This window comes from Hansschlegelia quercus (assembly GCF_004310425.1).
Lineage (GTDB): Bacteria > Pseudomonadota > Alphaproteobacteria > Rhizobiales > Methylopilaceae > Methylopila > Methylopila quercus.
The window spans coordinates 392426-843522 of sequence record NZ_SIUB01000001.1 but is presented as its reverse complement, the minus strand read 5'-3'; the positions used below and the strand labels follow the sequence as shown (position 1 = coordinate 843522).

426 protein-coding genes, 5 tRNA genes and 2 pseudogenes (1 of these 433 cut by a window edge) are annotated in these 451097 nt (G+C 67.5%); 244 read left to right on the top strand and 189 right to left on the bottom strand.

Annotated features, from left to right (window positions below):
- Positions 1-454: 454 nt before the first annotated feature.
- The 4 genes from EYR15_RS03995 (at position 455) to EYR15_RS03980 (ending at position 3844) form a co-directional block, all read left to right on the top strand.
- Positions 455-814 carry a DUF971 domain-containing protein gene (locus EYR15_RS03995; protein WP_245498127.1) on the top strand — a complete coding sequence of 120 codons (360 nt, stop codon included), beginning with the start codon at positions 455-457 and terminating at the stop codon, positions 812-814.
- A gap of 64 nt (positions 815-878) precedes the next feature.
- Positions 879-2624, top strand: coding sequence for a fumarate reductase/succinate dehydrogenase flavoprotein subunit (locus EYR15_RS03990; protein WP_131001547.1), 1746 nt, complete (start codon positions 879-881; stop codon positions 2622-2624).
- Between the two features lie 12 nt (positions 2625-2636).
- Positions 2637-2870 carry a 4Fe-4S dicluster domain-containing protein gene (locus EYR15_RS03985; protein WP_131001546.1) on the top strand — a complete coding sequence of 78 codons (234 nt, stop codon included), beginning with the start codon at positions 2637-2639 and terminating at the stop codon, positions 2868-2870.
- An 11-nt stretch (positions 2871-2881) separates the two neighbouring features.
- The gene (locus EYR15_RS03980; RefSeq protein ID WP_131001545.1) at positions 2882-3844 is read left to right on the top strand and encodes a HEAT repeat domain-containing protein; all 963 of its coding nucleotides are present in this window, start codon (positions 2882-2884) and stop codon (positions 3842-3844) included.
- 113 nt (positions 3845-3957) lie between these two features.
- Here the strand turns inward: EYR15_RS03980 and ada are convergent, their stop codons facing one another.
- Complete coding sequence (ada, locus tag EYR15_RS03975) at positions 3958-5019, bottom strand: bifunctional DNA-binding transcriptional regulator/O6-methylguanine-DNA methyltransferase Ada (protein ID WP_131001544.1); 1062 nt, start codon at positions 5017-5019, stop codon at positions 3958-3960.
- A gap of 102 nt (positions 5020-5121) precedes the next feature.
- Complete coding sequence (locus EYR15_RS03970; protein WP_165455409.1) at positions 5122-6216, bottom strand: catalase family protein; 1095 nt, start codon at positions 6214-6216, stop codon at positions 5122-5124.
- 165 nt (positions 6217-6381) lie between these two features.
- Between EYR15_RS03970 and EYR15_RS03965 the strand changes: the two genes are divergently transcribed.
- On the top strand, positions 6382-8202 hold the full coding sequence (locus EYR15_RS03965; RefSeq protein WP_131001543.1) for a cation:proton antiporter domain-containing protein: 1821 nt from the start codon (positions 6382-6384) through the stop codon (positions 8200-8202).
- A 5-nt stretch (positions 8203-8207) separates the two neighbouring features.
- Here the strand turns inward: EYR15_RS03965 and EYR15_RS03960 are convergent, their stop codons facing one another.
- From EYR15_RS03960 to EYR15_RS03945, 4 genes are all read right to left on the bottom strand, one after another.
- On the bottom strand, positions 8208-8885 hold the full coding sequence (locus tag EYR15_RS03960) for an alpha/beta hydrolase (protein ID WP_131001626.1): 678 nt from the start codon (positions 8883-8885) through the stop codon (positions 8208-8210).
- Between the two features lie 7 nt (positions 8886-8892).
- Entirely contained in the window at positions 8893-10092 is a 1200-nt protein-coding gene (locus tag EYR15_RS03955) for an HPP family protein (protein WP_131001542.1), read from the bottom strand.
- Positions 10093-10161: 69 nt separating this feature from the next.
- Complete coding sequence (gene frc, locus EYR15_RS03950; RefSeq protein WP_131001541.1) at positions 10162-11412, bottom strand: formyl-CoA transferase; 1251 nt, start codon at positions 11410-11412, stop codon at positions 10162-10164.
- A 58-nt stretch (positions 11413-11470) separates the two neighbouring features.
- Positions 11471-11914 carry a PAS domain-containing protein gene (locus EYR15_RS03945; RefSeq protein WP_131001540.1) on the bottom strand — a complete coding sequence of 148 codons (444 nt, stop codon included), beginning with the start codon at positions 11912-11914 and terminating at the stop codon, positions 11471-11473.
- A gap of 410 nt (positions 11915-12324) precedes the next feature.
- Between EYR15_RS03945 and EYR15_RS03940 the strand changes: the two genes are divergently transcribed.
- The 4 genes from EYR15_RS03940 (at position 12325) to EYR15_RS03925 (ending at position 15818) form a co-directional block, all read left to right on the top strand.
- Positions 12325-12768, top strand: coding sequence for an OsmC family protein (locus EYR15_RS03940; protein ID WP_131001539.1), 444 nt, complete (start codon positions 12325-12327; stop codon positions 12766-12768).
- A gap of 12 nt (positions 12769-12780) precedes the next feature.
- Positions 12781-13137, top strand: coding sequence for a YybH family protein (locus EYR15_RS03935; protein WP_131001538.1), 357 nt, complete (start codon positions 12781-12783; stop codon positions 13135-13137).
- The gene (locus EYR15_RS03930) at positions 13134-14180 is read left to right on the top strand and encodes an LLM class flavin-dependent oxidoreductase (protein ID WP_131001537.1); all 1047 of its coding nucleotides are present in this window, start codon (positions 13134-13136) and stop codon (positions 14178-14180) included. Before EYR15_RS03935 ends, EYR15_RS03930 begins: the two co-directional genes overlap by 4 nt.
- A gap of 78 nt (positions 14181-14258) precedes the next feature.
- Positions 14259-15818, top strand: a complete 1560-nt coding sequence (locus EYR15_RS03925) for a CYTH and CHAD domain-containing protein (protein ID WP_131001536.1) — start codon at positions 14259-14261, stop codon at positions 15816-15818.
- A 22-nt stretch (positions 15819-15840) separates the two neighbouring features.
- On the opposite strand, the gene EYR15_RS03920 is transcribed toward EYR15_RS03925, so the two are convergent.
- Together EYR15_RS03920 and EYR15_RS03915 are read right to left on the bottom strand one after the other, a co-directional pair.
- Positions 15841-16065, bottom strand: a complete 225-nt coding sequence (locus EYR15_RS03920; protein WP_131001535.1) for a hypothetical protein — start codon at positions 16063-16065, stop codon at positions 15841-15843.
- Positions 16066-16110: 45 nt separating this feature from the next.
- A complete protein-coding gene (locus EYR15_RS03915) occupies positions 16111-18204 on the bottom strand; it encodes an NAD(+) synthase (protein WP_245498125.1) in 2094 nt (697 codons plus the stop codon).
- A gap of 136 nt (positions 18205-18340) precedes the next feature.
- On the opposite strand from EYR15_RS03915, the gene EYR15_RS03910 reads away from it, so the two are divergent.
- Genes EYR15_RS03910 through EYR15_RS03900 form a run of 3 tightly spaced genes read left to right on the top strand, consistent with a single transcriptional unit; the run spans position 18341 to position 20821 of the window.
- The gene (locus EYR15_RS03910; protein ID WP_131001533.1) at positions 18341-19102 is read left to right on the top strand and encodes a LamB/YcsF family protein; all 762 of its coding nucleotides are present in this window, start codon (positions 18341-18343) and stop codon (positions 19100-19102) included.
- Positions 19099-19809 carry a 5-oxoprolinase subunit B family protein gene (locus EYR15_RS03905; RefSeq protein ID WP_131001532.1) on the top strand — a complete coding sequence of 237 codons (711 nt, stop codon included), beginning with the start codon at positions 19099-19101 and terminating at the stop codon, positions 19807-19809. Before EYR15_RS03910 ends, EYR15_RS03905 begins: the two co-directional genes overlap by 4 nt.
- 1 nt (position 19810) lies before the next feature.
- Positions 19811-20821 (top strand): 5-oxoprolinase subunit C family protein, encoded by a 1011-nt coding sequence (locus tag EYR15_RS03900; protein WP_131001531.1) that lies wholly within the window; start codon positions 19811-19813, stop codon positions 20819-20821.
- Positions 20822-20831: 10 nt separating this feature from the next.
- On the opposite strand, the gene EYR15_RS03895 is transcribed toward EYR15_RS03900, so the two are convergent.
- Complete coding sequence (locus tag EYR15_RS03895) at positions 20832-22082, bottom strand: serine hydroxymethyltransferase (RefSeq protein ID WP_131001530.1); 1251 nt, start codon at positions 22080-22082, stop codon at positions 20832-20834.
- A gap of 117 nt (positions 22083-22199) precedes the next feature.
- Here EYR15_RS03895 and ku (EYR15_RS03890) point away from each other — a divergent pair, with 117 nt between their 5' ends.
- Positions 22200-23075 (top strand): non-homologous end joining protein Ku, encoded by an 876-nt coding sequence (ku, locus tag EYR15_RS03890; protein ID WP_131001529.1) that lies wholly within the window; start codon positions 22200-22202, stop codon positions 23073-23075.
- Between the two features lie 4 nt (positions 23076-23079).
- A complete protein-coding gene (gene ligD / locus EYR15_RS03885; protein ID WP_131001528.1) occupies positions 23080-25611 on the top strand; it encodes a DNA ligase D in 2532 nt (843 codons plus the stop codon).
- A 74-nt stretch (positions 25612-25685) separates the two neighbouring features.
- Here ligD and ku (EYR15_RS03880) read toward each other — a convergent pair whose 3' ends face one another.
- The 10 genes from ku (EYR15_RS03880) to aptA form a co-directional block, all read right to left on the bottom strand.
- On the bottom strand, positions 25686-26486 hold the full coding sequence (gene ku / locus EYR15_RS03880) for a non-homologous end joining protein Ku (RefSeq protein ID WP_131001527.1): 801 nt from the start codon (positions 26484-26486) through the stop codon (positions 25686-25688).
- Between the two features lie 69 nt (positions 26487-26555).
- Positions 26556-27806 carry a Zn-dependent hydrolase gene (locus tag EYR15_RS03875; protein WP_131001526.1) on the bottom strand — a complete coding sequence of 417 codons (1251 nt, stop codon included), beginning with the start codon at positions 27804-27806 and terminating at the stop codon, positions 26556-26558.
- A 10-nt stretch (positions 27807-27816) separates the two neighbouring features.
- Positions 27817-29262, bottom strand: a complete 1446-nt coding sequence (hydA, locus tag EYR15_RS03870) for a dihydropyrimidinase (protein WP_131001525.1) — start codon at positions 29260-29262, stop codon at positions 27817-27819.
- A 49-nt stretch (positions 29263-29311) separates the two neighbouring features.
- Positions 29312-30295 carry an ABC transporter substrate-binding protein gene (locus EYR15_RS03865; RefSeq protein ID WP_131001524.1) on the bottom strand — a complete coding sequence of 328 codons (984 nt, stop codon included), beginning with the start codon at positions 30293-30295 and terminating at the stop codon, positions 29312-29314.
- An 18-nt stretch (positions 30296-30313) separates the two neighbouring features.
- Positions 30314-31279 carry an ABC transporter permease gene (locus EYR15_RS03860; RefSeq protein ID WP_131001523.1) on the bottom strand — a complete coding sequence of 322 codons (966 nt, stop codon included), beginning with the start codon at positions 31277-31279 and terminating at the stop codon, positions 30314-30316.
- Positions 31276-32166: an ABC transporter permease gene (locus tag EYR15_RS03855; RefSeq protein WP_131001522.1), complete on the bottom strand. Its 891-nt coding sequence runs from the start codon at positions 32164-32166 to the stop codon at positions 31276-31278. The genes EYR15_RS03860 and EYR15_RS03855 overlap by 4 nt, the downstream gene beginning before the upstream one ends.
- Positions 32167-32217: 51 nt before the next feature.
- Positions 32218-33015 carry an ABC transporter ATP-binding protein gene (locus tag EYR15_RS03850; protein ID WP_131001521.1) on the bottom strand — a complete coding sequence of 266 codons (798 nt, stop codon included), beginning with the start codon at positions 33013-33015 and terminating at the stop codon, positions 32218-32220.
- Positions 33016-33025: 10 nt separating this feature from the next.
- Entirely contained in the window at positions 33026-34336 is a 1311-nt protein-coding gene (gene preA, locus EYR15_RS03845) for an NAD-dependent dihydropyrimidine dehydrogenase subunit PreA (protein ID WP_131001520.1), read from the bottom strand.
- A 14-nt stretch (positions 34337-34350) separates the two neighbouring features.
- Positions 34351-35685, bottom strand: coding sequence for an NAD(P)-dependent oxidoreductase (locus tag EYR15_RS03840; protein WP_245498124.1), 1335 nt, complete (start codon positions 35683-35685; stop codon positions 34351-34353).
- Between the two features lie 98 nt (positions 35686-35783).
- The gene (gene aptA, locus EYR15_RS03835; protein ID WP_131001518.1) at positions 35784-37118 is read right to left on the bottom strand and encodes an omega-aminotransferase AptA; all 1335 of its coding nucleotides are present in this window, start codon (positions 37116-37118) and stop codon (positions 35784-35786) included.
- Between the two features lie 147 nt (positions 37119-37265).
- On the opposite strand from aptA, the gene EYR15_RS03830 reads away from it, so the two are divergent.
- From EYR15_RS03830 to EYR15_RS03820, 3 genes are all read left to right on the top strand, one after another.
- Positions 37266-37814 carry a cupin domain-containing protein gene (locus EYR15_RS03830; protein WP_131001517.1) on the top strand — a complete coding sequence of 183 codons (549 nt, stop codon included), beginning with the start codon at positions 37266-37268 and terminating at the stop codon, positions 37812-37814.
- Between the two features lie 53 nt (positions 37815-37867).
- On the top strand, positions 37868-39151 hold the full coding sequence (locus tag EYR15_RS03825; RefSeq protein ID WP_131001516.1) for a Gfo/Idh/MocA family protein: 1284 nt from the start codon (positions 37868-37870) through the stop codon (positions 39149-39151).
- 91 nt (positions 39152-39242) lie between these two features.
- Positions 39243-40403: a M20 aminoacylase family protein gene (locus tag EYR15_RS03820; RefSeq protein ID WP_131001515.1), complete on the top strand. Its 1161-nt coding sequence runs from the start codon at positions 39243-39245 to the stop codon at positions 40401-40403.
- Between the two features lie 3 nt (positions 40404-40406).
- On the opposite strand, the gene EYR15_RS03815 is transcribed toward EYR15_RS03820, so the two are convergent.
- A complete protein-coding gene (locus tag EYR15_RS03815) occupies positions 40407-41141 on the bottom strand; it encodes a GntR family transcriptional regulator (RefSeq protein WP_342635535.1) in 735 nt (244 codons plus the stop codon).
- Between the two features lie 105 nt (positions 41142-41246).
- Between EYR15_RS03815 and EYR15_RS03810 the strand changes: the two genes are divergently transcribed.
- The 18 genes from EYR15_RS03810 (at position 41247) to EYR15_RS03725 (ending at position 58914) form a co-directional block, all read left to right on the top strand.
- Complete coding sequence (locus EYR15_RS03810) at positions 41247-42263, top strand: formamidase (protein ID WP_131001514.1); 1017 nt, start codon at positions 41247-41249, stop codon at positions 42261-42263.
- Positions 42264-42627: 364 nt separating this feature from the next.
- Positions 42628-43752 carry a BMP family ABC transporter substrate-binding protein gene (locus EYR15_RS03805; RefSeq protein WP_131001513.1) on the top strand — a complete coding sequence of 375 codons (1125 nt, stop codon included), beginning with the start codon at positions 42628-42630 and terminating at the stop codon, positions 43750-43752.
- Between the two features lie 27 nt (positions 43753-43779).
- On the top strand, positions 43780-44898 hold the full coding sequence (locus EYR15_RS03800; protein WP_131001512.1) for an ABC transporter permease: 1119 nt from the start codon (positions 43780-43782) through the stop codon (positions 44896-44898).
- Entirely contained in the window at positions 44895-45821 is a 927-nt protein-coding gene (locus EYR15_RS03795) for an ABC transporter permease (protein WP_131001624.1), read from the top strand. Before EYR15_RS03800 ends, EYR15_RS03795 begins: the two co-directional genes overlap by 4 nt.
- Before the next feature lie 17 nt (positions 45822-45838).
- On the top strand, positions 45839-46540 hold the full coding sequence (gene biuH / locus EYR15_RS03790) for a biuret amidohydrolase (protein WP_131001511.1): 702 nt from the start codon (positions 45839-45841) through the stop codon (positions 46538-46540).
- A complete protein-coding gene (locus EYR15_RS03785) occupies positions 46537-48066 on the top strand; it encodes an ABC transporter ATP-binding protein (protein ID WP_131001510.1) in 1530 nt (509 codons plus the stop codon). Before biuH ends, EYR15_RS03785 begins: the two co-directional genes overlap by 4 nt.
- A 68-nt stretch (positions 48067-48134) precedes the next feature.
- On the top strand, positions 48135-49946 hold the full coding sequence (gene atzF, locus EYR15_RS03780; RefSeq protein WP_131001509.1) for an allophanate hydrolase: 1812 nt from the start codon (positions 48135-48137) through the stop codon (positions 49944-49946).
- Positions 49943-50134 (top strand): DUF4089 domain-containing protein, encoded by a 192-nt coding sequence (locus tag EYR15_RS03775; RefSeq protein WP_131001508.1) that lies wholly within the window; start codon positions 49943-49945, stop codon positions 50132-50134. The genes atzF and EYR15_RS03775 overlap by 4 nt, the downstream gene beginning before the upstream one ends.
- The gene (locus tag EYR15_RS03770; protein ID WP_131001507.1) at positions 50131-51459 is read left to right on the top strand and encodes an AtzE family amidohydrolase; all 1329 of its coding nucleotides are present in this window, start codon (positions 50131-50133) and stop codon (positions 51457-51459) included. The genes EYR15_RS03775 and EYR15_RS03770 overlap by 4 nt, the downstream gene beginning before the upstream one ends.
- A complete protein-coding gene (hpxZ, locus tag EYR15_RS03765) occupies positions 51456-51839 on the top strand; it encodes an oxalurate catabolism protein HpxZ (RefSeq protein WP_131001506.1) in 384 nt (127 codons plus the stop codon). Before EYR15_RS03770 ends, hpxZ begins: the two co-directional genes overlap by 4 nt.
- A 9-nt stretch (positions 51840-51848) precedes the next feature.
- Positions 51849-52514, top strand: coding sequence for a cysteine hydrolase family protein (locus EYR15_RS03760; protein ID WP_131001505.1), 666 nt, complete (start codon positions 51849-51851; stop codon positions 52512-52514).
- Between the two features lie 111 nt (positions 52515-52625).
- Positions 52626-53531: an aromatic ring-hydroxylating oxygenase subunit alpha gene (locus EYR15_RS03755; protein ID WP_131001504.1), complete on the top strand. Its 906-nt coding sequence runs from the start codon at positions 52626-52628 to the stop codon at positions 53529-53531.
- The gene (locus EYR15_RS03750) at positions 53528-55243 is read left to right on the top strand and encodes a 2Fe-2S iron-sulfur cluster-binding protein (protein WP_131001503.1); all 1716 of its coding nucleotides are present in this window, start codon (positions 53528-53530) and stop codon (positions 55241-55243) included. Before EYR15_RS03755 ends, EYR15_RS03750 begins: the two co-directional genes overlap by 4 nt.
- A gap of 10 nt (positions 55244-55253) precedes the next feature.
- On the top strand, positions 55254-55892 hold the full coding sequence (locus EYR15_RS03745; RefSeq protein ID WP_131001502.1) for a glutathione S-transferase family protein: 639 nt from the start codon (positions 55254-55256) through the stop codon (positions 55890-55892).
- A 152-nt stretch (positions 55893-56044) separates the two neighbouring features.
- Positions 56045-56833, top strand: coding sequence for a transporter substrate-binding domain-containing protein (locus EYR15_RS03740; RefSeq protein ID WP_131001501.1), 789 nt, complete (start codon positions 56045-56047; stop codon positions 56831-56833).
- A 33-nt stretch (positions 56834-56866) separates the two neighbouring features.
- Positions 56867-57538 carry an amino acid ABC transporter permease gene (locus EYR15_RS03735; protein ID WP_131001500.1) on the top strand — a complete coding sequence of 224 codons (672 nt, stop codon included), beginning with the start codon at positions 56867-56869 and terminating at the stop codon, positions 57536-57538.
- A 10-nt stretch (positions 57539-57548) separates the two neighbouring features.
- A complete protein-coding gene (locus tag EYR15_RS03730; RefSeq protein ID WP_131001499.1) occupies positions 57549-58208 on the top strand; it encodes an amino acid ABC transporter permease in 660 nt (219 codons plus the stop codon).
- Positions 58186-58914: an amino acid ABC transporter ATP-binding protein gene (locus tag EYR15_RS03725; protein ID WP_131001498.1), complete on the top strand. Its 729-nt coding sequence runs from the start codon at positions 58186-58188 to the stop codon at positions 58912-58914. The genes EYR15_RS03730 and EYR15_RS03725 overlap by 23 nt, the downstream gene beginning before the upstream one ends.
- An 88-nt stretch (positions 58915-59002) precedes the next feature.
- On the opposite strand, the gene rfbB is transcribed toward EYR15_RS03725, so the two are convergent.
- Positions 59003-60073: a dTDP-glucose 4,6-dehydratase gene (rfbB, locus tag EYR15_RS03720; RefSeq protein ID WP_131001497.1), complete on the bottom strand. Its 1071-nt coding sequence runs from the start codon at positions 60071-60073 to the stop codon at positions 59003-59005.
- Between the two features lie 458 nt (positions 60074-60531).
- Between rfbB and EYR15_RS17345 the strand changes: the two are divergent.
- A pseudogene (locus tag EYR15_RS17345) lies at positions 60532-61406 on the top strand (site-specific integrase).
- Positions 61407-61412: 6 nt separating this feature from the next.
- On the opposite strand, the gene EYR15_RS03710 reads toward EYR15_RS17345, so the two are convergent.
- Complete coding sequence (locus EYR15_RS03710) at positions 61413-61883, bottom strand: hypothetical protein (protein WP_131001496.1); 471 nt, start codon at positions 61881-61883, stop codon at positions 61413-61415.
- Between the two features lie 685 nt (positions 61884-62568).
- Between EYR15_RS03710 and EYR15_RS03705 the strand changes: the two genes are divergently transcribed.
- Complete coding sequence (locus EYR15_RS03705) at positions 62569-63285, top strand: hypothetical protein (protein WP_131001495.1); 717 nt, start codon at positions 62569-62571, stop codon at positions 63283-63285.
- A gap of 609 nt (positions 63286-63894) precedes the next feature.
- On the opposite strand, the gene EYR15_RS03700 is transcribed toward EYR15_RS03705, so the two are convergent.
- Positions 63895-66981 (bottom strand): type I restriction endonuclease subunit R, encoded by a 3087-nt coding sequence (locus EYR15_RS03700; RefSeq protein ID WP_245498140.1) that lies wholly within the window; start codon positions 66979-66981, stop codon positions 63895-63897.
- Positions 66982-67063: 82 nt separating this feature from the next.
- Entirely contained in the window at positions 67064-67636 is a 573-nt protein-coding gene (locus EYR15_RS17125) for a protein NO VEIN domain-containing protein (protein WP_245498139.1), read from the bottom strand.
- A 58-nt stretch (positions 67637-67694) separates the two neighbouring features.
- On the opposite strand from EYR15_RS17125, the gene EYR15_RS17120 reads away from it, so the two are divergent.
- Positions 67695-68201 carry a hypothetical protein gene (locus EYR15_RS17120; protein ID WP_245498123.1) on the top strand — a complete coding sequence of 169 codons (507 nt, stop codon included), beginning with the start codon at positions 67695-67697 and terminating at the stop codon, positions 68199-68201.
- Here EYR15_RS17120 and EYR15_RS03690 read toward each other — a convergent pair.
- Positions 68198-69388, bottom strand: coding sequence for a restriction endonuclease subunit S (locus EYR15_RS03690; RefSeq protein WP_131001493.1), 1191 nt, complete (start codon positions 69386-69388; stop codon positions 68198-68200). The two genes, EYR15_RS17120 and EYR15_RS03690, sit on opposite strands and share 4 nt — an antisense overlap.
- Positions 69385-70962 carry a type I restriction-modification system subunit M gene (locus EYR15_RS03685; RefSeq protein WP_131001492.1) on the bottom strand — a complete coding sequence of 526 codons (1578 nt, stop codon included), beginning with the start codon at positions 70960-70962 and terminating at the stop codon, positions 69385-69387. Before EYR15_RS03685 ends, EYR15_RS03690 begins: the two co-directional genes overlap by 4 nt.
- Before the next feature lie 84 nt (positions 70963-71046).
- Between EYR15_RS03685 and EYR15_RS03680 the strand changes: the two are divergent.
- The 4 genes and pseudogenes from EYR15_RS03680 (at position 71047) to EYR15_RS17340 (ending at position 72937) form a co-directional block, all read left to right on the top strand.
- Positions 71047-71872, top strand: a pseudogene (locus tag EYR15_RS03680) (DUF429 domain-containing protein).
- A gap of 4 nt (positions 71873-71876) precedes the next feature.
- Positions 71877-72419: a hypothetical protein gene (locus EYR15_RS03675; protein WP_131001491.1), complete on the top strand. Its 543-nt coding sequence runs from the start codon at positions 71877-71879 to the stop codon at positions 72417-72419.
- Between the two features lie 191 nt (positions 72420-72610).
- Positions 72611-72687 (top strand) — tRNA-Arg (locus EYR15_RS03670).
- 130 nt (positions 72688-72817) lie between these two features.
- The gene (locus EYR15_RS17340; protein WP_131001490.1) at positions 72818-72937 is read left to right on the top strand and encodes a helix-turn-helix domain-containing protein; all 120 of its coding nucleotides are present in this window, start codon (positions 72818-72820) and stop codon (positions 72935-72937) included.
- A gap of 181 nt (positions 72938-73118) precedes the next feature.
- Here EYR15_RS17340 and EYR15_RS03660 read toward each other — a convergent pair whose 3' ends face one another.
- The 6 genes from EYR15_RS03660 to EYR15_RS03635 are packed head-to-tail and all read right to left on the bottom strand — an operon-like array spanning position 73119 to position 80746.
- On the bottom strand, positions 73119-75440 hold the full coding sequence (locus EYR15_RS03660; RefSeq protein WP_131001489.1) for a N,N-dimethylformamidase beta subunit family domain-containing protein: 2322 nt from the start codon (positions 75438-75440) through the stop codon (positions 73119-73121).
- Between the two features lie 47 nt (positions 75441-75487).
- Entirely contained in the window at positions 75488-77125 is a 1638-nt protein-coding gene (locus tag EYR15_RS03655) for a branched-chain amino acid ABC transporter permease (protein ID WP_131001488.1), read from the bottom strand.
- Positions 77126-77128: 3 nt separating this feature from the next.
- The gene (locus EYR15_RS03650; protein WP_131001487.1) at positions 77129-78010 is read right to left on the bottom strand and encodes a branched-chain amino acid ABC transporter permease; all 882 of its coding nucleotides are present in this window, start codon (positions 78008-78010) and stop codon (positions 77129-77131) included.
- 2 nt (positions 78011-78012) lie between these two features.
- On the bottom strand, positions 78013-78783 hold the full coding sequence (locus EYR15_RS03645; protein ID WP_245498121.1) for an ABC transporter ATP-binding protein: 771 nt from the start codon (positions 78781-78783) through the stop codon (positions 78013-78015).
- Positions 78780-79538, bottom strand: a complete 759-nt coding sequence (locus EYR15_RS03640) for an ABC transporter ATP-binding protein (RefSeq protein WP_131001486.1) — start codon at positions 79536-79538, stop codon at positions 78780-78782. The genes EYR15_RS03645 and EYR15_RS03640 overlap by 4 nt, the downstream gene beginning before the upstream one ends.
- A complete protein-coding gene (locus tag EYR15_RS03635) occupies positions 79538-80746 on the bottom strand; it encodes an ABC transporter substrate-binding protein (protein WP_245498120.1) in 1209 nt (402 codons plus the stop codon). Before EYR15_RS03635 ends, EYR15_RS03640 begins: the two co-directional genes overlap by 1 nt.
- 398 nt (positions 80747-81144) lie before the next feature.
- Here EYR15_RS03635 and EYR15_RS03630 point away from each other — a divergent pair, with 398 nt between their 5' ends.
- The 4 genes from EYR15_RS03630 (at position 81145) to EYR15_RS03615 (ending at position 86078) form a co-directional block, all read left to right on the top strand.
- Entirely contained in the window at positions 81145-81795 is a 651-nt protein-coding gene (locus EYR15_RS03630; protein ID WP_131001484.1) for a response regulator transcription factor, read from the top strand.
- Complete coding sequence (locus EYR15_RS03625) at positions 81788-83308, top strand: hybrid sensor histidine kinase/response regulator (protein ID WP_245498119.1); 1521 nt, start codon at positions 81788-81790, stop codon at positions 83306-83308. The genes EYR15_RS03630 and EYR15_RS03625 overlap by 8 nt, the downstream gene beginning before the upstream one ends.
- Positions 83309-83334: 26 nt before the next feature.
- The gene (locus tag EYR15_RS03620) at positions 83335-84549 is read left to right on the top strand and encodes an ABC transporter substrate-binding protein (RefSeq protein WP_131001482.1); all 1215 of its coding nucleotides are present in this window, start codon (positions 83335-83337) and stop codon (positions 84547-84549) included.
- Positions 84550-85034: 485 nt separating this feature from the next.
- Positions 85035-86078, top strand: a complete 1044-nt coding sequence (locus EYR15_RS03615; RefSeq protein WP_131001481.1) for a hypothetical protein — start codon at positions 85035-85037, stop codon at positions 86076-86078.
- Positions 86079-86095: 17 nt separating this feature from the next.
- On the opposite strand, the gene EYR15_RS03610 is transcribed toward EYR15_RS03615, so the two are convergent.
- Positions 86096-86743 carry a TetR family transcriptional regulator C-terminal domain-containing protein gene (locus tag EYR15_RS03610; protein WP_131001480.1) on the bottom strand — a complete coding sequence of 216 codons (648 nt, stop codon included), beginning with the start codon at positions 86741-86743 and terminating at the stop codon, positions 86096-86098.
- Between the two features lie 74 nt (positions 86744-86817).
- Here EYR15_RS03610 and EYR15_RS03605 point away from each other — a divergent pair, with 74 nt between their 5' ends.
- Genes EYR15_RS03605 through EYR15_RS03590 form a run of 4 tightly spaced genes read left to right on the top strand, consistent with a single transcriptional unit; the run spans position 86818 to position 91863 of the window.
- Positions 86818-87672 (top strand): FAD binding domain-containing protein, encoded by an 855-nt coding sequence (locus EYR15_RS03605; RefSeq protein ID WP_131001479.1) that lies wholly within the window; start codon positions 86818-86820, stop codon positions 87670-87672.
- Entirely contained in the window at positions 87669-88148 is a 480-nt protein-coding gene (locus EYR15_RS03600) for a (2Fe-2S)-binding protein (RefSeq protein WP_131001478.1), read from the top strand. The genes EYR15_RS03605 and EYR15_RS03600 overlap by 4 nt, the downstream gene beginning before the upstream one ends.
- Positions 88149-88150: 2 nt before the next feature.
- Positions 88151-90487, top strand: coding sequence for a xanthine dehydrogenase family protein molybdopterin-binding subunit (locus tag EYR15_RS03595; protein ID WP_131001477.1), 2337 nt, complete (start codon positions 88151-88153; stop codon positions 90485-90487).
- On the top strand, positions 90484-91863 hold the full coding sequence (locus EYR15_RS03590; protein WP_131001476.1) for an amidohydrolase family protein: 1380 nt from the start codon (positions 90484-90486) through the stop codon (positions 91861-91863). Before EYR15_RS03595 ends, EYR15_RS03590 begins: the two co-directional genes overlap by 4 nt.
- Positions 91864-92499: 636 nt before the next feature.
- Here EYR15_RS03590 and EYR15_RS03585 read toward each other — a convergent pair.
- From EYR15_RS03585 to EYR15_RS03575, 3 genes are all read right to left on the bottom strand, one after another.
- Entirely contained in the window at positions 92500-94809 is a 2310-nt protein-coding gene (locus EYR15_RS03585) for a putative bifunctional diguanylate cyclase/phosphodiesterase (RefSeq protein WP_131001475.1), read from the bottom strand.
- Between the two features lie 599 nt (positions 94810-95408).
- On the bottom strand, positions 95409-95744 hold the full coding sequence (locus tag EYR15_RS03580) for a hypothetical protein (protein WP_131001474.1): 336 nt from the start codon (positions 95742-95744) through the stop codon (positions 95409-95411).
- A gap of 25 nt (positions 95745-95769) precedes the next feature.
- Positions 95770-95961 carry a hypothetical protein gene (locus tag EYR15_RS03575; RefSeq protein WP_131001473.1) on the bottom strand — a complete coding sequence of 64 codons (192 nt, stop codon included), beginning with the start codon at positions 95959-95961 and terminating at the stop codon, positions 95770-95772.
- A gap of 409 nt (positions 95962-96370) precedes the next feature.
- On the opposite strand from EYR15_RS03575, the gene EYR15_RS03570 reads away from it, so the two are divergent.
- Positions 96371-97846 carry a methyl-accepting chemotaxis protein gene (locus EYR15_RS03570; protein WP_131001622.1) on the top strand — a complete coding sequence of 492 codons (1476 nt, stop codon included), beginning with the start codon at positions 96371-96373 and terminating at the stop codon, positions 97844-97846.
- A 502-nt stretch (positions 97847-98348) separates the two neighbouring features.
- Here the strand turns inward: EYR15_RS03570 and EYR15_RS03565 are convergent.
- Positions 98349-98855: a MarR family winged helix-turn-helix transcriptional regulator gene (locus EYR15_RS03565; RefSeq protein ID WP_131001472.1), complete on the bottom strand. Its 507-nt coding sequence runs from the start codon at positions 98853-98855 to the stop codon at positions 98349-98351.
- Between the two features lie 151 nt (positions 98856-99006).
- On the opposite strand from EYR15_RS03565, the gene EYR15_RS03560 reads away from it, so the two are divergent.
- The 5 genes from EYR15_RS03560 (at position 99007) to EYR15_RS17270 (ending at position 104887) form a co-directional block, all read left to right on the top strand.
- On the top strand, positions 99007-100491 hold the full coding sequence (locus tag EYR15_RS03560) for a 4-hydroxyphenylacetate 3-hydroxylase family protein (protein ID WP_205741571.1): 1485 nt from the start codon (positions 99007-99009) through the stop codon (positions 100489-100491).
- A 7-nt stretch (positions 100492-100498) separates the two neighbouring features.
- Positions 100499-101497, top strand: a complete 999-nt coding sequence (locus EYR15_RS03555) for a succinylglutamate desuccinylase/aspartoacylase family protein (protein WP_165455408.1) — start codon at positions 100499-100501, stop codon at positions 101495-101497.
- On the top strand, positions 101494-102030 hold the full coding sequence (locus EYR15_RS03550; protein WP_205741570.1) for a flavin reductase family protein: 537 nt from the start codon (positions 101494-101496) through the stop codon (positions 102028-102030). Before EYR15_RS03555 ends, EYR15_RS03550 begins: the two co-directional genes overlap by 4 nt.
- Positions 102031-102236: 206 nt before the next feature.
- On the top strand, positions 102237-103097 hold the full coding sequence (locus EYR15_RS03545; RefSeq protein ID WP_131001469.1) for an ABC transporter substrate-binding protein: 861 nt from the start codon (positions 102237-102239) through the stop codon (positions 103095-103097).
- Between the two features lie 26 nt (positions 103098-103123).
- Positions 103124-104887, top strand: coding sequence for an amino acid ABC transporter permease/ATP-binding protein (locus EYR15_RS17270; protein ID WP_205741569.1), 1764 nt, complete (start codon positions 103124-103126; stop codon positions 104885-104887).
- 23 nt (positions 104888-104910) lie between these two features.
- Here the strand turns inward: EYR15_RS17270 and EYR15_RS03535 are convergent, their stop codons facing one another.
- Positions 104911-105531 carry a cupin domain-containing protein gene (locus tag EYR15_RS03535; protein WP_131001468.1) on the bottom strand — a complete coding sequence of 207 codons (621 nt, stop codon included), beginning with the start codon at positions 105529-105531 and terminating at the stop codon, positions 104911-104913.
- Positions 105532-105634: 103 nt separating this feature from the next.
- Between EYR15_RS03535 and EYR15_RS03530 the strand changes: the two genes are divergently transcribed.
- Genes EYR15_RS03530 through EYR15_RS03520 form a run of 3 tightly spaced genes read left to right on the top strand, consistent with a single transcriptional unit; the run spans position 105635 to position 110744 of the window.
- Positions 105635-107728: a hydantoinase/oxoprolinase family protein gene (locus EYR15_RS03530; RefSeq protein ID WP_131001467.1), complete on the top strand. Its 2094-nt coding sequence runs from the start codon at positions 105635-105637 to the stop codon at positions 107726-107728.
- Positions 107725-109500: a hydantoinase B/oxoprolinase family protein gene (locus EYR15_RS03525; protein ID WP_131001466.1), complete on the top strand. Its 1776-nt coding sequence runs from the start codon at positions 107725-107727 to the stop codon at positions 109498-109500. The genes EYR15_RS03530 and EYR15_RS03525 overlap by 4 nt, the downstream gene beginning before the upstream one ends.
- Positions 109501-109502: 2 nt before the next feature.
- Positions 109503-110744, top strand: coding sequence for a M20/M25/M40 family metallo-hydrolase (locus tag EYR15_RS03520; protein WP_131001465.1), 1242 nt, complete (start codon positions 109503-109505; stop codon positions 110742-110744).
- Between the two features lie 94 nt (positions 110745-110838).
- Here the strand turns inward: EYR15_RS03520 and EYR15_RS03515 are convergent, their stop codons facing one another.
- On the bottom strand, positions 110839-111888 hold the full coding sequence (locus EYR15_RS03515) for a ketopantoate reductase family protein (protein WP_131001464.1): 1050 nt from the start codon (positions 111886-111888) through the stop codon (positions 110839-110841).
- A 278-nt stretch (positions 111889-112166) separates the two neighbouring features.
- On the opposite strand from EYR15_RS03515, the gene EYR15_RS03510 reads away from it, so the two are divergent.
- From EYR15_RS03510 to EYR15_RS03500, 3 genes are read left to right on the top strand one after another with little or no spacing between them, the layout of a single operon-like run.
- Positions 112167-113213 carry an amino acid ABC transporter substrate-binding protein gene (locus tag EYR15_RS03510; protein ID WP_131001463.1) on the top strand — a complete coding sequence of 349 codons (1047 nt, stop codon included), beginning with the start codon at positions 112167-112169 and terminating at the stop codon, positions 113211-113213.
- Between the two features lie 9 nt (positions 113214-113222).
- On the top strand, positions 113223-114347 hold the full coding sequence (locus EYR15_RS03505) for an amino acid ABC transporter permease (RefSeq protein ID WP_245498118.1): 1125 nt from the start codon (positions 113223-113225) through the stop codon (positions 114345-114347).
- Positions 114344-115399 (top strand): amino acid ABC transporter permease, encoded by a 1056-nt coding sequence (locus EYR15_RS03500; protein WP_131001461.1) that lies wholly within the window; start codon positions 114344-114346, stop codon positions 115397-115399. Before EYR15_RS03505 ends, EYR15_RS03500 begins: the two co-directional genes overlap by 4 nt.
- A gap of 27 nt (positions 115400-115426) precedes the next feature.
- Here EYR15_RS03500 and EYR15_RS03495 read toward each other — a convergent pair whose 3' ends face one another.
- From EYR15_RS03495 to EYR15_RS03485, 3 genes are all read right to left on the bottom strand, one after another.
- Positions 115427-116374: a 2-hydroxyacid dehydrogenase gene (locus tag EYR15_RS03495; RefSeq protein WP_245498117.1), complete on the bottom strand. Its 948-nt coding sequence runs from the start codon at positions 116372-116374 to the stop codon at positions 115427-115429.
- A 21-nt stretch (positions 116375-116395) separates the two neighbouring features.
- Positions 116396-117910: a threonine ammonia-lyase, biosynthetic gene (gene ilvA, locus EYR15_RS03490; RefSeq protein WP_131001460.1), complete on the bottom strand. Its 1515-nt coding sequence runs from the start codon at positions 117908-117910 to the stop codon at positions 116396-116398.
- A 103-nt stretch (positions 117911-118013) separates the two neighbouring features.
- Positions 118014-118280, bottom strand: coding sequence for a hypothetical protein (locus EYR15_RS03485; protein ID WP_131001459.1), 267 nt, complete (start codon positions 118278-118280; stop codon positions 118014-118016).
- Between the two features lie 234 nt (positions 118281-118514).
- Between EYR15_RS03485 and EYR15_RS03480 the strand changes: the two genes are divergently transcribed.
- Positions 118515-119030 carry a DUF3280 domain-containing protein gene (locus tag EYR15_RS03480; RefSeq protein WP_131001458.1) on the top strand — a complete coding sequence of 172 codons (516 nt, stop codon included), beginning with the start codon at positions 118515-118517 and terminating at the stop codon, positions 119028-119030.
- A gap of 122 nt (positions 119031-119152) precedes the next feature.
- Positions 119153-120307, top strand: coding sequence for an L-dopachrome tautomerase-related protein (locus EYR15_RS03475; RefSeq protein WP_131001457.1), 1155 nt, complete (start codon positions 119153-119155; stop codon positions 120305-120307).
- Positions 120308-120329: 22 nt separating this feature from the next.
- On the opposite strand, the gene EYR15_RS03470 is transcribed toward EYR15_RS03475, so the two are convergent.
- Positions 120330-120566, bottom strand: a complete 237-nt coding sequence (locus EYR15_RS03470) for a hypothetical protein (protein ID WP_131001456.1) — start codon at positions 120564-120566, stop codon at positions 120330-120332.
- A gap of 206 nt (positions 120567-120772) precedes the next feature.
- Between EYR15_RS03470 and EYR15_RS03465 the strand changes: the two genes are divergently transcribed.
- Positions 120773-121234, top strand: coding sequence for a DUF4126 family protein (locus EYR15_RS03465; protein WP_131001455.1), 462 nt, complete (start codon positions 120773-120775; stop codon positions 121232-121234).
- Positions 121234-122616: an FAD-containing oxidoreductase gene (locus tag EYR15_RS03460; protein WP_131001454.1), complete on the top strand. Its 1383-nt coding sequence runs from the start codon at positions 121234-121236 to the stop codon at positions 122614-122616. Before EYR15_RS03465 ends, EYR15_RS03460 begins: the two co-directional genes overlap by 1 nt.
- Before the next feature lie 88 nt (positions 122617-122704).
- Here the strand turns inward: EYR15_RS03460 and EYR15_RS16945 are convergent, their stop codons facing one another.
- The 3 genes from EYR15_RS16945 to EYR15_RS03450 all read right to left on the bottom strand — a co-directional run bounded on the left by EYR15_RS16945 (position 122705) and on the right by EYR15_RS03450 (position 123462).
- Positions 122705-122848 (bottom strand): ribosome modulation factor, encoded by a 144-nt coding sequence (locus EYR15_RS16945; RefSeq protein ID WP_165455377.1) that lies wholly within the window; start codon positions 122846-122848, stop codon positions 122705-122707.
- A 100-nt stretch (positions 122849-122948) separates the two neighbouring features.
- Complete coding sequence (locus EYR15_RS03455) at positions 122949-123143, bottom strand: hypothetical protein (RefSeq protein ID WP_245498116.1); 195 nt, start codon at positions 123141-123143, stop codon at positions 122949-122951.
- A 22-nt stretch (positions 123144-123165) separates the two neighbouring features.
- Positions 123166-123462 carry a hypothetical protein gene (locus EYR15_RS03450; RefSeq protein WP_245498115.1) on the bottom strand — a complete coding sequence of 99 codons (297 nt, stop codon included), beginning with the start codon at positions 123460-123462 and terminating at the stop codon, positions 123166-123168.
- A 74-nt stretch (positions 123463-123536) separates the two neighbouring features.
- On the opposite strand from EYR15_RS03450, the gene EYR15_RS03445 reads away from it, so the two are divergent.
- Positions 123537-123776: a hypothetical protein gene (locus EYR15_RS03445; protein WP_131001616.1), complete on the top strand. Its 240-nt coding sequence runs from the start codon at positions 123537-123539 to the stop codon at positions 123774-123776.
- Here the strand turns inward: EYR15_RS03445 and EYR15_RS03440 are convergent.
- The 3 genes from EYR15_RS03440 to EYR15_RS03430 all read right to left on the bottom strand — a co-directional run bounded on the left by EYR15_RS03440 (position 123773) and on the right by EYR15_RS03430 (position 126412).
- A complete protein-coding gene (locus EYR15_RS03440; RefSeq protein ID WP_131001453.1) occupies positions 123773-124654 on the bottom strand; it encodes a transglutaminase family protein in 882 nt (293 codons plus the stop codon). The two genes, EYR15_RS03445 and EYR15_RS03440, sit on opposite strands and share 4 nt — an antisense overlap.
- 3 nt (positions 124655-124657) lie before the next feature.
- The gene (locus EYR15_RS03435; protein WP_131001452.1) at positions 124658-124846 is read right to left on the bottom strand and encodes a hypothetical protein; all 189 of its coding nucleotides are present in this window, start codon (positions 124844-124846) and stop codon (positions 124658-124660) included.
- Between the two features lie 93 nt (positions 124847-124939).
- A complete protein-coding gene (locus EYR15_RS03430; RefSeq protein ID WP_131001451.1) occupies positions 124940-126412 on the bottom strand; it encodes a protein adenylyltransferase SelO in 1473 nt (490 codons plus the stop codon).
- A 172-nt stretch (positions 126413-126584) separates the two neighbouring features.
- Between EYR15_RS03430 and EYR15_RS03425 the strand changes: the two genes are divergently transcribed.
- From EYR15_RS03425 to EYR15_RS03415, 3 genes are all read left to right on the top strand, one after another.
- Positions 126585-127505 carry a LysR family transcriptional regulator gene (locus EYR15_RS03425; RefSeq protein ID WP_131001450.1) on the top strand — a complete coding sequence of 307 codons (921 nt, stop codon included), beginning with the start codon at positions 126585-126587 and terminating at the stop codon, positions 127503-127505.
- Positions 127506-127583: 78 nt separating this feature from the next.
- Complete coding sequence (locus tag EYR15_RS03420) at positions 127584-127805, top strand: hypothetical protein (protein WP_131001449.1); 222 nt, start codon at positions 127584-127586, stop codon at positions 127803-127805.
- A gap of 101 nt (positions 127806-127906) precedes the next feature.
- Positions 127907-129298 (top strand): PepSY-associated TM helix domain-containing protein, encoded by a 1392-nt coding sequence (locus EYR15_RS03415; protein ID WP_131001448.1) that lies wholly within the window; start codon positions 127907-127909, stop codon positions 129296-129298.
- 26 nt (positions 129299-129324) lie between these two features.
- Here the strand turns inward: EYR15_RS03415 and EYR15_RS03410 are convergent, their stop codons facing one another.
- Positions 129325-129759 carry a pyridoxamine 5'-phosphate oxidase family protein gene (locus EYR15_RS03410; RefSeq protein WP_131001447.1) on the bottom strand — a complete coding sequence of 145 codons (435 nt, stop codon included), beginning with the start codon at positions 129757-129759 and terminating at the stop codon, positions 129325-129327.
- Positions 129760-129889: 130 nt separating this feature from the next.
- Between EYR15_RS03410 and trhA the strand changes: the two genes are divergently transcribed.
- Positions 129890-130585: a PAQR family membrane homeostasis protein TrhA gene (gene trhA / locus EYR15_RS03405; RefSeq protein WP_131001446.1), complete on the top strand. Its 696-nt coding sequence runs from the start codon at positions 129890-129892 to the stop codon at positions 130583-130585.
- A 199-nt stretch (positions 130586-130784) separates the two neighbouring features.
- Here trhA and EYR15_RS03400 read toward each other — a convergent pair.
- Positions 130785-130859, bottom strand: a tRNA-Gly gene (locus EYR15_RS03400).
- A gap of 143 nt (positions 130860-131002) precedes the next feature.
- Here EYR15_RS03400 and EYR15_RS03395 point away from each other — a divergent pair.
- The 12 genes from EYR15_RS03395 (at position 131003) to EYR15_RS03335 (ending at position 140751) form a co-directional block, all read left to right on the top strand.
- Positions 131003-131503, top strand: a complete 501-nt coding sequence (locus tag EYR15_RS03395; RefSeq protein ID WP_131001445.1) for a prolyl-tRNA synthetase associated domain-containing protein — start codon at positions 131003-131005, stop codon at positions 131501-131503.
- A 238-nt stretch (positions 131504-131741) separates the two neighbouring features.
- Positions 131742-132065, top strand: a complete 324-nt coding sequence (rplU, locus tag EYR15_RS03385) for a 50S ribosomal protein L21 (RefSeq protein WP_131001444.1) — start codon at positions 131742-131744, stop codon at positions 132063-132065.
- A 23-nt stretch (positions 132066-132088) separates the two neighbouring features.
- Positions 132089-132364 (top strand): 50S ribosomal protein L27, encoded by a 276-nt coding sequence (gene rpmA, locus EYR15_RS03380; RefSeq protein WP_131001443.1) that lies wholly within the window; start codon positions 132089-132091, stop codon positions 132362-132364.
- 135 nt (positions 132365-132499) lie between these two features.
- Positions 132500-133624 (top strand): GNAT family N-acetyltransferase, encoded by a 1125-nt coding sequence (locus EYR15_RS03375; RefSeq protein WP_131001442.1) that lies wholly within the window; start codon positions 132500-132502, stop codon positions 133622-133624.
- Between the two features lie 69 nt (positions 133625-133693).
- Entirely contained in the window at positions 133694-134236 is a 543-nt protein-coding gene (locus EYR15_RS03370; protein ID WP_165455407.1) for a DUF3833 family protein, read from the top strand.
- 112 nt (positions 134237-134348) lie between these two features.
- A complete protein-coding gene (gene obgE, locus EYR15_RS03365) occupies positions 134349-135395 on the top strand; it encodes a GTPase ObgE (RefSeq protein ID WP_131001440.1) in 1047 nt (348 codons plus the stop codon).
- A 102-nt stretch (positions 135396-135497) separates the two neighbouring features.
- The gene (proB, locus tag EYR15_RS03360; protein ID WP_131001439.1) at positions 135498-136622 is read left to right on the top strand and encodes a glutamate 5-kinase; all 1125 of its coding nucleotides are present in this window, start codon (positions 135498-135500) and stop codon (positions 136620-136622) included.
- Positions 136623-136832: 210 nt separating this feature from the next.
- A complete protein-coding gene (locus tag EYR15_RS03355; RefSeq protein ID WP_131001438.1) occupies positions 136833-138119 on the top strand; it encodes a glutamate-5-semialdehyde dehydrogenase in 1287 nt (428 codons plus the stop codon).
- Entirely contained in the window at positions 138116-138712 is a 597-nt protein-coding gene (locus EYR15_RS03350; RefSeq protein ID WP_131001437.1) for a nicotinate-nucleotide adenylyltransferase, read from the top strand. Before EYR15_RS03355 ends, EYR15_RS03350 begins: the two co-directional genes overlap by 4 nt.
- A gap of 202 nt (positions 138713-138914) precedes the next feature.
- Complete coding sequence (gene rsfS, locus EYR15_RS03345; protein WP_382238266.1) at positions 138915-139226, top strand: ribosome silencing factor; 312 nt, start codon at positions 138915-138917, stop codon at positions 139224-139226.
- Between the two features lie 18 nt (positions 139227-139244).
- Positions 139245-139727 (top strand): 23S rRNA (pseudouridine(1915)-N(3))-methyltransferase RlmH, encoded by a 483-nt coding sequence (gene rlmH / locus EYR15_RS03340; protein ID WP_131001435.1) that lies wholly within the window; start codon positions 139245-139247, stop codon positions 139725-139727.
- A gap of 808 nt (positions 139728-140535) precedes the next feature.
- On the top strand, positions 140536-140751 hold the full coding sequence (locus EYR15_RS03335) for a hypothetical protein (RefSeq protein WP_131001434.1): 216 nt from the start codon (positions 140536-140538) through the stop codon (positions 140749-140751).
- 3 nt (positions 140752-140754) lie between these two features.
- Here EYR15_RS03335 and EYR15_RS03330 read toward each other — a convergent pair whose 3' ends face one another.
- The 4 genes from EYR15_RS03330 to EYR15_RS03315 form a co-directional block, all read right to left on the bottom strand.
- Entirely contained in the window at positions 140755-141312 is a 558-nt protein-coding gene (locus tag EYR15_RS03330) for a hypothetical protein (protein ID WP_131001433.1), read from the bottom strand.
- Positions 141309-142727, bottom strand: coding sequence for an HD domain-containing protein (locus tag EYR15_RS03325; protein WP_131001432.1), 1419 nt, complete (start codon positions 142725-142727; stop codon positions 141309-141311). Before EYR15_RS03325 ends, EYR15_RS03330 begins: the two co-directional genes overlap by 4 nt.
- A 96-nt stretch (positions 142728-142823) precedes the next feature.
- Positions 142824-144488, bottom strand: a complete 1665-nt coding sequence (locus tag EYR15_RS03320; protein WP_131001431.1) for an electron transfer flavoprotein-ubiquinone oxidoreductase — start codon at positions 144486-144488, stop codon at positions 142824-142826.
- A 117-nt stretch (positions 144489-144605) separates the two neighbouring features.
- The gene (locus tag EYR15_RS03315; RefSeq protein WP_131001430.1) at positions 144606-145643 is read right to left on the bottom strand and encodes a methyl-accepting chemotaxis protein; all 1038 of its coding nucleotides are present in this window, start codon (positions 145641-145643) and stop codon (positions 144606-144608) included.
- Positions 145644-145870: 227 nt separating this feature from the next.
- Here EYR15_RS03315 and EYR15_RS03310 point away from each other — a divergent pair, with 227 nt between their 5' ends.
- Entirely contained in the window at positions 145871-146302 is a 432-nt protein-coding gene (locus EYR15_RS03310; RefSeq protein WP_131001429.1) for an FKBP-type peptidyl-prolyl cis-trans isomerase, read from the top strand.
- A gap of 9 nt (positions 146303-146311) precedes the next feature.
- On the opposite strand, the gene EYR15_RS03305 is transcribed toward EYR15_RS03310, so the two are convergent.
- A complete protein-coding gene (locus EYR15_RS03305; protein WP_131001428.1) occupies positions 146312-146713 on the bottom strand; it encodes a hypothetical protein in 402 nt (133 codons plus the stop codon).
- 86 nt (positions 146714-146799) lie between these two features.
- Positions 146800-147411: an FMN-dependent NADH-azoreductase gene (locus EYR15_RS03300; protein ID WP_131001427.1), complete on the bottom strand. Its 612-nt coding sequence runs from the start codon at positions 147409-147411 to the stop codon at positions 146800-146802.
- A gap of 157 nt (positions 147412-147568) precedes the next feature.
- Between EYR15_RS03300 and EYR15_RS03295 the strand changes: the two genes are divergently transcribed.
- Together EYR15_RS03295 and EYR15_RS03290 are read left to right on the top strand one after the other, a co-directional pair.
- Positions 147569-147898, top strand: a complete 330-nt coding sequence (locus tag EYR15_RS03295; protein ID WP_245498137.1) for a winged helix-turn-helix transcriptional regulator — start codon at positions 147569-147571, stop codon at positions 147896-147898.
- Between the two features lie 91 nt (positions 147899-147989).
- Positions 147990-148898: a cation diffusion facilitator family transporter gene (locus EYR15_RS03290; RefSeq protein ID WP_131001425.1), complete on the top strand. Its 909-nt coding sequence runs from the start codon at positions 147990-147992 to the stop codon at positions 148896-148898.
- Between the two features lie 73 nt (positions 148899-148971).
- On the opposite strand, the gene EYR15_RS03285 is transcribed toward EYR15_RS03290, so the two are convergent.
- Positions 148972-150678, bottom strand: coding sequence for a hypothetical protein (locus EYR15_RS03285; protein WP_131001424.1), 1707 nt, complete (start codon positions 150676-150678; stop codon positions 148972-148974).
- Between the two features lie 208 nt (positions 150679-150886).
- On the opposite strand from EYR15_RS03285, the gene EYR15_RS03280 reads away from it, so the two are divergent.
- The 4 genes from EYR15_RS03280 to EYR15_RS03265 all read left to right on the top strand — a co-directional run bounded on the left by EYR15_RS03280 (position 150887) and on the right by EYR15_RS03265 (position 154913).
- Entirely contained in the window at positions 150887-152713 is a 1827-nt protein-coding gene (locus tag EYR15_RS03280) for a tetratricopeptide repeat protein (RefSeq protein ID WP_245498114.1), read from the top strand.
- 162 nt (positions 152714-152875) lie between these two features.
- The gene (locus EYR15_RS03275; protein WP_131001423.1) at positions 152876-153727 is read left to right on the top strand and encodes a 4-(cytidine 5'-diphospho)-2-C-methyl-D-erythritol kinase; all 852 of its coding nucleotides are present in this window, start codon (positions 152876-152878) and stop codon (positions 153725-153727) included.
- A gap of 28 nt (positions 153728-153755) precedes the next feature.
- Positions 153756-154076 (top strand): YnfA family protein, encoded by a 321-nt coding sequence (locus EYR15_RS03270; protein WP_205741568.1) that lies wholly within the window; start codon positions 153756-153758, stop codon positions 154074-154076.
- Positions 154077-154172: 96 nt separating this feature from the next.
- Positions 154173-154913, top strand: a complete 741-nt coding sequence (locus EYR15_RS03265; protein WP_131001422.1) for a hypothetical protein — start codon at positions 154173-154175, stop codon at positions 154911-154913.
- Positions 154914-154935: 22 nt separating this feature from the next.
- On the opposite strand, the gene EYR15_RS03260 is transcribed toward EYR15_RS03265, so the two are convergent.
- Positions 154936-155949 carry a polyprenyl synthetase family protein gene (locus tag EYR15_RS03260; RefSeq protein ID WP_131001421.1) on the bottom strand — a complete coding sequence of 338 codons (1014 nt, stop codon included), beginning with the start codon at positions 155947-155949 and terminating at the stop codon, positions 154936-154938.
- 416 nt (positions 155950-156365) lie between these two features.
- Between EYR15_RS03260 and EYR15_RS03255 the strand changes: the two genes are divergently transcribed.
- Positions 156366-156596, top strand: a complete 231-nt coding sequence (locus EYR15_RS03255; protein WP_131001420.1) for a putative signal transducing protein — start codon at positions 156366-156368, stop codon at positions 156594-156596.
- The gene (locus tag EYR15_RS03250; RefSeq protein ID WP_245498113.1) at positions 156593-157345 is read left to right on the top strand and encodes a tRNA1(Val) (adenine(37)-N6)-methyltransferase; all 753 of its coding nucleotides are present in this window, start codon (positions 156593-156595) and stop codon (positions 157343-157345) included. Before EYR15_RS03255 ends, EYR15_RS03250 begins: the two co-directional genes overlap by 4 nt.
- Before the next feature lie 3 nt (positions 157346-157348).
- On the opposite strand, the gene EYR15_RS03245 is transcribed toward EYR15_RS03250, so the two are convergent.
- The gene (locus EYR15_RS03245; protein ID WP_131001419.1) at positions 157349-157660 is read right to left on the bottom strand and encodes a hypothetical protein; all 312 of its coding nucleotides are present in this window, start codon (positions 157658-157660) and stop codon (positions 157349-157351) included.
- Positions 157661-157894: 234 nt separating this feature from the next.
- Here EYR15_RS03245 and EYR15_RS03240 point away from each other — a divergent pair, with 234 nt between their 5' ends.
- From EYR15_RS03240 to glyS, 6 genes are all read left to right on the top strand, one after another.
- Positions 157895-158770, top strand: coding sequence for a S49 family peptidase (locus tag EYR15_RS03240; protein ID WP_131001418.1), 876 nt, complete (start codon positions 157895-157897; stop codon positions 158768-158770).
- Positions 158771-158840: 70 nt separating this feature from the next.
- Positions 158841-159029, top strand: a complete 189-nt coding sequence (locus EYR15_RS03235; protein ID WP_131001417.1) for a hypothetical protein — start codon at positions 158841-158843, stop codon at positions 159027-159029.
- Between the two features lie 204 nt (positions 159030-159233).
- Positions 159234-160145, top strand: coding sequence for a glycine--tRNA ligase subunit alpha (locus tag EYR15_RS03230; RefSeq protein ID WP_165455413.1), 912 nt, complete (start codon positions 159234-159236; stop codon positions 160143-160145).
- Between the two features lie 39 nt (positions 160146-160184).
- Positions 160185-160403 (top strand): hypothetical protein, encoded by a 219-nt coding sequence (locus EYR15_RS03225; protein ID WP_131001415.1) that lies wholly within the window; start codon positions 160185-160187, stop codon positions 160401-160403.
- A complete protein-coding gene (locus tag EYR15_RS03220; protein ID WP_131001414.1) occupies positions 160336-160830 on the top strand; it encodes a type II toxin-antitoxin system VapC family toxin in 495 nt (164 codons plus the stop codon). The genes EYR15_RS03225 and EYR15_RS03220 overlap by 68 nt, the downstream gene beginning before the upstream one ends.
- Complete coding sequence (glyS, locus tag EYR15_RS03215) at positions 160831-162954, top strand: glycine--tRNA ligase subunit beta (protein ID WP_131001413.1); 2124 nt, start codon at positions 160831-160833, stop codon at positions 162952-162954.
- Between the two features lie 48 nt (positions 162955-163002).
- Here the strand turns inward: glyS and EYR15_RS03210 are convergent, their stop codons facing one another.
- Positions 163003-163881 carry an MBL fold metallo-hydrolase gene (locus EYR15_RS03210; RefSeq protein WP_131001412.1) on the bottom strand — a complete coding sequence of 293 codons (879 nt, stop codon included), beginning with the start codon at positions 163879-163881 and terminating at the stop codon, positions 163003-163005.
- A gap of 36 nt (positions 163882-163917) precedes the next feature.
- Positions 163918-165765, bottom strand: coding sequence for an ABC transporter ATP-binding protein (locus tag EYR15_RS03205; protein WP_131001411.1), 1848 nt, complete (start codon positions 165763-165765; stop codon positions 163918-163920).
- A 218-nt stretch (positions 165766-165983) separates the two neighbouring features.
- Between EYR15_RS03205 and EYR15_RS03200 the strand changes: the two genes are divergently transcribed.
- Positions 165984-167159 (top strand): GGDEF domain-containing protein, encoded by a 1176-nt coding sequence (locus tag EYR15_RS03200; protein WP_131001410.1) that lies wholly within the window; start codon positions 165984-165986, stop codon positions 167157-167159.
- A gap of 14 nt (positions 167160-167173) precedes the next feature.
- On the opposite strand, the gene hisS is transcribed toward EYR15_RS03200, so the two are convergent.
- The 4 genes from hisS to EYR15_RS03180 form a co-directional block, all read right to left on the bottom strand.
- Positions 167174-168757 (bottom strand): histidine--tRNA ligase, encoded by a 1584-nt coding sequence (gene hisS, locus EYR15_RS03195; protein ID WP_131001409.1) that lies wholly within the window; start codon positions 168755-168757, stop codon positions 167174-167176.
- A gap of 82 nt (positions 168758-168839) precedes the next feature.
- Complete coding sequence (locus EYR15_RS03190; protein ID WP_131001408.1) at positions 168840-169961, bottom strand: TIGR03364 family FAD-dependent oxidoreductase; 1122 nt, start codon at positions 169959-169961, stop codon at positions 168840-168842.
- A 76-nt stretch (positions 169962-170037) separates the two neighbouring features.
- Positions 170038-171414, bottom strand: a complete 1377-nt coding sequence (locus EYR15_RS03185) for a sigma-54-dependent transcriptional regulator (RefSeq protein ID WP_131001407.1) — start codon at positions 171412-171414, stop codon at positions 170038-170040.
- Positions 171415-171501: 87 nt separating this feature from the next.
- Positions 171502-171705, bottom strand: coding sequence for a heavy-metal-associated domain-containing protein (locus tag EYR15_RS03180; protein WP_131001406.1), 204 nt, complete (start codon positions 171703-171705; stop codon positions 171502-171504).
- A 122-nt stretch (positions 171706-171827) separates the two neighbouring features.
- Between EYR15_RS03180 and EYR15_RS03175 the strand changes: the two genes are divergently transcribed.
- From EYR15_RS03175 to EYR15_RS03165, 3 genes are all read left to right on the top strand, one after another.
- Positions 171828-173366, top strand: a complete 1539-nt coding sequence (locus tag EYR15_RS03175) for an EAL domain-containing protein (protein WP_131001405.1) — start codon at positions 171828-171830, stop codon at positions 173364-173366.
- Between the two features lie 74 nt (positions 173367-173440).
- Entirely contained in the window at positions 173441-174328 is an 888-nt protein-coding gene (locus EYR15_RS03170) for a TIGR01459 family HAD-type hydrolase (protein ID WP_131001404.1), read from the top strand.
- Positions 174329-174368: 40 nt separating this feature from the next.
- Positions 174369-174917, top strand: a complete 549-nt coding sequence (locus EYR15_RS03165) for a formaldehyde-activating enzyme (RefSeq protein ID WP_131001403.1) — start codon at positions 174369-174371, stop codon at positions 174915-174917.
- A gap of 38 nt (positions 174918-174955) precedes the next feature.
- Here the strand turns inward: EYR15_RS03165 and trhO are convergent, their stop codons facing one another.
- The 3 genes from trhO to EYR15_RS03150 form a co-directional block, all read right to left on the bottom strand.
- The gene (gene trhO / locus EYR15_RS03160) at positions 174956-175723 is read right to left on the bottom strand and encodes an oxygen-dependent tRNA uridine(34) hydroxylase TrhO (RefSeq protein ID WP_131001402.1); all 768 of its coding nucleotides are present in this window, start codon (positions 175721-175723) and stop codon (positions 174956-174958) included.
- Between the two features lie 2 nt (positions 175724-175725).
- Positions 175726-176994, bottom strand: a complete 1269-nt coding sequence (purD, locus tag EYR15_RS03155) for a phosphoribosylamine--glycine ligase (RefSeq protein ID WP_131001401.1) — start codon at positions 176992-176994, stop codon at positions 175726-175728.
- A 93-nt stretch (positions 176995-177087) separates the two neighbouring features.
- Positions 177088-177459 carry a plastocyanin/azurin family copper-binding protein gene (locus tag EYR15_RS03150; protein ID WP_131001400.1) on the bottom strand — a complete coding sequence of 124 codons (372 nt, stop codon included), beginning with the start codon at positions 177457-177459 and terminating at the stop codon, positions 177088-177090.
- A 207-nt stretch (positions 177460-177666) separates the two neighbouring features.
- Between EYR15_RS03150 and xseA the strand changes: the two genes are divergently transcribed.
- Genes xseA through EYR15_RS03135 form a run of 3 tightly spaced genes read left to right on the top strand, consistent with a single transcriptional unit; the run spans position 177667 to position 180889 of the window.
- The gene (xseA, locus tag EYR15_RS03145; RefSeq protein ID WP_131001399.1) at positions 177667-179148 is read left to right on the top strand and encodes an exodeoxyribonuclease VII large subunit; all 1482 of its coding nucleotides are present in this window, start codon (positions 177667-177669) and stop codon (positions 179146-179148) included.
- On the top strand, positions 179145-180056 hold the full coding sequence (locus tag EYR15_RS03140; protein WP_131001398.1) for an alpha/beta fold hydrolase: 912 nt from the start codon (positions 179145-179147) through the stop codon (positions 180054-180056). Before xseA ends, EYR15_RS03140 begins: the two co-directional genes overlap by 4 nt.
- Positions 180053-180889, top strand: coding sequence for a patatin-like phospholipase family protein (locus EYR15_RS03135; RefSeq protein ID WP_131001397.1), 837 nt, complete (start codon positions 180053-180055; stop codon positions 180887-180889). The genes EYR15_RS03140 and EYR15_RS03135 overlap by 4 nt, the downstream gene beginning before the upstream one ends.
- Before the next feature lie 17 nt (positions 180890-180906).
- Here EYR15_RS03135 and EYR15_RS03130 read toward each other — a convergent pair whose 3' ends face one another.
- The 3 genes from EYR15_RS03130 to EYR15_RS03120 all read right to left on the bottom strand — a co-directional run bounded on the left by EYR15_RS03130 (position 180907) and on the right by EYR15_RS03120 (position 181960).
- Entirely contained in the window at positions 180907-181290 is a 384-nt protein-coding gene (locus tag EYR15_RS03130; RefSeq protein ID WP_131001396.1) for a DUF4112 domain-containing protein, read from the bottom strand.
- On the bottom strand, positions 181287-181445 hold the full coding sequence (locus EYR15_RS03125) for a YqaE/Pmp3 family membrane protein (protein ID WP_131001395.1): 159 nt from the start codon (positions 181443-181445) through the stop codon (positions 181287-181289). Before EYR15_RS03125 ends, EYR15_RS03130 begins: the two co-directional genes overlap by 4 nt.
- 83 nt (positions 181446-181528) lie before the next feature.
- Entirely contained in the window at positions 181529-181960 is a 432-nt protein-coding gene (locus EYR15_RS03120; protein WP_131001394.1) for a nucleoside deaminase, read from the bottom strand.
- A gap of 66 nt (positions 181961-182026) precedes the next feature.
- Here EYR15_RS03120 and EYR15_RS03115 point away from each other — a divergent pair, with 66 nt between their 5' ends.
- A complete protein-coding gene (locus EYR15_RS03115; RefSeq protein ID WP_131001393.1) occupies positions 182027-184111 on the top strand; it encodes a pseudouridine synthase in 2085 nt (694 codons plus the stop codon).
- Positions 184092-184652, top strand: a complete 561-nt coding sequence (gene rsmD / locus EYR15_RS03110; protein WP_131001612.1) for a 16S rRNA (guanine(966)-N(2))-methyltransferase RsmD — start codon at positions 184092-184094, stop codon at positions 184650-184652. Before EYR15_RS03115 ends, rsmD begins: the two co-directional genes overlap by 20 nt.
- Positions 184653-184673: 21 nt before the next feature.
- Here the strand turns inward: rsmD and EYR15_RS03105 are convergent, their stop codons facing one another.
- Together EYR15_RS03105 and mutL are read right to left on the bottom strand one after the other, a co-directional pair.
- The gene (locus EYR15_RS03105; protein ID WP_131001392.1) at positions 184674-185972 is read right to left on the bottom strand and encodes a GGDEF domain-containing protein; all 1299 of its coding nucleotides are present in this window, start codon (positions 185970-185972) and stop codon (positions 184674-184676) included.
- 42 nt (positions 185973-186014) lie between these two features.
- Complete coding sequence (gene mutL / locus EYR15_RS03100) at positions 186015-187790, bottom strand: DNA mismatch repair endonuclease MutL (RefSeq protein ID WP_131001391.1); 1776 nt, start codon at positions 187788-187790, stop codon at positions 186015-186017.
- A gap of 160 nt (positions 187791-187950) precedes the next feature.
- Between mutL and EYR15_RS03095 the strand changes: the two genes are divergently transcribed.
- Positions 187951-189780, top strand: a complete 1830-nt coding sequence (locus EYR15_RS03095; RefSeq protein ID WP_131001390.1) for a monovalent cation:proton antiporter-2 (CPA2) family protein — start codon at positions 187951-187953, stop codon at positions 189778-189780.
- A 59-nt stretch (positions 189781-189839) separates the two neighbouring features.
- Entirely contained in the window at positions 189840-190346 is a 507-nt protein-coding gene (locus tag EYR15_RS03090) for a DUF1523 family protein (protein WP_131001389.1), read from the top strand.
- Between the two features lie 13 nt (positions 190347-190359).
- Here EYR15_RS03090 and EYR15_RS03085 read toward each other — a convergent pair whose 3' ends face one another.
- From EYR15_RS03085 to EYR15_RS03065, 5 genes are all read right to left on the bottom strand, one after another.
- The gene (locus EYR15_RS03085; RefSeq protein ID WP_131001611.1) at positions 190360-191058 is read right to left on the bottom strand and encodes a nucleotidyltransferase family protein; all 699 of its coding nucleotides are present in this window, start codon (positions 191056-191058) and stop codon (positions 190360-190362) included.
- Positions 191059-191075: 17 nt separating this feature from the next.
- Positions 191076-192644, bottom strand: coding sequence for a tRNA (adenosine(37)-N6)-threonylcarbamoyltransferase complex ATPase subunit type 1 TsaE (tsaE, locus tag EYR15_RS03080; protein ID WP_131001388.1), 1569 nt, complete (start codon positions 192642-192644; stop codon positions 191076-191078).
- A gap of 14 nt (positions 192645-192658) precedes the next feature.
- On the bottom strand, positions 192659-195106 hold the full coding sequence (locus tag EYR15_RS03075; RefSeq protein ID WP_131001387.1) for a PAS domain-containing sensor histidine kinase: 2448 nt from the start codon (positions 195104-195106) through the stop codon (positions 192659-192661).
- A gap of 201 nt (positions 195107-195307) precedes the next feature.
- Entirely contained in the window at positions 195308-196714 is a 1407-nt protein-coding gene (gene ahcY, locus EYR15_RS03070) for an adenosylhomocysteinase (RefSeq protein WP_131001386.1), read from the bottom strand.
- Positions 196715-196917: 203 nt separating this feature from the next.
- Positions 196918-197322, bottom strand: coding sequence for a hypothetical protein (locus tag EYR15_RS03065; protein WP_131001385.1), 405 nt, complete (start codon positions 197320-197322; stop codon positions 196918-196920).
- Between the two features lie 463 nt (positions 197323-197785).
- Here EYR15_RS03065 and EYR15_RS03060 point away from each other — a divergent pair, with 463 nt between their 5' ends.
- Positions 197786-198793: a Tim44 domain-containing protein gene (locus tag EYR15_RS03060; RefSeq protein WP_131001384.1), complete on the top strand. Its 1008-nt coding sequence runs from the start codon at positions 197786-197788 to the stop codon at positions 198791-198793.
- A 163-nt stretch (positions 198794-198956) separates the two neighbouring features.
- Here EYR15_RS03060 and EYR15_RS03055 read toward each other — a convergent pair whose 3' ends face one another.
- The 5 genes from EYR15_RS03055 to EYR15_RS03035 are packed head-to-tail and all read right to left on the bottom strand — an operon-like array spanning position 198957 to position 202826.
- On the bottom strand, positions 198957-199244 hold the full coding sequence (locus EYR15_RS03055; protein WP_131001383.1) for an HPr family phosphocarrier protein: 288 nt from the start codon (positions 199242-199244) through the stop codon (positions 198957-198959).
- Positions 199245-199295: 51 nt separating this feature from the next.
- Positions 199296-199697 (bottom strand): PTS sugar transporter subunit IIA, encoded by a 402-nt coding sequence (locus tag EYR15_RS03050; RefSeq protein WP_131001382.1) that lies wholly within the window; start codon positions 199695-199697, stop codon positions 199296-199298.
- Between the two features lie 18 nt (positions 199698-199715).
- On the bottom strand, positions 199716-200297 hold the full coding sequence (locus EYR15_RS03045; protein WP_131001381.1) for an HPr kinase/phosphorylase: 582 nt from the start codon (positions 200295-200297) through the stop codon (positions 199716-199718).
- Positions 200294-202081: a sensor histidine kinase gene (locus EYR15_RS03040; protein WP_131001380.1), complete on the bottom strand. Its 1788-nt coding sequence runs from the start codon at positions 202079-202081 to the stop codon at positions 200294-200296. Before EYR15_RS03040 ends, EYR15_RS03045 begins: the two co-directional genes overlap by 4 nt.
- 37 nt (positions 202082-202118) lie before the next feature.
- Positions 202119-202826 (bottom strand): response regulator transcription factor, encoded by a 708-nt coding sequence (locus EYR15_RS03035; protein WP_131001379.1) that lies wholly within the window; start codon positions 202824-202826, stop codon positions 202119-202121.
- A gap of 104 nt (positions 202827-202930) precedes the next feature.
- Between EYR15_RS03035 and EYR15_RS03030 the strand changes: the two genes are divergently transcribed.
- Positions 202931-203668: a HugZ family pyridoxamine 5'-phosphate oxidase gene (locus EYR15_RS03030; RefSeq protein WP_131001378.1), complete on the top strand. Its 738-nt coding sequence runs from the start codon at positions 202931-202933 to the stop codon at positions 203666-203668.
- 173 nt (positions 203669-203841) lie between these two features.
- Positions 203842-205278, top strand: a complete 1437-nt coding sequence (locus tag EYR15_RS03025) for a phosphoenolpyruvate carboxykinase (ATP) (protein ID WP_131001377.1) — start codon at positions 203842-203844, stop codon at positions 205276-205278.
- 12 nt (positions 205279-205290) lie between these two features.
- Here the strand turns inward: EYR15_RS03025 and EYR15_RS03020 are convergent, their stop codons facing one another.
- The 4 genes from EYR15_RS03020 to EYR15_RS03005 form a co-directional block, all read right to left on the bottom strand.
- Positions 205291-206727: a sodium:proton antiporter gene (locus EYR15_RS03020; RefSeq protein ID WP_245498111.1), complete on the bottom strand. Its 1437-nt coding sequence runs from the start codon at positions 206725-206727 to the stop codon at positions 205291-205293.
- A 17-nt stretch (positions 206728-206744) separates the two neighbouring features.
- On the bottom strand, positions 206745-207560 hold the full coding sequence (locus EYR15_RS03015; protein WP_131001376.1) for an OmpA/MotB family protein: 816 nt from the start codon (positions 207558-207560) through the stop codon (positions 206745-206747).
- A complete protein-coding gene (locus EYR15_RS03010) occupies positions 207560-208327 on the bottom strand; it encodes a motility protein A (RefSeq protein ID WP_131001375.1) in 768 nt (255 codons plus the stop codon). Before EYR15_RS03010 ends, EYR15_RS03015 begins: the two co-directional genes overlap by 1 nt.
- A gap of 124 nt (positions 208328-208451) precedes the next feature.
- Complete coding sequence (locus tag EYR15_RS03005) at positions 208452-209384, bottom strand: KpsF/GutQ family sugar-phosphate isomerase (protein ID WP_131001374.1); 933 nt, start codon at positions 209382-209384, stop codon at positions 208452-208454.
- Positions 209385-209663: 279 nt separating this feature from the next.
- Between EYR15_RS03005 and EYR15_RS03000 the strand changes: the two genes are divergently transcribed.
- The gene (locus EYR15_RS03000; RefSeq protein WP_131001373.1) at positions 209664-211121 is read left to right on the top strand and encodes an outer membrane beta-barrel protein; all 1458 of its coding nucleotides are present in this window, start codon (positions 209664-209666) and stop codon (positions 211119-211121) included.
- Positions 211122-211238: 117 nt separating this feature from the next.
- On the top strand, positions 211239-212171 hold the full coding sequence (locus EYR15_RS02995) for a DMT family transporter (protein ID WP_165455405.1): 933 nt from the start codon (positions 211239-211241) through the stop codon (positions 212169-212171).
- A gap of 7 nt (positions 212172-212178) precedes the next feature.
- On the opposite strand, the gene EYR15_RS02990 is transcribed toward EYR15_RS02995, so the two are convergent.
- On the bottom strand, positions 212179-213057 hold the full coding sequence (locus EYR15_RS02990) for a UTP--glucose-1-phosphate uridylyltransferase (RefSeq protein WP_131001371.1): 879 nt from the start codon (positions 213055-213057) through the stop codon (positions 212179-212181).
- 217 nt (positions 213058-213274) lie between these two features.
- On the opposite strand from EYR15_RS02990, the gene EYR15_RS02985 reads away from it, so the two are divergent.
- Positions 213275-214411, top strand: a complete 1137-nt coding sequence (locus EYR15_RS02985) for a lytic murein transglycosylase (protein WP_131001370.1) — start codon at positions 213275-213277, stop codon at positions 214409-214411.
- Between the two features lie 60 nt (positions 214412-214471).
- Complete coding sequence (locus EYR15_RS02980; RefSeq protein ID WP_131001369.1) at positions 214472-215902, top strand: DUF459 domain-containing protein; 1431 nt, start codon at positions 214472-214474, stop codon at positions 215900-215902.
- A gap of 27 nt (positions 215903-215929) precedes the next feature.
- On the opposite strand, the gene EYR15_RS02975 is transcribed toward EYR15_RS02980, so the two are convergent.
- Both EYR15_RS02975 and gltB read right to left on the bottom strand, forming a co-directional pair.
- Entirely contained in the window at positions 215930-217354 is a 1425-nt protein-coding gene (locus tag EYR15_RS02975; RefSeq protein WP_131001368.1) for a glutamate synthase subunit beta, read from the bottom strand.
- 174 nt (positions 217355-217528) lie between these two features.
- Positions 217529-222211 (bottom strand): glutamate synthase large subunit, encoded by a 4683-nt coding sequence (gene gltB / locus EYR15_RS02970; protein WP_131001367.1) that lies wholly within the window; start codon positions 222209-222211, stop codon positions 217529-217531.
- Between the two features lie 302 nt (positions 222212-222513).
- Here gltB and EYR15_RS02965 point away from each other — a divergent pair, with 302 nt between their 5' ends.
- Positions 222514-223620, top strand: coding sequence for a threonine aldolase family protein (locus tag EYR15_RS02965; protein ID WP_342635533.1), 1107 nt, complete (start codon positions 222514-222516; stop codon positions 223618-223620).
- Between the two features lie 20 nt (positions 223621-223640).
- Here EYR15_RS02965 and EYR15_RS02960 read toward each other — a convergent pair whose 3' ends face one another.
- Positions 223641-224117: an Hsp20 family protein gene (locus EYR15_RS02960; protein WP_131001366.1), complete on the bottom strand. Its 477-nt coding sequence runs from the start codon at positions 224115-224117 to the stop codon at positions 223641-223643.
- Between the two features lie 230 nt (positions 224118-224347).
- Here EYR15_RS02960 and EYR15_RS02955 point away from each other — a divergent pair, with 230 nt between their 5' ends.
- Positions 224348-225301 (top strand): alpha/beta fold hydrolase, encoded by a 954-nt coding sequence (locus EYR15_RS02955; protein WP_131001365.1) that lies wholly within the window; start codon positions 224348-224350, stop codon positions 225299-225301.
- A 3-nt stretch (positions 225302-225304) separates the two neighbouring features.
- On the opposite strand, the gene EYR15_RS02950 is transcribed toward EYR15_RS02955, so the two are convergent.
- Both EYR15_RS02950 and oxlT read right to left on the bottom strand, forming a co-directional pair.
- A complete protein-coding gene (locus EYR15_RS02950; RefSeq protein ID WP_131001364.1) occupies positions 225305-226738 on the bottom strand; it encodes a homospermidine synthase in 1434 nt (477 codons plus the stop codon).
- A gap of 145 nt (positions 226739-226883) precedes the next feature.
- Positions 226884-228176 carry an oxalate/formate MFS antiporter gene (gene oxlT / locus EYR15_RS02945; RefSeq protein ID WP_280986936.1) on the bottom strand — a complete coding sequence of 431 codons (1293 nt, stop codon included), beginning with the start codon at positions 228174-228176 and terminating at the stop codon, positions 226884-226886.
- 280 nt (positions 228177-228456) lie between these two features.
- On the opposite strand from oxlT, the gene EYR15_RS02940 reads away from it, so the two are divergent.
- Positions 228457-229293 carry a MipA/OmpV family protein gene (locus EYR15_RS02940; protein ID WP_131001363.1) on the top strand — a complete coding sequence of 279 codons (837 nt, stop codon included), beginning with the start codon at positions 228457-228459 and terminating at the stop codon, positions 229291-229293.
- 161 nt (positions 229294-229454) lie between these two features.
- Here EYR15_RS02940 and EYR15_RS02935 read toward each other — a convergent pair whose 3' ends face one another.
- The gene (locus tag EYR15_RS02935) at positions 229455-231095 is read right to left on the bottom strand and encodes an OpgD/OpgG family glucan biosynthesis protein (RefSeq protein WP_131001362.1); all 1641 of its coding nucleotides are present in this window, start codon (positions 231093-231095) and stop codon (positions 229455-229457) included.
- Positions 231096-231177: 82 nt separating this feature from the next.
- On the bottom strand, positions 231178-233394 hold the full coding sequence (locus EYR15_RS02930) for a heavy metal translocating P-type ATPase (protein WP_131001361.1): 2217 nt from the start codon (positions 233392-233394) through the stop codon (positions 231178-231180).
- Positions 233395-233605: 211 nt separating this feature from the next.
- Between EYR15_RS02930 and modA the strand changes: the two genes are divergently transcribed.
- From modA to modC, 3 genes are read left to right on the top strand one after another with little or no spacing between them, the layout of a single operon-like run.
- Complete coding sequence (modA, locus tag EYR15_RS02925) at positions 233606-234412, top strand: molybdate ABC transporter substrate-binding protein (protein WP_131001360.1); 807 nt, start codon at positions 233606-233608, stop codon at positions 234410-234412.
- Positions 234413-234415: 3 nt separating this feature from the next.
- A complete protein-coding gene (modB, locus tag EYR15_RS02920) occupies positions 234416-235126 on the top strand; it encodes a molybdate ABC transporter permease subunit (RefSeq protein WP_131001359.1) in 711 nt (236 codons plus the stop codon).
- A 40-nt stretch (positions 235127-235166) separates the two neighbouring features.
- A complete protein-coding gene (gene modC, locus EYR15_RS02915) occupies positions 235167-236237 on the top strand; it encodes a molybdenum ABC transporter ATP-binding protein (protein ID WP_131001358.1) in 1071 nt (356 codons plus the stop codon).
- Between the two features lie 4 nt (positions 236238-236241).
- Here modC and EYR15_RS02910 read toward each other — a convergent pair whose 3' ends face one another.
- Both EYR15_RS02910 and EYR15_RS02905 read right to left on the bottom strand, forming a co-directional pair.
- Positions 236242-237807 (bottom strand): OpgD/OpgG family glucan biosynthesis protein, encoded by a 1566-nt coding sequence (locus tag EYR15_RS02910; protein ID WP_131001357.1) that lies wholly within the window; start codon positions 237805-237807, stop codon positions 236242-236244.
- A gap of 85 nt (positions 237808-237892) precedes the next feature.
- The gene (locus EYR15_RS02905) at positions 237893-238324 is read right to left on the bottom strand and encodes a winged helix-turn-helix transcriptional regulator (RefSeq protein WP_131001356.1); all 432 of its coding nucleotides are present in this window, start codon (positions 238322-238324) and stop codon (positions 237893-237895) included.
- Positions 238325-238427: 103 nt separating this feature from the next.
- Between EYR15_RS02905 and EYR15_RS02900 the strand changes: the two genes are divergently transcribed.
- The 3 genes from EYR15_RS02900 (at position 238428) to EYR15_RS02890 (ending at position 241474) form a co-directional block, all read left to right on the top strand.
- Entirely contained in the window at positions 238428-239177 is a 750-nt protein-coding gene (locus EYR15_RS02900) for an SDR family oxidoreductase (protein ID WP_131001355.1), read from the top strand.
- 579 nt (positions 239178-239756) lie between these two features.
- Entirely contained in the window at positions 239757-240914 is a 1158-nt protein-coding gene (locus tag EYR15_RS02895) for a type III PLP-dependent enzyme (RefSeq protein WP_131001354.1), read from the top strand.
- 11 nt (positions 240915-240925) lie between these two features.
- Positions 240926-241474, top strand: a complete 549-nt coding sequence (locus EYR15_RS02890; protein ID WP_131001353.1) for a GNAT family N-acetyltransferase — start codon at positions 240926-240928, stop codon at positions 241472-241474.
- A 100-nt stretch (positions 241475-241574) separates the two neighbouring features.
- Here EYR15_RS02890 and EYR15_RS02885 read toward each other — a convergent pair whose 3' ends face one another.
- The 7 genes from EYR15_RS02885 to EYR15_RS02855 all read right to left on the bottom strand — a co-directional run bounded on the left by EYR15_RS02885 (position 241575) and on the right by EYR15_RS02855 (position 249496).
- Positions 241575-242258 (bottom strand): flavin reductase family protein, encoded by a 684-nt coding sequence (locus tag EYR15_RS02885; protein WP_131001352.1) that lies wholly within the window; start codon positions 242256-242258, stop codon positions 241575-241577.
- Between the two features lie 142 nt (positions 242259-242400).
- On the bottom strand, positions 242401-243039 hold the full coding sequence (locus tag EYR15_RS02880; protein WP_131001351.1) for an NrsF family protein: 639 nt from the start codon (positions 243037-243039) through the stop codon (positions 242401-242403).
- The gene (locus EYR15_RS02875) at positions 243036-243587 is read right to left on the bottom strand and encodes a sigma-70 family RNA polymerase sigma factor (RefSeq protein ID WP_245498110.1); all 552 of its coding nucleotides are present in this window, start codon (positions 243585-243587) and stop codon (positions 243036-243038) included. Before EYR15_RS02875 ends, EYR15_RS02880 begins: the two co-directional genes overlap by 4 nt.
- A gap of 41 nt (positions 243588-243628) precedes the next feature.
- A complete protein-coding gene (locus tag EYR15_RS02870; protein ID WP_131001350.1) occupies positions 243629-246358 on the bottom strand; it encodes a bifunctional acetate--CoA ligase family protein/GNAT family N-acetyltransferase in 2730 nt (909 codons plus the stop codon).
- A gap of 50 nt (positions 246359-246408) precedes the next feature.
- Positions 246409-247305: a LutC/YkgG family protein gene (locus tag EYR15_RS02865; RefSeq protein WP_131001349.1), complete on the bottom strand. Its 897-nt coding sequence runs from the start codon at positions 247303-247305 to the stop codon at positions 246409-246411.
- Positions 247302-248732, bottom strand: a complete 1431-nt coding sequence (locus EYR15_RS02860) for a LutB/LldF family L-lactate oxidation iron-sulfur protein (protein WP_131001348.1) — start codon at positions 248730-248732, stop codon at positions 247302-247304. The genes EYR15_RS02865 and EYR15_RS02860 overlap by 4 nt, the downstream gene beginning before the upstream one ends.
- On the bottom strand, positions 248729-249496 hold the full coding sequence (locus EYR15_RS02855; protein WP_131001347.1) for a (Fe-S)-binding protein: 768 nt from the start codon (positions 249494-249496) through the stop codon (positions 248729-248731). Before EYR15_RS02855 ends, EYR15_RS02860 begins: the two co-directional genes overlap by 4 nt.
- A 193-nt stretch (positions 249497-249689) precedes the next feature.
- On the opposite strand from EYR15_RS02855, the gene EYR15_RS02850 reads away from it, so the two are divergent.
- The 4 genes from EYR15_RS02850 (at position 249690) to EYR15_RS02835 (ending at position 254617) form a co-directional block, all read left to right on the top strand.
- The gene (locus tag EYR15_RS02850) at positions 249690-251144 is read left to right on the top strand and encodes an FAD-binding oxidoreductase (RefSeq protein ID WP_131001346.1); all 1455 of its coding nucleotides are present in this window, start codon (positions 249690-249692) and stop codon (positions 251142-251144) included.
- Between the two features lie 124 nt (positions 251145-251268).
- A complete protein-coding gene (locus tag EYR15_RS02845) occupies positions 251269-252450 on the top strand; it encodes an FAD-binding protein (protein WP_131001345.1) in 1182 nt (393 codons plus the stop codon).
- A gap of 47 nt (positions 252451-252497) precedes the next feature.
- Positions 252498-253817 carry a glycolate oxidase subunit GlcF gene (gene glcF / locus EYR15_RS02840; protein ID WP_131001344.1) on the top strand — a complete coding sequence of 440 codons (1320 nt, stop codon included), beginning with the start codon at positions 252498-252500 and terminating at the stop codon, positions 253815-253817.
- 98 nt (positions 253818-253915) lie between these two features.
- Positions 253916-254617, top strand: a complete 702-nt coding sequence (locus tag EYR15_RS02835) for a DUF2076 domain-containing protein (RefSeq protein ID WP_131001343.1) — start codon at positions 253916-253918, stop codon at positions 254615-254617.
- A 167-nt stretch (positions 254618-254784) separates the two neighbouring features.
- On the opposite strand, the gene EYR15_RS02830 is transcribed toward EYR15_RS02835, so the two are convergent.
- Positions 254785-255147, bottom strand: coding sequence for a response regulator (locus tag EYR15_RS02830; RefSeq protein ID WP_131001342.1), 363 nt, complete (start codon positions 255145-255147; stop codon positions 254785-254787).
- A gap of 221 nt (positions 255148-255368) precedes the next feature.
- A complete protein-coding gene (locus tag EYR15_RS02825) occupies positions 255369-256268 on the bottom strand; it encodes a L,D-transpeptidase (RefSeq protein ID WP_131001341.1) in 900 nt (299 codons plus the stop codon).
- A gap of 239 nt (positions 256269-256507) precedes the next feature.
- Between EYR15_RS02825 and EYR15_RS02820 the strand changes: the two genes are divergently transcribed.
- Entirely contained in the window at positions 256508-256987 is a 480-nt protein-coding gene (locus EYR15_RS02820) for a GNAT family N-acetyltransferase (protein WP_131001340.1), read from the top strand.
- 7 nt (positions 256988-256994) lie between these two features.
- Here EYR15_RS02820 and EYR15_RS02815 read toward each other — a convergent pair whose 3' ends face one another.
- On the bottom strand, positions 256995-257432 hold the full coding sequence (locus EYR15_RS02815) for a MarR family winged helix-turn-helix transcriptional regulator (protein WP_131001339.1): 438 nt from the start codon (positions 257430-257432) through the stop codon (positions 256995-256997).
- 295 nt (positions 257433-257727) lie between these two features.
- Between EYR15_RS02815 and groES the strand changes: the two genes are divergently transcribed.
- The 4 genes from groES (at position 257728) to EYR15_RS02795 (ending at position 261644) form a co-directional block, all read left to right on the top strand.
- Positions 257728-258015 (top strand): co-chaperone GroES, encoded by a 288-nt coding sequence (gene groES, locus EYR15_RS02810; protein ID WP_131001338.1) that lies wholly within the window; start codon positions 257728-257730, stop codon positions 258013-258015.
- Positions 258016-258113: 98 nt separating this feature from the next.
- Positions 258114-259760 carry a chaperonin GroEL gene (groL, locus tag EYR15_RS02805; RefSeq protein WP_131001337.1) on the top strand — a complete coding sequence of 549 codons (1647 nt, stop codon included), beginning with the start codon at positions 258114-258116 and terminating at the stop codon, positions 259758-259760.
- A gap of 100 nt (positions 259761-259860) precedes the next feature.
- Positions 259861-261156, top strand: coding sequence for an SDR family oxidoreductase (locus EYR15_RS02800; protein ID WP_131001336.1), 1296 nt, complete (start codon positions 259861-259863; stop codon positions 261154-261156).
- Positions 261157-261161: 5 nt separating this feature from the next.
- On the top strand, positions 261162-261644 hold the full coding sequence (locus tag EYR15_RS02795; RefSeq protein WP_131001606.1) for a DUF2269 family protein: 483 nt from the start codon (positions 261162-261164) through the stop codon (positions 261642-261644).
- A 343-nt stretch (positions 261645-261987) separates the two neighbouring features.
- Here EYR15_RS02795 and EYR15_RS02785 read toward each other — a convergent pair whose 3' ends face one another.
- Positions 261988-263118: a L,D-transpeptidase family protein gene (locus tag EYR15_RS02785; protein ID WP_131001335.1), complete on the bottom strand. Its 1131-nt coding sequence runs from the start codon at positions 263116-263118 to the stop codon at positions 261988-261990.
- Positions 263119-263308: 190 nt separating this feature from the next.
- On the opposite strand from EYR15_RS02785, the gene EYR15_RS02780 reads away from it, so the two are divergent.
- Both EYR15_RS02780 and EYR15_RS02775 read left to right on the top strand, forming a co-directional pair.
- The gene (locus tag EYR15_RS02780; protein WP_131001334.1) at positions 263309-263860 is read left to right on the top strand and encodes a hypothetical protein; all 552 of its coding nucleotides are present in this window, start codon (positions 263309-263311) and stop codon (positions 263858-263860) included.
- A gap of 79 nt (positions 263861-263939) precedes the next feature.
- Positions 263940-264830 (top strand): dienelactone hydrolase family protein, encoded by an 891-nt coding sequence (locus tag EYR15_RS02775; protein ID WP_131001333.1) that lies wholly within the window; start codon positions 263940-263942, stop codon positions 264828-264830.
- Positions 264831-265190: 360 nt separating this feature from the next.
- Here the strand turns inward: EYR15_RS02775 and hisG are convergent, their stop codons facing one another.
- Together hisG and EYR15_RS02765 are read right to left on the bottom strand one after the other, a co-directional pair.
- A complete protein-coding gene (gene hisG, locus EYR15_RS02770; protein ID WP_131001332.1) occupies positions 265191-266189 on the bottom strand; it encodes an ATP phosphoribosyltransferase in 999 nt (332 codons plus the stop codon).
- On the bottom strand, positions 266186-267262 hold the full coding sequence (locus tag EYR15_RS02765; protein ID WP_131001331.1) for an ATP phosphoribosyltransferase regulatory subunit: 1077 nt from the start codon (positions 267260-267262) through the stop codon (positions 266186-266188). The genes hisG and EYR15_RS02765 overlap by 4 nt, the downstream gene beginning before the upstream one ends.
- Before the next feature lie 119 nt (positions 267263-267381).
- Here EYR15_RS02765 and EYR15_RS02760 point away from each other — a divergent pair, with 119 nt between their 5' ends.
- Positions 267382-267648, top strand: coding sequence for a hypothetical protein (locus tag EYR15_RS02760; RefSeq protein ID WP_131001330.1), 267 nt, complete (start codon positions 267382-267384; stop codon positions 267646-267648).
- A 133-nt stretch (positions 267649-267781) separates the two neighbouring features.
- Here EYR15_RS02760 and dksA read toward each other — a convergent pair whose 3' ends face one another.
- On the bottom strand, positions 267782-268198 hold the full coding sequence (dksA, locus tag EYR15_RS02755; protein WP_131001329.1) for an RNA polymerase-binding protein DksA: 417 nt from the start codon (positions 268196-268198) through the stop codon (positions 267782-267784).
- Positions 268199-268349: 151 nt separating this feature from the next.
- Positions 268350-268757, bottom strand: a complete 408-nt coding sequence (locus EYR15_RS02750; RefSeq protein WP_131001328.1) for a flagellar assembly protein FliX — start codon at positions 268755-268757, stop codon at positions 268350-268352.
- A 235-nt stretch (positions 268758-268992) separates the two neighbouring features.
- Here EYR15_RS02750 and EYR15_RS02745 point away from each other — a divergent pair, with 235 nt between their 5' ends.
- From EYR15_RS02745 to EYR15_RS02730, 4 genes are all read left to right on the top strand, one after another.
- A complete protein-coding gene (locus EYR15_RS02745) occupies positions 268993-270243 on the top strand; it encodes a flagellar basal body P-ring protein FlgI (protein ID WP_245498136.1) in 1251 nt (416 codons plus the stop codon).
- Complete coding sequence (locus EYR15_RS02740; RefSeq protein WP_131001327.1) at positions 270243-270539, top strand: rod-binding protein; 297 nt, start codon at positions 270243-270245, stop codon at positions 270537-270539. The genes EYR15_RS02745 and EYR15_RS02740 overlap by 1 nt, the downstream gene beginning before the upstream one ends.
- Positions 270540-270543: 4 nt before the next feature.
- The gene (locus EYR15_RS02735) at positions 270544-271023 is read left to right on the top strand and encodes a hypothetical protein (RefSeq protein ID WP_131001326.1); all 480 of its coding nucleotides are present in this window, start codon (positions 270544-270546) and stop codon (positions 271021-271023) included.
- A 154-nt stretch (positions 271024-271177) separates the two neighbouring features.
- Positions 271178-271489 (top strand): hypothetical protein, encoded by a 312-nt coding sequence (locus tag EYR15_RS02730; RefSeq protein ID WP_131001325.1) that lies wholly within the window; start codon positions 271178-271180, stop codon positions 271487-271489.
- Positions 271490-271575: 86 nt separating this feature from the next.
- On the opposite strand, the gene flaF is transcribed toward EYR15_RS02730, so the two are convergent.
- The gene (gene flaF / locus EYR15_RS02725; RefSeq protein WP_131001324.1) at positions 271576-271935 is read right to left on the bottom strand and encodes a flagellar biosynthesis regulator FlaF; all 360 of its coding nucleotides are present in this window, start codon (positions 271933-271935) and stop codon (positions 271576-271578) included.
- A gap of 296 nt (positions 271936-272231) precedes the next feature.
- Between flaF and EYR15_RS02720 the strand changes: the two genes are divergently transcribed.
- Positions 272232-274010, top strand: coding sequence for a flagellin N-terminal helical domain-containing protein (locus EYR15_RS02720; protein WP_131001323.1), 1779 nt, complete (start codon positions 272232-272234; stop codon positions 274008-274010).
- 110 nt (positions 274011-274120) lie between these two features.
- Complete coding sequence (locus tag EYR15_RS02715) at positions 274121-274519, top strand: flagellar biosynthesis repressor FlbT (protein ID WP_131001322.1); 399 nt, start codon at positions 274121-274123, stop codon at positions 274517-274519.
- A 3-nt stretch (positions 274520-274522) separates the two neighbouring features.
- Here the strand turns inward: EYR15_RS02715 and EYR15_RS02710 are convergent, their stop codons facing one another.
- From EYR15_RS02710 to EYR15_RS02700, 3 genes are read right to left on the bottom strand one after another with little or no spacing between them, the layout of a single operon-like run.
- Positions 274523-276457 carry a flagellin family protein gene (locus EYR15_RS02710; RefSeq protein ID WP_131001321.1) on the bottom strand — a complete coding sequence of 645 codons (1935 nt, stop codon included), beginning with the start codon at positions 276455-276457 and terminating at the stop codon, positions 274523-274525.
- 17 nt (positions 276458-276474) lie between these two features.
- The gene (gene flgK, locus EYR15_RS02705) at positions 276475-278307 is read right to left on the bottom strand and encodes a flagellar hook-associated protein FlgK (protein ID WP_131001320.1); all 1833 of its coding nucleotides are present in this window, start codon (positions 278305-278307) and stop codon (positions 276475-276477) included.
- 31 nt (positions 278308-278338) lie between these two features.
- Positions 278339-280078: a flagellar hook-basal body complex protein gene (locus EYR15_RS02700; protein WP_131001319.1), complete on the bottom strand. Its 1740-nt coding sequence runs from the start codon at positions 280076-280078 to the stop codon at positions 278339-278341.
- A 269-nt stretch (positions 280079-280347) separates the two neighbouring features.
- On the opposite strand from EYR15_RS02700, the gene EYR15_RS02695 reads away from it, so the two are divergent.
- Entirely contained in the window at positions 280348-281532 is a 1185-nt protein-coding gene (locus EYR15_RS02695; RefSeq protein WP_131001318.1) for a PQQ-dependent sugar dehydrogenase, read from the top strand.
- Positions 281533-281690: 158 nt separating this feature from the next.
- On the opposite strand, the gene flgH is transcribed toward EYR15_RS02695, so the two are convergent.
- The 4 genes from flgH to flgF are packed head-to-tail and all read right to left on the bottom strand — an operon-like array spanning position 281691 to position 284975.
- Complete coding sequence (flgH, locus tag EYR15_RS02690) at positions 281691-282443, bottom strand: flagellar basal body L-ring protein FlgH (RefSeq protein ID WP_131001317.1); 753 nt, start codon at positions 282441-282443, stop codon at positions 281691-281693.
- 19 nt (positions 282444-282462) lie between these two features.
- Complete coding sequence (flgA, locus tag EYR15_RS02685) at positions 282463-283407, bottom strand: flagellar basal body P-ring formation chaperone FlgA (RefSeq protein ID WP_131001316.1); 945 nt, start codon at positions 283405-283407, stop codon at positions 282463-282465.
- A 5-nt stretch (positions 283408-283412) separates the two neighbouring features.
- Positions 283413-284201: a flagellar basal-body rod protein FlgG gene (gene flgG, locus EYR15_RS02680; RefSeq protein ID WP_131001315.1), complete on the bottom strand. Its 789-nt coding sequence runs from the start codon at positions 284199-284201 to the stop codon at positions 283413-283415.
- A 27-nt stretch (positions 284202-284228) separates the two neighbouring features.
- Entirely contained in the window at positions 284229-284975 is a 747-nt protein-coding gene (flgF, locus tag EYR15_RS02675) for a flagellar basal-body rod protein FlgF (protein WP_131001314.1), read from the bottom strand.
- 277 nt (positions 284976-285252) lie between these two features.
- On the opposite strand from flgF, the gene EYR15_RS02670 reads away from it, so the two are divergent.
- The 5 genes from EYR15_RS02670 (at position 285253) to EYR15_RS02650 (ending at position 291767) form a co-directional block, all read left to right on the top strand.
- Positions 285253-285831, top strand: coding sequence for a flagellar basal body-associated FliL family protein (locus tag EYR15_RS02670; protein ID WP_245498109.1), 579 nt, complete (start codon positions 285253-285255; stop codon positions 285829-285831).
- A 78-nt stretch (positions 285832-285909) separates the two neighbouring features.
- Complete coding sequence (gene fliM / locus EYR15_RS02665; RefSeq protein ID WP_382238358.1) at positions 285910-287013, top strand: flagellar motor switch protein FliM; 1104 nt, start codon at positions 285910-285912, stop codon at positions 287011-287013.
- The gene (locus tag EYR15_RS02660) at positions 287013-287537 is read left to right on the top strand and encodes a DUF6468 domain-containing protein (protein ID WP_131001312.1); all 525 of its coding nucleotides are present in this window, start codon (positions 287013-287015) and stop codon (positions 287535-287537) included. Before fliM ends, EYR15_RS02660 begins: the two co-directional genes overlap by 1 nt.
- The gene (locus EYR15_RS02655; protein WP_131001311.1) at positions 287534-288280 is read left to right on the top strand and encodes a MotE family protein; all 747 of its coding nucleotides are present in this window, start codon (positions 287534-287536) and stop codon (positions 288278-288280) included. The genes EYR15_RS02660 and EYR15_RS02655 overlap by 4 nt, the downstream gene beginning before the upstream one ends.
- A gap of 94 nt (positions 288281-288374) precedes the next feature.
- Positions 288375-291767, top strand: coding sequence for a tetratricopeptide repeat protein (locus EYR15_RS02650; protein WP_131001310.1), 3393 nt, complete (start codon positions 288375-288377; stop codon positions 291765-291767).
- Between the two features lie 27 nt (positions 291768-291794).
- Here the strand turns inward: EYR15_RS02650 and fliP are convergent, their stop codons facing one another.
- Entirely contained in the window at positions 291795-292544 is a 750-nt protein-coding gene (fliP, locus tag EYR15_RS02645) for a flagellar type III secretion system pore protein FliP (protein WP_382238182.1), read from the bottom strand.
- A 14-nt stretch (positions 292545-292558) separates the two neighbouring features.
- Positions 292559-293794, bottom strand: coding sequence for a FliO/MopB family protein (locus EYR15_RS17055; protein WP_245498108.1), 1236 nt, complete (start codon positions 293792-293794; stop codon positions 292559-292561).
- Between the two features lie 272 nt (positions 293795-294066).
- Between EYR15_RS17055 and EYR15_RS02635 the strand changes: the two genes are divergently transcribed.
- The 7 genes from EYR15_RS02635 (at position 294067) to cckA (ending at position 300014) form a co-directional block, all read left to right on the top strand.
- Positions 294067-294450 (top strand): flagellar basal-body rod protein FlgB, encoded by a 384-nt coding sequence (locus EYR15_RS02635; protein ID WP_245498107.1) that lies wholly within the window; start codon positions 294067-294069, stop codon positions 294448-294450.
- Positions 294451-294469: 19 nt separating this feature from the next.
- A complete protein-coding gene (flgC, locus tag EYR15_RS02630) occupies positions 294470-294880 on the top strand; it encodes a flagellar basal body rod protein FlgC (RefSeq protein ID WP_131001308.1) in 411 nt (136 codons plus the stop codon).
- A 13-nt stretch (positions 294881-294893) separates the two neighbouring features.
- Complete coding sequence (gene fliE, locus EYR15_RS02625) at positions 294894-295214, top strand: flagellar hook-basal body complex protein FliE (RefSeq protein ID WP_131001307.1); 321 nt, start codon at positions 294894-294896, stop codon at positions 295212-295214.
- Positions 295215-295230: 16 nt separating this feature from the next.
- Positions 295231-295497: a flagellar biosynthesis protein FliQ gene (fliQ, locus tag EYR15_RS02620; protein WP_131001306.1), complete on the top strand. Its 267-nt coding sequence runs from the start codon at positions 295231-295233 to the stop codon at positions 295495-295497.
- Between the two features lie 22 nt (positions 295498-295519).
- Complete coding sequence (gene fliR / locus EYR15_RS02615; protein ID WP_131001305.1) at positions 295520-296281, top strand: flagellar biosynthetic protein FliR; 762 nt, start codon at positions 295520-295522, stop codon at positions 296279-296281.
- A gap of 4 nt (positions 296282-296285) precedes the next feature.
- Positions 296286-297350, top strand: a complete 1065-nt coding sequence (flhB, locus tag EYR15_RS02610; RefSeq protein ID WP_131001304.1) for a flagellar biosynthesis protein FlhB — start codon at positions 296286-296288, stop codon at positions 297348-297350.
- Positions 297351-297461: 111 nt separating this feature from the next.
- The gene (gene cckA / locus EYR15_RS02605) at positions 297462-300014 is read left to right on the top strand and encodes a cell cycle histidine kinase CckA (RefSeq protein ID WP_131001303.1); all 2553 of its coding nucleotides are present in this window, start codon (positions 297462-297464) and stop codon (positions 300012-300014) included.
- Positions 300015-300036: 22 nt separating this feature from the next.
- Here the strand turns inward: cckA and EYR15_RS02600 are convergent, their stop codons facing one another.
- The 5 genes from EYR15_RS02600 to uvrA form a co-directional block, all read right to left on the bottom strand.
- Complete coding sequence (locus EYR15_RS02600) at positions 300037-300420, bottom strand: thioredoxin family protein (RefSeq protein WP_165455403.1); 384 nt, start codon at positions 300418-300420, stop codon at positions 300037-300039.
- A gap of 55 nt (positions 300421-300475) precedes the next feature.
- Positions 300476-300754, bottom strand: coding sequence for a DUF3253 domain-containing protein (locus EYR15_RS02595; protein ID WP_131001301.1), 279 nt, complete (start codon positions 300752-300754; stop codon positions 300476-300478).
- On the bottom strand, positions 300751-302166 hold the full coding sequence (gene trmFO / locus EYR15_RS02590) for a methylenetetrahydrofolate--tRNA-(uracil(54)-C(5))-methyltransferase (FADH(2)-oxidizing) TrmFO (RefSeq protein WP_131001300.1): 1416 nt from the start codon (positions 302164-302166) through the stop codon (positions 300751-300753). The genes EYR15_RS02595 and trmFO overlap by 4 nt, the downstream gene beginning before the upstream one ends.
- 850 nt (positions 302167-303016) lie before the next feature.
- Positions 303017-303187 carry a DUF1127 domain-containing protein gene (locus tag EYR15_RS02585; RefSeq protein WP_131001299.1) on the bottom strand — a complete coding sequence of 57 codons (171 nt, stop codon included), beginning with the start codon at positions 303185-303187 and terminating at the stop codon, positions 303017-303019.
- A 282-nt stretch (positions 303188-303469) separates the two neighbouring features.
- Positions 303470-306541, bottom strand: coding sequence for an excinuclease ABC subunit UvrA (uvrA, locus tag EYR15_RS02580; protein WP_131001298.1), 3072 nt, complete (start codon positions 306539-306541; stop codon positions 303470-303472).
- A gap of 236 nt (positions 306542-306777) precedes the next feature.
- Between uvrA and ssb the strand changes: the two genes are divergently transcribed.
- The 3 genes from ssb (at position 306778) to EYR15_RS16940 (ending at position 310364) form a co-directional block, all read left to right on the top strand.
- Positions 306778-307287: a single-stranded DNA-binding protein gene (gene ssb / locus EYR15_RS02575; RefSeq protein WP_131001297.1), complete on the top strand. Its 510-nt coding sequence runs from the start codon at positions 306778-306780 to the stop codon at positions 307285-307287.
- Positions 307288-307473: 186 nt separating this feature from the next.
- The gene (gene gyrA / locus EYR15_RS02570; RefSeq protein WP_131001296.1) at positions 307474-310200 is read left to right on the top strand and encodes a DNA gyrase subunit A; all 2727 of its coding nucleotides are present in this window, start codon (positions 307474-307476) and stop codon (positions 310198-310200) included.
- 89 nt (positions 310201-310289) lie between these two features.
- A tRNA-OTHER gene (locus EYR15_RS16940) sits at positions 310290-310364 on the top strand.
- Positions 310365-310608: 244 nt separating this feature from the next.
- Here the strand turns inward: EYR15_RS16940 and EYR15_RS02565 are convergent.
- Together EYR15_RS02565 and EYR15_RS02560 are read right to left on the bottom strand one after the other, a co-directional pair.
- Entirely contained in the window at positions 310609-310929 is a 321-nt protein-coding gene (locus EYR15_RS02565) for a DMT family transporter (RefSeq protein WP_131001295.1), read from the bottom strand.
- A gap of 77 nt (positions 310930-311006) precedes the next feature.
- Complete coding sequence (locus EYR15_RS02560) at positions 311007-311228, bottom strand: dodecin (RefSeq protein WP_131001294.1); 222 nt, start codon at positions 311226-311228, stop codon at positions 311007-311009.
- Between the two features lie 158 nt (positions 311229-311386).
- Between EYR15_RS02560 and coaD the strand changes: the two genes are divergently transcribed.
- The 10 genes from coaD to EYR15_RS16935 all read left to right on the top strand — a co-directional run bounded on the left by coaD (position 311387) and on the right by EYR15_RS16935 (position 319575).
- Positions 311387-311881, top strand: coding sequence for a pantetheine-phosphate adenylyltransferase (coaD, locus tag EYR15_RS02555; RefSeq protein WP_131001293.1), 495 nt, complete (start codon positions 311387-311389; stop codon positions 311879-311881).
- 46 nt (positions 311882-311927) lie between these two features.
- Positions 311928-312476, top strand: coding sequence for a peptidylprolyl isomerase (locus EYR15_RS02550; RefSeq protein WP_131001602.1), 549 nt, complete (start codon positions 311928-311930; stop codon positions 312474-312476).
- A gap of 32 nt (positions 312477-312508) precedes the next feature.
- Positions 312509-312970, top strand: a complete 462-nt coding sequence (locus EYR15_RS02545; RefSeq protein WP_131001292.1) for a peptidylprolyl isomerase — start codon at positions 312509-312511, stop codon at positions 312968-312970.
- 41 nt (positions 312971-313011) lie between these two features.
- Positions 313012-314097: a tRNA preQ1(34) S-adenosylmethionine ribosyltransferase-isomerase QueA gene (queA, locus tag EYR15_RS02540; protein WP_131001291.1), complete on the top strand. Its 1086-nt coding sequence runs from the start codon at positions 313012-313014 to the stop codon at positions 314095-314097.
- Positions 314094-315212 (top strand): tRNA guanosine(34) transglycosylase Tgt, encoded by a 1119-nt coding sequence (tgt, locus tag EYR15_RS02535; RefSeq protein ID WP_131001601.1) that lies wholly within the window; start codon positions 314094-314096, stop codon positions 315210-315212. Before queA ends, tgt begins: the two co-directional genes overlap by 4 nt.
- Before the next feature lie 150 nt (positions 315213-315362).
- Positions 315363-317111, top strand: a complete 1749-nt coding sequence (locus EYR15_RS02530) for a type I secretion system permease/ATPase (RefSeq protein ID WP_131001290.1) — start codon at positions 315363-315365, stop codon at positions 317109-317111.
- Complete coding sequence (locus tag EYR15_RS02525) at positions 317108-318457, top strand: HlyD family type I secretion periplasmic adaptor subunit (RefSeq protein WP_131001289.1); 1350 nt, start codon at positions 317108-317110, stop codon at positions 318455-318457. Before EYR15_RS02530 ends, EYR15_RS02525 begins: the two co-directional genes overlap by 4 nt.
- A gap of 101 nt (positions 318458-318558) precedes the next feature.
- Entirely contained in the window at positions 318559-319047 is a 489-nt protein-coding gene (locus EYR15_RS02520) for a pyridoxamine 5'-phosphate oxidase family protein (protein ID WP_131001288.1), read from the top strand.
- Positions 319048-319102: 55 nt separating this feature from the next.
- The gene (locus EYR15_RS02515; RefSeq protein WP_131001287.1) at positions 319103-319288 is read left to right on the top strand and encodes a hypothetical protein; all 186 of its coding nucleotides are present in this window, start codon (positions 319103-319105) and stop codon (positions 319286-319288) included.
- Between the two features lie 131 nt (positions 319289-319419).
- Positions 319420-319575 (top strand): hypothetical protein, encoded by a 156-nt coding sequence (locus EYR15_RS16935; RefSeq protein ID WP_165455402.1) that lies wholly within the window; start codon positions 319420-319422, stop codon positions 319573-319575.
- Positions 319576-319598: 23 nt separating this feature from the next.
- Here EYR15_RS16935 and EYR15_RS02510 read toward each other — a convergent pair.
- The 7 genes from EYR15_RS02510 to EYR15_RS02480 form a co-directional block, all read right to left on the bottom strand.
- Positions 319599-319674: transfer RNA gene (locus EYR15_RS02510), tRNA-Lys, on the bottom strand.
- A 71-nt stretch (positions 319675-319745) separates the two neighbouring features.
- Entirely contained in the window at positions 319746-320057 is a 312-nt protein-coding gene (locus EYR15_RS02505) for a hypothetical protein (protein WP_131001286.1), read from the bottom strand.
- Positions 320058-320086: 29 nt separating this feature from the next.
- Positions 320087-320758 carry a MarC family protein gene (locus tag EYR15_RS02500; protein WP_131001285.1) on the bottom strand — a complete coding sequence of 224 codons (672 nt, stop codon included), beginning with the start codon at positions 320756-320758 and terminating at the stop codon, positions 320087-320089.
- Positions 320759-320781: 23 nt separating this feature from the next.
- Positions 320782-322854 carry a hypothetical protein gene (locus EYR15_RS02495; RefSeq protein ID WP_131001284.1) on the bottom strand — a complete coding sequence of 691 codons (2073 nt, stop codon included), beginning with the start codon at positions 322852-322854 and terminating at the stop codon, positions 320782-320784.
- Positions 322855-322867: 13 nt separating this feature from the next.
- Entirely contained in the window at positions 322868-325681 is a 2814-nt protein-coding gene (locus EYR15_RS02490) for a DUF4159 domain-containing protein (RefSeq protein WP_131001283.1), read from the bottom strand.
- Entirely contained in the window at positions 325678-326589 is a 912-nt protein-coding gene (locus EYR15_RS02485) for a DUF58 domain-containing protein (RefSeq protein WP_131001282.1), read from the bottom strand. Before EYR15_RS02485 ends, EYR15_RS02490 begins: the two co-directional genes overlap by 4 nt.
- 5 nt (positions 326590-326594) lie before the next feature.
- The gene (locus EYR15_RS02480) at positions 326595-327599 is read right to left on the bottom strand and encodes an AAA family ATPase (RefSeq protein WP_131001281.1); all 1005 of its coding nucleotides are present in this window, start codon (positions 327597-327599) and stop codon (positions 326595-326597) included.
- 220 nt (positions 327600-327819) lie between these two features.
- On the opposite strand from EYR15_RS02480, the gene EYR15_RS02475 reads away from it, so the two are divergent.
- Genes EYR15_RS02475 through EYR15_RS02460 form a run of 4 tightly spaced genes read left to right on the top strand, consistent with a single transcriptional unit; the run spans position 327820 to position 330513 of the window.
- Complete coding sequence (locus EYR15_RS02475) at positions 327820-328395, top strand: DUF1285 domain-containing protein (RefSeq protein WP_131001280.1); 576 nt, start codon at positions 327820-327822, stop codon at positions 328393-328395.
- Positions 328392-329024: a CoA pyrophosphatase gene (locus tag EYR15_RS02470; RefSeq protein ID WP_205741565.1), complete on the top strand. Its 633-nt coding sequence runs from the start codon at positions 328392-328394 to the stop codon at positions 329022-329024. Before EYR15_RS02475 ends, EYR15_RS02470 begins: the two co-directional genes overlap by 4 nt.
- A complete protein-coding gene (locus EYR15_RS02465; protein WP_131001278.1) occupies positions 329021-329296 on the top strand; it encodes a DUF6111 family protein in 276 nt (91 codons plus the stop codon). The genes EYR15_RS02470 and EYR15_RS02465 overlap by 4 nt, the downstream gene beginning before the upstream one ends.
- Positions 329293-330513: a CCA tRNA nucleotidyltransferase gene (locus EYR15_RS02460; protein WP_131001277.1), complete on the top strand. Its 1221-nt coding sequence runs from the start codon at positions 329293-329295 to the stop codon at positions 330511-330513. Before EYR15_RS02465 ends, EYR15_RS02460 begins: the two co-directional genes overlap by 4 nt.
- A 39-nt stretch (positions 330514-330552) precedes the next feature.
- On the opposite strand, the gene hemF is transcribed toward EYR15_RS02460, so the two are convergent.
- Both hemF and EYR15_RS02450 read right to left on the bottom strand, forming a co-directional pair.
- Positions 330553-331428, bottom strand: coding sequence for an oxygen-dependent coproporphyrinogen oxidase (hemF, locus tag EYR15_RS02455; RefSeq protein ID WP_131001276.1), 876 nt, complete (start codon positions 331426-331428; stop codon positions 330553-330555).
- A 29-nt stretch (positions 331429-331457) separates the two neighbouring features.
- Positions 331458-331922: a tRNA (cytidine(34)-2'-O)-methyltransferase gene (locus EYR15_RS02450; RefSeq protein ID WP_131001275.1), complete on the bottom strand. Its 465-nt coding sequence runs from the start codon at positions 331920-331922 to the stop codon at positions 331458-331460.
- A gap of 178 nt (positions 331923-332100) precedes the next feature.
- Here EYR15_RS02450 and petA point away from each other — a divergent pair, with 178 nt between their 5' ends.
- From petA to EYR15_RS02430, 4 genes are all read left to right on the top strand, one after another.
- Positions 332101-332697: a ubiquinol-cytochrome c reductase iron-sulfur subunit gene (gene petA / locus EYR15_RS02445; RefSeq protein ID WP_245498106.1), complete on the top strand. Its 597-nt coding sequence runs from the start codon at positions 332101-332103 to the stop codon at positions 332695-332697.
- Between the two features lie 63 nt (positions 332698-332760).
- Positions 332761-334038, top strand: a complete 1278-nt coding sequence (locus tag EYR15_RS02440; RefSeq protein ID WP_131001274.1) for a cytochrome b — start codon at positions 332761-332763, stop codon at positions 334036-334038.
- Between the two features lie 14 nt (positions 334039-334052).
- Positions 334053-334928: a cytochrome c1 gene (locus EYR15_RS02435; protein ID WP_131001599.1), complete on the top strand. Its 876-nt coding sequence runs from the start codon at positions 334053-334055 to the stop codon at positions 334926-334928.
- A 150-nt stretch (positions 334929-335078) separates the two neighbouring features.
- A complete protein-coding gene (locus tag EYR15_RS02430) occupies positions 335079-335948 on the top strand; it encodes an S-methyl-5'-thioadenosine phosphorylase (protein WP_131001273.1) in 870 nt (289 codons plus the stop codon).
- 12 nt (positions 335949-335960) lie between these two features.
- Here the strand turns inward: EYR15_RS02430 and EYR15_RS17050 are convergent, their stop codons facing one another.
- A complete protein-coding gene (locus tag EYR15_RS17050; protein WP_245498105.1) occupies positions 335961-336980 on the bottom strand; it encodes a lytic transglycosylase domain-containing protein in 1020 nt (339 codons plus the stop codon).
- 318 nt (positions 336981-337298) lie between these two features.
- Here EYR15_RS17050 and EYR15_RS02420 point away from each other — a divergent pair, with 318 nt between their 5' ends.
- Positions 337299-337985: a YoaK family protein gene (locus EYR15_RS02420; protein WP_131001272.1), complete on the top strand. Its 687-nt coding sequence runs from the start codon at positions 337299-337301 to the stop codon at positions 337983-337985.
- Positions 337986-337991: 6 nt separating this feature from the next.
- Here the strand turns inward: EYR15_RS02420 and EYR15_RS02415 are convergent, their stop codons facing one another.
- A complete protein-coding gene (locus tag EYR15_RS02415; RefSeq protein WP_131001271.1) occupies positions 337992-338942 on the bottom strand; it encodes a LysR family transcriptional regulator in 951 nt (316 codons plus the stop codon).
- A 99-nt stretch (positions 338943-339041) separates the two neighbouring features.
- Between EYR15_RS02415 and EYR15_RS02410 the strand changes: the two genes are divergently transcribed.
- Positions 339042-339368 (top strand): hypothetical protein, encoded by a 327-nt coding sequence (locus EYR15_RS02410; RefSeq protein ID WP_131001270.1) that lies wholly within the window; start codon positions 339042-339044, stop codon positions 339366-339368.
- A gap of 171 nt (positions 339369-339539) precedes the next feature.
- Here the strand turns inward: EYR15_RS02410 and flhA are convergent, their stop codons facing one another.
- A complete protein-coding gene (gene flhA, locus EYR15_RS02405) occupies positions 339540-341690 on the bottom strand; it encodes a flagellar biosynthesis protein FlhA (RefSeq protein ID WP_131001269.1) in 2151 nt (716 codons plus the stop codon).
- Between the two features lie 110 nt (positions 341691-341800).
- Complete coding sequence (locus tag EYR15_RS02400) at positions 341801-342472, bottom strand: DUF1345 domain-containing protein (RefSeq protein ID WP_131001268.1); 672 nt, start codon at positions 342470-342472, stop codon at positions 341801-341803.
- 148 nt (positions 342473-342620) lie between these two features.
- Between EYR15_RS02400 and EYR15_RS02395 the strand changes: the two genes are divergently transcribed.
- On the top strand, positions 342621-343409 hold the full coding sequence (locus EYR15_RS02395; protein ID WP_131001267.1) for a DUF937 domain-containing protein: 789 nt from the start codon (positions 342621-342623) through the stop codon (positions 343407-343409).
- 3 nt (positions 343410-343412) lie between these two features.
- Here the strand turns inward: EYR15_RS02395 and EYR15_RS02390 are convergent, their stop codons facing one another.
- A complete protein-coding gene (locus EYR15_RS02390) occupies positions 343413-343679 on the bottom strand; it encodes a DUF1127 domain-containing protein (RefSeq protein WP_131001266.1) in 267 nt (88 codons plus the stop codon).
- A 160-nt stretch (positions 343680-343839) separates the two neighbouring features.
- Here EYR15_RS02390 and EYR15_RS02385 point away from each other — a divergent pair, with 160 nt between their 5' ends.
- A complete protein-coding gene (locus tag EYR15_RS02385) occupies positions 343840-344727 on the top strand; it encodes a LysR substrate-binding domain-containing protein (protein ID WP_131001265.1) in 888 nt (295 codons plus the stop codon).
- A gap of 64 nt (positions 344728-344791) precedes the next feature.
- The gene (dmeF, locus tag EYR15_RS02380) at positions 344792-345817 is read left to right on the top strand and encodes a CDF family Co(II)/Ni(II) efflux transporter DmeF (protein ID WP_131001264.1); all 1026 of its coding nucleotides are present in this window, start codon (positions 344792-344794) and stop codon (positions 345815-345817) included.
- Between the two features lie 6 nt (positions 345818-345823).
- Here dmeF and EYR15_RS02375 read toward each other — a convergent pair whose 3' ends face one another.
- Both EYR15_RS02375 and EYR15_RS02370 read right to left on the bottom strand, forming a co-directional pair.
- Complete coding sequence (locus EYR15_RS02375; RefSeq protein ID WP_131001263.1) at positions 345824-346069, bottom strand: DUF4170 domain-containing protein; 246 nt, start codon at positions 346067-346069, stop codon at positions 345824-345826.
- Positions 346066-346890 (bottom strand): 3'(2'),5'-bisphosphate nucleotidase CysQ, encoded by an 825-nt coding sequence (locus EYR15_RS02370; protein ID WP_131001262.1) that lies wholly within the window; start codon positions 346888-346890, stop codon positions 346066-346068. The genes EYR15_RS02375 and EYR15_RS02370 overlap by 4 nt, the downstream gene beginning before the upstream one ends.
- Before the next feature lie 252 nt (positions 346891-347142).
- Here EYR15_RS02370 and EYR15_RS02365 point away from each other — a divergent pair, with 252 nt between their 5' ends.
- Entirely contained in the window at positions 347143-347727 is a 585-nt protein-coding gene (locus EYR15_RS02365; RefSeq protein WP_131001261.1) for a DUF6101 family protein, read from the top strand.
- A 17-nt stretch (positions 347728-347744) separates the two neighbouring features.
- Here the strand turns inward: EYR15_RS02365 and EYR15_RS17265 are convergent, their stop codons facing one another.
- Complete coding sequence (locus tag EYR15_RS17265; protein ID WP_280986912.1) at positions 347745-347879, bottom strand: hypothetical protein; 135 nt, start codon at positions 347877-347879, stop codon at positions 347745-347747.
- Between the two features lie 10 nt (positions 347880-347889).
- Positions 347890-348828: a 4-hydroxybenzoate octaprenyltransferase gene (ubiA, locus tag EYR15_RS02360; RefSeq protein WP_131001260.1), complete on the bottom strand. Its 939-nt coding sequence runs from the start codon at positions 348826-348828 to the stop codon at positions 347890-347892.
- A gap of 104 nt (positions 348829-348932) precedes the next feature.
- Here ubiA and EYR15_RS02355 point away from each other — a divergent pair, with 104 nt between their 5' ends.
- From EYR15_RS02355 to EYR15_RS02340, 4 genes are all read left to right on the top strand, one after another.
- Complete coding sequence (locus EYR15_RS02355; RefSeq protein WP_131001259.1) at positions 348933-349664, top strand: 16S rRNA (uracil(1498)-N(3))-methyltransferase; 732 nt, start codon at positions 348933-348935, stop codon at positions 349662-349664.
- A gap of 231 nt (positions 349665-349895) precedes the next feature.
- The gene (locus tag EYR15_RS02350; protein WP_131001258.1) at positions 349896-350636 is read left to right on the top strand and encodes a L,D-transpeptidase; all 741 of its coding nucleotides are present in this window, start codon (positions 349896-349898) and stop codon (positions 350634-350636) included.
- A 138-nt stretch (positions 350637-350774) separates the two neighbouring features.
- A complete protein-coding gene (locus tag EYR15_RS02345) occupies positions 350775-351461 on the top strand; it encodes a L,D-transpeptidase (protein WP_245498104.1) in 687 nt (228 codons plus the stop codon).
- A gap of 214 nt (positions 351462-351675) precedes the next feature.
- Positions 351676-353046: a glutamate--cysteine ligase gene (locus EYR15_RS02340; RefSeq protein WP_131001257.1), complete on the top strand. Its 1371-nt coding sequence runs from the start codon at positions 351676-351678 to the stop codon at positions 353044-353046.
- A gap of 3 nt (positions 353047-353049) precedes the next feature.
- Here the strand turns inward: EYR15_RS02340 and EYR15_RS02335 are convergent, their stop codons facing one another.
- From EYR15_RS02335 to EYR15_RS02325, 3 genes are all read right to left on the bottom strand, one after another.
- Positions 353050-353262, bottom strand: a complete 213-nt coding sequence (locus tag EYR15_RS02335) for a DUF2093 domain-containing protein (RefSeq protein ID WP_131001256.1) — start codon at positions 353260-353262, stop codon at positions 353050-353052.
- Between the two features lie 135 nt (positions 353263-353397).
- Positions 353398-354042, bottom strand: a complete 645-nt coding sequence (locus tag EYR15_RS02330; protein ID WP_131001255.1) for a protein phosphatase CheZ — start codon at positions 354040-354042, stop codon at positions 353398-353400.
- A complete protein-coding gene (locus tag EYR15_RS02325; RefSeq protein WP_131001254.1) occupies positions 354039-354422 on the bottom strand; it encodes a response regulator in 384 nt (127 codons plus the stop codon). The genes EYR15_RS02330 and EYR15_RS02325 overlap by 4 nt, the downstream gene beginning before the upstream one ends.
- 225 nt (positions 354423-354647) lie before the next feature.
- On the opposite strand from EYR15_RS02325, the gene EYR15_RS02320 reads away from it, so the two are divergent.
- Positions 354648-355130: a MaoC family dehydratase gene (locus EYR15_RS02320; RefSeq protein WP_131001597.1), complete on the top strand. Its 483-nt coding sequence runs from the start codon at positions 354648-354650 to the stop codon at positions 355128-355130.
- A gap of 211 nt (positions 355131-355341) precedes the next feature.
- Positions 355342-356295, top strand: a complete 954-nt coding sequence (locus tag EYR15_RS02315) for a bifunctional riboflavin kinase/FAD synthetase (RefSeq protein WP_165455401.1) — start codon at positions 355342-355344, stop codon at positions 356293-356295.
- A 7-nt stretch (positions 356296-356302) separates the two neighbouring features.
- Here the strand turns inward: EYR15_RS02315 and EYR15_RS02310 are convergent, their stop codons facing one another.
- Positions 356303-356569 (bottom strand): YARHG domain-containing protein, encoded by a 267-nt coding sequence (locus EYR15_RS02310; RefSeq protein WP_131001253.1) that lies wholly within the window; start codon positions 356567-356569, stop codon positions 356303-356305.
- 198 nt (positions 356570-356767) lie between these two features.
- Here EYR15_RS02310 and ileS point away from each other — a divergent pair, with 198 nt between their 5' ends.
- From ileS to EYR15_RS02285, 5 genes are all read left to right on the top strand, one after another.
- Positions 356768-359683 (top strand): isoleucine--tRNA ligase, encoded by a 2916-nt coding sequence (gene ileS, locus EYR15_RS02305; RefSeq protein WP_131001252.1) that lies wholly within the window; start codon positions 356768-356770, stop codon positions 359681-359683.
- Between the two features lie 130 nt (positions 359684-359813).
- Positions 359814-360302: a signal peptidase II gene (lspA, locus tag EYR15_RS02300; RefSeq protein ID WP_131001251.1), complete on the top strand. Its 489-nt coding sequence runs from the start codon at positions 359814-359816 to the stop codon at positions 360300-360302.
- A gap of 44 nt (positions 360303-360346) precedes the next feature.
- A complete protein-coding gene (locus tag EYR15_RS02295) occupies positions 360347-360976 on the top strand; it encodes a hypothetical protein (RefSeq protein ID WP_131001250.1) in 630 nt (209 codons plus the stop codon).
- Positions 360977-361079: 103 nt separating this feature from the next.
- The gene (locus tag EYR15_RS02290) at positions 361080-362420 is read left to right on the top strand and encodes a M16 family metallopeptidase (RefSeq protein WP_131001249.1); all 1341 of its coding nucleotides are present in this window, start codon (positions 361080-361082) and stop codon (positions 362418-362420) included.
- A gap of 180 nt (positions 362421-362600) precedes the next feature.
- The gene (locus EYR15_RS02285; protein WP_131001248.1) at positions 362601-363893 is read left to right on the top strand and encodes a M16 family metallopeptidase; all 1293 of its coding nucleotides are present in this window, start codon (positions 362601-362603) and stop codon (positions 363891-363893) included.
- Between the two features lie 42 nt (positions 363894-363935).
- Here EYR15_RS02285 and EYR15_RS02280 read toward each other — a convergent pair whose 3' ends face one another.
- The gene (locus EYR15_RS02280) at positions 363936-365321 is read right to left on the bottom strand and encodes a GntP family permease (RefSeq protein ID WP_131001247.1); all 1386 of its coding nucleotides are present in this window, start codon (positions 365319-365321) and stop codon (positions 363936-363938) included.
- A 37-nt stretch (positions 365322-365358) separates the two neighbouring features.
- Positions 365359-365916, bottom strand: coding sequence for a gluconokinase (locus tag EYR15_RS02275; RefSeq protein WP_245498103.1), 558 nt, complete (start codon positions 365914-365916; stop codon positions 365359-365361).
- Between the two features lie 226 nt (positions 365917-366142).
- Here EYR15_RS02275 and pabB point away from each other — a divergent pair, with 226 nt between their 5' ends.
- From pabB to EYR15_RS02260, 3 genes are read left to right on the top strand one after another with little or no spacing between them, the layout of a single operon-like run.
- A complete protein-coding gene (gene pabB, locus EYR15_RS02270) occupies positions 366143-367567 on the top strand; it encodes an aminodeoxychorismate synthase component I (RefSeq protein WP_131001246.1) in 1425 nt (474 codons plus the stop codon).
- On the top strand, positions 367564-368157 hold the full coding sequence (locus EYR15_RS02265) for an anthranilate synthase component II (RefSeq protein WP_131001245.1): 594 nt from the start codon (positions 367564-367566) through the stop codon (positions 368155-368157). The genes pabB and EYR15_RS02265 overlap by 4 nt, the downstream gene beginning before the upstream one ends.
- On the top strand, positions 368145-368969 hold the full coding sequence (locus EYR15_RS02260) for an aminotransferase class IV (RefSeq protein WP_131001244.1): 825 nt from the start codon (positions 368145-368147) through the stop codon (positions 368967-368969). The genes EYR15_RS02265 and EYR15_RS02260 overlap by 13 nt, the downstream gene beginning before the upstream one ends.
- A 10-nt stretch (positions 368970-368979) precedes the next feature.
- Here EYR15_RS02260 and EYR15_RS02255 read toward each other — a convergent pair whose 3' ends face one another.
- Complete coding sequence (locus EYR15_RS02255; protein ID WP_245498102.1) at positions 368980-369480, bottom strand: invasion associated locus B family protein; 501 nt, start codon at positions 369478-369480, stop codon at positions 368980-368982.
- A gap of 373 nt (positions 369481-369853) precedes the next feature.
- Between EYR15_RS02255 and coxB the strand changes: the two genes are divergently transcribed.
- The 12 genes from coxB (at position 369854) to EYR15_RS02195 (ending at position 382707) form a co-directional block, all read left to right on the top strand.
- Positions 369854-370717, top strand: a complete 864-nt coding sequence (coxB, locus tag EYR15_RS02250; RefSeq protein WP_131001243.1) for a cytochrome c oxidase subunit II — start codon at positions 369854-369856, stop codon at positions 370715-370717.
- A gap of 47 nt (positions 370718-370764) precedes the next feature.
- Entirely contained in the window at positions 370765-372372 is a 1608-nt protein-coding gene (gene ctaD, locus EYR15_RS02245; protein ID WP_131001242.1) for a cytochrome c oxidase subunit I, read from the top strand.
- Between the two features lie 97 nt (positions 372373-372469).
- Positions 372470-373432 carry a heme o synthase gene (locus EYR15_RS02240; protein ID WP_131001241.1) on the top strand — a complete coding sequence of 321 codons (963 nt, stop codon included), beginning with the start codon at positions 372470-372472 and terminating at the stop codon, positions 373430-373432.
- 5 nt (positions 373433-373437) lie between these two features.
- Entirely contained in the window at positions 373438-373602 is a 165-nt protein-coding gene (locus EYR15_RS02235) for a hypothetical protein (protein WP_205741563.1), read from the top strand.
- A complete protein-coding gene (locus EYR15_RS02230; protein ID WP_131001239.1) occupies positions 373599-374198 on the top strand; it encodes a cytochrome c oxidase assembly protein in 600 nt (199 codons plus the stop codon). The genes EYR15_RS02235 and EYR15_RS02230 overlap by 4 nt, the downstream gene beginning before the upstream one ends.
- Before the next feature lie 58 nt (positions 374199-374256).
- The gene (locus EYR15_RS02225) at positions 374257-375090 is read left to right on the top strand and encodes a cytochrome c oxidase subunit 3 (protein ID WP_131001238.1); all 834 of its coding nucleotides are present in this window, start codon (positions 374257-374259) and stop codon (positions 375088-375090) included.
- 96 nt (positions 375091-375186) lie between these two features.
- A complete protein-coding gene (locus EYR15_RS02220; RefSeq protein ID WP_131001237.1) occupies positions 375187-375564 on the top strand; it encodes a DUF983 domain-containing protein in 378 nt (125 codons plus the stop codon).
- Positions 375561-376298: an SURF1 family protein gene (locus EYR15_RS02215; protein WP_131001236.1), complete on the top strand. Its 738-nt coding sequence runs from the start codon at positions 375561-375563 to the stop codon at positions 376296-376298. Before EYR15_RS02220 ends, EYR15_RS02215 begins: the two co-directional genes overlap by 4 nt.
- Before the next feature lie 103 nt (positions 376299-376401).
- The gene (thrC, locus tag EYR15_RS02210; RefSeq protein ID WP_131001235.1) at positions 376402-377820 is read left to right on the top strand and encodes a threonine synthase; all 1419 of its coding nucleotides are present in this window, start codon (positions 376402-376404) and stop codon (positions 377818-377820) included.
- Entirely contained in the window at positions 377817-379091 is a 1275-nt protein-coding gene (locus tag EYR15_RS02205) for a M16 family metallopeptidase (protein ID WP_205741562.1), read from the top strand. Before thrC ends, EYR15_RS02205 begins: the two co-directional genes overlap by 4 nt.
- Before the next feature lie 3 nt (positions 379092-379094).
- Positions 379095-379682, top strand: coding sequence for a GNAT family N-acetyltransferase (locus EYR15_RS02200; RefSeq protein WP_131001234.1), 588 nt, complete (start codon positions 379095-379097; stop codon positions 379680-379682).
- A gap of 106 nt (positions 379683-379788) precedes the next feature.
- Complete coding sequence (locus EYR15_RS02195) at positions 379789-382707, top strand: putative bifunctional diguanylate cyclase/phosphodiesterase (protein WP_165455400.1); 2919 nt, start codon at positions 379789-379791, stop codon at positions 382705-382707.
- A 67-nt stretch (positions 382708-382774) separates the two neighbouring features.
- On the opposite strand, the gene EYR15_RS02190 is transcribed toward EYR15_RS02195, so the two are convergent.
- From EYR15_RS02190 to EYR15_RS02175, 4 genes are all read right to left on the bottom strand, one after another.
- Positions 382775-384463, bottom strand: coding sequence for a methyl-accepting chemotaxis protein (locus tag EYR15_RS02190; protein ID WP_131001232.1), 1689 nt, complete (start codon positions 384461-384463; stop codon positions 382775-382777).
- 81 nt (positions 384464-384544) lie between these two features.
- Positions 384545-385975 carry a pyruvate kinase gene (gene pyk, locus EYR15_RS02185; protein WP_131001231.1) on the bottom strand — a complete coding sequence of 477 codons (1431 nt, stop codon included), beginning with the start codon at positions 385973-385975 and terminating at the stop codon, positions 384545-384547.
- A complete protein-coding gene (locus EYR15_RS02180) occupies positions 385972-386472 on the bottom strand; it encodes a DUF1036 domain-containing protein (RefSeq protein ID WP_245498101.1) in 501 nt (166 codons plus the stop codon). The genes pyk and EYR15_RS02180 overlap by 4 nt, the downstream gene beginning before the upstream one ends.
- Before the next feature lie 52 nt (positions 386473-386524).
- Positions 386525-387826 (bottom strand): glycerate kinase type-2 family protein, encoded by a 1302-nt coding sequence (locus EYR15_RS02175; protein WP_131001229.1) that lies wholly within the window; start codon positions 387824-387826, stop codon positions 386525-386527.
- A gap of 115 nt (positions 387827-387941) precedes the next feature.
- Between EYR15_RS02175 and EYR15_RS02170 the strand changes: the two genes are divergently transcribed.
- The 3 genes from EYR15_RS02170 (at position 387942) to EYR15_RS02160 (ending at position 389481) form a co-directional block, all read left to right on the top strand.
- Positions 387942-388757 carry an N-formylglutamate amidohydrolase gene (locus EYR15_RS02170; protein ID WP_131001228.1) on the top strand — a complete coding sequence of 272 codons (816 nt, stop codon included), beginning with the start codon at positions 387942-387944 and terminating at the stop codon, positions 388755-388757.
- Position 388758: 1 nt separating this feature from the next.
- The gene (locus tag EYR15_RS02165; RefSeq protein ID WP_131001227.1) at positions 388759-389088 is read left to right on the top strand and encodes a DUF1244 domain-containing protein; all 330 of its coding nucleotides are present in this window, start codon (positions 388759-388761) and stop codon (positions 389086-389088) included.
- A 120-nt stretch (positions 389089-389208) separates the two neighbouring features.
- Positions 389209-389481: a DUF2312 domain-containing protein gene (locus EYR15_RS02160; protein WP_131001226.1), complete on the top strand. Its 273-nt coding sequence runs from the start codon at positions 389209-389211 to the stop codon at positions 389479-389481.
- A gap of 242 nt (positions 389482-389723) precedes the next feature.
- Here EYR15_RS02160 and EYR15_RS02155 read toward each other — a convergent pair whose 3' ends face one another.
- From EYR15_RS02155 to EYR15_RS02145, 3 genes are all read right to left on the bottom strand, one after another.
- On the bottom strand, positions 389724-391652 hold the full coding sequence (locus EYR15_RS02155; RefSeq protein ID WP_245498100.1) for a peptidoglycan L,D-endopeptidase MepK: 1929 nt from the start codon (positions 391650-391652) through the stop codon (positions 389724-389726).
- A gap of 248 nt (positions 391653-391900) precedes the next feature.
- The gene (locus EYR15_RS02150; protein WP_205741561.1) at positions 391901-393847 is read right to left on the bottom strand and encodes a L,D-transpeptidase family protein; all 1947 of its coding nucleotides are present in this window, start codon (positions 393845-393847) and stop codon (positions 391901-391903) included.
- 77 nt (positions 393848-393924) lie between these two features.
- Positions 393925-395403: a sigma-54-dependent transcriptional regulator gene (locus EYR15_RS02145; RefSeq protein ID WP_131001224.1), complete on the bottom strand. Its 1479-nt coding sequence runs from the start codon at positions 395401-395403 to the stop codon at positions 393925-393927.
- Between the two features lie 171 nt (positions 395404-395574).
- Here EYR15_RS02145 and EYR15_RS02140 point away from each other — a divergent pair, with 171 nt between their 5' ends.
- The 6 genes from EYR15_RS02140 to ybgC all read left to right on the top strand — a co-directional run bounded on the left by EYR15_RS02140 (position 395575) and on the right by ybgC (position 401387).
- On the top strand, positions 395575-397389 hold the full coding sequence (locus tag EYR15_RS02140) for a M3 family oligoendopeptidase (protein ID WP_131001223.1): 1815 nt from the start codon (positions 395575-395577) through the stop codon (positions 397387-397389).
- Between the two features lie 238 nt (positions 397390-397627).
- Positions 397628-398587 (top strand): hypothetical protein, encoded by a 960-nt coding sequence (locus EYR15_RS02135; RefSeq protein WP_131001222.1) that lies wholly within the window; start codon positions 397628-397630, stop codon positions 398585-398587.
- 65 nt (positions 398588-398652) lie between these two features.
- Positions 398653-399171 (top strand): crossover junction endodeoxyribonuclease RuvC, encoded by a 519-nt coding sequence (gene ruvC, locus EYR15_RS02130; RefSeq protein WP_131001221.1) that lies wholly within the window; start codon positions 398653-398655, stop codon positions 399169-399171.
- Complete coding sequence (ruvA, locus tag EYR15_RS02125; protein ID WP_131001220.1) at positions 399168-399788, top strand: Holliday junction branch migration protein RuvA; 621 nt, start codon at positions 399168-399170, stop codon at positions 399786-399788. The genes ruvC and ruvA overlap by 4 nt, the downstream gene beginning before the upstream one ends.
- Positions 399789-399905: 117 nt before the next feature.
- A complete protein-coding gene (gene ruvB / locus EYR15_RS02120; RefSeq protein ID WP_131001219.1) occupies positions 399906-400946 on the top strand; it encodes a Holliday junction branch migration DNA helicase RuvB in 1041 nt (346 codons plus the stop codon).
- Positions 400947-400949: 3 nt separating this feature from the next.
- A complete protein-coding gene (ybgC, locus tag EYR15_RS02115; RefSeq protein ID WP_342635532.1) occupies positions 400950-401387 on the top strand; it encodes a tol-pal system-associated acyl-CoA thioesterase in 438 nt (145 codons plus the stop codon).
- A 45-nt stretch (positions 401388-401432) separates the two neighbouring features.
- Here ybgC and EYR15_RS02110 read toward each other — a convergent pair whose 3' ends face one another.
- Complete coding sequence (locus EYR15_RS02110; RefSeq protein ID WP_131001218.1) at positions 401433-402218, bottom strand: S1 family peptidase; 786 nt, start codon at positions 402216-402218, stop codon at positions 401433-401435.
- A gap of 145 nt (positions 402219-402363) precedes the next feature.
- A complete protein-coding gene (locus EYR15_RS02105) occupies positions 402364-403074 on the bottom strand; it encodes a trypsin-like serine protease (RefSeq protein WP_131001217.1) in 711 nt (236 codons plus the stop codon).
- 260 nt (positions 403075-403334) lie between these two features.
- Between EYR15_RS02105 and tolQ the strand changes: the two genes are divergently transcribed.
- The 5 genes from tolQ (at position 403335) to EYR15_RS02080 (ending at position 408079) form a co-directional block, all read left to right on the top strand.
- Positions 403335-404012, top strand: a complete 678-nt coding sequence (gene tolQ / locus EYR15_RS02100; protein ID WP_131001216.1) for a protein TolQ — start codon at positions 403335-403337, stop codon at positions 404010-404012.
- A gap of 4 nt (positions 404013-404016) precedes the next feature.
- A complete protein-coding gene (gene tolR / locus EYR15_RS02095; protein WP_131001215.1) occupies positions 404017-404469 on the top strand; it encodes a protein TolR in 453 nt (150 codons plus the stop codon).
- Positions 404470-404479: 10 nt separating this feature from the next.
- On the top strand, positions 404480-405691 hold the full coding sequence (tolA, locus tag EYR15_RS02090) for a cell envelope integrity protein TolA (RefSeq protein ID WP_131001590.1): 1212 nt from the start codon (positions 404480-404482) through the stop codon (positions 405689-405691).
- Between the two features lie 109 nt (positions 405692-405800).
- The gene (tolB, locus tag EYR15_RS02085) at positions 405801-407114 is read left to right on the top strand and encodes a Tol-Pal system beta propeller repeat protein TolB (RefSeq protein WP_131001214.1); all 1314 of its coding nucleotides are present in this window, start codon (positions 405801-405803) and stop codon (positions 407112-407114) included.
- 170 nt (positions 407115-407284) lie between these two features.
- The gene (locus EYR15_RS02080; RefSeq protein WP_131001213.1) at positions 407285-408079 is read left to right on the top strand and encodes a TrmH family RNA methyltransferase; all 795 of its coding nucleotides are present in this window, start codon (positions 407285-407287) and stop codon (positions 408077-408079) included.
- A 38-nt stretch (positions 408080-408117) separates the two neighbouring features.
- On the opposite strand, the gene recQ is transcribed toward EYR15_RS02080, so the two are convergent.
- Positions 408118-409944, bottom strand: coding sequence for a DNA helicase RecQ (recQ, locus tag EYR15_RS02075; protein WP_131001212.1), 1827 nt, complete (start codon positions 409942-409944; stop codon positions 408118-408120).
- 110 nt (positions 409945-410054) lie between these two features.
- Entirely contained in the window at positions 410055-410591 is a 537-nt protein-coding gene (locus EYR15_RS02070; protein WP_342635531.1) for a copper chaperone PCu(A)C, read from the bottom strand.
- Positions 410592-410735: 144 nt separating this feature from the next.
- Between EYR15_RS02070 and EYR15_RS02065 the strand changes: the two genes are divergently transcribed.
- Positions 410736-410954 (top strand): hypothetical protein, encoded by a 219-nt coding sequence (locus EYR15_RS02065; RefSeq protein WP_131001211.1) that lies wholly within the window; start codon positions 410736-410738, stop codon positions 410952-410954.
- 49 nt (positions 410955-411003) lie between these two features.
- On the opposite strand, the gene tilS is transcribed toward EYR15_RS02065, so the two are convergent.
- The 11 genes from tilS to EYR15_RS02010 form a co-directional block, all read right to left on the bottom strand.
- Positions 411004-412017, bottom strand: coding sequence for a tRNA lysidine(34) synthetase TilS (tilS, locus tag EYR15_RS02060; protein ID WP_131001210.1), 1014 nt, complete (start codon positions 412015-412017; stop codon positions 411004-411006).
- 67 nt (positions 412018-412084) lie between these two features.
- Positions 412085-413122 (bottom strand): tol-pal system protein YbgF, encoded by a 1038-nt coding sequence (gene ybgF / locus EYR15_RS02055; RefSeq protein WP_131001209.1) that lies wholly within the window; start codon positions 413120-413122, stop codon positions 412085-412087.
- A 136-nt stretch (positions 413123-413258) separates the two neighbouring features.
- Positions 413259-413771 (bottom strand): peptidoglycan-associated lipoprotein Pal, encoded by a 513-nt coding sequence (gene pal, locus EYR15_RS02050; RefSeq protein WP_131001588.1) that lies wholly within the window; start codon positions 413769-413771, stop codon positions 413259-413261.
- 240 nt (positions 413772-414011) lie between these two features.
- Positions 414012-415817 (bottom strand): ABC-F family ATP-binding cassette domain-containing protein, encoded by a 1806-nt coding sequence (locus EYR15_RS02045; RefSeq protein ID WP_131001208.1) that lies wholly within the window; start codon positions 415815-415817, stop codon positions 414012-414014.
- Positions 415818-415848: 31 nt separating this feature from the next.
- A complete protein-coding gene (locus EYR15_RS02040) occupies positions 415849-417198 on the bottom strand; it encodes a sensor histidine kinase (protein ID WP_131001207.1) in 1350 nt (449 codons plus the stop codon).
- Between the two features lie 31 nt (positions 417199-417229).
- Entirely contained in the window at positions 417230-417790 is a 561-nt protein-coding gene (locus EYR15_RS02035; RefSeq protein WP_131001206.1) for a sigma-70 family RNA polymerase sigma factor, read from the bottom strand.
- Positions 417787-418005: a NepR family anti-sigma factor gene (locus tag EYR15_RS02030; RefSeq protein WP_131001205.1), complete on the bottom strand. Its 219-nt coding sequence runs from the start codon at positions 418003-418005 to the stop codon at positions 417787-417789. Before EYR15_RS02030 ends, EYR15_RS02035 begins: the two co-directional genes overlap by 4 nt.
- A 175-nt stretch (positions 418006-418180) precedes the next feature.
- Positions 418181-418510 (bottom strand): hypothetical protein, encoded by a 330-nt coding sequence (locus EYR15_RS02025; RefSeq protein ID WP_131001204.1) that lies wholly within the window; start codon positions 418508-418510, stop codon positions 418181-418183.
- 22 nt (positions 418511-418532) lie between these two features.
- Positions 418533-418946: a Dps family protein gene (locus EYR15_RS02020; RefSeq protein ID WP_165455397.1), complete on the bottom strand. Its 414-nt coding sequence runs from the start codon at positions 418944-418946 to the stop codon at positions 418533-418535.
- Positions 418947-419228: 282 nt separating this feature from the next.
- On the bottom strand, positions 419229-420026 hold the full coding sequence (locus EYR15_RS02015; protein WP_131001202.1) for a response regulator: 798 nt from the start codon (positions 420024-420026) through the stop codon (positions 419229-419231).
- 71 nt (positions 420027-420097) lie between these two features.
- Positions 420098-420781 (bottom strand): sensor histidine kinase family protein, encoded by a 684-nt coding sequence (locus EYR15_RS02010; RefSeq protein WP_131001201.1) that lies wholly within the window; start codon positions 420779-420781, stop codon positions 420098-420100.
- A gap of 241 nt (positions 420782-421022) precedes the next feature.
- Between EYR15_RS02010 and galE the strand changes: the two genes are divergently transcribed.
- From galE to EYR15_RS01985, 5 genes are all read left to right on the top strand, one after another.
- Positions 421023-422012: a UDP-glucose 4-epimerase GalE gene (gene galE / locus EYR15_RS02005; RefSeq protein WP_131001200.1), complete on the top strand. Its 990-nt coding sequence runs from the start codon at positions 421023-421025 to the stop codon at positions 422010-422012.
- Complete coding sequence (locus EYR15_RS02000; RefSeq protein WP_131001199.1) at positions 422012-423460, top strand: MFS transporter; 1449 nt, start codon at positions 422012-422014, stop codon at positions 423458-423460. Before galE ends, EYR15_RS02000 begins: the two co-directional genes overlap by 1 nt.
- A 63-nt stretch (positions 423461-423523) precedes the next feature.
- Positions 423524-424756 carry an OpgC family protein gene (locus EYR15_RS01995; RefSeq protein WP_131001198.1) on the top strand — a complete coding sequence of 411 codons (1233 nt, stop codon included), beginning with the start codon at positions 423524-423526 and terminating at the stop codon, positions 424754-424756.
- 113 nt (positions 424757-424869) lie between these two features.
- Positions 424870-428340: a pyruvate carboxylase gene (gene pyc, locus EYR15_RS01990; protein WP_131001197.1), complete on the top strand. Its 3471-nt coding sequence runs from the start codon at positions 424870-424872 to the stop codon at positions 428338-428340.
- Positions 428337-428516, top strand: a complete 180-nt coding sequence (locus tag EYR15_RS01985; RefSeq protein WP_131001196.1) for a hypothetical protein — start codon at positions 428337-428339, stop codon at positions 428514-428516. Before pyc ends, EYR15_RS01985 begins: the two co-directional genes overlap by 4 nt.
- 15 nt (positions 428517-428531) lie before the next feature.
- Here EYR15_RS01985 and EYR15_RS01980 read toward each other — a convergent pair whose 3' ends face one another.
- Positions 428532-429413 (bottom strand): metallophosphoesterase family protein, encoded by an 882-nt coding sequence (locus EYR15_RS01980; RefSeq protein ID WP_131001195.1) that lies wholly within the window; start codon positions 429411-429413, stop codon positions 428532-428534.
- A gap of 410 nt (positions 429414-429823) precedes the next feature.
- On the opposite strand from EYR15_RS01980, the gene EYR15_RS01975 reads away from it, so the two are divergent.
- Positions 429824-430288, top strand: a complete 465-nt coding sequence (locus EYR15_RS01975; RefSeq protein WP_245498098.1) for an NUDIX domain-containing protein — start codon at positions 429824-429826, stop codon at positions 430286-430288.
- Here EYR15_RS01975 and EYR15_RS01970 read toward each other — a convergent pair.
- Positions 430272-431270, bottom strand: a complete 999-nt coding sequence (locus EYR15_RS01970; RefSeq protein ID WP_131001194.1) for a glutathione S-transferase family protein — start codon at positions 431268-431270, stop codon at positions 430272-430274. The two genes, EYR15_RS01975 and EYR15_RS01970, sit on opposite strands and share 17 nt — an antisense overlap.
- A 215-nt stretch (positions 431271-431485) precedes the next feature.
- Here EYR15_RS01970 and EYR15_RS01965 point away from each other — a divergent pair, with 215 nt between their 5' ends.
- Entirely contained in the window at positions 431486-431986 is a 501-nt protein-coding gene (locus EYR15_RS01965; protein WP_131001193.1) for a GNAT family N-acetyltransferase, read from the top strand.
- 29 nt (positions 431987-432015) lie between these two features.
- Here EYR15_RS01965 and EYR15_RS01960 read toward each other — a convergent pair whose 3' ends face one another.
- The 5 genes from EYR15_RS01960 to EYR15_RS01945 all read right to left on the bottom strand — a co-directional run bounded on the left by EYR15_RS01960 (position 432016) and on the right by EYR15_RS01945 (position 434281).
- Positions 432016-432201 carry a hypothetical protein gene (locus EYR15_RS01960; protein WP_131001192.1) on the bottom strand — a complete coding sequence of 62 codons (186 nt, stop codon included), beginning with the start codon at positions 432199-432201 and terminating at the stop codon, positions 432016-432018.
- Positions 432202-432374: 173 nt separating this feature from the next.
- The gene (locus tag EYR15_RS01955; RefSeq protein WP_131001191.1) at positions 432375-432590 is read right to left on the bottom strand and encodes a hypothetical protein; all 216 of its coding nucleotides are present in this window, start codon (positions 432588-432590) and stop codon (positions 432375-432377) included.
- Between the two features lie 91 nt (positions 432591-432681).
- Positions 432682-432921 (bottom strand): hypothetical protein, encoded by a 240-nt coding sequence (locus tag EYR15_RS16930; protein WP_165455396.1) that lies wholly within the window; start codon positions 432919-432921, stop codon positions 432682-432684.
- A 4-nt stretch (positions 432922-432925) separates the two neighbouring features.
- Positions 432926-433684: an enoyl-CoA hydratase-related protein gene (locus tag EYR15_RS01950; RefSeq protein ID WP_131001190.1), complete on the bottom strand. Its 759-nt coding sequence runs from the start codon at positions 433682-433684 to the stop codon at positions 432926-432928.
- 9 nt (positions 433685-433693) lie between these two features.
- The gene (locus EYR15_RS01945) at positions 433694-434281 is read right to left on the bottom strand and encodes an acyl-homoserine-lactone synthase (protein WP_245498134.1); all 588 of its coding nucleotides are present in this window, start codon (positions 434279-434281) and stop codon (positions 433694-433696) included.
- On the opposite strand from EYR15_RS01945, the gene EYR15_RS17105 reads away from it, so the two are divergent.
- A complete protein-coding gene (locus EYR15_RS17105) occupies positions 434171-434398 on the top strand; it encodes a hypothetical protein (RefSeq protein WP_245498141.1) in 228 nt (75 codons plus the stop codon). The genes EYR15_RS01945 and EYR15_RS17105 overlap by 111 nt on opposite strands.
- A gap of 15 nt (positions 434399-434413) precedes the next feature.
- On the opposite strand, the gene EYR15_RS01940 is transcribed toward EYR15_RS17105, so the two are convergent.
- Positions 434414-435145: a helix-turn-helix transcriptional regulator gene (locus tag EYR15_RS01940; protein WP_131001188.1), complete on the bottom strand. Its 732-nt coding sequence runs from the start codon at positions 435143-435145 to the stop codon at positions 434414-434416.
- A gap of 200 nt (positions 435146-435345) precedes the next feature.
- Here EYR15_RS01940 and EYR15_RS01935 point away from each other — a divergent pair, with 200 nt between their 5' ends.
- Both EYR15_RS01935 and EYR15_RS01930 read left to right on the top strand, forming a co-directional pair.
- Positions 435346-435867, top strand: coding sequence for a histidine phosphatase family protein (locus EYR15_RS01935; RefSeq protein ID WP_131001187.1), 522 nt, complete (start codon positions 435346-435348; stop codon positions 435865-435867).
- Between the two features lie 90 nt (positions 435868-435957).
- A tRNA-Val gene (locus tag EYR15_RS01930) sits at positions 435958-436032 on the top strand.
- Positions 436033-436072: 40 nt separating this feature from the next.
- Here EYR15_RS01930 and gph read toward each other — a convergent pair.
- A complete protein-coding gene (gene gph, locus EYR15_RS01925; RefSeq protein WP_131001186.1) occupies positions 436073-436750 on the bottom strand; it encodes a phosphoglycolate phosphatase in 678 nt (225 codons plus the stop codon).
- 126 nt (positions 436751-436876) lie between these two features.
- On the opposite strand from gph, the gene EYR15_RS01920 reads away from it, so the two are divergent.
- Positions 436877-437239 carry a hypothetical protein gene (locus tag EYR15_RS01920; RefSeq protein ID WP_131001185.1) on the top strand — a complete coding sequence of 121 codons (363 nt, stop codon included), beginning with the start codon at positions 436877-436879 and terminating at the stop codon, positions 437237-437239.
- An 88-nt stretch (positions 437240-437327) separates the two neighbouring features.
- Positions 437328-438803 (top strand): Do family serine endopeptidase, encoded by a 1476-nt coding sequence (locus tag EYR15_RS01915; protein WP_131001184.1) that lies wholly within the window; start codon positions 437328-437330, stop codon positions 438801-438803.
- Between the two features lies 1 nt (position 438804).
- Here EYR15_RS01915 and EYR15_RS17260 read toward each other — a convergent pair whose 3' ends face one another.
- Complete coding sequence (locus EYR15_RS17260; RefSeq protein WP_280986910.1) at positions 438805-439296, bottom strand: methyl-accepting chemotaxis protein; 492 nt, start codon at positions 439294-439296, stop codon at positions 438805-438807.
- Positions 439297-439322: 26 nt separating this feature from the next.
- Here EYR15_RS17260 and miaA point away from each other — a divergent pair, with 26 nt between their 5' ends.
- Complete coding sequence (miaA, locus tag EYR15_RS01905) at positions 439323-440279, top strand: tRNA (adenosine(37)-N6)-dimethylallyltransferase MiaA (protein WP_131001183.1); 957 nt, start codon at positions 439323-439325, stop codon at positions 440277-440279.
- 95 nt (positions 440280-440374) lie between these two features.
- Here miaA and EYR15_RS01900 read toward each other — a convergent pair whose 3' ends face one another.
- On the bottom strand, positions 440375-441664 hold the full coding sequence (locus EYR15_RS01900; RefSeq protein ID WP_131001182.1) for an aspartate aminotransferase type Ic: 1290 nt from the start codon (positions 441662-441664) through the stop codon (positions 440375-440377).
- An 81-nt stretch (positions 441665-441745) separates the two neighbouring features.
- On the bottom strand, positions 441746-442738 hold the full coding sequence (locus EYR15_RS01895) for a protein-methionine-sulfoxide reductase heme-binding subunit MsrQ (protein WP_131001181.1): 993 nt from the start codon (positions 442736-442738) through the stop codon (positions 441746-441748).
- A gap of 151 nt (positions 442739-442889) precedes the next feature.
- On the opposite strand from EYR15_RS01895, the gene EYR15_RS01890 reads away from it, so the two are divergent.
- From EYR15_RS01890 to ilvC, 7 genes are all read left to right on the top strand, one after another.
- Complete coding sequence (locus EYR15_RS01890) at positions 442890-444383, top strand: GGDEF domain-containing protein (protein ID WP_131001180.1); 1494 nt, start codon at positions 442890-442892, stop codon at positions 444381-444383.
- 279 nt (positions 444384-444662) lie between these two features.
- Positions 444663-446438, top strand: a complete 1776-nt coding sequence (locus tag EYR15_RS01885) for an acetolactate synthase 3 large subunit (protein WP_205741559.1) — start codon at positions 444663-444665, stop codon at positions 446436-446438.
- A 134-nt stretch (positions 446439-446572) separates the two neighbouring features.
- Positions 446573-447124, top strand: a complete 552-nt coding sequence (ilvN, locus tag EYR15_RS01880; RefSeq protein WP_131001179.1) for an acetolactate synthase small subunit — start codon at positions 446573-446575, stop codon at positions 447122-447124.
- Between the two features lie 156 nt (positions 447125-447280).
- Entirely contained in the window at positions 447281-448897 is a 1617-nt protein-coding gene (locus EYR15_RS01875; protein WP_131001178.1) for a putative bifunctional diguanylate cyclase/phosphodiesterase, read from the top strand.
- A 36-nt stretch (positions 448898-448933) separates the two neighbouring features.
- Positions 448934-449398, top strand: coding sequence for a BLUF domain-containing protein (locus EYR15_RS01870; protein WP_131001177.1), 465 nt, complete (start codon positions 448934-448936; stop codon positions 449396-449398).
- Between the two features lie 168 nt (positions 449399-449566).
- On the top strand, positions 449567-450175 hold the full coding sequence (locus EYR15_RS01865; protein WP_131001584.1) for a TetR/AcrR family transcriptional regulator: 609 nt from the start codon (positions 449567-449569) through the stop codon (positions 450173-450175).
- A gap of 31 nt (positions 450176-450206) precedes the next feature.
- Positions 450207-451097 carry the 5' portion of a ketol-acid reductoisomerase gene (ilvC, locus tag EYR15_RS01860; RefSeq protein WP_131001176.1) on the top strand. The gene runs 129 nt beyond the window's last position, so 891 of the gene's 1020 nt are visible here — the first part of the coding sequence; it begins with the start codon at positions 450207-450209; the stop codon falls past the right edge of the window.

The window sequence follows — 451097 nt, the reverse complement described above, 5'->3', positions numbered from 1 at the left end:
CGCCATGCTGGAAAGACTGGTTCCAAAACGCGCCAGGCAAATCAGCCGCGGCGTCGTCCCGGTGTGCGGGCTATATAAACCCCCCATTTTTGGTGTCAACGCTTTTCGCAGAACCCGCCGGCTCCTTGACCCTGCGCAAACCGTCTTTCCAGGCGTCGAGCCCATCCGCGGCACGGAAGCGAATTGGCGTCGTGCGTTCTTTAATGAGGCGATAGCCTGCGCAGCGACGACCCGCAGGCGAGGGCGGTTCCGAAAACAGCGGCCACGGGGCGCCGCCTGTCCGGCTCTGTGGATAACACCTTCATCCTCGAAAGAGATTGGCGACATGCCACTCTCTTCGGTCGGTCGCTTGTCGCAAGGCCCACCCGTTGACGCCGTGGCGGCAACTAATTGCTGTCGGGGCAGGCTGCGTTCCGGTCCTTTGGAACCATTACAGGCGCAGAGAGCGAGCCCGTTGGTCCATTCACTGGAAGCCATCACAGCCCAGCCCCACTTCGATCCGGCCGAAACGCCGGTCGAGGCTGCCGTGTCGCGCGGCGGCGGAACGCTGACCCTGACGTTCTCGGACGGGCCGGCGGCCTCGGTCGCCGCCGGGGCGCTGCGCCTGAGGTGCCGCTGCGCCTGGTGCACCCGGGCGCGGGCAGACGGTCGCTTTCCTGACGCTTTCGACGGGGCGGCGATCGTCGCGGTCGAAGCCGTCGGCGGCTACGCGGCGCATCTCGTTTTCGCAGACGGCCATGACCGCGGAATCTTCCCGTGGAGCTACCTCCGCGCCATTGCGGCGGAAACCGGCCCCGCGACCGGGACAGCCTGAGACCGTCCTTCCCCCAGCCAGTCGCGCGGTTCGTCCGGCGCGAGCGACACGGGCCTTATTCAGCATGAGCGCGAGCGAACCGACGACCGAGATCATCGAAGCCGACATCCTGGTCATCGGAGGCGGCACGGGCGGCCCGATGGCCGCCATCAAGGCGAAGGAGGCCAATCCGGCCTTACGCGTCGTCCTGATGGAGAAGGCGAACGTCAAACGCTCCGGCGCGATCTCCATGGGCATGGACGGGCTGAACAACGCCGTCGTGCCGGGCTACGCGACGCCCGAGCAATACGTGAAGGAGATCACGATCGCCAATGACGGCGTCGTGCACCAGAAGGCGGTGATGGCTTACGCCACCGGCTCCTTTCCGATGATCCAGTATCTCGACAAACTCGGGGTCAAGTTCGAGAAGGACGGCGCCGGCGAATACAACATGCGCAAGGTCCATCATCTCGGGACCTACGTGCTGCCCATGCCGGAAGGGCACAACGTCAAGAAGGTGCTCTACCGGCAACTGCGCCGACTGCAGGTCGCGGTGACCAACCGCTACATGGCGACCCGCCTGCTCAAGAGCCGCGACGGCGCGATTTCCGGCGCGATCGGGGTGAACACCCGGACCTCCGAGTTCCTGGTGGTGCGCGCGAAATCCGTGATCCTCGCCTGCGGCGCAGCCGGGCGGCTCGGCCTGCCGGCGTCCGGCTACATGTTCGGCACCTACGAGAACGCCGCGAATTGCGGCGACGGCTACGCCATGGCGTATCACGCAGGCGCCGAGCTCGCGAACCTCGAATGCTACCAGATCAACCCGCTGATCAAGGACTATAACGGCCCGTCCTGCGCCTACGTGACCGGTCCGTTCGGCGGCTACACCGCGAACAACAAGGGCGAACGCTTCATCGAGTGCGACTACTGGTCGGGCCAGATGATGCTGGAATTCTGGCGCGAGCTGCAAAGCGGCGCGGGCCCGGTGTTCCTGAAACTGGACCACCTCGCGGAGGAGACGATCTCCGAGATCGAGACCATCCTCCACACCAATGAGCGGCCATCCCGCGGTCGCTTCCACGAGAAGCGCGGCAACGACTACCGCAGGCGGCCGGTCGAGATGCACATCTCGGAGATCGGCTTCTGCTCGGGCCATTCGGCCTCCGGCGTCTGGGTCGACGAGAACGCCCGCACGACGATCCCCGGCCTCTATGCCGTCGGCGACATGGCGAGCGTGCCGCACAATTACATGCTGGGCGCCTTCGTGAACGGCGGCATCGCGGGCGCGGACGCCGCCTCCTACTGCGAGGGCGTCGACCTGCCGGACTTTGACGCGGGCTTCCTTAAGGCCGAGCGCGAGCGCGTGCTCGCGCCGACCCGCCGCGACGACGGGCTGACGCCGCACGAGATGGAGTTCAAGACCCGGCGGATGGTGAACGACTATCTCGAGCCGCCGAAGGTGACCGCCAAGATGGAGATCGGCCAGCGCCGCTTCGCCGAGATCCGGGAAGATCTCAACCAGCTCTGCGCCCGGGATCCGCACGAACTGCACCGCGCGCTCGAGCTGCAGTCGATCCTGGACTGCGCCGACATGGCGGCCGCCGCCTCGCTCTACCGCACCGAGAGCCGCTGGGGCTTCTATCACCTGCGCGTCGACCACCCCGAGACCAACGACGACGAGTGGTTCTGCCACACCATGCTGTTCAAGGACGAAGCCGGCCGCATGGCGCACCGCAAGCGCGAAATCGCGCCGTATGTGGTCGACGTCGCGGCGGACGAGATGGCGGCCTACCACCAACTGCGCGTGAAGACCGCTCAGGCGGCCGAGTGAGGACACACGACAATGCCGATTATTACGGAATCGAAGAGCGCCGCGGTCGTGATCGACGACGCCAAGTGCATCGCCGAGAAGGGCTGCACGGTCTGCGTCGAGGTCTGCCCGCTCGACATCCTTGCGATCGATGAGGGGCGCAAGAAGGCCTACATGAAGTACGACGAGTGCTGGTACTGCATGCCGTGCGAGGCTGACTGCCCGACCGGAGCCGTCAAGGTCAACATCCCCTATCTGCTGCGCTGAGAGGGATCGACATGCCGGTCTTCGACGCCTTTGATGACGATCTCGACGATCTCGCGGCGCGCTGCGAGGACGCCGACGCCGGGGTCCGCCGCGTGGCCATGATGGAGCTCGCCGAGCAGATCGGCCCGCAGGCGGTCGTGCTTCTGCTCAAGGGCCTCGGTGACCCCGACGCCGAAGTCCGCGCCGCCGCCGCCAAGGCGCTCGACGAGCATGATGGCCCGCAGGTCGTCGAGGGGCTCGTCGGCTCGCTCGAAGATCCCGACGATGCGGTCCGCAACGCCGCGGCGGAGTCGCTTGCGGAGAAGAAGGAGCTTTCCTGCGCGCCGCTGCTGATCGAGCGCGCGAGCCATCCCGATCCCTTCGTGCAGGCCGCCGCGCTGCGGGCTCTGCGCGAGCTCACGCTTCCAGACGCGCTCGCCTCGGCGCTGAAGGCGCTCACGAGCCCGGCGCCGGAGGTGCGGCGCGAAGGCCTCGGCGTTATCGGCTACCTCAAGGCCGAGGACGCGCTGCCCGCATTGATCGCGACGGCGAGCGATGCGGACCCAAGCGTGCGCCGCGCGACTATGGCGGCGCTGGTGTTCGTGCGCCCGGGCGGCCCCGGCGCCTCGACGCTTGTCGGCGGCCTGAAGGATCCGCATTGGCTGGTGCGCGAGCAGGCTGCGGCTTCGCTCGGCAAGAACCGGCTTCCCGAGGCGACGCTCCAGCTGATCGCCGCGCTCGACGACGAGGCCTGGCAGGTGCGGACGAAGGCGGCGAACGCGCTCGGGCGTCTCCGCGCTGAGAGCGCCGTGGACCCCCTCGGGGCTCTGTTGGAGTCCGATGTCAGCAACCTCCGCAAGGAGGCGGCCGCCGCGCTCGGCGAGATCGGAGCGCCGGGCGCCCTGCGCTGGCTCGAACCCTCGCAGGAGGACCCGGACCCGGACGTCCGCAAACTGATCCGCTGGGCGATCGGGCGCTGTAAGGAAGCGCTCTGAACGACCGGATTCAGGCGAAACGAACAACCCCAGTTCAGACCGGCGTAAGGCGCCGGCACGGCGCAGGCCTGACGAGCGCCATGCCGCACATCGGGGTTGACGCATCAGACGGCTCAGTCGTGGCGCTCGCGGTCGAGCAGCGCCCGCTTGCGTTCGACGCCCCAGCGATAGCCGGACAAGCCGCCGTCCGAGCGCACGACGCGGTGGCAGGGGATCGCCACCGCGAGCGCGTTGGCCCCACAGGCCTGGGCGACGGCTCGGACGGATTGTGGCGCGCCGACGGCCGCGGCGATCTCTGTGTAGCTCGCGGTGCGGCCGGCGGGCAGCTTGATCAGCGCCGCCCAGACGCGCTGTTGGAAGGCGGTGCCGCGAATGTCAAGCGGGAGGTCGAGGCCAAGTTGCGGCGCCTCGACCAGCGCGATGACGCGCGCGACGACCTGCTCGAACTCGTCATCGCCACCGATCAGCCGCGCTTTCGGAAAGCGGCTCTCAAGGTCGACGACGAGCGCTTGGGGGTCATCGCCTAGAAGGATCGCACAGACGCCCTTGTCGCTCGATGCGACCAGCACATGGCCGAGCGAGCTGACTCCCACCGCAAAGCGGATCGCAGCGCCCGCGCCGCCGGCGCGAAACGCCGTCGGGGTCATGCCGAGCGTCGCGGCGGAGCCCTCGTAGAACCGCCCGCTGGACCCGAAGCCGGCGCCATAGAGAGCGGAGGTGACCGACACGCCTGGCCCGCCTAGCTCGCTGCGCACACGTCTCGCGCGCTCCGCGTCGGCATAGGCTTTCGGGGTGACGCCGGTCTCCGCCTTGAACAGGCGGTGCAGATAATGCGGGCTGACCCCGCAACGTCGCGCGAGTTCGCTGAGCGACGGCGGTCGCTCGGCGGCCTCGACAATGCGGCAGGCCTTGGCGACGACCGTCGCGCGAGGCGGGGGCTCGTCCGGGCGGCACCGGCGGCAGGGACGGAAGCCGGCGGCCTCCGCCGCGGCGTTGTTCGGATAAAAAGCGACGTTCTCAGGGCGCGCCTGCCGCGACGGGCATGACGGACGGCAGTAAACGCCGGTCGTGCGGACGGAATAGACGAACGACCCGTCGGCGCCGCGGTCGCGGCGGAGGACCGCCGGCCAGCGCGGATCGTGATCGGGACGAAGGGCTTCGGTGACTGTCGACATGGGGCTTAACCTCGCGATCAATGTCGCCGCTGTCGTAAGGCCTCCGATCATAGCCCGTCGCTCCGTATCTTGCCTCCGAATCTCGCCAGCCGCCGCGTCGTCTCACTCGGCGGAGTTTAGCGCCTTTGGTTCGTGGATCGGGCAACCATTGTGCTGCGACCGGAACGCCACCGAGCTTTCGTAATTCTCCTTCCGCACGCGGTTGATCGAACCGAGAGGCCGATGCGCGGCGAGGCCGTGCCAAGGGCTGAACGAAAGGCCGTCGTCGACGGCGGCGGCCTTGGCTTCGGACCAGCCGTCCTGACGCGGCGCGACGATGCGCGCGACCGTGACGAAGGGGCTCTCATCCTCAGGCCAGATCACCGAGGCGTCCTCCACCGGCATCGTCTCGGGGTTCGTCAGCAACTGGACGCGCAGCTCCCATTCGCCGCCGCTGCCCGCGAAGAACGCGTTGATCTCCTCGCGATGCGCATCCGCTCTGCCATCGAGCTTGATCGACTTTCCTTCAAGCGCCTTGAGCCCCGGCGATGAAGGAGCGACTGAGAACTTCGCGACGTTCGCGCCATAGAGAAAGGGCGTCTGGCTGTAGAAGGTCTCGCCCAGCACATGGGTCATCGGCTGGCCGCCAAGCGAGGCGACGGTCGCGCTTTTGCCTCCAAAAGCTTCAATCACCGCCTCGGTCGCCCTCAGCACGGTCGACAGCGCCTTCTTGGCGCCCTCGGCCTTGTCGGTCGTCTTCGCAAGCAGCTTCAGCGTCTTGAGGAAGTGGGCGGCGTCCGGCGCGACGAAGGCAGGCGCGTTCGCCATAACGAAATCCTGCGTCGCGTCACCTTCAGAGCCCGGCAGGCGCTCGCCCTCGACGCCGATGATCTTGAGCGCGAGGCCTCTCGGCGCGGATACGCCGTCGTCGAGAATGTCGCCTGGATTGGTTGAGAACCGCATCACCACGTCGTGCCGGCCAGGCTTTGCGAGCAGGCCTTGCGCGAGCTCCGGCGGCAGCCCGTCGAGGATCTCGATTTCAGCCTGGACGATGCCGTGGCTCTTGGCGTGGACGCTGCGCACGGCATGGCCGGAATCCCCGAACGTGGTCTCCTGAATGCTGCGCATCGTCTCGATGAGCTCGCGGCGAACTTCCTGCTCGTTTTCCTCCATCCGTTCCATGGCCGGATCGAACGGAGCGGCTGACCTGATCGTCATGACGTTTCCTGGAATGATTCCGATGTCGGAGGCATACGTCTGGAAAGCCGTTCCCGGTTCACGATTTCATCAGGCGGCGAGCGCGGCGCCGCAAAGCGTAGCGATCTGCCGGCGCGAGCCCCATAAGGAACCCACAACGCCGCCGCTTAGCTGGAGACCAGACGCATGCATCACGACACGCCGCTGATCTCGATCCTGGTCGCGGGGTTCGTGCTGGCCTTCATCCTGGGCGCGATGGCCCATCGATTCAGGCTCCCGCCGCTCGTCGGCTATCTCGTCGCCGGCATCCTCGTCGGCCCGCACACCCCGGGCTACGTCGCCGACCAGTCGCTCGCGCCGGAGCTCGCCGAAATTGGCGTCATCCTGCTGATGTTTGGCGTCGGCCTGCATTTCTCGGTCAAGGATCTCTGGTCGGTGCGTACCGTCGCGCTGCCGGGCGCGATCGTTCAGATGGCGGTGGCGACCGCGCTTGGCTGGGGTTTGGCGACCCTGATGGGCTGGAGCCTCGGCGGCGGGATCGTCTTCGGCCTCGCGCTCTCCGTCGCGTCGACCGTCGTGCTGTTGAAGGCGCTGCAGGAGCGGCGGCTGGTCGAAAGCGAACGCGGCCGCATCGCGGTCGGCTGGTTGATCGTCGAGGACCTCGCCATGGTGCTGGCGCTCGTCCTGCTGCCGGCGATCGCGAGCGCGCAGTCGGTGGAGGCCGGCGCCGCCGATCCGCTCGCGGCGCTCCTCAGCTCGGCGCTCGGCGTCAATCTCGGCGTCGGCGGGCTCGTCCTCGTCACCCTGTTCAAGGTCGGCGTGTTCGTCGCGCTGATGCTGGTCGTCGGCCGGCGCTTCGTGCCCTGGGTCCTGCACCGGATCGCCCATTCCGGCTCGCGCGAGCTGTTCCGCCTCGGCGTGCTGGCGATCGCGCTCGGCATCGCTTTCGGCGCGGCGAAGCTGTTTGGCGTTTCGCTTGCGCTCGGCGCGTTCTTCGCCGGCATGGTGATGTCCGAAAGTCCGCTGAGTCAGGCCGCGGCGAACGAAAGTTTGCCGCTCCGCGACGCCTTTGCCGTGCTGTTCTTCGTCGCCGCCGGCATGCTGTTCGATCCCCTGATCGTGGTGCGCGACCCGCTGCCGGTGCTTGCGACCGTCGCCGTCATCGTCATCGGCAAATCGATTGCGGCCTTCGTCATCGTGCTCGCCTTCCGCAGGACGATGGGCACCGCGCTGACGATTTCGGCGAGCCTCGCTCAGATCGGCGAGTTTTCCTTCATTTTGGCCGAGCTCGGCCTGAACCTCGGGCTGCTGCCGGAAGAGGGTCGCGATCTGATCATCGCCGGCGCGATCGTCTCGATTGTGCTGAATCCGCTTGTATTCTTCGCAGCAGAGCGCTCCCGCCCAAAGCTCGAGGCCCGCTTTCCGCGCAAGGCCGCGCCGAAGCCTCAGCCGGCGGTCGAGGCCGCGCAGCCTGAAGGGCCGCCGGAGCCGATGCGCGCTCCGGAAGGCGAGGAGGACGTCGTCGCCGAGCCGACCGCGTTGTCCGGCCATACTGTTCTGGTCGGCGCCGGCCGCGTTGGCGGCGTCATCGCAGAGCGCCTGCGGGGGTCCAACGTCCCCTTTCTTGCGATTGAGGACGCGGAAAAGCGGATCGAGGCGCTGCGCGAAGCGGGGATCGAGGTCGTGATGGGCAATGCCGCAAGCGCCGACACGCTGGCGCTCGCGAACCTCGCGGGCGCGCGCATGCTGGTAGTCGCGATCCCGAACGCCTTCGAGGCGGGCCAGGTGGTGGAGCAGGCGCGTAGGGCCGCAACGGGCCTCCACATCGTCGCCCGCGCCCATTCCGACGCCGAGGTCGAGCATCTCAGGGGCTTGGGCGCCGACGCGGTCATCATGGGAGAGCGCGAGATCGCCCGCGCCATGTTGGCGGTCCTGAAAGATCAGGGCGTCGCGGAGACCGAAACGCCAGGGCCGCCGCGGCTGAGGCCGGCGCCCAGCCTGGCCTGACGTCGTCAGTTGAAGACGAAGTCCATCGCGTTCTCGACAACCGGCGGCTGCCAGCGATGTGGGCCGTCATATTCGACATATTCCACGTCGTATCCGGCCTCGCGCAGCTTCGCGGAATGGAAGCGCCCGCTGCGGTCGATCGGAATCTGCTCGTCCTTCGTCCCATGCGAGATGAAGACGCGCGGCGCGCCTTCCTGCCGATGGACCGACATGAAGCCGGCCGACGAGATCACGAGATGCGTGACGATGCGGCCGTTGGCGAGGCCGGTCGAGAGCGCGTAGCTGCCGCCGTCGGAATGGCCGGCGAAGACGAAGCGCGCGGGGTCGAGCAGGAAGCGAGAGGCGACTTCCGCCAGCGCCTCGTCGAGCCGCTGGCGATCGGGCCCATGGCCGCCGATCACCAGGTCCCACGTCGGAAAGATCGATTGCGGCGCGAGCAGCAGGAAGCCGCGCTTCAGCGCGTGCTCCTCCAGCATCGGCAGGATCTTGGTCGGGCTGCCGCCGCCGCCGTGGAACAGCGTGACAAGCGGTGTCGGACGACGCGGATCGATCGACGGCGGCACGAACAGGATCGCGTCGCCTTGATCGAACAAGCCGAGCGTCCGCCTACCCGGATCGAGCGGCGGCTGGGTCGGCAGGCGGTGCGCGAAATCGAGCCCGCCGGCGAGATGCGGGTCTATCATCATCGCGTCACGCCGTGCGGGCCTCGGGGCCGCCCGAGATGAGGGCGGCAATGACTTCGGCCTGCGAGATGATCCCGACCAGCTTTCGGTTCTTGTCGACGACCGGCAGGTCATGCAGCGCCGCGCCGGCCATCGCGCGGACCACATCGGCGATAGGCGCGTCCTCGCGGATCGTCGTCACGGGGGTCGTCATGATGTCGGCGACCACGCCGTGCGGCGCCCGGACCCGGCTGAGCGAGAGCTTGATGCGCCGTCCGAGGCCGAGCTTCGGCCCGCGTTTGTCCCAGACGGTCTTCTCCAGAAGATCCGACTGGGTGACGACGCCGAGCAGACGCGCGCTCTCGTCGGTCACCGGAAGAAGCTTGGTCGAGCGCTCGCGGAACAGTTCGAACGCTTCCTTGATGGGCGCTTCGGGAGAGATGGCGTGGACGCCGCGCGTCGTGAGATCGCCGCTTCTGATGTCGCCCGAGCGGCGCGCGAAGGCGTGGATCTGCGCGTCCCTCAGGATGGTTTCGATGTCGCCGCGGCCGATTTCGAGCAACCGGTCGTGGTGGATCAGGGCGGCGTCGATGTCCTCGGCGCTGAAGCCGCCGCTGGCGAGCGGCGCCGGATCCCTGGGAGCGTTCGCTTGCCGCGCCGGCTCGGGCGGATAGCGGCGTCCAGTGAGATTGTTGAAGATCAGCGCGGACGCGAGCAGCAGGGCCGAGTTCGCGAGCACCGGCCATAAGACGAAGCCGTAGCCGAGACCGTGGATCGAAGGCCCGCCGAGCACGGCTGTGAGCGCGACCGCGCCGCTCGGCGGGTGGATGCAGCGCAAGGCGGTCATCAACGCGATCGCGACGCCGACCGCGACGGCCGCGGCGATGAACGGATCAGGGACCAGTTTCGCGATCGTGACGCCGACCAAAGCGGAGACGAGATTGCCGCCGATGATCGACCATGGCTGCGCGAGGGGGCTCGAAGGCACCGCAAACAGCAGCACCGCGGATGCGCCCATCGGCGCGATCAGCGCAGGAAGCGAGGCGCCGTCCCCGACCGCCGCATGGGAGATGAGGCCGGTCGCGAGAATGCCGATCAGCGCGCCGGATGCGGCGCGGGCGCGTTCACGCGAGCTGACGGGCGTCGTCACGGGAAGAAAGCGGCGCAGCGAGAAGATCCTCGCCGCAGGCGGGGCGCTCTGCGCCGGCGTTTCGGATGCTCGCGTCATGGACCAGAAAAGATGTGGCGGCGGCGCGGGGGTCGCGCCGCCGCCGAGCTGAACGGACGTCGGGTTGTATCAGACAGCCCGCGCCTGATGCAGCTCCTCGATCTGCTGCTGCGTGTAGCCGAGGTCCTGCAGAACCTCGTCAGTGTGCTCGCCGAGCAGCGGAGACGCTTTGATATCGACCTTCATGTCCGAGAACTTGATCGGGCTGCCGACGGTCAGATACGAGCCGAGCTGCGGATGCTGCACCTCGACCACCGTGCCGCTGGCGCGGAGCGACGGATCGACTGAAATCTCCTTCATCGACAGGACCGGCGAGCACGGAATGTCGAACTTCCGGAGAATGTCGACCGCCTCGAACTTGGTCTTATCGGCGAGCCACTCCTCGATCGTGGCGAAGATGTCCATGATCTTGTCCTGACGCGCCCGGGCGGTGTTGTAAGCCGGATCGTCGATCCACTCCTCCTTGCCCAGCGCCTTGCAGATCGGCGCCCAAGCGTGGCCCTGGATGGTGAAGTAGATGTAGGCGTTCGGATCGGTCTCCCAGCCTTTGCACTTCAGAACCCAGCCCGGCTGGCCGCCGCCGCCGGCGTTGCCGCCGCGCGGCACGACGTCGGTGAACTCGCCATGCGGGTACTGCGGGTATTCCTCGAGGAAGCCGAGGGCGTCGAGGCGCTGCTGGTCACGCAGCTTGACGCGGCAAAGGTTCAGCACCGAATCCTGCATCGAGACGGCGACCTTCTGGCCCTTGCCCGTCTTATTCTTCTGATGCAGCGCGGTCAGGATGCCAATCGCGAGATGCATGCCGGTATTCGAGTCACCGAGAGCAGCGGCCGAGACGGTAGGGGGACCGTCCCAGAAGCCGGTGGTCGAGGCGGCGCCGCCTGCGCACTGCGCGACGTTCTCGTAGACCTTCAGGTCTTCATAGTGATGGCCGTCGGAGAAGCCCTTCACCGAGGCGAGGATCATGCCGGGGTTGAGCTCCTGGATGCGCGCCCAGGAGAAGCCCATGCGGTCGAGCGCGCCGGGGCCGAAATTCTCGACCATGACGTCCGATTCCTTGATCAGCTTCTCCAGGACTTCCTTGCCCTGAGGCGTTTTGGTGTCGAGGGTCAGCGAGCGCTTGTTGGAATTCAGCATCGTGAAGTAGAGCGCGTCGGCGTCCTCGATGTGGCGGAGCTGCGAGCGGGTCACGTCGCCGGCGCCGGGACGCTCGACCTTGATGACGTCCGCGCCGAACCAGGCGAGGAGCTGCGTGCAGGCGGGACCCGCCTGAACGTGCGTGAAGTCGATGATCTTAATGCCCTCGAGCGGTTGGCTCATTGTCAGTCACTCCCTTGCGTGCGGCCACGGCTCTCCCGTCGGCCCACATTTTGTCGTTTCACCCGACGAGAGCGGGCGCTTTGGCTTCCAGTTCCGTCACCCGCTTGCGCAGACGGCGTTCTTCCTCCCAGCGGGCCGTCTCGTCACGAATGACAGCGGCGACGCCGGTGACTTGTCCGTCGGCGCTTGTCAGCAGCGCGACGGTGAAGGCGATAGAGAGGGCGTGGCCCTCCTTGTGCAGGGCCGGGACCCGCAGCAGCTCCGCGCCGTAACGAGTCTGCCCGGTCTCGACGGTCTTGGCGTAGCCGTCCCAGTGGCGGGCGCGGTGGCGCTCGGGTGTGATCAGGTCGAGCGACCGACCGATCGCTTCGTCGCGCGAAAAACCGAAGATGCGTTCGGCCGCGGCGTTCCAGACCGTGATCGCGCCATCGGCGTCGGACACGACCACGGCGTCGCCGGCGACGGCGACCAACTGCTCGAAATCAATGGCTCCATACGACATAAGGCGCGTCCACAGTTTACGTGGCTGCGTTGAGCATCCGCTTCATGCGATCACGAAATCGATCGTGCCCGCCATTCGCTCATCGCCGACGAAGCAAGAGCGTCGAAACAGATAATTACTCGTCGGGAGACTGGATGATCATGGCCTTTGTTTCCTGCCCTGGCGGGAGAGCTTTATCGCTCTCTCCGATATACGACGACATCGAGGTCGACGTGTTATTTTGTGGTATATGGTATGCCACGCCTTTTCCGCTTGTCAAGGGAGCGCGCGAGACGCCGGTCTCCCGGGCCGATGATCGGCGCGTCCGCCCCGAGCGAGATCGTCGCTGACGGGCCCATCCTATGTTCCCACGCCCGCCGCCCTAGCTGACCGCAACCCGCAGGCCGCCTGCGCGAGAGCCTGGAGAGACCATGGACGCCTCCCCGACGATCCGGATCAAACAGGTCGAGGGCTATCGCTTCGAGATCGATTTTGGCGCGCTCCTGCCCGCCCTAGCTGTCGACGAAGCGCCACCGATCGGGGGCGGGGAGGGGCCGTTTCCCGAGCAGATCCTGGTCGCAGGCGTCACCAACTGCCTGTGCGCGAGTCTCGTCTTCGCTCTTGGCAAGTACCGTCAGCAGGCCGGTGGCGTCTCCGCGACCGCAAGCTGCGCCGTGACGCGCAATCCCGAGGGGCGGCTGAGAATAACCGCGATCGACGTAGAAATCGCGCTCGGCGCGACCGCGGCTGAGATGGACCGGGTCGACCGCGTGATGGAGCAGTTCGAGCGGTTCTGCACGGTCTCGGAAAGCGTGAAGGCCGGAATTCCGGTGGCGGTTTCGGTCTACGATTCCGGCGGCGCCAAGCTGAAATGAAGGAGCCCGGACATGAACGACGACAGAGCCCCGGCGAGAGCGCCGGAAGACCTCGCCCAGCTGTTCAACGCCCGCGCCAACGCCGGCGATATCGAAGGCCTCGTGGCGCTTTACGAGCCTGACGCGACGCTCGCGGTCGGCGAGGTCAAGGCGCGCGGACATGATGAAATCCGGCGCTTCTTCGCCGATCTTCTGGCGAAGAAGTCGAGCTTCCCCGAAGTCCGCACGATGGAGCCAGTCGCGAGCGGCGACGTCGCGCTGACCGTCGCCCTGCTGCCGAAGGGCAGGATCTCCGCCGAGATCGCGCGCCGGCAGTCCAACGGCTGCTGGCTGTGGGCCGTGGACCAGCTGAAGATCGACCCGGCATGAGGAACGGCCGGCTCGAGCTTGGGCTCGACACGTTCGGCGACGTAACGCTCGGCGCCGACGGCGCGCCGTCGTCTCATGCGCAAGTGGTGCGTGAGGTTGTCGAACAGGGCGTGCTGGCGGACGCGAGCGGGGTCGACTTCTTCGGCGTCGGCGAGCATCACCGCGATGATTTTGCGATCTCCGCGCCGGAGGTCGCGCTGGCTGCGATCGCCGCCCGCACGAGCCGCATCCGGCTCGGCTCCGCCGTAACCGTGCTGAGCTCGGACGATCCGATCCGGGTGTTCCAGCGCTTCTCGACACTGGACGCGATTTCCGGCGGGCGCGCGGAGGCGATCCTCGGGCGCGGCTCCTTCACCGAATCCTTCCCGCTATTCGGCTACAAACTCGATCAGTACGAGGCGCTGTTCGAGGAGAAGCTCGAAATCTTCGCCAAGCTGCGGACCGGCGAGCCCGTCACCTGGAGCGGCGCGACACGGCCGCCGCTCAGCGAGCAACGCGTTTATCCGACGATCGAGCGCGGCGCGCTTCGCACATGGGTCGGCGTCGGCGGCAGCCCGCAATCGGTGGTGCGCGCGGCGCGCCACGGCCTGCCGATGCTGCTCGCGATCATAAGTGGCCCAGCACGCCGCTTCCGCGCTTACGTGGAGCTCTACGAGCGCGCATTCGCGGAGATGGGGCGGCCGGCGGAAGCCATTGGCGTGCACTCGCCGGGCTATGTCGCGGACACCGACGAGGCTGCGCGCGAAGAATTCTGGCCGCATTACCGCGTGATGCGGGACCGCATCGGTCGCGAGCGCGGCTGGCCTCCGATGAGCCGAGAGGAATTTGAGCAGGAAATCGCCGAGGGCTCGTTGCATGTCGGCGCGCCGGAGACCGTCGCGCGCAAGATCGCCGACACGATCAACGCGCTCGGGCTCTCGCGCTTTCACCTCAAATACAGCGCGGGACCGCTTCCCCACGATAGATTGATGCAGTGCGTCGAGCTGTACGGTTTGAAGGTCGCGCCGATGGTTCGGGAACTCACGAGCCGGCGCGCTTCTTAGGGGCGGCGGCCCACGACTTGTTTGTGACAGTCGCGCTCTTCAGAACGGTACGGACTTAGCGTCCCGGAGCCGCTCGCAGTGAACGATATCATCGGACCGCTCGACGCCGAGCCCGAAGCGCAAGACCGCGAGCGCGAGCTGAAGCTCGATTTTTCGCGTGCGGACCTCCCTGCGCTGCGGCGGCGGCTCGCGTCGCTTTCGGGCGGGCCGCGGCGTCCGTCACTGCTGACGGCGACCTATTTCGATACCGCCGAGGGCGATCTGGCGAAGGCCGGCGTGACGCTTCGGGTGCGCCGGCAAGGTCGGACCTTCAAGCAGACGATCAAGCGCGGCGAGGGCGCCTTCGGCCTGTTCGATCGGCTCGAGATCGAACGCTCGGCACCCGGCAGCGCGCCGAAGCTCACCGTCAGCGAACGGCAGACGCTTGAAGGCCTGCTGGACGCTCCCCTTGGCGAAGACAGGCTGTTCGTCCCCGTCTACGTCACGAACGTGAAGCGCGCTGTGTTCCAGATCGCCCGCGGCGGATCGCAGATCGAGGCGGCGCTCGACGACGCTGTGGTCGAGGCCGGCGGCCGGCGGTCCGAGTTCCAAGAGCTCGAACTGGAGCTTCGGGCGGGCGACGAGCGCGACCTCTTCAGCCTTGCGCGCGAGCTGATGACGGTCGCGCCGCTCCGCGTCGGGGTGCTCGCAAAATCCGCCCGCGGAGACGAACTCGCCAAGCAGAAGGGTCCGCGAACGTCGTTCAAGGCGAAGGCGCCGGCCGTGGCGCCTGGGATGACGGTCGAGCAGGGTTTCCTGGCGGTCGTCGCCGATTGCGTCGCCCAGTTCCGGCAGAACGAGAACCTGATCCTCGAAGAGGCCAGCGAACCGGCGATCCATCAGGCGCGCGTCGCGCTGCGGCGGCTGCGCTCGGCCTTCACTCTGTTCAAGCCGATCATCGCCGACGCGCGCGCGGCCGGCCTTGCCGAAGATCTGAAATGGCTCGCAGGCGAACTCGGCGCGGCGCGCGATCTCGACGTTCTGATCGAGGCCGAGACGAAGGCCCGCGAGGGAAGCGCAGCGCCGGACTCGTCATTGCCCGAAATTCTTTGCGCCAAGCGCGAAGAGGCCTACGCGGCGGCTATCGCCGCTCTGAATACGTCGCGTGCGCTCGACCTGATGCTCGACCTCACCGAATGGACCGCCGTTGGCGACTGGCGGCACGAACCGAGCGCCGCCGAAGATCGTGCGGAAGACGTCCAAGCGTTTTCGGGCCGCGTGCTGGGGAAGCGCGCGAGCAAGCTGATGAAGCGTTCGAAAGGGTTGGCGAATCTCGACATCGAGACACGCCATGAAGCCCGCAAGGAAGCTAAGAAGCTGCGCTACGCCGCGGAGTTCTTCGGCAGGCTCTACGAAGGCGGCCGCTACGATCACTTCACGGACGATCTCGCGAAGCTGCAGGAGCAGCTCGGGGCCCTGAACGATATCGCGACCGCGCGAGAGGCGACAGCGGGGCTCGCGAAGGGCGCCGACGACAACATGGCGGCTTTCGCAGCCGGAATGTTCGCCGGCCAAGCCGAAGCTCGCGCGCCGAAGCTTCTCAAAAAGGCCGAGAAGCGGCGCGCGAAGCTGAAGAAGGCGAAGCCGTTCTGGACTTGAGGGTCGACGGAGCCCTCAAGTCTCAGTTCATGGACCGCTTCTTCATCGACTTGCCGGTCTTCATCTTCTTCGACGGCTCGATGCAGTCCTGAACCGCCTCGCTACGCGCCCGGCCGGTGACGCCGGCTGCGTCGGCTTTCTTGTTGCAGGCGTTGAGATGAGGCTGTTTCAGGCCGGACGAGGCGGCGAACGCCGGGCTTGCGAGCGAGGCCACGACGAGGGCGACGACAGGGAGGAATGCGCGCATCGGGTCAAGCTCCGGATGTTGCTGGGAATTGTCCCGACAACGCCCTCATCGACCTGCCGTTCCCGATGACCCCTTCGACGTCAGCTCCGGCAGCGCCGCGCGCAGTTCTTCGAGCCAGACATTGGCGACCGCGTCCGAGGGCGCCCGCCAGTCCCCACGCGGCGACAGCGCGCCGCCAGAGGTGATCTTCGGTCCGTTCGGGATCGCCGAGCGCTTGAACTGGCTGGTCTGAAAGAAGCGGCGCAGGAAGTTCTCCAGCCAGCGCACGATGACGGCCAGGTCGTACTCGTTCTTCGCCTCGGCCGGAAAATGCGCCGGCCACAGCGCCGCGCCGGAATCCCGCCACGCATGCCAGGCGAGGAACGCGATCTTCGAGGGCGGCAGGCCGTAGCGCAGCGTGTGGAACAGGAAGAAGTCATTGAGCTCGTACGGTCCGATGACCGACTGCGTGCTCTGGATCGCGCCTTTGTCATCCGCCGGCACGAGCTCCGGCGAGATTTCGGTGTCGAGCACCGAGAGCAGCGTCGCCGCGGTCTCCTCGGAGAACTGGCCGCTCATGGCGGTCCAGCGGATCAGATATTGGATCAGCGTCTTCGGCAGACCGGCATTGACAGCGTAATGGCTCATCTGGTCGCCGACGCCATAGGTGCACCAGCCGAGCGCAAGCTCGGAGAGGTCGCCGGTGCCGATGACGAAACCGTGGCGCTGGTTTGCGATGCGGAACAGGTAGTCGGTACGAAGGCCCGCCTGCACATTCTCGAACGTGACGTCGTAGACCGGCTCGCCCTTCGAGAAAGGGTGGCCCATGTCGGCAAGCATCTGTTTTGCCGCCGGTCGAATGTCGATCTCGCCCGCCGTCACGCCGAGCGCCGCCATCAGCCTGTGGGCGTTGCCGCGCGTGGCGTCGCCGGTCGCAAAGCCCGGCATGCTGAAGCCGAGGATGCTGGAACGCGGAAGGCCCATCAGGTCGCAGGCCTTGGCGGCCACGATCAGCGCCTGCGTGGAATCCAGCCCGCCCGAGACGCCGATCACCATGGTCTTGCCCGGCGTCGATTCGAAGCGCTTCACCAAGCCGTGGACCTGGATGTTGAAGGCCTCGTAGCAATCCTGGTCGAGCCGCTCGGGAACCGCGGGGACGAAGGGAAAGCGGCGCAGCGCGCGTCTTAGGCTTACGTCTCCGTGGTGCGGCTGATGTGCGAAGCGGACGGTGCGGAACGTCGTCTCCGGATGCCCGTTGGCGGCCGCCGCCGCGTCGAATGTCTGGAAGCGCGAACGCTCGAGCCGGATGCGCTGCACGTCGACGTCGGCGGCGACGATCTGCGGCTTCCGCGAGAACCGCTCAGACTGCGCGAGCGTCTCGCCCAGTTCGTGGATCGTGCCTTGTCCGTCCCAGGCGAGATCGGTCGTGCTTTCGCCGGCGCCGGCGGCTGAGTAGGCGTAGGCCGCCACGCAGCGCATGGATTGCGCCGCCGAGAGCAGCGCCCGCTCCTCCGCTTTGCCAACCGTGATGTTCGAGGCCGAGAGGTTGCAGAGGATCAGCGCGCCGGCGAGCGCTCCGCGCGAGGAGGGCGGCGTCGGCGCCCAATAATCCTCGCAGATCTCGACATGGAAAATGAAGTCCGCGAGATCGTCGGCCGAGAAGATCAGGTCCGGCCCGAACGGCGCGGTCTGCCCCGCCAGTTCGGTCTCGAGGCCGGAAAGGCCCGCGCCGGAGGCGAACCAGCGCTTCTCGTAGTACTCGCGGTAGTTCGGCAGGAAGGTCTTCGGAACGATTCCGAGGATTTTTCCGCGCGAGACGACGATCGCGCAATTGTAGATCCGGCCGGCGCGGCGCACCGGCGCGCCGAGCAGTAGGACGGGGCTTAGAGAGGCCGTGTTCTCCGCGACCTCGTCGATCGCGCGCTCGACGCTCGAGAGCAGCGCGTCCTGCAGGAAGAGGTCGTCGATCGCATAGGCCGAGAGGTTCAGCTCGGGAAAGATCAGCAGGTCGACGCCGTCGGCATCCGCCTGTTGCGCGAGCGAGACGGCGGAGGCGGCGTTGGTCGTAGGGTTGGCGACGGCGACGAGCGGCGTCGCGACGCCGACCCGGACGAAGCCGTGCGCATGGATCGACGCAAACTCCGACCGTTTTCCCGCCACGCCGCGCCTCCGAACGCCTAAACACGCAAAGCTTTGCCGCATCTGACATAAGCGAGCGCGCTGAGAAGCGCGACTCCGCACGCGCGCGGACGTTCGACGTGATAAACCGGATCGATCCTTTGAAGCCGGAGCAGGCATGGCGTCCGTCGACCTGAACGCCGATCTTGGAGAAGGCTTCGGAGCCTATTCTATGGGCGACGACGCGGCGATGCTTGGCGTCGTCACCTCCGCGAACGTCGCCTGTGGGCTCCACGCCGGCGATCCCGACATCATGGCGCGAACCTTCGCAGTGGCGCGGGAGCGCGGCGTCACGGTCGGCGCGCATCCAGGCTTCCCCGATCTCGCGGGCTTCGGGCGTCGGCGACTGCCCTTCTCGGCCGCGGAGATCGAGCGCCTCGTCGCTTATCAGGTCGGCGCCGCGGCGGCTCTCGCGGCCTATGCCGGGCACAGGATCACCTACGTCAAGGCCCATGGCGCGCTCGCGAACCTCGCCTGCGAGGAACGCCCGGTCGCCGACGCCGTGGCGCGGGCGGTGAAGGCGGTCAATCCCGGTCTTGCTCTGCTCGCGATCGCGCTTTCCGAGCAGGTTCCCGCGGCCGAAGCCGCAGGGCTCGAAGCCGTGCAGGAAGTCTATGCCGACCGCGGCTATGACGAGAGCGGCCAGCTCATTCTTCGCGGAACGGCCGGCGCGCTAATCGACGATCCGGAGGCCGCAGCGGATCGCGCGCTCGCCATGGTGACGGAGGGCGCGATCGTCACCGTCTCGGGCGTGCGGCTGCCCACAAAGATCCGCTCGATCTGCGTCCACGGCGACAGCGACCATGCGGTGACCATGGCGCGTACGGTGCGGCTGAAGTTCGAGGCGGCGGGGGTCACGCTCGCAGCCTTCAGGCCATGACCGCGCCACGCTTCCTGGACGCCGGCGAAGCGGCGCTGGTCGTCGAGTTCGGCGACGCTGTCGACCCCGCGATCAACGACCGCGTGCTGGCGCTCGACGCGGCGCTCGTCGCGCAGGCGCCCGAGGGCGTGCTCGAGCTGACGCCGAGCTACCGTTCGCTGCTGATCCAGTACGACCCGCTCGTCATCGACCGCGCGACGCTCGTCGCTCTGGCCGAAGAGGCTACCGAGGCCGGCGAGGCGCGCGCCCCTGGCGCCTCATGGGTCGTTCCCTGCTGCTACGATCCCGCGGTCGCCGAAGACCTCGGCGAGTTCGCCGCCGCGCGCGGCCTCTCGCCCGAGAAGGCGGCTGCGCTCCATGCGGCGGCCGACTGGCGGGTCTATTGCTACGGCTTCGCGCCGGGCTTCGCCTATCTCGGCGGCCTGCCGAAAGCGCTCGCCGCGCCGCGCCGCGCGACGCCGCGGCCGCCGTTTCCGCCCGGCTCGGTGATGGTCGGCGGAGGCCTTGGAGCGGTCGCCACCGTGCCGATGCCTACCGGCTGGCACGTCGTCGGCCGCACGCCCGAAAGACTGTTCGCGCTCGACCGCGACCCCGCCTTCCTGCTGTCGCCCGGCGACGCGCTTCGTTTCGAGGCGATCGATGCGAACGCGTTCCGCAGTCTCGACACGCGCGCCGCGGCGGGCGAGCCGGTGGCGCGGAAGTCCTGAGATGGCCTCGCTTGAGATCCGCACGGCGGGACCGGGCTGCACCGTTCAGGATGCCGGCCGTCGCGGCCATCTGCGCTACGGCGTGACGGCGGCGGGGCCGATGGACCCGCTCGCGTTCAGCGTCGCCAACAAGGCGCTGGGGCAGGACGGAGAGGCGGCGGCGATCGAGGTCTCGCTCGGCGGAATCGAACTCGTGGCGCGCGACGCGGCGGTCACGGTAGCCATCGCTGGCGGCGCTTTTTCGGTCTCGATCGAGGGCCGCGCTCTGCCCGCCTCCGTCACGCTCACGCTGAAGCCGGACGAGACGCTGCGCATCCGGGCGGGCGCCGCCGGCGCCTGGTGCTATCTCGCCGTCGCGGGCGGGATCGACGTTCCCGCAATCCTTGGCTCGCGCGCGACGCACACCCGCGCCGGCCTCGGTGGGTTCGAGGGGAGGGCGCTGAAAGCCGGCGACCGGCTGGCGATCGGCGAAAGCGGTCGCGGCGCGCGCGAGCCGGCCGAGATCGTCGCCCGCTGGCTTGATCGCCCCGCGAAGGACATCCGCGTCATTCTCGGCCCGCAGGCGGACTTTTTCGCCGAAGACCAGATCGCCGCTTTCTTTACCGGACCTTGGGTTCTGTCGCCGCGCTCGGACCGCATGGCGGGCTTCCTCGACGGTCCCGTGCTGACCCACGCCAAGGGCCACGACATCGTCTCCGACGGCGTCGTCATGGGAGCGGTGCAGGTTCCCGGAGACGGCCGCCCGATCGTGCTGATGGCCGACCGCCAGCCGACCGGCGGCTACCCCAAGATCGCGACCGTGATCGGCCCGGACCTCGGCCGCTTCGCGCAGATCCGGCCGGGCGCTCCGTTCCGCTTCCGCGCCGTGACGATCGAGGAGGCGGTAGCCGTGCGGCGCGAGGAAGCGGCGCGGCTTTCGCGGGAGGTGGAGATGATCCCCATGCTGCGAACGGAGCTGAGTTCGGAGTTTCTGCTGGGGCTGAACCTGATCGACGGCGTGGTGCGGGATTGAGCGGCGGCGATCAACAGCTGGCGTAGATCGGAAATTGTCGGCAGACCGTGCGGACTTCGTCGCGCACCTGCCCCAGAACACCCGCGTCACCCGGCGCGTCGAGCGCCCGCGCGATCCAGCGTCCGACCGTCGCGAATTCGTCCACGCCGAACCCCCGCGCCGCGCCTGCGTTTGCGGACAGCCTCAGTCCCGATGGCGCCTCCGGCGGCCGCGTGTCGAACGGGATCTGGTTCTTGTTCACCGCGAGGCCCGCTTTCTCCAGCGCCTTCGCAGCGACGTCGCCGGTCAGGCCCTTTGGGGTGAGGTCTACGAGTATCAGCCCGGTGTCCGTGCCGCCGGCGACCAGCCGGAAGCCCGCCGCGTCAAGCGTCTCGGCAAGCCGCTTCGCACCGGCAAGGACCGCCTCGTTGTAGGCGCGGAACTCAGGCCTCAGCGCCTCTCCGAGGCACGCGGCCTTGGCGGCTACGACATGCATCATCACCGAACCCTGCACGCCCGGAAACACGCCGCCGTCGATCTTCGAGGACAGCGCCTCGTCGTTCCACAGCACGAGCCCACCGCGCGCGCCGCGCAGCGACTTGTAGGTCGTGGAGGTCACGACATGGGCGTGCGGGAACGGGTGAGGGTGGAGGCCGGTCGCCACCAGCCCGGCGAAATGGGCCATGTCGACCATGAGATGCGCACCGACCTCGTCGGCGATCGCGCGAAGCCCCGCGAAGTCGAGCGCCCTTGGATAGGCAGAGCCGCCTGCGACAATCATCTTCGGCCGATGCTCTCTCGCGAGCGCGCGAACGTCATCGAGATCGATCCACTCGCTCTGCCGCGAGACGCCGTAGCGCATGATCGTGTAGTCGCGCCCTGTCAGCGTGGCCGGGTGGCCGTGGCTGATGTGGCCGCCGGCCGCGGTGTCCATCGACAGGATGACGTCCCCGAGCTTGAGCAGGCCGAGGAAGACCGCCGCATTGGCGTTCGAGCCGGAATGCGGCTGGACGTTCGCGAAGCGGCAGCCGAACAGGCGCTTCGCGCGCTCGATCGCCAGCGCCTCGACCGCGTCGGCGAACTCCGCGCCGCCGTAATACCGGGCGTAAGGGCGTCCCTCGACGGTCTTGTTGGTGAACACCGAACCTTGGGCCGCCAGCACCAGCGGAGACACGATGTTTTCGGAGGCGATCAGTTCGATCCCGTCCTGCTGGCGGGCGAACTCGCCCGCTATCGCGGCCTGAAGCTCGGGGTCTTGGACGAAGATGTCGGATGACTGCATGGCGCGCACTTTTCCGTCGCGCCCGATCCGCTGTCAAAGCGTTGATTTCTGAGTCGGAACGAAGCTTTCGCGACTGACGTTCGAGTCCGTCCCACTGTAGGGCGGAGTAACCAGCACATGGCTCCCCGAGCGAACTGGAAGGGTTTTCTCAAAGTGGGCGAACTCGCCTGCCCGGTCGCGCTCTACACCGCCGCGTCGACCTCCGACCGCATCGCCTTCCACACCCTCAATCGCGCCACCGGAAACCGCGTCCGCCGCATCTATGTCGACGCCGAAAGCGGTAAGCCGGTCGAGCGCGACGATCAGGTGAAGGGCTACGAGGTCTCGAAGGACGACTATATCATCCTGGAGGCTGACGAGGTCGCCGCCGTCGTGCCGGAAAGCGACAAGACGCTCGACGTTGAACATTTCTTGCGCTGCGGCGACATCGACGACGTCTATTTCGACAAGCCGTATTACCTCGCGCCGGCCGACAAGGCGGCGCACGAAGCCTACAATCTGATCGTAGAGGGCATGCGGGCCAAGAAGGCTGCGGCGCTGGCGCGGACTGTTCTGTTTCGCAGGCTGCGCACCGTCCTCATCCGTCCGAGCCAGGACGGGCTGATCGCGACGACGCTGAACTTCGATTACGAGGTGCGTTCGTCCAAGGACGCTTTCGACGAGATCCCGAAGATGTCGATCAAGGGCGAAATGCTCGATCTCGCGAAATATATCATCCAGACCAAGAAGGGCAGCTTCGACCCGACCAAGTTCGATGACCGCTACGAGGAAGCGTTGACCGAACTGGTGAAGGCGAAGGCGGAAGGTCGCACGATCGAGACGCGCAAGGCGCCGGAGCCGAAGAAGGTCATCGACCTCATGGAGGCGCTCCGCGCCAGCGCCGGCGCCAAGGCCGCCGCGGCGAAGGAGGAGAAGCCCGCCGCAAAGAAGGCCGCGAAAACCCCGGCGATAAAGAAACCCGCGGTCCGGACGCCGACGCGCAAGGCGAGCTGAGCCGATGGCCCTCGAAACCTACAAGAAGAAGCGCGACTTCAAGAAGACCAAGGAGCCGGCCGGCGACGCCGCGTATGTCGGCGACGGCGACAGCTACCTCATCCAGAAGCACGACGCGACGCGACTGCATTACGACCTCCGCCTGGAGTTCGACGGCGTGCTGAAGAGCTGGGCCGTCACCAAGGGCCCGAGCCTCGTGCCGGGCGAAAAGCGCCTGGCGGTGCAGACCGAGGACCACCCGCTCGAATACGGCACCTTCGAAGGCACCATCCCGGCAGGGGAGTATGGCGGCGGCGCCGTCGTTCTATGGGACCGCGGACGCTGGTCGCCGATCGGCGACGCGGCCTATGGCTTCAACAAGGGCCATCTCGAATTCGAGCTGAAGGGCGAGAAGCTGAAAGGCCGCTGGCATCTCGTGCGCATGGCCAAGAGGCGTGGCGAAAAGCACGACAACTGGCTGCTCATCAAGAGCGACGACGAGGAGGCGAGGGGCGAGGGCGATCCCGACATCCTTGAGGAGAAGCCCAATTCGGTGAAGACCGGGCGCACCCTGGCCGAGATCGCAAAAGAAGCGCCGGGCTGGTCTTCGGAAACAGGTAAGATCGAGAAGGAAGAAGGCCCCACGGAGACAGTCGAACCTCCTGGCGACTTCGACGTCTCCAAGATCGCAAAGGCCAAGCGCGGCGAGCTCGCATCGTTCGTCGAGCCGCAGCTTGCGAGCCTGTCCCCGAAGGCGCCCGCCGGCGCCCGCTGGCTGCACGAGATCAAGTTCGACGGCTACCGGCTGATCGTCCGCATCGAGGCCGGGCGCGTGAAGATGCTGACGCGCAGCGGGCTCGACTGGACGACCAAGTTCGGCAAGCCCATCGTCGAGGCGTTCAAAGCGCTGCCGGTCGGCTCCGCGATGATCGACGGCGAGCTCGTCGTCGAGAACGATTCCGGCGCCTCCGATTTTTCCGCATTGCAGGCCGACCTCAGCGACGGCCGCGGCGACCGCTTCTCCTTCTACGCGTTCGACCTGCTGCACCTCGACGGTTACGACCTGCGCCCCGCGAAGCTCGTGGACCGCAAAGCCGCGCTCTCCGCCATCGTCCCCCCCGGCGGGACAATCCGCGTCAGCGAGCATTTCGACGATGACGGCTCGCTCGTTCTCGGCCACGCCTGCCGGCTGAGCCTCGAAGGCGTCGTCTCCAAGGAGCGCGACGCGCCTTACCGTTCGGGTCGCGGCAAGGGCTGGATCAAGTCCAAGTGCTCCAAGCGGCAGGAATTCGTGATCGGCGGCTATGTGATGTCGACCACCTCGCGCAAGGCGATCGGCTCGCTGATCCTCGGGGTCTACGACAAAGGCGAGCTGCGCCACGTCGGGCGCGTCGGCACGGGCTTCTCGGTCAAGGTCGCCGAAGATCTGTTCGCGAAGATGCAGAAACTGAAGGCCGAAAAATCGCCCTTCGCCTCGAAGCTGACCGCCGACGAGGCGCGCGGCGCGCGCTACGTCGAAGCGAAGCTGGTGGCGGAGGTCGAGTTTCGCGCCTGGACGGGCGACGGACATCTCCGGCACGCGTCGTTCCGCGGCCTGCGCGAGGACAAGCCAGCCGAGGAAGTGGCCGCGGAAGATCAGGCGGTGGAGGTCAAGGGACCCAAGGAGCGGCCGTCGAGCGTCAAGCTCACGCATCCCGACCGGGTGTACTGGCCGGAGGACGGCGTCACCAAGCAGGGCCTCGCCGATTACTACATGGAGGTCTGGCCGCGCATCGCGCCATTCATCGTCAACCGGCCGCTGTCGCTCGTGCGCTGCCCGGGCGGAGTGACCCAACAATGCTTCTTCCAGAAGCACGGCTGGAAGGGCATGTCGAACGCCATCAAGACGATGCCAGATCCGCAGAACCCGGCCGACGAGCCGATGGTGATGATCGACGACCGCGACGGGCTTCTGGGCCTCGTGCAGGGCGGCACGCTGGAGATCCACCCTTGGGGCGCCCCGCGGGCCGACATCGACAAGCCGGACATGATCATCATGGACCTCGATCCCGGCGACGGGGTGAAGTGGGAGACGGTGATCGAGGCCGCGCTCGAAGTGAAGCGCAGGCTGGAGGCAGCGGGTCTCGCCGCTTTCGTGAAGACCTCAGGGGGTAAGGGCCTGCACGTGGTCTCGCCTCTGACGCCATCCGCCGGGTGGGACGAAACCAAGGCGTTCTGCAAGGCGATGGCCGACAGTATGTCCGCCGACGAGCCCGAAAAATACGTCTCCGTCGTCTCGAAGGCGAAGCGAGGGGGCAAGATTCTCGTGGACTACCTCCGCAATGGCCGCGGGGCGACGGCGGTCGCGCCTTATTCGACCCGCGCGCGGCCGGGCGCGGCTGTGTCGGCGCCGCTGACATGGGACGAGCTCGGCCCAGCGATCGGCCCGGCCTATTTCACGGTCTCGACCATGCCGACGCGGCTCGCGTCTCTGCAGCGCGATCCCTGGGAGGGGTTCCGCAAGTCCGCAAACCCGCTGCCGGCGGGCGAGAAGAAGGGGCGGAAGAAGGCGGCCTGAAGCGTCTTCCGGCATAGCGCGACGAGAGCCACGATCCCGGCTCGTCGCTCCGCGGCGTCCGAGACGACGCGGCTCTACTTTTTCGCCTTTCCCTCGGCCAGGCTCTTCCGCAGGGCGTCCATGATGTTGACGACGTTGCCGCCGGACGGCGCGTCCTCCGCCTTCTTCTTGGCGGGAGCCTTTCGGCCCTTCTTCTTTGCCGAGATCAGCTTCAGCAATTCGTCCTGCACGGGGTCGGTGACCATCTCAGGCGACCACTTGGCGGTGCGCTCCTCGATGAGCTCCTCGACCAGCGACATCAGCTTGGCGTCGGGTTTCGCCGCCTTCGCCGCATCGAAATAATCCTTAGGGTCGCGCACCTCGTCGCCGTAGCGCAGCGTCCAAAGCACGATGCCGTTCTCGCGCGGCTCCAGCAGCACCGCGCGCTCGCGGCGGTAGAGCACCACGCGCGAGATCCCGACGACGCCGCTCGCGGCCATCGCCTCGCGGATCACGGCGAAGGCTTCCTCGCCCACCTCGTCGTTGGGCGTCAGATAATGCGGCTTGTCGTACCAGATCCAGCCGACCTCATCGGCTGGCACGAAGCTCTCGATGTCGATCGTGTGGGTCGTCTCCAGCGCGACGGCGTCGAGCTCCTCGTCCTCGAGCATGACGTGGTCGCCCTCGCCGCGCTCATAGCCTTTGACCTCGTCGTCCTCCTCGACGACGTCGCCGGTGACGGCGTCGACATACTCGCTGACGACGCGATGTCCGGTCGCGCGGTTGAGCGTGTTGAAGCGGACCTTCTCGTTCGTCGTCGTCGCCGGCGTCATGGCGACCGGACATGTGACGAGCGAGAGCTTGAGATAGCCCTTCCAGAACGCGCGCACGGCCATGGGAAAACGCTCCTTACGTCTGGAGCGGAACCTACGACATGCGCGTGTGGTTCCGCCGCCTTCGCGACGTCAGCCGAACCGCCGGTCGTAGATCAGCGCCGCGTCGAGCAGCGCTTGGGCGCCGGCCGTCGCCTCCTCCTGGGTGATGCTCTCCGCCTCGTTGTGGCTGATCCCGTCGCGGCAGGGCGTGAAGATCATCGAGGTCGGACAGACGCGGGCGACATAGGCCGCGTCGTGGCCGGGGCCGGAGACGATCTCGCGCCAGCCATGGCCGGAGGACTCCGCGGCCTCCCGCACGGCGGCGACGCAGTCGGCGTCGAACTTTACCGGCGCGGACGCCCAATCTCGCTTGGCGTCGGCCTCTAGCCTCAGTTCTGATGAGACCTGCTCAACGCTCGCGAAGAACGCCGCCTCCATCTCGTCGAGCACGCCGTCGTCGGGGTGGCGGAAGTCGACGGTGAAGAACACCTCCCCCGGAATGACGTTGCGCGAGTTCGGCCTGGATTCGATCAGGCCGACCGTCCCGACGCCCGGCGCGCGCTCCTTGGCGATCCGGTCCACCGCCTCGATCAGCTTGGCGGCGCCGATCAGTGCGTTGCGGCGCAGGCCCATCGGGGTGGAGCCGGTGTGCGCCTCCTGTCCGGTCAGCGTCACCTCGTACCAGCGGATGCCCTGCACGCCGGTGACGACGCCGATCATCTTGCCCTCCGCTTCGAGGATTGGCCCCTGCTCGATGTGGAGCTCGAAGAAGGCTGAGAACTTGCGCGCGCCGCACGGCTCCTCGCCGCGATAGCCGATGCGTTCGAGCTCGGCGCCGAACCCTGCGCCTGCGCGATCCTCCCGGTTCAGCGCCCAGTCCTTCTCGATCGCGCCGACGAAGACGCCGGACGCGAGCATCGCCGGGGCGAAGCGCGCGCCTTCCTCGTTGGTCCAGTTCACGATCTCGATCGGCGCGTTCGTCTCATACCCGGAGTCGTACAGCGTCCGGAGGACCTCCAGCGCGCCGAGCACGCCCAGCACGCCGTCGAACTTGCCCCCGGTCGGCTGAGTGTCGAGATGCGAGCCGAGCGCGATCGGCGGAAGGTCGTTCCGCTTGCCCGGCCGGCGGGCGTACATATTGCCCATGTCGTCGACCGCGACTTGTGCGCCGATGGCCTCGCAGGCGCCGGCGAACCAGTCGCGCACCTGCCGGTCTTCGTCCGACAGCGTCAGGCGCTTAACGCCGCCCTTGGGGGTGCCGCCGAACGCCGCGGTCTCATGGATCGCGTCCCACAGCCGCTTGCCGTCGATCGCGAGGTTGTGGGTGGCGGAAGGGGGCATCACGAAGCTCTCAATGCACGCCGCGCAGGATCGGCTTCGGCGCGGTGGCGGATCTCCGCGTTTTCAGCGCGACCTGCGTGGCGGCGAAAGGCTTGCGGGCGACGAAGCGGCCCGTGCCGCGCTGGACGAGCGGCTGGCCGCCTTCCGCCGCAAGGCCGCCGCGGAGATAGACTTTCGCGGGCAGGCCGCGGCACTCGAAGCCCTCGAAGACGTTGTACTCGATCCGGCTCACCTGATCGGCGGCGGAGACGGTCGCCGTCGCCGCCGGGTCCCAGATCACGAGGTCGGCGTCGGCGCCGGGGGCGATCGCGCCTTTTCGGGGGTACATGTTCAGGATCTTCGCGGCGTTGGTCGAAGTGACGGCCACGAATTCGCTCGGCGTCAGCCGGCCAGTGGCGACGCCCGCGGTCCAGAGCATGCGCATGCGGTCTTGGAGCCCGCCGGTGCCGTTGGGAATGCGGGTGAAGTCGCTCATCCCCATCCGCTTCTGCTCGTTGGTGAAGGAGCAATGGTCGGTCGCGACCACCTGAAGGGAGCCTGCGCTGAGACCGGCCCAAAGGCTGTCCTGATGGCTTTTGGCGCGGAATGGCGGCGACATCACGCATTGCGCGGCCTTCAGCCAGTCCGGGTCGCGGTAGCGCTCCTCGTCCAGCAGCAGGTGCTGGATCAGCGGCTCGCCATAGACCCGCAGGCCCCGCGCGCGGGCGCGGGCGATCGCCTCGTGGGCCTCGCGGGTCGAGGTGTGAACGACGTAAAGCGGGCAGCCCGCCATCTCGGCGATCATGATCGCGCGCGTCGCGGCTTCAGCCTCCACCATGGGCGGCCGCGACAAAGCATGGCCTTCGGGGCCTGTGATCCCGGCCGCGAGCAGCGAGGCCTGGAGGCCAGCGACCACGTCGCCGTTCTCGGCATGGACCAGCGGCGTCGCGCCGAGTTCCGCGCAGGTACGGAACGAGCTGAACAGGACGTCGTCGTCCACCATCAGCGCGCCCTTGTAGGCCATGAAGTGCTTGAAGCTGTTGACTCCCTTGGAGACGATCTCGGCCATGTCGGCGGACGTTCCCTCGTCCCAGCCGGTGACGGCGAGGTGGAAGGAATAGTCGCCGGCGGCTTTCTTCGCCTTCTCCTCCCAGGCCCGGAATGCGTCCGGCATACGTTGGCCGGGATCGGGGATGCAGAAGTCGACGATGGTGGTCGTTCCGCCGGCGAGCGCGGCCTTGGTGCCCCATTCGAAATCGTCGGCCGACACCGTCCCCATGAAGAGCAACTCCATGTGGGTGTGCGGATCGATCCCGCCGGGCATGACATAGTTGCCCGAGGCGTCGACGATCTCAGCGCCCGCCGGGGGGTCGAGGTCCAGCCCGACCGCGACGATCGTCTCGCCGTCGACCAACACGTCCGCGCGGTGTTCGAGATCGGCGGTGACGACGATCCCGCCTTTGATGAGCAGGGTCATTGGCGACCTCTCCTGTCCCTCGCCGCCGAAGCGGCGAGGGATTCAAGCTTCACTTTGCGGCGTCGGTCACTGCATGAGTGAAGGCGCCGGTCGGCTCCTTGGTGATAACGGGGGCATCGCCGCCGGCGCCGAGCAGCGTCTGGACGGTGCGCTTGTAGTCGGCCTCGTCGAGCGCGCCCGAGCCGGTGTCGAGAAGCTTCGCGATTTCGCCCGCCATGCGCTTCTGGTGCGCCTCGGTCTGCGCGCCGGAGGCGTCCGCTTCGAGCGTGATCGCGGCCGCCTCGTCCGGGTTCTTGGCGACGAACGCCCAGCCCTTCATCGAGGCCTTCACGAACTTCGCCATCTTGGCGACGAAGGCGGCGTCCTTCAGCTTGGCCTCGTTGACGTAGAGCCCGTCCTCGAGCGTCGCGACCCCCTGCTTCTCGTAAGGGAACACCACGAGATCGTCGGGTTTCAGCCCGCCGTCGATCACCTGCCAGTATTCGTTGTAGCTCATGGTCGACACGCAATCCGCCTGCTTCTGGAGGATCGGGTCGACGTTGAACCCCTGCTTCAGCACCTTCACGCCGGACGGCGAGCCGTCGGTCTTCAGGCCGAGCTTCGCCATCCAGGCGAGGAAAGGATATTCGTTGCCGGAGAACCAGACGCCGAGCGTCTTGCCCTTGAAGTCGGCCGGCGTCTTCACGCCGCTGTCGGCGCGGCAGGTCAGCATCATGCCGGATTTCTTGAACGGCTGGGCGATGTTGACGAGCGGCACGCCGCGTTCGCGCGCCGCAAGCGCCGACGGCATCCAGTCGACGATCACGTCCGCCCCGCCGCCGGCCAGCACCTGCGCCGGCGCGATGTCCGGTCCGCCCGGGTTGATCGTCACGTCGAGGCCTTCGTCGGTATAGAAGCCCTTCGACTTCGCGACGAAGTAACCGGCGAATTGCGCCTGCGTGACCCATTTCAACTGCAGCGTAACCGGCTCTGCGGCCTGAGCGGGAGCCGCGAAGGCGGCGGCGAGGATGAAGGCGGCGACGGGCTTGATCATGGTCCCCCAGAAATCTCGTCAGGCCGTCCTCATGCGGACGGATGGATGCCAGAACGTCATGCGCCGCTCCAGAGCCGCCAAGGCGCCGTAGAAGGCGGAGCCGGCGACGCTCGCCACGACGATCTCGGCCCACACCATGTCGAGCGAGAGCTTGGCCGCCTCCGTCTGGATGCGGAAACCCATGCCGACGATCGGCGTGCCGAAGAACTCAGCGACTATCGCGCCGATGAGCGCGAGCGTCGAGGCGAGCTTTAGGGCATTGAAGATGAAAGGAAGGGCAGCCGGCAGCCTGAGCATGATCAGCGTGCGAAGCCAGCCCGCGCCGTAGGAGCGCATCAGATCGCGCTCCAGCGCGCCTGAGGCGGCGAGTCCCGCGACGGTGTTCACGAACACAGGAAAGAACGTCATCGCGACGACGACCGCCGCCTTGGATGGCCAATCGAAGCCGAACCACATGACCATGATCGGCGCGAGGCCGATGATCGGCAGCGCCGAGGCGAGCCCTGCGAGGGGCGCCATTCCGCGCGCGAGGAAGGGAAAGCGGTCCGCGACCAGCGCCGCGCCGATGCCCGACGCGCAGCCGATCAGCCAGCCGATGAGCGCGGCCTTCAGCGCCGTCTGCCGGAAGTCCGCCCACAACGTCGGCGCCGCCTCGCCAAGGCGAGCGAGGATGGTCGACGGCGCCGGCATCAGCGCCGGCGAGACGCCTGCGCCGTCGACGACGATCTCCCACAGCAGCACGAGCCAGATCCCGAAGGCGACGGGCACGGCCGCGTCGCGGATCGTCGCCAGACGGCCGGTCGCAGGCGTCCGCGACAGCGCGACGTTCGCGGCCCATGCGCAGAGCCAGGCCAGCAGCACGCCGAGCCAGAAGCCAGCCGGCGCGTGTCCCGAGAACGCAGGGCTGCGGGCGAGCGCGGCGAGCGTGAGTCCTGCCGCGATAAGTCCGAGCGATAGCGCGATGAGGCCCGCAAGCCGGTTCATCGGCGGGCGCCCTTCGGCCCGAGCGCAAGCCGCTCGATCAGCGTCACGGCGCCGACAAGCAGGGAGGCTGTCAACGCCGCCGCGATCAGCGCGGCCCAGATCTGCATCGTGTTGCCGTAATAGGAGCCCGCGAGCAGCCGCGCGCCGAGCCCGGACTGCGCGCCGGTCGGCAATTCGGCGACGATCGCTCCGACGAAGGCGGCGGCCGCGGCGACCTTCAGGCTCGCGAACAGGAAGGGCAGGGAGGCCGGCAGCTGCAGCTTGGTCAGCGTCGTCCGCGCGCCGGCCGCATAGGTCCGCATCAGGTCCCGCTGCGCGCTGTCGGGGGAGGCCAACCCCTTCGCCATGCCGATCGCGACCGGGAAGAAACACAGATAGGCCGAGATGATCGCTTTCGGGATCAGTCCCTTGAGCCCGACCGATCCGAGCGCCGTCACCACGATCGGCGCGATGGCGAGGATCGGGATGGTCTGCGAGGCGACAAGCCAGGGGGTGAGCGACTTGTCGAGCGCGCGCGAGCGATCGACGCCGATCGCCAGCAAGATCCCGAGCGTGACGCCGATCGCGAAGCCGACCAGCGTCGAGGACAGCGTGACGCCGATATGGGTGAACAGGTTGCGCGGCGTGCCCAGTCGAGCGTCGAACAGGCTCGTCTTCAGCTCCCACAGGATCTGGTGAGGGGCGGGAAGCAACGGCCGGTCGAGCGACCACGCGGCCTTTGCGAACGAGATCGCGTCGAGGCCGGACGAGCGCCCGGCGATGAGGCCTGCGTTCATCCAGATCGCAGCGGCGTACCAGAACGCGAGGAAACAGGCGGAGACGACGAGGATAGGGAGCGTGTTTCCCCGCGCTAGCCGGCCGGGCAGGGCCAACGCGACGGCGTTCATACGATCCGCCCTCGCGCCCAAACACGCAGAACGTCAGCGCTAAGCCGCCCCTCAATCATAGGCGTGGCCCGCCCGCAGCCCGTCCCGCACTCTTCGGGCGACCTCCAGAAACTCCGGCGTCTCGCGCAGCTCCAGCGCCCGTTTGCGCGGCAGCGAGGAGGCGTCGATCACCTCGACGATCTTGCCCGGCCGCGGCGACATCACGACGATCTTCGTCGACAGGAACACCGCCTCCTGGATCGAATGCGTAACGAACAGAGCGGTCTTGCCCGTCCGCTCCCAGAGCTCGTGGAGCTCGACGTTCAGCCGGTCGCGTACGATCTCGTCGAGCGCGCCGAATGGCTCGTCCATCAGCAGCAGGCCGGCGTCAAAGGCGAGCGCGCGGGCGATCGAGGCGCGCTGCTGCATGCCGCCGGAGAGCTGCCACGGAAACCGCCGCTCGAAGCCCGATAGCCCGACCTGCTCAAGGCTTTTGCGCGCGCGCTCGCGGCGCTCCGCCTTCGGGGCGCCCATGACCTCGAGCGGAAGCGTGACGTTCCGCTCGATCGTCCGCCACGGATAGAGCGCGGGCTGCTGGAAGACGTAGCCATAGGCCCGCCGCTCGCGCGCCTGTTCAGGCGCGAGGCCGCCGATCGAGATCGTGCCGGCGGTCGGCCGTTCGAGATCGGCGACGAGCCGCATCAGCGTGGTCTTTCCGCAGCCGGACGGGCCGATCAGCGAGACGAAGTCGCCCGGCGTCACGTCGAGATCGACGTCCTGCAACGCGTGGATCGGCCCTTCCGGCGTCGTGAAGGAGACGCTCAAGGACCGGATCGCGATCGCGGGACCGGCCCGCTCGTTCGGCGTCATGCAGTAAGCCTCACTCCGCCGCGACCCGAGCCATCGGGTTGGCGGGATGGCGATCCCACGGCAGCGGCTCCTCGATGATGGTGCGGCCCGTGCGGACGTCGACGTCGCCAACCGCCAGCGGAACCATCTCGATGCAGTTCTCGACCGGGCACAGCGAGGCGCAGAGATTGCAGCCGACGCACTCTTCGTCGATCACCTCGTAATGGCGCACGCCGTTCACTTCGCGGGTGATCGCCTGGTGCGAGACGTCCTCGCAGGCGACGTGGCAGCGGCCGCATTTGATGCAGAGCGACTGGTCGATCCGCGCCTTAACCGCATAGCCGAGGTCGAGATGCCGCCAGTCCGTGACCTTGGGGATAGCGCGGCCGGAAAAATCGTCGATCGTCGCGTAGCCCTTCGCGTCCATCCATTCGGACAGGCCCGAGATCATCTCCTTCACGACCTTGAAGCCGTAGATCATCGCCGCGGTGCAGACCTGCACGTTGCCGCAGCCGAGCGCGATGTATTCCGCGGCGTCGCGCCAGCCCTCGATCCCGCCGATGCCGGAAAGGGGCACGTGCGCAGTCTCGGGCGTCCGCGCGATCTCGGCGACCATGTTGAGCGAGATCGGCTTCACCGCCGGCCCGCAATAGCCGCCATGGGTGCCGACGCCGCGGGTGTGCGGCAGCGGCGCCATCATGTCGAGATCGACGCCGATGATCGAGTTGATGGTGTTGATCAGCGAGATGGCGTCGGCGCCCGCGCGGGCCGCGGCCATCGCCGGCGGCCGGATGTCGGCGACGTTGGGGGTGAGCTTCACGATCACCGGCATGCGGGTGTGCTGCTTGCACCAGCGCGTGACCATCTCGACGTAGTCCGGCACCTGGCCGACCGCCGAGCCCATGCCGCGCTCCGACATGCCATGCGGGCAGCCGAGGTTGAGCTCGACGCCATCTGCGCCGGTTTCCTCCACGCGCTTGAGGATCGCGATCCAGCTCTGCTCCTCGCAGGGCACCATGAGCGAAACGACGATCGCGCGGTCGGGCCAGTCGCGCTTGACCTGCTTGATCTCGTCGAGGTTGAGCTGCAGCGGGCGGTCGGTGATGAGTTCGATATTGTTGAAGCCGATGACGCGGCGGTCGGCCGAGTGCAGCGCGCCATAGCGCGGCCCGGAGACGTTCATCACCGGCGGATCTTCGCCCAGCGTCTTCCAGACCACGCCGCCCCAGCCCTCCTTGAAGGCCCGGACGACGTTGTAGGCCTTGTCGGTCGGCGGAGCGGAGGCGAGCCAGAAAGGGTTCGGCGAGCGGATGCCAGCGAAGGTCGTGCGCAGGTCGGCCATCTCGTTCCTCCCTTTTACGTTCCGAACCGACCCGGCCCGACCAGCGCGGCGATGATGGACGCTGCGGCGCGCTTGCCGTCCTCGACCGCGACAACGGTCAGGTCTTCGCCGTCATGCACGCAATCGCCGCCGGCCCAGACGTTCGGGATGGAGGTGCGGCGCTCGTCGTCGACCTTGATGCGGCCGCCCAAGAGATCGATGGTCTCGACGCCTGAAGGATCGAGCGCCTGGCCGATCGCCTTGAACAGCTGATCGCAAGGGATGTCGAAGGTCTCGCCGGAGCCTGCGAGCCGCCCGTCCACGATCTGCGTGCGCTCGAAAATCGCCCGCCCGCTCTCCACCGCGACAGGCCGGGCGTAATGGCGGATCGCGACGCCTTCGGTGAGCGCAAGCTCCTGCTCGTAGCCGCTCGCGCCCATCTCCTTCTCGCCTCGGCGGTAGACGATGGTCACTTCGTCCGCGCCGAGGCGCTTAGCCTGCACGGCGACGTCGACCGCGGTCATGCCGCCGCCGACCACGACGACGCGGCGGCCCACGGGAAGAGCGGAGAGGTCTTCGGCCTGCCGGAGCGCCGCGATGTAGTCGATGGCGTCCTCGGCGCCCTCCTCGCGATCAAGCCCGAGCGCGTTCACGGCGCCGAGGCCGAGGCCGAGGAACACCGCGTCGTATTCCGCCCGCAGCGTCTCGAGATAGAAGTCGCGGCCGAGCGCGACGCCCGTCTTCAGCACGATGCCGCCGAGCGAGAGGATGAAGTCGACCTCGCGCTGCGCGATGCCGCCGGCGGCCTTGTAGGCGGCGATGCCATATTCGTTGAGGCCGCCCGGCTTCTCGCGCGCCTCGAAGATCGTCACTTCATGGCCGGCGCGGGCAAGCGCATGGGCGCAGGCGAGGCCCGCGGGACCCGCGCCAACCACGGCGATGCGCCTTCCCGTAGCCTCGGCCCGCGTAAACGGCTGGGCGCCGGCGTCGAACAGCGCATCCGTGGCGTAGCGCTGGAGCTGGCCGATCTTGACCGGCGCGCCGTCGGAAAAATGGCGGACGCAGACCTCTTCGCACAACGTCTCGGTCGGACAGACGCGGGCGCACATCGCGCCCATGATGTTGGCGTCGAGGATGGTCTTGGCTGCGGCCTTGGGCTGGCCCTTAGCGATCTCGCGGATGAAGAGCGGGATGTCGATCGATGTCGGACAGGCGGTGGCGCAGGGCGCGTCGTAGCAGAACAGGCAGCGCTCGGCCTCGACCCGCGCCGCGTTCGGCTCGAAGCCTGGATGCAGGTCTGAGAAGCCGGCGGCGTAGGCCTCCGGGCTCAGCCGACCGGGCGCGACGTCCGTCCGAGGTTCCCGCTCCATCAAGCCTCCCCGCTGTCGCTGCATCGCAGCAAGCGTAAGGCGTAACAAGCTTTCTGGAGCCGGTCTAGAATCCTCTCAGATCGGGCTAGCCGTTCCGTTCAGTGCGCCCGCGCGATCGCCACGCCGAGGATTTCGACAATCTCGTCGATCTGGCCGGGCTCGACGATCAGCGGCGGCGAAAGCGCGATCGTGTCGCCGGTGTAGCGGCAGAGCAGGCCGTGCTCGAAGCAGTCGACGAAGACGTCATAGGCGCGTGCCCCGACGGCTCCCTCGCGGGGCGAAAGTTCGACGCCCGCCATCAGGCCGATGGTGCGGATGTCGATGACCGGACCCTTGTCGCGCAGGGAGTGGATCGCGTCCGCCCAGTGGCCGGCGAGCTCCGCGCCACGCGTAAGCAGCCCTTCGCGATCGTAGATGTCCATGGTGGCGAGACCGGCGGCGCAGGCGGCGGGATGGCCCGAATAGGTGTAGCCATGGAACAGCTCGATCGCGCCTTCGGGCCCCTGCACCAGCCCGTCATGCAGCTTGCGCGAGCAGAACACCGCGCCCATCGGCAGCGCGCCGTTGGTGAGGCCCTTGGCGGTCGTCACGATGTCCGGGATCACGCCGTAATAGTCGGTCGCGAACGGCGTCCCCAAGCGCCCGAAGCCTGAGATGACCTCGTCGAAGATCAGCAGGATGCCGTGCCGGTCGCAGATCGCGCGGAGACGCTCAAGATAACCCTTCGGCGAGATCAGCACGCCGGTCGAGCCCGCGACCGGCTCGACGATCACGGCCGCGATCGTCTCCGCGCCGTGCAGCGCGACCAGGCGCTCGAGGTCGTCGGCAAGCTCCGCGCCGTGCTCGGGCACGCCCTTCACGAAGGCGTTCTTCTCGAGATCGTGGGTGTGGCGCAGATGGTCGACGCCGGGAAGCTGCGGGAACATGCGGCGGTTGTTGACCATGCCGCCGACCGAGACGCCGCCGAAGCCGACGCCGTGATAGCCGCGCTCGCGGCCGATCAGCCGGGTGCGCGTGCCTTGTCCGATCGCTCGCTGGTAGGCGAGCGCGATCTTGAGCGCGGTGTCGACCGATTCAGAACCGGAGCCGGTGAAGAAGATGCGGTCGAGGCCGGCGTTCGGGCCGCCCGGCGCCATGGCCGCCAGCCGCTCGGCGAAGTCGAAGACAATCGGGTGTCCCATCTGGAAGGAGGGCGCGAAGTCGAGGGTGGAAAGCTGACGCTCCACCGCGCTCGCGATCTCCCGGCGGCCATGGCCGGCGTTGACGCACCACAGGCCCGCCGACCCGTCGAGGATCTTGCGGCCGTCGAAGGAGGTGTAGTGCATGCCCTCCGCCGAGCTCATCAGGCGCGGCGCCTTCTTGAACTGACGGTTCGCCGTGAACGGCATCCAATAGGCGTCGAGACGGGGGGCGTTGGCGGGCGCGTCGTTCATCTCGGAGCTCCTCGGGCTGGCGCGATCACAAGGCGCCTGAGTGGAGCGTTGAACAAGCCGTTTTCTTCCGCGTCGCAACTCGTTGTAAACACTTGTCGCCTGCCGTCTGATTTAGTGAATGCTGAACATCACGAACAGGATAGTGGCATGAGTGGCGATCTCGGGGCCCGGCTTCGTTACGTCCGGACGGCGCATGGCCTCTCCCAGCGTGAGCTCGCCAAGCGGTCCGGCGTGCCGAATTCGACGATTTCCCTTATCGAATCCAATGGCGTGAACCCCTCAGTGGGCGCGCTGAAGCGTGTGCTCGACGGCGTGCCGATCGGCCTCTCCGAATTCTTCGCGCTGGAGCCGGAACGGCCGCAGAAGGCGTTTTACGAGGCTTCCGAGCTCGTCGAGATCGGCAAGGGGCCGATCTCCTACCGACAGGTCGGCGACAGCCTGTTCGGCCGCAGCCTGCAAATTCTGAAAGAGCGCTACGAGCCCGGCGGCGACACCGGCCGCGTTCCGCTCAGCCACGAAGGCGAGGAGGGCGGGGTGGTTCTCTCGGGCCGTCTCGAAGTCACTGTCGACGACGAGCGTCGGGTGCTCGGCCCCGGCGACGCCTATTATTTCGACAGCCGCCGCCCGCACCGCTTCCGCTGCGTCGGGCCGCACCCCTGCGAGGTTGTCAGCGCTTGCACGCCGCCGACCTTCTGAGCCGAACCCTCGCCAACGCCAGACGTTCTGCCTTCGACGAGAAGGAGAGCAAGTTGACCGACGAAACGGGCGTTTCTAGGCGCGGAGTGATCGCAGCCGGAGGAGTTGGACTGGTGGGCGCGACAATCGCAGGATCGGCCGCCGCCTATACCCCGCCGAGCCCGGTCGACGCCGGTGCGGTCAAGAGCGGCAAGGTCGAATTTCCGAACTGGCGCGGAGACGCGGACAAGCCTTCCGCGCCGCCGCCCGCGCCCGAAGCCCCGGCGAAGCGCGTCGGCTTTGCGATCGTCGGGCTTGGTCGGCTCGCGCTGGAGGAGATTCTCCCTGCGTTCGGCGAGGCGAAGAAGGCGCGGCCAGTCGCGCTTGTTTCGGGCAGCCCGGACAAGGCCCGTGTCGTCGGCGAGCAGTACGGGATCAAGCCTGAGGCGCTCTACGATTATGCTTCGTTCGACCGGATCGCGGACAATCCCGAGATCGAGGCGGTCTACATCGTCCTCCCCAACGCCATGCACCGGGAGTTCGTCGAGCGCGCGGCAAAAGCCGGCAAGCATGTGCTCTGCGAGAAGCCGATGGCGACCAGCTCCGTTGACGCGCGCGCGATGACGAAGGCCTGCGCCGACGCCAAGGTGCAGTTGATGATCGCCTATCGCTGCCAGTACGAGCCGAACAACCGCGCTGTGCAGAAGCTGGTCCGCGACGGCGCGATGGGGGCAGTGAAGATCGTCGAGGCGACCAACACGCAAGTGATGGGAACCGGCGATCAGTGGCGCTTCCGCAAGGAGCTTGCCGGAGGCGGGGCGTTGCCCGACATCGGGCTCTACTGCCTGAACGCCGCGCGTTTTCTCACCGGCGAAGAGCCCACGGAGGTTTTCGCGCGCATCCGCAACCCGAAGGACGATCCGCGCTATCGAGAAGTCGAGGAGACCATCGCCTTCACGCTCGTCTTCCCCTCGGGCGTCATCGCGAACTGCTCTTCGTCCTATGGCGCGCACGAGAACAAGGACCTGAGGGTGCATCTCGAAAAGGGCACGATCGATCTCGAACGCGCCTTTGCCTATGAGGGACAGGAGCTGAAGCTCTCACGCCGGGACGGGACTGCGGAAAGCATCGAGACCAAGAGGCTCGGTCAGAAGAACCAGTTCGCGCTGGAGCTCGACCATATGGCGGAATGCCTTCGCGAAGGCCGCAGGCCTCGCACGCCGGGCGAGGAGGGCGTGCAGGATCATGTAATCATGGAGGCGCTTTACGAGAGCACTCGCAGCGGCGCGCCTGTAACGCTTTCGGCCGTCTCAGGCCTCGACTCGACACGAGGTCCTGCCCTCAAGAGCGACGGCTGAGCGGGCTTTCGGCGCTGCGCCGTCATGGGTGGTTCCGGAGCGTCGCTCCCTGCTCCACACTGAGAAGCGACCGAGTCAGAAAGGAACGCCGATGCCCGCGCTTCCGGAGATTCTCGCCTTCGAGGATGATCTCAGGGCGATCCGCCACGATCTCCACGCCCATCCCGAGATCGGCTTTGAGGAGGTCCGCACCTCCAGCATCGTCGCCGAAAAGCTCGCCACATGGGGCGTCGAGGTGCATCGAGGGCTGGGCAAGACCGGTGTGGTCGGCGTGCTCGAAGGGGCGCGGGGTCCCGGCCGGCGCATCGGCCTGCGCGCCGACATGGATGCGCTGCCGATCGTCGAGACCACGAACCTGCCGTTCCGATCGCAGAATCCCGGCGTGTTTCACGGCTGCGGCCATGACGGGCACACCACCATGTTGCTCGGCGCCGCGCGCTACCTCGCGGAGAAGCGCGACTTTGAAGGCACGGCGGTGTTCGTGTTCCAGCCGGCGGAGGAAGGTCTTGGCGGAGCGCGCGCGATGATTGCGGACGGGCTGTTCGAGAAGTTCCCGGTCGACGAGATCTATGGGTTGCACAACGCGCCTTATTTAGAGCCGGGGCAGATCCTCGCGTTTGCGGGTCCGGCGATGGCGGCCGCTGACTTCTTCGATATTTTCATCACTGGCTCGGGGGCGCACGCGGCTATGCCGCATGCCTCGCGCGACCCGATCGTCGCTGCGTCTGCGCTCGTGCAGGCTCTCCAGTCGATCGTCGCGCGCAACGTCTCGCCGCTCGACGCCGGCGTGCTGTCGGTCACGCAGATCCATTCCGGCTCCGCCTACAACGTCATCCCCGAGGAGGCGACGCTGACCGGCACGATGCGCGCCTTCAAGCCGGAGGTGATGGATCTGATGCGCACGCGCATGAAGGCGGTCTGCGAGGGGATCGCGGCTGCTTATGCGGTGACGGTCGACCTGAGGAACCGTCCGACCTTCGAGGTGCTCGTGAACCACGAGGCGGAGGCCGCGGCCTTGGCGGACGCCGCCCGTGAGATCGTGGACGAGGAGGGCGTGCTGACCGAGCCGAGGCCGATGATGGGTTCGGAGGACTTCGCTGACATGCTGCGCAAGGCGCCAGGCGCTTATGCCTATGTTGGCCATTCCGGCGACCTGCCGCTGCACAATCCGGGCTTCGTGCTCGACGATGCGATCCTGCCGATCGGCGCGAGCCTGCTGGCGCGCATCGTGGAGCGCAGGCTCGCGGCGTGAGAGTCAGGCGGCCGGACTGCTCCGCGTCGCCGCGATCAGGCGCTCGAATGAATCCTCGACGAGACTGACATGGCGCAGCATCGCTGCGTGGGCCGCCGCTGCGTCAGCGCTGACGATCGCGGCCACCACCACGCCGTGCTCGGCGAAGGAGCGCGGTAGGCGGCCTGGCGTGCGGAACTGCGCCCGCCGATAAGGCAGCAGCCGCGAGCGCAGGCCCGAGGTGATCTCCGCGAGCGGGCCGTTATGGGCGCCGGCGTAGAGCGCGGAATGGAAGCTGAGATTGACCGCCGAAAAGCCCTCGGCGTCATTGGCGTCGACGAGCGGCTCGCTGGAGGCGTGCAACTCCTCCAGCCGCCGCCGTTCGACCGGCGTCATCGAGAGCGCGCAGAGCCTGGAGCAGGTCGCCTCGAGTTCGGCCATCGCGCCGAACAATTCCGCCAGACGAACCGGCGTCAGCGTGGCGACGACGGCCCCGCGCCGGGGGCGCATGTCGACCAGACCCGAAGTCGCGAGCTGTCGCAGCGCTTCGCGAACGGGCGTGCGCGACACGCCGTAGCGCTCCGCCAGCGAATGCTCGTCGAGCTTGTCGCCCGGCGCGAATTCGCCGTTGAGCACCGCGTCCGAAAGCTCCCGGATCAGGCGGTCGGTCCGGGTGCGGCTGTCGGCGGAGTCGATTGGACTGCTCTCGGATTCGGCTTCAAGAATGCAAAACCTAGAATTTGCATGCAGGAGCGTCAAAGCTTTCGGCACGCTATTGGCTGATCGCGGCGCGGTTTTTGCGTAGGGCGTCTTCAACACGCGCAGGGTTGATCGCCCGCGCCAAGCCTTCTGAGGAGATACGCGATGAACGGATTGGGCGGACTGAACAAGTCGGAAAACGGCGTCGTCATCGGCCTCGTGCAACTCCAACTCCCAAGCGTCGTAACGCCAACCGACCTGAAGGCGCAGACCGACAAGATCGTCGCGATGGTCGCCAAGGCCCGGCGCAATCTCGGGACGATGGACCTCGTCGTGTTCCCGGAATACGCCCTTCACGGACTGTCGATGGACATCAACCCCGAGATCATGTGCCGGATCGACGGGCCGGAGGTCGCGGCGTTCAAAAAGGCCTGCGTCGACAACCGCATCTGGGGCTGCTTCTCCATCATGGAGCTGAACCCCGGCGGCATGCCCTACAACACCGGGCTGATCATCGACGATCAGGGCGAGATCCGGCTGAACTACCGCAAGATGCACCCTTGGGTGCCGGTCGAGCCCTGGGAGCCCGGCGACTTCGGCGTGCCGGTCATCGAGGGGCCGAAGGGCGCCAAGATCGCGCTCATCATCTGCCACGACGGCATGTTCCCCGAGATGGCGCGGGAATGCGCCTATAAGGGCGCCGAGATCATGCTGCGGACGGCCGGGTATACCGCGCCGATCCGCGAGAGCTGGCGCTTCACCAATCAGGCGAACGCTTTCCAGAACCTGATGATCACCGCGAACGTCTGCATGTGCGGAACCGACGGCTCGTTCGATTCGATGGGCGAGGGCATGATCGTGAACTTCGACGGTTCGGTCATCGCGCATGGGCTGACGGGGCGGCCGGACGAGATCATCACGGCCGAGGTCCGGCCCGATCTCGTGCGCGAGGCGCGGATCGGCTGGGGCGTCGAGAACAACATCTATCAGCTCGGCCACCGCGCCTACACGGCGGTGAAAGGCGGGGCGCAGGACTGCCCGTACACCTTCATGCACGACATGGTGGCCGGAAAGTACCGGCTGCCGTGGGAGGATGCGGTGAAGGTCACCGACGGCACGTCGTGCGGCTTCCCGGCACCGACACGGACCTACGGCGAGCGCTTCGACAAAGCCGCCGAATAAGCGCCGGCAGCGCTCGTAGGCGCCGCCTTCTGAGGCGGGCGCCTCCGAGCGCGGCGCCCGTCTCACTTATCGATAAAATCGTCATACGCCGTGCTGGGGACCGTCCCGCGCGACCGCTGAGTCCTGAGGCTCTGGCGGCGATTGGCTGCGGCCGCTCGAAGGCCGTCGCCGCCTCCAAATATTGAGCATGCATGCACGGCATTTGCGCATGCAAATCGACGCAATTGCATGCAATCCTTTTGGCGTCAGGGAGATCGAGTTAGCCGTCAACGCGGCGCCAACCTTGCGTCCCTGAACGGACTTGCTCGCCCCGCAGCTTCATGTCGGCCGCCAGCCGACCTGCCCGAACCGGAAGGCCACGCCCATGACCGATGCGTCCATCTCCCGCCGCAGGCTGCTGCAGTCCTCGGTCGCAGGCGCGGCTCTGGGCGTCATAGGCGCGCCGTTCACCGCGAGGCCGGCGCGGGCCGCGGGCGCGACCGTCGGCTTCATTTATGTCGGCCCTAAGGACGACTTCGGCTACAATCAGGCCCACGCCGAAGGCGCCAACGCGCTGAGGGGGATCGAAGGCATTCAGCTTGTCGAGGAGGAGAACGTCCCGGAATCGGTCGACGTCCAGAAGACCATGGAATCCATGGTCAACCTCGACGGCGCCTCGCTGATCTTCCCGACGTCCTTCGGCTATTTCGATCCGCACGTGATCGCGGTGGCCAAGAAGTTCCCGGACGTCCAGTTCCGCCATTGCGGCGGGCTCTGGGACAAGGCCAAGCACCCGATGAACGCCGGGTCCTATTTCGGCTATATCAACTTCGGGCAGTATCTGAACGGCGTCGCAGCCGGCCACGCCACCAAGTCGAAGAAGATCGGCTTCGTCGCGGCGAAGCCGATCCCGCAGGTGCTGCTCAACGTCAACGCCTTCCTGCTCGGCGCCCGCTCGGTCGATCCGTCGATCACCTGCCAGGTGATCTTCACCGGCGAATGGTCGCTCGCGGTGAAGGAGGCCGAAGCCACCAACGCGCTGATCGACCAGGGCGCGGACGTCATCACCTGCCATGTCGACGGCCCGAAGGTCGTCACGCAGACCGCCGCCGGCCGCGGCGCCTTCGTGTGCGGCTATCACGCCAGCCAGGCGCCGCTCGCCCCGGAGAAATACCTGACCGGCGCCGAATGGAACTGGGCGACCGTCTACACGATGTACGCCAAGCATCTGCTCGCCGGCGAGCCGCTGCCGAACTTCACCCGCGGCGGCATCGCCGACGGCTTCGTGAAGATGAGCCCGCTCGGACCGGGCGTGCCGGACGCCGGCCGCAAGCAGTTCGAGGCGACGCTGGACGAGATCAAGAAGGGCGGCTTCTCCGTCTTCAAGGGTCCGCTCAAGGACAACAAGGGGAACGAGGTCGCGGCGGCCGGAAAGGCGTTCCCGGAGACGGCGATCGAGCTTGAAAGCATGAACTACCTCGTCGACGGCGTGCGCGGCTCGACCTCCTGAGAGTCCCGGTTCCGGAGGGCGCCGGCCATGACAGACATCGCAGCGCCGGCATCCGCCGTGCTCTCCCCGCCGCGAGCGCCGCTGGCGCTCGCGTGGCTCGCCCGGCGGGCGGAAGGGGTCGTCATCCCGCTCGGCGCATTGCTCGCCGGCATGGCGCTGTTCAGCGTCTTCCTGCTGTTGCTCGGCAAGTCGCCATCGACGTTCCTAGAACTGATGTGGCGTGGCGGCTTCGGCAGCTGGTTCTCGATCCAGAACGCTCTGCTGCGCGCGACGCCGCTGATCTTCGCCGCGCTCTGCGTCGCCCTTCCGGCGCGGCTCGGCCTGACGGTGATCGGCGGGGAGGGCGCGATCGTGCTCGGCGGCGTCGCGGCCGCAGCCTTCGGACATTGGCTCGGTAATGCGCCGTCCGTAATCGTCCTCGCGGCGATGGCCGCGGCCGGCATGGTCGCCGGCGGGCTCTGGATCGGCGCAGTCGGCGCGCTACGGCACTACCGAGCGGTCAACGAGACCATTTCGAGCCTGCTGATGGCCTATATCGCCATCGCGCTCATGAACCATCTGGTCGAAGGTCCGCTGCGCGATCCGGCATCGCTCAATAAGCCCTCGACGCATCCGCTGACCGAGGCTGCGCGTGTTGGACCGATCCCCGGCATGGACGTGCATTGGGGCCTCGTTGTCGCGCTGCTCGCCTGTGTGGCGTGCTGGCTGCTGATCGAGAAGACCCGCTGGGGCTTCGCCGCCCGCGTCGCCGGCGGCAATGTTCGCGCCGCGCAGATCCAGGGCCTCGCCGTCGGTCCGCTGATCGTCGGCTTCTGCGCCCTTTCCGGCGCGCTCGCGGGCCTCGCGGGCATGTTCGAGGTGGCGGCCGTGCAGGGCTCGGCCAACGCTTCGCTCGCTGCGGGCTATGGCTATGCCGGCATTCTGGTCGCCTTCCTCGCCCGGCAGAACCCGCTCGGCGTGGTCCCCGTCGCCTTCCTGCTCGGCGGGATCGCGGCGGCCGGCGGCCTGATCCAGCGCCGCATGGGCCTGCCCGACGCGACCATCCTCGTGCTGCAGGGCATGCTGTTCATCGTCGTGCTGATGAGCGAGACGCTCTACGGCCGCTTCAAGTGCTTCGATCCCGACCGTTGGAAGAGGGCGCCCTGATGGAAGGCGACATCGGCCTCTGGGGCGTGCCGCTCGCGATTCTCGGCGGCGCGATCCGGGTCTCCACCCCGTTCATCTTCGTCAGCCTCGGCGAGACGATCACCGAGCGCTCCGGCCGCATCAATCTCGGCCTCGAAGGCACGCTGGTGTTCGGCGCGATGGCGGCCTACGCGATCGCGGTCGAGACCGGCTCGCCGTGGATCGGGGTGCTCGCCGCGATGGTCGCGGGGGCCGGCTTCGGCCTGCTGCATGGCTGGATCTGCTCGTTCCCCAAGGTCAACGACATCGCCGTCGGCATCGCGCTGATGCTGTTCGGCATGGGCCTCGCCTTCTTCTTCGGCAAGCCGTACATCCAGCCCTCCGCCCCGAACCTGCCGGCGATCCCGCTCGGCGACTGGTCGTCGCTGCCGCAGGTGCGCGCCGCGCTCAACGTCAACGTCCTGTTCCTCGTCGGCGCGGCGCTCGCGCTCGCGCTGTGGTGGGCGTTCAAGAACACCAAGATCGGGCTGATCGTGCGCGTGGTCGGCGACAGCGCCGACGCCGCCCGCGCCATGGGACTGTCGCCCAACACGGTGCGGCTGTTCGCGACCGCCGCGGGCGGGGCGCTGGCGGCGATCGGCGGAGCCTATCTCTCGCTGTATTATCCCGGCAGCTGGAACGAGCGTCTCTCCTCCGGCCAGGGCTTGATGGCGGTTGCGCTCGTGATCTTCGCGCGCTGGAACCCACTGGGCTGCTTCGCCGCGGCGCTGCTGTTCGGCGGGGCCGGCGCGCTTGGGCCCGCGCTCCAGTCGGTCGGCGTCACGCAAGGCTACTATTTGTTCTACGCCGCGCCTTACGTGCTGACCCTCATCGTCATGATCGCAGCCTCGTCGCCCGGCCGTGCGCTCGCCGGCGCGCCCGGCGAGCTGTCGATCACCCGCTAGAGAAGGACGCCTCAGGGATGAACGCCCACGCCCGCGTCGAACAGCGCTTCATCGAAGCCGACCCCTATCCGTGGCCTTATAATGGCGACCTCAGGCCGGAGAACACGGCGCTCATCGTCATCGACATGCAGAAGGATTTCTGCGCCCCCGGCGGCTATGTCGACGGGATGGGCTACGACCTGTCGCTGACGCGGGCGCCGATCGAGCCGATCGGCCGCGTGCTCGCGGCGATGCGCGCCAAGGGCTACCACGTCTTTCACACGCGCGAAGGCCACCGGCCGGACCTCGCGGACCTGCCTGAGAACAAGCGCTGGCGTTCGCGCCAGTTCGGCCCTGGCATCGGCGACCCCGGCCCCTGCGGGCGCATCCTGGTGCGCGGCGAGCCCGGCTGGGACATCATCCCCGATCTCTACCCGATCGAGGGCGAGCCGATCATCGACAAGCCCGGCAAGGGATCCTTCGTCGCGACCGACCTCGAGCTGATCCTGAAGCAGCGCCGGATCGACAACCTCGTTCTGACCGGCGTCACCACCGACGTCTGCGTCCACACCACGATGCGCGAAGCGAACGACCGCGGCTTCGAATGCGTGATGCTGGAGGATTGCTGCGCGGCGACCGACCGCGGCAACCACGAGGCCGCGATCAAGATGATCAAGATGCAGGGCGGCGTGTTCGGCGCGGTCTCGACGTCCGAAGCCCTTTTGGCGGCGCTGCCATGAACGCGCAGACCGTTCCGGCCGTCGGCGTCGAGGCCATCGGCATGACGATGCGCTTCGGTGGCTTCACCGCGCTCGACGACGTCACGGTGAAGGTCCCGGCGGGCTCGTTCCACGCGCTGCTCGGCGAAAACGGCGCGGGCAAGTCGACGCTCGTGAAATGCATGATGGGCTTCTACACGCCGACATCGGGCGACATGGTCGTCAACGGCCGCGAGGCCGTGATCGCGAGCCCGAAGGACGCGGGCGCGCTCGGCCTCGGCATGGTCTACCAGCACTTCACGCTGGTGCCCTCGCTCACCGGCGAGGAGAACCTCGTGATCTCGCGCGAGAACGCGCCGGCCGTCATCGACTGGGGCAAGGAGCGCCGCGACCTCAAGAGCTTCATGGAGCGGATGCCGTTCAAGATCCCGCTCGAGCAGCCCGTCAGCGCGCTCGCGGCCGGCGAGAAGCAGAAGCTCGAGATCGTCAAGCAGCTCTATCTCGGCCGCCGCTTCCTCGTGCTCGACGAGCCGACTTCGGTGCTGACCCCGGGCGAGGCCGAGGAGATGCTGGGCCTCGTCCGCGGCATGACCCGGCGCGGCGAGCTGACGGTGCTGATGATCAGCCACAAGTTCCACGAGGTCACGGCGTTCGCCGACGACGTCTCGGTGCTGCGCAAGGGCAAGCTGACCGGCCGCGGCCGCGTGGCCAATCTCGACCGGCGCAAGATGGCGGCGATGATGATCGGTGACCAAGCGATCGCGGCGCTCGACCAGCGGGCGCCGACGCCCGCCGACGCCGTCTCCGTGCTTGAGGTGAACGCGGTCAAGGCCAAGGACCGCTCGGGATTGAAGTCGATCGAGATCGACGGGCTGAAGGTCAAGGCCGGCGAGATCGTCGGCGTAGCCGGCGTCTCCGGCAACGGCCAGAAGGAGTTTCTAGAGGTTCTGGCCGGCCAGCGGGCGCGCGAGGCGGGCGAGATCCGCGTGAAGAACGCGTCCTACGAGGCGACCAGGGAGCAGTCCCGCAAGCTCAACGTCAGGTTCATCCCGGAAGAGCCGTTGAGGAACGCCTGCGCGCCGAAGATGACGGTGGCCGAAAACATCGCCTTCCGGACCTTCGATCTCGACAAGGACGGCAAGCCGGCCTCCTGGATCAGCGCGCGCGCGATCCGCGACTACGCGACCTCTCTGATCGCGCAGTTCAAGGTGAAGACGGCGTCGCTCTCCTCGCCCATCCAGTCGCTCTCGGGCGGCAACGTGCAGCGGGCGGTGCTGGCGCGGGAGCTGAGCGGCGCGGTCGACCTGCTGATCGTCTCCAACCCTTGCTTCGGGCTTGATTTCGCGGCGGTCGCAGAAATCCGCGCGCGCATCATGAAGGCGCGGAACGGCGGCGCGGCGGTGCTGCTGATGTCGGAGGATCTCGACGAACTGCTGGAGCTCTCCGACCGCATCCTCGTGATGTCGGACGGTCAGCTCGTCTACGAAACGCCGATCGCGCAGGCCGACCTCCACGTCATCGGCGAGCATATGGCGGGCAAACACTAGCGGGTTAAATCCGGCCTCCGGCCGGTTAAGTCCGAGCGAATTTTGCAGATAATGGTGGTTAAGCTCACATGACGACCGCTCTCGCCGACCTCGCTTTCGATCTGGCCTCGCTGAGATCGGCCTATGCCGCCGGGCTATCGCCGTTGGCGGTGGTCGAGGAAGCGTTCGCCCGCATTGAGGCGGCTGGGGATCCCGGCATCTTCATCGCGCTCGCCGACCGCGACGCCGCGATCGCGGAAGCGCGCGCGCTGGGCTCGTCGACGGACGGCCGCGCGCTCTGGGGGGTTCCCTTCGCGGTGAAGGACAACATCGACGTTGCGGGGCTGCCGACCACCGCCGCCTGCCCGGACTTCGCCTATCAGCCCGAGAGAGACGCCGAGGTAGTCTCCCGGTTGAAGGCGGCCGGCGCGATCGTTGTCGGCAAGACCAATCTCGACCAGTTCGCGACCGGCCTCGTCGGCCTCCGCACGCCCTATCCCGCGCCGCTCAACGCCGTCGATCCGGCACTCGCGCCGGGCGGGTCGAGCTCGGGCTCGGCGGTCTCGGTCGCGCGCGGGCTGGTCGCGTTTTCGCTCGGCACCGACACGGCGGGCTCGGGCCGCGTGCCGGCTGGGCTCAACAACATCGTCGGACTGAAACCCACCGTCGGCGCCGTTCCGACCGAGGGTGTGCTGCCCGCCTGCCGGACGCTCGATTGCGTCTCGGTGTTCGCGAATTCGGTCGACGACGCCTATTCCGTGTTCCAGGCCATGGCGGGCTATTGCGCGTCAGACGCGTTTTCGCGCGACTTCGCCAAACCCTCGATCGCGCCGCTGCCGCCGTCCTTCCGCGTGCTGATTCCCGACGCCGCGAGCCGGCGGTTCGCGGGCGACGCCGCGGCGGAGACCGCCTTCGACGCGACGATCGCCGATCTGAAGGGGCTCGGCGCGCAGACCACCGAGATCGACCTCGAACCCTTCTTCGCGGTCGCGAGCCTGCTCTATGACGGCCCGTTCGTGGCCGAGCGCTACGAGGCGATCCGCAGCTTCATCGAGGAGAAGCCGGAGGCGCTTCACCCCGTGACGCGCAAGATCATCCAGGGCGCCGTCCGGTTCGATGCCGCGAACGCGTTCGGGGCCCTTTACAAACTGGCCGAGCTCAAGCGCGCGCTCGGCGGCGTTTGGGCGTCGGCCGACGCGATGCTGGTCCCGACCTACCCGCGGCCGCACACGGTCGCGGCGATCGAGGCGGAGCCGATCGCGCTCAACAGCGAATTCGGGACCTACACCAATTTCGTCAACCTGCTCGACCTCTGCGCGCTTGCCGTTCCCGGCCGGCCGCGGGCCGACGGCAAGCCCGCCGGCGTCACGCTGATCGCGCCCGCAGGCCATGACTTCAGGATTGCGGCGATCGGCGAGGCGCTGCACATCGCCGGGGCAGTCCCCGTTGGCGCGACCGGCCGCGCGCCGTCGCCCGCGCCCGCGCGGGCCGCCGCCGCCGGCCCGGACGAGATGGAGCTGGTCGTCGTCGGCGCGCATCTCTCGGGAATGGCGCTGAACGGCGAGGTGACGAAGCTCGGCGGCCGGTTCCTGCGCGCGGTCGACACCGAGCGCTCCTACAAACTCTTCTCGCTCCCCGGCAAGGTCGCCCGGCCCGGGCTGCTCCGCGTGCGGACAGGCGAGGGCGCCGCGATCGCGACCGAGGTCTGGGCGCTGCCCAAATCCGCGATCGGCCCGTTCGTCTCAGCCATTCCGTCGCCGCTCGGCTTCGGCACGTTGAGGCTCGCGGACGGCACGACGCCGTTCGGCTTTCTCGTCGAGCCGGAAGGAATCGTCGGCGCGGAGGAGATCACGCGCTACGGCGGCTGGCGCGCCTTCATCGGGGCGACGAAGGCCGCATGAACCTGCTGTCCGACGAAACGCTCGAAGCCCATCTCGACGCCGCGACGGCGGCGCTCGGGCTCAGCGTGGCGCCGGACTGGCGCCCGTCCGTGCTCGCGCATCTGAAAGCGACGCTGCAGGCCGGCCGGCTGGTCGCGGACTTCCCGCTCGACGACGAACTCGACCCCGCCTCGGTGTTCCGGCCATGAGCGCGACGGCGGCCGTCGAGGCTGCGCTTGGCCGCATCGGCAAGGCCGAGCCTGCGCTCGGCGCCTTCACCGATGTGACGGGGGAGCGGGCGCGCGCCAAGGCGGCGACGGTCGACGCGTCCGGAGTCGCCGGGCCGCTCGCGGGCGTGCCCTTCGCGGTGAAAAACTTGTTCGACGTTGAGGGCCTCGCCACCCGCGCGGGTTCGAAGATCAACCGGGAGCTTGCCCCCGCGCGCCGGGACGCGGCGCTGATCCGCCGGCTGGAGGCCGCCGGCGCGGTGCTCGTCGGCGCGCTCAACATGGGCGAATACGCCTACGACTTCACCGGCGAAAACGTCCATGACGGCCCGTCGCGCAATCCGCACGACGCCACCCGCATGTCTGGCGGCTCGTCGGGCGGCTCCGGCGCGGCGGTCGGCGCGGGCCTCGTGCCGCTGGCGCTCGCCTCCGACACCAACGGCTCGATCCGCGTGCCCTCCGCGCTCTGCGGGACTTTTGGGCTGAAGCCGACCTTCGGGCGCCTGAGCCGGGCAGGGACGTTCCCCTTCGTCCACAGCCTCGACCATCTCGGGCCGCTCGCGAACTCGGTCGGACTGCTGGCCGCCGCCTACGACGCGATGCAGGGGCCGGATTCGGACGATCCTTATGCGACCGAACGCCCGGCCGAGCCGGCCTCGCCAAGGCTCGAAGACGGTTTTGCGGACCTTCGCATCGCGACGCTCGGCGGCTATTTCGCCAACGGCGGCGACGCCGACTGCTTCGAGGCTGTGGCGCGCGTCGCTGAATTTCTTGGCGCCGAGCGCGTGGTGGAACTGCCCGAGGCCGCGCGGGCGCGGGCGGCCGCCTACGTCATCACGGCGAGCGAGGGCGCGGCGCTCCATCTCGACCGGCTGAGGACGCGTGCGGAGGATTTCGACCCGGCGGTGCGCGACCGGATGATCGCCGGCGCGACCATTCCCGCCGCCTTCGTCGCCCGCGCCCACCGCTTCCGCCGCTGGTTCGCGGAAGCCGCCGCGAAGCTGTTCGAGGAGGTCGACGTGCTGCTGGCCCCGGCGACGCCCTGCCGCGCGCCGAAGCTCGGCCAGACCACGCTCATGCTGAACGGCGAGACCGTGCCGTTGAGGCCGAACGTCGGCGTGTTCACCCAGCCGATCTCGTTCATCGGCCTGCCGGTCGTTTGCGCGCCGATCTTCCTGGACAGCGGCCTGCCGCTCGGCGTGCAGATCATCGCCGCGCCCTGGAAGGAGGCCGCTGCGCTCCGCGTGGCGCGCGCGCTGGAGAAAGCGGGCGTGGCGTTCGTTCGGGATATGGGAGCAGCCTCATGACGATCGACGATCCCGAAGTTCTGGCCGAAGTTACGGCGGCCTTCAGATCCTACGAGGCGGCGCTCACCGGCAACGATGTCGAGACGCTCGAGGGGCTGTTCAACGACGACCCGCGCACCCTGCGCTACGGCGCGACCGAGAACCTCTACGGGATGGACGAGATCCGCGCCTTCCGCCGCGGCCGTTCGCCGAAGGGCCTCGACCGCACGCTGGAGCGCACGCAGATCACGGCCTACGGCCGCGATATGGCGGTGGCGAACACGCTGTTCCGGCGAGACGGCGCGCCGGGGAAGATCGGCCGCCAGAGCCAGACCTGGGTGCGTTTTCCGGACGGGTGGAGGGTGGTCTCGGCGCATGTCAGCGTCATCGACGAGGGGTAGGGACAGGACATGCCGACGATCGAGGCCGAACCGCAGCCGCTCGATGTGGACCTCGCGAGCACCGCGCTCCTCATCATCGACATGCAGCGCGATTTCATCGAGCCGGGCGGCTTCGGCGAGACGCTGGGGAACGACGTCTCCCTGCTGAAGGCCGCCATCGGTCCCTGCAAGGCCACGCTCGATGCGGCGCGGGGGGCGGGGATGCTCGTCGTGCATACCCGCGAGGGTCACAGGCCCGACATGGCCGACGCGCCGAAGGCCAAGGTGGAGCGCGGCGAACCCTCCGCCCGCATCGGTGCGCCGGGACCCATGGGCCGCATCCTGATCCGCGGCGAGGCCGGGCACGACATCATCGCGGAGCTCAGCCCGCTCGCCGGCGAGCCGGTGATCGACAAGCCGGGGAAGGGGGCGTTCTACCAGACCGATCTGGAGCTGATGCTGAAGAACCGCGGGATCGACACGCTGCTGGTCTGCGGCGTGACGACCGAGGTCTGCGTCAACACCACGGTCCGGGAGGCGAACGACCGCGGCTATCGCTGCGTCGTGCTGGCGGATTGCTGCGCGTCTTACTTTCCGGACTTCCACGAATACGGGCTGAAGATGATCAAGGCGCAGGGCGGCATCTTCGGCTGGGTCGCGCAGTCGGACGCGGCGATAGCGGCGATGGCGGGTTGATCTCTCCTCGCGGCGGCGTGTCAGACCTCCCCCGGCGACCTCCGGCCTTCCCGCAAGCCATTGAATGTGCGAGCCTGATCGCATTCGAACGATAAATCGAGGAGCGCCGCGATGAGCGGATTTGCGTCCCCAGATCCCGTGACGCTGAACCTGTGGCACCCGATCGCCGCAATCGGCGAGATCCCGCCGGGCAAGGTCTCCGCGACCGTGCTGCTCGACGAGCCTGTGAACTTCGCCAAAGTGGCGGACGGCGAGCCCTTCGTCTGGCGGGCGCGGCCGGAGCTGCGGGCAGGCGACGCGGCGCCGTCGACGCGTCCAGCCGACGCGCTGCCGAGCCTTGTCGCTTACGGCTATCTCTGGACGTCGCTCGGGACGCCGCCCGAAGAAATTTTCGCCATTCCCGAATATGCCGAGCCCGACCGGCGCAACGTCGCCGCGGCGTCGATCGGCGTCGCGGTGTCCGCGCCGCGGGCGATCGAGAACTTCCTCGACATGGGCCATTTCCCGTATGTCCACACCGGCATTCTGGGCGAGCAGCCGCATACGGAAGTGAAGGAATACGACGTCGAGACCTCGGCCGAGCGTGACGAGGTCCTGGCGACGCGCTGCCGCTTTTTTCAGCCGATGGCCTCGACCGTCGCCAAGGGCGGCATGGAGGTCGAGTACGTCTACCGGGTGCCGCACCCGTTCTGCTCGGTGCTCTACAAGTCGAGCCCGCTTGACGCGAACCGTCAGGACGTGATCGCGATCTTCCTCCAGCCGGTCGGACAGGAGCGCATCCGGGCGCACATGATGCTGTCGATCCTCGACGATCAGAACGACGACACCTTCATCCGCCGTTTCCAGCTGATGGTCTTCGGGCAAGACAAGCCGATCCTCGAGAACCAGTTCCCGAAGCGCCTGCCGCTCGACCCCCGCGCGGAAACGCCGATCCGCGCCGACAAATCCGCGATCGCCTATCGCCGCTGGCTGTCCGCCAAAGGCGTGACCTATGGCGTGATCCCCGCCGCCGCATGAGCCTGACGAACGACATCTGGAGCCCGATCGCCGCAAGCGGCGATCTGCCGTTCCGCCACGTGTTTCACGGCCAGCTGCTGGGCCAGGAATTCGCAGCCTGGCGAGCCGACGACGGCCACGTCAACGTCTGGGAGAACCGCTGCCTGCACCGCGGCGTCAGGCTCTCGATCGGGCTGAACGACGGGCGCGAGCTCGTCTGCCAGTATCACGGCTGGCGCTACGCCAACCGAACGGCGGGCTGCACCTACATTCCCGCCCATCCCGCCGACGCGCCGGCGCGGACCATCACCAACCGCACCTATCCCGTGGTTGAGCGCTACGGGTTGATCTGGACGACGCTTGGCGAGGAGCGGGGGCCGCCGGCGCGGCCGGAGCTCGACAGCGGCGACCTGCTGACGCTGCGCGAGATGGCGGCGAACGCGCCGGCCGCGATGGCGGTTGCGGCGTTGCGCAGGCATGGCGATGATGGCGGCCAAGAGGGAGACGGCCTTTCGGTGACGCTGACGACGCCTGAGGGAACGCGCGCAGCGTTCTTCGTCCAGCCGGTCGATTCCGGCCGCTGCGTGATCCGCGGCGTCTTGGCGGGCGACCGATCGCCGGACAGCATTGCGACGCTCCGCCTGCACAATGAGCGGCTGAAGGCGCTGCGCGACGTGATCGAGGCCGAGGCGCTCGCGGCGCCCGCGCCGGAACCGCTCGCGCCGGTCTATGCGCCGGTCTCCGCCGAACTCGCCGAGATGCCGGGCCTCCTCAAGGCCGGCCGGCGCGCCTCGCTGAGCGTCGCGGTATCGCGCAAATGGGCGGCGGGGGCGGACGTCGCGGGCTTCGAACTCGCGGCGGTTTCCGGGGGCCTGCCCACCTTCCAGCCCGGCGGGCATATCGACGTTCACCTGCCGAACGGGCTGATCCGGCCCTATTCGCTGGTCAACGCGCCCGGCGAGACCGGATCCTACGTCATCGGCGTTAAGCGTGATCCCGCCTCCCGCGGCGGGTCGCAGACGCTGCACGAGACGGTGCGCGAGGGCGACCTGCTCGCGATCTCGGAGCCGCGCAACAACTTTCCGCTGCGCCGCGACGCGAACCTCACGATCTTCATCGCCGGCGGCGTCGGCGTCACGCCGCTCATCGCGATGGCGCAGGCGCTCGATCACAGCGGCTCAGCCATCGCTTTCCACTGCTTCGCGCGCGACGAGGCGCATATCGCCTTCGCCGACAGGCTCGGCGCGCTTAAATCGCGCTTCACCCCGCATCTCGGCCTCGATCCCGTCGAGACCGAAGCGCGCTTGCGGACGCTGCTCGGCCAGCGGCCGGTCGGGGCGCATGTCTATCTCTGCGGCCCAACGCCGATGCTCGAGACCGCGCGCCGCGTCGCCGCCGAAGCCGGCTGGCCGGAAGCCGCGGTGCATTTCGAGTATTTCAAGAACGAGCGCGCGGTCGACGCCGGCTCGTCCTTCGAGATTGCGCTCGCCCGCTCCGCGCTGACGCTGACGGTGCCCGCCGGCCGCACGATCTTGGAGGTGCTGCGCGACAACGGCGTCGACCTGCCGTCCTCCTGCGAGCAGGGCGCCTGCGGGACGTGCGAGGCGACGGTGCTCGAGGGCGAGCCCGACCATCAGGACGTCTATCTCAGCGACGCCGAGAAGCGGGAGGGCCGCCGCATCATGACCTGCGTATCCCGCGCGCGCTCGGCGCGCATCACGCTCGACGTCTGAAGGCGCTCCGATGATCGCGCTGCACGACTACGAGCTCTCGGCCGAGTGCTACAAGGTCCGGCTGATGTTGGGGCTGCTCGGCCTCAAATGGCGGGTCGTCCCGGTCGACTACTATCCGGGCGCCGAGCACAAGACGCCCGCGTTCCGCACTCTGAGCCCGCTTGGCCGTATCCCCGTTCTGGAGGACGACGGCTTCACGCTGCACGAGCCGCACGCGATCCTGATCTACCTCGCGGGTCGTTACGACACGTCCGACCATTGGTCGCCGCGCGAGCCGCGGCTTGCGGCGGAGGTGGCGCAGTGGCTGTCCTTCGCGGTCGACCTCGACGCCTCCGCCGGCGCCGCACGGCGGGCCGACGGCTTCTTCGAGGCCGTCGACGCCGACGCGGCGAGGGCCGAGGCGCATCGCCTGTTCCGCATCCTCGACGAGCATCTGTGGTTTGGCGAACGGCAGGGCCGCGGCTGGCTGTGCCCAGCCGAGCGCCCGACGATCGCCGAAATCGCCTGTTTCCCGGCGGTTGCGCTGTCGGAGGAGGGCGGCGTTTCGCGGCAGGATTACCCCGCGATCCGCCGCTGGATGGACCGCGTGAAGCGCGTGCCGGGCTTTTCGGTGATGTCCGGCGTGTTCCCGGCCGCGCCGGGACGTTGAGACCGGCGCTGTCCATCTTCTATGCGGCAGCTCAAGAATGAGGCGCTCGGCGTAGTCGCGCTTGCGCGCTTCTGATCACTATTCGGCTGGTATGCCCATTGCTTGATCGTCGCCGTCGCCCGGATCGATAGTCGGGCCGGGAGACCAGATCCATGCGCCTCACCACTCGCCGGGCCGTGCTCGCTTTTGTTCTCGCTCTGACTGGCGGCGGCGTCGCGAACGATGCTCGCGCAGAGCTCCCCGACATCATGTCGCGCGGGACGCTCAAAGTTGCGGTGCCGCAGGACTTCCCGCCCTTCGGCAGCGTCGGGCTCGATATGGCGCCGCAGGGCTACGACATCGATATGGCGACGCTGATCGCCGAGAAGCTGGGCGTGAAGCTGGAACTGACGCCCGTCACCAGCGCGAACCGCATCCCCTATCTCCAGACCGGCAAGGTCGACCTCGTCATCTCGAGCCTCGGCAAGAATCCGGACCGTGAGAAGGTCATCGATTTCTCGACGGCCTACGCGCCGTTCTTCAACGGCGTGTTCGCGCCGGACAATGTCGCGGTGTCGAAGGCGGAGGACCTTTCCGGCAAGACCATCGGCGTCACCCGCGGCGCGGTGGAGGATCTCGAACTCACCAAGGTCGCGCCCGCCGACGCGACCATCAAACGCTACGAGGATAATAACGGCACGATCTCGGCGTTCCTGTCAGGCCAGGTCCAGGTGGTCGCGACCGGCAACGTGGTGGCGGCGGCGATCATCGCGCGCAACCCGCCGAAGAAGCCGATGCTCAAGTTCCTGATCAAGAATTCGCCCTGCTATATCGGCTTCAGCAAGGATCAGCCGGTCCTTAAGGCGAAGCTCGACGACATCATCGCCACCGCCAAGACCGACGGGTCGCTCGACGCCATCGCCCAGAAGTGGCTGAAGACGGACCTGCCGAAGGACCTCTGAACCGGGCTTCACGACCGGGGAGGGCCGCGGACCATGGGCTACGTCTTCGACTATTCATGGCTTGCCGACTATTGGGGCGTGCTGCTCAAGGGCGTCCTGGTGACGGCCGAACTGACGCTGGTCGGCGCGACGCTCGGCGTCTCGCTCGGCGTCGCCTGCGCCTGGGCGCGGTCCCTCGGGCCGAGATGGCTCAAGCCGATCGTCGCGACCTATGTCGAGCTGATCCGCAACACGCCGTTCCTGATCCAGCTGTTCTTCATCTTCTTCGGCCTGCCGTCGCTGGGCGTGCAGATGAGCGAGATCCAGGCGGCGCTGCTCGCCATGGTGATCAATCTCGGCGCCTATAGCTGCGAGATCGTCCGCGCCGGCATTCAGGCGACGGGGCAGGGCCAGTTCGAGGCCGGCTGGAGCCTCGGGATGACGCGGTTCGAGACCTTCCGCTACGTCGTGCTCATTCCCGCGCTGCAGAAGATCTGGCCGGCTCTGTCGTCGCAGATCGTCATCGTGATGCTGGGATCCGCGGTGGTCTCCCAGATCGCGGCTGAAGACCTGTCCTTCGCCGCGAACTTCATCCAGTCGCGCACCTTCCGGGCGTTCGAAAGCTACATCGTCGCGACGCTGATCTATCTCGCGCTGGCGATCCTGCTGCGGCAGCTGCTGAGGGGCGTCGGCTTCGTCCTCTTCCCCAGGAGGAGCGGACGATGAGGGCGGCGCGATGATCGAGTTTTCGAACTGGGACATTCTCCGCAATCTGCTGCTCGCCGCGCGCTGGACGGTCGTGCTCTCGCTTGTCTCCTTTGTCGGCGGCGGGATCGTCGGGCTCGGCCTGCTCTTCATGCGCATCTCGAGGTCGCGCTGGCCGCGGCTGTTCGCGGGCGCTTATGTCGAGCTGTTCCAGGGCACGCCGCTGCTGATGCAGCTGTTCCTCGCCTTCTTCGGACTCGCGCTGTTCGGGATCAACGTTCCGGCCTGGCTCGCGGCCGGCGTCGCGCTCATCCTGTGGACCGCGGCCTTCCTCGCCGAGATCTGGCGCGGCTGCGTGGAGTCGATCGCCAAAGGCCAGTGGGAGGCCTCCGCCAGCCTCGGCATGGGGCGGATGCAGCAGATGCGCTACGTCGTCCTGCCGCAGGCGATGAAGATCGCCATACCGCCGACCGTCGGCTTTTCCGTGCAGGTGGTGAAGGGCACGTCGCTGACCTCGATCATCGGCTTCGTCGAGCTGTCGAAGGCTGGCACGATCGTCACCAACGCCACCTTTCTGCCGTTCACGGTCTACGGCTATGTCGCGCTGATCTATTTCGTCCTCTGCTTCCCGCTGTCGAAGTCCAGCCAGTATCTCGAGAGGAAGCTCAATGTCGCTCATCGAAATCACTGACGTGCGCAAGAGCTTCGGCGCGAACGAGGTCTTGAAGGGCATCGACCTCAACGTCGAGCCGGGCGAGGTCATCGCCATCATCGGCAAGTCGGGCTCGGGCAAATCGACGCTGCTCCGCTGCATCAACGGGCTGGAGACGATCAACTCCGGCTCGATCCAGGTCGCCGGCGCCCAGCTCGCGCCGGATGAGCTCCACCTCAAGGCGCTGCGCCTGAAGGTCGGCATGATCTTCCAGAGCTTCAACCTGTTCCCGCACAAGACGGCCGGGCAGAACGTCATGCTCAGCCAGATGGTGGTGAAGAAGACGCCGAAGCCTGAAGCCGAGGCGATGGCGCGCAAGATGCTGGAGCGCGTCGGCCTCGCCCACAAGTTCGACGCCTATCCCGACGAGCTCTCTGGCGGCCAGCAGCAGCGCGTCGCGATCGCCCGTGCGCTCGCCATGCAGCCGATGGCGCTGCTCTGCGACGAGGTCACCTCCGCGCTCGACCCCGAGCTCGTGCAGGAGGTCCTGGCGGTGGTGAAGGAGCTCGCCGCCGAGGGCATGACGCTGCTGATGGTGACGCACGAGATGCGCTTCGCTCGCGACGTCTGCTCGCGCGTCGTCTTCATGCATATGGGCCGCGTCCACGAGATCGGCCCGCCGGCCGAAGTCTTCGGCGCGCCGAAAACGCCTGAGCTCAGGCAGTTCCTCGGCGCGCAGCACTGAGGCGCACCGGCTGACCGCCTTATCGGCGGCGCGTGATCCACCCCAGACTATCGCCCGGTTTTCGAGCGCCGGGATCGCTTGGTGAGGCTCAGCGCTTGAACGCCGCGCGCTCGAGCAGCGGCCGCCACCAATCCTCGCGGTCGAGGAACCAACGAAGCGTCTCGGCGAAGCCCTGCGCGAAGTCGCGCTTCGGCGCATAGCCGAGCTCGGCCGAGATCTTGCGAGAGTCGATTGCGTAGCGACGGTCGTGGCCCTTGCGGTCCTCGACAAAGGTCTTGAGCTCCGCGGCGCTTCCACCCCGCGCTGGCGGCGCCTCGGGAAATCGTTTGCTGAGGGTCGGGTCAGTCGCGAAGGCCAAGTCGACGCTGCGGCAGATCTCGTCGACGACCTCGATGTTCCGCAATTCCTGCCCGCCGCCGATATTGTAGGTCTCGCCCGGCCGACCGCCCTTCAGGATCAGCTCGACGCCGCGGCAATGATCTTCGACATGGAGCCAGTCGCGCACGTTGAGCCCGTCGCCATAGATCGGCAGCGGCTTGCCCAGCAGCGCGTTCAGCAGGCAGAGCGGGATCAGCTTTTCGGGCAGCTGGAACGGCCCGTAATTGTTCGAGCAGTTCGACGTCGTGGTCTGAAGCCCATAGGTGTGGTGATAGGCCCGCACCAGATGGTCGGACCCCGCCTTGGAGGCGGAGTAGGGCGAGTTCGGCGCATAAAGCGAGGTTTCGCTAAAGGGCGGATCGTCGGGCCCGAGCGAGCCGTAGACCTCGTCGGTCGACACGTGGTGGAAATGGTGGGGCGTCCCTGAACCCGTGTCGAGCCAGGCGGCCTTGGCGGCCTTCAACAGGCTGTGGGTGCCGACCAGATTGGTGGTGACGAAGGCGTCGGGGCCGGTGATCGACCGGTCGACATGGCTCTCCGCGGCGAAGTGCACGATCGTGTCGATCCGTCGGCTCTCGATCAGCTCCGAGACCAGATCGGCGTGACAGATGTCGCCGACCACGAGCTCTACGCCGTCGAGCCCATCAAGGCTGGCGGGATTGCCGGCATAGGTGAGCGTGTCGAGCACGACGATCTCGTCGGCGGGAGCGACAGCCCGCCAGTGGCGGACGAAGTTGACCCCGATGAAGCCGGCGCCGCCCGTCACGATAAGATTGGCCATGCTCGGCTCTTCTCCTTTCGCGACTGTTCGTCCGCGCGGTCGGACTTGCTCGTCGCCGGCGAGCGCGGATGATGGAGCGAGATCGCAATTGGCGGCAATCGCGAACTCTTCAAGTCGACCGGCGCCGGGAGGTCGGCCACACGCGCGGTTCTCTGGCGCTGCGCATGAATGGATAGCGTCAGTTGCGCCGCCAACGATGTCGCATCCTCGCCGCTCGCTCCGCCAAACTCAGATTGCCCCTCGCGGGACGATCGGCTAGTTTCCGCGCGGCCCCAGGCACCCGTAGCTCAGCTGGATAGAGCGCTGCCCTCCGAAGGGCATCCGGGTCAAAAAGTTCAACAGGATGGGGACGGTGGGGCCCTTGGGAAGTGTAAACACCCCGAGATCGATCCGCGCTGTGGATCGCGCCAGCGTCCATATTCCTTCCACATCCGGCATCGAAAACTAGCTTCGAGCGCGTGTCAGCGCGTCAACGAAGGCTGCCTCAGACTGCCTCCGGTGAAAGAGTGCAAATCGCGAGAGATGCGGCAGCGATAAAAGCGTTCGGCCACGCGGCAGCGTGTAGATGTCGATCGTCTGATCTCCCCATCCGGCGTTCACCGTGCCCGTTCTCTCGCCGCCGTCTAAGGCCATTATGTGCGGCGCGACGTCTTTGCCAAAAGAGAGGATCGTCGTCGCGGGTGACGCACTCAGAATGTCCTGCCAGACCTTCCGCCCGAAGGCGAGGGCTTCTGACTTCTTGCGCGATCGACATCGCGATCAAAGAGTGGAACATCGTGATCTATGCGAACCCGGTGAAGCTCGTTCGTCGGCCTGTAGCGCCGAAGGGCCGCAATAGGCGGCTGCGGGCCGGCGAGGAGCAGAAGCTGCTGGATGCGGCCGACAAGGGCCGCAATCCGCATATGCGGTCCATCATCATCTTCGCAATCGAGACCGCCATGCGCCGCGGCGAGATCGTGAACCTGATGTGGGAGCACGTCGACCTCGATCGTCGGGTCGCCCATGTGCCGGTCACCAAGAACGGCGAGCCTCAGGACGTGCCGCTGTCGAGCCGCGCCGTGGCTGCGATGACGTCGAGTGACGATCCCCGCGAGGGGAAGGTGTTTTTCCGGTGTCCGAGACAGCGGTGTTCCAGGCGTGGGACCACCTACGAGGCCGGGCCAGCGTGCCCGATTTGCATTTTCATGACCTCCGCCATGAGGCAGTGACCCGGCTGTTCGAACGCGGCTTCAACGTCGTAGAGGTATCTACGATTTCCGGACACAAGGAGCTTCGGATGCTGGCGAGGTATACGCATCTACGCGCCGACGATCTGGTGTCGCGGCTAGGGTAGACACATCTACAGATGGGCATTATCGGCCAGCAGCTTCTTCAAAGCCGCCTCGAGATCAAGGTTGACCCGACTGCCAGTCCGCAAGGCGAGACCAAGAGCCGCGTTCAGCGGCTTAAAACCCATGAGAGCCATGAGCTTCCCCATCTTCATACCCAGCACGGTCTGTATGTGCTCGATCCTCGCCGCAGCGGCCGGCAGAAGCTTCCGGTCCTTGTCGAGCAGAGGCATCGGCGCCGTGGAGCTAGGCGCCGTTCGGGTCACGCCGCGGGCCCACTTCAGAAAGTCGGCCTTCTCCGCAGTTGTCGCTTTCCCCCATTGAGACTTCATCACTTGCAGCGTGGATCGATCCTTCTGCAGGCCGGCGGCGATCGAGGCTTCGCGAACGCTGGCATATTTGCCGTCGAGCAGATCCCTGTAGATCGTGGGATGGTCGCGTCTGAGCCGGCGTTCGAAGTAGGCCCTATCGCGCTTCGCCACGTTGATACGTCTACAATGATCTCGGAAGCAGCCCCATATCCGATTCGACGGCGCCGGAGGTATAAATGCGACGTCCCGCGCTAGGCGGCCTTAGAAGCGCTGTGACGGGCAACGCCGCTGGAAGGCGCACGGGGCGCCGGCGAGCCACAAAGGCCGCCTACGGCTCCCTGAGCCAGCAACAGGCATCCTACCTACGCCCGCGCCGTTGATGAACCGGAACGTCTCATCAAAGCCGCGGTCTGATGTTTGAGAAGATGCTGAAAGAAGCCGGAAGCAGGGGTGCAGGAGAAAGGCGACCTCGAGCCGGGACAGAGTGTGTGTAGTCCATCCTCATTCCCGGCCCAACGATACCCAGACGAGGCGCGGCGCAGCCGCGCGCCGAGCGCAGCGAGGCTCTTCCTTGCGAAGCGCCGCAGGCGCGAGCCGGAGGTGTTTGGATGCAGGTGGTGAGCACCGCCATATCCCGGCCCGGATCTCAATCTTATACTTTCTTTCTTTCTTTCTTCTCTTCTCTTTCTTTCTTTCTTTCTTGGTGAGTTCGTGACGCCACTGTGGAGGGTAAATCGAGCTAGCCCAGAACTGTCCAGAGGTTGCCCGCGCCATGCTCGCGCCTTCGCTCCACAGCATTAGTCACGCTTGCGCTGATCGTCGGCAACGCATACGCGGCGCATCTCGAAGGACGAGCATGACCTCAAATTCCGAACATCCCCGGCCCACGGCGGCTAATCCCGCTACCGAACCCCACGCCGACGAGCAGAAGCAGCTCGTTGATCAGGATCTTGAGGATGCGGTTAAGTGGCATCTGGAGCACGACCCGGCGTTCAAGAACTTGGCCGCCGAGTTCGACATCAGCAGCCCGCCTCCACCCCCGTCAGCCCGCGAGCAGACATTGGCCATCGGCCGTGAATGGCAGCGAAAACGAGCTGAACGCACGAAGCGCGAGCGGGACAAGGCGAAAGCCCTACGCCCAGCGCCCAAAACGCCAGCGGAGCGAAAGCGCGACGAGCGCGCCCGCAACCTCGTCAAGAAACCCGCTCCGGCGCTCCGGCCGCTCAGTCCGGCCGCTCGAGCTCAAATCGAGGCCGAAGCTGAGGGCCGCGTGATTGCTCTTCGGAGGGCCGTAGCCGCAGCGCCCGCGAGTGATAGGCGACTCCGTCGAATGGCGGGGCGGGAGCTCGACTATACGACGGCCTGGAGAGTCCGCGAGATGCTGCGCGCGACCAACGCGCCCACCAGCCTGCAAGCTATCGCTGACGCCATGAACAACCGAACGAGCACCGAGAGCGAGCGCCAGGCGGTGCGCAAAATGTTGGGGCAGGTGAAGACGCTCGAGGAGATCGGGATCTGGACACCCTTCACCGCGCCTGGCGCATCCGGAAGCGCCACAGCGTCTGGAACATGACGCTAATTGGAAGAAGCGCGGCCTCTAGCGCTTTGCGAGTGCGGCCGACAAGGCGCCCGCTGAGTCAGCGGGCCTCGCTGGCTCCATTCCTAGGTCCAGCGCCGCCCATGTTGGTCGCACGACCCGATGGCCGCCAGCGAGCCTCTGAGCGCCTCGACGGTCACCATCCGTTCCGTGGGTTATCGCAACGGCGCAACTGAGTATCATCTCAAGCGATCGGTCAGATTGCGTTCGGCCCTGTAGATGCATCTACAGGGCGCTACCGACTGCCAGCCGGGGCTGGCCGCGCACCCCCAAGACCGAAGTCCTAGAAAATTCTCGCATCTACCAACGCGGTCGAGCATGGGGTCGCGGCGTCCCTGAGCCATCCTTGGATTGGTTGCGGTGGTTGTATTTTGGTTATTGCAGAGTAGGGAGAAAGTTGACCGATTTCCGGAGATTCGCAGTCAAAAAACGTCGACCGCGGATCGAGGCCTGGACAAGCGTATCGGTAGAAACTGAACGATTTCGACATAAGAAAAAACATCAAGCTGACCAAGGATAGTTTGCCGAACCTCACCGACCTGTCTTCGCGCCGCGAAACCGCCCCATACTTGGATCTGACCGATCTCAAGCTACGGCGCTCTGGTTCAACTCCTCGATCACCCTGAACAGCCGGTCGATACGGGGACTATCAAACACCTGGTCCGGTCCCTGGGGCGCAACGTCGGTGAAGGGGCTTTCGTAGAGTAGCCCCGGCTCCATAGCGCCGCGCTCGGTCAGGTGATCGACCACAAGGCCGATGAACTCGATCTGCTCGTTAGAGGCCGAGCCGTCCGCGATGAACTCGGCGAACGCCTGTTGAACAGCTTGGCGCTCGAGGCCTACCAGCGAGCGCACGAAGCCGCCGAAACCTGAACTCGTCGCACGCGCCCGCTCGATTGCGTCGGCGTCTCCGATCCCGGCGTTGAGCAGCATGGCCTCGAGCTCGCCGAGGTCGGTCGTGGTCAACGGCTTGCCCTGACGGAGCTTGTGCAGGGCGATGTGGTCCTCGTGCTTCTTGAGGAAGGCGCGGGCCTTTGCCTTGAAGCGCAGAAAGTCGACCTCGCCGACCTGCGGCAGGTCGTGCTCGACGCCCTCGCCGATCTCGTCGGCGAAATCGGAGTAGACGATCCTCCGCTTCTGTTTTTCGATGTGCTGGATCAGGTCGCGCAGGCGCACCCGCGCCAGTTCGAGCAGAGGGACGGTTACGCCCTCCCACCACGCATCGGTCTGGATCTCCTCGATTAGCACGGCCTGCGCGGCGATGCCGGGGATGGCGGTCTGTTCCTCAAGCGCGGAGCCGATTTCGAGCAACTGCGTCTTGAGCGCCGCGAACCGCTTCGAGCCCCTCAGCAGCGCGAGCTCGATATGGAACATCAGCAGGTCGAAACGCTTCACCTCTTCCGTTCCGTGCCGTTTGGCGGTCGGCAACGGCGCGACCTGATCGACGAGCTCCTCGCGAGCCTCGGCGTCGATCGAGATCCACGCGTCGAGCCTGAGATACTTCTCCACCGTCCGCCGGCGCTGACGCACGACGAAGTTGTCGAGGTTCATACCGGCGATGGTCTCGCGCAGCTGTGCGACCGCGTCGGCGCGGACCTCCTCCTCAGTCGGCGGCGCCCCCTCGCCAGCGTCATAGGGCGCCGGCTCCTCGGCCATGCCGTCGACCTTCACGCGTTTCTCATCCAGCGCCCGCACCAGATCGAGCCGCGCCGCGAACAGCCGCTCGGAAAGAGAGGCCGCAGAGCCGGGGTCCTTCATCTCCGGGTCGGCGCCGAAGAATTCGAGGTTTGCGCAGTAGTCGAACACGCGAAAGAACGACTTGTCGTCGCCCGGGCCGAACAGATCCGGGCAGAGGCGGGTGCCGCGACCCATCATCTGCCAGAACTTGGTCTTCGATCGCACCGCCTTGAAGAAGACAAGATTCACCACCTCGGGCACGTCTATGCCGGTGTCGAGCATGTCCACAGAGATCGCGATGTGCGGCGCCTTCGCCTTCTCCGAGAAGTCGTCGATCAGGCTCTGCGCGTAGTCTGTCTTGTAGGTCACAACGCGCGCGAAATGGCCCTTATGCTCAGGGTAAGCGGCGTTGAAGCGCTTCTCGATGAATTCGGCGTGCGCCTGGTTCTTGGCGAACACGATCGTCTTGCCTAGCCGGTCGCCGCCCTCGACCTTCACGCCCTTCTCCATGAAGTGCGCGATGACCTGGTCGACCGTGTCCTCGTTGAAAAGACGCTTGTTGATCTCGGCGGCTTCTACGCTGTCGGGAATCTCGTCCTCGCCCCATTCCAGCATGTCCCACTGGTCCTTCTCCTCGTCGGAGAGGTCGTCGTAGCGGAGCCCTGAGCGGATGATCTTGAGCGGGACAGAGATCGCCTCGGGCGGCACGAGATGGCCGTCGCGCACCGCCTCGTCGAGCGAGTAGGCGTCGGTCGGCACGCCGTCCTCGAGGTCGAACAGGGCGTAGGTGTCGTGGTCGACGTCCTCGCGCGGCGTCGCGGTCAGGCCAACAAGAAAGCTGTCGAAATACTCGAATATCGCGCGGTAGCGCTGGTAGACGGAGCGGTGAGCCTCATCGATCACCACGAGGTCGAAATGGCCGGGTCCGAAGGCGCGCTGCCCCTGCGCCTTGCCGTCGATCAGGTTCATCATCGTGGGATAGGTCGAGAAGAAGACGCGGCCCTCGGTCGTCTTCTCGGTCACGAGGTTGACCGGCGCGGAGTCCGGCAGATGCGCTTTGAAGGCGTTGACCGCCTGTTTGACCAGCGCCGTCCGGTCGGCGAGGAACAGCACCCGCTTCACCCAGCCGGCGCGCATCAGGAGGTCGACCAGCGCGATAACGGTGCGGGTCTTGCCCGAGCCCGTCGCCATGACGAGCAGGCCCTTGCGCTCGGAATGCTCCTCGAAGCTCTTCGCCATCGCGCGGATGGCGCGCTGCTGGTAGGGGCGGCCGGCGATCTTGAGGTTCAGCTTGGTCTCAGCGAGCGTCTTGCGGCTCGTGCGCCGCTGGATCGCGAGCTCCAGCTCGTCGCGCTTGTAGAAGCCGCCGATCTCGCGCGGCGGATAGCGCAGATCGTCCCAAATCCAGTGCTCGTAGCCGTTGGAAAGGAAAATGACCGGCCGCTGGCCGAAGCGCGCCTCCAGCGCGTCAGCGTAGAGCTTCGCCTGTTGCTGGCCCTTCTGCGCGCTGTGCTTGGTCGCCTTGGCCTCGACCAGCCCGAGCGGCCTGCCGTCAAACCCCCACAGCACGTAGTCGACGCGGCCGACGCCGCTGGCCGACGGCATTCCCGCCACCTCGAACTCGACGTCCTCCGGCTTGTCCAGCGTCCAGCCGGCCTCCTTCAGCAGCAGGTCGATGAAGCGATCGCGGGTCTCGGCTTCCTTGTAGTCGTGTGTGTCGGGAACCGCCGCGTTGGCCTTCTTCGCCGCTGCCACCTCCGCGCGGAGACGCGTCAGCTCATCGTCGAGCTCCGTCCGGCTCGCGAGCAGCTTGGTTAGTTCGCCGTCTTTCGCCTCGAGGTCCTTCTGCTGCTGCTGGATGTGCGCGAAGGCGCGTTTGACGACGTCGTCCTTGCGGGTCAGCGCCCCGGCGTCGAAGGCGAGCCCGTCCGCGGGGCGCTTGCCGCGCGCATAGGTGCGCGCGAGCCAGAAGCAGACGTGGAACAGCTCCTTCACGGCGCCCGCGGCGTCCGCGCCGGAGACCGTCTTCTCCTCATGCACTGCGCGGTTGCGCAGCCGGTTGATCAGCCGCGCCTTCTCATAGACCGCTTGTCCCGCGAGCCGCTTGAAGCTCGGTTCGGCGAGCAGCGCCGCGATGTTGTCCTGATAGGGCAGCGTCAGGCCCGGGTCGTTGCGGAACGCCCATTTGACCGCGACCTCGACTGCCTTGCCGGCGAAGAAGGCGGCCGCGGTGGGCGACGCCGCAGCCTGCTTCTCTGCCTCGGCCGCCGCCTCGTGGACGTGGGGAAATTCGGGGAGGAGGAAGGCGAAGTTCGACATGCGGCGTCAGGCTGCCCGGCGTTCGCTGAAATCGCAAGTTGCAGATCGCGCCATGGCTAAAACTCGGCCCGCACGTCGCCGGGCGCAGCATCATGCATTTGTCCAGCGGCGGCGCGAGTTCGAAGGCGCGGGGCTGGCGCGCGAAGTCGTAGAGCCGCGCGATGCGGAAAGCGTCCGGCCGTTCCTCGGTGAAGGCGCGCTCGCTCTCGGAGAGGAAGAACGGAGTCGTGCTCTGCCCGACCGTCGTCTTGACCTCGATCAGCCGCTCGCGCCCCGCAAGGTCGAAGGACCGGATGTCGTAGCCGGCGCCGTCGCCGTCTTCCTCGGACACCCAACGCACGGCGCGCGCGAGATCGGCCCCGGCCGGCGGCGCGCAAGCTCGACTGCTCGTGAAGGAAGATGCGTTCCTCGCCCCGCCGGCCGAGCGCCCGGTTGCGCGCGTCCCTCAGCGCGGGATCAAATTTTTTCACGATCCGCTCAAGCGGCGCAGGCGTTGGATCGAAGCCCGGCGTCGGCGGCGCCTCGAAGAACAGACCTTCCGGTTCGGCCAGCCCGGTCGGCGCGACGGCTGCGACCGGGCTTTCGAAAAGCGCCGGCCGTTCGGCGAGAAAGCGCTCGACGCCGTCGATCAGAGTGCGCTGGAAGTGCGGTGTCGGCGCATATCCTTGGATCCAAGGCATGCCGAGGCGCACCAACACGGCGCTAATATTCTGGTGCTTGCGTTCGACGGACTTCGCGCTCCGTCCCGTGAGTTGTTCCAGCGCGAAGTGCCGGTGCGCTTTCACGAACGGATCTCCGCGCAGCCACCTGCAATGCATATCGAAATAGTCGGCGACGATCAGGTCGACTTCCGCATCCGTCCAGTCGCTGCCAGCCACCTCGTCGGGCATGGCTAGAGCTGGCCGGCGAAGGCACGGTGCTGGAGGGATGAGAACGCAGCATCGAGTTCTGTCAAAGATCGTTGATTGCGAGAGCGCTGCGACGCGGCCGCTGCCACACGTCTTTCGAATTGTTGCTGCTTATCCATGGGTGCCATTGCAATTGGGAACCGGGCAAATTCAGTGATTTGCAGATGAGGCATAGCGTTGCCTTTTTTCATGCCTTCGATGCGCAATTGAACAGGCCCTGAGAGAATGTAATAAAGCAAATAGACAGGGCTAATGAGTGCTCTGTTTGGTTTAACCAGTGCTATTGACTGATTTATGCAGACAGGCATACTGTTGTCGAACAGGGCAGCTCTTCCGATAGTCCCATCCTTGGTAACCAGCAAATCTCCAGGATCGGGCTTAGATTTCGCTGAGAGCTGCTCAAATTCCTCTTCGCTCGCGAAGTGAACGTTTTCGATGTCGAGCGAGCCCATTCGAACGTTTTTGGCTGTTAAGATCGGTATACCGGTGTCATGGTGGCTCATCGGCTGCGTAAAACCGTAAGTTATGCGTGATGTAACCTCCGATAGAGGGACGCGTTTTTCGGATCCATGCGAGATAACATCTTGTAGTTCGAACGGGTCTCCAAACATCTCCAGAAAGATCGACTGCGTCAGCCCGTCGAGCAACTCCAGCGTGCGCTTGCGGTTCCGGCGCAGTGCGTCCGCCTTGTCCAGAATCGCCGCGATCCGCCGCTGCTCATCGAGCGGCGGGAGGGGGATTTCAAGGCGCCGAATGAAGTCTGTCGGCACGCGCTTCTGACCGGCGCTGCCTGTCATATTCTTCGCCCCGACCTCACGGAACGAGGAGTTCCACACCGTATGGAAGACGTAGTCTGGCAACACTTCGTTCGACGCCCGAAGCACATGAAATTCGGTCGATCCAAAGCCTACGGGGTGCCTGAGCGAGCTTGTCCGTGTCGCCTTCCCATTCTCGAAGCAAGGCGTAATCTTCGCGACCAAGATGTCCCCGCGTTCGAAGAACGAGTAGCCCTTCCTGACCTCGCCAGCTGCGCGCTCTTGCTCCTCATCAACAAAGCCATCCTCAGAGACCGATGACATTGAAAGAAACGAGACAAGCGCATTATCTCGGAGAGACTTCGGGGCCCGAGGATTGATTTCGCAGATGTCGCCAAGCCGCGCGGTTCTCGCACTCACAGCATCGCCTCCAGCTCATCCAGCCCTGCCGATATCTCCGCCTCCAGCGCCTTCAGCTCCGCGATGATTTCCTTCGGCGGGCGGTGCTCTGAGGCCGCGTGCACCACCTCCTTGTAGCGGTTGAGCGAGAGGTCGTAGTCCGCGGCGGCGATCTCGGCCTTCGGCACGCAAAAGCTCTGCTCGGTGCGGGCGCGCTCGCGCTCAGCGCCCGTCCGCTCCGCCCAGCGCGCGGCGGCGTCGGGCAGGTTGTTCTTCGCCTGCTCCTCCTCGCTTAGCGTCAGGCTGACGAAGGTCTTGCGCCCATCCTCGTAGCCGGGGTTCACGCCCTGCTTCTCTGCTGGCAGCAGCGGCGTGCGCTTGTCGTCGAGCGAAAAGCAGTCGGCGCGCAAGTCGTAGAACCACACGAAATCCGTGCCGCCCGAGTCCGTCTTGGTGAACAGCAGGATCGCGGTCGAGACTCCTGCGTAAGGGCGAAACACGCCCGACGGCAGCTTCACGATCCCGTCGAGCCGGTGGTCCTCCACCAGCATCTTTCGGATCGCCTTGTGCGCCGTGGAGGAGCCGAACAGCACGCCGTCCGGCACGATGACCGCCGCGCGCCCCCCGGGCTTCAGCAGCTTCAGGAACAGCGCGAGGAACAGCAGCTCGGTCTTCTTCGTCTTGACGATCTTCTGCAGGTCCTTGGCCGTCGTTTCGTAGTCGAGCGAGCCGGCGAAGGGCGGGTTGGCGAGCACGAGCGAATAGCGGTCGCTGTCGCCGCCGTGTTCCTCGGCCAAAGAGTCCTTGTAGCGGATGTCCGGCTTCTCGACGCCATGCAGCAGCATGTTCATCGAGCCGATGCGCAGCATCGTGCCGTCGAAGTCGAAGCCGTGGAACATCCCCTCGTGGAAGTGCTGCCGCAGCGCCTCATCGCGGAAGATTTCGGGGTGGTTCTCGCGCAGATACTCGCCAGCGCCGACGAGGAAGCCGCAGGTGCCCGAGGCTGGGTCGCAGATGACGTCCTTCGGCCCTGGAGCCGTCATCTCGACCATCAGCTCGATGATGTGCCGCGGCGTGCGGAACTGACCGTTCTGCCCGGCGCTCGCGATCTTCGAGAGCATGTATTCGTAGAGGTCGCCCTTGGTGTCGCGGTCCTCCATCGGGATGTCGGCGAGAAGGTCGACCACCTTCGCCAACAGCCCCGGCGTCGGGATCGTGAAGCGCGCGCCCTTCATGTGGGCGGCGTGCGCCGTGTCCGCGTCCGTCATAGAGCGGATGAAGGGGAAGACGTGGTCGGCAACGATCTCGAACATCTGCGCCGGCGCCTTGTTGCGGAAACGCGACCAGCGCATCTCCTCGTAAGGCAGCCCGCCGGCCTTGCCGATGTCGTCATGGCCTTCAGGGAAGATCACGCGCTCGATCGGCTGCCTCAGCCGGGTCGCCTTGTTCTCTGCGAGGATCTGCTGGTCGTCGAGCCCGCGGATGAACAGGAGGTAGGTGATCTGCTCGATCACCTCGAGCGGATTGGCGATGCCTCCCGACCAGAACGCATTCCAGACGGCGTCGATCTTGGACCTGAGTTCGCCCGTCAGCATGCTGCGCTACCCGATTCAATTAATGCAGTTCGCGCGGGATGCTAGAAGGGACCAGGCGAGGCGGGTAGTGCGGAGAGGCGACACGTGACGGCAGCGACGAAGAGCATTATCGGCTTCGACTCGGCCTGGGTCGACAAGCCCACAGCGCCCGGCGCCGTCTGTTCGATCCGGCTGACGAAAGGCGGGCATCCAGAATTCATCGAGCCGCAGCTTGCGTCCTTCGCTCATGCGCTCGAGTTCATCCGCGAAGAGCAGCGCCACAGCGTCCGGTGTCTGGTCGCGCTCGATCAGCCGACCATCGTGCCCCAACGCATTAAGTTGCAGGCCGGTGGACCGCGTCGCGGGCTCGCTGATCTCATGGCTCGGCGGCGGCGTTCAGCCCGCAAACCGCTCGAAGATTCGCATATTCGACGACGCCGCGCCCATCTGGCGCTTCAAGGAGGCGCTCGGCGCGACGGAGGATCCCGAAGGCGCCCGCGCCGCAACCTCCGGCCTGTTCCTGATCGAGGTCTTCCCCGCCATGGCGCTGCCGACGCTCGAGGCGGCCTATTACGGCTACAAGCTCGGACCGCGATACAATCCCGACCGCCGCAAGACGTTTAGGCTTGAGCACTGGCAGAGCGTCTTAGCGGCCGTCCAGCGCTTCGCGCTGGTCGAGGGGCTAGCGGGCATGGCCCACTGGGCCGAGAAGGCTGCATCCCTCGATAGGCCGAGAAAAGCCGACCAGGACAGGCTGGACGCTGTGATCTGCGCGCTGGTCGGCTACCAATGGCTTGTGAAACTACGCGAGGACTCGGTCATGATCGGCGACCTCGAGACCGGCTATATGATCGCGCCTGCGAGCCCAGAGGTGCGGTCGCGGTTAAGGTTGGCGGCGGTAGCGCGGGGCGTCGCGATCGATGCGGGCTGAGCGGATGAAAATTGAGATTTCGGAAAAAGCCTACGAAAAAATAACACGCCTTATCGAAACCGGACAGCAAAGCTCGATCGAGCAAACAATTGACGACGCTTTGGAATTGCTCATCGCAAGCTCTGAAGACAGAGCCGCCAACTTGCTTTCTGTATTGGAGGCGATTTTTGACAGCGATAATTACCTCATCAGGTGGCCAACGTCGGTAGCGACCAAGGCAATGAACTCTGACACTATTGCCGGGATCATTACTCTCGCAATTGCCCGACAAGCGCTGAGCTACCCGCTCAGATCGATTAACGGATCAACAAGGCGCATGATCCCCGGTTCCAAGAGGCACTTTCTCCAACAGCATGGAGTGTCATCGGCTATGAGCGTCGCCATTTGTGGCGCAGCGGGACGGATCGCGGCGCACCCGATGATCGCCGTTGCCCTGCGTGACGGTGATTTGAACGATGTGATACTCGCTTGCGATAGGGCGCTTGAGGACGATCGAGACGGTGTGCTTACTTTTTGTCGCCTCGATCGCATCGGGAAGTCAGGCTAAACGAGAGATCGAGGCGATTTAACGCGACGCTTGAAGAGGCAGGCGCGTCCACGCGCCGTCCACATCACGTCCGCTCGGCGCGCCCGAGACTCGCCAGCGTCTCCGACCTATCGCTCCGCCGCGCGTGACGCTGAACCCGAAACCCCGATTGCCCCGGCCCGAGCGATCCGCTAGTTTCCCCGCCAGCTCATGCACCCGTAGCTCAGCTGGATAGAGCGCTGCCCTCCGAAGGCAGAGGTCAGAGGTTCGAATCCTCTCGGGTGCGCCATACTTTCTTACACTTAGCATTGGTTACTCGCAGCGGCTCCGCTTCAGGGTACGCTGGGGATACTTTCGCGATGGCTCCTTGGCCAGGCGTCACGAGGATCCGATCGAGCCGATAAGCGAACCATCTGGCGATGCTCCGCGCCGAGACGCCTACTATTTCTGCTGCGGAGATAGCAGAACGCTTAGATGTCAGTCGCACAACCTTGTACGTCTACTTCCCCCGCACCGCGATCACGTGCGAAGGGGTCTAGGATATGACACCGGACAAGCCAACAGCTGGTTGTGACCCTTAGCTGACCTTCAGAGAGCCCGCTTCGCGACGACCCTCCATTTGCCTAGGGGTCGCGCACGAAAGTAACGGGCCTTTGGCTAAACGGGGCAGCCGCAAGCATTCTCCATGGAGCGTCGAGGCTTTCCGTCGCTCAACTCGCGTCACTTCCACTGTTTCTCTTCGCTCACCCACAGCGAGCCTGGCAGGCGGCCGGGTTTGATGAAGGCGTCGACGAGGTTGGCGAGGAGCTTCGAGACGTTGTTGTCGAAGTTCGCGCAGGGCAGGGCCTGGCCGAACGCGATCGAGCCGGTCGAGAAGACGGCCCCGTCGTTCGGCGCGGTGAAATAGACGAGGTCGGATCGCAACCGATAGTCCTGTGAGCCCGCCAGCCCGGGGTAGGGATATAGGATCTCCTCGATCGACAGCATGTAGTTGTCGCTGTGGCCTCCCGATGAGGCGATGATGCGCGCGTGGGGCGGGGTGCCGTAGCGCAGGTCGTAGCGATCGAGCTCGAGACCGGCCGCGCCGCCGTAGGCGAGCCCGAAATCGCCGATGATCTCGCCCTCGATTCCCTCCATCATCCACGACACCGTGCGGTGATAGCTGTCGGGCATCCGGCGATAGGGGCGGCTCGTCTCAAAGCCTTCGCCGATGAAGCCCACGCCGACGGTCTTCTGCGGCGGCCGGCCCAGATTCTTCCACAGGCCGCTCTTCTGGCCCGTGGTCGCGAGATAGTGCTCGCCCGGCCGCGCCGCCCAGGCGCGCATGCCGGAGTCGAGCTTGCGCACCTCCATGACCCACGGTTCCTCCTCCCGGAACGCGACGTTCCAGTAGAGCCCGTTGCCGCCCATGTAGATGAAGCGCCCGCCGCCCTCGATGTAGTCCTCTGTCGCGTCGAGCATCCGCTCCGAATAATACTCGGGATGGGTGCCGGTCAGGACGCAGGCGTAAGGCTTCATCGCGTCGAGACCGTCGATGTGGACGTCCTCGTCGGTCATGACGTCGTAGTCGTAGCCCTTGTGCTCAAGCCAGGCGAGGATCGAAAGGTCGGCCGGAAACGCCCAGGTGACACCCATGCTCGACATGCGGTGCTTGGGGCGCATGTTGAGGATCGGCCGGCGGTAGGACGAGTAACAGACGCCGTTGCCGTCGGCCCAACTGTCATAGGTCGACATGCCGAACTCCCAGTTCTTGTACATCTCGACGTCGATCTCCGAGACGATCGGCGGCTGCCCGGTCATCGGCTGGATGATGTCGGCGTCGAAGCTGAGATGCTCGTTGGCGTAAGCGAGGTAGCTCGCGGTCGGGAAGATCAGCGCGACCTTGCCCTTGGGCGTCTTCGGCCGGACGAAAAAGACGACGTACTCCTCCGACAGCCCGACGCCCGGCCCGGCCCGGAGACGGATCGCGTAGCAGCCGCTGCGCAGATCGTCCGGCAGCTTGACGCTGCGGGTCACGTCCCAATTGCTGTCCACGACTTGGTCGTAATGGAATTCGACCCCGCCATACTCTTCCGGCGCGAGGCGGAAGCAGTCGTTGCGGCCGCTCCAGTTCCACCCGGTCTGGGCGCGGACTGGACGGTTGTGGCCACGGGCGTTCAGCCCGTGCGGACCGACGTCGATCACTTCGTCGCCGATCCCGCGGTCCGTGTATCCGGCGGTTGTGTCCCAGTAGGCTGTGAGACCGTCAGGCTTCGGCGCCGCGCCGCCTCTGATGGCGTCGAGCTCGTCGCGCGACAGCGCCCGATTGTAGACGCCCGGACGGTCGATCTTCCCGCAGAACGTCTCGGACACGAAATGGCCGCGCGTCTCATGGAAGTCGCGCGACCCGGCCAGCAGGAACGGAGTGTCGGCCAGATGCTTCGGCTTGAAGCGGAACCGCTCCGAGACGTGCGACCGGTAGTCGATCGGGCAGACGCGGCCGAGCAGGCTGTTGTAGCGGTTGGCGACGCTTTCCTGGTGGATGGTCGCGCGGCCCGTCGCGGGATCGTAGGTCGCGGCGACGAAGTACCAGATCTTCGCGACGATCGGAGCTTCGGCCTGGACGTAGTCTACTTCCGACCCCTGGCCGACCCAGAACTCGAAATGCCCGCGCTGGTTGACGCCGAGGCAATAACCGAAATTCTTGTCGTTATTCCAACGCCCGAGGAGGCATTGGCGCAAACCCGCTTCCGGCAGCCCGACATAGGTGAACGCAAACAGCGTGATCGGACCGTCGAGCGCGAGCTTCGCGTCGGGGTCGGCGACCTCGAGGTAGGAGCCGACCTGGGTGTACTGCTTTCGCACGGCCCACCGGCCGTCGGCCTCGCACGCGACCTCTTCCTCCATGAAACCCGGACCGTCCGGATGTTCGTCGCCATGGATGAGGCGGACGAGCTTGGCCTCGGCTTCGGTCGCGCCGTCGGCTGAAACGTGGATGTCGATGGTCTCGCCAGGCTTGGTCGAGATCTTGCTGGCGTAACCGAAGAGTTTGATCTGAGCCATACGTCCGCTCCGGCGAAGGCCGCGCTTTGCGTCGCGCGGCCCGCTGTTCAGGATTCGAGGAGGTCTTGGACCCGGCGCAGGAATACGCCGTGATAGGCCTCGTTCTGCGAGGCGTAGATCTTGTCTTCGACGATGCGCGGGGCGACGCCTCGCTGGCCCGACATCGCGACAATGCGGTAAGCCTTAAACGGCTGGACGACCGTGATGGCGTATTTGTCGCCCAGCGGCTGGCGGCGGAAATACAACAGCAGACGCTCGAGCGGCTCGCTGTGCTGCCCAAGCGGCTGTTTGCGATGCTCCTCGATGACCTCCTCGGAGACCAGCGTCTTGAGGAAATCGCGCTGCATCTTGTCGTAGCGACGCCAATAGAGGACGTCCTTGTCCTTGGTCTCGGCGGCTTCCTCGGGCAGCATCTCGCCCCCTTTCTCCGAACGGATGGAACGGCGTTCGCTCTTCTTCTTGTCGCGCCAGGCGCGGAACTGGGCCTTAATGCCAAACAGCCCGCCCTTCAGCAGCAGCACCACGGCGAGCATGATCAGGCCGATGAGCACGAGCCGCAGCGGCCCCGTCGAGATCATTACCTTGTCGAGGAAGATGACGATCGCGGTGCCTACAACCGCCCCTTCGGCTCGCCCGATGCCGCCAATGACGAGCATGGCGAGGCCAAGCAGCACGGTGTCGAAACCGAAGATCGAGAACGACACGCCGCGGTAATGCGAGGCGTAGAAACCGCCGATGAAGCCGAGCCCGACCGACGAGACCACGAACACCCATACGCGGGCGCGGCGGTAGTCGACGCCGGTCGCCTCGGCGAAAGCCTCGCGCTTCTCCGGCGCCATCTTCAGGATGCGCCCGAGCCTGCGCCCGTCGATGATGCGGTAGAGCGCGAGCGCAAGGAGCAGCAGGCCGAAGCAAGCGTAATAGGACAAAAGCTGCTGGTCGAACGGGTCCCAGCTGTCGGGCACGTAGGAGTCCGCCCCGTAGAGGCCGCCTGTCGACGAGCCGAACTGCTTAGACTGCAGAGTATAGACCCGGCAGAGCTCGTTCAGGCCGATGGTGAGCAGGGCATAATAGAACCCGTCCAAGCGGATTGCCGGGATCGCGATGATCACGCCGAAGACGAGCCCGAGCCCGGCGCCGACAAATGGCAGCGCCCACCAGGGAAGTCCGAGGTGGATGGACATCCACGAGACCCCGAAGGCCGCCGCTCCAACGACCGCATAGCTCGCGAGCGAATAGATCCCGGCGGTGCCGATGATCAGCATCCAGCACAGGTTGATCGCGGCGTAGATCGAGAAGGTCGCGCCGGCTGCGAGCAGCGTGTTCTGATAGCCGCCCGGCATGATCAGCGGCGCCAGCATAAAGGCCAGCAACCCGAGCGCCCACCAGATCGGGCGCTTGTCGACAATAGTCTTCTCGCGCCGCAGCGTCTTCGGGTTGTATTCGCCGCGGATGTTCAGCACGCGCCGGCGCGTCGGCCAGTAACGCAGGCGCGACCAGAGCGCGCCGCCGTGGCCCGGCCACTTGTAGTAGTAGCGCAGCCGGCCGACCGGCAGCATGGGGGTCTTCGACTCGCGGGCCTCGTCCCAGACGCGCTGGGGACTGGCGTACGGGGTCGCCGGGATCTCCTCTTCGGCGCCCTCGACGTCCCAGAGATAGAGCGGATTGCGCCACGCGCCGGCCATCGCTCAGGCCTCCCGGGCGCGGTCGAGCATGCCCGCGATGCCGCGCGGCCTGATCAGCAGGATGACGATGATCAGCACGAACTGCGTGATGAGGACGTATTGGCCGCCGAGCAGACGGCTGGTCAGCGCCTCGTTCAGGCCGAGCACGATCGCGGCGATCACAGCGCCGCGGACGCTGCCGAGCCCGCCGCAGAGCGCGATGCTGACGCCCTTGATCATCGGCGTGAGGCCGCCGAACGGCGAGATGTAATAAGTCTGCGAGAGCAGCACGGCCGCGAGTCCCGCGAGGCCGCCCGTGATCGCCATGACGTAGAAGCCGGTCTTGCGCACGCCGATGCCGACGATCGAGGCGGCGTGCGGGTTCATCATCATGGCGCGGATCTCCAGCCCGCGCCGGCTCGACCGCATCCAGAGCAGCACTGCGGTGACGACCGCGATCGACGTCACGACGTTGCCGATCTTGTCCGACGTCAGGATGATCCCGCCGAGATGGACCTTCCAGAAGCCGAAGATCTCCGGAAGGTTTTTGGCGCGCGGGCCGAAGAACCAGAGCAGCGCCTGGGTGCCGACCAGGCTGATCGCGAGCGTCGCGATCAGCCCACGGACCGTGAAGTTCGGCTTGTCGTGGATCGGGATGAAGGCGAGAGCGCAGACCAGCATCCCGCCGAGCGCGCCCGTCAGCACTCCTGCGCCGAGCACCACGATCCCATTGGCCGTGACATATTGTGAGGCGAGCCACGCGCCGTAGCCCGACAGCGCGAAGATGAAGCCATAGGCGAGGTTGATCAGGCCCACGCTCGACCAGGTGATCGAAAGCCCGATCGCCAGCGTTCCGTAGATGCAGGCGAGCACCACAGCGTTGCTGACGATGAAGCCGATATCCATCGTCAGAGCTCCCGACGCGTCTGGAAACCGAGCGCCGCCGAGGCTTCGCCCTTGAGCTTGCCGGCATGCATGCCGATGACGCGGTCGACCCGGCCTTCGAGCAGCGCCACGTTCTGCTCCGCGATCACCATGGCGCTGTCTTCCAGTTCGACGCTCATCAGCGCGTCGAGGACGCTCTTGCCGATCTTGGGCGCGAGACCGAGCGTGGGCTCGTCCACAAGGAACAGCGACGCGTCCGCCATCAGCCCGCGGCCGATCGAGACCATGCGGCGCTCGCCTCCGGAAAGCCGTCCGACCGGCGTCTTCATCAGCTTCACGAGCGGCGGGAAGATCGCGTAGATGCGCTCCTTGCGCGCCTTGCGCTCCTTCCAGGCTCTTGGGGTGAAGGCGCCGGAATCGAGGTGCTCCTCGACCGTCAGGCCGTGGAAGATCTCGTCGCCCTGCGGAATCAAGGCGAGCCCCTGCCGCACCACGGTGTGGGTGTAGCGGCCCGGCCCCTGGCTTCGCGTCCGGCCGACCTCGACGCCGTTGAGCAGGATCGAGCCGCGCTGCCAGCCGGTCAGGCCCGCGATAGCATAGAACAGGGTCGACTTGCCGTGGCCGTTCAGCCCGACGAGGCCGAGGCGTTCGCCGGAGCTCACGATCAGGTCGAGGTCGTGGATGACGCGCATCGGCCCGTAGCCGGCCGACAGTCCCTTCACGGTCAGGACCGCCCGCTTGCCCGGCGCGGGCGCAAGAGCGGGTGGCGGCGACAAAGCGACGATCGCACTCACGCCCGCGCCTCCTCGTCATAGCTTTCGAAATAGGCCTCGTGGACCTTGGGGTCTTCGAGGATGTCCTTGAGGGAGCCGCTGGCGATGACCTCGCCGGCGTCCATCACCATCACGCCGTCCGCGATCGTCTCCAGCAGCTCGATGCGATGCTCGACGATGATGATCGCGACGTTCATCTCCTTCGACAGCATCCGGATGAGGTGGTCGATCTCGTCGACCTCCGAGTTGATGAGGCCGGCCGCGGGCTCGTCCATCAGCAGGATCGCGGGGCGGCGCATGAGGAGGCAGGCGAGCAGCAGCTTGCGCCGGTTCATGGTCTCGAGCCGCGCGCTCGGCTCGTCGTGGTCGACATGGAGGTGGACGAGCTCGGCGCCGTATTCGGCGTCGAACCGCGTGAGGTATGGGCGGTAGGCCTGTCGGGCGGCCTTGAACGTCTGGCCGACCGTCAGTTCGTCGGGGACCACGGGCGTCTGGTAGGTGCGCCCGACGCCCATCCGCGCGCGGGCGTGGAGCGGCAGGCGCGTGACGTCCTCGCCCTTGAACGTGACCCGGCCGCTCTTCGGCTTGATCCGGCCGGAAAGCACCTCGAACAGGCTGGTCTTGCCCGCGCCGTTCGGGCCGATGATCCCGAGCACTTCCCCGGGGCGCACCGATAGACTGATGCCGTGCAGGATCGACCGGCCTCCAAGATCGAGCCGGATATCCTCGCAGGCGAACAGCGGAGCGTCGGAACGCGCCGCCGCGGTTGCCACCATCAGCTCCACCAGGGCGCCGGCTTAAGGGCGGATTCCTTAATCTCGTACGGGTAGATGATCTTGTGCTCGACGTCTTGGACCTGGACGTAGAGCTGGCTCATGCCCTTCTCGAGCTCCGTCGCCGAGATCGCGAAGCCGTTGTCGGGGAAGTGCGCCGACTCCTGGAGCTCGTTGTTCATGCTCATGTAGCCGCACACGCCCCGATAGGGGTTCGTCCGGATCCAGTCGCACACCGCCTTGAAGTTCGAGGGGTCGCGCGTCGCCTCCCAGGCGGCCTTCAGATAGTAGGCGATGTCGTAGCCGTTGCCGGTGTAGACGAGCCCCATGATCCCGGGGAACCGCTCCTTGTATTTGGCGCGGAAGGCGTTGCCCTTCTCGTCGGCGTAGACGCCGAGCACCGTCGACCAGCAGAAGCCGTTGGCGGCCTCGCCCGCGAGCGTCAGGAATTCGGGCTGCGACGGGCCGTATTGGAGATAGACTAGAGAGTCCGGGACGGGGTCGGCCTGGAATTGCTTGCAGAACGCCGCGTACTCGGCCGCGACCCAGTGGTCGATCATGATCGCGCCGGCGTCGACTTCCTTGAGCTCCTGGATCACCGGGCCCCAATCCTGAACCGGGAACTGGATGTCGGTCACCTTGGCCACTTCGAAGTCGCTCTTCTTGATGGCCGCCTGAGCGGCGCGCGAAATCGTCTGGCAGTAGGCGACCTGCTCCTGGACGATGTGGACCTTTCGGTTCTTGGGCTTCCAGGTCCCCGTCTTCTCCATCGCCTTCAGCCACAGCGGATAGGTGTATCCGTAATGCACTTCCGACGGGTCGGTCTGGAAGACATGGCTGTATTTGGCCGGGTCCTTCTTGAACGCCTCGGTCGCGGCGCGCTGCGTGTTACCCTGGAGGTAGGGGCACTTGTAGCGCGCCGAGACGTCCATCGCGGGGATCGGCACGAACAGGAAGGCGTTCGAAATCGCGTGGACCTTGGCGTCGATGCAGGCCGCGATCGCCTGCTGGCAGCTTTCCGGCGAGAGCTTGTCGACGTCGGTGACGAAAAGCTTGAGCGGTCGCCCGTTGATTCCGCCGGCCGCGTTGATCTCCTCCATGGCGAGCGTGGTGCCGTTGAGATGGTCGAGATCGTCGGCGACGCCTGCGGCCGCGGTTTGCGAGGTCGGAACGCCGAGCACGATCGGTTCGGCGGCCCAGCCGCGGGACACGAACGGCGCCGAAAGCGCGGCGGCCGCGCCTCCTGCGACGGTCGCCTTTACAACTGAACGACGCGTCAAAACGGCCATATCGATCCCCCGGCGCTATCGAGCCCGACGTCGCGCTCTATCGCGGCGTCTAGACGTTTCGATATGATCATGCACGGCGATTTTTCTTCGTCAATGACTTTTGTTCCCAGAAGAAACGCTCTGCGCATTGGCTCCAGTGGCGCGGCCCGCCGCCTGTGGAGCGGTCGAGGTCGATTGATCGAGCCACGCGTTTCGCGTAGATCATTCGTATGGTTGTGATGGATTCGGTCGACGCCGTTGAGAGCGAACCTTCGAACGTTGAAGGGGGCCGTCGCCGTCCCTCGCCGAGCGAAAGCGGTCGCGACGCCGAAGGCCCGCGGATGAAGATCGTCATCGCCGACGATCACTGGATGGTCCGGGAATCGCTCAAGCAGGTGATGCGGCGCCTGGAGCAGTCGATCGATATCCACGAAGCCGAAAGCTTCGGCGAGGCGGCGCGCACGCTAGCGCTTCACCCCGACGTCGATCTGATGCTGATCGACCTCGTGATGCCGGGCTTCGACTCCTTCGCGGGGCTTCGCCGCCTGCGGAAGGCGTTTCCGACCGTTCCTGTGGTGATCGTTTCGGTCCACGAGGACGTCGAGCACATCCTGCGGTCGCTCGAGCAGGGCGTGATCGGCTACATCCCGAAATCGGCGGGCGCGCCGGAAGTAGAGCGCGCGCTCGAACGGGTGCTCGCCGGCGAGGTGTCGTTCCCCCGAAAGATCATCGAGCGCTCTGCGATGGCGGATGGGGGGGCCAAAGCCGCGCTGCCGCCGCGCGACGGCCTCGAGCTGACGGCGCGGGAGATCGAGGTGCTGAAGGCTCTCGGCCAAGGGCGGTCCGTCAAGCGCATCGCCACGGAACACGCCGTGAGCGAGCAGACCGTGCGCGTCCACATCCGCAACGTGATGAAGAAGCGGAATCTCGGCGACCGGTCCGCGGTGGTGCACTACGCGCTCAACGCCTATGGCGGCGCGGGACGTGGCTGAGAACGGCGACGCCGAGCTCATCCGAACGATCTTCTCCGGCTTCGACTCGCTCAGCGACGGCGTCGCGATCTGGCGGCCCGACGCGACCCTGCTTTTCGCCAACCGGGCGTTTCGCAGGTCGTTCGATTTCGATCTGCCCGCCGATACGCCCTACGCCGATTTCGTCGAACGCGTCGTCGCCTCGCACGAATGGCGGTTGCCGGGCTCGCCCGAAGGATGGGCCGCCGCCAAGATCGACCGGTTCGGCGAGGTATGCGACGAGACCTACGCAACGGCGGACGGCCGCGTCGTCCGAAGCGTAATGGCGCCGACCGACGACGGCGGCGCCTCGCTGACGCTTTCGGACGTCACGGCGGGCGAGCGCCGGGAGGCGGAGCTGCGCGCCGCCCGCGACAAGGCGGAAGCGACGGACGAGGCGAAGTCACGGTTCCTTCGCGCCGCGAACCACGATCTGAGGCAGCCGCTCGCCGCGCTCAAGATCATGCTGTTCAATTGCCGGGCCGAGACCGACGCGGAGACACGCGACGAGCTCCTGCACGGCATGGACGTCACGACATCGGTGATGGAGGACCTGCTCGGCGCCTTGCTGCAGATCGGGCAGCTCGACGCCGGCCGCATCAAGCCGCGCGTGTCGACCTTCCAGCTGTCCCATCTGTTCGAGCGCATGGACATCCAGCTCCGCCACCAGGCGAAGGAAAAAGGACTGCGCTTCCGCATCGTCGGCACGCGCGCGACCATTACAAGCGACCGCCTTCTGCTCGAGCGGATCCTCAACAACCTAGTCGCCAACGCGATCCGCTACACCGACCTCGGGGGCGTCGTCATTGGCTGCCGGCGACGGGGCGACATGCTGCGCATCGACGTCGTGGACACCGGCCGCGGCGTCGCGCCGGACGACCAGGCTCGGATTTTCGACGAGTTCTACCGCGCCGCCGACGACCGGCGCCTTGAGAAGTCGGGCCTCGGGCTCGGCCTCAGCATCGTCAGCCGCCTCGCCAGCCTGCTCCACCATCGCGTCGAGCTGAGTTCCAAGCCGAAGGTCGGCTCGCGGTTTTCGGTCTATGTGCCGCTCGGCAACGTCTGGCACAGCCAGGTCGTCGAGACGGAGGTCAACGAGGCGGTCGCGGGCGAATTCGTCGGCGCGCCGATCCTCTTCGTCGAAGACGACGACGTTCTGCGAAGCTCGATGGGTCAACTGCTCGACCGCTGGGGCGTCGATCAACGCTCCGCCGCGAGCGCCGACGAGGCGATGCGGTTCTTGGAGGCCGGATTTCGCCCCCGCCTGATCCTCGCTGATTACAGCATCCGCACCACCACCGGCATCGACGTCATCGAGAGCGTGCGCCGCGTCATCGGCGCCGAAATTCCCGCCTGCATCATCACGGCCGACGCCGAACCGAAGGTGCTGGAGCGCGTCAGGTCGGCCGGCGTGCCGCTGCTGGTGAAGCCGGTCAGCCCGCCCCGGCTGCGGGTGATGATGCACCATCTCCTGTTCGAGCAGAGCCGCGGCTAAGCCTAATCCTTCGAGAGATCGACGCCATGATGAGCTCCCCAATCCCGATCGGCAGCATGATCCCGCTGACGGGCCCGTCGGCGGCCGACGGGGCGGAGTTCCGCAAGGGCGTCATCCTCGCGTCCGAGGAGATCAACGCCAATGGCGGATTACTGGGCCGGCCAATCAAGCCGTTCTTCGCCGACACTGGCCGGCAGAGCGCGGAAGAAGTCGTCGCCGCGGCCCGACTGCTGATCGAAAGGCGCGACGTCCACGCCATTGTCAACGGCTACAATATCGGTCCGCAGAACTCGGAATACGAACCGATCGCCGACGCCGGAATCCTTTACATCCACGCCAACACACTCCTTCAGCACCACGATACCGTGATGTCGGATCCGGAGCGCTACTTCGGCTGCTTCATGACGGATCCCGCGGACTACTGGTACGGGCCGGGATTCCTGAAGTTCATCTCCTGGCTTCGCGACTCGGGACAGTGGAAGCCGCCGTCCAACCGCATCGCGATCGTCTCCGGATCGAACCCGTACAGCATCGTCATAGCGCAGGCGATGGCGTCCTCGGCCGCGAGCTTCGGCTGGAAAGTATGCTTCGGGCCCGAGATCGTGCAGACGCCGACGACGGAATGGCGCGCGGCTCTCGAAGCCGTCAGGGCGAGCGAACCTGCGGTCATCGCGAATACGCATTTCTACTCGGGCGATCTGGCGAGCTTCCAGATCCAGTTCATGGAACAGCCGACCAATAGCCTCGTCTATTTGCAATACGGCGCCATGCACCAGTCGTTCTCCGACATCGCCCAGCGCAAGGGCGTCGGGGTGCTCGTCAGCACCGTGATCGGCCTGCTGCGCGACGAGATCGGCCGAAGCTTCGCCTCTCGCTACATCGCGCGTTTCGGTGAGGGCTCGACCCCGCAGATCGGGTGCCAGTCCTATACGGCGCTCCACCACTACGCGCTGGCGGCCTCCTACGCGGGCGGTTCGGCCGGCCCGGGAGGGTTCGAGCAGAACCGCCGGGTCGCTAAGGCGCTCAAGACCGTCATCTACCGCGGGGTCTCGGGGACGATCCGCTTCGATGAGACGTGGCAGGCCGCAACGCCCTACCCGGTAGTGACGCAGGATCCCTCGCTCGGATTGCCCCATCTGTTTTTCCAGATAAGGCCCGACCTGAAGCAGCTGGCGCTGATCGCGCCCGAGCCGTTCAACACCGACCGCTTCGTCCTGCCCCCCTGGATGACGCCGGTCTAGCGTCGCTAGGGCCAATCCCGCTATATGGCGGCGGTTTCCAGGCGCCAACAGAAGCTGCTTTGTATCGTTCATCGACGTCTGCTTCCCGATGGCGACGCTATGTCCGCAAATGGCGCGAACAGCCGGATCAGTGCCATCCAGCGGCCGGGCTTAACCCATATTGGATACAATCCAGGTACTGAAATCGCTGATCAAGCTCACATCCTCATGGTTTTCCAGCGTGACCGGCCCTCGTGGTTGGATGCCGTAGTATCCAGTCGTTGCGATTGCGCCACTGCTGAAGCCAGTCCTGCCAGCCAGCGCGCTAAACTGTCTCTCTATTGCCAATGCAGAAGCTCTGAAAAAGAGGGAAGTCCGGCAGCGATGCGCCTGGAGAGTTGTGGGTTAGAGGGAGAGGCACGTGCGCTAACTTCTCTTCATGCGAGCCTGAACTTGCGGAGCCCGCATGCGTTCAGACTCGGTAAGCGCCCAGCGAACCATGGACGATGATGATCCGTCACCCCGAGCAGGATGCGTGGGCCTTCGACGCCGACGCGCATCTCAAGTCCATGACGTCGCTGGACTGGGCTGACTCGGTCCAGGGCTCGACAGAAAAGGGGGATATGCCAACGGCCGAGCCGCGGACGGAGCCGAAGGCTGCCGCCCCGCAGGAGATTGAGCCGCGCTTCAGCACAAGGGCGCCTCGGCTGATCGCGAGCGCGCCCGCGGCGGCGGATGTCGAGGAGCGCCGGCGGCCGAGCGCCGTGACGCTCGTTGTCCTGTGCGCGGCTTTCGCTGCCCTGGGATTTGCTGGGGTCCGCATGTTCGGCGGACCGGGGGAGGGCTCGCCGGCGAATGCACCCGCAACTGCAGACGGCGCCGCGGACGCACAGCGGGGCGATCGGCTCACCGCCCTCAACATCGAGATCGAGAGCCGCCAGAAGGTGCTCGCCGATCTCCAGCGCAAGATCGACGACAGATCCGTCGCGCTCGAAGCGCCCGACGACGCGGCGTCCGGCCGAGCGTCGAAGGAAGAGCTGGGGGCGCCGGAGAGCAGGAGCGCCCCCCGTCGCCCCGCGCAGGTTGCGCGCCCGCAGGAGGAGGTCTCTCCAAGGGACACAGTTGCGGAAGATCTGCCGTCGGACGAGCTTCCGAGCCGGACCGGTAGCATAGCCGCGCCGCCGCCGAGCGCACCGGCCCGCGGCGCTGCGCCGGCTCCTCGCGCGTCTGCCGAAGCGCCATCGACTGGCAGAGTGCGCGTCTTCATCCACGTGCCGATCGGCGCGGCTGGAACGCTCGCCCGTGCTCGCGCCATCGCCGCGGAGCTCGCCCGTGACGGCGTGGCCGTGGCGGATATCCGCAGCGTGCCGCACGCAGTTCGCCGAGACGCCGTGCGTTATTTCTACGACGCCGACCGAGCCGCCTTGGGGACGGTCGAGCGCGCGGTGCGCGACGCGTCTCCCCCCGGCGGGCCGCCGCCGGCGGCGCAGGACTTCAGAGGCTACGCCGCCCCGCCCCGCCCTGGGACGCTGGAGATCTGGCTCTCCTGAGGCGCCGGAACGTCTTCTCAGTCTCGCGCGCGCGGCAGCGCGCCTCGGAGGATGATGTCGGCGATCGCGTCCGACGCAGTCTCGAATTCCGCTTCGGTGAGGCGCTCAACGCCTCGGACCGCGACGACCTCCGAAGCGTAGGTCGCGTAAAACTCCGTCGACGCCCAGATCAGGAAGAACAACGTACGGGGATCCACTGGACGAACTCGGTTCGAGCGGCGCCAGTGTTCGACGAGATCGAGCTTCGCCTGCAGGTGCGGGAGCAATTCGTCACGGACGAAGGACTCGATCTTCGCGCCGCCCCGGAGGATCTCGCCCGCGACGATCCGCGAGGCCGCTGGATGTGCGAAGGAAACGCGCATTTTGGCTCTAATGTAAGCGGAGAGGGCTTCCTCGGGCGGCCCCTGAGTGTCGATGCGGTCGATCTCCGATAGCCAGAGGTCGAGAACCTGCGACAGCACGGCGTCGTAGAGCGCCGTCTTGCTTCCGAAGTAATAGTGCACCGTCGCAGTGGGCATGTCGGCGCGAGCAGCGATCTCGGCGACCGTCGCCGCAGCCGGGCCGCGCTCGGAGAACACCTCCGCGGCCGCATCCAGGATTCGTCCCTGCGCGGCGTCCCGGATCCTCGCCTTCGCCGCCGTCGCCGCCGCCGTCCTCGTCGCCATGCGGATGTCCGATCGTTAAGTGGCACACGCGTTGCATCGATCCTGACGATCAAATCAGGATCGTCGAGGAGCAGATGATTCCGCTCGATTTTGACTATGCCCGGCCAGCCTCCGTTGATGAAGCGCTCGGCCTTCTCGCAAAACCCGGCGCGGTCGCGCTCGCCGGGGGTCAAAGCCTGCTGCCGATGCTGGCCGACCGGAGCGTTTCGGCAGGGCTGGTCGTGGATATCGGCCGTCTCCCGGATCTGAAGAGGATCGACGTCGCCGACGGGCTGCTCACGATCGGAGCCGCCGTCACGCTTACCGCCGCCATGTGCTCTAAGGTCTCCGAGGCGGCCCCGCTGCTTTCGGAGGCCATCCTGTCCGTCGGGTCGGCTGCGGTCCGCAACCGCGGAACCCTTGTCGGCAATCTGGTCCGCGCCAGCCCGAACAGCGAGCTCCCTTCCGCCGTCGTCGCGCTCGGCGCGACGCTGGCGCTGACCAGCCTCGACGGAGAACGGACGCTCGCCGCGGAAGACTTCTTCCTCGGCGCGCATGAGACGGCGCTTGCGCCGGGCGAGCTCGTCACCGCGCTTCGCATCCCTACCGCGTCGCCGAACGCCTCGGTGTCCGCCTTCGGAGAGATATCGTCACGTGCGGGCGCGCCGCCGCTCTGTTGCGTCGCCGTCGATCTGCGGCTCGACGGGACCGACATCGTCGCGGCGAGGATCGTGGCAGGCGGCCTTGCGAACCGACCTTTGCGCTGTTCGGCCTTTGAAGCCGCACTCTTCGGCTCGGTCTCCGCCGTCTCCACGACGCTCAAGGCGGACGTCGCCCTTCCGGACAGCTCTGACGGTCCAGCTGCGGATTACGCCCGCGACGTTCTGCCTGTACTCATTCGGCGCACGGTCGCGCGGGCCGTCGCCAAGATTGAAGGGAGCGCCGCATGACGTCGTCCGCCTTTCAGATGACGCTGACCGTCAACGGCGAGCGCTCCGACCATGCGGTGCGGCCCCGCCTCCTCCTGTCCGAACTGCTTCGGGATACGCTTCGCCTCACCGGCACCCACGTGGGCTGCGGCACCGGCGCCTGCGGCAGTTGCACGGTGCTGCTCGACGGCGAGCCCGTGCGATCATGCCTCACCCTTGCGGTGCAGGCCGACGGCTCGGAGGTCGAAACCATCGAGAGCGTCGGCACGCCGGAGGCTCTCCATCCCGTCCAGGCCGCGTTCAACAAGAGCCACGCGCTTCAGTGCGGCTTCTGCACACCGGGCTTCATCATGTCGGCGGTCGCCCTGTTCAGGCGATCGGCGAAACCGAGCGGCGAACAGATCGACTCGATGTTGCAAGGGCACCTCTGCCGCTGCACGGGCTACCGCAACATCAAAGAGGCGCTCCGCTCCGCGGCGGAAACGGCGGAGGCCTGACGATGGCTGCTGGTCGACTTGTCGGCGCCCCAGTTCCCCGCATGGAGGACGCCCGCCTGCTGCTCGGGCAGGCTCAGTTCGTCGCCGATCTCGAGGCGCCGCGCATGCTCCATATGGAGGTCGTCCGGTCGCCGATGGCGCACGCGGCGATCAACAACGTCGACGTCTCCGAAGCGCTGGCGTTTCCAGGCGTGCGGCTCGCCCTGACGGGGGAGGACGTGCTGTCGTACGGCAAGCTGCCGTCGATCGATCTCGCCGGCCCCGGCAACGCCGCCCTGCAGCGCATGCTCGCCGTCGGCCGCGTCCGCTTCGCTGGCGAGCCGGTGACGATCGTCGTCGCCGACGATCCATGGATCGCCAAGGAGGCCGCCGCGCTGGTCTCGCTTGATCTGACGGAGATGCCCTTCTCGCTCGACGCCGAGGAGGCCTCCGGGAGCTCCGCCCCCGTCGTGCTGTACCCTGAGCTCGGCGGCAACATCATCCACACGGCGCGCCAGTCCGTCGGCGACGTCGATGCGGCGTTCGCCGAGGCCCACCACGTCGTCGACGCGACATACCGCGTCCATCGCTACCTTGCCGCTCCGATGGAGACCCGCGGCGTGCTCGCCGATCCGACGGGCGCGGGCCGCCGGATCACGCTGACGAGCTCGACGCAGTTCCCGCATCTGCTCCGTGGGTTCCTCGCCGGGGTCCTCGGCCTGTCCGAGGGTGATATCCGGGTTATCGCGCCCGACGTCGGCGGCGGTTTCGGCGTGAAATGCGAGTTTTATCCGGAGGAGGTCCTCGCCGTCGTAGCCGCGCGCAAGCTCGGCCGCCCGGTCAAGTGGATCGAGAGCCGCGAGGAGCACTTCGTCGCGACCACCCACGCCCGCGAGCAGGTCCATCACCTGCGCGCGGCGGTCGACGCGGAGGGCGTCGTCACCGCGGTCACGCTGCGCTCCGTCACCGACAACGGGGCGGCGGCGGCGACGCTGTCGGTGACCCCGGCCTCGATTTCCTCCGCGATGCTGCGCGGGCCCTACCGCGTCCCGAACTACCGAGCGGAATCCCATTCGGTCGTCACCAACAAGACCCCGCTTGCGGTCTATCGCGGCGCCGGCCATCCCCAGGCGGTGCTGTGCATGGAGCTGACCATGGACCGCATCGCGCGCGAGATGGGAATCGACCGGGTGGAGCTTCGGCGGAGAAACATGCTCACTCCGGCGGACATGCCGAGCGACCGCGGCACCGCGATCGTGCTCGCAGGGGCCGTGATCTACGACAGCGGCGACTATCCGGGCTGCCTCGATCGGGCGCTCGAGCTCGCGGGATGGACGAGCCGGGCCGAACGCGAGGCGGACGCCCGGAGCCGCGGGAAGCTGCACGGCGTCGGCATCTCCTGCTTCGTCGAGGAGACGGCGATCGGTCCTTATGAGACCGGCCATGTCCGTGTTGACGGGAGCGGCAAGGTCACGGTCCTGACCGGCGCCTCGCCGCACGGGCAGGGAACGGCGACCGCGATCGCGCAGCTCGTGGCCGACGAGCTCGAGATCGACATCGCGAGCATCATCGTCCATCACGGCGACACCGACGTCGTGCCGGACGGCGTCGGCACCTTCGCGAGCCGCGGGGGCGCGATCGCAGGCGCCGCGGCGCGGCTCGCCGCCCGAAAGGTCAAGGAAAAGGCCCTCGTCGTCGCCGCCGAAATGCTCCAGGCGAAGCCCGGCGACCTGGTGTGGGCGGAGGGCGAGGCTCGCACAGCGACAGGCGCCAGCATGCCGCTCGCCGCGATCGCGGGACGCTCGACCGCCTGGAACGCGATGCCGAGCGGGATCTCCTCCTTCAACCTGGATGAGAAGGCGCACCATCAGGTTCCGGGCATCGCCTTCGCGAACGCGACGCATGTCTGCTCGATCGAGATCGATCCCGAGACGGGAGAACTCGAGATCGTCGGCTACGCCGTCGTCCACGATTGCGGCACGGTCATCAACCCAATGATCATCGAGGGCCAAGTCCTCGGCGGCCTCGCCCAGGGGCTTGGCGGCACGCTGTTCGAAGAGCTGCGCTACGACGAGAAAGGCCGTCTCGCGACCAAGAGCTTCGCCGACTACCTCATGCCGACGGCGGCCGACATGCCGCAGGACGTGGCGCTCGGCAGCATGGAATCGCCGTCGCCCCTCAACCCGTTCGGCATGAAGGGAGCGGGGGAGGGCGGCACGACCGGCTCTGTCGCGGCGGTCGCAGGGGCGGTGGCTGACGCGCTCGCGCCGCTTGGGGTGACGGTCGCGAGCGACGGCCCGTTCACGCCGCCCGCCATTCGCCGGCTGATCAGGGCCGCTGAGACAGCCAAAGTCGCATGAGCATCCTGATCAAGGACGCCTGCGTCATCACGATGAACCCTGGCCGTCAAATCATTGAGCGCGGCAGCGTGTTGATTGAAGGCGACCGCATCCTGGAGATCGGCGCCGGCGACGAACTAAGCTCCCGGGCGGAGCCGCAATGGGAGATCATCGACGCCGCGGGTCAGATCTTGATCCCCGGGATGATCAACACGCACACGCACTTGTTCCAGACCCTGCTGAAGGGCCCGGGCGACGACATGGCGCTGAAGAAGTGGTTCACTTGCATGACAGGTCCGGCTGCGGTCGAACTGACCCCGGACGACGCCCACATCGCCGCGCTGCATGGCTGTGTGGAATCGATCCGCTCAGGCGTCACCACGCTTGTCGACTTCATGTACGCCCATCCCCGACCCGGGCTAACGCAGGCCGTGTTCGACGCCTACTTGGCGACCGGGATGCGAGGCTTCGTCTGCCGCGGCTTCCTTTCGGGCGGTGAGCAATATGGCGCGCCGAAAGAGCTGATCGAAACGGCTGAAGCCGCGTTGGCCGACGCGCGATCGCTGATCATCGCCAACAATCAGCCGGGCGGCCGGGTCCAGGTCGGGCTGGCGCCCTGCATGATCTGGACGCTCGACGAGGACAGCCTGAAGAAAACGCGGGCGCTTGCCGACGAGTTCGGCGTTCTCGTGACGATCCACGTTTCGGAGACGCCGTTCGAGATCGAACACGCGCGGTCCGTCTACGGGCGAACCGACACGGAGGTGCTGAGCGACGTCGGTTTCATGGGCCCCGACGTGCTCGCGGTTCACTGCGTCCACTGCAGTTCGAAGGACATCGGCATCCTGCGCCGGCACGATGTGAAGGTGTCGCACAACCCGTGCAGCAACATGTATCTCGCCTCGGGCGTCCCGCCGATCCCGGAGATGCTGGCGGCGGGTCTTACTGTCGGGCTTGCGAGCGACGGCCCGGCGAGCAGCAACAACCACAATCTTTTTCAGGCCATGAAGTTCGCAGCGCTGATCCAGAAGGGCTTCAGCGGCGACGCCGAGATCATGACCGCGCTCAAGGCGCTCGAGATGGCCACGATCGACGGCGCCCGCGCGGTCGGCCTCGATAACGAGATCGGCTCGATCGAGTTGGGCAAGAAGGCGGATCTCGCGCTCGTCGACCCGCGAAGCGCGTTCATGTCGCCGATCCACGATCCGATATCGGCGATCGTCTATTCGGCCCTTGGCCACGAGACGACGCATGTTCTTATCGACGGCAGGATCGTCATGCGCGACGGCCGGATAGAGACCGTCGACGAAGGCGCGACCCGCCGTAGCGCCCAAACCGCGGCCGCGTCGCTCGTTGAACGCGCATCGATCAAGAGCTCTGCTTCAAACTGGATGTGACGCACACCGCTGATGATCACTGCCCTCAGGACTTTACGGACTGGACGCGCTGAGGCCGATCACACAAGTCGGCATGTCGATTAAAAAGCGGGGTACGAAGCTCTCTGCCATTCTCGCCTCGCGCCAAGTCCTTTTTTCGGAGGTAGGCCACGATCTCCGCGCCCGAGACGTCGCCCCTGAGGATCGGATCGATCAGGTCGCGATGACGTTCGATCACGGTTGCGATGTTCCTCACCACACGGTGGACGACGCGATGTAGAGCCTCAGCTTGTTAGATATTATGCGTAGCGATCGCCGAGACGATTGACCCTAAGGAGAAGTTGGTACCGTCCGGTTTGGATATTTTGCGGAGGCTAGACTCTCCTCGCGCTCTTACTTCTGGCCTCTCCGGCATCGTCTTCAGCCATTTGCGTGATCGACGGCGACACCCTGGACGTGGATGGGGACAGCATTGGCCTCCGGTCCGACGCCGGCCCGATCGATGCGCCGGCGCTCGGGAAGGCGAGGTGCGCGCTCAAGCAGTTCCGAGGCGGCGAATGAACGGCTCACGCAGATCATAGCGCCGAACGACTTCATCAATCGGCCGACGTGGTGCGAGGGACGATGACGAACCGGCCTTACCGCACCGCGGAAAGCTCAGGCGGCTTCGCGGCGGTTCAGGAACAAGTGGAACTCAGCCAGCGGCAACGGGCGGCTTAGATAGTAGCCCTGCACCAGATCACACCCCTCTTCCGCGGCGAAGTTCAGCTGTTCGACGGTCTCGACCCCCTCGACCGTTATTGACATGTTCAAGGCGCCGGCGAGCGCGACGATCGCTTGGAAGATCGCGGCGCACCCGCGATCCGCTGGAAGGTCACGGACGAACGAGCGGTCGATCTTGATCTTGCTAAAGGGGAAGCGGCGGAGATATCCGAGAGAGGCGTAACCCGTTCCGAAATCGTCCATTGCGAGGCCGATGCCGTACGCTCTGAGAAGCTCGAGCGTCGTCAGCGTCCGCGCTTCGTCCAGCAGCAGAACGCCCTCCGTGATCTCCAAAACAAGCCGCTGCGGAGGCAAGCCGGAGGCGGACAGTGCGCCCATAATCGTTTCGATGAGGGCGGGGTCGCGAAACTGCGTAGGCGACAGGTTCACCGCGATCCGCATATGGCTAGGCCAGGAGGCGGCGTCTTGGCAGGCGCGGCTCAACACCCAGCTTCCGATTCCAGAGATCAGACCGGTCTCCTCGGCTACGGTGATGAAGTCAACTGGGGACACGAGCCCGCGCCCGGGGTGACGCCAGCGCACAAGCGCCTCGGCCGCCTTCACTTCAAGCGTTCGAGGATCGACTAGCGGTTGGTAGTGAACTTCGAACTCGTTTCGGATGAGAGCCTGCGCGAGGTCGATCTCCATCTGCTGGCGCTCGCGCGCCTGGCGCTGCAGTTCCGGATCGAAGCGGCGGGCCAGCCCCTTACCGTCCAACTTGGCTCGATAGAGGGCTAGATCTGCGTTCCGCAGAAGCTCTTCAGGCTGCTCTCCATCGTTAGGAGCGATCGCCAACCCAGCGCTCGCGCCGATTTCGACCGTGTTGTTTTGAAGCGTGAAAGGGCGGCTGAGTGAATCCACTACCGCTTGCGCGAGCCGCTCGGCATCGAATTCGGTCACTCCATCGGGGGCCAAGACAGCGAACTCATCTCCGCCCAACCTCGCGACGACCGAGCGGCTCCCTGCTGAGGCCTCCAGCCGCTGCGCGACTTGGCGCAGCAGCGCGTCGCCAGCTGCATGACCGAACGTGTCGTTCACAAATTTGAACCGGTCGAGGTCGATAAGCAGTATGGCGAGTTGAGCTCCATTTGACAGACAGGCCGCCGCTCGCGCGGCCAGCAGATCGCCAAATCGGGCGCGGTTCGGCAATCCGGTCAGTGCATCCGAGAAGGCGAGCGTGCGCATCCTCTGCTCAGCACTAAGTCGCTCGCGTTGATCGCGTATGGCGACGACCGCTTGCCTCTCTCGTCCGAAGTGGACCTCACGACGAAGCACCCGGACCGGAACGCGTTGCCCGTTTGCAGCTACGAGTTCGGCGTCGAGTTCCTGACGCTCCGGAAGATTGACCAAGTTCACGCCCGGCAGAAGGACGCTCATCGGCCGGCCAGAGAGGGCGGCCGATGGCAAACCGCTGAGCTCCTCAAGACTTTGGTTTATCGTTGCGATTAATTCGCCGTCACATAGAAGCAGCCCCTCCACCGCCACGCTCGCGAGCTCCCGTAGCCGTTCTCGGTCGCGCCGGGCTGCGGCTCGGGCGGCCAGCGCGAACCGCAAGCCGAGGACCGCCAGCACGAACAGCACAGCAGAAGCGCCAGCGACAACAGGCGCCACCAACCGGGCGGGAAGAATTGCGGGACCGAGTTCGATCCGCGGATCAAACACGAACGTGGCGGCGGCCATGCCGCTGAAATGGAGAACTGCGATGGCGGCGAGAAGCAGCGGGGCGCCAAGCCTGCGGATGGGCGGTCTTCGATCTCCAGAGGCTACCGTAGCGACCCCGAACATCGCCAAGCTGACGACGATCGAGCCCCCGACCAGCACATCGTCCCAGACGACGTAGCCGGTGACGACGTACGAGGCCTGGCCGAGATAGTGCAGCGTGGTGACGCCAAGGCCGAGCACCACTCCGGCGACGAAGCGACGCTCGCGATCGTGTCTTCCGACACCTAACCACACGCCGGCGCCGATGCCGACCGTGCCGGCGATCAGTGAGACCGCCATAAGGGTCGGATCAAAGCCAGCCTCCATTCCCGGCTGGAAAGCGAACAGCCCGATCATATGCGTCGCCCAGGCTGTGCAGCCCGCGGCCGTGATGCCGACTACACCCCATACCTTGCGCGCTCGGCCATCCACGAGCCCCGCGTGAGCGGCAATCGACGACGAGCCATAAACGCCAATCGCGCAGACGATGGCCGCGAGAAGCAAAAGGCGCTGATCGTGCGCATCAGTAATGCAGGTCAGTATTGATCGCACGCTTGTCGCTGCTCGAGAACCCGTGACCCAATGCAGCGATCATGAGGTTCATTTAGTTAAAACAACACCCGCGTAAAAACTCACTTTTGCTTGCATTGCTGGCGCCACCGCCGCGCAGTCGCCACCGAGGTTGGTTCGCTATGGTCTTCCCCTGTCGGGAGCTTCCGTCGTCACCCAATTTGGGATTCGCCACCCTCGTCACAATCAGCCTTATTCCGGGCTGATGAAGCGCTCGTAATCTCGATCATTGTCATTTGCTGGATAGGAACCCAACCATGCGCCATGGCGTAGTCCGCCGGGCGTGTCCTTCTAAACCGCCCACGTCGTCCCCGTCCCTGAGTTCCGGACAGCTCGCAGGGATGGGGGCGACGTCACCTCTCCGCATACTAGCTCTTCGCACCCGCCTCGCTTTTCGAGCGGAGCACTTCAGCCGCCGAGCAGCCTCCGCCGCCGCCATTTTCGCCTCCACGCTCCGCGCCCCGAGGATCACCCGGCGGCGCAGCCGCCGCACTCGACACCAAGCGGCCCGAGATAAGCGGGCAGCTTGAGCGTCACCCCTTCTTCTCGCCTACCGGAAGGCTGGCGAACCATGCGGCATAAGGCGTGTTGCGCGCCATCTTTCGGTTCACGTCTGGAGCGCCGTCAGTCCACCACACCGGGCCACGTTCGCCGAGCGCCACCTTCGCTATGTCTACTCGCGCGCGCGCCTCTTTCAGCGCGGCTTCGCAGCCGTTGGCGTCCCGTACGGCTCGCCTGGCCGCCATCAGTTCCGCGACGAGGCGCGCTCGCGCGGCCGCGGGCAGGTTGGGATTACTCAGCCTCCAAAGGCGACCGTTGACCACGAAGTAACGGCCGTCCGACGTGCGCGGATGGCTATCAGCCGACATACTCGTCCTCATGGGCTTTGTCGCCTCATTCATTCGCGCCGCCGCTACTTAAAGCCTCGCCTGCGGGCGCCCCCGCTTGCTCCGTCACGGCCAGTTGCACGAGAAGCGCTTGGATCGCCTGACGTTCGCCGCCAGCCGCCAGAATCACATCGTCGACGGTGGCCTCGTCGCCCGCCACCGTTTCATCCTCGAACAGGTTTCCCGCCGCATCCGCCATGTCTCGCTCCTCCATCTGAGGGAATGGATTCCATGAGAACGGATCAAGAACAAGAGGATGGCGTAGGGGCGGAGCTGGCGATCGAGGCCGATGCACGCGTTGAACGTAGCGCCGCGACGCTCGGCGAGAGCCTGGCAATGAGATTAGTATGGCGGAGGCTGCCGCACACGCCTGATAGTCGAATGGGAGGTGAATTCGGCGGACAGCTAAAGGCAGTCGGAAGTCGGCTCGCCTCCCTGAGCAACACCGCAGCCTGACAACGCGAGGTTCCGCTGACGTCCTCCGGCTCGGTTGTTCGTTTTCTCAGGTAGAGCCGTAGCGTGCCGACTTTCACTCGCAAAGGGACCATAATTAACGCCGCAGAAACGATTTCTCGAAGACTTTAATGTTTCCCTTCGAGGTTCCCGAAATGCGACTGTTTCACAGTTCCTCCCAAGCCAAACTGGATGCGATCGACCAGTCGCAGGCGATCATCGAGTTCACGCCGCAGGGTCTGGTCGTGGACGCGAACGCCAACTTCCTCAAAGCGCTCGGCTATGGCATCGAGGAAATCCGTGGTCAGCACCACAGTATGTTCGTCGATCCTGCGGAGCGCAGCTCCGAAGCTTACGCATCGTTCTGGGCGGCTCTTGCTCGCGGAGAGTTCCAGGCTGCTGAATTTCGGCGTATCGGCAAGGGCGGCCGCGAGGTCTGGATCCGAGCCTCCTACAACCCGGTGCTCGGGCGGAACGGTAAGGTAGAATCCGTCTTCAAGATCGCCGCTGATGTCACCCAGAGGAAGATCCAAACTGCCGACGCCGAAGGCCAGATCGCGGCGATCGACAAGTCTCTCGCAGTCATCCAGTTCGCGCTCGATGGAACGATCCTCGACGCAAACGCGAACTTTCTCTCGGCGGCAGGGTACACCCTAGCCGAGGTGAAAGGCCGTCACCATTCGATGTTCGTCGAGCCCGCATATGCCGCATCCAGCGAATACGCCGAGTTTTGGGACAAACTGCGCCGTGGCGAGTTCCATTCCGGAGAGTTCAAGCGGGTGGACAAGCACGGAAAGCCGCTTTGGCTCTGCGCAACCTACAACCCAATACTGGGCGCGAACGGACGGCCCATAAAGGTCGTCAAGGCGGCGCGGAACGCGACCGAAGCGACTGAGGCGCGCCTTCGGCGCGAGGAGACTCAGCGCTCGATCAACGCCGACATCGAACAGATCAGCCGAGCAGTCGAAGGGGTGAGTGAGCAGACCTCGATCGCGGTTCAAGCTTCATCCACCACCTCGTCCAACGTCCAAGCGGTCGCGGCGGGCGCAGAAGAGTTGGCTGCTTCGGTCGGAGAGATCAGCCGGCAGGTCAGCGAGGCTTCAGCGATTTCTGGACAGGCGATGCATAAGGCCGGCGAAACCGCCAACATTGTCGAGGGGCTTTCCGAGGCCGCATCTCGGATCGGAGCTGTGATCGATCTGATCAACAGCATCGCCGGCCAGACGAACCTTCTGGCCTTGAACGCAACCATCGAAGCTGCGCGCGCAGGAGAAGCCGGCAAGGGTTTCGCAGTGGTGGCGGCGGAGGTGAAAAGCCTCGCTAACCAGACCGCAAAGGCCACTCAGGAAATCAGCGCCCAGGTCTCCGCCGTCCAGTCGTCGACGTCGAACGCAGTCAAGGCGATCAGCTCTATTGCTGACACGATCACTCAGTTGGGCAGCATTTCGTCCAGCATTTCCGCGGCTGTGCAGCAACAGTCAGCGGTAGCGCAGGAGATGGCGGGCAACATGCACACGGCATCCGAGAACGTCACGTTGATCAACCAGAACATGGTGGAGATCGCGGACGCCGCTCAAAACGCCAATGCCGCCACGCGGAACGTTCGTGAAGCATCACGCCTCATCGCGTGACAAACTAAATCCGACCGTGGAACAGGTGGCCGCGGGTCAGTGAGGAGACGCGTCTATTTGTCGACGGTCTCTCGTCTGATCCGCATGGTCGAGGCTCAGACGCGGTACGCGCGACAGCAGAGCTAACGTTCCGGCCTTGCGAAAGCTTAAGCGAGCAAGCTTTGACGTCGACCCGAGTCCCGCGATCGGCCTCTCGTAAGTGGGGAGGCCTACCTATATTTACTGCGAAACCACGACGTCGGTCGACAGCGAGGAAAAAGCGGCGCGCTTGCCAGCAAGGACCCTGCGGCAACGGTGGGACCACCGGCGCTTTCTGCGGCAGGCTTTGCACCCGAGCGTCGGGTCATCGCGGCAGCCGTCGCTGCAGCGCTGGTCACGTATTTTGATCTGAAACGCAAAAACGCCGCGCCCTGGCCGGAGCCGAGACGAGCGCGAACGATAGGTTGCTCCAGCACATTCATGAAATATCTCCCGCGGAGGACTGATCGACGACTTTGGCTGTCTAGTGTTCGGCCGCCTCTAGAGCTGGCTCACATGCCTCCAGAAGATCCTTCGTTATTTTCTGAAGCTGACTGAACTTGGCCTCGTCCACGCCCGAAAATAAGATGTCGTTAACGGTTCTTTGCCGCGACCCAAGCGCCTCAACAGATTGAAGCCCCCGCTTAGTCAGAACGATATCAATCCTGCGCCTGTCTGCGGCTATGGGTTGCTTCTGCAGAAAACCCATAGCTTCGAGTTTCTTCGTTTCTGTAACGACAAACGGCACGCTCACTCTCAAGCGCGCAGCGAGATCTTTTGTCCCTATGGCGGATCCCGGCGTTCGGCGGGCAAGCGCCATCAGCATCACGTATTGCGGCGTCGTCACGCCCATCTGACGCGCAAGCGCTTCCCTGATCTGCTGAAGCCGTGTGGCGAAATGGGTTAGGTCGTCGACCAGAGACCTGAAGGCGTCGTCGGACCCGCCAATAAGCAGCGCGGAGCGGCTAACGGTCGTCGGAGCAGCGCTCATCAGATCTCCATCAGTGCCGCACAGGGCGACCCCTGGGGCATAGCCGCGAGACCCGACCCGCTGCAACCTCACTTGCGAAAATAGCTTATTGACAAAGCTAATTCACAAAGTGAATTTCGCTAACGTGAGTGGGTGAGCCGCGGGGGCGATCATGAGATCTGGATCTGACTATCTCCGAGCCCTCGACGACGGGCGCTGCATCTTCTTGAACGGCGGCCGCATTTCCAACGTTGCCGAACACGGCGCATTCCGCGGCGCCGCCCGCTCGGTGGCAAACCTCTACGACTTCCAGGCGCGGCCGGAGAATGTCGAACGCTCGACGTTCGAGACGCCGACCGGCGCTCGCGTGAGCCGCGCCTGGCAGATGCCGACATCCTACGGCGAGCTGGTCCAGCGACGCGAAGCGCTCGTGGCATGGGCCGAACTGCACCACGGCTTCATGGGGCGCTCCCCCGACCATGTCGCGTCGACCATCGCCTGCATGGCCGCTAGCGCGGAGGTCTACCGCAGGCATGAAGGCGGCCGGGCCGACGCAGTGCTCGATTATTACGCCTATGCACGCGACCAGGACCTATATCTTTCCTACGTCATCATCGATCCGCAGGGCGACCGGTCGAAGGCGGCAAGCGAGGGTGGTAACGGCGAGGTCGCCGTCCGCATCGTCGATGAGGATCCGGGGGGCGTCACGATCCGCGGAGCGAAGATGCTCGGCACCGGCGCTGCGCTTTCCGACGAAGTCTTGGTCACGACGCTGCGGCCGCTGGGCGCGGACGAAGCTCGCTTCGCCTTCACCGCCGCCGTGCCGATCGCAGCCGCGGGCGTGAAGCTGATGTCGCGGCGCTCCTACGAGCAGGCCGCGACATCAGCCTTCGACTATCCGCTGTCGTCGCGCTTCGACGAGAACGATGCGCTGCTCTACTTCGACGACGTCAAGGTTCCGTGGGACCGGATCTTCGTACACCGCGGAGTCGCCGCCCAGCTGGCGCAATGGCATGAAGCGCCCGTGCACGCCTTCCAGAACTATCAGGCCGAGATCCGCCTAATGGTGAAGCTGCGCTTCCTGATCGGCCTTGCGCACAAGATCACCGAGACCATCGGCACGTCCAACATGCCATCGGTGCGGCAGACGCTCGGCGAACTCGCCGCCGACTGCAGCATGATCGAGGCCTTCGTCTACGGGATGGAGGCTAAGGGCTCGTTCTACGGGCCTTACTTCATGCCAGATCGCGGGCTGCTTTACGCGGCCCAAGTCCATGGACAAGCGCTTTATCCCCGGGTGATCCAGGCGCTCCGGGAGCTGTCGGGCGGCGGCGTCATCATGCTGCCGTCCTCGGTCGAGGATTTCGGCGACCCCGAGATCGCCCGCCTCATCGGCCGCACGCAGCACTCCCCCGCGTTCTCTTCGGATGAGCGCGTGCAGCTGTTCAAGCTCGCATGGGACGCGATCGGCTCTGAATTCGCCTCGCGACACGTCCAGTACGAGACCTTCTATTCCGGTCCGCGTCACGTCGTGGCCGGCATGTCCTACCGCACCTTCGACTGGGCGTGCGCCACCGGCGCCGTCGAACGGTTCTTCCAATCCTATGGCCTGGCCGAGCGTGCGCCTGACGCGCCGCTTATGGCGGCCGCCAGCTGAGGCGAACATGACGCGCGACCTTACCATCGAAGGCATTACGGCCCGTCCCGGCGAACGCGTCCGCGGCCAGATCTCCGTGCTCGAGCTCGCGGACGGATCCACCGTCCAGTTGCCGCTCGTCCTCATCAACGGGACAACGCCGGGCCCCCGCCTCTACATTGGCGCCGGCATCCACGGGGACGAGGTGACCGGCATAGCGCTCGTCAATCGCGCGCTCGCCGGAATCGACCCGCAGACGCTTTCCGGAAGTGTCGTGTGCTGTCCGGTGCAGCAGCCGCTCGCGCTGGTCGCCGATCACCGGCTGCCGATCTCGCAATATCTGAAGTCGCCGCTTGATCAGGCGCCGACCGACGCCTGGACCTGCTTCCCCGGCGACACGGACGGCAACATCGCGCAGGTCATGGCCGCCACTCTGTTCAAGCTGATCCGGCAATGCGACGCCGGGATCGACGTCCATACGCCCACGCGCGGGGGGCGCTACGTGCCGATAGCGATCCTCCCGCACATGAACCTCGGCGAAGCCGCGCAGAAGGCCGAGCGGATGGCGCATCTGCTCGGGACCGGCTGGATCATGCGCGGCGACCGCGGGATGTACGTTTCCGACGGCATCCTCTGCGTCGAGGCCACGAAGGCGGGCGTGCCATGCCTCACCTTCGAGATCGCGGAGGGCGGACGCCTTGAGGAGGACCAGGTCGCGATCGGCGCTCAATGCGTGACCAACCTGCTCATCGGGCTCGGCATGATCGAGGGAAATCCGGTTCCGCCGCCGCAGAGCCATGTCATGCGCGAGTTCATCGGGCTGCGCGCGAACCGGGGTGGCTTGCTCGTCGCGGAGGCGCCACTCGGCGCGGCGGTGAAAGCCGGCGATGTCCTGTGCCGAATCCTCAACGTCTATGGCGATGAGGTGGAAACGGTGACAGCGCCGCAGGACGCCCTTCTCGTGCGGTCCACCACCCTTGGCAGCGTTTCCAAGGGCGAGCGGGTCGCGACGCTCGGGCTGCTGTGACGGCGCTCTGCGAAGGCTCAGCTATCGAAGTTGAACCGAGCGCCTTCCGGCTGGCCGCCGGCTGCTTCCCCACTGGCGTTTCGATCGTCACCGCAGAAGACGAGCAAGGCGAAAGGGTCGGCGTCACCGCGAATTCATTCGTCTCGGTGTCGCTGCAGCCGCCGCTCGTCTCCGTCGCACTGGCGCGGTCGCTCGCCAGCATTCCGGTGTTTGAGCGGGCGAGCCACTTCGCGATCAGCGTGCTCGGCGAGGGCGACGAGACGCTGGCCGCGCGCTTCGCGAGCCGAGGCGCGAATAAATGGTCCGACACACTATGGGAGCCTGGGCTTCGGGGCGCACCGCTCATCGAGGGCGCCGTCGCCACATTTGAGTGTGAGCGCTACGCTCTGCATGACGGTGGCGACCATAGGATCCTGCTCGGTCGCGTGATCAGCCTCGCCTCCGCTCCAACGCTCCGCCCCCTAATCTTCCATCGCGGGGCCTTCGCGCGCCTCGCCGCGCCTCTCCCGCGGGAGCAGCGCCCCGGCGCCTAGCTGTCAGGCAGGCGCCGCAGAAAGCGGCGCGTCTCTGCTGTCGCCGATTCAGATTCTTCATGAACCCGCCCGGCAACAGGTGGCACGCCACTTGCTTTACTTGCATAGCATGCAAGACGCTTGCGTCGAATGGTGAGCCGACCGGCTTCGTTGGGCCGGGCCTCGCTACCGACTGGTCATATCGGGCGCTAAGGGGAGTTCGAACCATGGCATTCAAGAACGGCATTCTGACTGCAGTCGGCATCCTTGCAGCCCATCTTGCGCTGTCTGGCGTCGCCAACGCCCAGACGTGTGAGCCCGCGAAGCTGTCCGAAAAGTATCCGAGCCTCGTCGGCAAAACGATCAAGATCGGGGCGGACCCGCAGACCCCGCCTTACGTCATGCGGGACAAGAGCAATTTCGAGAACGTCATCGGCATCGACGCCGATCTCGCTCGCGCCACCTTCGACTGCGCCGGCCTGAAGTACGAATTCGTGCTCGGTGGCTGGTCGGGTCTGCTGCCCGCAGTTATGGCGGGCCAGATCGACGTCATGTGGGACAATCTCTACTACAAGCCCGCCCGCGCAAAGACCGTCGACTTCGTGGTCTATATGAAGGCCGGCACCGGCGCTCTCGTGCCCGCGGGCAATCCCAAGAAGGTCGCGAGCATCGAGGATTTCTGCGGTAAGACGGTCGCCTTCGGCCTCGGCAGCGTCGAGGAGCAGGCGACCCGCAAGCAGGACGAGGCGTGCAAGGCGGCCGGCAAGGACGCCGTGACGATGATGCCGTTCCAGGATCTGGCCGCCGGCATGCGCCAGCTCGAGAGCGGGCGTTCGGACATCCTGCTCTGGGACCTCGGCTTCGCCGACGCCTCGGTGAAGGACGCCCCGACCAAATACGCCCGCGCCTTCGCGATCATCAGCGGCCTCACCATCGGCGCCGCCACGGCGAACGGCAACGCCGACCTCATTAAGGTGATCCACGACGGGCTGACCGTGCTCCAGTCCAAGGGCGAGCAGGCCGCGATCTTCACCAGGTACGGCGTCGACCCTTCCACCGCGATCCCGGCCGAGGTGAAGCTCGACTGACGAGTCAGGGCGGCGGGACCTCGTCGATGCAGATCATCCGTACGTCATCGCGCGCGATCGCCGTCGCCATCCTCGCGCTCGCCTTCCTGGCGTCTACTGCTGAGGCTCAGGCGCAGGTCTCGGCCGCTCTGCAGGAGCTCTCCGGAGAGGCGGACGCGGCCGCCGCGGTCGAGCAGCACTGGATCTGGGAATTCTTCTCCTACGCCGCGTCCGAGTTCCTATGGGTCGGCGCCTGGACCGCGGTGAAGATCACCGCGCTTTCTATGGCGATCGGCCTTGTGCTCGGGCTCGGCCTCGCCCTGATGCGGCTGTCGCGCCTGTTCGTCGTGCGCGCGGCCGCATGGTTCTACATCTGGATCGTGCGCGGCACGCCGCAGCTTCTGCAGCTCGTCTTCATCTATGACGCGCTGCCCTATATCGGCCTGAAGTTCGACAGCTTCACCACGGCCGTCATCGGCTTCGCGCTCAACCAGGCGGCCTTTAGCGCGGAGATCATCCGCGGCGGCATCCTGTCCGTGAACAAGGCGCAGTCGACTGCCGCTACCGCGCTCGGCATGGGGCCGGTGCTCACCCTGCGCCGGATCGTGCTGCCGCAGGCAATGCGCTCGATCCTCCCTGGCGTCGGCAACGACACGATCAGCATGCTCAAGCTGACCTCGATCGCGTCCATCATCTTCGTCAATGAACTGACGTTCCGCGCCCAGCAGATCGTCGGGCAAAACTTCCGGTTCTTCACGGTCTTCGCCGCTGCGGGCCTGATCTACCTGATCCTCACGAGCGCGATCTCGATCGCTCAAAGCTGGGCCGAGGCGCGCTTCGATCTCGAGCGCGAGCGCCGCCCGCGCGGCGAGACGCTGCGGCGCATGTTCGGCTTCAGGTTGAACGAGAAGCCGGGCGAGGACGTCCCTGCGCCGAAGCCGCTCGCCGTTTCGCCTGCCGACGCTCACGTCTCGGATGACGACGTGTTCCGCAGCCTCGCCACCTCCGCCGGCGGGATCGCGAAGCGTGGCGAGCCCTTTGTCGTCTGCCGCAACGTGCAGAAATCCTATGGCGACCGCGTCGTCCTGAACGGGATCGACATGACAGTCGCCCGCGGCGAGGTCGTGGTGCTGCTGGGGCCGAGCGGCTCGGGCAAGAGCACGTTCCTTCGCACGATCAATCATCTCGAGCCGGTCGACTGGGGCGAGATCACCGTCGATGGCCGCCATGTCGGCTACGCGCCGCTGCCCGGCGGAGGACTGAAGCCGACACGCGCGCTGGCCAAGGCGCGGGCGGACGCTCGGATCGGCATGGTCTTCCAGCACTTCAACCTGTTCAACCATCTGAGCGCGTTGGAGAACGTCATCGAGGCGCCGATCCGCGTGTTCGGCATAGCCCCGGAGGCGGCCCGCGCTCTCGGATTAAGGCTGTTGGGAGAAGTCGGCCTCGCCGGGCATGCGGATCACCTGCCGCACCGGCTGTCAGGCGGGCAGCAGCAGCGCGTCGCGATCGCCCGCGCGCTCGCGATCTCGCCCAAGCTCATGCTATTCGACGAGCCGACCTCGGCGCTCGACCCCGAACTGGTCGGCGAGGTGCTGCAGGTCATGCGCAAGCTCGCTTCCGCCGGCATGACGATGATCGTGGTCACCCACGAGATTCGCTTCGCCCGCGAGGTCGCCGACCGCGTCGTCTTCATGGACGAGGGCGTGATCGTTGAGCAGGGACCTCCGTCAGAGGTGATCGACAATCCAAGCCAGGATCGCACGCGGCGGTTCCTGCGGGTGGTAGAGCGCGCGGAGACGGCCTCATGACGCCCCGCGCAGCTCCCACTCCATCAGAACGTGGGCGGCGTGTTGATCCAGAGCACGCGGCAGTTCCGCTCGCCATGGGCCCGGTAACTGTGCGGGCGCGACGAGCTGAAGAAGAAGCTGTGGCCGACGGCCAGTTGGTGGCGCTCTCCCTCCACGAAGAGCTCGAGCTTGCCTTCGAGGACGTATCCCACCTCTTCGCCCGCATGCTCGAAGGGCCCGCAGAGCGGGCCGCCTCCGGGCAATTCGAGCAGAAGCCCCTCCAGCATCCTTTCCGCTCCGAACGGAGTCAACGTTTCGCACAGGCTCCCGTCGCCTTCGCCCGCGCGGCCGTGGGACGTGCGCGGCCGGTCGTCTGGACCATAGGTCGTGCAGACGCGTTGCTCGACCGGATCGACCAGCGCGGAGACGTTGACGGTGAGCGCCTTGCAGATCCGGTGGATCGTGCTGAGCGAAGGCGTGACCAGATCGTTCTCGATCCGCGAGACCAGGCTTTCCGAGCAGCCGGCGCGGGTCGCGAGGTCCTTCAGCCGCAAGCCCTGCAACTGGCGCAGGTGCCTGACGCGGGGGCCAATCGGAATTGGGCGAGCAGCCTGGCTTACCGCGTCCGGTTCGGCCGCGTCCTGCTGAGCGCTTCTTCTGACCATGCGTCTCACGCTTCCGCTCGACTCGACATTTCTCACCTTAGATCAGCCTGCTTGCACCACGCGCAAGCGACTTGCGACGGCCCCTGGGCCGGAAGGAGACGGCATGCGGTTATCCATTGACGTCGGGGGCACGTTCACCGACCTCGTCGTCGACCGCTCCACGGGAGCGGCTGAGATCTTCAAGGCGCCAACCACCTATCCCGACCCGATCGACGGCATCCTCGCCGCCGTCGCGCTCGCGGCGGAGGCGCAGGGGGCGGACGTCGAGAGCTTCCTCGGCGACGTCGAGGTGCTGTTCCATTCCACGACCCGCGCTATCAACGCCGTGATCACGGGGCAGGCGGCGCGCACCGCGCTGCTCGCCACGGAGGGCCACCCGGACATCCTTCTCATTCGCGAGGGCGGCCGCACGGATCCTTTCAACTACCGGATCAGCTATCCCGCGCCCTACATCCCGCGTGCGCTCACCTTCGAGATTCCAGGCCGCATCCTGGCGGACGGCGGCGAGCACGCCACGCTCGACGAAGCCGCCGTCCTGTCGGTGATCGAGAGCCTGAAGGCGAAGAAGGTCGAGGCGGTGGCTGTCTCGCTGCTGTGGTCGATCGTCAACCCGGCGCACGAACTGCGTGTCGGCGAGTTGCTCGCCGAGCATCTGCCGGACGTGCCCTTCACGCTTGCGCATCAGCTCAATCCAACCGTGCGCGAATATCGCCGCACCTCGTCATGCGCGATCGACGCTTCGCTGAAGCCGATCATGAGCGCTTACCTCCGCGCGTTGAAACAACGGCTCGGCGCGCGCGGCTTGAAAGGCCAGATCTTCGCCGTCACTTCGCAGGGCGGACTGGTCGACGTCGAGGAGCTCGCCGAACGGCCGATCCTTGCGCTCAACTCGGGGCCGTCGATGGCGCCGGTCGCGGGGCGCTATTTCGCCAAGCTGCAGGGGGTGAGCACGGCGATCGTCACCGACGCTGGCGGCACCACCTATGACGTCAGCCTCGTGCGCGGCGGAGCGCTGCCCCGCACCCGGGAGACCTGGCTAGGACCCGTCTATCAGGGTCATCTGACGGGCTTCCCGTCCGTCGACGTGAAGAGCGTCGGCGCAGGCGGCGGCTCGATCGCCTCCGTTGAAGGCGGGCTGCTGCGCGTCGGCCCTGAGAGCGCCCGATCCGACCCCGGCCCGGTCTGCTATGGCCGCGGCGGAACGCGGCCGACGGTGACCGACGCCGCCGTAGTTCTCGGCTATATCGACCCGAACTTCTTCCTCGGCGGACAGATGGGGCTTGCGGTCGAGGCCGCGCGCGCCGCGATCGAAAGCGATGTAGCGATTCCCTTGGGACTGGGCGTTGAGGACGCGGCTCTCGCCATCGTCGATCTCGCCACCGAAAGCATGGTGCATGCGATCGAGGACATTACCGTCAAGCAAGGCGTCGATCCCGAAGACGCGGTGATAATCGGCGGCGGCGGGGCCGCGGGCATCAACGCCGTGCTGATCGCGCGGCGGCTCGGCTGCCGATCGATCCTGTTCCCCGATGTCGGCGCGGCCTTGAGCGCCGCCGGCGCGATGATGTCGGAGCTGACCTCCGAATTTTCTCAGGTGGTCTTCATGAAGACGGGCGCTTTCGACGCGGCGGGCGCCCAGGGGATCGTCGCGGGGCTCAAGAAGCGGGCGGAGACGTTCTTCGCCTCCGCCGGCGGAAGGGCACGCGACCGCCGCATCGATCTCGCGATCGAAGGACGCTACCCCAGCCAGGTCTGGGAGATTGATGTCGCCATTGACGAGACCATGCTCGCTGCGGAAGACGCAGCCCAGCTCCTCGTGGCCGCGTTCCACGCCCGCCACGAGGAGCTGTTCGGCTTCCGGGACGACGGCGACGACGTGGAGATCATGGGCTGGACAGCGCTCGCGCGGTGCCGTCTCGCGGACGAAAGCGCCATACGGCTGCCGTCGAGTTCGGGCGCGGCCGGCGGACAATCGCGGAGCATGGCGTTCCGCGAGACCGGCCGCATCGACGCGCCCGCATATCGCCTTGAGGCGCTCGACGTCGCCGCGATCGTCACAGGCCCGGCGGTCGTCGAAAGCAACTTCACGACCGTCGTGCTCGCTCCCGGTTCGCGCGCAAGCAAAACGGCCGAAGGCGGCTTGATCGTCGAGCCATTCGTCCAGTCCGTCGTCCGTCTTCGGGAGTTCGCCGCGTGACCGCCCTCGAAAAACCCGCAGCCGCCGGCTTCGACGGCGTCAAGCTCGCCATCATGCAGAAGCGCTTTGACGGGGTGACCCGTAAGATGGCGAACACGCTGCTGCGCACCGCCCGCTCCGGCGTCATCAACACCGCGCGCGATTTTTCCTGCGCGCTGGTGACGGCGGATTGCGAGCTGTTGACCGCCGCCGACAGCTACCCAATCCATGTAATCGGGGGCGCGGACCTGATGGCCCGGGCGATGCTGGACCTCCATCCGGAGCTGCAACCCGGCGACGCCTTCCTTCACAACTCGCCCTATCACGGCAACAGCCACGCCGCGGACCACACGATCCTCGTGCCGGTGTTCGACGATGACGGCGTCCATCGATTCACGGTGCTCGCCAAGGCCCATCAGGCCGATTGCGGCAACTCGCTGCCCACCACCTATATGGGCCTCGCCCGCGACGTCTACGCGGAAGGCGCGCTGATCTTCCCTGCGGTCAAGGTGCAGACCGGCTACAGGGACATCGCCGACATCATCAACATGTGCCTGATGCGCATCCGCGTTCCGGATCAATGGCGCGGCGACTACCTCGCGATGGTGGGCGCGGCGCGCATCGGCGAGCGCGAGATCATCCGCATGGGGCGAGAGCTCGGCTGGGACACGCTATCCGCCCACGCCCGCGACTGGTTCGACCTCTCCGAGAAGCGGATGATCGACGTCATCGGGACGATGCGCTCAGGACAAGCGCGCGCGACCTGCGTGCACGATCCGCTGCCCGGCACCCCGGAGGGGGGCATTCCCGCGACCGCCGACGTGACCGTCCACGCCGAAGCCGGCCGCATCGCCGTTGACATGACCGACAACATCGACTGCGTGCCTGTCGGCGTGAACCTCTCGCACGCCTGCGCCCGCACGGCCGCCCTCGTCGGTGTGCTGAACAGCCTGCCGACCCCCGTCATCCCAAACGCTGGGACGCTGCGGCGGATAGACGTGACGCTGCGTGAGAACTGCTGCGTCGGCATCCCGCGCCACCCGGTCTCGACCTCTGTCGCGACAACCAACCTCGGCGATCGCGTCACGAACGCCGTGCAGCGCGCTCTGGCCCAGATCGACCCTAATGTCGGCATGGCCGAAGGCGGCGCCGGTCTGCCACCGGCCGCGGGCGTCATCTCAGGCAAGGATCCCCGCAACGGCCACGCCTTCATCAACGAGGTCATCCTCGCCGCCGGCGGCGGGCCGGGCACGCCGGTGCAGGACGGATGGTTATCGCTGTTCTGCATGGGCAACGCCGGCATGCCGTTCTACGACAGCGTCGAGATCGACGAGATGCTGCACCCGATGCTGGTCGAGCGTCGCTCGATCGCCCCGGACAGCGAGGGCGCCGGCGCCTTCCGCGGCGCGCCGGGCATCCGCACGGAGTTCCGCCCGGTCGGGTGCGACTTTGAGCTCGGCTTCGTCAGCGACGGCACTGTCAATCCCGCCCAGGGCGCCTGCGGCGGCCATTCTTCGATCTCCGCGCGGCAGTTCCTCGAAGCGGATGACGGGACGATCACGCCCCTCGGTACCGCTGAGCAGATTAAGGTTCGGGCCGACCAGAAGGTGGTGTCGCTCTCGAACGGCGGCGGCGGCTATGGCGATCCGGCGACGCGCGATCCCGAGCGGGTGCGAGTCGACGTGGCCGAGGGCCTCGTCAGCCGCGAACGAGCCGAAGCGGTTTACAAGGTCGCGCTGACCGCCGATCTCGCCGTGGATGCGTCTGCGACGACAGCCTTGCGAGCGGCGTGACTATGGACGCGGAAAATCAGCTTCAGGCCGCCTGCTTGCCGTCGGATCGCCTCGACGTCGTCGAGTTGACGAAGCGCCTGCTCCGCGCCCGCAGCGAAACGCCTCCGGGGGACACCAACGGTCCCGCGGACGTGATCGCCTCCGCTGTCGAACAGATAGACGGTGTCGAGGTGGAGCGCATCCGAGGCGCGGATCACGTGGCGAACCTCGTCCTGCGCGTGCGCGGCGGAAGACCGGGCAAACGGCTCGTCTTCAACGGTCATCTCGATACCTATCCCCTGGGATCCGGGTGGACGACCGATCCCGACGGAGAGGAGCGCGACGGCAAGCTGTATGGCCTCGGCGTCTCCGACATGAAAGGCGGCGTCGCGGCTATCGTGGTCGCGCTCGCCCGTCTGGCGGCGAAGAGGGAGCAACTGGCGGGCGAGATCGTCGCGACCTTTGCGGGCGATGAGGAGACGATGGGCGTGCTCGGGACGAAGCTGCTGCTGGACATTGTTCCGTACGCGCGCGGCGACGCGATGATCAGCGCCGACGTCGGCTCGCCCGGCGTCCTCCGCTTTGGCGAAAAAGGCATGATCTGGCTGACGCTAAAGGCCACTGGCAAGGCTGCCCACGCGGCTCATGTCCACCGCGGCGACAGCGCCATCGAGAAACTCGTCGACGTGATCCAGCGGCTGAAGGCCCTGCGCGACCTTCCCGTGAACGCGCCGGAGGAGGTGACGCGCGCCATCGTCGAGAGCGCGCCAGTTTCCGAGGCGCTTTCGGGCGCGGGAGAGAGCCATACCCTCGGCCACGTCACCGTCACGTTCAGCACAATCCGAGGTGGCCGTCTTAGCAACCTGATCCCCGACGAAGCGGAAGCCACCGCCGACATCCGGCTTCCCGTCGGCATCTCGGTTGCGCAGGTGGAGGATGAAATCCGGCGCATCGTGACGGTCCCTGACATCGCGGTCGAGTACATCCGCCGTTACGAACCGAACTGGACCGCGCCTGACGACCCCGTCGTCGAAGCGGTGAGCGCCGCCTGCGTAGCCGTCCTCGGCGAGCGCCCCGCGCGAACAATGCGGGTGGGCGCCTCGGACGCGCGCCACTACCGATATGCTCGTATTCCTACAGTCACCTGCGGGCTCACGCCGAATAACATGGGCGGCGCGGACGAGCATGTCGATCTTAGGGAACTTCAGGCTATTGTCAGCATCCTAAAGGAAAGTGCTGAAATATACCTGTCTGCGACGCCCTGACCCTCGCCGCCGGAAGGATACCGTGGCAGCCGCGGCGCGCCGGACATGACGTCCGCCGCACCGCAACTGCCGGTTCATGCGATAGCGGGCTCGGTCAGCCCGCCACGATGCTTTCGTCCAGCTTCTTGTCGACGGTCTCGACCGTGCGGTCGATCTCCACGTTCGGCATGCCGAGCTGATGCGAGACCAGCTTCACCAGCAGGTCGACGCGCTCGATGAACGGCGCGCCGCTGGCGACTGCGCGGGCCGCCGAGGAGGGCTTCAGCAGGCTCTCCGCCGCCTTGGCGTATTTCTCGAACGGCACCTGATCCTGCGGATCGGCGCCCAGCCGGCGGGCGATCGAATCCACGTGCTCGTAGATCGCGCGCGAAGCCTCGACGTCCGTGTGCACCGCGTCGCGGATCGACTGCGGCTCGCCAAGCGTAATGCAGCGATAATTGCCGGTCAGAAGCATCGACCACTTGGCCAGGGGCACGAACAGCGAGTCGAACACCTTGAGCTTCACCGGGACGTCCTTGCCGTCCAGCGTCACGGCGTCGATGTCCGCCTCGAGCTCGCGAAGCAGCTGGTTGTGGGCTTCGCTCTCGAAGGTGGCGGCCTTGAAGTTCGTCGGCAGGCCGACGTGGAGCACGTTGGCGCCCTCGTCCGGCGGGCGGAACGCCTGCGGGTCCGGCGAGCAGAGCGACATGACGCCCGGTTCGAACCGCTCCCAGACCTGGGCGTTCGTGAAGGCCTCTTCGAGGTCCATGCCCTCGAGGCCGGGGATGCGCTTGAGATAGGGCAGCGGCGGCATGTTCATGATCGACAGGCAAGGCAGCTTCGCCTCGGCGATCTTGATCATCAGCACGCGGATGGTGTGGTTGGTGTATTGCGGCTCCTGCATCGCAAGACCGACCAGGTCGTAACGCGATACGTCGACGTGTTCGGGGGGCGTCGCATCCAGTTTCCCAGGCAGGTCGCGCGAGAAGATCGAGCGATGCTCCGTTTCGTCGCGCAGCTTGATGCGAACCTCGGTGCCGGCGCTGTTGATGAGATCGGCAGTCTTCTGCCGGCAAACCAGGGTCACGTTGTGACCGGCCATCAACAACTTCGTTGCCAGCAGCGAGCCGTAAGAAGCTCCAAGAATTAGAATGCTGCGCGCCATATGTTTATCCAAACCCGACCAGAACTATCCCGCCTTCCTATCGCAATGAGATAGGGATTACAACGACGTAGCCGCTTTCACTTTAGGCTTTCATCAGCGCGAAGTTCTAGAGCACGCTGAGGTTTTCTCGGCCAGCCTCCTTATGACGCAGCCTGTCGTCGGCGACTGTCGGATGCTGAAACTGCTGACGAAATTCCGCGGAGGGATGCGGCTCTTTGCGAGCCATGCGAGGATGACGAAGCGTCGGCCGTTGAGCCGGACGTCAGGAGGCGAACGAAATGGTTGGACGAGGCTCGCCGACAGTTTGGACGGTCCGAGGCCTGGTCGCGACCGTCCTGCTGCTCGCGACAGCGCTCGTTTCCTCCGCGGCGAAGGCCGGCCCGACGCTGGACGCCATTCACAAGCGTGGCTTCATCAAGGCCGGCGTGGGCTCGCAGCCCGGCTTCTTCGCGCCCGATGGCGCGGGTCGCTGGCAGGGCTTCTGGATCGATATCGGCCGCGCCATCGCGATCACCGCGCTCGGCGACCCGGAGAAGATCGAGTTCGTCTCGTCCTCGCCCCAGCAGCGCCTGCCTGCGCTGAAATCCGGCGAGTTCGACATCCTCCTCTCAGGGGCGACGCAGACGATCACGCGCGCGACGCAGCAGGGCTTCCATTTCGGACCCGTGGCCTTCTACGACGGGCAGGGTCTTCTCGTGCCGAAGGCGGCTGGCGTGTCGAGCGGCAAGGACCTCGACGGGGCGACGGTCTGCATCCAGACGGGCACGACCGGCGAGCAGAACATCGCCGATTTCTTCCGGAAGAACGGCGCGACCTTCAAGCCCCTGACCATCGAGGACACCGGCGAATTCCTCAAGGCGCTCGAGGCGAACCGTTGCGACGCGCTCACCCAGGACGGCTCCGACCTCGGCATCAAGCGCACGCAGCTTCGCAACCCGGACGACTACGTCCTTCTGCCCGAGCGCATCTCCAAGGAGCCGCTCGCCCCTGCCGTGCGGTGGGGCGACGATCGATGGCTCGAACTCGTCAACTGGAGCGTTTACGCGCTGATCCAGGCGGAGGAGTTCGGGATCACCTCCGCGAACGTGGACCAGTTCCTGGAAAACCCTGACCCGTCCATCCGCCGTTTCCTCGGCGTCGATGCGAGCGTGGGAACAGCGGCGGGGGTCGACCCGAAGTTCGCGTACAAGATCGTCAAGACGCTCGGGAATTACGGCGAGGTCTTCGACCGCAATGTCGGGCCAGAGACGAGGATCGGCTTCGAACGGGGGCTGAACCGACTCTGGACCCAAGGCGGATTGCTTTACGCGCCGCCGTTCCGCTGACGGCGCATCGTGCTTCGCCATCGCCTGGGCCCTCGGCCTTTTCTGCAATTCGCCATCCTGCTGATCGCCGCCGTCGTGCTGTTCGCCGCCGGCGCGACCGTGCTGTCCAACATGGCGAGGCTCGGCCTGACGCCGGGCTTCGGCTTCCTTGGGCAGCCCGCGAGCTTTGAGATCGGCGAGTCTCCGATCGCCTATCGCGCTGGCCACCTCTACGCCCGCGCGCTCCTTGCGGGCTTGGTCAACACCATCCTGGTCTCCGCTTTCGGCTGCGTGCTGGCCACCGTGTTCGGGACGTTCATCGGGCTCGCCCGGCTCTCCCGCAATCTACTGCTCTCGGGTCTGGCGCAGGGTTTCGTCGAGATCGCCCGCAACACGCCCCTTCTGCTGCAGCTGTTCTTCTGGACCGCCGCGGCACATGCTCTGCCGACAGCGCGCCATGCCCTGCAGCCGCTCTCAGGCGTCTTTCTAAGCAACCGCGGCGTCTATCTCCCGTGGGTCGCGCTGGAAGGACCGTCCGGCGCCGCGTTCGCGGCGTGCGTGACGGCCGCGATCGTCCTGCCACTTCTGTCGCTCTTCACGGAGCGCCGAGGCGTTCTGCTCGGCCTCGCGGGCGCGTCCGGCATGGCCGCCTGCGGCCTCTTGGTCTTTGGCGCGCCGGGGATCGGCCTCGACCTGCCTCGTCTGCGGGGCTTCAACATCGCTGGGGGCGTCAGCGTCTCGCCGGAATTCGCCGCGTTGCTCGCCGGCCTGACCGTCCACGCCTCGGCGCAGGTCGCCGAAATCGTTCGCGCGGGCGTGCAGTCGATCCCCGCAGGCCAGTGGGAGGCGTCCGAGGCGCTGGGCATGTCGCGGGGCGCGACGCTCCGCCTCGTCGTTCTGCCCCAGGCTCTACGGGTGATCGTCCCGTTGCTGACATCGACCTATCTCGACCTCGTCAAGAATTCGAGCCTGGCGGTCGCGATCGGCTTCCCGGACTTCGTGAGCGTGGCCAATACGGCCGCCAACCAGTCCGGGCACGCGATCGAGGCGCTGACGCTGGTCATCGCCGCTTATCTGACGCTGAACCTCTCGTTTTCCTTCGCGATGAACCGTTACGACGCCTCGCTCGCCCGTCGGGGCTACGCCCGGCCGTGAGCGAGGACGGCCTGATCCGCCGCCTCTGGGCCGGCCTGTTCGGCGGCTGGGCGAACGCCGCCCTGACCTCGGCGCTGCTGGTCGGCGCTTGGTTTGCGCTCGAGCCCATCATCCGCTGGGCGCTGATCGACGCGACCTGGACGGGCGACGCAAAGGCCTGCGCGGAGCAAGACGGCGCATGCTGGGCCTTCGTCGGCGCCAAGCTGCGCTTCATCCTCTTCGCGTTTTATCCCTTCGACGAGCACTGGCGCGCGGCCGCCGCTCTGGCGCTGCTGCTGACGCTTCTTGTGCTCCTGGCGACGCCGCGCTTCTGGTCGGCATGGCTGGCGCCGCTCTCGCTCGTCTTGCTCGCCGGCGCCTGCGTCCTGCTCGGCGGCTGGCCGGGCGCAACGGACGTTCCATCCTCGCAATGGGGCGGCCTGCCGCTGTCGCTCCTCGTTACGATCGCAAGCCTGTCGTTGGGCTTCCCGATCGGGCTCGCTTTGGCGCTCGGCCGGAGGTCCGACCTTCCGGTCCCGCGCTGGCTCTGCGCCGCCTATATCGAACTTGTCCGAGGCACGCCCCTCATCGCCGTGCTCTATCTCGCGATGCTGGCCATGCCGCTTGCGCTTCCGCCGGGCATCGAACTCGACAAGCTCGTCCGGGGGCTGATCGCGATGGCCCTGTTCTTCGCGGCCTATTTCGCGGAGATTATCCGCGCCGGGCTGCAGGGCCTCCCCGACAGCCAGACGGAGGCGGCGCTCGCGCTCGGCTTCAGCCGGATCGGCGCCCTGCGCCATGTCGTCCTGCCTCAGGCGCTGCGGGCGGTTATGCCGGCTTTGGTGACGCTCGCCATCGGCGTTCTTCAGAGCACTACGCTTCTCGCGGCGATCGGGATCTTCGACCTGCTGAACGCCTCGCGCGCGGCGGCGAACGACCCGGCATGGCTCGGCTTCTACGACGAGGCCTATGCGTTCGCGGCGCTCATCTATTTCGCTCTGTGCTTCGGCGCGTCGCGTTACGGCGTCTGGCTGGAGAAGCGCCTGAACCGCGCCTCCGAGGGCGTCCGGTAGACTGTCATCGACCTGATCGCGTGAGGCTCAATATCCCCGCGTGAGGTCGACGTGTCCCGGTATTCTACCGGTCAGGCGAAAGTCGCGGACACTCGAGGCGACCACCGCTGCCGCTGTGGCGTGGTCCGTCGGCGCCGTGATGTGCGGAAGTACGGTGACGTTGGGGTGAGCCCAGAACGGCGAGGCCTGATCGAGCGGCTCTTTGTCGAACACGTCGAGCACTGCGTGCGACAGCTTTTCCTCGTCGAGCGCCCTGATCAGATCCGCAGCCACTACGATCGGTCCGCGGCCGAAATTGATCAGCGCGGCGTCGGGCTTCATCTCGGCGAGGCGTCGAGCGTCTAGCAAGTCTCGCGTCGCCGCCGTCAGCGGCAAGAGGCACACCACGACGTCGCTTTTCGAGAGAAGCGCCGCGAGACCTTCGTCTCCGGTGAATGTCTCGACCCCCGGAAGGGCCTTCGGCGAGCGGCTCCAGCCGGCGACGCGGAACCCTGCGTCGAGAAGCCGGGCAGCCGCGGCGGCGCCTAGCGCCCCAAGGCCGAGCAGGCCCACAATCATGCTTTCGGGTTTGCGATAAGGCAGAGGGGCCCATCTATGCTCGCGCTGCTGGCGCGCATAGGCCGGCATGTCGCGCTGCAGGTAATGCGTCCAGGCGAGCACGGCCTCCGCCATGACCCGGCCCATCGACGGATCGACCAGCCGCACGATCGGAGGCGCGCCGGGTCCAAGTTCGCTCACGAGCCGCTCGACGCCGGCCCACAGGCTGTGCACGAAGGCGAGCTTGGGCAGCGCCGCGATGTCCGAGGGATCTGGATTCGCGACGATCGCGATCTCCGCCCGCTGACGCGCCTCGTCGCCGAGCGCGCGGAACGGCGTCACCGTCTCCGCCGGCATTGCGAGACGGAGCGCGTCGAGCCACGAGGCCTCCTCCTCCGCATCCATGCGGCCAGCGAATACGAGCGGTTCGGGTGTCATTTCTGGCAATCCCGACTCCCGTCAGGTCGCGGCCAGGAACATCTGGTAGGCCGCGTTCTGCGACTCGTCCTCATAGGGATAGCCGAGGCCTGCGATCTTCTCGTCGAACCGCGCCCGGTCGGCGGCGGGCACCTGGAGCCCGACCAGCACTCGGCCGTAATCGGCCCCATGATTGCGGTAGTGGAACAGGGTGATCGACCAATCGGTCCCGACCGCCTCGAGGAACCGGAGCAGCGCGCCGGGGCGCTCCGGAAACTCGCAGCGGAGCACGATCTCGTCGGCGATCTTCGGCGGATGGCCGCCGACCATGTAGCGGATGTGCAGCTTGGCGGTCTCGTCCGCGCTGATGTCGAGCACCTGATAGCCGGCAGCCTCCATGCTGGCGATCAGCTCCGGCTTCTCCCGCGCGGCGTCGCCAAGCTTCAGGCCGACGAACACGTGAGCGGCCGAACTCGCGGCGTAGCGATAGTTGAATTCGGTGATCGTCCGGCCGCCGATCATCTCGATGAAGCGACGATAGCTGCCGCGCTCCTCGGGGATGCTGACGGCGAGCAGGATCTCGCGGGTCTCGCCGACCTCGGCGCGTTCGGCGACATGGCGGAGCCGGTCGAAGTTCATGTTGGCGCCGCTGTTGATCGCGATGAGCGCGCCGCGCACCTCCTTGTGCTCGGCGGCGTAGGCCTTGAGGCCTGCGAGCGACAGCGCGCCCGCGGGCTCCGCCAGCACGCGCGTGTCCTCGAAGATGTCCTTGACCGCCGCGCACATCGCGTCGGTATCGGCGGTGATCACGCCGTCGAGCAGCTCGCGGCAGATGCGAAACGTCTCCTCGCCCGCCTGACGCACGGCGACGCCGTCCGCGAACAGGCCGACGCGCGGAAGCACCACGCGCTCGTCGGCCTCGATCGCGGCCTTCATGGAGGCGGCGTCGGCGGGTTCGACGCCGATGACCTTCACGTAAGGCCGGAGATATTTGATGTAGGACGCAATGCCCGCCGCGAGCCCGCCGCCGCCGATCGGCACGAACACGGCCTCGATCGGCCCCGGATGATCCTGCAGGATCTCGACCGCGATCGTGCCCTGGCCCGCGATGACGTCCGGATCGTCATAGGGGTGGATGAACGTCATGCCGCGCTCGGCGCCGAGCACGCGGGCGAAGGCGTAGGCGTCGTCGAACGTGTCGCCGTGAAGCAGGACCTCGCCGCCGAGATGGCGCACGGCGTCGATCTTGATCAGCGGCGTGGTGACCGGCATCACGATCAGCGCTTCGACGCCGAGTCGCTGCGCTGAGAGCGCCACGCCCTGCGCGTGGTTGCCGGCCGAGGCGCAGACCACGCCGGCGCGGCGATCTTCTTCCGAGAGCCGCGCGATGCGGTTGTAGGCGCCGCGGATCTTGAACGAGAAGACCGGCTGCAGGTCTTCCCGTTTCAGCAGCACGTCCCGGCCGAGCCGCGCCCCCAGCCGGACCATGCGGTCGAGGGGGGTATGCGCCGCCACGTCGTAGACGCGGGCGTCGAGAATCTCACGAACGTAATCCATGGCGAACGGCTCCTCCGCTCGGCCTTAAGCGAACGCGGCGTGTCTCCCAAGCGAAAACCCTGCGCCTCGGGTGGTTTAACGCAGAATTCGGAAGGCTAAGGCGCTAGCTCAGCTTGCCTGCGGGCCTGTCGGCGTTGAGCTGCCCGCCGAGATTGTCGACGAGATCGCGCAGAACTGAAATGAGGTCCTCCAGCTGCTTTGCGGTGGCGACCAGTTGAACGGCGTCGCTGGTCCGCATCGCCGGATCCAGGGCGTATTCGATCCGGACCATTCCCGCCGCGCCGTCGGTCATGGCGGCGGTCTCGTAGCCGACGATCGGATTGATCGCGAGCCCGCCGCCCGCATGTCGCTTCCAGTCACTCAGCGCCACTTCGCAAGATCCCGTCGATTGAACACTGGCGACGCTAATCAGGCATGGCGCCCCGCGGCAAGCGTGTGAGCGTCCGCGTCGGTCTGCGGCCAGCGTGCGCGCGGATTGTCGGTCCGCTGCAGAGGTAGGCGGGAACCTCGGGCCGGCCTCGACCCTTCTCATCTCAACATGAAGGCGAGATTTCGATCGCTCGATCACGACTAGGGGTCGGTAAGACCAATGAGGAGTACGGACATGTTAAACGGATACGGGAGAGCGCTTGGAGTCCTGCTGGTCGCTGCGGCGCTCGGCGCAGGACCGGTGAGCGCGGAACAGCCGAAGACCCTCGCTCTGCTGACCAGCCACCTGCAGAACGATCATGAGCAATACGAGCCGACCACCGACGCGGAACGCGGCCGGATGGCGAAGATCATGCAGATCTTCAGGGATCAGCTCGAAGCGTCGGGCAAGTACAAGTTCGTCCAGATCAATCCCGACGTCCAAGCAAGGATCGACAAGGACCAGACGATGGGATCGTGCGGCGGCTGCGAGATCCGATATGGCGCGGAGCTCGGCGCAGAGCAGGTCGCATGGATCGAGGTTCAAAAGGTCTCGAACCTGATCCTGAACATCAACGTCTACATAAAGGACGTAAAGACCGATAAACTGTTCTTCGTGAAGAGCGTCGACATCCGCGGCAACACGGATGAGAGCTGGGAGCATTCGATGAAGTATCTCATCAAGCACTACATGCTTCAGCCGAAAGCCTGAAGGTCCGCGGGCGCTTGGATATAGCGGCGCGAATGTCGTCAGCCTCTAAGTGGACGGCGCAGGCAACCAAATCGCAGCGGAGGAGTTTGCCGGAGAGATCGCCCTTCGACCAAGAGTCCGATATGCCCTTGCCTCTTCGGCCCCGCCTCCTGGCGGGCGCTCTTCTGTTTCTCACCCCACTCGCGCACCCCGCTCAGGCGCAGACGCCGTCACAGCCGGAACTGAAGCAGGTCGCGCGCTTCGACCATCAGGTGACCGGGGTCACCGTCTCGAAAGACGGGCGGATTTTCGTGAACTTTCCGCGGTGGACCGAAGACACGGAAGTGTCGGTCGCGGAGTTGAAGGACGGCAAGCTGACGCCTTTCCCGGACACTGAATGGAACGCCTGGCGGAACGCGAAGAAGGATCAAGTCTCCGCCAACAGCCACTGGGTCTGCGTGCAAAGCGTGGTCGCCGATCCCAAGGGCGACCTCTGGGTGCTCGACCCTGCGGCTCCCGCTATGGGCGCGGTCGTCCAGGGAGGTCCAAAGCTGGTCGAGATTGACCTCAAGACCAACAAGCCCGGCCGCATCATCGCTTTCGACGAACAGGTCGCGCCGCAGGGCTCATACCTCAACGACGTCCGTTTCTCACCCGACGGGAAGACGGCCTATCTCACCGATTCCGGCGCGATGGGCGCCCTCGTGGTGGTGGACCTCGACAGCGGCCGCGCGAAGCGCGTGCTCGACGGCGATCCTTCGACCCAGCCGGACAAGAGCGTCACCGTCAACTATGATGGCAAGCCGCTGCGGCGGCCGGATGGGCGCGGGGTCGAGTTCGCCGCCGACGGGCTTGCGCTCTCCAAGGACGGCGAAACGCTCTACTGGCAGGCGATCAAAGGGAGGACGCTCTACAGCATCCCCACCAGCGACCTGACGGGCTGGATGACCAGCGCCGTCGTGCCGAGCGCGCTCGGCGACCAAGGTCTGTCCCGGAAGGTGGAAGCGGTTGGGGAAAATGGACCGGCCGACGGCTTGATCATCAGCCGCGGGACCGGCCGCATGTACGTAACCTCGCCTCAGGATAACGCGATCAAGGTCCGCGATCTGGGCGCGAAGGGTTCCGAGCTCAAGACTCTGATCCAGGATGAGCGGCTCCGTTGGCCCGATACGTTCGGCGAGGGGCCGGACGGGACGATCTACGTCACCACTTCGCACATCCAGGACTCCGCCTTCTACAAGCCGGACGCGCCAGCTGCGCTCCCCACCGAGCTTTGGAGCTTCAAGCCGGCGCCGTAACGGGCCCCGCCCGTCTCAAGATTCACGCAGGCCCGGCAGCGTCGTCGGCTTCGTTCATGAGGTCGACGACATCCTCCGACGTCAGCTGATACTTCGCCATCAGCCGCAGCGTGATCGCTACGGCGTGGGGAACGGTCTTGCCGCTGTCGTCGTCCGCCCAGCGACGCGTCGTCCGCTCATCGGTCTGGAAGAACTTGCTCGCGCCCGAAAGGGAAAGTCCGACCTCGGCGAGGGCGGATCGGTACTCGGCAGGCGTCATCGTTCATCTCCATGAGCGCGAACGAACGGCGGTCATTCGGCCGCGAGCCTTTTGAGCCTGTCGGCTACGGAAATCCAGAGGAGGACAGCTTCGTCGCGAGAGCGCGAGACGGGCCACCAAGCCTCCGCTTGCCCGTCGCCGCTTTGCGTGATCGGCTCGCGCTCATCGCCCCGCCCGTCAGGCGCGACCCGAAGAAAGACGAGCCGATGGACTATATCTTTGCCGCAGCTCTGATCGGCTTCGTCGCGGGACTTCGAGCGATGACGGCGCCGGCGGCGGTCAGCTGGGCGGCGCATCTCGGCTGGATCGACCTGTCGTCATCCTGGCTCGCATTCCTCGGCTACGCGTGGGTGCCATACGTCTTCACCGCGCTTGCGCTGATCGAGTTCGTCACCGATCAACTGCCCTCGACCCCAAGCCGCACGGTCCCGCCGCAGTTCGGCGCACGGGTCGTGATGGGCGCGCTCAGCGGCGCGGCGCTCGGCGCCGCGGGCGGGTCGCTCATCGTCGGGCTGATCGCCGGGATCGCCGGCGCGGCTGCGGGTACGCTCGGCGGCGCCGCGGCGCGGGTGAGGCTCGCTACGGCCTTCGGGCGTGACCTGCCGGCGGCGCTGATCGAAGACTTCGTCGCGGTCGCGCTGGCGGCGGTCGCAGTGGGGCCGCTCTGATGGAGCAGACGTTCGACGCCATCGTCATCGGCGCGGGGCAGGCGGGTCCCGCTCTCGCGGCGCGCCTCGCCGAAGCGGGCCGTAAGGTCGCGATCATCGAACGCCACCTCGTCGGCGGAACCTGCGTCAATACAGGCTGCACGCCGACCAAGGCGATGGTGGCGAGCGCCTACGCCGCCCATCTCGCGCGGCGATCCGGCGATTACGGGGTCAAAATTGCCGGCCCGTTAGCGATCGACATGGCTGCGGTGAAGGCGCGGAAGGATGTGATCTCCGGCAATTCACGTCGGAACAATGAGAACTGGCTGGCGGGTATCGAAGGCGTCAGCCTGATCCGGGGCCATGCGCGGTTCACGGGTCCGCACGAGGTCGAGGTCAACGGACAGACGCTGCGCGCGCCCCAGATCTTCCTGAACGTCGGGGGGAGGGCGGCCACGCCGGACATGCCTGGACTTGGCAAGATCGACTACCTCACCAACAGCTCGCTTCTTGAGCTCGATGAGGTCCCGAAGCGGCTGATCGTGATCGGCGGCAGCTATATCGGGCTCGAATTCGCGCAGATCTTCCGCCGGCTCGGCGCCGAGGTCACGGTCGTCGAGATGTCGCCGCGGATCGTGGCGCGCGAGGACGAGGAGGTCTCGGCCGCCGTCCAGTCGTTCCTCGAGGAGGAGGGCATTCGCTTCCGCCTCAACGCCGAATGCATCAGCTTCGAAAAGCGGGGCGACGACATCGCCGCTGCCGCCACCTGCGCATCCGACGAGCCGGCGGAAATCGGCTCGCACGTGCTGCTCGCGGTCGGCCGGCGCCCCAACACCGACGATCTCGGCCTCGACACGGCCGGCGTCGCGCTCGATCAGCGTGGCTATGTCGTCGTCGACGAAGAGCTTCGGACCAACGTCGAAGGGATCTGGGCGCTTGGCGACTGCAATGGCCGCGGCGCCTTCACCCACACGGCCTACAACGATTTTGAGATCGTCGCCGCGATCCTGCTGGACGGCGACAGCCGCCGCCTAGGCGACCGCTTCCCGGTCTATGCGCTCTATACCGATCCGCCGCTCGGCCGGGTCGGCATGACCGAGGCGCAGGCGCGCGAGAAGGGGCTGCCGTACAAGGTCGCGACGAGACCGATGACGCGCGTCGGTCGAGCGGTCGAGAAAGGCGAGACCAAGGGTTTCATGAAGGCGGTGATCGATGCGCGGACCGACCGGATTCTTGGCGCGGCGGTGCTTGGCGTCGGCGGCGACGAGGCCGTCCACGGCCTCCTCTACGCCATGCAAGGCGGCGTCACTGCGGATACGATCCGCCGGACCACGCCGATCCACCCGACGGTCGCGGAGCTGTTCCCGACGCTGATGGGAAGTCTGCAGCCTCCGGAAAGCTGAGGCTTACGTCCCTCAGAGGGACGGTGCGTCGGCGCTCTTGATGCTGCGCCGCCGCAACGTTTGTCGGGCCCGACTAACGGGCCCCTGGTCAGTCCGGAAGCCGCGACACGCGGCGAGCCTCGACCCAACCCTTCAGCCAGGCGTCACGCCGGACCGAGTCCTTGTACGGGCAGCGACGCAAATCGACGCCCGCGGCATAGGCCTCACGGCCTTCCTGTTCGATACCGTTCAACACTCATCTCCATCATAAGTTGGGATGCCTATACATGAGACGCGCGGCGCGCGCGATGAAGGCTTCCCTTCGAAGGGCGGCACTGCGCCTCCGTGGCTTGTCAGGCCGATCCGGCGGCAGGTTCGTTCTCGAGCAGGATCTCGTTCTGGATCCCCACGAGCTTTCTCAGGTTCTCGATCAACTCGGCGGCCTCCCGGAGCAAGGTCGCCATCTCCTCGGACGTAAGATCGTCCGTCATCTCTGCGGCCGCCCGCAGGACGTCCGCAATATCCGGCGGCTTGACCACGCCGCTCATGCCCGGCGCTCGCGGCGAAGGGTCACTCGCCGAACTCCGCAGGCGTCCGGCCCGCGCGGAATAGGACCGTCGCGTTCTCGTCGACCTCGCCGGTGTCGACGTCGACGACCTGGCTGATGGCGACCACGCCCGCGAACTTCTCCGCGCCGCGCTCGGCGCGCCCCTTCGCCTCGGCTGCCGACTTGAACCGGATCGGCGCTTCCGCGCGAAGCCGGTTTCCCTTGCCCGCCGACCAGGCCTGGAAGATGTGGATCGTCTCGGTCGCCATGCGCAGGAGATAGCAGCCTTTAGGCTCGTTGTCCGATCGACGGCGTTTCAATCCCGCAGGCCGCCTTTGTTTGCTAAGAAGCGGCAGCAGAATTTCTGCAGGAACGGGATACGCGCTTGGATATCATGGTGACGCCTGTCGAGGGCTCCGCTGAATGGCGCCTGACGGATCTCCTCGGACGCTCCATGGGCGTCATCAAGGAGGCGGGAGCCGAGAAATTCCTGATCGAGCCCGAGGGCAACGCCGTGGCGACGATGGACGGCATGGGACGGGGACCATTCCGATCGTTGGACGAAGCGCTGGCCGCGATCGAGACCCGGACGCGCGGCGTCTGCCGGCGTCAGCCGGACGAGCCTGAGGCTTAGGTCCGCGGGGACGCAGTGACGGACACCTCGACCGCCATGTCCTCGAAGGCGTCGTTCGCGGCGACAAAGCTGCCCGATACCGGCATCACCTGCCGGATGTCCCGGGCTACCGCGACCGGGATCAGATTGGCGTCGCCGACGCTTCGGTTGGTCGGGTCGAACGTGATCCAGCCAGCGCCCGGCACATAGACCTCCGCCCAGGCGTGGGTCGATCCGGGGCCTGCGGAGCCCGTAAGGTCACGCTGCGGATCGTGCAGATAGCCCGAGACGACACGCGAGCCGAAGCCGAGGCTCCGCGCCGTTTCTGCAAACAAGGTCGCGAAGTCGCGGCAGGACCCCCGTCCGCGATCGAGCGTTTCGAGAGGCGACTGAACGCCTTCGTCCTCCCGGATCTCATAGGCGATGCGGCTCCCGACGTCCTGATTGATGTCCTTCAGCAGTGACAGCGTGTCGGTGGGATCGCTGAACACGAACGCTCTCGCCCACGCGCGGAGCCGGCCATTGGGGTCGAGGTGCTGGTTGAGGGTCAGCGAACCGAGGTCCGTTCGCTCGTCGTCGGCATAGGGAAATGGATACTGGATCGCGGAGGCTGCGATCGCGAACACCGGCCAGGCCGGCGCGTCGAGCTCAATCTCGGCGACGCTCTCGATCACGAGGCTGTCCGACGGACTTTGAAATGTCGCGGTCGCGACGGCGTTGCCAAAGACGTCGTGGGACCAAGCAAGTGACGCCGCCGGCGTGATCGCCAGTTCCATGTCCACGAGCTTCAGGGCGCGGCTCTCACGCGGCCGCAACACCAGCCGGTGAGCCTGAAGGTCGACCGGCCCGTGATAGCGATAGGCCGTGCGGTGCCGGATGGTGAGCGGCGTCGGCGACAACCGCTACCGCTCCGCTTCCGCCGCGCTGAGTCGGGCGGCCACGATCGTCGTCGTCTCGGAGGAGTTCACCACTGCGCCGCCCTCCATCACGATGACGGTTGAGCCGGTTGCGGAGGTCTGAACAGCGATCACGCGATCCGGACGGACGAAGTTCATTCCGCCGAGACTTTTCACTTCGATCAGCTTGGCCACTGTTTTCCCTTGATCCTCGTTACGAGCGCGCGTCCCGGCATCGCGGTCAAGTCCGGTGGCGTCGCTGATCGTGCGGCCTGACCGACAGACCGTTCAGGTGCCGCAGAAAGTCCGATACGGCTCGGTCGCGCGCGGAGGCGGCGCGGCGTAGATGGTCGCCTCCGCCTCCCGGTCGTAGGGGCTCGAAAGCGCCGCCGCGAACGCCTCGAAGGGCGCGAAATCGCTTTCGACGGCGGCTGCGATCATCGCCTCGACATAGTGATTGCGCGGGATGATCGCCGGATTGGCGCGATCCATGCGCCTGCGACGACCCTGCTCTCCCTCGGGGTCGCGCGCAAGCCTGCCGAGATAACGCTCGCCCCAGCCGTCGAAAAGCGAAGGGTCTTCGAACAGCTCCCGCACGCCAGCGTCTGGCGCGTGCTCGGCGAAAGCGCCCAGCCGGCGGAAGGTCAGGGTGTAGTCGGCCTTCCCTGCCTCCATCTGGTCGAGCAGGCCCTGGATGAGCGTGAAATCCTCGTCGCGCCCGGTGACGAGGCCGAGCTTCAGCCGATAGCCGCCGATATAGGCTGCCTCGAACTGCGGGGCGAACTGATCAAGCGCTTCGCTCGCCTGGCTGATCGCGACGTTTTCGTCTTCGGCGAGCAACGGCAGCAGGCATTCCGCGAGCCGGGTCAGGTTCCAGTGCGTGATCGCCGGCTGATTGCCAAGCGCGTAGCGGCCGTGGCGGTCGATCGAGCTGAACACCGCCTTTGGGTCGTAGACGTCGATAAAGGCGCAGGGGCCGTAATCGATCGTCTCGCCGGCGATGGAGCAGTTGTCGGTGTTCATGACGCCGTGGACGAAGCCGAGATGCATCCACTGCGCGACAAGCGCCGCCTGACGGCTCACGACCCTCTCGAGCAGCGCCAAAGCGCGATCCAGCCGCCCGGCCGCTTCCGGGTAGTGACGGTCGACCACATGGTCGACCAGAGCTTTCAGTGCGGGCATGTCCCGCCTCGCGGCGAAATACTGGAAGGTGCCCACCCGAATGTGGCTGGAGGCGACGCGCGTCAGGACAGCGCCGGGTAGGGCGGTTTCGCGATAGATCTGCTCGCCCGTCGTCGTGGCGGCGAGCGCCCGCGTGGTCGGCACGCCGAGCGCCGCCATCGCCTCGCTGATGAGGTATTCGCGGAGCACAGGCCCGAGCGCCGCTCGGCCGTCGCCGCGGCGGGAGAATGGCGTCGGGCCTGCGCCCTTGAGCTGGATGTCGCGGCGGACGCCGCCAGCGTCGACCACTTCGCCGAGCAGGATCGCCCGTCCGTCGCCGAGTTGCGGCACGAACTGCCCGAACTGGTGCCCGGCGTAAGCGGTGGCGATCGGCTCCGAGCCGGCGAAGCCCGCATTCCCCGCAAAAGCCTGCGCCGCCTCCGCGCCGGAGAGCGCCTCCGGGTCCAGTCCAAGCTCGGCCGCAAGCGATCGGTTCAGCGCGATCAGCTTCGGCGCGCCGACCGGCGTTGGCGGCGTGCGGCGGTGGAAGGCCTCAGGAAGGCGCGCATAGGTGTTGTCGAAGGGGATGCTTATCGTCACGGGAGATCGGGTTCTCGGGTTTGCGTCGAAGGCGCCGGGCGTCCCGGATATATGGATCGCAAGCCGGCCTGTAGAAGCAACGTCGCGGCTGATGCCGCGGTTGCAGACGAACGCCGCCGCGAGCTAGTCATTTCACGAAATAGTCGACGAAAATTGTTCGCGAGGAGGGGCGATGGCCTCGCTGCCGGACTTCGAGGCTTGGGCGATCTTCGCTCGCGTCGCGGCCCGCGGCTCGTTCGCGCGAGCCTCGGAAGAGCTTGGCCTGTCCAAGGCCACGGTCTCCAAGGCGGTCACCCGGCTGGAGAGGCGGCTCGCGACTCCGCTATTCCACCGGAACACGCGCCGGCTCGCTTTGACCGAGGCCGGGAAGGCGGCGGCGGACAGCGCGGAACGCATCCTGAAGGCCGGGGAGGCGGCGGAGGCCGAGGCCGTCGCGGGCTCGGCGACGCCACGGGGCAGGGTGCGGCTCGCCGCGCCCATGTCTTTCGGCCTCGCGCATGTCGCGCCGCTGCTGCCGGAATTCTTCGCCGCCAATCCCGAGGTTTCGGTCGAGCTGCATTTCTCCGATGCTCAGGTGGATCTGATCGGGGAAGGCTTCGATGTCGCGTTGAGGATCGCGGCGCTCGCCGACTCCCGGCTGAGGGCGCGACGGCTCTGCGCGGTGCGACGCCTCGTCGTCGCGGCCCCGTCTTATCTCGATCGGGCGGGCCGGCCCGAGCACCCGCGCGACCTCGAACGCCACGCCTGCCTCGGCTATGCCTACCCGCCTGGGCAGGATCGCTGGCGTTTCCTGAACGCTGACGGCGAGGAGACGTGGGTCGCGGTCTCGGGTCCGATCCGCGTCAACAACGCCGACGCGCTGACGCCGTCATTGCTGGCGGGGCTCGGCCTCGCAGTGCAACCCGAGTTCATCGTGTTCGACGACCTCGCTGCCGGTCGGCTCGCGTCCGTACTGGACGACTGGACGCCGCCGCCGATCGCGCTTCACGTGGTGACCCCGCCAGGCGCGTTCCGGCCCGCCCGCGTCACTGCGCTCATCGACTTCCTGAGCCGCCGGCTCACTGCGGCGCCGTGGGCACAGGCTGCGACATAGGATTCAGCGCTCAAGTCTTCCGGGAACTTAATATAAGTCACGCCGTTTCCGGGTCTGTCATCCTTCGAGAAACAGATCATGGCGAACTGCCTCAACTGCGTCGTCATCGCGTCCGCTCTCGGTCTGTTCATCGGCGGACTGGCCGCAGTCCTGCAGCTCATGTCGTCGCCGAACCGCGCCTCCTATCCGGCCAGTCGATTGATGCTCGACGCGTCTCGCCACGGCGCATTGTACGGCGCCATCTTCCTGGCGATGCTTGGGGCGAGCGAAACAGCCGTCGCGCTGGTCGCCGCGAACTGAGCCTTCGCTTCGTCCGCTCTTGAACGGCAGGACCGGTTTCGCCACCGCGCGCCGCTATGCTATGCGGCCCGGCCAAAGCGGCCGGAGCGTGCGCCGACATCATGAGCCTCGTCGACAATCCCGCAATCTACCGCGCCGTCTGGCGGTGGCATTTCTATGCCGGCCTGATCGTCGCGCCGTTCATGCTGATGCTGAGCGTCACCGGCGCGATCTACCTGTTCAAGGAAGACATCAACGACCTGCTCTACGCCCACGAGCGCATCGTCTCGCCGGGGCACGCGAGCCTGCCGCTCAGCCAGCTGGTGGCCGCGGCTGAAACGGCTGCGTCGGGCGGCGTCGCGACCCGCATCGACCCGCCCGCGACGCCCGACCGCAGCGCGCAGGTCTTCGTCACAGGGGCAAACGGCGAGCGTCGGGTCTCCGTGAACTCGGCGACGGCGGAGGTTCTTGGAATCCAGAACTACCAGACCACGCTGGTCGGGCTCGCAGAGCAGCTCCACGGCTCGTTGATGCTTGGCAAAATCGGCGACGCTATCGTCGAACTCGCGGCCTGCTGGGGTGCGGTGCTGATCGTTACGGGTCTCTATCTCTGGTGGCCTCGCGGGCGGCGAGGGGTTCTGTCCGCGCTTACGCCTTCGTTCAGGGCGAAAGGCCGCCCGTTCTGGAAGAGCCTCCACGCTGCGATGGGCGCGTGGGCTTCGGCGGTGATCCTGTTTCTCATCCTCACCGGTCTGCCCTGGGCGAATGTCTGGGGAACGCTGCTGCGCGGCGGCGCCGATCTCGTCGGGATCGGCTACCCCGCGGCCCACCGTTCGCACGGGCTAGCGCCGGTCTCGACGCCGACGCTGCGGGAGGCGACGGGGGAGGCTCCCTGGACGCTCGAGCAGGCGCCCATGCCGCGGTCCGACGATCATTCGGCGCATCATGGCGGCGGCGGGATGATGCCTTCGCACGCAGGCGCCGGCGCGATCGGCGTCGACCGAGCGGCCGCGATCCTCGCCGACGCCGGGATCTCGATGCCCTACCGCCTGTCGCTGCCGAAGGGGCCGAGCGGCGTCTACACGGCGGTGGTCTATCCCGGCGATCCGCGCGGCCAGCGCACGGTGCAGCTCGACCAGTATTCCGGCCGGATCCTCACCGACGTGGCTTTCGGGCAATACGGCGTCGCGGCCAAAGCGGTCGAGTTCGGCGTGCAACTCCACATGGGAAACTTCTTCGGCCGCGCGAACCAGTTCCTCATGCTGTTCGCCTGCGTCGGGGTCGCAGGCCTTTCGATGACCGGGCCCATCATGTGGTGGAAGCGCAGGCCGAAGGGTCGGCTCGGCGCTCCCCGGCCGCTGGAGCCCGCGCGGCTGCGCAGCGTCGCGCTCATCACGCTCGCCCTCGGCCTCGTCTTTCCCCTCGCGGGGCTTTCGCTGCTGGTCGCGCTCGGGATCGAACGATGGGTCGCGCCGCGCGTCTGGCGCGGGGGCGGATCGGTCGCGGCGAACTGATTGATCATCAGACGACCAAAGCGTCCTCAGACGATGATCTCGCCGTCCTCTTCGCCCTTCCAGTAATGGATCCGCTTGGCGTCGATCTTGATCAGGACGACGCCGGGCGTGTCCGCGCCGTTCTCGAACCAGCGGTCGAGATCCTTCGTCCAGTGCCGGTCGAACGCGCTTCGCTCGCGAATGAGTTCGGCGACGCCTTCGACTGAGACGAAAAGCGGCGGCTGGCCCAGCAGACCTTTGGAGCCCTGAAACGACAACGCGACCGTCGCATCGCGCTCGATATCGGCGACGGTGCGCGATTGCTCGAACGTGAAATAGAACGAGGAGCCGTCATACTCGACGTCGCCATTGTTGCTCATCGGCCTGCCGGCCAGGTCGCCGCTCTCGGCTTTCGTGAAAAGCATCGCAAAATCGATGCTCTTCATTTCCTTGGCGAGGTCGACGAGCGTTAGATCGGCCATATCAATTCTCCGGCGTCCGCACGGCGTGCGGCTTTGCTCAACGTGCCGGTCGGTCGAAAAGTTGAGGCGTCATGCGAGATGCTTCCGCCGCGCTCAACACGCGGAGCAATCCGGACGATTGGGAGAGGCTATGCCGGCGACGCGCAGTGATCTTCCCGAGGCCGACAGCGGCGTTCCGTCCACACGCTTTCGCGGTGAGATCTCCTGGCCCTATTCGAGACGCGAGCTCTTCGCCGACGGAGCCGTCCACGCGGTCGGCCTCATTCTCGTCATCGCCGGTTCGGTGATGCTGAGCTTCGCGATGCGAGTGGCGCCGACCGCCGACCGCGCGGCGGTCTCCGCCTATCTCGCGTCCCTCGTCGCCTCATTCGCGGCATCGGCGGCCTACAATCTGTGGCCGGTGTCTCGGGCGAAATGGGTGCTCCGCAGGCTCGATCAGTCGGCGATCTACCTGTTGATCGCCGGCACCTACACGCCGCTGCTGGCGGCGATGAACTCCTGGCGCGCGCTCGTCGCGGTCTGGATCGTCGCGCTGTTCGGCGTCCTGCTTCGGCTAGCGCGTCCCGACCGCTACGATCGTCTCGCGATCGGGCTCTACCTTTTGCTCGGCTGGAGCGGGATCGTGATGGTCGATGAAGCGCTCTCGAGCTTACCCAGCCAAGTCCTATGGCTCGTTGCAGCAGGCGGGCTGACCTATACGGCCGGCGTGATCTTCCATGTCTGGAGCAGCCTGCGTTTTCAGAACGCTGTCTGGCACGCCTTCGTGCTCGCGGCCGCCTCGACCCACTTCGTCGCGATCTGGCTGGTCGGAACGAGCGCGACGTGAGCGCTGCGCTTTAGGCCTGGAACGATGGCAGCGGCCGCGAACTTCATCGGGCACGAACAGCGTTCTCGATCGCTGCACGATCGGTTTGCGCCAACGCGGCGCTGTTGCAGGTCGGCGCCGCATCTGCATCCGCCTAGAGCAGGCCGCCTGAAATGACAAAAGCTGCGGAGCGATCCGCGGCTTTTCGGCATTCTAAAACTGGAGCGGGCGATGGGATTCGAACCCACGACCCCAACCTTGGCAAGGTTGTGCTCTACCCCTGAGCTACGCCCGCATCACCAGTCAGCGCGGGGAGGGCCCCGCGAGACGCGCTCTATGCCGCAACAGAAGATCGATTGCAAGGCGCAATCGCGCGGTCTCGCGTGAGGGCGGCGATCCCGCTAGAGCGTGCAGCGAACCTGCCAAAGAGGAGGCCGCATGGCCGCGACGCGTGACGAGCTGATGGCCTATCTCGAGGCGCTCGGGATCGAGACCGCGACCATCGAGCACCCGGCGGTTTTCACCGTGGCGGAGTCGCAGTCCCTGCGCGGCCGGATCGTGGGGGGCAAGTCGAAGAACCTGTTCCTCAAGGACAAGAAGGGCCGGATCTTCCTGCTGAGCGCAGAGGATGAAGCGGCCATCGACCTCAAGCGACTGCACGAAAAACTTGGCGCGCAGGGGCGGTTCTCCTTCGCCTCGGCCGAGCAGCTCCGCGAGATCTGGGGCGTCGAGCCGGGCTCGGTGACGCCGTTCGGCGCGATCAACGACCGCGAGGGACGGGTGACCGTGGCGCTCGACGCCGCGCTGCTCGCGCACGGCACGGTGAACTTCCACCCGCTGACCAACACCGCCACGACCGCGATCGCGGCGGAGGATCTCAAGCGCTTCCTCGAAGCGACCGGCCACCCGCCGCTGCTCATCGACCTGACGACGGTTTGATCTCATGGATTTCGGCCATCGCGGGAGATCGCGATTGCCCCCACGTCCACGCGGGCCCGCCCTCTCTTCGCCCTCTCAGCGTTGACTTTCCCGCTGGGTTCGCAGTAAACACCGGCCATCGGCGCGGCGGGCACACTCGTCCGCGCCTTTCTGTTTGGGAAAAATCCCAGGCTGACAAAAAGCCGCGCCAGGGGCCGTAAGAGCTCCGGAGCCCGGATCGGACACAGGAATTTCAACAATGTTCGCAGTCATCAAGACCGGCGGCAAGCAGCACCGCGTTGCGGCCGACGACGTGATCACCGTCGGCAAGCTCGAGGGCGACGCCGGCGCCAAGGTTACTTTCGGCGAGATTCTCGCCATCGGCACGGGCGACGACTTCACGATCGGCGCTCCGTTCGTTTCGGGCGCCTCGGTCGCGGCCGAAATCGTCGAGCACTCGCGCGGCCCGAAGGTCATCGCCTTCAAGAAGCGCCGCCGCCAGAACTCGAAGCGCAAGCGCGGTCACCGTCAGGACTACACGATCGTCAAGATCGTCGGCCTGACCGGCGCCTCGAAGAACTGAACGGCTAAGGCAGGAGAGACCAGATGGCTCACAAAAAAGCAGGCGGCTCCTCGCGCAACGGCCGCGACTCCGAAGGCCGGCGCCTCGGCGTCAAGAAGTACGGCGGCGAGAACGTCATTCCCGGCAACATTCTCGTGCGTCAGCGCGGCACCAAGTGGCACCCCGGCGCCAATGTCGGCATGGGCAAGGACCACACGCTGTTCGCCACCGTTCCGGGCAAGGTCCTGTTCGTCTCCAAGGCGAACGGCCGCACCTACGTAAACGTCACGCCGGCCGCTATGGCCGAAGCTGCTGAATGACCGTCGGCTGACGTGAACGTTAAGCCGCCGGGCGCCTGAACCCCCGGCGGATCGAGATCCGGACATTTGGTCCGAGACCGCGGGGGAGACGGCGAAAAGCCTTCTCCCCCGTTCTCGTTCCGGGTCTCAAACGCCATGAGCGGCGCCTTTACCTTTGCTCCCGATCTGCTCTCCGAAGACTGCCTGACGGCGCTTCCCGGCGTCCGCCTGTCGCGGCTCTCCGCCGCCGACGCCGGACCGATGGCGGCCGGACTGAACGACCTCGACGTCGCCCGCAATCTGATCGCCGTGCCGCATCCCTACGGCGAGGAGGACGCGGCGGTGTTTCTCAAGGGTCCCGCCGCCTCGCCGGAGATGCTGTGCGCCGCGCTCAAGGTCGACGGAGCCTTTGCGGGCTGTGTCGCGATCGATGCGACGTCGGGGCCGCCGGAGCTCGGCTACTGGCTGGCGAAGCCGCATTGGGGCCGCGGCGTCATGTCGGCGGCCGCCCGCGCGCTGGTCGACTTCGCCTTCGCGGCGACCGATCTTGATCGCATCGTCTCCGGCCATTTCGTCGACAACGCCGCTTCCGCGGCAGTGCTGAAGAAGCTCGGCTTCAAACCCTCTGGGCTGATCGAGACCCGATCGCGGGCGCGGGCTGAGCCGGTGCGTCTCGTCGCGATGACGCTGGAGCGCGAGACCTGGGCGGCTGCGCGTTCCTCGATTGCGACCGCCCGGCTCGTCATGCGGACGCCGACGCTTGGCGACGTCGACGACATGGCGGCGCTCGCCACCGAGGCCGGCCTGCCGCTAACCACCGCGGCGACCCCCGAGATCCGCCGGCGCGACGACGCGCGCAGTTTCGTGACGGCCGAGGCGCGCCGGTCCTATCCGGATGAGGCGAGCTTCTGCATGAGGCTTCGCGAAAGCGGAGGGCTGGTCGGCGGGATCGGTTGGCGGCGCACATCGCCGGACGAACTCGAACTCGGCTATTGGCTGGGCGCAGATCACCGGGGCGTCGGGCTTGCGGCCGAGGCTGCGCGCGCGGCGCTCGACGCCGCCTTCGAGGCCACAGGCGTCGCCTCGATCAAGGCGTGCTGCCGGGTCACCAACTCCGCGTCCCGCGGCGTGCTGGAGCGATGCGGCTTCCAATGGGCCGGCGCCGGCCACATGCGGGCTCAAGGCTCCGGCGGCCCTGCGCCTGTCGATCGCTTTCGAGTCGACCGGGACGTGTTCTACTCGCTGAAGGCTTGGGGCGCCGCGGCGCCGGGCGCGGCCTGAAGGCTCCTTCGCGTCCGATATGGCGTCTTCGGCGTAGAGGAGGGAATGCGTCTGACTGGGAGATCGCTGATGGTCCGCTACGCCGCCGCGTTCGCTCTTCCTCTGCTGCTCGCCGGATGCGCCGGGGCGCCCAAGGTCTTCGGCGAGGACCCTTCTGCAAAGCCGTTCGTTCTGGAGGAGACGTTCCTCGGCCGCGGCGTCGGCGAGGGCGAGTTCCGGAACGCCGTCAGCGGCTCCGCCCGACCGTTCCGCGTCAGGTTTAACGGAACGCGCATGAGGGACGGGCTGACCCTCGCCGAGGACATCGCGTATGCTGACGGCGAGAAGGAGCGCCACGTCTGGCGTTTCACCCGCACCGGCTCCAACACTTACGAAGGTCGCCGCGACGATGTCGTCGGGGTCGCGCACGGCGTCGTCAGCGGCAATACGCTGCGCCTCTCCTATGACGTGAAGCTCAAGACCGGCGGCAGCACGGCGCAGGTCCATTTCGACGACACGCTGGTGCTGCACGCGCCGGGCGTGGTTCTCAACAAGGCGAAGGTCTCGAAGTTCGGCGTCGCGTTCGGCACGGTCGACATCGCGATCAGCATGCTGGCCAAGCGCGGCGGCTGACGTTGAGGGGTCGGCGGGGCGGAGGAAACGTGTTATGGCCCAGCCATCATTCATCCCTTCGCCGCTTCCGCGCCTCTAGCCGGGCAAGCGGTCTTTTGGCCGTTCTCCACTCATGAAGTTTCTTGACCAAGCCAAGATCTACATTCGCTCGGGCGACGGCGGCGCCGGCGCGGTGTCCTTTCGTCGGGAAAAGTTCATCGAGTTCGGGGGACCGGACGGCGGCGACGGCGGACGCGGCGGCGACGTGATCATTGAATGCGTCCAGGGCCTCAATACGCTGATCGACTACCGATTCCGCCAGCACTTCAAGGCTTCGACCGGCGTGCACGGCATGGGCAAGAACCGCACGGGCGCCAATGGCAGCGACGCGATTTTGAAGGTGCCGGTCGGCACGCAGGTGCTCGACGAGGACGAGGAGACGCTGATCGCCGACCTCACGGAGATCAGCCAGCGCGTCGTGCTCGCCAAGGGCGGCAATGGCGGTTTCGGCAACGCCTATTTCAAGACCTCGACCAATCAGGCGCCCCGGCGCGCCAATCCCGGGCTCGAGGGCAAGGAGATGACGATCTGGCTTCGCCTGAAGCTGATCGCCGACGCCGGCCTCATCGGCCTGCCGAACGCCGGCAAGTCGACTTTCCTCGCTGCGGTCTCCGCGGCCCGGCCGAAGATCGCGGACTACCCGTTTACGACGCTGCATCCCAATCTTGGCGTGGTCGGCGTCGATGCGCGCGAATTCGTCATGGCCGACATTCCGGGCCTGATCGAAGGCGCGCATGAGGGCGTCGGATTGGGGGTTCGTTTCCTCGGACATGTCGAGCGTTGCGGCGTGCTGCTGCATCTCGTCGATGGGACGACGGAGCACGCGGGCGAGGCTTACAAGACCGTCCGCGCGGAACTCGAAGCCTATGGCGGCGGGCTCGTCGACAAGCCGGAGATCGTCGCGCTCTCCAAGGTCGACTCGCTGTCGCCCGAACTCCGCAAGGAGCAGACCGCGCGGCTGAAGCGGGCGGCCAAGAAGACGCCGGTCGCGCTCTCCTCGCTGTCGCGCGAAGCCGTCGAGACCACGCTGCGGCAGCTGCTTGCGGTCATCGACGAGGCCCGCGCGCTTGAGGCGGTTGAAGCTATGCCGAAGATCGTCGAGGAGGCGTGGCGCCCATAAGCGTCGCTTACGCCTCTTCGCCGCTTGCGGGAGAAGCTGGCTCCTGCTCAAAAGCCGCTTCGTCATCAGCCAAGTTCTTCACAAGCCACCTCCGGCAATCTCGTGACCACGCCGACCCTCGCTTCCTTCAACCGCATCGTCGTCAAGATCGGCTCCGCTCTGCTCGTCGATCGACAGGCGGGGGCGCTGAAGCGCGAATGGCTTGAAAGTCTCGCCGCCGATCTTGCGCGGCATGCGGCGCGTGGCGCTGAGATCATCGTCGTCTCATCGGGCTCGATCGCGCTCGGCCGCACCGTGCTCGGCTTTCCCGGCGGCGCGCTGAGGCTTGAAGACAGCCAGGCCGCGGCCGCCGTCGGCCAGATCGCGCTCGCCCGTGTCTGGAGCGAGGTGTTGGGCGCGCACGGCATCACGGCCGGCCAGATCCTGCTGACGCTCGGCGACACCGAGGAGCGCCGTCGCTATCTCAACGCCCGCGCCACGCTCGCCCGGCTGCTGGCGCTGAAGGCCATCCCGGTTGTCAACGAGAACGACACTGTCGCGACCTCCGAGATCCGCTACGGCGACAACGATCGGTTGGCCGCCCGCGTGGCTTCGATGGCGGGCGCGGACTGCCTCGTTCTGCTTTCCGATATCGACGGGCTCTACGACGCCCCGCCGCATCTCGACCCCAACGCGAAGCACATCCCGATCGTCGAACGGGTGACGGCTTCCGTCGAAGCGGTCGCTGGCGACGCCGGCTCCGAGCTGTCGCGCGGCGGCATGCGCACCAAGGTCGAAGCGGGTCGCATCGCGACCGGCGCCGGCGCGCATATGCTGATCGCTTCGGGGAAGGTCCTGAGCCCGCTCGGCGCGGTCGAGGCGGGCGCGCGCTGCACCTGGTTCCTGCCGGTCGAAAGTCCTGGCCAGTCGCGCAAGCGCTGGATCGCCGGCGTGCTCTCGCCGCGCGGCGCGATCTATGTCGACGCCGGCGCCGCCTCCGCGCTGAACCGCGGCCGCAGCTTGCTGCCGGCCGGCGTCACCCGCATCGAGGGTCACTTTTCGCGCGGCGACGCGGTGGTGGTGCGGGCGCCCGACGGCGTCGAGGTCGCTCGTGGGCTGGTCTCCTATGACAGCGGCGACGCGAACCGGCTGCGCGGCAAACCGTCGACGGAGATCGAGGCGATCCTCGGCTTCAAGGGCCGGGCGGCGATCATCCATCGCGACGACCTTGTGCTGACCGGGGCGTGACGGTCGATCTACGGCGCCGTTCCGCGTGCCTTGAGACGGCCCTTCGGGCCTCCTCAGCATGAGGATCGTTGAGCAAAGCACAGACGGTCTTCATGCTGAGGAGCCTGCGCAAGCAGGCGTCTCGAAGCACGCAGGCCCGTGGTGCTCGCCCGCCTGATGACGAAACGCCCCAGAAGCGTTACCTGAGCGGTCTGTTTCGAGGAGGCTCGCATGAACGCGGCGGTGGAGCTCCGTACCGAAGACGTCTCGGCGCTGATGCGCGACGTCGGCCGGCGCGCGCGCGCCGCTTCGCGGGTCGTCGCGCTTGCGCCGCGGTCTGCGAAGGACTCCGCCCTCCTCGCCGCAGCCCGTAACCTGCGCGAAAGGGCTCCTGCGATCCTCACCGCGAACGCGGCGGACGTCGCGGCCGCCAAGGCCTCCGGCGTTCAAAGCGCCTTCCTTGATCGGCTGATCCTCACCGAAGCTCGCATCGAGAGCATGGCCGGGGGTCTGGAAGCGGTCGCGGCGCTCGGCGATCCCGTCGGGGAGGTCACAGCCGCCTGGACGCGCCCGAACGGCCTTGAGATCGAGCGGGTCCGCACGCCGCTCGGCGTCATCGGCGTGATCTATGAAAGCCGCCCCAACGTCACCGCGGACGCCGGCGCCCTGTGCCTGAAGGCCGGCAACGCTGCCATCCTGCGCGGCGGCACGGACAGTTTTCGGTCGTCCGCCGCGATCGTCGAAAGCCTGGCGTTCGGTCTCCGCGAAGCCGGGCTGCCGGAAGACGCGGTGCAGCTCGTGCCGACGCGTGATCGCGCGGCGGTCGGCGAAATGCTGAAGGGTCTCGACGGGAATCTCGACGTCATCGTACCGCGCGGTGGCAAGGGGCTCGTCGCCCGCGTTCAGGCCGAAGCCCGCGTGCCGGTGTTCGCGCATCTCGACGGCAACAACCACGTCTTCGTCGCGGCGGGCGCCGATCTCGCTATGGCGGAAAGCATCCTGCTCAACGCCAAGATGCGGCGCACCGGCGTCTGCGGCGCGGCGGAGACGCTGCTCGTCGAACGCGCTGTCGCGGCCACGCATCTCCAGCCGCTTGTCGCGATGCTGGCGGAGGCCGGCTGCGAGATCCGCGGCGACGACGCGACGCGGGCGGTGTTCCCCGCGGCGAAGCCCGCGACCGAGGAGGACTGGCGCACCGAATTCCTCGACGCGATCATCGCGGTGCGTGTGGTCGACGGCATCGACGGCGCGCTCGACCACATCTCAGCGTTCGGCTCACATCACACCGACGCCATCGTCACCGAGGACACGGGTCTCGCGGAGCGCTTCCTCCGCGAGGTCGACAGCGCGATCGTGCTGCACAACGCCTCGACCCAGTTCGCCGACGGCGGCGAGTTCGGCTTCGGCGCCGAGATCGGCATCGCCACCGGCCGGCTGCACGCCCGCGGCCCGGTCGGCGTCGAGCAGCTGACGAGCTTCAACTACCGGGTCCGGGGGAGCGGCCAGATCAGGCCGTGACCGTCCGCCTGCCGCCCTCAACGCCCGGCATGACGATCGGCCTGTTCGGCGGGTCGTTCAATCCGGCCCATGCCGGACACCGCCACGCCAGCCTGCTCGCCATGCGCAGGCTGCGTCTCGACCGGGTGTGGTGGCTGGTGACGCCGGGCAATCCGCTGAAGGACAATTCCCGGCTTCCGGCGCTCCAGGCCCGCATTGGCGCGGCGGAAAAGATCGCCGCCCATCCGCGCATCGCCGTCACCGGCTTCGAGGCGGCGATCAACGCGCGCTACACGGTGGAGACGCTGCGCTGGCTCCAGGCGCACCGGCCGAGCGTGCGGTTCGTGTGGCTGATGGGGGCGGACGGGCTGGCGCGCTTCCACGAATGGGGCCAGTGGCGGGCGATCGCCGGCATGATCCCGATCGCGGTGGTCGACCGTCCTGGCGCGGCGTTCGCGGCCTTCGCGCCGGCGGCTCTGGCGCTGGCGGATTCCCGCATCCCTGAGCGCGACGCAGCCCTTCTCCCGTCGCTGCCGCCGCCGGCCTGGACGCTGCTCCACGGGCCGCTTTCGCCGCTCTCCTCTACGGCGTTAAGGCGTACGCCGAAGATGTGAAGCCGCGCTGGTTGAAATGTCGCAGCGTAATGCCGTATCTTAACGGCAGGCTCGGGCTCTCGCCCCAGCCATTGAGGACGGCAGACGGAAGGCTAAAACTCTGTCAACCATAGCGCTGAAGGAGACGCCCCTCGCGGCGGCTCACATCGGCGCCGGCGCATCCGCTCAGGCGAACCCGGCGCTGCTTCACCTCATCCTCGACGTGCTCGACGACAACAAGGCCGAAGAGACCGTGGTCATCGACCTGCGCGGCAAGTCCGTGATGGCCGACGAGATGGTCATCGCGACCGGTCGCTCGAACCGGCATGTCGGCTCCATCGCCGACAAGCTCACCGAGGAGATCAAGGCCGCAGGCCATGGCAAATGCCTGGTCGAGGGCCTGCCGCATTGCGACTGGGTGCTGATCGACGCGGGCGACGTGATCGTCCACGTGTTCCGCCCGGAGGTCCGCGCCTTCTACAATCTCGAGAAGATGTGGTCCGACGGGCGCCCGGCCGAAGGCGCCTATTCCTGAGCTGACGACGGCAGCCTCATGCGCCTCGTCGTCGCCGCGGTCGGCCGCCTGAAGGCCGGCCCGGAGCGTGAGCTCGTCCAGCGCTATGTCGAGCGCTGCGGCCAGATCGGCCGCGGCGTCGCGCTCTCCGAGCCCGAGATCGTCGAACTCGACGAAAGCCGCGCGCGCCGCCCCGACGAGCGCAAGCGCGACGAGGCCGAGCGCCTGATCGCCGCGCTGCCGCCAAAGGCCGCGCTGATCGCTCTCGACGAGGGCGGCAAGACCCAGACATCGGAAGCCTTCGCCGCCGATCTCGGCCGCCGCCGCGACGAGGGGCTGAGCGCGCTCGCCTTCGTCATCGGCGGCGCGGACGGCCTCGCGCCCGAGCTGCTGTCGCGCGCGGACTTGCGGCTCGCCTTCGGCGCGATGACCTGGCCGCACCAGATCGTCCGCCTGCTGCTCGCCGAGCAGCTTTATCGCGCGGCGACGATTTTGGCGGGCCATCCCTACCACCGGGTTTGAGGGCAGGGCCAAGGACGCGCGCCGTCCTCCGGTCGCCCGGAAATCCTCGTCGTCCAGCTCTGGCCAAACAGCTCCGACTAACGCCTTCGTTCGTCGGTCCGCGAACGTCTTCGTTCGCCGCATCGAGTGGGAAGCGCGGGAGCGCCGGGCCACCGTCAGGGGGTAGAGTAGTTGCCGGTCGCCCGGCGCTCCACGCACGGCATTTTTGCGAACCCTGCGGACGACATCCGAAACCGCTCGAAGCGTGTCCGGCCGCCTCCCGAAGGAGTGCGGCCTTCAGGCGATCAGCCTTCTCCGCCGGCCTTTGGAGCCGGCCTCGAAGACCCCCGCCGCCCGAGCGGCCCCGCGCCATGCTAGGCGGCCCCCGTCGTAATGCGGGGCGGTCTCTTCACGGGCTTGGGGATGAACTCCTCAAGCCCGCGCCACAGCAGCCGCCCCGGGGCAGGGACATCCGGACATCCCCGCCGCAGGCGCCGCCTCCTCCCCGCATGGCCGGCCGGTCCGGACACGCCTTCCTGACGGGGAGAAGCGAGCGGAGTGGATCATGGGAGGGGTCGGATGTCAAGGAATATATTCCAAAGACGCCCAAGTCGGATCGACCGCGGCCACGTCCCGGACTTGATCCGGGACCCAGACGCGCCCCGGCTTCAGGCCGAGCCGGGATCGTCCTCCGGACAAGGCGCTTCATCCTGCGCACGATCCAGGCTCTCGGCTGAACGCCTCGGCCGGGATGACGGCTTTTTGCGCCGCCGTAAGCCGTGAGACCTGAGCGAGGGCGGCCGCGATCGGCGTCATCCTGAAGCCGGGCGTGGTCCCGGCGGCGCTCGCGGGCCTCAGCCTCCGCGACGAGGATCATCTGCGCCATTATGCTTTGACCGGCCTCCTCTTCGGCACCGCGGCGCTGGCCTTGCGCCTCTGGGCCGGCATTGCCACCGCCGCCGCCGCGATCAACGAGGCGGTGTTTTCCGGCGGGATCCGCGACAGTGGTCTATGCGAGGCGAACGATGGGGCGGTAATATTCTAAGTGTCAAATCATCCCCAGCTCAACTAGTAGACGCTCAGCTTTTTCGAACCGCCCATTCTCGGTCTTTGGACCTTTGCGACTGAAAACCTCATTCTTCCACAATATATTATGCTCAATATTCTTTATCCAATAAATAGTAGCTGCCAACTCGAGCACAGTAGAGTTGTGTCCATTTAGCACACTCAAACCACCAACGATCCGATCGCTATTACGAATTCTTTCAAGGTATTGGCTATCCATGGCGCTGTTGGCGCTGAATACACTGTACGCAGCGCCATCCGATGCTCTGTGCTCACGAGTTTCATGAATAATACGAAAGATCTTAGCCGAGTCTATCGCGCGAGCTAAATCCTCAGAATAGGGTCCATAATGATGATATGAGTAAACAAAGCCGCTTCCGAAGCCGAGTTGATCTATCAAGAATATTATCTTTTGCAGCCTAATCCGACCAACGATTTTTCCTCCTGCGGCGAAAATCACCGCTTGCGCGGCAAGCTCGCTTTGAAGTTCGTCGATCGAGAGACCGAAAACATCAAGATCTGAGTTAGTGAAATACGTCATTTTCTCATACCTAAAATCCTAGCTGCCTTTCTGTGGTCTGGATCTTCAAAATAGTATCGCGTAAGCTTGAGGCTCGGGAGTGATTTAGTAATTCCATCAAACGTCGTTATTTCAGGCGTGCTTCCATTCGCTTGAAGGATGCGTATTTTTTTGTGTGCTTTTTCATCGTCACCGCCAACTTGAGTATAGATGTTCAGGCTCGCGCCAGTATCTTTTATTACCTTGTCACTGGCGGGGAAACGACGATCGACTTTTTTTGCACCAGCTTCTTGCCACTGGCCATCGCTATCAAACGAACGGCAGTCCAGTGTTTTGTACAGGCGCCTGTTGTACAATCGTTTTGCAAGTTCACGAATCGTTTCATTCTCGGCCCTCATCAGCGCTGATAGAGAGCCCATTATGACTTGGTCGTCCAATTGAAGATATTGATCAACCGATGGCGCCTCAGCTCCGAAAAATCCAATTATTGGGTGGTCATGTGATAAGCCCGTTCGAGACTGCGCGGTCAGAGGACGCTTCGCTTCTGAAGCAACCGCGCGAAGCATTGCAGCCATCATCTGCTCCATGCATCGCGTTGTTTTATGGAAATAAACTTGTTCATGAAGGGTATAGCGAGCTAATAGAAATTGCTCGGCCGCCGGGAGCGCCTTGATATCCAAACAGAATGTAGGAGTCATCACGCTGTCATCGTCTCCGATGCCATCGACGGCATCCAGGTCAATGCTTCTTATGCGTACATGCTCAAGTAGCCAGTCGAAATCGATGGCCCCTGCGTGAGTGCCAGTCATAAATCTGTCTCTGCGAAGATAGTCCAGTCGATCAGCGTCGAATGAACTAGAGACGACCGCATGGTAAACGTCCCTCGGATTTTCCAATATGAGGAGGTCCGCGATTTTATCAGCAAATCCCCGCTTCCTGCCTTCAATAATTTGGTATATTTCGCCGTGGCGATTCCGAATTATATCTGAGCTCCAAGTTTCGTGCTTTTTACTCGCTCCAAGAGAACGCTGCACGCCCTCAAACGTGTGGCTGAATGCGCCATGACCGACGTCATGTAACAAAGCGGCGATGACCGCAATGAACGCTTTATCGGGGTCGTAAGTCTCGTGAATAGAGCTAATCTCTCGTTTTATTATTTCGATTAATTGGCGTGCGACGTGAAACACGCCGATGGAATGGGAAAATCTAGTATGAGTTGCGCCCGGATAAATGTATTCGGAAAATCCGAGCTGCTTTATTCGGCGGAGCCGCTGAAACTCACGAGTGTCGATCAGAGACCAAGCTAGTTGGTCCAGATCGTTTTCGCGAAATGTTATAAGCCCGTGGACAGGGTCGCGAAGGCGTTGTGGGCGCGTCTGATCAAGAGACCCAAAATGCTGCTCTTGTAATGAAGACTCGAGAGGAGGCTCTGCCATCAAATGCCTGTTAAAAGACCTTTGGTAGAAGACCTCTACTCACCGCTGATTCGCAACATAAGATTGTAGAAGTCGTCTTCTGCCCGCTCGTGGTTCTCACATCCCCGAATAAACCGGCCCGCCGCCGCCTTCCGGAGCCACCCAAACGATGTTCTGGTTCGGGTCCTTGATGTCGCACGTCTTACAATGCACGCAGTTCTGGGCGTTGATCTGGAACCTTGGCCCCGAGGGCTCCTCCAGCCATTCGTAGACGCCCGCAGGGCAGTAGCGCTGGGAGGGGCCGGCGTAGACGTCGTGCTCGGATGACTTCTGCAGCGCCCAGTCCTTCACCTTGAGATGCGCGGGCTGGCCTTCCTCGTGGTTGGTCGAGGACAGGAACACAGAACTGAGCTTGTCGAACGAGATCTTTCCGTCCGGCTTGGGATAGGCGATCTTGGCAAAATCTTTCGCCGGCTTCGTCGCGGCGTAGTCCGGCTTGCCGTGGCTCATCGTCCCGAACAGTTTTGTCAGGCCGAATTGCTCCGCCCACATCGCGGCGCCGCCGAGCACGACGCCGAGGCGGGTGCCGTATTTCGACCAGAGCGGCTTGACGTTGCGCACGGGGCGGAGGTCCGCGCCCACCGGGCCGTCGCGCCAGGCGGCCTCGTAACCGTCGAGCGCGTCATGCGCGCGGCCGGCCTTGATGGCCTCGACGAGATGTTCGGCCGCGAGCATGCCGGTGTGCACCGCGTTGTGGCTGCCCTTGATGCGCGGGACGTTCACAAAGCCGGCCGCGCAGCCGGCGAGCAGCCCGCCGGGGAAGACGAGCTTCGGCACGGACTGCCAGCCGCCCTCGGTGATCGCGCGCGCGCCGTAGGACAGGCGCTTTCCGCCCTCGAGCAGCGGCTGGACCGCGGGATGGTGCTTGAAGCGCTGGAACTCGTCGAAGGGCGAGATCCACGGATTTTCGTAGTTGAGGTGCACCACAAAGCCGATCGCGACGAGATTGTCGCCGAAATGGTAGAGGAACGAGCCGCCGCCGGTCCTGTCGTCGAGCGGCCAGCCGAAGGAATGCTGCACCTTGCCGGGCTTGTGCTTGGCGGGATCGACCTGCCAGAGCTCCTTCAGGCCGATGCCGTATTTTTGGGGATCGCGGCCCTCGTGCAGCTTGAACTTGGCGATCAGCTCCTTGGAGAGCTGGCCGCGGGCGCCTTCCGCGAACACCGTGTATTTGCCCCTGAGCTCCATGCCGCGGGTAAAGTTCGGGCCGGGAGAGCCGTCTCGTCCCACCCCCATGTCGCCCGTCGCGACGCCGACCACCGCGCCCTTGTCATCGAACAGCGTCTCGTTCGCGGCGAAGCCGGGATAGATCTCGACCCCGAGCGCCTCCGCCTTGGTCCCGAGCCAGCGGCAGACGTCGCCGAGCGAGGCGATGAAATTGCCGTGGTTCGACAGGATTTTCGGCATGCCGAAATTCGGCAGTGTGAAGGCGCGGCTTTCGGTGAGGTAGAGGAAGTGGTCTTCGGTGACGCCGCTGCGCGTGAAGCCGTCTTCCTCGCGCCAGCCCGGCAGCAGCGCGTCGAGCCCCTGCGGCGCGACGACGGCGCCCGACAGGATGTGCGCGCCGACCTCCGCGCCCTTCTCGAGCACGACGACGGAGAGGTTTTCGTCGAGCTGCTTTAGGCGAATGGCCGTGGCGAGACCCGCAGGCCCGGCGCCGACCACCACGACGTCGAAATCCATCGACTCGCGCTCGGGCAGCTCCGCAGCCTGTTCCGCCATGTCGTCCGCTCCTCGTCACAAATCGAACCGCGGTTGAACGGTTCGCATTCGCGAGCCGCCAAAACTAGGCCGACATTCGTACCGGGACAGGCGACGAATTGCCCGCGGGGAGGGGCTTTAGGACTGGACGATGACGCCGTACCAGCCGAGCCCGCGATAGGTCTCGTAGCCCGGCGTCTTGTGGAAGGCGACGAGCCGTCCGGCGCCGTCGAGGTAGAAGCCGCTCTCGCGGCCGCCATCGTCGAGCGGGAAGCGCTCGCTCAGGGTTCCGCGATCGTCGGACGCGGCGATCACGCGGCGCTCGGAGTCGAGCAGCAGCACGCGGCTGCGCGCCGCTTCGTCGGGGTCGAGCCGGACGCCCTTCACCACCGCGCCGGCCTGCGGGCGCCAGTCGAAGTGGACGGCGAGCACGCCGGCAGGTTCAGCCCGCGGGTCGCCGTCGCGCCGCACGGACGCGACATAGGTCGAGGCCTCCGCGCCGCCGAGGCGGTCGTGGCTCGCGACGTCGCAGGCCTCGAAATCGTCGCCTGTCGCAAGCTCCTTGCCGCGCTTGAACCAGTCCTCGCCGCTGACGTCGGCGCCCTGCACGGCGAAGCGGTCCGGCCGGCCGTTCGCGATCACGCGGCCGTCGAGGTCGCAGAGCCAGAGGTCGAGATAGACGGTGTAGGAGTTCAGGATCACGCCGAGCCGCCGGCTGGCGTGGGCGCGCGCGCGGTCGGACGGGTCGGCGGCGCAGTCGACCACGGCGCTGTCGGTCGCCCACCAGCGGACGTCGCAGGTGCGCTCGTAGAGATTGCGGTCGATGATCTCGACGGCGTTGAGCGCGACGCCGAGCAGGCGCTCGCCGCGCGCGGTCTCGAGCGCGCTCATCGCGTCGTGCAGCGAGCCAACGCCCTTTGACAGATTGCCGCCGAGGTTCTTGGCCAGCCGGTCGATCTCGCCCGCGACCTGGCGCACCTCCTGCGCGACGATGGTGAAGCCGGCCCCGCTCGCCCCGGCGTGCGCCGCCTCGATCCGCGCGTTGAGCGCCAGCAGGTTCATGCGCTGCGAGATCTTCTCGATCGCGGCGATGTTGGAGAAGGCGGTGGTGCGCAGCTCCTCAGCCGACGCGCCGACGACCGCGGAGAGAGACCTGTTATCGGCGACGGCGGCCATGTCGGGGAGTTCCGTTGAAAATCCAACGGGATGATCGCGGTCTTTGGTTTACCAAGACCTAAGAGGAGCGCTCGGCGCCCAAGCGTTTGATCGTGGAGCAAGTTCGTCGGTCGCGGAGCTTCGCGAGACGTGACCGGCTTCGCCGAACGCCGTCTGGACGAACGCGGCTCATGTGATAGTTCCGGCGGACCGCGCCTCTTGTGCGGCGTCGAGATCGAGGAGTGACGATGCCCCTGCTCACCGCGAAGCTTCTGGCCGCCGCCGGCCTCACGCTCGCCATGGCCGTCGCGCCGGCCGCAGCCGCCGAAACCGTGACCACGGCCTCGGGGCTGAAATACCAGGACACCGTGGTCGGAACCGGCAAGACGCCGGTCGTCGGCCGCGCCGTCGTCGTGCATTACACGGGCTGGCTCGACCAGGGCGGCAAGAAGGGAACAAAGTTCGACTCGTCGGTTGATCGCGGCCAGCCCTTCACCTTCCGGCTCGGCGTCGGCAACGTCATCGCGGGCTGGGACGAGGGCGTGCAGGGCATGAAGGTCGGCGGCAAGCGCACGCTGATCATCCCCTCCGACCTCGGCTATGGCGACCAGGGCGCCGGCGGCGTCATTCCGCCGAACGCCACGCTGATCTTCGACGTCGAACTCATCGACGTGAAGTAAGCGGCGGGACTAGAGGTCCCGCTTCGACAGCGCCTGCGCGCACAGCACGTCGATGAACGTGACGGCGGTCACCACCGCGACCGCCGCCATCGCCACCCTGCGCTTCGGGTTGCTGCGCGACAAAGCCGGCGCCAGCGCCGCGAGATCCATGGCGTCGCCCGCGACGCGCGCCCAGACGAGAAACGGACGCGCGCGCCCGCGCTTCCAGTTCAGCAGCCCGCCGCCGGTCAGCATCTCCCGCGCGCCGAGACCCTTCAGAAACGATCGGTCGTGGTCGAGCCCGATCGCATGCGCGAGCGCGCCGGGTTTGGCGAGCTCCAGCGCCGCGATCGCCATCGACAGCAGGCCAAGTCCCACCGTGATCCGCTCCGCTTCCTGTTGAGTGGGAACGTGCAAAGCGGGCAGGTTCATGGCGCATCCTCCGGGCCGATCATCGATCCGGAGGGTTTGGCGCAGGGCGCGGCCGCGTCCAGTGGCGCGCCCCGTCGGAGGCTTCGTCAAGCCGCCTTGAGCTCCTCGGCGCGCCGCACTGCGCCCGACAGCGCCTGCTCGCGCTGCTCGGGGCCGACCGCGATCCCGTCCGCGGCGATGAAGGTGAGATCGGTCACGCCGATGAAGCCGAACACCGCCCGAAGGTAGGTCTCGAGATGCTCCGCCGAAGCCTGGGGCGTCTCCGCGCCATAGAATCCGCCGCGGGCGAGCGCCACGACCACGCGCTTGCCGCCCGCGAGCCCTTCCGCGCCGCTCGCGCCGTAGCGGAACGTCTTGCCCGCCACGAGCACGCGATCGATCCAGGCCTTGAGCTGGGTCGGCAGGGTAAAATTGTACATCGGCGCGCCGATGACGACGATGTCGGCCGACAGGAACTCGTCCAGCGCCGCGTCGCTCGCGGCAAGTTCGGCCTGGAGCTCCGGCGCGTTCTCGGCGCCCGGCGCGCGGCCCGCCAGCTGCGCGCCCGACAGGTGCGGGAGCGGATCTGCGGCGAGATCGCGATAGACGACGTGCAGATCGGGGATCTCGTGCGCAAAGCGTTCCGCGATCGCGGCGGACACGGTCCGGCTTACGGAATGGGCGCCAAGGATGCTGGCGTCGAGGTGAAGCAGTTTCATGTTGATCCTCGGTATTCAAATTGAACCGAGGGCCTATAAGTTACCATCTCGCGCACGGCGCAAGAAGGCACAATTCTGGAACGCAGGCACAGTTTTGGAACGCAGGAACAGCGAAGTGACCGCCCCTTCCGTCTCCTATGAAGGCCATGACTGCCGCATGGTCAGCTCCGTGCTCGCGCGCGTCGGAGACAAATGGAGCGTGCTGGTCGTCATGTATCTCGGCGGCGGGCCGAAGCGGTTCAACGAGCTCAAGCGGATGATCGGCGGCGTGTCCCAGCGCATGCTGACGCTGACCCTGCGCGGCCTCGAGCGCGACGGCCTCGTGACGCGCACGGTGTTTCCCACCATCCCGCCGCGGGTGGACTACGAGCTGACCGATCTCGGACGCTCGCTGCGGGAACCGGTCAGCGCGCTCGGCGGCTGGGCGCAGGCGCATCAGGACGAGATCGAGGCGTCGAGGGCGGCGTTCGACAAAGCCGCCGGGTGACGGCCGTCGCGACGCAATCGATGACGCGCGCGTGATCCGCCCTAACTGACGCAGGCCGCGGCGCATTTCGCTCCGCGGTTACGGGGGCGTGATGTCAGCCAAGGGTTCGACGACGGTCGTTTACGCCGCACTTGCGGGCAATCTCGCGATCGCCGTGGTGAAGTTCGGAGCGGCGGCGTGGACCGGCTCCAGCGCCATGCTGTCGGAGGCCATCCATTCCATGGTCGACACCGCAAATCAGGGCCTGCTGCTGATCGGCATGAAGCGCGCCGCGCGCCCCGCCGATTCCGGCCACGCCTTCGGCCACGGCATGGAGATCTACTTCTGGGCCTTCGTCGTCGCGCTGCTGATCTTCGCGCTCGGCGGCGCTGTCTCGATCTACCAGGGCGTCCATAAGCTGCTGGCGCCCGAGCCGATGGAGAGCGCCTGGGTCGCCTTTGTCGTGCTCGCCGCGAGCGTCCTGATCGAGGGGCTGTCCTTCCGCGTCGCCTATCGCGAACTGCGCGCCGCCTATCCCGATCTCTCGCCCTGGAAGGCGGTGCGGCGGAGCAAGGACCCGAGCGTCTTCGCCGTGCTCTGCGAGGACGCCGCGGCGCTTGCCGGCCTCAGCGTCGCGATGGTCTGCGTCGGGCTTGCTTACGCGTTCGACGAGCCCGCCTTCGACGCCGCGGGTTCAATCGCGATCGGCCTGATCCTCGTCGGCGTCGCGGTGTTCCTGTCGCGCGAGACGCTGAGCCTGATCACCGGAGAAGCGGCGGCCCCCGAGACCCGCGCCGAGGCGAGAGCGATCATCGCAGGCGATGCGCGCGTGACGGAGGTGACGGAGCTGCTGACGATGCATCTCGGGCCGCGCGAGGTGCTGCTCGCCGCCTCGCTCGACATGCGCGACGACCTCGGCGGCGCCGAGCTCGAACAGGCGGTGCGGGAGATCACCGGCCGGATCGAGACCGCGCATCCGGAGATCACGCGGGTATTTCTGAGGCCTGTCGCAAGACCTTGAGGCGAAGCTCTCGAAGCATGTACCGCCGTCCCGGCTTTCTTGGCGAAGACCCGAAAGCAAGCGACGGGCGTCGCTACCGCACCGTCTCCGCCGCGCCGCGCGTGGCGCCGGCGACGCGGTTGTCCAGGGTCGACATCAGCGTCCGCATGAAGTCGCGCGCCTCCAGGTCGATGGTGACGATCCCGGCGGGATTTACCACCGTCTGGGCCTTCGGAACCGAAAGCGCGGACTCCCAGCCGAATGTGTCGATCAGCGGATAGACGGCGTAGCCGAGCATCGGGATGCCGTCCTCGATCGCGCGGGCGACTTCCAGCAGCATCTGGCCATGCCAGCGCGCGCCATAGGCGTAGAACGGCGTGCCGGTTTCGCCGATCATCATCGGCAGGCCGTAGCGGTTGTAGTAGTCCGCCACCAGTTCGTAGAGCCCGCGCCGCTCGCCCGCTGCGACCTGGGCCGCGTAGAATTGCGGCTCCGGGTTCAGCCACGCGCCGGACGGGCTGAAATCCTCGTTCTGCGCGTAATAGTCGGCGGCGAAAATCGTGTCGTCGCGCATGGTCAGGCCGAAATCCGCCTTCAGCGCCGCGTGCGCGGACATCAGCGTCTCCAGCATCTGGACGAGCCTTGCGAGGCGCAGCTCGCGCTCGTCGCCGGAGCTCTTGAGGACATAGGTCGCGATCAGCCAGTCGAGCGAGGTCCGGCTCGCCTGCGGCTTGGCTCGGTCTCTGAGGGCGAGGGCTGCGACCGGCGTCGCGGCCAGCACGTCGAGGTCGGCGTCGAGCAGCCAGTTCTGGCCGAGGATCAGGTCGCTCGGCAGGAAGCGGGTGAAGCGGTTGAACTCCGTGCGGCCCGGTTTGTAGACGGCGCCCTCGGTGTGCATGAACAGCGCGCGCTTGGGTCCCTCGGCGTTCTGAGCTTCGATCGCGATGCGCGCGCGGACCGCGGCGGTCGCGATCGCGAAGGCGCGCTCGACATAGAAGCGGTCATGGCGCGGGTCGCCCCAGCCGGGGAAGGCGCCGTTCCACATCTCGCTGTTGAAGCCGACGGTGGTCTCGGGCTCGTTGACGATGGTCACCAGCTTGATCGCGCCGGAATAGCGCGCGTAGGCCGCGGCCGCGAAACGCGCGAAATAATCCGGCCAGTCCGGGTGCAGGTAATAGCTCTCCTCGTTGACCGTCCGGCCGTCCTCGTCGACCACGCGGAAGCGGTCCTCGATGCCGAAATGATGCAGATCGAGGCTGAGGTTGAGGCCCTGGCCCGCGAGGTCGGCGATCATCGCGTCGTGCTCGGCCCAGCTCGACGGCTCGTCGAGGTCGATCTCGTGGTTCGACAGGCCGAGCCGCACATTCGCAACGCCGAGGCTGATCAACGCGGTCGCGATCGTCTGGCGCCGCTCGGCGTCGAACAGGCCTTGATCGCGCAGCGCGTTCCAGCGGTACCCCTCGTCGCGCGTCAGGGGATTGGCGGTCTCGACGCCGGTCCACAGCAGCGCGGCCGGGGAGTTCTCGCCGATCGCCGCGCCATAGGCCGCGATCGTGCGGGCGTTGCGCGCGGCTTCCGCCTCGGTGAGCGGACGGATCGGCGCGGTGGTGAGCGTGAGCGGCACCGGATCGTTCATCCGCCCGGGGGCGACCGGGTCCGGATCGCGCTCGAGCGCGAGCTCCATCTCGCGCTGCGAGGCCCAGTCGAGCAGCCATGCCTGCGGCGCGGCGGCCGCGGACGAGACGCCTCCGCCGAAGGCCAGGGCCGTGACGACGGCCAGAGTCGATATGCGCAGCGCCAATGCGCCCCCTTTGCTGCGAGTGCCGGATTCGCGAATCGCAGCATGCCATCGCGGCCTGCGGCGGAGAACCCGGATCACGCCATTGCGCGTTTTCCCGACATTCAACGCGCGTGACCTCATTTCGGCCGGGCTTGTGACGTGACGTCACGCGGTCCATCCTGCGCGACCGATTTGCGAAGCGCCCGCAGCTTCGGAGGAACCGACGCCCGTGCCCCTGTTCTACCGCCGCATCGTCCCGCTCTGCCTTGCGCTCGCCGCCTGTTGGCATGGTCCGGCCATGGCCAATTCCGGCGGCGAGGCGGAAGCCGCTGCGGCGCGCACCTCGCTCGCCGGCAATTATCTCGCGGGTCGGGTCGCAGGCTCCCAGCGGGACGCGGCCGCCGCCGCCGCTTACTTCCGCGCCGCGCTCCGCGAAGATCCGCGCAATGGCGAACTGCTGGAGCGCACCTTCCTGCTGACGCTCGTCGACGGCGACGTCGAAGGCGCGATGCGCCTGGCCGAACGCGTGGTGACGAGCGATCCGACCAACCGCATGGCGCGGCTCGCGCTCGCGACGCGGGCCGTCAAGACCCACAATTACAGCGCCGCCCGCCACCATCTCGCGCGCGGGGCCAAGGGTCCTCTCGCCGACCTGACGTCGAACCTGCTGATCGGCTGGTCCTATGTCGGCGCCGACCAGACGGCGAAGGCGCTGGAGGCGGTCGACAAGCTGCAGAGCGCGGACTTCTTCGGCACGTTCCGTGACTATCACGCCGCGCTGATGGCCGATCTCGGCAATCGCCGCGAGGAGGCCTCGAAGCGTTTCGACGCGGCGCTCGCCGGCGACGGCGCGGCGCTCCGGATCGTGCAGGCGGCGGCGATCTTCCGCGCGCGCAACGGCGACAAGCCCGGCGCGCTCAAGCTGCTCTCCGATTTCGAGAAGAGCGCGCCGCGCCACCCGCTGATCCGCCAGACGCGCGAGGCGATCGAAAACGACAAGGCGCCGAAACGGCCGATCGCCGACGCCGCCGACGGCGCGGCCGAGACGCTCTACGGCATAGGCGGAGCACTCGGTCGGCAGGGCGGCGAGGATCTCTCGCTCGTCTATCTCCAGCTCGCGCTCTACCTCGAGCCGCAGCACCCGATGGCGCTGGTCACGCTCGCCGACCTCTACGACCAGCTCAACCAGTTCCAGGACGCGATCGACGTCTACGCCAAGGTGCCGGACGGCTCGCCCCTGAAGCGGAACGCCGAGATCCAGAGCGCGATGGACCTCGACCGGCTCGACAAGACGGAGGAGGCCAAGGCCAAGCTTTCGAAGCTCGTCGAGGCCGACCCGACCGACCAGGAGGCGATCGTCGCGCTTGGCAACATCGAGCGCGGCCGCGAGCAGTTCAAGGAAGCCGCCGAGGCCTACACCCGTGCGATCGACCTGATCGAGAAGGCGGCCACCCCCGCGGAGGCCACGCCGCCGAGCCCTCTTGCCGAGGGCGCCAAGCCCGCTGAGGCGGCCAGCGGCTCGACCCCGACGGCCGACGCCAACAACTGGTCGCTCTATTACGTCCGCGGCATCGCCTACGAGCGCTCCGACCAATGGCCGAAAGCCGAGGCCGATCTCAAGAAGGCGCTCGCCCTGTCGCCCGAGCAACCGCTGATCATGAACTATCTCGGCTATTCCTGGATCGACAAGGGCCAGAACCTCGACGAAGGCATGAAGCTGATCAAGCGGGCGGTCGAGCTGAAGCCGGACGACGGCTACATCGTCGACAGCCTGGGCTGGGCGCATTACCGGCTCGGCAAGTATGACGACGCCGTGCGCGAACTCGAACGCGCCGTCGAGCTGCGTCCGCAAGACCCGGTGATGAACGACCATCTCGGCGACGCCTACTGGCGCGTCGGCCGCAAGGTGGAGGCCCGCTTCCAATGGAGCCACGCCGTCGACCTGAAGCCGGAAGACAAGGAGCTGCCGAAAATTCAGGCCAAGCTCAAGGACGGCCTGCCGCCCGAGCAGAAGACCGACGCGGCGGAGATGCAGGAGAAGAAGAACGGCGGGTGAGGGGCTAGTCCTGCGCCTCCTCCACCATGGCTGACGCATGGTCCCCGTCCTCCGCAAGCGGAGGAGGATTTCCTTTTCCTCCCCTGCGGAAGCGGGGGAGGGGGAACGCGAAGCGGTGGAGGGGGCCGCCTGTCAGACCCGCCTCATGCTAATCCGCAACCCATGCTTCGCGCCCGCGCCCCCGCCAAGGTCAATTTGACGCTGCATGTGCTTGGACGCCGCGCGGACGGCTTCCATGAGCTCGACAGCCTCGTCGCCTTTGCGGGCTGCGCGGCGGACAGTCTGACGCTGGCGCCCGGCGCGGATCTGGCGATCGACGTCTCCGGCCCCTTTGCCGACGGCGCCGGCCCGGAAGCCGAAAACCTCGTCATCAAGGCCGCGAACGCCTTTGGGGCGCGTGCTCGCTCCGCCGTCCTCGGACGCTTCTCGCTCGTCAAGCGCACCCCCGTCGCGGCCGGCCTCGGCGGCGGTTCGGCGGACGCCGCTGCGGCGCTTCGGCTGCTCGCGCAAGTGAACGGCGTCGCGCTGAACGATCCGCGTTTGGTTGAGGCGGCGGCCGCGATCGGCTCCGACGTGGCGGTCTGCCTCGCGTCGCGCGCAGCGATGATGCGGGGAAGGGGCGAGCGCGTGACGCCCGTCGCGATGGCGCCGCTTGCGGCGGTCCTCGCGAACCCGATGCGGCCGGTTCCGACGTCGATCGTCTATCGCGGCCTCGGGCTTCAGCCAGGCGAGATGCGCGCCTCGAACCCTTCGCCCGAGCCCGGCGCGGACCCGATCCCCGCTATCGCCGCCGGCCGCAACGATCTGGAGCCGCCGGCGCTCGCGCACGAGCCGGCGATCGGCGAGGCGCTCGCGCTGATGGGCGCGCTCGAAAATTGCCGGCTTGCCCGCATGTCGGGCTCGGGCGGTACGGTCTTCGGCCTGTTTTCAGACCTGCGCTCAGCCCGGACGGCGGCCCGCGCGCTTCGCGCCGCTCGGCCGGGATGGTGGATCATGCCGACGACGCTGCGCTAGGGTTCGTGGTCCTCGCCGAAAGTCCCTGATGACAGCCGCCATCTACCTCTTCGCAGCGCTTGCCGAGATCGCAGGCTGCTTCGCCTTCTGGTCGGTGCTGCGCCTCGGCGCGTCGCCGATCTGGCTCGCGGCGGGCGTCGTCTCGCTGATCGTGTTCGCCTGGGCGCTGACGCTGGTCGATGCGGCGGCGGCGGGCCGCGCCTATGCGGCCTATGGCGGCGTCTATGTCGCGGCGTCTCTCGGCTGGCTCTGGGCGGTCGAAGGCGTCAGGCCCGACCGCTGGGACGTGATGGGCTCCGCCATCTGTGTGATGGGCGCGGCTGTGGTGTTGTTCGGGCCCAGGGGGTGAGTCTTAAGCTTTACGACCGATGATCCTGAGGCGCGCGTCGGCTTATTAAGCTAATGCGGCAGGGATGGCCCGATTCTAACAAGCGGATGCTGCGCCTTGATCATACCCCCGCTCGGCTACATTGAACTCGCGAAGGCTGGCTGGGCTTCTTCAGCCGCGGCCATCTCAAGGATGCAGGCGCTGTTCGCGATGCTCTTCGCTGGAACCGCCATTCTCAGTTGGGCGAACGTTCAATTCGTCCCACAGAAGTTCGCTGCGATCACCGTTGCTTCCGTGGCTATTGGGCTCGTCCTCACGTTGTTGTCGAGCGGCTTATCGGCTGTTCTGGCGGTGGTCGTGCACCGCTTCGTCATCGAGGGCGAGACGAACGGCGTCACTGATCTGCCGTCGCTAAGTCCGGTCATTGCAGAATTCTGGGCGGTTATTCTGCTCATTAACCTGGGCAGTGCCGCGCTTTGGGCGCTGGGATATCTGCTCGCAAGCGCGGGATCCGTTATGCTCGCCATTCTGCTAATCGCGCCCGCGTGGATAGCCGCGATCTACCTTCTGCTACGTATTTTCCTCATCTTCCCCGCGATTGCTGTGGAGGCCCCCGGGCGGAACCTACGGTCCGCATACAAGCAAGGCCACGGGCTAGTCTGGAAGGGATTAGCTAGTTCGATCCTTGCTGAAATCCCCATCATCGTCGTCAGCCTAATCGTGGCCTCACTGTTCGGCCCGTTTAGTCCCGTAGCGCTGATCGTGCTGGCCGCGCTGAGCATGTTCATGACAGCGGCGGCCGTCGCCATCGCCTCGCACCTATACGTGTGGCGGCAGGAACAGACTGCGAGGCTTTAAATCTGAGGTAATGCGCCTGTGCTCAGTGCGCCCGCGCCGTCACGAATCCCACGACGTCCAGCAGCGCCTTCACGTCGGGCTTGTCCTGGAACAGGCCGAGCGCGTCGCGGGCGATCGCGCCGTAATGGCGAGCGCGGGCGAGGGTGTCCTCGATCGCGCCGTGCTTGCCCATCAGCCGGATCGCTTCCTCCAGGTCGCCGTCCTCGACCTGGCCGTCTTCCAGCGTGCGCTTCCAGAAGGCGCGCTCGTCCGGCGTCCCGCGGCGATAGGCGAGCACGACGGGTAGCGTGATCTTCCCCTCGCGGAAATCGTCGCCGACCTTCTTGCCGAGCTTGGCTTCGCGCCCGCCATAATCGAGCGCGTCGTCGACGAGCTGGAAGGCGACGCCGAGATTCATGCCGTAGGAGCGTGCGGCGGCCTGTTCGGCCTTCGGGCGGCCGGCGATCACCGGGCCGACCTCGCAAGCCGCGGCGAACAGCTCGGCGGTCTTCGCCCGCACCACGGCGAGATAATCGTCCTCGGTGGTGGTGGTGTTCTTGGCGGCGGAGAGCTGCATCACCTCGCCCTCGGCGATCACGGCGGCGGCCTCGGCCAGAATGCGCAACGCCTCGAGCGAGCCGACCTCGACCATCATCTTAAAGGCTTGGCCGAGCAGGAAGTCGCCGACCAGCACGCTCGCCTCGTTGCCCCAGAGCATGCGGGCCGCGAGCTTGCCGCGCCGCATCTCGGAGCCGTCGACCACGTCGTCGTGAAGCAGCGTCGCGGTGTGCATGAACTCGACCGCCGCCGCGAGCCTGACGTCGGCGTCCCCGGAATAGCCGGTCAGAGCCGCGGTCGCCAGCGTCAGCATCGGCCTCAGCCGCTTACCGCCGGACGAGATGAGGTGGTTCGCGACCTCGGGGATCATCGCGACGTCTGAGCCGGTGCGGGACAGGATGAAGGCGTTCACCCGCTCCATGCCGGGCGCCGCGAGCGCCAGCAAAGGCGCGAGCCCCGCCTCTCCAGTGCGATCCTCCAACGGCACGACGACGCCCACACCGGGCTCCTTGCGGTCCTGAAAACAGAGGCGGACCGTATTCCAGAGCTCTTGCGCGGGGCAAGCCGGAAAAGATCGATCGATTACCGTCAGCCCATGACCGCGCGGGCGGCGAGCAGCCGTTCCGAGGCGAGCAGCAGCAAAGCGATCGCGACAAGGAGGGCGGTCAGTTCGGCGCGCATCGTCAGGATCCCCGTCCGGCTTGATCGCCGGCTCGTTCTGCAAGAAGGCCGGCCCGCGCCGGCGGACCGTTTCTGACGTCGCCGACAGGCGAGAGTTGGGCGCGTCTGTGGCGAGGACCGTCCAATTGGTGAATCCGCCGGAAACCATGTTTCGCCGGGCGTTGCCGATGGCGGCGAGCGACGCCATTCTGGAGCCGAAGGCGTCGGCGATTCCGCCGGCCATGGAGCGCCGCCTTGCAGGAAATCCTTCGCAGCAACGACGCCGTCCTGCTGTCCTTCGTGCAGGCGACGCTCACGGCGGAGGGGGTGGAGCACATGGTCGTGGACGCCAACATGAGCGTCATGCAGGGCTCGCTCGGCATTCTGGCGGCCCGCGTGCTGGTGCCGGACGATCAGGAGGCGCGGGCGCGGCGGGTGCTCAGCGAAAGCGGGATCGCGCACGAGCTGAGGCCGCCCACGCCGTGATTGACCGGCATGCCGGCGACCTGTTCCTCGGCGGACGACTTCGCCTGCGCCAGCCGTCCCGAGGGCATCGCTCCGGTGGCGACGCGATGCTGCTGGTCGCAGCCGCGCGATCGCTGATGGCGGAAGGCGCCGAGATCGCCGATTTCGGTTCGGGCGTCGGCGCGGTCGGGCTGTCGCTCGCGCTATGCGGGGCGGGACGCGCATTGCTGGTCGAGATCGACCCCACCCTCGGGCGTCTGGCGGAGGAGAACGCGCGGGAAAATGGTCTGGAGGACCGCTCCTCCGTCGTGGTCGGCGACGTCGCGAAGCTCGGGCTTGCGGACGGCCTGGCGCCGGAAAGTCTGGACCTCGTCGCCGCAAACCCGCCCTTCGACGACCTCCGCCGCCACCGCGTCTCGCCCGACGCCGCAAAGGCGGTTGCGCATGGCGCGGACGAAGAACTGATGGAGCGCTGGACGAAGGCTGCGGCGCGGATGCTGAAGCCGGGCGGCGTCTTTGTGATCATTCACCGCGCCGAAGCTCTGGGCGATCTTCTGGCCGTTCTCGGCAACCGGTTCGGCGACATCCGCGTGCGGCCCGTGCACCCGAACGATCAGGCTCCAGCGGCCAGAGTGCTCGTCGCAGGCCGAAAAGGACGGCGGGGAGCGCTTGCGCTGCTCCCCGCGCTGGTCATGCATCGGCCGGACGGCCGCTTCACCGAAGAGGCCGACGCCGCCCAGCGGGGCGACGTCGTCCTTATGATGAGCTGACCGTCACCAGCGGCGGCCGCAGATCTCGCGCGTGCGGCGGACATAGCCGTATCCGTCCCAGTAACGGTGGGTCACGAGGCGGCAGCGCGGGCGATAGCGAGGCCCGCCGTCGTAAAAGCCGTACGGGCGCGGACGATAGTACGGCCGTTCATAGCCGTAATGCCGATACGGGCGGTAGCGCGGACCGCGGTCATAGCCGTGGTAATAGCCCGGCCCGCCGACGCCGATATAGACTCCCTGAGCCGAAGCCGGCGCGGGCGCCGCCGCGAACGCGCCCGCGGCGAGCGTGGCGGCGAGCAAGAGTTTGCGAAACATCGAAGTCCTCCTCTTTGATCGTCCTGATTCCGGCCGCGCCACCTGCGCTCTACCGGGAAAGCCCGCCCACGCCTTCGTAGCTTGATACGTATGGCGTTCGGCATCCCTACGTTGGACTTTCGGCGGTGAACCGGCATTGAGATCGCCGTTCAGCGGCCGTTCATTGCGCGGCGGCGGGTCGCGCATAACGGCGGACCATTGTGCGGGTTCCGGCGCTCCCTATCTTCGATCGCCATGACATCGCCCCTGAGCTCCCTCCGCCGCCTCGCACGCCCGATCCTTCCCGAGCGCCTGCGCGGCGAACGGCCCGTGGTCCCCGTCGTCCGCCTCCAGGGCGCGATCGGCATGCCGTCGCCGCTCCGCGCCTCGCTGACGCTCGCCTCCGTGGCCGCCTCGCTCGAAAAGGCCTTCGCCACGCCGGGCGCCAAGGAGGTCGCGCTGATCGTGAACTCGCCGGGCGGCTCGCCCGTGCAGTCGCGGCTGATCCACCAGCGCGTCCGCCAGTTGGCTAAGGAAAAGGAGCTCGGCGTCGCGGTCTTCATCGAGGACGTCGCGGCATCGGGCGGCTACATGCTCGCCTGCGCCGGCGACGAGATCGTGGCGGATCCCTCGTCGATCGTCGGCTCGATCGGGGTGGTATCGGCAGGCTTCGGCTTCGACCGGGCGATCGAGCGGCTCGGCGTGGATCGGCGCCTCTACACGTCCGGCGAGAACAAGGCGATCCTCGACCCATTCAGCCCCGAAAAGGCCGAAGACGTCGAGCGCCTGAAGGAGCTGCAGCGCGAGGTGCACGAGCAGTTCATCGCGCTGGTGAAGGAGCGCCGCGGCGCGACGCTCTCCGATCATCCGGATCTCTTCACCGGCGCCTTCTGGACCGGCGCGGCGGGGCTCGATCTCGGCCTCGTCGACCGCGTCGGCGACATTCGCACGACGATGCGCGAGCGCTGGGGCGACAAGGTGGAGCTTCGCGCGATCACGCCGCAGACCTCGCTGATCAAGCGGCTGACGGGACGCGCGGACGGCGTGGGGTCGGCGTTCGGCTCGGGCCTCGCCGAAGAGGCGATGACGGCTGTCGAGACGCGCGCGCTCTGGAGCCGCTACGGGCTTTGACGGCCAGCCGCAAGGCGGCCAAGATCGGGGCCCGCTTTCGCTTCGACTCCAGGCCTTCCGGAGAACGCCCGTGCCGCCCTTCCTCATTTTCGCAGCAGCTGCGGCCGGCGCGATGTTCGGCGTCAAAGCGCTCAAACGCGAATGGAAACGGGTGAACAGCGCGCTCGAAGAGAGCGAACGCGAAGGCGAAGCCCGCGACCGTCTGACGAGGCCGACGCTGAAGCGCGACCGAACGAGCGGCGAGTGGCGGCCGGGGTGATTGAGCCGTCATCCCGGACGGCCATTTGACCGAGCCGGGATCGTTATCCGGAGGGCGCCACTTTCTGCGCGCGATCCCGGCTCTCCGCTTCGCTGCGGCCGGGATGACGTCCTCGCTGCCCGCCTTGACCCCCCAAGGCCTCGCAACTAGCGTCCGCGCGCCTTCCCAAACCTGGACCTGCGCCTTCCCATGACCAACGATCCGATGAGCCCGAAGAACTCCTTCCAGGGCCTCATCCTCACGCTTCAGCGCTTCTGGGCGGAGCAGGGCTGCGTGGTTTTGCAGCCTTACGACATGGAGGTCGGCGCGGGCACCTTCCACCCGGCGACCACGCTGCGCGCGCTGGGGCCTAAGCCTTGGAAGGCGGCCTACGTGCAGCCCTCGCGGCGGCCGAAGGATGGGCGCTATGGCGAGAACCCCAACCGCTTCCAGCACTACTACCAGTTCCAGGTCATCCTGAAGCCGAGCCCCGACAATCTCCAGGAGCTCTACCTCGACAGCCTGAAAGCGATCGGCCTCGACCCCAACGTGCATGACGTGCGCTTCGTCGAGGACGATTGGGAAAGCCCGACGCTCGGCGCGTGGGGCCTCGGCTGGGAGTGCTGGTGCGACGGCATGGAAGTGTCGCAGTTCACTTACTTCCAGCAGGTCGCGGGCGTCGACTGCAACCCGGTCTCCGGCGAGCTGACCTACGGGCTGGAGCGCCTCGCCATGTACATCCAGGGCGTCGACCGCGGTTTCGACCTGAACTTCAACGGCCGCGAAGGCGATGAGAAGATCACCTATGGCGACGTGTTCCGGCAAGCCGAGCAGGAATATTCCCGCTTCAACTTCGAACACGCCGACGTCGAGCTGCTGAAGCGCCATTTTCAGGACGCCGAAAAGGAATGCCACGCGCTGCTCTCCGCCGGCGACAAGGACGGCCGCCACGAAATGGCGATGCCGGCCTACGACCAGGCGATCAAGGCGAGCCACGCCTTCAACCTGCTCGACGCCCGCGGCGTGATCTCGGTGACCGAGCGCCAGAGCTACATCCTCCGTGTCCGCGAACTCGCCAAAGGCTGCGGCGCGGCCTGGCTGAAGACCGAAGCCGGCGGGGTCGCCGCGGCGTGTTAGAGTGACGCCAACGGCCGCACGCCCGCGAGAGAACCCGCCATGCTCACCGTCAAGACCCGCGTCCAGATCGTCGACGGCCGCCTCGAAGCGAAGCTGCCGGCTTCCGTGCCTTCAGGCGAGCACGAGGCGGTGATTGTTATCGACACGGCGGAGACGCCGAAGCCGTTCGATATGAGCCGCTTCCCGATCGATGACGGGCCGTGGGACGGAAGCATCTCGCTTCGCCGCGAAGACATGTACGGCGACGATGGCCGCTGACAGCATCTTTATCGACACAAACGTTCTCGTCTACGCCAACCAATTGAGGTCGCCGTTTCACGCTTCCGCAGTGAGCTTACTCGCGAGCGTTGGAGACCGCGGTCTAAAGGCCTGTTTGAGCCAGCAGGTTCTAAGAGAATACTACGGGGCGGTGACGCGACCTCAGGCGGAAGGGCCTGCGCTTGACCCATCCACGGCCGCAATCCGCATCGCGACCTTTCGAGCCGAATTTGAGGTGCTCGCTAACGGCGCCGCCGTGATGGACCGGTTGATTGACCTGGTCGCAGCCTATCGCGTTTCAGGCAAGCAGATCCATGACGCGAATATCGTCGCCACGATGATCACTCATGGAGTGAGGCGTCTGGCGACGTTCAATCCATCCGACTTCCGGCGCTTCGCCGACATCATCGACATCGAGCCGCTCTGAATGCCCGACCTTCTTCTCGAACTCTTCTCCGAAGAGATTCCCGCCCGCATGCAGGCCAAGGCGGCGGACGATCTGCGCCGGCTCGTTGCAGACGCGCTGGTGGAGCGCGGGCTGACCTATGAGGGCGCAAAGGCCTTCACGACGCCGCGGCGGCTCGCGCTGGTCGTCGGCGGGCTCGCGGCCCGGCAGCCGGACCGGTACGAGGAGCGAAAAGGCCCGCGCATCGGCGCGCCGGAGAAGGCGCTCGAAGGCTTCCTCAAGGCTGCCGGCCTCGCTTCGATCGACGAGGCCGTGGTGCAGGCCGACCTCAAGGGCGATTTCTACGTCGCGCGCATCCACAAACATGGGGCTCCGACCACCGAGGTCGTGGCGGCGATCATGCCGGAGATCGTGCGCGCCTTCCCCTGGCCGAAATCGATGCGTTGGGGTTCCGGCTCGCTCCGCTGGGTGCGGCCGCTGCACTCGATCGTCGCGACCTTCGCGAGCCCCGACGAGGAGCCGGAAATCATCCGCTTCGAGATAGACGGGGTCGTCTCGGGCGACGTCACTCGCGGCCACCGCGTGCACGCGCCGGCGGACTTCCGGGTGAAGCGGTTCGACGACTATGTCGCGAACCTTGAGAAGGCGCATGTCGTGCTCGACGCCGAGCGCCGCCGCGACATCATCCGCGCCGACGCGCGCACGCTGGCTCAGGCGCAGAACCTCGAACTCGTCGAGGACGAGGCGCTGGTGGAGGAGGTCGCGGGCCTCGTCGAATGGCCAATCGTGCTGATGGGGAGCTTCGAGGAGGAATTTCTCGAGGTTCCAGACGAGGTCATCCGCGCCACCATCCGCGCGAACCAGAAATGCTTCGTGCTGCGGAAGCCGCCGGGCGTTACGGTCGATGATGGTTTTGGCGCGCCCGCGACGCGCGATCCTGTCCCGCAAGGGGGAGGGGGCGCGCTCGCGAACCGCTTCATCCTGGTCGCGAACCTCGAGGCCGCGGACGGCGGGTCCGCCATCGTCCACGGAAACGAGCGCGTGGTGCGCGCACGGCTGTCCGACGCCCGCTTCTTCTGGGAGACGGACAAGAAGAAGACGCTCGAAGACCGGCTGGAGAAGCTGAAGTCGATCACCTTCCACGAAAAACTCGGCACGCAGTTCGAGCGCGTGGAGCGCATCACGTGGCTGGCGCGGGAGCTCGCCCCGCTGGTCGGGGCCGACGCCGACAAGGCTGAAACTGCCGCCCGGCTCGCCAAGGCGGACCTCGTCACCGAAATGGTCGGCGAGTTCCCCGAGCTTCAGGGCCTAATGGGGCGCTATTACGCGACGGCCGAAGCGCTCGACCCGGAAGTCTGCGCGGCGATCGAGGAACACTACAAGCCGCAGGGGCCGTCGGATCGCATCCCCGCGGCTCCTGTCTCCGTTGCGGTCGCGCTCGCCGACAAGATCGACACGCTGGTCGGCTTCTGGGCGATCGACGAGAAGCCGACGGGGAGCAAGGACCCGTATGCGCTGCGGCGTGCGGCGCTGGGCGTCGTGCGGATCGTGCTGGAGAACGGGCTGCGGTTGCGGCTCTCTTCGACCCTCAACGGGTCAATCGCTGGGGATCTCCTGGCCTTCCTCATCGACCGCCTCAAGGTCCAGCTCCGCGAGCAGGGCGCTCGGCATGATCTCGTGGACGCTGCGCTTGGCGCCCGAGGCGGCCCTGAAGCCAATGATGACCTGCTGCTGATTGTTCGGGGCGTCGAGGCGCTTGGAAAACTGCTCGAAACGGAAGACGGCAAGAACCTCTTAGCTGGCTACAAGCGCGCCGCGAACATTCTGCGGGCTGAGGAGAAGAAGGATGGCGCCGGGACTTTTGAGGGCGCGCCGGACGCGGGCTTACTGAACGAGCCTGCCGAGGCCGCTCTGTCCGCCGCGCTCGACGCTGCGGAGCCGGCGGCGGCCTCCGCGCTGCAGAGCGAAGACTTCGCTGGCGCCACTGCGGCGCTCGCGAAACTCCGTGCGTCGGTGGATGCGTTCTTCAACGCCATCATGGTCAATTCCCCGGAGCCGGAGCTTCGCTTGAACCGCCTGCGGCTGCTGGCGCGGCTGCGGCGTGCGGTTCGCACGGTGGCGGATTTCGACCGCATCGCGGGGTAATGGTTGCGGCGTGAACGACGCTGGCATGCCCGCGCTTGGCGCTTGCCTTTACGACGCCAGCGCGAGCACCTGCTTCACGTTGTTCCGATGCACCGTCTCGTAAGGGCCGAAGTAAACCGCCCGGCCGGCCGCCAGATCGTCGGCGATGAACGCCTTCAGCGAAAGCGTCGCGCGCGGGTCGTCTGATGTCAGCGACATGAGGGCGCGCACATAGGACTCCGTCGCGTCGATCAACCCGGCGTTGTAACCGCCGGCCTCGATGATCTCGGGGGCGCCGTGGTTCGGCAGAATGCGGTCGAACTTCGATGTCTTCAGCCGCGCGAGATCAACGAGATGCGCGGCCAGCCGTTCGGGCTCGGAGACATAGGTGCAGGTGTCCTCCAGCGCGTCGCCCGCGAACAGCAGGCCGTCGAACAGCATCAGCGTCTCGTCCGAACTGTGGATCTCGAACTGCTTCAGCTCAACCTCGAGGTCGCCGACGCTCAGCGTCGTCTCGCCGTCAAAGGTCTTGGTCGGCAGGACCAGAGGCTTGATCGGCGGGCTCATGCTCTCGATGTGCTCGCGCTTTTCAGCGAGGATCTCGGCCGTCAGCCGGTTCGAGAGGATGTCGCAATCGGCGAAGACCTCGTTGCCGGCGATGTGGTCGTCATGCCAGTGGCTGAGCACGATCGTCAGCTTGGTCGCGCCTTCCGCGGCCAGGGCTTCGCGCACCGCGCGGGCGTGCGCCAGGCTGATGTGGGTGTCGTAGACCAGCGCTTGATCGCCGGAGACGATCGCGTAGCTCGCGATGCCGAGCTCATAGGCACCGTCGTCGATCCAGTTCGGCTCGGGCGAATAGAGCCGCCGGCCGGCCACGCGCCCGTCGTAGAAGGCGAGCACGTTGGGATGGGGGCGAAGGACGCGGAAGCTGTCGGGCAGGGTGATCATGCGGGTAGCGTAAGGCGCCGTGGCGAAAGCGCGAAGCTACTCCGCCGCCTCGCTCACGCCTTCCTCGAGAAACCCGCCGGACTGCCGCCGCCACAGGCTGGCGTAGAGCCCGTTGCGCGCGATCAGTTCGGCGTGCGGGCCCTCTTCGACGATGCGGCCGCGGTCGAGGATGATCAGGCGGTCCATGCGCGCGATGGTCGACAGCCGGTGCGCCACCGCGATCACCGTCTTGCCCGCCATCAGCCGGTCGAGACTCGCCTGGATAGCCGCCTCGACCTCCGAGTCGAGCGCCGAGGTCGCCTCGTCGAGCACGAGGATCGGCGCGTCCTTCAGCACCACGCGGGCGATCGCGACGCGCTGACGCTGGCCGCCGGAAAGCTTCACGCCGCGCTCGCCGACATGGGCGTCGTAGCCCCGCCGGCCGTGGAGGTCGACAAGTCCAAGGATGAACTCGTGCGCCTCGGCGCGCTTGGCCGCGGCGATGATCTCCTCGAGCGGGGCGTCCGGCCGGCCATAGGCGATGTTGTCGCGGATCGAGCGGTGCAGCAGCGAGGTGTCCTGCGTCACCACCGAAATCTGTGCGCGAAGGCTCTCCTGGGTCGCGGTCGCGATGTCGGCTCCGTCGATCAGGATCTTGCCGTCCTCCGGCTCGAAGAAGCGCAGCAGCAGGTTCGCAAGCGTCGACTTGCCCGCGCCGGAGCGCCCGACGAGGCCGATCTTCTCGCCTGGGCGGACGTGGAGCGAGAAGTCGTCGATCACCGGCCGGCCCGTGCCGTAGCCGAACGAGACGCGCTCGAAGCGGATGTCGCCGCGCGGGGCGACGATCGCGGTGGCGCCCTTGGAGTCCGGCAACTGCAGGGGCTTTGCGATGGTCGCCAGCCCCTCCTGCACGACGCCGACATTCTCGAAGATCGCCGAGACCTGGAAGGCGACCCAGCCTGACATCGAGACCACCTGCCAGGACAGCGGCACCGCCATCGCGACCGAGCCGACGCTGACCGCGCCGCGCGAGGCGAGCCAGACGGCGGAGATGGTGACCGCCGCGACCAGCGTGGCGTTCAGCAGCTGAAGCGCGACGGCGAAGATCGTGACCAGCCGGAACTGGCCCTGGAACTTGTCCATAAGCCCGTCCATGGCTTCGCCGACATAGGTGTCTTCGTCGCGCGCGCGGGCGAACAGTTTGACTGTCAGGATGTTGGTGTAGGTGTCGACGATGCGGCCGGTCAGCACCGAGCGCATTTCTGACGCAGCGCGCGAGCGGTCGCGCATGCGCGGCACGAACCAGCGCAGCAGCGTCGCGTAGCCGACGAACCAGATTACCAGCGGGATCGCGAGCCGCGGGTCGGCGGAGCCGAGCAGCAGCAGCGCGCTCGTGCCATAGACCGCGATGTACCAGATCGCCTCGACGGTCTGGACCACGCTTTCGCGCAAGGCCGGCCCGGTCTGCATCACCTTGTTCGCGATGCGGCCGGCGAAATCGTTCTGGAAGAAGCTCCAGGACTGGCGCGAGACGTGGAAGTGCGACTGCCAGCGCACGAGGTTGGAGAAGCCCGGACCGATCGCCTGGTTCGCGATCAGCCCGCGCATGAACAGCACGGCGGGACGGAACACGAGTAGGATCGCGACGAGGCCGGCGAGGATCGGCCAGCCGACGACCAGCAGCTGATCCTGGCGGGTCGAGGTGACGAGCGTCACGATCCGCCCGACGAAATACGGCACAGAGGCGTCGGCGAGCGCGAGGCAGAGCCCCGCGACGAGCAGCCCTCCGAACAGCGCCTTCGCCTGCCGCAGGAAGTGCCAGTAGAACGCCCCGAGCGACGCCGGAGGCTCCGGCCGCTCCGGCGTCGCCGTCGGGTCGATGAGGGATTCGAAAAAGCGGAACATGGCCGCGTATATGGGGATGCGACATGGCGATGCGATGGCGTCGATGACGTCTCGCTGTCCTGCTCCTTCTCGTCGCTTTCGCCAGGGCGCCCGCGCTCCGGGCCCGCTAAGGACTGATTAAGCCTGTCTCGAACTCCTTCGGGGGTGCTCGGGTATTGTTTGCACGTCGCGCGCGTAACTAGACCACCGGCATTCGAGAGGCAGTCCAGAGGATCGTGGTGGAGAAGAGGCAACGCGCGGCGGCGCCATCCCCGCAGGTTCATGTCGAACTCGTCCAGATCCTCTATTCGGCGATCCTGCCGATCGGGCTGATCGGCGGCGCCTATATCGGCGTCGGGCTGACAGCGATGTCCAGGGGCAGCGACCCCGTCATCGTCGGGCTCACCTTCGCAGGCGCAAGCGCGGCGCTTCTGCGTCTCCTTCTGACCGGTCTGTTTCGCGGCAGCGGACGCCAGCGCGCGCTGACGCCGGCTGCAGCGCGCCGTTGGGAATGGGCCTACGGCCTCTGCAACGTCGCCTTCGGCCTTTGCCTTGGCGCGCTAGGGGCGAGAACCTTCGCCATCCATTCGGCTGAGCTCGAGCTGATGTCCGTCGCCCTTCTCAGCGGCTATTGCGCGGGGCAGGTAACGCGCATCTGCATCCGTCCCTGGATCTGCGTTCCGAGCATCGCGGCCGCTGCGCTGCCTATCATCGGCGCGCTGTTCTGGCGCGGCGGGCAGGAGAGCGTGATCCTCGGCGCTTTCCTGTTGTTCTTCCTGTTCGCGAGCTTCGAGACAATCGCCTATGGCTACCGGACCGCGCTTACCCTGATCGCGAGCCGGCAGCAGGTGGCGGCGCTCGCGAGGCGTGATCCGCTGACCGGGCTGCTGAACCGTACGGCGCTTCAGGATTTCGTCGACGCCGCGATCCTCAAGATCGGAGATTCCGGGACGATGGTCGCCATCCATTGTCTCGATCTCGACCGGTTCAAGCCGGTCAACGACGTCTACGGACACCCGACGGGCGACGCGCTGCTGACGGCGGTCGCCGGTCGTCTGACGGGCCTGCTACGCCCCGGCGACGCTGCGATCCGGCTGGGCGGGGACGAGTTCGTGGTCGTGCAGACGGACATCGCTGGTCCCGCCGCCGCGGAGATGCTCGCCCGCCGCATGGTCCGGGCGCTCGGAATGCCTTTCAGGATCGACGGCCGGGACCTGAGGATCGGCGTCAGCATCGGCATCGCGCTCGCGCGCAAGGACGGCGACAGCCTCGGCGTGCTGCTCACGCGCGGCGACGAAGCGCTCTACGCCGCCAAGGCCTCCGGCCGCAACGGCTTCCGCTTCGTGGACCCCGCCGACGGCAAGGCGGGCGACGCGGCGATGGTCCGAACCTGGACGGGCAAGCAGATCGCCTGAGGTCGCGCGGAGCGCTAGTCGCGCCGGGCGAGGATCGCCTTCACTTCCTCGACCAGCCGGTGTTCCGGCACGGTCACCTGCGCCGGACGGCTCTCGGTCCATTCGGCGCGTTCAGTGATCGCTGCGGCGGCCTTGGCGCCCTCGACGAGGTCCTTCAGCGTGACCTCGCCCTTCTCGCGCTCGTCGGAGCCCTGGATGACGACGCAGGGGCTCTTCCGGCGGTCGGCGTATTTCATCTGCGCCTTCATGCCGGACGAGCCGAGATAGACCTCCGCCGCGATCCCTCCCGCCCGGAGCTTCGCCGCCTGCGCCATCGAGGCGCCGATGTGGTCTCGGTCGAGCACCAACACCACGACCGGGCCGGTCGCTTTCTCCTCCTCGCCCTTCAGCGCGCGGAGCGCGGCCTGCAGGCGGGAGACGCCGATCGAGAAGCCGGTGGCGGGCACGTCCTCGGCCATGAAGCGGCCGACCAGCCCGTCATAGCGCCCGCCGCCGCCGACCGAGCCGAACTGGATCGGACGGCCTTCGTCGTCGTGGACGGTGAAGGTGAGCTCGGCCTCGAAGACTGGGCCGGTGTAGTATTCCAGGCCGCGGACCACGGAAGGGTCTAAGCGGACGCGATCTCTCTTGTAGCCTGAGGCTTCAGCAAGCGCAGCGATCTGAGCCAGTTCGTCGATGCCTTCGCGGGAAGTCGGATTGTCCGCAAATAAAACTCGTAAACTGTCGACGATCCCCTGATTGCTCTCGACAAAATATGATGGCGACCCCTCTGGCGTTTTAAACGTCATCACGTCGCCTTCCGACCTCTGGGCGGGGGCCATATTCGTCACGTCTTGGAGTGGCGTTAGTGCGCCGCTCTGAACGAGCAGGAAACTTAAAACCGTATCAATACTGTCCGGCGTTAGCCCGGCGCCTTTTGTGAAGTCACCGCTATCGTCCTTCCTTCCCTGACCCAGCAGGGCGCGCACGCCCTCCGCCCCCAAGCGATCCAGCTTGTCGATCGCCCGCAGCACCGTCAGACGCCGGCCGGCGTTCTCCTCGCCGCCGAGGCCGATCGCCTCCATGACGCCGTCGAGGATCTTCCGGTTGTTGACCTTGATGACGTATTTTCCGCGCAGGCCCAGCGCGTCCAACGTGTCCGCCATCATCATGCACATCTCGGCGTCGGCCGAGACGCTGGCCGCGCCCACGATGTCGGCGTCGAACTGCAGGAACTGGCGGAAGCGGCCGGGGCCGGGCTTCTCGTTGCGGAACACGGGGCCGAAGCGGTAGCTGCGATAGGGCTTAGCGAGCTTCTGGAAGTTCTCCGCCACGTGGCGGGCGAGCGGCGCCGTCAAATCGTAGCGCAGCGACATCCACTGGTCGTCGTCGTCCTTGAGCGAGAAAACGCCGGCATTGGGGCGGTCCTGATCGGGCAGGAACTTGCCGAGCGCGTCGGTGTATTCGAAGAACGGCGTCTCCAACGCCTCGAAACCCCAGAGCTCGTAGGTCTCGCGGATTTTGTCCGTCATCGCGCGGGTGGCGGCGAGTTCCGTCTGGCCACGGTCGGCGAAACCGCGGGGCAGGCGGGCGGAAGTGAGGTCGGCACGGCGGGTCATCGAGGCTTTGAAATCCGGAAGAGGCTTTGAGGCCTGCTCCTAGAGCTTTTCCGGCCGAAACGACACCCCTGGGGACGGGCCTTCAGCCGAAGAGGTCCGCCACCGTCTCCTCGCCGATGGCGAAGGCGGCGCTCGCGCCAGCGCCGGACGCGGCGACCACGACGCGCACGTTCGCCTCCGGCGCCTCGACCACCAGCGGCCGGTCGCTGGAGTAGGCGTAGGTCCCGATCCAGCGCGAGACGATGGTCTTGGGGCGCCGTCCGAACACGGCGGCGAGTTCGTCGAGGATGAGGTCGTCGACCGCCTGAGACTGGATCGCGTCCGGCGCGGCGTCGAGCTTGCGGCTAGCGCCGACGACCACCGTGCCGTCGGCGGACTGGGCCGCGATCAGCACGATCCCGTGGCGCATATGGTCAGGCTGCTCGATCTCCAGCCTGCTCCGCAGCGCGTCGACGCCGTCCAGGCCTTCGAGGCCGGGCATGCGCGGCACGCCGAGGTCGGTCGCGACGGCGCCCGGAAGCTCGAAACCCTCTTCGTAGCGGATGCGCAGCATCTGCGCCTTGGCGCGGATCAGGCTCGCGGAAGCCAGACGGTCGCCGTAGAGCGTGTGGAAGTCGCTTCCCGGGCAGACCACGAGCGCCTTCGCCGCGACGGGGCCGCGCGAGGTGGCGACCACGCCCTCATGGAAGCCCGAGACCGCGGTCTCCCAGCGGAAGGCCACGCGGTGGGTCTCCTCGAGCCAGCCGGCGATGCGCGGGATCGCGCTCTTCGGCTCGACCCGCAGTTCGTCGGGGCTCCAGAACACGCCGGCGATGTCGCCGCGGAACTGCGGGAACAGGGCGTGGGCGTCGTCCGGCTTGTAGAAGGCGGAGCCCGGCGCCGGGTCGGTCGCGGCGTAGGCTTCGAGCGCAGTCGCGGCCTCAGGGCGGCGCGCGACGATCGCGAGCCCCTCGTGCTCAATGCGGATTCCGGCCTCGGCGCAGACCTCCGCCCACAGGTCGCGCGAGCGCTTGGCCCGCCTGGCCCAGGCGCCTCGGGCATGGCCGGCGACGGTGACGAGGCCGGTCATCTGCACGGAGGCGCCGTTCGCGCGTGCGTCGCGGTCGAACACGACGACGCGCTTGCCAAGACGCGCCGCGGCGAGCGCATGGGCGAGGCCCAGCGCGCCGGCGCCGACGACGGCAAGATCGAACTCTTCAGTCATCAGCCGCCTCGGGCCCCGTGAAAGCGCGGGACGCTGACCAGAAGGGGACGGCGACGTCAAGGATGGGGGAGGGACGCTAGACGCCCAGCTCAGCCCAGCGCTCGCGCTTGCGGTAGATCGTCGAAGGGCTGATCTCGAGCGCCGCGGCGGCCTTCGCGGTGTTGCCGTCGAACGCCGCGACGGCGCGCTCGATGATGCGCCGCTCGGCGATCCAGAACGGCTCGATCGCGCCGCCTTCGTCGAGCGCCGGGGCCGCCGACGGCGACGATCCCACGATCTCCGGCGGCAGCATCGCCTCGGTCAGCTCCGGGCCTTCGCCGAGAACCACCGCGCGGCGGATCACGTTTTGGAGTTCGCGCACATTGCCGGGCCAGGAATAGGCGGCGAGCCGTATCGCGGCGCCGGCGGAGATGCGCCGCATCGGGCGGCCTTCCTCCTCCGCGAAACGCCTCAGGAAGGCGGTCGCGAGCGTCGTCACGTCCTCGCCTCGGGCGCGCAGCGGCGGCAGACGCAACGGCAGGACGTGGAGGCGGTAGAACAAATCCTGCCGGAAACGGCCGGCGGCGACCTCGGCCAGCGGATCGCGATGGGTCGCGCAGACGATGCGCATGTCGGCCTGCCGGGCGCGCGGGTCGCCGACGCGGCGGAACTCGCCGGTCTGCAGCACGCGCAGCAGCTTCGCCTGCAGGCCAAGCTCCATCTCGCCGATCTCGTCGAGGAACAGCGTGCCGCCGGCTGCGGCCTCGACGGCGCCGACCCTGTCCTCGGTTGCGCCGGTGAAGGCCCCGCGGACGTGGCCAAAAACCTCGGATTCCATCAGCTCGCGCGGAATCGCGCCGCAGTTCAGCGCGACGAGCGGCTTCGCGCCACGGCCGGAGAGGCTGTGGATCGCCTCGGCGCAGAGCTCCTTGCCGGAGCCGCTTTCGCCGGTGACGAAGACGGCGGCTCGCGACGGCGCGACGCGCTCGATCTCGGCATAGAGCGCCCGCATCGCGAGCGACGACCCGACGAAGCCGCAGAAATCGCCAATATGGGCCGTTGGCGGCGCTTCTTCCGGCGCGTCAGGCTCGAGGCGCGGCGCGATCCGCTGGGCGAGCGAGTCCGGAGTGTATGGCTTCAGCACGAAGTCGACCGCGCCGCGACGCATCGCCTCCACGGCCAGCGCGACCGAGCCGGCGCCCGACGTCGCGACCACGGTAACGCCCGCCTCGACGAAGCGCTCGACGATCGCGAGCGCCTCGCGGCCAGGCAGATCGACGATCGCGACCGTCGCCTCGCGGGCGGCGCCGAGGCTCGCATGATGCGGCGGAATTGCCGCGACGACCTCGCCGCCGGCGGTGGCGACAGCGCTGGTAGCGACCCTCAGCGAAGCGGGATCGGCGTCGACCAGCAACACGCGAGTTCGCCCGGCCTGATGCGGGCGAACGACGTCGAGTTGCTTCGAAGGGAGCATGAATCCAGCCTGAAAGGACGCGGCGCGCACATCGCCAATGTCCCGCAGAGCTTGGGGGAACAGGGTAAACGAAAGATGATCGGGCGCTTATGGCGAGAGCGGCTTCGCCTCGTATCCAGCCTCGGAGACCGCCGCCGCGGCCGCTTCGGGCGAGAGCGCGGTGTCCGCCGTCACCCGGCCGGCGTCGCGCGCGACGACAACCTTCGCAGAAGGATCATGCGCCTCGATCGCGCGCGTCACCGCCTTCGCGCAGCCGTCGCAGACCATTCCCGAAACTTCCAGCGTGACCATTTCGTCTCCCTTCGACTGCTCCGAAAGATGTGGAGAGGCCTTCCGAAGATTTCGAGAGGTTGGCTCTCCTTTCGCGAATCGTGGATGATCTGGGCGCGCACGTTCTCCCGGGTCCGAAAGACATGACGAAACTCACCGCGTTCTTCGTCGCCGTCGCGATGGCGGTGAGCGCGGCGTGCGTGGGCGTGATCGCTTTCTTCGGTCTGGGCCTCTCGCTGGGCGGCGCGATGCTGTGCGGCTTCGGCGCGCTCGCTCTGATGGCGCTGATGCAGCTCGCCTTCGCGCGATCGCCGTCCCAGGATGACGGCCGCCTCGACGACCTCGACCGCGTGGTCACCGATCTGCAGAGCCGGCTGACCACGATGGAGGCGCGCATCGCGACCTTGGACGCGGCCGGCGGCGAACGCGCCCGCGCCGCTACCCGGCCGATCGTGGAGGAGCTCGCCGCGCTCGGCGGGCTGGTGACGTCGCTCGCCAAGGAAGTCGCGGCCCACGACGTCCGCTTCGCCAAGAACGAGATCGCGGCGCATTCGGGGTCGGCTATGGCGCGGCCATCGACGCCGAGCGCGGCTCCTCGCACCGCCGCCCCGCCCGTCATGCCGAAGCCGGCGTACGACGTTCCGGTCGTTCCGGAAATAGCCGTCGCCGCGGCGCCGGAGCCAATCCTCGATCCGCCGCCCGCGCCGGAAACGCCCGCCGCGAAGCGTTCGCCGAAACGGGCGGCGAAGTCCGCGCCCGTCGTGCGCCCGCCTTCGCCGCCGATCCGAGAGGCCTTCGAGCACGAATTGCTCGACCCGGAGGAGGAGATGGCGCCGATCGCGCCTGTCGCCGCGCCTGCGCCGGATCTCGGAATCCGCAAGCGCTTCGAGCGGGCGCTCCGCGACAACCGCATCGGCATCCACCTTCAGCCGATCGTCGCTCTGCCGAGCAGGCGCACGCTGCACTACGAAGCGCTCGTCCGCATGAGCGAGGGCGACGCGGAGCTCGAGGCCCGTTCCTTCCTGTCGCAGGCGGCCGCCGAAGGTCTTGCCGGGCGCATCGACAGCGCCGTCGCGGAGCAGGCGGCGGGCGTCGCGCTGCGGCTCGCGGCGAGCGGGCGCACGGGCACGGTCTTCGTCAACATCGCGCCGGAGACGCTCGAGGACAAAGCGGCGCTCGACGAGATCGCCCGCATCGTGGAGGACCGCTCGGAGGTCGCCCGTCTGCTTGTGCTCGAGTTCGGGCACAAGGCTTTCCAGCGTTTCGGCGCCGCAGAGCGGACGGCGCTCGGCCGGTTCCTCGAGCGTGGCGTGCGCCTGTCGATCGACCGCGCGGAGCACGTGAAGTTCGAGCCGCGGGAGCTTGCGAATTTCGGCGTGCGCTTCGTGAAGGTCGGCGCCGACAAGCTGCTCGACGCCGAAAGCGCCAAGGGGGCCTCGATCCATCCCGCCGATCTCTCCGGCCTGATGGCCCGCCACGGGATCGACCTGATCGCCACCCATGTCGAGGAGGAGCGGACGGTGCCGGAGCTGCTCGACATGGACGTGAAGGCCGGCCAGGGCTTCCTGTTCGGCGGCGCGCGCCCGGTGCGTCCGCAGTCCGGCGCGCAACTGGAGACGGCGCCCGTGGCGGCGCACGCGCATCCTCGCCGCGTCGCGCAACGCTCGGCCGCGGCGCGCTGACGCGCGGGCCGAGCCGCTGGAAATTCAGGCGTGAGGCTTGACCTAGGCGGCCCGGCCGCTTAGCCGAAGCCGCGATGTTCTCCTCCGACACAGACGCCGCTCTCGCGCCTTCGAGCGTCTATCCCGGCTTCGCCGCGCTGGCGCCGCTCTACGACGTCGTCCTGTGCGACGTCTGGGGCGTGCTGCATGACGGCGTCTCGGCCCATGCGGCGGCGGCTGACGCGCTCGGCCGCTTCCGCGCCAAGGGCGGCGTCGTGGTGCTGGTCTCGAACGCGCCGAAGCCGTCGGAATGGGTCATTGAGCATCTCGACGATAAAGGCGTGCCGCGCAGCGCCTGGGACGCGGTCGTGACGTCGGGCGACGTCGCCCGCTACATGCTGGCCGAGCGCGGCGCACGGCGCGTGCATCATATCGGCCCGACCCGCGACCTGCCTTTGTTCGGCGACGAGCGCATCGAGCGCGTCGGCCCCGAGGAGGCGCCGATTGTCGTGGTGACCGGCCTCGTCGACGACCAGACCGAGATCCCCGAGGATTACCGCGACCAGCTTGAGCGTCTGAAGGCGCTCGACCGGCCGATGATCTGCGCGAACCCTGATCTCGTCGTCCAGGTCGGCGACCAGCGATGGTGGTGCGCCGGCGCGCTCGCCGACCTCTATCAGTCGATCGGCGGCGAGACGTTCTTCGCAGGCAAGCCGTACGGCCCGATCTACGACGCCGCGCTCCGCGTCGCCGGCGCGATCACCGGACGTGACGTGCCGCGTCACAGGGTGATCGCCATCGGCGACGCCGTGCGCACCGATCTCGCGGGCGCCGGCGCCGCTGGCGTCGACTGCGTCTTCATCGCCGACGGCATCCATGGCGACGAGCTCGGCCGCGGCGCGCCGGACGCGGACAAGCTCGCGGCGTTGTTCGCCGAGCAGCACTACCGCCCGGTCGCCGTCATGCCCCAGCTCGTCTGGTGACGGCGTTCGCCGAACGCCTCAATCGAAACGGAGACTGACCATGAGCAACCGCATCGTCCTGAGAGCCGGCGAGGCGCTGGTCGCGGGCGGCCCTCCCGGCACCGCGGCCGAGCCGGAAGTGGTGATCGGCGAGCTCGACGGCCCGGTCGGGACCGCGCTCGCGACGCTCACCGGCGATCAGGTGAAGGGCCACACCCGCGTCTTCGCCCTGCTCAACACCGACATCATGGTCCGGCCGGTGACGCTTTGCGTCTCCAAGGTCACCGTCGACAATCCGCGCTACACGAACATCCTGATGGGCACGGTTCAGTTCGCCATCGCGAACGGCGTGCTCGACGCGGTGCGCGCGGGCTACATCCCGAAGGACAAGGCGAACGACCTCGGCATCATCTGCTCGGTCTGGCTCGCGCCCACGATCGTCGACGTCGAGAACCTCGACCACAAGGTCCTGTTCGACATCCATCGCAAGGGCATGCTGGAGGCGATCCGCAAGGCGATGGCGGCCGAGCCCTCGATCGACTGGCTCCTCGAGAACCAGGACAAGATCACGCACAAGTACTACCAGATGGGTCTCGACGGGAAGGTCTGAGGTCCGTTCCGGACTTCGCTCCTCAGCCTGCTGAACCGTCACGCCGGCCGGTAGTCCCGCTCGGCGGCGGGCTCCGCCTTGTGCTCGGCCAGTCCGTGGCCGAGCGCGCCGCGCGCGTCGAACACGAAGCACGAGCCCCGCCACAGGCTCTGCGCCGGATTGACGTCCTCGAGGTACTTCAGGATGCCGCCCTTGAGCTGACGGACGTCGGCGAAGCCCCGCGCCAGCAGGTGCGCGCTGGCTTTCTCGCAGCGGATGCCCCCGGTGCAGTACATTGCGACGGTCCTCGCCTTCGCAGCTCCAAGCCGATCAGCCGCGAACCGCCGGAATTGGCTGAAGCGCGCGACGCCGGGATCGATCGCGCGCTCGAATGAGCCCATCTCGACTTCGAACGCGTTGCGGACATCGATCACCACGACGTCGTCCCGCGTGATCAATGCGTTCCAGTCCGACGGCGCGACGAAGGCGCCGGTCCGCTGCGCCGGGGCCGCATCGGGATCGCCGAGCGTCACGATCTCCCTCTTCAGCCGCACTTTAAGCCGCTCGAACGGCCGCGCCTCGGCGGTCGACAGCTTGGCGTCGAGATCGTCGAGACGGCCGCCGAACAACGGCCCGTCGCGAAGCGCCAGAAGCAGGGCGTCGATCGCGCCGCGGTCGCCCGCCACCGTCCCGTTGATCCCTTCCGGCGCCAACAGCAGCGTGCCGGTGACGCCGAGCGCTTCACAGATGGCTTTCAGCGGCGCCTGGAGCGCGGCGAAGTCCGGCAGGGCGACGAATTTGTAGAGCGCGGCGACGGCGAGCGGCATCGTCATCCCTCCTCGGACGCCGCCGCGGCGCGCCAGCCGATATCGCGGCGGCAGAAGCCTTCGGGCCAATCGATGAGGTCAACGGCGGAATAGGCGTTCATCTGCGCTTCCGACGCGTCGGCGCCGATCGCCGAGACCGCGAGCACGCGGCCGCCGCTCGCGACCAGTCTGCCGTCCTCGATCGACGTGCCGGCGTGGAACACGGTGACGCCCGGACGCTTCTCGGCCTTCTCAATCCCGCGGATCTCAGAGCCCTTCTGGTACGCCGCGGGATAGCCTTTGGCGGCCATCACCACCGCAAGCGCGGTCTCCGGGCGGAAGTCGACCTCGCGGCCTTCAAGCTTGCCGTCGACCGCCGCCAGCATCAGCTCCAGCAAGTCATCCTTCAGACGCGGCAGCACCACCTGCGCTTCCGGGTCGCCGAACCGGGCGTTGTATTCGACGAGCTTGGGCCCGTCGGAGGTCAGCATCAGGCCGGCGTAGAGGAAGCCGACGAAGGGCGCGCCGTCTTCCGCCATGGCGGCGACAGTCGGGCGGACGATCTCCGCCATCGCCCGTTCGATCAGCGCGTGGCTGAGCGCGGGGGCGGGCGAATAGGCGCCCATGCCGCCGGTGTTCGGCCCCTTGTCGCCGTCGAAAGCGCGCTTGTGATCCTGCGCGTCTCCGAAGAGCAGGGCGGTTCGCCCGTCGCAGAGCGCGAAAAGGCTGGCCTCCTCGCCCTCCATGAATTCCTCGACCACCGCTTCGGCGCCGGGATCGGCGAAGATGGCGTCGACCGCGGCGTGCGCCTCGTCGAGTTCGCTCGCGACGACGACGCCCTTGCCGGCGGCGAGCCCGTCCGCCTTCACGACGACCGGCGCGCCGAATTCCTCGACCGCGGCATGGCCCTCTTCGGCCGAACGCGCGCGGCGGAAGCCGGCGGTCGGGATATTCTTTCGCGCGCAGAGCTCCTTGGTGAAGGCTTTGGAGCCTTCGAGCCGCGCGGCGGCGGCGGTCGGCCCGAAGGCCTTGATCCCGGCTTCCGCCAGGGCGTCCACGACGCCCGCCACCAGCGGCGCCTCGGGCCCGACGACGACGAGGTCGACCTTCTCGTCCCGCGCCAGAGCGACCACGCCCGCGACGTCATCGGCCGCGACGGACTTCAGCTCCGCGTGCTGGGCGATGCCGGGATTGCCCGGGGTCGCAATCAGCCGGGTGAGGAGCGGGCTCCGCGAGATCGAGGCGGCGAGCGCGTGCTCGCGTCCGCCGGAGCCCAGAAGAAGAACGATCATGAACGCCGCCGGATCCCGGGGAACAGGTAAGTCCGGCGACGTTCTAGCGGTCCATGGCTCCCGGCGATAGCGCGGCAGGCAGGGACCGAAGGGTCATTCCACGATGACCTTGCCCTTCATCACCGCCGAGTGCGGCGTGCAGATGTAGTTGTACGTGCCGGGCTCGATGAACTTCACGGCATAGGCGTCGCCGGCGTTCAGCATCGGGCCCATGGCCTTGCCGAAGGTCTTGGCCGGGCCATTCCGGAAGTGGACGTTGTGCGCCATGCCCTCTTCCTTGTTCGTCCAGCGCACGGTCTGGCCAGACTTGATCTTCACCTCCGGCGTCTGGAACGCCATGGAGTTGATCTCGATATCGGTGACGTCGGCCGCCGCCTTGGGGTCCGGGACGATCTCGATCGGATCGGCGGCCTGGGCGGCGAGCGGGAAAGCGACGAGAAGCGCCGCGAAAAGCATTGAACGCATGGGGGCTCGTTTCCTCATCCTGTCGGGCGCGCTTTGGCGATCCCGGCGCGAGCCATACGGGGACGACGTCCCGAGAGCGATGAAGAACTGCTCCAAGTTCTTCATAAGTGATTGATCCAACTATTCTAAATATAGCATTGGGAAGGCGTCTCGCGCGCGCGCGCGGAACCCTCTAATGTGGCTGCGCCGCCATCCGCAAAGCAGCTCATGCCAGACGCCGTTTTGACCAACGCTCCCGAGATCACGGTTTCGGAGCTCTCGCAGGAACTCCGTCGCACGGTGGAGGACCGGTTCGGCTATGTCCGGGTCCGTGGCGAGATCTCGGGTTTTCGCGGGCGGCACACCTCCGGCCACGCCTATTTCTGCCTGAAGGACGAGGGCGCGCGGATCGACGCCGTGGTCTGGCGCAACAGCTTCGCCAAGCTGAAGTTCAAGCCGGAAGAGGGCATGGAGGTGATCGCCACCGGGCGGCTCACCACCTATCCCGGCAAATCCGCCTACCAGATCGTGATCGACGTGCTGGAGCCGGCGGGCGTCGGCGCGCTGCTCGCGCAGCTCGAGGAGCGGCGCAAGCGGCTCGCGGCGGAGGGGCTGTTCGACGAGGCGCGCAAGCGGCCGCTGCCCTTCCTGCCGGAGGTGATCGGCGTCGTGACCTCGCCGACGGGCGCCGTGATCCGGGACATCCTGCACCGCCTCGACGAGCGCTTCCCGCGCCGCGTGCTGGTCTGGCCGGTGCGCGTGCAGGGAGAGACGGCGGCGGCGGAGGTCGCCGCCGCGATCCGCGGCTTCAACGCGATCACGCCCGGCGGGCCGATTCCCCGGCCGGACGTGCTGATCGTCGCGCGCGGCGGCGGCAGCCTTGAGGACCTCTGGAGCTTCAACGAGGAGATCGTGGTGCGCGCCGCGGCCGAGAGCGCGATCCCGCTGATCTCGGCGGTCGGCCACGAGACCGACACGACCCTGATCGACTTCGCCTCCGATCGCCGCGCGCCGACGCCCACGGCTGCGGCCGAGATCGCCGTTCCGGTGCGCGCCGACCTCATGGCCGCGACCGCCGAACGCGGCGGGCGCCTTCGCGCCGCCATCTCCCGCGGCGTCGAGGTTCGGCGCACCGAGCTGCGCTCCGCCGCCCGCGCTTTGCCGCGGCTCGAAGCGCTGGTGCAGTTGCCGCGTCAGCGCCTCGACCACGCAGCGGCGCGCCTCGCGCCGGCGCTTGGCGCAGGCGCGGCGCGACGCAGGGCCGCGCTTGCAGGGATATCCGCCCGGCTGTCGCCGCTTGCGCTGCGCAACAGGATCGCGCTGTCCGCTGAGCGGCTCGAAGCGCTTCACGCCCGCCTCGATCGCGCCGAGCGCGGGTTCACCGAACGGCGTCGGGCAAAGCTTGAGGCGGTGTGGACGCTGATCCGCAGCCTCAGCCACGAAGGCGTGCTGGAGCGCGGCTATGCGCTGGTTCTGGACGGCGGCGGCCATGTGCTGCGTCGCGCGGACGAAGTCGGCGAGGGTCAGGCGCTGAAGCTCCTGTTCGCAGACGGCGAACGCGCCGCGGTCGCGGGGGGAGAGGGGGCGTCGGCGCCGCCGCCTTCCGAGTCGAAGCTCAGGAAGCCTCAGGTCGCCGGACCGCCGGCGCCGAAAACGTCGTCGCCCAAGCCCTCCGCGCTGAAGGCGCCGCAGCCGGACCTCTTCGGATGACAGATCTGCCCGAACTGTTTCGAGGCTTCGACAGGCGGACCATCGATGTCGGCGGCGGAATCGAGATCTTCTGCCGCATCGGCGGCGAGGGTCCTCCGCTCGTCCTGCTGCACGGCTACCCCCAGACGCACGCCTGCTGGCGGCGCGTCGCGGCGCGGTTGGCAGGCCGTTTTCAGCTGATCCTGCCGGACCTCAGAGGCTACGGGCGCTCGTCCGCGCCGCCGCCGGCGCCGCACGGCGCGAACTACGCCAAGCGCGAGATGGCGAACGACGTCGTCCGGCTGATGGAGGTCCTCGGTCACGAGCGCTTCGCACTCGCCGGCCACGACCGCGGCGCTCGGGTCGGCTACCGGCTCGCGCTCGACCATCCCGGGAAGCTTACGCGGCTCGCGGTGCTCGACATCGTGCCGACCGCCGAGATGTGGGCGGCGATGGACGCGCGGATGGCGATCTCCACCTATCACTGGGCGTTTCTCGCGCAGGCCGCGCCGCTGCCGGAGACGCTGATTTCCGCCGACCCGATGCTCTATCTCGATCGGACGCTCGCAAGCTGGTCGGCCTCGGGACTGGAGGCCTTCGACGAGGCGAGCCTCGCGCATTACCGCGCGTTCTTCGCCGAGCCTGCCCGCATTGCGGCGACCTGCGGGGATTATCGCGCGGGCGCGAGCGTCGACGTCAGCCATGACGCCAGCGACCGCGAATCCAGCAAGATGATCGACGTTCCGGTGCTGGCGCTCTGGGGCGAACGCGGATTTCCGGGCCAGATCGGCAGCCCGCTCGAGATCTGGCGAACCTGGGCGCACGACGTCCAAGGCCGAAGCTTGAACTGCGGGCACTTCCTGCCGGAAGAGGCGCCGGCGGAGACCGCGGAAGCTTTGCTCCAGTTCTTTGAGGGCGCCTCCGCTTGAGCGCATCGCCCGAGCGTCGGATCGGACTGGCGCTGGGCGGAGGCGGCGCCCGCGGGCTCGCTCATCTGCACGTGCTCGCGGCGTTCGACGATCTCGGCGTTCGCCCCGCCGTGATCGCGGGGTCGTCGATCGGCGCGCTGATCGGCGCCTGTTACGCCGCAGGCCTCACGGGCGGCGACTTGCGCGAGCATGTCGAGGGGCAGCTGCGCAGACGCGCCGACGTCGTGGCCAAGCTGATGCGCGCTCGCGTCGGGCGCATTACTGACCTGTTCGGCGCGGGCTCACGCAATCCGATGCTTCTGGACGGCGAGGCGCTGATCCAGTCGTTCCTGCCGCCCGAAATCCCCTCGACGATCGAGGAGCTTCCGACGCCGTTCACCGCCACGGCGACAGATTTCTTCGAACGCCGCGGGATTGGTCTCGATAAAGGCGCGCTTGCGCCTGCGTTGGCCGCCTCAGCCGCCATCCCCGGCATGTTCCGACCCGTATCTCACGACGGGCGCGTGCTGATCGACGGCGCGATGACGAACCCGCTTCCGTTCGATCTCCTCGGCGATCGCGCGGACGTCGTCATGGCGATCGACGTCACCGGCGGGCCTGTCCCCGGCGGCCGCGCGCCCAACGTCTTCGAGACCATGCTGGGCGCGACCCAGATCATGCAGACGACGATCGTGGACGCGATGATCGCGCAACGGCCGCCCGACAGCCTGATACGGCCGAATGTCGCCGGCGTGACGCTGCTCGACTTCTTCAAGAGCGCCGCTGCCCTTCGCGCCAGTCAGCCGGCGCGTGAAGAAGCGAAGCGCGAGATCGAGCGGTTGATGAGGGGCTAGGCGGGCCTGCGCATCACCTACGTCCGGCCGAAATGCCTCCGCAGCAGCGTCATGTTGCGGCGGTTCGCCTTGAAGGCGAAGTCGAACACCGTGCCGAGAACCGGCACCGAGCCGACCACGGTGTCGAGCGCGACGTTGCCGACCATGCGGGCGAGCACGTGGCCAGGCGCGCCGAGGTCACGCGCCTTCTTGATCATGTAGGCCGATACGAGGGCGGTCGAGATGTCGCCCGCCACCGGCACGATGCTCGCCAACGCATCGACGCCGAACCGCCAGTTCGTGCCGGGAATGCGCCAGCGGGTGTCGAGCAGGTCGGCAAGCCGATCAAGGTCGGCGAGCGTGCGCTCTCTGGAGCTCGGCTCCATGCGGCCGGCGAAGCCGGTGGCGACGCGGGCGCTCATTTCTTGATGATCACCCAGATCGCGTGGATGATGCCAGGGATATAGCCGAGCAGCGTCAGCAGGATGTTCAGCCAAAAGTGCAGGCCGATGCCGACCTGGAGGAACACGCCGAGCGGCGGGATGAAGATGGCGATGAGAATGCGCAGGAGGTCCATTGTCTTAGCCAATCTCCTTGGCGCGATGGCGCCCTGTCGGCGGACAACGCGAGGGAGCCGTATTTCGTTCGTTCACGCCCCCGTCAGTCACGCCGCTCCCTGAAGAATGCGCGCAGCAGTTCCGCGGCCTCCCGCTCCGCAAAGCCTGCATAGACCTCCGGCGCATGGTGGCAGGTCGGCTGGTCGAACAGCCTGACGCCGGAGACGACCGCGCCCCCCTTCGGGTCCTCCGCGCCGAAATAGAGCCGGCGGATGCGCGCGAACGAGATCGCTGCGGCGCAGAGCGGGCAGGGCTCCAGAGTCACCCAGAGATCGCAGCCGGGAAGACGCTCCGAAGCAACCCGCTCGCACGCCATGCGGATCGCGAGCACCTCGGCATGGGCGGTCGGATCCCGGAGTTCGCGCGTGCGATTTCCCGCCGCGGCGATCACCTCTCCGTCCCGCACGACGACCGCGCCGACGGGCGTCTCCCCGCGCTCCGCGGCCGCCCGGGCCTCCTGAAGGGCCGCTTCCATCGGGTTCGTTCTCGTCAACGCATCGTCGCCATGCTATCGCCCGCCAAGGTTTTACCCGGCAAAGTCATGACAGATCAGAACGAACACGACGACGCGGCCGAAGCGCCGGCGTCCGGCGACGCTCCGACCCGGCGCCCCGGCGAACGGCTCGCCAAGGCGATTGCGCGCGCAGGCCTCGGCTCGCGCCGCGACGCCGAAGTCTGGATCGGCGAAGGCCGCGTCAAGGTCAACGGCGCGGTGGTGGACGCCGCGGCGTTCAACGTCGTCGCCTCCGACCGCATCGAGGTCGATGGTCGCGCGCTTCCCGAGCGCGAGCGCACGCGGATGTGGCTCTACCATAAACCGCGCGGCTACGTGACGACCAACCGCGACCCCGAAGGCCGCGAGACCGTGTTCGAGATCCTGCCGGCGGGCCTGCCGCGCGTGATGACCGTCGGCCGGCTGGACATCAACACCGAAGGCCTGCTGCTGCTGACCAATGACGGCGGGCTCGCGCGCGTGCTCGAATTGCCCGAGACCGGCTGGCTGCGCCGCTATCGCGTGCGCGCCTTCGGCCGGGTGACCCAGGACAAGCTCGAGGCGCTGAAAGAGGGCGTCACCATCGACGGGTTCTCCTATGGCCCGATCGAAGCCGAGGTCGAGCGCCAGCAGAACGACAATGTCTGGCTGATGATCGGCCTGCGCGAGGGCAAGAACCGCGAGGTGAAGCGCGTCGCCGAGCATCTCGGCCTCGCCGTGAATCGGCTGATCCGCATTTCGTTCGGGCCGTTCCAACTCGGCAATCTCGGCGAGGGCGAGGCCGAAGAGGTCCGCTCGCGCACGCTTGCCGACCAGCTTGGAAAGCGGCTGACCGAAGAAGCCGGGCTGGACTTCGACTCCGACGTGGTCCGCGCCGAGGATGCCCCGCGCGTCACGGGCGGGCGCGGCGGCAAGACGGGACCGAAGGCGCCGCGCGAGGACCGCGAGCGCCTGACCGACGCCTCGAAGCGGGTCGGTCGCCGCGCGCCTCTGGTGCGGCCGCGCGACATGCCGGCGCCTGAGGCCGCCGCGCCGGTCGAGAAGCAAGAGCCGCAGACGCGCCTGAAGCGCGGCGCGCCGGTCGCCGATCGCAAGGGCCGCAAGGTCGCCGTCGAGCGCATCGCGCGCACGGCCGGAGACGAGGCGCCGAAGCGCGTGACCAAGCGCGATCCCGCCGCCGCCGAACGCTTCGGCGCCGCCGGCCGGCCGGAGCGCGCGCCGCGTCCCAGCGCCAGGCCGCCGGCGCGCGGCGAGAGGCCCGAGCAGGCTCCGCGCCGCGAAGGCGCCGAGGGCGAACGCCGCGGCCCGCCGCGCGAGCGTGGAGACAGGCCGTTCCGCGCGCCTTCGGGCGACCGACCGCTCACGGGCCGCGTGCAACGCTCCGATACGTCAAACAGGCCGTCGCGCGGTCCCCGTCCCGAGGGCGCCAGCCGCCCGAGCCGCGACGGCGACCGGCCCAACCGTTCTTCATTCGGGGATCGGCCTCCCCGCGGCGACCGTCCCGAGCGGCCGTCCTTCGGCGACAGGCCGCGTCCGGACCGAGGCGACCGTCCGCAGCGCGCGCCCTCGGCCGACCGCCCGGCGCGTGGCCCGCGCCCCGAGCGCGGCGGCTTCGGCGACAGGCCGGCGCGGCCCGAAGGCGCCGAGGCGCGGTCCGAATCCAGCCGTCCCGCGCCGCGCTGGCGCGAGGACGCTCCGGGCGCCGCGCGTGAGCGTCCGTTCCGTCCGGCAGGCGACCGTCCGCAGCGTGATCGGCCGTCCGGCGATCGCCCGCAGCGCGACAGGTCCGAGCGTCCGACCGGCGGCAGGCCCGAAGGCGGTCGCCCGCCCCGTCGCGAAGGCGGCGAACGCCCCGCCGGCGCCGGTGGCCGTCCTCCGCGCGGCGATAGGCCTGCTGGCGCTGGACGTCCAGGCGGCGATCGACCTGCGGGGGCAGGTCGTCCGGGCGGCGATAGGCCTGCGGGAGCAGGCCGTCCGGGCGGCAAGCCCGGCGGTTTCAAGCCCGGTGGGTTCAAACCGGGCGGGCCGAAGGGCGGCGGTCGTCCGACTGGCGGCAGGCCTGGCGGCGGCGGAAAGCCTGCAGGTGGCGGGGGCAGAGGACGACCGGGCGGCGGTGCGGATCGTCGGCGGTAGGTTCAAGGGCCGTGCGCTGAAGGGGCCGGGCGCGGATTCGCGCGCCATCCGCCCGACCAGCGACCGGCTCCGCGAGGCGCTCTTCAACGTGCTCGCGCACGCCTATGACGACGCTGCGGCGGACGCGCGCGTGCTCGACCTGTTCGCAGGCACCGGCGCGCTCGGCTTCGAGGCGCTGTCGCGCGGCGCCCGCTTCGCATTGTTCGTAGATGAAGGCGCGGAATCTCGTGCGGTCTTGCGCGAGAACGTCGAGGCGCTCGGCCTCGGCGGCCAGACCAAGATCTTCCGCCGCGACGCGACGAAGCTCGGCCCGGTGATCACGCAAGGGCCTTTCAACCTCATCTTCGTCGATCCGCCTTATGGCAAGGGTCTTGGGGAACGGGCGCTCGCCTCGGCGCGCGAGGGCGGCTGGCTCGCGCCGGGCGCGCTGGCGGTGTGGGAAGAAAGCGCCGAAGCGGAGATCGCGTCGCCGGAGGGGTTCGAAGAGCTCGAGCGGCGGGCCTATGGCGACACCGCCGTGGCCATCCTGCGTCTGGGTTGACGGGCCGAGGCCCCGCTATCCTCAGGCGGCCTCTTCGAACTCGATCCGATTGCGGCCATTGGCCTTGGCCGCATAGAGACCGCCATCGGCGCGGTCGACCAGCACGTCGGCGTCCAGGTCGCTTCCGCGAAGCATCGCGCCGCCGACGCTGACCGTCACGCCGATCGTATGCCCGTTGACGGTCATCGGCGCGTTCGAAATGGCCGCGTGCAGCCGGCTGGCGATCATCGTCGCCTGCGCCCTGTCTGCGCCGGGCAGGAGAACCGCGAACTCCTCCCCGCCGAGCCGCGCGAACACGTCCTCGCGCCGCAACCCCTCGCTCGCGCGCTGCGCGACCGTCTTGAGCACCTGGTCGCCGACGGCGTGGCCGAAGCGGTCGTTGATCGCCTTGAAGTGATCGATGTCGATCATCAGCACGGAAAGCGGCGCCTGCGTGGATCGCGAGGCCGCGACCGCAGCGTCCGCCCGCTCGACGAAAGCTCTGCGGTTGAAAAGGCCCGTTAGGCTGTCGGTCGACGCCGTCGCGCGAAGTTCGGCTTCGAGCCGGCGCTGCTCGGTCACGTCCCAGAGGACAAGGAGATAGCGGTCGCCGAGAAAGCGGTAGAAGAACTGGATGGTCCGGACGGCGCCGTCGCGGCAGGTCACGGTCCATTCCGCGAGATGCGAGCGGCTTGGATCGAGTCGGGCGGCCGCGATCGTGCGCCGCCATTGCTCGAACGCTTCTCTGCGCGCTGCGGCCTCGGGAAAGGCGAGGATCCACCAATCGTCGTGGTTCGGGACCGCGCTCGCTTCGTAGTCGAACAGCTCGTCCGACTTCCGGTTGTAGAACAGCGCGTTGAAGTCGGCGTCGAACAGCTCGACGCCCACCGGCAGGGCCTGCAGCGCGGCGTAGAGACGCGAGAGCTCGTCGGCGGAGGATACGTCGCCATCCTCCGCGCGGACAGTCGCGACGATCTGATCGGACCCTCGCCGCGCAAGCTCGAAGCGCAGGCGAAGCGGGCCGCCGGCGGCGTGACAGTCGAGCGAAATGCGCGCGCCGACGCCGTTTGCCGGCAGGTCACGGCCGAACGCGGCAAGCGCCATCGAGGCCTCCTCGCCCACCACCGAGGTGAGAGGAGCGTAACCTTCGCTCTGATAGGCGTTGCCGAAGAGCGCGCAGGCGGAAGGGTTCAGCCATGCTCGGGGCGTGGCGGCGAGATCGATCAGCACGATCGGACAGGCGATCAGCGCCGCGAACGACGCGGCGTCATCCGACGTCCGATCGGCGTCGAGGAGCGTTGGAGCGAGCGGCGGCGTCATGGCTTTGTCAGCCTTGAGCATCCTCCAATCCCGTAAATGTTCGGTTGAGGAGAATGCTTGCTTTCAACGCCGCCCGAACAGCTTCTCCAGATCGGCCGTCGTTAGCTTCACGAAGGTCGGGCGGCCATGATTGCAGGTGGAGGCGGCCGGTTCGGCTTCGATCGCGCGGAGCAGGGCGTTCATCTCGTCGGGCTTGAGCCCGCGGCCCGCGCGGACCGAGCCGTGGCAGGCGATGGTCGCCAGAATGAGGTCGAGCTTCCGCGCCATCGGGGTCGTGTCGGCGGCGCCTTCGGCCAGCGTCTCCGCGACGTCGCGGACGAGCTTGGCGCCGTCGCAGGGGCCGAGGGGCGCGGGCGTCGCGCGCACCAGCACCGCGCCGGGGCCGAAGGCTTCGACGGCGAGGCCGAGGCTTTCCAACTCCGCCGCCGCCGCGATCACGCGCTCGGCGTCGGCGGGCTCAAGGTCGACGACGTCGGGGACAAGCAACTCCTGCCGCGGCACGCCGGATTGCGCGCGGAGCCGCTTCAGCTCCTCATAGGTCAGCCGCTCATGGGCTGCGTGGGCGTCGACCAGCACCACGCCGTCTTCGGTTTCGGCGAGCACGTAGGTTCCGTGGAGATGCGCTTTGGCGGCGCCGAGCGGGCGGGACAGCGCGTCCGGCTGGACCTCGTCCGCGGCGATCCTTGCGGCGGGGGCGAGGTCGATAAGGTCGGCCGCGAACGCCGCCTGCGCGCTCTCCCCAAAACCGCGGGAGGGCGGAGACCAGGTCGAGGCCGGCCGAAGCGGGGGCGCGGACCCCCGGGCGACGAAGCGGGCGATCTCGGCGCCGCCGGCGGCGTAAGGCTTCGGCCCCGCCGCGCCGAGCGCCTGCCGCACGGTCGAGACCACCAGCGCGCGGATCAGGCCGGGATCGCGGAAGCGCACCTCGGCCTTCGCCGGATGCACGTTGACGTCGACCTCGCCGGTCGCGACGGCGACGTCGAGCGCCGCGACCGGCCAGCGGTCGCGCGGCGCGACGTCCTGATAGGCGGCCTTGAGCGCGCCGACGAGCAGCCGGTCCCGCACCGGCCGTCCGTTGACCGAGAGATGCACCGAGCCCGCTGTGGCGCGGTGAAGATGGCTCAAGCCGGCGTGGCCCGTGAGCCGCGCGCCGCCCCGTTCGCCGAAGATCGCCATCACGGCCTCGGCGACGTCCGCGCCGAGCACCTGCGCCAGCCGCTCGGTACGGTTCTCCACGCTCACGGCCGGAAAGCGCAGCGTCCGCTCCTCCACCACGAGCGTCCAGTCGACATCAGGCGTCGCGAGCGCGAGGCGCTTCACGACCTCCGCTGCCGCCTGGGCCTCAGCGCGCTCCGACTTCAGGAATTTGGCGCGCGCCGGCGTCGCGAAGAACAGGTCGCGGACATCGATCCGCGTACCGCGCGGCAGGGCCGCCGGCTCCGGCTCGCTCTTCGCGCCGCCTTCGACGGTGAGGCGCCAGCCATGGGGAGCGTCGGCGAGCCGGGTCTGGATCGTCATCCGCGCCACCGCGCCGATCGAGGGCAGGGCCTCGCCGCGGAAGCCCATGGTGGCGACGCCGGCGAGGTCGGCGTCGGAGGTGATCTTTGAGGTGGCGAAGCGCTCGACGGCGAGCGCAAGGTCCTCTCGTCCCATGCCAATGCCGTCGTCGACCACACGGATCAGCCGCGCGCCGCCGCCCTCCAGCACGATTTCGATGCGCGCGGCGCCGGCGTCGAGCGCGTTCTCGGCGAGCTCCTTCACGACGGAGGCCGGCCGCTCGACCACCTCGCCGGCGGCGATCCGGTTCGCGACCGTGTCTGAGAGCAGGCGGACGGGCATGGGGCGTCGAGCGGAATCGGGTGAAGGTTCCGCCAACCTAGCATGACGGCGGCCGGCGCGTTTCCAGCGTGCGTTTTGAAGAAACAGAGTTTCGTCTCCGCGGGTTGCCCCAGGCCCTGCGCTCGGGCCAGATGCGCGCCTTAGCGCTTGGGGGTTTCGCATGGAGCATGGAGCGGGCGCAGGGCCGCTGATCGGCCCGCTCGTCTTCCTCGTCGCGGCGGTCGTCGCGGGCCCGCTTGCGCGCCGGCTCGGGCTCGGCGTTGCGGTCGGCTATCTCGCAGCGGGCCTTGTCATCGGTCCGGCGGCGCTCGGCTTCATCCAGGATCCGGAAGCCGTGCTGCAGGTCGCCGAGCTCGGCGTCGTCATGCTGCTGTTCCTGATCGGGCTTGAGCTTCGGCTCGAACGGCTGATCGCGCTCCGCCGCCTCGTCGTGGGCTTGGGCGGGCTGCAGATCGCGCTGACGAGCGCCGTCTTCGCCGCCATCGGCTGGCTTCTGGGGCTCACGCCGCCGGCGGCCCTTGCAGCAGGCGTGGCGCTCGCCTTTTCGGGCACCGCTATGGCGCTGCAGATCCTGCAGGAGCGCGGGCACCTGAACCGGCCCTATGGCGAGAAGACCTTCTCGGTGCTGCTGGCGCAGGATCTCGCCGTGGTGCCTGCGCTCGCCTTAATCCCGATGCTTGGCGACGGGGCCCACGCGGCGAATTGGACGCAGGGGCTGATCTCGGCCGGTATCGGCGCAGGCGCCATCGCCGGGATCGTGTTCGCAGGCCGTTATCTGCTCAACCCGATGTTCCGCCTGCTGGCAGGCGTCGGCGCGCGCGAGGTGATGACGGCCGCGGCGCTGCTCGTCGTGCTCGGCGCGGCCGAGATCGCGCACGCCGCCGGCCTCTCGATGGCGATGGGCGCATTCCTCGCCGGCGTGCTGCTCGCCGGCTCGTCCTACCGGCTGGAGCTCGAAGCCGGCATCGAGCCGTTCCGCGGCCTGCTGATCGCGCTGTTCTTCATGGGCATCGGCATGACGATCGACCTCAAGGTCGTCGTCGAGAATTGGGCGCTGCTGCTTTTCGGCGTGATCGCCTATCTCGCGCTGAAGCTGGCGATCGCGGCAGGCGTCGCCCGGCTGTTCGGATCGCCGCTGCCCTATGCGCTTAGGATCGGCGCCCTGCTTGCGGCGGCCGGCGAGTTCGCCTTCGTGTTGATCCCGCTGTCGGCGACGGAAGGGCTGATCGACGCGCGCATGGCGAGCCTGCTCGCGGCGCTCGCGGCGCTGAGCCTCGTCGCCGCGCCGGCGCTCGCTCTGGTGGTCGAGCGCTATGCCGACCGAACCGTCGCGCCGACCGCCGAGCCCGTGGAGGACTTCTCCGACGCCAAAGGCCAGGTGCTCGTGATCGGCTTCGGTCGTGTCGGCCAGATCGCGGCGCAGCTCCTGCTCGCGGAAGGGGTCGAAACCACGCTTATCGACGCCAATCCCGAGCGCGTCGAGCAGGCGGCGAAGTTCGGCTTCAAGGTCTATTACGGCGACGGCTCGCGGCTCGACGTGCTGCGCGCGGTGAAGGCGGACGAAGCGCGCGCCGTCGTCGTCTGCGTCGACAATCTCGACGCCACAAGGCGCATCGTCGATCTGGTGCAGACCAGCTTCCCGCTGACCGCCCTCGTGGTGAAGGCCTATGATCGCGGCCACGCCCTCGATCTTTATGGCGCGGGCGTCGAGAACGTGGTGCGTGAGACGTTCGAAAGCGCGCTGAGGATCGGCCGGCTGACGCTGGAGACGGTCGGCGTCGATCCAGAGCGCGCCGCCGAGATCGAGGCCGACATCCGCAAACGCGACGCCCAGCGTCTGGAGATCCAGCGCGTCGAGGGCATCACCGGCGGCCGCCATCTCTCCTACACCAACCGGCCGGTGCCTGAGCCGCTGTCTCAGCCCCGGCGGAAGGGCGAGATGCTGGACGCGACGCCGGAGAAGGTCGCCGCCGCTCAGCCTGCGGAATAGGGCAGGAGGCCGATGCGCCCTATATGAGCGTCTGTCCCGTCCGCGAGCCCCAAAACCCCATGTCCCGACTGCGTCTCGTCCTCGCCTTCCTCGTCGTGCTGCTGTTGCCGGTCGGCGCCTTCCTGCACTACGTGCTGCCGCGCCATGACGTGGTGCGCATCGTCAACACCGACGTGCGCCGCGTCGACGCCCAGTCCGGAAAGCCGATCGAGGGCGGCGAGCGCACCACGACGAGCCGCGACGTCTATTACATTTACGCCGAGGATCCGGAGACCAAGAAGCCGCACGTCTTCCGCAACGAAGACACCGGCTGGGGCTTGCCGCCCTACCTCAAGTTCAACAGCGCGGACGTGCAGGCGGTCGCCTCGTCGATCGCAGCCGAGCACGGGGTGGCGCTGGTCACGAAATATGGCTGGCGGCTGACCTGGTTCTCGATGTTCCCGAACGCGGTCTCGGTGCGCCGCTGGGATCCGGCGGACACGGTCATTCCGTGGTTCAACATCGTGTTCTTCGTCGGCGTCGCGGCGCTCGTGGGCTACGTGCTGGTCCGGCGCCGGCGAGCGTAGAGCGCCGCTCCCGTCAGATCGCCGAGGCCATGATCGCTTCTTCGGCTTCCGCGACCGCGCGCGGCGTACCGACATGGAGCCACAGGCCGTCGAGACGCCAGCCGAACAGGCGCTCGCGCTCGATCGCCTTGTTCCACAGCCGGTTCAGCGAGAACGGTTCGTCGCCGGCTCCGTCGAAGGCCGCGCGCGGCATGATCGCGGCGCCGGCATAGGCGAAGGGCGTCACCTGGCGCTCGCCGCGGCGCGCGAGCCTGCCGTCGGTCGCGAAGCTGAAATCGCCTGCGCCGTCATAGCCGACGCTTGCGGTGAGCGCCGCGACCAGCAGCAGCGCATCCATGCGCGTCGGGTCCCAAAAGGCGATCATCCGCTCCAGATTGGAGCTCGCCCCGTCGATCCAGAACGTGTCGGCGTTGAGGATCAGGAAGGCGTCGCCGTTCAGCAGCGGCAACGCCTTGGCGACGCCGCCGCCTGAATCCATCAGCCGCTCTCGCTCGTCGGAGATCGTCACGACAGGCGCGCGGCGATCCCGCAGATACGCCTCCATCTGGTCGGCATGGTGATGGACGTTGACGACGGCGCGCGGGACGCCGGCCTTCTCCAGCTGATCCAGCCCATAATCCAGGAGCGTGCGGCCGCCGACCTCGACCAGAGGTTTCGGGCGGGTGTCGGTGATCGGCCGCATCCGCGTGCCGAGCCCCGCCGCGAGCACCATTGCGTCGGTGATCCCCGTCACGTCTGAGCGGCCTCCGCCGGGCCGGGCTCCGGGGCGGCGCTCGGGCTGAGGTGCGCGTCGTACCACGCCGCGAGCTCCGCAAGGTCGGGATGCGCGAGGTTGGCGGCGAGCGCCCGCTGCACCCGGGGGATGTTCGCGAGATAGCCGGGCTTGCCGTCGCGACGGGCCAGACGGACGAAGATGCCGAGGATCTTGGTGGCCCGCTGAGCTCCCATGGTCGCGTAGGCGCGCGCGAACAGTTTTGGGTCGAACGCGGGATCGGCCTTGCGGCGCGCAGCGATGTAGCGGGCGGCGAGCGCGATCTCGAGCTCTTCGCCGACGTCGACGCGGGCGTCCTGAAGCAGCGAGACCACGTCGTAGGCAGGCGGCCCGAGCGCCGCGTCCTGGAAGTCCAGCAGGCCGAGCCGCTTCAGCCCGTCTTCCTCGCCGCGCCAGGTGAGGTTGGGCGAATGGTAGTCGCGCAGCGTCCAGGTCAGCTTCTCCGCCAGCACCGGCTCCAGCGCGGCCGCCCACAGCGCCGCGAACTCGGCGCGGGCTTCCGCCTGCGGCGCGGCGCCTGTCGCCTCGGGAAGATACCAGTCGTTGAGGAGGTCGCATTCCACGAGGAAGGCGGAGCTGTCGTAGAACGGCGGTCGGTAGACCTCCGCGCCGACAGGCAATTCGATCGGCAGCGCGCGCGAATGAAGGTCGGCGAGCAAATCGACCGCGGTCTCGTAGCGGTTCGCGATCGGGCCTCCCGCAACGACCGGCTCCATGCCGAGATCCTCGACCAGCAGGAAGCCGGTCTTGAGGTCGGAGGCGTAAATCTCCGGCGCGCCATAGCCGAGCGCTCGCAACCCGTCCGCCATCGCCACGAAAGGTTTGACGTCGGTCGCGAGCTTGGCGAGCACGGAATAAGGCTTGCCGTCCCTCAACGGCGGGGAGGGCGCGCGCGCCGGCGCGTCCATCAGGATAGCGGTGCGGCCGGCGCGCGTCAGGCGCTCGTAGATGCGGCCCGAGGCGTCGCCCTGGATGTGGGCGTGCGCGGCGTCCGCCCATCCGGCTTCGTCCAGAAATCGGCGCTTGTCGCGCAGGCGCACGAGGCGGGGCGCAAAGGCGCCGTGGCCGATGAGAGTCGCCCGGCGGGCGCCGTCGCCGTCGCCGGCGTCGAGCGTGAGCTCCAGGCGGTCCGGCGGCAGGTCCGGCCCGAGCCGGTCGGGCCACTCGACGAGCACGATCGCGTCGTCGCCGGCCTCGTCCCAACCGAGCTCTTCGAGCTCATCCGGCCCGGACAGCCGGTAGAGGTCCGCGTGGACGACCGGGCCTCCGGCCAGATCGTAGGTCTGCAGCAGCGTGAAGGTCGGGCTCGGCGCCTCGAGATCCGGATCGCCGGCGCGGGCGCGCACCAGCGCGCGGGCGAAGGTGGTCTTGCCCGCGCCGAGTTCGCCCGAGAGCAGCATGAGGTCGCCGGCCTTGAGCGTCCGGGCGATGACCCCCGCGAGCGCCGCCGTCTCCGTCTCGTCCGCCAGCGTCAGCTCCCAGCGCGGCTCCTTCGAGGTTTCCGCGGCCGGGGCCGTGCGGGTCATGTAGGCCGGCCCCCTCATTCGGCGGCGGCCTCGGCGTCGAGCCGCCGAAGCGGGAAGGTGCAGGTCACGGTGGTGCCCTCTCCGATGATGGACGTGAGAGACACATTACCCCCATGGAGCTCGACAAGTGAGCGCGCGATCGAAAGGCCGAGGCCGACGCCGCGATGGCGGCCGCCTTCGGTGCGGCTCTCGAAGCGGTCGAACACCGTATCGAGGTGATCGGGCTGGATGCCGACGCCCCTGTCCACGACCTTGAAAACCATTGCATCCTTGGTGCGCTTGGCGCTGACGGTGATCGCGTATCCCGGCCGCGAGAAGCCGATCGCGTTGGACAGCAGGTTGAACAGCACCTGCCGCACCCGCTTACCGTCCGCGATGAACTCGCCGACGCGCGGGCCGCACTCGATCTCGAGCCCGAGCCCCGCTTCCGAGAGGCGGTCTCGCACGCCCTCGACGGCCGCCTCGATCGTCTGGCGCGCGTTCACATGCTCCAGATCGAGCGCCATCGCGCCGGCGTCTATCGTCGTGAGGTCGAGGATGTCGTTGATGATCGCGAGCAGCGCGGAAGAGGACTGAAGGATGTGGTCGACATATTCCCGCTGCTTCGGGGACAGCGCGCCGAGCCGGGGATCGCCGAGCAGCTGGCCGAAGCCGATGATGTTGGTGAGCGGCGAGCGCAATTCGTAGGAGACGTGGCTTGTGAACTCGTTCTTGAGCCTCACCGCAGCCTCGACCGCTTCGGCCCGCTCGCGTAGCGCCCGCTCGATCTGCACGCTCGCGGTGACGTCGGTGAAGGTGACGAGCGTTCCGCCGTCCGGCAGCGGCAGGGTCACGACGTCGACGACGCCGCCTTTGGCGCGCTCGATCCGCACCGCGAGCGGCTTGCGCTCGTCCGGCATCGCCGTCGTTGCGGTCTTCAGGCGCGTCCAGAGCTCGGCGTCGCGCGGATCGGCGCGGCAGGCGTTGAGGACGTCCTCGGCGTGCGGCCGGTCGCCGAGCGTCGTCGGGTCGAGCCGCCACAGCGTCTCGAAGGCGGGGTTGTGGAGGCGGAGCCTGCCGTCCGAGCCGAACACGGCGACCGCCTCCTTGAGGTGGTCGATGGTCTCGCGCTGGACCTTGGTCAGCGCGTTGAACCGGCTTTCGAGCGCAAGACGCTCGGTGACGTCGTCGAACAGATAGGTGACGCCGCCTTTCGGGTTCGGTGCCGCGACGACGCGGACCGTCCGCCCGTCCGGCAGGTGCCACCAATGCTCGCGCGCTTCGAGCGCCCGATAGGCCTCGTGGAGCGTGGCCTTCCAGGTCCGGAAGTCCGCCTGTTCGGGCAGCTTCCGCTCCGCGCGCAGCCGGTCGAGGATGGTCGGGTCTGACGGCTGTGTCTCGAGGAAGGCCGGATCGAGCGACCAAAGCTGGCGGAAGGCGCTGTTGTGAAACACCAGACCGCCATCGGCCGAGAAGATCGCGACCGCGGTCGTCAGTTCGTCCAGCGTCCGGCGGTGGGCGTCCATCTGCCGGGAAAGATCGGCTCGGACGTCCTCGAGCTCGGAGACATCGGTCGCGATCGCGGCTGAGCCGTGTGGGGCAGGGGCCTCGACGACGTCGAAGATACGCCGGGCGCCGGCGAACACGGCGGGCGTGCGCCTGCGGAACACGTGGCCGGCGTCGAGCGCCTGGCGCGCTGCGGCGCGCTCGGCCTGTTCGAGAAATTCCGCGCCGTTCTCGGCGGCGGTCGCGCCGTCCGGGGCTTCGACCGCGCGGGCGTAGGCTTCGTTGGCGTAAACGAGGCGGCCGTGTTCGTCGCGCATCCACACCGGCTGGGTCAGCGTCTCAGCGAGAGCCGTGAAGCGGGCGAGGGCCGCCGCGAGCTCCGTCGCGTGCTGCTCGACCTCGGCGCGCGCGAGCCGCTCGCCTGAGACGTCGCGCAGGCGGACGGTGACGGCGGCGCCGACAGGACGCCCGTCCGCCTCGACATGGCCGCCTTCGCGGGTGCGGAGCATCAGACGGAACGGCTCGCCACGCCGGCGCAACGCCTCGATGCGGGTTTCGGCGGCGGCGGCGGATTCGGGCTCGAGCCAGCTTCCGAGCGCAAGCAGGCGGGCGCCTGCAGGCGCGCCGGGCAAAGCGCGCGGGTCGCCGACGACCTCGGGCCGCGCTTCGCCCGCGCGCCACACGATGGTGGTCTGCGCGTCGCTCGCGGCGAGCGTTTCGGCAAGGTCGAGCTTGCGCTTGAGGTCGGCGATCTCGGTGGCGCCCGCGGCCTCCTTGTCTGCGGCCCGGCTGCGCGTCCGCAGCAGCATGATCGAGGTCGCGACGGCGACGAACACCGCGCCGAGAAACAGCGACAGCGCAGCGGTCTCGTGCGCGTTGATGGCCGCCGCGCTGGCGCTTTCGGCAGGCAGGACGGCGAATGCGGCGGACGCCGCAACCGTCAGATAAGCGGCGAAGCGCCGCGGCCGTACCGACATTCAAAGCCCCCGTCGACGATTTCGAGGGAGCTTGTCCGCCGCGCGCGCGCCCCGAGCGCGTCGGACATCCGTGCGCTCCCCCGAATCACTTTCAAGGTACTCGACGCGGGGCTCCGGCCTAAGAGTCCGGAACAAGAACGGACGCCGAAAATCGGCGTCCGGGGGGCGGAAGGGCGCCGAAAGATCGGCGCCCGTGGCGCATTAGTACCGGTAGGTCTCGGGCTTGAACGGGCCCGCCTGCGGGACGCCGATATAGCTCGACTGCTTGTCCGACAGCTTCGACAGCTTCACGCCGATCTTGGCGAGGTGCAGGGCCGCGACCTTCTCGTCGAGCTTCTTCGGCAGCACGTAGACCTGGTTCTCGTATTTGCCGTCCTTGTTGTTCGCCCAGAGCTCGATCTGCGCGAGCGTCTGGTTCGTGAAGGACGCCGACATCACGAAGGACGGGTGGCCGGTGGCGTTGCCGAGGTTCACGAGACGGCCTTCCGACAGCACGATGATGCGCTTGCCGTCCGGGAATTCGACCTCGTCGACCTGCGGCTTGACGTTGTCCCACTTGAAGTTCTTCAGCGCGCCGATCTGGATCTCGCTGTCGAAGTGGCCGATGTTGCAGACGATCGCCCGGTCCTTCATCTCGCGCATGTGATCGACGGTGATGACGTCGACATTGCCGGTCGCGGTGACGAAGATGTCGGCGCGCTTGGTCGCGTCCTCCATGGTCGTGACCTCGTAGCCCTCCATCGCGGCCTGGAGCGCGCAGATCGGATCGACCTCGGACACCATCACGCGGCAGCCGGCCTGGCGGAGCGAGGCGGCGGAGCCCTTGCCGACGTCGCCGAAGCCCGCAACCATCGCGACCTTGCCGGCCATCATGACGTCCGTGCCACGGCGGATCGCGTCCACCAGCGATTCGCGGCAGCCATAGAGGTTGTCGAATTTCGACTTGGTCACGCTGTCATTGACGTTGATCGCCGGGAACAGCAGCTCGCCCTTTTTCGCGAGATCGTAAAGACGGTGGACGCCGGTGGTGGTCTCCTCCGTGACGCCTTTGATGGCGTCGGCGTTCTTCGTGTACCAGCCGGTGTTCGGCGAGATCCGCTTCTTGATCGCGGCGAAGAGGACCTCTTCCTCCTCATTGGTGGCGCCGTCGAGGAAGGCGACGTCGCCGGCTTCCGCGCGCTTGCCGAGGTGGAGCAGCAGCGTCGCGTCGCCGCCGTCGTCGAGGATCATGTTCGGGGTGCCGCCATCGGCCCACTCGAAGATGCGGTGCGTGTAATCCCAGTACTCCTCCAGCGTCTCGCCCTTCACGGCGAAGACGGGGGTGCCGGTCGCGGCGATAGCGGCCGCGGCGTGGTCCTGGGTCGAGTAGATATTGCACGAGGCCCAGCGGACGTCGGCGCCGAGCGCCTTCAGCGTCTCGATCAGCATCGCCGTCTGGATCGTCATGTGGAGCGAGCCGGCGATGCGCGCGCCTTTCAGCGGCTGCGACGGGCCGTATTCCTCGCGGACCGACATCAGGCCCGGCATCTCGGTTTCGGCGATTGCGAGCTCCTTGCGGCCCCAATCGGCGAGGGAGATGTCCTTGACGACGTAGTCGGTGTTGCTCATCGGGCGATCCTCGAAATGGAGTAGGCGCGGAAAGAGGAGCGCCCTGTCTGCGGGACGCCTAACACGCCGCTTGGTCCGGTTCAATAAAGACATAAAGAAGTCTTTATGTACCGCATGGGACGTGGCGCGCGTTGACGACGCGCCCTGTCGCCGCGGGATCAGGCCCGCCAAGTCGATGATGCAGTGAAAGAAGGCTGTGCCGCTCAGCGCACCGGAAGCGCGAGGGCGATGAGCATCGATGACACCGCCGGCGTCCAGCGCCGCGCGGCCGCCGCGAAATCGTTCTGCGCCCGGTTCGAAGCGGCGGCGGCGTCCGTCTCCTCGAAGCGCGCGAAGACCAGTGTGATCCGCCGCTCGATCGGCGCCTCGTGGGCAGTTGCGGCGACTGTCTCTGACTCCTGCGCCGGAGCGGCCAGCCGTTCGGTGTCGGCGCGGACCGCAACCGCGACGGCGCCAGCGTCAAGGGCGGCCGCCGGACGATCGAATGTCGCTTCACTTTCCGGCAGCAGCGGCAGCGCCGCCAGCGAATCCGTCGGAACGAAAAGCTGCGCGCGAGCGGCCGTGAGAGCGCCCACGCTGAAGCTCTCGGCCTGCGCAAAGGTGGACATGGCTGCTCCGCAGAGCGCCGCGCCAACGATCAAGGCCTGCTGATGTCGGCGAATCCGCCGGATCGTCCCCATAGCGACCATGCTTAAGGCCGGATGGCGTCGAGGCCGAGCCTGAAATGCCGTCGTGAGGCAGTTCGCCGCGGCCGTGACATTTAGGCCGCAGCGTGGCGGAAGCAGGGCGGCGGAGAGCCGAGCGGCCTACTTGCAGCAGCCAGAGACCTTGCCGCTTCCGGGAGCCCGATCATGACTCCCGCAGTTTATCGCCAAGACACGGCAGCGAGGTATTTCGCCGTACTTCGGGCGTGGATCATGATCTGCAGGCTTCGATCGTGAACTCTCACGCCGCGATAAATAAAACGTGAGCTTAGTTTCGCATGATGTGTCGGGCTATTGGAGCGCAGGCCACCCATAACCATCTGTGCTCGAGCGGCCGCAACTGCGGTTGACGATGGTGGAGACTGCGATGAAGCGCGTAAGCGCCAATGCCCTGAAACGCTGCGCCAGCATTGCTGCGGCGGCCCTTCTCATCGGCGCGACCTTCGCGCCGGTCGATGCGGATGCGCGGGCGGGCAGAGGCGGCAGCTTCGGCAGTCGCGGGACAAGGACCTTCTCCGCGCCGCCGCCGACCGCGACCATGCCGGGAGCGGCCCCGATGCAGCGCTCGACCACGGCGCAGCCCGGGCCCTCCTTCGGCAATAACGCGGCGGCCCAGCAGGCCCCGCGTCGTGGCGGCCTGTTCGGCGGTGGTCTCGGCGCCGGCCTGATGGGCGGGCTGCTCGGCGCGGGCCTGTTCGGCCTGCTGTCGGGCTCCGGTCTGTTCGGCGGTCTCGGCTCGCTGTCCTCGCTGTTCGGCCTGCTCATCCAGGGCGCGCTGATCTTCCTGGTCGTGCGCCTCGTCATGGGCTGGTTCGCGCGCCGCAGGGCTGGTGAGCAGCCGGCGGCGGTCGGCGGCCCTTCGCCCTACAGCCTCAACCGCGACAACGAGCCGGCGCAGGGCGCGGGCCTTGGCGGCTCCGGCTTTGGGCGCAATTTCGGATTCGGCGGCGGTCAGCCTGCGAGCGAGCCCCTGACGCTCGAGAAGCAGGACTTCGACGTCTTCGAGGCCAGGCTCGGCGAAGTGCAGGCCGCTTGGTCCGCTCAGGACATAGAGCGGATGCGTGGGCTTGCGACGCCTGAGGTGGTGCAGGATTTCGCCGAGGATCTCGCGGACGATGCGAGCCGCGGCGTCGTCAACCGCGTCACCGACGTCAAGCTGCTGCAGGGCGACCTTGCGGAAGCTTGGCGCGAAGGCGCGCGCGACTACGCGACCGTGGCGATGCGCTACGGCTTGATCGACGTGACGGAGGACCGGGCGAGCGGCCGCGTCGTCGATGGCGACCAGAGCCGGCCGACGGAGGCCGCGGAGATGTGGACCTTCGTGCGCTCGCGCGGCGGGAACTGGCTGCTCTCGGCGATCCAGCAGGCGGCTTAAGCGGGGCTCCGCGTCGTCGGCGAAGAACGTCATCCCGGACGGCCGCAAGGCCGATCCGGGATCGTTTGCAAGAAGTCGCGTCTTATTCTGAGGACGATCACGGCTCCCGCTCCGCTCGGCCGGGATGACGCGCCCTTTCCGCGAATAGATCCTTTGCGGATCGCTACTCTTCTTCCCCGAAACGATTCTCGACAAGCGCAGTCAGCGCCGCAATCGCCTCTTCGGCGTCGGCGCCTTCGGCTTCGACATGGATTGTGGTGCCTTTGCCGGCGGCCAGCATCATCAGACCCATGATCGAGGAGCCGCCGACGGTCTCGCCGTTGCGGCTGACCCGGATCGTCGCGCCGAAGCGTTCGACCGTCTGCACGAATTTTGCGGAAGCCCGGGCGTGAAGCCCGCGCTTATTGACGATCGCGAGCTCGCGCGCGACCGAACCCTGCCCGGACTCCACCCTTGAGGTCTCCCAGTCCCGCGTTCCGCGCGGTTATTGTTGGCGCCTGCGTTACTTGCCCGACAGAACGCGGCTCGCGACGTTGATGTATTTGCGTCCGGCGTCCTGAGCCTGAACGACCGCGACGTCGAGCGGAAGGTCTCCGCGCACGCTTGCGAGCTTGATCAGCATCGGAAGGTTGATGCCGGCTATGACCTCGACCTTCCGGCCGTCCATGCATGAGATCGCAAGATTTGATGGGGTGCCGCCGAACATATCGGTAAGCACCGCGACGCCGTCTCCGGTATCGACGTCCCGCACCGCGGCGATGATGTCGCCACGTCGGAGCTCCATGTCGTCCTCGGGATCGATCGTGACGGTCGCAATTTGGTTCTGCGGGCCGACCACGTGTTCGAGAGCGGCGCGAAACTCACAGGCGAGACGCCCATGGGTGACGAGGACCAGGCCTATCATGCAGTCTCCGCGCAAAACTCATTGCGCTCCGGGTCGGGGACTTCGCTCGCCGCCATCGTGGCGAACGTCTTCCCACAGGTTGGCGCATACCGGCGCCGAAAGCATGAGTTTTCCATGTTGCGCCGCGAACGCAAGAGGGGAGCGGACACAGCAACGGCGCCAAAAGCTCTCAAGGGCGCCAAAAACAAGGCCGATCGCCTGATTCGCCTCGCCTTTGGGCGCGGCAATCCGCGGCAAGGCGATGCCCTCGATCTGAACTTCTTTCGCCTCTGCGGTAGGCATTCGGGCCAGATCGTCCTCGATATCCACCACGAGACGCACGATCGCGGCCTCCGCATAAGGGATTTTGACGATCCCGTAGCCTCGCCGTTCGATCAATCCAGCAAGGGCTGCGGGAGCGGAGGCGACCAACCGGCCGCTGGCGCGCTCCAGCAGCGTGCGGTCATCGGCGACCAGCCGGGCGAACTGTCCTCGCGGCTCCGCCGCGGCGACAAGGATTTCCGACAGCGACGACTTGCCCGCGCCGGGCGCGCCCCTGATCAGCACGCCAGCCTCGCCGAGGAGCACGCAATTGGCGTGGATGCTGGGCCCTGCGATCATGTGAGCGCGGCCTTCAGCCGGACCGTGAAGCGCGCGCCCTTTATGATCGGCTCGCCGTCCGGCCCGATCTCGCTGCGGTTTTCCGCGCGAATGACGCCGCCCTGCGATTCCACGATCTGCTTCGAGATCGACAGGCCGAGGCCGGAGTTCTGGCCAAAGCCCTGCTCGGGGCGATCGGTGTAGAAACGCTCGAAGATTTTCTCGATCGCATCCGGCCGTATCCCCGGCCCGACGTCGTCCACCACGATCTCGACGAATCCCCGCGAGCGTCGGCAGGTGACCTTCACCACCGCCCCCGGCGGAGAGAAGGAGCGGGCGTTGTCGACGAGGTTGGTGACGACCTGGGCCAGCCGCGAATCGTTGCCGAGCACGAGATAGGCGTCGCGCCCTCTCGCAGCGTCCGCGACCTTGAGCTCGACCGTGACGCCGCCATCGCGCGGCGCGCCGTTCTGCATGTCGAGCACGGTGGAGAGCAAAGTCACGACGTCGATCGGCTCGGCGTCCTGCCGCTGAAGCTCCGCGTCGAGGCGGCTCGCGTCCGAGATGTCGCTGATCAGCCGGTCGAGCCGCCGAACGTCATGCTCGATCACCTCGAGCAACCGCGCCTTGGACTGCTCGGTCTTGGCGAGCGGCAGGGTCTCGACCGCAGAGCGGAGCGAGGTGAGCGGGTTCTTGAGCTCATGGGCGACGTCGGCGGCGAACCGCTCGATCGCCTCGATCCGGGCATAGAGCGCGCTGGTCATGTCGCGGAGCGCGCCGGACAGGTGGCCGATCTCGTCCGACCGCCGCGTGAAGTCCGGGATCTCCTCGCGGTGCTTGTAGCGGTGCCGGACGCGCACGGCGCCGTCAGCGAGCTTGCGCACAGGCCCCGCGATGGTGCTCGCGAGCAGCAGCGACAGCACGACCATGACGGCCGCCGCGACGAGGAACACGCGCATGATGGCGTAGCGCTCGGCCTGCACGATGGCGTCGATGTCGCCGCCTTGCGTCGAGAGCAGCAGCACGCCGGTGACCGCGCGGAAGCGCTGGATCGGGACCGCGACGGAGACGATGATCTCGCCGCCTTCGTTCACGCGCACGATGCTGTTCGGCGCGCCGGAGAGCGCCTTGGTGACTTCCGGATAGCCGCGGCCGTTGGCTGCGCCGAGTTCGGCGTAGAGCGGCAGGTCGGTGCGGCGGAACCAACCCTTCACAGTGCGTACGAGGCCGCCGATCATGCTGTCGTCCTGCCGGCGCGGCGGCGGCAAGTCGAACCGCAGGATGTCGCCGCGCGCGTAGAGCGAGCGGGAATCGAGCAGCAGCGCGCCCTCGCGGTCGTAGATGCGCGCCCGGGTGCGGGTCGGCGTCACGAGCCGGCGCAGGACCGGCGCGATCTTCTCGGGATTGATCGGGAATTCGAGGCTTTGGAGGCTTTCTTCGCCGGGGGCCGCCGTCTGCCCGGCCTGAAGCTCCATCAACTTGTTGGGATCGACATAGAGCTGGTTGGTGTCGGCGGTGGCCGAAGAGGCGATCGCGCCGGCGATGATCTCGCCCTGGATCAACAGGCTCTGCAGGCGCGCGTCGGTCAGACCCGCTCGGAACTGGTTGAGGTAGAGAATGCCCGACACCAGCGCGACGAGACCCGCGAGGTTCAGCACGAGGATGCGGCGGGTGAGGCTGGAGAAGCCGAGCTGCCGGAGCGCAGTAAGGCTCCGCCTCAGCCGCACGCCCAACGGTTCGCGGGCGGCGTCCTCCTCGGTATCGGCCTGGACGATATCGTCCGCCCGCTCGGCTTCGACGCTCATGAGATGACCGGAAGAGAGCGGGAGATGTTCCCCCCGCTCAGATCTCCTTGAAGCGGTAGCCGACGCCGTACAGCGTCTCGATCATGTCGAAGTCGTCGTCGCTCGACTTGAACTTCTTGCGGAGCCGCTTGATGTGGCTGTCGATCGTGCGGTCGTCGACATAGACTTGGTCGTCATAGGCCGCGTCCATCAGGGCGTTGCGGCTCTTCACGACGCCGGGCCGCATGGCGAGCGCCTGCAGGATGAGGAACTCGGTGACGGTGAGCGTCACCTGCTCGCCCTTCCAGGTGCAGGTGTGACGCTCGGGGTCCATCATCAGCTGGCCCCGCTCGATGGCCTTCGAATCGACGCCCTTGGCGGCCCCGGGGACCGGGACCTCCTTGGCGGCGGCCCGACGCAGCACGGCCTTGACGCGCTCGACCAGCAGGCGCTGGGAGAATGGCTTCCGGATGAAATCGTCCGCGCCCATCTTCAGGCCGAACAGTTCGTCGATCTCCTCGTCCTTGGACGTCAGGAAGATCACTGGGAGTTCGGACTTCTGACGAAGCCTGCGCAGCAGCTCCATGCCGTCCATGCGGGGCATCTTGATGTCGAAGATCGCGAGGTCCGGCGGCGCGGCGCGCAAGCCATCGAGGGCGGCGGCGCCGTCGTTGTAGGTCTGGATCCGGTAGCCTTCGGCCTCCAACGCGATGGAGACTGAGGTCAGGATGTTGCGGTCGTCATCGACCAGGGCGATCGTCGGCATGGCGCCTTCTTGTATATCACAGAGTTCGGCCGATGAACCGTGATCCCGTGGCTTAAATGTGACCGGCACTCTATCGTTCCAAGATCTTCAAGGAATTCACGCGCATGACCGAAGTTGAGGCGCCCGTCGCCACGTCCGAATTCGATCCAGTCGTCTCTGCGCGCGGCCTGCTTCGCTCCGCCCGGCGAGCCAGCCTCGCGACGAGGGACAGCGACGGCGGCAGGCCTTACGTCTCGCTGGTCGGCGTCGCGTCCGACGAGGACGGCGCGCCGCTGATGCTGGTTTCAAACCTCGCCCGCCACACGCGAAACCTCTCGGCGTCTCCGGAAGCGAGCGTATTGGCGGCGGATATCGGCGCGGGCGACCCGCTCGCCCATCCCCGCGTCACGCTGTTCGGCCGCACGGTCGAGGTCGACAAGGAAGCCAGGAGGGCGCGCTGGCTCGCGCGGCAGCCGGACTCCGCGATGTATTTCGACTTCGGCGACTTCCGCATGCAGCGGCTGGAGCCGGAAGGCGCGCATCTCGTGGCCGGCTTCGGCCGCATCGTCGATCTGGACTGGGCCGAACTGCGCACTGAAACGGGCGGCGCCGAGAAGCTTTTCGAAGCGGAGGCCGGCATCGTCGAGCACATGAACGAAGACCATGCCGACGCGACCAGGCTCTACGCTACGAAGTTGCTGGGCGCGGAGGACGGCGACTGGCGCTTTGAAGGCTGCGATCCGCTCGGTTGCGAGATCGGGCTTGCCGGCCGTGCGCTCTACTTGCCGTTCCCCGAACCGGTGACGAACGCGGGCGAGGTGCGGAAAGCGCTGGTGGCGCTTGTGGCGAAGGCGCGCGGCTGAACGCGACGCCACTTCTCCACAGCTTATCCCGACGATTCTTCCCGTACGGGTTCGCGGAAGCGGCGTTCGGCGCGCGTCACGTTACGGTCGTTTTTGGCTGATTGGTCTTCAAACCGTCATGCCCGCTCCGGCGGGACGAACCGGACGCGACACAAAGCGGGAGGATCGCCATCGTGCGGCAGACCGGGATTTGGAACGCGGCGCATGGCGTCGAGGCTTTCGGGCTGGAGCGGTTGTCGGGCGTCAGCTGGAACTTCGGCGCGCCCGCGCTGATCGAGCGCGCGGTGCGGCGCGGAGAGGCGCAGCTGAGCGCCGCCGGCGCGCTGGTCGGAGAGAGCGTCACCATCCCTGCGACGATCCTGCGGGTCGCCGAAGACGGCCTCAGCAGTGACGGTTTCGATGCGCTCCGCGCCGACATGGCGGATCATGCCGCCGGCCGCGAGCTGTTCGCGCAGGACCTCCACGCCGGCGACCGGCGCACGCCCTTGCGCGTCTTCGCCGAGCACGCCTGGCGCGCCCTGTTCGCCGCGTCGTCGTTCGAGCGTTCGGATCGCGCTCAACTCGAGCAGTTCATCCCGGCGCTGACGGTGCTCGATCTTCCCTCGTTCCGTCCAGACGCCGCGAGCCATGGAGTCAGCGGCCCATTCGTCGCGATCGATGCCGAACGCGGAATCGTTCTGTCTGGCGGCGGCGCGTCGGCGTCAGCGCTGGTCAAAGCGATCGCGGACGCCGTCGTCGGCGTCGAGGCGCCTTCGGGAGACGAGATTCGGCTCAACGCCGCGGTCACCGACGGCGCGGCAGTCGCGCTGATTGTGGGCGCCGAGGGCTCCGGCAAGTCGAGCCTAGTCGGTCCAGACGGGCTGACCGAAGGCGTCGTCGGCTGGTCGATGCAGGGGCTTTCCGGCGTCGACAAACCCGCAGCGCAGGCCGGGATCACTCCGCAATGGGGTTTCGGCTCGGTCGTGGAGAATGCGTCGCTCGATCCGGACACTCGCGAGCCGCAGAGCGAGGGAACGCTTGCGACGCCGCTCGCCTCCGGCGCGCTGCGACCGTCCGATCTCTTCATCCTCGCCCGCGACGCGTTCGGCGTGTTGCCGCCGATCGCGCGGCTCGACGTCGAAGGCGCGGTCCGCTTCATGCTCCTAGGCTACGGGCCGGAAGTCTCGTCGGAGGGCCCGCAGGCGACGTTCGATCCGGGTTTCGGCGCTGCCGAGGATCTCGACGCCTATGGCGAGACGCTCGGCCGCCTGATCGCGGAGCAGGACGTCCGCTGTTGGCTCGTGAACACCGGCTGGGTCGGCCCCGCTTCGGACGAGACCCGTGTGCCGCTGGAGGCGACGCGTGCGCTGGTCGCCGCGGCCCGCTCCGGCGCGCTCGACGGTCTGGAGCGCCGCGCCAGCAAGATGTTCGGCTTCGAGGTTCCGGTTGACGTTCCGGACGTCGACCCGCTGCTGTTCCAGCCGCGTAAAGCGTGGGGCGACAAGCGCGCTTTCCTGGCGGCGGCGCGCGAGCTGAAGGCCGAGTTCGAAACCGCGGCCGAGCGCCTCGGCCTCTCCGCGCAGGACGCGGCCGAGGACGACGAAGCGCCGTTCAGAGAGGCCGCGGAATAAGCGCCCTCGGCGCTAGACGAAGAACAGCCACGTCACCAGCGCGAAGCAGGGCAGCAGGATTCCGCAGGACCAGGCCATGTAGCCGAAGAAGCTCGGCATCGCGAGGCCGCGGTTGCGGGCGATCGCCAGCACCATGAAGTTGGGCGCGTTGCCTATATAGGTGAGCGCGCCCATGAATACCGCGCCGGCGGAGATCGCCGCCAGCGTGTCGGCACGCTCGCTCATCAGCAGGCCCGCGTCTCCGCCAGCGAGATTGAAGAAGACGAGATAGGTCGGCGCGTTGTCGAGCACGGCCGACAGCAGGCCCGTCGCCCAGAAATACGCGGCGGGGGCCGGAGCGCCGGCGTGGTTGGAGACGAGCGCGATCAGGGGCGCCGCGGGGCCGTCGGGTCCGGCCTTCAGGATCAGCAGGGCCGGAATGAGCGTTACGAAGATCGCCGCGAAGAGCTTGGCGACTTCTCGGATCGGCTCCCAGTCGAAGCCGTTGCGCTCGCGCAGCGGCCACGGCGTGATCTTCAGCGAGATCAGCGCCAGCACGACCAGGATGACGTCGCGCAGGACCGCCTGCAGTGGCACATGCGCGCCGTAGAGATCCACATTTATGCCGGGATCCCAGATCCCGCTCATCAGGATCGCCCCGACGACGCCTGCGAGCAGCGGAAGATTCTGCAGTCCTTCCAACCCGAGCGGCGCGGCCGGCGTTGGATCGATCATCCGCGGCCGCTCCTCGCGAGAGTAGAACCAGCGGTCGAGTAGATAGAAGATCCCGAGCAGCAGGCCGAGGACGAGGGCGGTCTCACGCCAGAGATGGGTGGTCGTCCAGAAGAACGTAACGCCCTGAAGGAAGCCGAGGAACAGAGGAGGATCGCCGAGCGGCGTCAGCGAGCCTCCGACGTTCGAGACGATGAAGATGAAGAACACCACGATATGGACGTTGCGCCGGCGGTCGACATTCGCGCGGATCAGCGGGCGGATGAGCACCATCGAGGCGCCTGTCGTGCCGATGACGCTCGCCAGCAGCGCGCCGATCGCGAGCAGAGCGACGTTGACCTCAGGGCTTCCCTTCAGCGCTCCGCGGACAAGCAGCCCGCCGGACACGGTGAACAGCGAGAACAGCAGGATCACGAACGGCACGTATTCTAACGCCGCGGCGTGCACGACTTCGCCGGCGACCTCGGCCGGCCCCTCGACGATGGCGAACGGCACGAGCAATACGAGCGCCCAGAAGGCCGCGACCTTGCCGTGGTGGTGATGCCAGAAATGCGGACCCGCGAGCGGCAGGATCGCAATGGAGCCGAGCAGGCCGACGAGCGGCAGCGTCCAGCCGAGCGACAGCGTCCGCCCTTCGACGTGGCCGCCCGGCGGGGGCAGGAGCAGCAGCAAAGCGAGGAGCGCGGCGGCTGAACTGGCGCCTGCGAGCAGCGCCCTGCGATTCCGGATTGCGATCACGCCGGCAATCTAGCCGTTCAGGGGCGAAGGTCCATCGGGATCGCGCCGGGAGCGGCGGTCAACGAGATCGTGACCCGGCGGTTGGCCGCAATCTGTGGCGCGTCGGGGAACATCGGGTCGGTCGCGGCCTTCCCCTGAACCGAGGCGAAGCGGTCTTCCGGCACGCCGCTGGAGGCGAGCAGGCCGCGCACGGCGCTCGCGCGCGCGGCGGACAGCCGCCAGGAATCCGTTTCGCCGGCCTCCGAGACGCCGGCCGCGGTGTGGCCGGTGATCGAGATCGGGTAGCTCAGGGTGCGCAGCGTCGGGGCGACCGCCGTCAGCGCGTCGACGATGCGCTGCGAGGGCGTCGCGGAGCCTGCAAGGAACATCGAGCGGCCATCCTGGTCGACCAGCGAGATCGCGACGCCTTCGGAGGAATCCTCCACCATGATCTGGTTCGACGCCTCCGATATCTCCGGCATGGAGCGCAGGGCCTGACGCAGCGTCGCCGCCGCGCGGGCGTATCCACGCGCCGCTATCGCGGTGTCTGCGCGATTGGTCGACAGCGGGCCTGCGACGTTCGAGGTCTCCTCGGGCGTGCGCGCGCTGTTGTTGAGAAGCTCGGTCCGCGACGGCAGGCCGCCGATGTCGATCATGCCGTCGGCGATGATCTCTTTCTGGGTGCCGAACGCCTCGCGCATCGAACCTGCGACGATCGCCATCTTCTTCTTGTCCTGCGTCGAGAAGGCGACGAGGACGACGAAGAAGGCCATCAGCAGGCCCATCAGGTCGGCGAAGGTGACGAACCAGCCATGGCCGCCCCCATGGTCGCCGTGCTTCTTCTTCCGCGCCATCAGGCGGCCTCGGCCAGCGCTTCTCTGTGCTTCTCCGGCAGGTAGGCGAGCAGCATCTCCTTGACGACCGCGGGGCTCTTGCCCTGCCTGAGGCTCAGCACGCCGTCGATGACCAGCGTCTGGTTCAGTTCGTCATGAGCGAACTTGATGGCGAGCTTGTCTGCGATCGGCAGGAAGAAGAAGTTGCCGACGACCGCGCCATAGAGCGTCGCGAGCAGCGCGATGGCCATGAACACGCCGAGCTTCGACGGATCCGACATCTCGGCGAACATCTGCACCATGCCGATCAGCGTGCCGATCATGCCGAAGGCCGGCGCGCAGTCGCCGATGCCGCGGAACACCTTGCCGGCCATCTCGACGCGATGAAGGTTGAGGTCGCGCTCCTTCTCGAGCGTCTCGCGGATGAAATTCTCGTCGAAACCGTCGGCGAGGTAGCGCACGCCCTTGGCCAGGAACTTGTCTTTCGGATCAGCCTTGTCGAGGCCGACAGGCCCCGACTTGCGCACGATCTGCGCCATCTCGGCGATCTCGGCGATCAGCTCGCGCGGATTGCTGTGATGGCCCATGAAGACGGTCTTCAAGGCCGTCGGAAACGCGGACAGAAATGCGCCGAGCTCGAAGCGGATGAGCGTCGCGGTGATCGAGCCGCCGAAGATCACGATCACGGCGTGCTCGGAGTAATAGCGCTCCAGTCCGCCGCCCTCATGGATGAGGAAGCTTAGGACGCCGATGCCGCCGACGAAGCCGATGATGGTCGCGAAATCCATGTCCGTTCCCCGGGCGCAATGAGGCGTGCGCCTTTCGACGGTTCGGATGGTGAAGATTTGCGGTTAAGGCGACGTGAAGGACGGCTCTACCGGGTTCTTTCCGCCGAGACGGAGAGAGCGCCGTTCAGGCCAAGCCGAGCTTCAGCAGCTGGTGGATGTGCACCAGGCCGACGGGCTTGGCGTCCTCGACCACGAACAGCGCCGTGATGGCGCGCCCCTGAAGCTCGCTGAGCGCGCTCGCGGCGAGATCGTCGGGGGAGATGACCTTCGGGCTCTTCGTCATGACCGCCTCGACGGGCATGGTCGTGAGGTTCGGGCCCATGTGGCGGCGGAGGTCGCCGTCCGTCACGATGCCGACCAATGCGCCATCGCCATCCACCACGCCGACGCAGCCGAAGCTCTTGCGCGACATCTCGATCAGCGCCTCCGACATCGGCGTGCCGAGCGGCGCAAGAGGAACCATGTCGCCGACATGCATGGCGTCGCGCACGAAGGTGAGCACCGCGCCGAGCTTGCCGCCGGGATGGAACCGCTGGAAGTCGCCGGGCGTGAACTTTCGGCTTTCGAGCAGGGCGACCGCGAGCGCGTCGCCGATCGCGAGCTGCATCGTGGTCGAAGAGGTCGGCGCGAGCCCGTGAGGGCAGGCCTCGGCCGCCTTCGGCAGCAGGAGCACGATGTCGGCCGACTGGCCGAGCGCGCTCGCCGCGTTTGAGGTGACCGCGACGACCGCCACGCGAAAGCGGCGGGAATAGTTCAGGAGGTCGCGAAGCTCAGCCGTCTCGCCCGACCAGGAGAGCGCCAGCACCACGTCGTCGGGCGTGATCATCCCGAGGTCGCCGTGGCTGGCCTCGGCGGGATGCACGAAGAAGGACGGCGTTCCGGTCGACGCGAAGGTCGCGGCGATCTTGCGGCCGACATGGCCGCTCTTGCCCATGCCGCTGACGATGATGCGCCCGGTGGCGTTGGCGAGCCGCGCGACGGCCTTGGCGAAGGCCGCGCCGAGCTCGTCATCGAGAGCCGCGCGCAGGGCTTCGAGCGCGGCGGTCTCGATCTCCATGGTTCGGCTGGCGGACGCTACGGCCGCGGCTGCTGCGCCTGCGGAGACGACGTCGAGGGGCTCCGACGGGAGCGACGAGCGGAGTAAACTGACCAACGACCTGACTTCTCCAAAAGCGCCTGCGCAGAGATCGCACGCGGGCGCACTTTAGCACTTTCGCGGCCGAGGCGCATGCGCGCGCGTCGCGCAGGGTCAAGGCTTTCTTAACCATCCCCGTTTCATCGTCGTTAACCATACCGCGAAGGCGCGAGAAGCGCTCGCCTGCGGCCACAGGAAGCCATGTCCCGCCGCCGCGCCCTCACATGCTCGCTCGTCACTGCGGCCACGATCAGCGCCGGTGCGGCCTTCGGCCAGACGGCCGCGCCGGAGGCGGCCGAGGAGCCGCTGCGCCGGCTGGATGGCCGCAACCTGGCCGGCGGCGACTACGGCGTCGATCAGCAGGAGCAGGCGCCGCTCGCGGGCGGCGATTACGGCGTCGACCGGGCGGGCGATTTCGCAACTGACGGAGCCCTCCGGCCGCTGGCCAGCGATCCGCTATCGGCGCGCTCCGGCTCTCTGAGGCGGCGTCTGCCGCGGCTGCCGGGCTTCCCCGCCGATGATCCTTACGCTCCGCTCGGCGTCCGCGCCGGCGCCTTCGTTCTCAGGCCCACGATTGAGGCGGGAGGGGGCTACGACAGCAATCCCGACCGGCTTGATAAGGGCGGCAAGGGATCGGCGTTCTACCGCCTACGCGGCGGGCTCGACGCCGTTTCCGATTGGGAGCGCCACGAGGTGGCGGTCCGGGTCGACGGCCAGATGCGTCGCTTCACCGACAGTGAGCGGACCGGCTACGAGCCGCAGGGCTCGGCTGTCGTGGACGGCCGGCTCGACGTCACCGAGCGCACGCAGCTTCTGAGCGAGGCGCGCGCCTCCGTCACGACGTCACGGCCCGGCGATCCGGACACCCCCACCGGCCTCAAGGGCGATGAGATCCAGAAATCGTTCGGCGGCACGCTCGGCGTATCCCAGACCTTCAACCGGCTGAGCTTCAAGCTCGAAGGCCTCGCCGACCGCTACCTCTTCAACGACTCGAAGCTGCGCGACGGCACGATCCGCGACAATGGCGACCGCATCTACAACGCCTACGAACTGAGGCTGCGCGGCGCCTACGATCTGTCGCCGATGCTCCAGCCCTTCGCCGAGGTCGCGATCGACACGCGTGACTATGACCTCAGGACTGGCGACGACGGCCGCAGGCTAGGCTCCGACGGGTACGCCGCGCGCGTTGGCGCGACCTTCGAGGCCGCCCGGCTCATCACCGGCGAACTCGCCGTCGGCTATGGCCGCCAGCGCCCGAACGAAAAGGAGCTCAAGGACACGGACGGCCTGCTGATCGACGGCGCGGTGATCTGGTCGCCGAGCGCGCTCACGACGGTGACCGGCAGCGCCAAAACGGCCCTGCAGGAGACGACGCTTGCAGGCTCCGGCGGCGTGCTCGTTCGCAGCTTCGGGCTTGCGGTCGAACATCGCCTGCGCCGCAACTTCATCGTGACCGCGCGGGCCGATTACGAACGCTCGCGCTACCGCGGCATCGGCCGCATCGACGACGGCGTGACCTTGGCGCTCGAAACCGAATACCGCCTCAGCCGCTCGTTGTCGTTGATCAGCAGCGTCTCGCACGAGCGCCTGAACAGCTCGGAAGCCGGGGAAGACTACAAGGCGTCGATCGTCGAAGTCGGCCTTCGCCTCCGCCGCTGACGCGCCGATTGCATGACGGCCATGCGCGTCAAGACCGTGAATAGCTAACGCTTGTTAACCGGTCTCGGTTAGGTAAGCGCCTACCTGCCGATGACCTTCAAGAAGCCTGCCGATCCGATGTCCGCCACTGATCTCGACCTTGTTCCGCGTCAGCAGGGGCTCGACGCCACCACCCGCGGCGTGCTCGCGATGGTGCTGGGGATGGGCTTCCAGGTGGCCAACGACACGGTCATCAAGCTCGCTTCCGCCCGCGTGCCGATTCACGAGATCATGGCGCTGCGCGGACCGCTCTCGATCGTGCTGGCGCTCTTCGCCGTGGTTGCGTTCGGACAGCGGAAGAGGCTCGGCTTGGTCACGCACCCGCTCGTCGTGCTGCGCTCGGCGCTCGAGGCCGTCTGCTGCCTGATCTACATCACGGCGCTGTCGGGGCTCGGGCTCGCCGAATTCACCAGCATCATCCAGGCGACCCCGCTGCTCATCACCGGCCTCGCCGTTCTGCTTGGCTGGCAGAGCGTGGGTTGGCGCCGGTGGACGGCGATCGGCGTCGGCTTCGTCGGCGTGCTGCTGGTCGCCAAGCCTTCCGCCTCGGGCGTCAACTTCTATGCGGCGCTGGCGCTGCTCGCGGCCTTCATTATGGCGGTGCGCGACCTTGTCACGCGGCGCATCCCGGACCAGGCGCCGTCGATGGTGGTGACGCTCGGCGCGACGCTCACGGTCACGGCGCTCGGCGCCGGCCTCGGCGCGACGCATCCGGCGGCCTGGGTCATGCCGACGGCTCTCGAGGCCGGCTACATCGCCTTTGCCGCAATCCTCGTCGTCGCCTGCAACATGACGATCGTGCTGGCCTTCAGACTGGGCGACATGAGCGTCGTCGGGCCGTTCCGCTACAGCGTGATTCTTGGCTCGCTGATCCTCGGCTACGCCGTCTGGGGCGACCGCCCCGATTCGCTGGCCCTGGTCGGCGCTGCGCTGATCGTGGCTTCAGGGCTTTATGCGCTGAAGCGGGATAGGCCGCGCAAGACGGCGACGCCGGACGTCGCGCCGCTTTAGGCGCGCCTCACGCCTTCAGCAGCTTCTCGATCTCCGCGCGGAAGTCGCCCTTCAGTTCGTCGCGGGCGAGCGCGTAAGCGACGTTTGCGGTGAGGAAGCCGAGCTTCGAACCAGTGTCGTAGACAGGCCCTTCGAAGACGTATCCGGAGAACGGCTGCGCATCCTTCAAGGCGAGCATGGAATCGGTCAGCTGGATCTCGCCGCCGGCGCCCGGCTCTTGGCGAGCCAGCAGGCCGAAAATCTCGGGCTGCAGGATGTAGCGACCGGAGATCGCGAGGTTTGACTCCGCCGTGCCGAGCTTCGGCTTCTCGACCATCGAGGTCATCTTGAAGCCCTTACCGACCGCCTCGCCGCGCCCGACGATGCCGTACTGGTTGGTCTGCTCCTCCGGCACCTCGTACACCGCGACGACGTTGCCGCCGCCCGCTTCGTTGTAGACGTCGATCATCTCGGCGAGCGCGCCGCGCGGCGCCTGGTGCAGCATGTCGGGCAGAAGCAGCGCGAACGGCTCGTCGCCGACGATGTCGCGCGCGCACCATACGGCGTGGCCGAGGCCAAGCGGCTCCTGCTGGCGGGTGAAACTGGTCTGCCCGGCGCCCGGAAGCTGGGCCTTCAGGATCTCCATCGCTTCCTTCTTGCCGCGGCGCTGGAGCGTGTCGTCGAGTTCGTAGGCCTTGTCGAAATGATCCTCGATCACGGCCTTGTTACGGCCCGTGACGAAGATGAAATGTTCGATGCCAGCGGCTTTCGCCTCGTCCACGACATGCTGGATGACGGGCTTGTCGACGACCGTCAGCATCTCCTTCGGCACCGCCTTGGTAGCCGGCAGGAAGCGCGTGCCGAGACCGGCGACAGGGAAAACAGCCTTGCGAATCGGACGGGACATAAAGGCTCCGGATGGGAGTCGCGGCCGGACGAACGCCGCCGCCGGGAGGGGAGGCGGCCAAGGTGGCGCGCCCGACCCCGTCCGTAAAGCACCCCGCGACAATGCGGCGCCGGGATCGTGGTTAACCCGATGCAAACGCCCGCGCGTATCATTGGCGCCCAAGCTCATCCGCGAAAGCGGGCAAGGCGCAGCTTCGCGCCGACACGGAGACGACGCCATGAAGCTGTCGCCACTCTTCAACGCCGCAGCGCTCGGGCTCGCGATCGCGATCTCAGCCTCGGCCGCCGCTCAGGCCGACGCCCGCTTCGACGCCTTCGTCGCGCGGCTGAAACCTGACGCGATGCGCGCAGGCGTCAGCGGCGCGACGTTCGACCGCGCCTTCCGCGGCCTGACGGTCGACCGCGAGGCGATCGAGAAGTCGCAGTACCAGCCTGAATTTAAGCAGACGATGGCGCAGTACATCGACACCCGCGTCAGCGACACGCGGATCCAGGCCGGCCGCGACGATTACCGCCAATGGGCGGACACGCTGGCTAGCGTCGAGCGCACCTACGGCGTGGACCGTTACGTCGTACTGGCGGTGTGGGGGATGGAGACGAACTACGGCGACAGCATGGGCGGCCACAACGTCATCGAGGCGCTGGCGACGCTCGCCTGCTGCCAACAGCGCCGGCCGGAGTTCTTCCGCAAGGAGCTGATCGCCGCGCTTCAGATCGTCCAGCACGGCGACATTACGCCGGAGAAGATGATCGGCTCCTGGGCGGGCGCGATGGGCCACACCCAGTTCATGCCGACGAGCTACAAGGTCTATGCAGCCGATGGCGACGGCGACGGCAAGCGCGACATCTGGACCTCGGTTCCCGACGCGCTGGCCTCGACCGCCAACTACCTCCGCAAGCACGGCTGGCAGAACGGCGTGAGCTGGGGCTACGAGGTCGCGCCGGGCACGACGCGTCGCGTCGGCGGCGGCGCGCTGCCCGCGGCGGCGGCGAAGCGCTTCGCGCCGGGCGGCCCGGAAGGCCCCACCTTCATGCTCACCAGGAACTTCCAGGTCATCAAGCGCTACAACAACGCCGACAGCTACGCGCTCGCCGTCGGCCATCTCGCCGATCGCTTGCGCGGCGGCGGCGCGTTTGCGACCGAATGGCCGAACCACGACAAGCCGCTCGATCAGCCCGGGCGGATGGAGCTGCAGGCGCTGCTCGCCCGCAAGGGCTTCTCCATCGGCGAGCCCGACGGCAAGATCGGACCCGCGACCCGGGACGCGATCATGTCCTATCAGCAGGCCCAGGGCCTCGCGCCTGACGGCTATGCCGGCGTCTCGCTGCTGCGGAGGCTCCGCGCGGCGCGCTGAGCACGGCCGGTTCGGGGCTGGCGTTGGCGGCCGCCGGCCAAGGGTGGTAGCCTGCCGGCCATGAGACGGCCCGCCCGCCATGCGCTTCTCGCGCTCGCCGCCTTGTCGGCGCTGTTCGTCGCGGACGCCATGCGCGCGGACGTCGGCGCCCAGGACTACTACCGGCGCTACGACTATGACGCGCCGCCTCCCGAGCGGCCGCGGCGCTACCGGCAGGATCCGGCCTACGGCGACCGTGAGATCGCGTACGAACGTCGCCGCGCCGCGCCAAGTCCGGACTATCGCGAAAGCCGACGCATTCCGCCTCTGGCGGAGCGTCAGCGGTCTTCCGGCTTCGGCGGCTTCCTGCAGCGGCTCTTCGGCGGCGGCGCCCGCGACGACGACTCATCCGCGGACGGCTGGGGCGCACGGCGCGATCCGGGCGCAGTCGAAATCCGGCCCGCGCCGCGGCCGACCCGGCGCAGAGCCGCGCCCGACCAAGCACGCACGCCGCCGCCTCTACCGCCGAACGTCATAGCGCTGCCGGCCGAGCCCGCGATCACGGCTCCCACGACTGTTGTGGCGGTCTTCGGCGACGCGATCGCTGAAGGACTCGCGGACGGTCTTGCCTCGGCTTTTTCGGATGCGCCTGATGTGGCCGTGCGTTCCTTCGTGAAGCCGAATGGCGGGCTGGTGCGCGCGGATTATTTCGACTTCGTCGACGCCGCAAAGAAGGCGCTCGCCGCCGGCCCGGTCGCCTATGCCGTGGTCGACGTCGGCGTGAACGACCGCCAGCCGTTCCAGGACGGATCCACCGCGCAGCCACTCTCGGAGGCTTGGAGGAAACGCTATGTCGAGCGGGTCGACGCGCTGCTCGCCGTATTCACGGAGCACAAGGTTCCGGTCTACTGGGTCGGGCTCGCGCCGAGCGACAGCGATGACGCCAACGCTGACCACACCGCGCTGAACGTCCTGACGAGAGACCGCGTGGAGGCTGCGGGCGGCGTCTATGTTGACGTCTGGGAAGGCTTCGTCGACGAGGACGGCGCGTTCGAGGCCGAGGGGCCGCAGCTCGACGGCCAGATCGGACGGCTCCGGCTCGACGACGGCGTGCGGTTTACGGCCGAGGGCTCGCGCAAGCTCGCGCATTACGTCGAGCGGGAGATCCGCAAGGTCTACAAGCCAGCCGCGCCGCAAGCGGACGCGATCGCGGGCGCGGTTTCTCCGGAAGGCGATCCTCAGGACGCCACCGCGCCGGCCGCGGAGCGCCCGAGGCGGCTGGCGAGCCCGCTGGTCGTGCTTACCGCCCCCCGCCGCGCCGAGAACGGCGCGCTCGCGGCGGCGGCGCTTGCCGTGCCCGCCCGCGACGCCTCGCCCGAGGCCGAGCGCGTGCTGGTCAAGGGCGAGGCCCAGGACGGCGCACCGGGGCGGCTTGACGATTACAAATGGCCGGGCGCCGAGAAACCCGCGGCGCAGGGCGCTGCAGCGCCGGAAGACCCTGCGAAGCCCTGAAACTGGCGGCGGCCGCGTCGCCCCGCCTTATCTCGGCAGGGTAGACGCGCCTGTCAGGAAGACGTCGATCGCTTGCGCGGCCTGGCGGCCTTCCCGGATCGCCCAGACGACGAGCGACTGGCCCCGGCGCATGTCGCCGGCGGCGAACACCTTGGGGTTCGAGGTCACGTAATTCTGCTCGTCGGCCAGCACGTTGCCGCGCTTGTCGAGCGCGACCCCGGACTGCTCGACCAGACCCTCCTTCACGGGGCCCTGGAATCCCAGCGCGATGAAGACGAGATCGGCCTTGAGGATGAACTCCGTGCCGGGGATCGGCTGACGCTTGGCGTCGCCGCGGGCGCATTTCACGCCGACGACCTTGCCGTTCTTGCCCTCGATGCCGAGCGTGACGGCCGAGAACTCGCGATCGGCGCCCTCCGCCTGGCTTGATGAGGTGCGGAACTTCGTCGGCCAGTAAGGCCAGGTCATCAGCTTGTCCTCGATCTTCGGCGGGACGGGCCGAATGTCGAGCTGGGTGACGCTGATCGCGCCCTGGCGGAACGAGGTGCCGACGCAGTCGGAGGCCGTGTCGCCGCCGCCGATGACCACGACATGCTTGCCGCCGGCCTCGACCGGCGTCTCGGGGATCGCGTTTTCGAAGCCCACGCGGCGGTTCTGCTGGACGAGGAACGGCATGGCGTTGTGAACGCCCTGAAGCTCCTGGCCCGGCAGCTTCGGATCGCGCGGATCTTCGGAGCCGCCGGCGAACAGCACGGCGTCGTAGCCGTCGACGAGCTCGGCGAACTGGACGTCCTTGCCGACATTCACGCCGTAGCGGAACTGGACGCCTTCGCCCTCCATCTGCACCACGCGGCGGTCGATGTGGCTCTTCTCCATCTTGAAGTCCGGGATGCCGTAGCGGAGCAGGCCGCCGGCTTTCGGCTCGCGCTCATAGACGTGGACGTCGTGGCCTGCACGGGCGAGTTGCTGCGCGGCCGCGAGACCCGCGGGGCCGGAGCCGATGATCGCAACCGACTTGCCGGTCTTCTCGTCCGGCGGCTCAGGAACCACCCAGCCATTCGACCACGCCTTGTCGGCGATCGCCTGCTCGATCGTCTTGATCGCGACCGGCACGTTCTCGAGATTCAGCGTGCACGCTTCTTCGCAAGGCGCGGGGCAGATGCGCCCGGTGAATTCCGGGAAGTTGTTGGTCGAGTGCAGGTTGCGCGAGGCCTCCTGCCAATCGTCGGAATAGACGAGGTCGTTCCAGTCCGGGATCTGGTTGTGGACAGGGCAGCCCTGCGGCCCATGGCAGAACGGGATGCCGCAATCCATGCAGCGCGCGGCCTGCTTGGCCACCTCGCCTTCGGACAGCGGAAGCGTGAACTCCCGAAAGTGACGAATGCGGTCGGAAGCCGGCTGATACCGCGCCTCCTGCCGCTCGATCTCGAGAAACCCTGTGACCTTGCCCATCGATTGGTCTCCTCCTGCGGAGGCCTCACTCACATAAATGGCGCGAACCCTCTCGCCGCCTTGGCCGTCGAGGCTGAGGGGAAGCGGAAAAGCTCGCGTTTTTAGACCCGTTCTGACAGTCCTGAACGGCCTCTTATGCCGTCCGGGACGATGGCGCCAGTCGCCGCGCGCCGATCACTCGGCCGCCTGCAACGTCCGTGCCTTCTCCATCTCGCGGAGCGCGCGGCGGTACTCGAGCGGCATCACCTTGACGAACTTGTTCCGGTAGGACGCCCAGTCGTCGAGGATCTGCTTGGCGCGGGCGGACTCGGTGTGAACGTGATGCGCCGAGATCAACTGCTTCAGCCGGTCCTCATCGTGCCGCGTCATGTCAGGGTCGACATGGATGCGGCCCTTGAACTCGAGGTCGCCGCCGGAATGGTGGAGCTCTTCCAGAAGCTCCTCCTCCTCAGGCACCGGCTCGAGGTCGACCATCGAGAGGTTGCAGCGCGCGGCGAAGTCGCCGGCCTCGTCCAGCACGTAGGCGACGCCGCCCGACATGCCGGCCGCGAAGTTGCGCCCGGTCTTGCCGAGCACCACCACCACGCCGCCGGTCATGTATTCGCAGCCATGGTCGCCGGCGCCCTCGACGACCGCGACGGCGCCGGAATTGCGGACCGCGAAGCGCTCGCCCGCGACGCCGCGGAAGTAGCACTCGCCCTCGATCGCGCCGTAGAGCACGGTGTTGCCGACGATGATCGAATCCTCAGCGACGATGCCGGAATTGGCCGCCGGCCGCACGATGATGCGCCCGCCCGAAAGCCCTTTGCCGACATAGTCGTTGGCTTCGCCCGTCAGGTCGAAGGTGACGCCCGCGGCGAGGAACGCGCCGAAGCTCTGGCCGGCGGTGCCAGTCAGCTTCACGGTGATCGTGTCGTCCGGCAGGCCGCCCGAGCCGTGCTTCATCGCGACCGCGCCGGAGAGCATGGCGCCCGCCGAACGGTTGCGGCTGATGATCTGCCGCTCGATCACGACCGGCTCGCCGGTCTCGATCGCCGGCAGAGCCGCCTGGATGAGGTCGCGGTCCAGCACCTGACCGAGGTGATGGTCCTGAACCTCGGCGTGACGGATCGCGACGCCGGCGCCGGGGACGGGCTTTGCGAACAGCTTGGTGAAGTCGAGCCCCTGCGCCTTCCAGTGCGCGACGGCCTGACGCTTGTCGAGCAGGTCGGACCGCCCGACGATGTCCTCCAGCTTCGTGAAGCCCATCTCCGCCAACAGCAGGCGGACTTCCTCGGCCACGAAGAACAGGTAGTCGATGACGTTCTCGGGCGTGCCCTTGAAGCGCTTGCGCAGAACCGGGTCCTGCGTCGCGATTCCGACGGGGCAGGTGTTCAGGTGGCACTTGCGCATCATCAGGCAGCCGGCGGCGATCAGCGGCGCGGTCGAGAAGCCGAACTCGTCGGCGCCGAGCAGCGCGCCGACCACGACGTCGCGGCCCGTCCTCAGCCCCCCGTCGACCTGCAGGCGCACGCGGCCGCGAAGCCGGTTCATCACGAGCGTCTGCTGCGTCTCGGCGAGACCTGTCTCCCACGGCCCGCCGGCGTGCTTCAGCGAGGTCAGGGGGCTCGCGCCCGTGCCGCCTTCGAAGCCGGAGATCGTGATGTGGTCCGCGCGCGCCTTGGCGACGCCCGCCGCGACCGTGCCGACGCCGACCTCCGAGACCAGCTTCACCGAGATGTCGGCTTCGGGATTGACGTTCTTCAGGTCGTAGATGAGCTGCGCCAGATCCTCGATCGAGTAGATGTCGTGGTGCGGCGGCGGCGAGATCAGGCCGACGCCCGGCGTCGAGCGCCGGACCTTCGCGATCGAAGCGTCGACCTTGTGGCCGGGCAACTGACCGCCTTCGCCGGGCTTCGCGCCCTGCGCCACCTTGATCTGGATCATGTCGGCGTTGACGAGGTATTCGGTGGTGACGCCGAAGCGGCCCGACGCCACCTGCTTGATCGACGAGCGCTTCGAGTCGCCGTTCGCAAGCGGCAGGAAGCGCTCCGGCTCCTCGCCGCCCTCGCCGGTGTTCGACTTGCCGCCGATCCGGTTCATCGCGATCGCGAGCGTCTCGTGCGCCTCGCGTGAGATCGAGCCGAACGACATCGCCCCGGTGACGAACCGCTTCACGATCTCGGACGCTGGCTCCACGTCGTCGAGCGCGACGGCGCCCTTGCCGCCCTCGCTCGCCGTCTTGATGCGGAACAGGCCGCGCAACGTCAGCAGGCGCTCGGCCTGCTCGTTCACGTCGCGGGCGAAGTCCTCATACTTGGCGAAAGAGCGTTCGCGCACCGCGTGCTGCAGGCCTGCGACCGATTCCGGCGTCCAGGCGTGCTCCTCTCCACGGATGCGGTAGGCGTACTCGCCGCCGACGTCGAGCGCGGTGCGGAGCACAGGCACGTCCGCGAAGGCGAGCATGTGGCGGCGGACCGTCTCCTCGGCGATCTCGGCGAGGCCAACGCCGCCGACCGGGGTCGCGGTCCCGGTGAAGAACTTGTCGACGAACTCGGTGGACAGCCCGACCGCGTCGAAGATCTGCGCGCCGCAATAGGACTGGTAGGTCGAGATGCCCATCTTGGACATGACCTTGAGCAGGCCCTTGCCGATCGACTTGATGTAGCGCGTGCGCACCTCGGTCGCGTCGACACGCTCGGGGAAGTCGAGCGCCTGGTGCATCGACTCCAGCGTTTCGAAGGCGAGGTAGGGGTTGATCGCCTCCGCGCCGTAGCCGGCGAGCACCGCGAAATGGTGCACCTCGCGCGGCTCGCCGCTTTCGACGACGAGGCCGACCGACGTCCTCAGGCCCTTGCGGATGAGGTTGTGGTGGACGGCCGCGCAGGCGAGCGCCGCGGGAATCGCAATGCGGCCGCGCGAGACCAGCCGGTCCGACAGCACGACGATGTTGAAGCCGCCATGAACCGCGGCTTCAGCGCGCTCGCACAGCCGGTCGATGGCGTCCGCCATGCCGGCGGCGCCCTTTTCGGCCGGGTAGGTGGTGTCCAGCGTGCGGGTCTGGAAGTGGCTCTCGGCCAAATCGTCGATCGCGCGGATCTTCTCCAGATCCTCGTTGGTGAGGATCGGCTGGCGCACCTCGAGACGCTTCTTCTTCGACGTGCCGTCGAGGTCGAACAGGTTCGGCCGCGGCCCGATGAACGACACGAGGCTCATGACGAGCTCCTCGCGGATCGGGTCAATCGGCGGGTTCGTGACCTGCGCGAAGTTCTGCTTGAAGTAGGTGTAGAGCATCTTCGACCGCGTCGAGAGCGCCGACAGCGGCGTGTCGGTGCCCATCGAGCCGGTCGCTTCCTGCCCCGTCGTCGCCATCGGCGTCAGCAGCAGCTTCACGTCTTCCTGCGTATAGCCGAAGGCCTGCTGGCGATCGATCAGGCTGGGCTGGCTGGCGCGCGTCCGCGGCGCCGGCGCGTCCGGCAGGTCCTCAAGGACGAGCTGGGTCCGCTTCAGCCATTCCTTGTAGGGGTTCGCGGCCGAAAGCTCCGCCTTGATCTCCTCGTCGGAGACGATGCGGCCCTGCTCGAGGTCGATCAGCAGCATGCGGCCGGGCTGCAGCCGCCACTTCCGGATGATCTTCTCCTCCGGAACCGTCAGCACGCCCATCTCGGACGCCATCACGACGAGGTCGTCGTCGGTCTGGAACCAGCGGGCGGGGCGCAGGCCGTTGCGGTCGAGCGTCGCGCCTATCTGCCGGCCGTCGGTGAAGGCGATCGCGGCCGGACCGTCCCACGGCTCCATCATGGCGGCGTGGTACTCGTAGAAGGCGCGGCGCTGCTCATCCATCAGCGGGTTGCCGGCCCAGGCCTCGGGCACGAGCATCATCACCGCATGGGTCAGCGAGTAGCCGCCCTGCACGAGGAATTCGAGCGCATTGTCCAGGCATGCGGTGTCGGACTGGCCCTCGTAGGAGATCGGCCAGAGCTTCGAGATGTCGTTGCCGTAGAGCTCGCTGTCGACCGACGCCTGCCGCGCCGCCATCCAGTTGACGTTGCCGCGTAGCGTGTTGATCTCGCCGTTATGGGCGACCATCCGGTAGGGGTGGCTGAGCGACCACGTCGGGAACGTGTTGGTCGAGAAGCGCTGGTGCACGAGCGCGAGCGCGCTCTCGAACCGCTCGTCCTTCAGGTCGGGGTAGTAGGCCGCGAGCTGGTCGGCGAGGAACATGCCCTTGTAGACGATGGTCCGGCAGGACAGCGACACCGGGTAATAGGTCGAGCCGCGCGGATCGGCGCCGTAGATCTCGTTCGAGACGACCTTGCGCAGGATGAACAGCCGACGCTCGAAATCGTCCTCGCTTTCGATCGAAGCCGAACGCCCGACGAACACCTGCCACTGCGCGGGCTCGGTTGGCTTCACGCTCTCGCCGAGCGAGGAATTGTCGGTCGGCACCTCGCGCCAGCCGAGCAAGGTCTGGCCCTCGCTCGCGATGGCCCGCTCGAACGCTTCCTTCACGCGCGAGACCATGCCCTCGTCGCGTGGAATGAAGACATGGCCGACGGCGTAGAGGCCGGGCTCCGGCAGCGAGAAGCCGAGCCGCTCGGCTTCCGCCGCGAAGAACCTGTGTGGGATCTGGACGAGCATGCCGGCGCCGTCGCCGGCGCGCGGATCGGCGCCCACCGCGCCGCGATGCTCGAGATTCTCGAGGATCTTGACGCCGTGCTCGACGATCGCGTGGCTCTTGCGGCCCTTCATGTCCACGACGAAGCCCACGCCGCACGAATCTTTCTCGTGCCGCGGGTCGTAGAGGCCCTGCGCCTCCGGCATGCCGGGATCGGTCACGCGGATGCGGGCGGGCAGCTCGTTCTCAATCTTCGTCATGGGTCCGCTCCATGATGAGGCCGGCGCGCGGCATCCAAGAGGTCTCGCGGCGCGCTTCGGAGCGGCGCGGACCCTTGTCCCGTACCGCTCTGCCGCCGATCGAAATTTTCAGAACCGCGTCACGTCAACAAATGGACAGTCTTGCTGTCCTATCTGCGGATGGCAGTATCAGAAAAGGGTCGGCCGGTAAAGCGCGCGCGTCAACCTTTGAGGCGCTTTTGGGGCCTTGGCCATTTGGCCCGTCCGAAGCTGGTGTGTATCACGGCGGCGTCGCCAAGCGCGCCTGAAAGGAGCGTTCTCCCATGTCCTTGAATCTCGCGAGCGACAATATCGCGCCCGCCCATCCTGCGGTGATCGAAGCGCTTGCGCGGGTGAATGAGGGCGCCGCCACGCCTTACGGCAAGGACGAGACGACCGCGCGCGTCGAGGCGCTGCTGGCCGAAATCTTCGAACACGAGGTCGGCGTCTTCCTGGTCACGACGGGCACGGCGGCGAACGCGCTGGCGCTCGCTCAGATGACGCCCCCATGGGGCGCCGCGCTCGCCCACCATGAGGCGCACGTCATGCACGATGAGTGCGGGGCCCCGGAATTCTTCACCAACGGCGCGAAGATGGTCGGCGTCGCAGGCGCCGACGGGCGCATCGACGCCGGGGCACTCGCCGACATCCTCGCTAAGAACTTTTGGACGCCGCCCACTCATGTCCGACCGGCCTCGCTGACGCTCAGCCAGGCGACCGAAGCGGGCACGGTCTACCGGGCGGACCAAATCACGGAGCTCTTCGGGATCGCCCGTGAACATGGCATGCGTGTCCATATGGACGGCGCGCGCTTCGCCAATGCCGTCGTCTCGACACGCGAGACGCCCGCCGCGCTGACGTGGAAGGCGGGCGTCGACGCGCTGTCGCTCGGCTTCACCAAGAATGGCGCGATGGCGGCCGAGGCGATCGTCCTGTTCGCGCCGGAGCTGATCGAGGGACTGGCGGAGCGCCGCAAGCGGGGCGGGCACCTCTGGTCGAAGAGCCGCTTCATCGCGGCCCAGGCGCTTGGCCTGCTGGAAAACGGACTTTGGCTGGAGCTCGCCGCCCGCGCCAACGCGCAGGCCGCGCGGCTGACGCTGGGCGTCGCCGCGCGGGGCCTTGATCTGGCTTTTCCGGTGGAGGCCAACGAGGTCTTCGTCTGGCTACCTGCGGAGATCCATCAAGGCCTGCAGGACCGCGGCGCGCACTACTACGTGTGGGAAAGCGACTGCGTGACGCCCGCGCGCGGGGGCCGGCCCCGAGAGGTCATGGCCCGCCTTATCTGCTCCTGGGCGACGCCGAACGAGGACGTCGACGCCTTCCTCTCCGCCATCGACGGCGCCGCCCCTGCAAAAAGGGCGTCCCGGTCGCCCGGAACGCCCCTGTTCTGACGCTCTAAAAGCGAGGCGCTTTACGCGGCTTCAGCCTGCGGCTCGACGACCTTGGCGTCGATCTGCTTCGGCGCAGCCGAGCCGATCGGGATCACGCGCGGCTTCTTCGCCTCCGGGACCTCGCGGACGAGATCGACGTGGAGCAGGCCATTCTCGAGGCTGGCGCCGGTCACCTGCACGTGGTCGGCGAGCTGGAAGCGGCGCTCGAAGGCGCGGGCGGCGATGCCCTGATGGAGCACCTCGCTCTTCTTCTCCTCGGCGGCCTTCTCGCCGCGTACGGTGAGCGCGCTTTCCTTCACCTCGATCGAAAGGTCGTTCTCGCTGAAGCCCGCGACCGCGACGGTGATGCGGTAGGCGTTCTCGGCGGTGCGCTCGATGTTGTAGGGCGGATAACCCGGCGCGGCGTTGTCGCCGCCGGCGACGGTGTCGAGAAGCGAGAACAGCCGGTCAAAGCCGACAGTGGAGCGGTAGAGGGGGGTAAGATCGAACTGACGCATGTCAAAATCCTCCAAGGAGCGATCTCAAACGGCCCGCCATCACGGCCGGGCCGGTCCGTTTCGCCGCAGCCTGGCGGCCTGCGACAGACGATATTTGGTGCCCCGAAAAACGCCGTTCAAGAGGTTTCAAGCCGATCGTGACGCCTTTCGAGGGAGCCTTTTTAAGGGTTCTGGCGCAGGCTCCCGTGATGCTTGATCGAGCCCGGAAATCTCCATCTCCGCGCCCCGCCATGGAAGGCGCTCTCGTCCAGATCCCAGGCGCTCAGGCTCCGGAAGGCGCACAGGTCCGCATCCTGGTCGCCGCCGACGGAGTGAAGCTGCGCGCAGCCTTCTGGCGGCCGAAAGGCGTTGCGCGGGGAACGGTGTGCCTGTTCCACGGCCGCATCGAGTTCATCGAGAAATATGGCGAGGTCGTCGCAGACCTACTCGCCCGCGGCTTCGCCGTGGCGACGCTCGACTACCGAGGGCAGGGCGGGTCCGAGCGGCTGCTCGTGAACCCGTTCAAGGGACATGTCGGCGACTTCGCGGAGTACCGCGCCGACGCGGAGGCCCTGATGCGCCAGGTCGCGCTGATCGACTGCCCTGCGCCTTATTTCGCGCTCGCTCATTCCATGTCCGCGCCTGTCGTCGCCGACCTGATTTCCCGCCAGCCGCAGTGGTTCGAGCGCGCGGTTCTGGTCGCTCCGATGATCGGCTTGCCGCTGAGGCCGACGCGGTTCTTCGCGCAGGGGCTTGCGAGCGGGCTCAGTCGGCTCGGCCTCTCCGAAGCCTACATCCCGTCCGGCAGCAACCGTTTGCCGCCGCTGAAAGCCTTCGCCGGCAATCCGGTGACCTCGGATCCGAAACGCTACGCGGTGTCGGCCAGGGCGCTGACCATCGCGCCGGATCTCGGGGTCGCGGCGCCGACCATCGGATGGGTCGCCGCCGCGTTCCGGGCGATGATCGCGACCAGCGCGCGGGGTTTTCCGGAAAGCCTGCGGACGCCGACGCTCGTCATCACCGCGGGTCGCGACCGGATCGTCGACCCGGTCGCCGGTGAGCGCTTCGCGCGCCGGCTGACGAGCGGCGGCCACGTGCTGCTCCGCGGCGCGCTCCACGAGATCATGCTGGAGCGCGACGACATCCGCGAGCAGTTCTGGGCGGCGTTCGACGCCTTCGTGCCCGGACGGCGCCAGCCGGCCTGAGCTTCACCCGACGAAGAAGTTCCTGAACTGCCAGGGGTCGCTCTCGTCGATCTCCTCGGGGAACAGGCCCGGCCGGTTCTGAAGCGGCGTCCAGTCCGTGTAGTAGCCCTTCACGGGGCCGAGATACGGAAGCTGGATCTCGAGGCAGCGCTTGAAGTCCATCTCGTCGGTCTCGACGATGCCCTCGTTCGGGTTCTCCAGCGCCCAGACCATGCCGGCGAGGATCGCGGAGGTGACCTGGAGCCCGGTCGCGTTCTGGTAGGGCGCGAGCGCGCGCGTCTCCTCCAGCGAGAGCTGCGAGCCGTACCAGTAGGCGCCCTTGCCATGGCCGTAGAGCAGCACGCCGAGTTCGTCGATGCCGTCGACCAGTTCGTCCTCGTCGAGCACGTGCAGCGTCTCCTGCACCTTGCCTTCGGCGCCGAACAGCTCGTGCCACGAGAGCACGGCGTCGTTCGCGGGGTGGTAGGCGTAGTGGCAGGTCGGGCGGTAGACCGCCTCGTTGTCCTCCCAGACCGTGAAGTAGTCGGGGATCGAGATCGACTCGTTGTGGGTAACGAGGAAGCCGTATTGGGGACCGAGCGTCGGGCACCAGGTGCGCACCTTCGTGGCGGCCCCGGGCTGCATCAGGTAGATCGCCGGCGCCTTCGGGTCGTCATGGCGTTTGGCGTTCGCCGGCATCCATTTCTCGTGGGTGCCCCAGCCGAGCTCCGCCGGCTGAAGACCCTCCGAGATGAAGCCCTCGACCGACCAGGTGTTGAGGAATACGCCCGGCGTCTTGGGGTCCTTGCCGCGCTGGGTGTCGCGCTCGGCGATGTGGACTCCCTTGACGCCTATCTGACGCATCAGAGCCGCCCATTCCTCGCGGTTGGTCGGCTCCGGCGTGTTGAGATTCATGTCCTGCGCGATGTTGAGCGCGGCCTGTTTGGTGAAGAAGGAGACCATGCCGGGGTTCGCGCCGCAGGTGGAGACCGCGGTCGGCAGGCCGGGCTTGGAGCGGCGGCGCAGATCGAGCGTCATCTCGCGCAGCGCGAAGTTCGAGCGCTCGGAGGGGCCCTTCGACTTGTCGAAGTAGAAGCCGAGCCACGGCTCGTTGACGGTGTCGATGTAGAGGCAGCCGAGCTCCTGGCAGAGCTCGATGAGATCGGCGGAGCCTGTGTCGACCGAGAGGTTCACGCAGAAGCCGCGGCCGCCGCCTTTGGTCAGCAGCGGCGTCAGAAGCTCGCGATAGTTCTCGCGCGTCACGTGCTTCTGGATGAATGGCACGCCGTGGGCGTCGAGGATGTGCTTGTTGAGGTCGCTCGGGTCGATCGCGACGATGCGGTTCCGGTCGTACTTGAAATGCCGCTCGATCAGCGGGAGCGTCCCGCGTCCGATCGAGCCGAAGCCGATCATCACGATCGGGCCGTCGATTTCTCCGTAGACCGGGTAGTCCGTCATTTTCGGGGGCGCTCCTTCGCTCGACGCGGGATCGTCCGCGCGGGCCGATAAAGGTGGAAGGGCGCGGGCGAATCAATAGGCGGCGCCGTCGCATGACCGCGCCGCCTCATCCTCTATCGATCGGTCGCGACGATGGGATGGCGCTTCAGGCCGGCCGCGTTACGAGCGCCGGTTCGGCCTCGACCGCCGACCCGATCAGCCTTCGCCGCATCGGCGCGAGCGCGAACAGAGCGAGCAGGCCGGTCAGCACGTCCATCACGATGATGATGCCGAAGACCGGCATCCAGCTCCCCGTCTGGCTGAAGATCAGCGCCGCGATCGGGCCGCCAAGCACAGAGCCCACGCCCTGCGCCATGTAGAGGAAGCCGTAGTTCTTGGAGGCGTGCGTCTCGCCGAACGTGTCCGTCAGCGTCGAGGGGAACAGCGAGAAGATCTCGCCCCAGCCGAAGAACACGACGCCCGACATGAGCACGTAGAGCAGCGGATCCTCGCGCACCGCGACGAGGGCGGCGATCGCCAGCCCCTCGCCGATGAAGGCGATCGCCATCGTCTTTTCACGGCCGATGCGGTCCGAGATGTGCCCGAAGATCGGGCGCGTCAGGCCGTTGGTGATGCGGTCGATGGTGAGCGCGAGCGGCAGCGCCGCGAAGCCCAGCACGAGCACCTTCTCGTCGATGCCGAAGGAGCGCGAGAAGGTCGCGAACTGCGAGATCACCATGAGGCCGCCGGTCGACATCATCGTCATCATCGCGAACATCAGCCAGAACACTGGCTGCTTCAGCATCTCGCGGCTGGTGAAGTCGCGCCGCGTGCGCAGGCCCGCGACTGCGGGCTCAGGCCGCGCAGCGGCGCCGTGCGTGGGCGCAGCCTTGAGGAACAGCGCGGCGCCGACGCCGACGATGCCCTGCAGCAGGCCGAAGACGATCAGAGTGTGCTGCAGGCCCGAGGTGGTCAGCGACGCCGAGACCGGGAAGTTCATGAAGATCGCGCCGAAGCCGTAGCCGGCGGCCGCCATGCCGGTGGCGAAGCCGCGCTTGTCGGGGAACCACTTCACCATCTGCCCGATGATGCCGATGTAGACGATGCCGGTGCCGACGCCGGCGAGGACGCCATAGGTGAAATAGACGGCGGCGAGACTGGTCGCGTACGCGGTCAAGATCCAGCTTGCGGCCGACAGGGCGCAGCCGACGGCGACGAGCAGGCGCGGCCCGAACCGCTCGACGAGCGCCCCTTGAGCCGGAGACAGCCAGGTCTGCAGCACGATCAGGATCGAGAACGTCACCTGCAGGTCAGGAAGCGTCGTCCCAAGGTCGGCGATCAGCGGCTTGGTGAAGAGCGTCCAGACATATTGCGGGCTGGAGATCGCCATCATGGCGACCACGCCGAGCGCAAGCTGAACCCAGCGCGTGCGGTTCGATACGGCTTCAGTCGTCGGCAAGGCGGCTCTCCCTCGGGAATAGTCCAAGCGCCTTGCAAGGCGAAGGCCAAGCCTTGCACCGCTTAGCCGATTAAGCGTTCCGCCGGTCCGGTGTAATGATGGAAGCCTAATCGCGCGCCAGAAGCGCAATCAGGCGGCGCCGTGATACCGTTGCCTCCAGGCAACGCCGCCCAAATCTCGGCTGCGAGGAGGCTTTTTCCAGAATTTCGATCGCCAAGTCAGGGTAGATTGACGCTTCGAAGATCGGGTCGGGCCCGGTTTCGATACTAGGATAGTACCCATGCGCCGCAGCCTGCCGTTCATTCTCTCCGCCGCGTTTGCAGCCTTCGCCGGCCAAGCCCAGGCGGCCGATCTCGCGGTCGACGCGCCCGCCGAGGCGGTGGCCGTTCCGGTCGATATCTGGGTTGCGACGATCAAGGGCACCGGCTTCTACCAGCCGCGCTTCGAAGGCTCGAAGGAATACCACTTCACCGGCGCGCCGGGCCTCAGCATCCGCCGCGGCAATGAGCCCTACAAGATCGGCTCGCCGGATGACGGCATCGACCTTGCGCTGATTAACACACCGAGCATCCAGTTCGGCCCGACGGCGCGCATCCATGGCGAGCGGGACTCGAGCGACGTGCGCCGCTTCCGCGGCATGGATAACATCGACTACGGCATCGAGCCGGGCGCGTTCCTCGAATACTACCCGACCGAGTTCATCCGCCTGCGCGGCGAAGCGCGCTATGGCCTGTGGGGCAGCAACGGCTTCTCCGGCACGGTCGCGGCCGACGGCATCTTCATCTACGACAAGCTGACGGTCCTGGTCGGTCCGCGCCTCGAGCTCGGCGACCGCAAATACATGAACACCTATTTCGGCGTCAGCGCCGGCGAGGCCGCTGATGTCGGCGGCATCTCGCGCTACAAGGCGGGCGGCGGGATCAAGTCGGTGGGCGCCGCGGCGTCCGCGACCTACCAGCTGACCAACGAGTGGTCGGTCACCGCCTTCGGCCGCTACGACCGCTATGTCGACGAGGCCGGCAAGAGCCCTGTCACGCGGACGCTGGGCACGAAGAACGCGTTCACGGCAGGTCTCGGCGTCGGCTACTCCTTCGCCTGGAACGGCTTCCACTTCTGATCTGGCTACGCCGCGCGTCAGCCGCGGCTCGTCGCTGACGATCAGGCGTCACCCCGGACGGCGCGAAGCGCCGATCCGGGGATCGTCCTCAAAAATGAGCTCGATCCGGCTCACGATCCCGCCTCTCCGCTTCGCTTCGGCCGGGATGACGTCTTGTCCGCTTATCGCGGGGGCGCCACCGGCGCGGGGGCCGGGTCCGGGTGGAACTGATAGAGCCAAGTCTCCGTCAGCACCGTGTCGCCAACCTTGAGATAGCAGCGCATCTCGACCGGCTCCGGCCCGTCGACCTTGAGGTCGAACTGTGCGCGCCAGTGACCCTTCACGTCGCTCGGCACGGCTTCCGCGAAGACATATGAGAACGTGCCGCGCGAGGCCGAGAGCACCGGCTCGACGGTCTGGCCGTAGGGAATGTTTTCGAGCGGGCCGCCCAGAAACTCCACCATGAACTTCTTCAGCCCCGGCGGCCGCGGCAGGCCTGGCTGGCCGCCGCGGCCGATCCGCGTCGCGACGCAGCGGCCGAGCGGAGTCGGGTAGGGCTCGACGTCCGCCCAATGCAGCTTGTAGGCGAGCGCGGTGGTGTGGCCCGCCTTGAACGGCTCGGCGGGAATCCAGTAGGCGACGATGTTGTCGTGGATCTCGTCGTCGGTCGGCAGCTCGATCAACTGCACCGCGCCCTTGCCCCATTGGCCGACGGGCTCGACCCAGGTCGACGGACGATCCTGATACTTCACGCCGTCCTGATAATGGTCGAACAGCCGGTCGCGCTGGAGCAGGCCAAAGCCCTTCGGCGCCTCGTCGGAGAAGGTCGAGGTCATGATGCGCGGGGGGTTGTTGAGCGGGCGCCAGATGCGCTCGCCCGCGCCGGTCCACATCGCGAGGCCGTCGGAATCGTGCACCTCCGGCCGCCAGTCGATCTCGCCGGGCTTTGCTGTCTCGGAGAACCAGTACATCGAGGTGAGCGCCGCCAAGCCCACACGGTCGAGGTCGCGTCGCATGGTGACGGTCGCCTCGATCTCCATCAGCGTGCCGGCGTTGCGGCTGATCAGGAAGCGGTAGGCGCCGCAGATCGAGGGGCTGTCGAGCAGCGCGTAGACCGTTACGGGCTCGCCGTCCGCCTTCGCTGGCTCGAACCAGAAGGCGATGAAATCCGGAAACTCCTCCGCCGCGCCGGGCTGCGGGAACAGCGCCATTCCGCGGGCGGACATGCCGACCTGGCCGAGCCCGCCGATCGCGCGAAAGTAGGAGGCGCCGAGGAAAGTCGCGAACGGCTCGCGGATCTTCCAGTCGCCCTTGTCGGTGACCTGATCCTTCGCCTCGCGGATCCAGAAGCCGGCGAAGGCCGAGGGCTGCGGCGGCAGCTTCCGCGCAATGCTGTCCGCCGGCATGTTGAAGAGGCTGGGATCGTAGAGGATTTCGCGGGCCTGGCCGTCGGCGACGGCATGCATGCGCACCGTCTTCTGGAAGAACTGGCCGACATGCATGAAGGTGATGGGATAGGCCCCGGCGCTCTCGCCGTAGAGCGCATGCTCCGGCTTGAACTTGAGCTTGCCGTGGGCGTCGTAGTCGATCTTCTGGACGATCGCGGGATCGGGCCGCGCCGGCTCCTTGTAGGGCTTCGACGCGAGGTCCTTCGCGAGGCCCTTCAAGAGGTCGTAGGTGAAAGGCGCCGGCGGGCCGAACTGCAGCCTATCGCCGCCTTGCGCCCGCGCCTGTCCCCCGAGGGCGATCGCCGCCTGCGCCGCGAGTCCGAGCTGCAGCAGCGTCCGGCGGTCAAGTAGGGCAGGGGAGGGGGCGTCGGTCATGGGCGGCGAGGCCTCGCTGAAGATCGGTCAGGCGCGCTTATAGCGAAAATCATGACCGAGAAACGGCGAAGCCCTGCACCGCTCACTCCGGCTTCCACCGCGAAAGCCTGAGAGCGTTGAGCACCACGCTAGCCGAGGACAGCGCCATCGCCGCGCCCGCGATCGCGGGAGACAAAAAGCCGAAGGCGGCCGCCGGCAGGCCGATGACATTGTAGGCGAACGCCCAGCCCAGGTTCTGCCGGATGGTCCTGACGGTGCGTCTCGACAGTTCGATCGCGGCGCCTGCGAGCGCGGGGTCCGGGCGCAGCAGCGCGACGCCTGCGCTTTCGAGCGCGACATCGGCTCCTCCGCCCATGGCGATGCCGAGATCGGCCGCGGCCAGCGCCGGCGCGTCGTTGACGCCGTCGCCGACCATGGCGACGCGCGAGCCCTCGGCCTTCAGTCGCTCGATCGCGACGAGCTTGTCGGCCGGCCGCTGGCCCGCCTCGACGCGCGAAATGCCGACGGCGCGCGCGATGGGCGCCGCGGCTTCGGCCGAATCGCCGGTCAGCATCACGACTTCGATCCCGAGGGCGCGCAACCGTCCGACGGCCTGCGCGGCGGAAGGGCGCGGCGCGTCGGCGAAGGCCAGCACGCCTTTCGCGCGCCGCCCTTCGGAGACCGCGACCGCGGTGCGCGCCTGCGCAGCCTGCCGCGCCAGCATCGGTTCGATCGGGGCTGTGTGCACGCCGAGCGAGGCCAGCAGCCGCAAGCCGCCGACCGCGACCTTGGCGCCCTCCACCTCGCCCGAGACGCCGTCGCCGGAGTGCGCGCGGATGTTGAACGCCTCGTGGATGCGCAGGCCCTGGCCTTCGGCCGCCTCGACGACGGCCTTCCCCAGCGGATGCTCCGAGCCGCGCTCGATGGCTGCGGCGAGCGCGAGCAGCCTCGAGCCGTCGCCGTCGATCGCTTCGGTCGCGACCAGCGCCGGGCGGCCGGCGGTCAGCGTGCCGGTCTTGTCGAAGATCACGGCGTCGATCTTCGCCGCGCGCTCCAGCGCGTCGATGTCGCGCACCAGAATGCCGGCCTTCGCGCCTGCGCCTGCGCCGGCGACGAGGGCGGCCGGCGTCGCGAGGCCGAGCGCGCATGGGCAGGCGATCACGAGCACGGCGATCGCATGGCCGAGGCTCACGCCGAAGCCCGCGCCCGCGATCAACCAGCCTACGAACGTGATGACCGAAAGCCCGACGACGATCGGCACGAACACGGCCGTCACCCGGTCGACCAGTCGCTGCACCGGGGCCTTGGCGAGCTGGGCGCGCGCAACCAGCCGGCCGATGCGCGCCGGCGTCGCGTCCTCGCCGACGGCGGTCGCGGACACCACAAGGAAGCCTGAGCCATTCAGCGAGCCCGCCACCACCGCGTCGCCCGCCTTCTTCGCGACAGGGCGGCTCTCGCCGGTGACGAGCTGTTCGTCGACCGCCGATTCTCCCTCGACGATTTGGCCGTCGACAGGAAGCCGCTCGCCGGGCCTGACGAGCACGAGGTCGCCCGGTTCGAGCGCCTCGACCGCGACCTCCTCGTCGTGGCCGTCGACGCGGCGACGCGCGGTCGCGGGCGTCAGCGCGGAAAGCGCGGTGATCGCCGCGGAGGCGCCGGCGGTTGCGCGCGCCTGAAGGAGATTGCCGAGCAGCACAAAGCCCAGCACCGCGACGGAGGCCTCGAAATAGAGGCCGCCATGGCCACCGAAGACGACTTGCGCCGCGCTCCACAGGAAGGCCGCGCTCGTTCCGAGCGCCACCAGCACGTCCATATTGGCCGAGCCGCCGCGCAGCGCCGCATAGGCGCCGCGGTAGAACCGCCAGCCGACCAAAACCTGAACGGGCGTCGCGAGCAGCAACTGAGCCCAGCCCGGCAGGACTTCATGGGCCGCGAGCGCCATCCCCAGCATCTCGACGAGGAAGGGCGCGCCCAGAACCGCGGTCATGATCAGCAGGAGGATGGTGCGGCGCTCGTCCGCGCGCTTCGCTTCGGCGCGGCCGGCTTCGGCCTGTCGCCGTTCGGCGGCGCCCGCCGGGCGGACATGGGCGACATAACCCGCGCGCTCCACCGCAGCGACCGCAGCCGCCGGATCGGGGGCGCCCACGAAGCGGACATCGGCGCGCTCGAGCGGAAGGTTGACCACTGCGGACGCGACCCCCGGAGTCGCGCCCAGCACCTTTTCGACCCGCGCCGAGCACGCCGCGCAGTGCATGCCCTCGATGTCGAGCGTCAGAGCGGCGGCGGGATCAAAGGCTTGGGAGGGCTGGGGACGGTTCATTGGATTGTGTTCCTGTCGACACCTAGATGCGTCGAGAGCGCCCTGGGAACAAGCGCTGCCGCTTGCAGCCCGCGCGCTACTCCGGCATCGTCTGCGCCTCCGCCGCTGAGGGCGGGTCACGAACCGTCTCGCGCCGGCCCCGATGGAGGTCTTCGCCGAGCGCTCCCGACCACGAGACGCCGCGACGGCCCGTCGCGCGGAGACCCTATTCATGTTCCCTGATCGCCGTTCTTTCGGCCGCCTCGCCGTCGCCGCCGCGCTTCTGTTGGCGCCGGCGCCTCTCTTCGCCCAGGACGCCGCGAAGCAGCCCATCGTGGTCTTCGCCGCAGCTTCGCTCAAGAACGCGCTCGACGCGGTCGCGAAGGACTGGACTGCGGAGACCGGGATCGAGGTGAAGCCGAGCTACGCCGCCTCCTCCGCGCTCGCCAAGCAGATCGAGCAGGACGCGCCCGCCGACATCTTCGTCTCCGCCGACGTGCCGTGGATGGACTACGTCGCCGACAAGAAGCTGATCGCGCCGGAAAGCCGCCACGATCTGCTCGGCAACAGCCTTGTCCTCGTGGCCGGCTCCAACTGGACCAAGGGCGATGTCGACCTGAAGCCCGGCGTCGATCTCGCCGGCCTGCTCGGCGACGGCCGCATCGCAATGGGCGAGCCGGGGTCGGTGCCCGCCGGCAAATACGGCAAGGCCTCGCTTGAAAAGCTCGGCGTCTGGGCCGCCGTCCAGCCCAAGGTCGCCGGCGCCGAGAGCGTGCGCGCGGCGCTTGCGCTGGTCTCGCGCGGCGAGGCGCCGCTCGGCATCGTCTACAAGACGGATGCCGCCGCCGATCCGAGCGTGAAGATCGTCGGGACCTTCCCGGCCGACAGTCACCCGCCGATCATCTATCCCGCAGCTAAGCTCACGGCCTCGAAAAGCCCGAACGCCGACGCCTTCCTGAAGCGGTTGGCTTCGCCCAAGGCGAAGAAGACCTTCGAAGCGGCCGGCTTCACGGTGATCGCGCCCGGCTCCGGGAGCTGATCTTTGGAGGCGGCGGCGGCGGCGCTCGGGCTCGGCCCGGAGGAGCTTTCCGCCATAAGGCTCAGCCTGCTGGTCGCGAGCGTCGGTACGCTCGCGACCTTGCCCTTTGCGATCGCCATAGCGCTTGCGCTCGCCCGCGGGAGGTTTCCGGGAAAGACCCTGCTCGACGGGCTGGTCCACCTGCCTTTGGTGATGCCGCCGGTCGTCACCGGCTACTTGCTGCTGCTCGCCTTCGGCCGTCGTGGTCCGTTGGGCCACGCGCTCGAGGCCTGCTGCGGGCTGGTGTTCTCGTTCCGCTGGACCGGTGCTGCGCTCGCGGCGGGGATCATGGGCTTTCCGCTGATGGTGCGGGCGATCCGCCTGTCGCTGGAGGCGGTGGACCGCAGGCTGGAGGACGCCGCCGCCACGCTCGGCGCCGGGCGGCTCGGCGTTCTGTTCGCGGTGACGCTTCCGCTCGCGCTGCCGGGTCTGCTCGCAGGCCTGGTGCTCGCCTTCGCCAAGGCGCTCGGCGAATTCGGCGCGACCATCACCTTCGTCTCCAATATTCCCGGCGAGACCCGCACGCTGCCGGCCGCGATCTACACGCTCACCCAGACGCCCGGCGGCGACGCTGCCGCGCTGAAGCTGGTCGGCGTCGCGATTGCGCTGTCGCTCGCGGCCCTGATCGCCTCGGAAATGCTGGCGCGCCGGATCGCCACGCGGATCGCAGGGTGATCCGCATGCCGCGTGTTCCGAGCCTCCGGATGGACGCCTGATGCTGGACGTCGCGATCACGCGCCGCTTCGGCGACTTCCAACTCGACGCGGCCTTCGAGGTCCCTGTCGGCGTGACCGCTGTGCTCGGCCGGTCGGGCGCCGGTAAGTCGACATTGGTCGCCTCGGTGGCTGGCCTCACGCGACCGGATCAGGGGCGCGTAGCGTTGGGCGGAGAGACGCTGTTCGACGCCGCCCGGAGGATCGACCTTCCGCCGCGCAAGCGCCGGATCGGCGTGGTGTTCCAGGATAGCCGGCTGTTCCCGCATTTCTCCGTGCGCACGAACCTGCTCTTCGGCCGCAGGCGGCGGAAGGAGGCTGTCGCGCCCGCCTTCGAGGAGGTGGTGGATACGCTGGGGATCGGCGCGCTGCTCGATCGGCGGCCGCGTTCGCTCTCGGGCGGCGAACGCCAGCGGGTCGCGATCGGCCGCGCTCTGCTGTCCGGCCCGCGCGCTCTGCTGTTCGACGAGCCGCTCGCGGCGCTCGACGCCGAGCGTAAGGCCGAGATCCTGCCCTTCCTCGAAACGCTGGTGCGAGAGATCGCGCTGCCTGTCCTCTACGTCACCCATGCGCTCGAGGAGGCCCGGCGCTTGGCCGAGCGCCTCGTCGTGCTCGACGGCGGTCGGGTGATCGCGGCCGGGCCGGTGGAGGAGGCGGTCGCCGCCGCGGGGCTCGCCAGCGCCGGGGACCGCCTGCTCGACGCCGCCACGATCGAGGCGGTGGTGGTCGAGCGCGACGAGGCCTACGGACTCACCGGCCTTGCGATCGGCCAGCACGTCGTCTGGGTTCCGGGCCTGATCGGCGAGCGCGGAGACGCCGCGCGCCTGCGCTTCCTCGCGCGCGACGTCGCGCTTGCGCTCGACCCGCCGCAACGCAGCTCCGTCCGCAACGTGCTGCCCGGCGTCATCCGCGGCGTGAAGCGCGGAACCGGGCCCTATGCCTCGATCACCGTCGACATCGGCGGCGCGGTGCTCCGCGCCGAAGTCACCCGCCGCGCGCTCGACGAACTCGGCCTCGCGCCGGGCAAGATGGTCTACGCGCTGGTGAAGAGCGTCGCGGTCAGCCGGGCGTGATCGCCTAAGGCGCGTTCTCCGGCGCGTAAGGGAACGTCCAGGTCTCGGTCAGCGCGCGATCTCCCGCTTTCAGAAAGGCACGGAGCTCCATTGTCTTGGCGCCGTCCGGCTGGGCGTCGATGCCGACGCGGAAGCCCCCGACGCGCGGGTTTGGCGTGATGAAGGTTCGGGCGATCGTTCCCGAGGAGGTCGACGGCACGACCGAGACCTTGGACGGATCGGGTAGGAAATAAGCGAGGTCGCCGCCCGAAAAATCGATCACGAAGCGCTGTGTGCCGGGCGCCGGGGCCTCCGCGCCGAGCGCCGCGGCGCGGGTCGGATAAGTGTTGATGGCGCGGCCGCCGGGATGAAGCTTGGCGTCGGAGCCCATCGAGCGGATACGGTAGCCGAAGGCGCGCTCGCGGCCCGCGTCCAGCGTCTCGGACGGGACCCAGAAGGCGACGATGTTGTCGTTTGTCTCGTCGTCGGTCGGCAGCTCGACGAGCTCGACCCGGCCTTCGCCCCAGCCTTCATGTGGCTCCACCCAATAGCTCGGGCGCTGTTGGTAGGAGAGATCCAGGTCCTGATAGTGCTCGAAGGTCCGGTCGCGTTGCATCAGGCCGAAGCCTTTGGGGTTCTTGTCCCAGAAGCCTGAGATCTGCGTAGTCTTCGGATTGCGCAGAGGCCGCCAGACGCATTCGCCGGCCCCGGTCTGCAGCAACAGGCCGTCGCTGTCGTGCAGCTCCGGACGAAAGTCCGTAAAATGCCGCCGCTGGTTCTCGGCGTAGAAGAACATCGAGGTCAGCGGCGCGATCCCGAGCTTGGCGATCGGTTTGCGCGCGATCAGCGTGGCGGTCACGTCAACGACCGTCTCCGCGTCGGGATAGACCGTGAAGCGGTAGGCGCCGGTGAGCGATGCGCCGTCGAGCAGCGCGTAGATCGTCGCGCGCTCCGCGTCCGGGCCGGGCGTCTCGATCCAGAACTCGCGGAAATCGGGGAACTCCTCGGGCTCCGGCCCGCCCGAGTTGACCGCGACGCCGCGCGCGGAGAGGCCATAGACCTGGCCGCGTCCGAGGAAGCGGAAATAGCTCGCGCCGATGAACGAGATCAGTTCGTCGAACACCCGCGGGTCGTTCAGCGGATAGTGCAGGCGGAAACCCGCGAAGCCGAGATCGACGGGCAAAGGTCGCTGGAATTTGTTGGCGCCGTAGTCGAACAGCGCCCCGGAGTACGGGACCGGCGTCGCGACCCCGTCGCGCACCACGTTTACGACGATCGGCTGCCGATAGAGGAAGCCCGGATGGAACATTTGCATCCGGAACGGGCCGCCAGCGGCGCCGAGCAGCGCCTTGTCGGGGCGGAAGCGGATATCGCGATATCGGTCGAAGTTGAGGTTGCGCAGTTCTTCCGGCAGGTCGCGCGGCCGGGCGTCATAGGGCCGGCTGGCGAGATCGCGGGCGCGGCGCAGGACGTCGTCATAGCCGAAGTCGGGCTGCGCCGGCTGCTGGGCGCGGGCGCCGGACGCATAGGCGGCCGCCGCGCCGCCAAGCAGGAGCGCGCCGCGGCGGGTGACGGAGAAGCTGTCTGTCATCGGGATGCTGTCGAGGGTTGGCCGGACACATCCGAGCCTTAAGGCGCATCGCCGTCGGCCCGCAAGACGGCGCGACGTCACGCCGTCAGCGCCGGGAGGCGCCGTTCTCCCGCGTCGCGAAGGCGCGGCGGGCCTTTTCGACGTCGGCGTAATAGGTCTCGGCCCATATCCACACGCCGCAGAACGCCCTGCTCAGGCTCCGTCCGAGCTCCGTCAGGCTGTAGTCGACATGCGGCGGCACGACAGGGTGGACCTTGCGGGCGACCAGCCCATCGCGCTCCATCTGCCGGACGGTCTTGGTCAGCATCTTCTGGCTGATGCCGCCGACCTCGCGCGCGATCTCGGTGAAGCGTAGCGTCCCACGCTCCTCCAGCGCTTCGAGCACGAGCATCGTCCACTTGTCCGCGACCTGGGCGATCACGTCGGTCACCAGCGCCTCGATGGCCGGATCGACGGTCTCCGGAGGCGGCTCACGGCGCTTCGCTTCGGTCGCAGGGTCCGGCGCCGTTCTCTTCACGTCCATGCTCTCCGCAGGGTAACTATAGAACTTTCAGGTGCCCACTTTCCATAAGAGAGCGTCAAACCTACCCTTCGTCAATCGAACAGGAAAGGGACGGGTCATGGACCTCAAGGGCAACACCATCCTCATCACCGGCGGCGGCTCGGGCATCGGCCGCGCGCTCGCGGAGGCCTTCCTCGCCGCGGGCAGCGAGGTGATCATCTCCGGGCGGCGGCAAAGCGCGCTCGACGAAGTCACCGCCGCAAACCCCGGCATGAAATCGGTGGTTTTCGACATCGCGGACGCGAACGGCGTCCCAGGCTTCGCGGAGCGGCTCGTGGCGGACTATCCCTCGCTCAACGCCGTCCTGAACAACGCTGGCATCATGGTCGATGAGGACGTCAAGGCGGGCGACTACCTCCAGACCGCCGAGGATACGATTGCGACGAACCTGCTTGGGCCGATCCGGCTGACCGCCGCGCTGCTGCCGCATCTCCTCAAGCAGCCCCGGAGCGCGGTTCTCACCGTGTCGTCCGGCCTCGCCTTCGTGCCGATGGTCGCGACGCCGACCTATTCGGCGACCAAGGCCGCGATCCACTCCTACTCCGTCGCGCTCAGACGCCAGCTTCAGGGCACGCCGGTCGAGGTGATCGAGATCGCGCCGCCTTACGTGCGGACCACGCTCCAGGGCGAGCGTCAGGCGGCGGACCCGAACGCCATGCCGCTCGAAGACTTTATCGCCGAGACGATGAGCCTGCTCGGCGAGCCCGGTGCGACGGAGATCATCGTGAAGCGTTGCGAGCCGCTGCGTTTTGCGGAGCGGCGAGGCGAGATGGACAAGGTGTTCGAGAGGGTGAACGCCGCGCACTGAAAGCTAAGCAGTCATCCCGGCTCTTCCCGCGCGGCCGGGATGACGCGGCAGGTGCGCGGGACCGGCCAGCGTTTAGATCTCGTTAAGAAAAAACACTGTCACAATTCGAAGTCTTCTCTTGTGCGGAAGGGCGAACGGCATTACTTCCGCCCTTGCCCAATTTCGCGCGTGCCTGTGTCGTGTGTCGGGTTGGCGGGAACTCCCCGCCGGGCAACCCGATGGCCGGAAATCCCAACCGGCTCTAAGTCGCCTCTCCGGCGGCGGACGCGACGTGAAGCGACGACGTAGAGGGCTTTTTTGGTCTCTCCCGGCTCTCCAAAGGCCGGGGTCACTAAAGAGGCGACTACTTCCTTGCCGGGCGTGCGGGTCGCGGGTTCATCCCAACTCCCAAGCGTGGCGACGACAACCGGGACTATGACGTCCGGCTGTTCGTCGTGACTACGGCGTGACCGACGGCTGCTTGCTCGAAAGAGCCAAGCGGCCACGGACCGACCTGATCGCCAGCGGCGCGCGTCCACATCGCGCCGAACGGAGACGCGTCGATCCATCGAGCCACATGACGCTTCCGGGATTACGCCCATGTCTTCGCATCTCGACCGCCTCGACAACGACCGCGTCCGCAACTTCCTCGCGACCGAGCAGATCGACGGGCCCGTGCTTGTCGTCGACAGCGAGATCGTGCGCGAGAACTATGGCAAGTTCGCCCGCGCTCTGCCGGACACCCGCGTGTTCTATGCGGTCAAGGCGAACCCTGATCCGAAGATCCTGAAGCTCCTCGCCGAGCTCGGCTCGTGCTTCGATTGCGCGTCGGTCGCGGAGATCGACATGGCGCTCGCGACCGGCGTATCGGCCGACCGCATCTCGTTCGGCAACACGATCAAGAAGGAGCGCGATGTCGCGGCGGCCTTTGGTCGTGGCGTGCGCCTGTTCGCCGTCGACTGCCGCGAAGAGGTCGAGAAGATCGAGCGCGCCGCTCCCGGCGCGAAGGTGTTCTGCCGCATCCTCGCCGACGGCGCGGGCGCCGAATGGCCGCTGTCGCGCAAGTTCGGCTGCGTGCCGGAGATGGCCGCCGACGTGCTCGAGCACGCGCACCGTCGGGGGCTGCATGCCTATGGCGTGTCGTTCCATGTCGGCTCGCAGCAGAACAACGTCGCGGCTTGGGACGCCGCTCTGGCGTCGGCGGCGCAGATCTTCCGCGATTGCGCGGAGCGCGGCATCGCGCTCGCCATGGTGAACCTCGGCGGCGGCTTCCCGACCCGCTATCTCCGCGACATCCCCGCGGTCGACGCGTATGGCGCCGCGATCTTCGAGGCCCTGCGCACGCATTTCGGCAACCGTATCCCGGAGACGATCATCGAGCCGGGCCGCGGCATGGTGGGCGACGCCGGCTGGATCGAGGCTGAGGTCGTGCTCGTGTCGAAGAAGTCCGCGGCGGAAGACGAGATCCGCTGGGTCTATCTCGACATCGGCAAGTTCGGCGGACTCGCCGAGACGATGGACGAGGCGATCCGCTATCCCATCCGCACCGCTTATGACGGCGAGGCGACGACCCCTTGCGTCCTCGCCGGCCCGACCTGCGATTCGGCCGACGTCATGTACGAGAAGGCGCCGTACCCGCTGCCGATCAGCCTCTCGATCGGCGACAAGGTGCTGATCGAGGCCTGCGGCGCCTACACGACGACCTATGCGGCGGTGGCCTTCAACGGCTTCCTGCCGCTCGCCTCTCACGTCATCTGACGGAGGGCGGGATGGCGATCATCAGGGACGAGGCCCCGGCGGATGTCGGGGCCCGCGAGGCGCTGCTCGACCGTTCGTTCGGCCCGGCCCGCTTCGCCAAGACCTGCGAGCGGCTGCGCGAAGGCCGCCTCGCGGCCGACGGACTGTCGCTGGTGGCGGAGGATGCGGGCGGCCGCATCATCGGCACGCTGCGATTCTGGCATGTTGCGCTTGGGGAAGGGCGGCCGGGGCTGATGCTCGGGCCGCTCGCGGTTTCCGCGGAAATCCGCAACGAAGGGCTGGGCGCGCGGCTCATGAAGGCAGGCCTCGCCCGTGCGCAAACGCTCGGCCATGATGCGGTGATCCTCGTCGGCGACGAGCCCTACTACCGCCGCTTCGGCTTCAAGACCGAGGCGACGGATGGGCTCGCCATGCCAGGCCCGGTGGAGCGCGAGCGCTTCCTTGGCCTCGCGCTGAAGGCGGACGCGTTCGCCGGCGCCAGTGGCATGGTCCGCGCGACGGGCGCCGTCGCGCTGCCGCTTCGACGTCAGGGCGTCGCGGCCCCGCGCCGCGCGGCCTGACGCACGGCGTTAGACGTAGAGCGTCATCCCGGACGGCCTTTGGGCCGGCTGGGATCGTCCTGCGCGGGGATGACGCTCCCTGTCGCGTAACCGTCGAAGCTCAAGCCCCAACCTGCCGCGCACGATCGACGTCGGGCATCCGGTAATCCCTCTCCTCGATCTCGGCCAAGCGGGAAGGGACGATTTCGGTGTTCGAGACGCCATAGAGCTTCTGGAAGTTCATAATCAGCGGCTGCCACTTCGCTGGATCGATCCGGTTCTCCTGCCCGTCCATGAGCAGGTCCGGATGCACGTGGACGCGGGTGATGCGCACCTCGAAGGCTGAGATCAGGCCCGCGACTTGGGGATCGTCGTCCATGATCCCGTGCCGCGCCGCAACCACGGCCTCCAGTTGAATGGGACATTCGAGGACGCGCGGCGCGGCGACGGTCTGCGACTCGACGGGCGTCCGGCCGGCCGCCTCGAACTTGCGGGGCTCGTACGCGTAGCCTAACCGCTGCTTCAGCTCGGGAATGGCTTCTGTGCCTGTCAGGCGCGCCAGCCTGTTCACCGCTCCCGCCTGCGTGGGCGAGGCCAGGTTGAGCACGCACTGCCCCGTGCGGATCATGTTCTGCGGCGTCTTTGACGCGGTCTGCAGGCCGAGCATGCAGCGCCACCCAAGCCACCACGCGGACGACATCGGCGCGACGTTGGCGGTGCCGTCCTCATTCTGAGTGCTTATGAGGACCACTGGAGTCCCGAGGTAGAGGATCGAGGGCTCGATCGTGACATGAGGGCCGGTCATGGTAGCTCCGCGCTTGTGACGCGCGACTTATGAAGTCGACCGGCCGGGACGGAACTCCGTTTCTTGCGCTCAAACTTCGAAGCTGTAATCAGGTCCTGCTAGGCGCTCGGCTCTGCCGACGTTCGGCGGTCCTCGTTCCTCTTCACCACCTCAGCAGGCGCGAGCCCATCGCAGCGCCGATGGCCGCGGTAGCCAGCACGCCGGCCACGTACCAGACCGCGACGAACAGCGGCGAATCCTGGTTGCAGAACACGGCGTAGAGCGACGCCGCGAGGCCGCCGGCCGCAAGGCCGGCGAGCGCGCCGGCCCGCGTCGGGGAATCCGCCGCGCCGCTCCGCATCGCGAACAGAATGACGCCGAGCGGCGCCAGCGAGATGAGCGGGATGTGGACCATGCAGAAGCCGGCGTTCGTCCCGACCAGCCGCGCCACCCACTCGGACTGGGGGACGACCGCCATTTCGGCGAGAACGCCGATCGCCAGCGCCGCCGGAGCCAGAAGCAGCGCGAGGTTCGCGCCGCGGCGCGAAGCGCCGGGCCTGGCGATCCGCGACAGCGCGAACGCCGCCGTGACGGCCAGGATCAAGCCCACGAGAAGCTTGAGGTCGTAGCGCATGGACGAACTCGCGACAGCCAGGAAATTCGCGCGAGGCTTCAGCATCATCAGAAAGACACCGGCGCCGGCCGCCGCTGCGACCGCCAGCGCGACCGAGAAGACGCGCAGAAACCGGCGGGGTTTCGCCCCGTCCGCCGCAAGCGCCTCGATCAACGCGTCCGTCCTCATTCTCGAAAGCTCCTATAGGCCGAGGCGAGCGCCTTCAGCCCCCTGTGCAGGGCGACTCGCACCGCGCCGTCGCTCATCGCGAACCGCGTGGCCACGGTCCGAATGTCCTCTCCATCCATGGTGATCGCCTTCACCACGTCGTGCTGACGGCCCTTGAGCGCCAAGAGCAGCCTCTCCGTCTCGCGCGTCGAGAGCTGTTCCTCATCGACAGGCGCGGGCAGGATTTCGGCGAAATCGTCGACCGGGACCTCAAGTCGCCGCCCGCGCCGCCGCAGGGCGTCGATCATCTTGTTGCGCGCGATCGCCGCGACCCACGGACCGACCGGCTGGCCAGGGTCCCATGTGCCGCGCTTCAGATGGATCGCGAGAAGAGTCTCCTGCACCACGTCCTCGATGTCCGCCGCGGCGAGCCCGGACGAGCCCGACCTGCGTCTGACGACGGCGCGGAGGAAGTCCGAGAGTTCGGCGAGCAGCCTGCGATAGGCGGCGGCGTCACCTGCCTCGGCGGCCTTCATCCACGCGGACCAGCGCATTTCTCGTTCGGTCAACGCGGGTCTCGGACATGAATACGGGCGAGGAAGGCGAAGCGTTACGTCGCCGTCGCCGTCGCCGCAAGCCCGCTGACGGCGGCCTCGGAAAGGTCGAGCGAGACGAGCCGCACGCTTGGATCGTCCGGGTCGGCGCGAATGTCGAAGCCAAGCTCGCGGCAGACGGCGAGCATCGAGCTGTTCTCCGCGAGCACCTGTCCCGACATGGTCGTGAAGCCTTCGGTCCTCGCGACGCGGATCAGCGCGCGCATCAGCCGCCAGCCCAGCCCGACGCCTTTCAAGGCCGAGCGCAGCAGGATGGCGTATTCGCCCTCGCGTCCCTCGACGTCGGCGTGGAGCTGAGCGACGCCCAGCACCTCTTCGCCAGGACCGATCGCGAGCAGGGTCATGGTGCGGGCGTAGTCGATCTGCGTCATGCGGGCGACGAAGGCGCGCGGAACTTCGCGCATCGGCGTGAAGAAGCGCTGCCTGAGGTCGTCTTCCTCGACGGCGCGGAAGAAGACTGCGATGGCGGGCTCGTCCTCCGGCCTAACCGGCCGCATGAAGATCTCCGACCCGTTGGGGAGCGACGCACGGCTCTCGTAAGCCTTCGGGTAGGGCCTTATCGCGAGGCGCGGATTGGCCACGCCCGGCCGCGCGCTGCGGACGGCCGGCGCCACGCGGATGCGCGCGTCGAACACCACCGCGCCGCGCGGACTCGCGACCAGCGGGTTGAGGTCGATGTCGCGGATTTCGGGCATGTCGACGGCGATCTGCGCGAGCTTGACCAGAGTCAGCGCCACCGCGTCACGGTCGGCGGGCAGCCGGCCGTCATAGCCGTCGAGCAGAGCCCCGGCGCGGGTGCGCGCGATCGCGTCATGCGCGAGGCCGAGGTGGAGCGGCGGCAGCGCAAGCGCGACGTCTCGAAGAAGGGTCGCCGCTCCGCCGCCCGCGCCGACGACCACCACCGGGCCGAACACCGGATCGTCGGCGATCCCGGCGAACAGCTCCTGCGCGTCCCGCGGGCGGATGTCGGGCTGCACGATGAAGCCGTCGATTTGCGCGCCGGGACTGCGCTGCTCGACGCGGGCGATCATCGCCCGGGCGGCCTGTTCGACCGCAGCGGCGGTTTCGAGGCCGAGACGCACGCCCCCAACAGCGCCACGGGACGGCACGTCCGGCGAGATCAGCTTCAGCGCCGCTCCGCCGCGCGCGAGCATGCCGCCCGCAACCTCCGCGGCCTCCTCGGGCGTCGCCACGAAAGCCTGCGGCAGCGTCGCGATCGCATAGGCCGCGAGCACTTCGGCGACGTCGGTCGGCGACAGCCACGACCGCCCGCTCGCAAGGCCGTTCTCGACCGCAGCGCGCGCTCTCGCGACGTCGGGCGAGAACGTCTCCGGCGCGGAAGGCGGCGTGGCGATCAGCGCCTCTTGGCCCTCGACGTGCCGGACGAGATGCATGACGCCGGCCACCGCCGCCTCGGGCGTACGGAAGAACGGGATGTGCGCCGCCTCGAGCGCCGCACGCGGGGCGGCATCGGAGCCGAGAAAGGCCGCGAAAACCGGCTTTGGCGGATAGCGCTTGGCCCGCGCCTGCTTGGTCGCGGCGGCCACCGCACGCGCGCAAGCGAGCGCCGGAGACAGCGACGTCGGGGCGTGGATCGCGAGCGCCGCGTCGACATTCGGATCGGCGAGCATCGCTTCCAGCACTGCTTCGAACAGTTCCGGGGTCGCGTCGCCGCGGAGGTCCACGGGATTGAGCGCGCTCGACCCCATCTCCGGAACGAGGCTCGCGACCTTCGCCTTCGTGTCCTCGGCGAGGTCAGCCGCGCGGCCGCCGAGCGCCGCCAGCCGCTCCGCCGCAAGCTGACCGAGCGCGCCGCCATTCGCCAGGATCGCCAGGCGCTTGCCCGCGACTGGCGCAACATGGGCGAGGGTTTCCGCCGCCGAGAACAGTTCGGCCAGATCCGCGACCCTGAGGATGCCCGCGCGTCGGAAGGCGGCGTCATAGACCGCATCGGTCGTCGCCAGCAGAGCCGCTTCCGATCCCGTTCTGGGCGCGGCGTGCGCCTGGCTGCTCTTCACCACCACGACCGGCTTGATGCGGGCGGCGGCGCGGGCGGCGGAAAGGAATCGCGGCGCGTTGGCGACGTCGCGGAGATAGAGCAGGATCGCACGGCTGTGGCGGTCGAGCGCGAAATGGTCGAGCAAATCGTCGACGTCGACGTCCACCATGTCGCCGAAGGCCACGACGCCTGAGAATCCGATCCCGCGCGCGTTCGCCCACTCGATGGTCGAGGCCATGACGCCTCCGGACTGCGATATCAGCGCCAGATCGCCGGGTTGGGCCACGGGCGCGATGCTGGCGTTGAGTTGTGTGAAGGGGCTCTGCACGCCGAAGCAACCGGGGCCGATCAGCCGCATGCCGCGCCGCCGTGCGACGGCTTCCGCTTCGTTGCGAAGCGAGCCCTGGCCGGCGCCGAGGCCGCGGGTTACGACAACCGCCGCCCGCGAACCCGCGGCGCCGGCCTCGTCGAGCAAGCCGGGGATCGCGGCCGGCGGCGCTGTGACAACCACCAGGTCGGCGGGCGCCGGCAGGTCCGCAAAGGACGGAGCGGCGGCGACGCCGTCGATCTCGGCGTATTCGCGATTGACCAGGAACAGCGGGCCGGCGAAGCCCGCGTCGCGGATGTTTTTGAGAACGGCGCGCCCTACGCTGCCAGGTCGCTGGCTCCCGCCGGCGAGGGCGACGGAGCGAGGCGCGAAAACGGCGTCGAGGTTGCGGACGGTCATGGCCGCGGGACGTTACACGCAGCCGCCCGTCTCGCGCGACTGCCCGCTCGTCAGGGCTGGGTCAGCGAGGGCGGGTCGCTGGCAGGGAAGCTTTCGTCGAGCTGCTCTTCCGCGTGCTCCCCTGTGGTCTCACGAGGGCCCGACGCCGGCGGCTCCGGCCCCTCGTCCGGCGACTCCGGATCGACCGCGAGCGTCGAACCCACGCGGGGTTCGGCGGGCGTGGAGCCTCCGGCGGCGAGCGTCGCGTCGAGGTCTTCGGTCTCGACCTCGGCTTCCGGGTCGACCAGCACGATGTGCAGCCGGCGCGGCCCATGCGCGCCCATCAGCAGGATCTGCTCGATGTCGGCCGAGCGCGACGGACCTGTGATCCAGTTGACCGTGCGCGGCATGATCCCGGCGCCGTAGGACGCGCGAATGCTGTCCCAGATGTCCTCATAGGTCGCAGAGATGGTGGCGGCGTCGACGAGGACGATGTGGTTGTCGGGCAGGAAGTTCAGCGTCGTCGGATTGTCGGCGCCGGAGACGAGCACGGCGGTGCCGGTCTCCGCCACGGCGCCGAAGGCAGCGCTCAGGCCTGCGGGATCGTCGCCATAGGTGCGGCCGACGGAAACCTCGATCGCGGTCCGTTCGAAGGGAAGGGCGTCCAGTCGGGGGTCAGGGCCGCGGCGAAGCAAAGGCGCGAGATTATGCGCGCGCAGGAAGTCCGCGATCGCCGTCGGCGCCTCGGCGGGGTCGCGCACGACCGAGACGGTCGCCGCTGAAGCCTCCGCCATCTCTATGAAGAGCTTGATGCGGGCGCGCGGGGAGAGCGTCGTCGCGCGCGCCGGCAGAACGCCGCGCGGGTGGGAGTTCAGCCGGTCGGCCACCTCCTTCAGCCGCGGCCGCTCTCCGCCGGTGACGCCGAGCGAGCGCCGAATGGTGGAGAGCACCTGTTCGCGCGGCGTCATCGGCGGGTCCTCGCTTGCGCGTTCCAGCGAGCCTGGAAGGTCGAGCCCTGCGGGGCCGCGAAGTCCCGACCGGCCGTCCAGCCCTTGGCGAGCGGAAGCGCGCTGAAGCGGCCTTTGCCGCGTCCGATAAGGCTCAGAACGCTCATCGCCGCACGGGTGGCGAGCTTGTAGAGCAGCGGTCTGCGGGCGAAGAAGCTCCACACTGCAAGGCCGGCGCGGACCGGCGCGGGCGACAGATGCCGCTCGAATTCGCGCTCCCGCCAATGCCGCATCAACTTCGGCAGTGGAATGCGCACCGGGCAGACGCTTTCGCAGCGGCCGCAGAAGGTCGAGGCGTTCGGCAAATGGCCGGCCTCCTTCACGCCCGTCAGCGAGGGGGTCAGCACCGCGCCCATGGGGCCAGGATAGACCCAGCCGTAAGCGTGGCCGCCGACGGCGTGATAGACCGGGCAGTGGTTCATGCAGGCGCCGCAGCGGATGCAGCGGAGCATGTCGCGGAACTCGCCGGCGAGCATCGCCGAGCGCCCGTTGTCGAGCAGGATGACGTGGTACTCCTCGGGCCCGTCGACGTCGCCCGGCCGGCGCGGCCCGGTCGAGAACGTCGTGTAGACCGAGAGCTCCTGACCGGTCGCCGAGCGCGCCAGCACCCTGAGCGTCTGGGAGACGTCATCGAGCGTAGGCACCAGCTTTTCGATCGACGCCAGCACGATGTGGACCTTGGGCAGGATCTGGCTGAGGTCGCCATTGCCCTCGTTGGTCACGATCACCGACGTGCCGGTCTCCGCGATCAGGAAGTTCGCGCCGGTGACGCCGACGTCAGCGGCCAGGAACTTTTCACGCAGGATCCCGCGGGCTTCCGCAAGGAGCGATTCCGGCGCGTCGAGGTTCCGGCCCTCGGGCAATCCGGTGTGGACGCGGCGGAAGTCGCTCTCGATCTGGTCGCGGTTGAGGTGGATGACCGGGGCGATGATGTGGCTCGGCCGCTCGCCGCGGAGCTGGATGACGTATTCGCCGAGATCGGTCTCGATCGGCTTCACGCCGGCGGCGTCGAGCGCCGTGTTGAGCTCGATCTCCTCCGAGATCATCGACTTGCCCTTGGCGACGGTCCTTGCGCCCACGCGCTTGCAGATCTCGACGACGATCCGCGAGGCGTCCTCGGCGGTCGGCGCATAATGGACGTGGCCGCCGGCGGCCGTGACCTTCGCCTCGTAGGCCTCGAGATAGAGGTCGAGATGGGCCAGCACGTGGTTCTTGATGTCCCGGGCCGAGTCCCGGAGATCCTCGAACTCCGGCAGCTTCGCCGCGGCCTTCCTGCGCTTGCCGATAAAGCCGGTCTCGACATTGCCGAGCGCGCGCTGGAGCGCCGGGTCGTTCAGCGCGCGGTGCGCGTTCTCCTTGAAAGCGGGAGAGGTGGAATGCGCGTTCACGCCTGAGGCTCCCCGATCGCGGGCTCGTCGCCCATCCCCGCGAGCACTTCCGCGACGTGGCGGGCCTTCATCGGCCGGCCCTGGCGCTGGAGTTTGCCGGCCATGTTCATCAGGCACCCCAGATCGCCCGCGAGCAGCGTCCCGGCGCCCGCCGCCGCCACATTGTCGGACTTCTTTGCGACGATGGCGTCGGAGATCTCGCCATACTTCACCGCGAACGTTCCGCCGAAGCCGCAGCAGACGTCGGAATCCTTGAGCTCGGTCAGCGTCAGTCCCTCGACGCTCTCGAGCAGTTTGCGCGGCTGGGCGCGGATGCCGAGTTCGCGCAGGCCAGCGCAGCTGTCGTGATAGGTCACCGAGCCCTCGAAGCGGGCGTCGACCGCGGTCACCCCGCGGACGTCGACCAGGAAGCTCATCAATTCGTAGACCTTCGCCGCGAAGGCGTCTGCGCGGCGCGCGAGCTCCGGCTCGTCGGCGAACAGCTCGGGCACGTGCTTTTTCAGCTGGCCCGCGCAGGAGCCGGACGGCGCGACCACGTAGTCGACCCCCTGGAAGGCGTCGATCGCCTGCATTGCAAGCGCCTTCGCGGTCTTGCGGTCGCCGGAGTTGAAGGCGGGCTGGCCGCAGCAGGTCTGCTCCGGGACTACGACGTCGCAGCCGGAATCCTCGATCAGCTTGGCGCTCGCGAAGCCGATGGAGGGGCGGATCAGATCGACGAGGCACGTGGCGAACAGGCCGACGCGCGGACGGGGCTCGGCGGACAATGGAACAACTCCAGCGGCGCGGCCGAAGATCAACCGCGCAAATGCGATAGCGCATCGAAGAGGTAGCGCGATAGACGCCGGCCGCAACGCGCTCGAACGGGATTGAGCCTACACGAGCGGCCCGCTATGGCCTAAGTTGATCCGACGCCCCTGCGAGGCGAAGCCCGCAAAAAGAGGGTGAGGAGGACGGCCCATGACCGGCATCGCCATGCCGCAACCCGACCCGGGCATTCTTGCGCGGCGGGACGAAATCATTGCGGGCCTGAGCCGCATCGTGCCCGGCGAAGGGGTGATCTCGTCCGAGGACGAGCGCCGCGCCTTCGAGACCGACGCGCTCACCGCCTATCGCCGCATGCCGCTCGCCGTCGTCCTGCCCTCGACGACCGAACAGGCGGCTGAAGTGCTGGCCTATCTCGCCCGCGAGGGCGTGCCGATGGTGCCGCGCGGGGCGGGTACCTCGCTCGCCGGCGGCGCGCTGCCGCAGGAGGACGCGGTGGTGATCGGCGTCTCCAAGATGGCGCAGGTGCTCGACGTCGATCTGCCGAACCGCACGATCCGCGTCCAGTCCGGCATCACCAATCTCGGGGTTTCCGCCGCGATCGCCCATGAGGGCTTCTTCTACGCCCCCGATCCCTCCTCGCAGCTCGCCTGCACGATCGCTGGCAACATCTCGATGAACTCCGGCGGCGCGCATTGCCTGAAATACGGAGTGACGACCAACAATCTGCTCGGCGTGAAATTCGTCACGCTGCAGGGCGAGATCGTCGAGATCGGCGGCGACGCGATGGACGCCGCGGGGCTTGATCTGCTCGGCCTGATCTGCGGCTCGGAGGGCCAGTTCGGGCTGGTGACGGAGGCGACGCTGCGCATCCTTCCCATGGCGGAGGGGGCGCGGCCGATCCTGTTCGGCTTCCCGTCGAGCGAGGAGGCCGGCGCCTGCGTCGCGGCGGTGCTTGGCGCCGGCATCGTGCCCGTTGCGATCGAGTTCATGGACAAGATCGCGATCGACATCTGCGAAGACTTCGCTCACGCCGGCTATCCCCGCGAGGCCGGGGCGCTGCTGATCGTCGAGGTTGAGGGCTCCCCCGCCGAGATCGACGAGCAACTCGCCCGTATCGGCGCGATCGCCGAGACCCACGGCGCCACCTCCGCCCGCCAGGCGAAGACGGCGGCCGAAGCCGCCGCGATCTGGAAGGGCCGCAAATCGGCCTTCGGCGCGATGGGCCGCATCTCCGATTACATCTGCATGGACGGCACGATCCCGACCGGCCGCCTGCCGGAGATTCTCGCCCGCATCACCGAAATCTGCGACGCGGCGGGTCTGAAGGTCGCCAACATCTTCCACGCCGGCGACGGCAATCTGCACCCGCTGGTGCTCTACGACATGAACGACCCTGTCTCGCTCGCGAAAGCCGAAATCGCCGGCGAGGACATCCTGCGCGCCTGCGTCGAGGTCGGCGGCTGCCTGACCGGCGAGCACGGCGTCGGCATCGAGAAGCGCGAGCTGATGTCCGTGCAGTTCAACGCCGTTGAGCTCGCCCAGATGATGCGCGTGAAGCGCGCCTTCGACCCGGACTGGCTGATGAACCCGTCCAAGGTGTTCCCGCTCGGTCTGCGGCAAGCGGAAACGCTGCAGGCCGCGGAATGAGTAAGACACGTCATCCCGGACGGCGCTCTGTGCGCCGATCCGGGATCGTCATCAGACGAGAACTCGTTCTGCGCGCGCTCCCGGCTCTCCGCTTCGCTGCGGCCGGGATGACGGATTGTCTGGCATGACCGATGTCATCGCCCCTCTGGACGAGCTTGGCGTCGAAACCACCATCCTTGAAGCCGTCGCCGACAACGCGCCGATCGCCATCCAGGGTGGCGGCACGCGGGTCGGTCTGGGCCGCCCCTCGCAGGCGGCGAAGACCCTCTCGACGAAGCGGCTGACGGGAATAATCTTGCTGGAGCCGTCCGAACTCGTCGTCTCCGCCCGCGCGGGCACGCCCGTCGCGGAGGTCGAGGCGGCGTTGGCGGAGAAGGGCCAGCGCCTCGCCTTCGAGCCTTTTGACGCGCGGCCGCTTTACGGCACGACCGGCGAGCCGACGATCGGCGGGCTGGTCGCCACCAACGCCTCCGGCCCCCGCCGCGTGCTCGTCGGAGCCGCGCGCGACGCGCTGATCGGCGTCCGCATGATCACAGGCCGCGGCGAGACCATCCGCTCCGGCGGGCGGGTGATGAAGAACGTCACCGGCTACGACATCGTGAAGCTCGCCGCAGGCTCTCACGGCACGATCGGCGTGCTGACGGAGGCCACCTTCAAGACCCTGCCTCTGGCCGAGACCGAGACCACGCTCGTCGTGGAAGGCCTGGCGGACGAAGTGGGCGTCGCCGCGCTCTGCGCCGCGATGGGGACGCCCTTCGAGGTGACGGGCGCGGCTCACCTGCCGGGCCGGGACGGTCAGCCTGCGCGCACCTGCCTGAGGCTCGAGAACTTCGAAAGCCACCTGCGCTACCGCGCAGGCGCGCTGGCGAAGACGCTTCAGGCTCCAGGCGCCGTCACCCTGCTCGACGCCGAGGCGTCGCGTGCGCTCTGGCGCGACATCCGCGACGCCGCGCCGTTCCTGGGCGACACGGGCAATGTCGTCTGGCGCGTCTCTGTGGCGCCGTCGCGCGGGCCGGACGTGGTGGCGGCGCTTGGCGACCGCCTCGCCGCACATTTCTACGACTGGAGCGGCGGACTAATCTGGATCGCGATGGCCCCGTCCGACGACGCCGGCGCTGCTCCCGTCCGTGCGGCGGCCGCCGAGGCAAGGGGCCACGCGACGCTGGTTCGCGCCGACGACGCGACCCGCGCCGCGGTCGACGTGTTCCAGCCCGAAAGCTTGGCGCTCGCTCGCCTCAGCCGCGCGGTCACCGAGACCTTCGACCCGGTCGGCGTGCTGAATGCGGGGCGCATGCATGCAAGCTGACGTCCGCATCGCGGCTTCGCGTCTCCGCCACTCCGAGTCGTCCTGACATGCAAACCGCCTTCGCACCCGAGCGCCTCGAGGCCGATCCGCAGCTCGCGACGTCGGAAAAAATCCTGCGCACCTGCGTGCATTGCGGGTTCTGCACTGCGACCTGCCCAACCTATCTGCTGCTCGGCGACGAACTCGATAGTCCGCGCGGGAGAATCTACCTGATCAAGGAGATGCTGGAGGGCGAGAAGCCCGCGACGCCGCAGATCGTGAAGCACATTGATCGGTGCCTCTCCTGCCTGTCCTGCATGACGACCTGCCCCTCCGACGTGCACTACATGCACCTCGTCGACCACGCCCGGGCCTATATCGAGAACACCTACGAGCGCCCGCTCGCCGACCGGCTGATGCGCAAGCTCCTGGCAAACGTGCTGCCTTACCCCGGCCGGTTCAGGCTTGCGCTGCTGGGAGCCTGGGCGGCGCAGCCACTCGCGGGATTACTTAAGGGGCCGCAGGCGCTGGCGCGGCTCGGCGCCATGCTGAAGCTCGCGCCGGCTAAGCCGCCGCTATGGAACTCCGGGCGCGGGGCGAAGACGGTCGCCGCGCACGGCCCCCGCAAAGCGCGCGTCGCCATGCTGCAGGGTTGCGCTCAGCCGGTGCTGGAGCCCTCGATCAACGCCGCCGCGACCCGCTTCCTCGCCCGCCATGGCGTCGAGGTGGTGCAGGCGGCGGGGGAAGGCTGTTGCGGCGCGCTTGTCCATCACATGGGGCGCGAAGATCAGGCCCGCGACCAGGCCCGCCGCAACGTCGACGTCTGGACCAAGCTGATCGACGAAGGCGGCCTCGACGCCATCGTCATCACCACCTCCGGCTGCGGCACGACGATCAAGGACTACGGCTTCATGCTGCGCGAGGATCCGGCCTATGCCGAGAAGGCGGCGCGGGTGTCGGGCCTCGCAAAGGACTTCTCCGAATTCGCCGCGTCCTTCGAGCTGAAGCTCGCTCGCGAGACCGGCCAAAGGGTCACCTACCACTCCGCCTGCTCGATGCAGCACGGTCAGTCCATCCGCGAGGAGCCGAAGGCGCTGCTGAAGGCTGCAGGGTTCGCGGTGAAGGAGCCGGCGGAGGGCCATATCTGCTGCGGCTCGGCGGGCACCTACAACATCATGCAGCCCGAGATCGCGACGAGGCTGCGCGACCGCAAGCTCGCAAACATCGCAAAGACCGCGCCCGATATCGTCGCGAGCGGCAATATCGGCTGCCTCACCCAGCTCCGTACGGCGAGCGACACGCCCTTCGTGCACACCGCGGAGCTGCTGGACTGGGCGACCGGAGGCCCACTGCCGAAGCAGCTCGAAGGGCGGATCGCATCGGCATAATCGACGCCGCCGCAAAGCCGCCATTGCGCCCTAAAAATGCAGCCATAAGTCACCAGAAAGCTCGCGACTGAAGCGACGAGCCTCTGGAGACAACGGCCATGACTCCCGCTGAACGCAATCTGATCGCCGGACTGTTCGATCGGCTCCGCAGCGCCGAGGGCGCCTACCGCGATCCGGAAGCCGAGAGCTTTATCCAGGAGCAGGTCTCCCGCCAGCCGCACGCTCCCTATGCGATGGCGCAGACGCTCATCGTGCAGAACCAGGCGCTGGAGGCGGCGAAGGCCCGCATCGACGAGCTCGAGCGCCAGGTCTCAGACGCACGCGGCGGATCGTTCTCCCGGCCCGCCAGCGAGACGGCTTCCCCGTGGGGGCCGCGCGCCAGCGAGGCGATGGGCGCGCCGGCGGGCTTCGGCGGCAGGCCCGGCTACGAGCGGGCGCCGGATTACGGGACGCCGCCCTCGCAGACCTATGAGCCGCAGCAGACCTCCCGCTTCGGCGGGGGAGGCGGCTTCCTCTCTGGCGCGCTGCAGACGGCAGCCGGCGTCGCGGGCGGCGCGCTGCTGTTCTCGGGCATCCAGTCGATGTTCGGAGGCGGCACCCACGCGGCGGAAAACGCCGGCGAGGCTGCGAAGCTCGCTGATACTCCCGACTCGGCAGACGATGCAGCGAGCCCGGCCAGCGAGGAGGGGGGCTGGTTCTCCGGGCTGCTCGGCGGGGTTGACGAGAAGCCCGACGCCACGCCGGTTTCAGATGACGACGGCGGTAATTTCGGCGGCGATGACGGCGGCGACTGGACCTGAGGTCCATCCCACACGCGCCTAACCAGGACGCGCGTCTCGACCTCCACGCCGTCATGCCTTCTCGCGCATCCGCGACTGAGCCACAGAGCGCGCCGCTCAGAAAGTCGTGGATGCCCGAAAAGGGCATGACTGCGGTGCTTATCCCGGCGGACGCGTCGAGTGCGCCCTTAGGGGTGCCGACGGCCGCCCGACGCCGAGGCGACGACGCGCTCGATCGAGCGCTGGTCGTAGGGCTTGGAGATGAAGGCCGCGTCGCGCAACGTTTCCGGCGCGTCGATCATCCGCGAGCCCGACACGAAGGCGAACGGCAGCGCGCGCTCCTTAAGCTCGGACGCGAAATCGTAGGACTTGCCGTCCACCACGTCGACGTCGAGCAGTGCGAGATCGAACCCGCCGCTCAGAGCGCGCTTGGCCTGTTCGATCGAGCGGCAGGACGTCACGTTGGCGTCGGTCCAGCAGCAGACGATGGTGGCGAGATCGAGCGCGAGAATGGCGTCGTCTTCAAGGATTAGAACGCGAAAAGGCGCCATGAACTGAACTCCGGCGGTACTCGACCCGGAGCCACAACGCGCCATCCCACCTCAGGTTTCATCACCGCCGAGATAAATCGAAAAAAGAAATTTGATTGAGATCGTTAAGTCTTAGGTAAGATTCGTATCGATCGGGCGCAGCCTAGAAGGCAACGGCAGGAAGTAATTTCGAAGCTCCTCCGGTCGCCGTCCAATGTCTCGCGCCGCGTCGGGCCCGCCGCCTACATCACCTTGACGGTCGTGCCGACTCCGACCCGCTCGTAAAGGTCGGTGACGTCGTCATTCGTCATGCGGATGCAGCCTGAAGAGACCGCATGACCGATCGTCCACGGTTCGTTGGAGCCGTGGATGCGATAAAGCGTGTTGCCGAGGTAGAGCGCGCGGGCGCCGAGCGGATTGTCCGGGCCGCCGGCCATCATCACCGGCAGTTCCGGCCGGCGGACGCGCATCTCCGCAGGCGGGCGCCAATCCGGCCACTCGCGCTTCTGCGTGATCGTCTCGGTGCCCTTCCAGCCGAAACCTTCCTTGCCGACGCCGACGCCGTAGCGGATCGCCATGCCGCCAGCCTGGACGAGGTAGAGATAGCGGGTGCGAGTGTCGATCACGATCGAGCCGACCGGTTCCTTGCCGGCGTACTGCACGGTCGTGCGCGCAAACTTCGGATCCATCGTCCTCCGCCCGACGTCGCCGCCGGCGGCCGAAGGCGGTCCGGCGAGACGGCGCGAGTCGGGCGCGATGATCGCGTCGCGCGAATTGTAGGGATCGTATCCGAAGGAAGGATCGTCCTCGTAATAGCGATAGACGCGGCTCCTGCGGCTGGTGTCGCCGTAGGCCTCGTAGGTCTCGCGCTCGCGCGCCGTCGGGATGCGCTGGCTCCGTCCGTCGTAGCGGTAGACCCGGGACGGCGCCTCGTCCTCCATGTCCTCGATATAGCCACGGCGGCGGTCCGCCCGACGCACGACGCGCGCGCCGTCGTCCTCATAATAGCGTTGGATGCGGCCGCCGGATTCGGGCGCGTCATAATAGGTCTGAACCGGGATGATCCGCGGATCGGCCTGCGCGGGCGCGACGAAGCCAAGCGCGAGAGCGGCGCAGGCGCCGGCGACGCGGACGTTGATCACGAAACACTCCTCGAAACTCGGACCCGAGCCGCCGTCATCATAGCTGAACCATCTTGACGCGGCGTGAACGATCTGGCGCGTCGGTCGGGCTTATCGATGGCGCTCCGACGGCCAAACGACGCGCGGGCCGCCTCTCGCTTGAACGCCGGAGGCCGCGGATCCCTGCGCCGGCTTCTCTTCCCCCGGGCTGCGCGCCATAACCCATCAGCTCAGCCGCGCGCGGGAGGCAGGACGGACCGATGTCGGAATTCCTTATACGAGAAGCCGTCGACGCCGACGGTCCTGCGCTGTCGAGGCTCATCGCCGACGCCCGCGCCTCGGGCGGCGAGGCGCTCGCTCCGCCGGAAGACGCGGCCTTCGAACAGCCCGCTCGCTATTTCGAGGAGCGCGGCGGTCGGCTCTGGCTGGTGATGCGGGACGGAACGGCTGTCGGCTCTTTCGGCCTGATCGCGCATGACGAACGCGCGGAGTTCGAGCTCGCGATGATCTGTCTTGAACCCGCGGCTCGGGGGCAGGGGCTCGCAGCCGCCCTGCTCGCCGGCGCCAACGCCTTCGCCGCAGCCTCCGGCGCGATCAGACTCTCGGTCTGGGTCGATGTCGCCGCTGAGGACCTTCACCGCTTCTGCGAGCGCCACGAGTTCCTGCGCGAGCCCGGCGTTCGGGCGCGCCGCGACGGCTCGGAGACGCTGGAGGCCTGCTTCTCCCGCCCGGTCCGCTGAACGTGCGTCAGGCGACAGCCTTGCGGAGATCGCCCAGCCTGCGGCGCGTCACCTGCCAGGAGCCGTAGCCGAGCCGATCCTCGAACTCGTTCTGCGCGCGCCGCCAGAGCGGCATGGCGTTTTCGAGCGTCTCGCGCCCCTTCTCGGTCAGCGCCGGCTTGCGCCGCCCGTTGACGCCGGCGAGCGGCGAGACGAGGCCTTCCTTCCGCAGCAGCTGAAGGTTCCGCACCAGCGTGGTCCGTTCGAGATCGACCGCCTCGGCGAGGTCGGTGATGGACGCGGCCTCTCCAGCCTCGATCGCCGCGAGCAGCACGAACTGCGTGCTCTTCAGCCCGGAAGGGCGAAGCGCCTCGTCATAGAACCGCGTCACCGCGCGTGCCGCCATCCGCGTGTGCGAGCAAGCGCACATATTGTGGATGTCGACGATCTCGTCTCGGGACAGCATGCTCGAACCATCCGCCCGGACAATCCTGGATGCAAGCTCTCTGCGAGACAGTCGCCTATGCGCGCCTTCACGCTCTCGTCGCACTTGCGAGCGACAAGCCGTCAGCAGCGCAGCAAGGCGGAAATCAAACGCTGAGGTCCGCCGTGAAAACTTGACAGCGGAGCCGTCGAACCGTATCTCACCGACGCGTTAGCACTCTCCTCCGATGAGTGCTAACAGTGCGGTGCGACAAGCGCCGTCGCGACGAAATTTCAACGCGAAGCAACGCCGTCTACGCGTAAGAGGATCAGACCCCATGAACTTCCGTCCGCTGCACGACCGTGTGGTCGTCCGCCGCCTGACCGCCGAAGAGAAGTCGAAGGGCGGCATCATCATCCCCGACACCGCCAAGGAAAAGCCGCAGGAAGGCGAAGTGGTCGCCGTCGGCCCCGGCGCCCGTGACGAGAGCGGCAAGATCGTCGCCCTCGACGTCAAGGCCGGCGACAAGATCCTGTTCGGCAAGTGGTCCGGCACCGAGGTCAAGATTGACAGCGAAGAGCTGCTGATCATGAAGGAGTCGGACATCATGGGCGTGATCGCCTGATTTTGTCCTGAACCTTATTTCCGTCGGCGCCGCGCAGTCCCCCCGATCGCGCTTGAGAGCCGGCGTTTTCCGATAACGCTCATGAGGAGCAACTGAACATGGCAGCTAAAGAGGTACGTTTCTCCGCCGACGCGCGCGAGAAGATGCTGCGCGGCGTCGACATCCTCGCCAACGCGGTGAAGGTCACGCTCGGCCCGAAGGGTCGTAACGTCGTGATCGAGAAGTCCTTCGGCGCTCCGCGTATCACCAAGGACGGCGTCACCGTCGCCAAGGAGATCGAGCTCGAGGACAAGTTCGAGAACATGGGCGCCCAGATGGTGCGCGAAGTGGCCTCGAAGACCAACGACCTCGCCGGCGACGGCACCACCACCGCCACCGTGCTCGCCCAGGCGATCGTGAAGGAAGGCGCCAAGTATGTCGCCGCCGGCATGAACCCGATGGATCTCAAGCGCGGCGTCGATCAGGCGGTCGCCAAGGTCATCGAGCACCTCAAGGCGTCGTCCAAGAAGATCGCTTCCTCCGACGAGGTCGCCCAGGTCGGCACCATCTCGGCGAACGGCGACAAGGAAGTCGGCGACATGATCGCCCACGCCATGCAGAAGGTCGGCAACGAGGGCGTTATCACGGTCGAGGAGGCCAAGAGCCTCGAGACCGAGCTCGAAGTCGTCGAAGGCATGCAGTTCGACCGCGGCTACCTCTCGCCGTACTTCATCACCAATGCCGAGAAGATGATCGCGGACCTCGAGGACCCCTACATCCTCATCCACGAGAAGAAGCTCTCCGGCCTGCAGGCGATCCTTCCCGTTCTCGAGTCGGTCGTGCAGTCGGGCAAGCCGCTCGTCATCATCGCCGAAGACATCGAGGGCGAGGCTCTCGCCACTCTCGTCGTCAACAAGCTCCGCGGCGGCCTGAAGGTCGCGGCCGTCAAGGCGCCGGGCTTCGGCGATCGCCGCAAGGCGATGCTCGAGGACATCGCGATCCTGACCAACGGGCAGGTGATTTCCGAGGACCTCGGCATCAAGCTCGAGAACGTGACCCTCGACATGCTCGGCCGCGCCAAGAAGGTGACGCTCGAGAAGGAGAAGACCACGATCGTCGACGGCTCCGGCGCCAAGGACGCGATCGAGGGCCGCGTCGCTCAGATCAAGGCCCAGATCGAAGAGACCACCTCCGACTACGACCGCGAGAAGCTCCAGGAGCGTCTCGCCAAGCTCGCTGGCGGCGTCGCGGTCATCCGCGTCGGCGGCGCGACCGAGGTCGAGGTCAAGGAGAAGAAGGACCGCATCGACGACGCCCTCAACGCCACCCGCGCGGCGGTCGAGGAAGGCATCGTTCCGGGCGGCGGCGTGGCGCTGCTGCGCGCCAAGACCGCGATCCGGGACATCAAGTCCCCGAACGCCGACATCCAGGCCGGCATCAACATCGTCCTGAAGGCGCTCGAGGCTCCGATCCGTCAGATCGCGTCCAACGCGGGCGTCGAAGGCTCGATCGTCGTCGGCAAGCTGCTCGAGAACGATAACGCGACGTCGGGCTTCAACGCCCAGACGGAAGAGTATGTCGACATGATCCAGGCCGGCATCGTCGATCCGACCAAGGTCGTGCGCACGGCGCTTCAGGACGCGGCCTCGGTCGCGGCTCTGCTCATCACCACCGAGGCGATGGTGGCCGAGCTGCCGAAGAAGGACAGCGGCGGCGGCATGCCGGGCGGCATGGGCGGCGGCGGCATGGGCGGCATGGATTTCTGATCCAAGCCTCTCAACGTCTAAGAATAGCGAAGGCCTCGGAGCGATCCGGGGCCTTTTTCTTTAGCCTCTCTGTGCTAGCGGGAGGCGCGGAGAGGCGGATATGCGCGCGCTTGTGCTCGGGGCCTATGGACTGATCGGTTCGGCCGTCGCGGACCGGCTGATCGACGCCGGTTGGGACGTCGTAGGGCTCGGTCGTTCGATCAAGGTCGCCCGACGTTTGCGCCCCGAGATCGCATGGCGGCGCGCGGACATCGCGACTTTGCTCCGTCCGAACGACTGGACGCCCTTCCTCGATGGCGTCGACGCCGTCGTGAACTGCGCCGGCGCGCTGCAGGACGGCGCGCGGGACGATGTCGCAGCCGTGCAGCGCGACGCCATGACGGCTCTCTACGCAGCCGCTGAAGCCGCCGCGGTCCGGCGCTTCGTTCAGATTTCCGCCGTCGGCGCGCGGCCGGACGCGGCGACGCGCTTCATGCGCACCAAGGGCGAGGCGGACGCTGCGCTTGCCGCCTCCCGGCTGGACTGGACGATTCTGCGCCCCGGCCTCGTGATCGGCCCCGCCGCCTATGGGGGAACGGCGCTGCTTCGCGGGCTTGCGAACTTCCCCTTGGTCGCACCAGTCATTGCCGGCGATGCGCTGATCCAGACGATCGCGGTCGAGGAGGTGGCGGAGGCCGTGCACGCGGCGCTCGCCGGCCGCGTCGCGTCCTGCCGGGCCTATGACCTCGTGGAGGACGAGGCGCATTCGCTCGACGCCGTCGTCGCAGCCTTGCGGGCGGCTCTCGGCCGGCCGCCAGCGAGGGCGCTCCGCGCTCCGCGCTGGCTAGGACGTCTGCTGTTCGACATCGGAGATCTCGCAGGCCGGCTCGGCTGGAGGCCGCCGATGCGCACGGCCGCGCTGCTGGAGATCGAGGCCGGCGTCAGAGGCGATCCCGACCCGTGGCGCGCTGCTGGAGGACGGCCGGTCCAGAGCCTCGCAACCACGTTGCGCCGGCTGCCGTCGACCGTCCAGGAACGCTGGTTCGGTCGCCTGTTCCTGCTGAAGCCTGCCATTACCGTTACGCTCGCCCTGTTCTGGATGGCGTCGGGGGCTATCGGCCTCATGCGGCTCCACGAGGCGGCCGAAGTTCTGCTGTCCCGCGGAGCGAACGGCTCGTTCGCCACCAGCGCAGCCCTGCTCGGCGCGCTGATCGACCTCGCGCTGGGAGCCGCGATCCTCGTCAGGCGCACGCACGTCGCCGCCGCCTGGGGAATGATCGCGGTGACGGCGCTCTACCTCGCGGGCGCGACGCTGTTCGCGCCGGATCTCTGGCTCGATCCGCTAGGTCCTCTGCTGAAGGCTTTTGCCGTAGCTCTGCTCGCGCTGGTCGCGCTCGCAATCGAGGAGGAGCGGTGAGCCCGATTTTCCTCGACGCGTTGCGCTGGCTGCACGTGCTCGGCGCAACCGTTCTTATCGGCACGGGGTCCGGCATCGCCTTCTTCATGCTGATGGCGCATCGCACAGGGGACGCCCGGCTCGTCGCGCATGTCGCGGGGACGGTGGTCGTCGCCGATATGGTCTTCACGGCGACGGCCATCGTGCTGCAGCCGGTCACCGGCGCTGCGCTGGCTCATGCGGTCGGGTGGCCGCTGACGACCGGCTGGATCGCCGTCTCGCTCGGGCTTTACGTAGCGACGGGCGTCCTCTGGTTGCCCGTTGTCTGGATGCAGGCCCAGATGCGGGACCTCGCGCGGGACGCGGCGGCCTCAGGCGCGCCGCTCCCGCCGCTTTACGGGCGACTCTTCCGGCTGTGGTTCGCCTGCGGCGTCCCGGCATTCATCTTCATCGCGATCATCCTGTGGCTGATGATCGCCCGACCCGCAATTCCGGGGATCGACGCCTGATCTTCCGCCGTCTCGGATCATGCGGCTCACCTTGACCCGATCGTCGCTCTGTTCGGTTCGACCAGTCGCGGTCTGGCCTAGCGCCATAATCCTGTCAGGCTTTTCGACGACGGCGCTCCGAAGGTGCGGCGAAAGTCTTGGGCGAGACGGGCCTGGTCGGCGAAGCCCGCCTCGTGAGCCGCGCTCGTGAAATTACCGCCCGCGACGATCGCCTCGATCGCGCGACGCATGCGCATCCACGGCCGCTAGCGGCTAAGGGGCGCGCCGATCTCCTGCGCGAACAGACGGCGCAGTTCCGACGTCGCACGATTCCGACGAGGACGGTGAGAGCCCCGGTCGCGGCCTACTGAAATTCCACGACCGTCTTCTTCGGCTCGACCAGCTTGCCCAACGTCTCGGCGTCCCAGTTCGTTAGCCGCACGCAGCCGTGGCTTTCGGTCTTGCCGATCTTGGACGGCTCGGGCGCCCCGTGGATGCCGTAGGTCGGCTTCTCCAGGTCGATCCACATGCTGCCGACCGGGCCGTTCGGCCCGGGCTTGAGGTTGAGCTTCTTCGTGTTCTTGCCCTGCTGGAAGTTCTTCTTGGGGTCGTAGACGTAGACCGGGTTCAGATAAGCCTTCGTCACCTTGGTCTGGCCCTCGGGGGAGGGCGTGTCGCCGGAGCCGACGGTGGCCGGCGCGGCCAGAACGAGCCCGCCGTCCTTATCGAAGGCGCGAACCTCGTTTTCGTTCTTGTCGACGAGGATGCGAACTACGCGGCGGTCTTGCGCCGGATCGGCGCCGGTTTCCGGGACGAGGATCCTTGAGCCGGCCTTGTCGAAATCAACGTCGGAATTCAGCCGGCGCAGCAGGCCCTCGTCGAGGTGGAAGCGTTCCGCGAGCATCTCGGCCGCGTCGCGATAGGCGATCCATTTGAGTTTTGCGAGCTTGGCGTAGTCCGTTGGGACGGGCCCGTGGAGGTATTCGGCGTCCTCGTCTTCTTTCGTGACCTCGTAGACCTTCATGGCTTTGCCCTGATCGGCGCTCAGCGCCGCCCATGTCTCGGGATCGAGCTGGTCGCCTTCCGGCAGCTTGCGCATCTCGCGGAAAGCCCGGATTGCGCGGCGCATGTTGTCGCCATAGCGGCCATCGATCGCGCCAGGCGAAGCGTGCGCCCGGTCGAGCAGGATCTGCGTGCGGATCATGAAGGGGTCCGGCGCATCCTGCGGCTTCGGCAGGGCGGCGAGCCGATCGTGCGCGGTCTTCTTGTCGCGCTTCTTCTTGGCGTCGCGAATGGCCTGTTCGGCCGCCTTCCGGTCGGCGTCCGCCTTTGCCCTGCCGTCCTCGCGGGCGCGCCAACCGTCGAAATCAGCGGCGTCGATCGCCTGTTCGGTGAGTTCGGCTGGAGGGGGCGATTGCGGCGGAGCGGGCTGCGCGAGGGAGACCGCGCTCCAGGAAACGGCGGCGGCGACCAGCGCCGCAGATACGAACTTCATAGCCATTGGCCTCATACGCGCGACGCCCCGGCCAAGAAACGCGCGAAAGCCTCAGAGGCTCCGTCGCCGCCATTTATCTTAATTGCAGCATTCCCTAGGGATAGGGGCCTGCGCACGGTAACGTCGCCGCGGTCGGATCATCGGGGCGTTGTGTGCGTTAGCGTATGGGATTGAGTGGAGCGTCGGCCGGATGAACGCGAGAAGTCTATGCGGGGCCGTTGCCCTTGCGCTCGCCGTCTTCCCGGCGCAGGCCGCCGAACCGCTGCGCGACGAGGCGACCGGGCTCAGCGTTCAGCCTCCGGACGGCTACCTCGCGACCGTCGCCGAGGCCGATCCGCGCTACGCCGCAGTGTTCGCCGTGCAGAAGGGCGAGGAGTCGGAGGTCGGCTGCAAGATCGCCTTCCAGGCCGCTCCGCAGAACGCCGAGCTGCCGCAGGAGGAGATCAACGCCTTCACCCAGAAGAAGGAGTGGACCGAGCTGATCCGCGCCACGCTCGCGCTGCGCTACGACGTAGCGAGCATCGAGCCCTTTGAGCAGGGCGGCGTCGCCGGAGCCGCCGTGGTTGCCGACTTCAAGCCGGTCGAAGGCGAACCGCGCGCATCGGAAGTCCGTTCCTACCTCGTGCTGATCGACACGCCGAAGGGCCGCACGACGGTCGTCTGCGTCGGCGAAAAGGCGAGCTTCGCCGCCCGCAAGCCGGAATTCGAGGCCATCGCCAGGGGCGTCTCCCCACCGCGATGAAGGCAACGCTGCCGTGGCGCATGGCCTGCGCCGCAGTGTAGGGTCGCGCCCGGGCGCAAAGCCCGCGCAGGGACCACCGATGACGACCAAGCCCGACAGACAGGCGATCGCGCTTTATGACCGCTACACCCATGGCGAGATCGGCCGGCGCACGTTCTTCCGACGGCTGATCGGGCTCGCCGGCTCGGCCGGCGCGGCGAGCGTGCTGCTCTCGACGCTTGCGAACGACTACGCCAGGGCTGCGATCGTCGCGCCGGACGATCGGCGACTGCTGACCGAGACGATCGGCTACGACAGTCCCGAAGGCCGCGTGACTGGATTGCTGGCGCGCGGCAAGGGCTATCCCAAGCGCCCCGTCGTGCTGGTGATCCACGAGAACCGCGGCCTCAACCCGCATATCGAGGACGTGACGCGCCGCCTTGCGGTCTCCGGCTTCCTTGCCTTTGGCGTCGACCTCCTGTCGCCGCAAGGCGGCACGCCGGCAGACGAGGACAAGGCGCGCGAGATGATCGGCGCGCTCGAACCCGCCAAGGCGGTTGGCATGCTTGCTGCGGCCTTGCCGGTCCTTGCGAAGCATCCGGAGTCGAACGGAGCGGTCGGCGCGGTCGGCTTCTGCTGGGGCGGAGGCATGGCGAACCGCCTTGCGGTCGCGTCCGCCGACCTGAAGGCCGCCGTCGCCTATTACGGCGAGCCGCTTTCGGCGGAGGAGGCGGAGAAGGTGCAAGCGCCGCTGCTGCTGCACTATGCCGGGCTCGATGAGCGCACCAACGCCGGAGTCCCCGTCTTCGAGAAGGCGCTGAAGGACGCGGAAAAGCCGTACGAGCTGTACCTTTACGAGGGCGCTGATCACGCTTTCAACAACGACACGAACCCTGCGCGCTACGACCGTAAGGCGGCGGCGCTGGCATGGGACCGAACCATCGCTTTCCTGGAGCAGAACCTCGGCGGAGCCGTGCCGCCGACGCGCTGAAAAAACTTCCAGAAAAATTTGAAACCGGCGGAACCGCGCGCCTGAAGCGACGTTCTATGCTCGGAAGCTCTTTACGAGCTTTTATGACGAGGCGGCCAGCTCCCCCCGACTGGCAAGCCTTAGTAAGGCGGAACCGCTACCCCCCGAGGCGGTTCCGCCTTTTCATTTTTTCAGCCCCTTAAATCTGACGACAGACACGACACGTGAGGCTTCGCCTGCGTCCTGTGGCCATGTCGCGATAGGCGTTGGGTGTCATCCCAACCACAGCGTTAGCCGAGATCCGGGATCGTCATCAGGATAAAGCGCTTCACGCGGCGCACGATCTCAGACGGCTCTTGCCGATCCGGGATGGGGGCGTATTCAGACCAAAGACCGGAACAGCTCTTCGACCAGCGGCGGCGACGGTTCGAACACGTCTTCGAGCGTCGAGACGGTGATCGAGCCGGCACCAGCGGCTGACAGCGCGCCGACGAGATCGAACACCGCGCGCTTCGGCGCATGCAGCGTCAGCGGCTGGCCGGGCTGCGGCGGACCGAACGGCGCGCGGGCGTCGAAGCGGGCGCCGAGCTCCACAATCAGCCGCTCCACCCGCGTGTCGATTAGTGCGCGAACCTCGCGGACGCCGCGGGCGCGCGCCTCCGCCGCGATCCGCGTCAGAATCGTGCGGACGGCGTTGCGGGCTTCCTCGCTCCAGTCGGCGCCGAGGCTCGCGACCAGCTGAGCCTGGCTCTTCAGCATGATCCCGTCGTCCAGAACCTTGAGGCCGTTGGCCGAGAGCGTCGCGCCGGTCGTGGTGATGTCGACGATGATGTCGGCCGAGCCCGCGGCCGGAGCGCCTTCGGTCGCGCCAACGCTCTCGACGATCCGGTAGTTCGACACGCCGCCGGCCGCGCGCGTATCGCTCGCCTTCTTCCAGGCGAAGAAGCCGCGCGTCAGATTTACGTATTTGGTCGCGACGCGGAGCCTTCGGCCGTGACGGCGACGCATGTCCTCGGCGACGTCGTCGAGGTCGGCCATGGAGCTCACGTCGATCCAGGCCTTCGGGACCGCGACGACGACATTGGCGTAGCCGAATCCGAGCGGCAGCAGCAGCTTCACTCTGGCTTCAGCGTCCGGGATCGTCTCTCGTATCAGGTCCTCGCCGGTCACGCCGAGATGGGCGGCGCCGCTCGCGATTTGGCCGGCGATATCGGAGGCGGAGAGATAGGCGACCTCGACATCAGGCACGTCGGCGATCGCGCCGCGATAATCCCGGGCGCCGCCGGACTGCACGAAGTTCAGCCCCGCGCGGCCGAAGAAGGCCTGCACGTTCTCCTGAAGGCGCCCCTTGGAGGGGACGGCGAGGATCAGCTTGCTCACGGCCGGCCTCCGAACCGATCGAGCCACAGCGCGAAGCCGACGCCGGGGGAGGAGGCCCCTGCGCCGAGCGCCGCGATCAATCCGTCGTAGCGTCCTCCGCCGCCGAGCGGTTCGCCGCCCGCAGCGCGCGCGAGCTCGAACACCAGACCGTCGTAATAGTCGAGGCTCTGGCCGATGCGGGCCGAGAAGCGCATCTCCTCGACGGCGAGGCCTGCCTTCTCGAAGGCCGCCAGCCGCTGCTCGAAGGCTGCGACCTGCGGCGCCCCGCCCAAAGCCGTCTTCAGCCGGTCGAGCGCCCGGGGCGCCGCGTCGTCGATCGCCAGAACGCTCTTGAGCTTCTGCCGGTCGGCGTTCGAGACCACGATCGCACGGTTCGCGGCGCGCTCGATGAAGCGTTCGGCGATCTCTCCCGGCGTACGGCCGCCGACCGCAGAGATGCCGGCGAGAGAGAGCACGTCCTCGATCACGCCGCGCGCAGCGTCAGGACCCGCGGCTTCCAGGGCCGCGTAGAGGCCGGCGTGGTTCGCGTCGTCACCGCGCGCCGCGGCGCCCAGCGTCTCGAGCGAGCCGCCATGCGCGATTTCGCGCTTCAGGCGGCGCTTTAGCGAAACCGGCGCGTCGAGAGCGAGGATCGCGGCGTCGACAAGGGCGCGGTCGCCGATGCGGATCGCTGGGCGACCGACGCCGAGCGCGGCCGACGTCTCGACGGCGAGCGCAAGCACCTCCGCCTCCGCCTCGAGCCGGTCGGCGCGTCCAAAACTCTCGACGCCGATCTGCGGGGCCTCGCCGCCATTCGCGCCGTGGCGGAAGACTGGGCCTGCATAGGCATAGGACGCAGAGCGTGCGGGATCACCGGCGGCGATGTGAGCGAGCGCGGCAGGAATCGTGAAGTCGGGCCGCAGGCACATCTCACGGCCTTCGGCGTCCGACGTCAGGAACATGCGCTGCCGGAGCTCCTCGCCCATGACGTCGAGGAAGGGCTCGGCCGGCTGCAGCACGCCGAACTGGACATGTGCGAACCCGGCGGCCGCGAAGCGATCGAGCAGGTCGGACGGGATCGCGGCGAGCGTCATGGTTTGGGCCGAGGCTTACAGGCTCTTGCAGGGGTCGCCGCGGCGTCTAGCAGGCGGCCCGCCTGCGCGCGACCTTTTTCGTCGCCGGGATCGTCGGTTGAGGTTAAGAGAGGGCCATCATGGCCCTGCTTTTCCGAGCCCGCGAGAGCCCCGAACGCGCTGACGCCTCGCGCCGGATCGCGGCTTACGCGCGCCAAGCGCTCAGCCTCGGCGAGGATGACGCGGTGACCGTCAGCGAGATCGCCTGCGGCGACCCGGAATGCGGGGGCGCCGAAACGGTGATCCTGATCATGCGCGTCGGCCGCAAGACCGAGGCGGTGAAGGTGAAGAAGGCGATGGCGCTCGCGACCGAAGGCGAGGTGGCGGAAGCGCTGCGGGGGCTTTAGGCCGCAACCGCGGACCAAGCCCGTCATCCCGGCCGAGCGTCAGCGAGAGCCCGGGATCGCGCTTAGAAGGGAGGGGCTTTTCCTGAGGACGATCCCGGATCGGCCTGATGGCCGTCCGGGATGACTGCGAATCTCAATCGTCCCGATAAACCTTCTCGCGGCGTTCGTGGCGCTCCTGGGCTTCGATCGACAGGGTCGCGATCGGACGCGCGTCGAGGCGGCGGAGCGAGATCGGGTCGCCGGTCTCCTCGCAATAGCCGTAAGAGCCGTCCTCGATGCGGGCGAGCGCGGAGTCGATCTTGGCGATCAGCTTGCGCTGGCGGTCGCGGGCGCGGAGCTCGATCGCGCGGTCGGTTTCCGATGAGGCGCGGTCGACGAGGTCGGGATGATTCTGGTTCTCGTCCTGAAGGTGTTCGAGAGTTTCGCGGCTCTCGCGCAGCAGGTCTTCCTTCCAGGCCTGCAGCTTTTCGCGGAAGTAGCGCCGCTGCCGTTCGTTCATGAACGGCTCGCTCTCCGAAGGTTTATAATCGTCTGCCAACTCGACGCTCATGAGAAGCCTCTGCACCGCACGCTTCGGGGGGTCGGACGGCGCGGAATATAGCCACGTACCGCGACGATCACAATCGAAGAGTTCGAGACGAAATCGTTGAAATCATTGAATAATTTCGAGTACGTAATAACCCGTGCATTGTCGCAATGGCTCACTGGCCGCGCTTTGCCAGCTCCACCCGCGCCCTGAGGTCGATCGCCGACAGCAGGTCATCGAGGCCGGCGTCGCCCGTCGGCTGCCTCTCCGCCGTATTCCGGGCGAGCGCGGCAAGCGCCTCCGGAGAGTGCGCGCCGTCGAGCATGGCGAGCCGCAGGCCGTCGAGCGCGTCGAGCAGGCCGCGTCCGCGCTTCACCTCGCGTCGGCGCCGTTCGCGCGGATCTTCGGGCATCGCCTGCAGCGCCATCAGCGCGTCGAGCGATGGGGCGGACCGCATCGCCGTGGCCGCGCGCGGCGCTTCGGAGGAGGGGGCCTCGGAGAGCGTGAACCCGCCGCTCGATCCGCCGCGCGAGGCCGCGGCCGCAGGCGTCGAGACGGTCCGGCCGGGCCCATCGATCCGCATGTCGCCTCGTCTCCACCGAAACCCTTTCCGTGAGCGTCACCTTTGCTCGACATGCTTAACGCTTCATGAACGCCCCGGCAGATTTTGCCGGTATCGCGCCTTCCCTGCCGGGCTGTGAAGCGTTTCAGGGCGACGCAGGAAGTAGGCCGGACGCTGGATTCCGAGGCCTTTTGAGAGACGGCACGGCCTTCGCATGGCGATTGTGCGGGGATGTCCCCCGAAGCAGTCCGTGTCCATGCCAGTTCGTCTCGCCCATCGCCTGCTGAGCGTCGCGGCTTCCGCGGCAATCCTGCTCGCGCCGATCGCGCCGGCCGCGGCGGCCGACCCGTCGCGGGCGGTCGAACGGCGCATCGAGGCCGCGGCGGCCCCGGCCCATGTCTCGGTCTCGGTCTCCAAGGGCGCGTTCCGCAATGGCGACGACGGCGGCCCGACGAATGGCGGCGTGACCTCTCGCATCAAGGACCTCACCGATATCGAGGGCGTGCGCGAGAACCAGCTCATCGGCTACGGCCTCGTCGTCGGCCTGAACGGCACGGGCGACAGCCTGAACGCCGCGCCCTTCACCAAGCAGAGCCTGCAGTCGATGCTGGAGCGGCTTGGCGTGAACACCCGCGGCGCGACGTTGCGCACCAAGAACGTCGCGGCGGTGATGGTCACCGCGAACCTGCCGCCCTTCGGAACACAGGGCACCCGCATCGACGTCACGGTCTCCGCGCTCGGCGACGCCACCAGCCTGCAGGGCGGCACGCTGATCGTGACGCCGCTGATGGGCGCCGACGGCGAGGTCTATTCGGTCGCGCAAGGATCCGTTGCGGTCATCGGCTTCAACGCGCAGGGCGAGGCCGCCCAGGTCGTGCGCGGCGTGCCGACCACGGGGCGCATCTCGAATGGCGGGCTAATCGAGCGCGAGATCCCCTTCGTGCTCAACAATCTCGCGACTATCCGACTTGCGCTTCGCAATCCGGACCTTACGACCGCCCGGCGCATCGCCGCCGCGGTAAACGCCTTCATCGGCAAGGGCGTCGCCGAGCCGCTGGACCCGGCGACGGTCTCCCTCCAGGTTCCGAAGACCTATCAGGGCAACATCGTCCAGATGCTGACCGAGATCGAGCAACTGCGCGTCGAGCCGGATCAGCTCGCCAAGATCGTGATCGACGAGCGCTCGGGCATCATCGTGATGGGCCATGACGTGCGCGTTTCGACGGTGGCGGTGGCGCAAGGCAATCTGACCGTCACGATCACGGAGTCGCCGGTTGCGAGCCAGCCGGCGCCGTTCAGCGACGGCGAGACCGTGATCACGCCGCGCACCGAGATCAACGTCGACACCGACAAGAACCGGCGCCTCGCCATCCTTCGGGAGGGCGTGAACCTGCGCCAACTCGTCGACGGATTGAACGCGATCGGCGTCGGCCCGCGAGACCTGATCGCCATCCTTCAGGCCATCAAGGCCGCCGGCGCCCTTCAGGCCGAAATCGAGGTGATGTGATGGCGACCATCGCTGCCGCTGTCTCCAACACCGCGAAGACCTACGGGGTATCCCCCGCCGTGGCGGCCAAGGTCGACGCCGCCGCGCAGGACTTCGAGGCCGTGTTCGTCACCCAGATGATCCAGCACATGTTCACCGGCATGGGCGAGGACGGCCCGCTTGGCGACGGAGAGGCCGGCAGCGCCTACCGCTCGATGCTGACGGACGAGTACGGCAAGACCATCGCGGCGGCGGGAGGGATCGGCGTCGCCGACCAGGTCCGCCGCGAACTGATCGCGTTGCAGCAGGGACATTGACCCCATGACCATCTTCCGCCGCCGCCCCCAACCCGCTCCCGCCGTCATCACGCGCGAAGAAGCGGGCCTGCGCATCGGCCGCATCATCGAGACGATGTCGCGGCTGACCGAGGTGATCGTCGAGGAGACCAAGCTCGTGCGCGCCGGCGCCTATGGCCGGGCAGGCAAGCTCCACGAAGAAAAGGGCAAGCTCTCGAGCCGCTACATGATGGACGTGAACGGCCTCGGCGCGAACGCGGACGCGGTCGCCGAGCAGTCGAGCGAGGCTGTCGAGGAGATCCGGCGGCTGCACGTCGCGTTCCGCGCGGCGCTCGACGAGAATCTCGCAGTGCTCGGCACCGCCCGCGGCGTCGCGGAAAGTCTCATGCGCGGGGTCGCTGACGGGATCGCTCAGAAAGGCGCGCCGAAGACTTATGCCGCCGGCGGGGGCTATGGCGCGAAACCCGCGGCGCCCGCGCCGGTGGCGATCTCGCGCGGCGCGTGACGGCGCGAGGTCGACACGCGCTTGAAATCCGCCGTTAACCGCATCTCCTAACATCGAATTAAGAGCCGGAGGCGCATAGTCCGTCTTGCCTGCCCCCGCTGGCATTCCGTCTGCGGGTCGTCCGCGGCGATCCGCGGAGGAAGAGGAGGAGGAGATGGACGCCACAATCGGATCTGTTTCGGCGCCCTACGTGGTTCCGAAGACCGTCGCGGTCCCGGTTCAGCCGAGCGTCGCGCCGGCGCCGAGTTCATCGGCTTCGGATCACCAGACGTCTTCGAACGGCGACCAGCGCCGCGAGACCACCCCGGACGCCGCGACCGGCGCGCTTGTCTATCGGATCGTCGAGGTCGCGACCGGCGCCGTCACGATGCAGACGCCGACCGACGCGAGGCTGAAGCTCCGCGCCTATATCGACGGCATCATGGCGTCCGAATCCGCCGGCGCTTCGGTGACCCGCTCGGCCTGAAGCCGGCTTCATCCGGCTTCAGGTCTTCCAGATCGTCCGAAACCGCGCGCCGTGGGGCTCGCGGTTATTGTCGTTAGCCTGGACGCTCAGCCGCGAAGGCCTTCGGCAACGTTGCGGTTGATGGTGATCAGCGCGTTCAACAGATCCGGCTTAGGATCGACCTCGACCTCGAGGCTGCGATTCATCGCGAACAGCGCGATCTTCTTAATGTTCTGCTTGGTCGCGGCGTCGAGAGGATTGTCGTCCCGGCTCGCGGCGCTCAGGAACACCGTCCAAATCTTACGATTTAGCGTGGCCGCCTCGCGGGCGCCGACGACGTCGAACGGCGTCGCGGACTGCGCGGCTGCGAAGCGAGCCGCGGCGCGAAGAAGAATCTGCGCGTCGCGCTCGCGCGGACTCGCGGTTTGCTGCGCGGTGCGCGCATAGGCCTGTGCACCGTGATGCATGATCTCGAAGCTCTCCGGGGTGCGCAGCCGGTGGTCGCGCCTGACCGCATATTTGTGGGAGAACCACGGTTAATAAGGGCCTTACTTGCGCCAAAGAAAAGCATCTGCAGTTTCTAAGCTACGGTCATCTGCCGAAAGCTTTATCAGCTCAGCAAGAAACTGTTAACCACGTGGAATAAATCGAAGAAAGCGCAGGAACTATGAGATCGGATTAACCCCCGTTTAGGACCGCTGCTGTCACAAAGGTCGGCGCGCTGAGGACAAGCGCTTCAACTTGAGACAGGAGTCTTAAAACCATGGCCGATATCGCCCTTAACTCTGCGGTGCGTTCGAATCTGCGCAGCCTGCAGTCGACCACCACGCTGATGAGCCGTACCGAAGAGCGTCTGTCTTCGGGCAAGAAGGTCAACAGCGCGCTCGACAATCCCTCGAACTTCTTCACCTCCCAGGCCCTCGACCGCCGCTCCAGCGACCTGTCGAACCTGCTCGACTCGGTCTCGAACAGCGTTCAGACCTTGAAGGCGGCCGACAACGGCATCTCCGCGATCTCCGATCTCGTCAGCCAGATGAAGTCGACCGCGCGCTCCGCTCAGCAGTCAACGAGCGCGGTTTCCTCGCGGGCCTCGTTCACCGCCGGCGCCGCGATCACTGGCGCCACAGCGAGCAACCTTCTGGGCACCGCGACCGCGGCCGGCGTCTCCTCGCCGCTCACGGGCACCGGAACGCTCGCCTCGGCCGACGAGGACATCGGCAGCTCCGGCTCGGTCAACATTACCTATGGTTCGAGCTCGACGACGGTCAACTACGCTTACACGTCAACGGATTCCCTGCAGGACGTTGTCGACGACATCAACGCCGCGACGACGACGACCAAGATCACGGCTTCTATCGACACCGCGACCGGCAAGCTGAAGCTTGCGAACTCTGACGGCACAAACGCCGGCACCGTGGACGATACCGGTTCGCTGACGGGCTTCAGCTCGACTTCCATCGCAGCATCCGGCAACGCGCTGAGCACGAACGTCGTGCAGACGCAGTTCGCCACCGACACCTTCAAGATCAACGGCACGTCGATTGCGTCGGGCACCAACACCGACTCCCTTTTGACGGCGATCAATGCGCAGACCAGCACCACCGGCGTGACGGCGACGCTGGCCTCCGGCAATCTCGTTCTGACCGACGGAAACGGCGACAACATCTCCCTTACCGATCTCGACTCGGCGACTGAGTCGGCGCTCGGCGTTTCTAACGACGCTTCGGCCGCCAGCGCTCTCAGCGGCCAGACCCTTGAAGTCACGGTCGGCAGCGGCGAGACGAAGACGATCACGTTCGGGACCGGCGACGATGAAGTCGATACGCTCGACGAGTTGAACGCCCAGCTTAAGGACGCTGGCGCGACCGCGTCCATCGACTCTACGGGCAAGCTGACCATCAAGACGATCAACGCTCAGGAATCCAAGGACCTGACGATCGGCGGCACCGCGACTGGCTCTTCGGTCGACGCGTCCAACGGCGTGGTGTTCGACACGTCGGCGAGCACGACTTCAAGCGCGGTGTTCGACGACTCGGACAAGAAGGCCCGCACGAACTATCAGAACGACTACAACGACCTGCTCGGCCAGATCACGACCCTCGCCAAGGACGCCAGCTACAACGGCGTCAACCTTCTTGCCGGCGACGACCTGAAGGTCGTCTTCAGCGAGGATGGCTCGTCCTCGCTCGACATCGGCGGCACCGACGTTCTCGACACGCTCGGCCTTACCGCGCTGTCCGGCGACGAGTTCCTCGACAGCTCGAACCTCGACGATGTCGTCAGCAAACTGAACGACGCTCTCTCGGGCCTCGACAGCCTGTCGTCGAAGTTCGGTTCGCAGCTCTCGGTGGTCCAGACCCGTCAGGACTTCACCAAGGCCATGATCGGCACGCTCGACGACGGTTCGAACAGCCTGACCGCCGCCGACACCAACGAGGAAGCGGCGAACCTGGCGACCCTGCAGACCCGCCAGTCGCTGATCGTCTCCTCGCTGTCGATCTCGACCTCGCAGGAGCAGAACATCCTGCAGCTGCTGCGCTAATCGCAGCAGACGCGAAATCGGAAAGAGGCGGCGGGGCGAAAGCTCCGCCGCCTTTTCTTTCGCCCGCTCCGGCGGTTTAGTTTCCAAACTCTTGCAGGGGAGCGGCTCGCATGGGCCTTCGCATCGAGCTCAAGGCGGGCGACCAGATCATCGTCGGCTCGTCGGCGATCGAAAACGCAGGAGCGCACCGCGCCGTCCTGGTGATCAGCGGGCGCGAGCCCATTCTGCGGTCGAAACACGTGCTGACGCTTGCGACCGCCGACACGCCGGCCAAGCTCATCTATTACGCCGTGCAGACGATGCTGATCTCCGACAATCCGGAGAAGGTGATCCCGGACTACACGCGCCTGGTGGAGGCCTATCTCGAGGCGGCGCCGAGCTCGTCCGAACTGATCGCGGAGCTGCAGGCCCTGGTGGAAGAGGGCCGCTATTATCCGGCGCTGCTCAAGGCGCGCGATCTGATCGAACGCGAGAGCGTGATCCTCGGCGGCCGCGCCGGCTTGGAATGAGCGTCAGAGGAAGTTGACCAGGCTCAGGTCCTTCAGCGCCGCGACGATCGAGTAGCTCGCCTCGAGCTGCGACTGGAGCGCCGACAGCTTTACGGCGACCTCGGTCTTGTCGGCGTCCTCGACGTCGGAGAGCGTGTCTTCCGCCATGGCCTTCGCTGCCGTGGCGCGGTCGCCTGCCGACTTGATGGACGTCGTGGTCGTGGAAAGGTCGGCGGAGATCGTCTGGATCGCCTTGGTCGTCTCGGCAGAGCCGAGGTTCGAGGAGATGCGGTTGGTCAGCGCGGCGTAACGCTCATTGGCGTTCGTGTCGCTGCTGGAGAACGTCATGGACGAGAAGACCGCGAGCGATTTCACGACGTCGCGCAGGCCGTTCTCGTTCGCCTGGGCGCCGTAGCTCACCGAGACGCCGTCCGAGATGGTCGCCGCCGCGGTCTTGCGGGCGTCGCTCGAGCTGTTGTCTCCCTGATACCAGGCGACCGTCTTGTCCGTGGTGTCGCTCGTGTCGAGCGAGGTCGCGTTCTGGAGCGCGGCGACGCGGTCGGCGTCGGTCGCATAGGTCCCGTCGAAACCTCCGACCCGGCCCGGCCCCTGGCCGGCTGCCGGCGAGTCGAAGAACTCGTTCCCGGCCTGGATCGCCGAGGCCGCGACGAGCGAGGTGTCGGCGAGCTTTCTGAGCGAGGCGCCAAAGGCCGCCTGCATGTTCTGCGCGGTCTCCTCCTGCGTCGCGCCGATGCGGAACTCGCCCGCCTGCGGCTCGGAGGTCGAGGTCGCGGCGATCGCGGTGAGCTTGATTTCTTCCGTCGACCCGTCGGGCAGCGTCAGTCCGACGCGCACGTTCTCTCCGGCCAGAGGCTGGCCCGTCAGGCCGAGCGTGATGGAGGGCGGAATAGCGGCCGTGGGGCCGGTCGCGACGCCCGTGTCCAGCGTGGAGTTCGCGGACGTCAGCTTGACGCCGCCATCGCCTGAAGCCTGTTCGGACACCTTGAACGACAGCCCATCGTCGGAGGTCGAGACCTGGATCCCGCCGTTGCCCGCGACGCCCAACGCGCCGAGCGCGTCTCCGAAGGCCGTCTGCATGTTCGTCGCGGTGTCCTCCGGCGTAGCGCCGAGAAGGAACTCCCCGGATACCGGGGGAGTGGAGTAGGCGGCCACCGCCGTCAGCGTGATCGTCTGTGCGCTGCCGTCCGGCAGTTGAACGCCGACTTTGGTCTGTCCGCCAGCGGTCGGTTGGCCGGTGAGGCCGAGGGTGACGGACGGCGGCGTCGCGGTGGGCCCGTTGGCGACGCCGTTTGAAAGCGTCGAATTGAGCGAGGAGATCTTGAAGCCGAACGGCCCGGAGGCCTGCTCCGTCACGTTGAACGTCGAGCCTGTAACGCCCGAGACGTTAATTCTGCCCAGCCCGTTGGCGCCGACATCGGCAAGCTTGCGCTGGTCTATGACGGTGCGCAGGCCGGATTTCGAACCGCTGTCCGCCATGATCTGGTCGGCGGTCAACACCGGCTTCGTCGTCGTCGAGCGCCCGGAGAACAGGTAGCGCCCGCCGACCTGATTGTTGAGCTGGGCGATCGCGTCGGTCAGGTCGGTTTCGGCCTGCGACTGCGCGACTGTAAGGCCGCTCGAGGTGAGCTGAAAGCCGCCGGAATCGATTGTAGCGTATTCGCCGGCGAGATCGTTCAGGCGCGTGACGGACGCGTTCATCAGGTTGACGCGCGTCGTCACCGTCGCCGCCGTCTGCTGGTAGGACGCGATGCTCGAAAGCGCCGCGCGCATGGCCAACGACGTCGAGCGGCCGGCGCCCAATCCGGCGTAGCTCTGTGAGATCTTGCCGCTCGCATACTGCATGCTGAGATCGTCGAGCGAGTCCTGGCTCTTCTGCAGGGCGCGCGCGAGGCTCGGCGTGAAGCCGGCGATGGAGGTGTAGGGGCCGATCGAGCTCATTGTGGCTGGCCTCCCTTTCAGATCCTGAGCAGCATATCCATCATGTCCTTGACCGCCGTTATGACGCGCGCATTGGCGCTGTAGGCGGTCTGGAGCGTGATGAGGTTCGTCATCTCGTCGTCGACGTCGACGCCCGAGGTCGCCGTGAAGCGATCCGAGAGGGTGGAGACGACGAGCGACTGCCCATCGGCCACGCCGGCGGCCGTGGAGCTCGCCGCAGCCTGGAAGTTGATCGCCGCCGCCGCGTATTGGACGAGCGAGCCCTTGTAAGACGAGGACGTGCCGGAGAGTCCCGTGTCCGAGCCGAACGAGCGCTGCGCCTTCAGCGCGTCGCGCAGGAAGGTCGGACGCGCCTCGTCGGCCGCAGTGGTGTCGGTCGCATAGGAGGTCAGCGCCGTCGGATCGTCGAGCAGCGCGCCGTTGACCTGGATACGGCCAGCGAAGCCTGTGATCTGCGAGCTCCCGTCCAGGCTGCCCGAGTAGACCTGACCGGCGTCACCGTCGACGAACATCGGCAGCGCCAGTCCATCGCCGGAGAGGGCGGTGGCTGTGATCGCCGATTGGCCGGCGGTGACGGCGGTGGTCGTCGCATCCGTGGTGGTCAGCGCAAAGCCGGTCGCCGTGGCGGCGGCCGTCATCGAGAGGCCCTTGCCGGAAAGAGCGGTCGTAAGCTGCGCGGCGGCGTCGGGCGCGGAGAAGTCGACGCCGATCACCGTGTCGTTGGGATCAGCGGTGACCTTGTCGGAGAGCGGCAGCTTGGAGGGGTCGCCGACGTTGACGATGGTCAGGGTCTTCGTCACGCCGCCGACCGTATAGGTCGCATTCAGCTGATCGCCCGGCTGGGCGCCTTGCGTCGACAGGTCGACGCCGCCCGCGACCGTGGCGGCCGGCACGGTCTTGGTCCCGAGCGTCTGCGCGAGGTTCGCCGCCATCTCGTCGAGCTGGCGCTGCGCCTGCGGTCCGGTCTGGTCGCGGATCTCTGCCAGCGCCTTGATCGAGCCGGAGCGGAGATTGCTGGACTTCAGGAGGTCGGTCGGCGCGCCGTCGCCGCGCGTGAGCATCACGCCGCTGAGCGTGCCCGGATAGGTCGTACTGGGCGTCATCGGCGTCGCCGCCGTGAACGAGAGCTCGGACGCTTTCCCGCCGTCGTAGAGCGAAAGTCCGCTGCCAGTCTTGATGGCGATGTCGCCGGAACCCCGGTCCTCGACGCGGAGGTCGATCAGCTGGGACAGCGTGTCGATCGCCTGATCGCGCATGTCCTCGAGACCGGAGGCGCTTGATCCCTTGATCTTCGCCTGGACGATCTGCTTGCTCAGGCTCTCGATCGTCTTCAGCGCCTGGTTGGCGCTGTCCACGCTCGACGCGATGCCGTTGTCGGCGTCGGAGCGCAGCGACTGCACCGCGCTCGACGTGGAGTTCAGCGTCTGCGCCATAACCTGGGCCTGCGCCAGAACCGCCGAGCGGGCGCTGCCGTCGTCTGGGGAGGCCGCGAGCGCGTCCAGCGACGTCTGGAAATTGGAGACCGCGGTGTCGAGCGACAGCGCGCTTCCCGGCGTTCCGAACGTGGTCTGCAGGGTGTCTAGATATTTGGACTTTGTGGAGGCGTAGGCTGCGCCCGAGGTTTCGGTGCGCAGTTGCCGCTGCAGGTAGATGTCGATCTGGCGCGTGATTTCGGCCGTCTTGACGCCGTTCGACTCGCCGCCGGCCGTCGTCTCCGTGGTGGTGAGCGTCTTGCGGACATAACCGGCCGTCGTCGCATTGGCGACGTTCGTCGAGACGAGTTCGAGCCCGGCCTGCGTAGTCCGAAGACCGGAAAGCGCGGAGCTGAGGGCTGAGTTGAGGGTCGACACGACGAACTTCCGCGCTTAACGCCGATCCGCCTTAGCGGATCATGCTCAGGGTCTCCTGCATCATGTCGTTGGCGGTCGACACGACGCGGGTGTTCGCGGAATAGGCCTGCTGCGTCACGATCATCTTGGTGAACTCGTCTGAGATGTCGACGTTCGAGGCCTCGAGCGCGCTGCCGACGATCGACTCGCCGCTGATGAGGGTCGGCGAACCTGAAGCCTCCGTGGCGGAGTACGCGCCGCCGTCGAGATGCTTCAGCTGATTGTCGGACGGAAAGGTCGCGAGCGGGATGTCGTAAAGCGCCTTGGTGCGGCCGTTGCTGTAGGTGGCCGTGAGGGAGCCGCCGTCGCTGATCGCGAGCCCGGTGAGTTCGCCGGCGGAAACGCCGTCCTGCACGATGGTCGTCGTCGATATCTGACCTGTGCTGTCGGAGTACTGGGTCATTCCGCTGCCGTGGTTGAGCGCGATGTCGCCGAAGATCGAGCCGTCGATGACAACGTTAGAAATTGTCGTCTTCGGCGGGGTGGGCACGGTCATGACGCCGCCCTCGAAGGTGTAGCCCTGCACGCCGGCCGTGGTCGTGCTGGTGTCGACTTCGAGCCAGGCCGGATCGGACCCGGTCGCAGTCGAGTCCGTCTTGTAGAAGAGCGACCAAGTGTCTTTGGTCGGGGGCGTCGCGGTCGAGTCCGCGTTGGTGCGCTTTGCCCAGCGGAACTCCATCTCCTTCGACGAGCCGTTGGCGTCGTAGACCGTGGTGCTGCCGCCGGGAACCGTCTTGGCGAGGAAAGCGGTCTCGTCGGCGCCTGTGATCGTTGAGCCAAAGCCACTCGTGACATTCGCCTGGACGCCGTCGGTCGTTGCGCCAGGCGTGATGCCGAGCGCGGTGTTCACGGACGTATCGGAGGTCGCGACCGTAAAATTAGAGCCGTCCGCTGCGGCGATCGACAGGCCGTCGCTGTCGAACGTGGCGGTATAGACGCCGCCGCCGCTTGCTCCCTCGATAGCCGCTTTCAGAGCTGCTTTCTGCCCGGTCGCGGAGCCAGTGAAGGTGTAGATGGCCGCGCCGTTGATCGAGAAGGTCTCGCCGGCAAGCGCGCTGAAGTCGACATCTGTCGAAAGGTCGGTCGGCGTGGTGGACTCGAACGTGGCGGGCGTGGCGACGGGACCCGTGGTCGCATACGCCGGCAGCAGCGCCGAATTCTCGTTGCCGTCCACATAGTCCTCTGGCTTCGGGGTGGACGGCAGGTTCGCCTTGTAGGTGACGGTCGTGCTCGCCACCGCTGGATAGAGGTCGGAATCGGCGACGTTGATGACGGTGGGGGTCGCCGATGCGACGCCCGTGTTTGAGACCGACCGGCCGAGCAGGTAATAGCCGGCGCCGTTCACGAGGTTGCCGTTCTTGTCGAGGTCGAAGTCGCCGCGTTTGGTGTAGAGATTCTGGCCCGAGAACTGCTGCACGCCGTTGTTCGAGCCATTCGAGCTCTGGACGAGCAGATAACCGTCTCCGTCGACTGCAAGCGACGTGCCCGTGTCGGAGGCCGAGATCGTTCCCGCGATGTCGTTGGTCGCCCGCGAAAAGGCGAAGACCGAGCCCGATCGCTGCGCCCGCGTGCCGGCGCTCGCGCTCTCGACAAACAGGTCCTTGAACGAAGTCTCTGTCCGCTTGTACCCGATGGTGGAGGAGTTCGCGATGTTGCCCGAGATGTTCTCGAGCGCGTAGGACTGAGCCTGCAAGCCGCTGACCGCGTTCGTCAGCGCGTCGAAGATACCCATCGAAGTCGTCCTCTACCCTGGACCCCGCGCCGCCTCGGCGACGCTCGTTCGGCATGTCTCCGCAAATGGCGGGCCAGCTGAGAAAACGCTCAGAAATCAAGGGTATTCGCCGGCGCTCGAGCCGGTTTCGGCCGTGCTGAAAACGCCGGGCGGCAATTTCTTCCGGGCCACGAAGCGCTCTCGCGCAGGCCGAAGCTGACGCCCGCGTGATTTGAAGGCGGCGGACGGCGCGTTACATGGCGGGCAAGCCGTACATCCAAGGACACGACATGACGCGCCTCACGCGCTTCGGACGACCGGTCATCGCGCTCGTCGCCGGGCTCCTCGCCGCCGGCGGCGCGGCGACCGCCTTCGCGCAGTCGAAGAAGGCGGGACCGATCCAGTCCGAGAAGCAGGCCTTTACGGTCGAAACCGTCGCAGAGGGGCTGGAGCGGCCTTGGAGCCTGGCCTTCATGCCGGATGGCCGGATGCTGGTGACGGAGAAGGCCGGGCGTCTGCGCCTCGTCGCGCCGGACGGCAAGCTGTCCGCGCCGGTGGCCGGTCTGCCAAAGGTCGACGCGCGCGGGCAGGGCGGGTTGTTCGACGTCGCGGTCGCGCCCGATTTCGCCTCGACGCGGCTTGTCTATTTCACCTTTGCGGAAGCAGGCGAAGGCGGCGTCAACGGCACGGCGCTCGGCCGCGGCCGGCTCGCCGAGAACGCGGCCCGGCTGGAGGACGTCTCGGTCATCTGGCGCCAGACGCCGAAATACGCCTCCACCTATCACTTCGGATCCCGCATCGCCTTCGCGCCGGATGGGACGATGTTCGTGACGACCGGCGAGCGCGCGCTCGATCAGTTCCGCGTCAAGGCGCAGGCTCTCGACGAGACGCTCGGCAAGGTCGTGCGCCTCGACCGCGACGGGAAGGCCGCCGCGGGCAGTCCGTTTGAGGGGCGCGCCGACGCCAAGCCAGAGATCTGGTCGTACGGCCACCGCAATCTGCAGGGCGCGGCGATCGAGCCGGCGACGGGCCAGCTCTGGACCGTCGAGCACGGCGCTCGGGGCGGCGACGAGCTGAACCATCCTGAAGCAGGCAAAAATTACGGCTGGCCGGTGATCGCCTATGGGCGCGAATATTCCGGCGCGCCGATCGGCGAGGGGACCGAAAAGGCCGGCATGGAGCAGCCGGTGCATTACTGGGACCCGTCTATCGGGCCATCCGGTCTGCTGTTCTATGTCGGCGACGTCTATCCCGGCTGGAAGGGGAGCCTGTTCACTGGCGGCCTCGCGATCCCCAGCCTCAACAGGCTCGAGCTTTCTGACGGCAAGGTCGTCAAGGAGGAGCGTCTGCTCGAAGATCTCGCCGAGCGCATCCGCGACGTGCGGCAGGGTCCCGACGGGCTGATCTATCTCGTCACCGACAGCGACGAGGGCCGCGTGCTGAAGCTGAAGCCGGCGAAGTCGAACCGGAGCTGAGGTCCCCGGCTGATCGGGACCTAAAGCGTCAGCGGCCGCCGGGGGGAGCCGGCGGCCGCCTGGGCGTCCGGATATCGGCGGGTGGACGCCGAATCCGGACCAAGCGGGAGAGCGTTCAGGCTGGGCCCGGCCGTCTGCTCCTCCCGCAAGCTCGAAAATCAGAACGGCAGAAGGACGTCCATCACCTGCTGGCCGTAGCGGGGCTGCTGCACGTCGGTGATCTGGCCGCGGCCGCCATAGGCGATTCGCGCCTGGGCGATCTTCTCGCTCGCAATCGTGTTGTCGGCGTCGATGTCCTCGGTGCGCACGACGCCAGCGACGATCAGCTCGCGGATTTCGAAGTTTACGCGGATCTCCTGCTTGCCCTCGATCACAAGGGCGCCGTTCGGCAGAACCTGAGTAACGACGGCGGCGACATTGGTCGTCAGGGTCTCCTTGCGGTCGACCGAGCCAGCGCCTTCGCTCGAGGACGCCGACGTCGCGTTGGCGAGGTTCGAGGGATCGAAGGCCTTCGGGAGCACCTTCGCAGCCTTGGTCTCGAAGCCCAGGAAGTTCTTGACGCCCGCCTCTTCCGAATTGGTGCGCGTGCGCTTGGTGGTGTTTTCGATCTCAGCCTTGTCGGTAATCTTGACCATGACGGTCAGCAGGTCGCCGACCTGCTTGGCGCGCGGGTCCTTGAAGAAGCCGCGGGCGCCGGACCGCCACAGCGAGTTCGGCTGGTACGACACCGGCACCGCGTCCGGCATCGGCATCTGCACGGGCTTGTAGCCGGGCTGCGCGGTCGGGTTCTCAATGCGGGAAAGCGCGGGCTCCTTGCCGATCGAGGCGAGCCGGTCGGCGGTGTTGCACCCGGCGAGGCCGCCCGAAAGGGCAACGGCGCAGGCGAGGCGGGCGATCAGACGGTGGGACATGGCTCTTCGCTCCTCGGCCTCAGCGGCGGGCGATCGCGGTCGCGGGACCGGTGACGGTGACCTCGGAGGGCCCCGTCACCACGCCGGTCACGACGCGTTTTGACTGGATGTTCTGGACAGGGACGAGGTCGCCCGCGGCGCCGGCGCCGAGCGCCTTGGCCTTCAGTGAAAGCGTTACGCCGTCATTGGCGTAGATCAGCGTGACGAAGGATCCGCGCGTGACGTGCTGCGGGCGGATCAGGTCGTCAGCCTGCATCGGCTCGCCTTGACGGAGAGCGCGGCGCGCCGCCATGCCGATGGCGTCGGCCATCGCAACGGCGTTCTCGGCGGCTGCTCTCGGACGGCGAACGACGCGGACGTCGGACGCGCCGATGATGTCGCCGCGCGCGAGCGGGCGGACGGGAACGGCGGCCTCGACCGTCTCGAGCGCCGTGCCGGACAGCCGCATCGGACCGGGGCCACTGCGGCGGCCCGCGACGTCGAAGGTGGCGTCGAAGCGCCCGGTCCGAGGATCGGCGGTGAAGCTCGTGATCTCGAGTTCGCCCATGGCGTCGGCCGCAAAACGCAGCGGCTGCGCGCCGGCGCCGAGATCCACCTCGATCGAGCGGGGATCGACGCCATAGGTTTTGCCAGCTCGCACGGCGACGGCCACCGCGAGGTCTTCAAGCGAAGCCTCGCGGCTCGGACGCGTCACCGACACTTCCGACACGCCCTGAACGTCGATCCCGCTGAGGCCGACGGCGGCTGCGGCGGCGACGATGTCGGTCGCCGGCACCGTGCCGCTCTCGCCGAGATCGGGCGACCGGAACAGCGGCTTGGAAGCGAGGGCGCCGGCGCCGTCGACTAGGTCGCCGACGGTCACGAGTTCGCTCGAGACCAGCGCTTGCGGCCGTAGCGTCGGCGCTGCGAGCGCGGGCGTGCCGAGCAGCGTGATCAGGGCCGCCGAGGCGAGGAGGCTTCTCATCGTCCTCACCGCAGCATCGAGGAGGTGGACTGCAGCATCTGGTCGGCGGACGACACCACCTTCGAGTTCATCTCGTAGGCTCGCTGCGCCGCGATCAGATCCGAGATCTCGGTGACGGCGTTGACGTTCGATTGCTCGAGGTAGGATTGCAGCACCGTGCCGAAGCCTTCCCCGCCGGGCACGTCCTGCAGCGGCGTGCCGCTCGCCGGAGTCTCTAGGAAAAGATTGTCGCCTTTGGCTTCGAGGCCGGCGGTGTTGATAAAGCGCGCGAGCTGGATCTGGCCAAGCTGCTGAGCGGCGGTTTGCCCCGGCAGCGTCGCCTCGACGAGGCCGGTAGCGCTGATCGTCACCGCCGTAGCGTTGCTCGGAACGGTGATGCCGGGCTGGACGGTGTAACCCTCTGCCGTCACAAGCTGGCCGTTCGGGTCGAGCTCGAAGGAGCCGTCCCGGGTATAGGCGGTCGTGCCGTCTGGCAGATCGATCTGGAAGAAGCCGTCGCCCTTGATCGCCATATCATAGGGCTTCTCGGTGGACGTCACCGTGCCCTGGCTCATCACGCGGGGCGTGGCGACCAGCTTGACGCCGGAGCCGATGTCGACGCCGGTGGGCAGCACTGTTCCGGAGTCCGACGTCGCCGACCCGACCCTTCGCATCGACTGGTAGAGCAGGTCCTGGAACTCCGCCCGGCTTCTCTTGAAGCCAGACGTGCGCATGTTCGCGATGTTGTTCGAGATGATTTCAACGTTGGCTTCCTGGGCGGCCATGCCCGTCGAAGCCGTGTAGAGAGCGCGCATCGCTTATGATCCTTCAGGCTCGACGGGTCAGGCCGGGACGTCGGCGAGGCGCTCGATCGCGGTCCGACGTATGTCGTCCTGCTTGTCGAGCATGGCGGAGACGGTGGAGTAGGAGCGGGTCACCTCGACGAGGCGGCTCATCTCCACGACTGGACGGACGTTCGACTTTTCGACCGCGCCCTGGATGAGCCGGGTAGTCTTGGTCGTCGCGTCGGTCGGCTGAGCGTCGGTCGAGAACAGGCTGCCGCCGGCCTTTGTCATGGCTTGCAGATTGTCAAAGAGAGCGACCTTTAGGCGTCCGCGAATGCCCTCGCTGGTCGCGATCGTGCCGTCCTTTGAGATCGAGAGCCCGGTCTCGGTCGGGCCGAGCTGGATCGGACCGGAGGTCGACATCACCCGAGCGCCCTCGTTCGTCACGAGTTCGCCCCGCGCGTTGATCTGGAACGCTCCGTTGCGGGTGTAGCGCTGGCCGCCCGCGGCCTCGACGACGAAGAAGCCTTCGCCGTCGATCGCGACGTCCGTGTCCGATCCGGTCGTCTGCACGACGCCGCCGGAGAAATCGTGCCAGGTCGCGCGATCCTCGACAAAGGACAGCGGCCGGTCGCGTCGCGCAAAGTTGTTGTCGCGCGCCTTCGGCGACACGAACTCCTCGAACGACATCTGCTCGGCCTTAAAGCCGGCAGTGTTCATGTTCGCGACATTGTTTGAAATCACGTCGAGTTCGCGCTGCAGGACGACCTGTCGCGACAACCCGACCAGAGAGGCGTTTTCCACCACACGCTCCCGAGGGTTCAGTTCCAGCGATAAGAACCTGACTGCCATCCTCCCCGACGGCCGCCCTGTCCGCCGTTCAATGTGCAGCCGGCGTGCCAGACGCGAAAAACGCTCGAAGATGAGGGGGCCGCCGGCGATCGGGGCCGCGTTGTCGATGGGCGGCAGCCGGTCGGGCGGCGCAATCTGCCCGGCAGGTTTTGCCGGGGCGGGGGCGATCTCAAGGTTTCGTTAAGCTTTGCGACCTATCCGTTAACCATGCCGGCGAGGATCGGCGGACATGGAGCGCGGCGCTTGCGTCGCGGACGCGAGCGACATGGCGAATACCGAAGACGGCGTTCCGGCTGCAGCCGTGAAATCGAAGAAAAAGAAGCTGATCATCATCGGCGGCGCGGCGGCGCTCGTGCTGCTCCTCGGCGGCGCCGGCGGCTTCATGATGTTCGGCGGCAAGGGGGGCGATCACGCGGAAGCCGCCGCCGCCGAGCACGGCGAAGAAGGCGGCCACGGCGAGGCCAAGGCGGGAGGCGACGAGCATGGCGCGGCGGAAGCCGGCGCCGCCTTTGTCGATCTGCCCGAAATGACCGTGAACCTGGCGACGGCCGACAGCCAGAAGCCGCGTTACGTCCGCCTGAACATCTCGCTCGAGGTCGACAAGCCTGAGATGGCCGCGATCATCAAGCCGATGATGCCGCGCGTGCTGGACAGCTTCCAGACGCATCTCCGGGAGCTTCGCCCCGAAGATATCCGCGGCTCCTCCGGCGCCTATCGGCTGAAGGAAGAGCTGCTGCGGCGGGTGAACACCGCCGTCGCGCCGGCAAAGGTCGCCGCCGTGCTCTTCAGGGACATCGTGATCCAGTAAGCGGTCGAAGGAGCTCGATCCATGGCCGGAGAAAACGCGACAACCGACGACGATCTCGCCGCTGAATGGGAAGCGGCGATGACCGAGCAGGTGGGGGAGGTCGGCGCCCCCGCCGGCGGCTGGGCCGCCATGCTCGACGACCCGAAGACGGTCAGCGGCGACCAGAAGTCGCCCGATCGCATCCTGAACCAGGATGAGATCGACACCCTGCTGGGCTTCAACCCGCAGGAGCTCGGTCTCACCGACAGCTCCGGCATACGCGCGATCATCAACTCGGCGCTCGTCTCCTACGAGCGCCTGCCGATGCTCGAGATCGTGTTCGACCGGCTGGTCCGGCTGCTCACGACGAGCTTGCGCACCTTCACCTCCGACAACGTGGAGGTCTCGCTCGACAGCATGCGCTCAGTGCGCTTCGGCGACTATCTCAACGCGATCCCGCTGCCGGCGATCCTCTCGGTCTTCAAGGCTGAACAATGGGACGGTTTCGGCCTGATGACCGTCGACAGCGCTTTGATCTACTCGATCATCGACGTGCTGCTCGGCGGGCGCCGCGGCGTGACCAAGATGAAGGTCGAGGGCAGGCCGTACACCACCATCGAGACCAGCCTCGTCCAGCGCATGATCGAGGTGGTGCTGACCGACGCCGAGCACGCCTTCCGTCCGGTGAGCCCGGTCGACTTCTCGCTCGACCGGTTGGAGACGAACCCGCGTTTCGCAGCGATCACCCGTCCCGCCAACGCCGCGATCCTCGTCACGCTGCGCGTCGACATGGAGGAGCGCGGCGGCGCGATCGAGATCCTGATCCCCTACGCGACCCTAGAGCCCATTCGCGACATCCTGCTGCAGATGTTCATGGGCGAGAAGTTCGGCCGCGACACGACCTGGGAGGGCCATCTCGCGACCGAGATCTGGGCCGCCAAGGCCGAGGTCGCCGCCGTGCTCTACGAGAAGAAGCTGCCGCTCAAGACCATCATGAACCTCGACGTCGGCGACACGCTGATGCTCGACATCAAGCCGGACCATCTCGTCGAGCTCCGCTGCGGCGACCAGGTTCTGACGGAGGCGCGCATGGGCCGCGCGGGCGAGAACGTGGCGATCCAGGTCGCGCGGCCGCTGAGACGATCCCGAACCACGCTCGCGGTCTTCGAAGCGTCGGCGGAACTTCGCACGGAGGCGTCGTGATGGACGGGATTCTCGGTTTTGCGATCGAAGGGATGGTCGCGCTCCTGCTGTCGGCCACGATCGTCTATTGCGCCGTGCTCGACCGTCGGCTGAAGCGCCTGCGCGCCGACGAGGGCGCCATGCGCCAGACGATCGGCGAGCTGGTCGCGGCGACCCACGCGGCGGAGCGTTCGATCATCGCGCTCCGGGCGACCGTGGGCGCCTGCGAGGAGACGCTGTCGGAACGCCTCGGCCGCGCCCAGGCGCTCAGCCTCGAAATGGCGGGGCAGCTCGGCGCGGGCGAGGAGGTGATCGAGCGCATCACCCGCATCGCCAAGGCCGCCCGCGATCACACCCATCGCCTGTCCGAGCGCGTCGAGGTTGAAAAGCTCGAGGTCGAGCGTGAGGAGGCTCGCAAGGAGGCCCGCGCCGCCGCCGAGCGCGCCGAGGCGATCCGCGCCATCAGCCCCTCGCTTGCGACAGCCGCCGCAGCCGAGATGTTTTCGACGCGCATTCGCGCGCTCAGCCTTGGGAGCGCGGCGTGAACCTCATGCGCATCCGCCTCATGCCGGCCATGATGACCGCCGCCGGGGCTTTGCTCGCGCTCAAGCTCGTCGGGCTCGCGACCCATTCGAGCATCCTGTTCGTGCCGCCCGCGCACGCCTCAGAGGACGCGAAGCCCGCGGCGCCTGCGCCCGCTGAAGCCAGTCGGGAGGAGACTAAGCCCTCAGCTGCGCCGGAGAACGGCGTCCGCAAAGTTTCGACCGAGCGGGTGGAGAACCCGCCGACCGCGAGCCCTCCCTCCCAGGGCCTGCTCACCGAGCCGGCCTCGGCGCAGCCGGCGCTCGTCGAGGCGCTTTCCAAAAGGCGCGAGCAGCTCGACAGCCGCTCCGCTGAAATCGACCTGCGCGAGAATCTTTTGAAGGCGGCTGAAAAGCGGCTCGAGGACCGTCTCCAGGAGCTGAAGCGCATCGAGGAGACGATCGCGAGCGAGGACAAGAAGCGGACCGACGAAGAGCAGGCCCGCTACAAGGACCTCGTCACCATGTACGAGGCCATGAAGGTCAAGCAGGCCGCCGCGATCTTCGAGAAGCTCGACCCGCGCGTCCTGCTCGAGGTGGCTGCGATGATGAAGCCCTCGAAGCTCTCCGACATTCTCGGCGCGATGGCGCCAGAAGCGGCCCAGCGGCTCACCGTGTCCCTGGCCCGTCGCGACGTCGGTCCGCCGCCGGCGGAGCTTGCGGCGAGCGAACTGCCCAAGATCGGCGGCCGTCCAGCCTCGCAATAAGCGTCGACTTCCCGCGGTGGTAACGGCTTGCCAACGCCTTGACGATTAAGGTCCCGGTTGAGCGGCGACAGGCCGCGCTTCCGGAGGAACCGGCTTGTCGTCGGGTAGGCTGCTTGCGGTCATCGCGTGGGTCGGTCTGGCGATTGCAGCCAGCGCGCCCGCGCGCGCGGCCGACGCCACCGTGACGGCGGCGATAGCTCCGGAGGGCTATGGCCGGATCGTGCTCTCCTTCGATCGGCTGCCGGGCTACGACGCCAAGCTCGCGAACAACGTGCTCATCCTGTCGTTCTCCGATCCGGTGAAGGCCGACTTCGCTCCGCTCTCCAGCGGCCTCGGCGGTTTCGTCAACGTCATCCGGCGCGACCCGGACGGACGGGGTCTGCGCGTGGCGCTGACGAAACCCGCGCGCCTCAGCGTCAATGAGGCCGGAGACAAGCTCTTTCTGGATCTTCTGCCGTCGAACTGGACGGGCACCCCGCCGCCGCTGCCGAAGGACGTCGTGACCGCGCTCGGCCGCGAGGCCCGCGAAGCGCGCGTTTTGAAGGCGGAGGAGGAGCTCCGCCGTATGCGGCCCAAGATCGCGCTCGACGTCACCGGCGCCGAGCAGCCGACTTTCTCCCGCCTTTCCTTCAAGGTCGACGACGACGTCGACGTCGGCTTCAAGCGCATCGGCGACAAGGTGGCGGTGACCTTCGGCGCTAACCTGGCCTTTGATGTCGCCCGCGCCCGGTCGACTCTGCCGGACAGCGTGGCCGACATCGAGACCGCGCGTACGAATGAAGCGCTGGTCGTCATGATTCCCGCTCCGGCGAAAGTCGGCGTTCGGGGTTTCCGCGAGCAGGGCGCCTACGTCCTCGACATCGACAGGGGAGAACGCAAGGCGGTCGCGGCCGACGACCACGCTGCGCCCCATGACGAGCAGCCTGCGAAACCGGCCGCCGCGCCGAACGTGAAGCCGGCGCCCGCGCCCGCCGCTGCGGCTCCTGCAGAAAAGGCCGCGCCTGTCGCGCAGCCTGCCGCAGCCCCGGCTGCAAAGGTCGCCGAAACGGCGCCGGCCCAGCCCGCGGCCAAGCCGGCGCCGACGGCGAAGCCTGCGCCGTCGATGCCCGGTATCGCTTCGGTCGTGAAGGACGGCGATACGCTGCGGCTGGTGTTCCCGTTCTCGCAGCCGACGCCCGCCGCGATCTTCCGGCGGAACAAGACGCTGTGGGCCGTGTTCGACCAGCCGGAAGAGCTCGGGCTCGACGCGATCGTCAAGGGATCGGGCGGGCTCGTCACGGCCGCGAGCCAATCGGGGCTCGACAGCGGCCGGCTCGTCCGGCTGACGCTGTCGGATCCGCGCCTGCTCACGGTCTCGCTCGACGGCTCGAACTGGGTGATCTCTCTCGGCGACGACATGGTGAGCCGCAGCAGCCCGCTTGCGGTCAAGCCGGCTTTCGGCGCGAACGGCCGTTCGGCGATCGAGATCGAAGCGCAGGGTCTCGGCACGATCCGGCAGATCCGCGATCCCGAGATCGGCGACGCGCTTTCGATCGCGACGCTCGCCGGCCCCGCGCGCGGCGTGGTGCGGCCGCAGCAATTCGTTGAATTCTCTGTCCTTGCGACGGGGCAAGGCGTCGCGATCAGCCCGATCGCGGACGATCTCCACGTCAATGGCGACCTCGACCGCATCATCGTCCGCCGCGACTCCAGCCTCGCGCTGTCGATGCTCGACCCGAACGCGGGAGCCGGGACGCCCGGCCTTCCGGCCACCGCGCCGATCCTCAATGGAGCGCTTGCGGCCGACGAAGCGGCGAAGCCGTTCAATGCGCGTGAGAACGCCCTGATCGAGCTCGCCGCGATGGCGCCGACCGAACAGCGCACCGACGCCCGTCTGAACCTCGCGCGCTTCTATCAGTTGCGCGCACGACCGGCCGACGCCAAGGCGGTTGTCGAGGCCACGATCGAGGACGACAAGGCCGCCGCCCGCGATCCCCGCGCCTCGATCCTGTTGGCGGCCTCCGACGTCCAGCTCGGCCGCTCGACGGAGGCGCTGGCGCTCCTTTCGAAGCCGGACCTCGCTGCAAGCTCTGAGGCGGCGCTCTGGCGCGCGGCCGCGCTCGCCGATCTCGGCCGCGTGGGACCGGCGCGCGACGCGCTCAGGTCGGGGGGGTCAGCTTTGCCGCAGCTTCCCGGGCGTCTGCAATCTCGCTTCATCGAACTCGCGGTTTCGCTCGCGCTCGACGCCGGTGATCGCGCGCAGGCGGTGACGCAATTCGAGCGCCTGGAAGTGCTGCCGACGCTGCGCGGGATCGGCGGTCGCGAGATCATGCGCGCCCGCGTCTACGAGGCGGTCGGAGAAGTCGACAAAGCGCTCACGGCCTATGACGCGCTGGTCAAGGGCCCTGATCCGGAGATCGCGGCGGAAGCCGAGCTGCGGTCGGTCGAGCTTGGGCTCAAGTCAGGCAAGATCAAGCCGGACGCCGCCATCGAGCGTCTCGACCAGTTGGTCACCGGCTGGCGCGGCGACTGGATCGAAGCCGAGGCGCTGGCGCAGCTCGTCGACCTCTACGGCGACGTCGAGCGCTGGCGCGACGCCTTCACGACGTTGAGGACGGCGGTCTCAGCCTTCCCCGACACGGAGAACTCGCGCGCGCTTCAGGACAGGATGCAGGACAGGTTCGTGAACCTGTTCCTCGGCGGCGGGCTCGATCGTATCTCCAAGCTCGACGCGCTCTCGCTGTTCTACGACTTCCAGGAGCTGAGCCCGAGCGGCAAGCGCGGCGACGAACTCGTCCGCAAGCTGGCCGACAAGCTGGTCGACGTCGATCTGCTGGATCAAGCCTCGGCCCTGCTCGACTACCAGATCGACAACCGGCTGTCGGGCGCCGCGCGAGCGCAGGTCGCCGCGCGGGCGGCCCTGATCGACCTCATGAACAACAAACCGGCCAAGGCCGTGGACGTGCTGCGGCGGACGCGGCAGGCCGATCTGCCGGCTTCGCTTGCGAATACGCGCCTTGTGCTCGAAGCCCGCGCTTTGGCCATGTCGGGGCGCACCGACCTTGCGCTCGAGATGGCGGAAGGCATCGAGGGCGCGCAAGGGGCCCGCCTCGCCGCCGACATGCTGTGGACGGCCCGACGCTGGGCGGACGCGGGCGAAGCGCTCGAGCGCCTGCTCGGCGCCGCGTGGAAGGATCCGGCGCCGCTCGACTCCGACCAGCGGACGCAGGTGATGCGCGCGGCGATCGCGTTGTCGCTCGCTGGCGACGCGATGGGCGTGGACAGGCTTCGCAACAAGTTCGCGTCGAAGATGACGAACAGCCCGGAAGCGCAGAGCTTCGACGTGGTCACGGCGCCGGTCGAGATGCGCGGCGACGCGTTCCGCGAGATCGCGCGGTCGATCGCGACCAGCTCAACCTTCGACGCCTTCATGCGCGAATACAAAGCGCGCTCCGCCGAAGACCTGCCATCCGACAAGACCGCCTCGGCGACGCCGACCAAGGCCTGAGCGTTTCCGGCAGCGGTCGGCGCTGGTTCAGCCGTAGCTCTGCACGAGGCTGCCGGCGACCAGGTTCCAGCCGTCAACCAGCACGAAGAAGATCAGCTTGAACGGCAGCGACACGATCGCCGGCGGCAGCATCATCATGCCCATCGACATCAGCACCGAGGCGACCACGAGGTCGATGACGAGGAAGGGCACGAACAGCAGGAAGCCGATCTCGAAGGCCCGCCGGAGCTCGGAGATCATGAAGGACGGGACGAGGACGCGCAGCGACACCTGCTCCGCCGTCTCCGGCCGCGGCTCGCGGGAGAGGTCCTGGAACAGCGCGAGGTCCTTCTCGCGGACATGGCCGAGCATGAAGGTGCGGAACGGCGCCATGCCGCGCTGGAAGGCCGTCGTGTCGTCGATCTGCCCGGCGATGCGCGGCGCGATGCCCTGATCGTAGGACGCCTGGAAGGTCGGAGCCATTACGAAGGCGGTGAGGAACAGCGCGAGCGCCGTGACGACGGAGTTGGGCGGCGCCGTCTGCGTGCCGATCGCAGTCCGGAGCAGCGAGAGGACCACGACGATCCGGGTGAAGCTGGTGATCATCACCAGGATCGACGGCGCGAGGCTCAGGACCGTGATGAGCGCGACGATCTGGAGCGCGCGTTCGCTGACGCCGCCCGTGCCGAGGTCGAGCGTCATGGTCTGCGCGACCGCGGGCAGGCCGAAGAGAAACGCCGCGGCGAAGGTCAGCCCGCCGGCGGCGGCGAACTTGAGTCGCGGTACAGAGCGCGGCACGGGGCCGGCCTCCGTCAGCTCTTGGCCTTGCCCATGTCCCGGCCGAGCAGCGCCGCGAGGTCGGCTTCGAGCGAGAACGGGTCTTCGCCGTCGGCCTGAGACTCCGCCTCAGCCCGTGGCTCCGGCTTGACCTCAGGGGCGGGGCTGTCCTCGGCGTCCTTCGACGGCACAGTGACTTCAGGCGCTCCGGCGTCTGCTTCAGGCGTCTCGGCCTGGGCGTCGAGCTCTGCCTCATCCGCCGCCTTCGCCTCGGTCTGGCCGAGTTCGGGTTTGGCCGGTTCCGCCGTGGCGGCCGCCGACGTCTCCGCGGCCTTCGGTTCGGGCTTCGGCGCCGCCGCCAGCGGAGCGCGGGACTGCGCGGAGATCGGCCGCTTCAAAGCAGCGGCGAGCCGCTCCGCGATGTCGGACGGGCTTGCAATTCCGGCTTTGGATGGCGCCGCGGCGATCGCAGCCGAAGCGGCGGATGTCGCGCCGGCCGCGACGAGCGGGCGCGCTGCCGGCCGCGGCTCGGCCGGCGTCTCGGCGGCGGCAGGCGTCGGGATCGGCGCAGGAGCCACGCTCGCGGAAGGCGCAGGGCTCGCCGAAGGCTTGGCCGGCGCATTCTCGGGCGGCGAAGGCGGAGCCGCAGGCGCGGGCGTGGTCGGCTTAGAGGCCGGGACGGAGACCGTCGGCGCGGTGACGACCGGCGCGGGCCTGGGCGCGGCAGGGCCCTTGGAGGGAGGGGGCGGCGGGGCGACCGGAATCGTCACCGACGGAGACGGCACAATCGGCGGCGCCTCGACGGACCGTGGCGCGCGCACGGGCTGGTCGACGGGGCGAAGCTGCGGTGCGCTCGGCAGCGGCGCGGGGCGCGGCGGCAGCGGCGGCGTGGGCTGCGGCGGCGTCGCGCGCGGCGCGACCGGTTCCGGCGCAACGGGGCCCAGCTGCGGCTCGCGCTGCGCCGGCGCATTGGCGGGAACCCGCAGGATGCCGCTTTCGACCACGAGATCGTTCGGGCCGCCGATCATCACGAGATGCTCGACATTGTCCCGCCGCACGATCACCAGACGGCGGCGGCCATCGACGGCGAGCACGTCGAGGACGCCCAGTCGGGGCTGGCGGGAGCGCCCGGACAGCGCGGCGGCGCCGAGCCGCTGGCCGCCGAAACGCTTGGTCAGCCACGCGGCGATCACGATCAGCGCGATGACGATCGCAAGGGCGATGAACAGCTTGAGAGGCGTCGGGACGCCGCCGAGGACCTGGTCGAACACGCGATCTAACCTCACTCTCGAAAGCGCGGAGCGGCCGGGAGCGGCCTCCGAAGACGGCGACCCGCTCGAACGCTTGCGAGTCATGAACAGTGACCCGCCTGTTCCTCATAGCCAAAGTCACGAGCAAGGTGAACGGAAACTTGCCGTTCTTAACCGCTCGTTAACCCTGAAGGCGGCAGATTTTGCCGGGCGGACGCGCAATCCGCGAAAAGCCGAGCCTTGGCCGCGCCGCGTCCGAAGCTCCGAACTTCTTCGCCGAAGGGAGGCGTGTCGTGGTCGGATCGGTCGAGCCGCCGCTGTTCGCGGCGCTGAAGACGAAGATGCGCTGGCATGAGGCGCGCCAGGGTCTGCTGGCGGAAAACGTCGCGAATGCAGCCACTCCGGGCTTCCGGGCGAGCGAGCTGAAGCCGATCGACGACCCCGCCTCCTTCGTCATTCCGAGCCAGACCGACCCCAGGCATCTGACGCTCGCGAGCGCCGGCGGCGACCCTCGGTCGCGCTCCGCGGACGGCTTCGAGCGCACGCCGGACGGCAACACCGTCGTCCTCGAAGAACAGATGATGAAGGCGTCCCAGAACCAAATGGATCATCAGATGGCGACGATGCTCTACCAGAAGAGCCTCGGCCTCATCCGCACCGCGCTCGGGCGGCGCTGAGTCCCGGAGCCGCTAGACCATGGACCTCAATCGCGCGATCGGCGTCGCCGCAGCCGGGCTCAAGGCCCAGGCAGGCCGCATGCGGATCATCGCCGAGAACATCGCGAACGCCGATTCGACCGCGAAGACCGTCGGCGCCGATCCCTATCGCCGCAAGGTGCCGACGCTGAAGTCCGACTTCCACAGCGAGCTCTCCGCGCAGGTGGTGACGCTCGGCAAGGTCCAGCGCGACCAGTCGGACTTCCGCGTCCGCCACGAACCCGGCAACCCGATGGCGGACGCCAGCGGCAACGTCCGGCTGCCAAACGTCGATTCGCTGATCGAACAGACCGACATGCGCGACGCGCAGAGGAGCTACGAAGCGAACCTCAACATGGTCGGCGCTGCGCGGCGGATGATCTCGCGCACTCTCGACATCCTCAAGGCCTGAAGGGAACTGATCCATGGCGAGCCCCGTCTCCGCCGCCGGCGCCTATGCGAGCATTGCGAACCTCATCGGCTCCGCGACCACGGGCGGCGGCGCGGCCGCGGCCCAGAAAGCCGGCGGCGGCTTCGGCGAGATGCTAGAGAAGTCGCTCGCGGGCATGGCCGAGCAGGGCCGGGCGACCGACGCGCAGGCGATGCAGGCGGTGACCGGCGGCAAATCCGACGTCGTCGACGTCGTGACGGCGGTGGCCGAGAGCGAACTCGCCTTGGATACTCTCGTCAGCGTCCGTGACAAGGTGATCGCGGCCTATGAGGAAATCATGCGGATGCCGATCTGATCTGAAGGCCAGTCCCATGAACGCTCCCGAAATCCTCGACGTCGCCCGCGACGCACTGTGGACCATCCTCAAAGTGGGCGGGCCATTGATGGTCGTCACGCTGGTCGTCGGCGTCGCGGTCTCGCTCATCCAGGCGCTCACGCAGATCCAGGAGACGACCCTCGTCTTCGTCCCTAAGATCCTCGCGCTGTTCGTCGCCATGCTGATCGCGCTGCCCTTCATGGGCGACGCCATGGCGGCGCATATGGCGCGGATCGCCGGACGGATCGTCGCCGGCGGGTGATGCGCCGCTCCGGGGCGGGCCGATGACCTTCGATCTGCTGCCGAACGAGGTCGCGGCCTTCCTGCTGGTGCTCGCGCGCGTTGGCGCTCTCGTGATGCTGCTGCCGGGCATCGGCGAGCAGAACGTCTCCGCCCGCTTCCGGCTGACGATCGCGGTGCTGCTCGCCTTCGTGTTCTTCCCCTTCGCCCGCCCGCTTTATCAGGTCGACGCCGCGAACGCGGTCGGCCTGATCGGCATGGCGATTTCCGAACTCGCGGTCGGCCTCGCGCTCGGCTTCGTCGCGCGCTTCGCGATGTCGGCGCTTTCGGTCGCCGGCAACGTCATCGCGAACCAACTCGGCCTCGCCTTCGTCATGACGGTCGACCCGACGCAAGGGCAGCAGAGCGCGATCGTCGGCACCTTCCTGACGCTGGTCGGCGTCTCGCTGATCTTCGCCACCGACCTGCACCACCTCGCGATCGGCGCGATCGGCGCGAGCTACGACGCCTTTAAGCCGGGCGCGTTTCCCGCGACGGGCGACGCCGCCGCGCTGGCCGTCCGCTCGGTCGAGGACGCCTTCCGGATCGGCGTCCAGATCTCCGCGCCGTTTCTCGTCTTCGGCATGATCTTCAATCTGGGGCTCGGCGTCCTGTCGCGGCTCATGCCGCAGCTGCAGGTGTTCTTCATCGCCTCGCCGCTGACGCTGATCGCCGGCTTTGCGCTGCTCGCTCTCGTGATCGGCGTTCTGATGAGCGTGTTTCTCGGCAGCGTCGGCGACTCGCTGCGCGCGATCGCCGGAGGCTGATGCGATGGCCGAGAGCGAGAGCGGCGGCGAAAAGACAGAAGAACCGACACGCAAGAAGATCGAGGACGCCGCCAAGCGCGGCGACGTCGCGAAGAGCCAGGAGATCAACGTCTGGTTCGGCCTAGCCGCCTCGACGCTTGCGCTGTCCGCCTTCGGCGGATCGGCCGCCTCCAGTCTGAAGCCGACGCTGGCGATGTTCCTGCAGCGGCCGCAGACCTTCGCGCTCGACGGACCTGCGCTGATCAACATGGCCGGAGGCCTCGGGCTCGCGATCGGCGCTGCGCTCGCTTTGCCGATGCTGTTGCTGGCGGTCGCCGCGATCGCCGCGAATGTCGTTCAGCACCCCTTCCAGATCACCACCGAGGCGCTCGCGCCCAAGTTCTCGAAGGTGTCGCCGATCGCCGGCTTCAAGCGGCTGTTCTCGCCGGAAAGCCTCGTCAACTTCCTCAAGGGCCTGCTCAAGCTCGGAATTGTCGGCACGGTCATCACGCTCGTGCTTTGGCCCGAGCGCAGCCGCCTCGCGGCGATGACGGACGCCGACGTCGAAACGCTTCTGCCGGCGCTGAATTCGCTTGCGCTGCGCGTGCTGGCCTCGGCCGCCGGCGTGTTCGCCGCGATCGCGATGGCCGACTACCTCTGGCAACGCCATCGCTGGCGCCAGCGCCTGATGATGACGCTTCAGGAGGTCAAGGAGGAGCACAAGCAGCAGGAAGGCGACCCGCATGTGAAAGGCCGCATCCGGCGCATCCGCTTGGAGCGCTCCAAGAAGCGCATGATGGCGGCGGTGCCGAGCGCAACCGTGGTGATCGCCAACCCGACCCACTACGCCGTCGCGCTCAAATACGAGTCCGGCATGAGCGCGCCGCTCTGCGTAGCGAAGGGCGTCGACGCCGTCGCGCTCCGGATACGCCGGGTCGCCGAGGAGGCGGGCGTCGCGGTTGTGGAAAACCCGCCGCTCGCGCGCTCGCTTCACGCCGCCATCGAGATCGACCGGGAGATTCCGGCCGAGCACTACAAGGCGGTCGCCGAGGTCATCGGCTTCGTCATGCGCCGCAAGAGCCGGCGGTGACCGCCTCAAGTCCCTGTTGGATGAGGCGTTCAGCCTGTTGAATCCTGCACCGTGGCGCAGCATGGTTCCGATCGGCGCCGGCTCACGCCGAATCGCCGTCCGTGAGGAAGTATGAGCAGCGTCGCCGAGGGTGAGCGTATGGCCGCCGAGCCGCCGATCGATCGTAGCGGCAGGCCCGGATCGGTCGCGCTCGTCCTGCTGCTGGCGTCCGCTTTGGTCGGGGCAGGCCTCGCGATCTCCTTCCTGCAGGACGAGGCGGCTCAGTCCTGGATCCTCGCGCTGCTCGCGGCGCTCTCGGTCGTCGGCGTCTTCGCGCTGTTCGCCGGCGCGCTCGGGCTGATCCAGTTCGCCCGCGGCGGAGGCCGGGACGACCTCGCCCGCGCCATCGCCGCCACCGCCGAAGAAGGCGTGCTCGTCACCGACGAGGGCGGACGCATCGTTTTCGCGAACGAAGCCTATCTCGATCTGACCCGGGCCGAGAACGCCGCCGCGGCCCGCACCGTCGAGCGCGTCTTCGCGGGCAACGCCGACGTCGCCGAGGCGATCTACCGCCTGGCGCAGGCCGCGCGGGCCGGAAAGCGCGCCTTCGAGGAGGCGCGGGCGACGCTGCCCGAGGGACAGGCCGCCTGGTTCCGCATCGGCGTACGACCGGTGGCGCGGCCCGGCGCCGGCGGGCTCGAGACCGTCTGGACGCTCGCCGACGTAACGGCCGAGCGTGAGCGGCACGAGAATGTCTTCCAGGAGCTGCAGCACGCCGTCGACTTCCTCGATCACGCGCCGGCCGGCTTCTTCGCGGCCGAGGGCGACGGCTCGATCGTCTACATGAACGCCACGCTCGCGGGCTGGCTCGACCAGGACCTGACGCGCGTCGGCGCGGGCTCGCTGAAGCTGAGCGACGTGCTGGCGGGCGACGGCGCGTCGCTCGTCGAGCAGGTTCAGCCCACGCCGGGCGCCACCACGACCGAGATCATCGACGTCGACCTCCGAACCCGCGGCGGACGTTCGCTGCCCGCGCGCCTGCTCCACGCCGTCGCCTTCTCGGCCGACGGGACGCCGGGCGCCTCGCGCACTCTGGTGCTCGACCGGGGCCCGGGCGCAGACGTCTCCGAGCCGCTGCGCGCGGCGGAAGTGCGGTTCGCGCGTTTCTTCAACAACACGCCGCTCGCGATCGCGACCGTCGACGCCCGAGGCCGGGTGCTGCGAACGAACGCGCCCTTCGCTAAGCTCTTCGGCGACCGGCTGCGCGGCGAAGGCGGCGCTGAGCGCATGATCGCCAGCGTCTTCGCCGAGCAGCGCGACCGCACCGTCATCGAGGCGGCGATCGCCGCCGCCGCCGGCGGGGCTGGCGACGTGCCGCCGGTCGACGTCACGCTGCCGGGTGAGGTCGGCCGCTCGGCGAGGCTGTTCGTGGCGCGCGTCGACGACGGCGAGGGCGACGATCACGAGGCGGCCGTCGTCTACGCGCTCGACACCACCGACCAGCGGGCGCTGGAGGCGAAGTTCGCGCAAAGCCAGAAGATGACCGCGGTCGGCCAGCTCGCCGGTGGCGTCGCGCACGACTTCAACAACGTGCTCACTGCGATCATCGGCTATTCCGACCTGCTGCTCGCGAACCACCGGCCGACCGATCCGTCCTTCCAGGACATCATGCAAATCAAGCAGAACGCGAACCGGGCGGCGAGCCTGGTCCGCCAACTGCTCGCCTTCTCCCGCCGCCAGACGCTGCGCCCGCAGGTCATCGCGCTTGGCGACGTGCTGGCGGACGTCCGCATGCTGCTGGCTCGGCTCGTCGGCGAGAACGTCAAGCTTGAGCTCGTCCACGGCCGCGACCTCTGGAAGGTGAAGGCGGACCTCAACCAGTTCGAGCAGGTGATCATCAATCTCGTGGTCAACGCCCGCGACGCGATGGGCGACGCCGGCGGGCTTGTCACCGTGCGGACGCGCAACGTGCCGGCGAGCGAGGTTCCCTCCTTCGGCGACGTCGAACTGACGCCGGGCGACTACGTGCTGATCGACGTGGAGGACACCGGCCCCGGCATTCCGCCGGAGATCCTCGACAAGATCTTCGAGCCGTTCTTCTCCACCAAGGAGGTCGGCAAGGGCACCGGTCTCGGCCTCTCGACGGTCTACGGCATCGTCAAGCAGACCGACGGCTATGTCTTCGCGCTGTCGGAGCCGGGCAAGGGCGCCACCTTCCGCATCCTGCTGCCGCGCTTTACCGGGGTTGAGGCGGAGGACGCCAAGCCGACGGCGGCGGCCTCCGCCGCCGCTTCCGCGCAGGACATGACCGGCCGCGGGACCGTGCTGCTGGTCGAAGACGAGGACGCCGTGCGCGCCTTTGGCTCCCGAGCGCTGGCCTCCCGCGGCTACACCGTGATCGAGGCCAATTCCGGCGTCGAGGCGCTCGAGCGCATGAAGGAGCATGGGCCCTCGATCGAGCTCGTGGTCTCCGACGTCGTAATGCCCGAGATGGACGGCCCGAGCCTGCTGCGCGAGCTTCGCAAGACGCAGCCCGACCTCAAGATCATCTTCGTTTCGGGCTACGCCGAAGACGCCTTCAAGAAGAACCTGCCCGAGGGCGAGACCTTCGCCTTCCTGCCAAAGCCGTTCTCGCTGAAGCAGTTGGTGCAAGCGGTAAAGGACACGATGGAGTCGGAGGGCTGAGGCCGGCCTGACGGCACGCGCCTCAGAGCCCGGTGTTCAAGAGGCTCGATACCGAAGCCTCCGACACGTCGCCGACGCCGCGGCCGGTCTCCTTCCCCTTGGCGAACACGATGATGGTGCTGCGGTCGGGCGCTTTCAGCGCGCGCATCGTGTCCTTGCCCTGGTCGTAATCCACCACGAACTCCCTGAACTTGCCGTAGCGATCCTCGCTCAGGAGCTTCGACAGCACGGGCTTCTGCATCATGCAGGTCGGGCACCAAGTGGCGTTGACATGGACGACGATGGGCGCGCCGGCCTTCATCGCGGCGTCGAATTTCGGCTGCGAGAACGGCTCCGACAGCGCGGGCGCGACGGACAGGGCGACGGCCGCGAGCGCGGCGGCGAATGCATGACGGCTTTTGAACACGGCGAACCTCCAATGTCTGACACCAGACGGGATACGCAGCCGGCTCGCCTCCGCGTCACTCCGTCGAGGAATCATCCGGCGGCTTCGGCAGGCCGATGCGGTAGACGCCGCGGAAATCGTCCGGGTCGACCGGCTTGCCCTTGCGGTAGATCGCGACCGCGCCGCGCTTGGCGAGCCTGACGGCCGCAGCCTTCACGCCTCCAAGCCGGCCGTGCCAATCGTCCTCGCCACGCTGCTCGGCCGCCGCCCGCGCGGCTTCTGTCGGGCAGATCGTCTTGCCCAGACCTCGCTCGGTCGCGAGCCGCAGCACCAGATCCTCGATCGTCTCGCTCATTCCGCGGCCTCGGCCCACGGCGCTCCGTCAAGCCAGCGCGCGAGATCGGCGCGGGCGCGGTCGGTCAGCATGCGCTTCTTCGCCTGCGTCTTGGCCGCGCCGCGAACGCGCCCGCCGTCGGGCGCCCGGATCGGCTCTTCGACCGGCGGGAACAGCCCGAAATTGACGTTCATCGGCTGATAGCTCTTTGGGCCTTCGCTTTCGACCGCGAGATGGCCGCCGGTGATGTGGCCGAGCAAAGCGCCGAGCGCGGTGGTCAAGGGCGGCGAGGAGGCATGCCGGCCAAGCGCCTCGGCCGCGGCGAAGCGGCCGACGAGGATGCCGATTGCCGCGCTCTCCACATAGCCCTCGCAGCCCGTGATCTGGCCGGCAAAACGAAGCCTCGGCAGCGCTTTTAGCCTGAGCGTGCGGTCGAGCAGTTTCGGCGCGTTGAGATAGGTGTTGCGGTGCAGACCGCCGAGCCGCGCGAACTCGGCGTTCTCCAGCCCCGGAATGGTGCGGAACAGCCTGACCTGCTCGGCGTGCTTCAGCTTGGTCTGAAAGCCGACCATGTTGAACAGCGTGCCGAGCGCATTGTCCTGCCGGAGCTGGACGACGGCGTAGGCCTTCTCCTCAGGTTTGTGCGCGTTGGTGAGGCCCATCGGCTTCATCGGGCCGTGGCGCAGCGTCTCCGGCCCGCGCTCCGCCATGACCTCGACAGGCAGGCAGCCGTCGAAATAGGGGGTCGTGGCCTCCCATTGCTTGAACGAGACCTTTTCGCCGGACACGAGCCCCGCGACGAAAGCCTCGTACTGCTCCTTGTTCAGCGGGCAATTCAAATAGTCCGCGCCGGTGCCGCCCGGTCCGACCTTGTCGTAGCGCGACTGCGCCCACGCGATCGAGCGATCGATGCTGTCGGCGTGGACCACCGGGGCGATCGCGTCGAAAAAGGCGAGGTCGTCCTCGCCGGTGAGCGCGCGCACCGCCTCCGCCAGCGCCGGCGAGGTGAGGGGGCCGGTCGCGACGATGGCGTCGCCCCAATCCTCCGGCGGCAGACCGGAGACTTCTTCGCGGACGATCGTCACCAGCGGGTGGTCTTCGAGCGCCTGCGTGACGGCCGCCGAAAAGCCGTGCCTATCCACCGCGAGCGCGCCGCCGGCCGGCACCTGGTTGGCGTCCGCCGCCCGCATCACGAGCGAGCCGAGCGAGCGCATCTCCTGATGCAGCAGGCCGACCGCGTTCTGCTCGGCATCGTCGGAACGGAAAGAGTTGGAGCAGACGAGTTCGGCCAGCGAGTCCGTCTGGTGCGCCTCGGTCCCGCGCGCGGGACGCATTTCGTGCAGGATGACGGGGACGCCGACGCTGGCCAGCGCCCAGGCCGCCTCGCTGCCCGCAAGACCGCCGCCGACGACGTGGATGGGTTTGGTGCTCATGCGGCGGAACCTAGCGATGTTTGGCAAGCGGGAACACCTTCGTCATCCCGGGGGCAGCCCAGGATGACGAAGGCGTCGTGGCGCGGACGCGCGAAATCCTCCGGCAGCCCGGAAAGCCCTCGTCCAGCGCTGGTCAAACAGCGAAGTCTGATGGGAAGCGCGGGAGCGCCGGGCCACCGTCAGGGGGGTAGAGTAGTTGCCGGTCGCCCGGCGCTCCACGCACGGCATTTTTGCGAACTCCGCAGACGACTCCGGGACCTTGCGGCTTTCCCGACCGAACCCGATGAGGCTCGGCCTCGGGCGAAGACTTCGTCCTCCGGCCTTTGGAGCCGGCGTTCGAAACCCTCGCCGCCACACGATCCCGCCGGCATGGCCGGCTCCCCGTCTTAGTGCGGGGCGGTCTCGTCACGTTGGCGGAAGCGAACCTCCGCCGAGGCGCTGCGGCAGCCGCCCCGGGGCGAGGACATCCGGTCATCCCCGCCGCAGGCGCCGCCTTCATCCCCGCATGGCCGGCCGGTCCGGACACGCCTTCCGACGGGGAGAAGCGAGCACAGAGGATCATAAGAGGGGATGAATGTCAAGGACTATATTCCTTGAACGCTGCAGCGAGACGTGGCGTGCTCGACGTTTCGCTCTCAACCGTCATCCCGGACGGCCGTCAGGCCGAGCCGGGATCGTCGTCAAAAAGGGGCGCTTCATCCTGGAGACGATCCCGGCTCTCGGCTGATGCCTCGGCCGGGATGACGGGCTTAGGCGCGAGGCCGCCACCTCCACGTCGTTGGCGCGCCGCCTCAAAACGAAAAAAGCCCCGGCGGGGCCGGGGCTTTTCAGTTCGGAAGACCGGCGCCGCTCAAGCGGCGACGGCCCGGAGCGCCGCGCGGCGCGAGATGGCGGCGATCTCGCTGCGGCCGACATTGATGTCGGCGAGCGTGCGGTCGTCGAGATTTGCGAGCTCGGCATAGGTCGAGCGGTAGATCTTCCAGACCTGGTACCGCTTGAGGAGGAAGGACCAGAACAGCATTTTCGTCGTCCAAAGTTCGCGGCGTAGGACCCCTTCCGCGCCCCTTGCGCAGGAAAGCGACGCCGCAGCATCGTGACGCGCATATGGGGGTGGACGACGCTTCTGCGCAATTCCTATGCAGACATTGCTGCGATGCGCGCCAGACATGGGCGGTAACCAGATCGTTAACAGCGACGATCTGTTCAAAAATCAGTCATAATTCGGAAAGAGGCGCCGCAGCGACCGATGGCGGCGGTGCGCCTAATAAAGCATCACGACGCCACGTTGATCATGCGCGCCCGATCACTCCGCGGCGTCCTTCATCGCCGCCCCTGCGGGGCGGCGCGCCAGCACCTCGGCGAGGAATCGGCCGGTATGGCTGCCCTTGTTCTTGGCGATCTGCTCCGGCGTGCCGGTCCCAACCACCATGCCGCCGCCATCGCCGCCCTCGGGGCCCATGTCGATGACCCAGTCAGCGGTCTTGATGACCTCGAGATTGTGCTCGATCACCGCGACCGTATTGCCTTGGTCCACCAACTGGTGGAGCACTTCGAGCAGCTTGGCGACGTCGTGGAAATGCAGGCCCGTGGTCGGCTCGTCGAGGATGTAGAGCGTGCGGCCGGTCGCCCGGCGGGACAGCTCCTTGGACAGCTTGACGCGCTGCGCCTCGCCGCCGGACAGGGTCGTCGCCTGCTGACCGACCTTGACGTAGCCGAGACCGACGCGCGCGAGCGTCTCCATCTTCTCGCGGATCGAGGGGACGGCCTTGAAGAATATGACGGCCTCGTCGACCGTCATGTCGAGCACGTCGGCGATCGACTTGTTCTTGTAGACGACTTCGAGAGTCTCGCGGTCGTAGCGCTTACCCTTGCAGACGTCGCAGGTGACGTAGACGTCCGGCAGGAAGTGCATCTCGATCTTGATGACGCCGTCGCCCTGGCAGGCCTCGCAGCGGCCGCCCTTCACGTTGAACGAGAACCGGCCCGGCATATAGCCGCGCGCCTTGGACTCGGGTAGGCCGGCGTACCAGTCGCGGATCGGGGTGAACGCGCCGATATAGGTCGCAGGGTTCGAGCGCGGCGTGCGGCCGATCGGCGACTGGTCGATGTCGATGACCTTGTCGAGATGCTCAAAACCCTCGATCCGCTCATGCGCACCGGGATTCTCGTTCGCGCCGTTGAGCTTGCGGGCGGCGGCCTTGAACACGGTGTCGATCAGCAGGGTCGACTTGCCGCCGCCGGACACGCCGGTCACGCAGGTGAAGGTCGCGAGCGGCACTTCCGCCGTGACGTCCTTGAGGTTGTTGGCGCGCGCGCCGACCACCTTCAGCGTCTTCTTCTTGTCGAACGGCCGGCGGCGGGTCGGCGTGCGCACTTCACGGACACCGGTGAGATACTGCCCGGTCAGGCTGTTCGGGTTCGCCATCACCTCTTCGGGCGTGCCGCGCGCGACGATCTCGCCGCCATGCACGCCCGCGCCGGGGCCGACATCCACCACGTAGTCCGCGAGCCGGATCGCGTCCTCGTCGTGCTCGACGACGATCACTGTGTTGCCGAGGTCGCGCAGCCGCTCCAGCGTGCCGAGCAGCCGTTCATTGTCGCGCTGGTGCAGGCCGATCGAGGGCTCGTCGAGCACGTAGAGTACCCCCGTCAGCCCCGAGCCGATCTGGCTGGCGAGCCGGATGCGCTGGCTCTCGCCGCCGGACAGCGAGCCGGAGCCGCGGGCGAGCGTGAGATATTCCAGCCCGACGTCGACAAGGAAGCGCAGACGGTCGCGGATCTCCTTGAGGATCCGATAGGCGATCTCGTTCTGCTTATCCGTCAGATGGTTCGGCAGGTCCTCGAACCAGGCGTGCGCGGCCTTCACCGACAGCTGCGACGCCCGGCCGATATGGCTGTCGGAGACGCGCACGGCGAGCGCCTCGGGCTTCAGCCGAAAGCCCTCGCAGACCAGGCAGGGCACGTCCGACATGTAGCGGCCGATCTCCTCGCGGGACCAGTCGCTCTCGGTCTCCTTCCAGCGCCGCTCCAGATTGCGGACGACGCCCTCGAAGGTCTTCACGGTCTCGTACGACCGCAGCCCGTCGTCGTAGACGAAGCGCACCTTCTCGTCGCCCGAGCCGTAGAGCACGACGTTCTTCGCCTTCTCCGGCAGGTCCGCCCATTGGGTGGAGAGCGAGAAGCCGTAATGCTTGGCGAGCGCGTCGAGCGTCTGGACGTAATAAGGCGAGGTCGAGCGCGACCACGGCGCGATCGCGCCCTTGCGCAGGCTGATCCCGCCTTCGGGAACGACGAGATTGGGGTCGACGCTGAGCTCGGTGCCGAGGCCGTCGCAGGCCGGGCAGGCGCCGAACGGGTTGTTGAACGAGAACAGCCGAGGCTCGATCTCGGGGATGGTGAAGCCGGAGACCGGGCAGGCGAATTTTTCGGAGAAGGTGAGGCGCTTCGGATCGCCGTTCTCGTCGGTCTCGTTCGCGAATTCGGCGATAGCGATGCCGTCGGCGAGCGCGAGCGCCTGCTCAAGACTGTCGGCGAGGCGGCTTGCGATGTCTCCGCGGATGACGACGCGGTCCACCACCACGTCGATGTCGTGCTTCAGCTTCTTGTCGAGCGTCGGCGCGTCGGCGATCTCGTAATAGGTCCCGTTCACCTTGAGGCGCTGAAAACCCTTCTTCTGGAATTCCGCGATCTCCTTGCGGTACTCGCCTTTGCGGCCGCGCACGGCGGGGGCGAGCAGATAGAGCCGCGATCCCTCCGGCAGCGCCATCAGCCGATCGACCATCTGGCTGACGGTCTGGCTCTCGATCGGCAGGCCGGTCGCGGGCGAATAGGGGATGCCGACCCGCGCCCAGAGCAGGCGCATGTAGTCGTAGATTTCGGTGACGGTGCCGACAGTCGAGCGCGGGTTGCGCGAGGTCGTCTTCTGCTCGATCGAGATTGCGGGCGACAGGCCGTCGATCTGGTCGACGTCCGGCTTCTGCATCATCTCGAGGAACTGGCGCGCATAGGCTGAGAGGCTCTCGACATAGCGGCGCTGGCCCTCGGCATAGATCGTGTCGAAGGCGAGCGAGGATTTGCCGGAGCCTGACAGGCCCGTGAACACGACGAGCTGGTCGCGCGGGATGTCGAGATCGACGTTTTTGAGATTGTGCTCGCGCGCGCCGCGGATCGAGATCTGCCGCGCGTCGCGGGCGATCTTCTCGCGCGAAGCGGCCTTGTCGAAGGCGGCCTCCAGCGCGGCCGCGCTCGATTTCGCGGCGGGCGTCGATTTTCCGGAAGGCTTGTTTCCGGAAGGCTTGGCGGCGGCGCTCGCCTTCGCGTCAGCCTTCTTTGCGCGCAAGGCCCCGTTCGCAGGGCGCGCTGTCGTCTTCGTCATGTCGCGTCGTTCCGTGACGGGAGGGCCGCCGGTCGTCGTTCAAGTCGGGTGCGCCTCGCGCGGATCAAGGAGGTCTTGTTGCTTCGTTCCGCGAATGATAGAGAACATAAATAGAACATAAACGCCAGGGGCCGGAACAGACTGGCTGAAGGCGCGCTTGTGGACAAGGCGACGCATCGGCGCGACCCGTGGCGGCGATCGGTTTAAGGTGGTGCCTCGAAGTTTAGGAGATCGCGATGGCTGGCAGCGTGAACAAGGTCATCCTTGTCGGAAATCTCGGCAGGGACCCGGAGGTTCGCCGCCTGAATTCCGGCGAGCCGGTCGTCAATCTTCGGATCGCGACTTCGGAAAGCTGGCGGGACAAGCAGTCCGGCGAGCGCCGCGAGAAGACCGAGTGGCACCAGGTGGTGATCTTCAACGAGAGCCTGGCGAAGGTGGCCGAAAGCTACCTGAAGAAGGGCTCCAAGGTCTATGTCGAGGGCCAGCTCCAGACCCGCAAATACACCGACGCCTCGGGCGTCGAGAAGTATTCCACCGAGATCGTGCTGCAGCGCTATCGCGGCGAGCTCGCCATGCTCGACGGCCGTGGCGGCGGCGGGGACGACAACGCCTATGAGGGCGGCGGCGGCGAAAGCTTCGGCCGGTCGAGCCCGGCGCCCGAGCGCCGCGCGCCTGCGCCGGCAGGCGCGGGCGGCGGCGGCGGACGCGGCGGCTATTCCGACATGGACGACGACATCCCGTTCTGAGCCGCGCTCGCGGGCTGCGCCGCGGACGCCTCGGCGCGCCAGAGCGCCGCGGCGATGCCGCTGGCCTGTAACTACCTGAATATCAATAGGTTTTTGGGCCGGGGATAAGCGCTTCGCAGTTTGGCTTTCCAAGGCGGAATCGTATAGGTTCCCGCGCGGAAGACACGACACGAAAGCTGTTTGATCTTGGCCGATCCTATCGATCCGACGTCGGGCGACCCGTCCGACGTGCGCCCCGTCTCGATCGCCGACGAAATGCGGCGGTCTTATCTCGATTACGCGATGAGCGTGATCGTATCGCGCGCTCTGCCGGATGTGCGCGACGGGCTGAAGCCGGTGCATCGCCGGATCCTGTTCTCGATGAACGAGAACGGCTATTTCCCGGATCGGCCCTATCGCAAGTCCGCCCGCGTGGTCGGCGACGTCATCGGTAAGTACCACCCGCACGGCGACCAATCGATCTACGACGCGCTGGTGCGCATGGCGCAGCCGTTCTCGATGCGCCTCATGCTCGCGGACGGGCAGGGCAATTTCGGCTCGGTCGACGGCGATCCCCCCGCGGCGATGCGGTACACCGAGATCCGGCTCGCCAAGCCCGCGATGGCGCTGCTCGCCGACATCGACGAGGACACCGTCGACTTCCAGGACAACTATGACGGCTCCGAGCGGGAGCCGACGGTCCTTCCCGCCAAGTTCCCCAACCTGCTCGTCAACGGCGCCGGCGGCATCGCGGTCGGCATGGCGACCAACATCCCGCCGCACAATCTCGGCGAGGTCGTCGACGCCTGCGTGGCGCTGATCGAGACGCCGGAGATGGAGCTCGAGCAGTTGCTCGAGATCGTCCCAGGGCCGGATTTCCCGACAGCCGGGCGCATCCTGGGCCGTGGCGGCATCCGCTCGGCCTATTCCACCGGCCGCGGCTCGGTTGTCATGCGCGCCAAGGTCGACACCGAGGAGATCCGCAAGGATCGCGAGGCGCTGATCGTCACCGAGCTGCCCTATCAGGTGAACAAGGCGCGGCTGATCGAGCACATCGCGGACCTCGTGCGCGACAAGCGCGTCGAGGGCATCTCGGACCTGCGCGACGAGAGCGACCGCCAGGGCATGCGGATCGTGATCGAGCTCAAGCGCGACGCCGTCGCCGACGTCGTGCTGAACCAGCTCTATCGCTACTCCGCGCTACAGACGACGTTCGGCGCGAACATGGTCGCGCTCACGGGCGGCCGCCCTGAGCTGATGACGCTCAAGGACATGCTGACCGCGTTCGTCGCCTTCCGCGAGGACGTGATCAGCCGGCGGACGAAGTTCCGGCTGAACAAGGCGCGCGACCGGGCGCACATCTTGGTCGGCCTCGCGATCGCGGTCGCAAACATCGACGAGGTGATCCACCTCATCCGCACCGCGCCGGATCCCGCCACCGCCCGCGAGCGGCTGATGGCGCGCGACTGGCCGGCGCTCGACGTTGCGCCGCTGGTGGCGCTGATCGACGATCCCCGCCACGGCCTGTCGGAGGAGGGGACTTACAAGCTCTCGCAGGAGCAGGCCCGCGCCATCCTCGATCTGCGGCTGCAGCGCCTCACCGCACTCGGGCGCGACGAAATCGGCGAGGAGCTCGACAAGCTCGCCGCCGAGATCGCCGACTACCTCGACATCCTGCGTTCGCGCGAACGGGTGCAGGCCATCGTGCGCGAAGAGCTGCTCTGGGCAAAGGCGCAGTTCGCCACGCCGCGCCGTACCGAGATCCTGGAATCTGACGCCGATTTCGAGGACGAGGACCTCATCCAGCGCGAGGACATGGTCGTCACCTTCACCCATGGCGGCTACATCAAGCGCGTGCCGCTCGCGACCTACCGGTCGCAGCATCGCGGCGGCAAGGGCCGCTCGGGAATGGCGACCCGCGAGGAGGACTTCGTCAGCCGCCTGTTCGTGGCGAACACGCACACCCCCGTGCTGTTCTTCTCCTCGCTCGGTCAGGTCTACAAGGTGAAGGTCTGGCGGCTGCCGCTCTCCGCGCCCCAGGCCCGCGGCAAGGCGCTGATCAACATGCTGCCGCTCGACGAGGGCGAACGCATCACCACGATCATGCCGCTGACAGAGAACGAGGAGGATTGGGCGCGCTACGACGTGATGTTCGCCACCTCCGGCGGCACCGTCCGGCGCAACAAGCTCAGCGACTTCGTCAACGTGAACCGCGCCGGCAAGATCGCGATGAAGCTCGACGAGGGCGAATCCATCGTCGACGTGCAGATCTGCTCGGAGGAGGACGACGTCCTGCTCACCACCCATGGCGGCCAGTGCATCCGCTTCCGCGTCGGCGATGTGCGCGTCTTCAAGGGCCGCGACAGCGTGGGCGTGCGCGGCATCGCTCTCGCCGAGAGCGACCGGGTGATCTCGCTCTCCATCCTCCGCCGTTTCGAGGCGACCCCCGCCGAGCGCACCGCTTATCTCAAGCTCGCGAACGCGGTGCGGCGGGGCCAAGGCGAGGATGTCGCCGATAATGCCGGCGCCGAGGCGGAGTCCGAGGCCGAGGACGGCGGCGACATCGAGCTCGGTCAGGACCGCTACAGCGCGATGGGCGCGGCGGAGCAGCTCATCCTCACGATCTCGGAGAAGGGTTACGGCAAGCGATCCTCGTCTTTCGAGTATCGCGTCACCGGTCGCGGCGGCAAAGGCATCACCGCGATGGTCACCAATGAGCGCAACGGGCCGCTCGCAGCCTCCTTCCCGGTGGAGGAAACCGACCAGATCATGCTGGTGACCAACGCCGGCCAGACCATCCGTTGCCCGGTTCATAACATCAGGATCGCCGGCCGCACGACGCAGGGGGTGACGGTGTTCAAGACGGGCGATGGCGAGCGCGTCGTCTCCGTCGAGCACATCGAGGAAACCGGCGACGAAGACGGCGAGGAGTGACGGCCGCACGTCGGGCTTTAAGCAAGCCTTAGGCTTAAGGCTCTTTAAGCGTTGTGCGCGGCCTGCCGGAACAGGCAGACTTCGCGAACGGCCCGGTGGGGGAACGGCTACCCGGGATGTGGGAACGCATCCCTATCCTGGTTCGACTCCAGGCTGGGCCTCCAAATTCGAAACGGCGTCTCTCGCGGGAGGCGCCGTTTTCTTTTGTCGATCGGGGACGCCGCCCGGCCGCTCCCCCGCGGCCGGGCGATCCTCATGCGCGTTCGGAACGGAGAGGGGCGGTGTCCGATCCGTCGCCCTTTCGAGGCGGGGGAGCGACGCCTGAGGCGGAGCGCATTCTGGCCGCCGCGCTTGAACACAGACCGCAGCCGACGTTCATCGCCTGTTCACGGCTCGAACGCCGCGCGGTCAGCCGGCCGAGGCGAAGCGCAACCCGCACAGGCCGACGACCACGAAGCCGGCGCTGACGACCTTCAACGGCGTCATCGCTTCGCCAAGAACGATCGCGCCGACCGCAAGCGCGCCGAGGCCGCCGACGCCCGTCCAGACGAGATAAGCGAGCCCCAATGGCAGGGTTCTCATGGCGTAGGCCAGCAGGCCAAGGCTCGCCGAGACGGAGACGATCGCCGCGACCGAAGCGACGGGCCGCGTGAAGCCGTAGGACTGCTTCAACGCATAGGAGAAGATGACCTCGATCATCCCCGCCAGCACTAGACACGCCCAGGCCATCGCTGCTCTCTCGGAATCGGTCGGGCCCGATCATGCGCAGCCCGGCGGCCTCGCGAAAAGCGGCGATCGGGTCGCGTCTACATCCTTTCCGGGTCGTCGAGCGTGAAGCCGATCTTCAGCGTGACCTGGAAGTGCGCGACCTGGCCGCCTTCGACGTGACCGCGGGTCTCCACGACCTCGAACCACCCGATGTTGCGCACGGTCTTCGCGGCGTCCGCGACGGCGGTCTTGATGGCGTCGTCGATCGAGGAGGGGGAGGAGCCGACGATCTCGATGATCTTGTAGGTATGCTTGGACATGGGATCTCCTGCGCGGGACCGGCGTTTTCCGGCCCTCAGGCTTGGATAGGGCGCGGCGTCACGATGTCGATCACGTCGCGGCGTGATGGCCGGCGCCGCTTGCAGGCGGCGGCAATGCCGGGCTAAGCACGGCGGCGCTCAAAGCCGACCGGAGCCTCATGCCGCGCATCGCCTTCTACCCAGGCTCGTTCGACCCCGTCACGAACGGCCACCTCGACATTCTCGGCCGCGCGCTTGGGCTCACGGACCGAGTCGTCGTCGGCGTCGGCGCCCATGTCGGCAAGGCGCCGCTGTTCTCGGTCGAAGAGCGCATCGAGATGCTTCGTCTCTGCGGCGCGCCGCTGGCGGCGAAGTCGGGGGCGACGCTCGAGGTGATCTCCTTTCAGGGACTCGTCGTAGAGGCTGCGGCCGCCGTCGGATCCACGATCCTGATCCGGGGGGTGCGAGACGGGGCGGACTTCGACTATGAAATGCAGATGGCGGGCATGAACGCCGCGCTCGATGCGACGTTGCAGACCGTGTTCCTTCCGGCCGCGCCGGCGTTCCGCCCGATCAGCGCCACTCTCGTGCGGCAGATCGCGGCCATGGGCGGCGACGTCGGCGCGTTCGTGGCGCCGGAGGTGGCGCGCCGCCTCGCCGCCCGCAGCGCATGACGCGCAAGACGCTTGTTCCCTCAGGTCGCCTGACGAGACGCCGATGATGAGACCGCTTTCCGCGCTTCTGCTCGCTCTCGCTCTTCTCGCGCCGGCCGCCGCCAGCGCACAGAGCAAGCCGCCCGCCGGCCCGACGATCGTGCTGCAGACCACCAAGGGCGACGTGACGATCCGGCTAAGGCCGGACCTCGCCCCGCGTCACGTCGAGCGCATCACCCAGCTCGTGCGCGAGAAGTTCTACGACGGCGTGCCGTTCCACCGCGTCATCGCGGGCTTCATGGCCCAGACCGGCGACCCGACCGGCACCGGCGAGGGCGGCTCGAAATATCCCGACCTCAAGGCCGAGTTCTCCAAGGAGAGCTTCAAGCGCGGCACGGTCGGCATGGCGCGCACCAACGATCCGGACAGCGCCAACAGCCAGTTCTTCATCTGCTTCGCGCCGGCGCCCTGGCTCGACGGCCAGTACACCATCGTGGGCGAGGTCGTGACCGGCATGGACGCCGTCGACAAGCTCAAGAAGGGGGCGGACGGCGACGGCATGGCCTCCGACCCGGACAAGGTCAAGGCGGTCCGCCTCGTGGACCAGCCGCGCTGAACGCCAAAGACAAGATTCAAGGAGAGCTTCCAATGAGCGACCTCGAGAACACGCTTCTCATCGAGACCACGCAGGGACCGGTGAAGGTCGAGCTGCGGCCCGACCTCGCGCCGGGCCATGTCGCCCGGGTTAAGGAGCTGGTGCGCGAGAAGTTCTACGACGGCGTCGTGTTCCACCGCGTCATCGACGGCTTCATGGCGCAGACCGGCGATCCGGAAGGCACCGGCCGCGGCGGTTCGGGCAAGCACCTGAAGGCGGAGTTCTCCAAGGAGAAGCACACCCGCGGCACCGTCTCCGCCGCCCGCGCGATGGACCCGGACAGCGCCGACAGCCAGTTCTTCTTCTGCTTCGGGGACGCGCCGTGGCTCGACGGGCAGTATTCCGTCTGGGGCAAGGTCGTCGAGGGCATGGAGAACATCGACAAGGTCAAGCGCGGCGAGCCCGTGCAGAACCCCGACAAGATCCTGTCCATCAAGGTCGCCGCCGACGCCTGACGGCGCCACGCTCCGGCGTGCGCGTAAGGAACTGATCTTTCGTGGACGTCGGACTGTTCGACTTCGACCTGCCGGAAGCGCTGATCGCGCTGCGTCCCGTGGCGCCGCGCGATTCCGCGCGTCTGCTCGTCGTCCGCTCCGGAGCGGAGCCTGAGCTCGACGACCGCACGGTCTCCGAGCTTCCGGCCTTTCTTCAGCCCGGGGACGCGCTGGTGGTGAACGCCACCAAGGTCATTCCGGCCCGCCTGCGGGGCGTCCGACGGCGCGGCGAGGCGCTCGCGCGCGTGGAGCTCTTGCTTCACCGCCGTCTCGACGCCGGCCGCTGGTTGGCCTTCGCCCGTCCGGCGAAAAAGCTCGCGCTTGGCGACAGGATCGAGCTTGGCGAGGCGTCGGGCGAGACCAGCCTGCTCGGCAGGCTGGATGCGACCGTCGAGGCCCGAGGCGAGGCGGGCGAGATCACGATCGCTTTCGACCTCGCTGGGCCCGACCTCGACATCGCGATCGCTCGAGCCGGCGAGCTGCCGCTGCCGCCTTACATCGCGGGCAAGCGCCCCACCGACGACCGCGACGCGACCGACTACCAGACCCTGTTCGCCCGCGAAGCCGGCGCCGTCGCTGCGCCGACCGCGGGCCTGCACTTCACGCCGACCCTCATGGACGCGCTCGCCGCCCGCGGCGTCATCCGCCACGAAACGGTGCTCCATGTCGGCGCCGGCACCTTCCTGCCGGTGAAGGCGGACGACACCGACGACCACCGCATGCACGCCGAGACCGGCTACCTCGACGCCGAAACGGCTGACGCGCTGAACGCCGTCCGCGCGCGCGGCGGCCGCGTCGTCGCCGTGGGAACCACCGCCGCACGCCTGCTGGAGAGCGCCGCCGACGCCGACGGACGGCTGAGACCGTTCGCAGGCGACACCGACATCTTCATCACGCCGGGCTATCGCTTCCGCGCCGTCGATGCGCTGATGACCAACTTCCACCTGCCGCGCTCGACGTTGATGATGCTGATCTCGGCCTTCGCCGGCCTCGACACCGTCAAGCGCGCTTACGCCCATGCGGTCGCCGAACGCTATCGCTTCTATTCCTACGGTGACGCGTGTCTATTCCTGCCCAAGACGCCCTGAGCGGCATCCCCTTCAACATCGCCGCGACCGATGGCGCGGCGCGCACGGGGGAGATCGTCTTCCCGCGCGGAGAAATCCGCACGCCGGCTTTCATGCCGGTCGGGACGGCGGCGACGGTCAAGGCGCTCTATGCCGATCAGGTGCGGGCGACCGGCGCCGACATCGTGCTCGGCAACGTCTATCATCTGATGCTGCGTCCGGGCGCGGAGCGGGTGGCGGCGCTTGGCGGCCTGCACAAATTCATGGGCTGGCAGCGGCCGATCCTCACCGACAGCGGCGGCTTCCAGGTGATGTCGTTGTCGGCGCTGAGGAAGCTCGACCGCGACGGCGTCACCTTCCGCTCGCATGTCGACGGCTCGACGCATCGTCTGACGCCGGAGCGCTCGGTCGAGATCCAGCGTCTGCTCGGCTCCGACGTCACGATGCAGCTCGATGAATGCGTGCGCCTGCCGGCGCCGAAGGCCGAGGTCGAGCGCGCCATGCTGCTCTCCGCCGACTGGGCGGAACGTTCGAAGGTCGCGTTCGGCGACCAGGAGGGCAGGGCGCTCTTCGGCATCGTGCAGGGCGGCGACTCCGCGGACCTCCGGAAGGAGTCCGCCCGCCGCCTGGTCGATCTCGGCTTCGACGGCTACGCCGTCGGCGGACTGGCGGTCGGCGAGCCGCAGGAAACCATGCTCGCGATGATCGAGGAGACGATCCCCGAACTGACCTCCGCCCGCCCGCGCTATCTGATGGGCGTCGGCACGCCGGACGACCTGCTGAAATGCGTCGCCCGCGGCGTCGATATGTTCGACTGCGTGATGCCGACGCGCGCCGGCCGGCACGGGCAGGTCTTCACCCGTTTTGGCAAGATGAACCTCAAGAACGCCCGCCATGCCGACGACCCGCGTCCGCTCGACGAGGAGAGCGACTGCCCCGCCGCCCGCGATTACTCGCGGGCCTACCTTCATCACCTCGTTAAGACCGGCGAGATCCTCGGCATGATGCTGCTGAGCTGGGTGAATGTGGCCTACTATCAGAGCCTAATGGCGGGCGCCCGGCGAGCGATCGCGGCCGGAGCGTTCTCGGACTACGCGGCGGCGACCACGGCAGCTTGGGAAAAAGGCGAAAAATAGCCGGCGAAAACGTGCCTGTCGTCGTCCCGCGGTGACGAACCGTTCGGCTTTTCGTGTCTATCGTCCGAACACGTACGGTATTGTAGGACGTTGCCGCGGTCGGCGACGCGGTCCTATGGAAGCTGTCGCGAACGGCGAGGGCGGTTGTCGATGGCGGATGACGAGAAGAACGGCCGGAAGGCCGGCGCCGCTGCGCTGAAGCGCGTGTCGGCCGAATTGAAGCCCGCGATCGGGCTGCTCGCGGTGTTCAGCGTCGCGATCAATCTGCTGCTCCTCGTTCCCTCGCTCTACATGATGCAGATCTATGACCGCGTGCTCAGAAGCGGCGTGGTCGAGACGCTGATCTACGTGACGCTGATCGCGGCCGCCGCCATCGCGGTCTATGCGGCGCTCGAGGCGTTGCGCCTGCGTGTGCTCTCGCGCATCGGCGAATGGATCGAGGACACGCTGTTCGAGCCGGTCTTCGCGGCGGCGATGGGCGCCGAGCGCGGTCTCGTGAAGCACAGCGGCGCGCAGGAAGGCACGCCCTTCAACGACCTGCGCACGGTCCGCCAGTTCCTGTCGGGCCCGACTCTGCCCTCGCTTTGCGACGTGCCGTGGATGCCGCTCTTCCTGCTCGGCTGCACGCTGATCCACCCCTATCTTGGCCTACTCGGCCTCGTCTTCTCGATCCTGATCGTCGGTCTTGCGCTGCTGAACGACCGGGTCACCAAGCCCGCGACGGAGCGCGTCTCGAAGGGGCAGCAGGACGCGCAGAGGGTCCTGGCCGAGGCCGCGCGCAACGTCGACACCGTCTCGGCCATGGGACTTGGCCGCCCGCTCGCGAAAAAGGCGAGCCGCGCCAATTCCGCGGCGACCGCCATTCTCGCCGACGCGACCGACAGCGGCACGCTGATGATCGGCGCGGGCAAGTTCCTGCGCGTCGTCGCCCAGATCGCGACGCTCGCGCTCGGCGCGTGGCTTTCGCTCGGCGGCCACATCACGCCGGGCGGCATGATCGCGAGCTCGATCCTGCTGTCGCGCGCTCTCGCTCCGCTCGATCAGGCGATCGCCGCCTGGCGTGGGCTGCAGCAGAGCCGGCTCGCCTGGCGTCGCATCAGCGAACTGCTGAGCGCTTCGGAGGCGCTGATCGACGAACCCATGGCGCTGCCGGCCCCCGACGGCCGGCTGACGCTCGATGGCGTCTCGGTGTTCGCGCCGGGCGGCAAGCCGATCCTCGCGGGCGTCTCGCTTTCCGTTCGCGCGGGCGAAAGCGTCGCTTTCATCGGGCCCTCCGGCTCCGGCAAGAGCACGCTCTGCCGCACGATCGTCGGCAGCCGTCAGCCGGCTCGTGGCGCGGTCCGGCTCGACGGCGGCGACATCATGCTGTGGCGCGACGATCAGCGCCGCCGCTATGTCGGCTACCTCGCTCAGGGGACCGAATTGTTCTCCGGCCGCGTGCGCGACGTCATCGCCCGGTTCGACGAGCCGGACGACGCAGCAGTGGTCGAAGCCGCCAAGCTCGCCGGCTGCCATGACCTCATCCTCTCGCTGCCGCAGGGCTACGACACCATGCTCGCCAATGGCGGGGCGATGCCCTCCGGCGGCCAGCGCCAGCGCGTCGCGCTTGCCCGCGCGGTTTACGGCGAAACGCGCGTCGTGGTGCTCGACGAGCCGAACGCCAGCCTGGACGGGGAGGGCGAGCGGGCGCTTGTCGACTGCCTCAACGTCCTGAAGATGCGCGGCGTGACCGTCATCATGGTCACCCACAAGCCCGCGCTCGCGCAGCTGGCCGACCGTGTCGCGGTCATGCAGAACGGGCAGCTGGTGAAGCTCGGGCCCCCGACCGAGGTGCTGCGCGAGCTCGTCGCCGTGGCGCCGTCCCCAGAAGTGCGTTCGATGCCGGGAGCCGCACGATGAAGGCCGAGCTCCCCACGATCATCGACGACCAGGCGCCGCGCCGGCGTCCCGAGCGTCTTGCTCCCCGCTTGCGCGGCGTCGCCATCGCGGGCGGCGTCGTGATCTTCGGCTTCATGGGCGGCTTCGCCGTCTGGGCCGCGACCGCCCCGTTGTCCGCCGGCGCCGTGGTGCGCGGAACCGTCGGGCCCGAGGCGAGCCGCAAGTCGGTCAGCCATTACGAGGGCGGCATCGTCAGCGCCATCCTCGTCAAGGAAGGCGACTTCGTGAAACGCGGGCAGCCGCTCGTGACCCTCGAGCGCGCGCAGGCGCAGGCGAATGTCGGACAGATCCGCGGGGCGTTGTCCCGCCGGCAGGCGGAAGCCGCGCGCCTCGTGGCCGAACTCGCCGGCGCGCCGGAGCCGGACTTCGCCGAGGCGCAGGCCGCCGCGGGGGACGACCCCGAATTTCCGTCCTTCGTCATGGGCCAAAGTCGGCTCTTCCAGGCGAACGTGAAGTCGCTGGAGGAGAAGAAGGACCTGCTGCAGGCCCAGATCGCGAAGCTGAAGGCCCAGATCGAGGGCGCCCACCAGCGCATCGCCGGCTCCAACGAGCAGCGCAGGCTTGTCGATGTCCAGCTTGCGGACACGCAGACGCTGATGGACAAGGGGCTCGCGCGCAAGCCGCAGATCCTGGAGCTTCAGCGGCGGATTTCCGAGCTCGATACGGACATCTCCGCGACGACCTACGACATCAAGCGCGCGGAGATTGAGACGGTCGAGAAGCAGATCACCCTGCGCAACGCCGACACGACCTATCTGAGCGACACCTCGACGGAGCTTTCCAAGGCTCGCTCCGAAATCGCCGGGCTCCAGTCCCGCTTGTCGGCCGGCGCGGACGTGCTGACGCGCACGCAGGTCCTCTCGCCCGACAACGGCTATGTGCTGAACCTGCAGGTGAAGACGGTCGGCGGCGTCGTGCGCCCCGGCGTCGAGATCCTTCAGATCGTGCCGGTCGACGGCGACCTCGTCATCGAGGGCCGCGTGACCCCGCAGGAGATCCGCAACATCGAGCCGGGCCAGCCGGCGCGGGTGTCGTTCATGACCTTCGCGATGCGCGACATGCCGATGATTCCGGGCCGCGTGGTCAAGGTGGCCGCCGACATCATCACCGACCCGCAGACCCGCGAAAACTACTACACCGCGCAGGTCGCGGTGGACCGGGCGGCCTTCGCGGCCTACGCCAAACCCGACGAGATGAAGCCGGGCACCCCGGTCGAAGCCTATGTCGAGGCGAGGAAGCGGGTGGCGATGGAATATTTCATTGACCCCGTCGTGCACTCCTTCCGGAAAAGCTTCCGCGAGCAGTAGACGCGACGCCGGCGGGGGAACCGACCCCGCGCGCCGGCTGTTTCCCTCTCAGTGATCGAAGCTGCGGCTCTTTCAGACCGCCGCAATCATGGGAGTGACCGATGGCCGCCACCACCGGAGTCGACCGCGTCTGGGAGCTCGTCCAGGACATTCGCGTGTGCATGCTGACCTCGAAGGCCGGCGGCGCTCTGCGGGCTCGTCCGATGCATGCGATGGCCGATGTCGAGGCTGGCGAGATCGCCTTCTTCACCGATGTTCGCGCCCACAAGGATGACGAGATCGCCGCCAATCCGGACGTCTGCCTCGCTTTCGCGAAGCCGAACGCGAACGAATATGTCTCGCTCTCGGGGACCGCGGTCGTCAGCGACGACCGCGCGGAAATCCGCGCCCGCTTCACCGAGATGACAAAGGCTTACTTTCCGGACGGCCCGGAAGACCCGAACATTCGCCTGCTGAAGGTGACGCCGCATGACGCCGAGTATTGGGACGGCTCGTCCAACCCGCTCGTCGTCGCGTTCGAGGTCGCCCGCGCCCGCATCAAGGGCGAGCGGCCCGATCTCGGAGAAAACCGCAAGGTCGCGCTAGGCTGACCGGTTACGCCGCCGCTGACGCGGCGCAGTTCCACCCAAATAACAGGAGATCGCCATGAACTCCGGACCGAACGTCCCCAATCCTCCTCAGCCCGGCGAGCCGGTCAGGCCGCCTTCGGGACCCGACGAAGTTCCGGTCCGCGATCCCGATATCGTGCCGAACCCGGAGCCGGCGATCGAGCCATCGATCGATGAACCGCAATCGCCGCCTTTGGGGCCGACGATCGAGCCGCCGATGTGAGTGGCGGAAGCATGTGGCGCAAGACGCGCATCGCCAGCCTCAACTTCCGGTTTCATGAGCCGCGTAAGCAATTGTATCTATAGATGCGGCGCTGAGCCCCGGGATAGCCTTCGCCTATACCGGGGGCGATCATGAACATCTCGTCGACGCAGGACGCGCTTCTTTCGGGAACGGCGGAGGTCGCGGGGCCCCCAAAGCGAAGTTTCGCGCGGGGCTTCGCGATCGGCGCGTTGATCTCGTCCGTGCTCTGGGGCCTCATCATCTGGGGCGTGATGAGCCTCTTCTGAGGCGGCAGTGTTCCCCGAGATGTTGGTGAGCGCGCTGGGACTCGAACCCAGGACCTACAGATTAAAAGTCCGTTGCTCTACCAGCTGAGCTACGCGCTCCCGGCCTCAGGCGGGCGACGTTCGTTTAGCATCGACGCGGCGCGAAGGCGAGCGCGTCGCGGCGTCGCGTTTCAGCACGCGACCCACTCGACGGCTTCGAGCACCGCGCCGATGCAGACGAGGAAAAGGCCGATCGGGATGATCAGCAGTCCTATCAGGTATTTGAGCGTCGAGACGCCGAACGCGACGACCTTCCAGCCGAACTGACGCGTGCTCTTGCCTGAGCGGCACGAGCGCTCGTCATCCTTCTCCTCCGCCTGTTGAGGGACGGGGGCCTGGACAGTCGCGGCGAAGGCCGGCGCGGGCCGCGCGGCGGCAGGCCTCGGATGCGCGAGGAGGATGAGGGAGAGCAGCGCTCCGAGGAGCGTTCGGGTGATGGTCATGCGCGCAACATAGAACTTTCTGTGGCGGCTCAAGGGCGAGCGGGCACGATGGCCTTCAGCGCCTCGGTCACGCCGCCTAGCATGATCTGCACGCCGACGCAGAGCAGGATGAAGGCGGCGAGCCGCGCGATGATCCTGATGCGGCCGGGGCCGAGCAGCTTGGTGATCCAGTCCGCCGAGCTGTAGGCGAGCCAGATCCCGATCGCGACCGAGATCGCGGCGAGCGAGGCGCCGAGGCCAAAGGCGGCGAGCGCCGCGCCTTCGCCTGGCCGGTTGGCGCCCAGCGCCACCGCGACCGAAATCGTGCCGGGGCCGGTCGTCAGCGGCATGGTCAGCGGGAAGAAGGTCGGATCGTCCTCGCTCATCCCGTCGCCGGCCTGTTGCTTCTTGCGGTCTTCGTGGTGCTCGGACGCAGATAGCAGCCGCCATCCGCTGGTCGCGACCACGAGCCCTCCGGCGATCCGCAGGGCGGGGATTGTGATGCCGAAGAAGGCGAGCAGGTAGGAGCCGATCCACAACGCTGAAAGCATGACGACGGCGGAATAGACGCCGATGCGCCGCGCCAGCACGATGCGTTCGCCATGCGTCCGATCGCCGGTGAGCTGCGCGAAGATAAGCGCTCCGCCCATCGGGTTGACGATCGACACCAGCGCTGAGGCCGCGAGCAGGAAGCTCTGGAGGATGTCGAACCACCAGCCCAAGCTGTCCTCCTTCGATGTCCGGCTTACCGGCCTTCGCGCGCCCAAGTCAGGGCGAACACGCCGACGAGCAGAAGAAGACCCAGAAGGCCCGAGAAGATCGGCAGCACGCCGAGGCCGCGCACCACGCTCGCCTCCGCAGCCCGCACGCCGATCCAGTCCGCGCCGGACGCCCTGGCCCCTTCGCTTACCGCGACGATGCGGGGGACGTCGAGAGCCCCGGGCGTCGGCGTCACGCGGCGGACCGAGCCGCCGGAGCCTTCCGCGACGCCGCGCATGCGCGCTTCCGTGCTCACCGCCTCGCTGAGCTCGCGCGGATTGGCCGGCCCGACATTGACGAGCGTCGTGAACGCGCCATCCTCGGCGCGGTGCAGGCCAAGCTCGGGCGTCTCCAGCACGCCGCGCCACAGGCCGGGCTCGGCCTGTACGAGCGTGACGGTGCGCGTCGCGCCGCTCGGCAGCGTCACCTGCACGGGCGAGGCGTCGTCCTTCAGCGTCTGGCGCTCGATCGTCACGGACTTGCCTTGCGCGCGGGCGCGGAGCGCCTCCTCTTCGAGGTCGGGCTCCTTCATCAGCCAGTGCGACAGGCGGCGCAGCAGGTCGACATGCGGGCCGCCGCCGTCGAAGCCGCGCGCCCACAGCCAGGCGTGGTCCGAGAGCAGCAACGCGACGCGGCCCTTTTCTTCGCGCGCGAGCACGAGCAGAGGCCGCTCGTCCGGCCCGTTCATTACCGCATCGCCCTCGCGGAGCCGAGAATCGACCATGCGGAACCACGGCGCCCAGCTCGGCGGATTGGTCTGCGAGCCCGGCAGGCCGCGCGTCACCGGATGCTTGCGGCCGACCGCCGAGAGTTCCGGCCGGAACGGGCTCTCCACCACGCCGCCCATGGGCTCGGCGGGAAGCACCTGCGCCAGCGGCGTCTCATAGAGCGAGCCCGGCTCGGAGTAATCAGGACCGCCGGCCACCAGCACCGCGCCGCCGTTGCGGACATAGCGGGCGATGTTGTCGAAATAGACGATCGGCAGGATGCCCTGTCGGGCGTAGCGGTCGAAGATAATGAGGTCGAACTCGTCGATCTTCTGCGCGAACAGCTCTCTGGTCGGAAACGCGATCAGCGAGAGCTCGTTGATCGGCGTGCCGTCCTGCTTCTCCGGCGGACGGAGAATGGTGAAATGCACGAGGTCGACGCTGGCGTCGGCCTTCAGCAGATTGCGCCAGGTGCGCTCGCCGGCGTGCGGCTCGCCCGAGACCAGCAGCACGCGCAGCTTCTCGCGCACGCCGTCGATCGGCAGCACGGCGCGGTTGTTGACGGTCGTGATCTCGTTGCCGGCGTCCTCGGCCTCGATCTCGACGAAGTTCACGCCGGCATGGGCGATCGGCGCATCGACGCTCGCGATCTCGCCGGGATTGACGTCGAGCCGCTCGATCTCCTCGCCGTCGCGCCGCACGATCACCGGTACGGGGCGGCCGAGCCCCTTGCCGGTCTCCTCGACGCGAAAACTGATGCGCTGCGATTGCCCGACGATGCCGAAGCGGGGCGCGAGCGTCAGCGCCACGCGCCGGTCCCTCTCGTCCGGCCGACCGGTGATCAGCGCGTGGATCGGCGCGGAGAAGCCGAGCGCCTTGGCGTCCGGCGGCGCGTCGTGGACGACGCCGTCGGTCACGAACAGCGCGCCGGCGAGGCGTTCCGGCGGCACATCGGCGACGCCGTCGCGGAGCGCCGAGAACAGTTCGGTGCCGTCGCTCGCCTGAGCGTCCTGGCCGGCCTCGATCCAGCGGATGTCGGTATTCGGCAACCCCTGGAGCCGCACCTCGAGCTGGCGGCGGACCTCGTCGGTCTGCTCCTTGCGGCCGTCGAGCGTCTGGCTGCCCGAGCGGTCCACCACGACCGGCAGCACGCTCCTGAGCGGCTCGCGATCCTCGCGGGTGAAGGAGGGGTTTGCGAGCGCGAGCAGCAGGCAGGCGATCGCCCCTGCGCGCAGCCACGCCCCGCGAGTGCGCCCAAACACGCACAGCGCCGCGACGGCGAGGCCCGCGAGCGTCAACGCGATCAGCGCGGCGAGCGGAATGAGCGGCGCGAAGGCGAGGTCGAGGTTCATGCGGAATACGCTTTCACTGCCCGAGCCTTTCGAGCAGCGCTGGCACGTGCACCTGGTCCGCCTTGTAGTTCCCGGTCAGCGTGTACATCACGATGTTGACGCCGACCCGGTAGGCCATCTCGCGCTGGCGTTCGTCGCCTGAGGTCGGCAGCAGCGGCATGCCGTCGGCGCCCACCGCCCAGGCGGCGGCGAGGTCTGCGCCGGTGATCATCACGGGCGAGACGCCGTCGCCCGCGCGCGCCGGGCGCTCCTCGCCGTCTTCGGCGGGCGGCAGCGCCTCGACCCAAAGCGGGCTGTCTGCATAGCGCCCGGGAAAATCGTTCAGCAGGTAGAAGGCCTTCGTCAGCACATGGTCCGGCGGCGCCTTTTCGAGCGCCGGCACGTCGAGACCGGCGAGCAGGCGCTTGAGCGTCTCGTTCTGCGCGCCGGGCGTGGCGGTCAGCGCGTCGCGCGTGTCGAACAGGATCGCGCCGCCCTGCTTCATATAGGCGTCGATGCGCGCGAGCGTCGCCGGCGTCGGGGTCGGCTGCCCGTCGACCACCGGCCAGTAGAGCAGCGGGAAGAACGACAGCTCGTCCTTCGCCGGATCGACCGCCATCGGTGCGCCGGGCTCCAGCGCCGTGCGCTCGCCGAGCGTCTGGCTGAGGCCTTCGAGGCCGGCCTTGCTCAGCCGGTCGACCTCGAAATCGCCGGTAACGACATAAGCGAGCCGCGTGGAGAGCGTCGCTTCGAGTGCGAAGCGCTCGTCGAACGTGTCCTTCGGCGGCGTCTGCGCGAAGGCCGGCGCGGAGAGCGCGAAGGCGAGGCCGATCCCGCCCGCGAACAGCAGACCGGCGGTCGTCGCGCGTCGACGGCCAAGCAGCGCCATGCCGCCGCCGAGGATGAAGACCGCCAGGCTGTCGGCGATCGCCGCGATCGTGGCCAACGTGAGTAGCCACGGCGCGACCGACGTCGGCTCGCTGACGGCGAGCGGCGCGGTTCCGACGTCCAGCCCGGAGAGATCGACGCGGGCGAGCACGGCGTCGGGGGCCAGCGCGTTCAGCGCGACCCCGGCGTCGAGCGGGCCGTAAAAGCCCGGCGGATTGTCGGCGGTCGCCGCCGGCCGGCCTTCGGCGGGCGCGGGACGCGCAGTCGGCGGTGGATTGCGGAAGGCGCCGAAGCCGTCGAGCGTGCGCGTCGGCGACAGCATGGCGGCGGCCTGCGCGGGTTGCGGCGCGTTCGCTGCGCTTTCGGTCCTTGCAGGAGGGTTCGATCCCGCGAGGTCGACGATCCGGCGGAGCATGTCCACGAAGGCTCCGGAGAGCGGCAGGTTCGACCATCGCGTGTCGGCGGTGACGTGGAACAGCGCCGAGAGGCCCTTGCCCTCGCGCACGCCGGTCACGAGCGGCGTGCCGTCGCCAAGCGTCGCCCAGACGCGGTCCGGCAGATCCGCGTCGGGCTCGGCTAGCACCTGCCGGGAGACGGTGACGTCCTTCGGCACGGCGAGCGGCGCGAACGGGCCGTTCGGGGAAAAGCTCGCGAGCGGCTGCGGCGTCTCCCAGGCGAGCGCGCCGCCGAGAATACGTCCGCCCTGCCGAAGCCTGACCGGCGAAAGATCGTCCTCCGGCGCTGCGGCGAGGCGAGGGCCCGCGAAGCGGATCAGCACGCCGCCGTTCCGGACCCACGCAGCGAGCGCGTCGTGGGTCTCGGGCGTCAGTGCGCCGACATCGGCCAGTACGATCGCCGGAAGCTTTTCTGCGATGAACGCCTCGACGGCCTGGTTCGGGCCTTGTCCGCGCGCCTCGCGGACATCAGCGAAGGGTTTTAGCGCCCGCGCGACGTAATAGGTCGGCGACAGCAGCGGCTGGGCGACATCAGACGTCGCGCCGGTGACGAGGCCGACGGAGCGCCGCTTGGAGCGCTGGTCGAGGACCTGGACTGCGCCGGCCGACTTGGCCCCGACGACTTCGAGCCGGGCGACGTCGTTGCGCAGTTCGACCGGCATGTCGAAGCTCGCGACCGCCTCCCGGGCGCCGGTCTCGAAGCGCGCCTGCGCCTCGCCGAGCGGCCGGCCGCGAAGGTCCGATGCGCGCACGGTGATGGGTTCGGGTCCGGAGGCCTCGGCCCGAAGCGCCTTCGCGGTCATCGCGGCGGGCTGGTTCTCGGCGGCGGCGAGCCCGCGGGCGGAGGATGTGGGATCCACGCGCACCACCAAACGGTGGTCGCCGAGCGCGGCCTTCAGGCCCTCCGCGAAGGCGCGGCCGCCCCCGTTTTCGAGGCCGTCGGATATCCAGAGCGCTTCCGCGCCTGCGGCGGATTCGAGCAGCTTGCGGATCGCGGGAAGAATCGACGCGCGATCGGGCGTAAACGGTTCGGGCTGCAGCACGCGCAGCCGGTCGAGCGCTTTGCTCGCCGTGGAGAGCCCGAGGTCCCGCGGCTGGTCGGCGGTGGCGGCAAGCGCGACCGGCCGGTCTCCATCGCCGGCGGTCGTGATGGCGGCCTCCGCCGCCGCGAGCCGTTCCGACCAGTCGGGCGCCGCGCCGAAGCCGTTGTCGATCACCACCAGAAGCGGGCCGCTCCCGGTCGCGCCCTCGCTCAGGTTCCAGATCGGCTTCGCCAGCGCGAAGATGACGAGCGCGGCAATCGCGAGCCGGAGCAGCAGCAGCCACCACGGCGTGGAGACCGGCGTCTCGCGCTTGGCGACGACGTCGAGCAGCAGCCGGAGCGGCGGGAAATCGACCTTGCGCGGACGCGGCGGCGTCACCCTGAGCAGCAGCCAGAGCGCCGGCAGCGCGAGCAGCGCGAGCAGCATCCAGGGGCTGAGGAAGGCGAGCGGAAGCGCGCTCACGCTCCGGCCTCCTGCAGCCTGACATGGACGGCAAGCAGCGGCTCGGTCGCAGGGCGGTCGGTGCGGTGGATGGTGAAGCTCCAGCCGTGGCGGCGCGCGATCTCGGCGACAGAAGCGCGGTGGCGCGTGAGCCGTTCGGCGTAGCCCGTCCGCCAGTCCTCCGCGCGGCCTGCGACAAGGCGCAGGGAGCCGTCGGGATCGACGAATTCGGTGCGGCCGGCGAAGGGGAAGGTCTCCTCGGCGGGGTCGGCGATCATGATCAGATGGCCGCGGCCGCCTTCGCCGGAAAGCCGGCCAACCGCCGCGGCGATGTCCGCCTCCGGCGCTAGAAGATCGCCGATCAGGACAGCTTCGGCGCGACGCGCGATCGGGCTGCCCGGCGGCGGCAGATGGTCGTTGCTTTCTCCCGCATGGCTGAGCGTTTGCGCCAGTTTCTCGATAGCGTCGCGGCTTGCGGTCGGACGGCCGAGTCCGAGCAGGCCCACGCGCTCACCGCCCCGCACCAGAAGATCGCCGAGCGCCAAGCCAAGCACCACGGCGCGCTCGACCTTGGCGACGGGCGCGAGGCTCGACTGGAACGACATGCCGCGCGAGCGGTCGATCCAGAGCCAGACCGTGTGCGCGGCCTCCCATTCCTGCTCGCGGATATAGACATGGTCGTCGCGCGCCGAGCGGCGCCAGTCGATGCGGCCGACCGGGTCGCCCTGCCCGAAGCGGCGGAATTGCCAGAAGTTTTCGCCGACGCCCGATCGCCTACGGCCGTGCAGGCCATGCGCGACGGTGGCCGAGGCGCGGCGCGCTGCGACCACGAGCCGGGGCAGCGCTTCTGCGAGATCAAGCGCCGCGTTCTCGTGCCGCACGCCGACGCGCGAGGTCTCCGGACTGACGATCTCCGCACGAACCGCCATGCCTGTCAGCCGAGCCGGCCGACGAGCTTGGCGATGACGCCCTCGAGGCTCTGGCCGTCGCTGCGGGCCGAGAAGGTCAGCGCCATGCGGTGCTTCAGGACGGGGCCGGCGAGCGCCGCGACGTCGTCGATCGATGGCGCGAAGCGGCCGTCGAGCAGCGCCCGGGCACGCACGGCCAGCATCAGCGCCTGGCTGGCGCGGGGGCCCGGCCCCCAGGCGATCTGCTCGGCAAGCGGCTTCTCCGCGGTCTCCGGCCGGGCGGAGCGCACGAGATCGAGGATCGCCTCGACGACGCTCTCGCCGACGGGCAGCCGCCGCACCAGCCGCTGCGCGCTCATGAGATCGTCGGTGGACAGCGCCTGCCGGGGCTTGGCCTCTTCCGCGCCGGTGGTCGCGAGCAGGATGCGGCGCTCGGCGTCCCGCGAGGGATAGTCGACGTCGATCTGCAGCAGGAATCGGTCGAGCTGCGCCTCGGGCAGGGGATAGGTGCCCTCCTGCTCCAGAGGGTTCTGGGTCGCGAGCACGTGGAACGGCCGCGGCAGGTCGTGGCGGGCGCCGGCGACGGTGACATGATATTCCTGCATCGCCTGAAGCAGCGCGGATTGCGTGCGCGGGCTGGCACGGTTGATCTCGTCGGCCATCAGCAGCTGGGCGAACACCGGCCCGCGCAGGAAGCGGAACGAGCGCTTGCCGTGGCTGTCTTCCTCCAGCACCTCGGACCCGAGGATGTCGGATGGCATCAGGTCCGGCGTGAACTGAACGCGGCGGGCGTCGAGGCCGAGCACCGTGCCCATCGCCTCGACGAGCTTGGTCTTGGCGAGGCCGGGCACGCCGACGAGCAGCGCATGGCCGCCGCAGAGCACGGTGAGCAGCGCGTGGTCGACGACGCTTTCCTGGCCGAAGATCACCTCGCCGATCGCCGAGCGCGCGGCGGCGATCTGCCCGCCGATCGCTTCCGCGCCGCGCACGATGGCCGCGTCGAGATCCGTCGCGCCTTCAGCCTGGCTCATCGTGTCGGCTCCTCAGCTCTCGTGACCCGCCCATCGGACGACCGTATGGGTTCATTTGCAACCGGCGATCTCGCAAGGCCGCGTCGACGTTCTTGATCTCGGCCCGAGGCCTTACCCCTGACGACCGAGAGCCATAGATTGTCGATCGACGCACGGGCGACCAAGAACCCGGCGATATCGAGGCCATGAGCGGCCCACGGGGAGCGTCGAGCGAATATTGATGACCGACCTGAACTCTCCTACAGCCGACTCTTCCGCGCGGATGCAGGCGTTGGCGGAGGCCGCCCGCGAGGCCTCTTCGCGCGGACCGGCGCCGGTGGAGAACTGGAATCCCTCGCATTGCGGCGCGCTCGACCTTGTCATCAAGGCCGACGGCGTATGGCTCTACCAGGGCTCGGCGATCCAGCGCCCCGCGCTCATCAAGCTGTTCTCGACCGTGCTGCGGCGCGACCCGGAAGGCTTCGTTCTGGTGACGCCGGCCGAAAAGCTTTCGATCGAGGTCGAGGACGCGCCGTTCCTCGCGGTCGAGATGGCGAGCGAAGGGGAGGGGGGCGGCCGCATCATCCGCTTCCGGACCAATGTTGACGAGACCGTGGACGCCGGCCCCAAGCATCCGCTGAAGTTCGGACAAGCGGCCGACGGCGGCTTCAAGCCTTACGTGCTGGTTCGCGGCGGCCTGTGGGCGCTGCTGGCGCGATCCGCGGTCTACGACCTGGTGGAGCTTGCGGAGGAGAAGGACGGGCGACTGGGCGTATGGGCCGGCGGCGTGTTCTTCGACATGAGCGAGGCTGCGTGACCACCGACCTCGCCGCCTTCTCGCTGGATGATCTTCGCGCCCGCGCGGCGGAGCGGCTGCTTCGTCACGCGCCGGACCCCGACGATCCGGAGACGGTGGTCGTCGGCGAACGCGAGATGCTGGACCCCGGGCACATTCCGCGGGCGGCCGCGGTGCTAGTCGGAATCATCGCGCGGCCGGAGCCGGCGCTGCTCTTCACGCAGCGCGCGAACGACCTGCGGGTCCACGCCGGACAGGTCTCGTTTCCCGGCGGCAAGCGCGATCCCGGCGATCCATCGCCGCTCGCCACCGCGCTGCGCGAGGCGGAAGAGGAGGTCGGGCTCGACCCGGCGCTGGTCCGGCCGATCGGCTATCTCGACCCTTACGTCACCTATTCCGGCTTCGGCATCATCGGCGTCGTCGCCGAGATCGACCCCTCTTACCGGCTGACGCTGTCGCCGGGCGAAGTCGCGGACGCGTTCGAGGTTCCCTTCGCGCATCTGATGAGCGAGGAGAACCACCTGATCGAATCCCGCGAATGGCGCGGCGGCGTGCGCTCCGTGCACCATATGCCGTGGGGCGAGCGGAACATCTGGGGCGTGACAGCGGGCATGGTGAAGAACCTTTACGATCGGCTCTACGGGCCATGAGCCGCATCGCGTTCCAAGCTCTGCTCTTCCTGCTGCCGTTCTTCGGCTACGCGATCTTCCTCTGGTTGACGGGCAAGGGCTGGCGCGCGCCCGAACGTTGGCGCGGCGTTCCGCTCGTCTGGCTGGTCGCCGCCGGAACCGCCGTCACTCTGGCAAGTCTCGCGATCCTCGCGCTGACGACCGGCGGCTCGACGCGCGCGCTCTACGTCCCCGCGCACACCGAAAACGGCGTCTTCGTGCCCGGACGGATCGTCGAGCCGGACTCGAAATGAGCGAGGCGACCGCGCGGGTTCCGGACGCCGGCTGGCTCCGCGAGACGCCGCTCGCGGCGCTACTTGCGGCGCTGGATTCGGATGGCGAAGAAGCCCGCGTCAATGGCGGCGCGGTGCGCGACGCGATGCTCGGTCTCGCGCGCGGCGACATCGACATCGCCACCACGGCGGTTCCGGAGACCGTCATCGCCCGCGCCAAGGCGAACGGCTGGAAGCCCGTGCCGACCGGCATCGAGCACGGCACCGTGACGGTGGTGATTGAGGGCAAGCCCTTCGAGGTGACGACGCTGCGGCGCGACGTCGAGACCGATGGTCGCCGCGCGGTCGTGTCCTTCACGCGTGACTGGGCGCAGGACGCGCGCCGCCGCGACCTCACGATCAACGGGCTCACGCTCGACGGCGACGGAATCGTCCACGATCATGTCGGCGGCCTCGAGGATCTCGCCGCCGGGCGCGTACGCTTCATCGGCGACGCGCGGGAGCGCATCCGCGAAGACTATCTGCGCACGCTGCGCTTCTTCCGCTTCCACGCCCGCTTCGCCCGTGGGCCATTGGACGAGGCAGGCTTCGCGGCGACGATCGCGGAGCGTGACGGGCTCTTGCGGCTTTCAGGCGAGCGCGTGCGCGCCGAACTCCTGAAACTTCTCGTCGCGCCGCGCGCTGCCGAGACGGTCGCCGCCATGGCGCAAGCGGGACTTCTGGCGCCGCTGACGGGCGGAGCCCCGCGCCTGTCGCGCTTGGCCCGGTTCGTGGATCGGGACGCCGACCGCCCGGACGCGTTGCTGCGGCTCGCCGCGCTGCTGCAGTTCACCAGCGAGGACGCCGCGCGGCTGAAAGCGCGGCTGCGGCTCTCGAACGTGGAATCGAAGCGGCTCGAGGCGATCGCGGACGTTACGCCGGCCTTGTCCCCCGCGGATGGCGAGGACGCCGCCAGGCGCGCACTCTACTGGCTGGGCGAGAGCGCCTATCGCGACCGCGCCCGGCTGGCGGCGGTCGATGCGCGGGATGAGGATTGGTCGGCGCTGATCACGCTGCCGGACCGCTGGACGCCGCCAACATTCCCGCTGACGGCTGCGGACTTCAAGGCGCGCGGGCTGGAGGGCCCAGCGCTCGGGCGGGCGCTGAAGGCTGCGGAGGCCGCGTGGGTTGAGGCGGGGTTTCCGGAGGACGCAGCGAGAATCGTGGAAGCTATCCTGGAAAACACGCGCAAGTCTTAGCAACAGAACGTCGAGCACTCAGCGCGCGCGCCGTGCGCTTCACGGCCAAGCCGCATGCGGCGGAAGCGACGACAAGATCGACGCCACGTTGCCCCCGGTCTTCAACCCGAAGATCGTGCCGCGGTCGTAAAGCAGGTTGAACTCGACGTAGCGCCCGCGGCGGACGAGCTGTTCGTCGCGGTCCTTCTGCTCCCAGCTCTTCCCGAAGTTCGCACGCACGATGTGCGGGTACACGTCAAGAAAAGCCTCGCCGACCGCGCGGGTGAAGGCGAAGTCGGCCTCGAACTCGCCGGTGTCGAGCCAATCGTAGAATATGCCGCCGACGCCACGCGGTTCGTTGCGGTGCTTCAGCATGAAGTAGTCGTCGCACCACGCCTTGAACTTCGGGTAGTCCGCGACCGCATGCGCCGCGCAGGCTCGCTTGAACGCCGCGTGGAACGCCTGCGTGTCCGGGTCTTCTTGAGACCGCCGGCGGTCGAGCACAGGCGTCAAGTCCGCGCCGCCGCCGAACCAGGCTTTGCTGGTCACGACCTGTCGGGTGTTCATATGCACAGTCGGCACGTTTGGGTTCACGGGGTGAGCGATGAGCGAGATGCCCGACGCCCAAAACCCCGGCGCCTCCATCGCGCCCGGAATGTCCTTGCGGAACTCGGGCGCGAACTCGCCGTGGACGGTCGAGACGTGGATGCCGACCTTCTCGAATACCCGTCCCTTCATCAGCCCCATCACGCCGCCGCCGCCATCCGCGCCGGTGTGATCGGTGCGCGACCAGGGCGTCCGCTCGAACCGGCCGGGCGCGCCGTCCGCCGTCGATTCGTCTTCAAGAGCCTCGAAGGCGGCGTGCAGCCGGTCGCGCAGTTCCTCGAACCAGGCCTTTGTCCGGGCCTTTCGGGCTTCGATGTCGACGAGCGTCATGGTCGGTCTCCGGAGCGGCGCGCCACCGTCTAACGTTCGGGAGCCATGGATGGAAACCCGCCGGTCTGCCGCAGCGCTTCGGTCAGGACCATGGCGGCCGCCACCGCGACGTTGAGCGACCGCAGCCCCGGCCGCATCGGAATCGCGATCCGAAGGTCGGCCACCGCGTGGACCTCGTCGGGCGCGCCGGCGCTTTCGCGGCCGACCATCAGCACGTCGTCGGGGAGGTGCTCGACCTCGAGGAAGGAGGTCGCGGCCTTGGTCGTCAGCAGCACCAGACGGCCGCGACGCGCCTGCTCGAATGCGGCGAAGCTCGCGTGGCGGACGATCTCGACGTGGTCGAGATAGTCGAGGCCCGCGCGGCGGAAGGCGCGGTCGGAGACCGGGAAGCCGGCGGGCTCCACGATATCGACTGCAACGCCGAGGCAGGCCGCGAGGCGCAACATCGTGCCTGCGTTCTGCGGGATGTCGGGCTGGAAAAGCGCCAGTCTCATGAACGATCTAGCCCCAATTCAGCCGCGCGAAAAAGACGCGCTGCGACACGATGTCTCAAACTTTCGCCATAGGCTGGACAGTTTTTCGGGTGGGTGCGAGAAGCGGACCCAATGAGAGCCGTTCAAAAGAGCGGCCGGGCGTCGAAGCGGAGAGCTCCGCCAGCGGCGCGAACGCGCTGTGGAGGCGACCCTGGAAGCGACTTCGACGCACGACGTCCATGAACATGGCGCGCCGGATCCTGATCGGCGCGATTTCCTCTTCCTCGCGACCGGCGCGGCGGCCGCCGTCGGCGCCGGCTTCCTCGCTTGGCCGTTCATCGCGCAGATGAACCCCGACGCCTCCGAGCTCGCTCTGTCCTCGACCGAGATCGACCTCTCCCAGGTCGCCGAAGGTCAGGTGATCACGGTCAAGTGGCGCGGCAAGCCGGTCTTCGTCTGGAACCGCACCAAGGACCAGATCGAGAAGGCGAAGCAGGTCCCGCTCGGCGATCTTGTCGACCCGATGGCCCGCAACGAAAACCTCGAGCCCGATGCGCCCGCGACCGACGCCAACCGCGCTGCGGAAGGCAAGGAGAACTGGCTGATCGTCGTCGGCGTCTGCACGCATCTCGGTTGCGTCCCCTTGGCGAATTCCGGCGATTTCGGCGGCTGGCTCTGCCCGTGCCACGGCTCGCACTACGACGCGGCCGGCCGCATCCGGCGGGGGCCCGCGCCGCAGAACCTCGACATTCCCCCTTACGCCTTCGAGTCGGACACAAAGGTCAAGATCGGCTGAGCCGCTCTTCTTAATCAAAAAGACGCCGGTCCAACGAGGCGGGCGCTGGAGGGACGGACGTCAATGGAAGGTCATTCGGTCTATAAGCCGAAATCAGGCGTGGCGCGGTGGTTCGAAGACCGGCTGCCCATCGTCGGCCTGGTGCATTCGAGCGCGATCGCCTACCCGGTGCCGCGCAATCTCAACTATTTCTGGACCTTCGGCGGCATCCTCTCAGTGATGCTCGTCGCGCAGATCGTGACCGGCATCGTGCTGGCGATGCACTACGTGCCGTCCGCCGATCTCGCCTTCGGCTCGGTCGAGAAGATCATGCGCGACGTCAATTACGGCTGGCTGCTGCGCTATCTGCACGCCAACGGCGCGTCGATGTTCTTCATCGCCGTCTACATCCACATCTTCCGCGGGCTTTATTACGGCTCCTATCAGGCGCCGCGCGAGGTGATCTGGATCCTTGGCGTCATCATCCTGCTGCTGATGATGGCGACCGCCTTCATGGGCTACGTGCTGCCCTGGGGGCAGATGTCGTTCTGGGGCGCGACCGTCATCACCAATCTGTTCTCGGCCATCCCCGTGGTCGGCTCGTCGATCGTGACGTGGCTGTGGGGCGGCTTCTCGGTCGGCGACCCGACGCTCAACCGCTTCTTCGCGCTGCATTATCTGCTGCCCTTCATGATCGCGGGCGTGGTCGGCCTGCATATCTGGGCGCTGCATCATGTCGGCCAGAACAATCCGACCGGCGTCGACGTGAAGGACATCCGCAAGGACACCGTTCCCTTCAGCCCCTATGCGACGCTGAAGGACGGCTTTGCGCTGGTGTGCTTCTTCATCATGTTCGCGTGGTTCGTCTTCTACACGCCGAACTTCCTCGGCCACGCCGACAACTACACCGAGGCGAACCCGCTGGTCACGCCTGCGCACATCGTGCCGGAATGGTACTTCCTGCCGTTCTACGCGATCCTGCGCGCCATCCCGTCCAAGCTCGGCGGCGTGCTCGCCATGTTCTCGGCGATCGCCGTCCTGCTGGTGCTGCCGTGGCTCGACGGCTCTAGGGTGCGCTCCTGCAACTACCGGCCGATCTACCGGATCTTCCTGGTGATCTTCGCCGTGGACTGCGTGATGCTCGGCTGGCTCGGCTCCAAGCCGCCGGAGGGCTGGTACATCCCGATCTCGCGGCTCGCGACCTTCTGGTACTTCTTCCATCTTCTCCTGATCCTGCCCGTCGTCAGCCGGATCGAGACCCCGAGGCCGCTGCCCGCGTCGATCGCGGAATCCGTCCTGAAGAGGGTCAAGACGCGGCCCGGGGAGCCCGGCCTGGCGCCGCCGGCTCCGGGCGCGGCGTGAGCGGCGTGGCGACGATGCTTCAGGACAAGATCATGAACGCTCGCATGGCGGCGCGCGCGGCCGCCCTCATTTTCGGCGCGGGCTTGGCGCTGCCCGGCCTGACGATGGTTGCGTCGGCGGCCGAGCAGGAGCACCCGCCGGCGCAGAGCTGGTCGTTCTCGGGTCCGTTCGGCAGGTTCAACACGGCGCAGCTGCAGCGCGGCTTCAAGATCTATCGCGAGGTCTGCTCGAACTGCCACAGCCTCGATCGGGTGGCGTTCCGCAATCTCGCGGAGCATGGCGGCCTCGGTTTCTCCGAGGAGCAGGCCAAGACCATCGCCGCGGAATACAAGATCAAGGACGGTCCGAACGACAGCGGCGACATGTTCGAGCGTCCGGGGCGTCTCTCCGACCGCTTCCCGAGCCCGTTCCCGAACGAGGAGGCGGCTCGCGCCGCGAATGGCGGCGCCCATCCGCCGGACATGTCGACGCTCGCCAAGGCCCGCACCTATGAGCGCGGCTTCCCGCAGTTCGTGTTCGATATCTTCACGCAGTACCAGGAGCAGGGGCAGGACTACATCCATGCCTTGCTCGGGGGCTACGAGGAGCCGCCGGCCGACGTGAAGGCGCCCAAGGCCGGCCTGCACTACAACAGATACTTCCCCGGCCACTGGATCGGCATGGCGAAGCCGATCTCGGACGGCCAGGTCGACTATCCCGACGGCACGCCGACCACGGTCGACCAGTACGGCAAGGACGTCGCCGCCTTCCTCACTTGGGCGGCCGAGCCGCACATGATGGCGCGCAAGCATCTGGGCGCGGTGGTCATCTTCTTCCTCGTCGTCTTCGCCGGCCTGCTCTACGCGGTGAAGAAGCGCGTCTGGCATCGCTGGGACACCGAACACGCCTGACCTGAACCTCAAGCGTCCAATAGGGGCGGCGTAATCCCGGCCGAGCGAAGCGAGAGCCGGGATCGTTCTCCGGGAAAAGGCGCGTTATCCTGCTGACGATCCCGGCTCGGCGCGTCGCGCCGTCCGGGATGACGGTTTAGGGGAGACGGCATGGCCAAGGCGACGCTCGGGATCATCGGCGGCTCCGGCCTCTATGACCTCCCCGGACTGCAGGATGTCCGCGAGCTCGACGTCGCCACGCCCTGGGGCGAGCCCTCGGCGCCTCTGAAGGAAGGCCGCATCGGCGCGACGCGGATCGTCTTCCTGCCGCGCCATGGGATCGGGCACCGCTTCTCGCCCTCCGACATCGACTATCGCGCGAATATCGACGCGCTGAAGCGGGCAGGGGTCACCGACCTCGTCTCGCTGTCGGCCTGCGGCTCCTACCGCGAGGACCTGCCGCCGGGCATGTTCGTGCTGGTCGACCAGTTCATAGACCGCACCTTCCGCCGCGAGAGCTCGTTCTTCGGCGCCGGCTGCGTCGCCCATGTCGCGTTCTCGGATCCCGTCGCGCCGAACCTCGTCGCGCGTCTCGCCAAGGCTGCGGCCGAGGAGAACCTCGCGCACATCGTCGGCGGAACCTACGTCTGCATGGAGGGGCCGCAATTCTCGACCCGTGCGGAATCCAGCGCCTACAAGGCGATGGGGGCCTCCGTCGTCGGCATGACCAACATGCCGGAGGCGAAGCTCGCCCGCGAGGCCGAGATCTCCTATGCGACCGTCGCAATGGTGACGGATTACGACGCTTGGCGACCGCAGGAAGCCGGCGTGGAGGTGTCTTCGATTCTTGAGGTGATGCGCGCAAATGTTGCGGCGGCCGGGCGTCTCGTCGCGCGGCTGGCGGCGGAGTTTCCGGAGGAGCGCGAGGCCTGCCCGGTCGGTTCGGACCGTGCGCTGGACTACGCGATCCTCACGCCGCCCGACTTCCGCGACCCTGCGCTGATGGCCAAGCTCGAAGCGATCGCTAGCCGGGTACTCTGAGGGCGATTTCCCTCAGCGCGTGCCGATGCTGCCGGTCATGTCCGGATCGGATGCGAAGCCCAAAGCCGGCGCCGAAGGCGCGCTGGGCTGACGGGGCTTCATGGGCAGCGTCGGGCCGGCCGAGGCCAATACCGGCTGAGCGTTGGCGCCGATCACGCGCTTCGGCGGCGCCGCCGCGATGTGCGTCTGAACCTCGACAGTCTCGGCGTTGCGAGCGCGCGGCAGCGGAACGGCTGCGGAGGCGACAGCCTGGGCGACCGGCGCGGCAGGAACCTTTGCCTTGGCGACAACCGCCGGCATGACGCCGCGCACGGGCGGCAGCGGCGCCGACGGGACGGCCGGCGTGCTAACCGCGGCGATCTGCGCCTCAGCGGGCTTCGCAGGCTGGCGGACGAGGAAGGACGGCTTGCGCTCGACAGACGCAGTCGAGGCGGCGATCTGCACGTCGCGGACCGGCGGCAGCGGGACGGCGGCGATCTCAGGCTGGGCGGTCACAGCTTTGACCGGCTCCGCCTTAACCGACTGCACCTTTGCAGGCTCCGCGGCCGCGAGCTGGAAAGAAGTCGTTGCGGGCTGCACGGGTCCAGAGCGGAACTTGCCGTCGCGGCCCATGCCGACATCCGCCAGCATACCCTTGCGCTTGGCGTCGTAGTAATAGCCGCTGGCGTAGAGGCCGACAGCGCGGCTCTCATTTCCGCCGGCGACTTTGTAGGCGCCCGCGAGGTAACGCACGCCGTAGGTGAGGTTGGTGTCGGCGTCGAGCAGCCCGGCGGCGTCGCCCTGATAGCCCATCGACTTCGCGGTGGCCGGCTTGATCTGCATCATGCCGTAATGCCCGCCGTTGCGGGCGCTGGGATTGTATCGGCTCTCGCGGACGATGATCCGCCGGATCAAGGATTCCGGCACGCCGTTGGCGCGCGCATGCTTCGCGATGATCGCGTCATAGGCCGCAGGAGCGGCCTGACGTTCGGCGCATACAGCGCCTTGAGCGCAACCGGCCGCAATCACGACCCCAAATACGACTGACTTCAAGTCCCCGTCCCTTGGCCGACGCACGAGGTATTCTGATCGCCTGAAAATAAGGCCAGACCGTGACTCCGCCCGATCTGCGCCGCATTGCCTTTCGGTCCGGCGTCTGCAGCGCCCGTTAAAAGGGAAAAGGAAGGCGGACGTCTCGTCGCCGAGGCGTCCGCCGCTCGATGATGGCCATGTGGGGGCGACACGGCCTCGAGCGCCCCGAACTCGAGAGCCCCGGGCGGCGTGAATACGTCGCCTCGTCGCGATCGGTTCATTGCTTCTCGCGCGCATATCGCTTGCGCTAGCATGGCCCGCGACACATTGGAGAAGCCGATGAGAGACGCGTTGCCTGCCGCGCTGAGCCTCAATGCGGGCTTCGTCGACACTGCCGGGTTTCTCGCGCTGCACGGCCTGTTCACCACCCACGTCACCGGAAACTTCGTGACGCTCGGCGCGGCGCTCGTCACCGGCGCGTCCGGCACGCTCGCGAAGCTGCTGGCGCTGCCGCTGTTCTGCGTGGTCGTGGCGCTTGCGACGCTGCTTGGTCATCTGCTCGCGCGGGCAAAGATGTCGCCGCTGAGGTCGCTGCTGTTCCTGCAATTCCTCCTGCTGGTCGCGGCGTCCGTGCTCGCCGTCCAGTTCGGGCCGTTTCCGAACGGCGACGCGCCCACGGCTCTCGCGATCGGCGGAGCGCTCGTCGCGGCCATGGCGATACAGAACGCCGCCCAGCGCCTCCATCTGTCGGCGTTCCCGCCGACCACGATCATGACCGGCACTACCACCCAGATCATGATCGACGTCGCCGAACTCATGCGTAGAGACATGCGGGACGACGTCAGGGCCGCCGCCAAGGCGCGCCTGAAGCGGATGTCGCTCGCGGTTGCGGTCTTCGCCCTCGGCTGCGCCGCCGCGGCGATCTTTTTCGCTTACGCGCCGGGCTGGTGCTTCGCCGCCCCGCCGGTTCTCGCCGCCGTCGCGATGGTTCTGCCCGATCCTGCGGATGCGTCCGCTAAAGCCTGAGGCGCCTCAGCCCAGCTTCAATTCCGCGACCGCCTGCGGCTCGTTTGCGCGTAGGCGACGGATCGTCTCGCGCAGCCAGCGATGGGCGGGATCGTTGTCGTATGAAGCGTGCCACATCATCGAGATCGCGAAATCAGGCAGTTCGACCGGGGCGGGGCTGATCGCGAGGCCCATCGAGCCGGCGAAGAACCGGGCGACGCGCGAATGCATCGTCGCGATCACCGGCGCCTCGCGCACCACGAAAGGCACTGCGCTGAAGCGCGGCGAGGTCAGCGCGATGCGGCGGGTGAGACCGAGCTTGCCAAGCGCGTCGTCGACCACGCCGTGGGCGCTCTCGACGAGGCTCGTCAGCACGTGCGGCAGCCGGACGTAATCCTCGAGCGAGATCGGCGGCTCGACGCCGACCAGTGCCGGATTGAAGATGCAGACGTAATTGTCGCGATGGAGCAGGCGGCGCTTGTGATGCGCGGCGCCGTCCTCGAACAGGCCGATGCCGAGGTCGACGCGGCCGGAATCCAGATCATCAAGGATGCGGATGCGGTCGATGCTGCGAATCAAAAGGTCGACGCCCGGCGCGACGGCGCTGAGATGCGCCACGAGGCGCGGAACGAGCAGCATCTCGGTCGAGTCCGGCAGCCCGATGGTGAAGCTGCGCCTGGCGGTGAGAGGATCGAACGCCGCCGGCGGCGCCATGATCGCCTCCATCTGCGCGAGCGCCGCACGGACAGGTTCGGCCAGCGCCGCGGCCTTCGGCGTCGGGCGCATGCCCGTCGGCGTCCGGACGAAGAGCTCGTCGTCAAATGTGGTCCGCAGCCGGCCGAGCGTATGGCTCATGGCGGACTGGCCGAGCCCGACCTTGGCCGCGGCGCGGGTGACCGCGCCCTCCGACATCAGCGCGTCGAACGCGACCAGAAGGTTGAGGTCCAGCTTAGCTAAATTAGCGTGATCGATAGGCATTATGAAATCAATCGGTTTGATTCATGATGCCGGTATAAGCACATTCGACCTCAAGACGCGACGGGCAATCGACCCGAAGCCAAACTCTGAGGTTCTGTCATGTCCAACCGCATTGTCGCCTTGTCAGCCGCCGCAGCGTTTGCGGCCTATGCCGCCGTCTCGGCGGTCCTCGTCGCCGCCGGGCCGGCTCTCGCCGGTGAGGCGTCGCCCGCAATCGTGCTGAGCTCGACGGTCGACCGCCCGCTGTCGCCGATCGCGCCGTCGGCTGCTGCCGCGGCCGCCACGCAGAGCCCCGGCTCCGTCGGGGTGATGCACTACGCGACCGACGGCGTCGCGACCAGCGTCGCCGACGTCCAGCGTCAGGGCGGCAAGGCGACCGCCGGCGCCGTCCGCTGGTTCGCCTCCGCCGAGCTGACCGGCTCGTGAACTAAGAGCCGCCGCCGCGCCTCCCAAGGGCGCGGCGGCCGACTGCGTGCTTCGAGACGCGCCTTTGGCGCTCCTCAGCATGAGGACCGTTTGAGCTGCTGAACATCCCTCGTGCTGAGGAGCCGGCCGTCAGGTCGGCGTCTCGAAGCACGCCCAGCCTGATCGCTGCCCTCAGATGCTGCCGACCGTCTTCAGGCGGGCGCGCGGATGGATCTCGTTCTGCGACATGACCGGCGTCTGGTTGCGGAAGCGTTCGACGATCGAGCGCACGAAGGGCCGGGCGGTGGCCGAGGTCAGCAGCACGGGCTGCTCGCCGATTTTGGCGGCCTCCTCGAAGCGGTCGCGCACGCCTGCGATGAACTCGTGCAGCTTGGACGGCGCCATGGCCAGGCTCTTCTCCTCACCGGTTCCGACGATCGATTCCGCAAAGGCCTGCTCCCAGGCCGGCGACAGCGAGACCAGCGGCAGGTAGCCGCCCATCGCCTGGTGCTGCGCGCAGAGCTGGCGCGACAGGCGCGACCGCACGTGCTCGACGATCTGCGCCGGGCCGCGCGTGAAGGAGATCGCCTCCGCGATCCCCTCGAGGATCGCGCCGAGGTCGCGGATCGACACCCGCTCGACGAGCAGCAGCTGCAGCACCCGCTGGACGCCGGTCGTCGAGATCTGGCTCGGGATGAGGTCCTCGACGAGCTTCTGCTGCTCCTTGGGCAGCTCCTTCAGAAGCTTGGAGACCTCCCCGTAGGACAGCAGGTCCGGCATGTTCGCCTTGATGATCTCGGACAGATGCGTCGAGAGCACGGTGGTTGCGTCCACAACCGTGTAGCCGCGGATGTTGGCTTCTTCGCGCAGGGAGCCGTCGACCCAGGTGGCGGGCAGGCCGAAGGTCGGCTCGATCGTATGGACGCCCGGCAGGTTCACCTGTCCGCCGCTCGGGTCCATGACCATGAACTGCGCCGGATAGGCGGTGCCCGCGCCGGCCTCGACCTCCTTCACCTTCACCGAATAGGCGTTCGGCTGGAGCTGGAGATTGTCGAGCAGGCGGACCGACGGCATCAGGAAGCCCATCTCGGCCGCGATCGTGCGGCGGAGCGCCTTGATCTGCTCAGTCAGCTTGTCCGGGCCTTCCGAGGCGTCGACCAGCGGCAGCAGGGCGTAACCGAGCTCGATCTTCAGATCGTCCATCTTCAGCGCAGCCGCGACCGGCTCCTCGGCCGCGGCGCCCTCCGCGCCGCCGGCGGCCTCGGTTGCGATCTTCGCGACGCGCTCGGCGTCGGCGACGCGGTTCGCCTGCTCCGAACGATAGGCGAGCCAGCCGGCGCCGGCGGCGAGCCCCGCGAACGGGATCAGCGGAATGCCCGGCAGCAGCGACATCACGCCCATGACGACGGCCGCGAGCGCAAGCGCCTTCGGGTAGCCGGAGAGCTGCTTCATCAGCGCCTTGTCGGCGGAGCCGGAGACGCCCGCCTTCGACACCAGCATGCCGGCCGCGGTCGAGACCACCAGCGCCGGGATCTGGCTGACGAGGCCGTCGCCAATCGACAGCAGGGTGTAGGAATGTGCGGCTTCGGCGAAGCCAAGGCCGTTCTGCGCGATGCCGATCACCATGCCGCCGAGCACGTTGATGAACACGATCAGCAGGCCCGCGATCGCGTCGCCGCGCACGAATTTGGACGCGCCGTCCATCGCGCCGAAGAACGTGCTCTCGTCCTCGAGATCCTTGCGGCGGACCTTGGCGGTGGCCTCGTCGATCAGTCCGGCCGAAAGGTCCGCGTCGATCGCCATCTGCTTGCCGGGCATGGCGTCGAGGGTGAAGCGCGCCGCGACTTCGGCGATGCGGCCCGAACCCTTGGTGATGACGACGAAGTTCACGATCACCAGGATCGCGAACACGATGACGCCGATGACGAAATTGCCGCCCATCACGAAGTTGCCAAAGGCTTCGATGACGTGGCCGGCGGCGTCCGTACCCTCGTGGCCATGGGCGAGGATCAGGCGCGTCGAGGCGAGGTTGAGCGACAGCCGCAGCATGGTCGCGACCAGCAGCACGGTCGGAAACGCCGAGAATTCCAGCGGGCGCTCGATGAACAGCGCCGTCATCAGGATCAGCACGGACAGGATGATCGAGATCGCGAGCAGCAGGTCCAGCAGGAAGGACGGGAGCGGGACGATCAGCACGCAGAGGATGACGAGAACGCCGAGCGCGAGCCCGATGTCGCCGTTGCGGACGACGTCCCACGCGCGGTTCAGGACCACCGGCAGCCGGACGCCGCCGCCTGCGGCCGCGACCGGCTTCGCGGCTTCCGCCACCGTCAGATCCGTCATGCGCATTCCCCGCCAACCCGCGACCCGGCAAGTTTTGCCGCCCGCACGGTTAGCTGAGGGTTAAGAGCGGTTAAGCCTGGGTTAACGGGACGCCGGAACGCGCCTCAAGGTTATTTGCCGCCCATCAAATTCGACGCCAGGCTCACGCTGATCGCGATGATCACCGTGTTGAACACGAACGATACGACCCCATGCAGCAGGGTCAGCCGGCGCATGGCGCTCGATTGAGTGTCGGTGTCTGAGACCTGGAAGGTCATGCCGATCGTGAAGGCATAGTAGGCGAAGTCGCTGAACACAGGCGGCCCGCCGGGGAAGTCGATGCCCGGCTTGTCCGGGCCGCCGTCGAAGCAGCGATGGGCGTAATGCGCAGCGAAGGTCGTATGAAGCAGCATCCAAGAGATCAGGATCGTGAGGGCGCCGAGCGCCAGAGCCGCCCCGCCGGACTTCGCGGAGACCATGTCGAAGATCGCGGCGAAGCTTCCCGCGACGGCGGCGGTTAGGATCAGCGTGATCGCGCCGCGGCCTTCGTCCTCCTTCCGCGACCATGTCTGGATCTCTTTGGCCGGGATCGGCGAGAGCGTGAACCAGACTCGAGCGGCGTAAGCCGCCGCCGCCGCGTCCCAGCCGATGACGGTCGCGATCTTCGCCGGCGCGAACAGACCGGCGAGCGCTCCGGCGGCGACGCCGAACGCCGCGCAGGCCGCGAGCCGGAGCCCGTGACGCCGCCAGCCTTTGAGCGCCTTCGGCTTCGGATCGGCTTTGGGTGAAGGCGAGCGCGCCATCGGCAATTCTCCCTGATTTTCGACAGGGTTTGCGCCATGTTCACGAAGCGGACAAGGCGAAGGTCCTGGATCCCGATCGCGCCCGCCGATTGCCCTCGGTCCGGAACGGCCTATCGTCCTGAGAAGGGGCGTTAGAGGGGTGGAACCGATGTTCGACGTCTTCGAGATGATGAGGCGGGCGCAGGGCGGACAGGCCTTCGACAATCTCGCTCGCGCCTATGGCCTGTCGCCGGAGCAGATGCGGGCGGCCGCCGCGGCCGTCTCTCCCGCCTTTGCCCAGGCTTTCCAGCGCCGCTCCGAGGGCGAGGAGGCGGCCGAGCGCCTGTCGCAGATGTTCGGCGCCGAGACCTATGCCCGCGCCTTCGACATGCAGTCCGCGGCCTTCGACGCCGCCGCGCAGGGTCCCGGCGACGCCGCGCTGTCCGCGCTGTTCGGCTCGCCGGACGTCTCGCGCGCCGTTGCGGCGCAGGCGTCGGCAGCGTCAGGCGTGCAGGCCGAGATCATCCGTAAGGTTCTGCCGGTGCTCGCGGGCGTGCTGATCGGCGGCTTCCTGAAGGCGTCGAAGGCGCCTGGCGCGGCGCCGGCCGCCGATTACTGGCGGAACATAGCGGGCGCCCCGGCGCCGTTCGGGCGGAACGCCGCGCAGGAAGAAGCGGCGGAGCCAAAGGAGGCTGCGACCATGATGGGCGATATGGTGGCGGAAATGCTGAACGGCATGTTCCCCGGCGTGCGTCCGACGCCGGAGCGACCGGGCTCCGGGCCCACGCCTGAACCCGAGTCGCCTCCGGCCGGTCGTGGGGACGAGGACCGGCCGGAGGCGGGCGGCGCCCCGTTCGACGCTTTCGTCGAGGGAAGCCGCGAGTGGCAGGCGGAAAACGCCAAGGCCATGGAGAAGATCTTCGACGCGTTCTGGGGCGGCGCGAAGAAGGGAGGCTGATCGTCACCCCTGCCTTGCGTGGCGCTCGGCTGCGGCTTCGGCGAGGCGGATGGTCGGGTCGCCCCAGAGCGACCAGCGGTTCACGGATTCGACCTCGGCGCGCGTCAGTCCCACGTCGGCCAGCATGCGGTCGTCCATCCGGGCGAGCTCGCCCACGGCGCGGCGGCGCACCAGGGTCGCTGCGAAAGCCTTCGCCTGGGTCTTGAGATGGTCGAACGCGCGGGGGCCGAAGCCGGTCCGCTGGGAATGCGGGACGTGATGGGCGGTCATGGTCGTCTCCTGAAGTCAGGTCCTTTCCGCGGCTTTGGCCGCATGTCCGAGAAGCCCGGTCGGCTTCTGGGAGGCCGGGATACGCGCGCTTAATTGATAAGAAAAACGAATGTTCGTAATGTGGGGCATCATCTCGCTTGATGTCTCACGAGGTCGCGCCGTGCCGGCTCTTCTCGATGTCGACCAACTCCGCACGCTGATCGCCGTCGTCGACACCGGCTCCTTCACGCGCGCGGCCGAGATCGTCTTCAAGACGCAATCCGCGGTCTCGATGCAGATGAAGCGGCTGGAGGAGCGGGTCGGCCGCCAGGTCTTCGCCCGCGACGGGCGCGGCGTGAAGCTGACGGAGGACGGCGAGCGGCTGCTCGATTACGCGCGGCGCATCGTCCACATCTCGCGCGAGGCGGTCTCCGCCTTCGCCGACGACGCGCTGACCGGCCGCGTCCGGCTCGGCCTGCCGGACGACTACGCCGAGCGCTATCTGCCTGAAATTCTCGCCCGGTTCTCAAGCTCCAACCCGCGGGTCGAGGTCACGGTGGCGTGCGAGCCGTCGGACAGCCTGACCGAACTCGTCGCCCGCGACGAACTCGATCTCGCGATCATCACCCACGCCTCACGCAGGCCGGTCGGCGAGGTCATCCGGCAGGAGCCGCTGCTCTGGGTGACGTCGCAGCGCTCCGTGGTCCATGAGGAGTCGGTCATCCCGCTCGCGCTCAGCCACGCCGCCTGCGTTTGGCGCGAGAGCGCGATTGCGAAGCTGGAGGAGATCGGCCGGCCGCACCGGGTGCTTTATTCGAGCCGCAACTTCGCGGCGGTCGGCGCCGCCGTGCTCGCTGGCCTCGCGATGACGGTGCTGCCGGAATCCGCGCTCCGGCCGGGGATGCGGGTGCTGGGCTCCGCCGAAGGCTTTCCGCCGCTGCCGAGCTGCAAGATCGCGCTGCTGCGCAATCCGGGCGCGGTGACGGAGACCGCGCTCGCGCTCGCGGACCATATCGTCGCGAGCCTCGATAACATGACGATCCGCCTCGACGGCGCCGCCGCGGAGTGAGCCGCGCTTGACGCTGGGAGCCGCCGACGCGATCTCCGGTCGGGATCGAAGGAGCCACAAGCCGATGCACGCCTCAGGCGCCCGCGAGCACCTCGCGCATTTTGAACACGACCACCGCTTTCTCGGCGACGACCATGTCGAGAATGCGCGGCGCGCCACGATCGTCACCGGGATCACTGCCGCGACCATGGTGGTGGAGATCGTCGCGGGCTGGCTCACCGGCTCGATGGCGCTGCTTGCCGACGGGGTTCATATGGCGACGCATGCCGGCGCGATCGGCGTCGCGGCGTTCGCCTACAGGATCGCCGCCCGCCGCTCCGAAGACCCGCGGCTGGCGATGGGCGCAGGCAAGGTCGGCGACCTCGCGGGCTTCGCGAACGCGATTGTTCTCGGCCTGGTGGCGCTTGCGATCGGCTTCGAATCGATCGCCCGCATCCTCGATCCGCAGGCGGTCGCCTATGGCGAGGCGGCGATCATCGCCGTGCTCGGCCTGATCGTGAACATCGTCTGCGCCATCCTGCTCGGCGGCCACGCCGGCCACGACCATGGCGGCTCGCATGGGGGGCATTCCCATACGGGGCACGACCATGCTCATGCGCATGGCCATTCACACGCTCATGACCGGGGTCACGGCCATGCGGCCGGGGCCAAGGACCAGAACCTTCGCGGGGCCTATCTCCACGTGCTGGCCGACGCGGTGACCTCGGTGCTGGCGATCGCCGCGCTCGGCGCGGGCTGGGCGTTCGGATGGCGGTGGGTCGATCCCGCGGTCGGCGTGCTCGGCGCCGGGCTGATCGCCTCGTGGTCGCTGACGCTGCTGCGCGACACGGCCGCCACGCTGACCGACGCGCCAGCCGATCCCGCGCTCGAGAAAACCATTCGCGCGCGGCTGGAGGTCGGGGACGTCCGGATCTGCGACCTGCATCTGTGGCGGGTCGGCCCGGGCAAGGTCGCCGCGATCGTCGCGCTCGTGACGCACCACCCGCAGCCGCCGGAGACCTACAAGGCGAAGCTCATGGGCCTCGACGCGCTGGCGCATGTGACGGTGGAGGTGAACCGCTGCCCCGGCGAGGACTGCGCTGCGGCTTGAGTCCGCTCAGGCGCCCTGTAGCGTCGGGTCCGGATCGAGCAGGCGGTGCAGGTGGACGACGAAGTAGCGCATATGCGCGTCGTCGACGGTCGCCTGCGCCTTCGCCTTCCAGGCGGCGCGGGCGGAAGCGTAGTCCGGGAAGATGCCGACGATGTCGAGCTTCTCGACGTCGCTGAACGAGACGCCCGAGACGTCCTCCAACTCTCCGCCGAAGACGAGGTGAAGAAGCTGCTTGGGGGCGACTTCGCTCATCGGTAGGGCTCCAGCGCGTCGAGGGCGTCGCGCTCTGCGTGGAGCGCGTCTTTAAGGGCTTGGGCGCGCGCAGGCGGGGCCGCGATCAGTCCGCCATGACGCGTCGTCGGTCGGTTATAGGTCGGTGCGGCGCCGTCGAAGCCGGTCAGCTTCGCGCCGGCCTCCTCGAGGATCAGATGGGCGGCGGCGATGTCCCAGTCATGGGCGTTCGGCCGCGCCAGCGCCGCGTCGAGGTCGCCGGCGGCGACCTTCACCAGCCGGTTCGCGAGCGCGTAATGCCAGCGGCCCTTCTGGACGCCGTAGCTCTTCAGCGGGCCGAGCAGCGCCTGAGGGCCGCCGACCTTGGCGCCGCTCAGCTCGGCCGGGTTCGGCGTCGCCATGCGCACGCCGTTGCGGAACGCGCCTCCGCCCCGTGTGGCGATGAAGGCGATGTCATTGCAGGGGTCGAACACCATGCCGACGACCGGCTGGCCGTCCTCGACGAGGGCGACCGAGACGACCCATTCCGGCGCGCCCTCGATGAAGGCGCGGGTGCCGTCGATCGGATCGACCACCCAGGTCAGCCGCTTGTCGAGCCGCTCGGTGGTGTCCGCGGTCTCCTCCGACAGCCAGCCTGCGCCCGGCGCGAGCTCCGGCAGGCGCGCGGCCAGAAAGCGGTCGACGGCGATGTCGGCTTCCGTGACCGGGCTGTCGTCGGCCTTGGTCCAGCGCTCGGCCCCGCTCTTGAAGTAGCCGAGCGCGATCGCGCCGGCCTCCCGCACGATTTCGGCGAGTGGGTCGGACAGGCGCTCGAGGTCGATGGTCGCTGAAGGTGTCGCCACGCGCCTTCTCTAATACGGCGAGGCCGCGCGGGGAAAGGCGCAAATGCGCGCAAGCCCGCGGATGAGGCGCCCCAGCGTTCAGACAATTGTCACCCTCTCGGCTAAGCTCTTCTTCAGCATGGCGCGAGACGAGCGCAGCATCACCAATCGTTCACCAGTTCCCTTAAGCCGATACTGTCGCGTCCTCAGGCATAGTCCAGCAACAGAACGGAAGAGCCCGAACAACAACAGGGCCTTCAGGGAGACTGGACAGTGGGACGACAGACCGGAGCCGGCGCTCTTACGCGCGCCGGAACGGGATCGGCCGACCGGCTCGATCCCTTCGCGCTTCCCGTGCGCTTCGCGGCGCCCGACGCCGCGGCGGACGGAGGAGAGCGGCGCGTGACGCTGGAGAGCGGGCGCGTGCTGGTGGACAGGATGGTGCGGAGCATGACGATGCGGATTGCGGTTCCTCTCGTGCAGTTCTCGGGCGTCGCGATCCGTCTCGCGCCGGGCGAGACTTCGGAGACCGACCGCGTCGAGGTCGTGCTCGCCCATCGCGACCGCGCGCTCGACGTGCCGCTCGCTACCGAGCCGATGGATGGCGACGGCCTCGCGGAATGGCGCTCCTGGGGCCGCTCGCTCAACCTGCCGCTGCTGATCGAGGAGCTCGACGGCCTCCGCCGGACGCCGACCGAGACGCTCGGCGCGATCGGCGTCGGTCGCCCGCGGGCGCGCCGCCGTTACGCCCTGCTGAAGGGCCGCCGAACCCGCTTTCAGGCCAAGCGCCGCACAGGCAAGCTGTCGGCCGCGACGCCCGTTCATCGTGGCGAGCGCGAGATCATCGCGCGGGATTGAGCGGACGCAGGCGACGCTCAGAGCCGCGTGAAGAACCACACGCCGAGCGCGACCACGATCGCGAGCGCGATCCAGAGCCTGAGGCTGGCCTGGGCGAGCACGAAGCGTTTGTGCTCGGGCGGCAGCGGATCCTTGATGGCGGGTTCGGTCATGGCGCTCCCCTCACAGCCTGAGCAGCGCGTCGGCGGCGAAGCCGATGAAGACCAGCGCGCCCGCGTCGCGATTCGACTTGAACAGTTTGAGACATAAAGCGGCGTCGGCGATATCGAGCTTTTTCACTTGGGCGCCGCAATGCGCGGCGAAAGCGACGACGCCGATCCAGGAGAGCGCTCCGCCGCCGGCGAGCGCAGTCGCAACGCCGAGCAGGGCGACAGCGCCGAGATAAAAGCCGGCAAGGATCGGCCGCGTCCGTTCGCCGAACAGCAGCGCCGTGGAGCCGACGCCGACGAGGGCGTCGTCCTCCTTGTCCTGATGCGCGTAGATCGTGTCGTAGCCGATGATCCAGAGAAACGCCGCGGCGAACAATGCGAGCGGCGCTGAATCGAGCCGGCCGAAGATCGCCGCCCATCCCATCAGCGCGCCCCAGCCGAAGCAGATCCCGAGCATCGCCTGCGGCCACCAGGTGATGCGCTTCATGAAGGGATAGAGCGCGACCGGGGCAATCGAGAAGATACCGACCAGGATCGCGAAGCCCGGCAGCGAGACGAGCACGGTGAGGCCGACCAGAAGCTGGACCGCCAGGAAGATCGCCGCTCCCTTTGCCGTGACCTGGCCCGAGGGCAGGGGACGCGAACGGGTGCGCGCCACCTTGGCGTCGATGTCGCGGTCGACGAGGTCGTTATAGGTGCAGCCCGCGCCGCGCATCGCGACCGCGCCGATCGCGAGCAGGATCAGCAGGATCGGATCCGGATAGCGCGCGTCGGATGCGACGGCTGCCAGCGCCACCGACCATGCGCATGGCCAGAACAGCAGCCACGCCCCGATCGGCCGGTCCGCCCGCGCAAGCCGCAGGAACGGCCGCCAGGAGGCGGGCGCAGTTGCGTCGACCCAGTTCGTCGGGGTCGCGTCGGCGACGGGGGAGTGGGCTGCGGCGTCCGGCATGGTCGAGAAGCGACGGCATCGCGGCGCTTGGGTCAAGGGCTCGGCGTTTGGGGAGAACGCCCGGGACGTTCTATGACGCGACGACAAATCCGCCCGGAGCCCGCATGGCCGCCTACGACTTCGCCTCCACGCGCCTGTTCGTTGAGGACGCTCTCAGCGAGGGCGCAGAGATCGCGCTCGCCGACCAGCCCGCCAACTATGTCCGCAACGTCATGCGGATGAAGGAGGGCGACGGGCTCCTCCTGTTCAACGGGCAGGACGGCGAATGGGGCGCGCGGCTGAGCGAGGTCGCCAAGAAGCGCGTCGTTCTCACCGTCGAGGAGAAAACACGGGAGCAGACGCCGCAGCCGACGCTGCGCTACCTGTTCGCGCCGCTGAAGCATGCGCGGCTCGACTACATGGTGCAGAAGGCGGTCGAGATGGGGGCCGGGCGGCTGTCGCCGGTCATCACCCGCCGGACGCAGGCGAGCCGCGTCAATGTCGATCGCATGCGCGCCAACGTCGTCGAGGCGGCCGAACAGTGCGGCATCCTCTCGATCCCGGAGATCGACGATCCGGAACAGCTCTCCAGAACGATCGACTCCTGGCCGGCGGACTTAGCCCTGATCTTCTGCGACGAGGAGGGGGGCGATCCGGCAGCCGCGCTCTCCAGCCTCAAGGGGCGGCCGCTCGGCGTCCTGATTGGTCCCGAAGGCGGCTTCGACGATGCTGAGCGCGCGATGCTGCTGCGGGTTCCGTCGGTCGTTCGGCTGTCGCTCGGGCCGCGGATCCTGCGGGCCGACACGGCCGCGGTCGCGGCGCTCGCGGTGGCGCAATCGATCGCTGGCGACTGGTGACGTCGCGACCTTATGCACCACTTGTTAACCATAGGCGCCCAAGCTTCTCCGCGGAGCAGCTGGATACCGCTCCCGCGTCCCTCGTAGGTTGCGTTGCCGAAATATCGCAGTAGGGCGGCATCCCTGCCGAGGTTTGCGAATTGGCGTCACAAGCCGCCGTCGGGCGGCGTATAGCGGTGCTGGAGCCGTCGACACGCGACGGCGTTCTAATTCGGGTTGCGAACGCCAACGATGTCGACAGGCCTGTTCTCCGCCGGCGCGCGCGAAGCCGCCAAGAAATTTGCGCGCGGCGTGGCGATCGTCGCTCTTCCCGTGCTTCTCGCGGCCTGCGCCGCCAACCAGCCGGCCCCGACGGCCTCGCCCGCAACGCCGATGGCGTTCGCGCCCGCGCCGGTGCCGTCAGGTCCGACCTTCACGGCCGATTCGTCAGACCAGGTCCGCTACAGCGACAAGGTCAGCGCCGATGAGCCCTATCCGGTCCGCTCGATCAACCTCCAGAAGGTCGACCCGCAGTTCCTGAAGCAGACGGTTCCGAACACGACCGGCGAGGCCGCCGGCACGATCGTGATCGATCCGCACGAGCGTCACCTCTACCTCGTCCAGAGCGACGGCACCGCGATCCGCTACGGCGTCGGCGTCGGGCGGGAAGGCTTCGCCTGGAGCGGCACGGCCTATGTCCGCCGCAAGCTGGAATGGCCCGATTGGCACCCGCCTGCAGAGATGGTGGCGCGCGATCCGCACGCCCGGCCCTATGCCGACGGTATGCCCGGCGGCCCGAACAACCCGCTCGGCGCGCGCTCCATGGCGCTCTGGCAGGGCAACAAGGACACGCTGTTCCGCATCCACGGCACGATCGAGCCCTATTCCATCGGCAAGGCCGTATCCTCGGGTTGCATCCGCATGATGAACCAGGACGTGATCGACCTCTATTCCCGCGTGCCGCTCGGCACCAAGGTGGTCGTGCGCTCCTGAACCGTTCCGGACCCGCCTCGGGGGAGAGCGGGTCCATCGTCGGGCGTCTTCGGACGCCCGCCAGTCGTCGGCCGGATCTGTGCTCAATGCGCGGATTCGGCCGAGACTCCTTCTGAACCCAGAGAACGGATTTCCCTGATGTCGGACGCCAAAGCCAAAGCCGCTCTCGCGGGCGTAAGCCGTCGACTCCTCCTGGGCGCCATGCCGCTCGCGCTCGCCGGCTGCGCCGGCGGCCTGCCGAGCCTCGACATGGGCGATCTGTTCGACGGCGGAAGCGGTTTCGACTACGACCGCATCTACAGCGCCAAGCCGGAGGAGGAGCACCCGTTGCCTGCGCTGCCCTGGCGCTCGCTGGAATCCACCGTGCTGCGCCGCAAGGTCGAAGATCCGACTGGTGAGCGGCCGGGCACGATCGTCGTCGACACCTACAAGAAGCATCTCTACTTCGTGCAGCGCGGCGGGCAGGCGGTGCGCTACGGCATCGGCGTCGGCAAGGAAGGCTTCGAGTGGCAGGGCAAGGCGACGATCGCCCGCAAGGCCAAGTGGCCGACCTGGACGCCGACGCCCGAGATGCTCCAGCGCGACCCCAAGCTGAACGGCCCGTGGGCCGGCGGCATGCCGGGGGGCCTCCAGAACCCGCTCGGCGCGCGCGCGATGTACCTCTACCAGAACGGCCGCGACTCCTCTTATCGGATCCACGGCACAACCGAGCCGCGCTCGATCGGCAAAGCGATGTCGTCGGGCTGCATCCGCATGTTCAACCATGACGTCGCCGACCTCTACGAGCGCGCGGATGTCGGGGCGCAGGTGCTGATCCTGTCGTAAGGAATGGAGCGTCGCTCCGATCGAGGCTGGTCATCTCAGCCAGCGGAGCGAGAGCCGGGATCGTCTTCAGGAAAAAGCGCCGCGTCCGGCGCGTCATCCCGGCTCGGCCTTCGGCCGTCCGGGATGATGGCGGCATAGGGCAACACGCCCCCACTTTACGCCTCCCCGCCAACCGCATACCTGTCCGCAGCCTTCGCGCCCCTCAGGAGCCTTCATGGCCCGCGACCAGACCGACGCCCAGCCCATCTCCTCCAAGGACGAACTCGTAGGCTGGATCGCCGAGGGCTGCCGCCCAGAATCCGAATTCCGCATCGGCACCGAGCACGAGAAATTCCCGTTCCGCCTGAAGGATTACTCGCCCGTCGCCTATGACGGCCCGCACGGCATCCGCGCGCTGCTGGAGGGCATGCGCGGCCTGCTCGGCTGGGAGCCGATCATGGAGGGCGAGACGATCATCGGCCTCTACGACGTCACGGGAGGCGGGGCGATCAGCCTCGAGCCGGGAGGTCAGTTCGAGCTCTCCGGAGCGCCGCTCGAGACGATCCACCAGACCTGTTCGGAACTGCACGCTCATCTCGCCCAAGTCCGCGAGATCGCCCAGCCGCTCGGCCTCGGCTTCCTCGGGCTGGGCTCGAGCCCGAAATGGACGCTGGCGGAGACGCCGGTGATGCCCAAGGGCCGCTACGACATCATGACCCGCTACATGCCGAAGGTCGGCTCGCGCGGGCTGGACATGATGTACCGGACCTCGACTGTGCAGGTGAACCTCGACTTCTCGAGCGAGGCGGACATGGTCAAGAAGCTCCGCGTCGGCCTCGCCCTGCAGCCGATCGCGACGGCGCTTTTCGCAAACTCCCCCTTCACCGAAGGGCGCCCCAACGGCTTCCTGTCGATGCGTTCGGAGATCTGGCGCGACACCGACAACAACCGCGCCGGCATGCTGCCCTTCGCCTTCGAGGCGGGCATGAGCTTCGAGCGTTACGTCGACTACGCGCTCGACGTGCCGATGTATTTCGTGAAGCGCGGCGACCGATACCACGACGTCGCGGGCGCCTCGTTCCGCGACCTGCTCGCCGGTAAGCTGGAGGCGCTGCCGGGCGAGCGCGCGACGGTTTCCGACTGGGCGAACCACCTGTCGACGATCTTCCCCGAAGTCCGGCTCAAGCGCTTCCTCGAAATGCGCGGCGCGGATTCGGGTCCGACCAGCCGCATCTGCGCGCTGCCGTCTTTCTGGGTCGGGCTCTATTACAACCAAGCGAGCCTGGACGCGGCCTGGGACCTCGTGAAGGGCTGGTCGGCCGAGGAGCGCCAGCGCTTGCGCGACGCGGTCCCGCGCGAGGGACTCGCCGCCCGCATTGGCAATCGCACCGCGCTCGATGTGGCGCGCGACGCGCTGGCGCTGTCGTCGGCTGGTCTCGAAGCGCGCGACCGGAAGAACAGTTTTGGGGATGACGAGCGCATCCACCTCGCCCCGATCGTGCGGGTCGCGGAGGAGGGGAAGAGCCTCGCCGAGACTCTGCTGGAGAAGTTTAACGGACCGTGGGGTCGATCGGTCGAGCCGGCGTTCGAGGAGCTGGCGTACTAGGCTTCAGGCCTTACCCGTCGCCCGCGCGAGCGCGGCTTCAGGCCCGGAATAGGGCTCTTGGCGCTCCACGCTCCAGTAGCGGAGCTCGTCGAGGGGGATGCGGTCGCCGGTGACCGCGCAGCGGACGTAGCCGCCGGGCCGGATGACGCGGAAGTCGGCGTCGAGATAGCGAAGTTCCGCCTCTTCGGCCGAGGGCGGGCGCTCGTAACGGTTCATGGGTCTGGTCGCTCCGATCCTCGCCCATATAGGCGACGGATCGGCACGAGGCCAAGACACGATCTGAAGCAAGACACGATCTGAACCAAGTCACGATCGGCGCGGGGCGTCGACCGCTGGGGGCGTGCAGGCGCGTTACGAGAACAGCGCGTCCACGTCGTTCTGGTCGATCGCGACGCCCTTGGCCTGTGGGCCGTTGAGCAGCAGCTCACGAGCGCGCCGCTCGCGTTCGCTTTCTTCCGCTGCGGCTTCGCCCTTGGTCTGCACGGCGGCGGCGAAGCGGCCGATCCGGTTCTCGATGTTCTCGAGCGTCTCGACGACGCGGGCGATGCGCTGGCCGGTGATGTCCTGGAACGAGCAGGCCTCGAAGATCGACATGACCTTGTCGTTGACGAGCGCCTTGTAGGTGGCCTCGTCCTCGCCTTCCGCGGCGAGCATCGCCTCGGCGGCCTCCATGATCGAGTTGGTGGCCTCCTCGGTGGCCATCACGATCGCGCCGAGATGCTCGCCCGCCTTCGGGATGCGGTCGGTCTTGAGTTCGCCCGCCCGAAGCTGGGTGATCTCGTTGCGCATGTTGGTGATGTAGTCCGCGATCTCGCGCAGCTCGCTGTAGATCGACCGATCGATCGACTCGAAGAAAGCCTGCATCGAGTCGGCCGTGATCTCGGCGAGAGCCACCACGTCGGTGAACGACGTGTGCTCGCCCTTGCCGTCCACATAGGCGCGGACGCGATCGAAGGGCTGCCGCATCGCCTCTTCGGAGCTTGCGGTTTTCTTCATGCCCCGAACACCGATTCGATTTTCGTCTTCAGGGTCGCCGCGTTGAACGGCTTGACGATGTAGTTGTTCACGCCCGCCTTCTTGGCGAGGATGACGTTCTCGGTCTTGGATTCTGCCGTCACCATGATGAAGGGCGTGCGCTGCAGCGCCTCGTCGCCGCGCACTTCGCGCAGCAGCTCGATGCCGGTCATCGGCTCCATGTTCCAGTCGGAAATGACGAGGCCGTAGCTCTTCTCGCGCATCTTGCCGAGCGCCTGCGAGCCGTCGCTGGCCTCGTCCACATCCTCGAAGCCGATCTGCTTCAGCAGGTTGCGGATGATACGCAGCATCGTGCTGTAGTCGTCCACGATCAGGACGGGCATCGCGGTGTTCAGGGCCATCGTCCAAGGCTCCAAAGTCGGTCATGGCGCGAGGCCGCCGTGAAGGCGCGCGCTCGCTGGTTGCAAGGGGTTTGACGGCCCTTTGATCGAGACCTTACCGCCACATGGTTGCGATTCCGTTGCCGAGCAGAGGCGGTTTTCGTCCGACAAAAGGCGCGTTGCGCTGCAACAAGGACGCCCCCAGAGTGCCGGCGTCCTGAAACGGCCCGAAAAGACCGCATGCCGATGACCGCCGCGCTCCAGCCGCTGGACGACGACAAGGCGACCGCGCCCCAGACCGCCTTCGAGGATCTCGAAGTCGGGCAGTCCGCCGAGATCCGCCACGAGGTCTCGGAAGAGGGCGTGAGGAACTTTGCGCTGCTGACGGGCGACACCAACCCGATCCATCTTTCCGAGGCCTACGCCGCGAACACGCGCTTCGGCGGCCGCATCGCACACGGGCTCTACACCGCGAGCCTGATCTCGGCCGTGCTCGGCACGCGGCTTCCGGGGCCGGGCGCCGTGTATCTGTCGCAGACCATCAAATTCCGAGCGCCGGTCCGGCTCGGCGACGTGGTTGTGGCTCAGGTCGAGATCACCTCGCTCGATCCCGGCCGCCAGCGCGCGACCTTCTTCTGCACCTGCTCGGTGGGCGACAAGGTGGTGCTCGACGGCGAGGCGCAGGTGATGGTGCCGAGCCGCGACGAGATCGACGCCGAACTGGCGTAAAGGAGAGCGGCGTCGTGCTGCGTGCTTCGAGACGGGCCTGCGGCTCTTCTCCGCATGAGGACCGTTAGAGAAACGCACGCGTTCCTCATGCTGAGGAGCCGCCCGCAAGGCGGCGTCTCTAAGCACGCAGGGAGCAGCCGTGGCCTGAGCCTTGACGCCCGCACTGCTCGCGGGCCATCTCGGCGCCGCGTACCGATCCCGGCGGCAGACATTGCTTCTCATCGATCCCGCAGAGCTTCCCGCCGATCTCCGTGACGGCCATGTCGTCGTCGGCAATTTCGACGGCGTGCATCGCGGCCACGCCGCAGTGCTGAAGCAGGCCGCCGAGCCCGCTCACGCCGCCGGCCGCCCGGTAGTCGCGCTCACCTTCGAGCCGCACCCACGCACCTTCTTCCAGCCGGACAGGCCGCTGTTCCGCCTGACGGACCGGGACGAGAAAGCCCGCATGCTCGCGCGCGCAGGCGTGGATGCGACCGTCGTTCTGACCTTCGACGCCGGTCTCGCCGCGATCGAGGCCGAGGATTTCGTGGCCGATGTGCTGGCCCGGCGGCTCGCGGCCCACACCGCGGTCGTCGGCTGGGATTTTCATTTCGGCCGCAACCGGCGCGGCTCGCCGGCCTTCCTTGCCGAGGCCGGCCCGCGTCACGGCATGTGGGTCGAGATCACGCCGCCCTATGGGGGGGCGACGCCGGTCTCGTCCAGCGCGATCCGCGACCGGCTGGCGGAAGGCGATGTCGCGGGCGCCAACCGCCTGCTCGGGCGCCGCTGGATCGTCTCCGGCGACGTGATCCATGGCGACAAGCGCGGTCGCGAACTCGGCTTTCCGACAGCGAACGTGGCGCTGGCGCCCGAGACGCGCCTCGCGCACGGCATCTACGCCGTCCGCGCGCTGGTCGACGACGAGATCGTCGATGGCGTCGCGAATTTCGGCCGCCGCCCGCAATTCATGGAAGACGGCGCGCCGCTGTTCGAGCCTTATCTGCTCGACTTTGCAGGCGATCTCTACGGCAGGCGGCTGCGCTTCGAGATCGTCGCGTTCCTACGCCCGGAAGCGAAGTTCGACCGCGTCGACGCGCTGATCGCGCAGATGGCCCGGGACGTCGAGGCCGCGCGCGCGGCGCTCAAGCTTCCGGAAGACTCGCTCGCGCCGAGCGCGCTCGTCTGAAGCCCTTTCAGCGCAGACAGTCGTTCCGGCGCTCCTCGCGCTGGATCTCCGCGATCTTTTGGCGGTCGCGGGCGGAGAGCGGCACGTCCTCCAGACTGTCGTACTGACAGTCGGAATTGTCGAACGCTTCCCTGCCGCGGGCCGTCTTGAAGCAATAACCGGCGTCGTCGTAGATCGCGTTCCGCTCGCCCCAGAGTTCGTCGCACGGGAACTCGGCGTAAGCCGGGGCCGCAAACAGCGGCAGGGCGAGAAGAGCGAAGAACAGACGGGCCATCGTGGCGGTTCCGGTTTCGGGCGCTGACAGGCTGCCGGAGAACCGCCTCGCGCGATAGCGGACGCAAGTCGCACGAAGCTGACCATTCGCAGGATCGTCAAGGCGCGGACGGCGGGCGCCTGCGCCCATTCACTTGTCAGAAGGCGCCACCCTGCTAAACCGCTCCGCCTGACGAACGAGACCGAACGCGGCGGACCTATGCCTTCAGACGCAACCACGCGCGACTATTCCGGAACCCTCTTCCTGCCGAAGACGGAGTTTCCGATGCGCGCAGGTCTTCCCCAGCGCGAGCCGGAGTTCCTTGAGCGCTGGGCGAGGATCGGCCTCTACGAGCGCCTGCGCTCCTCTTCCGCCGGCCGCCGGAAATACGTGCTGCATGACGGGCCGCCTTACGCCAATGGTCATCTCCACATCGGCCACGCGCTGAACAAGGTGCTGAAGGACGTCGTCGTCCGCACCCGGCAGATGGCGGGCTTTGACGCGAACTACGTGCCGGGCTGGGACTGCCACGGCCTGCCGATCGAGTGGAAAGTCGAGGAGGGTTATCGCGCCAAGGGCCTGAACAAGGACGAGGTCGACGTCATCGAGTTCCGCAAGGAATGCCGGGACTACGCCGCGAACTGGATCGGCGTGCAGTCGGAAGAATTCCAGCGCCTCGGCGTCACCGGCGATTGGGCGGACCCTTACACGACGATGAAGTTCTCGGCCGAGGCGCAGATCGCCCGCGAGATCATGACCTTCGCGAAGACCGGGCAGCTCTATCGCGGCTCGAAGCCGATCATGTGGTCGGTGGTCGAGAAGACGGCGCTCGCGGAAGCCGAGATCGAATATCACGAGTTCCAGAGCGACACGGTGTTTGTGGCGTTCCCGCTCGACGCGCTAGAGGGCGCTTCCGTCGTCATCTGGACGACCACGCCTTGGACGCTGCCGGGCAATCGCGCGATCGCTTACTCGCCGAAGATCGCCTACGGCGTCTACGAAGTGACCGAAGCAGCCGACGACAATTGGGCCAAGGTCGGCCAGCGCTTCATGCTCGCAGACGCCTTGGCGGAAGGCGTGTTCAAAGCTGCCAAAGTTCTTGGTTACCAGAAACTTAAAAGCGTCTCCGCGTCCGATCTGCAAGGACTGGTCGCGGCTCATCCTCTGCATGAACTTGGCTACGAGTTCGTCGTCCCTCTCCTCGCTGGCGACCACGTCACCGACGACGCCGGCACGGGCTTCGTGCACACCGCGCCGGGACACGGTCGCGAGGACTTCGATCTCTGGATCAACAGCAGGGCGGCGCTGGAAGCTGCCGGCATCTCGCCGAAAATCCCCTACACCGTCGACGCGGAAGGCTTCCTCACCAAGGACGCGCCCGGCTTCACCGGGCGCTCGGTGATCACCGACAAGGGCGACAAGGGCGACGCCAATCAGGCTGTGATCGAGGCGCTGGTCGCGGCCGGGCGTCTCGTCGCGCGCGGGCGGCTGCGGCATCAATATCCGCATTCCTGGCGCTCGAAGAAGCCGGTGATCTTCCGCAACACGCCGCAGTGGTTCATCCACATGGACCAGGACATCGCGGGCCCGGCCGACACGCTGCGCTCGCGCGCGCTGGCGGCGATCGAGGCGACCGAGTTCCATCCGCCGCAGGGCAAGAACCGCCTCAGGGGCATGATCGAGAGCCGGCCGGATTGGGTGGTCTCGCGCCAGCGCGCCTGGGGCGTGCCGATCTGCGTATTCGTGCACAAGGAGAGCGGCGAGATCCTGCGGGACGACCGCGTCGACGCTCGGATCGCGGAGGCGTTCGAGGCGGAGGGCGCCGACGCCTGGTTCGCCAATGACGGCAGTCGTTTCCTTGGAAATGACTATGCGACCAGCGAATACGAGAAGGTGCCGGACATCCTCGACGTCTGGTTCGACAGCGGGTCGACGCACTCTTACGTGCTCGACCGCAGGCCCGACCTTTCTCCAAAGCGCGTCGTCGACGGCGGCGAGGATTTCGTCCTCTACCTCGAAGGCTCAGACCAGCACCGTGGCTGGTTCCACTCGTCGCTGCTGGAAAGCTGCGGAACGCGCGGCCGCGCGCCCTACGACGCGCTGTTGACTCACGGCTTCGTGCTCGACGAGCAGGGCCGCAAGATGTCGAAGTCTATCGGCAACGTCGTCGCGCCGCAGGACATCATCAAGCAGTCCGGCGCCGACATCCTGCGGCTCTGGGTCGTGATGTCGGACTACGAGGACGACCTGCGCATCGGGCAGGAAATCCTCAAGACCACGACGGACGCCTACCGCAAGCTGCGCAACACGCTGCGCTGGATGCTCGGCGCGCTCGCGCATTTCGACGGCGCGGTCGCGATCGAAGACATGCCGGAGCTCGAGCGCTTCATGCTGCACCGGCTGGCCGAGGTCGATCTCGAGATCGAGGCGGCCTACGAGGCGTTCGACTTCAAGCGCGGCTTCGCGAGCCTGTTCACCTTCCTCACCAACGATCTGTCGGCGTTCTACTTCGACGTCCGCAAGGACGCGCTCTATTGCGATCCCGCGTCGTCGCTGACGCGCCGGGCGTGTCTCACGGTCGTCGACTGCCTGTTCCGCACGCTGGTGACGCGGCTCGCGCCGCTGCTGCCGTTCACCGCGGAGGAGACCTGGCTGTCACGCTTCCCGTCCGAGGATGGCTCGGTCCATCTCGAGCCTTTCGCGCTGGCGCACCAGGACTGGCGCGACGAACCGCTGGCCCAGAAATGGGAGAAGATCCGCCGCGTCCGCCGTGTAGTCACGGGCGCGCTCGAGATCGAACGCGCGGCCAAGCGCATCGGCTCGTCCCTGGAAGCCGCGCCGGTCGTTTACATCGAGGATCGCGAGCTGCTCCATATGCTCGACGACGTCGACCTTGCGGAGATCGCGATCACCAGCGCGATTTCGGTCGAAGGCGGGGAGGGGCCTGAAGAGGCGTTCCGCATGGCGGAGATCCCCGGCGTCGCGGTGGTCCCGGCGCTCGCCAAAGGCCGCAAGTGCGCGCGCTCGTGGAAGGTCTCGCCCGAGGTCGGAAGTGATGCCGAATGGCCCGACCTGACGCCGCGCGACGCGCAGGCCATGCGCGAGTGGGAAGCCGCGCGGGAGAAGGCCGCGTGAGGGAGACATCGTCATCCCGGCCGAGGCATGAGCCGAGAGCCGGGATCGTCATCAGGATCGAGCGCTTTTTGCTGCGTGCGATCCCGGCTCTCCGCGGCTTCGCCGCTGCGGCCGGGATGACGGCTGCTCGATGATCCCCGTCGCCCGACGCGCGTTCCTGCTGGCGACCCTGGTCTTCATCCTCGATCAGGCGATCAAGCTGTGGATGCTTTATCCCTTTGCCCTTGGCGACAAGGGCCGGGTGCCGGTGCTGCCGGTGTTCGATCTCGTGCTGATCTGGAACACCGGCGTCAGCTACGGCCTGCTGCAGCAGGAGAGCGAGTTCGGCCGCTGGGCGCTGGTCGCGCTCCACATCGTCGCCTCGGCCTTCATCGCCTGGTGGATCTTTCGCGAGCACGACCGTCCGTCATCGATCGGGCTCGCGCTGATCCTCGGCGGGGCGGTCGGCAACGGCCTTGACCGGATCGTGTTCGGCGCGGTCGTCGACTACGCGCTCCTGCACTGGGGGCCGGTGACCTGGTACGTGTTCAATCTCGCAGACGCCGCCATCGTTGCGGGCGTTCTGCTGCTTCTGTATGGTGCGCTCCGCGGCCAGAGGCCCGAACGCGAGGCGCCGTGATACAGCCCGCGACGCTCTCAGTCCGCGACAAGGAGCAGTCCGCCATGCGCCAGATGACCACTTGCCTCGCATCGGCCGCGATCGCGTTTAGCGCCGCAGCCGTTTCGACGCCCGCCCTCGCCGCCGACGATATGGGCTCGAACCCCATCACCGAGTTCTTCGACAGCCTCGGCATGGGCGACAAGGAAAAGCCCGAGATCGACTATCGTGAGCGGGCCGCCCTCGTGCCCCCGTCGACGACCGCGCAGCTTCCGCCGCCGGCTCAGAACGGCGCGCGTTCCGACGCGTGGCCGAAGGACTACGACGTCATGATGCGCGAGCAGAAGAAGGCGAAGGCCGAAGAACTGCCGACGGAGACGTACAACTACCGCATGGACAGGAATTCGCGGCTGACGCCGGCGGAGATGTCGGCCGGTCGCAGGTCCGGCGGCAACGCGGGCGCGGTGACCGAAGCGGACGGTACGGTGAGGGACAACGATATCTCGCGGATGTCGCCGGGCGAGCTGAAGAGCCAGCGTCTCAACAAGGGCGCTGTGGCCGCCGCCGAAGCCGGTCCGGTGGGCTCACGCTCACGGCTCAGCGACCCGCCTCCGGGCTATCTCGCCGGCAACGGCGTGCAAGCGCAGGTGCGGACGGAGCAGAAGCCCTGGTACAGCCGCATGTTCGGCAACTGATCGGCGCAACCGCTCTTCCGCGCACGCGTGGCGACCCCTATCTGACGTGACGTTTGGCGCGCCCGACCTTCGGGCGCCAGGATGACGAGGACTTCTCAAGATCATGGCGACAGCAGCGCCCGCCGGCGCGTCGACCGGCCTCAAGCCGTCACAGGCCGCGGAGGCCGGCCGCAGCGCAGGCCCGGAGGTTTCGACCTTCACGCTGAACAACGGGCTGCAGGTCGTCGTCATCCCCGACAGGCGCACGCCGGTCGTCACCCACATGATCTGGTACAAGGTCGGCTCGGCGGACGAGGCGCGCGGCGTCTCGGGCATCGCTCACTTCCTCGAACACCTGATGTTCAAGGGCACGGCGAAGAATCCCGCCGGGGCCTTCTCTCACGCCGTCGCCGAGCTCGGCGGCCAGGAGAACGCCTTCACCTCCTACGACTACACCGCCTATTTCCAGCGTGTCGCGCGCGAGCACCTCCAGACCGTGATGGCCTTCGAGGCCGACCGGATGGAGGGGTTGCAGCTTACCGACGACGTCGTCGATCCCGAGCGCGACGTGATCCTCGAGGAGCGCCGCTCGCGCGTCGACGGCGATCCGAGCGCGCAGCTTGGTGAAGCGGTCGCGGCCTCGCTGTTCGTGAACCATCCTTACGGCACGCCGATCATCGGCTGGGAGCACGAGATCGAGAAGCTCGACCGCCACGACGCGATCGCCTTCTACGACCGCTTCTACACCCCCAACAACGCCATCCTCGTGGTCGCCGGCGACGTGTCCCCCGAGGACGTGCGCGAGGCGGCGGAAGAGACCTATGGCCGGATCGCCCGCCGCGCTGATCCCGGTCCGCGCGCCCGTCCGCGCGAGCCGGAGCCGCGCGCGGCCCGCCGCGTCGAGCTCGCCGATCCCCGCGTGAACCAGCCGGCGATTCAGCGGAACTGGCTGGCGCCCTCTTATGAGACGGCGAAGGGCGACCGCGCCTATGCGCTCGATCTGCTGGCGCAGATCCTCGGCGGCGGCGTGACCGCGCGGGTCTACAAATCGCTGGTCGTGGACAAGGGCATCGCTGCGAATGCAGGCTCCTGGTACCACGGCGACGCGCTCGACGACGGCCGGTTTGCGATCTACGCGACGCCGCGCGCCGGCGTTCCCTTAAGCGAACTCGAAGCCGCGATCGACGAGGTGATCGCAGAGATCGCAGCCGACGGTCCGGCCGCGGGCGAACTCGATCGCGCCAAGACGCGGCTGGTCGCCGACACCATCTATGCGCAGGACAGCCAGGCTACGCTCGCGCGCATCTACGGCGCGTCGCTTGCGACCGGCGGCACGATCGACGAGGTCCAGGAATGGCCCTCGCGGATCCGCGCCGTGACCGCCGAGGCGGTGCGTGACGCGGCCCGCGAGGTGCTGGATCGGCGGCGCTCGGTGACGGGCGAACTGCTGCCGGCGGCGGCTTGATGTTGGCGCTTCGGGGTCGACCAGAATAGTCGTCATTGCCGGCTAGACCCGGCAATCTGTCGCTCTGGCTCAAGAGCGACGGGCCGAAGAGATGGGTGCCCCGGATCGGATCCGGGCATAACGGCGGTTGGGCTCTTTCGCGCCGGCCAGTTTCTCAGTTTCGAAAGCTCGTTCCTTCCCATGACCACCACCGCCTCCTGTACGACCGACATCCAGCGCGTCCGGACCGTGCTCGGGGCCGAAGCGTGGCTTGTCGAGGAGAACACCGTCCCCGTCATCGCCGTCGAGATCGCGATCCCCGGCGGGGCGGCGCAGGACCCGGCGGACAAAGGCGGTCTCGTCGCGCTGATGGCGACGTTGCTCGACGAAGGCGCGGGCGAGATGCGCGCCGACGCCTTCCAGGAGCGGCTGGAGGAGACCGCGATCGAGCTGTCCTTCGGCTCCAGCCGCGACGGCGTGACCGCCAGCCTGAGGACGCTGCCCGAGAATCTGGACGAGGCGTTTCGTATGCTCGGCGCGGCGCTGACGCGCCCGCGGTTCGACGATGATGCGGTAGAGCGTATGAAAGGGCAGATCTCCGCCCAGCTTCGGCGCGACGCGATGGATCCGGATGACCTCGCAGGCCGCGCCTTCTTCGCCGAAGCCTTTCCGAACCATCCTTACGGTCGTCCGACCCGCGGCACGGTGGAGAGCCTTGGCCGTGTGACGCGTGACGACTTGGTCGGCGCCCATCGGCGGCTGTTCGCGCGCGACAATCTCGTGATCGGCGCCGTCGGCGCCATCTCGGCCGATCGTCTGGCTACTCTCGTCGACCAGTTGCTCGCAGGAATGCCGGAGAAGGCCGAGCTCCAGCCGATCCCGACCGTGTCCCCCGCGGGCGTCGGTCGCACTGTCGCGCTTACCCTCGATGTGCCGCAGAGCGCGGTGGTCTTCGGGCGCGCCGGGCCGCTCCGCAAGGACGATGACTTCATCGCGGCCTATGTCGTCAACCACGTGCTCGGCGGCGGCTCGTTCTCGTCGCGGCTGTTTACCGAAGTGCGCGAGAAGCGCGGCCTAGCCTATTCCGTCTACAGCTATTTATCGCCTTACGACCACGCCGGTCTGGTGCTCGGCGGCGTTGCGACACGCAACGATCGGGCAGGGCTGGCGATCGACCTCATCCAGTCCGAAATCGCCCGCATCGCCGAAGACGGGCCGACGGAAAAGGAGCTCGTCAGCGCGAAGAAGTATCTCGTCGGCTCCTATGCGCTCCGCTTCGACACCTCGACCAAGATCGCCAACCAGCTGGTGCAGCTCCAGCTCGACGATTTGGGGATCGACTACATCGATCGCCGGAACGCGCTTGTGGAGGCGGTGACGCCCGAACAGGTCAAGGCCGCCGCGAAGACGCTGTTTGGCGCCGGCGAATTGCTGGTGATCGCGGTCGGCAAGCCCGAAGGTCTAAAGAACGCCGAGGTTCGCCCCGCGGCTTGAAGGCTTCTTATCTCTCCCCTGGGACGGGGAGGGGTAAGGCTCTCAGAACAGCACGAAGATCAGGCCCGACAGGGCGAAGCCCATGACGCTGATCAGCGTCTCGAGCACCGTCCAGGTCTTGAGCGTGGTCTTCAGGTCCATCTCGTAGAAGCGGCCGACCAGCCAGAACCCGGAATCGTTGACGTGGCTCGCGATCACCGAGCCCGAAGCCAGCGCGAGGATGATCGCGGCGCGATCCACCCCGACGTAGCCCGCGGCTTCGACCGCCGGCTGGACGAGGCTCGCCGCCGTGATCAGCGCCACAGTCGCCGAGCCCTGCGCGATGCGTAATGCCGCGGCGATCAGGTAGCCCGCGATGAAGATGTGCAGGCCCATATTGTCGAGGGTGTGAGAGAGGGCGTTCCCGATCCCGCTCGCCCGCAGGACGCCGCCGAACATGCCGCCGGCGCCGGTGATGAGCACGATCGCGCAGATCGGCCCGAGCGAGGAGTTCAGCAGGCTCTCGATCTCCACGCCGGGCCGCCCGCGCCGTACTCCCAGCACGTAAGAGCCGACGAGCACGGCGACGAGCAGCGCGACCGGCGTCTGCCCGAGCCCGCGGGCGATCAGGAACCATTGCGCCTTGCGGTCGACGACGCCGGCGGCGCCGAGGAAGTCGAGCCCCGTATTCACGAAGATGATGACGAGCGGCAGCAGCAGGAGCCAGATCACGGTCGAGGACTTCGGCGGGTTCTCGACGCGCTCGACCTGTTTGCCGCCGGTCAGGATTTCCGGGACCTTCACCGCGATGCGCCGGCCGATCCACAGGCCGAACAGATAGCTCGTGACGTACCAGGTCGGGATCGCGATCAGGAGGCCGAGCAAAGTGACGAGGCCGATGTCGCCCTTGAGCAGTTCGGTCGCGGCGACAGGCCCGGGATGCGGCGCGACGAAGACGTGCATGACCGAGAACGCGCCCGCCGCGGGGATGCCGTAGCGCAGCAGGCCGCCGCCGAGGCGCTTGGCGACCGAGAAGATGATCGGCAGCATCACGACGAGGCCGGCGTCGAAGAAGATCGGGAAGCCGAAGATCAACGAGGCGACGCCGAGCGCGAGCGGGGCGCGTTTCTCGCCGAACAGCCGGATCAGATCGTCAGCGAGCGATTGTGCGCCGCCGGACATTTCGACCAGCCGTCCCAGCATGGCACCGAGGCCGACAAGCAGCGCCACGCTGCCGAGTGTGGTTCCGAAGCCTTCGAGCAGCGTCGGCACCACCTTCTCCGGCGCGATGCCGGCGGCGAAGGCCGTCAGGAGGCTGACGAGGATCAGCGCGACGAAGGCGTGGACCTTGAAGCGCATGATGAGGACGAGGAGCGCGGCGATCGCGATCGCCGCGATGATCAGCAGCGGTGCGGTGGAGAGAGCGGGGGCCGAGTTCGCGGCGTTCATGCGGGTGGCGCCTTCGAGAAGGGATAAGCGAACGAGTTCAGTTCTGCGCTGCCGCCGGCGCTTCGGCGGCTCGGTCCGCGAGGCCGAGCGCACGAAGCGCGGCCTCGACGATCTCGTCCGGCGTCAGTTCCACGGAGACGCGCGTCCCGTTCTCGTCGCCTCCGAGCGGCTCCAGGGTCTGGAACTGGGAGGTGAGCAGCGAGGGCGGCATGTAGTGGCCGGTGCGGCGCGACAGCCGGTCCTCGATAAGCGCCGGGTCGGCCGTCAACTCCAGGAAGCGGACGGAGCTTCCGGCCTCGCGCAGCACGTCGCGATAGCTGCGCTTGAGCGCCGAGCAGGTCACCACGGCGTCGCGGCCCTTGCCCTGCTCGCCGCTGATCCAGTCGCGGAGAAGCCGCAGCCACGGCCAGCGATCGTCGTCTTCGAGCGGAATGCCCTTGGACATCTTGTCGATGTTCGCTTGTGGGTGGAATTCGTCGGCCTCGGCGAAATCCCAGCCGAGGCGCGTCGCAAGCATTTTAGCGATCGTCGTTTTCCCGACGCCCGACGGGCCCATGACGACGATGCAGATCCCATTCCCCGTGCTTTCGGGCACTCTAACGCTCCCTCATGCGGTCTGCCGTATGAAACGGTTCCGTCGGTCGCTTTGCGTTTGGCGCGGCATCTTCAAGAAAGAAGGCCGCAAGCGGCATAGCACAGGCCGGCCGCGTTGAAAGAGCCCGCGGCGCAGCGGCGCATGACGCGGCGCTCCGCTATCACTATCTTGGACGGCAACGACAGATTGGAGCGCGGACGCTCCCGCGCGGGACTGGCTTTTGCCGATGCAGGTTCACGAACTCCCGACGACGGACATGCCGGCGCTCGCCGAACGGCTGCTCGAGGCGCCCTATGTCGTCTTCCTCGACAGCGCGATGCCGCATGCCGGGCTCGGGCGATACTCCTACCTCGCGGCTGACCCCTACGCCGTGCTAGAGGTGCGCGGGGGACGGGCGACGTTCGCCGGAAAGCCCGTCGAGGGCGATCCCCTGACGGCGATCGGGCTCGCGCTGGAGGCCGGCCGCGCGCCCGCCATCCCGGACCTGCCGCCGTTCCAGGGCGGCGCCGCAGGCTTCATCGGTTACGAATACGGGCGGCTGATCGAGCGGCTGCCGGAGACGGAGATCGACGATCTCGGCACGCCCCAGGCCGTGCTGCCGCTCTATGACTGGGTCGTCGCCTGCGACCACCACAAAGACAGAGCGTGGCTGATCTCGACCGGCGCGCCGGCGCCGGCAGGGCCCGAGCGCGAGGCGCGGGCGAAGGCGCGGGCGGAAGCGGCGCTCGCCCAGCTGTCGCGCGCAACGGAGCCGCGACCCGAAGCCGCCCCGAGCGCGCCGGTGTTTGCGTCGAATTTCGATCGCGCGGCTTACGTCGAGGCGATCGCGAAGACGGTGGAATACGTGCTTGCCGGCGACATCTTCCAGGCGAACGTCGCGCAGCGCTTTATCGCCGAGGTCGGACCGGACTTCGACGCTTGGGCCTTCTACCGCCGCCTGCGCCGCCGCAACGCCGCGCCGTTCGCGGCCTACCTCGCCTTCAACGACTTCGTGATCGCCTCGTCCTCGCCCGAGCGCTTCCTGCGCGTCGAGGGCGACCGGGTCGAGGCGCGGCCGATCAAGGGCACGGCGAAGCGCTGGACGGACCCGATCGCCGACGGCTCCGCCTCCCGCGCGCTGATCGATTCGGAAAAGGATCGCGCCGAGAACGTCATGATCGTCGATCTGCTGCGGAACGATCTTTCGCGCGTCTGCCGCCCCGGCAGCGTCGAGGTCCCGACGCTGTGCGGGCTCGAGACCTACGCGTCGGTCCACCACCTCGTCTCGGTCGTCACCGGCCGGCTGCGGGAAGGTCTTGGCGTCACCGATCTGCTGCGCGCGAGCTTCCCCGGCGGCTCGATCACCGGCGCGCCCAAGGTACGGGCCATGGAGATCATCACCGAACTCGAGCGCCACGCCCGCGGCGTCTATTGCGGCTCGATCGGCTGGATGGGTTTTTCGGGCGACGCCGATTTCAACATCGCGATCCGCACCGCGACCATCGCCAACGGCAAGGCCGTGTTCCAGGCCGGCGGCGGCATCACCGCGCTTTCCGACCCCGCGGCGGAATATGACGAGACGCTGACCAAGGCGCGCGCCGTGTTCGAGGCCTTCGGCGGATCGCTCGCTGAAGACGGGATCGCCCCGCGCGCGGCGGGAGGCGTCCGGTGATCCTGCTGCTCGACAATTACGACAGCTTCGTCTTCAACCTCGCCCGCTATTTCGAGGAGCTCGGGCGGGAGCCGCATGTCGTGCGCAACGACGCCATCACCGTGGAGGGCGTCGCGGCGCTCGAGCCCGACGCGATCGTGGTCTCGCCCGGTCCATGCAGCCCGAACGAGGCGGGGATCTCGCTCGACCTTATCCGCGCGCTCTCGGGCAAGGTCCCGATCCTCGGCGTCTGTCTCGGCCATCAGGCGATCGGCCAGGCCTTCGGCGGCAGCGTGACGCGCGCGCGCCGTCCGCTGCATGGCCGCGCCTCGCGGGTCGTCCACGACGGCACCGGGCTGTTCGAGGGACTGCCCGATCCCGTCGCCGTCGCGCGCTACCACTCGCTGATCGTCGAGCTCGGCCCCGATTACGCCGGCCCGTTGCGCGTCACCGGGCGTTCGGAGGAGGGCGAGGTCATGGCGCTAGCGCACGCCGCGCACCCGACCTACGGCGTGCAGTTCCACCCGGAATCGATCCTTACGGAAGGCGGCCACCGGCTGCTGGAGAACTTCCTCGCCAAAGCCGACGCGCGGGTCGCATGCTCCGTGTGAACGGCGCCGACAGTCCGGGCCTTGCGCCGTTCGACCTCGCCGACCGCGGGCTGACGCTGGGCGACGGGCTGTTCGAGACGATCGCGGTCTTCGGCGGCGAACCGGCGCTGCTCGCAAACCATCTTGATCGGATGATGGCGGCCGCCGAGGAGATTCGGCTGCCGCTCGATCGCGTGATGCTGGAGGCGGAGGTCAAAGCGCTGGCGGGGCAGGGCGGCGATCGAGTGATCCGGCTGACCGCGACGCGGGGCGCCGGGGCGCGCGGGCTGGCGATTCCCGAGAACGGCGCTACGACGGTGATCGCGTCGTCGTCGCCTTATCCGCAGGGCGTGGTCGGCGCGCCGATCAGGCTCGCGACCGTCTCCGTCCGGCGCAACCCCACCTCCTTCACGTCCCGCGCCAAGACGCTGTGCTACCTCGACAATGTGCTGGCGTTCGACGAGGCCAAGCGGGCGGGAGCGGACGACGCGCTGATGCTGAGCGCGGGCGGAAGCGCCGCGTGCACGTCGATGGCCAACCTTTTTATGGTTAACGATAAATTGCTCGTGACCCCGCCGTTAAGCGAAGGCGTATTACCGGGGATCGTCCGCGGACTCGTGCTGGAGCTCGCGACGGAGCTCGGACTTGAGCCCGAAGAAAGACTCGTCGCGCCTGGCGAGCTTGCAATGGCGGACGTCGTCTTCGCGACGAACAGCGTGCGGCTGGTGATGCCGGTGACGTCAATGGATGGTCGGTCGATGGGGAACGACGCGCGGGTTCAGGTGATCGCGGCCGCAGTCGCGAAGGCCTGCGGAGCATCTCGGCTGGGATAACGTTCCGCCGTTACGGCAGCGCGTCGAACCCCGGGCCAAATCCGTTCAGCGAGACCGGAACGCCGATGCCCTCTTCGGGCGTCTGGAAGATGATGAAGGTCGCCTGCTTGCCGGTGCGGAGCTGGTTCACCAGCGTGTCCTCCAGCACGACCTCGGCGACGCAGCCATTGGGCAGGCAGCGGACGAAGCCCGCGCGGCCGACTTCCGCCTGATCGATTCGCAGCCCGAGGCCGGACGGCAGCAGCACGCCAAGCGGCGCCAGAACGCGGAGCAGGCGGCTTTTCTTGTCCGCCGTCTTCAGGATGATGACGGTGAGGCCGACATTCGGGCGGTCCTCCGCGGTGACGCTCTGCACCAGCGCGCACTGCTCGCCCTGCGCGCCGGGGGGCGTGTCGCAACGCATCTGCCAATCGCCGTGCGACGCCTTCACGGCCCCCTGCGCAAAGGCCCCGACGGGGGCGCAGGCGAGGAGCGACGCGAGGAGAACGCTGGCCCGTTTGCGGAAAGTCACGATCGGCTTGCTCCGAATGGAAGGCGATGAGCGGGGTACCAGAGCGCGCCGCCCTGTCAAGCAGAGCACGGTTGCGGGCCCAAGGACCACAGGCGGTTCAGGCGCCGCGGCGCCGTGCCGCCGCCTTCGCGCCCAAATGCCGCATCGACCCCCCCAAATCGCCACATTGAGCTTTTGTAACCATTATGGTTTCAAGACCCCGCTGAAGGGTGGGCTCCACGGGTCCGGAACCGAGGTTCCGATCAGACTCTGATCGTCTTTCCCGACCGCCAAGAGCGGCGCTGGCGTCCAGGGGCTTGCCCCGGCGATCAGGCCGCGTGACAACAAGGCGCCCAAACGGGCGCCATCGGGAAGCGACGAGAGGCCTGCACGCATGTTCGCCCCAGCAGTGAAGACGACGCTCCGTATCGCCGCGACTGCGGCCGCGCTGTTCAGCGCCGGCTCGGCGATGGCGGGAACGGGTCAGCCCTCTCCCTGGCAGTTCGGGCTGCAGGACGCGGTGACCCCGGTGTTCCGGCAGGCGCACGAGTTCCACTCGTTCATTCTGGCGATCATGGCGGTGATCGTCCTGTTCGTGCTGGCGCTGTTGGTCATCTGCGTGGTCCGCTTCAACGAGAAGGCGCACCCGGTCCCCTCCAAGACCACGCATCACACGCTGCTCGAGGTGGCCTGGACGATCCTTCCCGTGCTCATCCTGGTGGTGATCGCGATTCCGTCGTTCCGGCTGCTGTTCGCCCAGTACTCGCCGCCCCCGGCCGACCTCACGATCAAGGTCGTCGGCCGCCAGTGGAATTGGGACGTCGTCTATCCCGACGCGGGCGAACTTACGATGACGCAGCTGATGCTGGTCGACGACGAGCTTCAGCCCGGCCAGCCGCGCCAGCTCGCGACCGACAACGTGGCGGTCGTGCCGATCAACAAGGTGGTGCGCGTCGAAGTCACTGGCGAGGACGTGATCCACTCCTTCACGATCCCGTCCTTCGGAGTGAAGGTCGACGCCGTTCCCGGCCGCCTGAACGAGACGTGGTTCAAGGCCGAGAAGGAAGGCATCTATTACGGCCAGTGCTCGGAGCTCTGCGGCTTCGCGCATGACGCCATGCCGATCTCGATCCAGGTCGTCTCCCAGGAGATCTACGACAAGTGGCTCGCGGCGGCGAAGACGAGCCTTGACGAAGCTAAGAAGGTGCTCGCGCAAGCCACGCCCGGCGCGGACGCGACCAACGTCGCGGCGCGTTGAGCCGGTCCGTCCAGGGCGCTTGAAAGAACACTGAGGAGACGACCGGCATGGCGACCGCTACGGCGCACGGACAGACCGACGCGCACCACGCCCACCCGACGGGCTGGCGCAGGTACGTCTATTCGACGAACCACAAAGACATCGGCACGATGTACCTGATCTTCGCGATCTGCGCCGGCATCCTCGGCGGCGCGCTGTCGGTCGGCATCCGCCTCGAACTGCAGAACCCCGGCATGCAGATCTTCGCCAACGCGAACGTGTTCAACGCGTTCACGACAGCGCACGGCCTGATCATGATCTTCTTCATGGTCATGCCTGCGATGATCGGCGGCTTCGGCAACTGGTTCGTGCCGCTGATGATCGGGGCGCCGGACATGGCGTTCCCGCGCATGAACAACATCTCGTTCTGGCTGCTGCCGCCGGCGATCGGTCTGCTCATCATCTCGCTGTTCGTGCCGGGCGCCGCAGGCTCCCACGGCGTGACGGGCGGCTGGACGATCTACCCGCCTTACTCGACCAAAGGCCAGCCGGGCCCGGCGATGGACTACGCGATCCTCGCGCTCCATCTCGCCGGCGCCTCGTCGATCCTCGGCGCGATCAACTTCATCACCACGATCTTCAACATGCGCGCCCCGGGCATGACGCTGCACAAGATGCCGCTGTTCGCCTGGTCGGTGCTGATCACCGCCTTCCTGCTGCTGCTGTCGCTCCCGGTTCTCGCGGGCGCGATCACCATGCTGCTGACGGACCGCAACTTCGGGACGACCTTCTTCGACCCGACGGGCGGCGGCGACCCGATCCTGTTCCAGCACCTGTTCTGGTTCTTCGGCCACCCCGAAGTGTACATCCTGATCCTGCCGGGCTTCGGCATGATCTCCCACGTGATCTCGACCTTCTCGAAGAAGCCGATCTTCGGCTATCTCGGCATGGCCTACGCGATGGTCGCGATCGGCGTCGTCGGCTTCGTGGTGTGGGCCCACCACATGTACACGACCGGCATTTCGGTGAACACGCAGGCCTACTTCGTGTTCGCGACCATGGTCATCGCGGTCCCGACGGGCGTGAAGATCTTCTCCTGGATTGCGACGATGTGGGGCGGCTCGATCTCGCTCCGCACCCCGATGATCTGGGCGATCGGCTTCATCTTCCTGTTCACGCTCGGCGGCGTCACCGGCGTCGTGCTGTCGAACGCCGGCATCGACCGTTCGCTGCAGGACACCTATTACGTCGTGGCGCACTTCCACTACGTGCTGTCGCTCGGCGCCGTGTTCGCCATCTTCTCGGGCTGGTATTACTGGTTCCCGAAGATGTTCGGCTACATGTACAACGAGACCATCGGCAAGCTGCACTTCTGGGTCACCTTCGTCGGCGTGAACCTCGTCTTCTTCCCGCAGCACTTCCTCGGTCTCGCCGGCATGCCGCGCCGCTACGCGGACTATCCTGACGCGTTCCACGGCTGGAACATGATCTCGTCCTTCGGCTCCTACATCTCGGCCGTCGGCGTGTTCATCTTCCTCTATGGCGTGTTCGAGGCCTTCTCGAAGAAGCGCATCGCGGGCCCGAACCCGTGGGGCGAGGGCGCGACGACGCTGGAGTGGACGCTGTCTTCCCCGCCGCCGTTCCATCAGTTCGAGACCCTGCCGCAGATCAAGTGACGGCTCCGTCGGGGCGGGCGCGACAAGCGCGATCCGCCCCGACGCTCTCTCCAGCCGGCGCTGTTGTCCGGCCATTGCGTAGAAGTCCGGGCAGGCCATGTCGCTGATTGACGAAAACCGCATCGACGCAGGCGTCGGCCTTCCCGGGCCGAGCCTCGCGGGCGTCGAGGATTACGTCGCGCTGCTGAAGCCGCGCGTGATGTCGCTCGTCGTGTTCACGACGCTGGTCGGCCTCGTCGCGTCGCCGACCCAGATCCACCCCGTGCTCGCGGCCGTCTCGCTGCTGTGCATCGCGATCGGCGCCGGCGCCTCCGGCGCGCTCAACATGTGGTGGGACGCCGACATCGACGCCGTGATGACGCGCACCAAGAACCGTCCGGTTCCTGCGGGCCGCGTGACGCCGGGCGAGGCGCTCGCCTTCGGCATGACGCTGTCGGTCGGTTCGGTGCTGATGCTCGGCCTGGTGGCGAACTGGTTGGCCGCGTCGCTGCTCGCCTTCACAATCTTCTTCTACGTCGTCGTCTACACGATGTGGCTGAAGCGCTGGACGCCGCAGAACATCGTGATCGGCGGCCTCGCAGGCGCCATGCCGCCGATGGTCGGCTGGGCTGCGGCCGCAGGCTCCGTCGGCCTTGAGGCCGCGGTGATGGTCGCGCTGATCTTCATGTGGACGCCGCCGCACTTTTGGGCGCTCGCGCTCATCAAGTCCGACGATTACGCGCGCGCCGGCGTCCCGATGCTGCCGGTGGTCGCCGGTCCTGACGAGACCCGCCGCCAGATCCTGCTTTACGCGCTCGCATTGTTCCCGCTCGGCGTCGCGCCGGCGTTCATCGGCCTCGGCGGCGTGGCCTATCTCGTCGCTTCCGTCGTGCTCGGCGCGATCTTTGTGGAGCGGGCGGTCGCGGTGTATCGCCATCGCGCGGGCGCCCCGGCCCGCAAGGCGGCAGGGCGCCTGTTCGGCTTCTCGCTGATCCACCTCACGACGCTGTTCCTCGTGCTGCTGGTCGAGAAGTTGCTCGGCGCGCCGGCTTTCACCGCTCCCATCGCGGGATGGATGTAAACGCCATGGCCGACGAGGAGCCGAGGGGCGTCGTCCTCACCGATGAGCAGAAGCGTCGCCGCCGCAGCCGCAGCGTCGCGCTCGGTTTGGTGCTCGGCGCGCTCGTCGTGCTGTTCTATGTCGTGACCGTCTTCAAGATGGGCGGCAACGTGGCGAACCGCCCGCTATGAGCGCCGGCGGCGACATGGACGGGAAGGATCAGAGCCGGTCGCACGCGTGGGTCGCCGTCTCGTGCCTCGGGATCGCCGCCTTCATGCTCGGCGCGGCCTACGCCGCCGTTCCGCTCTACGACATGTTCTGCCGGGCGACCGGCTATGGCGGCACGACGCAGGTCGCGGTCTCCGCGCCGACGCAGGCGCTCGGCCGGGAGATCTCCGTGCGATTCGACGGCAACGTCGCGCCCGGCCTTGCCTGGACCTTCGGTCCCGAGACCAACGTCATGACGGTCAAGGTCGGCGAATCGAAGCTCGTGTTCTTCAAGGCGAAGAACGTCTCCGACAAGCCGCTCGTCGGCACCGCGAGCTACAACGTGACGCCGGACCAGATGGGCGCATACTTCACCAAGATCCAGTGCTTCTGCTTCACCGAGCAGCGGCTGGCGCCGGGTGAGGAGATCGACATGCCGGTGAGCTTCTTCGTCGACCCTTCGCTGGTCGAGAACCACGAGCTGGACCGCATGGGCCAGCTCACGCTCAGCTACACCTTCCATCCGGTGAAGGAGCCGAAATCGGCTTCCGCCACCGCCGCCGAGAAACCGAGAACATAATCGCGCCGGCCGCCGCGCCCGGGGAGGGCGGCGGACAAGGACATCCGAGGGGAGCACGATGGCAGACGTTCACGCCAAGCATCACGACTATCATCTGGTCGACCCGAGCCCGTGGCCCTTCATCGGGTCGGTCGCGGCGTTCGTGCTCGCGGTCGGCGCGGTGCTGTGGATGAAGGGCGGCCAGCCCTACGTCGCGATCGCGGGCTTCGCCGGCGTCCTCTTCACGATGGTCAGCTGGTGGCGGGACGTCATCAGGGAGGGCGTGCAGGGCCTGCACACCCGCGTCGTGCAGATCCACCTGCGCTACGGAATGATGCTGTTCATCGCCTCCGAGGTGATGTTCTTCGTCGCCTGGTTCTGGGCCTATTTCGACGTCGCGTTCTTCCCGAACGAGGCGCACCAGCTGGCGCGCTCCGAGCTCGTCGGCGGCGTGTGGCCCCCGAAGGGCATCGAGACCTTCGATCCATGGCACCTGCCGCTGCTCAACACGCTGATCCTGTTGACCTCCGGCACCACGATCACCTGGGCGCACCATGCGCTGCTGCACAACGATCGCAAGGGCTTGAAGCTCGGCCTCGCGCTGACCATCCTGCTCGGCCTGCTGTTCACGGCGTGCCAGGCGGCCGAGTATTCGGAAGCGGCCTTCAACTTCAAGGGCCACATCTACGGCGCGACCTTCTTCATGGCGACGGGCTTCCACGGCTTTCACGTGATCGTCGGCACGATCTTCCTGATCGTCTGCCTCGTCCGCGCAATGGGAGGGGCGTTCACGCCGAAGGCGCATTTCGGCTTCGAGGCGGCGGCCTGGTACTGGCACTTCGTCGACGTGGTCTGGCTGTTCCTGTTCGCCTCGATCTACGTTTGGGGCCACGGCGGCGGCGCCGGTCACTAACCGGCCGCAAGGCCTGAACGACATGCGAGGCCGCCGGCGAGGAGCCGGCGGCCTCAGCCTTTTCGAGGCGCCCCACGCGGTCGCCGGGAGACGGACATGACGGCCCCAAGGGCGCTCTCAACCGGCGAAGCCGCGCTGGCAGGCCTTCGCGGCCGCTGCCCCGCCTGCGGGAAGGGCCATATGTTCGACGGCTACATCGCGGTCCGGCCGTCCTGCGAGGTCTGCGGCCTCGATCTCGGCTTCGCCGATTCGGGCGACGGCCCGGCAGTCTTCGTCATGCTGATCGCGGGCTTTGTCGCCCTCGGCTTCGCGTTGTGGTTTGAGTTCACCTACGAGCCGCCGTTCTGGATGCACCTCGTGGTGTCGCTGCCTCTGGTCGCGATCGTCTGCCTCGTCATGCTGCGCGCCTTCAAGGGCGTGCTGATCGCGCTGCAGCACCACAATGCGGCCGCGGAAGGCCGGCTCGACGGATGAGCCCGGCCGCCCGCCGCCTGCTCAAGGTCGCGCCGCTGGTTCTTGTCGTCGCGGGACTGCTCGGAGGCCTCGGCTTCTGGCAGCTCGAACGGCTCGCCTGGAAGGAAGGGCTCGTCGCGCTCGTCCACGAGCGCATGAACGAGCCCGCAACGCCGATCCCGGCGGCGGCGGACTGGCCGGGCCTAGACGTCGCGGCGTGGAGCTATCGCCGCGCAAGCGCGACGGGAACGTTCGACGCTTCCAAGACCGTCCGCGTCTATACCGTTCTGTCGGACCAGAAAGGCCGTTACGGCGGCCCGGGTTACTGGATCCTCGCGCCGCTCGCGTTGTCCGGCGGCGGGACCGTCATCATCAACCGTGGCTTCGCGCCGGAGCAGCTTGCCGATCTCGACGCCCTGAAGGCGGCGACGCCCAACGGCGAAGTCACCATCACGGGCGTCGTCCGCGAACCGGAGGCGCGGAACGCCTTCACGCCCGCTGATGCGCCGGACAAAGCCCTGTTCTTCGCGCGCGACCCGGCGGCCATCGCGGCGGCGCTCGGCCTGAGCGACGCCGCGCCCTTCACGATCGACGCCGACCCAGGCTTGCCGGACGCCGTGCCGCAAGGCGGCGAGACACGCATCGCCTTTCCGAACCGCCATCTCGAATACGCCCTCACATGGTTCGGGCTTTCGGCGACGCTGGTCGCGTTTTTCGCGGCCTACGCGCTGCGTTCGCTGACAGGGCGGACGTAGCGGTCGCGGCCGCCTCCATTTGGTCGCCTTCGCTTGCGACGAACCCGCGCCGCGCCTAATTTGGAGGCGCGCTCCCCTAGAGCCTGTGAACCTTCGAGCAATCATGTCAGCCGCCTACGTCTCGACCCGAGGAGAAGCCCCGAAGCTCGGCTTTACCGACGCCATGCTGGCGGGACTTGCGCGGGACGGCGGACTTTACGTGCCGGAGGTCTGGCCGACCTTCTCCTTCGCCGAGATGTCGGACTTCGCGGGACGGTCCTACGCCGACATCGCGGAGGCGGTGATTGCGCCTTATGCGGGCGACTCGATTTCGCGCGAAGACCTCCGCGCGATGATCGACGAGGCCTATGAGACCTTCCGGCATCCGGCGGTCACGCCGCTGGTGCAGACCGGGCCGAACCGCTTCATCCTCGAGCTTTCCCACGGGCCGACGCTGGCCTTTAAGGACGTGGCGATGCAGCTCCTGGCGCGGATGATGGACCACGCCCTCGCCGAGCGCGGTCAGCGCACGACCATCGTCGGCGCGACCTCGGGCGACACCGGCGGCGCTGCGATCGACGCTTTCCGCGGGCGTGACCGGGCCGACGTCTTCATCCTGATGCCATGGGGCAAGGTCAGCGAAGTCCAGCGCCGCCAGATGACGACGGCGACCGAAGACAACGTCCACGCCATCGCGATCGACGGCTCGTTCGACGACGCGCAGGCGCTTGTGAAGGCGATGTTCAACGACCACGCCTTCCGCGACCGGCTGGCGCTCGGCGGCGTGAACTCGATTAACTGGGCGCGGGTGCTCGCGCAGGTCGTCTATTACTTCGTCGCGGCGGTGGCCCTCGGCGCGCCGCGCCGCACGATCGACTTCGTGGTGCCCACCGGCAATTTCGGCGACGTCTTCGCAGGCTATGTCGCCAAGCGCATGGGCCTCACCATCGGCAAGCTGGTGATCGCGACCAACATCAACGATATCCTCGCCCGCACGCTCGAGACCGGGCGCTACGAGGTCCGCGGCGTCCAGCCGACGACCTCGCCCTCGATGGACATCCAGGTCTCATCGAACTTCGAGCGGCTGATCTTCGACGCCTGCGGGCGCGATTCCGGCATCGTGCGCGGCGCGATGGGATCGCTCGCCCAGTCCGGCTCCTTCGAACTCAACCGCCGGACGCTCGGCGCGATCCGCCGTGAGTTCCTGGCGGGCCGCGCCGATGAGGCGGAGGTCGCCGATACGATCGACCGCGTGCGCCGCGAGACAGGTTATCTGATCGATCCGCACACAGCGGTCGCCTATGCCGTCGCCGATTCCGTAGAGCTCGATCCGGCGACGCCGACCGTCGTGCTGTCGACGGCCCATCCCGGCAAGTTCCCGGACGCCGTCGAGGCCGCCTCCAGCGTTCGTCCGGACCTGCCGCCACATCTTTCCGAATTGCTCGAACTGCCGGAAAAGCTGGTGCGTCTCCCGAACGACCTCGTCGCCGTCCAAGCCTTCATCGAGGCGAACGCCCGGATCGTGCGCGGCGAGGCCGCGTGAGCGCCCGCGTCACCGTCCTGCCGTCCGGCCTCTCGGTGGTCACCGATCAGATGGAAGGCCTCAGGACCGCGGCCGTGGGCGTCACCTTCGGCGCGGGCGCGCGGGCGGAGGCCGATGACGAACACGGCCTTGCGCATCTCCTCGAGCATATGGCCTTCAAGGGCACGGCCCGCCGCTCTGCGCTGCAGATCGCCGAGGAGATCGAGCAGGTCGGCGGCGATTTGAACGCCGCGACCGGCGTCGAGCAGACGAGCTATTCCGCCCGCGTGCTTGCAGCCGACGTCGGGCTAGCGCTCGACATGCTGGCGGATATCGTCATCGAGCCGACTTTCGACCCCCAGGAGCTCGCGCGCGAGAAGAACGTGATCGCGCAGGAGATCGGCGCGGTAGACGACACGCCCGACGACCTCGTCTTCGACTGGCTGCAGGAGGCGGCGTTTCCGGGCCAGGCGCTCGGCCGCTCGATCCTCGGCACTGAGAAGAGCCTCGACGCGCTCGACGGCCGAGCGCTCGCGGGCTTCCGCGACCGCGGCTACCGCACGTCGGACGCGGTCGTGACGGCGGCGGGCGCGGTCGACCATGACGCCGTGGTCGCGGAGACCGCACGACGCTTTGCGGCGTTGCCCACCGGCGGGCGGACGGAGCCCGCGCCCGCACGTTATTCCGGCGGCGACCGGCGCGAGAAGCGCGATCTCGAGCAGTTGCATGTCGCCATCGCCTTCGAGGGCCGCTCCTTCGACGCGCCCGACGCCTATGCGGCGCAGGTCTTCGCCAATCTCGTCGGCGGCGGCATGTCCTCCCGGCTGTTCCAGGAGATCCGCGAGAACCGCGGCCTCGCCTACACCGTCCACGCCTTCCACTGGGGTTATCAGGACGCGGGTCTGTTCGGCGCCTATGCCGGCACGGGTCCGAAGGACGCGGCCGACATCCTGCCGGTGATGCTCGACGTCATGGCGGAGGCCGCCGAGACGGCGGACGAGCGCGAGGTCGCGCGCGCACAGGCCCAGATGAAAGCGGGCCTGCTGATGTCTTTCGAGCAGCCTTCGGCTCGCGCCGACCACCATGCCCGTCATCTGCTCGCCCATGGCCGGCCGCTCGACGTCGACGAGATCGTCGCCAAGATCGACGCCGTCACGGTCGAGGCGACGCGGGAGGTCGGTCGGGCGATGCTCGCCTCCGCGCCGACGCTCGCCGCAATCGGGCCGATCCGGAAGCTGATCGCGCCTGAGCGCGTCGCCGAGCGCCTCGGCCTCCGCGCGTCTGCCGCCTGACGCATGGCGTTCTTCCGCACCCTCGCCGCTGCGGAGACCGTTCCGGTCCTGAACGGCGACAGCGTCACGCTGCGCGTCCCTCAGATGTCGGATTATCCCGCCTGGAGCGCGCTACGCGAGCAGAGCCGGAGCTTTCTCCAGCCCTGGGAGCCGAGCTGGCCGGCCGATGACGTGTCGCGGCTCGCCTTCCGCAAGCGGCTCAAGCGCTATGTCCGCGAGCTCGACCAGGACCAGGCCTATCCGTTCTTCGTCTTCCGCGCCGCCGACCACACGCTGGTCGGCGGCGTCACCGTCAGCCAGATCCGTCGGGGCGTCTCCCAGACATGCTCGATCGGCTACTGGATGGGCGCGCGCTATGCGGGGCAGGGGCTGATGACGGCCGCCGTCCGCACGCTCGCGCAGTTCGCCTTCGGGCATTTGAAGCTGCGGCGGATCGAGGCGGCCTGCCTGCCGCACAACGCCGCGTCGATCCGCCTGCTTGAGAAGACCGGCTTCAAGCGGGAAGGCTACGCCCGCGAATATCTGTGCATTGACGGCGCATGGCAGGATCACCTGCTGTATGCGCTTCTGCGGGGCGACGCGCTGCGATAGTGTCTGGCGCTTCGCGGCCTTAGCCGCTTCGCTCAACAAGACGCCGGGACCCCCTCCCGACGGGAACGACCGGCCTGTCGCCGGGGAATCAGGGAGAGCTGAGGCGTTGCGTTTTCTCCGCGCCCTCCTTTTGCCGCTGGCGCTCGCCGCTGCGCTATTTGGCGCGGCTGCGCCCGCCTATGCGCTGCAGCCGCTATCGATCGACCAAGCCGACGACGCGATCGACCTGACGAACGCGGTCGAGCGGCCGCTGGGCCAGGCTGACCGCATCCAGGTCGCGACGACGCCAGGGCCGGACGGCATCACGCGCCGCATCGAGGTCCGCGCCGATCGTCATGGCGACGGCCGGCAATGGGCGGTGTTCGTGCTCACCAACAATGGCGACGAACAGATCGATCGGCTGGTCGTGGCGCCCCGCTACCGCTTCGTCGGCTCCGGCGCGCTGTGGCCGGACCTCGGCGAGCAGCGCATCGAGAACGTCACTGCGAGCCAGGGCATCCGCCCCGATCGGCAGGATTCGGAGGATTCCGACATCTTCCGCATCACGGTCGATCCCGGCGCAACCGTGACCTACGTGATGGAGCTGACTTCCTCGAAGCTGCCGCAGCTCACCCTCTGGGAGCCGGAGGCTTTCAAGGAGCGCGTGAACTCCTTTACGCTCTATCGCGGCATTCTGCTCGGCATCGGCGGCCTGCTGGCGCTCATCCTCACCATCGTCTTCGTGGTGAAGGGCAGCGTGATGTTCCCGGCCGCCGCCGCGCTCGCCTGGGCGGTGCTGTTCTATCTCGGCGTGGACTTCTCGTTCTGGCGGCGGGTGCTCGACCTCGCGCCCGAGACGGACCGGCTGCTGAGGGCCGCGAGCGAGGCGGCGTTTTCGGCGACGCTGCTGGTCTTCCTGTTCGCCTATCTCAACCTCAACCGCTGGCACGTCCGCTACGTCCACGTCATGGGCGCGTGGCTGGTCTTCCTGGTCGCGCTGATCGGGCTCGCCGCCTATGACGCGCCGGTCGCGGCCGGCATCGCGCGGCTGTCGCTGCTCGCCGTCGCCGCCGCCGGCTTCGGCGTGATCGTGTGGCTGGTGATGAAGGGCTACGACCGCGCGGTCATGCTCGCGCCCACATGGCTGCTATTGGTGTTCTGGGTGGCGGCGGCCGGGATCGCGGTAACCGGCGGCGTCCAGAACGAGCTCGTAGCGCCGGCGCTCGTCGGCGGCCTCGTGCTGATCGTGCTGCTCATCGGCTTCACGGTCATGCAGCACGCCTTCGCCGGCGGCGCGATCCTGCAAGGCGCGGTGTCCGATATCGAGCGCCGCGCACTCGCGATCACCGGCGCCGGCGATTTCGTCTGGGACTGGGACGTCGAGAATGACCGCATCCATGTCAGCCATGATCTCGAACACCTGCTCGGCTTTCGTCGCGGCGAGCTCGAATCGTCGCCTCTGGAATGGCTGGAGGTCGTCCACGGCCATGATCGCGACCGCTTCCGCGCGGCGCTCGACGCGCTGCTGGAGGAGCGCCGCGGACGCCTGACCGAGACCTTCCGCCTGCGCGGGGAGGACGGGCACTACGTCTGGTTCCAGCTCCGCGCGAGGCCGGTTGTAGGGGCGGACGGCGAGGTGGTGCGCTGCGTCGGCACGCTGCTCGACGTCAACACGGCGCGCACGACCGAGGAGCGGCTGCTCCAGAACGCAGTCACCGACAATCTGACCGGCCTGCCGAACCGCGAGCTGTTCCTCGACCGCGTCGAGGCGGCCTTCGCATTCGCCCGCGAGGACATCGGCATCAAGCCTGCCGTCCTCGTGCTCGACATCGATCGCTACAAGAAGATCAACGAGACCGTCGGCGTCGCGACCGGCGACACGATCCTCATCACCGTCGTGCGCCGGTTGTCGCGCCTGCTGAAGCCGCAGGACACGCTGGCGCGCCTCGGCGGCGACCAGTTCGGCATCCTGCTGCCGTCCGAGCGGGAGCCCGCGACGGTCGTCGCCTTCTGCGAGACGGTGAAGCGGGCGCTGAAGGCGCCGATCGCCTTCGGAGACCGCGAGCTCGTGCTCACCTGCTCGATCGGGCTGACGCCGCCGGACCTGGCAAAGGACCTCACCGCGGAGGAGGCGATGCGCGACGCCGAGATCGCGATGTATCACGCCAAGCGCCTCGGCGGAGATCACCTCGAGACCTTCCGCGCATCGATGCGGGCTGCGTCGACCGACCGTCTGCTGATCGGCGGCGAGTTGCACCGCGCGCTCGAGCGTAACGAGATGAAGGTGTTCTACCAGCCGATCGTGCGGCTCGACGACCGCAGCATCGCGGGGTTCGAGGCGCTGCTGCGGTGGGACCATTCACGCTATGGCCGCCGCCCGCCGTCCGAGTTCATCGCGATCGCCGAGGAAAGCGGGCTGATCGCCGAGATCGGTCTGTTCGCCCTGGAGGAGGCCGCCACCCAGCTTGCGCGCTGGCAGGCGGAGGTACCGGGCGAGCCGCCGCTGTTCATGTCGGTCAACGTCTCCAGCCGGCAGTTCCTGCAGCAGGACATTGTGCAGGACGTCGCGAACGTCATTGCCCGCGCCGGGCTTGCCCACGGGTCGCTCAAGATCGAGCTGACCGAGAGCCTGGTTATGGAAAACCCGGAGCACGCGGCGCAGATGCTGACGCGGCTGCGCGAGCTCGGCGCAGGACTGTCGCTCGACGATTTCGGCACCGGTCATTCGAGCCTCGCTTATCTCCAGCGCTTCCCGTTCGACGTGCTGAAGATCGACAAGTCCTTCGTGCGTCCCAAGGGCGGCGGACCGCGGCCGATCCTGCTCGCCTCGATCGTGCGGCTCGCTCAGGATCTCGGCATGGAGGTTGTGGCGGAAGGCGTGGAGACCGATTCCGACGCGGTCGAGCTGTTCCATCTCGGCTGCGAATACGCGCAGGGTTACGCCTTCGGCGAGGCGATGGCGTCGGAGGCCTGCGACCGGATGCTCGGCCTAGCGACGCCGGGCGTCGCCCGCCGCATGGTGCAGGGCGCGCTTCGCCGCTGGTAACAGGCTGAACGAAAACGCCGCCCGGAGGGGGCGGCGTTCGTGGCGTCTTGTCAGATAACCGTTGCGCTCAGGCGGCGCGGACGGTCGAGAGGAACCGGTTGACCTCCGCGTTGAGGCTGCTCGACTGCCTCGAGAGTTCGGAGGCTGCGCCGAGCACCTGGGTGGCCGCGGCGCCGGTCTCGTCGGCGGCCCGCGAAACGCCCGTGATGTTCGACGTCACCTCGCCGGCGCCCATCGCGGCCTGAGAGACGTTGCGTACGATCTCGTCGGTCGCCGCGCCCTGCTGCTCAACAGCGGCCGAGATCTGCGACGCGACCGCGTTGATCTCCTTGATGCGGTCGGTGATGCCGCTGATCGCTCCGACCGCCTGATTGGTCGAGCCCTGGATCCGGGCGATCTGGCTCGAAATCTCCTCGGTTGCCTTGGCCGTCTGGCTCGCGAGGTCCTTCACCTCGGCCGCGACCACCGCGAAGCCCTTGCCGGCCTCTCCCGCGCGCGCCGCCTCGATGGTGGCGTTGAGCGCGAGCAGATTGGTCTGGCCGGCGATGGTCGAGATCATCGCGACGACGTCGCCGATCTTGGTGGCTGCGTCCGCGAGGTCCTGCACCACTGCGGCCGTGTTGTCAGCCTGGGAGACGGCGCTCGTGGCGAGGCTGGCGGAGCCGGAGACCTGACGGCGGATCTCGGAGACCGAGGAGCCGAGCTCTTCAGCCGCGGCCGCGACGGTTTGGACGTTGGCGGCCGCTTCTTCGGCAGCTGCGGCGACGGTGGTGGACTGCGCCGCGGTCTCTTGGGCGGTGGCCGACATCGAGCGAGCGGTCGCCTCGAGTTCGGTGGAGGCGGAGGTTACGATCGAGATGATCCCGGAGACGGCCTGCTCGAAGCCGTCGGCCATGTCGCGCATGCCTTTCTTGCGCTGTTCTTCGGCCGCGAGGCGGGCGAGGGCAGTCTCCTCCTCGAGTTGGCGCATGCGCACGAGACCGTTTTTGAAGATTTCCACATTGTCGGCGATGAGGCCGATCTCCGTCCGAGCCCCCTGATGGGGAACCTCCGCCGAAAGATCGCCCGACGCCAGTCGCCTCATCGGGTCGACGATCGAGGCGATGTCCTTGTTCACGCCGCGGATGATGAGGACGGCGATCGCAATGGCGCAAAGGCCGGCTGCCGCGGAGAGCGCGATAAGCGTGTTCTTCAGCGTTCCGGACGTCCGCTCGCTTTCGGCGAAGGCCGCGTCGGCGGCATCGTCATTGAGCTTGACCAAAGCCTCCGCCGCCACCGCCGCCGCTTTGATGTGCGGACGGATCGTCGAGGTGTTCAGCTCGAGAGCTTCGTCCTTGCGACCGGAACGGGAGGCGGAAAGGACGGCCGGAACGGCAGCCTTGTAGGCCGTCCATTCCTTGACGAGCGAGTCGTATAGCTCCTGCTCGCCGGGAAGGCTGATGACGCCGCTATAGGCGGCGAGCGTCGTCTCGACCTTTTCGGTTTTCTCGGAGAGAGACTTTTCTTCGGCCGCCATATGCGCCGGCTCGACATAGAGCAGGTGATTGACGACGCTGACGCGCACGTCGATCACATCCCCCCTCAAGACGGAGGCGTAGCGCACGCTCGGCAGAGTGTCGTCGCCGAAGACGCGAAGGGATTCCGAGAGCATGGACGCGCCGTAATAGCCGCCGGCGCCCACGCCAAGAAGGGCGATGAGGAGTATCGTGAAACCCGCGATCAGCTTCTTGCCGATCGAAACGTCGAACCTGCGCATCAGTCGGCCTGTCGTTAATCCATATGCTTAACGACAGTCGACTTCTGACGATAAAAATCCCTTAACAGCGAAGCGCTTGGATCAGCTTTTGAAACCGCCCTTCACGACGGCGATGCGCAGCATGTTGGTCGCGCCGGGCGTGCGCAGCGGAACGCCGGCGGAGATGATGACCCGGTCGTCGTCCATCGCGAAGCCGGCGTCGTGCGCGAAGGCGCAGGCGCGGTCGACCATGTCGTCGAGGTCGTGCGCGTCCGGCGCGAGGATCGAATGCACCCCCCAAACCAGCGTCAGCCGCCGGCTGGTGTCGAGATTGGGCGTTAGCGCGATCACCGGCGTCTTCGGCCGCTCGCGGGCGGCCCGACGGGCGGTCGTGCCGCCGGAGGTCCAGCAGATGATGGCGGCGAGGTCGACGGTGTCCGCCACCTGGCGGGCCGCGGCCGAAATCGCGTCCGCGGGGGTCGATTCCGGCTCCGCGCGCTGGGCGTCGAGGATCGAGCGGTAGTACGGATCGCTCTCCACGTTACGTGCGATCGAATCCATCATGGCGACAGCCTCGGTCGGAAAGGCGCCGGCGGCGCTTTCGGCCGAAAGCATGATCGCGTCCGCGCCCTCGAACACGGCGGTTGCGACGTCTGAGGTCTCGGCGCGCGTCGGCGTCGGCTGGGTGATCATCGATTCGAGCATCTGAGTCGCGATGATCACCGGTTTGCCGGCGCGGCGGCAGGCGCGCGTCATCTGCTTCTGCAGGCCCGGCACCTTCTCAATCGGCATTTCCACGCCGAGGTCGCCGCGGGCGACCATCAGCGCGTCGGACAGCCGGATGATCTCCGCGAGATGGGTGATCGCCTGCGGCTTCTCGACCTTCACCATCACTGCGGCGCGGCCCTGGATGATGTCCGTGGCCTCGGTGATGTCCTCGGGGCGCTGCACGAAGGACAGCGCGATCCACTCGCAGCCGGTCTCCAGCGCAGCCCGGAGGTCGGCGTGATCCTTCGGCGTCATCGCGGAGGTCGCGATCGTGGTGTCCGGCAGGCTGACGCCCTTGCGGTCCGACATGCGCCCGCCGACCACGACTTCGGTCACCGTCTCGGTGGGCGTCGATGAGCGCGCCACGAGCTTCACCTTGCCGTCGTCGAGCAGCAGATGATGCCCAGGCTCCAGCGCCTCGAGGATCTCGGGATGGGGCAGGTGGATGCGCGTCTTGTCGCCCGGCGTCGGGTCGGAATCGAGCGTAAAGGTTTGGCCCTTCTCGAGCGTCACCGCGCCGTCGGCGAAGCGGCCGAGGCGGAGCTTCGGTCCCTGCAGGTCGACTAGGATGCCGATCGGCCGGCCGACCTCCTGCTCGATCTGGCGGATCGAAGCCACAAGCTCGCGCATGCGATCGTGGCTGGTGTGGCTCATGTTGATGCGGAAGACGTCCGCGCCCGCGTCGAACAGACGCTTCATCATCTCCGGCGACGATGAGGACGGCCCGAGGGTCGCGACGATCTTCGCTCTGCGCAGACGCCTCATTGGGTTTTCGCTCCCGCTTCGAGGCCCGCGTTCTTCGCGTCAGGCCCTGTTGTTGGGGCGACCGAGGCCGGCTTCGCCGTCGGCTCGGTGAGCTGGACGGTCCAGCTCTTCTGTTCGCCCGTATCGATTTCAAAGAAGCCCGAACGCTCGAACCCGCGGGCCAGGCAATCCTCGATCCCCTTGATCGTGAATTCCTTATCGCGGGTGCACATGTAGGCCTTGCCGTTCCATTCGCCGCCGCGGTCGTAGTCGATTGCGTAGACGTAGTAGAATCGCGACGAAAGCGGCCCGCGCAGAAGCGTCTCGCACGAATTGGCGCCGACGTTCCACCAGCCTTCAGTCGACCACGTCTCGGACTCCTTGTAGCCGAGCGATATGCCGACGCGGCTGTCCGTCTTGTTGCACAGGCGGAAGTCGGCGAAGGCCGGGGCGGGCGCAGCGAGCGCCAGGGCCAGGCCGACGCCCAACCCTGCGAAGCCGCTGGAGTGAAGCGCCATTCGAATCATCCGTCGCGCGGAAGAGCTCGGCTGAGCGAAGCCGCTTTTGCGGTCACCCGTCCGCGCTGTCAACGAGCAGGATCCTGATATCATTGACGTTCGTGCATGTCGGGCCGGTGAGAAGGACGTCCCCGGTCTCCTCGAAGAAGCCGGTCGAGTCGTTGTTCGTCAGGAACACGGCGGCTTCGAGGCCTTTGGCGCGCGCGCGCTCTGTTGTCCCGGGATCGACCACGGCGCCGGCAGGATCGGACGGCGAGCCGCCGCCGCCGTCCGCGCCGTCGGTGTCGCCCGCGAGCGCCGCCCAGCCGGGGAAGCCTTCGAGGTCGCGAACCAGCGCGAGCGCATATTCCTGGTTCGGACCGCCGCGGCCGCCTTCGCCGGTAATGGTGACGGTGAGCTCGCCGCCCGAGATCAGCGCGACCGGCTTCTTGAGCGGGCCGAGCCCGCGGGCGAGGGCTGCGTGTTCGCCGGCGACCTCGCGGGCCTCGCCCTCGAGATCTTCGCCGACGATCCGGACGTCCACGCCCGCTTCTTCGAGCGTCGCGATCGCGGCATTGAGCGCGTCGAGCGGGCGGGAGACCACCAGGAAGCTGGTGTTCTCGAAGGCGGGATCGCCGGGCTTCGGGCTTTCGTTCGCGGGATCGGCGAGCGCCGCTGCGATGGAGGCCTGCGGCTGCACCTTGTAGCGCTCGAGCGCCGCGCGCGCGTCGGCGAGCGTCGTCGGGTCCGGCACGGTCGGGCCGGAGGCGATGACCGACGGGTCGTCGCGCGGCACGTCGGAGATCGCGAGCGTGACCACGGGCGCGGGATGGGCCGCGCGGGCGAGGCGGCCGCCCTTGATCTTGGACAGATGCTTGCGCACCGAATTGATCGCGTCGATCGGCGCGCCGGAGCGCAGCAGCGCCTTGGTGGTCGCCTGTTTCGCCGCGAGGTCGACGCCGTCGGCCGGCGCGACCCAGTTTGCCGAGCCGCCGCCGGTGATCAGCGCAAGCACGAGATCGTCGGGTCCGGCCTGTTCGGCGAGCGCGATGCTGTCGGCGGCGCCTTGCAGACCGGCCGCATCCGGCACGGGATGGCCGGCCTCGACGACCTTCACCCACTCCGTCGGGCGCGAATGGCCATGACGGGTGACGGCGAGCCCCGTCAGGCGGTCTGGCCCGAGGCCATACTTCTCGCGGTAAAACTTTTCGGCGACCTCGGCGCAGGCCCCGGCGCCCTTGCCGGCGGCGAGCACGATGACCCGGCCCTTGGGCGGCGCCGGAAGATGCGGCGGGATGCAGATCGCGGGATGGGCCGCGGCGACGCCCGCGTCGAACGCGCGGCGGAGCAGCGTGCGGCGTTCGTCAGGCGTCATTGCGCGGGCTCCGGGATGGCAGGGATCTGGGCGGCCGGGCCGCTCGGGCAGGGGAAGGAGAAGACGGCCCTTCCTATGGCATGAGAGGGCCCCCGTCACTATTGTGCGGAAGACCATGACCTGCGACCCGTTTTCGCTCCCCCCGGCCGTTGACGGTCCGCCCTTCGAAACGGTGGAGGGGACCGGCCGTCTTGTCCTGCTCTGCGACCACGCGTCCAACCGCGTGCCGGCGGAGCTTGGCGACCTGGGTCTGAAGCCTTCGGAATTCGAGCGCCACATCGCCTATGACATCGGCATGCGCGGCGTTACGCTGTCTCTCGCCAAGCGCCTCGGCGCGCCGGCTGCGCTGTCGCGCTTCTCCCGGCTCGTCATCGACCCCAATCGCGGGCCGGACGATCCGACTTTGCTGATGCGGCTGTCGGACGGCGCGATCGTGCCCGGCAACGCCCGCGTCGACGCCGCCGAGATCGCGCGGCGTAAGGCGGCGTTCCACACGCCCTACCATCAGGCGATCTCGGCGATGCTCGACAGTATCGTCGACGCCGGCGAGACGCCGCTCATCGTGTCGATGCACAGCTTCACGCCCGCCTGGAAGGGGTATCCGCGCCCCTGGCATGTCGGGCTGCTCTGGGACCGCGACGATCGCGTGGCGAAGCCGCTGATCGCTGCTCTGCGCGCGGACGGCGACCTCGTGGTCGGGGACAATGAGCCCTATGACGGCGCGCTGGTCGGCGACACCGCTCATACCCACGGCACCAGCCGCGGCTTTCCGCACGTTCTGGTCGAGATCCGGCAGGATCTGGTGGCGGACGAAGCAGGGCAGGAGGCCTGGGCCGAGCGTTTCGCCCGGCTGCTGCCGCCGCTGCTCGCGCTGCCCGAGACCACGCACATCGTCCATTATGGCTCGCGCGCAGAGATCAGGAGATCCTGACATGACAGACATTCCAGGCGCCGACGACGCCACGCGCGACGCGCTGGAGGCTCAGGTCTTCCGCAGGCTCGTGCAGCATCTGCGCGATCGGCCGGAGGTGCAGAACATCGACCTCATGAACCTGGCCTCCTTCTGCCGGAACTGTCTGTCGAACTGGCTGAAGGACGCCGCCGACGAGCGAGGCCTGCCGCTCACCAAGGATCAGTCGCGCGAGGTCGTCTACGGCATGCCTTACGAGGACTGGAAGGCGTTGCACCAGAACGAGGCGACGCCGGAACAGCAGTCGGCTTTCGCGACCGGGCTCGCTTCGCGCGGGCACGGCGAAGTCTGAAGCGCCGCGAACCGGGGATAACGGGAACAGCGGCCGCGCGCGCCTTGACGCGCAAGCGGCGTTCTGCGACCCCGACCGCCGAACTTGAGACACGCTCGACGAGACGGTCAGGACCTTAAGATGAACGCACGCGCCAACCCCAACGCAGACGTGGCCTCCTCCGGCGTCGCCGCGGAAGAGCTCAAGCAGTTCGTCGAGCGCATCGAGCGCCTCGAGGAGGAGAAGGCCGGGCTGATGGGCGACATCAAGGAGGTCATGGCCGAGCTCAAAGGCCGCGGCTTCGACACCAAGGCCGTCCGCTCGATCATCCGCCTGCGCAAGAAGGACAAGGAAGAGCGTCAGGAGGAAGAGGCGATCCTCGAGCTCTACATGCAGGCGCTCGGGATGGCGTGATCGGAGAGCGGCTCCCGAAAGGGCGCCGCGTCGGCAATCCGGGGCTTGTTTCGGAAACCGTTACCGCTCGCGGTGAAGACTTCGCGCCATCGTCGCCGCGAGCATTGAGGCGTCGGCGGCGCTCTATGGATTCCGGGACAAGTCCGGGACGACCCGCGAGTTCCCTCACCCGAACCGTTTAAAGAAAAAACCCCGGAGCGGCCGCTCCGGGGTTTTTCGTTTTTGTCTCTGACTGCAGCCGCTCAGCCGTGCGAGGAGCCGCCGGCGTAGGAGGTCGGCATGAAGGACTGCGTGCGCAGCAGCATGACCGACGAGCCGGAGAACCGGTCGCTGCGGGCGCCGTGGCTGGGATCGGCGCCGAAGCCGCCGACGAGCGCGGCGTGCGGAGCGGAGAACAGCGACGCGACATGCACCTGATCCGGATGGATCATGACGTTCTGCTTGGTCGCAGGCACCGGTGTGGCGGCCGCGCGCAGCGCCGCGCCGTCCATGCGAGCGGTGACCATGCCTTCCGGCGCCGAGAGCGTCGCGCGCTTCCGCTGCGGCGCGACGACCGCGGCGTAGACGGCGGCGGGCGTCGCATAGGGCGACAGGACGCGGACGCTGGGGTCCTGCGGGGCGGTCGCGGTGACGCGGGTCTGCGGCGCGACGGCGGCGCGGGTCGCCGCGGCCCCGATCTGCAGTTCCTGCGGAGAGGCGTAGGCCAGCTTCATGTCGTCCGCAGCCGGCTTCTTCGAGAAAGCGTCGGGCAGGCGCGGGAAGCTCGCGGCCTCGGCCTGATAGGCGGTTGCGATCTGCGGGTCGATCTGGCGCTTCGGCGCGGCGCCTTCGGCCGAAGAGGAGGAGGCGGGCGTCGGGAGCGCGGCGAGAACCGCGACCGCGGTGTCGGCGGTCGGGCGCGGACGCGGCGTCGGCACGGCGGAGGCGAGCGCGAGACCGGCGGAGGCCTGAGCCTGACCAGCAGGCTGGGCGCCGGTCTGCCAGACCATGTCCGAACCGGCCGCAGGTTCAGCTGAAGCGACGTTATAGGCGGGAGCCGGCGTCGGCACGGGCGCCGAAGCGATCGGAGTCGGCGCGACGGGCGGAAGCGGTATGTTCGCCGAAGCGAGCTGTACGGAGGCTTCCGCAGGACGCGAAGGCGCGACCGGCGGCAGCGGGATCGAGGCGGTCGCGACCACCTCCTGAGCGGGCGCGGTCGGAACTGCGCGGCCCATGTCGGACGGACGCGCCGACGGCATCGGCACGCGGATGGTGGCGACCTTGACGGCGGCCGGAGCGGACGTAGCCGCGACCGGCGCGGCGGCGCCGCCCTCGTCGTCGTCGCTCGAAGCCGGAACCGGCGCGCGGTTCGCGACAGCCGTAGCGGGCGCCGAGGTCTCGGCATCATCGCCCTCGTCAGCGCCGCCGAACAGACGGGCGAAGAAGCCCTTGCCGCTGGAGCCGCCAGAATAGGCGTCGGCGACAGACACTGAGCCGCGCGACTTCAGCTCGGCCATGGCGACCTGATAGCCGGGCAGCGGCTTGCCGTCCGCCGGGACGTGAACGGTCTTGCCGTCCGGGAAGAGCTTCACGAGCTGGGTGCGGGTCATCCGCGGCCAGGCGCGAACATTGCCGGCGTCGAGATGCACGAATGGACGGCCGGAGGTCGGATAGAAGCCGACGCCGCCGCGCTGCAGCCGCATGCCGGCTTCGCGCACCGCGGAGACCGGCACGCCGGTGATGTAGAAGTCCATCGCGCGGCCGAGCATGTGCTGACTGAACTTCGCGACGCCCTGGGAATGCGAACGGAGATAGGCGTTCGTCTCGGGCGAGCGATAGGACGAGACGATGTTGATCATCGCGCCGTGGCCCACCTGCCGGTGGACTTCCCAGACGATGTCAAACAGCCGCGGCTCCATCCGCGTCTGCTTGTTGTTGCGCCAGTCGCGCAGGAAATAGCTGAGCTGCTTCAGGCCCTCGGCGTCGTAACGGCCGTTGCGCTTGAAGGTGATCGTCGTCGTGTCGCCACGGTGCGTGTGGTAGAGCGTCAGGCTACGGGTGTCGCCGTTGGCCTGAGCGTTCTCGGTGGCCTCCGAGCCCACGAACAAAGCGAGGGCTCCGAGGAGGACGACGCCGGCGCGGCGCGAGAAGAAGCGCTGGGCGGGACGTCGAGAAAAGCGGGTTACGAGCAAGGATCCGTCCTGACGCTAAGAAGACCACAGTCCCCGCCGCCGCGCTAATGCGGCAGCCCGACGATTGATCAACAAAGTCTCAGCGAGAGTGGTTAACGGACGGTTTCCGTCGCCGTCGAAACAACCCCCGGTCCCCCCGAGCCGTGTCTTGGTAGCCGCACTCCATAAAAAACGCCAGCGCGAAATCAGCTAAGCGAGGCAAAAAGGCGATAGCGTTCTTTTTGTCGCCGCAATTGAATTTCGGCGCCCTAGTACCTCGAGTCGCCGAACAGGCGGGCGAGCCAGGCTCCAGGGCCGTCCCGCCGGGGTGCCTGTGGAGCCGGAGCGGCGGACGCGGTCTGGGCTTCCGTCGGCGCGGGCTTCGGCTTCGCTCGGACGATCTGCGGCAGCGATTCGACCTTGATCGGAGGCAGGGGCTCGCCCCGTAGCGCGGCGCTCACACGCTCGTCGAGACCATAGATGTCCTTGCGAGTCTCGAGCCGCCCGTCGTCGCCAACCTTGGCCGTGAAGTAGGTGAGATAGACCGGGATCGCCGTCCCGAGCCCGAGGCCGCGCTCCTTGCCGCCGATCATCTTCTGCAGCTTGTCGCCGTTGTAGCCCTGGTCGCCCGACAGCGCGTCCGCGAACTCGAGCGGCTTGTCCACGCGCACGCAGCCATGACTCATCGCCCGGTCGGACTTCGCGAACAGGCTGCGCGAAGAGGTATCGTGCAGATAGACGGCGTGGCTGTTGGGGAAGAGGAATTTGATGTGGCCGAGCGCGTTCCGCTCGCCGGGCGCCTGGCGAATGCGCATCTTGCCCGCGCGCACCGCTTCCCAATCCACCGATTCGACCACGCGGCCGCGGCTGTCCACGACCTCGTAGCCACGCAGGGACCCCTGGGCGAGTTCCTTGATCGCGATCGAAACCGGCACGTTCCAGTAGGGGTTTACGACGATCTGGTTGATCGCGCTCGACAGCAGCGGCGTCTGGTTGGTCGCCTTCCCGATGATCACGCGCGTGTCGTAGATCGAGCGGCCGTCCTGGAAGATGTGAAGCTCGAAGGCCGGCAAGTCGACGAAGACGTGCTTGGCGCCGAGCTCGCGCGGCATCCAGCGCCAGCGCTCCATATTGGCCTCGATCAGCGCCGTCTCGTCCTTCGGCTTCGTCGCGAAATTCAATGCCTTCAGCGTCTGGCGGTTGACGATGCCGGAGGCGCCGAGCTTCTGCGCCTTCTGGAAGTCGGTGACGGCGTCGGCGAGGGCGCTGTCGTAATAATAGTCGTTCTCCGCGCCCGAGAGGCCGAAGCGTTTGCGCAGCGCGGGCACGCGCGGGTCGTCGTCGCCCGGCGTCAGGAGCTTGCCGCCGGGGATCGTCGGGTGGACCGTGACGTCGGCGCGGGAGGCGCGCGCCTCGACGAGCAGCTTGCGGAGAGCCTGGAACTGCGGGTGCTGCGGATTGAAGCCGTCGAGCACCGCCGCGACGTCGGTCGCGCCGTCGAGCGAGCCGAGCGCCGCCGCGGCGTCGAACGCGTCCGGGCGCGAGGAGATCGAGGGGCTCACCGATCCCGGCGTAAGGCGGCCGCCCCATGCTTCGCGGGCATAGGCCAGAGCGGCGGCGGACAGCTCGACGTCGGCGCGGGCCGTCGCGACCGCGTCTTCGGACGATGCAGGCTGGTCGGGCAGGCGGTAACGGCCGGCGTCAAGGCCGTCGTCGCCGGCTGCGGCGATGCGGGTCTTGGCGGCGTCGGCCTTGGGCGTGAAGCGCCCGTCCTCAATCCAGACGGGGCGGCCTTCGCGGCCGGCATAGAAGGCGAGCAGCACCGCGCGGTCGGGAGCGGGCGCCTTGAGGCGACCGGCGCCCGTCTCGGCGAGGAGATCAGCCATCGAGGCGCCAACGGGCCCCGCAGCGCGGAGCGTATCGAGCGGCGGCATGGCGGGAACGGCGGAGGCGGAGCCCTCCGGCGCAGGCGTTTCCGCAGGCGCCGCGGTAGGCTGGGCTTCCTCAGGCTTTGGAGCAGCGTCGATGGCGCCTGTCGGCTGGGAGGCGGCGTCGACGCCAATGTCGTGAGGCGCCGACTCGGGAGCCGGCACGGCGCCCTCCGAATCGGACGTGGCGCGCGCCGCCGAAGCGGATGCTGCGAGCGCAAGGCCGATCACGAGGACGGAAGCTTGCCTGCGGAGGCGGGCGGCGAGACCAGGGAGAGCGGAATTCATCATGGCCATCACCTCATAGGCGCCCGACGATGCCGTCAGGCTCTGTTCGATACAACACTTCGAGCGACACGATCCGGTTACGCGACCTGTTGGCCGCCACCCGTGTCCCCCACGCCACATTCGTCTTCGAGGCCGAGCTCTTTCAACTTGCGGTAGAGCGTCGACCGACCAATCCCGAGCTGGCGGGCGACCTCGGTCATCTGCCCGTTCAGGTGCCGGATGGCGTGGCGGATGATCTCCGCCTCGATGGTTTCGATCGGCCGCAGCCGCCCGTCGGCGGAAAACAGCGGCGCCGCCGGCGCGTCGAGCAGGCCGAGGCGGGACACAGGCTCGCTCGCGAAAGAGCGCTCGGTCTCCTCGTCCTCTATCGACTCGCCGAGCAGCGCCGTGATCTGCGGCAGGTCGCCCGGCTTCACCTCGATGTCCTCAGCGAGCACCACGGCCCGGAAGATCGCGTTTTCAAGCTGGCGGACGTTGCCCGGCCAATCGTAGCGTTCGAGCAACGCGAGCGCCGCGGGAGAAATGCTTGTGACGGTGCGGCTCTCCTCGGCGGCGAACCGCGCAAGGAAGCGTCGGGCGAGGTCGCGAACGTCCTCGCGCCGCGTCCTGAGCGGCGGGACGATGATCGGGAACACGCTCAGCCGGTAATAGAGGTCCTCGCGGAACGCGCCTTCGGCGACGCGCGCCTGGAGGTTGCGGTTGGTCGCCGAGATCACCCGGATGTCGACCTTCACCGGCCGCTTGGCGCCGATCGGATCAACCTCGCCTTCCTGCACCGCGCGCAGCAGCTTTACTTGCGTCTCCGGCGGAAGCTCGCCGATCTCGTCCAGAAACAGGGTGCCGCCGTCGGCCTCGACGAACTTGCCGATCTGCCGCTCGGTGGCGCCGGTGAAGGCGCCGCGCTCATGGCCGAACAGGATGGACTCGACGAGGTTCTGGGGGATCGCGCCGCAATTGACGGCGACGAAGGGCTTGCCGCCGCGCTCCCCAGAACCCGCGATCGCGCGGGCAAACAGCTCCTTGCCAACCCCGGATTCACCCTCGATTAAAACTGGGATATTCGAGGCCGCGGCACGCTCGCCGAGCTTTACGGCCTGAGCCATGACAGGCGACCGCGTCGGCAGGTCGCGGAAGGTGAGGGCGCCCGCGGCGCGTTTCGCGATGCGGCGAATCTCGCCTTGCAGCGCCTCGGTGCGCATCGCGTTGCGAATCGAAACCTGCAGCCGTTCGGGGCCGACCGGCTTCACCACGAAATCGGCGGCGCCCGCCCGCATCGCGTTGACGACCGCTTCGATCGAACCGTTCGCGGTCTGCACGATGACGGGAGTGGAAAGGCCGAGCTCGCGCATCCGCTCCAGCACGCCGAGCCCGTCGAGGCCCGGCATGGTGAGGTCGAGGAAGACGAGGTCCCAGGCTGCGTCGGGCGCGCTCAGCGCATCGATCGCGCCCAGCCCATCCTCCGCGGTGCGGACCTCGTAACCGAACCGGCGCAGCTGGGCCTCGAGCAGGCGGCGCTGCACTGGATCGTCGTCGACGATGAGGATCACGGCGCTCATCGCTCTCTTTCGGCTGCGCGCGGAGTGAGGCCATCACCATGGCGCGTTACGGTAAATGACGATTTAAGGTCCGGCGAAATCCACAGGCGGTTGAACGCCGCGTCTCGGCCGCCCGAACGTTGAACCTGTCCAAAGGCTTGGGCTAGCGTACCGGCTCCCTATGTGGGCTTCATGTCCGTCAACGCCGAAAGAGCAGTGTTCCCCGTGTCACAATCAGCCGCCCTCGGAACTCTTCCCGAATGGAACCTCACCCACCTCTATTCGGGCGTCGACGCGCCGGAGGTGCAGGCTGATCTCGCCAAGGCCGACGCCGACGCCCGAGCTTTCGAAGAGCGTTACAAGGGCCGTCTCGGAGATCTCGCGGTCTCGGGCCAGCTGATTTCGGCGATCAAGGATTTCGAGGCGTTCGACGACCTCACCGGCCGCATCGCGTCCTACGCCAGCCTGATCAACGCGCAGAACACGATCGATCCGGCCGGCTCCAAGTTCTACGGCGACGTCCGCGAGAAGCTGAACGACGTCTGGTCGCATCTGCTGTTCTTCAGTCTCGAGCTCAACCGTCTCGACGATGCCGTGATCGAGACCGCGATGGCGGATCCGGCGCTCAATCATTACCGGCCCTTCCTCGAAGACGTCCGCAAGGAGCGTCCGCACCAGCTCGAGGATCGCGTCGAGCAGCTGTTCCACGACAAGTCCGTCACCGGCGCCAGCGCCTGGAACCGGCTCTACGACGAGACGCTGGCGACGCTGCGCTTCGACGTCGACGGCGAGAAGCTCGCGCTTGAACCCACGCTCAACATGCTCTCCGACCCCGAGACGGCGGTGCGCGAGAAGGGGGCGCACGCGCTTGCGAAGACGTTCAAGGAGAATGTCCGCACCTTTGCGCTCGTCACCAACGTGCTCGCCAAGGACAAGGAGATCTCTGACCGCTGGCGGCATTTCGAGGACGTGGCCGATGCGCGCCATCTCTCGAACCGCGTCGAGCGCGAGGTGGTGGACGCGCTGGTCTCCGCCGTCCACGCCGCCTATCCCCGGCTGTCGCACCGCTATTACAAGCTCAAGGCGAAGTGGTTCGGGGTGGAGGCCCTGAACTTCTGGGACCGCAACGCCCCGCTGCCGACCGCGCCGACGCGCATCATCCCGTGGGACGAGGCGCGCGAGACCGTGCTCGGCGCCTATGGCGGCTTCGCGCCGGAGATGGCCGACATTGCGCGCCGCTTCTTCGACGAGCGCTGGATCGACGCGCCGTCGCGGCCCGGAAAGGCGCCCGGCGCCTTCGCGCATCCGACGGTGCCGTCCGCCCACCCTTACGTGCTGCTGAACTATCTCGGCCGGCCGCGGGACGTGATGACGCTCGCCCACGAGCTCGGCCATGGCGTCCACCAGGTGCTCGCCGCGCCGAACGGCGCGCTGATGGCGCCGACGCCGCTGACGCTCGCAGAGACCGCGTCGGTGTTCGGCGAGATGCTGACCTTCCGCGCGCTGCTGAAGCAGACCGCCGAGCCCGCGCAGCGCAAGGCGATGCTGGCCTCAAAGGTCGAGGACATGCTGAACACGGTGGTCCGCCAGATCGCCTTCTACACCTTCGAGCGCCGCGTCCACGAGGAGCGCCGTAAGGGCGAGTTGACCTCGGACAGGATCAACGAGATCTGGCTCGGCGTGCAGGGCGACAGCCTCGGGCCGGCGATTACGCTGAACGACGGCTACGAGGTCTTCTGGACCTACATCCCGCACTTCATCCACTCGCCGTTCTACGTCTACGCCTATGCGTTCGGCGACTGCCTCGTGAACTCGCTCTATGCGGTCTACGAAGGCGCCGCCGACGGTTTCGCCGAGCGCTACTTCAAGCTGCTCTCGGCGGGTGGCACGAAACATCACTCCGAAGTGCTCGCCCCCTTCGGCCTCGACGCCTCCGATCCGGCCTTCTGGCAGACCGGGCTTGGGTTGATCGAGCGCATGATCGCCGAACTCGAAACACTGGACTGAGGGGGATAGGGCGTGATCCCGGATGGCCGTCTGGCCGATCCGGGATCGTCCTCCGCGAATGGCGCTTCATCTTGCGTGGGATCCCGGCGGCCAGGATGACGGCTGCTAGCTGGACGCCTGAGCACGATTTTTGGGTTGTGGAAACTCTTTCGTAACCTCTTGACCGTGGCCCTTCCGCAATTCGGCCTGATTCGTTATCGTATGGTTAGTTCCATCCGAGTGCGAGAAGGCCTTGCGTATGTCGATGTTCCCTTGGGCTGGCGGAGCTGTCGCCATAGCGGCTCTTGCGGCCACCCCCGTCTTTGCTGAGGCGCCCTCGCCGGAAGTGGCGCAAGCCGCGGTGGCGTTGGTCTCCGACGGCGTCGCGCCGCGCGCTGAGTCCGATCCCGCCTGTCCGAAAGTCCTGCTCGCGCCGGACGGCGACGTCTTCCCGAAGCGTGACGACGACTACAAGGCGACAGTCGAGGCGCTGGCGCGCGACTGCGCCAATCTCGGCGCCGAGACGATCCTCAAGGTCGCGGTGGTCGGAGAGGGCGCGCGCGACAGCAAGGATGGGCCGAGCTGGTTCGCCGCTCCCTTGCGCGTCTCCGTAAAGGACGGCGAGGGGCACGCCGTCGAAACCCGCAAGATACGCGTGCGGGTCGAGATGCCGACTGGCGTGCAGAAGGTCTCGTTCAACCATCTCGAAGAGAACGTCTCGCTGCCGCCGGCGCCCGAGGGCGGCTATCGCGATTGGACGGTGACGGTCGGATTCGACCCCGCCGCATCCGAGGCTGCGAGCAGGCCCGCTCTCAAGCCTGTGATCGCCAAGCCCGCCAAGGCGGCGCGCGCCGCAGCCGTCAAGCGCGCGACGATCGTCGCGCATGCGCCGGCGCATGTCGCGCCGCTGCCGCCCTCGGCGGGCGCGCCCGGCCTGCTGTCCAAGCCGCAGAGCGTCGACATGCGCTCGCAGTTCCAGAAGCTGGCGGACGTCAACAGAGAGCGTCGCACGAGCGCTCGTGACGCGGCTCAGGTCCCAGAGCGCCAGCGGCGGCTTCAGGAGCCGGCGAAGGCTCGCGCCCCGCAGGCGCAGGCGAGAAACCCGTCTCAGATGAGCGCCCAAGCTTTGGCCGCACAGCAGGGAGCGGTCACGGTGCAGACGCGGATTCCCCCGGCCCCGCAGCCTCAGATCCGCACCGCGTCGAGCGCCCCGCGCTAAGCTGCGACCGCGCGACGGACGCGGCCCTTGTCTTCGGGACGAGGGCCGACGCACGATCGCGCGTCATGAGCCAAGTCCCGATTCGTATCCTCGGCGTCGACCCCGGCCTTCGCCGCACGGGGTGGGGCGTGATCGACGTCCAGGGCTCGCGCCTCTCCTTCGTTGCGGCGGGCGTCATCGCGCCTGACGAGACGGATACGCTCGCCGACAGGCTGGCGAGCCTCCACCGCGGGCTGCTCGGCGTCATCGCCGCCCATGCGCCCCATGAGGCTGCGGTGGAAGAAACCTTCGTCAACGCCAATCCCTCCTCGACGCTGAAGCTCGGCCAGGCGCGCGGCGTCGCCATGCTGACGCCCGCTCTCGCGGGGCTGAAGGTCGCCGAATACGCCGCGAACCTCGTGAAGAAGACGGTGGTGGGCGCGGGCCACGCCGAGAAGCGACAGATCCAGGCAATGATCGCCGTACTGCTGCCGAAGGCGTCCGTGAAAGGCGCGGACGCGGCGGACGCGCTCGCGATCGCCATCTGCCACGCCCAGCACCGCGGCGCCGCCGCGAGGCTCGCGGCCGTGAAGGCGTTGGCATGATCGGCAAGCTCACCGGGATCGTCGACTCCGTTGGGGTCGACTGGGTCATCCTGGACGTCGGCGGCGTCGGCTATGTCGTCAGTTGCTCGTCGCGCACGCTCTCGCGCCTGCCGAAGGCCGGCGAGACGGCGCGGCTCTCGATCGAGACGCATGTCCGCGAGGACCGTATCCAGCTGTTCGGTTTCGTGGCGGATCTCGAACGCGAGTGGTTCCGCCTGCTGAACACCGTGCAGGGCGTCGGGACCAAGGTCGCGCTCGGCGTGCTCTCGACGCTGGAAGCCGCCGATCTCGCGACGGCCATCGCGCTCCAGGACAAGGCGGCGATCGCCCGCGCGCCCGGCGTCGGCCCCAAGGTCGCGGCGCGCATCGCGGCCGAACTGAAGGACAAGGCGCCGCTGTTCGCCGACGTCGATCCCGGCCTCGCAAGGGTGGCGGGCGAGGCGGCGGAGACCCGAGGACCCGCGACGCCCATCCGCGACGCGGTCTCCGCGCTGGTCAATCTCGGCTATGGCGCGCCGCAGGCGAGCGGGGCCGTGGCGGCGGCGAAACGAGCGCTCGGTGACGACGCCACCACCGAGACGCTGATCCGGGCCGGGCTGAAGGAACTGGCGAAGTAGCGCTCTGATCCGTCCCCACGCTGACACGCGACGAGGGATGAGGAGCGGGCCCCGCTACGTTCCCCCATCGGCCTTGATGCCGTATCACCTCACCATGGTTTTCCACCGAACGGCCCGATGACTGCTCAAAGCCCCGTGCGCGATCCCGAAGCCCGCGAGGACGACGCCCTCGAAGCGTCGATCCGGCCCCAGACGCTCGCCGACTTCACTGGCCAGCGGCAGGCGCGCGAAAACCTTTCGGTGTTCATCCAGGCCGCGAAGGCGCGCGGCGAGGCGCTGGACCATGTGCTGTTCGCGGGACCTCCGGGTCTCGGCAAGACCACGCTCGCGCAAATCGTGGCGCGCGAACTCGGCGTCGGGTTTCGCGCGACGTCCGGCCCGGTCATCGCAAAGGCCGGCGACCTCGCGGCGTTGCTGACGAACCTCGAGGAGCGCGACGTGCTCTTCATCGACGAGATTCACCGGCTGAACCCGGCGGTCGAAGAGATCCTCTATCCCGCCATGGAGGATTTTCAGCTCGACCTCATCATCGGCGAGGGACCGGCGGCGCGCTCCGTTCGGATCGACCTGTCGAAATTCACGCTGGTGGGAGCCACGACGCGCGCGGGTCTGCTGACGACGCCGCTGCGCGACCGGTTCGGCATCCCAATCCGGCTGAACTTCTACGAGGTCGACGAACTTGAGCTGATCGTGGCGCGCGGCGCGCGGGTGCTCGGCTTCCGCCTGTCCCGCGATGGGGCCCGCGAGATCGCCCGCCGCGCGCGGGGAACGCCGCGCATCGCTGGACGGCTGCTCCGGCGCGTCCGCGACTTCGCTTCGGTCTCCGGCGACGCCGAGGTCGGTCGGGAGGCCGCGGACCGGGCGCTCACTCTGCTCGACGTCGACGACCTCGGACTTGACGCGATGGACCGGCGCTATCTCGCTGCGATCGCAATGAATTATGGCGGCGGTCCGGTCGGCGTGGAGACCATGGCGGCGGCGCTTTCCGAGCCGCGGGACGCGATCGAGGAGATCATCGAACCCTATCTGCTGCAGCAAGGCTTTCTCCAGCGCACGCCACGCGGACGGCTGCTGACCGCGCGGGCCTACCAGCATCTCGGCATCGCCGCGCCGCAGGCGATCGCAGCCGGTCAGCCGACGCTGTTCGACGAGGACTGAGGCTTGTCTGAAGACGGGATCGAACCATTCGGCGGTCGTCTCGTCGGCTCGCGGCACGTCATGACGGTGCGGGTCTATTACGAGGACACCGATTTCTCAGGCGTCGCCTATCACGGCGCCTATGTCCGTTATCTCGATCGTGGCCGCACCGAAATCCTGCGCGCGATCGCCTTCGACCATCAGGACCTGTTCACGAGCCGCGGCGAAGGCTTCGTCGTGCGCCGGATGACGCTCGACTATGTGCGTCCCGCGCGGATGGACGACGTGCTGACGGTCACGACGGAGCCGGAGGACGTGAAGGGCGCGTCGCTCGTGCTTAGGCAGGGCGTCCTGCGGGGCGAGGAGACGCTGCTGACGGGCGCCGTGCAATGCGTCTACGTCCGCAATGGCCGCCCAGTGCGCATGCCCGACATGATGCGTCGGCGGATGATGGGAGAGTAGGGCTTCATCCCTCACCACGCCAAGCGCGAGGGATAAGTCGCCCTCTTAGCTCGACTTCTTCGCCCGAGAGACCATCGTGCGAAAGCCGCGCGAGGTCGGGTCGAGCACGGCCATGAAGACGGTCGAGTTGCAGAGGCTCTTCTTCCGCACGATCGCGATCACGATGCCCCAGAGTCCTGCGGAGGAGACCACCGGCCCGCCGGAATCGCCGCGGCAGATCATGCCGCCGGCGACGCCCAAAGCGACCGCCGTCGGTCCATCCGTCACCACCTCCGACGCCACGCGCGCGACCCGGAGCTGGCCTGCCGAGCCTTCGTCGGCCGGCCGGCGCAAGCCGGCGCCTGCAAGCACGGAGGCGACCTTCGACGCGGCGACAGGGTCGTCCGCAAGCGCGATCGGCTTACGGTCCGCCGGCGCCGGGGAAGCGAGCTTCAGGACGGCGAGGTCGGCGCCCAGCAGTTCCGGCTTCGGATCATCGGCCGAAGCGCGGCCGGCGTAATCCGGATGCATCGCGCCTGACGCGACCTGGATCGCGCCCACGACGCGGTTCGAGCGGTCGAAGAACTGCGCGACGACGAGGCTTGGGCCCCCGAGGTCCGACAGGCAGTGGCCGGCCGTCAGGATGAGGTCGCGATCGATCAGCACGCCCGTGCAATTGCCGACTTGCGCGCGGTTCTTGCCGGAGGGCGTGAGGCTCGTGATGAACACCGTCGCGCGCGTCAGCCGGTCGCCCGTTCGGGCGGGTGAACCGCCGGACAGCGCGAAGACGGGGCTGATCATGAGCGCGCAGGCGCAGGCGACGATCGCGAAACGCAACAAGGTCGATCGCATCCGGCAGATCCGAATCGTAAGGGAAACTGGCCGCCGGTAAGCGCGGCCGATGCGCCAGCATGGCACGGTCCCTCAGCGTCGTTCGATCACTAATTGGCCTTCGACGGTCGCGGACGCTGCGCTGTGTCAAAGCGGCGACATCGGCTCAGCGCCCGACCCCGGCCTGCATCCGCGCGACCGCGATCCCGTCGTCGACCGGTGCGATGACGATCCGGGAGCCACATCCCTTGCTCGGTTTCAGAACCGCGACCACGAGGCCCCACACTACGCCGTTCGCTGATACCGGCGAGCCGGAGACGCCGGTGCAGACGCGCTTCGCGGCGGTCGCGAAGGCGACGCGTTCGCCGGGGCCGGTGGCGAAGCGAATGGAGGTCAGAGGAGTCTCCATCAGCTTGCCTTGGCGATCGACGCCGGCCATCGACGCGCCCGTCATCGGATCCGCGACGATGCCTGCGGCGAGCGTGCGGGGAGGGTGCTCCATCAGCGGCTGCTCCAGCCGAAGCAAAGCGAGATCGGCCGCGATCTCGCCGCGGCGGGTCTCCGGGTCGCCGGGAAGAGCGCGCCAGCCTTTCACGTGACCGGGGCCCTGCACATAAGCCGCCACACGCCGCGGCGGAGGCAGAGCGTCGACGCCGCGATAGGGAAAGACCGCGAGCTGCGCGACGCTCACGATCCGGTCGACGCAATGGCCGGCGGTGAGCACCAGATCGGGCGCGATCAGCGCGCCGCTGCACTGGGCGATCTCCGCTTTGCCGTCCGGCAGCGGGGTGATCGCGAGCGCCGCGACCGCGGCTCCGTCATCTGCGCGGGCCGGCGAAGTCGCGACCAAGGCGAGTAAAAGCAATGCGAAACGCATGACTGGAGGCTTTCGACAGGAGCCGCGGCGGGAAAGGGACAGGAAGCGAAAAGCCCTTCGGTAACTCCGCATTAACCTTGACGGTTCATGAACGGAACGAGCCCCTGCGGGATCGGGTCGCAGTTTCAACACATTGAAGCGCCAAAGGCGCGGTCGCTTCGAGCATGGGGGATCGTTCAGGCGCGGGCGACGGTCAGACCGTCGCGCGTGGTTTGTGCGTGGCCTCGCGCCGCGAGCTTGAGACTGGAGACGGACCGACGATGCCAACGCCCGACATGTCGCTGTTCGGCCTGTTCCTCCAGGCCCACTTCGTCGTGAAGTTCGTGATGCTGGGGCTGCTCGCGTCCTCCGTGTGGTGCTGGGCGATCGTCGTCGACAAGCAGCTGCTGTTCTCGCGGACCAAGCGCAACATGGACCGCTTCGAGAAGATATTCTGGTCGGGGCAGAGCCTCGAGGAGCTTTACCGCAACCTGTCCAACCGCCCAAACACCTCGATGGCCGCGTTATTCGTGGCCGCGATGCGCGAGTGGAAGCGCTCCTACGAGAGCGGCGGGCGCTCGGTCGCAGGCCTCCAGCAGCGCATCGACAAGGTGCTCGACGTCACGATCTCCCGGGAGATCGAGCGACTGGAATCGAAGCTTCTGGTGCTCGCGACGGTGGGCTCGGCCGGCCCCTTCATCGGCCTGTTCGGCACGGTATGGGGCATCATGACCTCGTTCCAGTCGATCGCGGCGTCCAAAAACACCTCGCTCGCCGTGGTCGCGCCGGGCATCGCGGAGGCGCTGTTCGCCACCGCGATCGGCCTCGTCGCGGCCATCCCGGCGGTCATTTTCTACAACAAGTTCTCCAACCAGGTGACGCGCCAGGCGAGCCGGATGGAGGGCTTCGCCGACGAGTTCTCAGCCATCCTGTCGCGCCAGATCGACGAGCGGGCCTGATCCCATGGGCATGAGCGGAAGCGGAGGCTCATCGAGCGCGCACGGCGCCCGCCGCCGGCGGCGCGCTGGACACGTGATGTCCGAGATCAACGTGACGCCGATGGTGGACGTCATGCTGGTGCTGCTCATCATCTTCATGGTCGCGGCGCCGATGCTGACCGTCGGCGTTCCAATCGAGATGCCGCAGACTTCGGCCAATCCGCTGAACGAAGAGAAGGAGCCGCTGACGATCACGGTCAATCAAACTGGCCAGGTGTTCCTGCAGGAGACGCCGATCGACGTCACCGAGCTCGCGCCGCGCCTCATTGCCATCACGAATTCCGGCTATGAGGAACGCATCTACGTCCGGGGCGACAAGAACGTGAACTTCGGCCAGGTAGCGAAGGTGATGGGCGCGCTGTCCGGCGCGGGATTCAAGCGCGTCGCGCTCGTCACCGAGCAGGAGCAGGGGAGCTGACGCCTTGAAGGTGCGTCCAGGCCTCGTCGTCTCCTCTGCGGCGCACGCCATCCTGCTGGGATGGGGCCTGATCAATCTGTCCTCCGCCAAGCCTTTCGACGTCGGCCCCACTGAGGCGCTGCCGATCGAGGTCCTGTCGCCCGAGCAGTTCGACGCCATGACCAAGGGGTCGAAGACGTCGAAGAAGGTCGACGCGCCCAAGGTCAAGGCGGAGAAGATCGCGCAGGCCGATCCCGAGCCCGCCGACGACGATACGCCCGTGGCGAAGGAGAACGTGAAGGCTCCGCCGCCTCCGCCCGCCTCCGCGCCCGAGCCGAAAAGCGCCGAGGCGCCTCCGAAGGTCGAGCCGAAGCCCGATCCGCAAGCCGCCAAGGCGGAAGCGGAAAAGGCCGCAAAAGCCGAGGCGGAAAAGGTCGCCGTCGCAAAGGCTGCGGCTGAGAAGGCCGCCGCCGACAAGGCCGCCAAGGCCGCGGCGGAGAAGGCTACACAGGAAAAGGCCGAGAAGCTCGCCCAGGCCGCAGAGGCGGAAAAGCTCGCCAAGGCGCAGGCCGAGAAGGACGCCAAGGAAAAAGCCGAAGCGGAAAAGGAAGCCAAGGCGGAGGCCGACAAGGCGGCGAAGGAGAAGGCGGACAAGCTCGCCAAAGCCGAGGCCGACAAGGCCGCTAAGGCCGAAGCGGAAAAGGCCGCAGCCGCAAAGGCCGCCAAGGAGAAGGCGGACGCCGAGAAGGCCGCCAAGGCCAAGGAGCACAAATTCGACGCGTCCAAGATCGCGAGCCTGCTCGGGAACAAGGCCTCCAAGAGCGACAGCGCTCTGAACGACGTGCGCGAGGCGAGCCGCAAGGAGACGTCCGCGCCCGATACCGCGCCGGAGACGACCGCCGGCACCGCCCGTGGAACGGCCTCGAAGCTCTCGCTTTCGCAGCGCACCGGCATCGACAACGCGGTGCGCGAGCAGGTGATGCAGTGCTGGAACCCGCCGGTGGGCGCCGCGAGCGACGGCAGCCTGGCGGTGCGCGTGCAGTTCACGCTCAACGCGGACGGCAGCCTTTCCGGCGGCCCGACCGTGACGAACTCGTCCTCGAACCCGGCGTTCCGCGCGGCGGCGGGCGCGGCGACCCGCGCCGTGCAGCGTTGCGCGCCCTTGAAGCTGCCGCCGGAAGCCTATGACTACTGGCGACAGGTCAACATCAATTTCGACCCCAAGGACATGATGGGCGGATGAGGTCACCGTGTCTTTCGCTCCCCGCATGCGGCGAGCCGCTTTCTTCCCAATCGCGTTCCGTCGCCGACTCGTCTACGCGTTCCTCTCGCGCCGCACCCGGAAGAGCCTGATGATTCTTCACCCTCTCCGCCTTCTCCGCGCCGCGGCGCTCGCCTGCTTCGCGCTGGCGGGCATCGCCGCGCCGGCGCACGCCCAGGTGTCGATCGACATCAACCAGGGCAACGTCCAGCCGCTGCCGATCGCGATTCCAGATTTCCTCGCAAACGGAAGCGACCCCCAGCTGGCGCGCGATATGGCGGGCGTGATCACGGCCGACCTCCAGCGCTCCGGCCTGTTCGCGCCGATCGACCAGCGCGCCTTCATCGAAAAGATCTCGAATTTCGACGCGTCGCCGCGCTTCGGCGACTGGCGCATCATCAACGCGCAGGCGCTGGTCACCGGTCAGATGGTCCGTCAGGGCGACGGGCGCATCCGCACCGAATTCCGGCTGTGGGACGTGTTCGGCGGCAGCCAGCTCGAGGGCCAGCAGTTCTTCACCGACAAGAACTGGCGGCGCGTGGCGCATCTGATCGCCGACATGATCTACGAGAAGCTGACCGGCGAGAAAGGCTATTTCGACACCCGCGTCGTTTATGTCGACGAGAGCGGGCCGAAGAACAAGCGCGTCAAGCGCCTCGCCATCATGGACCAGGACGGCTACGGCAGCCGGTTCATCACCTCCGGCTCCGAGCTCGTGCTGACCCCGCGCTTCAGCCCGACGAGCCAGGAGATCACCTACATGTCGTTCGGCAATGCGGACCCCAGGGTCTACCTGCTGAACATCGAGACCGGTCAGCGCGAGCAGGTCGGCAACTTCCCCGGCATGACCTTTGCGCCGCGGTTTTCCCCGGACGGCCAGAAGGTGGCGCTGAGCCTTGAGCAGAACGGTAATTCCGCGATCTACGTGATGGACCTCCGTTCGCGCGCCACCACCAAGCTCACCGACAGCGGGGCGATCGACACCTCGCCGTCTTATTCGCCTGACGGCCAGAAAATCGTGTTCGAGAGCGATCGCGGCGGCAATCAGCAGATCTACGTGATGCCGTCGAGCGGAGGCGGCGCGCAGCGCATTTCCTTCGGCGAGGGGCGCTATTCGACCCCTGTCTGGAGCCCGCGCGGCGACCTCATCGCCTTCACCAAGCAGTCCGGCGGCAAGTTCGCGATCGGCGTGATGCGGCCCGACGGCACGGGCGAGCGCATCCTGACCGAGGGCTTCCACAACGAGGGTCCGACCTGGGCGCCGAATGGCCGGGTGCTGATGTTCTTCCGCGACACCGGCGGCGGCCCAAAAATCTACTCGATCGACGTCACCGGCCGAAACGAGCAGCGCGTGCCGACGCCGGGCTTCGCCTCCGACCCGGCCTGGTCGCCGCTGCTGAACTGAGGCGGGGGCCAAGCGCAGCGTCCGTCTCCCGAACCTGATCCGGGGTGGCAAGCTCCAACTCGACATGGATCCTCCGGATAAGCCGGAGGATGACGTTGCACCTTGAAGCGTTTGCGCGTCTGGGGTCTCGGATCAAGTCCGGGACACGAGCGCCGCGCTAGACAAAATCCATGTTCATCCCCGTCATCGACGCCGAAGATCCCCGCATCGCCGACTATCGCGCGGTGCGGGAGCGGGACGTCGTCGGCCGCGGCGAGCGGTTCGTGGCGGAAGGCGAGGTGGTGCTGCGACTTCTGCTCGGGACGCGCTCGCGGCACGTCGCGCAGAGTCTGCTGGTCGGGGAGAGCAGGCTCGCCGCCGTCGAGCCGCTGCTGACTGATCTGCCGGGGGCGACGCCGGTCTATGTCGCGTCTCAAGCAGTGATGGACGCAGTCGTAGGCTTCCACATTCACCGCGGCCTGCTGGCGATCGGCCGTCGCGCGTCGACGCCGGACGCCGCAGCGCTACTCGCCGGTCTGCCGGAGCGCGCGTTGGTCGTTGCGCTCTCGGGCGTTTCCAACCACGACAATGTCGGCGGGATTTTTCGCAACGCCGCCGCCTTCGGTGCCGCCGCCGTGCTGCTCGACGGCGCGTCCTGCGATCCGCTCTACCGCAAGGCGATCCGCGTCTCCGTCGGCGCCAGCCTGATCACGCCGTTTTCCCGGGGCGCCTCGTCAGAAGCCATGCTCGATGCGCTGGAAGCGGAGAGGTTCGAAGTCCTGGCGCTCAGCCCCTCGGGCGATCGGCTGCTGTCGGAGGTCGAACGCACGCCACGCATCGCGCTGTTGCTTGGCGCCGAAGGACCCGGCCTGGCCGCCTCGCTGATGGCGCGGGCGAAGACCGTGCGCATCCCGATGGCTGCGGGATTCGACAGCCTGAACGTGGCCGCGACGAGCGCGGTCGCGCTCTATGCGCTGACGCTATGATCCCTCCCCGAGCTCTGCTTGGGGAGAGATGAGGAGTCCTAACCGTCGCGCAGAACCTTCAAAAACACGTCGCCGAACGCCTCCAGCTTGGCGGCGCCCACGCCCTTCACACGCGCCAGCGCGTCCTCGTTCTGTGGGCGGGCGGCGGCCATCTCCATCAGCGTCCTGTCGGAGAAAATCACATAGGCCGGCACGGCGCGGGCGATGGCGAGCTCCCGCCGCAGCGTCTTCAGCTTGGCGAGCAGGGCCATGTCCACGCCGACCGGCGCGATCGCCTCGGCCGCCATGCGGCGGCGCTCGCGCGACTTCGGCTTGGGCTTCGCGATGGTGATGCGGTCCACGCCTTCGAGCACGCGCGCGCCGCGGGACGTGATCGTCAGTCCGCCATAGGCGCCGGCCTCGACAGCCACTGCGCCCGCCGAGACGAGCTGCCGGATGATCGCGCGCCATTCGGCCGCCGGGCGGTCCGCGCCATTGCCGAAACCGGGCAGGCTGGAATGGCCGCGCGCCTCCACCGTCTCCGACAGATGCCCGACGGCGAGCGCCACGATATGCGCCGCGCCGAAACGCTCGCCGGTCGCCGCGATCAACTGCAGCAGCAGCCGCGCTTCCTCCGTGCCGTCGATCACTTCCGGCGGGTCGAGGCAGGTGTCGCAGTTTCCGCAGGGGCCGGACGTCTCGCCGAAATAGCTGAGCAGGGTCTGACGCCTGCATGCAGTCGTCTCGCAGAAGCCCACCAGCGCGTCGAGCCGCTGCGCCTCCATGCGCTTGCGCTCCGGTGCGCTGTCCTCCTCGTCGATGAACCGGCGGCGGGTTCGGATGTCCTCAAGCCCATAGAACATCAGGGCTTCCGCCGGCTCGCCGTCGCGGCCCGCGCGGCCGATCTCCTGATAGTAGGCTTCGAGCGAGCCGGGGGCGTCGCCATGCAGGACGAAGCGCACGTCCGATTTGTCGATGCCCATGCCGAATGCGACGGTCGCGACCATCACCACGCCGGGCTCGGCCAGAAACGCCTCCTGCGCCGTTGCGCGGTCGCCGGCGTCCATGCCGGCATGATAAGCCAGCGCCTTCACGCCCGCGGCTTGAAGACGCGCGGTGGTCTCGTCGACCTTCTTGCGGGATAGGCGATAGACCACCCCGCTCATGCCCGGCCGAGCCTTCACGTAGGATTCAATCGCCTGGCCGACGTCGCGCTTGTCCTGCACGGCGATCGAGATATTCGGCCGGTCGAAGCCCGCGACGAACTTTTCCGCCCGCCCGGAAAAAAGCTTCTGCAGAATGTCGGCTTGGGTGGTCTCGTCGGCGGTGGCGGTGAGCGCGACCAGCCGCGCCCTGGGAAGCGCCTCGTGGGCGTTCCCCAGCGCAAGATATTCGGCGCGGAAGCTGTGGCCCCATTGCGAGATGCAGTGCGCCTCGTCGATCGCGATCAGCGACACCGGCAGGCGCGATAAAGCGGAGAGCATGCGGCCGGTCATCAGCCGCTCGGGCGCGAGGTAGAGCAGCTTCGCCTCGCCTGACGCGACGCGCCGCCATGAGGCGACGTTCTCCTCGCGGGTCTTGGCCGAATGGATCGCCTCGGCCTGCACGCCGTCGAGAAGCAGCCCCGCGACCTGATCCTGCATCAGCGCGATCAAAGGCGAGATGACGATCGCCAGCCCGCCCATGACAAGCGCCGGCACCTGGTAGCAGAGTGACTTGCCGGCGCCTGTCGGCATCACCGCCAGCACGTCGCGGCCGGCGAGCAGCGCATCGATCACCCGCTCCTGGCCCGGGCGGAATGCTTCGAAGCCGAACGCCTCCTTGAGAACGCGGTATTTTTCAGCTTCGAGGCCGGGGCTGGGAAGAGTGCGAGCGAGTGCGGTCATCTGACCGCAAGGTTAAGGGATTCGACCGCTCGAAGCGACGGCACGGGCCATCTGGGCTGTGGAGCCAGCCGCTATCGCGTCCCGGCGCGCCGGGACGCGATAGCTTGGCGTCACTGGCCCTGCTTCATCCCCGAATGATCCATGGAACCGTGGTCCATGCCCTTCATATCGCCGTCCATCTGCTTTTTCGGGCTCGAACCGGCCGCTTCGACCGCGAACTCGACGTCGACTTTGCCGGCCTTCTCGAAGGTCAGTTCGCCCTTCGCCCGATCGCCCTGCTTCAGAGGAGCGGCGAGGCCGATGAACATCAGGTGCTTTCCGCCGGGCTCGAAGGTCACCGTCTCGCCGGGCTTTACCTCCACCCCGTCCTTCAGCGGGCGCATCTTGGACACGCCGTCCTCGGTGAGCGTCTCGTGCATCTCGGCCTTTTGGGCGAAACTCGCGGAGACCGCGACCAGTCGGTCGGGCGTCGACCCCTTGTTTTCGATGGTGAGGAAGCCGCCGCCGACCTTTGCCCCGGGCGGAGTGGCGCGCGACCATGGATGGCCGATTGTGAGATCGCCCAGCTTGTACTCATGGGCGGAGGCGGGCGAGACGAGCGTGAGCGCGCAGGCGCTCAGGATTGCGGCGTAGATCATGCGGGACATGGGTTCAGTGCTCCGGGCGGCTGGCTTCAGCCTCGGCCGCGAATGAATTTTTAGCTCATCGACAGGAGGCCTCACGCAGCAGGCGGTCCCCGCGCCGCAGCTTCGATGGCTTCAGGCACGCCCGGCCGCGCACTTTCGCGAGCAATGGCCGAGAATGGCTGCAAGCTGAGCGCGCTGAAAGAAGGCGCCGTCGGCGACGCCATCATCGGCGCGCCGGCGATCTGGCAGAGGGCCTGGCAGACGGCACGCTCCGAAGAACCGCCGCGGCCCTCCGGCTGGCAGATCTCCGCACCCATCGCGGCGCGCGCGGCATGCGCTCCGAGCGCGGAAGCGCTGAGCGCTGCCGACACGATGAAGACATAAGCGAGGGCGACGGCGAAGACGCCTGGAAGCCTGAAGCGCATGACGCTCTTCATACGCCCGGGACTGTGGCCGCGCCATCGCGGCGGGGCGGCGCGGCTGAGACCACAATCGCGTCCCGCCTCCAGCCGATTTTCGCGCCCGCGAGCGTCGCGGCGCCCTTGGGTTCGCCGAGGATGCGTCCGATCAGCCGCTCCAGCCGCTCGAGCCGCAGCTCGCCGCCGCCGGCTTGCGCGATCAGCCGGGCGAGAAGGCGCAGCAGGATTTCCTCGGGCAGGCCAGCAAACGCCGAGACGACGAGCTGATCGCGGGCGTCCATTGCGACGTGGGCGTCGGCTGCTTGGTCCACGGCGTGCGCGATCGCGGCGTCCGCCCGCGCCATGCGGGTCGCGAACCGGCCGAGCCGCCGTGCGGTCAGCCCTTCCGCCGCGAGCGCGTCCCGTGCGGTCCGCAAGCGGGGGCGGGCGAAGCGGGAGTCGGCATTCATTGCGTCTTCCGACCAGCCAATCCCGCGCGCCGCGAGGCTCGCGACGAGCCGCGTCTTCGGCACGTCGAGCAGCGGACGGAAATGCCGCAAGCCGTCGCGCGTGGTTTCCGGGCGCATGGCGGCGAGGCCAGCGGGGCCGCTGCCGGCCGCGAGCCGCATCAGCACCGTCTCCGCCTGATCGTCGAGCGTATGCGCGGTGGCGATGGCGTCGGCGCCAATCCGGTCCGCATGCTCGCGGAGCGCCGAATAGCGAACTTCGCGAGCCGCGGCTTCGATCCGGGTTTTCGAAGAGACAGGCGCCGCGAGGATCGCGTGGGAGAGGCCGAGACGTCCAGCGAGTTCCGCGACATCAGCCGCCTCGGTCACGGCTTCCGCTCGCAGGCCATGGTTGACGGTCGCGACCGAGAGGCGCGGCGCGTCCCGCCATTCTGCGGCGAGGATCAGGAGGGCGGTGGAGTCCGCGCCGCCGGAAACCGCAAGCAGCACGTGACCGGCGTCGCCGAACGCGCGCGCGAAGATCGCGGCGGCTTCGTCGGACTGGATCGGCGCGGCGTCAGGCGCAGGGGCGCGGTCGAGCATGCCGGCAGGTTAGCGCAGTCGCCCCCAGCGCGTCATTCCGAGCTCGCTTCGGGATGGCGATCCGCCTTTAGCAGGCGATGCGCTTCAGCTCGCGGTCGGACTGGGGCTTGATGCGCGCATATTTCTTGCCCGCCTCCGCGATTGCGGCGCAGGCCTGCTCCTTCTGGCCCATCCCGTTCAGCGACATGCCGAGCTTCAGCATGCTCTCGGGCGCTTTCGGAGACTGCGGCGCGGAATTGTAGATCGCGAGGAAGTTCTCGGCGGCGTCGGTGAATTTCTTCCGCTGGTAGAGACTTTCGCCAAGCCAGTATTGCGCCTCGGGCGCCTTGGCGTCCTTCGGATATTGGCGCAGGAAGTCGCGGAACGTCGCCTCGGCCTGCGGGTAGTCGCGCCGCTGGATGAAGCCGACGCCGAGGTCGAACTGGTCGCGCGGGCCGCCGGCCCCGGCGAGCACCCCGGCGTCGCCGCCAGCGTCGCGAGACGCCGTGCGATCATTGCCGCCGGCGCCCGGAGGCGTGATGCGCATCGGGCCGTCGGAATCGTCGCGGTCGTCAAGCAGGCCGCCGATCGCGTCGCTCGAACGCGTGGAGCCGAGATCGGCCGGTCGCGCGCCTGCGCCGCTTTGACCCGAGGAACCGCCCAAAGAGCCGCCGCCTTGTCCGCTGGTCGACGCCGTCGACGTTGGAGCGGGATCGGCGGCGTCGCCGCGCTTCTGGGGCTTCGCCCCGCCGGATTTGCCGCTTTCGAGATCCTGCAGGCGGAAGTCGACGTCGCCCTGCATGCGCTTGAGGCCTTCGTCGTTCTTGCGGCCCTGAAACTCCAACTGCTCGATGCGCCCGTTCATCGTGCGCATCTGGTTCTCGATGCGATCCAGCCGCACCGCGATGTCGGCCATCGAGGAAGCCTGCGCTGGGGTGGCGGCGGGCGGGGCGCTCTCGCGGGCCTCTCGCGAGCCGAAGAAGGCCAGTTTCTGCTCGACCTGATCGACGCGGTCGCTGAGCCAGGCCGGCGCGGCCTGGGCGAACGCCGCCCCCGGCGCAGCGCAGGCGAGTCCGAGCCCAAGCGCTGCAAGGCGGAGCGGCGAGAAGCGCGATGGAGCGTTCATGATCTGGCGGGCGTCCGGGCGATTTTGAAATACGTCGGCGGGCAAGATTGCCGCTACGCCCCCAGTTCGGCCGAATTAGGGCTGATTCCGGCGGCCCTCGATCTAAGTCGGGCCGCCGGAACCGGGTGGCTCGGCGTTAGGAGCCGGCGCCGCCGCTCAGCACGGTGACGGCGCGGCGGTTCTGCGACCAGCACGAGATGTCGTCGCAAACCGCGACCGGACGCTCCTTGCCGTAGGAGATCGTACGGATACGGCCGCCACCGACGCCGCGGGCGGCGAGGTAGTCACGAGCCACCTGGCCGCGACGGGCGCCGAGCGCGAAGTTGTACTCGCGGGTGCCGCGCTCGTCGGCGTGGCCTTCGACCGTGATCGCGTAGCGCGGGTAGCGCGACAGCCACGAAGCCTGCTTGTCGAGCGTCGAGCGCGCGGTCGAGGTGAGCTCAGTCGAGTCGGTCTCGAAGAACACGCGGTCGCCAACGTTCACGACGAAGTCCTGCTGGCTGCCGGGAGGGCCGCCGCGTCCGCCGCCATTTGCGCCGTAACCGCCGGCGCCGTCCAGTCCGTCCGCGCCTGACTTCTTGGCGCAGGCGCCCAGAAGCATCGCAGCGCAGATCACGGCGGCGATCTTCGCGCCGTTTCCAATACGCATGGTACGCAACATGCCCTTCAACTCCTTATGGCTGTCCGTTGCGCGATCCATAGCATCCTCCCCGTTAACCGAAGGTTCCGTTAGGCTTAAGAAGCCGTTTCCGCGAACCCTGAGACGCCCTGTCCCGGCTTCAGCTTTCGAAGGCGAACGCGTCGCGATCATGGCGCTTCAGCGTGGCGACTGAGATTGATCGCAGGGTGAGTCCAAGCTGCAACAGGACGGCTCGCAGGCGGAGCTGCGTCAGCCCGCCAGTTCCTCGCGCATCATTTCGAGCTCAAGCCAGCGATCCTCCGCCGCGGCGCGCTCCGCTTGCGCTTTCCCGAGAGCATCGGTCGCCGCGGCGAAGGCTGCGGGGTCCTTCGTGTAGAGCGCCGGATCTGCGATCCGGGCCTCGAGCCGGGTGATCTCGGCCTCGAGCGCCTTGATGGTCTTCGGCAGCGTGTCGAGCGCGTGCTGGTCCTTGAAGGAGAGCTTCTTCTTGGACGGGGAGGGCGCCGCAACCTCGGACGATCTCCTCTTCGGGCTCGGCGCCGAGGCCGCCGCGCGCGCGTCGACGCCGCGTCCGCGCTGCGCGACCATGTCGGAATAGCCCCCGGCGAACTCGGTCCAGAGCCCGTCGCCCTCGGCCGCGATCACCGAGCCGACCGTTCGATCGAGGAAGTCGCGATCGTGGCTGACGAGCAGGATCGTGCCGGGATAGTCGGCGATCATCTCCTGCAGGAGATCGAGCGTCTCGAGGTCGAGGTCGTTGGTCGGCTCGTCGAGAACCAGCAGGTTTGCGGGCTGCGCCAGCGCGCGGGCGAGCAGCAGGCGGCCGCGCTCACCGCCGGAGAGCGCCTTGACCGGCGAGCCCGCCTGTTCCGGCTCGAACAGGAAGTCCTTCATGTAGGACACGACATGCTTGCTCTGGCCGCCGACCTCGACCGTGTCGCCCTTTGCGCCCGTCAGCGCGTCGCGCAGCGACATGTCAGGGTCGAGGCTCGCGCGGCGCTGGTCGATCGTCGCGACCGTCACGTTCGAGCCCACCTTCACCGTGCCCTCGTCCGGCGCAAGCTGCCCGGTGAGGAGGTTGAGCAGCGTCGTCTTGCCCGCCCCATTCGCGCCGACGAGGCCGACGCGGTCGCCGCGCGCGATGCGAGTGGAGAAGTCCGTCACGATCGGCCGTTCGCCGAACGACTTCGAGACGCGCTTCGCCTCGATCACCAGAGCTCCGGACGTCTCGCCCTCGGTCACCGTCAGCTTCACGCCGCCTTGCGGGCCGCGCGCATCCTTGCGGGTCTGGCGCAGGACTTCAAGCGCGCGCATGCGGCCCTGGTTGCGCTTGCGCCTGGCGGTCACGCCATAGCGCAGCCAGTCCTTCTCCATCTCGATCTTGCGGTCGAGCTTGTGCCGGTCGCGTTCCTCCTCGGCCAGCACGTCGTCGCGCCAGGCTTCGAAGGCGCCGAAACCCTGGTTGAGGCGGCGCGTCTTGCCGCGGTCGAGCCAGAGCGTCGCGCGGGTCAATGTCTGCAGAAAGCGCCGGTCGTGGCTGATCAGCACCAGCGCCGAGCGGGAGCGGCGAAGCTCGGCTTCGAGCCATTCGATTGCGGGTAGGTCGAGATGGTTGGTGGGCTCGTCGAGCAGCAGCACGTCGGGCTCGGGCGCGAGCGCGCGGGCAAGCGCCGCGCGGCGCGCCTCGCCGCCGGACAGGCTGCCCGGCCGTTCGTCGCCCGTCAGGCCGAGAGAGCCGAGCAAATAGATCGCGCGATAAGCGTCGTCGCCGGGCGCGAGCCCGGCCTCGACATAAGACCGCAGGGTCTCGAAACCCGAAAGATCCGGCTCCTGCGGGAGATAGCGGATCGTCGCGCCGGGCTGCACGAAGCGCTCGCCTTCATCGGCCTCGACGGCGCCGGCCGCGATCTTGAGCAGCGTGGACTTGCCCGAACCGTTGCGGCCGACGAGCCCGAGGCGCTCGCCCGCCGAAACCGCGATCTCGGCGCCGTCAAGCAGGGGACGTCCGCCGAAAGTGAGGCGAATGTCGCGAAGATGCAGAAGAGGAGGGGCCATGGGCGGGTGATAAGCCGCGAGACCCGCGGGCTCAAGCGGCGCCGGCGCGCATCCCGAAGAACGGCTTGTCCTGAGCGAGCTGGATGATGAGCTTGATCGCCCCGTCCTCGCGCTCCTCGAGTCCGGTTGAGAGCTGGTCGGCATAGGCGCGTATCAGCCGGTGCGGCAGGCCGGTGGTCGGAAGCCACCCGCGCGGCGGGCCGGAGATCGTCAGCGAGACCTTGCTGTTCGGCAGCGCGGCCGCGGTAACGGACGCAATCTCGCCTGCGGCGGAGGCGGCGTTCAGGAGCTCGGTGACGAGCAGCGCGAGCGACACCGCGAAATCGAGGCCGATCTCGAAATCCTCTTCAGGGAAATGCGCCGACACCTCGAAGATCCGGCCGCCGGTCGTCTGGCGCGCCTGAAGCGCGACGTCGCGGATCAGCGCCGCCACGCCGACATGGCCGATCTCGCCCGAGGCATAGGACACCTTGTAGGCCGCAGCCATCGCACGGACGCGATCCTCCGGCGCGCGCAGCACCGCAGAGAGGGTCGCTGGCGCCTCCTGCCGTTGAAGGGCGAGCAGGCTCGCGATCATCTGGAAATTGTTCTTCACCCGGTGGTGAAGCTCGCGGAGCAGGCGGTCGCGTCCGTCGATCGCGGTCTCGAGCGCGGAAGACCGGTCTTGAACGCGGCTGGACATCGCTTCGAAGGCTTCGCCGAGTTCGGCGAATTCCTGGGGGGCGCCGGCGATCGGCGGCGCTTTGACGTCACGCCGGCTGCCGTCGAACGACGCCGCCATCGCGCGCAGCGCCCGAATCCAGCGCAGCACGAAGCGCTCGATGCCGAACATGACAAGGCCGATGCAGGACAGCACCATCAGCGCCGGCAGCCCGAGCGCGAAGAACAGCCACTGCGTCTGCGTGTGGCCGAAGAAGTCGAAGCGTGCGCCGGCGACCGCCTTCATGTCGCCGCCCTCGATCGGCGCGACCGCATAGCGGAAGGCGGCGCCCTCGACCGTGCGCCCCTTCATAATGCGCGAGTCGTCGCTGTCCGGCTTGTCGGGAAGACCGGACTGCGGCAGCCAGCTTGCGCCGGCGTCGTTCAACGCCTTGGCATCCTGGGCGACCAGCGAGCCATCCCCCCGGACGATCGCGGTCGCGACGCCATCATGTGGAATGCCCGCGAGAGCGTCAGCCGGGGCACGGCCCGGTTGTGAGTTGAGCGCGGCGCGCGCCGCGACCAAAGCCGCGGTCTGCACCAGCCGATCGCGGTCGAACTGATCGGCGAGCGTGAACTCCTGCTTGCCGATTGCGATCGCGAAAATGATGACGGGCAGGTTCGCCGCGATCAGGAGGAGTGCGATCCGCCTTCTGAGGGTGTTGAACACGGAACTGCTCACTCTTCCGATCGCCCGGCCGAAACCCGTTGCGTCAAGCCGCTCCGGAACGCACGGATCCGAGCGCCGCCCTCAGCGCAGGCTCGAGTCCGATTTCACTCACATCCAAGTTGAGCCGACGCGCGAGCGCTGTGCGAGCGCGATTCACGCGGCTCTTCACCGTGCCGACCGCACAGCCCGCGATCTCCGCCGCTTCCTCGTAGGAAAACTCGGCGGCGCCGATCAGAATCAGCGCCTCGCGTTGCTCCTCGGGCAGTTCGGTCAGCGCCTTGCGGAAGTCGGCCAAATCCATGTGGCCGTTCTGCTGCGGCGCCACCGCGACGCTTTCGGAAAACACGCCGTCGGTGTCCTGCACTTCGCGGCGGCGGCGGCGGATTTCGGAAATGTAGACGTTGCGCAAAATCGTAAAGAGCCACGCGCGCATGTTCGTACCCTCGGTAAAGCTGCCGAGGTTGCGCCATGCCTTGACCAGCGTCTCCTGCACGAGGTCGTCCGCACGGTCGATCTGACCCGACAGCGACACCGCGAAGGCGCGCAGGCTGGGAATGTGGATCAAGAGCTCGTCGCGCGGCGCGCGAACGGTGGGATCGCTCATCGCGAGCAGTTCTTCAGCGCGCCATCAGTGCTCGAAGGTCCCGATTGTTCCTCGCGCTGGTCAAGCTGAGCCAGAAGTTCGAGGAAGCGATCGGGCACGGGCTGATTCAGGATGTCGACATAGCCGGCGCGGAGCTGACGACCGATATGGGCCTGCACGTCGGAGTCCAACCTGTTGTCCGGAGCGCCTTGCGTGTCGGAATTCCCCTGGGTCATGCACTCACCTTACTGTCCACGGACGCGCGCTCCGCAGCCAGGATTGCTTCGTCAGCTCTAGAGATAGAAGCCAAGTTCCGGCGACAAGTCTCGCGTCTCAATATCTAAGACTATTAAACATAAAACATCGTAAGCATACCCGAAGGGCGGCTCGCTATGAGCCGCCCCAACGAGCTCATTTGAACGCGGCGGCGTAAGGCGAGTCCTGGGAAAGCCCCGCAACTGACCCTTTCTCGACGGTCGTCGTGCGAGAGGGCCCATCGACCACGTATGTCTTCGACGCCGCCGGGATCATGACGCTGGCCGCGACGATCCTGTCGCCTTTGCCGAGAACTCGCTGCTCCTTCGCGCCGCCTTCTTCCATCGCTGCGCCCGAGAGGGCGACCACAGCGGCGCCAGCGGCGAGAGCGACGATCGCGGCGCGTCCGAGAAGCGATGCGTCGAAGCGGGACCAGTCCCTGGAACGACCATACGCATGATAGGAACTGTGGCTGACATACGCCATGCTCATATCCTTTCGTTTTGCGTTAATCCGCGATGGTCGCCCGGAGCATCCAGACCGCCTTCTCGTGGAAGGCTAGTCGGTTGGCCATCAAGTCATGCGTGACGAAATCGTTGCGATCTTCCGCCTCGGTCGCGCCTTCGCGGATGAGACGGGCGATGGATTGATGATCCTCGATCAATTCCTCGATCATCGCCTTTGCCGTCGTGCGGTCGCCAAGCGAGAGAGCCCGGTCGAGGCCTGCGGCCGCCTTGCCGGTCGGCACAGCATGGCCGAGAGCGCGAATCCGCTCGGCGATTAGGTCGATCGCGGCGAAGAGTTCGGTGTAGTGCTGCTCGGTCAGGGTGTGGATCGGCTGGAAGAGCGGGCCGACCACATTCCAGTGCACGACCTGGGAGCGTAGGAGCGTCCGGTAGGTCTGGACCGTGACTTCGCTCAACATCTCCGCGATAGCCTTGCGATCAATGTCGCTGATCCCGACGTCGATGCCCTTTGAAATGGGTCGTACGTTCGATACGGCGCTTGCCTGAGACATACCGAGACCCCTTGTCGCCGGACTAGGTCTCGGCCTGATTGCCTGCCCGCTCCGGGGCTTGGTGCCAGAACGCGAAAGTTGACAGAAAGTTTCAGCGCCGCGCCGCTAAAAACGATCGCAAACGCAAAGCGCCGCGCCGTCTCACGACGGCGCGCGGCGCTTGTCATCTCGATCGGCGGTGGACGCTCAGGCGGCGCCGCGGCGATCCGCGTTGCGGGCCTTGGCGCCGAAGAACAGGGCCTGGCTGACGATCGCCTTCACGGTCGAGGCCTGGAAAGGCTTCGTGACGAGGAACACCGGCTCCGGACGCTCGCCGCTCAGCAGGCGCTCGGGGTAGGCGGTGATGAAGATCACCGGAACGTCGAGGTTCGGCAGCATCTCGTTTACCGCCTCGAGACCCGACGAGCCGTCGGCGAGCTGGATGTCGGCGAGAACGAGTCCCGGCGACGAACGGCCGGCGAGGGCGACGGCCTCGGTATGGGTCCGAGCGGTGCCGATGACGTTGTGGCCGAGACCCTCGACGAGCTTCGCGAGATCCATCGCGATGATCGGCTCGTCCTCGATGATGAGCACGTCGGTCGCGACCTGCTCGGCGATCTCGCGGCCGGCCTCGTCGATCGCCTGGGCGATGTCGGGCTCGGAGATGCCGAGGATCTGGGCGGCTTCCGACGGCGTGAAACCTTCGACCGAGACGAGCAGGAAGACTTGGCGGGAGCGCGGCGTCAGCGCCTCGATCGTGCGCTCGCTTTCGGGCGACTCGACACCGGTCTCGACGTTGAGCGCGACCGACGACCAGATGCGCGAGAAGATCGCGTAGAGGCCGACGCGCGGCTCGCTGTCGCTCGGGAAGATGGAGGGGTCCGCGATCAGCGCTTTCAGGACTGCGGCGACATAGGCGTCGCCGCTGTCCTGTCGGCCCGTCAGCGCGCGGGCGTAGCGGCGCAGGAAAGGAAGATGGGGCGCGATCGTGTCGGCGAGTGCCATAAACTTGGGTCCGAACTCAAAAGAGGGTCGACGGCGCGCAAGATGGCGCTGTCGCGGCAATCAGCAAGACTTCACGCCGCCAAGTCAACTTTCCAGGCCTTGCCCGGATCGGGATTCCCGGACGCCGTCGCTTCGAGCAAGAACCTGTCCGCCGTTTCGCGTTCGACGCGACCGGCAAGGCTCTGCGCCAGACTGTCCATGATCATGCGGCCGAGCGTATCACCGCCGTCCGGCTGACCGGCCGGCGGCAAGGCGGGCCCGGCGATCCTGAGGCGCAGGGCGCCGTCGGGTCCAGCGCCGACGAAGATCTTCGCCGACGCCTCCGCATGTTTTGCGCCTCCGGCACGGAAGAATTCGATCAGCATTTCGGCGAAAAGCTGCGCGATCGTCGCTGCGCGTTTCGCCTCGGCCGCGAAATGCGCGGTCTCGACATGAAGGGCCATCCGGCCGCCGGGATCGTAAAGGACAGCGATGCGTCGAGCGAGCGCCGCAAGCATGGCGTCGCAGCGCACGTCGCCACCGCGAGCGAACTCTTCGGACTGCATCACGGCGGTCGCTTCGAAGCGCGCCCGTAGGTCGAGGAAGGCGGCTCGGGCCGGTCCTGGCTCCATGCGGTCGCCGAAGAGCCCGACGAGGCTCGTCATCGTCTGGATCTGGTTGCGGAACTGGTGGCGGAGCTCTGCGACGGCGGCGCTCTCGCCTTCCTTCGCGCCAGCGTCCGGAATCTGATCGATATGGCCGCGATTGTTTTCCATCCCGAGGGATTTATCCTGCATCGGGGGTAAGCTGCTATGTATTTTCACGCGAAGAGGCAGGGAATTTAGCTGGCGTCTCGCAGAGCGCCGCTTCAAAGCGGTTGCCGCTTTAGGACTGGACGCGGCCCCCACGGATGATGGAGCGCTGCTGCGGCCGTTGGCCGCTTGCATCTCGAAGCGTCGTGGTCTTGCCTCGGGTCGTGAATCGGAAAGTTCCGCCGCCAGACGTTTGGGGGAAGCAATGACAATCCTTGTGACGGGCGGCGCCGGCTATATCGGCAGCCACATGGTCCTCGCCCTGCTCGACGCGGGGCAGCAGGTCGCGGTGCTCGACAATCTGTCCACGGGCTTCCGGACGGCGGTCCCCGCCGCGGCGGATTTCGTCGAGGGATGCGTTTCGGATGAAGCGCTCGTCGCGAAGGTGATCGCCGAGAAGGGAATCGACGCGATCGTCCATTTTGCGGGCTCGATCGTGGTTCCGGACTCGGTGACCGATCCGCTCGACTACTACCTCAACAACACCGTGCGCTCCCGCGCGCTGATCGCTGCGGCGGTGAAGAGCGGCGTGAAGCGCTTCGTCTTCTCGTCCACCGCGGCCGTCTACGGGGAGGCCTCGGCCGAGCCGCTCAAGGAGACGTCGCCGCTCGACCCGGTCTCGCCCTACGGCGCGTCGAAGCTGATGACGGAGCGCATGCTCGCGGACAGCGCGCGCGCCTACGGTCTGCCTTACGTCGTCCTGCGCTACTTCAACGTCGCTGGCGCCGACCCGCAGGGCAGGGCGGGTCAATCGAGCGCGCGCGCGACGCATCTCATCAAGACGGCGGCGGGCGTCGTCGTCGGGAAGCGCGCCGGCCTCGACATATTCGGCGATGATTATCCGACGCGCGACGGCACCTGCGTACGGGACTACATCCACGTGTCCGACCTGGCCAAGGCGCATCTGCAGGCGCTCGACTATCTCGCCGGCGGTGGCGCGCCGCTCACGGCGAATTGCGGGTACGGCCGTGGTGCCTCTGTCCTCGAAGTGATCGAATCGGTGAAGCGCGTCTCCGGCGTCGATTTCCCGGTGAAGCGCGCTCCTCGGCGCGACGGCGATCCCGCTTCGCTGGTGGCCGATGCGTCTGTCGCCCGCCAGACGTTGAAATGGACGCCGGACCATGACGATCTCGACACGATCGTCGGCCACGCGCTCGCCTGGGAGCAGCGTCTCGCCCAGCGCGACGCGGCCTGATGGCGCCGCGCCGGGAGGCAGTCGCGGCAGCTGTCGAGACCGACATCCCCGCGCGCCTCGACCGGCTGCCCTGGTCGCGCTTCCATCTTCTCGTCGTCATCGCGCTTGGCGTGACCTGGGCGCTCGACGGGCTCGAGGTCACGATCGTCGGCGCGCTCGGCCCGATCCTCCAGCATGCCGACACGCTGGCCCTCAGCGAAGCTGGGATCGGCGGGCTGGCCTCCGCCTATCTCCTGGGCGCGGTGGCCGGCGCGTTGGCCTTCGGCTGGCTGACCGACCGCTTCGGCCGCAAGCTGATCTTCTTTGCGACCCTCGGCATCTACGTCGCCGGCGTCCTGCTGTCCGCCTTTGCGTTCGACGTGTGGAGCCTCGCCGCCTTCCGCTTCCTGACGGGCGTCGGCATCGGCGGGGAATACGCGGCGATCAACTCCGCGATCGACGAGATGACGCCTGCGCGGCTGCGCGGCCGCGTCGCGCTCATCGTCAACGGCAGCTTTTGGGCCGGCGCCGCGCTTGGTTCGGGCGCGACCGTCGTGCTGCTCGATCCCGCGATCGTGCCCGTCGACCTCGGCTGGCGGCTGGGCTTCGGCATCGGCGCGGCGCTCGGCCTGCTCATCCTGTTCACGCGCCGCTTCGTGCCGGAAAGCCCGCGCTGGCTCGTCACCCACGGCTTCCTCGAGGAAGGCGAGAAGGTCGTCGCGGAGATCGAGCAGGAGGTCGCGCGCGAGACCGGCAAGCGGCTTGCGCCGGCGACCGGCCTCCTCAAGATCGAGCCGCGGCGGAGTTTCGGCTTCGGCCTGATCTTCCACGCGATGCTTGGGCGCTACCGCGGCCGCTCGGCCCTCGTTCTGCTGCTCATGATCGCGCAGGCGTTCCTCTACAACGCAATCTTCTTCACTTACGGCCTAGTGCTTACGAAGTTTTACGGGACCGAGCCTGCGCATGTCGGGCTCTACCTCGTTCCCTTCGCCATTGGCAACGTCATCGGCCCGATCGTCCTCGGTCCGCTGTTTGACACGGTCGGACGGCGAAAAATGATCTTCGCGACCTATGCGGTCTCGGGGATTCTGCTGCTCGCCACCGGCTACCTCTTCGCGCTCGGCCTGTTGAGCGCGGTCACCCAGACCGCGGCGTGGTGCATGATCTTCTTCTTCGCCTCCTCAGCCGCGAGTTCGGCCTATCTGACGGCGAGCGAGGTCTTTCCTCTTGAGGTGCGCGCTCTTGCGATCGCGGCGTTCTACGCGATCGGGACCGGCATCGGCGGCGTGGTCGCGCCCTCCATCTTCGGCCGTCTGATCGGCGGCGGCGAACCGTGGCCGATCTTCTGGGGCTATGCCGGCGCGGCGGCCCTCATGATCGCGGCAGGCGTCGCTGCGCTCCTGTTCGGGGTGGACGCGGAAGGCAAATCGCTCGAAGAGGTGGCGCCGCCGCTGTCGCAGATCGCGTGACCTGAACCATCGAATGTCTCGACGCGTTGGCGGCGAGGCGCCGGCTACGGGGAGCAGGAAGACATGGCGAATCCCCCCGTAAGGCAGGACCCCGTGGTCGAGACGGCTCTGCCGGGCGCCTCGTCGCGCGACTGGCGCATCGACTTCTGGCGCGGCCTCGCGATCGTCTTCATCTTCTGGAACCACTCGGCCAACAGCGTCATGAGCTGGGCCACGACGAAATATATCGGGCTTTCGGATTCCGCCGAGCTGTTCGTCTTTTTGTCCGGCTTCGCGATGGCGAGCATGTTCGCGGCGAAGTTCGCCTCGCGGCCGCTGATGGCAATTCCGTACTGCATCGGCCGGGCCTTTACGCTCTACCTCCACCACATCACCGCCTTCGTGGTGATCGCGGCCTTCGCCGTGTTCTACCGGGGCGTCGCGGATTCGAGCGTGGTCGAGCGCGACCTGTTCATCCGCCCCTTCCTGCTGTCGACGGAGACGGTGCTGCCGAAGCTCGTCACCCTCGCTTATCTGCCGCCGCTGCTCGACATCCTGCCGCTTTACATCCTGCTGACGCTGATGCTGGGCGTGCTGTTCAGCGCATTCCGCGACCGTGTAGCGCCTTACGTCGCCTTCGCCGTCGTCGTGTGGAGTTTCGCGTGGATGACGGGCGCCACGCTCTCCTCCTATCCGGATACGCGGCACTGGACGTTCAACCCGCTGACTTGGCAGGCGGTGATGCTGGCAGGCTTCGTCACCTTCCTCATCCGCGACGAGCTTTGGGTGAGGCGTCTCGTCGCGCGGCCGGCCACCAAGGCGCTGTCGATCGCCATCGTCGTCATAGGCTTCATCGCGGCCGCGCCGTGGGCGACGGCGGGCCTGCTGGAGTGGCGGCCGCTCTCGTTCCTGACCGACATCGCCGACAAGTCCTTCGCGTCGCCGGTGCGCCTCATCCATTTCCTGGCGATGGCGCATCTCGCGACGCTCTACCTCAAGAAGGACATGCGAATCGACCAGACGCTCCTCGGCCGCTCGATGGTGCTGATCGGCCGACGCAGCCTGCCGATGTTCGTGATCTCCAGCGTGTTCGCGGCGTTCACCCACGGCCTGTTCGACTGGTTCCACCACTCGGTCATCGTGCAGATCGTCTATTCGCTCGCCATGGTCGGCGTTCTGGCCGGGCTCGCCCACGCCGCCGACAGTCTTGGTCGGGTCGGCAAGGGCGGCCCGCCGCAGTCGCCGTCGATCGCGAAGCCGAGCCCGCGCGAGGCGGCCGAGCCCAGCTCGCTGCAGGCGCCCGCGATCGCTTCCTGAGACATGACGGACCAAGCGAATTTCGCGTCCGCGCCAGGGAAAACTTGCGATAAGTTCTGCTGGCCGCGGGTCCCTCGCGGTGTTTTCAAACGACCCGGAGACAGACCGATCCGATGAGCGCCAGCCCGACCGTTGAGCCGCGAAAGATCACCAAGCTTCTCGTCGCAAACAGGTCGGAGATCGCCATCCGCGTCTTCCGCGCGGCCGCCGAGCTCGGCATCCGCACGGTCGCGATCTACGCGGAGGAGGACAAGCTCTCGCTCCACCGCTTCAAGGCCGACGAGGCCTATCGCGTCGGTCGCGGGATGGGGCCGCTCGAGGCCTATCTCTCGATCCCCGAGATCATCCGCGTCGCGACCGAGGCCGGCGTCGACGCCATCCATCCGGGCTACGGCTTCCTGTCCGAAAGCCCCGAATTCGCCGACGCCTGCGCGGAAGCCGGAATCCTGTTCATCGGCCCCTCGCCGGACACGATGCGCAAGCTCGGCAACAAGGTCGCCGCGCGCAACCTTGCGATCAGTTGCGGCGTGCCGGTGATGCCCGCGACCGAGCCGCTGCCGGACGATCCGGCGCTCGTCCGCAAGGCGGCCGAAGAGATCGGCCTGCCGGTCATGCTCAAGGCCGCGTGGGGCGGGGGCGGGCGCGGCATGCGCGTCATCCGTGATCTCGACAAGCTCCCCCAGGAGGTGATCAACGCCAAGCGCGAGGCCAAGTCCGCTTTCGGCAAGGACGACGTCTATCTCGAGAAGCTCGTCGAACGCGCGCGCCACGTCGAGGTCCAGATTCTCGGCGACCGGCACGGCAATGCGGTGCATCTGTTCGAGCGCGATTGCTCCGTGCAGCGCCGTCACCAGAAGGTCGTGGAGCGCGCGCCCGCGCCCTACCTCGATGAAGAGCGCCGCAAGGAGCTGTGCGAGAGCGCGCTGAAGATCGCGCGGGCGACCGACTATCTCGGGGCCGGCACGGTCGAGTACCTGATGGACGCCGACACCGGCGACTTCTACTTCATCGAGGTCAATCCGCGGATCCAGGTCGAGCATACGGTCACCGAGGTCGTCACCGGCGTCGACATCGTGAAGGCGCAGATCCACGTCATCGAAGGCGCCGCGATCGGGACGCCAGAATCCGGCGTGCCCCTGCAGCAGGACATGCGCCTCAACGGCCACGCGCTGCAGTGCCGGATCACGACCGAGAACCCGGAAGACAACTTCATTCCGGATTACGGCCGCATCTCCGCCTATCGCGGGGCGATGGGTTTTGGCGTGCGCGTCGACGGCGGCACCGCCTATTCGGGCGCCGTCATCACCCGCTTCTACGATCCTCTGCTGGAGAAGCTGACCTGCTGGGCGCCGACGCCGGAAGAGGCGTGCCTGCGCATGAGCCGGAGCCTACGGGAGTATCGCATCCGCGGCGTCGCGACGAACCTCGCCTTCCTCGAGAACGTGGTCGAGCACCCGACCTTCCTGAACGGCGAGACGACAACGCGCTTCATCGACGAGACGCCGGAACTGTTCGCCTTCGAGAAGCGGCAGGACCGCGCAACGCGGCTGCTCACCTATATCGCCGACGTCACCGTCAACGGTCATCCCGAGGTGAAGGGCAGGGCCAAGCCCAAGGAAGGGACCGCGGCCCCGGCGGCGCCCGTCTTCGGCGAGGGCGAGCCGCCGGCCGGCTCCCGGCAGCTGCTGAAGGAGTTGGGGCCGAAGAAGTTCGCGGAGTGGATGCGCGCGGAGAAGCGCGTGCTCGTCACCGACACGACGATGCGCGACGCGCACCAGTCCCTGCTCGCGACCCGCATGCGCACCTTCGACATCGCAGCCGCCGCGCGTTCATACGCGACCGGTCTGCCGAACCTCCTCAGCCTGGAATGCTGGGGCGGCGCGACCTTCGACGTCGCGATGCGCTTCCTGAACGAAGATCCTTGGGAGCGGCTCGCGAAGATCCGCGAGGGCGCGCCGAACCTGCTGCTGCAATGTCTCGTACGCGGCTCGAACGGCGTCGGCTACGCCAACTATCCGGACAACGTGGTCTCAGGGTTCGTGAAACACGCCGCGAAGGAGGGCATGGACCTCTTCCGCGTGTTCGACTGCCTGAACTGGATCGAGAACATGCGCGTCACGATCGACGCGGTGAACGAGACCGACGCAATCTGCGAGGCGGCGATCTGCTACACCGGCGACCTGCTCGACGCGAGCCGTCCGAAATACGACCTCAAATACTACGTCTCGCTCGCGAAAGAGCTCGAGAAGGCCGGCGCCCATGTGCTGTGCGTCAAGGATATGGGCGGACTTCTGAAGCCTTCTGCGGCCGGCATGCTGATCAAGGCGCTGCGCGAGGAGGTCGGGCTCCCGCTGCATCTCCACACCCACGACACCTCCGGCCTGTCCGCCGCGACCGTCCTGCTCGCGGTCGAGGCTGGTGTCGACGCGGTCGACGTCGCGATGGACGCGCTGTCCGGCATGACGTCGCAGCCCTGCCTCGGCTCGATCGTCGCGACGCTGAAATCGGGCGAGCGCGACACCGGCCTCGACATGGAGGCGATCCGCGAAATTTCGCTCTACTGGGAGGCGGCGCGCACGCAATACGCCGCGTTCGAGAGCAATCTGCTCGCGCCGGCGTCGGAGGTCTATCTCCACGAAATGCCCGGCGGCCAGTTCACCAATCTCAAGGAGCAGGCGCGCTCCATGGGGCTTGAGAGCCGCTGGAACGAGGTCGCGAAGACCTATCGCGACGTCAACGACATGTTCGGCGACGTGGTGAAGGTGACGCCGACCTCTAAGGTGGTCGGCGACATGGCGCTGGTCATGGTCTCGGCCGGCCTGACGCGCGCCGAGGTCGAGGATCCGGATGTCGACGTTTCGTTCCCCGAGAGCGTGATTCAACTCATGAAAGGCGAGCTCAGCCAACCGCCGGGCGGCTTTCCGCCGGGAATCCAGGCCAAGGTGCTGAAGGGCGAAAAGCCGCTGACGCAGCGCGCAGGCACGCTGATGCCGCCAGCCGATTTTGGCGCCGTGCGCGCCGAGGTCGAGGAGAAGATCGACCGAACCGTGTCCGAGGACGAGCTGTTTTCGTACCTTATGTACCCCAAGGTTTTCGTCGACTTCGCAACGCAGGAGAAGAAGTACGGTCCGGTTTCGACGCTGCCGACCCCGGTCTTCTTCTACGGCCTACCCGCGGGCGAGGAGACCGCTGTCGAGATCGAGCGCGGAAAAACGCTGGTCATTCGCTGCCAGGGCGTGGGCGAGACCGACGAAGAGGGCCAGGTGAAGGTCTTCTTCGAGCTGAACGGCCAGCCGCGCATCATCAAGGTGCCGAACCGCTCCGCGGCGAACGTCCGCGAGGCTCGTCGCAAGGCGAACGAAAGCGACCCGGGGCATGTCGCGGCGCCGATGCCGGGCGTGATCTCTACGGTGTCTGTGAAGCAGGGCCAGTCCGTCGCGCAGGGTGACGTGCTCTGCTCGATCGAAGCGATGAAGATGGAGACCGCGATTCACGCTGAGCGCGTGGGGGTGGTGAAGGAAGTGCTGGTTACGCCAGGCACGCCGGTCGACGCCAAGGACCTGCTGGTCGTTATCGGGGAATGAGAGACCTGGCTTCTCACACCGAGGCGGCCGCGCCGCAGGAACGTCGGCGCTATCCGTTCTGGGTGCGGGCGCTCGCCGTGCTCGTCGCCTTTGGATTCGGCGGCGGCGTAGGGGCGTCGATTATCGTCGCGCTGATGGTGCTTGCGTCGAAGGGGTTGATCCCCTGGGTCAACTGAACGGCGCGTCGCGCTTCAGCCCAGCATGTACCTGTCGGTCTCCTCGATCTGCCCGTCCGGCGTCAGGCCGCGGGTCGTAACCTCGCAGCGCCAGGCGCCCGGCTCGCCTTCGACATCATAGAGATTGTAGCCCGCCAGCGGCTCGTGGCTGAGCGGTCCCGCGGAGCAGGACGGCACGCCGATCACCGGCACCGGGCCGTCCGGGCCGGCGATTTCCCGGCGCGTCGGCTCGTGATTGTGGCCATGCAGGACGAGTTCCGCGCCCTCGCGCGCCACGATCTCGCGGAGCAGCGCGGCGTCGCGCAGGCGGCGCATCCAGGGCGTGTCGTCCTCCGCCAGCGGGTGATGGACCAGCAGCATGCGGAAGAAGCCTTCCTCCTTCAGCCCTTTGAGCATGGGGCCAACCGCGTCGCGCTGGATGGCGCCGACCTCGCCGGTGGCGGCGAGCGGCCATGTCGGCACGGCGGAGGACAGGCCGATCAGCGCGACCTTGCCGTGGCGGCGCACGAAGGGGAAGCCGACCCGGCCGTCGTCGCTCGACATGTTTGCGCCCCAGACGCGGGCAGGCGCGCTCGCCGCGGTGCTGACATAGGCGTCGTGATTGCCGGGGATGGCGGCTACGCGCTCCGGCTCGCCAAGGCGACCGAGGAACACGGCCGCTGGCACGAATTCCTTCTCCAGCGCGAGATTGGTGAGGTCGCCGGTGCAAGCCACCGCGTCCGGCTCTTCCTCGACGATGTCCGCGACGATCTGGTCGAACACCGCCATATCGTGCCACTTCCGCCGCCGGCGAAAATAGTTGATCGCGCCAAGCCCGCGCTTCGACATCAGGTCGAAGATCGAGAAGCTTGGTAAGGGCCCGAGATGGGGATCGGAGAGGTGCGCGATGACGGTCACATCAGCCGTTATAGCGGATCATCGCGCGATGGCGCAGGCCGGGTCGAAAAATGAAAACGCCGAGCGGCGCTTTGGCGCGGCCCGGCGTCGCTCAGTTCCTAAATCGGGCGAAAAGCCGCCGTCAGTCCCTGGAAAAGGTCGCGAGCGCAGCGACCGCCGCCCCGGAGGGGGCGCTCAGCGCGCGAAGGAAAGGGCTTTCCGCCATGCGCCGGAAGGCGCCGCGACGGAACGAAAAAAGCCAGAACATGATGGTCCTCTAACGACGAAGCCGCGCCCCCACGGGCGCTTCGGCTTCGTCCCTTGATATGGCGGAACGGGGTGGGGGCGACGAGCCTCAGGCGCGGCGGGCCCCCATGCGTTTTCGCGCGCCCTCCATTATCACAGGTTTCGAGGATTTGGGAGGACGCCGGTTGGAAGCGATCAGGACGAGGCTGTTCCGCGCCGTGCGGGCGCGGTGGGCGCTGACCCGCAGCGCCATGACGGTCGGCGTCCGCGTCATCGCGGTGGAGGAGGGCCGCGTCCTGCTCGTGAGGCACGGTTACGAGACCGGCTGGCACCTGCCCGGCGGCGGCGTCGATCGGGGCGAGACGGCGGCCGACGCGGCCGCACGCGAGATCATGGAGGAGGCGGGGGTCGAGGTCCTTGGGACCCCGCGCCTGATCGGCCTGTGCTTCAACGAGACGTTCGGCGGCCGCGACCATGTCGCGGTCTATGTCGTCAGCCGCCTGCGCCGAGGTCCCGAGCCTCGGACCGGGTACGAGATCGTCGAGCGCGGCTGGTTCCCCATCGACGCGCTCCCGGAAGGGGCGACCCCGGGCACGCTCCGCCGGCTCGCCGAATTTCGCGACGGCGCGGCAGTCAGCGACCGCTGGTAAGCCCGGTTAGCCCCTCGCGATCGGCTGGCGCATCGAGGTCGAGGTCAGGCCCGACAGGCACGATTCGGGTCGGGTTGATGGTGGTGTGCGACCAGTAATAGTGCGTCTTGATGTGGGCGAAGTTCACGGTCTCGCGGACGCCCGGCTGCTGATAGAAGTCGCGCAGATAGCCCGACAGATTGGCGTAATCGGCGATGCGGCGGCGATTACACTTGAAGTGGCCGAAATAGACCGCGTCGAAGCGGACGAGCGTGGTGAACAGCCGCCAGTCCGCCTCGGTCGTCTCCGCGCCGCACAGGAACCGCCGGCGGCCGAGCCGCTCGTCGAGGTCGTCAAGCTCCTCGAACAGCGCCGCGAAGGCTTCCTCATAGGCGTCCTGCGTGGTCGCGAAGCCCACTCGGTAGACGCCGTTGTTGACGCGGGCATAGATCCGCTCGTTCAAGGCGTCGATCTCAGACCGGAGCGGCTCGGGGTAGAAGTCCGAGGTCTCGCCCGTTAGCCCGTCGAAGGCCGAGTTGAACATGCGGATGATCTCCGCGGATTCGTTCGAGACGATCGCGCCGCGCGTCTTGTCCCAGAGCACCGGTACCGTTACCCGCGTCGTCACGTCGGGTTCTGCGCGCAGGTACACCTCGTAGAGCCGTTCCGCGCCGTTGACTGTGTCGGGCGTCGCAGCGGGGAAGTCGCCGAACACCCAGCCTTCCGCGCCCATATGCGGATCGACGACACTGACGGAGATGAGCTCCTCGAGCTTCTTCAGCCTGCGGAAGATCAGCGTGCGGTGCGCCCATGGGCAGGCGAGCGAGACGTAGAGATGGTAGCGCCCGGCCTCGGCCTTGAAGCCGCCTTCGCCGCTCGGGCCCGCTGCGCCGTCCGCCGCCACCCAGTTGCGGAACTGCGAGGCCTGGCGCTCGAAGCGCCCGCCGGACTTCGACGTGTCGTACCATTGATCGCGCCATGCGCCGTCGACCAGAAGACCCATCGCGATCTGTTCTCCCCGCCGCGGCCTCACGCTGGCGTGCGCTACGCCGCCGTGCTAAGCGCGATCAGTCATGGCGAGCAACCGTTTTATCCCTTTGCGACGACGCTGCGTCCGGCGCCTTGCGGCACCTCTCGCTCGCATCTGACCCGCTTCTTGCGCGCTTCGGCGCGGGAGCGGGCGGGACCTTCCGCCGCCGTCATCTCCCGAGCCTTCCCATGACATCCCTCCCGCTCGCGATCCTCCACGAGCAGCCCGACGACGCCCCCGCCATCGAGCGCCTGCAGGAGCGGGCTTTCGGTCCCGGCCGCTACGCTCGATCGGCCTATCGGCTGCGCGAGGGCGTCGAGCCGGTCGCGGGATTGTCCTTCACAGCGCGCGTGGGAGCGATGCTGGTCGGCTCGAACCGCATGTCGCCGATCCTGATCGGAGATGCGCCGGCGCTGCTGCTGGGGCCGCTCGTCGTCGACCCGGCTTTCCGCAGCCGCGGCATCGGAGCGGCGCTGATCGCAGCGTCGGTGCAGGCGGCGGAGAAGGCCGGCCACGCGCTCGTCATGCTTGTCGGGGACGAGCCCTACTATGGGCGTCTCGGTTTTTCTCGGATCCCGGACGGCTTGGTCGAGATGCCAGGCCCCGTCGATCCGGCGCGCATGCTATGGCGGCCGCTCGGCGGCCTCGCACAGACCTTGACCAAAGGCGAGGCGCGGCCGGCGTTCTGAGCCGCCGCCCGACCTCGCGTTAGATTGGATCAGCTCAGCGCCGGCTGGGCCTTGAGGCTGGCGAGGTCGACTTCGAGTCCGTCTTTGACGACTGTGATGTCGCTCGATCGGCCGGTTGCGATCAACTCGTCGGCAAGCGCCAGGACGTCGTCCGGCGTGGGGCAGCTGACGATCATCTCGGGGCCGGTCGGCACCCAGCGCACGATATAAGCCACGGTCGTAACCTCCGCTGCGGGTGCGTAATCAAACGCTGCAACGCAACATCCGGCAAGCGAAAAGTTACCGGGAAGTTAACGTCTCCCCACTCGAATTAGGCTGACGACGGCGTCGACGAGCCGTGAGGCTCCGCTTCGGCTGCAGCCTTGATCTCAGCCGTCCAGTTCGCGCTTCAGGCAGCCCGTGGCGCGGATACTGGTCGCTGAGCCGCCTCGGCGCGCGCCATCAGTTCCAGCCGATCGATCTCGAGGACCGCGCCCTCGTTTGAAACGATCCGAAGATCCGGATGCTCGGCGCGCTTGGCGAGCGCGAACGCCAAAGCGTCCTGAGCGGTGCGAGCATGATGGATGCGCTTTCGGCCGTCTTCGATGATGATGTTGTAGGGCATCGCGTCCTCCCATTTTTTTTAAGAGATATGGCGTGGCGCGAGGCCTGAGGAGTCCGCTCGGCAAAGATTGAGGCGAGATTCTGGCTTATTCTTACCTGAGCCAAAACAACCGGCTTGCTCGCCTTAGCCCTTCGAACAGATCCGGCCGAGCCGCATTGACGGTAAGTCCGCCAGTCACAAACTCGGAGTCGAGCGCCGCGGCTTCGATCGCCGCGTTCTGCAGAAGGTAATGAAGATACACATGTCCCTGCTGAGAGGCTTGATCCGAGAGATCGAAGAAGATTTCGGACAGCTGAGTTGAGGTGAGGCTTACAACCTTTTCCTTCGCCACGGCTTCAGGCCGCTGAGCGAGCTTGGTCGGCCATCCGCAAGAGCCGGCCTAGTCGTTTGACAGTGGCCGCGTCTTCTAGACGGGCCCTGAACTCGGCGATTTCCGCGTCGATCCGAGACTCGATGTCGATGGGGTCGGCCCGAAGCAGAGCCCGGGTCGCCTGGAGCGCTGCTTTCGGCTTTCGAGCCAAACGCGATGCGACATGCAGCGCACGTTCGCTTGCTCTTTCGGGATCGGTGACTTCCGTCACCAATCCGAGAGCATGCGCCTCCGTTGCGGAGAACGGGCGCCCGACGCAGAGCATCTCGAAGGCGCGAAGATAGCCGAACCTCAACGGGGCGATCAGCGTCGCCGCGGCCTCTGGAACAAGACCTAGATCGGCGAAGGGCGCTGCGAAGCTGCTCGCCGGAGTGGCGAAGACGGCGTCGAAGTGAAGCAACATTGTCATGCCGAGCCCGACGGCTGGGCCATCGACCGCCGCGACCAGAGGTTTGCTGCCGAGCGCGAGCGCTCGGAAGAAGCTGCGAACGGTCCCGGCGAGTTCGTCGAGATCGCCGCATCCCAGGAAGTCCCCGAGATCGCAGCCGGAGCAGAATGCGTCGGCTGGGCCGACGAGAAGGACGGCCGCCGTCTCGTCGTCTTGCTGCGCCGTTTCTAAGGCCTCTGTGAAGGTTCGCAGATTGTCGAGGGTCAACCCGCTTGCGGGTTCGGCCATTTCGATGATGCGGACCGCACCTTCTCGCCTGATGGAAATGTCAGCCATGTCTCGGCCTCACGACGCGAGACGGACACGCCGCTGCTCGGCGAGGGTCCCCATGAAACAGACGACAGGATCGTGGCGGCCCATCGTCTCGCGGATCTTCAGAAGCGTCCGCTCGCTGAACGTCACTTCGGTCGGCACGATCGTCTGTTGGCCGACCTCCGCCGGCAGCCCGAGCGGCCGAGGCAGAAAGCCGAGCCCCATCGCGCGGAACACCCACATCGGCTCAAACTCGATGATGACCTTGTTGACGCCTGAGGCGAGGCCCCACTCCACGAAGCCCGCGATCAACTCCGTGCCCACGGAACCCACCGATCGCTTGCCCTCTCGATACTCGGGCGCGACAGCGTAGCGGGTCAGCTCCCAGACGTCGGGAGAGGACGGAATTTCAAGTTCGCAGAGTTCCGGGTAGACGTTCCGAAGAAGGTTCGGTCGCGCCATGGAAAGCATGCGCTGGTAGCCCGACACGCGTCCGTCTCGGAACGCGACATGATGGACAGCGTAATCGTCATCGAACTGGTCGATTTCTCGTCCGTCGGGCCGACGGATTTCCTCCCAGCCAAGCTCTTCAACGAAGACTTTATGTCTAAGAGCGAAAATTTCATCGAAAAGACTGTCGAAGTGACCGACGTCACATCCTGCGATGACCTTGATCATTTCACCCTCCGCGGTTGGCGACGGGTCTATGATCGGGATATTCCGCAGTCTCAAGTATAGGGGAATTCCCCTAATTCAGTGGATGATCCCGGCTCTGAACGCTTCTGCGACCGCATGAGCGCGGTTCCGAGCCCCGAGCTTTGTCGCGGCCGATTTCAGATGAAGCTCCACCGTGCGGTTTGAGATTCCCAAACGTTCGCCGATCTCGATCATGGTGAGGCCCTCACAGGCCCATCGGAGCGTGTCGAGTTCGCGCGTCGTCAGCTTGGCGCGTACGCTGTGCTCCGTTTCGGACCTGAGTTGCACCGCCCGTCCCATCGCATAGATCGCGATCAGGTTGATCTCGCCCATCGCATGCGTGGGCACGTCGACGAGACCTCCTCCACCAAAGGAGACGGAGCCGAGCGTGCCGTCCACGAGCACGATCGGAACGGCAAGCCCGTCCTTGAGGCCAAACTCGGAGGCCTCGCTGAAGATCAGTTTCTGGCGTGTCTCGATCGCAGCGGACAAAGGCGCCTCGCTCCAGCGGAACGGGCTGAGCTCTCCGTGGATTCGACGAATGACCGGATCGGTGAAGACATAACTCTGCTGGAGGTAGCGTTGCATCCAGCCTTCGGGCTGCCGTTCGGCCCAGAGATGTCTTTTGGTCTCCGCACGCTTATCGTGTGGCGAAGGCATCGTGCCCGCCATAAGGTTGGTCAACCCGTACGGCTCAACGACCTTCAATAATTCATGGAAGACCCTTTCGGGCGTGTCGCACTGATTGACGCGCTCGATCGCATCGAAGGTTTTAATGAACGCGGACACCGTTGCTCCCTAAGCCGCCAGCCGCTGATTCATCGCCACAGACTATGGGCAGAGCGACGAGGAATCCTCAAGTTTGGCGAACGCCTTCGTTTCTTCGTTAAAGCTTTAAGCTGCTGTCGCTTGGAGCGATTGGCCCGGGGCGTGGTCGAGAAACGCCGTTGCAACGTACGATCTGAGTTTTGGTCGATCATGAGGAACGGATGTCTGGACTCGATCGCATTTTGTTTATCCGGCACGCCGAGCATCACAGCCAATCCGGCTTCACAGAGGACGGCCTTGAAGATCCGCAGAGCCTGAACGCCCGGGGATGGCAGCGGGCGGGCGCTTTGATCGGGCACTTCGCCCGAGCCCTGCACAGCCCCGGCTTGCCAAACGTGGTCTACGCCTCCGCTATCGCGCCGGACAGCGAAAGCCGCCGTCCGCAACAGACGGTCGCGCCCCTGTTGGCGTATCTGCGCAAATGGCGTGAGGTCACCTATTGCGACGCCTTCGCGAAAAAGGCGGTCGGCGAATTGGTGCAGGATCTACTTGGCCGCGAGGGCGTCGTCCTGGTCGCTTGGGAGCATTCGGTGATTCCAGAGATTCTTGCCCAAATAGGCGTCGAAGGCGCGCCTCAGGAATGGCCTTCTGATCGCTACGACCTGGTGTGGTCGATAAAGCGCGAACACGGCGGCTGGACCCTCGAGCAACTTGATCAGCGCCTATTGGTCGGCGACCGGTAGCTGAGTCGGACATTGTGGCCGCCTTTTGCGAAGCTGATTGAAATTGGCCGTCGTCTGGCGTAGGAAGCGCCTCGCGGCAAACGCGCCGGCGCCCGAATAGCTCAGCGGGAGAGCACACCTTTCACACGGGTGGGGTCACAGGTTCGATCCCTGTTTCGGGCACCATTCTTCATCGATCACGAGGGTTGTCGGAGCGCCTTCCGTCTCAGTCTGTCAACTCGCCGACCAGCTCTTCCAACTCCTCGAAACGGTCCATCAGTCGGTCGCCGCCAAGCTCCCGCGCTGGAATCTCGGTGTAGCCGAACGTCGCCACGATGACGGGCACGCCAGCGTTCTTCGCGGCGTCGACATCGGTCGAGCTGTCGCCGACCATGACTGCGCGCGACGGATCGCCGCCTGCGCGTTCGATCGCGCCCAGAAGAGAAGTGGGGTCGGGCTTCGAGACCCCGAACGTGTCGCCGCCGACGATGGCGTCGAAGCGGGAGGTGAGGTTCAGCGCGTCGAGAAGCTGGCGGGCGAGACTCTCGATCTTATTGGTGCAGACCGCGAGCTTCGCGCCGGAGGCGGCAAGCCGGTCAAGCGCGTCTTCGCATCCGGCGTAAGGCCGCGTCTTATCGGCGATGTGGGCAGAGTAGTGCTGCAGGAAGAAGGCATGCAGCGCGTCGAGCCGCTCTTTCGTCACCTTTCGGTCTGCGGCGTCGAGACCACGCTGGACGAGCGCGCGGGCGCCCGCGCCGATCAAGCCGCGGGCCTGATCATAGGGGATCGGCTCGACGCCTTCCTCGATGAGCGTAGCGGTCAACGCCTCGAGAAGGTCTGGGGCCGACTCGACGAGCGTGCCGTCGAGGTCGAAGACGATCGTCACGGGCGCGCGCTCGCTCATGGATATCCGGTCTCTGTCCTGAGGGCTGAAGGCGGCGCCGCACGGGCGCGGCGTGTTCGTCGGTGCATCGCCTGATAGGATCGGCCCGTCAACCTGCGGCCGATTCGGCCGGCTTCGGATGCAAGCATGAAAGCCGTCATCGCCCGTCTGCTGCTCGTCGCCTCCATGGGCCTGGCTGCGGGAGCGGCCCGCGCGGACTACGCCTTCCTCGCTTCGCCGCAGACGGACCTCAACCGCATGTTCCGGGTGGACAAGTCGACCGGCGAGGTCGGGGCCTGCCAGTACGCGGTGAAGGATGGGACGGTTGGCGTCACGCTGTGTTTCGCTTCCGGCGAGGGCGCCGGGCCGCAGGAGCCCGGCGCCTACGACCTCGTCGCCTCCAATCACGAGCAGGAGGGCGGCGTCTACCGCGTGGAGCGCGGCAGCGGGCGGATGAGCGCCTGCTACGTACTCGGCGAGCAGGTCGTCTGCACCAGCCAGGCGCGCTGACCCGGTCGCGTGGCGGAGGCGATCCCGTGCCCTTTCCGCAAGCCGGGCGTCGTGTAGAGTCGGCGCCAAGCTGCCCCAAGGAGACGCGATGAGCGATCGGAACCGCCGCCTGAAGCCGTTCAGAACGGTTTGCGCCGCGGCCTTCGCGGCAAGCCTCGTTTGGGCTGCCGGTGCGCCTTCAGCTGAGGCGCGGCCCGCGCCAGAGAGCTTCGCCGACATCGCGGAAGGGCTGCTCGACGCGGTCGTCAACATCTCGACGTCGCAGAACGCGCCCGCCGCCGACAAGGCCGTGCCGCCGCCACAAGCGCCGGACGGCTCGCCTTTGGACGAGTTCTTCGACGATTTCTTCAAGCGAGGCGAGACGTCCAAGGGGCCGTCCCGCAAGCAGAGTTCTCTGGGGTCCGGCTTCGTGATCGACGCATCCGGTATCGTCGTCACCAACAATCACGTCATCGATGGGGCGGACGAGATCACCGTCAATTTCGCGGACGGCTCCAAGCTGATCGCCGAACTCGTCGGCAAAGACCTCAAGACCGATCTGGCGGTGCTGCGAGTGAAACCGCCGAAGCCGCTGAAGGCGGTCAGCTTCGGCGATTCCGAGCGGCTGAGGGTCGGCGACTGGGTGCTCGCGATCGGCAATCCGTTCGGGCTCGGCGGCTCGGTCTCCGCCGGCATCGTCTCGGCGCGCAACCGCAACATCAACTCCGGGCCTTACGACAACTTCATCCAGACCGACGCGGCCATCAATCGCGGCAATTCCGGCGGCCCGCTGTTCGATATCGACGGAAAAGTCGTCGGCATCAACACCGCGATCATCTCGCCTTCGGGCGGTTCGATTGGCATCGGCTTTTCGGTGCCCGCCCGAACCGCGCGCCCGGTCGTCGAGCAGATCCTGAAATATGGCGAGACGCGTCGCGGCTGGATCGGCGTCCGCGTGCAGCAGGTGACCGACCAGATCGCAGAAAGTCTTGGCCTGAAAAGCGGCCCGGTCGGCGCGCTGATCGCGGGCGTCAACGATGACGGCCCCGCGGCGAAGGCTGGCATTCAGACCGGCGACGTCGTGCTGACGTTTGACGGAAAGACCGTCAAGGAGATGCGCGACCTGCCGAGGATCGTCGCCGACAGCGAGATCGACAAGGAGGTCCCGCTGGTCGTGTTGCGGAAGGGCGAGGAGAAGTCTCTGACGATCAAGATTGCGCGTCTCGCCGAGGACGTCGCCACGCCGGCAGCGCTGAAGACGCCGGGCGCGGACGAGGCGCCGAAATCCGGCGTCGCGCTCGGCATCACCTTCGAGGCCGTGACGGATGACCTCGTGAAGAAGTTCGCGCTGAAGCCTGACGCCAAGGGCCTCGTGATAACTGCAGTCGCAGACGGTTCGAAGGCGCAGGAGAACGCGATCAAGCCCGGCGACGTGCTGGTCGAGGTGGCTCAGGAGGCGGTCGCGACTCCGCAAGACGTCGAGGCCAGGATCGCGGCGTTGAAGAAGGACGGCAAGAAGACCGCGCTGCTGCTGCTCTCGAACAACAAAGGCGACGTCCGCTTCGTCGCTCTGTCGATCGAGTAGGTCAGAGCCGGATCGCGTCGTTCAGGCGGGCCAGTTCGTTCTCGATCGCGCGGGTGACCGTTTCGCCCGCGTTGGCGAGGCCCATCATCTCCTGCGCGACGACGCTGAAGCCCGCGCCGTGCTCGTTCGCGCGCGCCGCCTCGATGCGCGCGTTGAGCGACAGCAGCCGAAGCGTCTTCAGCGTCTTGAGGATTTGGTCGATCGAGCCGTTCATCGCCTTGACCGAGGCTCGACCGCTGTCGAGCTTGGTCGCGAGCGACGTCAGCCGGCCGGCGTCGAGGATGATGCCGTCGAGATAAAGCGTCTCGCCCGTCGCCGGGTCGCGCTCACAGCCGCCGCCGGTCTCGTGGACGTAGCGCCAGCGCCCGTCGGACGTCTTTATGCGATAGGCACCGCCACGAGATTTGACGGTGCGTGCGACGCTGGCGACATGGGAAGGGCTCTGCGGGAGATGACGGGAATGGGCGTAGACGGTCGCGGCGGCGCTCGCCAAGACTCAGGCCTTCATAGTGGTCCCGCATGACGGAAGCCCCCGTCGGATCCGTGCTGATCGGAGGCCCCACCGCGTCGGGCAAATCCGCGCTCGCCGTCGCGCTTGCGCGAGCGCTTGGCGGGGCGGTGGTGAACGCCGACGCCTCCCAGGTCTACGCGGATCTCGCCGTGCTAAGCGCCCGTCCGTCAGTGGAGGACGAGACGGTCGCGCCACATCGCCTGTACGGTCATGTCGATGGGGCGGAGGTCTATGGCGTGGGGCGGTGGCTCGCTGACGCCACTATGGTTATCAAGGACTTAAGCGGGACTGCTGAGCCGGGTCCGCAGGAGCGTAAGGCTGGCCGATCGACGCCGATCTTCGTAGGCGGCACCGGCCTCTATTTCGAGGCGCTGACGACCGGCCTCGCAACCGTGCCGGAGGTCCCGGCGGATGTTCGGGCGCGCTGGCGTTCGGCCCCGCCTGCCGAGCTCCACGGCGCGCTGGCGCGGCTCGACCCCGTCATGGCTGCGCGCCTCAGGCCGTCCGACCCGCAGCGCCTCACGCGCGCGCTGGAGGTGATCGACGGGACCGGCCGCTCGCTCGCTGAATGGCAGCGCGAGACGACCCCGGGTCCGATCCCGCTGGCGCGGGCGCTGAGGATCGTGCTCTCTCCCGATCGCGCCGTCCTCGACGGACGCATCGCGACGCGGCTGGAACGGATGATGGAGCAGGGCGGCGTCGACGAGGCGGCGCGTCTGGCGGCCCGCGGACTTTCGCCGTCGCTTCCCGTCATGAAGGCGATCGGCGTCGCGCACTTCGCCGCGTTTGCGCAAGGCGGAATTAGTCGCGCCGAAGCGCTGGAGCGCGCGAGGCTGGACACGAGGCGCTACGCCAAGCGCCAGTCGACATGGTTCCGCAATCGCATGGCGGACTGGATCCATGTCGCCTCGGAGGCGGCGCTGGATGTTGCGATGCAGGAGATCGAGCGGCGAGGGGTGGGGTGATCCGGGGCAGGAAACGTCGCCCTCGCGTCCTGACCATGAGCCGCGACGCGAGGGCGGAGATTCTTCCACGCTTTGTTGGCGTGCGGCCGCTGTGCTTAAGCCGCCTTCGACTTCCGCTTCGCCTGTTCGGACTCGATGGCGGCGAGCTGGATGCAGATGGCGATGCCTTCGGAGGCCGCCTTAACGTCCTTCAGCGAAGGATAAGACGGCGCGAGCCGCAGATTGCTGTCGTTCGGGTCCTTCCCGTAGGGCCAGGTCGCGCCGGCGGCGGTCAGCAGCAGGCCGGCTTCCTTGGCGAGCTGGACCACGCGCGACGCCGCGCCCTCGGTCACGTCGACGCTCACGAAGTAGCCGCCAGCCGGCTTGATCCAGCGCGCGGCGCCCTGGTTGGCGAGGCGGTCCGACAGCGCCTTGGTCACCGCCTCGAACTTCGGGGCGAGCAGCGCACGGTGCTTGTCCATATGCGCAATCAGGCCCGCCTCGTCCTTGAGGAAGCGGACATGGCGAAGCTGGTTCAGCTTGTCCGGGCCGATGGTGCGCTTGGAGGCCCGCGCGATCCACCACTTCACGTTGGCTTCCGACGACGCGAAGAAGGCGAGGCCGGCGCCGGCGAGCGTCATCTTCGAGGTGGAGGCGAACACGAACGGGCGGTCGGGATTGCCGGCCTCGGCGCAGGCCTCGACGACGTTGAGGATCTCGCGCCGATCATCCGTCAGGTGATGGAGGACATAGGCGTTGTCCCAGAACAGCCGGAAGTCCGGCGCCGCGGTCTTCATGGAGGCCAGCCGGCGGACCGTCTCGTCGGAATAGCTCTCGGCCGACGGGTTGGAATATTTCGGCACGCACCACATGCCCTTCACTGCCGGGTCGCGCACGAGCTCTTCCACCTTCGCCATGTCCGGGCCGTCGCCGGTCATCGGCACGGGGATCATGCGGATGCCGTATTCCTCGCAGATCGCGAAGTGGCGGTCGTAGCCGGGGACCGGGCAGAGGAAGGCGATCTCGCCTTCCTTGCTCCAGGGCTTGGCCGAGCCCGGCACGCCCTTGAGAAGCGCCCAGACGATCGCGTCATGCATCATCGCGAGGCTGGCGTTGTCGCCGACGATGACCTGCGCAGGGGCTACGCCCAGCGTCGGCGCGAACATCGCGCGCACCTCCGCGAGACCCTGCACGCCGCCGTAATTGCGGGCGTCTTCGTTGGCTTCGGTGAGGTGATCGCGGTTGCCCGGCAGAGCGAGCATGCCTTCCGCGAGGTCGAGCTGCTCCGGCGCCGGTTTGCCGCGGGTCATGTCGAGCTTGAGGCCGCGCGCGCGGAACGCGTCGTAATCGGCGCGCACGCGCGCGCCCAGGGCTTCGAGGTCGGACTGCGAAAGATCGGCGATCACGGGAGGCGTGCTCCGTAGGGGTTTCGAACGGGGCGCGACCTTAGTCTCATGAGCCGCGCCGCGCCAGACCGCGGAACGGCTTCAGGCGGGCTGATCCGCAGCTTCCGGGCGCCGGCCCGGCCGTTCGGCCCGCGGCCGAGCAGGACCGCGCCGCCGAGCGCCGATGAAGCTGGTCGACACCGCCGCCAGGCCGAAGATCAGCACCAGCCAGCACGGCCGTAGGCCGATGCGGATCGAGAAGTTGGCGGCGAGCACCCGCAAGGGATCGACGCCGGTTGCAAGCCCGTACCAGAGCGCTTCCGAGAGCGCCGTCGCGAGGCCGGCCGCCGCTGCAAGGCCGAGCAACCAGGGCAGGCTGACGGCGCGCTCGCCCTTCGTCTGCAGCCAGCGCCAGCCCATCGCCCACAGGAACAGGCCCCACATCAGCGTCGGCTCGCTCACGTCGAGCTTCGACTGCATGGCGAAGTGCAGCACGGCGAGGCCGGCGATGGGGTAGGCGAGCTTGTGGAGCCGGCTCCAGCGCTTGGCTCCGAGGCGCTTTACCGCGCCGTCCGTCGAGGTCGCGCCCAGGGCGACAAGGCCCATCAGCCCGACGAAGCCCACCGCCAGATAGATGCGGAGCACGATCTCGCTCGCGACCTTCGCCAGATCGAACTGCTGGTCGAGGACATAGAGGAAGAGGTGGCCGAGCGCGTAGAACAAAGCCGCGAGGCCGACCCGCCGGCGGATCAACGTAAGCCGAGGCCCGTGCCACAGCCGCCGGAACGGCGTGACCGCGAGCGAGAGCAGAAGGAACCGTACCGCCCACTCGCCGGTGAAGTGGATCGCGGCGTAGATCGGCCGGGCGGCGTCCGCGCCGGCCTGGCCCAAGGCTGAGGCGCCGCCGGCGGGGCCGAACGGCGTAGCGCTCGGGGCTGCGAAGCCCGGCGGCAGGCCGAGCGCGTCGGGAGCCGGGCCGGAAAAATCCCCCATCGCCGCTCGGAAGGCGAGCCAAACGGCCGGCGCCAGTAACGCGGCGAGCGTCAGAGCGAGCAGGGGAGAAAACCGGCCGGAGCGGTCGTGAACAAGGCTCATGGGGCTTCCTTCGCAGGCGCGGCCTCGATCGTTACCGACGCCGAGACGCAAAGAAGCAAAACCTTAAAATTTGCGGAGCTTCGCGAACCTGATCTTCTCAGTTGCTGGAGTACCAGTGGACCACCGGCGCGTATCTTGGACCAAGCCCTGCATGATCAAGCCGTCTCGAGTATCGCGGCTTCTCGCCTTGTTCGGCGATCAGACGATCGCACTCTTCGTATGTTACGGCGGAGCGCTCGCGGTCAGCCTATGGGCGGGCGCCGGGACGGCGGGCGCGGCGAGCATCGCCCTCGGGCCGGCGATCGCCATCGGCATGCTCGCCCGTTCCGGGCGCTTCATGACTTCACGGGATGCGCTGGCGATCGCCGCCGCTCACGCCGGGATCTCGACCGCCTTCGGCATAGGACCGGCTCACTGGGCTGCGGCGCTCGCCGGCGATCTGATCGCGTCCGCCGTCGGCGCGGCGATCTTTTGCGCCTCCCGCCGGACGAAACTGGTCGGCTCCCAGCCTGCGCTTGCGGCGGTCGCCTGTGCGACGGGAATTGTCGCGGCTCTCGCCGGCTCGCTGACGCGCCTCGCCGCCGCGCCGGACTGGTCGGCGATCATCACTGCGCTGCCGGCGGCCTGGGGCTCCGCCGCCCTGTCGATCGCGCTCGGCGCGATGGTCGTGCTCACCTATGGCCGGCCTGCGGCCGAAACCGGGGGACTGGAGAACCCGGAGGCGACTCCGAAGACGATCGAATTTTTCATCTCGAGCGCGGCCACACTGGCGCTTGCGCTGGCGGCCGTGTTCGACAACCGGCCGATATCCATGCTGGCGGCCTCCCTCGCCTTGCTGTGGTTCGCGTTGCGCTACGACGTCTTCCAGGCTTCGGCCGCGGCCTTCGCCTTCTCGACTTTCCTTCTGGCCCTCGGTCACCAGGGTTCCTGGCGCGGTCTTGCGGGATGGCCGTTTTCGCCTGTCGGCGACTTCTCGCAGAACGTCGCCGTCGCGCTGCTCACGCTGCCCAGCGTCTTCGTGGCCGCCGTCATGAGCGATCAGCGGCGCCAGAAGATGATCTACGCCTACGAGGCGACCCATGACGGGCTGACCAGGCTCGCCAATCGGACGCGCTACCGGCAGGTGCTCGACCGGGCGCTGAAGTCCGCGACCGTCACCGGGCAGCGCTTCGTGCTGATGTTGATCGATCTCGACCACTTCAAGGCGGTCAACGACAATTATGGACACGCCGCCGGCGACCAACTGTTGGTCGAGGTTTCGGAGCGGCTCCGCCGGTCGGTGCGGGCGAGCGATCTCGTCGCGCGGCTCGGCGGCGACGAATTCGCCGTCGTCGCGGCGATCTCCTCCGTCAACGACGCGATGACGATGGCCAAGCGCCTGGTGGAAGCGGTGAACCAGCCCTGCGAGCTGAGCGGCGTCGTTTTCGAGCCGAGCATCACGCTCGGCGGAGCGCTCGCGCCGGACTCCGGCTTCGACCGCGAAACGCTGTTGCGCTTCGCCGACGAAGCGCTCTACGAGGCGAAGCGGGCAGGCCGCAACACCTGGCGGTTCTCCGCCGGCGACCGCCTCGCCGCGCAGGACGTCATCTGGGTGGATGGCCCGCCGTCGGTCGAATTCGAAGGCGAGACCGTCTTGATCGATTAAAGAAGGGCGGAGAGGCCATGCTTCCGCTCGAGCGCGGCTTGACCTCCGCCGACGCCGCGCGTAGCTTCCGCGCGAATTCACAACCGGAGAGCCGACGCCGTGTCGCGCAATCTTATTCTCGTAAGTCAGGCGTCATCGACGGTGCGGGCCGCCTAAAGCCCGCGCCCCTGTTCGGTGACGCTTGAAGCAAAGGGCTCCCCAGAGGGCCCTTTTTTGTTGCCCAGCGTCCCGATCGGCCGCAGGGCGGATCAGGTCGGATAAGGCGAAAGGAATGCGCCAATGACCCCGAATTCATCCGAGACGATGACCGGCGCCGAGATGGTCGTCCGCGCGCTCAAGGACCAGGGCGTCGCCCACATCTTCGGTTATCCCGGCGGCGCGGTGCTCCCGATCTACGACGCGCTGTTCCAGAACGAGGGGCCGGAACACGTGCTCGTCCGCCACGAGCAGGGCGCGACGCACATGGCGGAAGGCTATGCACGCTCGACGGGCAAGCCCGGCGTCGTCCTCGTCACCTCGGGCCCCGGCGCGACCAACGCTGTCACGGGCCTCACCGACGCGCTGATGGACTCGATCCCGATGGTCTGCATCACGGGCCAGGTGCCGACGCACCTCATCGGCTCGGACGCTTTCCAGGAGTGCGACACGGTCGGCATCACCCGTCCCTGCACTAAGCACAACTACCTTGTGAAAGACGTCAACGATCTCGCGCAGGTGCTGCACGAGGCCTTCTATGTCGCGACCAACGGCCGTCCCGGCCCGGTCGTCGTCGACATCCCGAAGGACGTGCAGTTCGCGACCGGCGCCTATGTCGGCCCGGAGAACGTCGTTCACAAAACCTATCACCCGAAGCTGAAGGGCGACGCGGACAAGATCCGCGCGGCGGTGGAGCTGCTGGCCGGCGCCAAGAAGCCGATCCTCTACACCGGCGGCGGCGTCATCAATTCCGGCGATCGCGCGACCGCGCTGCTGCGCGAACTCGCTGAGGTCACCGGCGCGCCGGTCACCTCCACGCTGATGGGTCTCGGCTGCTATCCGGCGTCGGGCCCGCAGTGGCTCGGCATGCTCGGCATGCACGGGACCTACGAGGCGAACCACGCGATGCATGACTGCGACGTCATGGTCTGCATCGGCGCGCGCTTCGACGATCGCATCACCGGCCGCCTCGACCTGTTCTCTCCGGGCTCCCGCAAGATCCACATCGACATCGACCCTGCGCAGATCAACAAGAACGTCAAGGTCGAGGTCGGCGTCATCGGCGATGTCGCGCACGTGCTCGAGGACATGCTCGCGGTCTGGCGCGCCTCGAACGCCAAGCTCGACGCCGAGGCGCTCAAGGACTGGTGGCAGGAGATCGACCGCTGGCGCGCGCGCAACTGCCTCGCCTACCGGCCGTCGGGCGAGACCATCAAGCCGCAGCAGGCGATCGAGCGGCTCTACGAGCTGACCAAGGGGCCGAACACCTACATCACCACCGAGGTCGGCCAGCATCAGATGTGGGCCGCGCAGTACTACAAGTTCGAGGAGCCGAACCGCTGGATGACCTCCGGTGGCCTCGGCACGATGGGCTACGGCATGCCGGCCGCGGTGGGCGTGCAGGTCGCCCATCCGGACGCGCTCGTCATCGACATCGCTGGCGAAGCCTCGATCCAGATGTGCATCCAGGAGCTCTCGACGGCGATCCAGTACAAGCTGCCGATCAAGATCTTCATCCTGAACAACGAATACATGGGCATGGTGCGCCAGTGGCAGCAACTGCTGCACGGATCGCGCTACTCGAACTCGTATTCGGAAGCGCTGCCGGACTTCGTGAAGCTCGCGGAAGCCTATGGCGCGACGGGGCTGCGCTGCGTCGAGCCGGGCGACCTCGACGCCACCATTCGGGCGATGATCGAGACGCCCGGGCCGGTCGTCGTCGATTGTCTCGTCGACAAGATGGAGAACGTCACGCCCATGATCCCGTCGGGCCGCGCGCACAACGACATGCTGCTCGGCGACGCCAGCGAGGATCGCATCGAGAACGCGATCTCCGACGAGGGCAAGATGCTGGTGTGATCTGCACGTCATCCCGGACGGCCGCGAGGCCGATCCGGGATCATCTTCAGGATCAAGCGCCCTTTCTGCACGCGATCCCGGCTCGGCGGCTTCGCCTCCGTCCGGGATGACGCCTCTCCCTTTCAGGACACGCCATGCGCCAGCCCACAGGCTCCGCCTATTTCATGGACGACGCCCACCCGCCGATCGCGAGCCACACGCTCGCGATCCTCGTCGACAACGAGCCGGGCGTGCTGGCGCGCGTCATCGGCCTGTTCTCGGGCCGCGGCTACAACATCGACAGCCTGACCGTGTCGGAGGTCAGCCACGAGGGCCAGCTCTCGCGCATCACCATCGTGACGTCGGGGCCCGCCGGCGTCGTCGAGCAGATCAAAACGCAGCTCGATCGGCTGGTGCCGGTTCACTCCGTCGTCGATCTTACGCTGACGGGGCGAGCGCTCGAGCGTGAGCTGATGCTCATCAAGGCGCGCGGCACGGGCGAACAGCGCGCCGAGGCGCTCCGGCTCGCGGAGGCGTTCCGCGCTCGCGTGATCGACGCGACTACGGAGAGCTTCATCTTCGAGATCACCGGCAAGCCGGACAAGCTCGACCAGTTCATCGTCCTGATGGCGCCGCTTGGCCTCGTCGAGGTCTCCCGCACCGGCGTCGCCGCCATTGCGCGTGGGCCCGAAGGCATGGCGGGTTAGGCTCCGAGTCTGTCCTTGTCTCCTGACGACGGGTCGAGGCGCTGAGCTGGTCCAGCATCGTATCGCTGCAACTCGCGCAATCCGTGTAATTCGAAGAACCATTTTTCAACGGGTGCTGGACTAACGTCGCGCGGTTCTCGCCGACGCCGGGTTCAGATGTCCCTCACCGCTTCGATCGATTATTCGCATGACGTCGAAGACGTCGCTCTCGCCGCGCTGCTCAAGCTGAGCCGCGGCGTCGCGGTCATCGGCCACGATGACAGGCTGCTGCTGAAGAACCCCGGTTTCGACGCGCTCTTCGGCGCCGGACTGACGGGCCCCGCCGTTCTCAGCATGATCGGCTTGCGCGCGCGTCCGGCGGAGGACTCCGGTCCGTTCCAGGTCCTGCTCGACGACGGCCGCACCGCCTCCGTCGAGGTCGCCCGCGTGCCGCAGGGGTGGCTGATCACGGCCGAAGACGTGTCCGCGGCGCTCGTCGAACGCGAGCGCGCGGCCGGCGAGGCGCGCGTGGACATCCTGACCGGGCTCGGCAACCGGCTGATGTTTCAGGAGGCCATGAACGCGGCGCTGGATGGCAAGGACACGCGTTTCGCGGTCCTGATGCTCGACCTCGACCGCTTCAAGGCGGTCAATGACGGGCTCGGCCATCCCGTCGGAGACGCGCTGCTGGTGAAGATCGCGCAGCGACTGCGCGGCGCGCTTTCTCCCGACGACGTAGCGGCGCGCCTTGGAGGCGACGAGTTCGGCGTCATCCAGGTGGGACAGTCGCAGCCTCAGGCGGCCGCCGCGCTCGCGGAGCGGCTCGTCGATCTGCTCGGACGCGCCTACATCGTCGACGGGCACCTCATCAATATCGGCGCAAGCGTGGGCGTCGCGCTCGCGCCCGAGGACGGCGGAAGCTATGCGGAAATCGTGCGCAGCGCCGATCTCGCGCTCTATCGCGCGAAGCAGGGCGGCCGCTCGACGTTCCGATTCTTCGAAAGCGCCATGGACGAGCAGATGCAGGCGCGCCGTCGCCTGGAGATCGATCTGCGGCGCGCGCTCGCGCTGCGCGAGTTCACGCTGTTCTATCAGCCGCAGTTCAACCTCGCCTCCAGGAAGGTCACAGGCTTCGAGGCGCTGCTGCGCTGGCGGAGCGAGAGCCGGGGGATGGTTCCGCCCGCCGAATTCATTCCGCTGGCGGAGGAGATCGGCCTCATCTCGCCGATCGGCGAATGGGTCATCCGCACCGCGTGCCGTGAGGCCGCCGGCTGGGCCGACAATCTCAGCGTCGCCGTCAACGTCTCGGCGGTGCAGTTCCGAAGCCGCACTCTGCTCTCCACGATCGTATCCGCGCTCGCCGAAAGCGGCCTTGCTCCGAACAGGCTTGAGCTGGAAATCACGGAAAGCGTGCTGCTCGAAGACCTTGGCGCGGCGACTTCGCTGCTGAACAGCGTCCGCGAGATGGGCGTGCGCGTGTCGATGGACGATTTTGGCACCGGCTATTCTTCGCTTTCCTATCTGCGCAGCTTTCCCTTCGACAAGATCAAGATCGACCAGTCCTTCGTGCGCGCGGGAGACCAGGATCCCGGCGCCGCGGCGATCGTGCGGGCCATCGCGGCGCTGGGCCAGAGCCTCGGCATGACGGTGACCGCAGAAGGCGTGGAGACCGATGACCAGTTCGCCAACGTGCTGGCGGTTGGCTGCACCGACGTCCAGGGCTACGCGATCAGCCGCCCGATGCCGGCGGACCAGATCGCAGCCTTTCTTACATCCTCGCCGCGAGACGCTTGAAGCGGCCGATCCCGAGCTCACGCCCAGGAGGCGACAATGACCGTAGATAACGCAGCCGAGGCCAAGCTCTACCGGCTGGTCTATTACAGCCGCAACCGCGTCGCTCAGGAAACGGAGGCGACGGCGGCGGAGATCGACGACATCTTGGCTGCCTCGCGGCGCAACAACGCGCGCGTCGGGGTCACCGGCGCGCTGATCTTCAATTCGGGCGTGTTCGCTCAGGTGCTCGAAGGCGCGCTGCCCGACATCGAGGCGACCTTCGAACGTATCCAGCGCGATCAACGCCATGGCGACGTCGAGGTGCTGCAGTTCGAGCCGACCGCGACGCGCGCCTTCCCAACATGGTCGATGGGCTTCATCGGCCGCTCGCAGAAAGGCAAGCATCTGTTCGGGCACGTGACGGAGGCTACCGGTTTCGAGGCGAAGAGGCTCGAAGGCGAGCGCATCTTCGATATCATGCGCGCCATCGCGATCGACGAGGAGCGGGCTCCCGCGGCCTGACCGGCGTCAGGTCACAAGGAAACCGGCACAGTTGGACTCCGTCTGGACCGGCGCAATCGGACGGCGTGCGCTCTTGCGTCCCTCCGTCAGATGAGGCATATGGCCGAACCGTAACGTACGGTACGGAGGTCGGAGCGGGTGCAGGATTCGGCGGCGGCGGGCGAACAGATGACGGAGCGGCGCAAGGCCGTCCTCGACGCCGTGCTCGCGCTCCTTGTCGAGAAGGGCGCCGCCGCTCTGACAATGACCGCCGTGGCGCGGCGCGCGAGCTGCTCAAAGGAGACGCTCTACAAGTGGTTCCAGGACCGCGACGGGCTGCTCACCGCCACCGTGCGCTGGCAGGCCTCGCAGGTGAGGGCCGGCGCCTATGACCGCCATCATCTCGACGTCGGAGCGCTGCGCGAAAGTCTCGAGGCGTTCGCGGGCGGCTGGCTCCGGGTGATCGCCTCCAGGACGTCGATCGCGCTCAACCGCATCGCGATCGCCCAGGCCGAGACGCTCGGGGGCATCGTGCTCGCCAATGGCCGGTTCGCCATTGGCGAGCGCATGAAGCCGCTCCTGGCCGACGCCCGTGAGGCTGGTCTGCTCGCCTTCGAGGACGCCGAGCAGGCGTTCCGCACCTTCTTCGGGCTCGTCGGCCGCGACGTGCAGATCAGGCTGCTGCTCGGCGAGCCTCTGGTCCTAGACGAGGCCGCCATAGCTGGCGACGCGCGGCGGGCGACGGATCAGTTTCTCGCCCTGTACGGGGCGGCGAAAATGCCGGCCGGCGCCGGCTGACACATTACATTTACCAGGGAAGGACATCCCAATGCGCGTCTATTACGATCGCGACGCCGATCTCAATCTCATCAAGGGCAAGCAGGTCGCCATCATCGGCTATGGCAGCCAGGGCCATGCCCACGCGCTCAATCTGCGCGACAGCGGCGTTCCGAACATCATCGTCGGCCTCCGTCCCGGCTCGGCATCCGCCAAGAAGGCCGAGGCCGAAGGCTTCAAGGTCATGCCCCCGGCCGAGGCCGCGAAGATCTCGGACGTGGTGATGCTCCTCACCCCGGACGAGCTGCAGGCAGACATCTACAAGGAGAGCCTCGAGCCGAATCTCAAGGAAGGCGCCGCGTTGCTCTTCGCGCACGGCCTCGCCGTCCACTTCAACCTGATCGAGCCGCGCAAGGACCTCGACGTGCTGCTCGTCGCCCCGAAGGGCCCGGGCCACACTGTCCGCGGCGAATACCTCAAGGGCGGCGGCGTGCCGTCCCTCATCGCCATCGCCCAGGACGCCTCGGGCAACGCCCATGACATCGGCCTGTCTTACGCCTCCGCCAATGGCGGCGGCCGCGCCGGCATCATCGAGACGACCTTCAAGGAAGAGTGCGAGACCGACCTATTCGGCGAGCAGGTCGTCCTCTGCGGCGGCCTTGTCGAGCTCATCCGTGCGGGCTTCGAGACCCTGGTCGAGGCCGGCTACGCGCCCGAGATGGCCTATTTCGAGTGCCTGCACGAGACCAAGCTGATCGTCGACCTCATCTATGAGGGCGGCATCGCCAACATGAACTACTCGATCTCCAACACCGCCGAGTATGGCGAGTATGTCTCGGGCCCGCGCATCATCACGCCCGAGACGAAGGCCGAGATGAAGCGCGTGCTAAACGACATCCAATCCGGCGTGTTCGTGCGCAACTGGATGCTCGAGAACAAGGTC

Excerpts from the sequence above, each read along its gene's own strand:
- EYR15_RS03140 (WP_131001398.1), top strand. The coding sequence starts at position 179,145 with ATGACAGATCTGCCCGAACTGTTTCGAGGCTTCGACAGGCGGACCATC.
- recQ (WP_131001212.1), bottom strand. The coding sequence starts at position 409,944 with ATGACCGCACTCGCTCGCACTCTTCCCAGCCCCGGCCTCGAAGCTGAA.
- hemF (WP_131001276.1), bottom strand. The coding sequence starts at position 331,428 with ATGACGCTCGTCGACATCGAAGCCCGAAAGGCCCGGACAAAGGCCTGG.
- flaF (WP_131001324.1), bottom strand. The coding sequence starts at position 271,935 with ATGCATCACGGTGCACAGGCCTATGCGCGCACCGCGCAGCAAACCGCG.
- ruvB (WP_131001219.1), top strand. The coding sequence starts at position 399,906 with ATGACTGCTCAAAGCCCCGTGCGCGATCCCGAAGCCCGCGAGGACGAC.
- EYR15_RS02995 (WP_165455405.1), top strand. The coding sequence starts at position 211,239 with ATGTCCGCCACTGATCTCGACCTTGTTCCGCGTCAGCAGGGGCTCGAC.
- flhA (WP_131001269.1), bottom strand. The coding sequence starts at position 341,690 with ATGACGGATCTGACGGTGGCGGAAGCCGCGAAGCCGGTCGCGGCCGCA.
- fliE (WP_131001307.1), top strand. The coding sequence starts at position 294,894 with ATGGCGAGCCCCGTCTCCGCCGCCGGCGCCTATGCGAGCATTGCGAAC.
- EYR15_RS02775 (WP_131001333.1), top strand. The coding sequence starts at position 263,940 with ATGACGACCAAGCCCGACAGACAGGCGATCGCGCTTTATGACCGCTAC.
- EYR15_RS02410 (WP_131001270.1), top strand. The coding sequence starts at position 339,042 with ATGTCCAACCGCATTGTCGCCTTGTCAGCCGCCGCAGCGTTTGCGGCC.
- EYR15_RS03875 (WP_131001526.1), bottom strand. The coding sequence starts at position 27,806 with ATGCCCCCTTCCGCCACCCACAACCTCGCGATCGACGGCAAGCGGCTG.
- EYR15_RS03015 (WP_131001376.1), bottom strand. The coding sequence starts at position 207,560 with ATGGCGCGGAAGAAGAAGCACGGCGACCATGGGGGCGGCCATGGCTGG.
- EYR15_RS02960 (WP_131001366.1), bottom strand. The coding sequence starts at position 224,117 with ATGCGTCAGTTCGATCTTACCCCCCTCTACCGCTCCACTGTCGGCTTT.
- EYR15_RS17270 (WP_205741569.1), top strand. The coding sequence starts at position 103,124 with ATGCAGATCATCCGTACGTCATCGCGCGCGATCGCCGTCGCCATCCTC.
- rlmH (WP_131001435.1), top strand. The coding sequence starts at position 139,245 with ATGCGCCTCGTCGTCGCCGCGGTCGGCCGCCTGAAGGCCGGCCCGGAG.
- EYR15_RS01950 (WP_131001190.1), bottom strand. The coding sequence starts at position 433,684 with ATGGCTGACATTTCCATCAGGCGAGAAGGTGCGGTCCGCATCATCGAA.
- EYR15_RS02940 (WP_131001363.1), top strand. The coding sequence starts at position 228,457 with ATGCGCCGCAGCCTGCCGTTCATTCTCTCCGCCGCGTTTGCAGCCTTC.
- EYR15_RS02435 (WP_131001599.1), top strand. The coding sequence starts at position 334,053 with ATGCTTCAGGACAAGATCATGAACGCTCGCATGGCGGCGCGCGCGGCC.
- pabB (WP_131001246.1), top strand. The coding sequence starts at position 366,143 with ATGCAGGTTCACGAACTCCCGACGACGGACATGCCGGCGCTCGCCGAA.
- EYR15_RS03785 (WP_131001510.1), top strand. The coding sequence starts at position 46,537 with ATGAACGCGCAGACCGTTCCGGCCGTCGGCGTCGAGGCCATCGGCATG.
- EYR15_RS03970 (WP_165455409.1), bottom strand. The coding sequence starts at position 6,216 with ATGACGATCAGGTCAGCCGCTCCGTTCGATCCGGCCATGGAACGGATG.
- EYR15_RS02345 (WP_245498104.1), top strand. The coding sequence starts at position 350,775 with ATGTCGGACGCCAAAGCCAAAGCCGCTCTCGCGGGCGTAAGCCGTCGA.
- EYR15_RS02735 (WP_131001326.1), top strand. The coding sequence starts at position 270,544 with ATGACCATCTTCCGCCGCCGCCCCCAACCCGCTCCCGCCGTCATCACG.
- EYR15_RS03325 (WP_131001432.1), bottom strand. The coding sequence starts at position 142,727 with ATGGCAGAGCCTCCTCTCGAGTCTTCATTACAAGAGCAGCATTTTGGG.
- EYR15_RS02545 (WP_131001292.1), top strand. The coding sequence starts at position 312,509 with ATGAGCGACCTCGAGAACACGCTTCTCATCGAGACCACGCAGGGACCG.
- EYR15_RS03290 (WP_131001425.1), top strand. The coding sequence starts at position 147,990 with ATGTCAGCCAAGGGTTCGACGACGGTCGTTTACGCCGCACTTGCGGGC.
- ahcY (WP_131001386.1), bottom strand. The coding sequence starts at position 196,714 with ATGAGCAACACCGACTACGTCGTCAAGGACATCTCCCTCGCCGATTGG.
- mutL (WP_131001391.1), bottom strand. The coding sequence starts at position 187,790 with ATGCCCGTCCGCCTGCTCTCAGACACGGTCGCGAACCGGATCGCCGCC.
- ada (WP_131001544.1), bottom strand. The coding sequence starts at position 5,019 with ATGTCGACAGTCACCGAAGCCCTTCGTCCCGATCACGATCCGCGCTGG.
- EYR15_RS03590 (WP_131001476.1), top strand. The coding sequence starts at position 90,484 with ATGAGCATCCTGATCAAGGACGCCTGCGTCATCACGATGAACCCTGGC.
- EYR15_RS03275 (WP_131001423.1), top strand. The coding sequence starts at position 152,876 with ATGCTTCGCGCCCGCGCCCCCGCCAAGGTCAATTTGACGCTGCATGTG.
- EYR15_RS03510 (WP_131001463.1), top strand. The coding sequence starts at position 112,167 with ATGGTTGGACGAGGCTCGCCGACAGTTTGGACGGTCCGAGGCCTGGTC.
- EYR15_RS03455 (WP_245498116.1), bottom strand. The coding sequence starts at position 123,143 with ATGAGCGGCGTGGTCAAGCCGCCGGATATTGCGGACGTCCTGCGGGCG.
- EYR15_RS03470 (WP_131001456.1), bottom strand. The coding sequence starts at position 120,566 with ATGACGCCTGCCGAGTACCGATCCGCCCTCGCCGAGGTCGGACTTTCC.
- obgE (WP_131001440.1), top strand. The coding sequence starts at position 134,349 with ATGAAGTTTCTTGACCAAGCCAAGATCTACATTCGCTCGGGCGACGGC.
- pyc (WP_131001197.1), top strand. The coding sequence starts at position 424,870 with ATGAGCGCCAGCCCGACCGTTGAGCCGCGAAAGATCACCAAGCTTCTC.
- EYR15_RS03605 (WP_131001479.1), top strand. The coding sequence starts at position 86,818 with ATGATTCCGCTCGATTTTGACTATGCCCGGCCAGCCTCCGTTGATGAA.
- EYR15_RS02170 (WP_131001228.1), top strand. The coding sequence starts at position 387,942 with ATGACCTGCGACCCGTTTTCGCTCCCCCCGGCCGTTGACGGTCCGCCC.
- EYR15_RS02530 (WP_131001290.1), top strand. The coding sequence starts at position 315,363 with ATGGCGGATGACGAGAAGAACGGCCGGAAGGCCGGCGCCGCTGCGCTG.
- flgG (WP_131001315.1), bottom strand. The coding sequence starts at position 284,201 with ATGCGCGCTCTCTACACGGCTTCGACGGGCATGGCCGCCCAGGAAGCC.
- coaD (WP_131001293.1), top strand. The coding sequence starts at position 311,387 with ATGCCGCGCATCGCCTTCTACCCAGGCTCGTTCGACCCCGTCACGAAC.
- EYR15_RS02565 (WP_131001295.1), bottom strand. The coding sequence starts at position 310,929 with ATGGCCTGGGCGTGTCTAGTGCTGGCGGGGATGATCGAGGTCATCTTC.
- EYR15_RS03985 (WP_131001546.1), top strand. The coding sequence starts at position 2,637 with ATGCCGATTATTACGGAATCGAAGAGCGCCGCGGTCGTGATCGACGAC.
- EYR15_RS02335 (WP_131001256.1), bottom strand. The coding sequence starts at position 353,262 with ATGAACCGTTACGAGCGCCCGCCCTCGGCCGAAGAGGCGGAACTTCGC.
- EYR15_RS03330 (WP_131001433.1), bottom strand. The coding sequence starts at position 141,312 with ATGACGTATTTCACTAACTCAGATCTTGATGTTTTCGGTCTCTCGATC.
- EYR15_RS17265 (WP_280986912.1), bottom strand. The coding sequence starts at position 347,879 with ATGACCGAACCCGCCATCAAGGATCCGCTGCCGCCCGAGCACAAACGC.
- EYR15_RS02180 (WP_245498101.1), bottom strand. The coding sequence starts at position 386,472 with ATGGCGCTTCACTCCAGCGGCTTCGCAGGGTTGGGCGTCGGCCTGGCC.
- EYR15_RS03425 (WP_131001450.1), top strand. The coding sequence starts at position 126,585 with ATGGCCTCGCTGCCGGACTTCGAGGCTTGGGCGATCTTCGCTCGCGTC.
- EYR15_RS03315 (WP_131001430.1), bottom strand. The coding sequence starts at position 145,643 with ATGGCCGCCGTCGCCGATAACAGGTCTCTCTCCGCGGTCGTCGGCGCG.
- EYR15_RS02025 (WP_131001204.1), bottom strand. The coding sequence starts at position 418,510 with ATGGCGTATGTCAGCCACAGTTCCTATCATGCGTATGGTCGTTCCAGG.
- EYR15_RS02350 (WP_131001258.1), top strand. The coding sequence starts at position 349,896 with ATGTCGACAGGCCTGTTCTCCGCCGGCGCGCGCGAAGCCGCCAAGAAA.
- aptA (WP_131001518.1), bottom strand. The coding sequence starts at position 37,118 with ATGAACGACGCGCCCGCCAACGCCCCCCGTCTCGACGCCTATTGGATG.
- EYR15_RS03990 (WP_131001547.1), top strand. The coding sequence starts at position 879 with ATGAGCGCGAGCGAACCGACGACCGAGATCATCGAAGCCGACATCCTG.
- ybgF (WP_131001209.1), bottom strand. The coding sequence starts at position 413,122 with ATGAACGCTCCATCGCGCTTCTCGCCGCTCCGCCTTGCAGCGCTTGGG.
- EYR15_RS03940 (WP_131001539.1), top strand. The coding sequence starts at position 12,325 with ATGGACGCCTCCCCGACGATCCGGATCAAACAGGTCGAGGGCTATCGC.
- EYR15_RS03945 (WP_131001540.1), bottom strand. The coding sequence starts at position 11,914 with ATGTCGTATGGAGCCATTGATTTCGAGCAGTTGGTCGCCGTCGCCGGC.
- EYR15_RS17340 (WP_131001490.1), top strand. The coding sequence starts at position 72,818 with ATGCTCCGCGCCGAGACGCCTACTATTTCTGCTGCGGAGATAGCAGAA.
- EYR15_RS03630 (WP_131001484.1), top strand. The coding sequence starts at position 81,145 with ATGAAGATCGTCATCGCCGACGATCACTGGATGGTCCGGGAATCGCTC.
- EYR15_RS03115 (WP_131001393.1), top strand. The coding sequence starts at position 182,027 with ATGACAGATCAGAACGAACACGACGACGCGGCCGAAGCGCCGGCGTCC.
- EYR15_RS02140 (WP_131001223.1), top strand. The coding sequence starts at position 395,575 with ATGTCCGTCAACGCCGAAAGAGCAGTGTTCCCCGTGTCACAATCAGCC.
- EYR15_RS03705 (WP_131001495.1), top strand. The coding sequence starts at position 62,569 with ATGACCTCAAATTCCGAACATCCCCGGCCCACGGCGGCTAATCCCGCT.
- modA (WP_131001360.1), top strand. The coding sequence starts at position 233,606 with ATGTTCCCTGATCGCCGTTCTTTCGGCCGCCTCGCCGTCGCCGCCGCG.
- preA (WP_131001520.1), bottom strand. The coding sequence starts at position 34,336 with ATGGCCGACCTGCGCACGACCTTCGCTGGCATCCGCTCGCCGAACCCT.
- EYR15_RS03000 (WP_131001373.1), top strand. The coding sequence starts at position 209,664 with ATGTCCCGCCGCCGCGCCCTCACATGCTCGCTCGTCACTGCGGCCACG.
- EYR15_RS02235 (WP_205741563.1), top strand. The coding sequence starts at position 373,438 with ATGGCCGACGAGGAGCCGAGGGGCGTCGTCCTCACCGATGAGCAGAAG.
- EYR15_RS02175 (WP_131001229.1), bottom strand. The coding sequence starts at position 387,826 with ATGACGCCTGACGAACGCCGCACGCTGCTCCGCCGCGCGTTCGACGCG.
- EYR15_RS02160 (WP_131001226.1), top strand. The coding sequence starts at position 389,209 with ATGAACGCACGCGCCAACCCCAACGCAGACGTGGCCTCCTCCGGCGTC.
- EYR15_RS02015 (WP_131001202.1), bottom strand. The coding sequence starts at position 420,026 with ATGGCACTCGCCGACACGATCGCGCCCCATCTTCCTTTCCTGCGCCGC.
- EYR15_RS03740 (WP_131001501.1), top strand. The coding sequence starts at position 56,045 with ATGCGCCTCACCACTCGCCGGGCCGTGCTCGCTTTTGTTCTCGCTCTG.
- tolB (WP_131001214.1), top strand. The coding sequence starts at position 405,801 with ATGATTCTTCACCCTCTCCGCCTTCTCCGCGCCGCGGCGCTCGCCTGC.
- EYR15_RS02230 (WP_131001239.1), top strand. The coding sequence starts at position 373,599 with ATGAGCGCCGGCGGCGACATGGACGGGAAGGATCAGAGCCGGTCGCAC.
- hisS (WP_131001409.1), bottom strand. The coding sequence starts at position 168,757 with ATGACCCGCCGTGCCGACCTCACTTCCGCCCGCCTGCCCCGCGGTTTC.
- EYR15_RS03130 (WP_131001396.1), bottom strand. The coding sequence starts at position 181,290 with ATGAGCGCCCGCGTCGCCACCGGCTTCGCCGGCCGCATGGAGCCGAGC.
- EYR15_RS02520 (WP_131001288.1), top strand. The coding sequence starts at position 318,559 with ATGGCCGCCACCACCGGAGTCGACCGCGTCTGGGAGCTCGTCCAGGAC.
- EYR15_RS03150 (WP_131001400.1), bottom strand. The coding sequence starts at position 177,459 with ATGCGTTCAATGCTTTTCGCGGCGCTTCTCGTCGCTTTCCCGCTCGCC.
- EYR15_RS02885 (WP_131001352.1), bottom strand. The coding sequence starts at position 242,258 with ATGACCGGCCCTCATGTCACGATCGAGCCCTCGATCCTCTACCTCGGG.
- EYR15_RS03685 (WP_131001492.1), bottom strand. The coding sequence starts at position 70,962 with ATGCTGACGGGCGAACTCAGGTCCAAGATCGACGCCGTCTGGAATGCG.
- EYR15_RS03675 (WP_131001491.1), top strand. The coding sequence starts at position 71,877 with ATGAAAATTGAGATTTCGGAAAAAGCCTACGAAAAAATAACACGCCTT.
- EYR15_RS02460 (WP_131001277.1), top strand. The coding sequence starts at position 329,293 with ATGAGCGAGGCGACCGCGCGGGTTCCGGACGCCGGCTGGCTCCGCGAG.
- ligD (WP_131001528.1), top strand. The coding sequence starts at position 23,080 with ATGGCCCTCGAAACCTACAAGAAGAAGCGCGACTTCAAGAAGACCAAG.
- EYR15_RS02200 (WP_131001234.1), top strand. The coding sequence starts at position 379,095 with ATGGCGTTCTTCCGCACCCTCGCCGCTGCGGAGACCGTTCCGGTCCTG.
- EYR15_RS03545 (WP_131001469.1), top strand. The coding sequence starts at position 102,237 with ATGGCATTCAAGAACGGCATTCTGACTGCAGTCGGCATCCTTGCAGCC.
- EYR15_RS02830 (WP_131001342.1), bottom strand. The coding sequence starts at position 255,147 with ATGGCGCCTTTTCGCGTTCTAATCCTTGAAGACGACGCCATTCTCGCG.
- rpmA (WP_131001443.1), top strand. The coding sequence starts at position 132,089 with ATGGCTCACAAAAAAGCAGGCGGCTCCTCGCGCAACGGCCGCGACTCC.
- EYR15_RS02030 (WP_131001205.1), bottom strand. The coding sequence starts at position 418,005 with ATGACCCAGGGGAATTCCGACACGCAAGGCGCTCCGGACAACAGGTTG.
- EYR15_RS02900 (WP_131001355.1), top strand. The coding sequence starts at position 238,428 with ATGGACCTCAAGGGCAACACCATCCTCATCACCGGCGGCGGCTCGGGC.
- EYR15_RS02225 (WP_131001238.1), top strand. The coding sequence starts at position 374,257 with ATGGCAGACGTTCACGCCAAGCATCACGACTATCATCTGGTCGACCCG.
- EYR15_RS03860 (WP_131001523.1), bottom strand. The coding sequence starts at position 31,279 with ATGAACCGGCTTGCGGGCCTCATCGCGCTATCGCTCGGACTTATCGCG.
- glcF (WP_131001344.1), top strand. The coding sequence starts at position 252,498 with ATGCAAACCGCCTTCGCACCCGAGCGCCTCGAGGCCGATCCGCAGCTC.
- EYR15_RS03865 (WP_131001524.1), bottom strand. The coding sequence starts at position 30,295 with ATGATCAAGCCCGTCGCCGCCTTCATCCTCGCCGCCGCCTTCGCGGCT.
- EYR15_RS03930 (WP_131001537.1), top strand. The coding sequence starts at position 13,134 with ATGAGGAACGGCCGGCTCGAGCTTGGGCTCGACACGTTCGGCGACGTA.
- EYR15_RS02865 (WP_131001349.1), bottom strand. The coding sequence starts at position 247,305 with ATGACGCCGCGCGAACAGGTGCTCTCCACCATTCGGCGCTCGCTCGGC.
- EYR15_RS03775 (WP_131001508.1), top strand. The coding sequence starts at position 49,943 with ATGAACCTGCTGTCCGACGAAACGCTCGAAGCCCATCTCGACGCCGCG.
- EYR15_RS02835 (WP_131001343.1), top strand. The coding sequence starts at position 253,916 with ATGACTCCCGCTGAACGCAATCTGATCGCCGGACTGTTCGATCGGCTC.
- EYR15_RS03840 (WP_245498124.1), bottom strand. The coding sequence starts at position 35,685 with ATGGAGCGGGAACCTCGGACGGACGTCGCGCCCGGTCGGCTGAGCCCG.
- EYR15_RS03075 (WP_131001387.1), bottom strand. The coding sequence starts at position 195,106 with ATGTCGGTACGGCCGCGGCGCTTCGCCGCTTATCTGACGGTTGCGGCG.
- EYR15_RS02000 (WP_131001199.1), top strand. The coding sequence starts at position 422,012 with ATGGCGCCGCGCCGGGAGGCAGTCGCGGCAGCTGTCGAGACCGACATC.
- EYR15_RS02325 (WP_131001254.1), bottom strand. The coding sequence starts at position 354,422 with ATGGCCCTGAACACCGCGATGCCCGTCCTGATCGTGGACGACTACAGC.
- EYR15_RS03725 (WP_131001498.1), top strand. The coding sequence starts at position 58,186 with ATGTCGCTCATCGAAATCACTGACGTGCGCAAGAGCTTCGGCGCGAAC.
- EYR15_RS02870 (WP_131001350.1), bottom strand. The coding sequence starts at position 246,358 with ATGACCGTCCGCAACCTCGACGCCGTTTTCGCGCCTCGCTCCGTCGCC.
- EYR15_RS03270 (WP_205741568.1), top strand. The coding sequence starts at position 153,756 with ATGACAGCCGCCATCTACCTCTTCGCAGCGCTTGCCGAGATCGCAGGC.
- EYR15_RS01995 (WP_131001198.1), top strand. The coding sequence starts at position 423,524 with ATGGCGAATCCCCCCGTAAGGCAGGACCCCGTGGTCGAGACGGCTCTG.
- EYR15_RS03240 (WP_131001418.1), top strand. The coding sequence starts at position 157,895 with ATGACATCGCCCCTGAGCTCCCTCCGCCGCCTCGCACGCCCGATCCTT.
- EYR15_RS03660 (WP_131001489.1), bottom strand. The coding sequence starts at position 75,440 with ATGGCTCAGATCAAACTCTTCGGTTACGCCAGCAAGATCTCGACCAAG.
- EYR15_RS02750 (WP_131001328.1), bottom strand. The coding sequence starts at position 268,757 with ATGCGGATCGATGGGCCCGGCCGGACCGTCTCGACGCCTGCGGCCGCG.
- EYR15_RS03190 (WP_131001408.1), bottom strand. The coding sequence starts at position 169,961 with ATGACTGAAGAGTTCGATCTTGCCGTCGTCGGCGCCGGCGCGCTGGGC.
- dksA (WP_131001329.1), bottom strand. The coding sequence starts at position 268,198 with ATGAGCGTCGAGTTGGCAGACGATTATAAACCTTCGGAGAGCGAGCCG.
- EYR15_RS03465 (WP_131001455.1), top strand. The coding sequence starts at position 120,773 with ATGGACTATATCTTTGCCGCAGCTCTGATCGGCTTCGTCGCGGGACTT.
- EYR15_RS02240 (WP_131001241.1), top strand. The coding sequence starts at position 372,470 with ATGTCGCTGATTGACGAAAACCGCATCGACGCAGGCGTCGGCCTTCCC.
- EYR15_RS02080 (WP_131001213.1), top strand. The coding sequence starts at position 407,285 with ATGTTCATCCCCGTCATCGACGCCGAAGATCCCCGCATCGCCGACTAT.
- tolQ (WP_131001216.1), top strand. The coding sequence starts at position 403,335 with ATGCCAACGCCCGACATGTCGCTGTTCGGCCTGTTCCTCCAGGCCCAC.
- EYR15_RS03800 (WP_131001512.1), top strand. The coding sequence starts at position 43,780 with ATGACAGACATCGCAGCGCCGGCATCCGCCGTGCTCTCCCCGCCGCGA.
- EYR15_RS03730 (WP_131001499.1), top strand. The coding sequence starts at position 57,549 with ATGATCGAGTTTTCGAACTGGGACATTCTCCGCAATCTGCTGCTCGCC.
- EYR15_RS02760 (WP_131001330.1), top strand. The coding sequence starts at position 267,382 with ATGGCCCTGCTTTTCCGAGCCCGCGAGAGCCCCGAACGCGCTGACGCC.
- EYR15_RS02010 (WP_131001201.1), bottom strand. The coding sequence starts at position 420,781 with ATGGAAAACAATCGCGGCCATATCGATCAGATTCCGGACGCTGGCGCG.
- EYR15_RS02670 (WP_245498109.1), top strand. The coding sequence starts at position 285,253 with ATGGAGCGCGGCGCTTGCGTCGCGGACGCGAGCGACATGGCGAATACC.
- EYR15_RS03900 (WP_131001531.1), top strand. The coding sequence starts at position 19,811 with ATGGCCTCGCTTGAGATCCGCACGGCGGGACCGGGCTGCACCGTTCAG.
- EYR15_RS03420 (WP_131001449.1), top strand. The coding sequence starts at position 127,584 with ATGGCGAACTGCCTCAACTGCGTCGTCATCGCGTCCGCTCTCGGTCTG.
- EYR15_RS02515 (WP_131001287.1), top strand. The coding sequence starts at position 319,103 with ATGAACTCCGGACCGAACGTCCCCAATCCTCCTCAGCCCGGCGAGCCG.
- EYR15_RS02975 (WP_131001368.1), bottom strand. The coding sequence starts at position 217,354 with ATGGGCAAGGTCACAGGGTTTCTCGAGATCGAGCGGCAGGAGGCGCGG.
- EYR15_RS02220 (WP_131001237.1), top strand. The coding sequence starts at position 375,187 with ATGACGGCCCCAAGGGCGCTCTCAACCGGCGAAGCCGCGCTGGCAGGC.
- EYR15_RS02440 (WP_131001274.1), top strand. The coding sequence starts at position 332,761 with ATGGAAGGTCATTCGGTCTATAAGCCGAAATCAGGCGTGGCGCGGTGG.
- EYR15_RS02715 (WP_131001322.1), top strand. The coding sequence starts at position 274,121 with ATGGGCCTTCGCATCGAGCTCAAGGCGGGCGACCAGATCATCGTCGGC.
- EYR15_RS03230 (WP_165455413.1), top strand. The coding sequence starts at position 159,234 with ATGAGCCCGAAGAACTCCTTCCAGGGCCTCATCCTCACGCTTCAGCGC.
- EYR15_RS02880 (WP_131001351.1), bottom strand. The coding sequence starts at position 243,039 with ATGAGGACGGACGCGTTGATCGAGGCGCTTGCGGCGGACGGGGCGAAA.
- EYR15_RS03770 (WP_131001507.1), top strand. The coding sequence starts at position 50,131 with ATGAGCGCGACGGCGGCCGTCGAGGCTGCGCTTGGCCGCATCGGCAAG.
- EYR15_RS03320 (WP_131001431.1), bottom strand. The coding sequence starts at position 144,488 with ATGGCGGAACAGGCTGCGGAGCTGCCCGAGCGCGAGTCGATGGATTTC.
- EYR15_RS02035 (WP_131001206.1), bottom strand. The coding sequence starts at position 417,790 with ATGAGCGATCCCACCGTTCGCGCGCCGCGCGACGAGCTCTTGATCCAC.
- EYR15_RS03210 (WP_131001412.1), bottom strand. The coding sequence starts at position 163,881 with ATGATCACCCTGCCCGACAGCTTCCGCGTCCTTCGCCCCCATCCCAAC.
- EYR15_RS17105 (WP_245498141.1), top strand. The coding sequence starts at position 434,171 with ATGATGGACAGCGTAATCGTCATCGAACTGGTCGATTTCTCGTCCGTC.
- flgC (WP_131001308.1), top strand. The coding sequence starts at position 294,470 with ATGGACCTCAATCGCGCGATCGGCGTCGCCGCAGCCGGGCTCAAGGCC.
- EYR15_RS02465 (WP_131001278.1), top strand. The coding sequence starts at position 329,021 with ATGAGCCGCATCGCGTTCCAAGCTCTGCTCTTCCTGCTGCCGTTCTTC.
- EYR15_RS03295 (WP_245498137.1), top strand. The coding sequence starts at position 147,569 with ATGGTCAGCTCCGTGCTCGCGCGCGTCGGAGACAAATGGAGCGTGCTG.
- EYR15_RS03580 (WP_131001474.1), bottom strand. The coding sequence starts at position 95,744 with ATGTCGGCTGATAGCCATCCGCGCACGTCGGACGGCCGTTACTTCGTG.
- EYR15_RS03520 (WP_131001465.1), top strand. The coding sequence starts at position 109,503 with ATGGACGCGGAAAATCAGCTTCAGGCCGCCTGCTTGCCGTCGGATCGC.
- ilvA (WP_131001460.1), bottom strand. The coding sequence starts at position 117,910 with ATGGATTACGTTCGTGAGATTCTCGACGCCCGCGTCTACGACGTGGCG.
- biuH (WP_131001511.1), top strand. The coding sequence starts at position 45,839 with ATGAACGCCCACGCCCGCGTCGAACAGCGCTTCATCGAAGCCGACCCC.
- EYR15_RS03030 (WP_131001378.1), top strand. The coding sequence starts at position 202,931 with ATGACCGAAGTTGAGGCGCCCGTCGCCACGTCCGAATTCGATCCAGTC.
- EYR15_RS02560 (WP_131001294.1), bottom strand. The coding sequence starts at position 311,228 with ATGTCCAAGCATACCTACAAGATCATCGAGATCGTCGGCTCCTCCCCC.
- EYR15_RS03750 (WP_131001503.1), top strand. The coding sequence starts at position 53,528 with ATGAGCCTGACGAACGACATCTGGAGCCCGATCGCCGCAAGCGGCGAT.
- modC (WP_131001358.1), top strand. The coding sequence starts at position 235,167 with ATGCTGGACGTCGCGATCACGCGCCGCTTCGGCGACTTCCAACTCGAC.
- EYR15_RS03895 (WP_131001530.1), bottom strand. The coding sequence starts at position 22,082 with ATGCAGTCATCCGACATCTTCGTCCAAGACCCCGAGCTTCAGGCCGCG.
- thrC (WP_131001235.1), top strand. The coding sequence starts at position 376,402 with ATGTCAGCCGCCTACGTCTCGACCCGAGGAGAAGCCCCGAAGCTCGGC.
- EYR15_RS03530 (WP_131001467.1), top strand. The coding sequence starts at position 105,635 with ATGCGGTTATCCATTGACGTCGGGGGCACGTTCACCGACCTCGTCGTC.
- EYR15_RS03395 (WP_131001445.1), top strand. The coding sequence starts at position 131,003 with ATGGCCGCGACGCGTGACGAGCTGATGGCCTATCTCGAGGCGCTCGGG.
- EYR15_RS03090 (WP_131001389.1), top strand. The coding sequence starts at position 189,840 with ATGTCCCGACTGCGTCTCGTCCTCGCCTTCCTCGTCGTGCTGCTGTTG.
- EYR15_RS02400 (WP_131001268.1), bottom strand. The coding sequence starts at position 342,472 with ATGGCGCGCTCGCCTTCACCCAAAGCCGATCCGAAGCCGAAGGCGCTC.
- glyS (WP_131001413.1), top strand. The coding sequence starts at position 160,831 with ATGCCCGACCTTCTTCTCGAACTCTTCTCCGAAGAGATTCCCGCCCGC.
- EYR15_RS01875 (WP_131001178.1), top strand. The coding sequence starts at position 447,281 with ATGTCCCTCACCGCTTCGATCGATTATTCGCATGACGTCGAAGACGTC.
- EYR15_RS01985 (WP_131001196.1), top strand. The coding sequence starts at position 428,337 with ATGAGAGACCTGGCTTCTCACACCGAGGCGGCCGCGCCGCAGGAACGT.
- purD (WP_131001401.1), bottom strand. The coding sequence starts at position 176,994 with ATGATCGTTCTTCTTCTGGGCTCCGGCGGACGCGAGCACGCGCTCGCC.
- EYR15_RS03010 (WP_131001375.1), bottom strand. The coding sequence starts at position 208,327 with ATGGATTTCGCGACCATCATCGGCTTCGTCGGCGGCATCGGCGTCCTA.
- EYR15_RS03355 (WP_131001438.1), top strand. The coding sequence starts at position 136,833 with ATGAACGCGGCGGTGGAGCTCCGTACCGAAGACGTCTCGGCGCTGATG.
- EYR15_RS02260 (WP_131001244.1), top strand. The coding sequence starts at position 368,145 with ATGCTCCGTGTGAACGGCGCCGACAGTCCGGGCCTTGCGCCGTTCGAC.
- EYR15_RS03225 (WP_131001415.1), top strand. The coding sequence starts at position 160,185 with ATGCTCACCGTCAAGACCCGCGTCCAGATCGTCGACGGCCGCCTCGAA.
- EYR15_RS03185 (WP_131001407.1), bottom strand. The coding sequence starts at position 171,414 with ATGCTCCCTTCGAAGCAACTCGACGTCGTTCGCCCGCATCAGGCCGGG.
- EYR15_RS02150 (WP_205741561.1), bottom strand. The coding sequence starts at position 393,847 with ATGAATTCCGCTCTCCCTGGTCTCGCCGCCCGCCTCCGCAGGCAAGCT.
- EYR15_RS03175 (WP_131001405.1), top strand. The coding sequence starts at position 171,828 with ATGACGAAACTCACCGCGTTCTTCGTCGCCGTCGCGATGGCGGTGAGC.
- EYR15_RS03305 (WP_131001428.1), bottom strand. The coding sequence starts at position 146,713 with ATGAACCTGCCCGCTTTGCACGTTCCCACTCAACAGGAAGCGGAGCGG.
- EYR15_RS03005 (WP_131001374.1), bottom strand. The coding sequence starts at position 209,384 with ATGGAGATCGAGACCGCCGCGCTCGAAGCCCTGCGCGCGGCTCTCGAT.
- ku (WP_131001527.1), bottom strand. The coding sequence starts at position 26,486 with ATGGCCGTGCGCGCGTTCTGGAAGGGCTATCTCAAGCTCTCGCTCGTC.
- EYR15_RS03655 (WP_131001488.1), bottom strand. The coding sequence starts at position 77,125 with ATGGCCGGCGCGTGGCGCAATCCGCTCTATCTCTGGGACGTCGAGGGC.
- gph (WP_131001186.1), bottom strand. The coding sequence starts at position 436,750 with ATGAGCGAGCGCGCGCCCGTGACGATCGTCTTCGACCTCGACGGCACG.
- ubiA (WP_131001260.1), bottom strand. The coding sequence starts at position 348,828 with ATGCCGGACGCCGCAGCCCACTCCCCCGTCGCCGACGCGACCCCGACG.
- EYR15_RS02720 (WP_131001323.1), top strand. The coding sequence starts at position 272,232 with ATGGCCGATATCGCCCTTAACTCTGCGGTGCGTTCGAATCTGCGCAGC.
- EYR15_RS02395 (WP_131001267.1), top strand. The coding sequence starts at position 342,621 with ATGTTCGACGTCTTCGAGATGATGAGGCGGGCGCAGGGCGGACAGGCC.
- EYR15_RS02965 (WP_342635533.1), top strand. The coding sequence starts at position 222,514 with ATGTCCTTGAATCTCGCGAGCGACAATATCGCGCCCGCCCATCCTGCG.
- EYR15_RS02110 (WP_131001218.1), bottom strand. The coding sequence starts at position 402,218 with ATGCGATCGACCTTGTTGCGTTTCGCGATCGTCGCCTGCGCCTGCGCG.
- EYR15_RS03830 (WP_131001517.1), top strand. The coding sequence starts at position 37,266 with ATGAGTGGCGATCTCGGGGCCCGGCTTCGTTACGTCCGGACGGCGCAT.
- trhA (WP_131001446.1), top strand. The coding sequence starts at position 129,890 with ATGCCGGCGACGCGCAGTGATCTTCCCGAGGCCGACAGCGGCGTTCCG.
- EYR15_RS03600 (WP_131001478.1), top strand. The coding sequence starts at position 87,669 with ATGACGTCGTCCGCCTTTCAGATGACGCTGACCGTCAACGGCGAGCGC.
- EYR15_RS03445 (WP_131001616.1), top strand. The coding sequence starts at position 123,537 with ATGGTGACGCCTGTCGAGGGCTCCGCTGAATGGCGCCTGACGGATCTC.
- EYR15_RS03735 (WP_131001500.1), top strand. The coding sequence starts at position 56,867 with ATGGGCTACGTCTTCGACTATTCATGGCTTGCCGACTATTGGGGCGTG.
- EYR15_RS03965 (WP_131001543.1), top strand. The coding sequence starts at position 6,382 with ATGCATCACGACACGCCGCTGATCTCGATCCTGGTCGCGGGGTTCGTG.
- EYR15_RS02850 (WP_131001346.1), top strand. The coding sequence starts at position 249,690 with ATGACCGGCATCGCCATGCCGCAACCCGACCCGGGCATTCTTGCGCGG.
- EYR15_RS02450 (WP_131001275.1), bottom strand. The coding sequence starts at position 331,922 with ATGAGACTGGCGCTTTTCCAGCCCGACATCCCGCAGAACGCAGGCACG.
- EYR15_RS03095 (WP_131001390.1), top strand. The coding sequence starts at position 187,951 with ATGGAGCATGGAGCGGGCGCAGGGCCGCTGATCGGCCCGCTCGTCTTC.
- uvrA (WP_131001298.1), bottom strand. The coding sequence starts at position 306,541 with ATGACGAAGACGACAGCGCGCCCTGCGAACGGGGCCTTGCGCGCAAAG.
- trhO (WP_131001402.1), bottom strand. The coding sequence starts at position 175,723 with ATGCCGCTCGCCGTCGCCGCGCTCTACAAATTCGTCGCCCTGCCGGAC.
- EYR15_RS02070 (WP_342635531.1), bottom strand. The coding sequence starts at position 410,591 with ATGTCCCGCATGATCTACGCCGCAATCCTGAGCGCCTGCGCGCTCACG.
- EYR15_RS02135 (WP_131001222.1), top strand. The coding sequence starts at position 397,628 with ATGTCGATGTTCCCTTGGGCTGGCGGAGCTGTCGCCATAGCGGCTCTT.
- EYR15_RS03245 (WP_131001419.1), bottom strand. The coding sequence starts at position 157,660 with ATGTTTCGCAAACTCTTGCTCGCCGCCACGCTCGCCGCGGGCGCGTTC.
- EYR15_RS02330 (WP_131001255.1), bottom strand. The coding sequence starts at position 354,042 with ATGAAGAAAACCGCAAGCTCCGAAGAGGCGATGCGGCAGCCCTTCGAT.
- dmeF (WP_131001264.1), top strand. The coding sequence starts at position 344,792 with ATGCACGCCTCAGGCGCCCGCGAGCACCTCGCGCATTTTGAACACGAC.
- EYR15_RS02550 (WP_131001602.1), top strand. The coding sequence starts at position 311,928 with ATGAGACCGCTTTCCGCGCTTCTGCTCGCTCTCGCTCTTCTCGCGCCG.
- EYR15_RS02740 (WP_131001327.1), top strand. The coding sequence starts at position 270,243 with ATGGCGACCATCGCTGCCGCTGTCTCCAACACCGCGAAGACCTACGGG.
- EYR15_RS02980 (WP_131001369.1), top strand. The coding sequence starts at position 214,472 with ATGAGACGGCCCGCCCGCCATGCGCTTCTCGCGCTCGCCGCCTTGTCG.
- rfbB (WP_131001497.1), bottom strand. The coding sequence starts at position 60,073 with ATGGCCAATCTTATCGTGACGGGCGGCGCCGGCTTCATCGGGGTCAAC.
- EYR15_RS02505 (WP_131001286.1), bottom strand. The coding sequence starts at position 320,057 with ATGACCATCACCCGAACGCTCCTCGGAGCGCTGCTCTCCCTCATCCTC.
- EYR15_RS03595 (WP_131001477.1), top strand. The coding sequence starts at position 88,151 with ATGGCTGCTGGTCGACTTGTCGGCGCCCCAGTTCCCCGCATGGAGGAC.
- EYR15_RS03570 (WP_131001622.1), top strand. The coding sequence starts at position 96,371 with ATGCGACTGTTTCACAGTTCCTCCCAAGCCAAACTGGATGCGATCGAC.
- EYR15_RS03760 (WP_131001505.1), top strand. The coding sequence starts at position 51,849 with ATGCCGACGATCGAGGCCGAACCGCAGCCGCTCGATGTGGACCTCGCG.
- EYR15_RS03045 (WP_131001381.1), bottom strand. The coding sequence starts at position 200,297 with ATGATCGCAGGGCCCAGCATCCACGCCAATTGCGTGCTCCTCGGCGAG.
- EYR15_RS02910 (WP_131001357.1), bottom strand. The coding sequence starts at position 237,807 with ATGACAGACAGCTTCTCCGTCACCCGCCGCGGCGCGCTCCTGCTTGGC.
- EYR15_RS02310 (WP_131001253.1), bottom strand. The coding sequence starts at position 356,569 with ATGGCCCGTCTGTTCTTCGCTCTTCTCGCCCTGCCGCTGTTTGCGGCC.
- EYR15_RS02485 (WP_131001282.1), bottom strand. The coding sequence starts at position 326,589 with ATGGCGGTTCGTGCGGAGATCGTCAGTCCGGAGACCTCGCGCGTCGGC.
- fliM (WP_382238358.1), top strand. The coding sequence starts at position 285,910 with ATGACCGAGCAGGTGGGGGAGGTCGGCGCCCCCGCCGGCGGCTGGGCC.
- EYR15_RS02890 (WP_131001353.1), top strand. The coding sequence starts at position 240,926 with ATGGCGATCATCAGGGACGAGGCCCCGGCGGATGTCGGGGCCCGCGAG.
- EYR15_RS03905 (WP_131001532.1), top strand. The coding sequence starts at position 19,099 with ATGACCGCGCCACGCTTCCTGGACGCCGGCGAAGCGGCGCTGGTCGTC.
- EYR15_RS02815 (WP_131001339.1), bottom strand. The coding sequence starts at position 257,432 with ATGCTGTCCCGAGACGAGATCGTCGACATCCACAATATGTGCGCTTGC.
- EYR15_RS03555 (WP_165455408.1), top strand. The coding sequence starts at position 100,499 with ATGACGCGCGACCTTACCATCGAAGGCATTACGGCCCGTCCCGGCGAA.
- EYR15_RS02660 (WP_131001312.1), top strand. The coding sequence starts at position 287,013 with ATGGACGGGATTCTCGGTTTTGCGATCGAAGGGATGGTCGCGCTCCTG.
- atzF (WP_131001509.1), top strand. The coding sequence starts at position 48,135 with ATGACGACCGCTCTCGCCGACCTCGCTTTCGATCTGGCCTCGCTGAGA.
- EYR15_RS02845 (WP_131001345.1), top strand. The coding sequence starts at position 251,269 with ATGACCGATGTCATCGCCCCTCTGGACGAGCTTGGCGTCGAAACCACC.
- EYR15_RS02430 (WP_131001273.1), top strand. The coding sequence starts at position 335,079 with ATGGCCAAGGCGACGCTCGGGATCATCGGCGGCTCCGGCCTCTATGAC.
- EYR15_RS16935 (WP_165455402.1), top strand. The coding sequence starts at position 319,420 with ATGAACATCTCGTCGACGCAGGACGCGCTTCTTTCGGGAACGGCGGAG.
- fliR (WP_131001305.1), top strand. The coding sequence starts at position 295,520 with ATGACCTTCGATCTGCTGCCGAACGAGGTCGCGGCCTTCCTGCTGGTG.
- EYR15_RS03460 (WP_131001454.1), top strand. The coding sequence starts at position 121,234 with ATGGAGCAGACGTTCGACGCCATCGTCATCGGCGCGGGGCAGGCGGGT.
- EYR15_RS02730 (WP_131001325.1), top strand. The coding sequence starts at position 271,178 with ATGGACGCCACAATCGGATCTGTTTCGGCGCCCTACGTGGTTCCGAAG.
- EYR15_RS02190 (WP_131001232.1), bottom strand. The coding sequence starts at position 384,463 with ATGCGCAGGTTCGACGTTTCGATCGGCAAGAAGCTGATCGCGGGTTTC.
- EYR15_RS02990 (WP_131001371.1), bottom strand. The coding sequence starts at position 213,057 with ATGTCCCGTCCGATTCGCAAGGCTGTTTTCCCTGTCGCCGGTCTCGGC.
- EYR15_RS02320 (WP_131001597.1), top strand. The coding sequence starts at position 354,648 with ATGACCGCCGCGCTCCAGCCGCTGGACGACGACAAGGCGACCGCGCCC.
- trmFO (WP_131001300.1), bottom strand. The coding sequence starts at position 302,166 with ATGAGCACCAAACCCATCCACGTCGTCGGCGGCGGTCTTGCGGGCAGC.
- pal (WP_131001588.1), bottom strand. The coding sequence starts at position 413,771 with ATGCGTATTGGAAACGGCGCGAAGATCGCCGCCGTGATCTGCGCTGCG.
- EYR15_RS01935 (WP_131001187.1), top strand. The coding sequence starts at position 435,346 with ATGTCTGGACTCGATCGCATTTTGTTTATCCGGCACGCCGAGCATCAC.
- ileS (WP_131001252.1), top strand. The coding sequence starts at position 356,768 with ATGCCTTCAGACGCAACCACGCGCGACTATTCCGGAACCCTCTTCCTG.
- EYR15_RS02145 (WP_131001224.1), bottom strand. The coding sequence starts at position 395,403 with ATGAGCGCCGTGATCCTCATCGTCGACGACGATCCAGTGCAGCGCCGC.
- EYR15_RS03515 (WP_131001464.1), bottom strand. The coding sequence starts at position 111,888 with ATGGCGCGCAGCATTCTAATTCTTGGAGCTTCTTACGGCTCGCTGCTG.
- EYR15_RS02165 (WP_131001227.1), top strand. The coding sequence starts at position 388,759 with ATGACAGACATTCCAGGCGCCGACGACGCCACGCGCGACGCGCTGGAG.
- EYR15_RS01870 (WP_131001177.1), top strand. The coding sequence starts at position 448,934 with ATGACCGTAGATAACGCAGCCGAGGCCAAGCTCTACCGGCTGGTCTAT.
- ruvC (WP_131001221.1), top strand. The coding sequence starts at position 398,653 with ATGAGCCAAGTCCCGATTCGTATCCTCGGCGTCGACCCCGGCCTTCGC.
- EYR15_RS02065 (WP_131001211.1), top strand. The coding sequence starts at position 410,736 with ATGGCCGAGAATGGCTGCAAGCTGAGCGCGCTGAAAGAAGGCGCCGTC.
- EYR15_RS02375 (WP_131001263.1), bottom strand. The coding sequence starts at position 346,069 with ATGAGCGAAGTCGCCCCCAAGCAGCTTCTTCACCTCGTCTTCGGCGGA.
- EYR15_RS02930 (WP_131001361.1), bottom strand. The coding sequence starts at position 233,394 with ATGAACCGTCCCCAGCCCTCCCAAGCCTTTGATCCCGCCGCCGCTCTG.
- EYR15_RS03375 (WP_131001442.1), top strand. The coding sequence starts at position 132,500 with ATGAGCGGCGCCTTTACCTTTGCTCCCGATCTGCTCTCCGAAGACTGC.
- EYR15_RS03495 (WP_245498117.1), bottom strand. The coding sequence starts at position 116,374 with ATGACACCCGAACCGCTCGTATTCGCTGGCCGCATGGATGCGGAGGAG.
- EYR15_RS03810 (WP_131001514.1), top strand. The coding sequence starts at position 41,247 with ATGAACGGATTGGGCGGACTGAACAAGTCGGAAAACGGCGTCGTCATC.
- EYR15_RS03535 (WP_131001468.1), bottom strand. The coding sequence starts at position 105,531 with ATGGTCAGAAGAAGCGCTCAGCAGGACGCGGCCGAACCGGACGCGGTA.
- EYR15_RS03065 (WP_131001385.1), bottom strand. The coding sequence starts at position 197,322 with ATGTCCACCTTTGCGCAGGCCGAGAGCTTCAGCGTGGGCGCTCTCACG.
- EYR15_RS03050 (WP_131001382.1), bottom strand. The coding sequence starts at position 199,697 with ATGATAGGCCTGGTCCTCGTCACCCATGGGCGTCTCGCCTGTGAGTTT.
- EYR15_RS02105 (WP_131001217.1), bottom strand. The coding sequence starts at position 403,074 with ATGCGTTTCGCATTGCTTTTACTCGCCTTGGTCGCGACTTCGCCGGCC.
- EYR15_RS02045 (WP_131001208.1), bottom strand. The coding sequence starts at position 415,817 with ATGGCCCCTCCTCTTCTGCATCTTCGCGACATTCGCCTCACTTTCGGC.
- ruvA (WP_131001220.1), top strand. The coding sequence starts at position 399,168 with ATGATCGGCAAGCTCACCGGGATCGTCGACTCCGTTGGGGTCGACTGG.
- coxB (WP_131001243.1), top strand. The coding sequence starts at position 369,854 with ATGTTCGCCCCAGCAGTGAAGACGACGCTCCGTATCGCCGCGACTGCG.
- EYR15_RS03955 (WP_131001542.1), bottom strand. The coding sequence starts at position 10,092 with ATGACGCGAGCATCCGAAACGCCGGCGCAGAGCGCCCCGCCTGCGGCG.
- EYR15_RS03120 (WP_131001394.1), bottom strand. The coding sequence starts at position 181,960 with ATGGAAGCGGCCCTTCAGGAGGCCCGGGCGGCCGCGGAGCGCGGGGAG.
- EYR15_RS03170 (WP_131001404.1), top strand. The coding sequence starts at position 173,441 with ATGTTCTCCTCCGACACAGACGCCGCTCTCGCGCCTTCGAGCGTCTAT.
- EYR15_RS03805 (WP_131001513.1), top strand. The coding sequence starts at position 42,628 with ATGACCGATGCGTCCATCTCCCGCCGCAGGCTGCTGCAGTCCTCGGTC.
- EYR15_RS02895 (WP_131001354.1), top strand. The coding sequence starts at position 239,757 with ATGTCTTCGCATCTCGACCGCCTCGACAACGACCGCGTCCGCAACTTC.
- groES (WP_131001338.1), top strand. The coding sequence starts at position 257,728 with ATGAACTTCCGTCCGCTGCACGACCGTGTGGTCGTCCGCCGCCTGACC.
- EYR15_RS01865 (WP_131001584.1), top strand. The coding sequence starts at position 449,567 with ATGACGGAGCGGCGCAAGGCCGTCCTCGACGCCGTGCTCGCGCTCCTT.
- flgA (WP_131001316.1), bottom strand. The coding sequence starts at position 283,407 with ATGAGAAGCCTCCTCGCCTCGGCGGCCCTGATCACGCTGCTCGGCACG.
- hpxZ (WP_131001506.1), top strand. The coding sequence starts at position 51,456 with ATGACGATCGACGATCCCGAAGTTCTGGCCGAAGTTACGGCGGCCTTC.
- groL (WP_131001337.1), top strand. The coding sequence starts at position 258,114 with ATGGCAGCTAAAGAGGTACGTTTCTCCGCCGACGCGCGCGAGAAGATG.
- EYR15_RS03820 (WP_131001515.1), top strand. The coding sequence starts at position 39,243 with ATGCCCGCGCTTCCGGAGATTCTCGCCTTCGAGGATGATCTCAGGGCG.
- EYR15_RS03475 (WP_131001457.1), top strand. The coding sequence starts at position 119,153 with ATGCCCTTGCCTCTTCGGCCCCGCCTCCTGGCGGGCGCTCTTCTGTTT.
- EYR15_RS01955 (WP_131001191.1), bottom strand. The coding sequence starts at position 432,590 with ATGCCCTACAACATCATCATCGAAGACGGCCGAAAGCGCATCCATCAT.
- galE (WP_131001200.1), top strand. The coding sequence starts at position 421,023 with ATGACAATCCTTGTGACGGGCGGCGCCGGCTATATCGGCAGCCACATG.
- EYR15_RS03370 (WP_165455407.1), top strand. The coding sequence starts at position 133,694 with ATGGTCCGCTACGCCGCCGCGTTCGCTCTTCCTCTGCTGCTCGCCGGA.
- EYR15_RS02780 (WP_131001334.1), top strand. The coding sequence starts at position 263,309 with ATGAACGCGAGAAGTCTATGCGGGGCCGTTGCCCTTGCGCTCGCCGTC.
- tilS (WP_131001210.1), bottom strand. The coding sequence starts at position 412,017 with ATGCTCGACCGCGCCCCTGCGCCTGACGCCGCGCCGATCCAGTCCGAC.
- EYR15_RS03040 (WP_131001380.1), bottom strand. The coding sequence starts at position 202,081 with ATGAGCGTCGAAGCCGAGCGGGCGGACGATATCGTCCAGGCCGATACC.
- ctaD (WP_131001242.1), top strand. The coding sequence starts at position 370,765 with ATGGCGACCGCTACGGCGCACGGACAGACCGACGCGCACCACGCCCAC.
- EYR15_RS03620 (WP_131001482.1), top strand. The coding sequence starts at position 83,335 with ATGATGAGCTCCCCAATCCCGATCGGCAGCATGATCCCGCTGACGGGC.
- EYR15_RS02585 (WP_131001299.1), bottom strand. The coding sequence starts at position 303,187 with ATGCTGTTCTGGTCCTTCCTCCTCAAGCGGTACCAGGTCTGGAAGATC.
- gltB (WP_131001367.1), bottom strand. The coding sequence starts at position 222,211 with ATGACGAAGATTGAGAACGAGCTGCCCGCCCGCATCCGCGTGACCGAT.
- EYR15_RS02415 (WP_131001271.1), bottom strand. The coding sequence starts at position 338,942 with ATGCCTATCGATCACGCTAATTTAGCTAAGCTGGACCTCAACCTTCTG.
- EYR15_RS03980 (WP_131001545.1), top strand. The coding sequence starts at position 2,882 with ATGCCGGTCTTCGACGCCTTTGATGACGATCTCGACGATCTCGCGGCG.
- cckA (WP_131001303.1), top strand. The coding sequence starts at position 297,462 with ATGAGCAGCGTCGCCGAGGGTGAGCGTATGGCCGCCGAGCCGCCGATC.
- EYR15_RS03125 (WP_131001395.1), bottom strand. The coding sequence starts at position 181,445 with ATGGACCTCCTGCGCATTCTCATCGCCATCTTCATCCCGCCGCTCGGC.
- EYR15_RS03310 (WP_131001429.1), top strand. The coding sequence starts at position 145,871 with ATGCCCCTGCTCACCGCGAAGCTTCTGGCCGCCGCCGGCCTCACGCTC.
- EYR15_RS02295 (WP_131001250.1), top strand. The coding sequence starts at position 360,347 with ATGCGCCAGATGACCACTTGCCTCGCATCGGCCGCGATCGCGTTTAGC.
- EYR15_RS03565 (WP_131001472.1), bottom strand. The coding sequence starts at position 98,855 with ATGAGCGCTGCTCCGACGACCGTTAGCCGCTCCGCGCTGCTTATTGGC.
- EYR15_RS03085 (WP_131001611.1), bottom strand. The coding sequence starts at position 191,058 with ATGGTGCTCGCGGCGGGGCTCGGCACGCGGATGCGGCCGATCACCGAC.
- EYR15_RS01965 (WP_131001193.1), top strand. The coding sequence starts at position 431,486 with ATGACATCCCTCCCGCTCGCGATCCTCCACGAGCAGCCCGACGACGCC.
- tsaE (WP_131001388.1), bottom strand. The coding sequence starts at position 192,644 with ATGACCCGCACGGCCCCGGCCGCGGAAACCTCGAAGGAGCCGCGCTGG.
- EYR15_RS02480 (WP_131001281.1), bottom strand. The coding sequence starts at position 327,599 with ATGAGCCAGGCTGAAGGCGCGACGGATCTCGACGCGGCCATCGTGCGC.
- lspA (WP_131001251.1), top strand. The coding sequence starts at position 359,814 with ATGATCCCCGTCGCCCGACGCGCGTTCCTGCTGGCGACCCTGGTCTTC.
- EYR15_RS02935 (WP_131001362.1), bottom strand. The coding sequence starts at position 231,095 with ATGACCGACGCCCCCTCCCCTGCCCTACTTGACCGCCGGACGCTGCTG.
- EYR15_RS03220 (WP_131001414.1), top strand. The coding sequence starts at position 160,336 with ATGACGGGCCGTGGGACGGAAGCATCTCGCTTCGCCGCGAAGACATGT.
- miaA (WP_131001183.1), top strand. The coding sequence starts at position 439,323 with ATGACGGAAGCCCCCGTCGGATCCGTGCTGATCGGAGGCCCCACCGCG.
- EYR15_RS03180 (WP_131001406.1), bottom strand. The coding sequence starts at position 171,705 with ATGGTCACGCTGGAAGTTTCGGGAATGGTCTGCGACGGCTGCGCGAAG.
- EYR15_RS02475 (WP_131001280.1), top strand. The coding sequence starts at position 327,820 with ATGACCGACCTGAACTCTCCTACAGCCGACTCTTCCGCGCGGATGCAG.
- ssb (WP_131001297.1), top strand. The coding sequence starts at position 306,778 with ATGGCTGGCAGCGTGAACAAGGTCATCCTTGTCGGAAATCTCGGCAGG.
- EYR15_RS03650 (WP_131001487.1), bottom strand. The coding sequence starts at position 78,010 with ATGGATATCGGCTTCATCGTCAGCAACGCTGTGGTGCTCGCCTGCATC.
- EYR15_RS02700 (WP_131001319.1), bottom strand. The coding sequence starts at position 280,078 with ATGGGTATCTTCGACGCGCTGACGAACGCGGTCAGCGGCTTGCAGGCT.
- EYR15_RS02710 (WP_131001321.1), bottom strand. The coding sequence starts at position 276,457 with ATGAGCTCGATCGGCCCCTACACCTCCATCGCCGGCTTCACGCCGAGC.
- EYR15_RS03960 (WP_131001626.1), bottom strand. The coding sequence starts at position 8,885 with ATGATAGACCCGCATCTCGCCGGCGGGCTCGATTTCGCGCACCGCCTG.
- EYR15_RS03640 (WP_131001486.1), bottom strand. The coding sequence starts at position 79,538 with ATGGTGGCAACCGCGGCGGCGCGTTCCGACGCTCCGCTGTTCGCCTGC.
- EYR15_RS02800 (WP_131001336.1), top strand. The coding sequence starts at position 259,861 with ATGCGCGCGCTTGTGCTCGGGGCCTATGGACTGATCGGTTCGGCCGTC.
- xseA (WP_131001399.1), top strand. The coding sequence starts at position 177,667 with ATGCCAGACGCCGTTTTGACCAACGCTCCCGAGATCACGGTTTCGGAG.
- EYR15_RS01970 (WP_131001194.1), bottom strand. The coding sequence starts at position 431,270 with ATGGGTCTTCTGGTCGACGGCGCATGGCGCGATCAATGGTACGACACG.
- EYR15_RS03920 (WP_131001535.1), bottom strand. The coding sequence starts at position 16,065 with ATGCGCGCATTCCTCCCTGTCGTCGCCCTCGTCGTGGCCTCGCTCGCA.
- rplU (WP_131001444.1), top strand. The coding sequence starts at position 131,742 with ATGTTCGCAGTCATCAAGACCGGCGGCAAGCAGCACCGCGTTGCGGCC.
- tolR (WP_131001215.1), top strand. The coding sequence starts at position 404,017 with ATGGGCATGAGCGGAAGCGGAGGCTCATCGAGCGCGCACGGCGCCCGC.
- EYR15_RS03105 (WP_131001392.1), bottom strand. The coding sequence starts at position 185,972 with ATGCTCAAGGCTGACAAAGCCATGACGCCGCCGCTCGCTCCAACGCTC.
- EYR15_RS03850 (WP_131001521.1), bottom strand. The coding sequence starts at position 33,015 with ATGACGCCGAACGAGCGGGCCGGTCCCGCGATCGCGATCCGGTCCTTG.
- EYR15_RS03480 (WP_131001458.1), top strand. The coding sequence starts at position 118,515 with ATGTTAAACGGATACGGGAGAGCGCTTGGAGTCCTGCTGGTCGCTGCG.
- EYR15_RS03935 (WP_131001538.1), top strand. The coding sequence starts at position 12,781 with ATGAACGACGACAGAGCCCCGGCGAGAGCGCCGGAAGACCTCGCCCAG.
- EYR15_RS01915 (WP_131001184.1), top strand. The coding sequence starts at position 437,328 with ATGAGCGATCGGAACCGCCGCCTGAAGCCGTTCAGAACGGTTTGCGCC.
- EYR15_RS03060 (WP_131001384.1), top strand. The coding sequence starts at position 197,786 with ATGAAGCGCGTAAGCGCCAATGCCCTGAAACGCTGCGCCAGCATTGCT.
- EYR15_RS03165 (WP_131001403.1), top strand. The coding sequence starts at position 174,369 with ATGAGCAACCGCATCGTCCTGAGAGCCGGCGAGGCGCTGGTCGCGGGC.
- fliQ (WP_131001306.1), top strand. The coding sequence starts at position 295,231 with ATGAACGCTCCCGAAATCCTCGACGTCGCCCGCGACGCACTGTGGACC.
- EYR15_RS02765 (WP_131001331.1), bottom strand. The coding sequence starts at position 267,262 with ATGACGCTCGCCGCGATCCCGTCCGACCTGCTCGATCGCTTCGCGGCC.
- EYR15_RS01895 (WP_131001181.1), bottom strand. The coding sequence starts at position 442,738 with ATGAGCCTTGTTCACGACCGCTCCGGCCGGTTTTCTCCCCTGCTCGCT.
- EYR15_RS02390 (WP_131001266.1), bottom strand. The coding sequence starts at position 343,679 with ATGACCGCCCATCACGTCCCGCATTCCCAGCGGACCGGCTTCGGCCCC.
- EYR15_RS03575 (WP_131001473.1), bottom strand. The coding sequence starts at position 95,961 with ATGGCGGATGCGGCGGGAAACCTGTTCGAGGATGAAACGGTGGCGGGC.
- EYR15_RS02525 (WP_131001289.1), top strand. The coding sequence starts at position 317,108 with ATGAAGGCCGAGCTCCCCACGATCATCGACGACCAGGCGCCGCGCCGG.
- frc (WP_131001541.1), bottom strand. The coding sequence starts at position 11,412 with ATGAGCCAACCGCTCGAGGGCATTAAGATCATCGACTTCACGCACGTT.
- EYR15_RS02420 (WP_131001272.1), top strand. The coding sequence starts at position 337,299 with ATGAGAGACGCGTTGCCTGCCGCGCTGAGCCTCAATGCGGGCTTCGTC.
- EYR15_RS02280 (WP_131001247.1), bottom strand. The coding sequence starts at position 365,321 with ATGAACGCCGCGAACTCGGCCCCCGCTCTCTCCACCGCACCGCTGCTG.
- hydA (WP_131001525.1), bottom strand. The coding sequence starts at position 29,262 with ATGACCCTGCTCATCAAAGGCGGGATCGTCGTCACCGCCGATCTCGAA.
- EYR15_RS03855 (WP_131001522.1), bottom strand. The coding sequence starts at position 32,166 with ATGAACGCCGTCGCGTTGGCCCTGCCCGGCCGGCTAGCGCGGGGAAAC.
- EYR15_RS03755 (WP_131001504.1), top strand. The coding sequence starts at position 52,626 with ATGAGCGGATTTGCGTCCCCAGATCCCGTGACGCTGAACCTGTGGCAC.
- EYR15_RS03300 (WP_131001427.1), bottom strand. The coding sequence starts at position 147,411 with ATGAAACTGCTTCACCTCGACGCCAGCATCCTTGGCGCCCATTCCGTA.
- EYR15_RS02695 (WP_131001318.1), top strand. The coding sequence starts at position 280,348 with ATGACGCGCCTCACGCGCTTCGGACGACCGGTCATCGCGCTCGTCGCC.
- EYR15_RS02950 (WP_131001364.1), bottom strand. The coding sequence starts at position 226,738 with ATGACGGACTACCCGGTCTACGGAGAAATCGACGGCCCGATCGTGATG.
- EYR15_RS02285 (WP_131001248.1), top strand. The coding sequence starts at position 362,601 with ATGACCACCACCGCCTCCTGTACGACCGACATCCAGCGCGTCCGGACC.
- flhB (WP_131001304.1), top strand. The coding sequence starts at position 296,286 with ATGGCCGAGAGCGAGAGCGGCGGCGAAAAGACAGAAGAACCGACACGC.
- EYR15_RS03560 (WP_205741571.1), top strand. The coding sequence starts at position 99,007 with ATGAGATCTGGATCTGACTATCTCCGAGCCCTCGACGACGGGCGCTGC.
- EYR15_RS01920 (WP_131001185.1), top strand. The coding sequence starts at position 436,877 with ATGAAAGCCGTCATCGCCCGTCTGCTGCTCGTCGCCTCCATGGGCCTG.
- flgH (WP_131001317.1), bottom strand. The coding sequence starts at position 282,443 with ATGTCCCACCGTCTGATCGCCCGCCTCGCCTGCGCCGTTGCCCTTTCG.
- EYR15_RS03415 (WP_131001448.1), top strand. The coding sequence starts at position 127,907 with ATGAGCCTCGTCGACAATCCCGCAATCTACCGCGCCGTCTGGCGGTGG.
- EYR15_RS03410 (WP_131001447.1), bottom strand. The coding sequence starts at position 129,759 with ATGGCCGATCTAACGCTCGTCGACCTCGCCAAGGAAATGAAGAGCATC.
- EYR15_RS02985 (WP_131001370.1), top strand. The coding sequence starts at position 213,275 with ATGAAGCTGTCGCCACTCTTCAACGCCGCAGCGCTCGGGCTCGCGATC.
- EYR15_RS02785 (WP_131001335.1), bottom strand. The coding sequence starts at position 263,118 with ATGAAGTTCGTATCTGCGGCGCTGGTCGCCGCCGCCGTTTCCTGGAGC.
- EYR15_RS02340 (WP_131001257.1), top strand. The coding sequence starts at position 351,676 with ATGGCCCGCGACCAGACCGACGCCCAGCCCATCTCCTCCAAGGACGAA.
- EYR15_RS02495 (WP_131001284.1), bottom strand. The coding sequence starts at position 322,854 with ATGAACCTCGACCTCGCCTTCGCGCCGCTCATTCCGCTCGCCGCGCTG.
- EYR15_RS02745 (WP_245498136.1), top strand. The coding sequence starts at position 268,993 with ATGCCAGTTCGTCTCGCCCATCGCCTGCTGAGCGTCGCGGCTTCCGCG.
- EYR15_RS02820 (WP_131001340.1), top strand. The coding sequence starts at position 256,508 with ATGTCGGAATTCCTTATACGAGAAGCCGTCGACGCCGACGGTCCTGCG.
- ilvN (WP_131001179.1), top strand. The coding sequence starts at position 446,573 with ATGCGCCAGCCCACAGGCTCCGCCTATTTCATGGACGACGCCCACCCG.
- EYR15_RS02355 (WP_131001259.1), top strand. The coding sequence starts at position 348,933 with ATGGCCGCCTACGACTTCGCCTCCACGCGCCTGTTCGTTGAGGACGCT.
- EYR15_RS02215 (WP_131001236.1), top strand. The coding sequence starts at position 375,561 with ATGAGCCCGGCCGCCCGCCGCCTGCTCAAGGTCGCGCCGCTGGTTCTT.
- EYR15_RS03910 (WP_131001533.1), top strand. The coding sequence starts at position 18,341 with ATGGCGTCCGTCGACCTGAACGCCGATCTTGGAGAAGGCTTCGGAGCC.
- EYR15_RS03615 (WP_131001481.1), top strand. The coding sequence starts at position 85,035 with ATGATGATCCGTCACCCCGAGCAGGATGCGTGGGCCTTCGACGCCGAC.
- EYR15_RS02955 (WP_131001365.1), top strand. The coding sequence starts at position 224,348 with ATGGAAGGCGCTCTCGTCCAGATCCCAGGCGCTCAGGCTCCGGAAGGC.
- pyk (WP_131001231.1), bottom strand. The coding sequence starts at position 385,975 with ATGAGGCGTCTGCGCAGAGCGAAGATCGTCGCGACCCTCGGGCCGTCC.
- EYR15_RS02595 (WP_131001301.1), bottom strand. The coding sequence starts at position 300,754 with ATGAGCGAGACGATCGAGGATCTGGTGCTGCGGCTCGCGACCGAGCGA.
- EYR15_RS01885 (WP_205741559.1), top strand. The coding sequence starts at position 444,663 with ATGACCCCGAATTCATCCGAGACGATGACCGGCGCCGAGATGGTCGTC.
- EYR15_RS01890 (WP_131001180.1), top strand. The coding sequence starts at position 442,890 with ATGATCAAGCCGTCTCGAGTATCGCGGCTTCTCGCCTTGTTCGGCGAT.
- EYR15_RS02290 (WP_131001249.1), top strand. The coding sequence starts at position 361,080 with ATGGCGACAGCAGCGCCCGCCGGCGCGTCGACCGGCCTCAAGCCGTCA.
- EYR15_RS03610 (WP_131001480.1), bottom strand. The coding sequence starts at position 86,743 with ATGGCGACGAGGACGGCGGCGGCGACGGCGGCGAAGGCGAGGATCCGG.
- ku (WP_131001529.1), top strand. The coding sequence starts at position 22,200 with ATGGCTCCCCGAGCGAACTGGAAGGGTTTTCTCAAAGTGGGCGAACTC.
- EYR15_RS03205 (WP_131001411.1), bottom strand. The coding sequence starts at position 165,765 with ATGTTCCGCTTTTTCGAATCCCTCATCGACCCGACGGCGACGCCGGAG.
- EYR15_RS03745 (WP_131001502.1), top strand. The coding sequence starts at position 55,254 with ATGATCGCGCTGCACGACTACGAGCTCTCGGCCGAGTGCTACAAGGTC.
- EYR15_RS03035 (WP_131001379.1), bottom strand. The coding sequence starts at position 202,826 with ATGCCGACGATCGCCCTGGTCGATGACGACCGCAACATCCTGACCTCA.